Origin of the sequence: Paraburkholderia xenovorans LB400 (genome assembly GCF_000013645.1) — a bacterium.
GTDB classification, from domain to species: Bacteria; Pseudomonadota; Gammaproteobacteria; order Burkholderiales; family Burkholderiaceae; genus Paraburkholderia; species Paraburkholderia xenovorans.
In genome coordinates, this window is the sequence record NC_007951.1 from 922,139 (window position 1) to 1,380,185 (window position 458,047).

The 458,047-nt window shown below is 62.7% G+C and carries 401 protein-coding genes, 2 tRNA genes, 1 other RNA gene, 9 pseudogenes and 1 riboswitch (2 of these 414 cut by a window edge); of the genes and pseudogenes, 234 read left to right on the forward strand and 179 right to left on the reverse strand.

Features of this window, described 5'->3' with window-relative positions; all coding sequences use genetic code 11:
- A protein-coding gene (locus BXE_RS03970; protein ID WP_011487124.1) for a DUF2486 family protein crosses the window boundary here: on the forward strand, window positions 1-744 show its 3' portion. 45 nt of this gene lie to the left of the window's left edge; the window shows 744 of its 789 coding nt (coding positions 46-789); the start codon falls outside the window, past its left edge; it ends in the stop codon at window positions 742-744.
- 227 nt (window positions 745-971) lie between these two features.
- On the opposite strand, the gene BXE_RS03975 is transcribed toward BXE_RS03970, so the two are convergent.
- Complete coding sequence (locus BXE_RS03975; RefSeq protein WP_011487125.1) at window positions 972-1,310, reverse strand: c-type cytochrome; 339 nt, start codon at window positions 1,308-1,310, stop codon at window positions 972-974.
- A gap of 145 nt (window positions 1,311-1,455) precedes the next feature.
- The gene (gene ilvD, locus BXE_RS03980; protein WP_011487126.1) at window positions 1,456-3,129 is read right to left on the reverse strand and encodes a dihydroxy-acid dehydratase; all 1,674 of its coding nucleotides are present in this window, start codon (window positions 3,127-3,129) and stop codon (window positions 1,456-1,458) included.
- A 174-nt stretch (window positions 3,130-3,303) separates the two neighbouring features.
- On the opposite strand from ilvD, the gene BXE_RS03985 reads away from it, so the two are divergent.
- Both BXE_RS03985 and lgt read left to right on the forward strand, forming a co-directional pair.
- Window positions 3,304-4,290 (forward strand): LysR family transcriptional regulator, encoded by a 987-nt coding sequence (locus BXE_RS03985; RefSeq protein ID WP_007175945.1) that lies wholly within the window; start codon window positions 3,304-3,306, stop codon window positions 4,288-4,290.
- A gap of 128 nt (window positions 4,291-4,418) precedes the next feature.
- Entirely contained in the window at window positions 4,419-5,324 is a 906-nt protein-coding gene (gene lgt / locus BXE_RS03990) for a prolipoprotein diacylglyceryl transferase (protein ID WP_007175944.1), read from the forward strand.
- A 112-nt stretch (window positions 5,325-5,436) separates the two neighbouring features.
- Here lgt and BXE_RS03995 read toward each other — a convergent pair whose 3' ends face one another.
- The 5 genes and pseudogenes from BXE_RS03995 to BXE_RS46385 all read right to left on the reverse strand — a co-directional run bounded on the left by BXE_RS03995 (window position 5,437) and on the right by BXE_RS46385 (window position 8,999).
- Window positions 5,437-6,168, reverse strand: coding sequence for an SIMPL domain-containing protein (locus tag BXE_RS03995; protein ID WP_011487127.1), 732 nt, complete (start codon window positions 6,166-6,168; stop codon window positions 5,437-5,439).
- 203 nt (window positions 6,169-6,371) lie between these two features.
- Window positions 6,372-6,731 (reverse strand): annotated as a pseudogene (locus BXE_RS04000) (EVE domain-containing protein); the annotation flags it as partial.
- A gap of 462 nt (window positions 6,732-7,193) precedes the next feature.
- A complete protein-coding gene (locus tag BXE_RS04010) occupies window positions 7,194-8,189 on the reverse strand; it encodes a hypothetical protein (RefSeq protein ID WP_038456839.1) in 996 nt (331 codons plus the stop codon).
- 146 nt (window positions 8,190-8,335) lie between these two features.
- The gene (locus BXE_RS04015; protein ID WP_148311796.1) at window positions 8,336-8,695 is read right to left on the reverse strand and encodes a hypothetical protein; all 360 of its coding nucleotides are present in this window, start codon (window positions 8,693-8,695) and stop codon (window positions 8,336-8,338) included.
- A 133-nt stretch (window positions 8,696-8,828) separates the two neighbouring features.
- On the reverse strand, window positions 8,829-8,999 hold the full coding sequence (locus tag BXE_RS46385) for a hypothetical protein (RefSeq protein ID WP_158340919.1): 171 nt from the start codon (window positions 8,997-8,999) through the stop codon (window positions 8,829-8,831).
- A gap of 430 nt (window positions 9,000-9,429) precedes the next feature.
- Here BXE_RS46385 and BXE_RS04020 point away from each other — a divergent pair, with 430 nt between their 5' ends.
- Window positions 9,430-9,942, forward strand: coding sequence for a hypothetical protein (locus BXE_RS04020; RefSeq protein ID WP_038456833.1), 513 nt, complete (start codon window positions 9,430-9,432; stop codon window positions 9,940-9,942).
- A 250-nt stretch (window positions 9,943-10,192) separates the two neighbouring features.
- Here the strand turns inward: BXE_RS04020 and BXE_RS43840 are convergent, their stop codons facing one another.
- The gene (locus BXE_RS43840; protein ID WP_011487134.1) at window positions 10,193-10,489 is read right to left on the reverse strand and encodes a helix-turn-helix transcriptional regulator; all 297 of its coding nucleotides are present in this window, start codon (window positions 10,487-10,489) and stop codon (window positions 10,193-10,195) included.
- 91 nt (window positions 10,490-10,580) lie between these two features.
- On the opposite strand from BXE_RS43840, the gene BXE_RS04025 reads away from it, so the two are divergent.
- On the forward strand, window positions 10,581-11,096 hold the full coding sequence (locus BXE_RS04025; protein ID WP_011487135.1) for a hypothetical protein: 516 nt from the start codon (window positions 10,581-10,583) through the stop codon (window positions 11,094-11,096).
- A gap of 199 nt (window positions 11,097-11,295) precedes the next feature.
- Entirely contained in the window at window positions 11,296-11,958 is a 663-nt protein-coding gene (locus BXE_RS04030) for a type IV toxin-antitoxin system AbiEi family antitoxin domain-containing protein (protein ID WP_233518824.1), read from the forward strand.
- A 154-nt stretch (window positions 11,959-12,112) separates the two neighbouring features.
- Here BXE_RS04030 and BXE_RS04035 read toward each other — a convergent pair whose 3' ends face one another.
- Complete coding sequence (locus BXE_RS04035) at window positions 12,113-12,601, reverse strand: hypothetical protein (protein WP_011487137.1); 489 nt, start codon at window positions 12,599-12,601, stop codon at window positions 12,113-12,115.
- A 797-nt stretch (window positions 12,602-13,398) separates the two neighbouring features.
- Here BXE_RS04035 and BXE_RS04040 point away from each other — a divergent pair.
- The 7 genes from BXE_RS04040 to BXE_RS04070 all read left to right on the forward strand — a co-directional run bounded on the left by BXE_RS04040 (window position 13,399) and on the right by BXE_RS04070 (window position 19,615).
- Window positions 13,399-13,638, forward strand: a complete 240-nt coding sequence (locus tag BXE_RS04040; protein WP_233518845.1) for a type IV toxin-antitoxin system AbiEi family antitoxin domain-containing protein — start codon at window positions 13,399-13,401, stop codon at window positions 13,636-13,638.
- A gap of 500 nt (window positions 13,639-14,138) precedes the next feature.
- Complete coding sequence (locus BXE_RS43205) at window positions 14,139-14,702, forward strand: GntR family transcriptional regulator (protein WP_011487140.1); 564 nt, start codon at window positions 14,139-14,141, stop codon at window positions 14,700-14,702.
- Between the two features lie 86 nt (window positions 14,703-14,788).
- The gene (locus BXE_RS04050; RefSeq protein ID WP_233518823.1) at window positions 14,789-15,634 is read left to right on the forward strand and encodes a fumarylacetoacetate hydrolase family protein; all 846 of its coding nucleotides are present in this window, start codon (window positions 14,789-14,791) and stop codon (window positions 15,632-15,634) included.
- Between the two features lie 91 nt (window positions 15,635-15,725).
- Window positions 15,726-16,412 (forward strand): EthD family reductase, encoded by a 687-nt coding sequence (locus tag BXE_RS43210; protein ID WP_011487142.1) that lies wholly within the window; start codon window positions 15,726-15,728, stop codon window positions 16,410-16,412.
- A 2-nt stretch (window positions 16,413-16,414) separates the two neighbouring features.
- Window positions 16,415-17,488 (forward strand): SDR family oxidoreductase, encoded by a 1,074-nt coding sequence (locus tag BXE_RS04060; RefSeq protein ID WP_011487143.1) that lies wholly within the window; start codon window positions 16,415-16,417, stop codon window positions 17,486-17,488.
- A 53-nt stretch (window positions 17,489-17,541) separates the two neighbouring features.
- On the forward strand, window positions 17,542-18,417 hold the full coding sequence (locus BXE_RS04065) for an SDR family NAD(P)-dependent oxidoreductase (protein WP_011487144.1): 876 nt from the start codon (window positions 17,542-17,544) through the stop codon (window positions 18,415-18,417).
- The gene (locus BXE_RS04070; protein ID WP_011487145.1) at window positions 18,410-19,615 is read left to right on the forward strand and encodes an MFS transporter; all 1,206 of its coding nucleotides are present in this window, start codon (window positions 18,410-18,412) and stop codon (window positions 19,613-19,615) included. Before BXE_RS04065 ends, BXE_RS04070 begins: the two co-directional genes overlap by 8 nt.
- Before the next feature lie 5 nt (window positions 19,616-19,620).
- Here the strand turns inward: BXE_RS04070 and BXE_RS04075 are convergent, their stop codons facing one another.
- Window positions 19,621-20,529, reverse strand: a complete 909-nt coding sequence (locus tag BXE_RS04075; protein ID WP_049782077.1) for an IclR family transcriptional regulator — start codon at window positions 20,527-20,529, stop codon at window positions 19,621-19,623.
- Between the two features lie 274 nt (window positions 20,530-20,803).
- Here BXE_RS04075 and BXE_RS04080 point away from each other — a divergent pair, with 274 nt between their 5' ends.
- The 17 genes from BXE_RS04080 (at window position 20,804) to BXE_RS43215 (ending at window position 38,205) form a co-directional block, all read left to right on the forward strand.
- The gene (locus tag BXE_RS04080) at window positions 20,804-22,150 is read left to right on the forward strand and encodes an MFS transporter (protein WP_011487147.1); all 1,347 of its coding nucleotides are present in this window, start codon (window positions 20,804-20,806) and stop codon (window positions 22,148-22,150) included.
- Window positions 22,151-22,194: 44 nt separating this feature from the next.
- Window positions 22,195-22,524, forward strand: a complete 330-nt coding sequence (locus BXE_RS04085; RefSeq protein WP_011487148.1) for an NIPSNAP family protein — start codon at window positions 22,195-22,197, stop codon at window positions 22,522-22,524.
- A 29-nt stretch (window positions 22,525-22,553) separates the two neighbouring features.
- Window positions 22,554-23,363, forward strand: coding sequence for an SDR family NAD(P)-dependent oxidoreductase (locus tag BXE_RS04090; RefSeq protein ID WP_011487149.1), 810 nt, complete (start codon window positions 22,554-22,556; stop codon window positions 23,361-23,363).
- Window positions 23,364-23,373: 10 nt separating this feature from the next.
- Entirely contained in the window at window positions 23,374-24,216 is an 843-nt protein-coding gene (locus BXE_RS04095) for a hypothetical protein (RefSeq protein ID WP_011487150.1), read from the forward strand.
- 41 nt (window positions 24,217-24,257) lie between these two features.
- Window positions 24,258-24,656, forward strand: a complete 399-nt coding sequence (locus BXE_RS04100; RefSeq protein ID WP_011487151.1) for a cupin domain-containing protein — start codon at window positions 24,258-24,260, stop codon at window positions 24,654-24,656.
- An 18-nt stretch (window positions 24,657-24,674) separates the two neighbouring features.
- A complete protein-coding gene (locus tag BXE_RS04105; protein WP_011487152.1) occupies window positions 24,675-26,465 on the forward strand; it encodes an FAD-dependent oxidoreductase in 1,791 nt (596 codons plus the stop codon).
- A 41-nt stretch (window positions 26,466-26,506) separates the two neighbouring features.
- Complete coding sequence (locus BXE_RS04110) at window positions 26,507-27,460, forward strand: alpha/beta hydrolase (protein ID WP_011487153.1); 954 nt, start codon at window positions 26,507-26,509, stop codon at window positions 27,458-27,460.
- 476 nt (window positions 27,461-27,936) lie between these two features.
- Window positions 27,937-29,004, forward strand: coding sequence for a porin (locus BXE_RS04115; RefSeq protein WP_011487154.1), 1,068 nt, complete (start codon window positions 27,937-27,939; stop codon window positions 29,002-29,004).
- 52 nt (window positions 29,005-29,056) lie between these two features.
- Window positions 29,057-29,902, forward strand: coding sequence for an SDR family NAD(P)-dependent oxidoreductase (locus BXE_RS04120; protein ID WP_011487155.1), 846 nt, complete (start codon window positions 29,057-29,059; stop codon window positions 29,900-29,902).
- Between the two features lie 30 nt (window positions 29,903-29,932).
- Window positions 29,933-30,451 carry a flavin reductase family protein gene (locus BXE_RS04125; protein WP_011487156.1) on the forward strand — a complete coding sequence of 173 codons (519 nt, stop codon included), beginning with the start codon at window positions 29,933-29,935 and terminating at the stop codon, window positions 30,449-30,451.
- Between the two features lie 84 nt (window positions 30,452-30,535).
- Window positions 30,536-31,768: an amidohydrolase family protein gene (locus BXE_RS04130; protein WP_011487157.1), complete on the forward strand. Its 1,233-nt coding sequence runs from the start codon at window positions 30,536-30,538 to the stop codon at window positions 31,766-31,768.
- 46 nt (window positions 31,769-31,814) lie between these two features.
- Entirely contained in the window at window positions 31,815-33,008 is a 1,194-nt protein-coding gene (locus tag BXE_RS04135; protein ID WP_011487158.1) for a thiolase family protein, read from the forward strand.
- Window positions 33,005-33,427 carry a Zn-ribbon domain-containing OB-fold protein gene (locus tag BXE_RS04140; protein WP_011487159.1) on the forward strand — a complete coding sequence of 141 codons (423 nt, stop codon included), beginning with the start codon at window positions 33,005-33,007 and terminating at the stop codon, window positions 33,425-33,427. Before BXE_RS04135 ends, BXE_RS04140 begins: the two co-directional genes overlap by 4 nt.
- An 88-nt stretch (window positions 33,428-33,515) precedes the next feature.
- Entirely contained in the window at window positions 33,516-35,006 is a 1,491-nt protein-coding gene (locus BXE_RS04145; protein ID WP_011487160.1) for an aldehyde dehydrogenase family protein, read from the forward strand.
- Between the two features lie 135 nt (window positions 35,007-35,141).
- Entirely contained in the window at window positions 35,142-36,491 is a 1,350-nt protein-coding gene (locus tag BXE_RS04150; protein ID WP_011487161.1) for an MFS transporter, read from the forward strand.
- A gap of 278 nt (window positions 36,492-36,769) precedes the next feature.
- Window positions 36,770-37,609: a FadR/GntR family transcriptional regulator gene (locus tag BXE_RS04155; RefSeq protein WP_011487162.1), complete on the forward strand. Its 840-nt coding sequence runs from the start codon at window positions 36,770-36,772 to the stop codon at window positions 37,607-37,609.
- 221 nt (window positions 37,610-37,830) lie between these two features.
- Window positions 37,831-38,205 carry a hypothetical protein gene (locus tag BXE_RS43215; protein ID WP_148222902.1) on the forward strand — a complete coding sequence of 125 codons (375 nt, stop codon included), beginning with the start codon at window positions 37,831-37,833 and terminating at the stop codon, window positions 38,203-38,205.
- A 64-nt stretch (window positions 38,206-38,269) separates the two neighbouring features.
- On the opposite strand, the gene BXE_RS04165 is transcribed toward BXE_RS43215, so the two are convergent.
- The 6 genes and pseudogenes from BXE_RS04165 to BXE_RS04190 all read right to left on the reverse strand — a co-directional run bounded on the left by BXE_RS04165 (window position 38,270) and on the right by BXE_RS04190 (window position 46,075).
- On the reverse strand, window positions 38,270-39,919 hold the full coding sequence (locus tag BXE_RS04165; RefSeq protein ID WP_011487164.1) for a GMC family oxidoreductase: 1,650 nt from the start codon (window positions 39,917-39,919) through the stop codon (window positions 38,270-38,272).
- Window positions 39,920-39,985: 66 nt separating this feature from the next.
- Entirely contained in the window at window positions 39,986-41,305 is a 1,320-nt protein-coding gene (locus BXE_RS04170) for a CaiB/BaiF CoA transferase family protein (RefSeq protein ID WP_011487165.1), read from the reverse strand.
- Window positions 41,306-41,428: 123 nt separating this feature from the next.
- Window positions 41,429-42,604: pseudogene (locus tag BXE_RS04175) on the reverse strand (cytochrome P450); the annotation flags it as partial.
- An 86-nt stretch (window positions 42,605-42,690) separates the two neighbouring features.
- The gene (locus BXE_RS04180) at window positions 42,691-43,011 is read right to left on the reverse strand and encodes a 2Fe-2S iron-sulfur cluster-binding protein (protein WP_011487167.1); all 321 of its coding nucleotides are present in this window, start codon (window positions 43,009-43,011) and stop codon (window positions 42,691-42,693) included.
- Window positions 43,012-43,072: 61 nt separating this feature from the next.
- Window positions 43,073-44,329 carry an NAD(P)/FAD-dependent oxidoreductase gene (locus BXE_RS04185; protein ID WP_011487168.1) on the reverse strand — a complete coding sequence of 419 codons (1,257 nt, stop codon included), beginning with the start codon at window positions 44,327-44,329 and terminating at the stop codon, window positions 43,073-43,075.
- A 21-nt stretch (window positions 44,330-44,350) separates the two neighbouring features.
- A complete protein-coding gene (locus BXE_RS04190) occupies window positions 44,351-46,075 on the reverse strand; it encodes an N-acyl-D-amino-acid deacylase family protein (protein WP_011487169.1) in 1,725 nt (574 codons plus the stop codon).
- A gap of 141 nt (window positions 46,076-46,216) precedes the next feature.
- Here BXE_RS04190 and BXE_RS04195 point away from each other — a divergent pair, with 141 nt between their 5' ends.
- Together BXE_RS04195 and BXE_RS04200 are read left to right on the forward strand one after the other, a co-directional pair.
- The gene (locus tag BXE_RS04195) at window positions 46,217-46,957 is read left to right on the forward strand and encodes an SDR family NAD(P)-dependent oxidoreductase (RefSeq protein ID WP_011487170.1); all 741 of its coding nucleotides are present in this window, start codon (window positions 46,217-46,219) and stop codon (window positions 46,955-46,957) included.
- Window positions 46,958-47,034: 77 nt separating this feature from the next.
- Window positions 47,035-48,657, forward strand: coding sequence for a flavin-containing monooxygenase (locus BXE_RS04200; protein WP_011487171.1), 1,623 nt, complete (start codon window positions 47,035-47,037; stop codon window positions 48,655-48,657).
- A 948-nt stretch (window positions 48,658-49,605) separates the two neighbouring features.
- Here the strand turns inward: BXE_RS04200 and BXE_RS04205 are convergent.
- From BXE_RS04205 to BXE_RS04235, 7 genes are all read right to left on the reverse strand, one after another.
- On the reverse strand, window positions 49,606-50,544 hold the full coding sequence (locus BXE_RS04205) for a LysR family transcriptional regulator (RefSeq protein ID WP_011487174.1): 939 nt from the start codon (window positions 50,542-50,544) through the stop codon (window positions 49,606-49,608).
- A 208-nt stretch (window positions 50,545-50,752) separates the two neighbouring features.
- Entirely contained in the window at window positions 50,753-52,348 is a 1,596-nt protein-coding gene (locus tag BXE_RS04210; protein WP_011487175.1) for a DHA2 family efflux MFS transporter permease subunit, read from the reverse strand.
- Between the two features lie 31 nt (window positions 52,349-52,379).
- A complete protein-coding gene (locus BXE_RS04215) occupies window positions 52,380-53,642 on the reverse strand; it encodes an EmrA/EmrK family multidrug efflux transporter periplasmic adaptor subunit (RefSeq protein WP_011487176.1) in 1,263 nt (420 codons plus the stop codon).
- A gap of 76 nt (window positions 53,643-53,718) precedes the next feature.
- Window positions 53,719-55,227 (reverse strand): efflux transporter outer membrane subunit, encoded by a 1,509-nt coding sequence (locus BXE_RS04220; RefSeq protein ID WP_011487177.1) that lies wholly within the window; start codon window positions 55,225-55,227, stop codon window positions 53,719-53,721.
- 85 nt (window positions 55,228-55,312) lie between these two features.
- Window positions 55,313-55,786, reverse strand: coding sequence for a MarR family winged helix-turn-helix transcriptional regulator (locus tag BXE_RS04225; RefSeq protein WP_038458263.1), 474 nt, complete (start codon window positions 55,784-55,786; stop codon window positions 55,313-55,315).
- A 114-nt stretch (window positions 55,787-55,900) separates the two neighbouring features.
- Window positions 55,901-57,445, reverse strand: coding sequence for a DHA2 family efflux MFS transporter permease subunit (locus BXE_RS04230; RefSeq protein ID WP_011487179.1), 1,545 nt, complete (start codon window positions 57,443-57,445; stop codon window positions 55,901-55,903).
- 1,049 nt (window positions 57,446-58,494) lie between these two features.
- Window positions 58,495-59,448 (reverse strand): LysR family transcriptional regulator, encoded by a 954-nt coding sequence (locus BXE_RS04235; protein WP_011487180.1) that lies wholly within the window; start codon window positions 59,446-59,448, stop codon window positions 58,495-58,497.
- A gap of 192 nt (window positions 59,449-59,640) precedes the next feature.
- Here BXE_RS04235 and BXE_RS04240 point away from each other — a divergent pair, with 192 nt between their 5' ends.
- From BXE_RS04240 to BXE_RS04280, 9 genes are all read left to right on the forward strand, one after another.
- A complete protein-coding gene (locus tag BXE_RS04240; RefSeq protein WP_233518844.1) occupies window positions 59,641-60,903 on the forward strand; it encodes an MFS transporter in 1,263 nt (420 codons plus the stop codon).
- An 80-nt stretch (window positions 60,904-60,983) separates the two neighbouring features.
- Window positions 60,984-62,510, forward strand: coding sequence for a CoA-acylating methylmalonate-semialdehyde dehydrogenase (locus BXE_RS04245; RefSeq protein WP_038458261.1), 1,527 nt, complete (start codon window positions 60,984-60,986; stop codon window positions 62,508-62,510).
- Between the two features lie 36 nt (window positions 62,511-62,546).
- A complete protein-coding gene (mmsB, locus tag BXE_RS04250; protein WP_011487183.1) occupies window positions 62,547-63,440 on the forward strand; it encodes a 3-hydroxyisobutyrate dehydrogenase in 894 nt (297 codons plus the stop codon).
- Window positions 63,441-63,467: 27 nt separating this feature from the next.
- The gene (locus tag BXE_RS04255; RefSeq protein ID WP_011487184.1) at window positions 63,468-64,601 is read left to right on the forward strand and encodes an acyl-CoA dehydrogenase family protein; all 1,134 of its coding nucleotides are present in this window, start codon (window positions 63,468-63,470) and stop codon (window positions 64,599-64,601) included.
- A gap of 60 nt (window positions 64,602-64,661) precedes the next feature.
- Complete coding sequence (locus BXE_RS04260) at window positions 64,662-66,386, forward strand: AMP-binding protein (RefSeq protein ID WP_011487185.1); 1,725 nt, start codon at window positions 64,662-64,664, stop codon at window positions 66,384-66,386.
- A 77-nt stretch (window positions 66,387-66,463) separates the two neighbouring features.
- Window positions 66,464-67,243, forward strand: a complete 780-nt coding sequence (locus BXE_RS04265; protein WP_011487186.1) for an enoyl-CoA hydratase — start codon at window positions 66,464-66,466, stop codon at window positions 67,241-67,243.
- Window positions 67,240-68,529, forward strand: a complete 1,290-nt coding sequence (locus tag BXE_RS04270; RefSeq protein ID WP_011487187.1) for an enoyl-CoA hydratase/isomerase family protein — start codon at window positions 67,240-67,242, stop codon at window positions 68,527-68,529. Before BXE_RS04265 ends, BXE_RS04270 begins: the two co-directional genes overlap by 4 nt.
- Before the next feature lie 25 nt (window positions 68,530-68,554).
- Window positions 68,555-69,304 carry an electron transfer flavoprotein subunit beta/FixA family protein gene (locus tag BXE_RS04275; RefSeq protein ID WP_011487188.1) on the forward strand — a complete coding sequence of 250 codons (750 nt, stop codon included), beginning with the start codon at window positions 68,555-68,557 and terminating at the stop codon, window positions 69,302-69,304.
- 13 nt (window positions 69,305-69,317) lie between these two features.
- Window positions 69,318-70,253 carry an electron transfer flavoprotein subunit alpha/FixB family protein gene (locus BXE_RS04280; protein WP_011487189.1) on the forward strand — a complete coding sequence of 312 codons (936 nt, stop codon included), beginning with the start codon at window positions 69,318-69,320 and terminating at the stop codon, window positions 70,251-70,253.
- Window positions 70,254-70,450: 197 nt separating this feature from the next.
- Here the strand turns inward: BXE_RS04280 and BXE_RS47075 are convergent.
- From BXE_RS47075 to BXE_RS43855, 3 genes and pseudogenes are all read right to left on the reverse strand, one after another.
- Window positions 70,451-70,633 (reverse strand): annotated as a pseudogene (locus BXE_RS47075) (hypothetical protein); the annotation flags it as partial.
- 62 nt (window positions 70,634-70,695) lie between these two features.
- Complete coding sequence (locus BXE_RS04285) at window positions 70,696-71,370, reverse strand: dienelactone hydrolase family protein (protein ID WP_011487190.1); 675 nt, start codon at window positions 71,368-71,370, stop codon at window positions 70,696-70,698.
- Between the two features lie 185 nt (window positions 71,371-71,555).
- Window positions 71,556-72,251 (reverse strand): helix-turn-helix transcriptional regulator, encoded by a 696-nt coding sequence (locus BXE_RS43855; RefSeq protein WP_148222903.1) that lies wholly within the window; start codon window positions 72,249-72,251, stop codon window positions 71,556-71,558.
- Window positions 72,252-72,328: 77 nt separating this feature from the next.
- Between BXE_RS43855 and BXE_RS04300 the strand changes: the two genes are divergently transcribed.
- A protein-coding gene (locus BXE_RS04300; RefSeq protein ID WP_085953580.1) for an IS3-like element ISBxe1 family transposase occupies window positions 72,329-73,503 on the forward strand; the annotation gives its coding sequence in 2 pieces (ribosomal slippage) (window positions 72,329-72,584 and window positions 72,584-73,503; 1,176 coding nt in all).
- 6 nt (window positions 73,504-73,509) lie between these two features.
- Here the strand turns inward: BXE_RS04300 and BXE_RS04305 are convergent.
- Window positions 73,510-75,447 carry a hypothetical protein gene (locus BXE_RS04305; protein ID WP_041743839.1) on the reverse strand — a complete coding sequence of 646 codons (1,938 nt, stop codon included), beginning with the start codon at window positions 75,445-75,447 and terminating at the stop codon, window positions 73,510-73,512.
- A 709-nt stretch (window positions 75,448-76,156) separates the two neighbouring features.
- On the opposite strand from BXE_RS04305, the gene BXE_RS04310 reads away from it, so the two are divergent.
- From BXE_RS04310 to BXE_RS04400, 19 genes and pseudogenes are all read left to right on the forward strand, one after another.
- Window positions 76,157-76,915: an SDR family NAD(P)-dependent oxidoreductase gene (locus BXE_RS04310; protein WP_011487193.1), complete on the forward strand. Its 759-nt coding sequence runs from the start codon at window positions 76,157-76,159 to the stop codon at window positions 76,913-76,915.
- Window positions 76,916-76,963: 48 nt separating this feature from the next.
- Entirely contained in the window at window positions 76,964-78,448 is a 1,485-nt protein-coding gene (locus BXE_RS04315) for an aldehyde dehydrogenase family protein (RefSeq protein WP_011487194.1), read from the forward strand.
- 50 nt (window positions 78,449-78,498) lie between these two features.
- Window positions 78,499-79,626: an alkane 1-monooxygenase gene (locus tag BXE_RS04320; RefSeq protein WP_011487195.1), complete on the forward strand. Its 1,128-nt coding sequence runs from the start codon at window positions 78,499-78,501 to the stop codon at window positions 79,624-79,626.
- A gap of 56 nt (window positions 79,627-79,682) precedes the next feature.
- On the forward strand, window positions 79,683-80,186 hold the full coding sequence (gene styC, locus BXE_RS04325) for a styrene-oxide isomerase StyC (protein WP_011487196.1): 504 nt from the start codon (window positions 79,683-79,685) through the stop codon (window positions 80,184-80,186).
- On the forward strand, window positions 80,186-81,235 hold the full coding sequence (locus BXE_RS04330) for a 2Fe-2S iron-sulfur cluster-binding protein (RefSeq protein WP_011487197.1): 1,050 nt from the start codon (window positions 80,186-80,188) through the stop codon (window positions 81,233-81,235). The genes styC and BXE_RS04330 overlap by 1 nt, the downstream gene beginning before the upstream one ends.
- A gap of 46 nt (window positions 81,236-81,281) precedes the next feature.
- Window positions 81,282-82,664: an OmpP1/FadL family transporter gene (locus tag BXE_RS04335; RefSeq protein ID WP_011487198.1), complete on the forward strand. Its 1,383-nt coding sequence runs from the start codon at window positions 81,282-81,284 to the stop codon at window positions 82,662-82,664.
- A gap of 410 nt (window positions 82,665-83,074) precedes the next feature.
- On the forward strand, window positions 83,075-84,283 hold the full coding sequence (locus tag BXE_RS04340) for an NAD(P)/FAD-dependent oxidoreductase (RefSeq protein ID WP_011487199.1): 1,209 nt from the start codon (window positions 83,075-83,077) through the stop codon (window positions 84,281-84,283).
- Between the two features lie 32 nt (window positions 84,284-84,315).
- Entirely contained in the window at window positions 84,316-85,620 is a 1,305-nt protein-coding gene (locus tag BXE_RS04345) for an aromatic ring-hydroxylating oxygenase subunit alpha (RefSeq protein WP_011487200.1), read from the forward strand.
- 10 nt (window positions 85,621-85,630) lie between these two features.
- Window positions 85,631-86,173 (forward strand): aromatic-ring-hydroxylating dioxygenase subunit beta, encoded by a 543-nt coding sequence (locus tag BXE_RS04350; protein WP_011487201.1) that lies wholly within the window; start codon window positions 85,631-85,633, stop codon window positions 86,171-86,173.
- A gap of 10 nt (window positions 86,174-86,183) precedes the next feature.
- Window positions 86,184-87,128, forward strand: coding sequence for a VOC family protein (locus BXE_RS04355; RefSeq protein WP_011487202.1), 945 nt, complete (start codon window positions 86,184-86,186; stop codon window positions 87,126-87,128).
- Between the two features lie 5 nt (window positions 87,129-87,133).
- A complete protein-coding gene (locus BXE_RS04360) occupies window positions 87,134-87,904 on the forward strand; it encodes an SDR family oxidoreductase (RefSeq protein WP_011487203.1) in 771 nt (256 codons plus the stop codon).
- A gap of 8 nt (window positions 87,905-87,912) precedes the next feature.
- Window positions 87,913-88,251 (forward strand): non-heme iron oxygenase ferredoxin subunit, encoded by a 339-nt coding sequence (locus tag BXE_RS04365; protein ID WP_038456804.1) that lies wholly within the window; start codon window positions 87,913-87,915, stop codon window positions 88,249-88,251.
- Window positions 88,248-88,982, forward strand: coding sequence for a class II aldolase/adducin family protein (locus BXE_RS04370; RefSeq protein ID WP_011487205.1), 735 nt, complete (start codon window positions 88,248-88,250; stop codon window positions 88,980-88,982). Before BXE_RS04365 ends, BXE_RS04370 begins: the two co-directional genes overlap by 4 nt.
- Before the next feature lie 186 nt (window positions 88,983-89,168).
- A complete protein-coding gene (locus tag BXE_RS04375) occupies window positions 89,169-89,729 on the forward strand; it encodes a TetR/AcrR family transcriptional regulator (protein WP_193352961.1) in 561 nt (186 codons plus the stop codon).
- A 117-nt stretch (window positions 89,730-89,846) separates the two neighbouring features.
- Window positions 89,847-90,713, forward strand: coding sequence for an alpha/beta fold hydrolase (locus BXE_RS04380; RefSeq protein ID WP_038458245.1), 867 nt, complete (start codon window positions 89,847-89,849; stop codon window positions 90,711-90,713).
- A 10-nt stretch (window positions 90,714-90,723) separates the two neighbouring features.
- Window positions 90,724-91,512 (forward strand): 2-keto-4-pentenoate hydratase, encoded by a 789-nt coding sequence (locus tag BXE_RS04385; RefSeq protein ID WP_011487208.1) that lies wholly within the window; start codon window positions 90,724-90,726, stop codon window positions 91,510-91,512.
- A 13-nt stretch (window positions 91,513-91,525) separates the two neighbouring features.
- Window positions 91,526-92,470, forward strand: a complete 945-nt coding sequence (locus BXE_RS04390; RefSeq protein WP_011487209.1) for an acetaldehyde dehydrogenase (acetylating) — start codon at window positions 91,526-91,528, stop codon at window positions 92,468-92,470.
- Window positions 92,471-92,484: 14 nt separating this feature from the next.
- Window positions 92,485-93,507 carry a 4-hydroxy-2-oxovalerate aldolase gene (gene dmpG / locus BXE_RS04395; RefSeq protein WP_011487210.1) on the forward strand — a complete coding sequence of 341 codons (1,023 nt, stop codon included), beginning with the start codon at window positions 92,485-92,487 and terminating at the stop codon, window positions 93,505-93,507.
- A gap of 923 nt (window positions 93,508-94,430) precedes the next feature.
- A pseudogene (locus tag BXE_RS04400) lies at window positions 94,431-94,685 on the forward strand (CoA transferase); the annotation flags it as partial.
- A 269-nt stretch (window positions 94,686-94,954) separates the two neighbouring features.
- Here BXE_RS04400 and BXE_RS04405 read toward each other — a convergent pair.
- On the reverse strand, window positions 94,955-96,214 hold the full coding sequence (locus BXE_RS04405) for a LysR family transcriptional regulator (RefSeq protein WP_011487212.1): 1,260 nt from the start codon (window positions 96,212-96,214) through the stop codon (window positions 94,955-94,957).
- Window positions 96,215-96,410: 196 nt separating this feature from the next.
- On the opposite strand from BXE_RS04405, the gene BXE_RS04410 reads away from it, so the two are divergent.
- The gene (locus BXE_RS04410; RefSeq protein ID WP_011487213.1) at window positions 96,411-97,448 is read left to right on the forward strand and encodes an aromatic ring-hydroxylating dioxygenase subunit alpha; all 1,038 of its coding nucleotides are present in this window, start codon (window positions 96,411-96,413) and stop codon (window positions 97,446-97,448) included.
- 51 nt (window positions 97,449-97,499) lie between these two features.
- Here the strand turns inward: BXE_RS04410 and BXE_RS04415 are convergent, their stop codons facing one another.
- The 4 genes from BXE_RS04415 to BXE_RS04430 all read right to left on the reverse strand — a co-directional run bounded on the left by BXE_RS04415 (window position 97,500) and on the right by BXE_RS04430 (window position 101,725).
- Complete coding sequence (locus BXE_RS04415) at window positions 97,500-97,970, reverse strand: Zn-ribbon domain-containing OB-fold protein (RefSeq protein ID WP_011487214.1); 471 nt, start codon at window positions 97,968-97,970, stop codon at window positions 97,500-97,502.
- Window positions 97,967-99,145 (reverse strand): thiolase C-terminal domain-containing protein, encoded by a 1,179-nt coding sequence (locus BXE_RS04420; protein ID WP_011487215.1) that lies wholly within the window; start codon window positions 99,143-99,145, stop codon window positions 97,967-97,969. The genes BXE_RS04415 and BXE_RS04420 overlap by 4 nt, the downstream gene beginning before the upstream one ends.
- Before the next feature lie 130 nt (window positions 99,146-99,275).
- The gene (locus BXE_RS04425) at window positions 99,276-100,370 is read right to left on the reverse strand and encodes a CaiB/BaiF CoA transferase family protein (RefSeq protein WP_038458239.1); all 1,095 of its coding nucleotides are present in this window, start codon (window positions 100,368-100,370) and stop codon (window positions 99,276-99,278) included.
- A gap of 14 nt (window positions 100,371-100,384) precedes the next feature.
- Window positions 100,385-101,725: an MFS transporter gene (locus BXE_RS04430; protein ID WP_011487217.1), complete on the reverse strand. Its 1,341-nt coding sequence runs from the start codon at window positions 101,723-101,725 to the stop codon at window positions 100,385-100,387.
- Between the two features lie 318 nt (window positions 101,726-102,043).
- Between BXE_RS04430 and BXE_RS04435 the strand changes: the two genes are divergently transcribed.
- The 4 genes from BXE_RS04435 (at window position 102,044) to BXE_RS04450 (ending at window position 106,608) form a co-directional block, all read left to right on the forward strand.
- Window positions 102,044-103,366 carry a Rieske 2Fe-2S domain-containing protein gene (locus BXE_RS04435; RefSeq protein WP_011487218.1) on the forward strand — a complete coding sequence of 441 codons (1,323 nt, stop codon included), beginning with the start codon at window positions 102,044-102,046 and terminating at the stop codon, window positions 103,364-103,366.
- 29 nt (window positions 103,367-103,395) lie between these two features.
- Window positions 103,396-104,361 carry a PDR/VanB family oxidoreductase gene (locus BXE_RS04440; protein WP_011487219.1) on the forward strand — a complete coding sequence of 322 codons (966 nt, stop codon included), beginning with the start codon at window positions 103,396-103,398 and terminating at the stop codon, window positions 104,359-104,361.
- Window positions 104,362-104,436: 75 nt separating this feature from the next.
- The gene (locus BXE_RS04445) at window positions 104,437-105,720 is read left to right on the forward strand and encodes a CaiB/BaiF CoA transferase family protein (protein WP_011487220.1); all 1,284 of its coding nucleotides are present in this window, start codon (window positions 104,437-104,439) and stop codon (window positions 105,718-105,720) included.
- A gap of 141 nt (window positions 105,721-105,861) precedes the next feature.
- Window positions 105,862-106,608 (forward strand): FadR/GntR family transcriptional regulator, encoded by a 747-nt coding sequence (locus BXE_RS04450; protein ID WP_011487221.1) that lies wholly within the window; start codon window positions 105,862-105,864, stop codon window positions 106,606-106,608.
- A gap of 72 nt (window positions 106,609-106,680) precedes the next feature.
- On the opposite strand, the gene BXE_RS04455 is transcribed toward BXE_RS04450, so the two are convergent.
- Window positions 106,681-107,910, reverse strand: a complete 1,230-nt coding sequence (locus tag BXE_RS04455; protein WP_011487222.1) for a porin — start codon at window positions 107,908-107,910, stop codon at window positions 106,681-106,683.
- Between the two features lie 338 nt (window positions 107,911-108,248).
- Between BXE_RS04455 and BXE_RS04460 the strand changes: the two genes are divergently transcribed.
- The 8 genes from BXE_RS04460 (at window position 108,249) to BXE_RS04495 (ending at window position 119,059) form a co-directional block, all read left to right on the forward strand.
- Window positions 108,249-109,589, forward strand: a complete 1,341-nt coding sequence (locus BXE_RS04460) for a Rieske 2Fe-2S domain-containing protein (RefSeq protein ID WP_011487223.1) — start codon at window positions 108,249-108,251, stop codon at window positions 109,587-109,589.
- A gap of 67 nt (window positions 109,590-109,656) precedes the next feature.
- Window positions 109,657-110,427, forward strand: a complete 771-nt coding sequence (locus BXE_RS04465) for an SDR family NAD(P)-dependent oxidoreductase (protein ID WP_011487224.1) — start codon at window positions 109,657-109,659, stop codon at window positions 110,425-110,427.
- 49 nt (window positions 110,428-110,476) lie between these two features.
- Window positions 110,477-111,871, forward strand: coding sequence for an MFS transporter (locus BXE_RS04470; RefSeq protein WP_011487225.1), 1,395 nt, complete (start codon window positions 110,477-110,479; stop codon window positions 111,869-111,871).
- Between the two features lie 52 nt (window positions 111,872-111,923).
- The gene (locus BXE_RS04475; RefSeq protein WP_011487226.1) at window positions 111,924-113,225 is read left to right on the forward strand and encodes a Rieske 2Fe-2S domain-containing protein; all 1,302 of its coding nucleotides are present in this window, start codon (window positions 111,924-111,926) and stop codon (window positions 113,223-113,225) included.
- 186 nt (window positions 113,226-113,411) lie between these two features.
- Window positions 113,412-114,530, forward strand: coding sequence for a porin (locus BXE_RS04480; RefSeq protein ID WP_011487227.1), 1,119 nt, complete (start codon window positions 113,412-113,414; stop codon window positions 114,528-114,530).
- 28 nt (window positions 114,531-114,558) lie between these two features.
- A complete protein-coding gene (locus BXE_RS04485) occupies window positions 114,559-115,845 on the forward strand; it encodes an MFS transporter (RefSeq protein WP_011487228.1) in 1,287 nt (428 codons plus the stop codon).
- A 77-nt stretch (window positions 115,846-115,922) separates the two neighbouring features.
- Window positions 115,923-117,458 (forward strand): aldehyde dehydrogenase, encoded by a 1,536-nt coding sequence (locus BXE_RS04490; protein WP_011487229.1) that lies wholly within the window; start codon window positions 115,923-115,925, stop codon window positions 117,456-117,458.
- Entirely contained in the window at window positions 117,455-119,059 is a 1,605-nt protein-coding gene (locus BXE_RS04495; RefSeq protein ID WP_011487230.1) for a GMC family oxidoreductase, read from the forward strand. The genes BXE_RS04490 and BXE_RS04495 overlap by 4 nt, the downstream gene beginning before the upstream one ends.
- A 156-nt stretch (window positions 119,060-119,215) precedes the next feature.
- Here the strand turns inward: BXE_RS04495 and BXE_RS43860 are convergent, their stop codons facing one another.
- The 4 genes from BXE_RS43860 to BXE_RS48120 all read right to left on the reverse strand — a co-directional run bounded on the left by BXE_RS43860 (window position 119,216) and on the right by BXE_RS48120 (window position 120,797).
- Window positions 119,216-119,920, reverse strand: coding sequence for a TetR/AcrR family transcriptional regulator (locus tag BXE_RS43860; RefSeq protein ID WP_148222904.1), 705 nt, complete (start codon window positions 119,918-119,920; stop codon window positions 119,216-119,218).
- A gap of 135 nt (window positions 119,921-120,055) precedes the next feature.
- Window positions 120,056-120,232 carry a hypothetical protein gene (locus BXE_RS46390; RefSeq protein WP_158340917.1) on the reverse strand — a complete coding sequence of 59 codons (177 nt, stop codon included), beginning with the start codon at window positions 120,230-120,232 and terminating at the stop codon, window positions 120,056-120,058.
- The gene (locus BXE_RS48115; RefSeq protein ID WP_011487232.1) at window positions 120,153-120,500 is read right to left on the reverse strand and encodes a hypothetical protein; all 348 of its coding nucleotides are present in this window, start codon (window positions 120,498-120,500) and stop codon (window positions 120,153-120,155) included. The genes BXE_RS46390 and BXE_RS48115 overlap by 80 nt, the downstream gene beginning before the upstream one ends.
- A gap of 66 nt (window positions 120,501-120,566) precedes the next feature.
- Entirely contained in the window at window positions 120,567-120,797 is a 231-nt protein-coding gene (locus BXE_RS48120) for a helix-turn-helix domain-containing protein (RefSeq protein WP_081435485.1), read from the reverse strand.
- A 20-nt stretch (window positions 120,798-120,817) separates the two neighbouring features.
- Here BXE_RS48120 and BXE_RS48125 point away from each other — a divergent pair, with 20 nt between their 5' ends.
- The 3 genes from BXE_RS48125 (at window position 120,818) to BXE_RS04520 (ending at window position 123,265) form a co-directional block, all read left to right on the forward strand.
- Window positions 120,818-121,192: a hypothetical protein gene (locus BXE_RS48125; RefSeq protein ID WP_011487233.1), complete on the forward strand. Its 375-nt coding sequence runs from the start codon at window positions 120,818-120,820 to the stop codon at window positions 121,190-121,192.
- Window positions 121,193-121,335: 143 nt separating this feature from the next.
- Window positions 121,336-121,830, forward strand: a complete 495-nt coding sequence (locus BXE_RS04515; protein WP_038456793.1) for a bacteriohemerythrin — start codon at window positions 121,336-121,338, stop codon at window positions 121,828-121,830.
- Window positions 121,831-122,116: 286 nt separating this feature from the next.
- Window positions 122,117-123,265: an IS110 family transposase gene (locus BXE_RS04520; protein WP_011487235.1), complete on the forward strand. Its 1,149-nt coding sequence runs from the start codon at window positions 122,117-122,119 to the stop codon at window positions 123,263-123,265.
- Window positions 123,266-123,619: 354 nt separating this feature from the next.
- Here the strand turns inward: BXE_RS04520 and BXE_RS43875 are convergent, their stop codons facing one another.
- Window positions 123,620-124,375 (reverse strand): IS5 family transposase, encoded by a 756-nt coding sequence (locus tag BXE_RS43875; RefSeq protein ID WP_011487236.1) that lies wholly within the window; start codon window positions 124,373-124,375, stop codon window positions 123,620-123,622.
- Window positions 124,376-124,510: 135 nt separating this feature from the next.
- On the opposite strand from BXE_RS43875, the pseudogene BXE_RS04535 reads away from it, so the two are divergent.
- From BXE_RS04535 to BXE_RS04550, 4 genes and pseudogenes are all read left to right on the forward strand, one after another.
- Window positions 124,511-125,242, forward strand: a pseudogene (locus tag BXE_RS04535) (IS630 family transposase); the annotation flags it as partial.
- Window positions 125,243-125,443: 201 nt separating this feature from the next.
- Complete coding sequence (locus BXE_RS04540) at window positions 125,444-126,514, forward strand: IS630 family transposase (protein WP_011487237.1); 1,071 nt, start codon at window positions 125,444-125,446, stop codon at window positions 126,512-126,514.
- A 20-nt stretch (window positions 126,515-126,534) separates the two neighbouring features.
- Window positions 126,535-126,777, forward strand: a complete 243-nt coding sequence (locus tag BXE_RS04545) for a DUF6429 family protein (protein ID WP_011487238.1) — start codon at window positions 126,535-126,537, stop codon at window positions 126,775-126,777.
- Window positions 126,778-126,877: 100 nt separating this feature from the next.
- A complete protein-coding gene (locus BXE_RS04550) occupies window positions 126,878-127,339 on the forward strand; it encodes an EVE domain-containing protein (RefSeq protein WP_011487239.1) in 462 nt (153 codons plus the stop codon).
- A 40-nt stretch (window positions 127,340-127,379) separates the two neighbouring features.
- On the opposite strand, the gene BXE_RS43880 is transcribed toward BXE_RS04550, so the two are convergent.
- The 3 genes from BXE_RS43880 to BXE_RS45670 are packed head-to-tail and all read right to left on the reverse strand — an operon-like array spanning window position 127,380 to window position 131,566.
- Window positions 127,380-128,903 (reverse strand): tyrosine-type recombinase/integrase, encoded by a 1,524-nt coding sequence (locus BXE_RS43880; RefSeq protein ID WP_011487240.1) that lies wholly within the window; start codon window positions 128,901-128,903, stop codon window positions 127,380-127,382.
- Complete coding sequence (locus BXE_RS04560; protein WP_011487241.1) at window positions 128,896-129,399, reverse strand: hypothetical protein; 504 nt, start codon at window positions 129,397-129,399, stop codon at window positions 128,896-128,898. Before BXE_RS04560 ends, BXE_RS43880 begins: the two co-directional genes overlap by 8 nt.
- A complete protein-coding gene (locus tag BXE_RS45670; RefSeq protein WP_011487242.1) occupies window positions 129,377-131,566 on the reverse strand; it encodes a hypothetical protein in 2,190 nt (729 codons plus the stop codon). Before BXE_RS45670 ends, BXE_RS04560 begins: the two co-directional genes overlap by 23 nt.
- Window positions 131,567-131,704: 138 nt before the next feature.
- Between BXE_RS45670 and BXE_RS43885 the strand changes: the two genes are divergently transcribed.
- Window positions 131,705-132,516, forward strand: a protein-coding gene (locus BXE_RS43885; protein WP_407668610.1) for an IS5 family transposase whose coding sequence is annotated in 2 segments (ribosomal slippage) — window positions 131,705-132,041 and window positions 132,041-132,516 — 813 coding nt in all. Because the reading frame shifts where the segments join, the coding sequence is not laid out codon by codon here.
- Here the strand turns inward: BXE_RS43885 and BXE_RS04580 are convergent.
- The 6 genes and pseudogenes from BXE_RS04580 to BXE_RS04595 form a co-directional block, all read right to left on the reverse strand.
- Window positions 132,509-134,563 (reverse strand): hypothetical protein, encoded by a 2,055-nt coding sequence (locus BXE_RS04580; protein WP_038456778.1) that lies wholly within the window; start codon window positions 134,561-134,563, stop codon window positions 132,509-132,511. The two genes, BXE_RS43885 and BXE_RS04580, sit on opposite strands and share 8 nt — an antisense overlap.
- A 44-nt stretch (window positions 134,564-134,607) precedes the next feature.
- Complete coding sequence (locus BXE_RS45675) at window positions 134,608-134,943, reverse strand: hypothetical protein (RefSeq protein WP_148222906.1); 336 nt, start codon at window positions 134,941-134,943, stop codon at window positions 134,608-134,610.
- A 226-nt stretch (window positions 134,944-135,169) separates the two neighbouring features.
- Window positions 135,170-135,274 (reverse strand): annotated as a pseudogene (locus BXE_RS43890) (EVE domain-containing protein); the annotation flags it as partial.
- A gap of 132 nt (window positions 135,275-135,406) precedes the next feature.
- A non-coding RNA gene (ssrS, locus tag BXE_RS43650) (6S RNA) lies at window positions 135,407-135,588 on the reverse strand.
- Between the two features lie 137 nt (window positions 135,589-135,725).
- Complete coding sequence (locus tag BXE_RS04590) at window positions 135,726-136,040, reverse strand: cell division protein ZapA (RefSeq protein ID WP_007175941.1); 315 nt, start codon at window positions 136,038-136,040, stop codon at window positions 135,726-135,728.
- On the reverse strand, window positions 136,037-136,393 hold the full coding sequence (locus BXE_RS04595) for a hypothetical protein (protein ID WP_007175940.1): 357 nt from the start codon (window positions 136,391-136,393) through the stop codon (window positions 136,037-136,039). The genes BXE_RS04590 and BXE_RS04595 overlap by 4 nt, the downstream gene beginning before the upstream one ends.
- Before the next feature lie 208 nt (window positions 136,394-136,601).
- A riboswitch (cobalamin riboswitch) is annotated at window positions 136,602-136,858 on the forward strand.
- Between the two features lie 90 nt (window positions 136,859-136,948).
- On the opposite strand from BXE_RS04595, the gene BXE_RS04600 reads away from it, so the two are divergent.
- The 6 genes from BXE_RS04600 to cobC are packed head-to-tail and all read left to right on the forward strand — an operon-like array spanning window position 136,949 to window position 143,288.
- On the forward strand, window positions 136,949-138,820 hold the full coding sequence (locus tag BXE_RS04600; protein ID WP_011487248.1) for a TonB-dependent receptor domain-containing protein: 1,872 nt from the start codon (window positions 136,949-136,951) through the stop codon (window positions 138,818-138,820).
- Window positions 138,821-138,859: 39 nt separating this feature from the next.
- Window positions 138,860-139,960, forward strand: coding sequence for a FecCD family ABC transporter permease (locus tag BXE_RS04605; protein ID WP_081435486.1), 1,101 nt, complete (start codon window positions 138,860-138,862; stop codon window positions 139,958-139,960).
- Entirely contained in the window at window positions 139,957-140,796 is an 840-nt protein-coding gene (locus BXE_RS04610) for an ABC transporter ATP-binding protein (protein WP_011487250.1), read from the forward strand. The genes BXE_RS04605 and BXE_RS04610 overlap by 4 nt, the downstream gene beginning before the upstream one ends.
- Before the next feature lie 36 nt (window positions 140,797-140,832).
- Window positions 140,833-141,894: a nicotinate-nucleotide--dimethylbenzimidazole phosphoribosyltransferase gene (gene cobT / locus BXE_RS04615; protein WP_007175936.1), complete on the forward strand. Its 1,062-nt coding sequence runs from the start codon at window positions 140,833-140,835 to the stop codon at window positions 141,892-141,894.
- A gap of 42 nt (window positions 141,895-141,936) precedes the next feature.
- Complete coding sequence (locus BXE_RS04620; protein ID WP_007175935.1) at window positions 141,937-142,713, forward strand: adenosylcobinamide-GDP ribazoletransferase; 777 nt, start codon at window positions 141,937-141,939, stop codon at window positions 142,711-142,713.
- Window positions 142,698-143,288 (forward strand): alpha-ribazole phosphatase, encoded by a 591-nt coding sequence (gene cobC, locus BXE_RS04625; RefSeq protein ID WP_011487251.1) that lies wholly within the window; start codon window positions 142,698-142,700, stop codon window positions 143,286-143,288. The genes BXE_RS04620 and cobC overlap by 16 nt, the downstream gene beginning before the upstream one ends.
- Before the next feature lie 36 nt (window positions 143,289-143,324).
- Here the strand turns inward: cobC and BXE_RS04630 are convergent, their stop codons facing one another.
- Genes BXE_RS04630 through cobU form a run of 4 tightly spaced genes read right to left on the reverse strand, consistent with a single transcriptional unit; the run spans window position 143,325 to window position 146,859 of the window.
- Window positions 143,325-144,236 (reverse strand): cobalamin-binding protein, encoded by a 912-nt coding sequence (locus BXE_RS04630; protein ID WP_011487252.1) that lies wholly within the window; start codon window positions 144,234-144,236, stop codon window positions 143,325-143,327.
- 58 nt (window positions 144,237-144,294) lie between these two features.
- On the reverse strand, window positions 144,295-145,365 hold the full coding sequence (gene cobD, locus BXE_RS04635; RefSeq protein WP_011487253.1) for a threonine-phosphate decarboxylase CobD: 1,071 nt from the start codon (window positions 145,363-145,365) through the stop codon (window positions 144,295-144,297).
- Window positions 145,366-145,369: 4 nt separating this feature from the next.
- Window positions 145,370-146,305 carry an adenosylcobinamide-phosphate synthase CbiB gene (gene cbiB / locus BXE_RS04640; RefSeq protein WP_007175931.1) on the reverse strand — a complete coding sequence of 312 codons (936 nt, stop codon included), beginning with the start codon at window positions 146,303-146,305 and terminating at the stop codon, window positions 145,370-145,372.
- A complete protein-coding gene (cobU, locus tag BXE_RS04645) occupies window positions 146,305-146,859 on the reverse strand; it encodes a bifunctional adenosylcobinamide kinase/adenosylcobinamide-phosphate guanylyltransferase (protein ID WP_011487254.1) in 555 nt (184 codons plus the stop codon). Before cobU ends, cbiB begins: the two co-directional genes overlap by 1 nt.
- Window positions 146,860-146,904: 45 nt before the next feature.
- Here cobU and BXE_RS04650 point away from each other — a divergent pair, with 45 nt between their 5' ends.
- Complete coding sequence (locus tag BXE_RS04650; protein WP_081435487.1) at window positions 146,905-148,458, forward strand: cobyric acid synthase; 1,554 nt, start codon at window positions 146,905-146,907, stop codon at window positions 148,456-148,458.
- Between the two features lie 78 nt (window positions 148,459-148,536).
- Window positions 148,537-148,659: pseudogene (locus BXE_RS47090) on the forward strand (DoxX family protein); the annotation flags it as partial.
- 80 nt (window positions 148,660-148,739) lie between these two features.
- Here BXE_RS47090 and BXE_RS04655 read toward each other — a convergent pair.
- Complete coding sequence (locus BXE_RS04655) at window positions 148,740-149,159, reverse strand: PaaI family thioesterase (protein WP_007175928.1); 420 nt, start codon at window positions 149,157-149,159, stop codon at window positions 148,740-148,742.
- A gap of 211 nt (window positions 149,160-149,370) precedes the next feature.
- Here BXE_RS04655 and BXE_RS04660 point away from each other — a divergent pair, with 211 nt between their 5' ends.
- Entirely contained in the window at window positions 149,371-150,009 is a 639-nt protein-coding gene (locus tag BXE_RS04660; RefSeq protein WP_007175927.1) for a ParA family protein, read from the forward strand.
- 153 nt (window positions 150,010-150,162) lie between these two features.
- On the opposite strand, the gene panD is transcribed toward BXE_RS04660, so the two are convergent.
- The 4 genes from panD to BXE_RS04680 all read right to left on the reverse strand — a co-directional run bounded on the left by panD (window position 150,163) and on the right by BXE_RS04680 (window position 152,687).
- Window positions 150,163-150,549, reverse strand: coding sequence for an aspartate 1-decarboxylase (gene panD / locus BXE_RS04665; protein WP_007175926.1), 387 nt, complete (start codon window positions 150,547-150,549; stop codon window positions 150,163-150,165).
- A gap of 51 nt (window positions 150,550-150,600) precedes the next feature.
- A complete protein-coding gene (panC, locus tag BXE_RS04670; RefSeq protein WP_011487256.1) occupies window positions 150,601-151,434 on the reverse strand; it encodes a pantoate--beta-alanine ligase in 834 nt (277 codons plus the stop codon).
- A 187-nt stretch (window positions 151,435-151,621) separates the two neighbouring features.
- Window positions 151,622-152,497: a segregation and condensation protein A gene (locus tag BXE_RS04675; protein WP_007175924.1), complete on the reverse strand. Its 876-nt coding sequence runs from the start codon at window positions 152,495-152,497 to the stop codon at window positions 151,622-151,624.
- A gap of 4 nt (window positions 152,498-152,501) precedes the next feature.
- Window positions 152,502-152,687 (reverse strand): DUF3460 family protein, encoded by a 186-nt coding sequence (locus tag BXE_RS04680; RefSeq protein ID WP_007175923.1) that lies wholly within the window; start codon window positions 152,685-152,687, stop codon window positions 152,502-152,504.
- A 396-nt stretch (window positions 152,688-153,083) separates the two neighbouring features.
- On the opposite strand from BXE_RS04680, the gene BXE_RS04690 reads away from it, so the two are divergent.
- Together BXE_RS04690 and BXE_RS04695 are read left to right on the forward strand one after the other, a co-directional pair.
- Complete coding sequence (locus BXE_RS04690) at window positions 153,084-154,919, forward strand: autotransporter assembly complex protein TamA (RefSeq protein WP_011487257.1); 1,836 nt, start codon at window positions 153,084-153,086, stop codon at window positions 154,917-154,919.
- 28 nt (window positions 154,920-154,947) lie between these two features.
- Window positions 154,948-159,255 carry a translocation/assembly module TamB domain-containing protein gene (locus tag BXE_RS04695; protein WP_011487258.1) on the forward strand — a complete coding sequence of 1,436 codons (4,308 nt, stop codon included), beginning with the start codon at window positions 154,948-154,950 and terminating at the stop codon, window positions 159,253-159,255.
- 135 nt (window positions 159,256-159,390) lie between these two features.
- Here the strand turns inward: BXE_RS04695 and metG are convergent, their stop codons facing one another.
- Window positions 159,391-161,523 (reverse strand): methionine--tRNA ligase, encoded by a 2,133-nt coding sequence (gene metG / locus BXE_RS04700; protein ID WP_011487259.1) that lies wholly within the window; start codon window positions 161,521-161,523, stop codon window positions 159,391-159,393.
- Window positions 161,524-161,886: 363 nt separating this feature from the next.
- Entirely contained in the window at window positions 161,887-162,540 is a 654-nt protein-coding gene (locus tag BXE_RS04705; protein WP_007175919.1) for an OmpA family protein, read from the reverse strand.
- A gap of 348 nt (window positions 162,541-162,888) precedes the next feature.
- Here BXE_RS04705 and apbC point away from each other — a divergent pair, with 348 nt between their 5' ends.
- The gene (gene apbC / locus BXE_RS04710) at window positions 162,889-163,977 is read left to right on the forward strand and encodes an iron-sulfur cluster carrier protein ApbC (protein ID WP_011487260.1); all 1,089 of its coding nucleotides are present in this window, start codon (window positions 162,889-162,891) and stop codon (window positions 163,975-163,977) included.
- Between the two features lie 61 nt (window positions 163,978-164,038).
- Here the strand turns inward: apbC and BXE_RS04715 are convergent, their stop codons facing one another.
- Entirely contained in the window at window positions 164,039-165,244 is a 1,206-nt protein-coding gene (locus tag BXE_RS04715; RefSeq protein ID WP_038456767.1) for an IS110 family transposase, read from the reverse strand.
- Window positions 165,245-165,762: 518 nt separating this feature from the next.
- Between BXE_RS04715 and BXE_RS04720 the strand changes: the two genes are divergently transcribed.
- The 4 genes from BXE_RS04720 to BXE_RS04735 all read left to right on the forward strand — a co-directional run bounded on the left by BXE_RS04720 (window position 165,763) and on the right by BXE_RS04735 (window position 170,322).
- Window positions 165,763-166,296, forward strand: a complete 534-nt coding sequence (locus BXE_RS04720; RefSeq protein WP_007175917.1) for a superoxide dismutase family protein — start codon at window positions 165,763-165,765, stop codon at window positions 166,294-166,296.
- 349 nt (window positions 166,297-166,645) lie between these two features.
- Window positions 166,646-167,215, forward strand: a complete 570-nt coding sequence (gene dcd / locus BXE_RS04725) for a dCTP deaminase (protein ID WP_007175915.1) — start codon at window positions 166,646-166,648, stop codon at window positions 167,213-167,215.
- An 87-nt stretch (window positions 167,216-167,302) separates the two neighbouring features.
- Window positions 167,303-169,588 carry an arginine/lysine/ornithine decarboxylase gene (locus tag BXE_RS04730; RefSeq protein WP_011487262.1) on the forward strand — a complete coding sequence of 762 codons (2,286 nt, stop codon included), beginning with the start codon at window positions 167,303-167,305 and terminating at the stop codon, window positions 169,586-169,588.
- A 2-nt stretch (window positions 169,589-169,590) separates the two neighbouring features.
- Window positions 169,591-170,322 carry a lysozyme inhibitor LprI family protein gene (locus BXE_RS04735; RefSeq protein WP_011487263.1) on the forward strand — a complete coding sequence of 244 codons (732 nt, stop codon included), beginning with the start codon at window positions 169,591-169,593 and terminating at the stop codon, window positions 170,320-170,322.
- Window positions 170,323-170,358: 36 nt separating this feature from the next.
- Here the strand turns inward: BXE_RS04735 and BXE_RS04740 are convergent, their stop codons facing one another.
- Window positions 170,359-171,285 (reverse strand): bestrophin family protein, encoded by a 927-nt coding sequence (locus BXE_RS04740; RefSeq protein ID WP_011487264.1) that lies wholly within the window; start codon window positions 171,283-171,285, stop codon window positions 170,359-170,361.
- An 80-nt stretch (window positions 171,286-171,365) separates the two neighbouring features.
- Window positions 171,366-172,208 carry a DMT family transporter gene (locus BXE_RS04745; protein ID WP_011487265.1) on the reverse strand — a complete coding sequence of 281 codons (843 nt, stop codon included), beginning with the start codon at window positions 172,206-172,208 and terminating at the stop codon, window positions 171,366-171,368.
- 150 nt (window positions 172,209-172,358) lie between these two features.
- Here BXE_RS04745 and gcvA point away from each other — a divergent pair, with 150 nt between their 5' ends.
- A complete protein-coding gene (gene gcvA, locus BXE_RS04750; RefSeq protein ID WP_011487266.1) occupies window positions 172,359-173,267 on the forward strand; it encodes a transcriptional regulator GcvA in 909 nt (302 codons plus the stop codon).
- 69 nt (window positions 173,268-173,336) lie between these two features.
- Here the strand turns inward: gcvA and BXE_RS04755 are convergent, their stop codons facing one another.
- The 6 genes from BXE_RS04755 to BXE_RS04780 all read right to left on the reverse strand — a co-directional run bounded on the left by BXE_RS04755 (window position 173,337) and on the right by BXE_RS04780 (window position 180,024).
- Window positions 173,337-174,164 (reverse strand): ABC transporter permease, encoded by an 828-nt coding sequence (locus BXE_RS04755; protein WP_007175909.1) that lies wholly within the window; start codon window positions 174,162-174,164, stop codon window positions 173,337-173,339.
- 38 nt (window positions 174,165-174,202) lie between these two features.
- A complete protein-coding gene (locus BXE_RS04760) occupies window positions 174,203-175,456 on the reverse strand; it encodes an ABC transporter permease (RefSeq protein WP_011487267.1) in 1,254 nt (417 codons plus the stop codon).
- Between the two features lie 37 nt (window positions 175,457-175,493).
- The gene (locus BXE_RS04765) at window positions 175,494-176,540 is read right to left on the reverse strand and encodes an ABC transporter substrate-binding protein (RefSeq protein WP_007175907.1); all 1,047 of its coding nucleotides are present in this window, start codon (window positions 176,538-176,540) and stop codon (window positions 175,494-175,496) included.
- 1 nt (window position 176,541) lies between these two features.
- A complete protein-coding gene (locus tag BXE_RS04770) occupies window positions 176,542-177,723 on the reverse strand; it encodes an ABC transporter ATP-binding protein (RefSeq protein ID WP_007175906.1) in 1,182 nt (393 codons plus the stop codon).
- A gap of 29 nt (window positions 177,724-177,752) precedes the next feature.
- Window positions 177,753-178,916, reverse strand: coding sequence for an SRPBCC family protein (locus BXE_RS04775; RefSeq protein ID WP_011487268.1), 1,164 nt, complete (start codon window positions 178,914-178,916; stop codon window positions 177,753-177,755).
- 181 nt (window positions 178,917-179,097) lie between these two features.
- Window positions 179,098-180,024, reverse strand: coding sequence for a LysR family transcriptional regulator (locus BXE_RS04780; protein WP_011487269.1), 927 nt, complete (start codon window positions 180,022-180,024; stop codon window positions 179,098-179,100).
- A 263-nt stretch (window positions 180,025-180,287) separates the two neighbouring features.
- Between BXE_RS04780 and BXE_RS04785 the strand changes: the two genes are divergently transcribed.
- Genes BXE_RS04785 through argE form a run of 4 tightly spaced genes read left to right on the forward strand, consistent with a single transcriptional unit; the run spans window position 180,288 to window position 183,976 of the window.
- Window positions 180,288-181,637 carry a flavin-containing monooxygenase gene (locus BXE_RS04785; RefSeq protein ID WP_011487270.1) on the forward strand — a complete coding sequence of 450 codons (1,350 nt, stop codon included), beginning with the start codon at window positions 180,288-180,290 and terminating at the stop codon, window positions 181,635-181,637.
- 54 nt (window positions 181,638-181,691) lie between these two features.
- Entirely contained in the window at window positions 181,692-182,129 is a 438-nt protein-coding gene (locus tag BXE_RS04790; protein WP_007175901.1) for a RidA family protein, read from the forward strand.
- Window positions 182,130-182,139: 10 nt separating this feature from the next.
- Window positions 182,140-182,817: a DUF1028 domain-containing protein gene (locus BXE_RS04795; RefSeq protein ID WP_011487271.1), complete on the forward strand. Its 678-nt coding sequence runs from the start codon at window positions 182,140-182,142 to the stop codon at window positions 182,815-182,817.
- Window positions 182,810-183,976, forward strand: a complete 1,167-nt coding sequence (gene argE / locus BXE_RS04800) for an acetylornithine deacetylase (RefSeq protein WP_011487272.1) — start codon at window positions 182,810-182,812, stop codon at window positions 183,974-183,976. Before BXE_RS04795 ends, argE begins: the two co-directional genes overlap by 8 nt.
- A gap of 97 nt (window positions 183,977-184,073) precedes the next feature.
- Here the strand turns inward: argE and BXE_RS04805 are convergent, their stop codons facing one another.
- Window positions 184,074-184,505, reverse strand: a complete 432-nt coding sequence (locus tag BXE_RS04805; protein ID WP_233518820.1) for a hypothetical protein — start codon at window positions 184,503-184,505, stop codon at window positions 184,074-184,076.
- Window positions 184,506-184,777: 272 nt separating this feature from the next.
- Here BXE_RS04805 and BXE_RS04810 point away from each other — a divergent pair, with 272 nt between their 5' ends.
- Together BXE_RS04810 and BXE_RS04815 are read left to right on the forward strand one after the other, a co-directional pair.
- A complete protein-coding gene (locus tag BXE_RS04810) occupies window positions 184,778-185,107 on the forward strand; it encodes a hypothetical protein (protein ID WP_011487274.1) in 330 nt (109 codons plus the stop codon).
- 384 nt (window positions 185,108-185,491) lie between these two features.
- Entirely contained in the window at window positions 185,492-186,643 is a 1,152-nt protein-coding gene (locus BXE_RS04815; RefSeq protein WP_011487275.1) for a porin, read from the forward strand.
- 72 nt (window positions 186,644-186,715) lie between these two features.
- Here the strand turns inward: BXE_RS04815 and BXE_RS04820 are convergent, their stop codons facing one another.
- The 4 genes from BXE_RS04820 to BXE_RS04835 form a co-directional block, all read right to left on the reverse strand.
- Window positions 186,716-187,249: a cytochrome b gene (locus BXE_RS04820; RefSeq protein ID WP_011487276.1), complete on the reverse strand. Its 534-nt coding sequence runs from the start codon at window positions 187,247-187,249 to the stop codon at window positions 186,716-186,718.
- Window positions 187,246-188,307, reverse strand: coding sequence for a catalase family peroxidase (locus BXE_RS04825; RefSeq protein ID WP_011487277.1), 1,062 nt, complete (start codon window positions 188,305-188,307; stop codon window positions 187,246-187,248). Before BXE_RS04825 ends, BXE_RS04820 begins: the two co-directional genes overlap by 4 nt.
- Before the next feature lie 122 nt (window positions 188,308-188,429).
- A complete protein-coding gene (locus BXE_RS04830) occupies window positions 188,430-189,791 on the reverse strand; it encodes an ATP-binding protein (RefSeq protein WP_011487278.1) in 1,362 nt (453 codons plus the stop codon).
- Window positions 189,788-190,450, reverse strand: coding sequence for a response regulator (locus BXE_RS04835; RefSeq protein WP_007175891.1), 663 nt, complete (start codon window positions 190,448-190,450; stop codon window positions 189,788-189,790). Before BXE_RS04835 ends, BXE_RS04830 begins: the two co-directional genes overlap by 4 nt.
- Before the next feature lie 315 nt (window positions 190,451-190,765).
- Here BXE_RS04835 and BXE_RS04840 point away from each other — a divergent pair, with 315 nt between their 5' ends.
- Entirely contained in the window at window positions 190,766-191,554 is a 789-nt protein-coding gene (locus tag BXE_RS04840; RefSeq protein ID WP_011487279.1) for a COG4705 family protein, read from the forward strand.
- 157 nt (window positions 191,555-191,711) lie between these two features.
- Here the strand turns inward: BXE_RS04840 and BXE_RS04845 are convergent, their stop codons facing one another.
- From BXE_RS04845 to zwf, 3 genes are all read right to left on the reverse strand, one after another.
- On the reverse strand, window positions 191,712-193,628 hold the full coding sequence (locus tag BXE_RS04845; protein WP_007175889.1) for a bifunctional transcriptional regulator/glucokinase: 1,917 nt from the start codon (window positions 193,626-193,628) through the stop codon (window positions 191,712-191,714).
- Window positions 193,606-194,313 carry a 6-phosphogluconolactonase gene (gene pgl, locus BXE_RS04850; protein ID WP_011487280.1) on the reverse strand — a complete coding sequence of 236 codons (708 nt, stop codon included), beginning with the start codon at window positions 194,311-194,313 and terminating at the stop codon, window positions 193,606-193,608. The genes BXE_RS04845 and pgl overlap by 23 nt, the downstream gene beginning before the upstream one ends.
- Window positions 194,314-194,493: 180 nt before the next feature.
- Window positions 194,494-195,957 carry a glucose-6-phosphate dehydrogenase gene (gene zwf, locus BXE_RS04855; RefSeq protein WP_011487281.1) on the reverse strand — a complete coding sequence of 488 codons (1,464 nt, stop codon included), beginning with the start codon at window positions 195,955-195,957 and terminating at the stop codon, window positions 194,494-194,496.
- A 541-nt stretch (window positions 195,958-196,498) separates the two neighbouring features.
- On the opposite strand from zwf, the gene BXE_RS04860 reads away from it, so the two are divergent.
- The 4 genes from BXE_RS04860 to BXE_RS04875 all read left to right on the forward strand — a co-directional run bounded on the left by BXE_RS04860 (window position 196,499) and on the right by BXE_RS04875 (window position 200,974).
- Complete coding sequence (locus BXE_RS04860; protein WP_011487282.1) at window positions 196,499-197,746, forward strand: ABC transporter substrate-binding protein; 1,248 nt, start codon at window positions 196,499-196,501, stop codon at window positions 197,744-197,746.
- A 201-nt stretch (window positions 197,747-197,947) separates the two neighbouring features.
- Entirely contained in the window at window positions 197,948-198,886 is a 939-nt protein-coding gene (locus tag BXE_RS04865; protein WP_011487283.1) for a carbohydrate ABC transporter permease, read from the forward strand.
- Window positions 198,876-199,733 carry a carbohydrate ABC transporter permease gene (locus BXE_RS04870; RefSeq protein ID WP_011487284.1) on the forward strand — a complete coding sequence of 286 codons (858 nt, stop codon included), beginning with the start codon at window positions 198,876-198,878 and terminating at the stop codon, window positions 199,731-199,733. Before BXE_RS04865 ends, BXE_RS04870 begins: the two co-directional genes overlap by 11 nt.
- 125 nt (window positions 199,734-199,858) lie before the next feature.
- Window positions 199,859-200,974 (forward strand): ABC transporter ATP-binding protein, encoded by a 1,116-nt coding sequence (locus BXE_RS04875; protein WP_011487285.1) that lies wholly within the window; start codon window positions 199,859-199,861, stop codon window positions 200,972-200,974.
- 77 nt (window positions 200,975-201,051) lie between these two features.
- Here the strand turns inward: BXE_RS04875 and BXE_RS04880 are convergent, their stop codons facing one another.
- A complete protein-coding gene (locus BXE_RS04880; protein WP_011487286.1) occupies window positions 201,052-201,969 on the reverse strand; it encodes a LysR family transcriptional regulator in 918 nt (305 codons plus the stop codon).
- A gap of 171 nt (window positions 201,970-202,140) precedes the next feature.
- A complete protein-coding gene (locus BXE_RS04885) occupies window positions 202,141-202,800 on the reverse strand; it encodes a glutathione S-transferase family protein (protein WP_011487287.1) in 660 nt (219 codons plus the stop codon).
- A 102-nt stretch (window positions 202,801-202,902) separates the two neighbouring features.
- Here BXE_RS04885 and BXE_RS04890 point away from each other — a divergent pair.
- Window positions 202,903-203,088: pseudogene (locus BXE_RS04890) on the forward strand (flagellar hook protein FliD); the annotation flags it as partial.
- Between the two features lie 78 nt (window positions 203,089-203,166).
- Here the strand turns inward: BXE_RS04890 and BXE_RS04895 are convergent.
- The 3 genes from BXE_RS04895 to trxB form a co-directional block, all read right to left on the reverse strand.
- Window positions 203,167-203,787, reverse strand: coding sequence for a trimeric intracellular cation channel family protein (locus BXE_RS04895; RefSeq protein ID WP_035516978.1), 621 nt, complete (start codon window positions 203,785-203,787; stop codon window positions 203,167-203,169).
- A gap of 13 nt (window positions 203,788-203,800) precedes the next feature.
- Window positions 203,801-204,559 carry a Smr/MutS family protein gene (locus tag BXE_RS04900; RefSeq protein WP_011487288.1) on the reverse strand — a complete coding sequence of 253 codons (759 nt, stop codon included), beginning with the start codon at window positions 204,557-204,559 and terminating at the stop codon, window positions 203,801-203,803.
- A 178-nt stretch (window positions 204,560-204,737) separates the two neighbouring features.
- On the reverse strand, window positions 204,738-205,739 hold the full coding sequence (gene trxB / locus BXE_RS04905; RefSeq protein ID WP_011487289.1) for a thioredoxin-disulfide reductase: 1,002 nt from the start codon (window positions 205,737-205,739) through the stop codon (window positions 204,738-204,740).
- Window positions 205,740-206,085: 346 nt separating this feature from the next.
- Between trxB and BXE_RS04910 the strand changes: the two genes are divergently transcribed.
- The gene (locus BXE_RS04910) at window positions 206,086-208,401 is read left to right on the forward strand and encodes a DNA translocase FtsK (protein WP_011487290.1); all 2,316 of its coding nucleotides are present in this window, start codon (window positions 206,086-206,088) and stop codon (window positions 208,399-208,401) included.
- 230 nt (window positions 208,402-208,631) lie between these two features.
- The gene (gene lolA / locus BXE_RS04915) at window positions 208,632-209,366 is read left to right on the forward strand and encodes an outer membrane lipoprotein chaperone LolA (RefSeq protein WP_011487291.1); all 735 of its coding nucleotides are present in this window, start codon (window positions 208,632-208,634) and stop codon (window positions 209,364-209,366) included.
- A gap of 82 nt (window positions 209,367-209,448) precedes the next feature.
- Here the strand turns inward: lolA and BXE_RS04920 are convergent, their stop codons facing one another.
- Entirely contained in the window at window positions 209,449-210,369 is a 921-nt protein-coding gene (locus BXE_RS04920; protein ID WP_011487292.1) for a LysR family transcriptional regulator, read from the reverse strand.
- Between the two features lie 169 nt (window positions 210,370-210,538).
- Between BXE_RS04920 and speB the strand changes: the two genes are divergently transcribed.
- Window positions 210,539-211,528, forward strand: a complete 990-nt coding sequence (gene speB / locus BXE_RS04925) for an agmatinase (protein ID WP_038456728.1) — start codon at window positions 210,539-210,541, stop codon at window positions 211,526-211,528.
- Between the two features lie 66 nt (window positions 211,529-211,594).
- Here speB and cytX read toward each other — a convergent pair whose 3' ends face one another.
- Entirely contained in the window at window positions 211,595-212,911 is a 1,317-nt protein-coding gene (cytX, locus tag BXE_RS04930) for a putative hydroxymethylpyrimidine transporter CytX (RefSeq protein WP_011487294.1), read from the reverse strand.
- 281 nt (window positions 212,912-213,192) lie between these two features.
- Between cytX and BXE_RS04935 the strand changes: the two genes are divergently transcribed.
- The 8 genes from BXE_RS04935 (at window position 213,193) to BXE_RS04970 (ending at window position 221,662) form a co-directional block, all read left to right on the forward strand.
- Window positions 213,193-214,506 (forward strand): replication-associated recombination protein A, encoded by a 1,314-nt coding sequence (locus BXE_RS04935; protein WP_007175872.1) that lies wholly within the window; start codon window positions 213,193-213,195, stop codon window positions 214,504-214,506.
- A 305-nt stretch (window positions 214,507-214,811) separates the two neighbouring features.
- Entirely contained in the window at window positions 214,812-216,107 is a 1,296-nt protein-coding gene (gene serS / locus BXE_RS04940; RefSeq protein ID WP_011487296.1) for a serine--tRNA ligase, read from the forward strand.
- A 184-nt stretch (window positions 216,108-216,291) separates the two neighbouring features.
- Window positions 216,292-216,381 (forward strand) — tRNA-Ser (locus BXE_RS04945).
- A gap of 381 nt (window positions 216,382-216,762) precedes the next feature.
- Window positions 216,763-217,470, forward strand: a complete 708-nt coding sequence (locus BXE_RS04950) for a hypothetical protein (RefSeq protein ID WP_038456725.1) — start codon at window positions 216,763-216,765, stop codon at window positions 217,468-217,470.
- 277 nt (window positions 217,471-217,747) lie between these two features.
- Window positions 217,748-219,049, forward strand: coding sequence for an NAD(P)/FAD-dependent oxidoreductase (locus BXE_RS04955; protein WP_011487298.1), 1,302 nt, complete (start codon window positions 217,748-217,750; stop codon window positions 219,047-219,049).
- Between the two features lie 86 nt (window positions 219,050-219,135).
- Window positions 219,136-219,924, forward strand: a complete 789-nt coding sequence (locus BXE_RS04960; protein ID WP_049782221.1) for a DUF1365 domain-containing protein — start codon at window positions 219,136-219,138, stop codon at window positions 219,922-219,924.
- Between the two features lie 12 nt (window positions 219,925-219,936).
- Window positions 219,937-221,148, forward strand: a complete 1,212-nt coding sequence (locus tag BXE_RS04965) for an SAM-dependent methyltransferase (protein ID WP_011487300.1) — start codon at window positions 219,937-219,939, stop codon at window positions 221,146-221,148.
- 1 nt (window position 221,149) lies between these two features.
- Complete coding sequence (locus BXE_RS04970) at window positions 221,150-221,662, forward strand: chalcone isomerase family protein (protein ID WP_011487301.1); 513 nt, start codon at window positions 221,150-221,152, stop codon at window positions 221,660-221,662.
- 51 nt (window positions 221,663-221,713) lie between these two features.
- Here BXE_RS04970 and BXE_RS46875 read toward each other — a convergent pair whose 3' ends face one another.
- Both BXE_RS46875 and BXE_RS04980 read right to left on the reverse strand, forming a co-directional pair.
- Window positions 221,714-222,250 carry an alpha/beta hydrolase gene (locus tag BXE_RS46875; protein ID WP_011487302.1) on the reverse strand — a complete coding sequence of 179 codons (537 nt, stop codon included), beginning with the start codon at window positions 222,248-222,250 and terminating at the stop codon, window positions 221,714-221,716.
- A gap of 139 nt (window positions 222,251-222,389) precedes the next feature.
- Window positions 222,390-223,367, reverse strand: coding sequence for a ferritin-like domain-containing protein (locus BXE_RS04980; protein ID WP_011487303.1), 978 nt, complete (start codon window positions 223,365-223,367; stop codon window positions 222,390-222,392).
- A 401-nt stretch (window positions 223,368-223,768) separates the two neighbouring features.
- Between BXE_RS04980 and map the strand changes: the two genes are divergently transcribed.
- The 8 genes from map (at window position 223,769) to BXE_RS47825 (ending at window position 230,246) form a co-directional block, all read left to right on the forward strand.
- A complete protein-coding gene (map, locus tag BXE_RS04985; RefSeq protein ID WP_011487304.1) occupies window positions 223,769-224,554 on the forward strand; it encodes a type I methionyl aminopeptidase in 786 nt (261 codons plus the stop codon).
- A 173-nt stretch (window positions 224,555-224,727) separates the two neighbouring features.
- Window positions 224,728-225,261: a GNAT family N-acetyltransferase gene (locus BXE_RS04990; RefSeq protein ID WP_007175865.1), complete on the forward strand. Its 534-nt coding sequence runs from the start codon at window positions 224,728-224,730 to the stop codon at window positions 225,259-225,261.
- Between the two features lie 259 nt (window positions 225,262-225,520).
- Complete coding sequence (gene minC / locus BXE_RS04995) at window positions 225,521-226,369, forward strand: septum site-determining protein MinC (protein WP_011487305.1); 849 nt, start codon at window positions 225,521-225,523, stop codon at window positions 226,367-226,369.
- Window positions 226,370-226,470: 101 nt separating this feature from the next.
- Window positions 226,471-227,286: a septum site-determining protein MinD gene (gene minD, locus BXE_RS05000; protein WP_007175863.1), complete on the forward strand. Its 816-nt coding sequence runs from the start codon at window positions 226,471-226,473 to the stop codon at window positions 227,284-227,286.
- Window positions 227,287-227,300: 14 nt separating this feature from the next.
- The gene (minE, locus tag BXE_RS05005; RefSeq protein WP_007175862.1) at window positions 227,301-227,555 is read left to right on the forward strand and encodes a cell division topological specificity factor MinE; all 255 of its coding nucleotides are present in this window, start codon (window positions 227,301-227,303) and stop codon (window positions 227,553-227,555) included.
- A 322-nt stretch (window positions 227,556-227,877) separates the two neighbouring features.
- Complete coding sequence (locus BXE_RS05010; RefSeq protein WP_011487306.1) at window positions 227,878-228,189, forward strand: YXWGXW repeat-containing protein; 312 nt, start codon at window positions 227,878-227,880, stop codon at window positions 228,187-228,189.
- 282 nt (window positions 228,190-228,471) lie between these two features.
- The gene (waaC, locus tag BXE_RS05015) at window positions 228,472-229,476 is read left to right on the forward strand and encodes a lipopolysaccharide heptosyltransferase I (RefSeq protein ID WP_011487307.1); all 1,005 of its coding nucleotides are present in this window, start codon (window positions 228,472-228,474) and stop codon (window positions 229,474-229,476) included.
- A 635-nt stretch (window positions 229,477-230,111) separates the two neighbouring features.
- Complete coding sequence (locus BXE_RS47825) at window positions 230,112-230,246, forward strand: hypothetical protein (protein WP_267886364.1); 135 nt, start codon at window positions 230,112-230,114, stop codon at window positions 230,244-230,246.
- Between the two features lie 57 nt (window positions 230,247-230,303).
- Here BXE_RS47825 and BXE_RS05025 read toward each other — a convergent pair whose 3' ends face one another.
- Window positions 230,304-230,483, reverse strand: a complete 180-nt coding sequence (locus BXE_RS05025) for a hypothetical protein (protein ID WP_038456718.1) — start codon at window positions 230,481-230,483, stop codon at window positions 230,304-230,306.
- Between the two features lie 203 nt (window positions 230,484-230,686).
- Window positions 230,687-231,994, reverse strand: a complete 1,308-nt coding sequence (locus BXE_RS05030; RefSeq protein ID WP_011487309.1) for an MFS transporter — start codon at window positions 231,992-231,994, stop codon at window positions 230,687-230,689.
- Between the two features lie 219 nt (window positions 231,995-232,213).
- Between BXE_RS05030 and BXE_RS46400 the strand changes: the two genes are divergently transcribed.
- Window positions 232,214-232,366: a hypothetical protein gene (locus tag BXE_RS46400; RefSeq protein WP_158340915.1), complete on the forward strand. Its 153-nt coding sequence runs from the start codon at window positions 232,214-232,216 to the stop codon at window positions 232,364-232,366.
- A gap of 134 nt (window positions 232,367-232,500) precedes the next feature.
- On the opposite strand, the gene BXE_RS05035 is transcribed toward BXE_RS46400, so the two are convergent.
- The 3 genes from BXE_RS05035 to BXE_RS05045 form a co-directional block, all read right to left on the reverse strand.
- Entirely contained in the window at window positions 232,501-232,953 is a 453-nt protein-coding gene (locus tag BXE_RS05035) for an energy transducer TonB family protein (RefSeq protein WP_148222907.1), read from the reverse strand.
- A gap of 458 nt (window positions 232,954-233,411) precedes the next feature.
- Complete coding sequence (gene argH, locus BXE_RS05040) at window positions 233,412-234,818, reverse strand: argininosuccinate lyase (RefSeq protein WP_011487313.1); 1,407 nt, start codon at window positions 234,816-234,818, stop codon at window positions 233,412-233,414.
- Window positions 234,819-234,960: 142 nt separating this feature from the next.
- Window positions 234,961-235,773: a helix-turn-helix transcriptional regulator gene (locus BXE_RS05045; protein WP_011487314.1), complete on the reverse strand. Its 813-nt coding sequence runs from the start codon at window positions 235,771-235,773 to the stop codon at window positions 234,961-234,963.
- A 171-nt stretch (window positions 235,774-235,944) separates the two neighbouring features.
- On the opposite strand from BXE_RS05045, the gene BXE_RS05050 reads away from it, so the two are divergent.
- A complete protein-coding gene (locus tag BXE_RS05050) occupies window positions 235,945-236,697 on the forward strand; it encodes a class I SAM-dependent methyltransferase (RefSeq protein ID WP_011487315.1) in 753 nt (250 codons plus the stop codon).
- A 119-nt stretch (window positions 236,698-236,816) separates the two neighbouring features.
- On the opposite strand, the gene ppc is transcribed toward BXE_RS05050, so the two are convergent.
- Complete coding sequence (gene ppc / locus BXE_RS05055) at window positions 236,817-240,011, reverse strand: phosphoenolpyruvate carboxylase (protein WP_038456714.1); 3,195 nt, start codon at window positions 240,009-240,011, stop codon at window positions 236,817-236,819.
- 408 nt (window positions 240,012-240,419) lie between these two features.
- Here ppc and hemC point away from each other — a divergent pair, with 408 nt between their 5' ends.
- The 3 genes from hemC to BXE_RS05070 are packed head-to-tail and all read left to right on the forward strand — an operon-like array spanning window position 240,420 to window position 244,629.
- A complete protein-coding gene (hemC, locus tag BXE_RS05060; protein WP_038456711.1) occupies window positions 240,420-241,418 on the forward strand; it encodes a hydroxymethylbilane synthase in 999 nt (332 codons plus the stop codon).
- Window positions 241,418-243,436 (forward strand): fused uroporphyrinogen-III synthase HemD/membrane protein HemX, encoded by a 2,019-nt coding sequence (hemDX, locus tag BXE_RS05065; RefSeq protein WP_011487318.1) that lies wholly within the window; start codon window positions 241,418-241,420, stop codon window positions 243,434-243,436. The genes hemC and hemDX overlap by 1 nt, the downstream gene beginning before the upstream one ends.
- Before the next feature lie 2 nt (window positions 243,437-243,438).
- On the forward strand, window positions 243,439-244,629 hold the full coding sequence (locus BXE_RS05070; RefSeq protein ID WP_011487319.1) for a heme biosynthesis protein HemY: 1,191 nt from the start codon (window positions 243,439-243,441) through the stop codon (window positions 244,627-244,629).
- Between the two features lie 171 nt (window positions 244,630-244,800).
- Here BXE_RS05070 and BXE_RS05075 read toward each other — a convergent pair whose 3' ends face one another.
- Both BXE_RS05075 and BXE_RS05080 read right to left on the reverse strand, forming a co-directional pair.
- A complete protein-coding gene (locus tag BXE_RS05075) occupies window positions 244,801-245,265 on the reverse strand; it encodes a hypothetical protein (protein WP_038456708.1) in 465 nt (154 codons plus the stop codon).
- Window positions 245,266-245,795: 530 nt separating this feature from the next.
- Window positions 245,796-246,542, reverse strand: a complete 747-nt coding sequence (locus tag BXE_RS05080) for a hypothetical protein (RefSeq protein WP_011487321.1) — start codon at window positions 246,540-246,542, stop codon at window positions 245,796-245,798.
- A gap of 426 nt (window positions 246,543-246,968) precedes the next feature.
- Here BXE_RS05080 and kwaA point away from each other — a divergent pair, with 426 nt between their 5' ends.
- Both kwaA and kwaB read left to right on the forward strand, forming a co-directional pair.
- Entirely contained in the window at window positions 246,969-247,547 is a 579-nt protein-coding gene (gene kwaA, locus BXE_RS05085; RefSeq protein WP_148222909.1) for an anti-phage protein KwaA, read from the forward strand.
- A gap of 1 nt (window position 247,548) precedes the next feature.
- The gene (kwaB, locus tag BXE_RS05090; protein ID WP_011487323.1) at window positions 247,549-248,466 is read left to right on the forward strand and encodes an anti-phage protein KwaB; all 918 of its coding nucleotides are present in this window, start codon (window positions 247,549-247,551) and stop codon (window positions 248,464-248,466) included.
- Window positions 248,467-248,597: 131 nt separating this feature from the next.
- Here the strand turns inward: kwaB and BXE_RS05095 are convergent, their stop codons facing one another.
- From BXE_RS05095 to BXE_RS05110, 4 genes are all read right to left on the reverse strand, one after another.
- On the reverse strand, window positions 248,598-249,341 hold the full coding sequence (locus BXE_RS05095) for a DUF5677 domain-containing protein (protein WP_011487324.1): 744 nt from the start codon (window positions 249,339-249,341) through the stop codon (window positions 248,598-248,600).
- Window positions 249,342-249,651: 310 nt separating this feature from the next.
- Window positions 249,652-250,971, reverse strand: a complete 1,320-nt coding sequence (locus BXE_RS05100; protein WP_011487325.1) for an MFS transporter — start codon at window positions 250,969-250,971, stop codon at window positions 249,652-249,654.
- Window positions 250,972-251,126: 155 nt separating this feature from the next.
- Window positions 251,127-251,885, reverse strand: a complete 759-nt coding sequence (locus BXE_RS05105; protein WP_011487326.1) for an SDR family oxidoreductase — start codon at window positions 251,883-251,885, stop codon at window positions 251,127-251,129.
- A gap of 50 nt (window positions 251,886-251,935) precedes the next feature.
- The gene (locus tag BXE_RS05110; RefSeq protein WP_011487327.1) at window positions 251,936-253,375 is read right to left on the reverse strand and encodes an aldehyde dehydrogenase family protein; all 1,440 of its coding nucleotides are present in this window, start codon (window positions 253,373-253,375) and stop codon (window positions 251,936-251,938) included.
- Window positions 253,376-253,628: 253 nt separating this feature from the next.
- On the opposite strand from BXE_RS05110, the gene ppa reads away from it, so the two are divergent.
- Together ppa and BXE_RS05120 are read left to right on the forward strand one after the other, a co-directional pair.
- Window positions 253,629-254,156 carry an inorganic diphosphatase gene (ppa, locus tag BXE_RS05115; RefSeq protein WP_007175837.1) on the forward strand — a complete coding sequence of 176 codons (528 nt, stop codon included), beginning with the start codon at window positions 253,629-253,631 and terminating at the stop codon, window positions 254,154-254,156.
- 246 nt (window positions 254,157-254,402) lie between these two features.
- Entirely contained in the window at window positions 254,403-256,505 is a 2,103-nt protein-coding gene (locus tag BXE_RS05120; RefSeq protein ID WP_011487328.1) for an FUSC family protein, read from the forward strand.
- Window positions 256,506-256,547: 42 nt separating this feature from the next.
- Here the strand turns inward: BXE_RS05120 and BXE_RS05125 are convergent, their stop codons facing one another.
- Window positions 256,548-256,898: a GIY-YIG nuclease family protein gene (locus tag BXE_RS05125; protein ID WP_011487329.1), complete on the reverse strand. Its 351-nt coding sequence runs from the start codon at window positions 256,896-256,898 to the stop codon at window positions 256,548-256,550.
- 9 nt (window positions 256,899-256,907) lie between these two features.
- Entirely contained in the window at window positions 256,908-258,077 is a 1,170-nt protein-coding gene (locus BXE_RS05130) for a GNAT family N-acetyltransferase (protein WP_011487330.1), read from the reverse strand.
- A 133-nt stretch (window positions 258,078-258,210) separates the two neighbouring features.
- Between BXE_RS05130 and BXE_RS05135 the strand changes: the two genes are divergently transcribed.
- The gene (locus BXE_RS05135) at window positions 258,211-259,899 is read left to right on the forward strand and encodes an NAD+ synthase (RefSeq protein ID WP_011487331.1); all 1,689 of its coding nucleotides are present in this window, start codon (window positions 258,211-258,213) and stop codon (window positions 259,897-259,899) included.
- A 136-nt stretch (window positions 259,900-260,035) separates the two neighbouring features.
- Window positions 260,036-260,374: a P-II family nitrogen regulator gene (locus tag BXE_RS05140; RefSeq protein WP_007175822.1), complete on the forward strand. Its 339-nt coding sequence runs from the start codon at window positions 260,036-260,038 to the stop codon at window positions 260,372-260,374.
- A 259-nt stretch (window positions 260,375-260,633) separates the two neighbouring features.
- On the opposite strand, the gene BXE_RS05145 is transcribed toward BXE_RS05140, so the two are convergent.
- The 4 genes from BXE_RS05145 to BXE_RS05160 all read right to left on the reverse strand — a co-directional run bounded on the left by BXE_RS05145 (window position 260,634) and on the right by BXE_RS05160 (window position 264,601).
- Entirely contained in the window at window positions 260,634-261,785 is a 1,152-nt protein-coding gene (locus BXE_RS05145) for a porin (protein ID WP_011487332.1), read from the reverse strand.
- 590 nt (window positions 261,786-262,375) lie between these two features.
- Window positions 262,376-263,155, reverse strand: coding sequence for an ABC transporter ATP-binding protein (locus BXE_RS05150; protein WP_011487333.1), 780 nt, complete (start codon window positions 263,153-263,155; stop codon window positions 262,376-262,378).
- 46 nt (window positions 263,156-263,201) lie between these two features.
- Entirely contained in the window at window positions 263,202-263,915 is a 714-nt protein-coding gene (locus BXE_RS05155) for an ABC transporter permease (RefSeq protein ID WP_007175819.1), read from the reverse strand.
- On the reverse strand, window positions 263,912-264,601 hold the full coding sequence (locus BXE_RS05160; protein WP_011487334.1) for an ABC transporter permease: 690 nt from the start codon (window positions 264,599-264,601) through the stop codon (window positions 263,912-263,914). Before BXE_RS05160 ends, BXE_RS05155 begins: the two co-directional genes overlap by 4 nt.
- 698 nt (window positions 264,602-265,299) lie before the next feature.
- Here BXE_RS05160 and BXE_RS05165 point away from each other — a divergent pair.
- Window positions 265,300-266,010, forward strand: a complete 711-nt coding sequence (locus BXE_RS05165; RefSeq protein WP_011487336.1) for a pirin family protein — start codon at window positions 265,300-265,302, stop codon at window positions 266,008-266,010.
- A gap of 169 nt (window positions 266,011-266,179) precedes the next feature.
- Here BXE_RS05165 and BXE_RS05170 read toward each other — a convergent pair whose 3' ends face one another.
- On the reverse strand, window positions 266,180-266,707 hold the full coding sequence (locus BXE_RS05170) for a periplasmic heavy metal sensor (protein WP_011487337.1): 528 nt from the start codon (window positions 266,705-266,707) through the stop codon (window positions 266,180-266,182).
- Window positions 266,708-266,927: 220 nt separating this feature from the next.
- Here BXE_RS05170 and BXE_RS05175 point away from each other — a divergent pair, with 220 nt between their 5' ends.
- Entirely contained in the window at window positions 266,928-267,653 is a 726-nt protein-coding gene (locus BXE_RS05175) for a response regulator (RefSeq protein WP_007175815.1), read from the forward strand.
- Window positions 267,637-268,956: an ATP-binding protein gene (locus BXE_RS05180; RefSeq protein WP_011487338.1), complete on the forward strand. Its 1,320-nt coding sequence runs from the start codon at window positions 267,637-267,639 to the stop codon at window positions 268,954-268,956. The genes BXE_RS05175 and BXE_RS05180 overlap by 17 nt, the downstream gene beginning before the upstream one ends.
- A 92-nt stretch (window positions 268,957-269,048) precedes the next feature.
- Here BXE_RS05180 and BXE_RS05185 read toward each other — a convergent pair whose 3' ends face one another.
- Window positions 269,049-269,315: a double-stranded DNA-specific endonuclease gene (locus tag BXE_RS05185; protein WP_038458190.1), complete on the reverse strand. Its 267-nt coding sequence runs from the start codon at window positions 269,313-269,315 to the stop codon at window positions 269,049-269,051.
- A gap of 169 nt (window positions 269,316-269,484) precedes the next feature.
- The gene (locus tag BXE_RS05190; RefSeq protein ID WP_011487340.1) at window positions 269,485-271,176 is read right to left on the reverse strand and encodes a sensor domain-containing diguanylate cyclase; all 1,692 of its coding nucleotides are present in this window, start codon (window positions 271,174-271,176) and stop codon (window positions 269,485-269,487) included.
- Window positions 271,177-271,881: 705 nt separating this feature from the next.
- On the opposite strand from BXE_RS05190, the gene BXE_RS05195 reads away from it, so the two are divergent.
- The gene (locus BXE_RS05195) at window positions 271,882-273,633 is read left to right on the forward strand and encodes an ABC transporter permease (RefSeq protein ID WP_011487341.1); all 1,752 of its coding nucleotides are present in this window, start codon (window positions 271,882-271,884) and stop codon (window positions 273,631-273,633) included.
- Between the two features lie 19 nt (window positions 273,634-273,652).
- Window positions 273,653-274,999, forward strand: a complete 1,347-nt coding sequence (locus tag BXE_RS05200) for an ABC transporter ATP-binding protein (RefSeq protein WP_007175810.1) — start codon at window positions 273,653-273,655, stop codon at window positions 274,997-274,999.
- A 102-nt stretch (window positions 275,000-275,101) separates the two neighbouring features.
- On the opposite strand, the gene BXE_RS05205 is transcribed toward BXE_RS05200, so the two are convergent.
- The 3 genes from BXE_RS05205 to BXE_RS05215 all read right to left on the reverse strand — a co-directional run bounded on the left by BXE_RS05205 (window position 275,102) and on the right by BXE_RS05215 (window position 277,681).
- Window positions 275,102-275,713 carry a hypothetical protein gene (locus BXE_RS05205; protein WP_011487342.1) on the reverse strand — a complete coding sequence of 204 codons (612 nt, stop codon included), beginning with the start codon at window positions 275,711-275,713 and terminating at the stop codon, window positions 275,102-275,104.
- The gene (locus BXE_RS05210) at window positions 275,710-276,288 is read right to left on the reverse strand and encodes a hypothetical protein (protein WP_011487343.1); all 579 of its coding nucleotides are present in this window, start codon (window positions 276,286-276,288) and stop codon (window positions 275,710-275,712) included. Before BXE_RS05210 ends, BXE_RS05205 begins: the two co-directional genes overlap by 4 nt.
- Window positions 276,289-276,622: 334 nt before the next feature.
- Window positions 276,623-277,681 (reverse strand): sigma-54 interaction domain-containing protein, encoded by a 1,059-nt coding sequence (locus BXE_RS05215; protein WP_011487344.1) that lies wholly within the window; start codon window positions 277,679-277,681, stop codon window positions 276,623-276,625.
- A 389-nt stretch (window positions 277,682-278,070) separates the two neighbouring features.
- Between BXE_RS05215 and BXE_RS05220 the strand changes: the two genes are divergently transcribed.
- The 6 genes from BXE_RS05220 to otsA all read left to right on the forward strand — a co-directional run bounded on the left by BXE_RS05220 (window position 278,071) and on the right by otsA (window position 282,850).
- Window positions 278,071-278,388, forward strand: a complete 318-nt coding sequence (locus BXE_RS05220) for a DUF883 family protein (protein ID WP_011487345.1) — start codon at window positions 278,071-278,073, stop codon at window positions 278,386-278,388.
- A gap of 56 nt (window positions 278,389-278,444) precedes the next feature.
- Window positions 278,445-278,714, forward strand: coding sequence for a hypothetical protein (locus BXE_RS05225; RefSeq protein ID WP_011487346.1), 270 nt, complete (start codon window positions 278,445-278,447; stop codon window positions 278,712-278,714).
- Window positions 278,715-279,021: 307 nt separating this feature from the next.
- The gene (locus BXE_RS05230; protein WP_011487347.1) at window positions 279,022-280,422 is read left to right on the forward strand and encodes a sigma-54-dependent transcriptional regulator; all 1,401 of its coding nucleotides are present in this window, start codon (window positions 279,022-279,024) and stop codon (window positions 280,420-280,422) included.
- Window positions 280,423-280,565: 143 nt separating this feature from the next.
- Entirely contained in the window at window positions 280,566-280,835 is a 270-nt protein-coding gene (locus BXE_RS05235; protein WP_038456692.1) for a hypothetical protein, read from the forward strand.
- A 152-nt stretch (window positions 280,836-280,987) separates the two neighbouring features.
- Window positions 280,988-281,200 carry a hypothetical protein gene (locus BXE_RS05240; RefSeq protein WP_007175802.1) on the forward strand — a complete coding sequence of 71 codons (213 nt, stop codon included), beginning with the start codon at window positions 280,988-280,990 and terminating at the stop codon, window positions 281,198-281,200.
- A 222-nt stretch (window positions 281,201-281,422) separates the two neighbouring features.
- Window positions 281,423-282,850: an alpha,alpha-trehalose-phosphate synthase (UDP-forming) gene (gene otsA, locus BXE_RS05245; protein ID WP_011487349.1), complete on the forward strand. Its 1,428-nt coding sequence runs from the start codon at window positions 281,423-281,425 to the stop codon at window positions 282,848-282,850.
- A gap of 184 nt (window positions 282,851-283,034) precedes the next feature.
- Here otsA and BXE_RS05250 read toward each other — a convergent pair whose 3' ends face one another.
- The 4 genes from BXE_RS05250 to BXE_RS05265 all read right to left on the reverse strand — a co-directional run bounded on the left by BXE_RS05250 (window position 283,035) and on the right by BXE_RS05265 (window position 286,799).
- Window positions 283,035-284,459: an MFS transporter gene (locus tag BXE_RS05250; RefSeq protein ID WP_011487350.1), complete on the reverse strand. Its 1,425-nt coding sequence runs from the start codon at window positions 284,457-284,459 to the stop codon at window positions 283,035-283,037.
- A gap of 136 nt (window positions 284,460-284,595) precedes the next feature.
- Window positions 284,596-285,099 (reverse strand): YbhB/YbcL family Raf kinase inhibitor-like protein, encoded by a 504-nt coding sequence (locus BXE_RS05255; RefSeq protein ID WP_011487351.1) that lies wholly within the window; start codon window positions 285,097-285,099, stop codon window positions 284,596-284,598.
- Between the two features lie 194 nt (window positions 285,100-285,293).
- Window positions 285,294-285,740, reverse strand: coding sequence for a very short patch repair endonuclease (locus tag BXE_RS05260; protein WP_011487352.1), 447 nt, complete (start codon window positions 285,738-285,740; stop codon window positions 285,294-285,296).
- Between the two features lie 87 nt (window positions 285,741-285,827).
- Window positions 285,828-286,799 (reverse strand): GntR family transcriptional regulator, encoded by a 972-nt coding sequence (locus tag BXE_RS05265; RefSeq protein ID WP_011487353.1) that lies wholly within the window; start codon window positions 286,797-286,799, stop codon window positions 285,828-285,830.
- A 257-nt stretch (window positions 286,800-287,056) separates the two neighbouring features.
- Here BXE_RS05265 and BXE_RS05270 point away from each other — a divergent pair, with 257 nt between their 5' ends.
- The 7 genes from BXE_RS05270 (at window position 287,057) to BXE_RS05300 (ending at window position 294,485) form a co-directional block, all read left to right on the forward strand.
- Window positions 287,057-287,917: a fumarylacetoacetate hydrolase family protein gene (locus BXE_RS05270; protein ID WP_011487354.1), complete on the forward strand. Its 861-nt coding sequence runs from the start codon at window positions 287,057-287,059 to the stop codon at window positions 287,915-287,917.
- A 1-nt stretch (window position 287,918) separates the two neighbouring features.
- Window positions 287,919-289,139, forward strand: coding sequence for an alpha-hydroxy acid oxidase (locus tag BXE_RS05275; RefSeq protein WP_011487355.1), 1,221 nt, complete (start codon window positions 287,919-287,921; stop codon window positions 289,137-289,139).
- Window positions 289,140-289,170: 31 nt separating this feature from the next.
- Window positions 289,171-289,935, forward strand: coding sequence for an acetoacetate decarboxylase family protein (locus BXE_RS05280; protein ID WP_011487356.1), 765 nt, complete (start codon window positions 289,171-289,173; stop codon window positions 289,933-289,935).
- 16 nt (window positions 289,936-289,951) lie between these two features.
- Complete coding sequence (locus tag BXE_RS05285; protein WP_011487357.1) at window positions 289,952-290,701, forward strand: SDR family NAD(P)-dependent oxidoreductase; 750 nt, start codon at window positions 289,952-289,954, stop codon at window positions 290,699-290,701.
- A gap of 79 nt (window positions 290,702-290,780) precedes the next feature.
- Entirely contained in the window at window positions 290,781-292,082 is a 1,302-nt protein-coding gene (locus tag BXE_RS05290) for an MFS transporter (RefSeq protein ID WP_011487358.1), read from the forward strand.
- 78 nt (window positions 292,083-292,160) lie between these two features.
- Window positions 292,161-293,384 (forward strand): MFS transporter, encoded by a 1,224-nt coding sequence (locus BXE_RS05295; protein ID WP_011487359.1) that lies wholly within the window; start codon window positions 292,161-292,163, stop codon window positions 293,382-293,384.
- A gap of 237 nt (window positions 293,385-293,621) precedes the next feature.
- A complete protein-coding gene (locus BXE_RS05300; RefSeq protein WP_011487360.1) occupies window positions 293,622-294,485 on the forward strand; it encodes an NmrA family NAD(P)-binding protein in 864 nt (287 codons plus the stop codon).
- A 174-nt stretch (window positions 294,486-294,659) separates the two neighbouring features.
- Here the strand turns inward: BXE_RS05300 and BXE_RS05305 are convergent, their stop codons facing one another.
- The 4 genes from BXE_RS05305 to BXE_RS05320 form a co-directional block, all read right to left on the reverse strand.
- Window positions 294,660-296,129: an efflux transporter outer membrane subunit gene (locus BXE_RS05305; protein ID WP_011487361.1), complete on the reverse strand. Its 1,470-nt coding sequence runs from the start codon at window positions 296,127-296,129 to the stop codon at window positions 294,660-294,662.
- Window positions 296,122-297,309, reverse strand: a complete 1,188-nt coding sequence (locus BXE_RS05310) for an efflux RND transporter periplasmic adaptor subunit (protein ID WP_011487362.1) — start codon at window positions 297,307-297,309, stop codon at window positions 296,122-296,124. Before BXE_RS05310 ends, BXE_RS05305 begins: the two co-directional genes overlap by 8 nt.
- Window positions 297,299-300,484 carry an efflux RND transporter permease subunit gene (locus BXE_RS05315; protein WP_011487363.1) on the reverse strand — a complete coding sequence of 1,062 codons (3,186 nt, stop codon included), beginning with the start codon at window positions 300,482-300,484 and terminating at the stop codon, window positions 297,299-297,301. Before BXE_RS05315 ends, BXE_RS05310 begins: the two co-directional genes overlap by 11 nt.
- Window positions 300,485-301,069: 585 nt before the next feature.
- Window positions 301,070-302,014 carry a LysR substrate-binding domain-containing protein gene (locus BXE_RS05320; protein ID WP_011487365.1) on the reverse strand — a complete coding sequence of 315 codons (945 nt, stop codon included), beginning with the start codon at window positions 302,012-302,014 and terminating at the stop codon, window positions 301,070-301,072.
- A 117-nt stretch (window positions 302,015-302,131) separates the two neighbouring features.
- On the opposite strand from BXE_RS05320, the gene BXE_RS05325 reads away from it, so the two are divergent.
- From BXE_RS05325 to BXE_RS05335, 3 genes are all read left to right on the forward strand, one after another.
- Window positions 302,132-303,298, forward strand: a complete 1,167-nt coding sequence (locus BXE_RS05325; protein WP_011487366.1) for a mandelate racemase/muconate lactonizing enzyme family protein — start codon at window positions 302,132-302,134, stop codon at window positions 303,296-303,298.
- Between the two features lie 159 nt (window positions 303,299-303,457).
- Window positions 303,458-304,831 carry a C4-dicarboxylate transporter DctA gene (gene dctA / locus BXE_RS05330; RefSeq protein ID WP_011487367.1) on the forward strand — a complete coding sequence of 458 codons (1,374 nt, stop codon included), beginning with the start codon at window positions 303,458-303,460 and terminating at the stop codon, window positions 304,829-304,831.
- Window positions 304,832-304,866: 35 nt separating this feature from the next.
- Window positions 304,867-307,185, forward strand: a complete 2,319-nt coding sequence (locus BXE_RS05335) for an NADP-dependent malic enzyme (RefSeq protein ID WP_011487368.1) — start codon at window positions 304,867-304,869, stop codon at window positions 307,183-307,185.
- A gap of 38 nt (window positions 307,186-307,223) precedes the next feature.
- Here the strand turns inward: BXE_RS05335 and dcm are convergent, their stop codons facing one another.
- Window positions 307,224-308,480 carry a DNA (cytosine-5-)-methyltransferase gene (dcm, locus tag BXE_RS05340; RefSeq protein ID WP_011487369.1) on the reverse strand — a complete coding sequence of 419 codons (1,257 nt, stop codon included), beginning with the start codon at window positions 308,478-308,480 and terminating at the stop codon, window positions 307,224-307,226.
- Between the two features lie 298 nt (window positions 308,481-308,778).
- Window positions 308,779-309,105 carry a hypothetical protein gene (locus BXE_RS05345; RefSeq protein WP_011487370.1) on the reverse strand — a complete coding sequence of 109 codons (327 nt, stop codon included), beginning with the start codon at window positions 309,103-309,105 and terminating at the stop codon, window positions 308,779-308,781.
- 174 nt (window positions 309,106-309,279) lie between these two features.
- Here BXE_RS05345 and BXE_RS05350 point away from each other — a divergent pair, with 174 nt between their 5' ends.
- From BXE_RS05350 to BXE_RS05365, 4 genes are all read left to right on the forward strand, one after another.
- Window positions 309,280-309,471, forward strand: a complete 192-nt coding sequence (locus tag BXE_RS05350; RefSeq protein ID WP_007175795.1) for a CsbD family protein — start codon at window positions 309,280-309,282, stop codon at window positions 309,469-309,471.
- Window positions 309,472-309,677: 206 nt separating this feature from the next.
- Window positions 309,678-309,899: a hypothetical protein gene (locus BXE_RS05355; protein ID WP_011487371.1), complete on the forward strand. Its 222-nt coding sequence runs from the start codon at window positions 309,678-309,680 to the stop codon at window positions 309,897-309,899.
- Between the two features lie 141 nt (window positions 309,900-310,040).
- Entirely contained in the window at window positions 310,041-310,748 is a 708-nt protein-coding gene (locus BXE_RS05360) for a glutathione S-transferase N-terminal domain-containing protein (RefSeq protein WP_011487372.1), read from the forward strand.
- Window positions 310,749-310,985: 237 nt separating this feature from the next.
- Entirely contained in the window at window positions 310,986-311,996 is a 1,011-nt protein-coding gene (locus tag BXE_RS05365; protein ID WP_011487373.1) for a class I SAM-dependent methyltransferase, read from the forward strand.
- A gap of 99 nt (window positions 311,997-312,095) precedes the next feature.
- Here the strand turns inward: BXE_RS05365 and BXE_RS05370 are convergent, their stop codons facing one another.
- The 4 genes from BXE_RS05370 to BXE_RS05385 form a co-directional block, all read right to left on the reverse strand.
- Complete coding sequence (locus BXE_RS05370; RefSeq protein ID WP_011487374.1) at window positions 312,096-312,305, reverse strand: hypothetical protein; 210 nt, start codon at window positions 312,303-312,305, stop codon at window positions 312,096-312,098.
- Between the two features lie 101 nt (window positions 312,306-312,406).
- A complete protein-coding gene (locus tag BXE_RS05375; protein ID WP_049782090.1) occupies window positions 312,407-313,168 on the reverse strand; it encodes a porin in 762 nt (253 codons plus the stop codon).
- A complete protein-coding gene (locus BXE_RS43235) occupies window positions 313,165-313,518 on the reverse strand; it encodes a phytanoyl-CoA dioxygenase family protein (protein WP_049782093.1) in 354 nt (117 codons plus the stop codon). The genes BXE_RS05375 and BXE_RS43235 overlap by 4 nt, the downstream gene beginning before the upstream one ends.
- Before the next feature lie 86 nt (window positions 313,519-313,604).
- Window positions 313,605-313,889, reverse strand: a complete 285-nt coding sequence (locus BXE_RS05385; protein ID WP_038456680.1) for a hypothetical protein — start codon at window positions 313,887-313,889, stop codon at window positions 313,605-313,607.
- Between the two features lie 131 nt (window positions 313,890-314,020).
- Here BXE_RS05385 and BXE_RS05390 point away from each other — a divergent pair, with 131 nt between their 5' ends.
- Together BXE_RS05390 and BXE_RS05395 are read left to right on the forward strand one after the other, a co-directional pair.
- Window positions 314,021-315,112: an acyltransferase family protein gene (locus tag BXE_RS05390; RefSeq protein WP_011487375.1), complete on the forward strand. Its 1,092-nt coding sequence runs from the start codon at window positions 314,021-314,023 to the stop codon at window positions 315,110-315,112.
- Window positions 315,113-315,391: 279 nt separating this feature from the next.
- A complete protein-coding gene (locus tag BXE_RS05395) occupies window positions 315,392-316,105 on the forward strand; it encodes a hypothetical protein (protein ID WP_049782094.1) in 714 nt (237 codons plus the stop codon).
- A 497-nt stretch (window positions 316,106-316,602) separates the two neighbouring features.
- Here the strand turns inward: BXE_RS05395 and BXE_RS05400 are convergent.
- Window positions 316,603-316,677 (reverse strand) — tRNA-Arg (locus tag BXE_RS05400).
- A 255-nt stretch (window positions 316,678-316,932) separates the two neighbouring features.
- Window positions 316,933-317,124, reverse strand: a complete 192-nt coding sequence (locus tag BXE_RS05405; protein ID WP_007175738.1) for a rubredoxin — start codon at window positions 317,122-317,124, stop codon at window positions 316,933-316,935.
- Window positions 317,125-317,462: 338 nt separating this feature from the next.
- Here BXE_RS05405 and BXE_RS05410 point away from each other — a divergent pair, with 338 nt between their 5' ends.
- From BXE_RS05410 to BXE_RS05430, 5 genes are all read left to right on the forward strand, one after another.
- Complete coding sequence (locus BXE_RS05410) at window positions 317,463-317,864, forward strand: DUF4399 domain-containing protein (protein ID WP_011487378.1); 402 nt, start codon at window positions 317,463-317,465, stop codon at window positions 317,862-317,864.
- A 193-nt stretch (window positions 317,865-318,057) separates the two neighbouring features.
- Window positions 318,058-319,995, forward strand: a complete 1,938-nt coding sequence (locus BXE_RS05415; RefSeq protein ID WP_011487379.1) for an ATP-binding cassette domain-containing protein — start codon at window positions 318,058-318,060, stop codon at window positions 319,993-319,995.
- A 363-nt stretch (window positions 319,996-320,358) separates the two neighbouring features.
- Window positions 320,359-322,344, forward strand: a complete 1,986-nt coding sequence (locus BXE_RS05420) for a DNA topoisomerase IV subunit B (RefSeq protein ID WP_011487380.1) — start codon at window positions 320,359-320,361, stop codon at window positions 322,342-322,344.
- Between the two features lie 98 nt (window positions 322,345-322,442).
- A complete protein-coding gene (gene parC / locus BXE_RS05425) occupies window positions 322,443-324,767 on the forward strand; it encodes a DNA topoisomerase IV subunit A (RefSeq protein ID WP_011487381.1) in 2,325 nt (774 codons plus the stop codon).
- 282 nt (window positions 324,768-325,049) lie between these two features.
- Window positions 325,050-325,508, forward strand: coding sequence for a CopD family protein (locus BXE_RS05430; protein ID WP_007175733.1), 459 nt, complete (start codon window positions 325,050-325,052; stop codon window positions 325,506-325,508).
- A 95-nt stretch (window positions 325,509-325,603) separates the two neighbouring features.
- Here the strand turns inward: BXE_RS05430 and BXE_RS05435 are convergent, their stop codons facing one another.
- The 6 genes from BXE_RS05435 to BXE_RS05460 all read right to left on the reverse strand — a co-directional run bounded on the left by BXE_RS05435 (window position 325,604) and on the right by BXE_RS05460 (window position 333,425).
- Complete coding sequence (locus tag BXE_RS05435; RefSeq protein ID WP_011487382.1) at window positions 325,604-326,812, reverse strand: chromate transporter; 1,209 nt, start codon at window positions 326,810-326,812, stop codon at window positions 325,604-325,606.
- Between the two features lie 163 nt (window positions 326,813-326,975).
- Window positions 326,976-329,336: a bifunctional diguanylate cyclase/phosphodiesterase gene (locus BXE_RS05440; RefSeq protein WP_011487383.1), complete on the reverse strand. Its 2,361-nt coding sequence runs from the start codon at window positions 329,334-329,336 to the stop codon at window positions 326,976-326,978.
- A gap of 487 nt (window positions 329,337-329,823) precedes the next feature.
- Window positions 329,824-330,741 (reverse strand): PhzF family phenazine biosynthesis protein, encoded by a 918-nt coding sequence (locus BXE_RS05445; RefSeq protein ID WP_011487384.1) that lies wholly within the window; start codon window positions 330,739-330,741, stop codon window positions 329,824-329,826.
- 200 nt (window positions 330,742-330,941) lie between these two features.
- Window positions 330,942-331,406 carry a RidA family protein gene (locus BXE_RS05450; protein ID WP_011487385.1) on the reverse strand — a complete coding sequence of 155 codons (465 nt, stop codon included), beginning with the start codon at window positions 331,404-331,406 and terminating at the stop codon, window positions 330,942-330,944.
- Between the two features lie 66 nt (window positions 331,407-331,472).
- Window positions 331,473-332,669, reverse strand: coding sequence for a PLP-dependent aminotransferase family protein (locus BXE_RS05455; RefSeq protein ID WP_011487386.1), 1,197 nt, complete (start codon window positions 332,667-332,669; stop codon window positions 331,473-331,475).
- Window positions 332,670-332,741: 72 nt separating this feature from the next.
- Entirely contained in the window at window positions 332,742-333,425 is a 684-nt protein-coding gene (locus tag BXE_RS05460) for a VOC family protein (RefSeq protein WP_011487387.1), read from the reverse strand.
- Window positions 333,426-333,703: 278 nt separating this feature from the next.
- Here BXE_RS05460 and BXE_RS05465 point away from each other — a divergent pair, with 278 nt between their 5' ends.
- The 3 genes from BXE_RS05465 to htpG are packed head-to-tail and all read left to right on the forward strand — an operon-like array spanning window position 333,704 to window position 337,277.
- The gene (locus BXE_RS05465) at window positions 333,704-335,158 is read left to right on the forward strand and encodes a PLP-dependent aminotransferase family protein (RefSeq protein ID WP_011487388.1); all 1,455 of its coding nucleotides are present in this window, start codon (window positions 333,704-333,706) and stop codon (window positions 335,156-335,158) included.
- Between the two features lie 12 nt (window positions 335,159-335,170).
- Complete coding sequence (locus BXE_RS45685) at window positions 335,171-335,341, forward strand: hypothetical protein (protein ID WP_158340912.1); 171 nt, start codon at window positions 335,171-335,173, stop codon at window positions 335,339-335,341.
- 31 nt (window positions 335,342-335,372) lie between these two features.
- Window positions 335,373-337,277, forward strand: coding sequence for a molecular chaperone HtpG (gene htpG, locus BXE_RS05470; protein WP_011487389.1), 1,905 nt, complete (start codon window positions 335,373-335,375; stop codon window positions 337,275-337,277).
- A gap of 129 nt (window positions 337,278-337,406) precedes the next feature.
- Here htpG and BXE_RS05475 read toward each other — a convergent pair whose 3' ends face one another.
- Window positions 337,407-337,688, reverse strand: coding sequence for a hypothetical protein (locus BXE_RS05475; protein ID WP_011487390.1), 282 nt, complete (start codon window positions 337,686-337,688; stop codon window positions 337,407-337,409).
- A gap of 259 nt (window positions 337,689-337,947) precedes the next feature.
- Here BXE_RS05475 and BXE_RS05480 point away from each other — a divergent pair, with 259 nt between their 5' ends.
- The 8 genes from BXE_RS05480 (at window position 337,948) to BXE_RS05515 (ending at window position 347,373) form a co-directional block, all read left to right on the forward strand.
- The gene (locus BXE_RS05480) at window positions 337,948-339,756 is read left to right on the forward strand and encodes a hypothetical protein (protein WP_011487391.1); all 1,809 of its coding nucleotides are present in this window, start codon (window positions 337,948-337,950) and stop codon (window positions 339,754-339,756) included.
- A gap of 48 nt (window positions 339,757-339,804) precedes the next feature.
- Window positions 339,805-341,628: a tetratricopeptide repeat protein gene (locus BXE_RS05485; RefSeq protein WP_011487392.1), complete on the forward strand. Its 1,824-nt coding sequence runs from the start codon at window positions 339,805-339,807 to the stop codon at window positions 341,626-341,628.
- 183 nt (window positions 341,629-341,811) lie between these two features.
- The gene (locus BXE_RS05490) at window positions 341,812-342,495 is read left to right on the forward strand and encodes a chorismate--pyruvate lyase family protein (RefSeq protein ID WP_011487393.1); all 684 of its coding nucleotides are present in this window, start codon (window positions 341,812-341,814) and stop codon (window positions 342,493-342,495) included.
- Window positions 342,495-342,968, forward strand: a complete 474-nt coding sequence (locus BXE_RS05495) for a DNA-deoxyinosine glycosylase (RefSeq protein ID WP_011487394.1) — start codon at window positions 342,495-342,497, stop codon at window positions 342,966-342,968. Before BXE_RS05490 ends, BXE_RS05495 begins: the two co-directional genes overlap by 1 nt.
- Window positions 342,965-343,897, forward strand: a complete 933-nt coding sequence (locus BXE_RS05500) for a spermidine synthase (RefSeq protein ID WP_011487395.1) — start codon at window positions 342,965-342,967, stop codon at window positions 343,895-343,897. Before BXE_RS05495 ends, BXE_RS05500 begins: the two co-directional genes overlap by 4 nt.
- Before the next feature lie 412 nt (window positions 343,898-344,309).
- Window positions 344,310-344,549 (forward strand): DUF3311 domain-containing protein, encoded by a 240-nt coding sequence (locus BXE_RS05505; protein ID WP_007175718.1) that lies wholly within the window; start codon window positions 344,310-344,312, stop codon window positions 344,547-344,549.
- Complete coding sequence (mctP, locus tag BXE_RS05510; RefSeq protein ID WP_011487396.1) at window positions 344,549-346,099, forward strand: monocarboxylate uptake permease MctP; 1,551 nt, start codon at window positions 344,549-344,551, stop codon at window positions 346,097-346,099. Before BXE_RS05505 ends, mctP begins: the two co-directional genes overlap by 1 nt.
- Before the next feature lie 149 nt (window positions 346,100-346,248).
- Window positions 346,249-347,373 carry an FUSC family protein gene (locus tag BXE_RS05515; protein WP_011487397.1) on the forward strand — a complete coding sequence of 375 codons (1,125 nt, stop codon included), beginning with the start codon at window positions 346,249-346,251 and terminating at the stop codon, window positions 347,371-347,373.
- A 176-nt stretch (window positions 347,374-347,549) separates the two neighbouring features.
- On the opposite strand, the gene BXE_RS05520 is transcribed toward BXE_RS05515, so the two are convergent.
- From BXE_RS05520 to BXE_RS05540, 5 genes are all read right to left on the reverse strand, one after another.
- Window positions 347,550-347,966, reverse strand: a complete 417-nt coding sequence (locus BXE_RS05520; protein ID WP_011487398.1) for a VOC family protein — start codon at window positions 347,964-347,966, stop codon at window positions 347,550-347,552.
- Between the two features lie 262 nt (window positions 347,967-348,228).
- Window positions 348,229-349,182, reverse strand: coding sequence for a transaldolase (gene tal / locus BXE_RS05525; protein ID WP_011487399.1), 954 nt, complete (start codon window positions 349,180-349,182; stop codon window positions 348,229-348,231).
- A 294-nt stretch (window positions 349,183-349,476) separates the two neighbouring features.
- Window positions 349,477-350,697, reverse strand: coding sequence for a benzoate/H(+) symporter BenE family transporter (locus BXE_RS05530; RefSeq protein ID WP_011487400.1), 1,221 nt, complete (start codon window positions 350,695-350,697; stop codon window positions 349,477-349,479).
- A gap of 48 nt (window positions 350,698-350,745) precedes the next feature.
- Window positions 350,746-351,921 (reverse strand): vWA domain-containing protein, encoded by a 1,176-nt coding sequence (locus tag BXE_RS05535; RefSeq protein ID WP_011487401.1) that lies wholly within the window; start codon window positions 351,919-351,921, stop codon window positions 350,746-350,748.
- A gap of 120 nt (window positions 351,922-352,041) precedes the next feature.
- Complete coding sequence (locus tag BXE_RS05540; RefSeq protein ID WP_011487402.1) at window positions 352,042-352,884, reverse strand: AAA family ATPase; 843 nt, start codon at window positions 352,882-352,884, stop codon at window positions 352,042-352,044.
- 458 nt (window positions 352,885-353,342) lie between these two features.
- On the opposite strand from BXE_RS05540, the gene BXE_RS05545 reads away from it, so the two are divergent.
- Window positions 353,343-353,711: a c-type cytochrome gene (locus BXE_RS05545; protein WP_007175710.1), complete on the forward strand. Its 369-nt coding sequence runs from the start codon at window positions 353,343-353,345 to the stop codon at window positions 353,709-353,711.
- A gap of 59 nt (window positions 353,712-353,770) precedes the next feature.
- On the forward strand, window positions 353,771-354,154 hold the full coding sequence (locus BXE_RS05550; RefSeq protein WP_011487403.1) for a c-type cytochrome: 384 nt from the start codon (window positions 353,771-353,773) through the stop codon (window positions 354,152-354,154).
- A gap of 114 nt (window positions 354,155-354,268) precedes the next feature.
- Here the strand turns inward: BXE_RS05550 and BXE_RS05555 are convergent, their stop codons facing one another.
- From BXE_RS05555 to rsxB, 3 genes are all read right to left on the reverse strand, one after another.
- The gene (locus BXE_RS05555) at window positions 354,269-354,703 is read right to left on the reverse strand and encodes a DUF1841 family protein (protein ID WP_011487404.1); all 435 of its coding nucleotides are present in this window, start codon (window positions 354,701-354,703) and stop codon (window positions 354,269-354,271) included.
- Between the two features lie 142 nt (window positions 354,704-354,845).
- Entirely contained in the window at window positions 354,846-355,490 is a 645-nt protein-coding gene (gene nth, locus BXE_RS05560) for an endonuclease III (protein ID WP_011487405.1), read from the reverse strand.
- Window positions 355,491-355,509: 19 nt separating this feature from the next.
- Complete coding sequence (gene rsxB / locus BXE_RS05565; RefSeq protein WP_049782224.1) at window positions 355,510-356,343, reverse strand: electron transport complex subunit RsxB; 834 nt, start codon at window positions 356,341-356,343, stop codon at window positions 355,510-355,512.
- 230 nt (window positions 356,344-356,573) lie between these two features.
- Between rsxB and BXE_RS05570 the strand changes: the two genes are divergently transcribed.
- Window positions 356,574-357,206, forward strand: coding sequence for a TetR/AcrR family transcriptional regulator (locus BXE_RS05570; RefSeq protein WP_011487407.1), 633 nt, complete (start codon window positions 356,574-356,576; stop codon window positions 357,204-357,206).
- A 97-nt stretch (window positions 357,207-357,303) separates the two neighbouring features.
- On the opposite strand, the gene BXE_RS05575 is transcribed toward BXE_RS05570, so the two are convergent.
- Both BXE_RS05575 and BXE_RS05580 read right to left on the reverse strand, forming a co-directional pair.
- The gene (locus BXE_RS05575; RefSeq protein ID WP_011487408.1) at window positions 357,304-358,581 is read right to left on the reverse strand and encodes a polyhydroxyalkanoate depolymerase; all 1,278 of its coding nucleotides are present in this window, start codon (window positions 358,579-358,581) and stop codon (window positions 357,304-357,306) included.
- A 179-nt stretch (window positions 358,582-358,760) separates the two neighbouring features.
- The gene (locus BXE_RS05580; RefSeq protein ID WP_011487409.1) at window positions 358,761-360,641 is read right to left on the reverse strand and encodes a glycoside hydrolase family 15 protein; all 1,881 of its coding nucleotides are present in this window, start codon (window positions 360,639-360,641) and stop codon (window positions 358,761-358,763) included.
- 230 nt (window positions 360,642-360,871) lie between these two features.
- On the opposite strand from BXE_RS05580, the gene BXE_RS05585 reads away from it, so the two are divergent.
- The gene (locus BXE_RS05585; RefSeq protein ID WP_038456674.1) at window positions 360,872-361,117 is read left to right on the forward strand and encodes a hypothetical protein; all 246 of its coding nucleotides are present in this window, start codon (window positions 360,872-360,874) and stop codon (window positions 361,115-361,117) included.
- Window positions 361,118-361,417: 300 nt separating this feature from the next.
- On the opposite strand, the gene BXE_RS43905 is transcribed toward BXE_RS05585, so the two are convergent.
- A complete protein-coding gene (locus BXE_RS43905) occupies window positions 361,418-361,570 on the reverse strand; it encodes a DUF3096 domain-containing protein (RefSeq protein ID WP_011487411.1) in 153 nt (50 codons plus the stop codon).
- 232 nt (window positions 361,571-361,802) lie between these two features.
- Here BXE_RS43905 and BXE_RS05590 point away from each other — a divergent pair, with 232 nt between their 5' ends.
- Entirely contained in the window at window positions 361,803-363,095 is a 1,293-nt protein-coding gene (locus BXE_RS05590) for a lactonase family protein (RefSeq protein WP_081435491.1), read from the forward strand.
- Window positions 363,096-363,216: 121 nt separating this feature from the next.
- Here BXE_RS05590 and BXE_RS47095 read toward each other — a convergent pair whose 3' ends face one another.
- Complete coding sequence (locus BXE_RS47095; protein ID WP_038456670.1) at window positions 363,217-367,500, reverse strand: FtsK/SpoIIIE family DNA translocase; 4,284 nt, start codon at window positions 367,498-367,500, stop codon at window positions 363,217-363,219.
- Window positions 367,501-367,763: 263 nt separating this feature from the next.
- Complete coding sequence (locus BXE_RS05600; RefSeq protein ID WP_011487414.1) at window positions 367,764-368,303, reverse strand: META domain-containing protein; 540 nt, start codon at window positions 368,301-368,303, stop codon at window positions 367,764-367,766.
- Between the two features lie 257 nt (window positions 368,304-368,560).
- On the opposite strand from BXE_RS05600, the gene purT reads away from it, so the two are divergent.
- The 6 genes from purT to BXE_RS05630 all read left to right on the forward strand — a co-directional run bounded on the left by purT (window position 368,561) and on the right by BXE_RS05630 (window position 375,888).
- Complete coding sequence (gene purT / locus BXE_RS05605; protein ID WP_011487415.1) at window positions 368,561-369,775, forward strand: formate-dependent phosphoribosylglycinamide formyltransferase; 1,215 nt, start codon at window positions 368,561-368,563, stop codon at window positions 369,773-369,775.
- A 149-nt stretch (window positions 369,776-369,924) separates the two neighbouring features.
- Complete coding sequence (locus BXE_RS05610) at window positions 369,925-370,137, forward strand: DUF6726 family protein (protein ID WP_011487416.1); 213 nt, start codon at window positions 369,925-369,927, stop codon at window positions 370,135-370,137.
- A gap of 90 nt (window positions 370,138-370,227) precedes the next feature.
- Window positions 370,228-370,596, forward strand: coding sequence for an MliC family protein (locus tag BXE_RS05615; RefSeq protein ID WP_011487417.1), 369 nt, complete (start codon window positions 370,228-370,230; stop codon window positions 370,594-370,596).
- Between the two features lie 255 nt (window positions 370,597-370,851).
- Window positions 370,852-372,504: an acetolactate synthase large subunit gene (locus tag BXE_RS05620; RefSeq protein WP_011487418.1), complete on the forward strand. Its 1,653-nt coding sequence runs from the start codon at window positions 370,852-370,854 to the stop codon at window positions 372,502-372,504.
- 88 nt (window positions 372,505-372,592) lie between these two features.
- On the forward strand, window positions 372,593-374,029 hold the full coding sequence (locus BXE_RS05625) for an aldehyde dehydrogenase family protein (RefSeq protein WP_011487419.1): 1,437 nt from the start codon (window positions 372,593-372,595) through the stop codon (window positions 374,027-374,029).
- A 383-nt stretch (window positions 374,030-374,412) separates the two neighbouring features.
- Window positions 374,413-375,888, forward strand: coding sequence for a DEAD/DEAH box helicase (locus tag BXE_RS05630; RefSeq protein WP_011487421.1), 1,476 nt, complete (start codon window positions 374,413-374,415; stop codon window positions 375,886-375,888).
- Between the two features lie 76 nt (window positions 375,889-375,964).
- Here the strand turns inward: BXE_RS05630 and gluQRS are convergent, their stop codons facing one another.
- Window positions 375,965-376,855, reverse strand: coding sequence for a tRNA glutamyl-Q(34) synthetase GluQRS (gene gluQRS, locus BXE_RS05635; RefSeq protein ID WP_011487422.1), 891 nt, complete (start codon window positions 376,853-376,855; stop codon window positions 375,965-375,967).
- A gap of 50 nt (window positions 376,856-376,905) precedes the next feature.
- A complete protein-coding gene (locus tag BXE_RS05640) occupies window positions 376,906-377,769 on the reverse strand; it encodes a sulfurtransferase (protein ID WP_011487423.1) in 864 nt (287 codons plus the stop codon).
- 341 nt (window positions 377,770-378,110) lie between these two features.
- Between BXE_RS05640 and dnaE the strand changes: the two genes are divergently transcribed.
- Entirely contained in the window at window positions 378,111-381,692 is a 3,582-nt protein-coding gene (dnaE, locus tag BXE_RS05645; RefSeq protein WP_011487424.1) for a DNA polymerase III subunit alpha, read from the forward strand.
- A gap of 92 nt (window positions 381,693-381,784) precedes the next feature.
- On the opposite strand, the gene BXE_RS05650 is transcribed toward dnaE, so the two are convergent.
- Complete coding sequence (locus BXE_RS05650; RefSeq protein ID WP_011487425.1) at window positions 381,785-382,546, reverse strand: glycosyltransferase family 2 protein; 762 nt, start codon at window positions 382,544-382,546, stop codon at window positions 381,785-381,787.
- 254 nt (window positions 382,547-382,800) lie between these two features.
- On the opposite strand from BXE_RS05650, the gene msbA reads away from it, so the two are divergent.
- From msbA to BXE_RS05675, 5 genes are all read left to right on the forward strand, one after another.
- Window positions 382,801-384,594 (forward strand): lipid A export permease/ATP-binding protein MsbA, encoded by a 1,794-nt coding sequence (gene msbA, locus BXE_RS05655; protein WP_011487426.1) that lies wholly within the window; start codon window positions 382,801-382,803, stop codon window positions 384,592-384,594.
- A 112-nt stretch (window positions 384,595-384,706) separates the two neighbouring features.
- On the forward strand, window positions 384,707-385,783 hold the full coding sequence (locus BXE_RS05660) for a glycosyltransferase family 4 protein (RefSeq protein WP_011487427.1): 1,077 nt from the start codon (window positions 384,707-384,709) through the stop codon (window positions 385,781-385,783).
- A gap of 355 nt (window positions 385,784-386,138) precedes the next feature.
- The gene (locus BXE_RS05665) at window positions 386,139-387,266 is read left to right on the forward strand and encodes a glycosyltransferase family 9 protein (RefSeq protein WP_011487428.1); all 1,128 of its coding nucleotides are present in this window, start codon (window positions 386,139-386,141) and stop codon (window positions 387,264-387,266) included.
- Entirely contained in the window at window positions 387,266-388,612 is a 1,347-nt protein-coding gene (locus BXE_RS05670) for an O-antigen ligase family protein (protein ID WP_011487429.1), read from the forward strand. Before BXE_RS05665 ends, BXE_RS05670 begins: the two co-directional genes overlap by 1 nt.
- A complete protein-coding gene (locus BXE_RS05675; protein ID WP_011487430.1) occupies window positions 388,609-389,868 on the forward strand; it encodes a glycosyltransferase in 1,260 nt (419 codons plus the stop codon). The genes BXE_RS05670 and BXE_RS05675 overlap by 4 nt, the downstream gene beginning before the upstream one ends.
- A gap of 96 nt (window positions 389,869-389,964) precedes the next feature.
- Here the strand turns inward: BXE_RS05675 and BXE_RS05680 are convergent, their stop codons facing one another.
- A complete protein-coding gene (locus BXE_RS05680) occupies window positions 389,965-390,285 on the reverse strand; it encodes a hypothetical protein (protein ID WP_011487431.1) in 321 nt (106 codons plus the stop codon).
- An 85-nt stretch (window positions 390,286-390,370) separates the two neighbouring features.
- Window positions 390,371-390,721 (reverse strand): ester cyclase, encoded by a 351-nt coding sequence (locus tag BXE_RS05685; protein WP_267886363.1) that lies wholly within the window; start codon window positions 390,719-390,721, stop codon window positions 390,371-390,373.
- On the opposite strand from BXE_RS05685, the gene BXE_RS05690 reads away from it, so the two are divergent.
- The 4 genes from BXE_RS05690 (at window position 390,720) to BXE_RS05705 (ending at window position 395,437) form a co-directional block, all read left to right on the forward strand.
- Window positions 390,720-391,652 (forward strand): recombination-associated protein RdgC, encoded by a 933-nt coding sequence (locus BXE_RS05690; RefSeq protein ID WP_011487432.1) that lies wholly within the window; start codon window positions 390,720-390,722, stop codon window positions 391,650-391,652. The two genes, BXE_RS05685 and BXE_RS05690, sit on opposite strands and share 2 nt — an antisense overlap.
- A 150-nt stretch (window positions 391,653-391,802) precedes the next feature.
- On the forward strand, window positions 391,803-393,230 hold the full coding sequence (locus tag BXE_RS05695; protein ID WP_011487433.1) for an HdeD family acid-resistance protein: 1,428 nt from the start codon (window positions 391,803-391,805) through the stop codon (window positions 393,228-393,230).
- A 354-nt stretch (window positions 393,231-393,584) separates the two neighbouring features.
- Window positions 393,585-394,493 carry a transglutaminase family protein gene (locus tag BXE_RS05700; RefSeq protein WP_011487434.1) on the forward strand — a complete coding sequence of 303 codons (909 nt, stop codon included), beginning with the start codon at window positions 393,585-393,587 and terminating at the stop codon, window positions 394,491-394,493.
- Window positions 394,494-394,633: 140 nt separating this feature from the next.
- Entirely contained in the window at window positions 394,634-395,437 is an 804-nt protein-coding gene (locus BXE_RS05705; protein ID WP_038458179.1) for a transglutaminase-like domain-containing protein, read from the forward strand.
- Window positions 395,438-395,524: 87 nt separating this feature from the next.
- Here the strand turns inward: BXE_RS05705 and BXE_RS05710 are convergent, their stop codons facing one another.
- The 4 genes from BXE_RS05710 to BXE_RS05725 form a co-directional block, all read right to left on the reverse strand.
- Window positions 395,525-396,733, reverse strand: a complete 1,209-nt coding sequence (locus tag BXE_RS05710; protein WP_011487436.1) for an MFS transporter — start codon at window positions 396,731-396,733, stop codon at window positions 395,525-395,527.
- 101 nt (window positions 396,734-396,834) lie between these two features.
- The gene (locus tag BXE_RS05715) at window positions 396,835-397,305 is read right to left on the reverse strand and encodes a VOC family protein (protein ID WP_011487437.1); all 471 of its coding nucleotides are present in this window, start codon (window positions 397,303-397,305) and stop codon (window positions 396,835-396,837) included.
- A gap of 33 nt (window positions 397,306-397,338) precedes the next feature.
- Window positions 397,339-397,803 (reverse strand): VOC family protein, encoded by a 465-nt coding sequence (locus BXE_RS05720; protein ID WP_011487438.1) that lies wholly within the window; start codon window positions 397,801-397,803, stop codon window positions 397,339-397,341.
- A gap of 151 nt (window positions 397,804-397,954) precedes the next feature.
- Window positions 397,955-399,592 carry an SH3 domain-containing protein gene (locus BXE_RS05725; protein ID WP_038456665.1) on the reverse strand — a complete coding sequence of 546 codons (1,638 nt, stop codon included), beginning with the start codon at window positions 399,590-399,592 and terminating at the stop codon, window positions 397,955-397,957.
- A 287-nt stretch (window positions 399,593-399,879) separates the two neighbouring features.
- Between BXE_RS05725 and BXE_RS05730 the strand changes: the two genes are divergently transcribed.
- The 3 genes from BXE_RS05730 to BXE_RS05740 all read left to right on the forward strand — a co-directional run bounded on the left by BXE_RS05730 (window position 399,880) and on the right by BXE_RS05740 (window position 403,131).
- Window positions 399,880-400,302, forward strand: coding sequence for a TOBE domain-containing protein (locus BXE_RS05730; RefSeq protein ID WP_011487440.1), 423 nt, complete (start codon window positions 399,880-399,882; stop codon window positions 400,300-400,302).
- Between the two features lie 197 nt (window positions 400,303-400,499).
- On the forward strand, window positions 400,500-401,000 hold the full coding sequence (locus BXE_RS05735) for a GAF domain-containing protein (protein WP_011487441.1): 501 nt from the start codon (window positions 400,500-400,502) through the stop codon (window positions 400,998-401,000).
- 421 nt (window positions 401,001-401,421) lie between these two features.
- Entirely contained in the window at window positions 401,422-403,131 is a 1,710-nt protein-coding gene (locus tag BXE_RS05740) for a putative bifunctional diguanylate cyclase/phosphodiesterase (RefSeq protein WP_038456661.1), read from the forward strand.
- An 81-nt stretch (window positions 403,132-403,212) separates the two neighbouring features.
- On the opposite strand, the gene BXE_RS05745 is transcribed toward BXE_RS05740, so the two are convergent.
- Window positions 403,213-403,428, reverse strand: a complete 216-nt coding sequence (locus BXE_RS05745) for a DUF2945 domain-containing protein (protein ID WP_038456658.1) — start codon at window positions 403,426-403,428, stop codon at window positions 403,213-403,215.
- A 158-nt stretch (window positions 403,429-403,586) separates the two neighbouring features.
- Between BXE_RS05745 and BXE_RS05750 the strand changes: the two genes are divergently transcribed.
- The gene (locus tag BXE_RS05750; protein WP_038456655.1) at window positions 403,587-404,396 is read left to right on the forward strand and encodes a mechanosensitive ion channel family protein; all 810 of its coding nucleotides are present in this window, start codon (window positions 403,587-403,589) and stop codon (window positions 404,394-404,396) included.
- Window positions 404,397-404,422: 26 nt separating this feature from the next.
- Here the strand turns inward: BXE_RS05750 and BXE_RS05755 are convergent, their stop codons facing one another.
- From BXE_RS05755 to upp, 11 genes are all read right to left on the reverse strand, one after another.
- On the reverse strand, window positions 404,423-405,541 hold the full coding sequence (locus tag BXE_RS05755) for an extracellular catalytic domain type 1 short-chain-length polyhydroxyalkanoate depolymerase (protein WP_011487445.1): 1,119 nt from the start codon (window positions 405,539-405,541) through the stop codon (window positions 404,423-404,425).
- Between the two features lie 105 nt (window positions 405,542-405,646).
- Window positions 405,647-406,072: a CopG family transcriptional regulator gene (locus BXE_RS05760; protein ID WP_011487446.1), complete on the reverse strand. Its 426-nt coding sequence runs from the start codon at window positions 406,070-406,072 to the stop codon at window positions 405,647-405,649.
- Window positions 406,073-407,035: 963 nt separating this feature from the next.
- Window positions 407,036-408,505 carry a ribonuclease G gene (gene rng / locus BXE_RS05765; protein WP_011487448.1) on the reverse strand — a complete coding sequence of 490 codons (1,470 nt, stop codon included), beginning with the start codon at window positions 408,503-408,505 and terminating at the stop codon, window positions 407,036-407,038.
- Window positions 408,506-408,514: 9 nt separating this feature from the next.
- The gene (locus BXE_RS05770; protein ID WP_011487449.1) at window positions 408,515-409,144 is read right to left on the reverse strand and encodes a Maf family protein; all 630 of its coding nucleotides are present in this window, start codon (window positions 409,142-409,144) and stop codon (window positions 408,515-408,517) included.
- Window positions 409,145-409,430: 286 nt separating this feature from the next.
- Window positions 409,431-409,901 carry a 23S rRNA (pseudouridine(1915)-N(3))-methyltransferase RlmH gene (rlmH, locus tag BXE_RS05775; RefSeq protein ID WP_011487451.1) on the reverse strand — a complete coding sequence of 157 codons (471 nt, stop codon included), beginning with the start codon at window positions 409,899-409,901 and terminating at the stop codon, window positions 409,431-409,433.
- Between the two features lie 46 nt (window positions 409,902-409,947).
- The gene (gene rsfS / locus BXE_RS05780) at window positions 409,948-410,403 is read right to left on the reverse strand and encodes a ribosome silencing factor (RefSeq protein ID WP_011487452.1); all 456 of its coding nucleotides are present in this window, start codon (window positions 410,401-410,403) and stop codon (window positions 409,948-409,950) included.
- Window positions 410,404-410,407: 4 nt separating this feature from the next.
- Window positions 410,408-411,124: a nicotinate-nucleotide adenylyltransferase gene (locus BXE_RS05785; RefSeq protein WP_049782098.1), complete on the reverse strand. Its 717-nt coding sequence runs from the start codon at window positions 411,122-411,124 to the stop codon at window positions 410,408-410,410.
- A gap of 49 nt (window positions 411,125-411,173) precedes the next feature.
- Complete coding sequence (gene hemF / locus BXE_RS05790) at window positions 411,174-412,097, reverse strand: oxygen-dependent coproporphyrinogen oxidase (protein WP_011487454.1); 924 nt, start codon at window positions 412,095-412,097, stop codon at window positions 411,174-411,176.
- 242 nt (window positions 412,098-412,339) lie between these two features.
- Window positions 412,340-413,638 (reverse strand): phosphoribosylamine--glycine ligase, encoded by a 1,299-nt coding sequence (gene purD / locus BXE_RS05795; RefSeq protein ID WP_011487455.1) that lies wholly within the window; start codon window positions 413,636-413,638, stop codon window positions 412,340-412,342.
- Window positions 413,639-413,899: 261 nt separating this feature from the next.
- Window positions 413,900-414,628, reverse strand: a complete 729-nt coding sequence (locus tag BXE_RS05800) for a YebC/PmpR family DNA-binding transcriptional regulator (protein ID WP_011487456.1) — start codon at window positions 414,626-414,628, stop codon at window positions 413,900-413,902.
- 563 nt (window positions 414,629-415,191) lie between these two features.
- A complete protein-coding gene (gene upp / locus BXE_RS05805; RefSeq protein WP_011487457.1) occupies window positions 415,192-415,842 on the reverse strand; it encodes a uracil phosphoribosyltransferase in 651 nt (216 codons plus the stop codon).
- Window positions 415,843-416,128: 286 nt separating this feature from the next.
- Between upp and BXE_RS05810 the strand changes: the two genes are divergently transcribed.
- The 15 genes from BXE_RS05810 to BXE_RS05880 all read left to right on the forward strand — a co-directional run bounded on the left by BXE_RS05810 (window position 416,129) and on the right by BXE_RS05880 (window position 432,158).
- Window positions 416,129-416,908, forward strand: coding sequence for an SDR family oxidoreductase (locus tag BXE_RS05810; protein WP_011487458.1), 780 nt, complete (start codon window positions 416,129-416,131; stop codon window positions 416,906-416,908).
- 69 nt (window positions 416,909-416,977) lie between these two features.
- Window positions 416,978-417,367 (forward strand): methylglyoxal synthase, encoded by a 390-nt coding sequence (locus BXE_RS05815; RefSeq protein WP_011487459.1) that lies wholly within the window; start codon window positions 416,978-416,980, stop codon window positions 417,365-417,367.
- Between the two features lie 47 nt (window positions 417,368-417,414).
- A complete protein-coding gene (locus tag BXE_RS05820; protein WP_011487460.1) occupies window positions 417,415-418,389 on the forward strand; it encodes a quinone oxidoreductase family protein in 975 nt (324 codons plus the stop codon).
- A 292-nt stretch (window positions 418,390-418,681) separates the two neighbouring features.
- Complete coding sequence (locus tag BXE_RS05825; RefSeq protein ID WP_007175652.1) at window positions 418,682-418,795, forward strand: hypothetical protein; 114 nt, start codon at window positions 418,682-418,684, stop codon at window positions 418,793-418,795.
- Window positions 418,792-418,884: a K(+)-transporting ATPase subunit F gene (gene kdpF / locus BXE_RS05830; RefSeq protein WP_011487462.1), complete on the forward strand. Its 93-nt coding sequence runs from the start codon at window positions 418,792-418,794 to the stop codon at window positions 418,882-418,884. The genes BXE_RS05825 and kdpF overlap by 4 nt, the downstream gene beginning before the upstream one ends.
- Window positions 418,881-420,686, forward strand: coding sequence for a potassium-transporting ATPase subunit KdpA (gene kdpA, locus BXE_RS05835; RefSeq protein WP_011487463.1), 1,806 nt, complete (start codon window positions 418,881-418,883; stop codon window positions 420,684-420,686). Before kdpF ends, kdpA begins: the two co-directional genes overlap by 4 nt.
- Before the next feature lie 52 nt (window positions 420,687-420,738).
- Window positions 420,739-422,823, forward strand: coding sequence for a potassium-transporting ATPase subunit KdpB (kdpB, locus tag BXE_RS05840; protein ID WP_011487464.1), 2,085 nt, complete (start codon window positions 420,739-420,741; stop codon window positions 422,821-422,823).
- A gap of 27 nt (window positions 422,824-422,850) precedes the next feature.
- The gene (gene kdpC / locus BXE_RS05845; RefSeq protein ID WP_011487465.1) at window positions 422,851-423,429 is read left to right on the forward strand and encodes a potassium-transporting ATPase subunit KdpC; all 579 of its coding nucleotides are present in this window, start codon (window positions 422,851-422,853) and stop codon (window positions 423,427-423,429) included.
- A gap of 220 nt (window positions 423,430-423,649) precedes the next feature.
- The gene (locus BXE_RS05850; RefSeq protein WP_011487466.1) at window positions 423,650-426,484 is read left to right on the forward strand and encodes a DUF4118 domain-containing protein; all 2,835 of its coding nucleotides are present in this window, start codon (window positions 423,650-423,652) and stop codon (window positions 426,482-426,484) included.
- Window positions 426,477-427,175, forward strand: a complete 699-nt coding sequence (gene kdpE / locus BXE_RS05855; protein ID WP_011487467.1) for a two-component system response regulator KdpE — start codon at window positions 426,477-426,479, stop codon at window positions 427,173-427,175. Before BXE_RS05850 ends, kdpE begins: the two co-directional genes overlap by 8 nt.
- A gap of 155 nt (window positions 427,176-427,330) precedes the next feature.
- Entirely contained in the window at window positions 427,331-427,651 is a 321-nt protein-coding gene (sugE, locus tag BXE_RS05860) for a quaternary ammonium compound efflux SMR transporter SugE (RefSeq protein WP_007175645.1), read from the forward strand.
- 246 nt (window positions 427,652-427,897) lie between these two features.
- Window positions 427,898-428,509, forward strand: coding sequence for a DUF4126 domain-containing protein (locus tag BXE_RS05865; protein WP_007175644.1), 612 nt, complete (start codon window positions 427,898-427,900; stop codon window positions 428,507-428,509).
- Window positions 428,506-431,088, forward strand: coding sequence for an ABC transporter permease (locus BXE_RS05870; RefSeq protein ID WP_011487468.1), 2,583 nt, complete (start codon window positions 428,506-428,508; stop codon window positions 431,086-431,088). The genes BXE_RS05865 and BXE_RS05870 overlap by 4 nt, the downstream gene beginning before the upstream one ends.
- 28 nt (window positions 431,089-431,116) lie before the next feature.
- A complete protein-coding gene (locus BXE_RS05875; protein WP_011487469.1) occupies window positions 431,117-431,530 on the forward strand; it encodes a group II truncated hemoglobin in 414 nt (137 codons plus the stop codon).
- Window positions 431,523-432,158, forward strand: a complete 636-nt coding sequence (locus BXE_RS05880) for a DUF924 family protein (protein WP_011487470.1) — start codon at window positions 431,523-431,525, stop codon at window positions 432,156-432,158. The genes BXE_RS05875 and BXE_RS05880 overlap by 8 nt, the downstream gene beginning before the upstream one ends.
- A gap of 17 nt (window positions 432,159-432,175) precedes the next feature.
- Here BXE_RS05880 and BXE_RS05885 read toward each other — a convergent pair whose 3' ends face one another.
- From BXE_RS05885 to BXE_RS05935, 11 genes are all read right to left on the reverse strand, one after another.
- A complete protein-coding gene (locus BXE_RS05885; protein WP_011487471.1) occupies window positions 432,176-434,182 on the reverse strand; it encodes an ArnT family glycosyltransferase in 2,007 nt (668 codons plus the stop codon).
- A 317-nt stretch (window positions 434,183-434,499) separates the two neighbouring features.
- A complete protein-coding gene (locus BXE_RS05890; RefSeq protein WP_011487472.1) occupies window positions 434,500-435,246 on the reverse strand; it encodes an SDR family oxidoreductase in 747 nt (248 codons plus the stop codon).
- Window positions 435,247-435,270: 24 nt separating this feature from the next.
- Window positions 435,271-435,855 carry a TIGR00730 family Rossman fold protein gene (locus BXE_RS05895; protein ID WP_011487473.1) on the reverse strand — a complete coding sequence of 195 codons (585 nt, stop codon included), beginning with the start codon at window positions 435,853-435,855 and terminating at the stop codon, window positions 435,271-435,273.
- A 2-nt stretch (window positions 435,856-435,857) separates the two neighbouring features.
- Window positions 435,858-436,583: a TetR/AcrR family transcriptional regulator gene (locus tag BXE_RS05900; RefSeq protein WP_007175638.1), complete on the reverse strand. Its 726-nt coding sequence runs from the start codon at window positions 436,581-436,583 to the stop codon at window positions 435,858-435,860.
- Between the two features lie 206 nt (window positions 436,584-436,789).
- The gene (locus BXE_RS05905; RefSeq protein ID WP_081435552.1) at window positions 436,790-437,461 is read right to left on the reverse strand and encodes a diacylglycerol kinase; all 672 of its coding nucleotides are present in this window, start codon (window positions 437,459-437,461) and stop codon (window positions 436,790-436,792) included.
- Window positions 437,462-437,481: 20 nt separating this feature from the next.
- Window positions 437,482-438,513 (reverse strand): glycosyltransferase family 4 protein, encoded by a 1,032-nt coding sequence (locus BXE_RS05910; RefSeq protein WP_011487475.1) that lies wholly within the window; start codon window positions 438,511-438,513, stop codon window positions 437,482-437,484.
- Between the two features lie 30 nt (window positions 438,514-438,543).
- A complete protein-coding gene (locus BXE_RS05915; protein WP_011487476.1) occupies window positions 438,544-439,485 on the reverse strand; it encodes a UDP-2,3-diacylglucosamine diphosphatase in 942 nt (313 codons plus the stop codon).
- A 328-nt stretch (window positions 439,486-439,813) separates the two neighbouring features.
- Window positions 439,814-440,335 carry an RDD family protein gene (locus BXE_RS05920; protein ID WP_011487477.1) on the reverse strand — a complete coding sequence of 174 codons (522 nt, stop codon included), beginning with the start codon at window positions 440,333-440,335 and terminating at the stop codon, window positions 439,814-439,816.
- A gap of 12 nt (window positions 440,336-440,347) precedes the next feature.
- Complete coding sequence (locus tag BXE_RS05925; protein ID WP_011487478.1) at window positions 440,348-441,112, reverse strand: DUF3106 domain-containing protein; 765 nt, start codon at window positions 441,110-441,112, stop codon at window positions 440,348-440,350.
- A gap of 16 nt (window positions 441,113-441,128) precedes the next feature.
- Window positions 441,129-441,557, reverse strand: a complete 429-nt coding sequence (locus tag BXE_RS05930) for a DUF3619 family protein (protein ID WP_011487479.1) — start codon at window positions 441,555-441,557, stop codon at window positions 441,129-441,131.
- Complete coding sequence (locus BXE_RS05935; protein ID WP_011487480.1) at window positions 441,554-442,117, reverse strand: RNA polymerase sigma factor; 564 nt, start codon at window positions 442,115-442,117, stop codon at window positions 441,554-441,556. Before BXE_RS05935 ends, BXE_RS05930 begins: the two co-directional genes overlap by 4 nt.
- Before the next feature lie 352 nt (window positions 442,118-442,469).
- Here BXE_RS05935 and BXE_RS05940 point away from each other — a divergent pair, with 352 nt between their 5' ends.
- From BXE_RS05940 to BXE_RS05965, 6 genes are all read left to right on the forward strand, one after another.
- Entirely contained in the window at window positions 442,470-444,233 is a 1,764-nt protein-coding gene (locus BXE_RS05940; protein WP_011487481.1) for an acetolactate synthase 3 catalytic subunit, read from the forward strand.
- Window positions 444,234-444,366: 133 nt separating this feature from the next.
- On the forward strand, window positions 444,367-444,858 hold the full coding sequence (gene ilvN, locus BXE_RS05945; protein ID WP_011487482.1) for an acetolactate synthase small subunit: 492 nt from the start codon (window positions 444,367-444,369) through the stop codon (window positions 444,856-444,858).
- A 120-nt stretch (window positions 444,859-444,978) separates the two neighbouring features.
- Complete coding sequence (ilvC, locus tag BXE_RS05950; RefSeq protein WP_007175628.1) at window positions 444,979-445,995, forward strand: ketol-acid reductoisomerase; 1,017 nt, start codon at window positions 444,979-444,981, stop codon at window positions 445,993-445,995.
- A gap of 130 nt (window positions 445,996-446,125) precedes the next feature.
- Entirely contained in the window at window positions 446,126-446,764 is a 639-nt protein-coding gene (locus BXE_RS05955; RefSeq protein ID WP_011487483.1) for a phosphatidylserine decarboxylase, read from the forward strand.
- 24 nt (window positions 446,765-446,788) lie between these two features.
- Window positions 446,789-447,655 (forward strand): CDP-diacylglycerol--serine O-phosphatidyltransferase, encoded by an 867-nt coding sequence (gene pssA / locus BXE_RS05960; RefSeq protein WP_011487484.1) that lies wholly within the window; start codon window positions 446,789-446,791, stop codon window positions 447,653-447,655.
- Between the two features lie 391 nt (window positions 447,656-448,046).
- Complete coding sequence (locus BXE_RS05965; protein WP_011487486.1) at window positions 448,047-449,594, forward strand: 2-isopropylmalate synthase; 1,548 nt, start codon at window positions 448,047-448,049, stop codon at window positions 449,592-449,594.
- 100 nt (window positions 449,595-449,694) lie between these two features.
- On the opposite strand, the gene BXE_RS05970 is transcribed toward BXE_RS05965, so the two are convergent.
- The 3 genes from BXE_RS05970 to BXE_RS05980 form a co-directional block, all read right to left on the reverse strand.
- Window positions 449,695-451,275, reverse strand: coding sequence for a SulP family inorganic anion transporter (locus BXE_RS05970; RefSeq protein ID WP_011487487.1), 1,581 nt, complete (start codon window positions 451,273-451,275; stop codon window positions 449,695-449,697).
- A gap of 76 nt (window positions 451,276-451,351) precedes the next feature.
- Window positions 451,352-451,987, reverse strand: a complete 636-nt coding sequence (locus BXE_RS05975; protein ID WP_011487488.1) for a carbonic anhydrase — start codon at window positions 451,985-451,987, stop codon at window positions 451,352-451,354.
- Between the two features lie 222 nt (window positions 451,988-452,209).
- Window positions 452,210-452,761 carry a hypothetical protein gene (locus BXE_RS05980; protein WP_007175622.1) on the reverse strand — a complete coding sequence of 184 codons (552 nt, stop codon included), beginning with the start codon at window positions 452,759-452,761 and terminating at the stop codon, window positions 452,210-452,212.
- 184 nt (window positions 452,762-452,945) lie between these two features.
- On the opposite strand from BXE_RS05980, the pseudogene BXE_RS05985 reads away from it, so the two are divergent.
- The 4 genes and pseudogenes from BXE_RS05985 to BXE_RS06000 all read left to right on the forward strand — a co-directional run.
- Window positions 452,946-454,338: pseudogene (locus BXE_RS05985) on the forward strand (branched-chain amino acid ABC transporter substrate-binding protein).
- A gap of 176 nt (window positions 454,339-454,514) precedes the next feature.
- The gene (rpsO, locus tag BXE_RS05990; protein ID WP_011487489.1) at window positions 454,515-454,787 is read left to right on the forward strand and encodes a 30S ribosomal protein S15; all 273 of its coding nucleotides are present in this window, start codon (window positions 454,515-454,517) and stop codon (window positions 454,785-454,787) included.
- Window positions 454,788-455,131: 344 nt separating this feature from the next.
- Window positions 455,132-457,282 carry a polyribonucleotide nucleotidyltransferase gene (pnp, locus tag BXE_RS05995; RefSeq protein ID WP_011487490.1) on the forward strand — a complete coding sequence of 717 codons (2,151 nt, stop codon included), beginning with the start codon at window positions 455,132-455,134 and terminating at the stop codon, window positions 457,280-457,282.
- A gap of 176 nt (window positions 457,283-457,458) precedes the next feature.
- Window positions 457,459-458,047, forward strand: the 5' portion of a protein-coding gene (locus BXE_RS06000; RefSeq protein WP_011487491.1) for an NAD(P)H-quinone oxidoreductase. 428 nt of this gene lie beyond the right edge of the window; 589 of the gene's 1,017 nt are visible here — the first part of the coding sequence; it begins with the start codon at window positions 457,459-457,461; its stop codon lies beyond the right edge, outside the window.

Here is a 458,047-nt window from a genome sequence, read left to right on the forward strand (position 1 = left end):
CTCGTGCAGGGTCATCCTGTGCAGGCGCGGCAAGCGTCGCATGATGCGGCTGGCTTCGATGCCCCGCGTGAGCCCGGTTTCAAGGCGGAGCCGGTACTGGCGCCACAGCCGGTGCTGACGCCGGAGCAGGTCAGATCCGTCCAGCCGGTGCATGCGGCCGAGCCGGAGCATGCGCAGGCGCCTGGGTTCGCGGCTCAACCGGTGCATGCGCAGGAGCCCGCGTTCGCGGCGCAACCGGTGCATGCACAAGAACCCGCTGCGTTCGCGCCGCAACCGCATGCGCAGGAAGAGGCCGCACACACAGCGCAGCCGTCGCATCCGGCCGATCATCATCATCCGAAGAAGCGCGCGCGGGCGCACCACGCCGCCCAACCCCGGCACGCGCATGACGACGGGTACGTGCCGTCGGCGGGCGTGTTCGATCGGGCCGAGCCGGCCACGCCGCTGGAGGCGGGTTCGACGGTGCCGCCGGATATCGCCCGTGAAGGCGCCAGCGAGGCGCCGCTGGATCTGGACGCCGATGTCATTGCCGAACGTTTGCGCGGGCGGGTGGCGGAATTCCTCGCGAGCGACGGCCGGAGCATCATCGAAGATCGTTGCCGCGAGACCTTGCAGGCGCACACGGGCTGGCTGATCAATCAGATCACGCGCGAAGTGGCGCTGACGCTGGAAAAGGAAATGACCGGCTGGGTGCGTGAAGCGGTGCTGGAAGAGATCGCGCGGCGCGCTTCGGTCAAGGGCTGACGGTGTGGCGATGAACGAAGAGGCTGACGGTGTACGTGAAGCGCGAGCACGCCGGGCGACGGACTGACAATGTGGCGTGAAGCGCGAGCACGCTGAGCGAACGGTGACGGTGCCCGCAAAGCGCGGACATGCCGAGCGGCGCTTGCTGGTCACGTCTGCTCGCCGCGTTGGCATGTCACATCGTTCACAAGCCAGACGCCCGCACCTGATCAACGTAGCCGAAAAGCTTATTTGAGCGTCAACACCCAGCTAGCCAGCGCAGCCGCCTGATCAGGCGTGAGTTGAGTGTTCGCGGGCATCGGCACCACACCCCATACGCCCGTGCTGCCGTCCAGAATCTTGCGCTTCAGATAATTGGCGGCATCTTCACGGCCGGCATATTTCGCGGCGACATCGCGCAGCGCCGGGCCCATGAAGGAGCGCGTGACCGAGTGGCAACTCATGCAGTTCTGCTGCTGGGCCAGCGCGAGGCCCGCAGCCTCGGCGTGCGCGGCCGGACTGCCGGCACTCAACGCGGCACCGAGCACGACGGCGGCTGCAAGCGCTGTGTGCGACATTGATTTCATTCTGGTCTCCGTCGGTGCGGGTGCCCGACTCGTGGTGCCAGCATTATAAAAGGAAAGGGGCGCACGGTTTCCCGTCCGCCCCTTTCGCTTTTACGTAGCCAGGCGCGTACTCGCAGGGCCGCTGACGTATCCGCTGAACGCAGCTTTAGCCCGTCACGGCGCCCTTATTGGCCGGCAGAGCCAATGCGGAGTACTTCGCCAGCACGCCGCGTGTGTAGCGCGGCTTCGGCTGCTGCCATGCGGCACGGCGTCGCTCCAGTTCGGCGTCGTCGATATTCAGTTGCAGCAGCAGCTTGTGCGCGTCGATGGTGATCGAGTCGCCTTCCTGCACGAACGCGATCGTGCCGCCCACGAAGGCTTCCGGCGCGACGTGCCCGACCACCATGCCCCACGTGCCACCCGAGAAGCGCCCGTCGGTGATGAGCCCCACGCTCTCGCCGAGTCCCTTGCCGATGATCGCCGAGGTCGGCGCGAGCATCTCCGGCATGCCGGGGCCGCCCTTCGGGCCGAGATAGCGCAGCACCACCACGTCGCCCGCGACGATCCTGTCGGCCAGAATCGCTTCCAGCGCGCTTTGCTCGTCGTCGAACACGCGCGCCGGGCCGGTGATCACGGGATTCTTCAGGCCGGTGATCTTGGCGACCGCGCCGTCCACGGCCAGGTTGCCCTTGAGGATCGCGAGATGGCCTTCCTTGTACAGCGCCTGCTCGATCGGGAAAATCACCTGCTGATCGGCGCGCGGCCTGGCCGGCACGTCCTTCAACTCTTCCGCGAGGGTTCGGCCGGTGATCGTGATGCAATCGCCGTGCAACAGACCTGCGTCGAGCAGGATCTTCATGACTTGCGGAATGCCGCCGGCCTTGTGCAGATCGGTCGCCACGAACTGGCCCGACGGCTTCAGGTTGCAGATCACCGGCACCTTCTTGCGCATGCGCTCGAAGTCCTCGATGCTCCACTCCACTTCGGCCGCATGCGCGATGGCGAGAAAGTGCAGCACGGCATTGGTCGAGCCGCCGGTGGCCATGATCACGGCCACGGCGTTTTCGATCGACTTGCGGGTCACGATGTCGCGCGGCTTGAGATCCTGCTTGACCGCTTCGACCAGCACGCGTGCCGATTCGGCGGCCGAGTCGACTTTTTCCTGATCCGGATTGGCCATTGTGGACGAATACAGCAGCGACATGCCGAGCGCTTCGAACGACGAGCTCATGGTGTTGGCGGTGTACATGCCGCCGCACGACCCGGTGGATGGGCACGCGTTCTGTTCGACCCCTTCGAAATCTTCCTGCGACATCCGGCCGGCGGTGAATTCGCCCACGGCCTCGAACGACGACACGATGGTCAGGTCGGTGCCCTTCCAGTTGCCCGGACGAATCGTCCCGCCATACACGTAGATGCTCGGCACGTTGGTGCGCAGCATGCCGATCATGCCGCCCGGCATGTTCTTGTCGCAGCCGCCGATCACGACCACGCCGTCCATCCACTGGCCTTGCACGCAGGTCTCGATGCAGTCGGAAATCACTTCGCGCGACACCAGCGAGTACTTCATGCCCTCGGTGCCCATCGACATGCCGTCCGAGATCGTCGGCGTGCCGAAGATCTGTGGGTTCGCGTCGGCGCCTTTGATCGCGGCGACCGCGGCATCGGCGAGACGCTGCAGGCCCGCGTTGCACGGCGTGATGGTCGAGTGACCGTTGGCGATGCCGATCATCGGCTTGTCGAAGTCGGCTTTTTCGTAGCCGAGCGCGTAGTACATCGAGCGATTCGGCGAACGCGCTACACCTTGCGTGATGTTCTTCGAACGACGGTTGTATGGCATGGGAGCTCCAGTCTGTTCTGTTTTGGTCCGCGCTGCGGGTCCTGCCGTGCCGGCGTGGGTGGCCTGGCCGCATCCGTTCAGTGTAGTTCCGGCGCGCCGCGCAAGGATGCGGTTTTGCAATGAGCGTGTCCAGTATATTATTCGTGCTTCATTAGGTCGCAAAACGTATTACCCATGCTGCCAGCCATCCCTGACCTGCGCCAGTTGCGCTATTTCGTCACCGTCGCCGAAGAAAAGCACTTCGGCCGCGCCGCCGTGCGCCTTTCGATGACGCAGCCGCCGCTCTCGCAAGCCATTCGGGCGCTGGAGGAGACGCTCGGCGTCGCGCTGTTCGCGCGCACCAAGCGCTCGGTCGAGCTGACGCCGGTGGGCGCCGATCTGTTGCCGGAGGTGCAGCGTCTGCTGGCGAGCGCCGAAGGGCTGCGGCCGCTCGCGCAGAGCCTCGCGCGCGGCGAGGCGGGCGTGCTGTCGCTGGCTTTTGTTTCGACGGCGGACTATGGCCTGCTGCCGCTGTTGCTGCGCGATTTCGGCGTGCGCCATCCGCGCGTGCGGCTGGAGTTGACCGAAGCCACCAGCGACGTGCAGGTGGACGAACTGGTGGCCGGGCGCATCGACGCGGGCCTCGTGATCGCGCCGCTGCCGTCGCGCCATGCCGCGCAGTTGTCGTGGTTGCCCATCGCGCGCGAACCGCTGGTGATCGCCATGTCGACGGAGATGGCGGCGCGCGTGGCGAGCGCTAGCGGCAGCCGCGGCGACCCGGGCGCGGAATGGCTCGACACGCCGATCAGCCTGCGCGATGTCGCCGACGCACCGCTCGTGATCTTCCCAAGACGTCTGGCGCCAGGCTTTTATGACATCATTATGGATTGCTACGGCGTGGCGGGCCTCGCGCCGCGGATCGGCCAGGAAGCGATCCAGATGCAGACGATCGTGAGCCTCGTGTCGGCCGGCATGGGTGTCGCACTGGTGCCGCAATCGTTGCGTAATCTGCGCCGCACCGGCGTGGTGTACCGGCCGCTGTCCGAGTCGGTGCCCGCCATCGAGACGGGGCTGGTCTGGCGCACGGCGGAGGTGAGCCCGGTGCTGGCGGGCTTCATCGAGATCGTGCGCTCGCATGCCGCGACCGTCGAGGCGCCGCTATCCGCCGCGCCGCGCGTTTAGAAGCGTTCTCGCGAACGCATCGGCGCGAGGAGCGTCCAACGCATGCACCACAGGGTGCGGGCAGCGCCGCCCACTATTACAAAACCCGGAAAACCCGCTTCTGAACCTGAACTGCCCATAACAACACGATGCTCATTCACCCCAATTTCGACCCCGTTGCCATTCATCTGGGGCCGCTCGCCGTGCGCTGGTATGGACTGATGTACCTCGTCGCGTTTATCGCGGCGATTGTCGTCGGCCGGCTGCGGCTGCGTTTGCCGTATGTCGCCGCGCAAGGCTGGACCGCCAAAGATATCGACGACATGCTGTTTTACGGCGTGCTCGGCACGATCTTGGGCGGCCGGCTCGGCTACGTGCTGTTCTACAAGGCGAGCTTTTATTTCGCGCATCCGCTCGACATCTTCAAGGTGTGGGAAGGCGGCATGTCGTTTCACGGCGGCTTTCTCGGCGTGACGCTGGCGATGGTGCTGTTCGCGTATCAGCGCAAGCGCTCGTGGCTGCAGGTCACCGACTTCGTCGCGCCGATGGTGCCCACCGGCCTCGCGGCGGGGCGTCTGGGCAATTTCATCAACGGCGAGTTGTGGGGCCGCGTGACCGATCCGAGCGCGCCGTGGGCCATGCTGTTTCCGGGCGCCGCGCCCGACGACGCCGCGTGGCTCGCCGCGCATCCGCAACTGGCCGCGCAATGGCATCTGAACGAAGTGTTCGCGCAATATCACATGCTGCCGCGCCATCCGTCGGAGTTGTATGAGATCGCGCTGGAAGGCGTCGCGTTGTTTTTCGTGCTGTTCTTCTTCTCCCGCAAACCGAAGCCGATGGGCGCGATTTCCGCCGTGTTTCTGATCGGCTACGGCCTCGCGCGCTTCACGGTCGAATTCGCGCGCGAGCCGGACGACTTCCTCGGCCTGCTGGCGATGGGACTGTCTATGGGCCAATGGTTATCGCTGCCGATGATCCTCGTCGGTATCGGCCTGCTGGTGTGGTCTTATCGACGCGCGCGCCGCGAACCGGCGCAAGCGGTCAGCGCGAGCTAAGCGCATCTGCTACGGTTTATCGTAGCGAGCGGTTAAATGAAAAAAGCCACGGCGTGCCGTGGCTTTTTCTATGGCTGCGTCGAAGCAGCGCATCTAGCGTGAGCGAACGGCGTTACTTCATCTGCACCGAACCCGACACGTTCACGCTCACGGTCGACGTGCCGCCTTCGATCGGCACCGGCGCCGAAGCCTTCGCGTCGGCGCCCATAGCGCGCGCGCTCATCATCATCATGGGACGCGGCATCACGCCGTTGTGGCCGACATTGACCTCGCGAATCGAATAGCCGCTATAGCCAAAGGCCTGCGCGGACGAGGCGGCCTGCTCGCGGAACGACCTGATCGCTTCGCCGGTGAGCTTCTGCTCGGCAGCGCGTTGTGCCTCAGGCGAGAGCGAGAATTGCACGTTGCCGACCTGCATGATCGATGCCATTTGACCCGCGAGCTTCGACACCGCGGCGAAGTCGTGCGATTCGAGCACGATCTCCGTGCGGCCGCGCCATGCGGAGATGCGCCCGTCACGGTCCGTTGACGGATAGATCGAGAACGAGCCCGTGCGAGCCGTCACGCCGCTCACACCCTTGGCCTTTTGCAGCGCCGAATCGGCGCGCTGATTCAGTGTTGACGTGAGCGCCGACGGATCGCTCGCCTCCTGCTCGTAGAACAGCGTGATATCGACCACATCTTGCGGGACTTCCGCGCTAGCCTGCGCGTTCAGCGACAGCACGCCGGCGGGCTGGTATTGCGCGACGGCTTGCGCGCGGGCGACGGCCGGCGTCAGTGCAAGCGCGGCAGGCGCGGCGCATACGAGAGCGAAAGCGAGTGCACGTGCGGTGTTTTTCGTCATTGTTGGACTCCTTGCTTGAACAGGGTTTGTGCACGATTGAAGCAGGCGCCGTGCAATGGCACGGCGCTTGCGAGTCCGTTAGGCGGTTGTAACCTGAGCTTGGTTCCCCGGTTTGACGTTGCTTTGACGTTTGCGTCCGCGTGAATACGCGGCGCGCATCAACTATCACGCAACTCAACTATCACGCGAGTTATCACGCAATCTCAGGCGAGCCGTTTGGTGATGAAGCGCCATTCGGCCTCGGTCACCGGCGTGATCGACAGGCGATTACCTTTGGCGAGCACGCGCATGTCCTTGAGTTCGTCATGCTCGCGCAGCGCGGCGAGCGGAATGAGCGGGATCTTCTTCCTGAACACCACGTCGACGAGCACCCAGCGCGGCGATTCCTGCGACGACTTCGCGTCGTAGTACGGACTCTTCCTGTCGAACTGCGTGGGGTCCGGATACGCGGTGGACGATACTTCCGCAATGCCCGCAATACCGGGCTCGGGACAGCTCGAATGATAGAACAGCACGCCGTCGCCGACCTGCATCTGGTCACGCATGAAATTGCGCGCTTTTCCAGACAAGACGGGCATGTTGTCAAAAGTCTGGAAGCTCGCGACGGTTTGGTTTGGCTTTTTCGCATTATTCCATAATGCGAAATATCGGCGCGTCGTGTTACAATGGTTGCATTATGCCTTCATTGCCTGCTGGAATCAGTCCAATAGCCAAGTATTCGTGTTGAAACGCGTCGTGAGTCCGAATTACTTGCGTTGCTCGCCCATGGGTATGAACCAGAGCATAGTGCACTACTGGCACCAGTCTAACGAGAAGATGGTTTGATTGATTCTGCGCCAAAGATAGACACCGGAACGACTCCTTGACGCTTATATCGGTCATTGCTGTCGGAACCGGAACGCGCCGAAACTCCGCCGCTGCTGTGTGAGCGTCAGAGTCATGTAGCCAGCTTCATTGCCATTGGCCTAGCGGCTCCTTGAACTGCGACCAACGTATTCAAGGTTTTCCAACGCCGGTTAAGAGAACTACCCGATTGGTTGCCATTCCCCATTGAGAAACACTGCATAGGTCAGGCGGGCGTCAGGATGTTGACGGCCTTCCTTCGGTAGCTCCATCACGCCGCATTCAAAGCCGCCGAACGAGCAGTTGGCAGCACATGCGTTGCCGATCAGGGCCTCCAGCCGATCGATAAGTGTCGCGGTGCATTGCTTCATGAACGCGACGAGGTCTATCTCGCCTTGCGGATATTCGGCGCTGACTAGTTCGATTGTCGGTGAATAGACCTGGCCGTCGAGCTTCATCGCGAAGTCTTTCCAGACGACTTTCTGGCCGGTCTTCGGATGCTCCCAAGCGTTGCGTAGCTCTCGCATAAAGGCCATCGCCAGGGTAAGTTCGTCGAACAGCGCACAGAATCCGTGGTCATCACCGTGCTTTTGGTGAATGGCAGTTTTCAGATTCGCCAGCAGCCCCTTCCCTTCAGCCGGCTTATAAATCGCCACAAGGAAATCGATCAACACCTGCCGGAGGTTGTTGGTCAGCCTTATATAAGTGTCAATGCTCGTACGCAAATCGGGCGTGTGAGGCAGCATTTGCCCTTTGTTGCCGCGGGGGATTCCGGCGGCGGCAATGCCTGAAATCTGTTCGGAAACCTTGTCGGTCAGGTCCTGCATCTCACAGAGGATCCCTGTCCCTCTAAGGATGATTTCCATCGCCGTTTCTTGCGCAACGGCATCTGTCATGAACTCGACGTTAAACAGCTTTTTTCCGGAAACGAGTATTTTCCCGACGATCGGATTTTCAAAGCCGTAGGGAAGCGCCTTTTGATGAACATCGCGCACGTGGATGTTGGTTCGTTCAGGATCGATGCGATCGGCCAACTGCGTCAGGAAAATGCTATTGTCCTTCACAGCATAAAGGCCGTCCGGCGTCCCGAACATGAGCCGGATGGGCGTCTGGTCATCCGCATCTCCGACTTCGAAGACCTTCGCGCTGTCTCTGACCTGGTCAATTTTGCGTTTCAAGGTTCAACGCCTTATCACTGTTCCGGGAATAACAGTAATATAAATTTTCACGATCGTTCCGCCAAGCCCGGTAACTGATCGATGTTGTCGCGGCCTCGCCACGGCCAGCAGCATTGCGGCTTAACCGATCCACCATTCCCTCATTCTCACGCCCCATAACATCCTTTACGGGCGTAACCCACTGTATGAGGTAACCAGCAAGCAAGGCCTTGATATGACCATACCCCTTTGATAGCCTTGCCGAATTGCTCGAACTGCATATAGATTGGCCCGACGATGTTCGACTTACCGAACTCCCAAAGTCCGTCACAGCGGACATTGTGGTCGCACGTATAGGTCTCGAACAATCGCTCGAAATGCGACGTGAGGCAGTCGATCATGCGTTGCAGGCTGCGCAGCGACTTGTCCCCTTCGGCACTGTCTTCACGTAGGGGATCGCTCGCGCTGAATTCCAGTCTTGAACGGCCGTTTTCAAGAAGACTGAATGCCCCTTCAGGTTGTCTCATGCCCATCACAAACTTGCTTGGTGCCTGTGCGTATGCCGTGCGGTGGCAGCGTTATTGCGCTCTGCGAGAAGTGCAACATTCGAAAAAATTCATGCGCGACGTTTTAGCAAGCGTCCGTTTCGCTTTAAATAGTTCAAATTGCGGCCAGCTCCTGCAGGTCGAAACCACAAAAGTGCACCAGCACATCGACCGGTGACAGTTTCTGAACGCGATCCTCCACCTTCGAAATCGACCTCCCATCTATATCGGCGCTGCCGAGATTGGCATTGACGCGTTTCCACGTCGGCGCGAGATTCGTTGGCACCAGCGCCCGTGTTCGCAGGACATCTCGCCCTAGGTTTCCATTTGGCGCCTATCAGGTTGCAGACGCGGCATCCTGACCGCCGGACCGTTTTCGACAATAGAGAGCCACCGGATTCCCGGCATTGCTCAATTGGGACAGGTTATCAATGACCGCGTCTCCGAACGCTTTACTCAAGCCAACGGCGAATGAGCCAGATTCCTACGTTAGATGTGCAGCGAAGCTGTCCCAAGACCTGCCTACGCAACGGCGCCGCTTACCGCAAACGTATCGCCCGGCCGCGTAGACCTATAAAAAATCGCCTAAGAACACGCAAACATATAGCATTTGCGCCATTTTTTGGGTCGGTTCTACTTGCGATGAGTGGCGATTCTGTACTGGGTGCCACCGGAACGCAGCGCTCATAGCAATGAATTGGACAACGAGAGGGAAAATGAAAACGCTCAATCGAAGGGAGATTCTGGGCTGCAGCGCGGCGTTAGTGACGTCCGCGGTCTGCACGATGTCAGGAAGCGCTTTTGCACAGTCGGTCTCGACGCTTGATGTGATTCGCAAAGCGAAGGTGCTCAAGATTGGGGTAGTAGCCGATGGTGAGCCAAATTTCCACAAAGACCCCGGTACGGGGAAATGGAGCGGAATTTACATCGATTTCGCCAACAGTCTCGCGTCGTCGTTGAATGCGCAGTTTCAACTCTGCGAGACCACATGGGGCCATTTCCAGCGCCACTGTGCCCCCAAAGCACGGTTGCACGCTTTGAAGCGCATCATTACCTCCTCCGAGCTGCCGAATCTAACTTCTGCCTTGTTCGGTAAGCCTCACGGGCTTGAAGGCGCGGCTGACACCTTCTCGTTTTTCAACAGTGCTGGCGTGGCGCCAATGATCCGCTCGTGCAACCGACGTGGCAGCGTAGCCATCAAAACACTCAGTGGCTTCCGATGCCGCTGATTATTCGACACCCGAGTACATCATTGTTGATGAGTTTGAGTTCAGGCGATGTCCTTTTTTGCCGGACTGCCCGAGGCAAGGAGAGAAGCATATGTTTCATCCTCATAGGGCACACGCGGTCGACAGCGTGGACAAAACCAGCACGTCGAATTCGCTGCCAAAGTTGATGGCTCTTGGGAAAACCAACGGAACTCAAGCTGCAGGACTTGCGAGGAGCACGGGAATTGCCCGGCCACCTAGCAGGCGAACGTTAGTCGCTTCTGATGTCGTATTTCTTAATTCCGGCAATCTCTGAGCGAACAACGCGTCCCAACTCACGAACTTCTTGTGGCGTCAGGCCAACTGCGTACGCGTAGAAGAGAACACTGAGAGGATGAACGCCTATGGCTCGTGCAATTTCGTCGAGCTTGTCTAGCGTAGGTGTCTGCTTTCCAAGCTCGAGTGCACTTAGGTATGTCCTGCTAGAGACGCCAAGACCGTCTTGAGAGATGCCGCGCATTTTGCGAGCTGCCCTCAATCCGCGTGCCAGGCCAAGACGAAGCGACATCAGTCATATGGGGAAATTTGAAGATGTCACTGTCGTCGGATGCACACGATTGCGCTACAATTGATAATGTGCAAAATGTAACATACACTCCTTGTCGACCATCTGTTATCCCGAACGACAAGGCTGGATCTCGCAGGCCCTGCGCTTGAGTAGGGATGCCAATGACTTCTGTCCGTTGATTTTTCTCGAAAAGATGCTGTTTACAAAATCTCCATGGAAGACGCCGTATCGGATCAGACATGACCTGTTCAGCCGTTGGCGCCTCGCCGGCATCAATCACATAGCGACGACGTTTCTGGTGCGGGCTGCGGAAGTGCAACCCGATGATCCCGACGGCTATTCGTTTATCGTCGCGGATCCATCAATTCTTGTTTCGGTTCTCGAAGGATACGGAGCCGCGAAGCCTCGTTTGTTGGCGATCGATTGGGAAACGTTAGTTCCTGTATCGAGCGTGTGGACGTACACGTATGCTGAAGATGGCCGGAATTATCTTGCCTATGCGGATGCGCACGGCCGTCTTCACGCCTGCGAACCTCAGCAACCCGATCCTCTTGAGGCGCGTAACAAGGTCCTTGTTTGGGCACATGCGGGCTCGGACGCAGCGTGACTAGCTTAATTCAAAAACTTATGGATGAGCGCAGACGGCCAAACTTCCAGACATCTCCGCACGAATATCTGCCGCCTCTGGGACGTTGGGCAGCGGGGCGTTCCTTTGCTGGACTGTCCGCGTCGTCTCCATGCGCGAATCCGCGCAGCTCTACTTTTTGACACCGACTACGCGATTCGCTAGATCGGCTAACAAGGACATGTTGAATCCCACTGAAATCGTGCAGTTCCTGATGGACTTCGCGCCGCGATCGCAGCCGCTAAGTCTGTGCTACTTCGCGGCAATTGGAATTGAGGCGCGGCAGGTGAGTGAACTCGTGCAACAGGGATGGTTGCGACGGTTGTCCGAGGACGCTTATCTGCTTCGCGGCGACCAGCCAGGCGTCGATGGAACGATTGCCTATTTGCGAGCATTTATCCCGAATCTTCATGTGGGGGGACGAACGGCGCTAGAGTGGCATCGGATGGTGCATCATCTTCGTTTCCGAGACCGGATTGATTTGTGGGGGCGCGGCTATTGCAGCATTCCTTCATGGGCGGTGGAAAGGCTTGCATGTACCTACTATTCTCACTCCTTGTTCGACAAGCGGATGGACGAAGGCTACGGGTTGAAGTCGCTTGCGTGGCGCCATCCACATGTGCTGGTTTCGGTTCCGGAACGCGCAATTCTCGAATACGTGAGTGTCTCACTGGAGCCGGTCTTGATAGAAGGCGTAAGAGACTTCATCGGCAGCCTGAGGAACATTCGGCTGAACGTTCTGCAGGAGCTGGTCGATTGCTGTCTCCGCAGGGACGTAGCGTGGGGGCTGAAGTTTCTCGCGGAGGATGAGGGCGTGGATTGGGCACAGAAGCTGCTCGCCTGAAAAGATCTTGGTGTGACGGCTACCCTTACCGTGTCTTTGCGGCAAGCACTGACACCCCGTGGCGCGCTCGTATGATCGTTCGAGCGGCGAGTCGACAAGCCATCAGCGTTTTTGATCCACCGCAGACGGTGGCGGGATCGGTTCGATTCCCGTCTTACCAGTGAGCGTCGTGGTCTCCAGCAAACTCATCCCGAGCTGCATCAAGCACGCGCGCGGGATCGCTTCCAAAGACTTCCGCTGGTGACTGGCCGTCCAGATATGCATGTGGGGAATATAGCCAGAACGTGCGTCGCCAGCCTCCCCGATCGTCGTCGTTGGGCAGTATCGCCAACAATTCGGCGACGTCCGGACGGAGTTTGCCAACAGGATCGAACTGGAACTCGGGGTAGACAAACGCGCGTCGAGGCGCACACCACATGCCCAGTAATATCCCGGCCGCGCGTGCACGGGCGGCATAATCTCTGACATCCTCGCTGGCGGGGAGTGCGGCGAATTGGCCGATGCCAGTGTCGTCCGGCCAGTTCCTTCCGAACAGTTCGTCCCGGAAATCGATTGCGGCCCTCGCCGCGATTTTGGAGTCGCGCATTTCGGGTTTCCCTCGGTAGAGTTCTGTTTTGAGGCTCGCCCCATACAAACGCTTCATGCGGACAGCGTCCTTCGGGCTTGCGCCCCAGCTTCTGCACGGACGCGGGCTGGCGAAATATACATGTGCACCTGGCGCAGTGGCCTGAGCGCGTCGATAGTCGGCCCGTCCAACCGTTAATATGCGATCTCAATGGGCCGGCTATCGATGGCCTAACAGAAAGAGCCTTTGTTGTTTGGGCCTGTCCACAATATCAGTATCACTCATATATGTTAGCGCCGATGTGAAAATGACCCCCGCATGCAATGCGGCAAGCGTTTATTGGACATTGGACGGATCTGGTGATCAGATCGGGTATGCGCGTTTGCGACACCATTTACCCGGTCCGCAACAGCAAGGATTCGACGATGTATTGGTTATGCCTTATCGCACGGCATCCACTTGCGAACAAATTATGGCGTGAAGCGTGTCAGCTGGAAACGCGCAGCCTATTCTGACACGGGTCATGCGATGTAACGGATTAACTTCCTAGGAGACGCTTAAATAAGTTATCCTTACGATAACCCGGGAATTTGTGGAAAAGACGTATATCGTCTCTGCGCATCATTTTGCATTGTTGCCCTGATCAGAGATCCGCCGCACTGTTGAGTCTACTCCGACACCGATCACACTCGGCCACCATACGAATGCCGACACTCGCGTCACTGTCTCCCGATCGCGGAAATGGGCGGAGTACGTGCAGTTCCGCCGCCGTCGACTCCTCTATTCCTCCCGAGTAGACGGCATGACTGGCGCCCGATCAGTTGAAATGTCACACTACGCGAGTTCCGGTGCTCGATGGATTCAGCGACCTTATTGTGGCGCTGTCTCGGGAACTACAGGGTCAACTCCATTCGGTCCCGGAACGCGCAATTCTCGAATACGTCAGTGTCTTACTCGAGTTGGTCCTGATAGAAGACGTGAGAAACCTCATCGGCAGCCTGAGGAACGTTGTGCAGCAACTGGTCGATTGCTGTCCCCGCAGGGACGTAGCGCGGGGGCGGAAGTTTCTCGCGGAGGATGATGATGTGGATTGGGCTCAGCAACTGTGCGCCTGAAGAGACCCTAGTGTGGCTACCTCAGCCTTTGCACCAGTTGATGTTACTAGAAATCAATATATCTCACCACGTACGCGAAGCGACAACGTTTGCTTCCCGGGTTCCTGCTGGCAACCGTGGCACCTCCTCTACCTGCCGGAGGCGGCCGTTCCGCGATGTATCTGATCATTCCTTGTCGATTCCGTTCCCGATTTTCATCGATAGCCCATTGCGGCGTCTCGCTGCCCCAGCGAACCTGACCGCTCTATATCAAGTAGTGAGATCTGCAGGGATATTCGCGAATTCCGGCCAACCCTTGTCAACGTCGCGTGCCGTGTCAACGACGCTCCACATCACGATTTATAAGTATTATCACCTATAGAGACAAATCAAAAATCTTCTTGAACGAGAAACGCGGTATGTGTACAGTAGTTTCTTAAGCGATAGGACGGCTTGACGGCGGGCACCAGAGCGTCCGATGGTGAAGCTGATGAGAGAGAGGCCGAAAGGGGAACATACTCATGCACCGCAAACTGACCAGCGCCATGGAGCACGCGAAAGATTCGCGCCAGACGAACACGGTGCCACAAGATGGCGGGGCTTTGGACTCTCTTGGTCGATGGCGGGAGTGGGTCGTGCCGTCGCCTGACTCACAGGCGACGTATCTCGCGTGGCTGCAGATACGCGAGCAACTCGAGGCAATCGGCGCGCGAGAAGCAGCACAACATGTCACAGCGCGCGACATTGCACAATTGAGGGCACTGTTTCGTCCATACAGCCGCAAGGGCTTTATCGCCCAACACGAGCTTGCGGACTACGCCGAGATCGATCTCCGCTTTCACCAGCAGATTGTCCGTTTATCGGGCAATCGGGCGCTACAGCGGCTCTGGGCACTGTTTGGTCATGAGCAGATGCAGATGGTAAAGGCCAACACGATCGAATCTCTTGACCGTGCGCAGGTTTCGTTGCAAGACCATCTGGCCATCATTGACGCTCTGGAAAGCGCGGAGCCGGAGAGATGTGCATTGCTTTGCAAGCAGCATATCCGCGCGCTGTATGACCATATCTGCCACGAGCTCCAATAACAACAGCTTACTCTAAGATGAAGTTCACCACTTTCGCCTGCGATGGTCAACCGTGCCTCGGCGTGGCAACAGAAAACGATACTGTATTGAGTCTGACGCACACATGGGGTGCTGGCCCGCTAATAGACGGCGCTGCGCCGCGCGATATCGGTCAATTGATCGAGCTGGGTGACAATGCACTCAAGGTGGTGCGAACGATCATCGAGGATCAGGCGGGAAGTGAGGTGTATCGTCACGCTGCACACACTTTGCAGTTCCTGCCGCCGCTCGGCGTGCCTCGCAAGAATGTGTTTTGCGTCGGCCGCAATTATCGCGAGCACATTATCGAAGGCAATCTCGCGGCGGGGCGCGATCCGCACGATTTCCCCAAGGCGCTGGAACTTTTTACAAAGCCGCCAACCGCTATCGTCGGACATCGTGCGCCTGTGAAGTTGCACGCTCACGTCACGAAACTGCTCGACTATGAAATCGAGCTCGGTATCGTGATCGGCAAACGCGGAATCGACATTCCGCGCGAAGCCGCGCTCGATTACGTGTTCGGCTACACGATCGTCAACGACATCACGGCACGCGATCTGCAGAAGCGCCACGGGCAATGGTTCAAAGGCAAGGCGCTGGATACGTCCTGCCCGGTGGGGCCTTATGTGCTGCATGGCTCGGCGGTTCGCGATCCACAGGCGTTCGAACTCGACCTCGACGTGAACGGCGAACTGCGGCAACGCGCAAGCACGGCGTCGATGCTGTTTGGCGTAGCGGAGATCATCGAACAGCTGTCTGCCGGCCTGACACTGGAGCCGGGGGATCTGATCGCAACAGGCACGCCGAGCGGTGTCGGCTTCGCGATGCAGCCGCCGCGCGCGCTCGCAGCAGGCGATACGGTTCGCGCGAGGATCGGGGGAATCGGAGAGTTGAGCAACACGATCGTCGAATAACGGAACGCAGATTCGCGTGCCGAGGGATTTCGAGTCGCACACTAATCCTATGCCAGTCATTTAGTAGGACAAATCAGATACAGGAGCAAACGTGATCTATCGTTCAGGTGTCTTCAGCAGGAAAGAGGGGCTCGACGGCGAAACGTTCCGGCAGCATTGGACTCAGGTGCATGGCTCGCTCGCCTCCAGAATGCCGGGGCTGCATTCCTACTGGCAGAATCACATCATCGAGCGGCTTTACGAACGGGAGGGCAGAAGCCATCACGCAATCGATGGTATCTCGCAACTCGCGTTCGACGACGTGGCGGCGATGGAACGCGCAGAGATCTCGCCGGAATACGCTGCCTGCAAGCTCGACATCCCGAAGTTCCAGGGCGCGATCACGATTCTCGTGCTCGAGCGCGAGGAAATCGTCCCACCGCCTGCGCTTTCCACGCCGCAAAGAAAACACAAGCTCGTGTGGGTGTCCGAAGCTCGGGCTGACTTTCGCGGCGAGGCGCTGCGTGAGCGCTGGATGGCGAATGCCGCAACCTCGCTCGAAGCGGTGCCGTCGCCCACCGGCTTCGTGCAGAACTTCGTGACGGATCGCTCGCATCCGGTGCAGGCCGGCGTGCCGTCGGGCGACATTCCTGTAGAAGCGATTTCGGAACTGTGGTTGAGCGACGCGGCTGCGCTCAAGTCTTTCGCCGAGTCGGCTGCCGGTTGCATGTTCATTCATCGCGACCCGCTACTCAAGCCGATAGGGATTTATCTGGTCGAAGAGGTCAGCGTTCGCTAGCGATGTCGGACATTACACATACTGGCGAGCATCAGGCGTTGGTGGTCGGCGCGACGGGCATTATCGGTAGCGCGATCCTGCATCGCCTTGGCGCAGCGGAGGGCTGGACGGCAATCGGCCTGTCGCGCTCACGTCGGGTTGCCGAAGGCCGCGCGCGCATGCTGGAAGTCGATCTGCTCGATCCGCAAGACTGCGCGCGCAAGCTGGGTGCATTGAATCGCATCACGCATATCTTCTACGCCGCGTATCAGGCGCGGCCTTCGCGTGCCGAGGAGGTTGCCCCGAACGTGCAGATGCTGCGCAATGTGGTCGACGCAGTATCCGGGCGTGCCAGAGGTTTGAAGAAAATCGTACTGATCACCGGCGCCAAATTTTACGGCATTCAGTGGGGACGCGTGAAAACGCCGATGAAGGAAACCGACGCCCGTCAATTGCCGCCGAACTTCTACTACGACCAGGAAGACTTTTTGCGCGATGCACAGAGGCAGGCGGACTGGCACTGGTGCAATCTCATTCCACCATTCGTTTCGGGCTACTCGGTGGGCAACCCCATGAATCTCGTCATGGCAATTGGCGTGTTCGCCTCGCTTTCAAGAGAGCTGAATCTGCCGTTGCGCTTTCCCGGCTTGCCCGGCGCATGGAGCGCGTTGCAGCAGATCGCCGATGCCGAACAGATTGCCGCTGCCGCGCATTGGGCGGCAACGTCGCCCGCCGCCAACAACGAAGCATTCAATGTTACCAACGGAGATCCCATTCGCTGGGAGAACTTCTGGCCCGCCGTCGCCGGGCATTTCGGCATGCGTCTCGAAGCACCGAAGACGCTGCCGCTCGGGCGTCTGATGGCAGACAACGAAGCAGCATGGGCGCGCATGGTCGAACGCTATCGATTGCAGGCCGCATCGATAGCGAAACTCGTCGACTGGAACTGGGCGGACTATATGTTCCGGATGGAATACGACGTTCTGATGGAGACCGGCAAGATTCGCCGTGCAGGCTTTCAGGATTGCGTCGACACGACGGAGCGCTTCCTCGCGCGCTTCCGGCAATTGCAGCAACAACAGATCATTCCTCGTTGAAACCTTACCGGTGCGGCGAACGAAGTCGTCGCGGCTGAAGATCGGAATAATTCATGAACACGAGTAACGGCAATTCACGCGACACGCAAACTGATTCGCTGCAGGGTAAAGTCGTGGTGCTGACAGGCGCAGGCGGTGGCATAGCGTCGGCCATCGTCGATCGCTTCGCCCGATCGGGATCCCGCATTGTACTGCTCGAACTGCGTACGTCGTCGCTGGCGGACGCGGAGCAACGACTCGCTGCGGCGGGCATCGAATCGGTTTCGATTGAATGCGATGTGGCCGATGAGTCATCGGTGAAAAACGCAGCCGGGCGTACGGTCGAACATTTTGGCCGCTGCGACGTGCTCATCAATAATGCGGCAACGCTTGCACCGGCGACGTCGATCGAGAAGTTGCTGGTGGCCGACTGGGACCGTACGCTCGCTATCAATCTGCGCGGCGTATTCCTCACCACTAAATATTTGGGCGCTCTGATGTTGAATCAGGGTTCGGGCAGCATCGTGAATATCGCTTCGATCGCGGCCACCGCGCCCAACGCCTCGCCGCAATATGGTGCAAGCAAAGCGGCGGTTCTCGCTTTTACGCGGCACACTGCGGTGGAATGGGGGCCGCGAGGCATCCGCGCGAACGCGGTCAGTCCCGGGTTCATTCGAACGCCACTGTCGGAGAGCAACTACGCGGAGCCGGAAATGCTGGCGCGTCGCTCGAACATGGTGCCGTCCCGGCGGCTCGGTCTTCCCGGCGACATTGCAGAAGCAGTCGCGTTTCTTGCCGGCGACGGTGCGTCGTTCATCAACGGACAGGAACTCGCAGTCGATGGGGGCTTCATGCAAACGACGCTGATGCACGCACAACCCAAGGCAGAGCAATATGGAGGCTGGCAGCCGGCGCATATTGACTTCTCCGCCGCAGTCCCGCATGGGTAGCACGCCAATATCGACGGCCGAACACAGACTTAACGAACGGTTGCTCGCGGCCGCCGCATTTTTCAGCGGGGCGGCGCTACGTGTGTGCGATTCGATGCTGCCGCAGTTCGAGCAGCAGTTTCAACTGGATCTGAACGGTAGCGCGAGGGTGATCGTCGCGTTCTCGATTGCCTATAGCCTGACGCAACTCTTCTCGGGCCCACTAGGTGATCGCTTCGGTAAGCCGGCCATGGTGTTCGCCGCGTTGGCCGGTTCTGCACTGGCTGCGCTCGCGTCCGCCATGGCGCCGGCTTTTCTCGCGCTCGTCTGTGCGCGAGCGATGTGGGGCATTGCTGCAGCCGGCATCATTCCGCTTTCCATGGCATGGATTGGCGACTGCGTTCCGTACGACCGACGTCAGCGTGCGCTTGCGCGCCTGCTATTTGGAACGCTATCAGGCATGATGGCCGGTCAGTTGCTCGGCGGATGCATGATCGATACGCCGTTGAGTTGGCGAGGAGCTTTCGTCCTGCTCGCAGCGGGCTATTTGCTGCTTGCGCTGCAACTGCGCGCCGAACTTCGGCGCGATGCGGGCGTCGCGCTGCACCAGAGTGTGAGAGGCCGATCTGGCAGGTTCGCGAATCACGCCTGTGTCGTGCTATCGGCCCGTTGGGCGCGCGTCGTTCTTCTAACCACTGCATTCGAGGGTGTCTTTCTTCTCGGGCCACTCGCATTTATTCCTGCGTCATTGCACGCCCGCTTCGATATGTCTTCCGGCCTGGCCGCGGCCTATGCCGCGCTGTATGCGGGCGGAGGGCTCATCTATGCGCTCTGCGCGCGTTATCTGATCGACCGGCTCGGAGAGCGAGGTATCGTGCTGTGCGGAGGCTTGCTGATCGCCGCAGGTCTCGCGAGCGTCGGGCATTTGCCGTTGCCCGCGTTCGCCGGTTCAGCCACGTTGCTCGTGGGTTGCGGTTCGTATCTGTTGCACAACACGCTGCAAACGCATGCTACCCAGATGGCGCCGTCTGCACGCGGAACGGCGGTGTCGTTCTTCTCGTTCAGTCTGTTTTTGGGGCAAGCGCTCGGCGTCGCGATAGGCGGATACACCGTCGAACTCTTGGGCTATCCACGCTTCTTTGAGATCTGTTCGTTTGTGATGCTGGTGTGTGCTGTCGTCTTCGCGTTGCTGCTTGCAAGACGCGCGCGCAGGCGGTAGCGCGCTCAGCCGGCTACCGCGCGCTTGCGAACCGCTTTCTTAACCGGGCTCCGGTCCGTCTTCGCGACTGTTTTTGCCGGAGACTTTGCGGTTGACTTCGCCAGTGAATCGGCTTTCGACTTGACCGGATTCTGCGTGATGGGCGTGTCCACGCCCTGCAGCTTGCTCGACAGTTCCGCTGCAGTCTCGATGACGAGATCTGCCATAAGGCGCTCGTCCTCCGCAGATACTTCGGAGCCGAGTCTCACGAGACACAGACTCGCCGTCACGACGCCAGGCGCCGCGAAAATGGGTGCGGAAATGCCGACCAGCGCCTTGTCGATGTCGCTTGCCTTTGCGTATCCGGCTTTACGCACGTCGCGCATCCGGTCGCGAAAAGCCACCCATGAGTCACCGAGACCCGCCGCGGCTATTTCCTGAGCGTGATAGAGGTACAGGCGCTGCAGCTGATGCGAAGGAAGGTTCGCCAGAATGACCCGCGAGGGCGCGCCAAGAAAGAGCGGGAAAGGGCGCCCGCGTTCCATGCTCATGAGCTTTTCGAGGCGCTCGTCCGTCGACGCCTTGTAAATGGTCAACACACGCAGCCCGTAGTAGCGGCACAGCAGTTGGGCCCCCGCAACACGCTCCTCGATGCGCGTCATGATCGGCTGGCCGATCTGGAGCAGCGGGTCGGCGAGGCGTAATTGCCGGTCGATCTCGATGAACTTCGGACCCAGGGCATACGCGCCTTTGCCGATCGGCACGAGAAAGCCGCTATCCGTGAGCGAGCGCACGTACCGGTACATCGTCGCGCGTGCCAGTCCCGTCGTTTCGATCAGCGCATCGACCGTCCATGTGGGCGTTTCTATAGTGAACAAATCGAGTAATCCGAGGATGCGGTCCGTGGAGCTGTCGGAGCGATTGCGGTCGGTCATCGTTGGCGTTCGGGTCGTTATTGATACAAGGTCATTTTTAATCATTCTACAGATTTTTCATATTGCAAGACTGTTTCGCGATCTCGTCCAACGCGGACTGCCACGCGGATAGTACAAACCCCTAGATTGACAATAAAAATTGAAAGTCTCTAAATGTGAGATTACTATGTAGTCGACGCATGCAGGAATCGATAGGCTGCCTTGTGGGTGTCGAGATCGGCGGGCTCAGGGAGACAGAGCTCGTTAAGAAAATAATCTGTGAGGTACGACAATCATGAATGGGATCGACGGCGGGGCACCTGACCAGGTACTGGAACGCCGCATATTGCGAAAAGTCGGATGGCGTATCTTGCCGATTCTGCTGCTGGGGTTTTTAATCTCATTCATCGACCGGGCAAACGTCGGCGTGCTCTACGGACCGCTCACACATTCGCTCGGTCTGACCGCATCGAGCTTTGGTCTCGCCGCAGGACTTTTCTACATCGGTTATCTGGTCTTCGAGATTCCGTCGAACCTCGCGATGGCGAAATATGGTGCTCGCGTGTGGCTCGCGCGTATCCTAGTTACGTGGGGGTTCGTTACGGTCGCGCTTGCGGCCGCACAGGGCGTCACGTCGTTTTATATCCTTCGCATCCTGCTCGGCGTCGCCGAGGCGGGGTTCTATCCCGGCGCGCTGTTTTTCCTGACGCTCTGGTATCCGCCGCGCGCGCTCGGCCGTGCCTATTCTCTTTTCGAAATAAGTATCCCGGCATCGCTTGCGATCGGGTCACTGCTGACGTCGAGTTTGCTGCTGCTCGACGGCGTCTGGGGCATCGCAGGGTGGAAATGGGTGTTCATCCTCGAAGGGCTGCCGGCAATCGCGCTTGGTCTCTACATATTTTTCGTGCTGCCGGATAATCCCGACAAAGCAACATGGCTCACTGCAGAAGAAACGTGCTATCTGAATTCGCAGCTCCTAACGCGGCATGAAAGCGCGAAATCCGAGCTGGGCAAGGTCGCCGTCATTTTCCAGAGCGGGCTCGCGTGGATCTTTGCGGCGCTCTACTTCTCCTTCGTGATCGGATTCTGGGCCGTCACATATTTTCTGCCGAAGATCGTTCAGGAACGCTTTCACGTTGGTGTCGTGCAGGCCGGCGCCATCTCGGCGATTCCGTGGATCGTCGCAGTGCTCGCCATCATCGTCGTTTCGCGCACTTCTGCGAAAACGCGCGACCGTCGCTGGCACATGCTCGTTCTGCTCGGCCTGGCCGGTATCGGTCTGTTGATGAGCGCAGCGGTCGCTTCACCCATTCTCGCGCTGATCGGCATTGCGATGGGTGCCGCTGGCATGCAGGCCGCGACGCCGCTCTTCTGGACGATGCCTTCCACCGTGTTCCGCGGTGCGATGGCCGCCGTCGCACTCGCCATGGTCAATTCGCTCGGCAATCTGAGCGGCCTCGCGGGACCGTGGATTCTCGGTTTCTTTAGCGATGTGACGGGCAGTAGCCGCGTCGGTCTTTACATCATGTCGGGCTTTTTCTTCGTGTCTGCCATTCTCGCTTTCGCGGTTAGCACCGCGGTGACGAGGCGCCGCGACGTGATCGGATCGCCGTCGCTCGAACAACCTATCGGAAGTTACTGACATCCTGTGCCGCGCATGCGGCTCGCAATCATGGAGAACAACGCATGGCTATCGTCGAGGAGCGCTGTTACGTACTGCATTCGCAATTTGGACCGGCGGACTATTTTGCGATTTACGACCGCCTGGGGCGCAAGGTGCAAACGCAGACGCTGGGCGGTTTGATCGGCTACTTCGCGTCGGAAGTCGGCGAGTTGAACAGCATTCTGAGTTTGTGGCGTTACGACAGTTTCGAAGCGCGCCTGCAACGCCGCGCGCAGCTGGCCGCCGACCCTGCGTGGAAGGAATATCTGTCCCAGATTCGCCCCATGATCCGCACGATGAACAACCGCCTTCTGGTGCCGGTCGCGGCACCGGAAGAACGAACGACTGCCTGACTGGCACCTGCGCTCTCTTCACAAAGAACATGAAATTTCAGGATCGGATTTGTGTTGTGACAGGTGGTGCGTCCGGTATCGGCGCGGCGATCTGTCGCGCCTTCGACGCTCAGGGTGCAAAGCTCGCCGTGCTCGACGTGGACCGCGACTCTGGCGAAACCTTTGCACGGAGTCTGCGGGGCGCTGTCTTTATCGAATGCGACGTTGCGGATGCGGCTTCCGTAAAGCGTGCATTCGAGCGGATCGCCCAACGCTGGGATCGTACGGATGTTCTCGTCAATAACGCGGGCATTGTCGGGCGCGAAGAATATGGCCGCGTGCAGACCCGGCGAGTGCAACAGATCGAAGATGTCAGAAGCGGCCGCAAGCCGGGACCGCTTCGCGCAACCGTGAGCCTGACCGACGAGCAATGGCGCCGCATGATCGACATTCATCTGAACGGCACATTTTATTGCACGCGCGAGGCCTTGCTCCAGATGGAGCGGCTGGGGCAGGGCGCGATCGTGAATATGTCTTCGATCGCGGGTCTCGACGGCGGCTTTGGCAATCCTCATTACGCAGCCGCCAAGGCGGGAATTCTCGGATTCACCCGCGCGGTCGCAAAAGAGGCAATCCAGCAGGGCATTCGCGTTAACGCGGTGGCGCCGGGATTCGTCGATTCGCCACTGCGGCGAAGTCTGTCGGAAGCGTTGCAGCAACTTCAGATCGCCGCGACTCCGATGGGCCGCGCGGCCACCGGTGACGAGATTGCTTCGCTCGTGTTGTTTCTCGCGAGCGACGACGCGTCGTACCTGGTAGGCGAAACGATCAGTCCGAACGGTGGATACCTGACTATCTAGGAGATTTTGCATGAGCAATTCGACACCGCCAATCGTCGAGACATACGACGCGGGCCGCATTCTGGTATTCGATTCCGCAACCTACGTGGAAGACTATCTGCGCGACCACGAAGCGCAGGATGACGTTGTGGTGGCAGCGTCGTATGCGGGTGTCCTGTGCGCGAAGATGGTCATGAAAGCGAAGCCGCGCGGGGCGATTGGACTCGATTGTGCAATCGGCAAGGACGGCGCCGGCATCAGCGGCCTGTGGTTCTACGAAGCGCTCGGCGTGCCCGCTGCCGCGACCGACGTGATGACCGCCGAAATGGGCAATGGCTGCGACATGTACGACGAAGGCGTGATATCGAGGCTGAACGATTCGGCGCAGCGGCTCGGCCTGACGGTCGGCATGTCCGTTAAGGAGGCGGCGCAGGCGTTGTTGACGGGCGCGCACAAACCTTCCGCTTTCGATCCGGCCAGACGTCTCGTCATCGAAACCAATGCCGACGGGCGCAGCATCGTCTGTACGGACAGCATTGCATTCGCGCTGCCGGAAGATCGCGAACGCAATGTGTTGTGCACGGCGGGACACACGGGGCGCAGTGTCATCGAATATTTCCGCAGCTTCCGGCCGTGGGCATTCATCTGCTCGGATGGGGGCGTCGGCAAGAACGATTCGGGTATTTCGGCGCTGCAGGTGGTCGAGGCGGATGGCATTCCCGGCGCGTCGGTCGACGCGCGAACGGCCCGCATGGGGGACGGACAGAGTACGTACTTCGACGGTGTCATCAGCGCGGTGAACAGCCTCGCGGCGGCCAAGGGTGTTGCGGTGGGACAGAGCGCGCGCGAGGCCGCCCGCCATCTGCTGTCCTGAGCACACCGATTCGCGTAACGAACCAGAGAGAGAGGACAAACATGGCTACGACACCCAACATGCCCGAACACGACAAACTCGACACGTTGCAGTCGCGCTTTGTACAGGTTGACAAGCTCGCGTGGAAGCCGACGCCCACGCCGGGCATCGACATGAAGATTCTAATGGAAGAACCTGAGAGCGGACTGCTGACGGCGCTGTTCCGCTGGGAGCCGGGCACTGAACTGCCGCTGCATGAGCACGTCGAGGTCGAGCAGACCTATGTGCTGGAAGGCAGCATCGTCGACGACGAAGGCGAGGTGCTTGCGGGCGATTACGTATGGCGGCCCAAGGGAAATCGCCATATCGCACGCGCGCCGAGGGGCGCACTCGTGCTGTCGTTCTTTCTGAAGCCAAACAGGTTTCTGTCGGGCGAGCTGGCAGGACAGGAACTCAAGTAAAGCGGCACGCGGGTCGACATGGGGAAAGGTGCTCAGGTGGTCAACGAATTCGATGTGATCGTGGTGGGCGCGGGTGCCGGCGGTATGGCCGCGGCGGTCAGCGCGGCGAAGAACGGGGCGAGTGTGATTGTCATCGAAAAGGACAAGGTACTCGGCGGGACGACTGCGCGCTCGGGCGGCGTGCTGTGGATTCCGTGTCATCCGTTCTCGCAGCAGAGCCCTGCCGAAGATTCGATCGAGAACGCCACGACCTACCTTCGTCATGAGGCGGGGCGATACTTCAATGCGGAGAAGGTGCAGGCGTTTCTTCACAACGGGCCGCGCATGGTCGACTGGTTCCAGCGCGAAACCGACGTGAAGTTCGTCTCCGTGCCGGAGTTCTCGGACTACCATCCGGATGCGGCCGGCGGTCTGCCCGGCGGCCGTTCGATCCTTGCCGCGCCGTTCGACGGCAGGGAGTTAGGCAAAAAGATCGAATGGCTGCGCCCGCCGCTGCGCGAGATTACCTTCGTGGGCATGATGTTCAATGCAAGCAAGGAGATCAGCCAGTTCTTCAACGTGACACGTTCGCTGGCCTCCGCATGGTATGTGACGAAACGCCTTGTTACGCACGCGCGCGAAATGCTGACATACGGACGCGCCATGCGCCTGACCAACGGCAATGCACTCGCTGCGCGTCTCGCGAAAAGCGCCTTCGACTGCGACATTCCATTTCGCCTCGACACGCGTGTCGAACGTCTGCTGATGGAAGGCAGGCGCGTGGCAGGCGTCGCGGTAAATTCGGGCGGCGAAAGCATGAACCTGTACGCCCGTACGGGCGTCATCCTCGCTGGCGGCGGGTTTCCGCAGGACGTGGAGCGTCGCAAGGCGCTATTTCCGCACGCACCGAATGGAACCGAGCATCTGTCGCCCGCGCCGGCCAGCAACACGGGTGACGGACTTCGCCTCGCTGCGAATGCCGGCGCGGCGCTCGAACTCGACCTGCCTAATGCCGCCGCCTGGATACCCGTTTCGAAGGTGCCGTATCGCAACGGCGAGTCCGGTGTATTTCCTCATCTGATCGACCGGTACAAACCAGGCGTCATCATGGTGACGCGAAACGGACTTCGCTTTACTAACGAATCCAACTCGTATCACGACGTCGGCATGGCAATGCAGAAGGCGTGCCGGGATAGCGATGCGACAGAGGCTTTCCTGATCTGCGATCACCGAACCTTGCGACGCTACGGCCTGGGATTCGTCAAGCCGTTTCCCATTCCGTTTGGTCCGCATCTGCGCAGCGGCTACCTGAAGCGCGGACGCACACTAGCCGAACTGGCGGATGCGGCCGGCATCGATGCTGCGGCCTTCGAACGTACGGTCGCGACTTTCAACGAAGGAGCGGTGCATGGTGAAGACCATCAGTTCGGACGCGGCAATTCCGCGTACAACCGTTTTCTTGGCGATGCAGAACATCAGCCGAATCCTTGTGTCGCGCCGATCCAGGACGGGCCGTTCTACGCGATTCGAACAGTAATCGGCGATCTTGGCACCTTCGCCGGGATTCGCACGGATGGCTGTGCGCGGGCGCTCGATTCAAGCGGGCATGTGGTGCCCGGTTTGTACGCGGTGGGAAACGACGCCGCAAGCGTAATGGGTGGGAATTATCCGGGCGGCGGCATTACCCTGGGACCGGCGATGACCTTCGGTTTTCTCGCGGGCGAGCACGCTGCGAAAACCGCGCGCGGCGCGCGGGAAAACGCGCTAAGTCTGGATATGCCGGTAGCCGAGGTCAGCGTGCTGGCGCGCAGCAGCGAGCAGGCGCCCTGACACCGCAAAACGGAAACGGCGTCTCGCTGAAAAGGATGCGAATGGAACCCGAGCTGAAGGCGTTGATAGAACAACTAAGCCAGGCAGGGCGGCGGCCGTTCTGGCAGTGCACTGTCGACGACGCGCGCAATGCGCCGACACTGGTTAAGCGTCTCTTTCCCGATGCGCCGTCTGTCGAACGGACGCAGGACATCCGCATTTCTTCCACGCGCGGTCATGCATTTCCGGCACGGCTCTACGTGCCGCGTGACAGGCCATGCGGCCTGATTGTCTATCTGCATGGCGGCGGCTGGGTCGTCGGTTCTGTCGACGACTATCATCCGCTCACTGCCACGATCACGGCGAGGAGCGGATTTGCCGTGTTATCGGTGGACTATCGTCTTGCTCCGGAGCACGCGTTTCCCATTCCGCTGGAAGACGCGCGTGCCGCGTTGGAATGGGCGTCGTCAGGCTCCGCCGCGGTGGCAATTGGTGCGGACGTGAATTGTCTAATCGTGATGGGCGACAGCGCGGGAGCGAATCTGGCCACCGTCGCTGCGCGCCTGCATAACGAAAAAAATATTGATCGGCGCGTGGACGGGCAGGTGCTCGTGTATCCGGTTACAGGACATGATTTCAAAACCGCCAGCTACGACGAGTTCGCCGAAGGCAATCTGCTTACGCGAAACGACATGCAGTGGTTCTGGGATCACTACTGTCCCGAACGGGCGGCGCGCGCGAATCCTCTCGCTTCACCGCTCGAAGCGGAAGATCTGAGCATGTCGCCGCCCGCGCTCGTCATGACGGCCGGACGCGATCCGCTACGCGACGAAGGGGAAGCTTATGGCGCACGTCTTCGGAAGGCGGGTGTCGATGTTGCAGTCGTCCGATGTGACGGGCTTGTGCACGGCTTTCTCGCGATGATCCACCAGGTCCCCGGCGCCGCAAGGGCGTTCGACAGGATCGTCGATTACATCACCCGGTTAGGCGAAGCAGTACCAGAGGCTCGACGCTAGCGCACACCTCGCATCTGCGGCATCTCCGGCGCGCATAGTCGCGCCTTTCTCCGTTTTCCACTCCCAGAAAAGCGACCAGTGCGACCGGGCAAGACCAGCGTCCTCGACGCGGTCATCTGTCATTCGGATCTGGTCCACTGTATGCGCGTATTCACCTACATATAAATGTTTGACCATTCGACCAAACAAAGATGACACTATCGACACGATCACACAAGCATCGATAGACGGGTGACACAGGCAGGCAAAGTCGCTTAGCTCAGATGGCCGATGTAATGTTCGGTCGCACCGCGCACTGGGATTCAGGCGTGAGTGAAAGTGGGAAAGTAGAGACGAACGCCGACATCCGGTGCAGTCTGGTCGGGGCATATGACATTCACATAATAAGTTTCGCTAATCAACCTCTGCTGCCAGACAAGGGGAACTCAATTGTGTATGCAGAAGGACAGTCAAAAAAATATATTGGAGATTATGTAATGGAAAAAAGTATCGTACTGCCGGCCGTCATCTCGGCGTTACCCATCCTCGCATGGGCTCAGAGCTCGGTTACCCTGTATGGAACTGTGGATACATCCGTTGCCTACGTCAGAGCTGCAGGGCAGGGGTCCAAAACATCGCTCGAAGACAGCGGCGAAAACGCTTCCCGATTCGGATTAATTGGCAACGAAGATCTCGGCGGCGGTCTCTCTGCAGGCTTCACGCTCGAAAGCGATATCTTCCCCAGTAGCGGGTTAGGCGGAACCACCAACACGAACAATCAGAAAAGCGGCGTCGCGACTGCCATGTTCAATCGCAGATCGTTCATCAACCTCACATCGAAAACATACGGTGAACTGCGCTTGGGGCGCGACTACTCGCCGTCCTATTGGAACGTAGCAAAATACGACCCCTTTGTACACGAAGGAATCGGGAGCGCGGCGGTCAGGGATCTGACAGACACGGGCATTACGGGCGTGCGTACGTCGAACACGGCGTTCTATCTCACGCCAGATACGTTAGGCGGCTTTTTTGGCGAGGTCGCATACGGTCTGGGTAACAACCCGCAGAACTTACCCGATGGCACCGGCCATGACGGCAACTACGCAGGATTCCGGGTCGGCTATATCGGGCACGGAGCGAACGTGGCGATTGCGGGCGGCAAGACGACCTATCTGGCAGGCGACGTCCGGGTGCTCAACTTCGGTGGCACTTACAACTTCAATATTTTCACTGTCTACGGTTTTTACCAGCAGGCCGAAGTCGGCGGAACGGCTTCGCAGACGCAGTCGACCATTCTCCTTGGGGGAATGGTTCCGGTCGGCGTGAATGCGGTGCGCTTCTCGGCGATCGAACAACACATTCATGGCGATTCTTCGCTTGACTCTCAACAACTGGCGATAGGCTACGTCTACAACCTTTCCAAGCGCACCTCGCTATATGCGACCTACGCATTTCTCAACAACCATAAGAATGCCAAGGGCGGATTACAGGAAACGTCGATTCTGGCACCGCAGCCGGGTGGCAACGTCAACGGTGTGCAACTGGGTATCAGCACATTGTTCTGAGTCGGCGAGCCGGCCACGGGGTGCACGTTTCGCGCGTATCGGAGGAATATCGATGAATCAGGATTTTTTTCTGCAGAGCAAGGTTGCGGCCATTACCGGAGCGGCGGGCGGCCTCGGCACGGGTATCGCAAAGCGGCTTGCCGGACTGGGCGCGAGTGTTGCGTTGCTTGAGCCGGGAATCGAACGTCTCGTCTCGCTCGCGAGCGAACTGACAGATTCCGGAGCAACCGTGTTGAACGTTGCGTGTAATGTCACCGATGCCGCATCGACACGTTACGCTGCCGCACAGGTGTTGTCGAGCTTCGGGCGCATCGACGTGCTGGTCAATAACGCAGGTGTTCTGGCTCGTCCATCGGCGCTCGAAAGCATATCGCTCGAGGACTGGGATCGCAGCCTCGCGGTGAATCTGACAGGTGCATTGCTGTGCACGGCAAGCTTCGGTGCGGCAATGCTCGAAGCGGGGGCAGGCAGCATCGTTAATATTGCTTCGATCGCGGCGTACAGCCCAAACACGTCCGTTGCCTACAGCGTCAGCAAGGCGGGACTACTGGCACTGACGCGTCACACGGCAGTGGAGTGGGCGCCGCGAGGCATACGTGCAAACTCTGTGAGCCCGGGATTCATTCGCACGCCGCTTTCGGAAGTTCACTACGCCAATCCCGATCTGTTGCAACTTCGCACGCAAGCGACGCCCGTCAGACGTCTTGGCACCGTCGATGACGTCGCCGCAATCGTCGGCTTTCTGGCGAGTCCTGCAAGCGCCTTCATCAACGGAGAGGACATCGTCGCCGATGGCGGATTTCTGAATACCGCACTTATGCATGTGCACGATCCGGCACAACAGTACGGCGGCACGCATCAAGCCGATCTGAGTGCATTTGCGCGGCTTGGACGTTGAACGCGAGTTTTCCTTATCAATGGAGAGGTCATGAAAGACGAAGATAGAAAAACAGTGCGAGCGGTCCCGGACACGCGCAGTTTCCGGCGGGCGCTCGGCTGTTTTCCGACCGGCGTGACGATCGTGACTACCGCCGATTCATCGGGGATTCCGGCAGGCCTCACCTGCAATTCGTTCGGCTCCGTGTCGCTCGAGCCACCATTGATCACGTGGAGTCTGCGTGCGACAAGCCGCTCGGCAGCAGTGTTCCGCCGCGCACGCGCTTTCGCGGTCAACGTTCTGGCGGAAACGCAAAATCCTCTCGCGGTCCGTTTCGCCGACAGTTCGATTCCGGACAAATTCGCAACCGTGCCGACGCGTCCCGGTCTGCGCAACATTCCGCTGATCGAAGATTGCGTTGCCTACTTCGAATGCGTGACCTGTACTGAACTCGATGTCGGTGACCACGTGCTTTTCATCGGCAACGTCGAACGTTTCAGCTACAGGGGACAGGACTCGCCACTCGTTTTCTGCAAAGGCAATTACGCGGTGACCGCGGCGTGGCGCTGAGGTCGCCATAGCGCGAAACGAACGGTTGACAACAGGATGGCGATGTCTAGAATGGTTTTACCATTATATCAGTGGAGGCGAAAGATGGAGGCGATTGAAGTCAACAGTGCCAATGAATGGCGCACGATGACGCCTGGTGTCGAAGGATGGTCGCATACCGCGCGCCGCTCCGACCCGAACAAGTATTTCATGGTGTCGTGCGACGATCACGCGAACGAGCCACCTACGCTGTGGGTGGAGCGCATGGATGCGAAATATCGTGAGCGCCTGCCGCGGGTGTGGGTCGACGAGCATGGCGTGCAGTGGCGCCAGAGCGAAGGCCAGCAGAAGCCGGACCGTCTCGTTCTGGCCGCGCTCGAGGGTGAGGACGCCGCGCGCGCCAAAGCGGGCGCGAATGTCGAGCAGCGTCTGAAAGACCTCGATATGGACGGCATCGACGCAGAACTCGTTTTCCCGAACAAGGGGCTTGCGATGTGGTCGACCCCCGATCCCGTATTCGCGTCAGCCCAGTGCAAGGTCTACAACGACTGGGCGTGGGAAACGTATGGGTCGCACGTCGATCGTTGCTCGCCTGTGGCGACGATTTCGACCGGCGACCTGGAAGGTTCGATCGTGGAAGTTCAAAGGGCCGCTGCCATGGGGTTCCGGAGCGTGAATATTCCATGCAAACCCATTTACGGCCCGCACGACGTCAATCACGTGAATTACAACCTTCCTCATTTTGATCCGCTGTGGGCCGCGATCGAGGAAACGGGTATGCCCGTCACGATTCACATTTCGACGGGCAAGGACCCACGTACGTCACGCGGACCGGGTGGCGCGCTCGTCAATTATTTCGCGCACGCATTTTCGCCGGTGTTCGAGCCAATTGCGAACCTGTGCGCCTCCGGCGTGCTGGACCGGTTTCCCAGGCTGCATTTTTCGTTGATCGAAACCGGAGTGGGCTGGATTCCATGGATGCTCGACACGATGGACGAAGTCTACAAAAAGCATCATTTCTGGGTGAAGCCAAAGCTGAAGCATGGACTGCCGAGCGACTACTTCCGTCGGCATTTTTCAGCCACGTTCTCTGAAGATCCCTCGGGCGTGGCGCTTTGCGAGACGCTCGGCCTCGAAGGCAATTTCCTGTGGGCAAGCGACTATCCGCATCACGAGGGAACGTGGCCGCATTCGTCGGAAGCGATCGAGCGTCAGATGGGAACCCTGCGCGACGGCACGCGCGCACAGATTCTCGGCCTGAATGCGGCGCGGATTTTCCACTTTCCGGTTCCGCCGCGCTATCAGGCGACGCAGGCGCAAACCGGTCTCACGCAATGACGCCGGCGACAACGCCGAAATATTCATCCGGAACAGGAGTCGATTTGTGAACGGCAACGTGGCTGTCATGGGGGCGAGCGCGATCCCGATCGGGCGACACCAGTCGGATCCGAACGGGCCGTTACAGACGCTCGAACACGAGATCCTCGCGAAGCTGGTGGTTCAGGCTGCGCGCGATGCACACATCGAGAAGGATGACATCGGCGGTCTCGTGTTCACCTCGCCGAGGACCTACACGCGGCAAAAATATCTGCATACATTCATGGCCAATTACTTGCGGTTGCCGTGCGACGGCACCGTCATGGAAGTGATGGGGAACGGCATGACGGCCGCGCTCGCGTTCGACGAAGCGGCGAACCAGATCAGGCTCGGGCGGGCGAAAGTCGTGCTGGCGCTCGGGATCAACATGGAGTCGGCGATCTCGTCTACCGAGCATGCAATGAGCAGCATGCGTGCGACGGGCGACATCGATTTTCACGCCACCGCCGGATTCATTCCTATCTCCTGGTATGCGATGGATGCCACGCGGTACATGTATCAATACGGCGCGACGCGTGAGCAGATTGCGTCTGTGGCCGTCAAGAACCGGTATCACGCTTCGCTCAATCCGCTCGCGCAATACCGTAAGCCCATTTCTCTCGAAGACGTGCTCGCGCAGCGTCCGATCGTTGAGCCGCTCGGGCTCTACGAAGTTCCTCCACGGGGGGACGGCGCGGCCTGCATCGTACTAGCTTCGGAAGAGGTGGCGAGGAGCACGGGTCGGCCCTACGCGCTGCTGCGCGGCCGCGGCTTCCATCACGAGGGGGCGCATCAGATCAGCGAGGTGCCGAACGACATGATCGAGTTCAACGCGGCCGTGCGAGCCGGCGCTGCAGCCTATCGCGAGGCGGGCATCGAGGCGCGCGATATCGACATCGCCGAGGTCTACGCGCCGTGCACGATCGTCGAGGTGATCGTGAGCGAAGCGCTCGGTTTCTTCGCTCGCGGCGAAGGCGCGGCGGCCGCGGCGGCGAAAGAAACGACGCTTGGCGGTCGTATTCCGATTTCGACCTCGGGCGGTCTCACATCGCGCGGACATCCCGCTCTGGTGACCTCACTCTATAACGTTGTCGAACTGGTCGATCAGTTGCTGAACCGTGCAGGCGAACGGCAAGTCACAGACGCCCGCTGGGGACTGACAACTGGCGAACTCGGCAACTACAACGCGGCGCTCGTTCACGTGCTGGAGGCGATCCGATGAACCTCACTACCATTTTGATGCCGCGCGAGCGGGCATATCCGCCGCGTGTCTCGGCATTTACGGAGCCGTACTGGAAGGCTCTGTCGGACGGTCGTCTGATCACCACATTCTGCACGCGCTGCAGTAAGCCGACATTTGTGCCGAAACCGGTCTGCCCACATTGCTGGAGCGACGACATGCGTTGGGCGGATCTGTGCACGACCGGCACCCTGTACTCGTGGACGCGCGTGTATTCCGCGCCGAGCGCCTTCGTGGAGGAAGCGCCGTTCACGCTCGGAATCGTTGATCTGGATGTGGGGTTGCGACTGGCGTGCCGTCTGCACGGCGCGGAGCATCAGGACGTCGCGCCCGGCATGCCGGTCCGGATGGCGGCGTTGAGCTATCTCGACGGTCCCATGCTGGCCGCGGTGCCGAGGTGATGCGCGAGTCGCACGGCTGGCAACGGAAACGTCACACACCGGGCGAGAGCCGATTGCCTGCGAGATTCAATTCAAACTGGAGACTGTCATGGGACACATGAACGAAACGCCTGCCTTGCCGGCGTGGCTGGACGGATCGCCGAAGCTATTGCTGATCGACGGACAACCCACGCCCGCCCGTTCCGGCCGCACCTTCGAAACGATCAATCCGACTACCGGCAAAGCGCTCGCGCAAATCGCAGAAGCAGACGAGAAAGACATCGATCTGGCCGTCGCCGCCGCAAGGCGCGCACTGGATGGACCGTGGGGCAGATTCAAGCCGTTCGATCGTCAGGCCGTTCTGCTCAAACTCGCCGACCTCGTCGAAACGCATTTCGACGAGTTGGCGCTGCTGGATACGCTCGACATGGGTGGACCGATCCGCAGTACCGGTGCCAAGCGCACGCGTGCGATCGGATTGTTGCGCTTTTATGCTGGGCTCGCGACATCCATTCACGGAAGCACGATCGACAACTCGCAGGCAGGCGAGGTCATTTCGTACACCGTCAAGGAACCCGTCGGCGTGGTCGCGGCGATCAATCCGTGGAATGGTCCGCTCGGGCTCGCTATCTGGAAGATCGCGCCGGCTCTCGCAGCCGGCTGCACAGTCGTTCTTAAGCCCGCCGAGCAGGCGCCTCTGTCGCCGTTGCGTTTCGGCGAACTCTGCCTCGAAGCCGGCATTCCACAGGGCGTTGTGAATGTGGTGACCGGTTTCGCAGGGGCGGGCGCCGCGCTCGCCGCCCATCCTGGCGTCGACAAGGTGGCCTTCACCGGATCGACGGAAGTCGGGCAGCACATCATTCGCGCGTCGGCGGGCAACATCAAACGCGTTTCGCTCGAACTCGGCGGCAAGTCACCCAACATCGTTTTCGCGGACGCTAATCTCGACGCGGCCGTGCCCGGCGCGGCGATGGCCGTGTTTGCGAACTCCGGCCAGATTTGCAGCGCGGGCACGCGGCTATTCGTGCAGCGTTCGATTCATGAGGAATTCGTCGAGCGGCTATCGTCGTTCGCAAAGACGCTCAGGGTCGGCAATCCGCTTGATCCCGACACGCAACTGGGGCCGCTCGTCAGCGAAGCACAATTGAAACGGGTCACTTCGTATCTCGACAAGGGGCGCGAAGAGGGCGCGCGCGCAGTGGCGGGCGGCACGCGTCTGCAGAACGACGAACTGAAGAATGGCTATTTCGTTGAGCCGACCGTGTTCGACGGTGTGAAAGACGACATGGCGATCGCACGCGAAGAAATTTTCGGCCCGGTGATTTCTGTGTTGCCATTCGATACCGCCGAAGAAGCCGTACAGCGCGGTAACGACACGGAGTACGGCCTTGGCAGCGGCGTGTGGACGCGTGACATCGGCAACGCTCACAGAGTCGCGCGCGGACTGCGCGCGGGCTCCGTCTGGGTCAATTGCTATCAGGTAATGGACCCGGCGGTTCCGTTCGGCGGCTACAAGATGAGCGGCTATGGGCGGGAGTCGGGTGTCGAACACATGGAAGAGTTTCTGCAAACGAAGGCGATCTGGATCAAAACGGACTGACGGCGCGAGCTGACAAACGCTGGACGGGAAATCCGCATTGCAAACAGGCAGATCAACGACGATATTCAAAGAAAAACACTTGCCGGTGCCATGCGCCTTCGGGCGCCGAAGCGCTGGCTTCCAATGGAGACGAGTATGAAAGCCGATGAAGGCATGGTCGCCGAGATCGAACGGCGTATCGTTTCGAAGGTGAACTGGCGGGTGATGCTGATTTTCATGCTGGGGTACCTGATTTCCTTCGTGGACCGGGCAAATCTGGGAGTCCTCGCCGGTCCCATCTCCAAGGACCTGCATCTGTCTGCGGCAAGCTTTGGTCTTGCGGCTGGTGTCTTTTATATTGGCTATTTGCTGTTCGCCATTCCATCCAATATGGCGATCGTGCGTTTCGGCGGCCGCTTCTGGATGGGTTGCATCATGGCAGGTTGGGGGTTGGTATGTTTCGGGCTGGCAGCCGCACGAAGCGAAACTTGGCTTCTCGCGTGTCGCATTCTGCTGGGCGTGACCGAAGCGGGTTTCTATCCTGGTGCGATGTTTCTGATGACGTTGTGGTATCCGCCGCGCGCACTGGCTAAAGCCTACGCCACCTATACCGCATTCACGCCGCTCGCACTCGTATTCGGCGCGTTGGCAACCTCCGCGTTGCTTTCCCTTCACGGCTTCGGACCCATTGCCGATTGGCGTCTGGTCTTCGTACTCGAAGGCATTCCAGCGTTTCTGCTTGGCATCTATACGTGGCTCTCATTGCCGTCGCGTCCCAAGGATGCGAAATGGTTGAGCGCTGAGGAAAAGGCGTATCTCGCCTCGCAGATTCCGGAAGTCGCGCGAGGCCAACGGGGAGATGCGACGCGTGCCTTGGTCAAGACGTTGAAAGATCCCTTTTCGTGGCTTTTCGCGTTGCTCTATTTCCTGATGCTGCTTGGCTACTGGGGACTTATCTATTTCATGCCCCGTATTCTGCAGAGCCGGTTTCACACCGACCCGGTGCACGCGGGCTTCATTTCCACATTGCCGTGGCTCTTTGCCTGCGTGCTGATCTACGCGATGGGCAAGAGCTCGGCGATGACGGGCGAGCGTCGCTGGCACATGGCGATCGGTCTGATTCTTTCGGGCGCGGGCCTGTATCTGGCAGCGTCGACCGACTCCAGTGTGCTGACGCTTCTTGGCCTGTGTCTCGGCGCCGGCGGCGCCCCCGCTGCGGCTGCATTCTTCTGGACAATGCCTGCGACTGTGTTCGCCGGCGCCACCGTCGCGATCGCAATGGCAATGGTCAACTCGGTGGGCAATCTCAGCGGCTTCGCTGGGCCTTGGGTGATCGGAGTGTTGACGGATCTCTCCGGTGACAGCCGGCTTGCCCTGTACGTTCTGGCCTGCATGTGCATCCTGGCCGCAGCCCTTGCATTCACGATGGCGTCCATCGTGCAGCGGCGTGGCGCCTCATGGGGTGTGACTGCGGATAAATCGTTGTCTGGCGCGACAGGACATTGAGGCGCACATTGTTTAGCCGATGTTCGTCACATCGCGTTAATGATCGGGAGCCGGCTGGCCGGCCCCCGATTGCAGCCGCAGCGAGCGTCGAAAATGATCCGGTCTTTGGTACAATGGTATGAGCGTTTGCAACGTGTCCTGTTGCAGGTTTCCGAGGTGATGACGCGCGTGAAAAATCATGCAGATCTCTGTCGGAGGCAGGACGGTCCACTCCATCCGGACGTTACTGGTCTTGATTCTGACTCCCGTACCTATCCGATAACCGGTTACATTCAGCTATGGAAAACAACGACCAGCTGGAACTCCAGTCGATCAAGACCAAGCGGGTCTTCGAAGAAATCTGCCTGCAGATCCGCGGGCTGCTCGCGTCAGGCAATCTGAGCACGGGCGACAAACTGCCTCCGGAGCGCGATCTCGCCATCCGCTTCAATGTTAGCCGTCCCGCAGTTCGCGAAGCGCTGCGAAGCCTCGAGATTTCCGGAATCATTGAGTTAAAAACGGGAGCCAAAGGCGGTGCATTTATCCGCGATGGTAGCAGCGGTCTGCTGACCCGATCCATGCAGGATCTACTGCTGCTTGGCAGCCTCTCCAGCGACGGGCTTCTCGAAGCAAGGGAACTGATTCACGAGATCGTCGTGCGACTTGCCTGTGAACGCGGTGAAGAAGCGGACTGGCTTGCGATCGAAAAGAACATCCGCGAAATCGAAAAGCTGGGCTCGTCGAAAGAAGAACTACCCGCGCGCGTGAAAGCGGGATTTATGTTTTTTCGCCTGATCGCGCAAGCAACCCACAACGAAGTGCTGGTAATCCTGATCGAATCGTTGTCGGATATTGTGCGGGCGATGATCGATCAGACCGGCGCCGTGGCGCGACCCGAACTCGTCGCGGTCCGCTGGCGTTTGCTGAAGTACCTGCGCGCCCGCGATCCCAGGAAAGCCATGAAAGAGATGAGCGGTTTCCTCGGTGTCGTCCACAAGGGATTGAGCGTCGAGCCGGCGCCGCCGCGCGCGCGTGCGCGTGCCGCCGCCACATCCGCAAAAGCGCCTGCTGCACGGACTCCGCGCGCGAAAAGCGGTGCGCGCACGGGTGGGCTATTCGATGCTGAGTCGGACAAGTAAACATCGAGCAGGCCGCCAGTTAGTCTCACGGCTGCTGGCGGTATCAAGCACATATTGAATGCAGTGGGTTTCAGAAAGTCACGTTTAACGCACGTTTCCGACCAGGAGCCAACATGCCCCGCCTTCCGTTCGCAAGTCATACGGCCACTCCCCTGATCAACATTCTCTCTCACGCGCCCGAAGTCGCGAAACGCTGGCGTGAGACGAACGAGTTTCTGCGCATGGGCGGACAGATCGACCCTGATCTGAAAGAGGAAGTTCGACGTGCTGTTGCTCAGGAGGCGGGTTGCCGGTTCTGCGCAACAGTGAGCGGAGCGCCAAAAGGTCACTACGACGATGTTCGCGTGGCCGCCGCGGTTCGCTTCGCAACCGTAGTGGCAAGCCATCCCAAGGGAATAGCGGATAGTGATTTCGACGTGCTCAAGGAGCATTTCAGTTTGGCGGAAATCGTCGAATTGCTCGCGTGGATCTGCTACAACTACGGCGCCGAAATGCTGGGCGCGATGCTCGATCTCGACGATGCGTCAGAGGCCGAACAGAAGTTTTATGCATCGTATCTCGAACGGCTCAAGAAGAGGGCCAATATTGCGGCCTGATCTGTTCCCACATAGCGAGCGCTTGGCCGAAGCGCTCGCTATTCAAATCTTCCGGTCCGTGCCGTCAGGCGAGCTCTACCGCTTCCGGCCGGCTTACCTTCTCACCCAGAATGAACGATGCTGCACGCTCGCCAATCATCATGGCAGGTGCATTCGTGTTGCCGCCCACGATGTTCGGCATGATGGATGCATCCACCACGCGTAAACCTCGCACGCCTCGCACACGCAATTCGTTGTCGACTACCGCCATCAGATCCGATGCGGGGCCCATCTTGCACGTTCCCACCGGGTGATATGCGGTGCCGACCTGTGCGCGGATCGCCTTGATGAGATCCTCGTCGCTCATATATTGCGCGCCAGGCGTCACTTCTTCGCCGACATAGGGCGCAAACGCTTTCGTGCCGAGAATACGCCTCGCCTGATGCACGCCGCGCAAAAGCGTTTGCAAGTCTTCGGGATCGTCGAGAAAGCGAGGATGCAACTCGGGTTTGTCTTGGATGCTGGACGAGGTCAACCTGATGCGGCCGCGCGTACGCGGGCGCATCAGGTGCACCATCAACATCATGCCGTGCGTGCGCGGCATCTTGTACACCGACTTCTTGATCGTCGCGACGAAGGTGAGCTGGATGTCCGGCCTGTCGAGTTCGGGAAGCGTGCGCACGAAACCGCCGGCCTCCGCGCCGTGCGTGGCCAACATGCCTTTCTTTGCGAACAGATACGCGAATGGCGTGCCCAGCACGCGCGGCCACGCACGCAGCGTCAGCGCATAAGATTCGGCCGAGGGGTTGCTTCGTGACACCTGGACGGTCGGGTGATCCTGCAGATTCTCGCCCACGCCCGGCAAATCGACTCGCGTTTCGATGCCAAGGCGTGCCAGTTCGGCGTGCGGGCCGATTCCCGACAGCATCAGCAGTTGCGGTGAGTTGATTGCGCCGCCGCTCAGGATCACTTCACGGGTGGCATTAAGCGTCGTTGGGGCTGCACCCTGAAGGATAGAAATGCCTGTTGCCCGGTCGCCGGAAAAGAGAATTCGTTCGACGAGCGTATCTGTCAGCACGTGCAGGTTGCGCCGATGCAGGATTGGGTGCAGAAACGCACGCGAGCTGCTGTAACGCCTGCCATATTTGTGATTCACGTGATTGAAGCCGATGCCGTCCTGACTGGTGCCGTTAGCATCCGCGTTCATCGGCAGACCTACTTCACGCGCTGCTTCAATGAATGTGCGGGAAAGAATGTTTGGATTCTCCGGCACACTCACTTCCACTTCGCCGCCCACGCCATGAAACGGCGCTTCGCCCTGTGTGTTGTTTTCGTGCTTCTTGAAGAAGGGCAGCACTTCCTGATATGACCAGCCGTCGTTGCCGAGCGCTGCCCAGTCGTCGTAGTCGAGCCGGTGACCGCGAATGTAGACCATGCCGTTGACCGAACTGGTGCCGCCCATCAGTTTGCCTCTCGGACACAGCAGCGACCGCCCGTTGACACCGCTTCCGCCCGTGAACGTGTACTGCCAGTTGTATTTCGAATGTGGCAACAGGAACAGCATACCGGCAGGCATCGACGATTTGATGTTCGTCGGGAACCTGCGGTCCGACGGACCCGCCTCGATCAAGGCAACCTTGACAGACGGATCCGCCGAGAGCCGGTTAGCGAGCACACATCCTGCCGAGCCCGCGCCGACGATGATGTAATCAAATTCGGTCTCGATCTTTTCCACGATCGTGTCTCCTCGATACTGCAGTTGTTCTGGCGGCGCGATGTATCCCGCGCCGCTTCGCGCGGATTACAACGCCGCGTTCAGGAACGGACAGCGGGCTGCCGCCGCAGTGTCTTCCGGTGCGAGGCCCGATTCGCCGAAAGCGCCCGCGCGTTCCAGCATATCGATCTGACCTTCGTCGTAGCCGAGCGTGTGGCGCAGCACGTAGCGCGTATGCTGGCCGAGCGCGGGCGCAGCGACTGGCGCGGCGAGCGGGCTTCTGCTCAGCGTGATCGGCAGGCGGATGTTAGGAACCTTGCCGGCGGTCGGATGCGCAATCCAGCTGACGATGTTTAGCTCTTCCGCTTCGGGCGAGCGGATCGCTTCTGCGATTGTACGCACCGGCCCCGCAGGAATACGAGCTGCAAGCAGACGCGGCATCCAGTGCTCGACGGTGTTTGTCGCCAGCACCGCGTTGAGCGCGGTATTGAGCTGGTCGCGCGCCGCAAGCCGGTTTTTCTTGACGATCAGCGACGCATCGTTCGCGAGGTCTTCACGTCCTATCAGCGTGAAGAGTCGCTGGTAGATCGCCGTGCTCGTGCATGCAATGTAGATCGGGCCGTCCGATGCGTAGTACACGCCGGTTGGCGCCGTATCGGGGCTGGAGTTGCCGTGCCGTGTCGACACCCAGTCTGGATCCATGAGCGTCTGCGAGGGTGCGTAACCGATCATCGTCATGGCGGTCGCGTAAAGCGACGTTTCGACCCGCTGGCCTTTACCCGTGCGTTGGCGCTCGACCACGGCCGCTAGGATCGCGTTGGACGCCATCATTGCGGTGCTGATGTCGATGACGGACGCGCCCGCGCGCACGCCTTCGCGATCGGCGTAACCATTGAGCGACATGAAGCCGCTTTCCGCTTGCGCGATCGGATCGAAGCCGACACGTGTCGTACCCGTCCCGCCATCGCCGTATGCCGAGACGCTACAGAAAATAAGACCGGGGTTGTCGCTGCTGACGGTCTCGTAATCGAGACCGAAGCGCTCCATCACGCCGCGCGAGAAATTCTCGACGACGATATCCGCGCCGCGAATCAACTCCTTGACGATGCGTAGCCCATGTGTCGACTTCATGTTAACGGCCAGGCTCTTCTTGTTGCGATTCACCCAGAGAAACGGGCTGCCCTCACCGTTGAGCTTCTCGCTATAGGGCGGGTAGTGGCGGAACTCGTCGCCGCGCTCCGGATTTTCGATCTTGATTACTTCTGCGCCGAGATCGGCGAGCAGCATCGTCGCGTAAGGACCTGCGACGAAATGGGTGAAATCGATCACGCGCAATCCGAGCAACGGACCTTGGGGGCCAGCAGCTTCACCGTGCGCCTCGCCGCGTTGCCTGTTGATATCGTTCATCTGCAATGTCTCCTTTGCATGTTGAGAAACCGGCGCTTACGCCGCGATGCGTACAGGCAACGCCATCACACCAGTGATGTTGTTGGCGTATTTGCGCACCGGTTCGCCCATCATTTCGATCAGCATCTGGCGCTTCAGGATTTCCTCCCACAGCACCCGCAGTTGCAACTCGGCAAGCCGGTTTCCGAGGCACCGATGAATACCGAAACCAAACGAGAGATGCAGGCGCGGGTTAGCGCGATCGATAATGAACTGATACGGATCCTTGATCACATCGCTGTCGCGATTGCCGGAGGCATACCACACAACGACCTTGTCGCCCTGGCGGATCTGCTTGCCGCGGAATTCGATGTCGCGAGTGGCGGTGCGCCGCATATGCGTGACAGGCGTGACCCATCGCAGGATTTCGGGCACGAGTTTGGGAATCAGGCCGGGATCGTTGTGCAGTTTGGCGTACTGTTCGGGAAACTGGTTGAGCGCAACAAGGCCGCCGGAGATGGAATTTCGGGTGGTGTCGTTGCCGCCCACCATCAGCAGCACGATCATGCCGAGGAACTCCTGCTCCGGCATATTCTTCGTGTACTCGGAATGCGCGAGCATCGAGATGAGGTCATCCTTGGGCTCGCTGTTCATACGTTCCTTGAACAGCACGCCGAAGTAGGACGCGCATTCCTTCAGTTTGACGTAGCGCTTTTCCTCAGTATTGATCTCACCGCCCACTTCGAGATCGACGTTGACGATGTCGCTCCAGTAGGTCAGCAGACGGCGATCCGCACGCGGAAAATCCATGAGTTCGCAGAGCACGCGCCCGGTTAGCTCGATGCTGACGTTATCAACCCAGTCGAACGTTTCGCCGCGCGGCAGTCCGTCGAGAATGTCCGCTGCTTCGCGCCGGATCGTGTGCTCCAACCGGTTGAGATTGCCGGGTGCGACGATCGGACTGACAACTCGGCGCTGATGATCGTGGAGTGGTGGATCCGCATTGATGAAGCTCGTGCGGCGCATGTTTTCCGGCAAGTCCTTGATCAACATGCCGCCGTATTTGACATCCGAGGAAAACGTTGCGTGGTCGATTTCCACGTCGATGATGTCGTTGTAGCGATGCACGGACCAGAAGGGGCCGTACTCGCTATCTTTCACGTAGTGGACCGGCGACTCGCGGCGCAGTCGGTCGAACATCGCAAAATGGGTTTGCTGCTGGAAGCGGTACGGCAGGCTGGGGTCGATGTCCTCGACCGGTTGCGACAATGCATCCGGTGCAAGGCGTACATGGGAAGAGTCGACAACGAGGGTATTCATACAATTCACCTTGGCTGAATGGCAATTCCGCGTGAGCGGGGCGAGCGCCTTGTCTGGAACGGGATTTGAGTGTCGGGCAAGCGTGGTCAGTGCTGGCCTTCGGGAAGGTGCAGGACCAGTCCGTCGAGTTCCTCGCGCACCGCGATCTGGCAGGAGAGCCGCGAGTTGTCCCTGAGGATCGGTGAAAAGGTCAGCATGGAATCCTCCTGGTCGCCGCGCCCGCCCACGCGATCGCTCCAGTCTGGATCGACGTAAACATGACACGTGGCGCACGCACAGACGCCGCCGCAGTCGCCGTCGATGCCGGGAACGTTGTTCTGCTGTGCAACCGACATGACGGAAGCGCCTTCGGCTCCGACGACGCTGTGTGTTTCGCCGTTGTATGTGATGAAATGAATAGTTGGCATGGCTGTCTCCTTGTGAAATCGTGTAGTGTTCTCGGGCAATCCGATATTCGTGTGGATGAGATCAGGCGCGTGTGAGTGCGTCATCCATGAGGGCTTTCAGCGGCACAGCGGGGTCGCTCAGCCGGTTGCGCGGTAAAGGCACGCCGCTCGCTGCCACGCGGCGCGCGAACGCAAATTCGGTAGGTGCATTGATCGCCTCGACGGCCTGAAGTCGCGCTGCGGCATCCAGATGGAATATGGCGAAGGCGTCTTTCATCGGATCGCCGCGCACCACGGTGTCGGCCGCAGCCTTCGGAAAGCCGGCCAGTTGAAGGCGTAGATCGAACTGATCCGACCACGTCCACGGACACTCGACAACCGGTGCCGCGCGGCCGCAAAGATCGGACGCGGCCTGTCGCGCCTGCTCGGTTGCGTTGTGTACACTTTCGAGTCGCACCATCAGATCCGAACCGCCGAGCCTTAGCGGACGCCGGGTGCAATCGCCGATTGCATGAATACGCTCATCGCTGGTGCGCGCGTGTTCGTCGACCAGGACGCCGTCGTTGCACGCGAGGCCCGCAGCCACCGCGAGCGATTGCTCTGCGAGCACGCCGATGCCGACCAGCGCGACATCGCACAGCAACGTCCGGTCATCGGCGAGCCGCACCTCGGTGACGCGACCGCCGTTGCCTTCGAAGCCCGCGACCGAAGCGCTCAACTCGATTGCTACATCTCGTGCGCGGTAGTAATCGTGTACATACTGTGCGAGAAACGGCGACGCCACCCGTGCAAGCAGACGCGCTTCGCGCTCGATCACCGTAACGTTTGCACCGAGTTTCGACGCCGACGCGGCCGCTTCGAGACCGATATAACCGCCGCCGACGATGACCACGTGTTTGCGGGGACGAATGGCGTCGCGAAAGGCGAGCGAATCGGCGCGTCCCCGTAATGACATGACGCCTTCTAATTCTTTGCCGGGGACATCGAGCGCGCGCACCCTGGCTCCGGTCGCAAGAATCAGGTGGTCATAGGCAAGCGGCTCACCGTTGCGGACCTTGACGCGGCGCTGGGCGCGCTCGATCTGGATTGCGTGTATGTCGGTGAGCAACCGGATGTTCTGTTTGTCGTAGAACGACGCGGGACGCAGGGACAGATCGTCGTCAGGAATCTGACCGAGCAGCAGCGCCTTGGACAGGGGCGGGCGATGATAGGGCGCGGTGCCTTCATTGCCAGCGAGCGTAATCGAGCCCTGCCAGCCGTATTGCCGTAAAAAGGCGGCTACCGAGTCGCCGGCGTGGCCAGCACCTAGCACGAGGATGTGTGAAGACAGATCGGACATAAGTGAAGTCGTCCCGGTGGTTTACTGGCATTGCGGCGCGGGTTGCTGGCCGCGCACGAGTTTTCCGGGCAGCGCGCCGGTCGCTTTTCCGTGCCGGTACACGGGCACGCCCGAAACGATGGTCGCGACGTAGCCGTTCGCGTTTTGCAGCAGCCGTCCGCCGCCTGCAGGCAGGTCGTGGAACATATGCGGCGGCTGGATCTCGAGCGCGTTCATATCGATGACATTGAGATCGGCTTTCATGCCAGGCGCGAGATGCCCGCGATCGAGCAGGCCGATCATGCGCGCGGTGTCGCTCGTCTGACGCTTGACGAGATGGGGCAAATCGAACAGGCCACCACGGCCGTAATGGGTCAACACGAATGTCTGGAAGCTCGAATCCGAGATCATCGCGACGTGTGCGCCGCCGTCGCCGAGCCCTAGTACCGTGTACGGACTTTCCATCATTTCGGCGCATGCATCGAGATTGCGGAACGCGTAGTTGGCAAACGGCGAATACAGAATGCCGCGGCCTTCGTTTGCGATCGTCAGGTCGTAGGCAACCTGTTCCGGTGACCGATTCTGCTGCCGCGAAATGGCCGTGATCGAGGCGTCCTCGCCCGGATCGTAGTCAGCCAGATCGCCGAAAGCGAAGATGTTGTCGAACTCCGATAGCCGCTTGCCGAGGCCGGTTTCCGTCGCCACGAGTTCGGCAATCAGTGCCTCGCGTATTTCCGGTTTGCGCATCTGCGCGATGCGGCTTGCAAGCGGCTCGTTCGCAAACTTCCGGTAGGTCGGACACTCGGAAAAAATGTTCCGGCTCGTCTGCAGCCCAAGCAGTACACCTATGCCACGCGGAGCCACCTGCGCGCGCATTTGCAGGCCGTCGCGATTGGCCTCTTCGGTTAACGCGAGCAGTTTGCGCCAGCCATCTGTATTGCCGTGCTTCTGCATCAGCGAGAACGACAGTGGCCGACCGGACTGCTCGACGAGCCTGCGCATCATGGCGAAGTCCGAGTGGATTTCTGTCGGATCGTCGAAGTCCATGATCATCTGCAGCACACCGCGTCCCGCATCCTTGACGCCGAGCGCGAGACCGAGCAGTTCATTTTCGGCCGCCCGCAGCGAAGGCGTTGGATCGCCTTTGACGGACTTATGATTGATCGAGCGGGACGTACTCACGCCAATCGCGCCTGCGCGCACCGCTTCAGCAGTAAGCCGTCGCATTTCGGCGACATCTTCGGGTGTCGCCATTTCGAGTCGCGCCGCGCGCGCGCCCATGACATAGACGCGCAGCGCGGCGTGAGGCACGTGTGCGCAGAAATCGATGTCATGCGGTCGGCGCTCGAGAGCCGCCATGAACGAAGCAAAGCCCTCCCACTGCCAGTCCAGTCCTTCGTGCAGTGCAATCCCCGGAATATCTTCCACGCCTTCCATCAGTTCGATCAGCCGGTCGCGGTCCTGCACACGCACCGGCGCAAAGCCGACGCCGCAATTGCCCATCACGACGGTCGTTACGCCGTGCCAACTGGAAGGCAGGAATCTCGATTCCCACATCGCCTGGCCATCGTAATGGGTATGAATATCGACGAAACCCGGTGTGACGATCTGGCCGCGTGCGTCGATTTCCTCGCGACCCTCCGTGCTGATCGAGCCAATCTCTGCGATCCGGCCGCCTATGATGCCAATGTCAGTTTCGATAGCGGGTCCTCCCAAACCATCGATGACACTGCCGCCGCGAATCACGAGGTCATACGTCGCACTCATACCTGTCTCCATTGATGGATCTGAACGACCACCGGATCAATAAAAACCCTTATGGTCAATTGGTCTTACCGTAACGATAATCGTACTTGGAATTTGCATCGTGTCAACCAAGGATTTCACCGAAATGCTGAGGAGAGGCAAATGATCGTGACGGAAGAAAAGGGCGCGTTGCCGCCGGACTTATCGCGCGCCAGAACGGTAATCGTCACGGGAGCGGCTGGTACGCTGGGCCGGGCCGTTGCCAAAGCATTCGGCGGTGTGGGCGCGAATCTGGTGCTGATCGATCGCGAGGAAAGCGCGTTGCGCAGCGCGTTCGATAACGCAGGCGAGAACATGCTGTTATGCGCAGCGCGGCTGGATGAGCCCGCTGCGGCGATACCTGTCGTTGAGCAGGCGGTCGAACGATTCGGCGCGATAGACGTGCTATGCAACGTCGCAGGCGGATTTTACGCAGGCGATTGCGTGCACGAAATGCGCGATGAAACCTGGGATCTATTGACGAATACGAATGCTCGCACCGTATTGCATATGGCACAGGCTGTCATTCCAAAGATGATCGCCGCCCGGTACGGCAAAGTCATAAACGTTGCTGCTATGGCCGCGCAGGCCGGAATGGCGCATATGGGCGCCTATTGCGCATCGAAAAGCGCCGTGCTTCGGCTGACTGAGGCTATGTCGGCAGAGCTTCGCGGTCATGGCATCAACGTGAACTCGGTCATGCCGAGCATCATCGACACTGCGCAGAATCGCAAAGACATGCCGGACGCCGATTTCGCAACCTGGGTCAGGCCGGTGGATCTCGCCTGCATCATTCTGTTTCTTGCATCCGATGACGCACGCGCAATTCACGGCGCAGGAATTCCTGTCCGCGGAGCCAGTTAGGAACAGATCAAACGGGTAGAACGACACGATCGGGCAACTGCTCAATCCATCGAACTCATCGTCAACGGAAACCTGTCATGAATAACGTTTCGCAATCGCACTTCGATGCAGTGATCATTGGCGCCGGATTCGGCGGAATGTATGCGATTTTCAAGCTTCGCGCAACAGGCATGTCCGTTCGCGCGTTCGAAGCGGGAACCGACGTAGGCGGCACCTGGTACTGGAATCGCTATCCTGGCGCGCGTTGCGACGTGGAGAGCATCGAGTATTCGTATTCATTTTCCGAGGAGCTGCAACAGGAATGGTCTTGGAGCGAGCGCTATGCATCACAGCCGGAAATTCTTCGCTACGCTGGGCATGTTGCAGACCGCTTCGGCCTGCGCGAGGACATCCGTTTCAACCAGCGCGTTCTCACTGCGGAATTCGATCCCGCGGTAAATCTCTGGACAGTGAGAACGGACAAAGGAGAGGTGGCGACCGCCCAGTTCCTAATTACCGCTGCGGGTTGTCTTTCGGTTCCACGCATGCCGGACATTCCGGGACGCGACGACTTCGGGGGCAATCTTTATCACACGGGCGCATGGCCACATGAAGGTGTCGACTTTACGGGGCGTCGCGTTGGCGTGATTGGCACGGGCTCGTCGGGCATCCAGGTGATTCCGCAGATTGCCAAAGCAGCCGCGCATTGCACAGTTTTCCAGCGCACTCCGAACTTCAGCCTCGCTGCTTATAACAAGCCCATGGATCCGGACCTAGCGCGCGAATACAAACAGAACTACGCGACGCATCGTGCGAAAGCGCGTCACGCAGCCGCCGGCATTGCGAGCCATCCGACGCCGGAAAAGGGCGCATTCGACGATTCACCGTCAGAGCGGGAAAAGCTCTATGAAATCGGGTGGAACTGGGGCAACACGGGCTTCACTCGCATTTACAAGGATATTCTTTCGAACCTTGAAGCGAATGACACTATGGCGGACTTCGTGCGGAGAAAGATCCGCGACATGGTGAAGAATCCCGATGTCGCAGCAATGCTGACGCCGAATGACCATCCAATCGGAACCAAGCGAATCTGTCTTGATACCGACTACTTCGAAACATACAACCGTGACAACGTTTCTCTCGTCGACGTCCGCAAGCATCCAATCACGAGCATTTCGCGTGAAGGTATTCATACCGACAATGAAGCGTATCCACTCGATGCCATCGTGTTCGCGACCGGCTACGACGCGGTAACGGGCGCTATTCTCGGCATCGATATTCGCGTGAAGGGGCGGCAGGAATCACTGGCGGAAAAGTGGAGCGCGGGACCGCGAACGTATCTGGGTCTGATGACAGCGGGATTCCCCAATCTGTTTTTCATCACCGGGCCGGGCAGTCCGTCGGTGTTGACCAACATGATTTCGTCGATCGAGCAACACGTCGAATGGATCGCGGAATGTTTGCAGTACCTTCGTTCCAGCAGTGTGCATCGCATGGAGGCCCAACTGAACTCTGAGGATGCATGGGTCACCCACGTCAATGAAGTCGCGGATACGACGTTGTTCCCGCGCGCTGCTTCGTGGTATATAGGGGCGAACATTCCGGGCAAGCCGAGGGTGTTTCTCCCGTATGTGGGCGGGCTGGGCCGATACCGTGCTAGGTGTGACGAGGTGGCGCGCCGCGGTTACGAAGGTTTCTCGCTGGATGAAACGGCTGCATAACGCACAAACAGATAACCGACAGAAGGATAGCGATGCAAAAACGTCTGCTTGTTACAATTGGATTGGTTCTCGTCACACCCGCGCTTTGCGTCTTCAGTCCCGCGATAGCGCAGACGAGGAACGGAGATAGCGAAGCAACCACGTCTGCGAGCACTCCTGGATCTTTACGGCAACAGGAGCGCGCAGCGCGCAAACAGGCGCGCAGGGAGGCGCGCGCCAGTCAGAAAGCGCAGATCAGTGCGGCCAAGGCGCAAGGGCAACCCGTCGGCCCCGTAGGCGACGACTATCCGAAGGCAAACTCAGTAGGCGCTGACGGTACGAAGAGAAAGTAATCTTCGGTATTTGTACTTTTCGCCGCAGTAGTGCCCCCACGATCGGTAAAATTCCCCCATGTATGGTCACTTCAAAATCCCCCAGATAACGACCGCCGGCTGAGCGGTCCTTAGCGGTGCTGCAGAACATTCATTGCCGTCTCCTCCAGTGACGAAGGAGATCGAGGAGTGAATATCTTGAAGCAGCATCTGCGAAGCGCGATATTCACGCTGTTTGAGCGCGACGTGAGCTAGCACAGGATTCACGAACTCACGGATATCGATCGCAGGACGATTCGCCGGCGCATGAGGCGCGGCGGCCGGGTGGTGCAAAATCCTCCATCCCTGCGACCGCCGGCTCTAGGTGGAGTGCCGGTCAGTTCCTTCAACTTCGCCCGTTCGGCCAGTGAGCCCCATCGGGAACCTGTGCAGATGGCATGGACGTCTCCCCCGCACGTGGGCCTACTCTTGGAGAAAGTTAGGCGCGCGGCTGGGATATCGTCGTGTCAGAGTAGAGATGTCACACCGACTGCGTCGGAGGCATCAAATGAATTCCACTGCGCAGGAGCGAATCATCGGCATGGATATCGGGTCTACTTGCAACCGCGAATAAGGTAGAAATCTGGAGCGGAGACTTTCAATTGACCAATCGATGGAAAAGCTCGCGTTCCTGTTCGGCAAGTTGGATCGGTACGTTTTCCCGAAGGAATTCGACGAAGGTCCTGATTTTCGCATCGAGATATTGTCTGGACGCGTAAAGGGCGTAGATGTTGTTGGATTGCAGTCGGTGTCCATCCAGCACGCGCACGAGGCTTCCGTCGCGAAAACCCTGCAATGCCAATGATAATGGCAGCGGGCCGATGCCCATGCCTTCGCGAATCGCTTCGGCCAGCGCTTCGGCGACGTTGACTGTAAGCGGTGTCGATCGTGTATGACGGAACACCTGCGCGTCCGGACCATCAAAAATCCATTGTCCCGAGGGTACATCCGGGAGAACGAGTTGCAGGCACGTATGCGTGTTCAGATCTTCTAGTGAGACAGGCATACCTCGCTTCGACAGGTACTGGGGCGAAGCACAGAGAACAGTGCACGTGGTACCGATGCGTTGTGAGACGAGTGCCGAATCGGCCAATTCTCTAGCCACGACCACCGATACATCAAACCCTTCCTCGATCATGTCCGGCACTCGTTGTGCGAGTACAAGATCAATGAGGACGTCCGGGAATCGCTGGTTATAGCGCGCGATGAGTGGCGCCAGATAATGTTGCCCGAAACTGGTGGTGCCGTGAATCCGCAGCTTTCCGGACGGCTGCGCCGCCGCTCCTGCGGCTTCCGCTTCGGCCAGACCGACGTATTCAAGAATCTGTTCGCAACGTTGCAGGTAACGTTCGCCCGCTTCGGTTAGTGACATGTGTCGCGTCGTCCGGTTAAGCAGACGGGTACGCAATCGCGACTCCAGTTCTGTTATGGCACGCGATACCTGAGGTGTCGCCACCGACAAAAGAGATGCGGCCTTCGTGAAGCTGCCTGCTTCCACGACTCGAACGAACATCCGCATGTTCTCCAATGTGTCCATCAATGCTCCGTGGTAAAGGAAGTGTCAAAGAGCGAGTTTTTCTGTTTCTGGCGAGTAGTTTGATTGGCGCCCTGATTTGTAGCTGTTTCTCGCGCTGTGTCGAAAGCGCCCTGGGAGGGGGATACGGACAGCGGCAAGAACGCTGCTGACGCGGTACCCGCAGCCTGAATCTGGAAGATTGCGCATGGGGAATGTTTCCGGAGCGAGTTCAGTGCGCGCCAGCGGCCGCATCAGCGCCGCCACCGCCCTTTACCGGCCGCGTGATCCAGATCAGCGGAATAATGAGGATGAAGATGAAGACCGAAATGTGGAAGAAGTCGTTCAGTCCCATGATCGCCGCCTGACTGTTCACCGAGGCATCGAAAAGCGCCTGCGCTGATTGCGTGTCAAGATGCAGTAGCGATTGGGACGAGGCGATCTGCTGGTTGAACAGCGGATTGTTGATACTGGCTTGTTCAGTCAGGCGCTCGTGATGCAGGATGGTCCGATTGTTCCAGACGGTGCCTGCGATGGAGGTCCCCGCCGCGCCGCAGAATATCCGGACGAAATTGGACAGGCCGGCTGCCGCCGGAATGCGCTCCGGCGGCAATCCCGACAGGATGATGGCCGTCAGGGGCACGAACCACAGGACGGTCGGAATACCCTGGAGCAACGTGGGTAGCACGAGATGCCAGGTGTCGATATCTGTGACGTAGTTCGTGCGCATGTAAAACACACCCGCGAACCCGATGAACGCACAGGTCGCTATCTTCCGTGCGTCCGTATAGGGCAGCATGCGCCCGACGATCGGCGAGAGAATGACCGCAAAGACACCGACTGGTGCGGTCACGAGTCCGGCATCGAATGCGCGGTAGCCGAGATATTCCTGCATCCACTGCGGCAGTAGCACGAGATTGCCGAAGTAGAGCGCGTAGGAGACGGAGACAGCAATGGTGCCCCCAAGGAAGTTGCGCTGCCCAAACAGCCGCAGGTCGACAATGGGGTGCTCCTCGGTCAGCTCCCACACGAGAAAGAAAGCGAAACTGATCAGTGCTGCAATGCCAAGGCCGACGATGAGCGGTGATGAAAACCAGTCGAGATCCTTGCCCTTGTCGAGCATGATCTGCAGCGAAGCGACCCATGCGATCAGCAGGCCGAGTCCGACGACGTCAATCGGCAGTTTCCTTGTTTGCGTTTCGCGGTCACGGTAGATCATCCAGATGACACTGGCCGCGACGAGGCCGACGGGAATGTTGACGTAAAAGATCCACGACCAGCTGTAGTTGTCGGTAATCCAGCCGCCGAGAATCGGGCCCGCGATCGGGCCGACGGTGGCAGTCGTCGCCCACAGGGCCAGCGCCGTGCCGGATTTTTCTTTCGGGTAGGAGCCGAGCAGGACAGCCTGCGACAGCGGGATAAGCGGGCCGGCTACCACGCCTTGCAGGATCCGTGCGGCAAGCAGGAACGGCAGCGTGGGTGCGATACCGCACAGCCATGACGCCAGAACGAACATCAGGATCGCGCCGACGAACAGTTTGATCTGGCCGATGCGTTGCGTGAGCCATCCGGTCAGGGGAATGGATACCGCATTGGCGGCGGCGAACATCGTGATCACCCAGGTGCCTTCGTCGACGGAGACGCCCAGGTTACCCGAGAGGTTCGGAATGGCGACGTTGGCAATCGACGTGTCGAGCACCGTCATGAACGTGGCAAGCGCGACGACAATGGTGGCGACAACGAGCTGCCCACCTTTGAGCGGCGGGTGATGGATCGGCGCTTCGGGGGCGGGTGCCGGTGGCGGTGGCGGGGGCGCTGATTGAGCCATGGAGAAGCCTCTTTAGCAGTCTTGGTACGGGTTACAGTGGCTTCTGGCCGGGATTTTTTTGGTGTTCGACTCTCTGTGTTGTGGTCTCGAGCCCGGCGTTTTCCGCGATGATGCGAGCGATTTCCGCGTCGGCTTCGTCGCCGTATTTATCGAAGACGTTGGTCTGGTAGGCCGTGTTCGGCGCCTGGCCGAGCTGGCCGCCGGTGTCGTCCTTGATGTTCACGTCGGCTTGCATCGACAGGCCGATGCGCAGCGGGTGTTTGTCGAGTTCCTGCGGATCGAGCGCGATACGCACCGGCAGACGCTGCACCACCTTGATCCAGTTGCCGGTGGCGTTTTGCGCGGGCAGCAGCGAGAACGCCGAACCCGTGCCCGCCGAGAAGCCGACCACCTTGCCGTGATACGGCACCGACGAGCCGTACACGTCGGCTGTCAGTTCCACCGGCTGACCGATGCGCATGTGCTTGAGCTGCACTTCCTTGAAATTCGCGTCGACCCACGCGTCGTGAAGCGGCACGATGGCCATCAACGGGGTGCCGGGCGAGACGCGCTGGCCGACCTGCACCGAGCGTTTTGCGACGTAGCCGGTCACCGGCGCAGGCAGAACGTTGCGCGCGTGGTTCAGGTACGCGTCGCGGACCTTCGCGGCGGCGGCCTGCACGTTCGGATGGTTCGCGATCGTGGTGTTGGCGGTCAGCGCGCGGTTCGACTCCAGTTGCTGCTGGGCGGCGTCGACGGCGGCTTGCGCGCTCTTCACCGCGTCGCGGGCGTGCGAGATTTCTTCCTGCGATACCGCGCCGGTTTGCGCGACCGTCAGACGGCGCTTCAGGTCGTCCTGGGCGCGCGACAGATCGGACTGACGCAGTGCGACTTGCGCCTGGTACTGGTTGTCGTCGGCGAACAGGCCGCGCACCTGGCGTACCGTTTGCGCGAGATTCGCCTCGGCCTGCTCGAGCGCCACGCGTGCGTCGGCCGGATCGAGTACGATGAGCGGATCGCCCGCCTTGACCACTTGCGTGTCGTCCGCGTTCACGGCGACCACGGTGCCCGTGACTTGCGGCGTGATCTGCACGACGTTGCCGCTCACGTACGCGTCGTCGGTGTCTTCGTGGAAGCGCGCGACGAGGAAGTAGTACAGGCCGTAGGCGAGCGCGGCGATCAGGATCACGATGACGAGCAGCGTCATCGTGCGCTTGCGTTTGCCGTTGTTCGCCGGCGGTTGGGCCGGTTGCCTCGGCTGCGGGGCCGGCTGAGTCGGCTGTGTAGCAGCCGCGGGCTTTTGGGTGGTGCTCATTGATGTGCTCCGGGTTCTCTCAAGCGTCGTCGTTTATTCGGATGTTCGTGCGAATGTGGTTTGCGGCGGCGTGGCTTCAGTTCGCCGTGGCGGTCGCGGCGGTGGCCGAGGCCGGGGCATCGGCCGGCACCACGAGGCCGGTCTGCGTCGCGTCAAAACCGCCGCCAAGCGCCTTGATGAGTCCGATCTGCATATCGCGGCGGCGCATCTTCAGGCTCGTCACCGTCTGTTCGGCGGCAAGCAGGTTCTGGTCGGCGGTCAGCACCTGCAGCTGCGGCGACAGGCCAGCCTTGTAGCGGACCACGGCGAGCTGATACGCCTTGCTCGTTGCGTCGAGCGCGCGTTGTGCATCGCCTGATTGCTGGTCGATCGAACGGATCGACGACACTTGTGTCGCGACGTCCTGCAGCGCGTTGATCAGCGTCTGGTTGTAGTTCGCCACGTCCAGGTCGAAGTCGGCATAGCGGCCCTTCAATTGCGAGCGCAGCGCGCCGGCGTCGAAGATCGGCAGGTGAATGGCCGGGCCGAGCTGGACCTGACGGCTTGCGGAGGTGAGAAAGCGCCCCCAGCCGAACGCGTCGAAACCGAAGCCGGCCGCGAGATTGACGTCCGGGAAGAACTCGGCTTTCGCTTCCTTCACGTCGTGCATCGCGGCTTCGACCTGCCAGCGCGCGGCGACGATATCCGCGCGGCGCGCTACCAGATCGGCCGGAATATTGTTCGGCAGCGCGACCGTGTCGCCGGTGGTCAGCACCGGCATGGCGATCTGCAGGCCACGATCCGGACCCTTGCCGAGCAGCGCACCCAACTGGTAGCGCACGACGGTGATCTGGCCGTCGAGGTCGGTCAGGTTCGACTGGCTGGTCGCGATGTTGCCGGCCGCAGTTTGCCGCTCGACGTTGGTGTCGAGGCCGGCGGTCACGCGGCCGTCGGTGATGCGGCCGATGTCCTGGCGGTTGGCGATTTCGCGCCTGGCGATTTCACGGAACGCGTACAACTGCGCGAGCTGGTTGTAGGTGCTGGCCACGGACGCGGCAAGCGTCACGCGCGCCTGCTGCATGTCGGCCTGAGCGGCCCTTTCCTGCGATACGGCCTGGCCGAGGCGCTGGCGGTTCTTGCCCCACAGGTCGAGATCCCACGACGCGCTTGCGAGCACGTTGTTCTCGCTAAACCAGGTGCCCCCAAACGGAGGCGGATAGATCGCATTGGCGGAGTACAGTTCGCGAGTCCACGAATAGCTGCCGTTGACCTTCGGGAACAGCGCCGCGCGCGAGGTCTCGATATACGAGGACGCCTTCGCGAGCCGCGCCTGCGCCTGCGCAATCGACGGGCTGCCGTCAAGCGCTTCGGCGATCAGCCTGGGCAGTTGCTGGTCGCCGAACTGGTTGGCCCAGTCGAGCGACGGCCATTGGCCGTCTTCGCCGGGCAAACTCTGCGAGGACTCATACTGCATCGGCGACGAGATCTGCTTGTCGCTCTTCATGCCGAAGTAGTTCGCGCACCCCGTGAGGGTGAGCGCCGTCATCGCGGCGGCGACGGCGGCCCGGCTCGAGAGCGCGAACGCGGACAGGGATTGAGAGTTCATTGCAGGTTTCTTGACGGAAAGGTGAATACGGTGACCCTGAAAAGGGAAAAGCGATTCTTGACTCAACAGACGCGGAAGCCGGTGCCTACGGCGCTTGATGGTTTTGACTTTCGGTCGATTCCGGCAAGAGCTCCGCGCTCTGGAATATCTTCAATACGCGTAGCGTGGTTTCAAGTTCGGTCCGGGTTACCCCTTTCAGAACCCGTGCTCGCAGGTTCACCAGTTCCTCCTCCATCTGGGCAGTAATGGCTCGCCCCTCATCAGTCAGCGTGACGGTTTTGGCGCGGCGATCGTCCGGATCTTCGTGGCGCTGCATCAGCCCTGCCTCGCACAGCTGATCGAGCAAACGCACAAGCGATGGCCCTTCGATACCGACGTGTTCAGCCAGCACTCCCTGGCGAATGTCTTTGCCAAGTCGTCCGGCTATCAGCAGCGGAGTAGCGCATGCCTCGGAGACGTTGAATGCGGCCAGTACCTCATGGCTGGTGCGGCGCCATCTTCGTGACGCTCCGACGAGCGTGCTACTGACCGAGAGGCGCAACATGTCGAGCTTTGACATGTGCTGCATGGTTTTTCCTTTAAACATTCGTTAGCCAACTATCAATATAAAGTGCAAACTGCCAGTACCGATGTAGTTCATGCGGTGCTGTCTCAGCCGCCGCCCACGCGGAGGTCAATGTTCTGGCACGGCGGGGATTTGACGCCGTGCTCGAGGCGTCTCTAACAGCAACAGGAATGGCATAACGGCAAGCGCCAGCAGGAACAGGAGTCTGAAGTCATCCACATATGCAATCATCGATGCCTGCCGGGTGACTTCGACATTCAGTGAGGCCAGTCCAGCGGACGAATGGATGTCCCACGTGGATGGCAAGGTATCTGGCTGCGCGAGCGGGTTATAGACGTTGATGTGTTCGACCAGCGATGAATGCGCTACCTGCGTGTTACGCGTGAGTTCAGTCTGTACAAAGGAAATACCGATACTGCTGCCAATATTGCGGCTCAGACTATAGATGGATGTGCCGTCGCCGCGCAGTTGAGCGGCAAGAGTGGAGAAGGTCGCGGTTGTGAGCGGAACCGAAATGAAGCCGAGCCCAAGGCCCTGGAGGAAACCCGACCAGATAATCGTGGTCTCCGCCATGTACAGGTTGTAGTGCGACATCTGCCACAGCGAGAAGGCGGCGATCGAAAAGCCGATGGCGATCAGGTTACGTGGCTTGAGCGGACCGACAAGCCGGCCAGCCATCATCATGGCGATCATTGTGCCGGCGCCACTGGGCGCGGTAGCAAGTCCCGTTTGGACCACGGAGTACCGCATGAGATTTTGCAGAAGCGGCGGCAGCAAGGCGCGCGTCGCGTATAGCACCGCGCCCATCACAAAATAGAATCCGCAACCGATCACAAAGTTGCGATTGCGCGCCAGTTCGCGATTGAAGAACGACGTGGTTTCAACCGTTAACGTATGCACAAGAAAGAAGGCGAACGCGATCAGTGCAGTTAGCAACTCGATCCAGATTTCGATCGAATCGAACCAGTCCTGTACTTCACCGCGGTCCAGGAAAAGTTGCAGGGCACCGATGGCAATGCTCAAGGTAGCAAATCCGAACAGGTCGAGTTTGCGTGAGTTTACTTTCGTCTCCATCATGAAAAGCAGGATGCCGAGAAGAGCAACGATACCGACCGGCACGTTCACATAGAACACCCACCGCCAGTTGTAGTTATCCGTCAACCAGCCGCCGAGCGTGGGGCCGAGGATCGGTCCAACGGTGACGCCAGCGCCCCAGAGGGCCATCGCCGGTCCATGCTTTTCAGGCGGATTGATGTCCAGCATGACTGCCTGCGAGAGCGGTACCAGCGATGCGCCGAACATGCCCTGAAGCAGTCGCGCTGCGACCATTTCCGCCAGTGACGTCGACATTCCGCAAGCGACGGATGCAAGGGTGAAGCCGACGACCGACCACAGAAAAAGACGCTTGCGTCCAAAGCGCGCTGCCAGCCAGCCGGTGAGTGGTGTGCCGATTGCTGCAGCCACGATATACGACGTCAGGACCCAGGTGATCTGATCCTGGGTGGCCGACAGACTGCCTTCCATATGGGGAAGCGCCACGTTGGCAATCGTGCTGTCCAGCACCTGCATGATGGTGGCGAGCATGACCGAGATGGTGATCAATGCACGCGTTCGGGCAGGGATGACTGTGTAAGAGGCGTTCGAAACAGGCATGAGTGGCGGCACGTATTCTGTGCAGGTATTGGCACACTGTCAGCGCGCTGCCCGTCGCCGCTGCTAATTCATACGCGTACGACCGATTTGCACACTTTTCCGCAAGACCCATGCAAGCTGAGCCGGGGGCTCGCGTAGCAGGATTGCGAAGAAGCTCACTGAGCTCAAGGTGAGCCGGGAACGACGAGTCATTGTAGGATTGAATACATTTGTTAGCAAGCTATTTAATAGCGGAGAATCGATTTAGAATGTCTCGGTCATTGTCTGCGACAGGTCGCACACCGGTTCCTTTTGGCGTATCTGTATTCGCTACAAAAGCAGCGTTTAGTGGCTTCTGCGAAAGTCTCTGGCAGACGGACTGCTAGCTACCAGTCGATAATGGGCGGCGCTGACTATCTGTTGTCCAGGAGAACAGACCTTTACCTTGCCGCAATGTGGCAGTGGATGCGCGGCGAAGACTCCACTGGTGGCGCCGTCGCTCAGGCATCGTTGTTCGCACCGTTCTCGGATAGCAGGGAGGTAGTTCTCCGCGCGGGAATGCTTCACCGGTTCTGACAGGGCGGCCAAGGGGAGTTGCACCTGCGTGCCGGGATGGCCCGGTTCAGTTATTTTATAAAGGATAGCTAATTGATTGGATGAATTGCCCGTTGCCGTCCCGATAGTCGAGCCGCTTTTTCGGAATTACCCTGGGAGGGTTTTCGGTGATCCGATTCGATCGGGATTTGCTCTGCGCGCGAATGGCGATGCGCTCATCGAGGTTCGTCCGTAGCTCAGATGTGTGACCCAGGGCGACCATCTATAACCGGCAGCGAAGATCCTTAGAGCGCGCAGGCGTCGTTGCTTTTCGAACCTCAATCGTGGGTGTCACTTAGCCGGATTTTAGCGAATGGGCGTTGGTGAGTACGAGGTGCGAAATTCGTCTTGCATGCGGGAGAATCCCGACCAGACCAGCGCAGAGAACGGAAATCCGGCGTCGCAAAGAGGTGCGATACGGCAGTCCCTACAGTCTTTGCCCGCCGCTGGACCAAGAATCAGGAAAGGAGATGGCCTCAGGGCTGGACGTACTTCAATTCGGCTGAATCACCGAGGAGCAGCGGACGGTTCGCATCCGTTGCCGCGCGCAGATAATCCCACAGTACAGTGATTCTTCGCAGTTTGCGAAGGTCCTCCCGACTGCTGAGCCAGAATTGCCGGGTGACCACCACTTCGTCGGGCAAGATCGACACGAGCATTGGATTGGGAGCAGCCATGAAGCACGGCAGAATTGCCAGCGCGTTGCCCTGCAAAGCGGCGAAATATTGGGCGATCACGCTTGTGCTACACAGGCTGGACGAGACGTCTGGTATCGTCCGGTTCAGATACAGCAGTTCGTGGCTGAAGGCAAGATCCGCGACGTAATCGATGAATGCATGGTGGCGTAGATCGGCGATGCAACGCACGGGTTCGTGGCGCAGGAAATAATCGCGTGTGCCGTATAGCCTGAGCCGGTAATCACAAAGTCGCGTAAAAACATATTTGCCCCGCTCGGGACGTTCGAGCGTGATGGCCATATCGGCTTCACGCTTGGAGAGGCTGACGAAGTGTGGCACCGGGAGAATGTCGATGGAGACGTCGCGATGCGCCGCAGTAAAGCGGGCAATCTGCGGAGACAGGAAAAAGCATCCGAATCCTTCAGTTGAACCAATTCTCACATGCCCTGACAGCCCCTGCGTCGCGCCGCGGAACTGCTCGCTGGCCGACTGAACCGCCGTTTCCACCGCGTCGGCATGCCGCAGCAACCGGTGTCCGTCGGAGGTGAGCGTGAAACCGTCAGCCCGTGATTTATCGAACAGGATCACGCCGAGCGCGGCCTCAAGTTCTCTCACGCGCCTCGCTACTGTAGTGTGATCAACGCCAAGCCGTTTTCCGGCCGCACTCGCGCGCTGGGTTCTCGCCACCTCCAGAAAATAACGCAGGTCATCCCAGTTCAATCTGTCTAGTTTTTGACTTGTGTATTTTTGCATCTTGGATGGGTTTTTTCGTCTATTGGCTGTGGAAATTCAAATAACTATACTCGGCTGCAGGCCGCTGGACCAGAACGCGGTGTGAGGTGCTACGGGTGTTGGACTTCGGTCGCGCCAACAAAAATGAAATGGAGACACAGTATGGATGTCCGGTCTACGACCAGCGGCGTATCGGGTGCATCTGCGTCCAGGATGCGAACCCGCGACTATATTCTGGCGGGCTGGGCCAGTATGGCCGGCACGACGGTCGAGTGGTACGACTTCTTTCTGTACGGCACAGCTGCCGCGCTCATCTTCAACAAGGTTTTCTTTCCCACGCTCGATCCGATTCTCGGCACGCTCGCGGCCTTCGCGACCTATGGAGTGGGCTTCATCGGCCGGCCAATGGGAGGGATGGTGTTCGGCCACTTCGGCGACCGGATCGGGCGCAAGTCGATGTTGCTCGCCACATTGCTGCTGATGGGCATTCCGAGCATGGTGATCGGTCTGATTCCCTCGTATCAGAGCATCGGCTACTGGGCAGCGGTGTTGCTCGTGGCGATGCGTTTCCTGCAGGGTGTGGCCGTGGGCGGCGAATGGGGTGGGGCGGTCCTGATGGCCGTTGAGCATGCGCCACCGGGCCGCAAGGGATTTTTCGGATCGCTGCCTCAAACGGGCGTGGGCTTCGGGCTTATTCTTTCGTCGATCGCGATGGCTACTGTCACCGCGTTGCCCGAATCGGATTTGCTGTCGTGGGGCTGGCGTGTGCCGTTTCTCGCGAGCATCCTGCTCGTATTGGTTGGGTGGGTGATCCGTGTGCGTGTGCCGGAGTCACCTGACTTCGAGCGGGTGAAGAGTCAGGGCCAGCCTGTGAAGGCACCCGTGCTCGAAGTATTGCGCCGTCAGCCGCGCGAACTGCTAATCATCATCGGCGCGCGTACCGCTGAAAATACCTGGTTTTACCTGGTAGTGGCATTCGCATTGGCCTATGCCGCGAACCAGCTCAAGATTCCCAAGACGCAGATCCTGCACGCGATTACGGCGGGGGCGGTGCTCTCGCTCGCGACGATGCCGTTCTCGGGCTGGCTGAGCGACCGTATCGGCCAGAAAGGCCTGTTCCTCGCAGGCCTCGTGATTATGGGCCTGTTTGCCGCACCGTTCTTCTCGATGCTGGAAACGCTGCATCCAGGGATGGTCTGGTGGGCGATGGTGCTCGGCGTGGGTGTTGTCTTCCCGATTCTCTATGCACCCGAGTCGCAGCTGTTTGCCGCGCAATTCCCCGCTGAAATCCGTTATTCGGGCATCTCGGTGTCCGTGCAGGTGGCCGGCGTGCTGGGCGGCGGCGTCGCGCCGATGATCGCGACCGCACTGCTCGCATATGGCGGCGGCAGACCGCGTTACGTGGTGATCTATATGGTCGTGCTGGCCGTAATTGCTTTCCTGTGCACGCTCATGATGCGTTCGCGGCACGATTGAAAATTAAACCTGTAATCCTGTCTGAATGAGCGATGTGCGGCGAGGTCCGGATCGCTCGAACCTTTGAGAGAGAATTCATGATGAACGCAGTCACCCAGGCATCGAATGCCCACGTCTCAACCGTCAAGCTGCTGATCGACGGCGAGTTTGTCGACTCGGCGACGACCGAATGGCGCGATGTCGTCAATCCGGCCACGCAGGAGGTGCTTGCGCGTGTGCCGTTCACGACGGTCGCCGAGGTCGATGCGGCTGTCAGGAGCGCGCACGCCGCGTTCGCGACATGGAAGAACACGGCGATCGGCGCCCGCCTGCGGATCATGCTCAAGTTCCAGGCGCTGATCCGCGAGCACATGCCACGCATTGCGAAGACCCTTACGGCTGAGCAGGGCAAGACGCTTCCCGATGCCGAGGGCGACATTTTCCGCGGGCTGGAAGTGGTCGAGCACGCGTGCTCGATCGGTACGTTGCAGCAAGGCGGATTTGCGGAAAACGTTGCGGGCGGCGTCGACACGTACACCCTGCAGCAGCCGATCGGTGTGTGCGCGGGCATCACGCCATTCAACTTCCCCGCGATGATTCCGCTGTGGATGTTTCCGATGGCAATCGTATGCGGGAATACCTTCGTGCTCAAGCCTTCGGAGCAGGATCCGCTTTCGACGATGCAACTCGTCGAGCTCGCACTCGAAGCGGGCATTCCGAAGGGCGTGCTCAACGTCGTGCACGGCGGCAAGGAAGTGGTCGACGCCATCTGCTCGCATCCGCTCGTGAGGGCCATTTCGTTTGTTGGTTCGACGACCGTTGGCACGCACGTCTATCGCCTCGGCAGCGAACATGGTAAGCGCGTGCAGTCGATGATGGGTGCAAAGAACCATGCGGTCGTCCTGCCCGATGCTAACCGTGAGCAGACGATCAATGCCCTTGTCGGTGCCGGCTTCGGCGCCGCGGGCCAGCGCTGCATGGCGACGTCCGTCGTCGTGCTGGTGGGCGCGTCGAAAGACTGGGTGCCTGAACTGGTCGAGAAGGCAAAGACGCTTAAGGTCAATGCCGGCCATGAGCCCAGGACCGATGTGGGGCCGGTCGTTTCGCGTGCGGCGAAGACACGTGTTCTTGGGCTCATCGAATCCGGGGTGAAGCAGGGTGCGACACTGGCGCTCGATGGCCGCGACGTGAAAGTGCCTGGTTACGAGGACGGCAATTTTGTTGGCCCGACGATCTTCACTGACGTCACGACCGATATGGATATCTATACGCAGGAAATCTTTGGCCCGGTCCTCGTGGTGTTGGCCGCAGCCACGCTCGACGAAGCGATCGCGATTGTCAATGCGAACCCGTTCGGTAACGGCGTGGGTCTCTTCACGCAAAGTGGCGCGGCCGCGCGCAAGTTCCAGAGCGAGATCGATATCGGTCAGGTCGGTATCAACATTCCGATCCCGGTGCCGGTGCCGTATTTCAGCTTCACGGGTTCGCGTGGTTCGAAGCTCGGCGATCTGGGGCCATACGGCAAGCAGGTCGTGCAGTTCTACACGCAGACCAAGACGGTGACCGCGCGCTGGTTCGACGATGCGACCGTCAACGATGGTGTGAACACGACGATCAGCCTGCGCTGACCCGCCAGCCAGGTAATGCGCAGGTGAGGAGAGGATATGAAAATCGGATTTATCGGCCTGGGCAACATGGGTGCTCCCATGGCGCTCAATCTGCTGAAGGCTGGACATGAGCTCAAGGTCTTTGACCTGAATGGCCGGGCGGTACAACTGCTTGTCGACGCGGGTGCAAAAGGGGCAGCTTCCCCCAGAGCGTTGGCGAGCGACGTGGAGCTCGTGATCACCATGCTGCCAGCAGCGGCGCATGTACGGGGCGTGCTGACCGGAAGCGAAGGCGTATTCTCGGGCATCGGTGATGGAGTCACGATCGTGGACTCCAGCACGATTGATCCCGCCAGTGTCAGGGAATTTGCAGCGCTGGCAACGGAGCACAAATGTGTGCTCGTGGATGCGCCAGTGTCGGGTGGTACCGGTGGCGCGTCGGCGGGAACGCTGACCTTCATGGTCGGAGGTAGCGAGGAGGCATACGCGCGGGTGAAACCGGTGCTTTCCACCATGGGCAGGAACATTGTCCACTGCGGCGATACCGGAACGGGACAGGTCGCCAAGATCTGCAATAACCTGGTGCTCGGTATCACGATGGCGGGGGTCGCAGAAGCGATGGCACTGGGCGACGCCCTCGGTATCGATGCGAAGGTGCTGGGGGGAATCATGAATACGTCGACCGGGCGCTCGTGGAGTTCGGACACGTATAACCCGTTTCCCGGTGTGATCGACACAGCGCCATCGTCGCGTGGCTATACAGGGGGGTTCGGTACCGATCTGATGCTGAAGGATCTTGGTCTGGCGACCGAGGCAGCAAAAAGTGCGAAGCAGCCGGTGTTCATGGGAGCACTCGCGCAGCAGCTCTATCAGGCAATGAGTAGCCGCGGGGACGGCAAACTGGACTTCTCCGCGGTAATCCGGCTGTACCAGCAGGGTGAGATCGCGTAAAGCGCGTACAGAATCAGGGATCTAAAGATGGATGAGTTCTATACCGACGACCAGCGGATGATCCGCGATGCGGCGCGTGACCTCTCGACAGGACGTCTGGCGCCTTATGCGGCTGACTGGGACCGTGAAGGCAGTCTGCCAGACGAGGTCGTTTCGCAACTTGGCGAACTTGGTTTTCTGGGCATGATCGTCCCACCCGAGCTCGGCGGATCCTATACGGATTACGTTGCATACGCCCTGGCGATAGAGGAAATTGCTGCGGGTTGCGCGTCTTGCGCAACGCTTGTGAGCGTGCACAACTCAGTTGGTTGCGGACCTGTTCTGCAATATGGAAGTGAAGCGCAAAAGGATAGATGGCTCGGCAAGCTCGCCAGTGGCGAGGCGATCGGTGCGTTTTGCCTTACCGAACCGCAGGCTGGCTCCGAGGCCAATAATCTTCGTACGCGCGCGGAGCTGCACAACGGACGGTGGGTGCTGAATGGCAGCAAACAGTTCGTGACCAACGCCGCACGTGCCGGTGTGGCAATCGTGTTCGCCGTTACCGACCCGACTGCGGGCAAGCGTGGTTTGTCTGCTTTTATTGTCCCGACCGACACGCCGGGTTTTAACGTCGGCCCACCGGAAAAAAAGCTCGGTATTCGCGCGTCTGATACCTGCCCCGTTGCGCTCGAGAACTGCGCGATTCCTGAGGCGAATCTGCTCGGCTCACGCGGCGAGGGTTTAAAGATCGCATTGTCGAATCTTGAGGGCGGACGTATTGGCATCGCCGCGCAGGCGCTTGGTATTGCGCGCGCCGCGTTCGAGGTGGCACGCTCCTATGCGCACGAGCGGGTGCAGTTCGGTGAACCTCTCGTACGGCATCAGAGCGTGGCCAATCTGCTCGCCGATATGGCGACACGCCTGAACGCCGCCCGCTTTCTCGTCCATCACGCAGCCCGGCTGCGAACGCTTGGCAAGCCGTGCCTGTCCGAGGCATCGCAGGCGAAGCTGTATGCGTCCGAGATGGCGGAGGAAGTTTGCTCGCACGCAATCCAGATCCACGGTGGCTATGGTTACCTGAACGACTATCCGGTCGAGCGTCACTATCGGGACGCGCGAATCACACAGATCTACGAGGGCACGAGCGAGGTACAGCGCATGGTGATCGCGCGCCAGCTGTAGCTCGCCGCTCCGCGCCCACCGTTCAGGCAACGTAAGTAATAAAAGGGCGCTTGTGCGCCGATGGAGACAAAATTGACAGGGTTTACGCATTCTGCACAGGCTTTCCTCGACGCGCGTGATCTGCTGGTGCGTCACCGCACCGACTATGAGCGCGCATATCAGGAATTTGCATGGCCGAAGCTCGACACCTTCAACTGGGCGCTCGACTATTTCGACGAAATGGCGCGTGGCAACGACAGCCCGGCGCTGTGGATCGTCGATGATCCTGCCAGTGCCGGAACACGGCTCACCTTCGCGCAAATGGCTGAGCGGTCCTCGCGCGTGGCAAATTTCCTCCGGGAGCAGGGCGTTGCTCGAGGCGACCGACTGCTGCTGATGCTGCCCAATCGCGTTGAGTTATGGGAGGTGATGCTCGCAGCGATGAAGCTTGGCGCGGTTGTGCTGCCTGCGACAACGCAGCTGTCATCCGATGACGTTTGTGAGCGGGTCGAGGTCGGGGCCGTGCGATTCGTCATCGTCGACGGGAGCGAGGTAGGGAAATTTGATGGGATCGAAGCCACTGTAAAGCGCATTGTGGTCGGCACACGAGCGGCGGTGACTCAAGGCTGGATCGATTTTGCCTTGGCCTATGAAGCGAGCCCGGCCTTCAAACCGGACGGCCCGACGAACGCCTCCGATCCGCTACTGCTGTACTTCACATCGGGCACGACGTCCAGACCGAAACTTGTCGAGCATACCCATCAGAGCTATCCGGTCGGTCATCTTTCGACGATGTACTGGATCGGGTTGCGGCCCGGCGACGTGCACTGGAACATCAGTTCCCCCGGCTGGGCGAAGCATGCGTGGAGCTGTTTTTTTGCGCCGTGGAATGCGGGCGCATGCGTGTTCGTCTATGACTACACGCGCTTCGTACCGAAAGATACGCTGAATGTGCTGGTGCAATGTGGCGTCACGACACTCTGCGCGCCGCCCACAGTCTGGCGGATGCTGGTGCAGGAACCCCTCGCTTCGTATCCGGTGAAGTTGCGGGAGATTGTCGGAGCGGGCGAACCGCTCAATCCGGAAATCATCGAGCGCGTGCGCCACGCCTGGGGTACCACGATTCGCGATGGTTTTGGTCAAACCGAAACCACCTGCCAGATCGGCAACTCTCCGGGCCAGCCGGTCGTCGCGGGATCGATGGGGCGCCCGCTGCCCGGCTACCGTATCGAGCTCGTCGACGCGGACGACCACGCCGCAAGCGAGGGAGAAATTGCCCTGTCGCTCGCGCATCGTCCGACCGGTCTGATGACTGGCTATGCCAATAACCCGCAGGCAACGGAATACGCCATGCGCAACGGCCTTTACCATACATCCGACGTCGCGTTGCGGCGTGAGGACGGCTACTTCGTCTACGTCGGACGAGCGGACGACGTATTCAAGTCCTCCGACTACCGCCTGAGCCCTTTCGAACTGGAGAGCGTGCTCATCGAGCACGAGGCGATTGCCGAGGCGGCCGTCGTGCCGAGTGCGGATGCGGTTCGTCTGTCGGTGCCGAAAGCATTCGTCATCGTGCGCCATGGCTACCAGATAGGACCGGAACTTGCACGCGAGGTTTTTCGCTTCTCACGCGAGAAACTCGCGCCTTATAAACGGATCCGGCGATTGCAGTTCAGCGATTTGCCCAAGACCATCTCGGGCAAGATTCGCCGCGTTGAACTGCGGCGTCGCGAAATGGAACGCGACATGGGAGCAGGGCGCTTCCCCGACGAATACTGGGAAGAGGACTTTCCTGAACTGCGCTGAACATGTATCCGCATGTGGTAGTGCTGCGTGCGGTATCTCAGCATTGGCGACCGTTCCCTGGTCTACGGAGAAGCTGAATGATCGAGTTTGAACTTAGCCATAACGGTGCGGTGGCTGTTGTTACGCTGACGCGTCCCCCGGCAAACGCGTTTACGCCCGATGGCCTGCGGCAGTTGCAGCAAGTCATCCGAACCTGTGACGAACAACTCCATGTGCGCGCGGTGGTCATCACCGGTAGCGGCCCGAAATTCTTCAGCGCGGGGGCGGATCTGAATACCTTCGCCTCGGGAGATCGCGACCTTGCGCGCGAGGCAGCGTCTGCCTTCGAAGCCGTGCAGAATGCCCGCCCTGTCGTGATTGCTGCGATCAACGGCTATGCAATGGGCGGTGGACTGGAATGCGCGCTCGCTTGTGATATCCGCATTGCGGAGGAGCACGCAGTGCTGGCGCTGCCCGAGACGGCTGTGGGTCTGTTGCCATGTGGTTGTGGTACGCAAACGCTCCCATGGCTCGTCGGCGAAGGCTGGGCGAAGCGGATCATCCTGACCGGCGAGCGCGTCAATGCGGCTACTGCGCTGCGCATCGGACTGGTGGAGGACGTGGTTGCAAGAGGCGGCGCGCGCGAGGCCGCGCTCGCGATGGCCGCGCGTGTCGCGTCTCTTAGTCCGCAGGCGGTGTCGTTCAGCAAGGAACTGATCCATCAGGGGCGCAACGGCGTGCCGCGGGAGGCGGCACTTGCCGTTGAGCGTGAGCGTTTCGTCGATCTGTCCGGTTCGCCCGACCAGCTCGAAGGCGTGAACGCCTTCCTCGAAAAGCGCGCACCGCGATGGAGCACGACAGCGGAGAGTGGCGCATGAACGCGACGCCTGATTTCCAGTCTTCCTCGAAGCCCATTTCGCCGGAGACAGGCAGCACCGGAAGCGAAGTGCTGTTTCAGGTGGTGAACCGCGTCGCTGTCATCACCTTGAATCGACCCGCCGCGCTCAATGCACTGTCGCACTTGATGGTGCGTGATCTCGCGAATCTGCTCGAACGAGTGCGCAACGACGACCGGATCGTTGCACTCGTGCTGCGCGGTGGAGATCCGAAGGGTTTTTGCGCAGGCGGTGATGTGCGGGCGTTGTACCAGCTCGCGCGTCGTGGAGAGCGCGACGGCGAGAATGGCTGGCTGCAGTTTTTCGTTGATGAATATCAGCTTGATCATGCATTGCACAGATTCCCGAAGCCGGTTGTCGCGCTGCTGGATGGGGTCACGATGGGCGGGGGGATGGGGCTCGGCCAGGCAGCGCAGATCCGGGTCGTGACGACCCGCACGAAAATCGCGATGCCGGAGACCCGCATCGGGATGGTGCCGGATGTTGGCGCGACCCGTTTTCTTGCGGCGATGCCGCTGGAAACCGAACTGTACGTTGGGCTGACGGGTGTCACGTTGTCGGGTGCTGATGCGGTGGCGTGCGGCCTGGCAGACCTCTGCGTACCGGGCGAATGGTTCGACGATTTCGAGGGCCGGCTGGAGCGGATGAGAATTGAGGGAAATGTGCTGGAGGCGCTGAGAGCGGTTTTTGCTCCGGTGGGTGTCGAGGGAATACCGAAGGCCACATTGCCCGAGTACACGCCGCTGATCTCGCGGCATTTCGACCGGCGCGCGGGAATTGAGCAGATCGTGAGCACACTCTCTGCCGGGCTTGCCCGGCACCCTCCACAACCTGAAGCAGACTGGTTGCTCGCGACGCTCGACGCACTGACGCAGTACTCGCCAACGATGTTGATGGTAACGCGTGAGGCGCTACTGCGGGGGCGCCAGATGACACTCGCAGAATGTTTCCGGATGGAACTCGGCATTGTCTCGCGTGCGATCGGGGAGGGAGAGTTCTGTGAAGGCGTGCGTGCGCATCTCGTTGACAAGGACCGCAAGCCCCGGTGGGCTCCGGCGAAGCTCGCCGAGGTTCGTGCTGAGCGCGTACAGCATTTTCTGTCTTCGCCGTGGCGCAACAACACGCATCCGCTTGCCGGTCTGCGCGATTGCGATTGGCCGGCGCGCGAGACCGCTAAACCAGGGCGCGGGCAATGCGCTGGAGCTAATGGCGAGGACAGCCTGTGCCTATCCCACTCCGGAGAGATGGGGCGGGTAAGAGGAATGTGATCAAAGAGAATGGAGCGACGATGCAATGAAGATTCTGGTGGCGGTCAAGCGGGTTGTGGATGCCAATGTAAAAGTACAGTCCAGGTCGGACGGGACGGGAGTGGACACGGTGAATCTCAAGATGTCAATGAATCCTTTCGACGAAATTGCGGTGGAAGAAGCAGTACGCCTGAAGGAATCGGGCATCGCGACGGAAGTCGTTGCCGTGTCGGCGGGGGTAGTGCAGGCGCAGGAAACGTTGCGCACCGCGCTTGCAATCGGCGCGGATCGCGCCATCCTGATCGAATCAAACGAGGTACTCGAGCCGCTGGCCGTCGCGAAGCTGCTCAAGGCGCTTGTGGAGAAGGAGCAGCCTCATCTGGTGATCCTTGGTAAGCAGGCAATCGACGACGATTCTAACCAGACAGGGCAGATGCTGGCGGCGCTGGCAAACCTGCCTCAGGCCACGTTCGCGTCGAAGCTTGTGATTGCGGGTGGCAAGGCAACTGTGGCTCGCGAGGTTGATGGTGGCGCGGAAACGCTGTCATTGATGCTGCCGGCCGTGGTGACGACGGACCTGCGCCTGAACGAACCGCGCTACGTGACGTTGCCCAGCATCATGAAGGCGAAGAAGAAGCAACTCGACACTATGAAGCCGGCAGACCTGGGAGTGGACGTGAGCCCACGTCTCAAGACACTGAAGGTGGTGCCGCCGGTGCGGCGCGCGCAAGGCATGAAGGTGCCGGATGTGAAGACGCTGGTGGAAAAGCTGACCATCGAAGCGAAGGTGCTGTAAGAAAGGAATACAAATGACGATACTGGTAATTGCTGAACACGACAACACTGTCGTGAAGGTTGCGACGCTGAACACGGTGGCGGCGGCGCTGAAGCTCGGCGGGGACGTCCACGTCCTGGTGGCCGGGCACAATGCGCAGGACGCGGCAGACGCGGCCGCCAGGATCGCGGGTGTGACGAAGGTTCTCCTCGCCGACGCCCCCCAGCTGGCGGCCGGGTTGGCGGAGAACGTCGAGGCAACAGTATTACAGGTAGCGAAGGACTACATCCACATCCTGGCGCCGGCAACGGCGGCGGGCAAAAACCTCGCGCCGCGCATTGCGGCGAAACTGGATGTTGCGCAGGTGAGCGATATCACGGCAGTGGTGAGCCCGGACACGTTTGAGCGGCCGATCTATGCCGGTAACGCAATTGCCACCGTTCGATCGGCCGATCCGGTGAAAGTGCTCACAGTGCGCACGACCGCTTTCGATGCGGTGGCAGCGGAAGGGGGAGCCGCAACGATCGAGAAGATCGGGGCGCCGGCCGATCGGGGGTTATCGCAGTTCGTGAGCCGCGAGGTGACGAAGCTGGACCGCCCTGAGCTGACGGGCGCTCCAGTCATCGTCTCGGGTGGGCGTGGACTCGGCAGCGCAGAGAACTACGCGAGGGTGCTTGAGCCGCTGGCGGACAGACTGGGCGCAGCCCTCGGCGCATCACGCGCGGCGGTGGACGCGGGATACGTGCCGAACGATTACCAGGTAGGACAGACAGGCAAGATCGTCGCGCCGCAGCTTTACGTCGCTGTCGGAATTTCAGGCGCGATCCAGCATCTGGCAGGGATGAAGGACTCTAAAGTCATCGTGGCAATCAACAAGGACGAGGAAGCGCCAATCTTCAGTGTGGCCGATTACGGGCTGGTTGCCGACCTGTTTAACGCGGTGCCGGATCTTGTGAATGCGCTGGGCTGAATCGGTGTCGGTTTGACCGGGCAAGCGCATCTGCGATCTAAAAGCCATGGTTGACGGATGCGCCGCTTCGCCTGTCCAAAGCCGAAAATGGCGCTCCGTGATCGGTACACTCAGCCCAAATGCGAAGAACGGCCGGCAACGAACTGGACGGGTGCGAGTAGTTTCAATACGGTATCGGGCCGGAAGCATATGGCACATCAGCCAATGGACAGCCCGCGCTGTCGCCCAATCTCCCACGACACTCCACTGCCACACCGTCGCGGCGAGTTGCTGCCCCAGCCGCAGTTCAACCACTGGCTTCCACGGTAGAGGCAGAATCCTATGCCGTCGTCCCAAACCGCGTAGCGACCACGGGCGAGCATGACGCTGCGGCTGCAGGCGCCGGCCGCAGCGTCATGCCGTCACGTCGATCGCGGCGGTGTGTATGACGAGCCAGTAATCGTCAGTAGCCTGACACGCCCAGGTGCTGTTCGAGGAAGTGCAGTGTTTTCTGAAAGGCCCGAGCTGCGCTTTCGGCGTGGTAATGCAGTGGGTCACCTTCCCGGTCGAACCCGTGCCCTGTGGGGTAAGAGAGAAACTGTACAGACTCAACTCCGTTTCCGGTGGCTAGCACATCAGATTCATATAGCGGGTCGAGGATGCCATAGTGGGCCAACGCCGGCGGACTCATTGCGCTATGAGGCTGGCCCGGCGGTTGTGTGCTGTAGTACACAACACAGGGTAAGGACAGATTTCGGGCAACGAGGCACGCAACCGGACCTCCCCAGCCGTATCCGATGATTGCCATATTGCCCGCATGACCAATCGCGTCAACCGCTGTTGCGACGAGTTCCGCCGCGTTGTTGACCCCGAGCTGCGACGAGAGCTCGTTCCCACGCCGGTAGTCGTCGGTGGCATAGTCGTCGAGCTCCACTTCACGCTGGACCTTGTCGAAGAGGGCAGGCACAACCGTGAGATATCCTCTTCCGGCATATCGGTCGGCGATTTTGCGCATGTCGGCGTTAACGCCGAATATTTCGTGGACCAGCACGATCCCGCCTGCTGGTTTGTCGTCTGGTTCGGCCACCCACCCATTCATCGGACCGTGTGCGGTCACCAGGGTGATCCAATGACTCATCTGTCGATACCTCGTGAAAAGCCAGGAGAATTGGCCTGGCTTGAGCTGAACAACGCCGGGTTTTTCGCCACGCCTAGCGATGACGCATACAAAATGCAGAACATATTAGAATGTCGCGGCCTGCCAGGCAATATACAGACAGACTATTTTGTCTGTTTGTATATTGAGACAGGCCAGAGCCGGATTCAGGTCAATAATCCATACGCGCGTGCCTTGGCAAGAGCAGCGGAGCGGTTACGAACGCCGAGCTTGTCGTAGAGGTTTCTGAGATGCCATTTAACGGTAGGGAGGCTAAGCGAAAGCTGGTCCGCCACAGTCTGGTTGCTAAGACCTTCGTTCACCAGGCGCAGAAGTTGTGTTTCTCGCGCCGTGAGCGGTTGTACCTCGTCTACGGGTCCGGCTGTCAGTTCAGCGGGATGAGCGGTTTGGGAGAGGGCATCCCCATCCGATTGACTGCAAATTTCGTGGAGCCTGTCGAGAAAGCTGATTTCGGCTTGCCGGATCAACCCGAAATCACGAGCGCGAGTGTTGGCAATTACCTTGCAGACCGCCCGTTGGTACAAAATGAATGGATAGACGAGTGAGCCTGGGTGGGCGAGACTGATTGCACGTGAAAAAGCACGGGCGGCTTCGCGTCCTCTTCCCGCACGACTGTATGCGTCCATCGACGCAAGCAGGAGAGATACGAGGTCACCTGTGCGGCCTTGGGTGGTCGCCCGTCGCATCTCGGCATCGATTGTTTCATGGGCCTGTTTGAGGAAGCCCCCAGCAATCGTCAACTCGATACCAGCAAGCAGCCAGTCACCGCGCGTGCGCATTCCCGTGGCAGAAGTATGGGGCGTGGATTGAAGGACGAGGGCTGCGAGTTCAATCGGGGCCACGTCGGGGCCGCTGAGCTTGCCCGCAAAAAATGGATCCCTTGCTGAGTGTGTAAAACTCACGCAAGGAGGAAGGAAAGATGGGTAATCCGAGAGCCCGATATACGCGGGAATTCATGCTGGAAGCCGTGCGCATGGTCCGCGGCGGCCAGAGCATGGCGGCGGTGGCGAAGATACTGGGTATCAGCCCGAAGACGCTGCACAACTGGGTTAAGGCCGATGCCGCTGGGAAGCTGAACGGCGCAGGCAAACAGGTTTCTCCTGAACAGATGGAGATTGCCCGGCTGCGCGCGGAGTTGGCACGCGTGAAAATGGAGCGCGACATATTGGAAAAAGCCACGGCGTACTTTGCAAAGGTGTCGGCATGAAGTACGCCTGGATCGAGCTTCACAGCCGACAATGGCCGGTGTCCCTGACCTGCCAGGTGCTGGGTGTCAGCCCCAGCGGTTACCACGCGCGCAAGGCGCGGGATGTCGATACTGACCGAGCGCGCCGACGCATCAGCAACGACGCTCTGCTGGTGCACATCAAGGCCGTGCACGCTGAATCCAAAGGCGAGTACGGCTGGCCGCGCGTGTGGAAGAAGTTGCTGGCCCAGGGCATTCGCGTCAGCAAGGATCGTGTCCAACAGCTCATGAAGCTGCACGGCATCAGGGCGAAGACCAAACGCCGGTTCAAGGTCACGACCGACAGCAACCACAGCCTGCCGGTCGCGCCGGACCTGCTGCAACGAGACTTCTCTCCCGCGCGTCCAGATCAGGTCTGGACTACGGACATCACGTACATCTGGACGGACGAGGGTTGGCTGTTTCTGACCGTCATCCTCGACCTGTTCAGCCGTCAGGTGGTGGGCTGGTCGATGCAGCCGCACATGCGCACGGAGCTGGTGTCTGACGCGCTGCGTATGGCGTGGTTTCGCCGCCGGCCGGAAGCGGGCCTGATCGTCCATAGCGACCGCGGTAGCCAGTATTGCAGTCGTGACTTCCAGGACCTGCTTAAGGGCTACGGCATGCGCAGCTCGATGAGCCGTCGAGGAAATTGTTGGGACAACGCGCCGACCGAGAGCTTGTGGGGATCGCTCAAGCGAGCACGCATCCTTGGCCAGCGCTTTGCAACGCGTCGGGAAGCGATGGACGAGGTAATCGACTGGTTGAGCTTCTACAATCATTCGCGCTTGCACTCGACGTTGGGCTACGTCAGTCCGATGCAGTTCGAGCGGGACTGGTACGCTGCCCAGAACCAACGGGTGGCATAATCTCACTCAGCTAAGGGATCCGAAATTCGCGGGCAACGTCACGCAATGTAAGCGACGTCGGATGCGCTGCGCAGACAATATGGTCATGATACGCGGCGCATATCGCCGCGCGATCTCGTCAAGAGATGTATTTGACGCATCGTCGAGATCCTGCCCCGACCTCATTGCGACGCAGGCGCCGAGCCCGAGCTCGGCGGTAACGGGCACTCCGTGATGATTGACGGTCTGCATGCTGCGCATCATCGGGACATACGCCGCGGAGAACAGGCCGAGGTCGGTCAGCACGCGCGCGTGCACGCTGTCGATGATGGTGATCACGGAGGAGTTTTCGCCCAACTCAGCCGCGACGCGCACTCGCACGTTGCTCAGGATCCGGTCGGCAACATCCGGGCGCGCACGGGATAATTCGAGGATCGCGCGCAAGATGCCAATCCAGGCGCGAACGAACATGCTGTGAGATCTCTCGATTGCACCCTCCGCAAAGTCCAGGTGCCGTTCACCTTCCGATAGATCCCCGCGGTCCAGGGCCGCCATGGCGGCAACTGCGGCAATGGTGCCGACGTGAAGTGGGTCGTAGTGTTCGGCGTTATCCAGCCAGATTAGTGCCTGAGCGTGAGCGACGTCTAGTGCATCGGTCGATACCGCAAGTACGATTCTCAGGAAGGAAAGATCGGCAACCTCGCCTGCGGCAGCAGGAAAAGGAGGGCTCCCGGAAATGCGCCGGTCCAGTATATCGAGAGCCCATTTGGCCTTTTCGTACTGCATCAGGTGACACAATGCCCAGACGTACCAGCCCTGGGCCTGGACGGGCAGATGTCCCCCAAGATCCACCAGGGTCTCAGACCACTCTACGAGGATCGACATCTGCCCGCAATCCGCGGCGACATGCCGTGCGATTCGCCCGATCAGGTTTTCTGCCTGCTGGACGTCGGGAGCCTCAAGTGCGCTTCCCAGGGCCGAGACATAGTCCTTGCGATCCGTATACCATCGGGCCGCCCGCTTCAACACTTCTGTGCGTCGTACGGGGAGGATGCGCTCTCTGGATTCCTGCAGCAGGTGCTCGCGAAGAAGTGTGTGCAAACGAAACCATCGGCGTCCTCCACCGACCGCGAAGATCAACAGATTGCGTTGCAGGAGGTCGTCTAACCACTCGCGTGCACTCGGGTTACCAGTTATGAACTCTGCGAGGTCCGCGCTGAATTCACGTACAAGGGCAATCTCCATCAGGAAACGTACGTGTGCGGGATCGATAATGGCCAGAACCCGCTCAGTCAGCACCCGGGAGATATCCTTCTGATCACCATTGAAATCCCGTAATGGCGTTGAGGTGAAGCTCCCTGATGATGTGGACTGCGCGAATTGCCTCTGTTCCGAGAAAAGAACCTGCGCCAGCCGCACCGCTGCGGGCCATCCTTCAGTATGCGCATGGATATCGAGAATGATCCCGTCGTCGAGCCTGGCGAGTCCCGACATTGCGAACAGTTGCCTGGTCTCGTTCCGGTCAAAGCTGAGTTGCTCTGTGCCCAGCATCAAGCCATCTACCTCAAGCTTCATCCGCACGAAATCAATCGGAAGGTTTCTCACGCTGGAGACGACCAGGTGCACATTGGGCGCCCGATGAAATGTCAACCGTTCGACAAACACCGCAATCATCGGGTCTACGCACACGTCCAGATTGTCGATGAACACCACTGTCCGCCCGGGCAGTCGGCGCAGGTCACTCACGACCACCTCCATGGCATGGCCGGGATCGATCATATCCACAGGGTCGGCGATGGCACTGGCCAACTGGATATCGGCCTCATCCCCCATTTGCCCAGATCCGGCCATAGCCTGCCGAAGCAGTGCAAATACGGAGCGGACGTCCCGCTCGCGTTCGTCCAGAGTGAGCCAAAGACAGCGCTCGCCAGTTGAGCAGAGCCAGCGGTAGATCGTGCTCAGCAAAACCGTTTTCCCATAACCCGGAGGGGCCGTCACGACTGTGAGCCTGGGAAGGGACCGGGAGCGTAGCGATGCGAGTGCGCGGGTCGGTACGTATTCGAAGGCGAAATCGGGCGGGGAAAGCCGTCCGTGCGACCAATTGTTCCAATTCATTGGATGGGGTACTTCCTGACCTGCGACGTTTAACCCGGCTGCCGTGGTTGAGGCAGTCCCGCCCGTTTTCTCTGACCAGCCAGTCCGGGCTCAAGTGAGCCGCGAGCGGATGTGCAGGGGCGCGACATTCAACTATCGGCAGGTCTCCTTTATTTTCTTTGCGGCGCACAAAAGCCATCAGTCACGTGCTTCATACGCACCTTGTCCTGCAGATTCTGAACGCATGACACGACTTCGTGGCTTCGGGTTTGTCCCAGGCGTCAACCTATCCTTTGGGATGGGGATATTGATCACGAACAAGGTTTTAATTCGTTTGTAACGGAGACAGAGCTGATAGCAGAAAGGCAGTCGTCATTTTGCGGTGCAGCATTCGTCACGTGTCTTGATGTGAAGAGCCTGAAGTCCGATTGCGCGTGCAACAGTGTGCGGCGCGACGGATGGGCGAGCAAATGCTGTTGACGTATCACATATCCTTGGTTCAGCATTTCGCAATGCACAAACAGACCGTACAGTCTGTTTGTTTAAAAGAATTCCAACTGATCTTAACTGGAGCGAGACGATGAGACTTGAAGGCAAGGTGGCGATCATCACCGGTGCGGCAACCGGTATCGGCAACGCGATCGCGCGGGCGTATGTGGCCGAAGGTGCGAAGGTCGTGATTGCAGACCTGAAGGGGGCGGAGGCAGCGGCATCTGAACTTGGCGCGGGTATTGCGCTAGGTATTTACGCCAACGTCGCCGATCCGGACAGCACCAGGCAGATGGCTGCTGCTGCTGTCGAGCGGTTTGGCAAGATCGACGTGCTGGTCAACAATGCCGGCATTTTCACGGGCCTCAGCGGTGTTCCGATGGAAGGCATCACGGTCGAGGACTGGGACAAACTCTACGCTGTCAATGTCAAGGGTCCGTGGCTTTGCACGAGCGCAGTCTCGGCGGCGATGCGTGAGGGCGGTGGCGGCAAGATCATCAACATCGCCTCGGTCATCGCGCACGTCGGCGTGCCCTTCATGCTGCACTACGTCTCGAGCAAGGGTGCCGTGGCAGCCATGACCCGCGCAATGGCGCGGGAGTTTGCTGCCACCAAGGCGGGAATTACGGTCAACGCGATCTCTCCCGGCTATACCCATTCTGCAAACGCAGTGGCCAATACCCAGCAGCACGAGCAGTTCGAAGGCGTCGCCGCACAGATGCGCACGATCGGGCGGCCGCAGGTGCCCGAGGACATTGCCGGCGCAGCACTCTGGCTCGCGAGCGACGAAGCGTCCTACGTCAACGGGCAGAACATCATTGTGGACGGTGGCATTTTCATGAGCCTCTGAAAGCCTGCCGGACGTTTCGCCAGTGAGAACCATTGCGGAGTCAAACCCATGAATGCAAATCCGAAACACGTCGCGGATCCGACCAGGCTTCGTAATCAGAATCTGATTGGCGGCCAGTGGAAAGCTGCGCTTTCTGGCCAGTCGATCGCCGTCGAGAATCCCGCGAATGAAGAGATCATCGCGCAAGTCCCGAGAGGACAGCAGGAGGATATCGACGAGGCAGTGAAAGTTGCGCGGGCGACGTTCGAGTCGGCTGCGTGGCGCAAGATTCGTCCCATCGACCGCGGTCGCATCCTGGAGAACATCGCGCGCAAGGTCGAAGAGCACGCCGAGGAACTGTCCTGGCTGGAGTCTCTGGACACTGGCAAGGCGATCTCGTTCGCCAGGGTCATCGATCTTCCCTCGACCGTTGACGTGTTCCGTTACATGGGCGGCTGGTGCTCCAAGCTGGGCGGTACGACTCCGCCTATCTCTTTCGATGGAAAGGAATACCACGCTTACACGCGTCGCGAGCCGGTGGGCGTGGTCGGTGCGATCACGCCATGGAACTACCCGCTCGCACTGGGCTCCTGGAAGATCGCATCAGCGCTCGCCGCGGGGTGCACGATGGTGCTGAAGCCCACCGAGCTCACGCCGCTCAGCACGCTTCGGCTGGCCGAATTGTGTCTTGAGGCGGGGTTGCCGGAAGGGGCACTGAACGTCGTCAACGGCTACGGCCATGAGGCCGGTGAGGCGCTGGCGCGTCACCCCGACATCGACAAGATCACCTTCACGGGATCGACGGTGGTGGGCAAGAAGATTGTCGAGTACGCGCTTGGCAACATGAAGCGCGTGACGCTCGAACTGGGCGGCAAGTCTCCAAGCATCGTGTTCGACGACGCTGATCTTGATCAGGTCGGCCTCGGTGCAGCACTTGCTGTCTTCTTCAACTCCGGGCAGATCTGTTTTGCTGCCAGCCGCCTGTTCGTCCAGGCCAGCGTCTACGATCGCGTCGTCGAAGCTGTTGCCGCCGTGGCGTCGCAGTTCAAGGTGGGCAACGGGCAGGACACCGACACCATGCTCGGGCCGCTTGTGTCCCGTAAGCAGCAGGAGCGGGTCCTCGGCTACGTCCAATCTGGCATCGAGCAGGGCGCAAGCCTCATCTACGGCGGCCAGAAAATCGGCGACAAGGGCTACTTCCTGCAGCCCACGGTGTTTGCGGATGCGGATCAGTCGATGAAGATCGCGCAGGAGGAGATTTTTGGGCCCGTGGTGAGCATCATCCGCTTCAAGGACGAGGTGGAGGCCATTCGTCTTGCAAACGACACAACGTATGGACTGGCCGCCAACATCTGGACGCGCGATATCAAGAAAGCGCATCGGGTCGCCCACCGGTTGCAGGCCGGATCGGTGTGGATCAACTGCCACGGCGTCATCGACCCGGCGGCGCCATTTGGCGGGTTCAAACAGTCGGGCTGGGGACGTGAGGTGTCAGAAGAGGGGCTTGCCGCATACACCGAAATCAAGACGGTCTGTGCGTTGCTGGATGACTGACGGCATGTGAGCCAGAAGCACCCGTATTCAGAAGGATGAGGAGACTGATCATGTGGGACTACATCAAATACTATTTTGCGCCCCTCGTACAGGCACTGGCGATCTGGGGGTTTTATAAGGGTGGCGATTTCACGTGGATTGCGATCGGTGCGTTTCCGGCGATCGCAGTTTTCGACGCGTTGCTGCCATTCGATCTTTCCAAACGCAGGATGAAGAGTCACTTCTGGGCCTATTTACCCGTCTGGATTTCGGCACTTCTGTTGCCGGTCATGTATTTCGTTTTTGCGTGGTCAGTCGGTCATCATCTGAGCGCCTGGCAGCTGGCCGGTGGTGTCGCGGGGCTCGCGTGGCTGTCGGTGGTGCCGGGTGTTCCGGCGACCCACGAACTGTATCACTCGCGTGGGCGCCTGGCGCGATTTGCCGGACGCTACGGGCAGATTGCATTTCTCGACACCATGCGAATGGAAGTCCATGTGGTGGGTCACCACCGGGATGTCGGCACTGCCGAGGATTGTGACACCGCGCGCCGCGGTACAAACCTGTACAGCTTCGTCGCGCGGTCCATGCTCGAGTCGACGAGGCTCGAATTGAAGCTGGATTCCGATACGTTGCAAAAGCGGGGGTACTCGCGCTGGTCGATCCGGCATTCGCTCTGGCGAGCTATTCTGGCCGTCGTCGTGTTCCTTGGAATCATCTACGCAATCGGTGGCATCAAGGCAGCGGGATTGTGCCTGATCGCGATGGTGATCGCGCGGTTCTGGGTTGAGGCATTCAACTATTACCAGCACTTTGGACAGGTTCGGGTAGTCGGCACACCCATCGAGAAGCGGCATGTCTGGAATCACTACGGCACGCTCTCCCGCCTCTATGCGTTCGAAATTACCAATCACGCTGACCATCATCTCAATTCCTATATTCCGTACTACAAGCTGGTACCGGACAGGCAGGCGATCATCATGCCCAGCATCATCGTCTGCTTCCTTTCGGGCTTCGTTCCCTCGCTGTGGTACGGCCGGATCATCAAACCCGCCTTGCGCCGTTGGGATAACGAATATGCCTCGCAAGCGGAGCGACGTCTGGCCATGGAGCAAAACCGGAGTGCGGGTTGGGATGACTGGTTCGAAGAGCCGCCGAGCAAACCCGGCAAGCCGAGCACGACAGCCTGGGCCGGAAGCTGACCGCGTACTGAAGGGAGACCTCTGTGACTACAAACGCAAGCGTCATGCGGAGCGAGATGCGCGAGATCCAGCGTCACATGATCGGGCACGGCATGCTGATTCTTCTGGTCGGGATGCTGGCCGGGATCGGCTTGCTGATCAGCCTGATCGGCGGGCTGGAGATCTGGCCCGGCAATATCCTGGCGGTGCACCTGCCTGGCAACGGCGGTGGCTGGGTCCGCTTTCATATCGGACAATTTCTTAACGCTTTCCTAGTCGTGCTGGTCGCGCTGGTATTCCCCGTGCTTGGCATCGAGCCCAGGCTCGCCCGACGTCTCGGATTGCTGATCGTCGGGACGGGCTGGGCGAATACGCTCTTTTATGCGGCGGCCCTGTTTGCACCAAACCGCGCGCTCACCTTCGGGAGCAACCGCCTGGGGGATGCGAACCTCGCTTCCCTCATTGGACTTGTCCCTGGTCTGGTATTCGCCGTCATTTCCATCGTCGTGGTTGTCGTATTAGCTGGACAGTCATTTCGACGTCTGGCATGGCCAGCGACACAGAATATTAGTGGTGTTTGATGCGAGACTTCCTGAAATCCGCTTTTGGCAGATCGAAGCCAAAGCAGCTCCGAATCCTGCCCCAGGACGTGACGATCGAGATCGGGCAAGGGCAGACGCTGCTTGAAGCTGCGCTTGCCAACGGTATTGCCTATCCGCACGATTGCACCGTTGGCACCTGTGCGTCCTGCAAGACCCGTCTGAAGCAGGGGCGGGTACGCGAAGCAACTCCTTTTGGCTACACGCTCTCAAAGGACGAACTCGACGCAGGATACATCCTTGCCTGCCAGGCGTTTCCAAAGGACGAACTGACGGTTGTCGAGATTGATTCCTCGGCCGGGGATCTGATGCCTGCCGAGAAATACACCGCCAATATCATCGCGACTGAGCCCCTCACGCACGACATCCTGAGAGTGACAGTGCAGACGGATCGGGCAGTCAGCTATGCCGCCGGGCAGTACGCAAATTTACGCAAGGCTGGCGGCGGTCGTGCGCGGTCGTATTCCTTCGCGAATGCACCTCAGCGCAAGGGCAGGACACTCCTCGAGTTCTATATTCGCAAGGTGCCGGGTGGCGAATTCACCGAATCGCTCTTTGGAGGGGAACTCAAGGGGGTGTCGCTCGAGATGGAAGCACCGCTGGGCACTTTTCATCTGCGTGCCGGCGATTCCCACATGGTATGCATCGCTGGCGGCAGTGGTCTCGCGCCGCTGGTCAGCATACTCGAGCATGCGCGAGGCAATCGTATCAAACGCGATTGCACGCTCCTGTTTGGCGCGAGGACCCAGGCTGATCTCTACCAGCTTGATGCAATCGGGAGCATCGCCAGCAACTGGCAAGGGGACTTCCGTTTTATTCCGGTCCTCTCAGACGAGCCGCTGGACAGTGACTGGAAGGGGGCAAGAGGGCTGGTCACCGATCATATCGCGCCCGGATTCTGCGAGGGGGGCGAGGGGTACCTGTGTGGTCCGCCTCTCATGATCGACGCCGCCATCGCAAGCCTCGCGAAGCACGGCATCCCTCTCGAGAAGGTGTTTTACGACAAGTTCACCGATAGCCGTGACCGCTAACTAACCGATCTCGACAACAAGAGCGAAGATCCGGAGGAGACAAGAGATGAAGACGAAATATGTTGCTGTGGCGACAGGGTGCCTCGTTGTTATGCTCTGGGGCGAAAAGGTGTGGGCAACCGATGCATTCAATCTGATTGGCCACGGTCCGGTGTCGATCGGCATGGGCGGAACCGCTGCGGCTTACGATATCGGTCCGGCGGGCATGATGTCCAACCCGGCCACGTTGACGTTCATGCCGGACGGAACCTACTTCCTTATTGGCGCTGATATGGTCTCGGCTGACCTCAAAGTAACCAGCACGGCGACTGGCGAGACGGCAAACTCGTACAGTCGCGGGAGAAACAACGGTCCGTATTTCGGGCCGGAGTTCGCCTTTGTCTGGCGAAAGGATCGCATTGCGCTGGGCGTCGGGGCCTATGCAACCGACGGTGTCGGCACGCAGTATGGCACGGACAGTTTCCTGTCTCGCACGGCTACCAACAACGTCGACACTGGGCTGGATGTATTCTCCAGACTGCTTGTCATGGACATTCCGTTCTCGGTCGCCTACAAGGTCACTGACAAGCTCACCATCGGCGGATCGATCGATGCGGTATGGACTTCGGTGAACCTAGGCTTGCTGCTCGATACCACGCAGATCGGTGCGCTCGCTGCGCAAGGCCGTCTTTCCGGTGGACTTGTGCCGGCACTGCTTGGAATACCCCAGCTCTCGGGGGGCTACCTCAATTTCAATAACGGGAAGATTGCGGGTGGGGCGGCCTCGGCCTGGGGCGTAGGAGGAAGGCTTGGTCTGACCTACGCAGTCAATCCGACGACAAGGGTGGGTCTTGCTTACCAGTTCAAGACATCGGTGGGCGACCTCTCCGGGCGCTCCACGCTGACTGCGGTGAGTGCAGTGGCCGGCAATATCCCGTTAAGCGGTACAGTCAGGCTGCATGATTTCCAGATGCCGGCCACGTTCACGGCCGGTATCAGTCACGACTTTACAGACCGGTTCACGGTTGCAGTCGACTATCAGCGTGTCTTCTGGTCCGGTGCAATGAAAGACATTCAGGTCGGATTCACGCAGGACGGAACCGGGCAGACGCTGAAGCTCGCGCTGCCGTTCAACTACCGGGACATCAACGTCTTTTCGATCGGCGGTCAATACCGGTACAACGAAAGCTGGACGTTTCGCGCGGGCTTCCACTATGCGCAGGAAGCAACGCCAGATGCAGGGTTGATGGCGATCCTGCCTGCGACGCCGACGACCAATGTGACCGCAGGCACTTCATATTCGTTTAACCAGAATATGAAGGTGGACATTGCCCTGGCATACGCTTTTCCCAAGACCCTTACCAACGGCAGTCTTCCGGATACCAGTGTGCCGATCAAAGTCAGGCACTCGCAGATTGCGGCGTCGCTCGCATTTACAAAGCGGTTCTAGGGCTCGTGTCCAGAGTTTCCCGGGGCCGGGGACGTCGATGGGCAGTACTGCTGTGAGCAGAAGTGAAGTTGGCGTCTGGGACGCGATGAGATCTGATGTTATGCCCTGAGGGATGGCGCATCAGTGGCGCATCGGTGGCGCTGGATTCCCGACACTTTCCGATGCGCTGTACAGGCGGGATGGCGTGCACATGCTGCAGGGTGCCAGCCGTCGCTGTGAGGTCAGGGAAATCACGGCATGTGCCTGCAGAACAGGCTTTGAGTAGTGCGCATAGTGCTGCGGCGCAGAAGTGAAAAAAGCTCATGTGGGTTGACATGAGTAAGGAGCAGCATAAAAATAAATAAACAGACGGGCTAGTCGGTTTGTATTTTTGATGACCGGGACGGGCAATTTAATCAACTGGAACGAGAATGGACGAAGGGATCAAAAGGATTGTGATCGCAGGCGCTGGCCAGGCCGGTGCCACAGTTGCGTTTGGCCTGCGACGCGGCGGATTCGGTGGCGAGATCGCGCTGGTAGGCGATGAAGTGCATCTGCCCTATGAGCGACCCCAGTTGTCGAAGGAGATGCTTCGGCCCGAGTCGGCTGGACACCGTTCGATCAGGACACGGGCGGAGTTCAATGAGCAACGCATCGAGCTCGTCCTCGGGCGCAGGGTGGTCGCAGTCGATGTTGAACGCCATCAGATCCAGCTGGATGACGGGCGTGGGCTTGCTTTTGACCGGCTGGTACTTGCCGGCGGCGTGAGCCCCCGGCAGTTGCCCGGCGGACCTCATGATGCCGCCGCGGTCCGGTATCTGCGCACCGTCGAAGACGCCAGCGGTCTGTGTGCCGACCTGGAGACCGGGGGGCACGTCGCCATTGTGGGCGGAGGCGTGATTGGGCTGGAAGTCGCAGCGGCTGCACGTGCCAGGGGCTGCGAGGTCACCGTGATAGAGGCTGCAGATCGTCTGATGTCGCGTAGTGTCGATGACACGGTGTCCCGCTTCCTCGACCGGGCACATCGAGGCAAGGGTGTGGATATTCGCTACAGGGTGCTTGTCACCGAACTGCGCGACGGCAGATATCTTGAATTGTCCGATGGCAGTACGGTCGCGGCGGACACCGTCCTGGTGGGGATCGGCGTGACGCCGAACATAGCGGGCTTCGACGCGCTGGGGATTACCGATGCCGCCGGAGTGCGTGTGGATGCATATGGCCAGACAGCGCTACAGGGCATCTTCGCTACAGGCGATATTGCCTCGCAGAAAAACGAAAACGGATTCGGGCGGATCGAGACCTGGGCGAATGCTCAGGACCACGCCCTGAATGTTGCGAGGAACCTGCTGGGCGAGAGGGTTGCGTACGAGTCGCCGGTGTGGTTCTGGTCCGATCAGGGGACGACCAATCTCCAGGTGGTGGGCAACGCGACACGGGGAAGAAGGATTGTCCGGGGCGATGAGCGCGGAGAAGCCTTCAGTGTTTTCTGGCTGGGCGAAGGCGATCGAGTCACCGGATGCGCGTCGGTCAATATGCCAAAGGACATGGCGCTCGCACGCCGCTGGGTAAAGCAGGGAAATCGGGTGGATCCGCATCAGCTCGCCGAGCCGGGCACGCCATTACGCAATTGTGCGCTTTGAAGGCACAGGTTCAGAACCACGAGGATAAGACCATGGAGAATGAGTCGAAGTTGGTGGAGGTAGACGAAAAGCACCTCCAGTTCCGGGTGGCCCGGGAAGCATTCGTCAGTGAGCAGATCCTGTCCGGTGAGTACGAAAAGATCTTCGACCGGTGCTGGCTGTACGTCGGGCACGTGTCCGAGTTCAGCAAGCCCGGTGATTTCGTCACACGTACCATTGCGCGACGCAACCTGCTCGTAACGATGGGAACGGACAACAGGATCAATGCGTTCTTTAACACCTGCCCCCACCGCGGGGCGACGGTTTGTCGGGATCGGGCCGGCAATTCGAAGAACTTCCAGTGCTTCTATCACGGCTGGGTATTCGGCTGCGACGGCAACCTCAAGAGCCAGCCGGGCAAGGACCGGTATTGCGCCGACTTCATCGCGAGCGGAGCGGGCAATCTCGTATCCGTACCGCGATTCGACATCTATGCGGGTTTCTGCTTCGTCAGCTTCAACGCAGAGGTCGAGCCGTTACCCGACTATCTGGCGGGCGCGAAGGAATACCTCGACCTGGTGTCGAGGTATTCCGAGAGTGGCATGGCGATTTCCAGTGGCACGCAGGAGTACGCGATCCGTGCGAACTGGAAACTGCTGGTGGAAAACAGCGTCGATGGCTACCACGCGGTGAGCACGCATGCTACCTACCTCGATTATCTGAAGAACACCAATGGCAGCCTGTCCAGTACGAAACTCGAGGGGACGAGCTACGATCTGGGCAATGGTCACGCGGTGCTCGAATACACAGCCCCCTGGGGGCGCCCGATTGCTTCGTGGGTACCGCTCTGGGGTGAGCAGGGGAAGAAGGAAATCGACCAGATATATGCCCGCCTTGTCGAGCTTCATGGCGAGGACATGGCTGATCGTATGGCGCACAAGAACCGGAACCTGCTGATTTTTCCGAACCTTGTCGTCAACGACATCATGGCCATCACGGTCCGGACGTTCTACCCACAGGCACCGAACTACATGCTGGTCAATGGCTGGTCGCTCGCACCCAGAGAGGAGTCTGAGTGGGCGAAGAAGTTCCGGCTCAGCAACTTTCTCGAGTTCCTCGGGCCGGGCGGATTCGCCACGCCCGATGACGTCGAGGCGCTGGAGTCCTGCCAGAACGGTTTCAGCAACTATCGGCTGGTGCCGTGGAGCGACATCTCCAAGGGCATGGGCAAGGCGTCGCCCAACTACGACGACGAACTACAGATGCGCGCGTTCTGGACACGCTGGAATCAGTACATCAGCGGCTCGCCGTCTCCGCAGGCGACCATCCGCCGGCTCCCGTCAGCAACCGCAGCCTGAGGATACGCATATGAGCGCCGTTACCATCGGGAAGGACCCCGTTCGAATCCCGTCTTCCAGCGACTTCGCGGAATACGTGACGAGAACGGACGTAGAAGATCTGCTGTACCACGAGGCAGAACTCCTCGACACCTGGCAGCTGCACGACTGGCTGTCGCTGTTCACCGCGGATGGCACCTACTACGTGCCGTCGGCCGACCTGCCGCGTGACGCCAGCGCGGATGAGAGCCTCTTCTACATTGCGGACGATCCGGTCCGATTGCGGGAGCGGGTGATCCGGTTGATGAAGAAGACCGCTCACTCGGAATATCCGCGATCACGTACCCGGCACCTGGTGAGCAATATCCGCATTCTGGGTGCGGGTGCGGACGAGATCAAGGTTGCCGCAGCATTTGTGACCTACCGGATGAAATTTGGCAGCAATGATGCATACATAGGCAGTACACATTATCGCCTGCGCCGCGTGGATGGCCAGCTGCGTATTGTCGAAAAACGCTGCTTTCTGGATCTCGAAGCGCTTCGCCCGCACGGACGGGTGAGCATCATTCTCTGAGGGGCTGACCATGGATATTACGCTTCCCTTCCGCTACAGGAAGCTCGGCTATGCCGCGATCAATGTGACTGACCTGGACCGGTCAGTCGCCTTCTACAGGGACATTGTCGGCCTTGAGCTCATGCAGACCGAGGACGATGTCGCTTATCTGCGATGCAGTCGGGACCATCACAGCATCCTGCTCTGTCAGGCAGAAGAGCACGGACTCAAGCGTGTTGGTTTCGAACTGGAGCAGGAAAGCGACGTGCGCGCTGCCTTCGACCATTTCGAGCGGCTCGACATGGCGCCGGTGTGGGTGTCGAAAGAGGAGGCCCGCCAGATGAAACAGGGTCTGGGCTTGCGTGTGCGGGAACGGCACAGCGGCCTGCTGTTCGAGCTGTTCGCGGGCAATATGCATGTGGCCCGGCCGTTCGTGCAGACGGTCGCGAAGATCGCACGTATCGGCCATGTGGTGATTGGCGCAGAAAACTTCGAGGCGAGCCGGGATTCGCTGGTGCGTGATTTCGGCTTCAGGATTTCGGATCTGATCGAAGATCGCATTGTGTTCATGCGGTGCCATCCGAATCCGTTTCACCATACGTTCGCGGTCGGGCCGGCGAGCAGCAGTCACTTCCATCACGTGAACTTCATGGTGACGGACATCGACGACATCGGCAAGGCGCTCTACCGGATCAGGAAACACGATGTGAAGGTGGTGTTTGGCCCGGGCAGGCATCCGCCTTCGGACAGCATTTTCTTCTATTTCCTCGATCCGGACGGGATCACCGTGGAGTACAGCTTCGGCATGGAGGAATTTGCGGAGCACGGTGCGCGGCCGCCACGCTCCATGGAGCCCGTGCCGGAGTCGCTCGATGTCTGGGGCGCGGTGCCGGACGGACAGTTCGGCCGCAGTGGTCCGATTGAACGGGAAGCGGTCGAAGTTTCCACTCAAAAAATCCAGAAGGTGGTTGGTTAAGCGAAATGAAGAAAAAACAGACCAGTCTGGAAGGGCAGGTTGCGGTGGTCAGTGGTGGCGCTCATGGCATCGGACTGGGCATTGTCGAGCGGCTGCTGCAACTTGGCGCGAAGGTCGTGGCATCGGACATCGACAGGGACGGTCTTGCGGTGTCTCGCGAGCGTCTCGCGAAGTCGTTCGGCACTTCGATCGCAGTGCAGGCAGCTGACCTGTCGAAGGAGCGCGGTGCACAGGCCCTGCATCGTGCGGTGGCCAAACGGTTTGGGCCGGCGCAGATCCTCGTGAACTGCGCAGGTGGTGGTGTGATCCGTCCTTTTCTCGAGCACACGCCCGAGACGCTCAAGGCGACGATAGACAGGAATCTGTGGACGGTGATCTGGTGCAGCCGCGTATTTCTGCCTGACATGATCGGCGCGAAGTACGGCCGGATCGTGAACATTGGTGCCGATTCGGTCCGCAACGGCTTGCCCGCACATGCGGGGTACAACGCGGCCAAAGGCGGGATGCATGGGCTCACGACAGGCCTTGCGCGCGAGTTTGCGCTGAATGGCATTACGGTCAACACCGTGGCGCCATGCGCGGTGAACACCGAAGTCTGGGCGAAGGTGAAGAAGTCGAATCCCAGGCTCGCCCAGGCGTTCGTGGACGTTATTCCGATGGGGCGCGTGGGTGAAATAGAGGAGGTCGCTTCAATGGTGGGTTACCTGGCATTGCCGGAGGCGGCCTTTGTCACCGGCCAGGTGATCAGCGTCAATGGTGGCAGTGCGATGTTGTGAGGATGAGGATGAGTACAACCACTGAAATGGTCGATCTGTGTGCAACCGGCGAGGTTGGTGACGGCGATATCCGCCGTGGTGCGCTGCCGTCGGGGCACGCTGTGGCGATCTACTGCGTCAACGGCGAGTTCTATGTCACGGACGATATCTGCTCGCATGGAGACGCTTCGTTGTCTGAAGACGGATCGCTGGACGGCTATGAAGTCGAATGCAGCTGGCACTTCGGACGTTTCGACGTCCGTGACGGACAGCCTTGTGCAATGCCATGTGAGCACGCAATCCGAAGCTGGCCGGTCAAGATTGAAAACGGCCGCGTATTCGTCGACGCTGGAGCGCACGCACTATGAGCAACATTGATCGGCTCACCCTCGAGCGTCGCGTGCGCGTGGCAGCCCGGGCGCTAGCGCGCCATGGACTGGTGCAGGCCTGGGGGCATTGCAGCGCGCGGATCGACGGGGAATCGTTCCTGGTCTGCGCATCGAAGCCCATGGGAACGATTGGCCGCGACGAACCTGGAACCGTTGTTCGAGTGAACGCGCCCCTTCCCCAAGGGGTTCTGGGGGAGGTACGCATCCATCAGCAGATCTACCGGTTGCGCCCGGACGTCGGCGGCGTATGTCGCATCATGCCTCCCCATCTGGTGGCATTGTCCACGCTTCGTGTCGTGCCGAAGCCGCGACATGGCGTGGGCGCGTTCAATGCCAACTGCAGGTTCTGGGACGATCCACGGCTGTTGCGCGATGATGCGCTGGCTGCGCAGCTGGCCGACCGACTGGGGGATGCGCCATCCCTGGTCATGCGTGCGAACGGAGCCGTGACCGTGGGACCCAGCATCGAATTGGCGGCCGGCTTCGCGTGGTGTCTGGAGGACGCAGCACGCATCGAGACGCTCGTGCGGTCCGTGGCCAGTGACGCGAGTGTCGAAGCGGCGTGCCTGACAGGGGGTGAGATCGCATCGCGTCAGGTCAGTTCGGGGGCGGTCTTTGAACGGCTCTGGGAATACCTGACTGCAGGCGACACCGAGGCAAAGGCGAATGAGGGCGGCTTTCCTGATCCCGTCTGGGGGACTGCGTCGTGAAAGCCGGAAAAGACCGCGTAACGGAATCGGCGGCATTGCTGCCGGGTGTTGCCGCTTGCTGCCAGGATACTGGATGGGGTAGTGTAATGCCGGTTTCAGCAGACTCAACACGTTACGATGATAAAAAAAGTGCCAGAACGACGTCGCACCCAGGCGGAAAGACGCGAGGAAACGCGTTCGCGGATATTGGACGCAGCCGTCAGCGAGTTGATGAACAAGGGCTACGCCGGGTTCCGGGTCGACCAGGTTGCAGCCACTGCCAGGGTATCGCGCGGCGCCCAGACCCATCATTTCCCGACCAAGGAATCGCTCGTTCTGGCGGCGCTTCAGCGGCTTTACCAGGCGTCGACCGAGGCCAGCATGACGCTCATCGAGGGCCTGGAGTCGGGCGACGATGTGCTGGATGCGCTGATGCGGGACTCGGCCAGTTTCTACCTGGGACCGAATTTCATCATTGCGGTGTCGATGCTCAATCTTGGCGATCACGAACCCGGGCTGAGGCAGAAGGTTCGGGCGATCTCGCGCAAGCACCGGTTGCCGGTCGAGAAGGCCTGGCTGCAGGCGCTGTTGGACTCTGGCCTGGCCGAAGAGCCGGCAAAAACGGTGCTGAACATCACCCAGAGCATCTACCGCGGGATGGTGATGCGCAAGTTCTTGCGCAACGATCCCGAGTACACACGCTTTACCACGGAGCAGTGGTCGAAGATTGCCCGTGCATACATGAACCTGAACGCTCCGTCACGGTAGCCAGTGGGCGCATCAGCGCGCGCCCTGCTTCAGGCTACGCTCCTCTCATTCGACGCCACCCCTGCGGAGTCCGCCGGGGTGGCGTTGTCGTATCTGCATCTTTTCAAGGACAAATCCATGAGTCTCTGGCTTGATCTGCTCGGCGCAGAAATCCGTTATGTCGACACCAAGAACTTTGGCACGATCCGCATTGCCGAGGCCGGGAAAGGCAATCCCGAAACGCTCATCCTCCAGCATGGCATCAACGGTCATCTGGAAGCTTACGCGAAGAACATCGTGCCACTGTCGAAGGATTTTCATGTCATCGCCTTCGACTACGTGGGTCAGGGTCTGTCCAGCAAGCCGGTGCGGGAATACAACCCGATCATGCTGGCTGAACAGCTTGGCGAACTGATGGACGCGCTTGGCATCGAAAAGGCGCATCTCTCGGGGGAGTCGCTTGGTGGCTGGGTTTCCGGACACTTTGCGGCCACGAACCCCCACCGTGTCCTGCGCCTCATGCTGAACACGGCCGGCGGCATCCCCATTGTGACGGAGAAGGGCAAGCAGGACCTGGAGACATTTATCGGACTGAACAGGCGCAACATCGACAACACGCCGACCTACGAGTCGGTGCAGGCGCGCATGCACTGGCTGATGCATCCCAGCAATCGCCACCTTGTGGACGGCGAGCTGGTCGATCTGCGCCTGCGCATCTATCTGCGCCCGGAAAGCCGTGCGGTTCTGCCGAAGCTCAACGAAATTCTCGCGCACCACGACGAGTACCTGATTCCGCTGGAGAAACTGCCGGAAGGGACGCTTTTTCTGTGGACGCACGACAACCCGATTCACGATACCGAATCGGTGAAAGCGGCACAGGCAAAAGTTCCGGGCAGCATCCTGTACTTCATGAAGGGCAACGCAGCCCACTGGCCCCAGTATGAAGCGATCGATGAGTTCAATGACGTTGCATTGAAATTCTTCAGGACCGGTACGGTCGGGTAAGGAGCCGGACATGAGCGTAGAGAACGAAATCGCCGAGCTGCTGTGGGACGCCCAGCAGCGCAAGGAGCCCTGTGATCCTGTACGGGGGCGCTTTGAGAACAGGAGCGAGCAGGAGCAGGTGGCACTTGCCTATTCGGTTCAGCAGATCAACATCCAGCGCCAGGTGCAGGGTGGCAGGCGGATCGTTGGCCGGAAGATCGGCCTGACGTCTCCTGCTGTCCAGAAGCAGCTTGGGGTCGACCGTCCGGATTTCGGCACGCTGCTGGACGACATGGCGGTCGTTGACGGCGAACCGATTGACACGTCCCGGCTGCTGCAGCCGAAGGTTGAAGCCGAGATCGCGCTCGTACTTGATAAGGACCTCACGTATGAGCGGCACACCGTGGCCGATCTGATCGGCGCCACCGCCTATGCGCTGGCCGCCATCGAGGTGGTCGGCAGCCGCATTGCAGGGTGGAATATCCGTTTCGTGGATACCGTTGCCGACAACGCGTCATCGGGACTGTTCGTTCTTGGCGCACAGCCGGTTGCGCTGTCGAAGCTCGACCTGGCCGGCGTATCGATGCGGATGACGCGCGGCGAGGAGACCGTCTCGCAAGGTGCAGGCGCGGCGTGTCTGGGCAATCCGCTGAACGCGGCGCGCTGGCTTGCCGACACGCTCGTCCAGGTTGGGACGCCAATGCGCGCTGGCGACGTGATTCTGACTGGTGCCCTCGGCCCGATGGTTGCCGTGCAGGCCAGCCAGACCTACGTCGCTCACATTGACGGGTTTGCCCCTGTACGGGCGATTTTCTCCTGATGAGGTAATGCACATGAGTTCCAATGACGAAAAGCACGCGGTTGCCATCATCGGCTCGGGAAACATCGGCACCGACCTGATGGTGAAGATCCTGCGGCACGGAAAACACCTGAAGATGGGCGCATTCGTCGGCATCGATCCTGAATCGGACGGCCTGAAGCGGGCCGAACGCATGGGCGTGCCGACCGTGACAACCGGAATCGATGGCCTGCTGGCTCATCCGGATTTCGGATCCATCCGCTATGTATTCGATGCAACGAGCGCGGGCGCCCATGCCCGGCATGAGCAGTTGCTGCGCCCGCACGGGGTGCGGGTGATTGACCTCACGCCGGCGGCGATCGGTCCTTTTGTCGTTCCGGCAGTCAACATCGACCAGCATCTCGATTCGCCGAACGTCAACATGGTGACCTGCGGCGGACAGGCGACGATTCCGATGGTTGCAGCTGTTTCACGCGTCGTGCCGGTCGAGTATGCCGAGATTGTTGCGTCGATCTCGAGCCGTTCCGCTGGGCCGGGCACGCGTGCAAACATCGACGAGTTCACGGAAACAACATCGAACGCGATCGTACAGGTCGGTGGCGCGAAAGCAGGCAAGGCGATCATCGTTCTCAATCCGGCAGAGCCACCGCTGATCATGCGCGACACGGTCTACTGCTTGGTTCCCGGAGATGCGAGCCAGTCTGCAATCGTCGAGTCGGTCGAGCAGATGGTCGACTCCGTTCGCACCTACGTACCGGGATATCGCCTCAAGCAGGCTGTGCAGTTCGACGAGTTCAAGGGACGCATGCCCCAGGAGCTGGCCACGGTAAGGGCGCCTCGCCTGAAAGTGTCGGTATTCCTCGAGGTTGAGGGCGCGGGGCATTACCTGCCGAGCTATGCGGGGAACCTGGACATCATGACCAGCGCCGCGCTGGCTACGGCCGAGCGCATCGCGGCACGTCAGCCGGTGACGGCTTAAGGAGGGAGTGGACCATGAATGAGAAGAGCAGGAAAATTTATGTCTCGGACGTGACCCTGCGTGATGGCATGCACGCCATCCGGCATCAGTACAGTCTGGCCGATGTCGGGCGTATCGCCCGGGCGCTGGACCAGGCCGGGGTCGACAGTATCGAGGTTGCACACGGCGACGGTCTGCGAGGCTCATCGTTCAACTACGGCTTTGGTGCCCATACGGATCTCGAGTGGATCGCTGCTGTTGCCGAAGTCGTGGAGCAGGCGAAGATCGCGACGCTGCTTTTGCCTGGCATCGGCACGATCCATGACCTCAAGGCTGCCTATGACGCTGGCGCGCGTGTCGTGCGCGTCGCAACGCACTGCACGGAGGCGGATATCTCCAGGCAGCACATCGAATATGCACGCTCTCTCGGGATGGATACCGTTGGCTTCCTGATGATGAGCCACATGACGACACCGGAGAACCTGGCTGTCGAGGCACGGAAGATGGAAAGCTATGGCGCGACCTGCATCTACGTGGTTGACTCGGGCGGAGCGATGAACATGAACGATATCCGGGACCGCTTTCGCGCGTTGAAGGAGGCGCTCGATCCGGCGACGCAGACAGGTATCCACGCACATCACAATCTGAGTCTTGGCGTCGCGAATTCCATCGTCGCTGTGGAAGAAGGCTGCGACCGGGTGGATGCGAGCCTCGCCGGTATGGGCGCGGGAGCGGGCAATGCACCACTGGAAGTGTTCATCGCAGCAGCGGAACGGCTTGGCTGGAATCACGGGACCGACCTTTACGCCTTGATGGATGCCGCAGACGACATCGTGCGACCGCTGCAGGACCGACCGGTGCGGGTCGATCGCGAGACGCTAGCGCTTGGCTATGCCGGCGTGTATTCCAGCTTCCTTCGGCACTCGGAGGTCGCAGCCGACAGGTACGGCCTGAAGGCGGTGGATATTCTCGTCGAGCTGGGTCGCCGCAAGATGGTGGGCGGGCAGGAGGACATGATCGTCGACGTGGCGCTTGACCTGCTGCGCAACCCTGCCTGACATGGTGGTCTGCGGGGCATCGCGATGCGCCGGCCTGGTGATGCGGCAGCCAGGAGGCTATGTTGTGTGTGTATAACAGGGAGGGGCGTGGCGGCTTCAGGACTGAGGTGACGCCTGCCCCTGTCTGGAGCGGTCCATATGGCTCCAGCGTGCCGGGAGGTATTGCGTGTCACCTCGCAGATGTCAGACCGGGGCGCCATACAGGACTCGGCCGCGTCTGGTTGCCGGACTGGTTTTTCACGAAAAGGCGTTCCTTGACGGGGTGAATCCGGCGGATAGGTTAACTGTGAACGCAATTTCAATTTTCGTACAACGAAAGAAAATGAAACTGCAATGCGTCGAGTAAATACCTGTACTCGAGACACTCCGGACAGGGTTTCCGGCGACCCGAGGACGGTGCGAATCTGAGAGGCTGGAAGAAAAACAGATGGCTAAGGAGACAAATGAGGTATCAACGAACAGTTTGTCTCTTTGTGGCCGCGAATGCATACGTGAAGCCGTACGCGCAATCGATGACTAATGGGGCGGAAAGTATCCAAAGAGCAGATCGCGATTTCTGACTATCCTGGTTGTGCGGGTAGTACCGGAATGAAGTGATACCGTCAAATCAATAAAAACAGACACGGCTGTTTTCGTGTAAAGGCCGGATTGCGGTCATGTGGGTGTTTCACCGTCTGGACTGCGGCATCAGGATCTGATTGTCAGCGGATGGCAGGGGCGGGCAGGAGACAACTGGAGGCAACAATGAACGAAATGGCGAAGACGGATGGACCCTGCTCGGGACTCCGTGTGCTGGAACTCGGTTCGATGGTATCGGCACCATTGGCGGGGCATATTCTGGCAGATATGGGGGCGTAGGTTATCAAGATCTAACCTCCTGAAGGCGACCCCATGCGCAAGGTTGGGCCGCTTCACAAGGGAATGGGGCGCTCTTCATGACAGTGAACCGGAACAAGAAGAGCGTCGTACTGGACCTGAAGGCAAACCGTGATCTGGAAGTCGCACAGGAGCTGGCGTTTTTATCGGATGTCCTGATTCACAACATGCGTCCTGGTGTAATGGACCGGCTTGGCCTTGGATACGAGACCCTTCAAATCACCAATCCGAAGTTGATCTATACGTCGATTTCTGGTTTTGGGGAATCGGGATCCTACCCGGTTACTCAAGCAAGGAGTTGAACTGACCACCACGTATACCGGGCTGATATTGCAACCACGTCGGTGTGCCGAAGATCTGGGTCTCTTCTCGCCGGATGGTTAAGGGAGACCCGAAGCGCCGCTGGACGACATGCCTCAGAAAAATCGGAAATCGGCTTGCGGTGTAGATCGGCGGGTTCGGACACAGCGGCATCGTCGATGGCCGGCTTCGTCCGCGGGAACATATTCAGACGAGCAGAATTGGATTGTCGAACCCGCACTCTTGCAGTGCAACTTCCGAGTGGGTGGACTCACACCCAGGGAGCTTCAATCATCGGTTTGCGGCTCGCGGTCTCGCCGAGACTTGTTGAGGCGATGTGCAAAAGGTTGAGAAAACGTCGCTGTGCGCTGGTAGGACGCCAGCTATGGCGCATGGTGGCTCCAATCGTGATGCTGCTTGCCAAGGGCTTTCCGATTTGGGCGAGTAAGCCGCTTCGAATCTGGAGCGCCACCTGGTCAGGCATCGCAAGCGTTAGCATGTCACTGCAGGTGAGTAGCCGGCCGATGATCATAATCGAGCCGCATTCAACAGGCTTTTGTGCTCGTTTTCCAGGAAGCAGACGATCCCATTCTGCGCGCAGTGGCGACGCCTCCGGGGCAATGATCCAAGGATATGAAGCAAGCGTTTGATTGGTCGGATTTCCCTTGGCGACAAGATCATGCTGATGCCCAGCCACGATGACTGGTGCCTCGGTATAAAGTCGTGTGCACTTAAGGTCCGAAACACTTGTCTCGGGCAGTTCGCCAACGATGAGATCGATTTCGCCATCACGTAAAGACTCGACCAAATCCCCCCAACTCCCTTCAACCACGCGAAAGCTGGCGGGAAACTTCTCCGTTACCATCAAAGACATGGCCTCTGGCACGAGGAACGCCCGCGCAAGCGGCGTGGCTCCAACCGAAATCATCGGGTTCAGCGGATCCAGACCGAGTTCAGATAGTGCCGCTTGCAGTTCCTTGATCGCAAGCCAGCAGCAACGCGCAAAACGATGTCCCCAAAAGTTTATGTGTACACCTCGGCCTCGGCGTTCTACGAGCCTGCGACCCAGCGCGTCTTCGAGTTCACGCACGGCACGATGCACCGCAGTCTGCGACAAACCCAGTTCAATCGCAGATGCCGCAAAGCTGCCTGCCTTCGACAACGCGAGGAACGCGCGCAATTGCGTCATCGTCAGGCGTCGCTCCGGCGAAAAATCCGCGCCCGCGATGAGGCGGCAGCCGGCAGTCAAATGGCCGATGCTCGCAGCGGCACGCTCGAGCACGAGCGTGCCCGCCAGCGTAGGAACGATGCCGTCCGGTCGGCGCTCGAACAGCACTTCTCCGAGCTGGCTTTCCAGTTTCAGGATTCCCTGCGTCAGTGCAGGCTGGCTCAGGCTGACCGCCGTCGCAGCGGCGCTGATGCTGCCGTGTTTATGGACCTCTATCAGCCCGTGAATATGTCGCAAATTCAGATGAAAGACGCTCGTCATTTCATCTAGCGCCTGAGCGGCTTTTCTAGGTAGCTGGTCCATGTTTCGATGGCTGCCTGTGGCTGTGAATGTCTATATATACCAGTTGTTGCGGCAAGACTTTCGGCAATTGAATAACTGAAGGATTCTTTGAATCCCGCTCGTTTCCTCCTGAACCTAAGATTGCTTAAAGTGGCGCCGTCGCCCCACAACGAACGGGCGTCAGGAATTGATCAGTAGTTAAAAGACGGAGACAACAATGTTCTTGCGCAACATGTGGTACGTGGCCGCTTTTTCGGCCGACGTGAAGCCAGGCAAGTGCCTCGCGCGGACCTTCCTCAACGAACCGGTCGTGCTGTTTCGCACCGCGTCCGGTAGCCTTGGCGCGTTGATTGATCGTTGCAGTCATCGGGCGATGCCGCTCAGCGAAGGGCACGTGGACGGCGATATCATTCGTTGCCCTTATCACGGTCTGGAATTCAACGCTGCGGGCGTCTGTGCTCATATCCCGGGGCAGGAACGCATTCCCGCGGCAGCCAATGTGCGCTCGTATCCGGTCAGCGAGCGCGACGGACTCATCTGGATCTGGATGGGCGAGCCGGAGAAGGCAGACCTCCGGTCGATCATGAGCAACCCGGAACACCGGGACCCAGGCTGGAGTTGGCGGCCGTACTACATGCACGTCAATTCCAATTGGCAGCTTCTCGTCGACAACATCCTCGACCTGACCCACGTTGCCTATATCCACGCCAATACCATCGGCGGCAATCCCCAGACGCACTTCAACGCCGATATGTCCGTGCAGTTCGACGGCGAGAAAGTGACCCTGCTGCGCAAGATGCCCAACTCGGTGCCGCCGAAGACGTACGTTGCAGCGGGCGGCTTCAAGGGCAATGTCGACCGCTGGCAGATGGTCGAATATCGCCCTTGCGGCGGCAACGTGCTGCGGGTGAATGCCGGCGCCTGCGAGGTCGGCACGGGCGCGTACGAAGGACGCCGGGACAATGGCTTCACTCTGCTGAACGTTCATGGCGTGACCCCTGAAACGGAGACGACGACTCACTACATCTGGACGATCTGCACAGACGCTCCGCGCGAATCGGGTGTGCCCGACATGTTGTTCGATCAGTTCTACGAGACGATCTGCGAGGACGAACGGGCTCTCGAAGCACAGCAGCGTCGGATCAACGACATGCCGGACATGCGCTTCGTCGGGATTGCGAGCGATGGCGCAGTGAGCCGGGCGCGCTTGCTGCTCGAACGCCTGCACGAAAACGAAACCGCCGTGACGTCCTGAACGGTCGTCATGCGTCCGCCTCGTGGCTTCGGAGCGTGCGATGATGAACACTCACGGCAACCCGGAGCCGCACAGGCGCCATTGCATCAGCGTATACGGCGGATCGGCATCGGCATGATGTTCGAACACGCCTTCCACTTCCGAGCCGATCGTCACCGTCTGCAGCGGGTCACCGAGCAGGTTGCCGACCATCCGGACGTGGCCCGCATCCGGCAGTTCGACCAGCACCGCCAGGTACGGGCCATAGCCGGTCAGTACATCGTGTGACGGATGCCAGATGCGCTCCCAGCTATAGATGCGGCCGCGCGAAGCGACTTCGGTCCATGCGGGATTGAATGCATGGCAGCCGTGGCAGATCCATTCGGGGCCGAACTGCCAGGTGCCGCAACGCGCGCATCGTTGCACGAACAGGCGGTTTTCGCGCAACGCCTGCCAGTAGGGGGCAGAGAGTCCGTCCGGTTCGGCGACCGGAACCGGCAGTCCGGCAGGAAGGTAATACGGCGACGTGCTTGCTTCTTTCATCGTGTTGCCTCCGATCCGAGTAGCAGGCTGCTCACCGGCGAGACCATCGGGCCGCCGATCACGAGCGCAACGTCGTTCCGGCGCGCCTGGTTGCACGAGGTGCCGCGCACTTGCCGCACCGCTTCCAGCACCAGCTCGAAACCATGCATGTAGCACTCGGCGAGATTGCCGCCGCTGGTGTTGAGCGGCAGGCGGCCGTCCGGCGCGATCAGGTTGTCGAGCGTGAGGAAGTCGTTCGCGTTTTCGGGCGCGAAGAAGCCGTGCTCGGCCAGCGCCATCACGACGCCCCCCGTGAAATTTTCGTAGCTCTGCACGACGCCGATATCGCCCGGGTCGATGTCGGCCATCCGGAACAGGTCGGGGGCGACCGTACCGAAGTTGGCGCTGGCGTACGCGGGACCGTTGTGCGGAGCTGCCGCGAAGCGATGATCCGAGCCCGCGGCGGCCCCGAGGACGAACGCCGCGTTGTCGCCGAATTCCCGGGCCCGTTCGGCGGGCACCAGAATCAGCGCGGCCGCGCCGTCGTTTTCCATGCAGCAGTCGAACAGATGAAAGGGTTCCGCGATCCAGCGCGACGACTCGTACTTTTCGACATCGAGCGGTTTGCCGTACATCACCGCGCGTGGATTCGACTGCGCGTGATGGTACGACGCCATCGCCACGGCACGCAGCGCTTCCTGGCGAACGCCGTGCTCGTGCATGAAGCGCCGCACGCGCATCGCGAAGCGTTGTGGCGGCGCGAGCACGCCGTACGGCATCAGCCACGCCTTTTCGCCCGAAATCGTATTGATGCCGGTGGTTCGTCCGAAACGGCCGTGCTCGCCCTGGGCGAGCGAGCGGAACACGACCACGCAGTCGGCGAGCCCCGCGACGATCGCCGCCGAGCCGTTGGCGACGGCGGCGCAACAGCCACCGCCACCGCCGCCCCATTGCATCGTGCTCGAACGCAGACGCCGCGTGCCGAGCGCAGCGGCGAGACGCGATGCTTCGCTGCGGTCGTCGCCGTATGAAGCGAAGCCGTCGATGTCGCGCGGATCGATGCCTGCGTCGGCGCAGGCGGCGAGTATGGCTTTCAACGCGAGCTTGAACTCGCTGTCCGGCGACTTGCCGTGACGGTAATACGGCGTTTCACCGATGCCGACGATCGCCACCTGACCTTTGAGCGAACGTGTCATGCGTAGATGTCTCCCATGCAGACGTATGGGCCCCATTCCGCACTGGAAATGGCGGTCCCGGATTCATCGCCCAAGCCTGTAAACATGATGCCTGGTCCCGGCGATAGGTAAGGAGTGTTGGCGACGACATTCATCGCTGCGCGGCGCTCGCACGCCACGCTTCGAGCACCGCGTGTGCCGTGTCGGGAGCTGGTGGAGCGGCTTCGCCGGCGGGTGTGCGGCTCAGGCGCGGCGCAGCGGCGGGGCGCACGAAACCGCGATCGGCGACGTAGGTTTGCCGCGCATTGATGTGCTCGTTTTCGACGGTTTCCTGCAGGCTGAGCACCGGACTCACGCACGCGTCGGAATGACGGAAGTGCCCGGTCCACGCGTCGCGGGTCCGCGTTGCGAAAGAGGCGGCGAGCGCTGCCCGTATCGCGGGCCACGCGGCTCTGTCGCTGCGCGGCGGCAGGCTTTCGGCGGGAATTTCCAGTCCCGCGAGGAGCGCCTGCCAGAACGGTTCTTCCAGTGCGCCGACTGCAACGTAGCGGTCGTCGGCGGTCCGATAGGTGGCATACCACGGCGCGCCACCGTCGAGCATGTGCGTGCCGCGCGGGCCGTTCCATTCGCCTTGCGCGAGCAGTCGGCAGAACAGCGACATCAGCATCGCGCTGCCGTCCACCATCGCCGCGTCGATCACCTGTCCGTGGCCGCTGGTGCGCGCTTCCCACAACGCACACAGCGTACCGAACGCGAGAAACATCGCGCCGCCGCCGTAATCGCCGACGAGATTCAGCGGCGGCACTGGCGCGCCGTCGGCAGTACCGATTGCGTCGAGCACGCCGGTCAGCGCGATGTAGTTGATGTCGTGGCCCGCGGTTGGTGCGAGTGGACCAGTTTGGCCCCAACCCGTCATGCGGCCGTACACGAGGCGCGGATTGCGCGCGGCGCACACGTTCGGTCCGAGCCCGAGGTTTTCCATCACGCCGGGGCGGCTACCTTCAAGCAGCACGTCCGCGTGCGCGATCAGATCGAGCGCAGCGTCGCGATCGTGCGGCTGTTTCAGGTCGAGCGGAACGAGCCGTCGGCCGCGCTGCATGAAATTGCCGGTATCGATCGCAGCACGCGGCCGCGTGATCTGTACTACGTCCGCGCCCATGTCGGCGAGCAGCATTGCGCAGAACGGTACCGGGCCGAGCGCGCCGAATTCGATCACGCGCACGCCGGACAACGGGCCTGGTTGCATGTCTGCGCCCATCGTTACACGCGGCCGGCCATGCGGCGACCGGCAAAGAACACGCAGACAGACGACAGCACGAAGAACACAGCGACGACGATCATGCCGGCGGCGAGGTTGTGCGTCTGCTGCTGCAGGCGACCGACCATAATCGGTACGATCCAGCCGCCGAAGATGGCGCCGAACGAGCTGATGATTGCGATCACGGCGGGCTTCGCGTTCGCCGGAAGATAGGTTTGCGGGATCGACCAGAACACCGCCAGCGACGCATAAACACCGATGTTGGCAAGCATGAAGCCGACCAACGCGACGGCCAGCGTGGTGGAGAGCGCGACGGTCGTATAGCCGGCCGCGGCGATCAGCATGCAGGCGACCGTATGGAGCACGCGTTCCTTGCGGCGATCGGAGCGTCGCGACAGCAGCGTCATGCCGACGATGCCTGCGAGCGGTGGTACCATCGACACAAAGCCGATGGTACGCAGCGGCACGCCGGCGTGATGCAGGATCTGCGGCAACCATGCGCCGACTGTCGCATTGCCGGAAAAGATGCCAACATAGCCGAGCGTGAGCACCCACATTTCCGGCCGGCGCATCAGCGCCATCACACCCGTCGGTACGCCGTGCGCGGGCGCTACGTTGTCCTTCTCCAACTGCTTTTCGAGCCAGAGCTTCTCGCCAGACGAGAGCCAGCCGGCCTGATGCGGACGGTCGGTCAGATAGAACGCGCCGAAAACGCCCAGGGTGACCGCAGGCAGCCCTTCGAGCACGAACAGCCATTTCCATCCCGGCACGCCCCACGTGCCGTCCAGTTGCATGATTGCGCCGGATACGAGCGACGCGAGGACATAGGCGGCCGGAATCGAGTACGAAAACATCGCGTTATAGCGCGCCCGGTACTGCTGCGGAATCCAGTAGCTGAGGAACAGGAAGACGCCCGGCGTGAGCCCCGCTTCGGCGATCCCGAGCAGCGCTCGCATCGTGAAGAAGCTATAGGGGCCTCTGACGAACGCCATCGACATCGTAACGATGCCGAACATGATCGCGATCCGCGTGAGCGTGACGCGAGCGCCGTATTTGGCCAGTATCAGATTGCTGGGCACCTCGAACAGCGCGTAGCCGAGAAACAGAATGCCGACGCCGATGCCGTACATCTGTGGCGTTAGGCCCAGTTCCTTGTTCATCGAAAACGACGCGAAGCTCAGATTGCCGCGGTCCAGCACCGACACCACGTAGAGCGCGATCAGATACCACATCAAACGCCGCCCGATCCGCGATACGACCCGCACGCCGTCGACGTGGGTCTCTCCCGATATGACGGGCGGCGACCCGGAAGTGACGGCTGGGGATGGGGGCGACGCGCTCATGCTGATCTCCTTTTTTGTGTGTCCACATTGGATGGACCAATTTGGTGGGTCAATATATTGGAAATGGACAGATTGTTACAGTCCGGGAAACCCCTGGTTTCGCCGGTTTCACGACGGTACACATATGGGATTCCACGAAATATGGCAAAAAATGCGAAGAAAATGGGGAATTTTGGCGATATATTTGTTGCTAAGTCGAGAAGAAAGAGATCTTCATTCATGCAGGGAACATCCTTCCGAGACTGAAGACCCGGTTGACGGTCCTGTCGATGGCTCTATAATTGGCCCTACCAATTTCAACGAGATACTGGACCCGACATGCTTTCCCATCAAGACAACGAAATCCTTGTACGCGTTGGCCCCGGCACGCCGACCGGGCAGTTCATGCGCCTTTTCTGGTTGCCGTTCCTGCCGTCGTCGGATCTCTCGGTCGACGGGCAGCCGCAACGCGTGCGTCTGCTCGGCGAAGACCTGCTCGCGTTTCGCGACTCGGAAGGCCGCGTCGGTCTGGTCGACCATGCGTGCCCGCATCGAGGTGCGCCGCTTGTATTCGGTCGCAATGAAAATAGCGGCTTGCGCTGCGTCTATCACGGCTGGCAGTTCGGCGTGGACGGCCGCGTGATCGAAACGCCGGCCGAGCCGATCGAGAGCCGGCTGAAAGAGAAAGTGCGCATCAAGAGCTATCCGTGCCGCGAGCGCAACGGGATCGTGTGGACCTACATGGGCGATGCGTCCGCGGACGGACTGCCGCCGCTGCCGAATCTCGAATGGAACATGGTGCCGGTGGAAAACGTGCACTTCAGCTTCCGCGTGCAGGAGTGCAACTGGCTGCAGGCTGTGGAAGGCGAGATCGATTCGGCGCACGCACCGATCCTGCATGGACGCATCGATTCGCAGGGGGCGATCAACGAATGGACCGCGAAGCGCGACCTGCGGCCCGTGTTCGAATGTCAGCGGCAGGATTTCGGCATCAGCATCGCTTCGCGGCGCGTGCTTGATGAAGAGCATCACTACTGGCGCGTCAACCAGTTCCTGTTCCCGTTCTACACACTGGTGCCGCCGCAGTCGAAGTATCCGGAGCTGAGCGGTCACGCATGGGTGCCGATCGACGACGAGAACACGTTGTGCTTGATGTTCTCTTATACGCCGGCTACCCCGCTGTACGAGAAGACGAGACAACTGTTCGAACAGGGGCATCAGGGCCGCGAGACGGGCCACGCGAGCGTGAACGCGTACGAGCCGCGCCCGGTGACGAATCCGTACGCGAAGTACTGGACCCGATACAACCTCGAATCGGCGTTCCAGTTCGATTACGACGCGCAAACGAAGACGTGGTTCTCCGGACTGCCGGGGCTGTGGGTGCAGGATGCCGCCTGCCAGTCGGGCGTCGCGCCGATCTACGACCGCAGCAAGGAGAACCTCGGCATCAGCGACACGGGCGTCGCGATGACGCGCCGCCTGCTACTCGAAAACGTGCGCAAACTCGCGGCCGAGCGCGTGTCGACGGTGCAGGTCGACGAGCCGGATCTGTGGATGGTCCGCGCGGTGTCGCTAACGCTGCAGGCCGGCGCGTCGTGGCAGAACGACGGCGCTGTCCACATGCGTGCGCGCCTCGGCGCGGACTTCGGCTACAAGCCCTGACCCTCCTTCGCCTGCTAATTCGAGTCAACATGTCCCAGCATTCCCCTGAACGCATCGACGTCCACCTCACGCAAATCCGCCTTGAAGCGGACGACGTGGCTTCCTACGAGTTCCGGCCGGTGGCCGGCGGCCCGGCGTTGCCTGTCTTTGAGGCTGGCGCGCACATCGACCTTTACCTGCCGGAAAACCGCGTGCGCAGCTATTCGCTCGTCAACGATCCGCAGGAACGGCACCGCTACGTGGTCGCCGTGCAGCGCGAGGCCGCCGGCCGCGGCGGCTCCGCGTGGATGCATCGCGTGCCGCGGGTCGGCGAGCGCTTCACGATCAGCGCACCGAAGAACGATTTTCCGTTGTGCGAGAGCGCACGCGAATCCCTATTCATCTGCGGCGGGATCGGCATAACGCCGGTCGTCGCGATGATCCGGCGGCTAGAGCGCATCGGCGCGTCGTGGCGTTTGCATTACGCAGTGCGGGAGTGTTCCCGTGCAGCCTATGCGGATGATCTCGCGCAGCTCGACAACGCGGATTCGCGAGTCGAAATGTACTTCCAGAACGAAGACCGACGGCCGGACGTGCGCGGCATCGTCGATAGGGCGCCCGCCGGCACGCATCTGTATTGCTGCGGTCCGCGCGGCATGGTGGACGATTTCATCGCCGCGTGCGCGGGACGTCCGCAGGACGAAGTGCATTTCGAGCGTTTCGCCGCCGCGAACGACGCGGCGAGCGAAGGTGGCTTCGAAGTCGTATTGCACCGCGATGGCCGGCGTATTGCCGTTGCGCCCGGAAAGACCATTCTGGACACTTTGCTCGATCACGGTGTCGACGTGCAGTACGCGTGTTCGTCGGGCGTGTGCGGAACCTGCCGCGTCGGCGTGATCGACGGCGTGCCCGATCATCGCGACGACTTCCTGAGCGCCGACGAGAAGGCCGGCAACGGCGCGATCATGGTGTGCTGCTCGGGCTCGCTTTCGCCGACGCTGGTGCTCGATCTCTGAGCACGCGCCGCGCACGCAAACGAATACGAACTCACCGGCAGGCGCCGCCGCGCGCCGCCTCGACAAGGAGACAAGATGCTGTCGAATCTGGTCAGTGAATTTCCGCAACACGAGCCGCGCCCGGCGAATGCGCCGAGGGCGCTCGAAGGTATCCGCGTGGTGGACTTCACGCATTTCATCGCCGGCCCGTTTGCGACGATGATGCTGGCCGACATGGGGGCCGAGGTCATCAAGATCGAAGCGCCCGGCCGCGGCGACGAGTTCCGCTACTATCCTCCCGCGCATCCGCAGGATGAGAGCATCGGCGCGCCGTACCTCTGGGCGAATCGCAACAAGCGCAGCATTGCGCTCGATCTGAAGCACGAAGACGGTCGCCGCATCGCGCGCGAACTGATCGCGACCGCAGACGTCGTCGCCGAGAATTTCTCGACCGGCGTGATGGAACGTCTCGGCCTCGGCTACGAAGCATGCCGCGAGTCGAACCCGGAGCTGATCTATTGTTCGGTGTCTGCGTATGGCCGCGAAGGCGCGTTTGCCGATCGGCTTGGTTTTGATCCGGTCGCGCAGGCGGAAAGCGGCTTCGTGTCGATGAACGGTTACCCGGACCGTCTCGGCGTGCGGGCGCTGTCGCCGGTCATGGATATCAGCACCGCGATGATGGCCTCGAACGCGATCCTCGGCGCACTGGTCGCGCGCGAGCGCAGCGGCAAGGGGCAGGCCGTCGAGGTGTCGCTGTTCGACAATGCCGTGCTGATGACTGGCTATGCGACCGTCCAGCATCTGTTCACCGGTGACGAGCCGCAGCGCCACGGCAATACGAGTCCCGACACGTGCCCTTCCGGCGTGTTCAAGGCGTCGGACGGCGCGTTCTACATCAATTGCGGCAACAACAAGATCTTCCATCGTCTCGCGAGTCAGGTGCTGGAAATGCCGGAACTGGCAGCCGACCCGGTGCTGGCGGACCGCAATGGCCGGATCGCGCGGCGCGACGAACTGTTCCGGATTCTGGACGAGGCGTTCATCCGCCATCCGTGGGCCTACTGGCAGCAGCGGATGCGGGCGGCGTCGATTCCGTGCGGCGAAGTGCGCTCGGTCGGCGAAGCTCTGCGTTCGGCCGAAGCGCGCGAGCGAAAGCTCGTAAGCCGGCTCGAACATCCCGATCTGGGCTGGTTGCCAAACATCAGCCTGCCGTTCCGCTTCAGCGAGACGCCGATGGAAGATCCGTCGCCGGCGCCGCGCATCGGCGAGCATAGCCGCGACATTCTCACCCACGTACTCGGCTACGAGGACGACAGCGCGAGCGCGTTGCTCGACAGCGGCGTGGTTTACAGCAGCGTCGAAAAGGCGCGCGCGGGATGACGGCGGCCTCGGCGGGCGGGGAGGCGGCGCGGGCTCGCAACGAGGCCGGCCGCCGCGTCGCTGGACGGCCAGAGCGGTGGGGGCAATCTGTATAATCTGTGGATCCCGTTTTTATGATTTTTCTTCAGTGATATGGAACTGATGTCCCCCGTTGTCCGCGAATCGACTTCACGCTCTGAACTCGTCGGGAAGATGCTGGCGTTTTTCAAGGAACGTGGCTACGAAAGCGGCGAGCGTTTGCCGTCCGAGCGCGCGCTCGCCGAGCGTTTCGGCGTGGGGCGCAACGCACTGCGGGAAGCGCTCTCTACGCTCAGCGCCCTTCGCGTGATCGAATCGCGGCCGAATTCGGGCATCTATCTTCGCCGCATGTCGACAGACAGCAGCTTCGAGACGATCGTGCTGCTGACCGAGATGGGCTCCGAGCCGTCGATGAAGGAGGTGAAGGAGACCCTCGAAGTGCGCTGGGCACTCGAAATCCGTGGCGTGCAACTGGCATGCGAGCGCCGCACGGAAGCGGATCTCGACAGTCTCGCATCGGTGATCGACGCGACTCGGGCAGTCCTGTCGAACAAGGGCAACATTGCGGCTCAAGACACAGCGTTCCACATGGCGCTTGCACGTTGCGCGCATAACGAGATGCTCGTGCGGCTACTCAACTCGTTCTACCGCATTTCCGAAAGCCGGCGTTTTGCGCTGTTCGCCGATTCCGGTCGTGGCACGATTTCGGCCGCTCAGCACGAGAGCCTTTACGAAGCAGTGAAGAAGCGCGACGTGAAGAAGGCGACTGCGTTGATGGAGACGCACTTCGCCAGTGCGGTCGAATCGTGGAGCGAGATCCTCGGCGAGGAAGCGCCCGTGGAAACCAAACCGGCGCGCAAGAAGAAATAGCGCGACGGCGCCAATGTGAAAGGGTGGATTCCCTGAAACGAGAATCCACCCCTTTGTTTTTGCGTGCGCGGATCAGAAGGTGTGCAGGATGCCGAGGCGCACGAGTGCCTGATGGTCGGTGGCCGACGGCGTGAGTTGCGTGATCGACGCGACGGCCGATTGGCCAAGTGAATCGGTCCCACTGGCTTTCTGGTAGATTGCAAGCGCGTACAACTGGGTGCGCTTCGAAAGGTAGTACGCCGCCGAGAGCGTGCCTTGATGATAGTTCGCGCTGCCGAACTCGCCGACGCTTCCCTTGTGCGTGTAGCTATACGCTGCGTTGACGTTGAAGGCAGGCGTGAACGTGTAGCTCACATTGAGCGCACCATTGTTGAGCGCGGCAGTGCCGGCGTAGTGTAGCGGGTTGGGGCCCGCGCTGGTATTACCAAGGCCGCCGAAGCCGGCGTGCGACCATGTCGCGCCTACGCTCACTGGGCCGAAGTGGTATTTCATGCCTGCAACTATCAACTGGAGCGTCGTGGCCGATGCAAATCCCGCGTAGACGGGGTTGGACTGCGCGGTAGTATCAGATCCGAACGAGCCAAGATTGTTCGTACTGCTATTGCCGGAGTTGCCGTTCGTGCCGAAGTACGACAGGTTCGGATCCCGTGCATTTAGATAACCCGCTCCGGCGGCGAATGGACCGTTCGCGTAGGTAGCGGCGAGCGCCCACACCTGGTTGCGACCCGTCGCGCCAGGCACTCCACCCAGCGAGTATAGGGCGCCCAACGTCACGCCCGAGAACGACGTGCTCTTGAACTTGATGGTGTTGTTCAGGCGTATCGAGTGGCCCAGGTCGTCGAAATCGTCAGGATTTGCGCCCATGTGGCCGGGAATCTCGCCGGCTTCTGACAGCGGGGCCAGCATGTCGCTAACGATGCTGTACTGACGGCCCAGCGTGACCTGCCCGGCCTGGTTCGCCAGGCCGACGAAAGCCTGGCGGCCGAACAGCAGCCCACCTTGCGCCAACCCGCCCGTATTGATGTTGAAGCCGTTTTCCAGCGTGAAGATCGCGCGAAGGCCGCTACCCAGATCTTCGTTGCCCTTCAGCCCCCATCGGCTCCCGCCGATGCCGGTCGCCCCGTCGGACATCGCGATCTGCCGCTTGCCGACGAGAGCTCCGTCGACGCGGCCCGTCTGCACGTTGCTCACATAGTTGAGGCCCTGGTCGATCAGGCCGTACAGCGTGACCGAACTCTGTGCATGTACGGCCGAAGCGGCCGTGCTGGCAACGGCGATAGCCAGCAGGGTGGGTTTCTTCATTGGGGTCTCCGAATTTCCGAATCGATTTCTTCTGCGCGTTGTAGACGCATGATGGAAGGACCAAACTGGTCAGTCAAAGTGGACCACAATAAGTGGTGGGGCCAATCGTAATGACAGGGGACCGACGGTGTCATCCTGGGATAACTCCCTAAGCGCGCAGAACGCGGGTCGTGCCGCATGGTTTCGGCGCTCCGTTTCGTTTCGTTTCGCGAATACCCACGCTGCTTTTTCAATAGCTGAAGCGAAAAAGCTGCTCGTAGAATGGCCGCATTCACAAGGGGCAGCGAGAACGGTGCGCTGTTCTCGTGGCATAACGACAGACAACGGAATATCGATCCATGAGCAAAAACGACCTGGCGGATCTGCTGCGTGTAGGCCCGGAAACCACGATGGGTAAATTCATGCGGCAGTACTGGCTTCCCGCAGTGCTGTCGCATGAGGTGAAAGCGGACGGCGATCCCGTTCGGCTGATGTTGCTGGGCGAGAAACTCATCGCTTTTCGCGACAGCTCCGGGCGCGTGGGCGTGCTCGACCATCGCTGTCCGCATCGCTGCGCATCGCTGTTCGTCGGGCGCAACGAAGAAAACGGAATCCGATGCGTGTATCACGGTTGGAAATTCGACGTCGATGGCAATTGCGTAGACATGCCAAGCGTTCCGGCTCGCCTCGACTTCAAGGAGAAGGTTCATGCGCGCGCCTATAAGGCCGTCGAGCGCAACGGGCTGATCTGGGTCTACATGGGCGAGAACCAGAACAATCCGCCGCCGCTTCCGGCGATCGAGGCGAACATGATTCCGGGCAGCAAGATTTGGTGCCTGCAGCGGCAGTGCAACTGGCTGCAGGCGCTCGAAGGCGACATCGATACGAGCCACGTCGGCTTCCTGCATGTCGGCGCGCTGCAACCGGAGGATCTGCCGGAGGGATCGCCGCTGCGCCCGACGGTTTTGAACCGCGCGCCGGAATATCGCGTGCAGAACGCGGAATGGGGTGCGACGTACGGCGCTTATCGTCTGGCCGAAGACGGCCGCATGTCGTGGCGCGCGGCGCAGTTCATGTTCCCGTTCTGGACCATGACACCCAACATCCTGTTCTCGACGCGCGCGATCGCGCGCGCGTGGGTGCCGATGGACGATACGCACGTGATGCTGTTCGACATCACCGGCGGCGTCGACGAGGGTAATCCGTTCTTCACGACGAAACTGAAGAACGGCGAGCCGATGTACGAAAAGATCCGGCGCAAGCCGAACGGTACCGGATGGTACGACCGTTGGCTGCCCGTCGACGGGCTGCAAAACGACTGGGGAATCGATCGGGAAGCGCAGCGCAACATGATCCACTACACGGGTATCGACAATCCGTCGATGCAGGACCAGGCGATCACCGAGAGCATGGGTCCGATTACCGATCACAGCTTCGAGCATCTCGCGCCGACCGACCAGATGATCGCTTTTGTCCGCAGACGGCTCACGCAGGCGCTGCGTAATTTCCGCGACGATTCCGCTCCCGCGCCGTGCGCTTTTTCTCCGGAGACCTATTTCGGCGCGCGCTCGGGCGCGTTCTGGGCGGACCCGGTGGTCGAGTTTTCGACCGCCTATCGGGTGGAACTCGAAAAGGCGCAGCGCTGGCCTGCGAACCCGGACGGTAGCGCCGTCGAACGGGAACCCGAGGTCGCGAGATAAGGCACGCAAGCCCGCGCCGCCGCCGCGCGGTGCTGCCAATCGAAAGTATTCCTGACTGAGAGGCAACATGACTGAAGCTGAACAATATACGGGCAAGCCGGCCTTCGAAGGGCGGGTCGCATTGGTGACCGGAGCGGGCCGCGGCATTGGCGCCGCCATCGCGCGCGAACTGCATGTGGGTGGGGCGCGGGTGGCCGTCACGGATCTGGATGTCGCGAGCGCCGAAGCGGTAGCCAAAGCACTCGATACGCACGGCGAGACGGCTTTTGCATTCGCCCTCGACGTGCGTGAAAAGCGCGATTTCGGTCATGCGCTGGACGCCGTGCTGGGGCGATGGGGCAAGCTGGATATCGTCGTGAACAACGCGGGTTACGCGAAACGGACCCCGCTCGACGAGATCACGCCGGAGGAATTCGACGAAATCGTGAACATTAATATGCGTAGCGTTTTCCTGAGCTGCCAGACGTTTTCGAAGCACATGAAGTCGGCAGGCTATGGGCGGATCGTGAACGTGACGTCGCTCGCTTCGCATAACGGCGGCACGGTCGCGTCTGCGCACTATTCCGCAGCAAAAGGCGGTGCGATGACGCTGACGCGTTACTTCGCGCGGCAACTGGCGGGCACGGGCGTCACAGTTAACGCGGTTTCTCCAGGGCCGGTGTCGAGCGCGAAGGAACGTCTTGCGCATCTGCGCGACGAGATCAGCAAGCAGGTTCCGGTTGGGCGATTCGCGGAGCCGGAAGAGATCGCGGCGGCCGTTGCGCTTCTCGCTTCGGAGCGGGCCGGTTTCATGGTGGGCGCGACGATCGATGTGAACGGCGGCCTGTATATGCGGTAGGCGGCATAGCGGTGCAGGCGGCGAACAGATACAACAACGAGGAGACGCCATGACGGAGACGACATCAGTTGCCAACGTAATCGACGCACGACCCATAGGGTGGCTGCAGCTCGTGATTGCGGCGGTCGGCGCGCTCGCGCTGCTTTGCGAGGGTTTCGATCTGCAGATCATTTCCTATGTGATGCCGCGGATCGTTCAGGAATGGGGCATAGAGCGGGCAAGGCAGGGCACGATCCTGTCGGCGGGTTACGGCGGCATGTTGATCGGCTTCCTCGCGCTCGCGCCGCTTGCTTCGAGGATCGGCGCGAAGCGGCTTGCGGTTTACTGCCTGCTGGCGATGGGTGTGCTTAACCTCGGGACGTTGTTCGCCACCGGCGGGTGGATGCTCATCGCCTTTCGAGTCGCCGTCGGACTGACGCTCGGTGGAGTCGTTCCCCCGACGCTAGCGCTCGTCGCCGAATTCTTTCCCACGCGTCATCGTTCGGCGCTCATCGCGATGCTGTATCTGGGGACGACGAGCGGCATCATGATCGCTGGCGTCGTCGCATGGTTGACGTTGGCGCGCTACGGCTGGCGCGGCGCAATGGTGGTCGGCGGCGTGATGCCGATCGTTGCGGCGATCGCGGTCCGGCTGGTCTGGTTCGAATCGCCGGTCTGGCTGCTCTCCCGCGGCGCAGCGGGAGCAGCGCGCGTGAGCGTGATGCTGGAACGGCTGTATCCGCGCATGCCGTCGAGCAACCCGGTCGCGGCGGCCGAAGCTTCGACGCCGGATGCGGGCAGCGTCGTGCATCTCTTCACTGAACGGCGCCTTGTGGGCACGCTGATGCTGTGGCTGGGATTGAGCTGCAACGCGGTCGTCTATTTCTTCGCGCTTAGCTGGATACCGCTGATTCTCGTCGGGATCGGCGCGACCCAGCAGAACGCGATTCTTGCGTCCACGCTGGCCAACCTCGGCGGTATTGCCGCAATCGTGACCGGTTTTCTGATGGACCGGTACGGCAGGTCGCGCGTCGTCATCGGCTATTTCTTTGCAGGCGCTGCGTTCGTTCTGCTCGTGGGCGCGATGCTGTCTCCGACCGTGATGGTGATCGCGCCGACGGCGTTCTGCCTCGGGTATTGCGTCAGCGGTTTGCAGAAGGGCGTGTCGGCGTTGGCGATCGAATTCTATCCGTCCGCGCTGCGATCGGCTGGCGTCGGTTGGGTGCTCGGCGTCGGCCGCAGCGGCGCGATTCTCGGGCCGATGGTGCCCGGGCTGCTGATGCAGGCCGGCTGGCCGCCGGCGCATGTTTTTTATCTGATGTCAGTACCGCTGGTGCTCGGAGGCGCAGGCATTGCGCTGATGCAGGCATGGTACCGGCCGCGTACGTCGCGGGACCACGCGCTGCTGCATGCGGTTGCGCCGGTACACGACGATTACCCGGGGACGAAAGTGCGGACGCGCTAGCGTCGGGCGCTTTCGCCACTCGCTTTTTTTGAAGCTACGAAAAGGAAGAGGAATGACGGATCTTGCAGACCTGACTTGCGTTGGCCCCGGTACGCCGATGGGCACGTTGATGCGGCAATACTGGGTGCCGGCTGCGAAATCGAGCGAACTGAAGCGGGACGGCGATCCGATGCGGCTGATGTTGCTGGGCGAAAAACTGATCGCTTTCCGGGACAGCGAAGGTCGCGTCGGAGTGCTGGACCATCGTTGTCCGCACCGCTGCGCGTCGCTGTTTCTGGGGCGAAACGAGGAAAGCGGCATCCGCTGCGTGTATCACGGCTGGAAATTCGATGTTGCCGGGCGCTGTGTCGACATGCCGAGCGTACCCCCGCATCAGGACTTCAAGGACAAGGTGCATGCGAAGGCTTTCCGTACCGCCGAGAGGAACGGGCTCGTCTGGGTCTACATGGGCGATGCGGCCGAGCCGCCGCCATTGCCGGCGATCGAAGCCAATCTCGTCGCCGACTGCGAAATCTGGTGCCTGCAGCGCGACTGCAACTGGCTGCAGGCGCTCGAAGGCGACATCGATACGTCGCATGTGGGCTTTCTTCACGTCGGCTCTCTGAAACCCGACGACCTGGCCGACGATCATCCGATGCGGCCGACCGTGCTCGATCGCGCGCCCGAATATGCAGTCACAAACACGGCGTGGGGAACCATGTACGGCGGTTATCGTCCGAACGACGACGGGCAGCGCTCGTGGCGCGTCGCGCATTTCATGTTTCCGTTCTGGACGCAGACGCCGAACAACCGCTTTTCGAGCCGCGCAATCGCGCGCGCGTGGGTGCCGATGGACGACGAACATTCGATGTTGTTCGATATCACCTGCGGAGTAGACGAGGGCAATCCTGCTTACTCGTCGACCAGAAAGACCGGCGAGCCGCTGTTTGCGCCATTCGAGTACGCGCCCGCTACGACAGACTGGTTCGGCCGCTGGCGCTGCGTTGACGACCGCCGCAACGACTGGGGTATCGATCGGGAGCTTCAGCGCAATGGCAGCCAGTACACTGGCATTCCGAACATCACGATGCAGGATCAGGCGGTGACGGAGAGCATGGGGCCGATCATCGATCACAGCTACGAACATCTCGCGCCGACCGACCAGATGATCGCACGAACCCGGCGGCGCCTGCTGCTGGCGACGCAGGCGCTGAGCGAGCAGGGCACGTTGCCGCCCGGTGCACAGGACTCCGATGTGTTTTTCGGCGCGCGTGCCGGATCGTTTCTGTGCGATCCCGGCCTGCCGTTCGAAACGGCGTACGCGACGCAACTGGAGACGGCAACCCGCTGGGCAGGAGACAAAGTCGTGTCGTGACGCGCCGGGCGCGGCACGTGCGCCGGCTCCGGGCAGCGCACGTGCGGATGGCATAATCCCCAATGTCCGGAGCGTGAGATTCAACGCATACTACATAACAAACAAATATGTATGTTTGTAACGTGAAGGCCAGCCGATACCGGGGTTCGGAGTTTTATCTAAAAAAGAAGCGAATAAAGGAGACAAATGCGATATCGGCATGCGGTAACGGCGGCACTCGTGATGAGTGCAACAGGGACGGCTTTCGCTCAATCGAGCGTGACCCTCTACGGGGTGCTCGACACTGGCGTCGAGTTCTTCACACACGCGAGCCCGACTGGCGGAACCATGGCCAGATTCCCGACCATCAGCGGAGGGGATCTGCCTTCGCGTTGGGGATTGCGCGGCGAAGAGGATCTTGGCGGCGGCCTGAAAAGCGTATTCGTGCTGGAGTCCGGTTTCGCGCCGGCATCGGGGACCTCGTTGCAGAATGGGCGCCTGTTCGGACGCCAGGCGTATGTCGGTTTGAGCGGCCAGTGGGGGCAGTTGAGCGTCGGCCGCCAGATAAACATGACGATCTGGGGAATGGCCAATGCCGACGTGATCGGGCCGGCGGCTTTCAGCATCGGGTCGTTCGACGGATATCTGTCCGCTGCGCGCGCGGATAACAGTATCGAATACCGCGGTACCTTTTCGAACTTTACGGTAGGGGCGAGTTATTCGTTAGGCCGCGACGTGATGCCGGCAGGAAACTGCGCGGGACAGGTTCCCGGTGACCTGATGTCCTGCCGGGCGATCACCGCCATGCTGAAATACGACACCGCGCGCTGGGGCGTCGGGTTGATTTACGACGAGCAGCGCGGAGGCGCCGGCGCAACGGACATCAACGTGGTGCCCGGCGTGACCGGCATTGCGTTCAAGACGTCCAGCGCGACCGATCGCCGATATCAGGCGAACGGCTATTTCATGGTCGGTGCGGTGAAGATCGCCGGAGGGTGGATTCATCGCGTGATCGCGGGCGACGTACACAAGCTGCACACCGATCTGGCCTTTCTCGGCGCCTCCGTTCCGTATGGCGTATGGACTTTCGATGCGCAGATCTCGCACATCCGGAACCACGACTATGACGCGAACGGAACGCTCGGCGTGGCGCGGGCGAACTACAACCTGTCGAAAACGACCGCGCTTTACGGCCTCGTTGCGTACCTGAAGAACAGCGGCAACGGCGCTGTGTATTCCGTCTCGTCGACGAGCCTCGTGCCCGCGATGCCGGCGCCGGGAGTGGATCAGGCCGGCGTTATGGTCGGTATCCGTCACACCTTCTGAAAACGTGTGTTCCTTGAGGGAGCAGGGCATGTTGCATCGAAAAATCAGCCGCTGGTGGACGGCCGTCGCGGGGGCGCTCGGGGCGGCCACCGGCGGCGGGGTGATCGCGGTCTACGTGTTTGGCGTGTTTGCCAAACCGATCAGTGCGGAATTCGGCTGGTCGAGAGCGACGGTTTCGCTGGGGCTCACCGTGTTTTCCATCGCCAACGGACTCGGCACGGTATTTCTCGGTGTCGCGATGGACCGCTGGGGCGTCAAGCGCACGACGATGGCGATGATCCTGCTGTTCGGGGTGTCGCTCGCGTCGGTCTCTCTGCTGTCGCCCAATTTACCGGCTTATCTCGGCGTCTTTGCGGTAGTCGGATTCGCAGCCGCAGCGGCGACCATCATGCCTTATGCGTTGGTCGTGTCGGTATGGTTCGACCGCACGCGCGGCTGGGTTCTGGGACTCATCAATGCCGGCACGGGTCTGGGCGGCGCTATCATGCCGTTCTACGCGAATTATCTGCTGGCCCATTTCGGCTGGCGTGGCGGCTATCTGGGCGTCGGTATCGCGGTAGCGGTCGTCCCACTGCTGGCGATGGCTTTTCTGGTCAGGCTGCCCGAGGGCTTTGAGGAGAACCGGCTGCGCGATCGTCTCGCTGCCGCGAAAACGGCCGTTCCGCTACATACGATCGTGCGCACCAGCCGGCATTTCTGGCTGCTTGCGCTCGCGATTTTCGGCATCTCGTTTGCGACGTACGGCATGCTTTCGCAACTCACGCCGATGATGCTCGACCGCGGTGTGACGCCGATCGTCGCAGCAGGCGTGATGTCTGCCGCCAGCATCAGCTCAATCTGCTCGCGACTCGGCGCCGGCGCTTTCCTGGATCGGTTCTTCGCGCCGTACGTTACCGCGGTGATCTTCATCCTCGCGGCGATCGGCATGTTGCTGGTGTCGGGCAGTCATTCGGTGCTGCTGCTGACTTGCGGCGCAGTGCTTCTCGGTCTCGGCCTCGGCGCGGAAGGCGACCTGCTGACCTACCTAGTGAGCCGCTATTTCTCGATCTACTCGTTCGGCTCGGTCACCGGTGCGATCTGGCTGACGTTTGCATGGGGTGGCGCGTCGGGCATTTATCTTCTCAATCGATCGTTCGACGTGACCCATTCGTACAAGCCGGCGGCATACAGTTTCGTCGCAATCGTCGTGCTTGCCGCGATCGCGGTTTCCCGCCTCGGCCCATATCGTTTTCCGCCTGCGCATAAGGGTTCGCATGCAAGTTCCAGCGATAGCGAGCTAGGCGACGAGACGGCCGGCGCAGTATCCAGGCTTTAGCACCGCAGCGATGGTCGTCGGACGTATTCCGAAGGCCATCGCACCGATTCAACCTCAAGACATCAAAGGAGTATTTCATGCTTGCTGAACAGCCGGGAAATCCGTCGACAGCGCCGGCTCCGCTGAAGCATCCCGACAAACTGTATATCGACGGGCAGTGGGTCGCAGCCTCCACCGGAAAGGAGTTTTCGGTCATCTCGCCGGATACGGAAAGCGTCTATGTCCGGGTCGGCGAGGCAAGCGAGGCCGATATTGAAAAGGCAGTTTCGGCTGCCCGCAAAGCGTTCGATCACGGGCCGTGGCCTCGGCTGAGCCATGCGGAGCGAGGCGCTTATCTTCGCGCGATGGCGGAAAAACTGCGGGCGCGCTCGCACGACATGGCCGCGATCTGGCCGCACGAGATGGGCGTCACTTACGCGTTCGCGCAGTCGTTCATGCCGCGCATCGCGGGCATCTACGACTTCTACGCCAATCTCGGCGACACGTTCGCTTTCGAAGAACGGCACGCCACCAGCTCGGGAATCGGCAACGGGCTGCTCGTTCGCGAGCCCGTAGGCGTGGTCGGCGCGATCATTCCATGGAATGCGCCCGCGATGATCATCGCGTACAAGCTGGCGCCCGCGTTGATCGCCGGTTGTACCGTGATCCTCAAGTCTTCGCCGGAAGCGCCGGGCATGGCGCTGATAATCGCAGAGGTCGCGGAGGAAGTCGGTCTGCCGCCCGGAGTCGTCAACGTGGTCACTGCCGATCGGCAAGCGTCGGACGCGCTGGTGCGAAACGCTGCGGTCGACAAAATAAGCTTTACCGGTTCGAGCGCGGTCGGCAAGCATATCGGCAGCGTGCTTGCGCAGCGGGTGGGGCGATATACCCTCGAACTGGGCGGCAAGTCGGCCGCTATCGTACTCGACGACTACGACCTGGAGACGGCGGCAAAAGCGCTTGCGACGGCAGCAAGCCAGATGACCTGCCAGGTTTGTGCGAGCCTGACCCGCATCATCGTCACCAAAAACCGCCACGACCGCCTGCTCGAAGCGCTCGCCTCTGCGTATTCCTCGGTGAAGGTTGGCAGTCCGTTCGATCCCGCCACGCAAATGGGACCTGTGGCCACGCTCAGGCAGAGAGAGCGTGTCGAGACCTATATCGCGAAAGGCATGCAGGCCGGTTTCACGTTAGCCGCCGGCGGCAAGCGTCCGGTTCACCTGCCGCGTGGGTTCTATCTGGAGCCGACGGTGTTCGGCAACGTCAGTAACCGTTCCGAACTCGCTCAGGAGGAGATATTCGGTCCGGTGCTCGCCGTGATTCCCGCCGACAGCGAAGAGCAGGCAGTCGAGATCGCGAACGATTCCATCTATGGGTTGAGCGGCGCGGTGTTCACCAACGACGTTGATCGAGCCTATTCGGTCGCCCGCAGGGTCCGCACCGGCAGCGTGGCCCATAACGGGTTCCGCAACGACTTCGGCATCGCTTTCGGCGGCTTCAAACAGTCCGGCATCGGTCGTGAGGGCGGTGTCGAAGGCTTGATGCCCTATCTCGAGACCAAGACCGTGCTGCTGGAAAAACTGCCGTCGCATCATCAAACAACGCAACCTAGAATAGTGGATTCGCCAGCATGACAAAAACGTACGACTATATCGTTGTCGGGGGTGGCTCGTCCGGTTGCGTGGTAGCCACCCGGCTGGTTGAAGCCGGCTTCGAGGTATTGCTGCTGGAAGCCGGGCCCGTCGACAAGGATATCTACATCCATATGCCCGCCGGCATGAGAAACGCCCAGAAGTATTCATGGAATTACATGAGCGAAGCGAACCCCGGCTCGGGCGTGCCTCCGATCCACATTCACCAGGGTCGTGTGCTAGGCGGCGGGAGTTCGGTCAACGGCATGGTGTACGTCCGCGGTTCGGCTCACGACTACGACGACTGGGACAGGATCTACGGCTGTACCGGCTGGAGTCACAACGACGTGCTGCCTTACTTTATCCGCTCAGAAGGCAACGAAGTCGTGAGCGGGCCGAAGCACGGTACGGACGGGAATCTGTGGGTCAGCGAGCACCGCTACCGGCATCCGCTGACGATGGCGTATCTGAGGGCAGCGCAGGAACTCGGCTATCCGTACATCACCGATATGAGCGGCGCGACCGAGCAGGAGGGCGTGGGCTTCTGGCAGTGCACGATCCACGAAGGCAAACGCGGTAGTACGGCCCGGGCCTACCTGCAGCGGGTCATCAAAAGCGATCTGCTGACGGTCGTGACCGGAGCGACCGCCAGGAAGGTGCAGATAGAAAACGGTCGGGCCTGCGGGGTGCGCTACGCTCGCAACGGCAATTCCGTTACCGATGCGGTTGCGACGAGGGAAGTGATTCTCACGGCCGGTGCATTCGAGACGCCTAAGCTCCTGATGCTCTCCGGTATCGGTCCGGCGCAGCATCTGAACGAGTTCGGCATCGGGACCATTGCCGACAGTCCGCAGGTCGGTAAGAACTTCCAGGATCACCTGATGGTCTCCATCACGGCCGAAACGCCGGGCATTCCTAGCTTCCTGCGCGAAGGAGAGGGCCTGCGCAAGATCGCGAATGGGCTGGAATGGCTGACCTTCAACCACGACGGCGTGGTCTCTTCGAACGTGCTGGAGGGCGGAGGCTATTTCGACATAAACGACGATGGACGAATCGATACGCAGTTGTTCGTTTTTCCTTTCTATGAAGGCAAGCGCGACGGAAACTGGACGAAAGCCGATCAGATTCCGGACGGCATGGCGCTCAAGGTCGGCCACGTCTATCCCGAGTCGCGCGGAGAGGTGCTGCTTGGCGGACCCCGGCCCGACGACAAGATCCGTCTGAAAGGCAATTACCTGTCGGCCGACGGCGACCTGGACTTGCAGGTGAAGGCGTTCAAGCTGGGGCTGAAATTTTTCGATGCTCCGTCGTTGAAGAAAATTACCCGGAACGTGGCGCCGAAGTTCTCGGACGACCACGAAATAGCCGATTACGTACGAAAGAACTGTACGACGATATTTCATCCCACTTCGACTTGCCGTATGGGAAATTCCCCGCAGAGTTCGGTGGTCGATCTTACGCTGCGCGTGTGGGGAATTGCCAATCTCCGCATCGCTGATGCCTCCGTTATGCCACACATAGTCAGTGGCAATACAAACGCACCGACGATCATGATCGCGGAGCGAGCGGCAGAAATGATTATTCATGCGTCGTCCCATTCTTGAAATCGTGCAGCAGGGAGCGAACGAACCGACTCGCGATCTGAATCGCTGACACGGTTATTGACACATTGTGATTTCGGTTTCGATGTCCGGGAAAGGGCACTGAACCACGCCCGTGGTCCAGTGCCCTGCAAAGTTCGGCCTTGATCCGACAAGAAATTACTTCCGGTTTGCAGAAGTGGCGTTGTATTGCTCGATGTAAGACTTGATGATCGACTGCCACGCACGAAGCGTACGATTGAATCGTGCACGATCGTGCTGCCAGAGACGGCGCACTGCTAGGCCGCGAATGATACTGTTCGTCAGCCACAACACGTCTTCCGCAATCGCCTTGGGTATGCCCGAGTCTATCAGCGCCTCCACCCAAACGGATTCGACCGGCAAGCGGCTGCTGCGTGAAATCGAGTGAATTTGAATCGGACCATCCGGCTCCCGCAGGTTCAGCGCGGCAAATTCCAGCCCGATGAGGAACAGATCGCTGAAGAAGAAATCCTGGCTGTCCTTGATGAGCGCGGCGATCGTTTCATCCACGGAGCGCGGGCGATGTGCACGGATGGCACCTCGTTCCGCTGTTCCGCTAAACGCGTACTCGAGAGTCGCAATGATCAGTTTATCCTTTGAAGGAAAGTGATGTGTTAGCGCTCCACGCGAGACTTGGGCCAACTCTGCGACATCTGCAGTGCGAAAACCCACGTACCCCTTTTTGGCGAGCACCTGCACCGAGGCGTCGAGTAATCGGCCTCGCGTCTCCTCTGTTCGCTCTGCCTGAGTACGCCGCCCACCGCCGGTAGTGCCAGGCCCTTTGACGCGTGAAACTGCCATCAGGAACATGTCATGAAAGTTTTGGAGGAAGTAGGTTAGCACAGGCCCCAACTGTACTGACCGTTAGATCCGGCGCACGAATCTCCGTGAAGCGCCTAGATCCAGTCTCTAACGAGTCTCTTGCATTGTGAATGGGTCTCCGTGCCGAGAGACCTCCCGCAACACATCCACTTGATGTCATTGCGTCACGGTGGATCGCCAGCTACGGCGCACGGTGAGGCCGATCACCGATGTCGCGTGAGCATGCGGTGTGCCGATCTGCGCGGGCAGGCTGTTACGGATATGCAACGCAGCCTGATCCGGGTCCAGGAGCGCGAGGAAATCGCTGTTCGTGGGGAACCTGCCGATAATCATGACCGAGGCGCATTCGATCGGCGGGGGCGGCAGCGCACGGCTGCGGAACAGTTCTTCTCATTCGCTGCGCAACGCCGAATTCGGCGGCCCTACGGTCCCCCTGATAGGCCTTAAGCGCATCGAGGCGGACGGATTCCTGCGCGGTGGGCGGATGCCGGCTGCCGCCGTCGACAATCAAGCGATCTTCGAAAAGCGGCTTCTGTGCGAGATCTGAGATCTCGTAGTCGCGCACTTCGCCGACGATCAAATCAATGATGCCATCGCGCAACGGCTCGACGAGGTCGGCCCAACTGCCTTCATGTACCCGGAAATGCCGCCCAGTCAGTTTCGGCGTTCATGCACGCCATGGCCTTCGACCATCTCGCCGACAGGCAAAATGAGCATGCTGTCGGCACGCCGTTCGCAGAGAGCGTGGGGGGCGCCGTTGCTCAAATTTTAGAATAGCGTGTGTCAGCATCGGCTGGGACAAGCCAATGTGCCGGGCCGCCGCGCTCACGCTACCGTGTTCGTAAATCGCCAGCATTGCCTGCAAGCGCCGGTTGAGTTGAATGAGATCGTGAAGCATTGCCCATTATCAGGACAGCGATGCGTGGTGGCGTCGCCCGCACGCATCTGTTTGATCAGCTTCTGCAGCAAATTGAACAACTGCAGGTCGGCCAGCACGACGAAGTGCACCGGTTGCGTTGGAGGCCTTCTAGGAGCGCCGATGATTTCAATACGCGCGCAATCGGCCAAGACCTTGTTGGACTTCATCGCCGTCATGGTGCGATCGACAAGCTTCCGTCGATTAGCGCGACGATTTTTTTAGAATTCGCTCACATCGCACGGAAACCGATCGCCATGGCGCGCTCGTATGCGAGCCACACGATGTCTATCGCCATGAGTACGTTTTCGCCAACCCGGCAAGTGGCGGCGCCCAATTCGACTATGCTGAGCCTCGCACTGTGCGGTCCTGCCTGATATGCTTACTGGGTTACGCTGTTTGGAAACGAGCTGCGGGTTGGAGGCGAGCTAAGTTATAAGACGCAGACTCGGCATCATACGGGGGCTTTCGCCGTTACACCAAACGGGGCGCCACATCGATACCACAGGACTGATTGAACATGACCGACCAAACTTCTACGCGGTTTCCTCCGACGAGGGACGCCCATGCCCCGGTACCATCCGGCGACAATAGTTTCGCATGGTCTGATGCGCGCCTGTTGGGCTTCGCATTGATGGACGAGGTGCACAAAGAATTCTATGCGGTTGCGCTGAATCTGGTGACCTGCACCGACGCGACGGCTGCCACCGCGATAGACCGGTTCGAAAGACATGCGGTTAGCCATTTCGAGCAGGAGGACCAGTGGATGCGCTCGACGAACTTTCCCCCACGTGACTGCCATATTGACGAACATGCCGCCGTCTTGAAGTCGGTCAGTGAAGTCAAGGAGGCGGTCGAACAGGGGCGGGCCGGCGCCGAAATGGTTCGAGATCTTGGCATGCACCTCTTCGAGTGGTTTCCTGGACACGCGGACTATCTCGACTCTGCGCTGGCGGCATGGATGATGAAGCGGACGATGGGTGGAAAGCCTGTTGTGCTAAGACGGAAAATTTGACTGCGCGTTGGTGCCCGGAGGAGCCGAGCAATGTTCGATTGAGCCCCCGAAATCTAATGTAGCGAGTTACTTTGAAGCTGAAAAGGAACGGCGCCGACGTTCGGGCAAGTCAATCATTCTGCCGGCTTATGGCAGAAGCGCGTTTTGCAAGAGCTCCATTAACCGCGTACCGCTCGCCGGTTATTGCAACGTAAATCAGTGGGGTTGACTAGATCCTATGGAGCAGGAAAGCCGGCTCACTGACGCCTAAAATCAGCGTGTCGAGGTTTGCTCAAGGGAGAGCATGATGCGTACAGACCAGACAGATATGACGAACGCCGGCGAGGTGGTGCTTGCCGTATCACTCGAACTGGCGAGATCGAAGCGGAAGGTTGCGCTGCACGACGGCCGGCGCGACAGCCCAGCCATTCACACGGTCGCGCAACTCCAGTCGGCTGCCCGGCTGCAAGCCGTAGTAAGCCTGATTGAACAGCATCGACAGAAGTGGGCACTGCCGGCCAGTACACGGGTCGTGGTGAGCTATGAGGCGGGCCAAGACGCGTTCTGGATCTGCCGCGCACTACAGGCTCGCGGGATCGAATGTTATGTCGTCGAGCCCGCGAGCATTCCCGTCGAGCGCCATAAACGGCGCGCGAAGACGGACCGGCTCGATGTCATCAAACTGGTCATCAACCTGCGTGCATGGCTGCGCGGCGAACGTGACCGTATGCACGTGGTTCACGTACCGTCACCGCAGGACGAAGCGTCACGCCATCTGATGCGCGATCGCGAACAACTGCAGAAAGAAGTGCTCCAGCATCGCGACCGCATGCGCAAGCTACTGGCCACGAACGGCTGCCAGGATGAGGTCGACAGCCGGAAGTTCGCCGGGCGGCTCGCCCGCAGCGAAGTGCGGTGTCACGATGGCGTGCCACTGCCCACCGAGCTCCGCGAACGGCTACTGCGCGAGTGTGAACGGCTGGCGCTGGCTGAAGCGCAACTGGCCGCACTGGAGAAGGCGCGTCCGGCGAGTCTGCCCGCGCGCGAGCGCATCAATCACCTCACGCGTCTGAGCGGCATCGGCCTAGTTGGCGGTTCGAGGCTGGCGCTGGAGTTGTTCTGGCGACAGTTCAGCAACCGCCGGCAGGTCGGCGCGTGCGTAGGCCTCGTACCGCAGCCTTACGACAGCGGCGAGAGCCAGGTCGACCAGGGCATCAGCGAACAGGGCAACCGGCCTGTCCGGGCACTGCCGATCGAGATGGCGTGGTCATGGATCCGCTACCGGCCCAGTAGCACGCTAACGAAGTGGTTCAAAGAGCGTACCCAGGGCACGGGTCCGAACCGCCGGGCGCGACGCATTGCAATCGTCGCGGTGGCACGACGTCTCGTGATTGCGCTATGGCGTTATCTGAAGGATGGCGTGATCCCCGAAGGGGCGACGCTGAAACCGGCTTAAGCCATTGAGGTCTGGCAGGAAGATACCGTTCAATAGGATACGCAATGCACATGGCCGGAAGTGAACATGCCCGTAACAGAGCCGGGTTGCTCCACGCAACCGATTCTCTAGATGGAGCATGTTTCCGATGATTGATTGCGGCGTAACGCGCATGCAGGATGAGGCGTGACTTCACGCCAGCGGATAGAAGGTGGTGAGACGTCAACTCTCACGAGCGCAAGAGCCGGCTTCAGACCATCGTGGATTGCAGCAACCGCAACCGCCCGTTCTCCACGGCGGAGAGGATTCGCATATTGATCAATTATCGAAATTTTCCAGACCACTTGACAAAGGACTGCTCATAGAAGGCTCTATTCACATTTTCACGAATGGCCCAAACGCACAGGCAAGGTAGGCGAACACCAGGTAGCTGTCCGCGACCTTGCCGTAACGAGTGGTGACTCGACGAAAGTGCTTGATGCGGTTAAAGAAGCGTTCGATCACATTGCGCGTGCGGTAGAGCATCCGACTGTAGCGTCGTGTCGACTTGCGGTTCGAGCGCGGCGGAATGACAACTTTGGCACCGGTGGAGCGAACCGCCTGCACAAAGGCACGGGAGTCGTACCCCTTGTCGGCAATGACTGCCTTGGCGCGCAAACGCTTGACAAGCTCCTTCGCACACGAGATGTCATGAACCTGTCCTTCAGTCACGATCAGTCGCAACGGTCTGCCTGCTGCTCCGCGGCCAGATGCAGCTTGGTACTCAGGCCGCCCCGCGAACGCCCAAGCGCCTGCGGGCCGCTTTTTTGATGCGCTGGCCGAATGCGGGTGTGCTCGCACGATGGTCGAGTCGATCAGTATGTGTTCGACCTCCGTCTCTCCAGCCATCGCAAGCGCGATGCGCTGCCAGACACCTCTGCGTCGCCATCGCGCGAAGCGCATGTACACGGTGTGCCAGCGACCGAATTCCGCTGGAAGGTCGCGCCACGGACTGCCGGTATGACCAATCCACAATACCGCTTCGAGGAACCAGCGGTTGTCCGTAGCCGTTCGACCTCGATCGCCTTCCTTGCCCGGCAGGATCGCTTCGACTCTCTTCCATACGTCGTCGCTCGGCAGTGTTCGAATCATCCTGTCTCGCGTACGCAAAAGACAGGATTAAACACATTTCGGCAAATGTAAACAGCCCCCAGTGTTCCGTCCCAGAAATAACTTTACATTGAATTGTGCTGTTCTATGATCAGGTCATGTTGAGTGGAGACGATCATGGGGGGCAAGGGAATCGAGGTTGTCATGTCTGAAGTGGAGCGGGAGCAACTGCTGTCAATGAGCCGTTCGCGTTCGCTGCCTCATTCGCTGGTGCGCCGGGCAAAGATCGTCCTGATGGCAGCAGACGGCCATACGAATCACGAAATCGCGACGCAATGTGAAGTCACATCCCCTGCGATCACGCATTGGAAAAGGCGCTTTGTCGCGCAGGGGCTTGCCGGTCTGCATGACGAAGCGCGCCCGGGGCGACCGCGCGCGCATGACGATGAAACGGTAGCCGAATTGCTGGCGAAGGTGCTGCATGAGAAGCCGGATGGGGCAACGCACTGGAGCGTGCGTTCTGCCGCTGCGCAAACGGGTATTTCGAAGAGTTCGGTGGCGCGGTATCTGTCGCTGTTCGGCGTGCAGCCTCATCGATCGAAGAGTTTCAAGCTGTCTACTGATCCATACTTCGTCGAGAAGGTACGCGATATTGTTGGGCTGTATCTGAGCCCACCGACCAATGCGCTGGTGCTGTGCGTTGACGAGAAGAGCTAGTGCCAGGCACTCGAACGGACGCAGCCGGTGCTGCCGATGGGTCTGGGCTACCTTGAGGGAGTGACGCACGACTATATTCGGCACGGCACGACAACCTTGTTTGCTGCGCTCAATGCTGCGACGGGCGAGGTCATCACGCAATGCAGGTCGCGTCACCGGCATCAGGAGTTTCTGGCCTTTCCGAAACACGTTTATCTCGACAGCCTGGGGCCTTCAATCGGCCGCCTGCCAAGCGGCTAAGGAGGGAACACGTTAGGGTCGGGACCATTCGTGGTTGGCTTGCACGGCAATGCGAATTCTCTCAATGACCACTAGTATTGTGAGTTAGAAATTCATTGAATAAATTGTCGCCTATAGTAGTGTTTGGTGAAGCACGAACACGACGAGGCGGCGATGCGCGGGCGACCGAAGGCAGAACTTGTGTTGAGTGAACCGGAGCACGATCAACTCACGTCCCTGACGATGCGTCGCAAGACGGCTCAGGCGTTGGCACTGCGAGCGCGGATCGTGCTGGCCTGTGCCGGGGGCATCGACAACAAGACGGTCGCGGCGAAACTTCGCGTTACTGAGCAAACTGTCTCGAAGTGGCGTGCGCGCTACGTGACGCGCCGGCTCGATGGTCTGCTCGACGCACCGCGTCCGGGTGCACCCAGATCGATCGAGGACGCGCACGTTGATGCCGTGATCGCGAAGACACTGGAGTCCCTACCTGCGGGAGCAACGCACTGGAGTACGCGCGCGATGGCTCGGGAGACGAGTCTTTCGCAGACTGCGGTGGCGCGAATCTGGCGAGCTTTCGGCCTGCAGCCGCATCGGCAGGAAACCTTCAAACTTTCGAGCGATCCGCTGTTCGTCGACAAGGTTCGCGACATCGTCGGCCTGTACCTCGATCCGCCACTCAAGGCGATGGTGCTGTGTGTTGACGAGAAGAGCCAGATCCAGGCCCTCGATCGTACGCAGCCCATATTGCCGTTGGCGCCTGGCATTCCCGAGCGCCGTACTCACGACTATATGCGCCACGGCACCACCACCTTGTTTGCTGCGTTGGACATCGCCACTGGCGAAGTCATTGGTGAATTGCACCGTCGCCATCGCAGCAGTGAATTCCTGCAGTTCCTGCGCACGATCGAGGCCTGCGTGCCCGCCGATCTGGAAGTTCATCTGGTGATGGATAACTACGGCACGCATAAGACGCCTTCTATCAAAAACTGGTTCGCTCGACACCCACGGTTCCATGTTCACTTCACCCCAACGTCGGCATCGTGGCTCAATCAGGTGGAACGCTGGTTTGCTACGCTTACCGAAAAATACATCCGGCGTGGCACGCATCGATCGACGCGGCAGCTTGAAGAAGCGATCCGGCATTACCTCGACGTCAATAACGCGAATCCCCGACCGTTCGTCTGGAGCAAGTCAGCCGATGAAATTCTCGCGAGCCTCGAACGGTTTTGCGCACGGGTATAAACAGCATCGGGATAAACGCCATGAACATCAATACAGTTGCCATTGACGACGCCGTTCTCGCACTCCTGCAATTGACCTTGCATGACCACAACCGCGCCTGGAAAGGTTGCGATTGGGATTCACTCAATCGTCTTTATCAGCGAGGCCTCATCGGCGACCCCGTCAACAAAACGAAATCCGTAATACTCACCGACGACGGTTTGCGCGAATCCGAACGTCTCTTCAAGCTGCTCTTCAGCAGTGCTGGCAGCGAAATCGATTAATGAAGTGAATTTCTAACTCGCGACACTAGAATGTCATCCTGACAGCGGCGATTTCGTCCCCGCTCTCGTCCTGCATCCGCTATTTCAACGAGGTCTTACGTTGCGACACTGGCTCCTAAAATCGGAACCGTCTGAATTCGGCATCGATGATTTGGCCCAATCATCGAAACAAACCGCTCCTTGGACCGGTATCAGGAATTACCAAGCGCGGAATTTCTTGCGGGATGAATCTTCGGTTGGCGATCTGGCGTTCTTCTACCACTCTAGTTGTCCGCAGCCTGGCATCGCTGGGCTCATGCTAATTGCATCCAAAGCCTACGCAGATCCCACGCAATTCGACCAGAGCAGCCCGTATTTTGATCTCAAATCGACAGACGAAAAACCACGGTGGACGGCGGTCGACGTGAAGCTGGTCAAGAAAACTCGTCTCCTTGGGCTTGACGAGATGCGTCGGGTTGACGAATTGAGCGGCATGCGTTTGCTTGCACGCGGAAACAGATTGTCGGTGATGCCAGTCTCAGTGACTGAGTTTGACGCTATTTGCAAAATCCTCGGTATCTAGACTTGTTCCGATCTCAAGCTTTACGCTGTCTCGCAAGAAGCTACGCTAGTGCCCCAGTCGCACATGCCGATCGGTCCTGTGCCAACGCCTCCAACGTGACGCTGCGGATATGGCAAAGTTCATCAACGACCCGCATCCGGATATCAAGCCTGGAAAGATCCACGCCTGATTGGATGGTTGCGAGCAGGCCGCTGACGCGATTGAGGCCGCTTTCCACCGCAGAGGCCAGTACCCGCGCAGGCTCCACGTAGTCGAATATGCCCATTTCCTCCCACGCGAGATCTATATAATCTAGAAGGCTTTGTTCATCGCCGTGACCGGTGAAAACAGCGACGCGTTTCAAGATAGTCCGATAGTCTGAGTCGGTAATGAACCGTCTTCCGTTCTTAAGCGGGTTTGCGCTCATGAACTCCATGAGGTGCAGCTTCACCATGTTCGTGATGAAACGATGACGGAACATCGACATGCAGGCGCGCTCATCTTGCAACCCGGCTGCTTGTACAATTCTGGGGAATTCTTTCTCCAAGGTCGATTCCGTGAGCGGTTTGCCTTCAACTGTCAAAAACATACAATCGCCAGTGTCGACCCGGCGGCCTTTTTTCTCTAGCATCTCGATGAGAGGAGCTCGATATTTGTATATAAAGACCTCAATCCGCATGGCGACGGCACGGTCGATCGGTACGATTCGCTCGGGGTCGATAGACTTACGACGCTTCAACGTGCACATAAGTAATTTCGCTTTCTTCAGGGCAGCGCGATTCTTCTCCACGGAGACTCGGGCCAGTTCACCGGGGCGCGCGCCAGTCGCCTCGAGCAGCGCAAGGAGAGCCTCTCTGCGTTTCCGTAGGTATTCGGTTACGATCATTTCTTCGGTGTGCAGTTTGTCGCTGAGACGTAGCCCTTGTTTTGCGAGTGTCCTAGATGCCATCTTGTTAACCGCTTCCCATAGTCGAAGCTTCAATTCTCGTGCAATAGGTCCCCGCGCGTCTTCGTGAGTGACTGGCTCGGGGCTATATCTATACTCTAGAGACATGACAACCTTGCCATGTCGACCGATACTCTTTTTAAGCTTCAACAGTATGCGTGGATTGACGTCGGAGGTCCCGACAATTGGCTTCTCACAACATAATTGCACTTGCAGCCATTGAAAAAATGATACCCACGTCGCGACGATTCGACGTGTCGTGTTATCGTCACGTCGGTGCTCAGCCGGATTGCGAGAACTGCGTTCACGCTGAAGCCAAGAAATTGCGGTTTTCATGCGTAAATCGTCGAAGTCCCACAAATTCACCTTTGAGTTAAAGGCGAAGCGCAAGAGCAGTGAAAGTTGAGCTGCGAACACTTTTAAAGAGCCGCCATCAAGTCGACGACTTGTACATTCGGGCCAACGTTCTAATAGATACATCTCGGCCAGGCAGCACGGGCGGCCGTCTGGCCAGCATATCGCCATTGCGGCTGGCATCGTTGTGAGGCATGTCAGATATTCTCCGGTCGAGCTGTTCTGCTCAATCGGCTCCGGGAACGAGAAATCTCTGACCAAACGGAATAGCTGATTGCTAGTCATTCTGTTTCTCCGGAGTGACTATAGTTAGGGCGAGGTTTTTTCCCCAAACGCTTTGATGCCTGAAGATCGCTTCTCGCCCTTGTGGGTCATTTGCAACGAGGTTACGAGTAAGGCGCAGCAACTCTGTGTACGCCATGGAAATGCGCAACCGCGTGCGGTCAGCCTCGAGCAGTTGCTTGCGCACTTCTTCGAGTTCCTTTTGTTTCTCTGCCGCTCTTGCGGCATTAGTCCGTGGTGGCTTCGATATTGAGTCGACGGCCTCGCGCAGGGAGTTGAGTTTGGCCCATCCACCGTCCTCGATAAAGCGATCAGCGGCCTTCTTCATGCTGTTCAAAGATGTCGCGGCAATATTTTCCGAGGGTATCGCTAGTTGAGCCAGAGCATGCTGGCTGGTGCAAGACTTGATGATGCGTGGATCTGCCTTCGACGGGTTCGAGAGGCATGTCGTTAGCACTTTACGCTTCCCTAGTACGCTAGATTTGATTCGCTCGCGCATCGTCTATCTCCTCGTTTATTCGGAAGCAAATGTGAGTTTCGGAGATCGAATTCGCGACTTTCACGCTATACGGTTCGATCTCGTAAGTGCCTCGTGAGAATGCGATCTCCAGCCAGTCGCTTAATTCGGTGTCTGATAAAATGCTGATTGATGTGACTTTAAAATGTTGGCAGACGGCACGCTCGAGTTCTCGCACGTTCTCGGCCTCCGCTACATCACCGCTCATATATGCCCTAAGCTGTTCGGTAGCGTATTGAGCTTCGACTGCCGGAAGCTCCATTCCCGGAAAGTTCGCTTCGATATACGCGTAGACATCTCTCGAATCCGAGTGGCCCGCGACCCACCGGGCGGCTTCAAGGCTCGCATATCGGTAGCACCAAAAGAAAGTTAGAAGAAAGCACTTCCTCGATTCGTGGGTCCGGATGTACCAACGCCGGCCGTACTCGTCACAGTCAAGATTGATCCAATCGCAAAATCGATCAAGATACGAGTTGATCCGCGCGACGGACAACGGCCCAGCTTGAAGGGAATCGCTTACATCGCGATCGGGCACAAAGTACAGTGAGTTCTTTGTCGTCGCCTCAAGGGATCCCGTCATTTGCCGTAGGCCTTGGCCGAGCAAATCGATGGTCTGGAGTGCCTCTCCCACGATATATGGAATCGGTAGTTCGTCTACGCTGCGTTGACCACCATACGTTCTTTTAGCGATCGTCTGCCTTAGCCAGTACCCGTCGCGTTTCGCGTGTCTGACGCAATCACGGTTTAAATCCCTGACCTCGCAGTTCCTGACGGGCTTAAGGATTGATAAGAGCAGGATTGAAGCACCAATGAAGACCGATAGAGCGTCGTTGAGGCTGGGGTTTGCGCGGAATTCCAGGAACTCGCTTGCGCTATTTCCAGTCATCGTTTTCGTCATCCATCCGTCGATATTCAAATCTCGAAGCGATTCCGGCTGTTCAAGGTTTTTAACGAAATCTTCTCGTTTTTGAACATAATTGATATTTTTATACGAGACACCAAAAAGACCGGCTGCTTTCAGGGACTTGCATGCATACAGATAGAAATCGACGAGATCTCTTCCATAAAGACTGATCCATTTCAGAGCTTCATTTGTGTAGCGTAGAGCGACTTTTATCGGCATCCATGGCGTATGCTCGTTAATCTTTTGGTTTCGATCCAGAATAGCAGTTACTTGGCTAACGTGAATGTCGGTGGTGTCTGGAATGAATTCTTTCAAATGTATTCTCGTCCGAAAAAGCGCGCTAAGCATCGCAGGGTACGCACCCGAAGAATGAGGCCTGAGAGCGCGCTGGGCGTCTTTGACGAGCGGCACGCGATGGGACGGATATTCTCGACGCTTTTCTCGTCCTATCATCAGGGGGCCATCGAGGGTAGGTTCAAAGAGTCTCAGGAGTGCGGAAAATCGTGCGTGAGATTTGATCGTCTGGAGTTCGAAATTAAGATTCTCTGCTATCTTTGATCTATCAATGAACCGCGCGTTATCCTTGGAAGTCTTATGGTAGTAATCGTTATCGCTCAGCCACTTTGAAATTTCTGTGCGGTCCGTTTCTTCTATGGAAAATGGGTTGATTCGGATTGTATCGGGAAGTGTTTTATTTAACGCATTCCTGAACCAAGCCTCCAGCATTGTCCATGGGTATCCGAGTACCCATGGAACACCGCCCTCAAGAAATCTCCGAGAAAATTGCTTTAGACCAATGTTGTCTAATCGGTTGAATGTCTGATGCGCAGGATCGTATATTTTTTCGTTCAAGTACATCCACCGAATCAGTACTGACAGGCTGTATAACTGCGAAAGCAATCCTTGAGTATTGTTGACATGAGGCGCAGGCGGAAGACGCCATAAGAATCCAACTTTTTGGGCCGCTTCTCGCATCAAAATGTTAGACGGACACGCGAGCGAGGTGCCGTTTGGGAGCCGGTAGTCCCAGTGAAAATGACGAACTTCGTGCCACTGGCCATCAACGAAGTGACTCATGCTACTGCCGATAGTCCAATCAAGGCTATGTATATCTGATAGCAGCCAGCTCGCTTTCCAGTTTGACGAGTACGACAGCGTCTCTTCTTTTAGCGAATCCAATAAACGTGTGGCGATCTGCTTTTCGTCTTTTGAATAGGCACCAGGGAACGTCTGCTGTTCTAGCACTTGACGTTCTCCTTAGAAAACATGATGTCGCTCCACTTAACCTTGCCCTTAAGACGCTGTTGCGAAATTAAGTTTTGGGTCTGTTAACTTTTCCGGCTTGGTGTTAACTTTCTGTCTTGTTTTGCCTGACAGGAAGCGATGCCTAAAGAACTGATAGACGACGAATTGTGGTTACTCATCGAACCACTGCTGCCTGCGCGAGCACCACGCAATCGCCAGTTTGCGGGCCGCAAACCGAAACCCGACCGAGCGGTGCTGACCGGCATCGTGTTTGTGCTGCGCTCAGGCATTGCGTGGAACCTTCTGCCGCAAGAAATGGGATGTGGTTCAGGCACAGCTTGCTGGCGACGGCTCGTCGCGTGGCAAAAGGCAGGTGTCTGGCAACACATTCACGAAGCGTTGCTCGCCGAACTGCGTCGCCGTGGCGAAATCGATTTCTCGCGTGCGCTCGTCGACAGCTCATCGATTCGCGCCGTGCTGGCGGGAAAAAAACCGGCCCGAATCCCACGGACCGGCGCAAGCTCGGCAGCAAACACCACCTCATCGTCGACGCGCAAGGCATCCCGCTCGCGGTCATCCTGAGCGCGGCGAACCGGCACGACATTACCCAGCTTGATGCGCTGGTCGATGCCATTCCGCGCATCCGGGGCAAGCGGGGTCGTCCCTTGCACAAGCCGCGAATCGTTCAGGGCGACCGGGGCTACAGTTCCGAACCCCATCGGCAACGCTTGCGTGAGCGAGGCATCACGCCACTACTCGCAAAAGTCGGCGCGCCGCATGGCAGTGGGCTCGGCAAAACACGTTGGCCAGTCGAGCGTTCGATTGCGTGGCTTCACTCGTTTCGACGGCTCAAGATTCGTTACGAACGCTATGCGCATGTTCACGAAGCATTCCTGTCTTTGGCTTGCGCCTTAATTTGCTGGACGCGCCTAAAGCCTCTGTTTAACTAATTTCGCAACAGCTTCTAAGTCGTTCTACGAGAGCTGTAGCCTCTTCGTGCGCAGTTCGGCGAGCAGGGTCGTTGTCATCCGGCAGCATGTGACGAAGCAGGAGGGCAAGATCAATGAACTGGCGTGGAGTGGTTTTTGTGATCGAGTCACACCGGTCAAGGATCTTGCCTTTTGCAGAAATATCCATCGATGCTTCGAGGTAGAGATAAAGCGCGGCAAGTGAATTTTTTGAAATTGAGACGGACAGCCATGCAGAAGTTGGGTCGTCTGCATTCAAACCGGCGTGTTGTGGTCCGAAACGCGAATGTAACTCTGCGGCTAGCGGCGAGCTAAATTTGTCGTGCACGCTAAGCATATCGTGTATGAATGCGTGGAGCTCCTCAAGACTTGAAAAGTCGACAACGTCTAAAAGCCAATCTTCGTTTGCTGCTGCCACGATGATCCAAAGATTCTGAAATCGGCGGATCAATCGGGTATTCCATGCCTTGAGCAGGGCCGGCGGAAGGTAGTGATCAATACACGTTCGTGATTCGTTACCGAGCTTGCGCGACATACTTCGGATGCTGCCAGTCCGAAACCACTCCAGTACACCTTCGGTAGTCCTTATTTTTTTAATTGTAATGGATCCGCGTTCGAGGCCAGCGAAAGCTAACGATGGGAACAGGTCGCCGAACCACGGTCTAGTGCTACTGCCGGAAATGAAACTCACCATGTTCCGGTGGTCCGGATGGATGTATCCGTTGCCTGATTCAGCGCACGGGACGAACAGCAGATTTGCAATCGGAGACCCCGATGTGCGCAAAGACTCCCGTAAGTCCGGCGAGCAACGACTCGAAAATTCGACAATTTCTAGGCTTAGTTCGCTCAATAACGCCGTTTTCTGAGCCTTAGCGCGGTGTTTTGTAACCGTAAGTGTGGGCCCTCCGTCTCCAAACTCTATGCGGCGGTGCCCTTTCTTATCGATCAAGCGTGCACCTGTGATGGCTTCTGGTGTCATATTAGGGTGCTCCATTGCCAATAGAGCAGACATCACACCGATGTCACGCGTCGTTACTCGCCCTAGCATCCACCGTAACCGCATGCGTGAAAAGTGGAATTTGCGGTCTGTCTCGAAGTCCATGGGAAACGGCAAATCAAGCTGAGGGGGCGTCGGCAGGTCTAGCGGAATCTGCGAAGGTATGCTTTTGTCTGCCCGGGCTTGCTCGTCTGTCGGCAGTCCGCCGTACCTACGAGTGATCACCAATAGATATTCAGCGAGCCCCTTCTCAGAATTGAAGTTGCAAAATGCTGACGAATTCCGGTCGTACCAAGACATTCCGTCGCACGCGTCGAGGTGTGCACGTAGCCTGGCAGCGACATCTTCTTCGTCGAGGCTTGCTAACGCCGCTTGCCCATACTCGAAGTGTGCTTTCAGGGTCCGCCAGTAGGACACGAGTGCATCCTTCAATGCAGACCGCCTAGCGGTTAGTTCTTCTCGGATGTCGTCAAGATATTGTGCGTCAGTTCGAGACAACGAAATTGCACAGAGGAGTTTTCCCGAGCAGACGTTAGCTTCGTCGGCTTTTGTGCTGCCGAGGACAGCGGCATCGAGATGGACATTGGAAGCTATGTTGTAGCCTCGTGTGGTCTCCGGCAGCGCCACTCCTGCCGGAATAATGTCTTCGTCCTGAAAATGCCTGAAGAAGGTGTTCATAACGGGTAACAGAATCGTGGCCCGCGTTTCGAGGGACGCCTTGGACTGTTTGTTGAGGATCACGGTTTCGTGCACATCGCACACTAGTTCTTGCCATTCGGCTTCGTCGGTTGGCAAATCTTTTATTTTCAATCGCTCCAACGCTCGTCCGAGCTCAACGGCCGAGCGCAGGTAATTTACTGCGCTTCGGGCGCTCAGCCGCTCGATATAGCGACAGATTGAGTTGAGTAAGACGTCGTGACCGCTCTCGAGCGAACAGAACGAAGACAGGTCGACGGTGATGAGTTTGCCGTTCCTGTCAGCATGGCGGGCAAGGATCTTACCGTTCCCATAGACGAGTGCTATTCCGTCCATTCCAAACCTCACGCCGAGCCTCAAGCTGTGCGCTAGAGGCGGTGTTATAACGTCGCAACGTTGCTGGCAGCGCGACGACCCTGCGGGAACGGTGCCTTCATCCTGCAAATGCCCGAAGGAAGAGTTTTTAGCCGGCAAATTCCAGCCCGCGTTTCCGAAGATGTTTTGGACTGTTCGTTGAGGATCACGTCTTCGTGCGCAGGGCGCACCAGTTCCTGCGGTTCGGCTTCACCTGCTGGCAAATTTTTTATTTGCAATCGCTCAAACGCTCTACTGAGCTCAGCGACCAAGGATAGGTACTCGACAACGCGTGGCGCGCTCAGTTGCTCAATAAAGCGACGGATCGAGTCAAGTAAGGCATCACGACCAGTCTTGAGCACGCAGAACTGCGACAGGTCAGCGGTGACGAGCTTGCGGTTCCTGTCAGAATGGCGGGCAGGCAGCCTACTGCCGTGAGGAACGAGTAGTATGCGGCCCGTTCCCAGCCCCATGTCAAATCAGGTTGTCAAGAATTCGGCTTATTCTTAAACCTATGTCATTGAATATAGGCCATTATTTTCAGCTGTCAACCTTTTTGACAAGGCGCGACTGTCTGGAAAAACCGCCCTGATAGTTGCGCACGCCGGTCCACGGCAACGTGCGATGCGGAGCGTTGGCGAGATGGTCGATGCTTGCTTCGTCCGGTTCGGACTTCATTAGCCAGTAGCGCATGAATCGAATTGAACGTGGTTGAACGTTAAGGGTTTGAAGATGCAGAAGAAATCGGCGTGCAGGAAACAGCGCTCAAAAAACCGGCACCCAAAGAAAAACGGCACCGAACCGAAGTCCGATGCCGTTCTAAATAAGGTCCCCGCCTTAGCCGCTAGGCCGGCATCCTGAACCGGGGGTTCAGAATTGGTCGCAGTTAGCAACACTTCGGGTACATCAGACAGAGTGACGCGCACACCCGTGCTACAAATTTCCGCAACCGTGCACATGGCATTGGTTCAAGGAATATATGACCTTGGCGAACCAGGCAGGGAAGCTAAACCGATGAAGCTAAATCACGAAAAACTACCGATTGAATTCAGAACGTTTGCAGAATCCTGGACGCCTTGTTCTCACGCACTCCGTTTGAATTCGCCGCCGATCTCAGCACCGGCCGCACGATAACAAACGTTACTTACTGCATGCTGTACTGCTGAATCACAGTGCCCAGTTGTTCGTTCATTTGATGCATTGTACGCCGGATTTCCTCAGCGGGAAATGCTTCTCCGTGTCTCACGCTCGATTGCAGCTTAAGCAGTTCCGATGCCAGCGACAGCGCGGCCATGACAGCAATGCGATCCGTGCCGCGCACGTTGCTGTTGTTGCGGATCTTCGACATTTCGGCGTCGACGCGTGCAACCGCTTCAAGCAGCGCGCCTTCCGTTTCCGGCGAGCAGGCAAGGCGATAGGGCACGCCGAGAATCGATACTTCGATCTGCTTGGTGGTCATGCATTTTCTCCGTGGCGGGTCACGTCGCTCTCCGCTTCGACTTCGTGCTGTGCGGGTTCGAGCAGATCGAGCTGGCTGTCGGGCTCGCTGTTCGCGCGGGCACGCGGCAGTTTTTCGAGGATCGCATTCAGGCGCACCTGGGCGTCGTCGATCTTCGCCGACAGCGCGTCGCGTTCCGCCTGCAGCGCATTGCGTTCCTCGCGCAGCATTGCAAGTTCCGTGCGCGTGGCTTCGACCTCGGCGCGCGATTGGGCAAGCTGCTCTTCGAGCGCGAGCCGCGCTTCATTGTGGCGTTGGCTGATCGCGATCAGCTTGCCGATATTCTGTGAAAGTGTTTCGAGTTCGGTGAGCATCTGCTGCGTCCTCTAAAGACATCGCATTTTAGCGCGGAATGTCGCAGGTTCCGACAATTGTCTCGTTTCGAGACGTAACAACATCGCTTTGTGCAGGCTTTTATCGACCCTATGATGAAAAAGTACTCGTGCGTCGGACAAATACCTGCACTTAACAGAACAGTTAGCCTGCGGCCCCGCGCATTCTTGACGGACCCCGAGGCCGCTCCTACACTGGCCGCACTCTGGTGCCCGCGTGCGCTTTTCAACGGCGCGCGCAGTTAAACGGGAAGCAGGGGGCGCGGTTCGCCAGAACGCGCCAACCTGCGCTGCCCCCGCAACGGTAAGCGACCGCATTCGTCTGCAAGTCGATCCTGACCGCGTGTTGAAAGTTCAACTCGCGAGTGTGCCACTGCGCGTCACGCGTGGGAAGGCGGGATCGAGAGGTCGCCAGCCCGGATACCGGCCAGAGGGAGAGGCACGTCACGCGCAAAAATGTTAAATACGCGGCTGCCTCGTTACGCATCGGCCTGCGGGGAAGCGGGCCGCGCACGCTTTCCACAGGACTTTCACCCCATGCTGTCCCCCATCGCCCGTGCGGCGCTGCTTGCCTTCGCGGGCCTGCCGATCGTCGCGCACGCGCAAGCGGCAAATTCATCGTCTGCGTCGGCTGTGGAGGCGTCGCCCGCTGTGTTGTCGCCGATCGTGGTGACCGCTGAGCGCGGACCGCAGGCACTCGCCGATGCGATCCCGCAGACCGCGCTGTTCGACCAGCAGGATCTCGCCGACACCACCGCGACCGATTTGCCCGGCCTTCTGCAACTCGCGCCAGGCGCGCAAATCTCGCGTACAGGTGGCCCCGGTTCGACTACGAGCCTCTTCCTGCGCGGCGCGTCGTCGACGCAATCGCTGCTGCTGATCGACGGCGTGCGCGTCGATTCGGTGAGCCTGGGTTCGGCGCAACTCGCGCAGATTCCGCTCGACCAGGTCGATCACGTCGAGGTGGTGAACGGCAACGTGTCGGCGTTGTACGGCTCCGGTGCGATCGGCGGCGTGGTGCAGGTGTTCACGAAACAGGGCGGCGACCATCCGCCGCGTTTCAACTTTTCGCTGGGCTACGGCAGCTATCACACGCAAACGCAGCAGGCGGGCGTGAACGGCGCCCTGGATAAAGACGGCAAGACGACCTTCAGCATTTCGCTCGCGCGGTCGAAAGACGACGGCTTTTCGTCGCTCAATCCGAATGAGGCGCCCGGCGCCAATCCGAATGCGAACGGCTACCTGAACGAGAGCATCTCGGCATCGCTGCGCCACAAGTTCAACGATCAATGGGATGCCGGCGCGAGCTACTTCCAGTCGAACGGCAACAACAGCTACGACAACGCGTACGGCGTGCCGACCGATCTGAACAACCTGTATAGCAAAGTGCGCCAGGTCTCGGTGTTCGCGAACGGCAAGCTGACCGACTGGTGGACGACGCACTTCATCGTCTCCGAAGGCGACGACCGCAGCGTGTCGAAGACCAACGGCGTCTATAACGGCCGCTTCGATACCGACAATCGCCAGTACACCTGGCAGAACGATTTCGCGCTCGCCGCGCAGCAGAAGTTGCAGGTCGGCTACGAACATCTCGATCAGAGCCTCGACTCGGATACGTTCGCCGCGCCCGACCGGCATGTGGATTCGGGCTTTGTCGGCTATACGGGGCGCTTTGGGCGCAACCAGATTCAGGCCAACGTGCGGCGCGACCAGTATTCCGATTTCGGCGGAGCGAACAGTTACTATCTCGGCTATGGCTTCGACATCACCGGCCATTGGAAGGTGAGCGCAAGCTACTCGGATTCGTTTCGCGCGCCGAGCTTCGACGATCTGTACTATCCGCTCAGCGGCAATCCGTCGATCCAGCCGGAGCGCAGCCATTCGATCGAAGCTGCGCTGCAGTACGCGTCGAATGCGCTCGGCGTGATGCGTCTCACCGCATTCCAGACGCGCTATTCGAATCTGATTAACTACGAGCAGGTGACGCCCGGCATCTATCTGGCCGAGAATGTCGGCCATGCGAAGGTGCAGGGACTCGAAGGATCGTGGAGCGGTCATGTCGGCAAGACGGACGTGCGCGCTTCGCTGACGCTGCAGAACCCCGTCGACCTCGACAACGACGTGGACCTCGTACGGCGCGCGCGGCGCTTCGGCTCGCTGACGGTGAATCGCAGCATCGCCGGCTGGCGCGTCGGCGGCGAGTGGATCGTGAGCGGCCCGCGCGACGACAGCAGCGGCAAGCTGGGCGGCTACGGCGTGGTGAATCTGTCGGCGCGCTACAACATCACGAAAGCATGGTACGTGGCCGCGCAAATCCAGAATCTGTTGAACAAGGACTATGAAACGGCCTACTCGTATAACTCGCCGCGGCGCGGTGCGTATCTCACGGTTGGTTGGCAACAGCAGTGATGGACACGCGTTGTTGAGCTCGCGCGGATGAGCCGACTTATGAGCCAACCCGCGAGCCAACCCACGAGCCCACAAGCGAGCCCACAAGCGACCCGCCACCCCGGCCCGATACCCGCGACGCTGCGCGTGATGAGCGCGAAGCGCGCGGCCGCGATCTGGCTCGCGCTCGCTGTCATCGCGCTGGCCGTGCTGATGGCGTCGCTCGCGCTGGGCAGCGTATCGCTCGCGCCGCTGCGCGTGCTGGCGGCGCTGGTGCCAGCGCATGGGCCGTCTGCCGGCTCCTCTGATCTGACTGCCGAGATCGTGCGCACGCTGCGTTTGCCGCGCGCGGTGGCCGGCTTTGCGTGCGGCGCGTTGCTCGCATTGGCGGGCGCGCTGCTGCAGGTGCTGTTGCGCAATCCGCTCGCCGAACCCTACGTGCTGGGTGTGTCGGGCGGCGCGGCCAGCTTCGCGCTCGTCGCGATGATCGCCGGCTGCGCCTGGTGGATGGTCGACGCGAGCGCCTTCGCCGGCGCCTTCGCGTCGATCCTGCTGGTGCTCGGCCTCGCGCGCCGCGAGTTGTGGCGCGGCGAGCCGCAGGACACGTCGCCACGTCTGCTGCTGACGGGCGCGGTGATCGCCGCGGGCTGGGGCGCGCTCATCACCTTGCTGCTCAACCTCGCGCCGGACAACCGTCTGCGCGGCATGCTGTTCTGGCTGACCGGCGACCTCAACGGCGGCGCGATGCCGTGGACGGCGCTCGCCGCGCTGGTCGTCGCGCTGGCGGCGATCGTGCCGGCCGCGCCGCGTCTGAACGTGCTGCTGCGTGGCGACGCCGCCGCGCAGGCGTTGGGCGTGGCGGTGATGCCGTTGCGCTTGCGCGTGTATCTGGTGGCTTCGCTGGCGGCGGCCGCGGCGGTGACGACGGCGGGCACCATCGGCTTTGTCGGGCTGGTCGTGCCGCATATGCTGCGGCTCGCGTTCGGCAACGATCAGCGCATGCTGCTGCCGGCCGCCGCGCTCGGCGGCGGCGTCGCCGTGATGGGCGCGGACCTGATCGCGCGCACCGTGATCGCGCCGGCGCAGTTGCCGGTCGGCGTGATCACGTCGATCATCGGCGTGCCGGTGTTTCTGTGGATGCTCTTGCGCAGACGCCGATGATGCCGAGCTTCGAACCTTCCCGGGCTGTCCTCAGCGCGCAACGTCTGACTTTGCGTGCCGGCGCGCGCACCTTGCTCGATGCATTCACGCATACGTTCTACGCAGGCGAGATCTGGTGCGTGGCCGGCCCGAACGGCGCGGGCAAGACCACCTTGCTCTCCACGCTGGCGGGTCTGTTGCAACCGTCGGCGGGCCATGTCGAACTCGACGGCGTGCGCGTGGCCGACTGGCCGCCGCTCGCGCTCGCGCAGCGCCGCGCGTTGATGCCGCAAAGCGCGCCGGACGCATTCAGCGCGAGCGTGTTCGATATCGTGATGCTGAACCGCTTTCCGCATCTCGGCGGCTGGGGCTGGGAGCGTGAGGCCGATCGCGAGGCGGCGCATGCGGCCCTGGACCAGCTGGGCCTCGCCGCATTTGCCGCGCGCGATGTGCTGTCGCTCTCCGGCGGCGAGCGTCAGCGCGTGGCGCTCGCGGCGGCGCTATGCCAGGACGCGCCGTTGCTGCTGCTCGACGAACCGTTGTCGCATCTCGATCTGCATCATCAGATCGACTGTCTCGAAGCGCTCGCCGCGTGGACGCGCGAGCCTCGGCGTACCGTGATGTTTTCGTGCCACGACCTGAACCTCGCGCGCCGCTTTGCGACGCATGCGCTGCTGCTCGACGGCGCGGGCGGCGCCTACGCCGGACCCGTCCACGACGTGCTGACGCCCACGCTCGCCAGCCGGGCTTTTGGCTACCCTTTGATCCTGATTCGCGACGGCGAACACGAGGCACTGATTCCCGCGCCGCGTACGCGTCACGAATCTGCTGCCGGTCATGACACGCCGGCAGGCTGATCGTTTCATCTCAACACTCTCTTTGCAGACACCTTTATGACTTCATCGCCACGCTTGCCCGGACTGCCCGAAGTCGAACCGCTCGATCAAACGCTGCGTGATGACTTGCAGCACATCATCGATACCAAGACCAAGCCGCCCGGCAGTCTGGGCCGGCTCGAAACGCTCGCGCGCCAGATGGGCCTGATTCAGCGCACCACGCATCCCACCGTGACACGTCCGGCGATGATCGTGTTCGCCGGCGACCACGGTGTGGCCAACGAGGGCGTGAGCCCTTATCCGCAAGCCGTGACCGCGCAAATGGTCGCCAACTTTCTCGCGGGCGGCGCGGCGATCAATGCGTTGAGCCGCGTGTCGGGACTCGAGCTCGAAGTGGTCAATGCGGGCATCGCGACGCCGCTGCCGTCGACGGAAGGGCTCGTCGACATTCCGGTCGCGGCCGGCACGCGCAACTTCGCGCATGAACCGGCCATGAGCCGCGACCAGGCGCTCGCCGCGATGCTGGCGGGCGCGGCACGCGTGCGGCATCACGCGGCGCTCGGCACCAACGTGATCGGCTTCGGCGAGATGGGCATTGCGAATACCTCGGCGGCGGCGTGTCTGATGAGCCGCTTGTGCGGCGTGCCGATCGACGAATGCGTCGGCCGCGGCACGGGTCTGGATAACGCGGGGCTCGCGAAGAAGCGCAACGTGCTGGCGTCGGCGCTCGCGCGTCACCCCATTTCCGCTGATCCGCTCGATGTGCTCGCCACCTTTGGCGGCTTCGAGATCGCGATGATGGCGGGCGCCTATCTCGCGGCGGCCGAGGCACGCATGACGATTCTGGTCGATGGCTTCATCGCGAGCTCGGCCTTGCTGGTCGCCGATGCGTTCGCGCCGAGCGTGCGCGAATACTGCGTGTTCGCGCACGCGTCGAACGAAGCGGGGCATCGCCGCATGCTCGATCACTTCGGCGCGCTGCCGTTGCTCTCGCTCGATATGCGGCTCGGCGAAGGCACCGGCGCGGCGCTCGCGGTGCCGCTGCTGCGCGCGGCAACAGCGTTCATCAACGAGATGGCGAGCTTCGAATCGGCCGGCGTCGCGAATCGCGATGCGTGATCCGCTGGATCCTTCAGACCGACCCGCACGCCGGGCACGCTCATGAACCCGCTCACGGAACTGCGCTATTTCTTCACGGCGCTCGGCTATTTCACGCGCGTGCCCGTGCCACGCTGGGTCGGTTATGAACCGCATTATCTGAATGCGGCGGCGCGTTATTTTCCGCTCGTGGGCGTATTGATCGGCGCATTGAGCGCGCTGGTCTATCTCGCCGCGCTGCACGTCTTTCCGGCGGGCGTGGCGGTGCTGCTCTCGATGGCCGCGTCGCTGCTCGTGACCGGCGCGTTCCACGAAGACGGTCTGGCGGATTGCGTCGATGCGTTCGGTGGCGCCTATACGCGCGAAGACGTATTGCGAATCATGCATGACTCGCGCATCGGTGCGTTCGGCGCCATCGCGCTGGTGATGGCCCTTGCATTGAAATGGCAAGCGCTCGCCGCCATGCCGCCGCTGCGCGCCGCAAGTCTGATGATTGCCGCGCATGCGGCGAGCCGAACGTGCGCGATCAGCTATCTGGCCACGCTCGACTACGTGCGCGCCGAAGGCAAGGCCAAACCGGTGGCGCAGCGCCTGAGCGGCGGCGCATTCATCTGCGCCGCGATATGCGGTTTGCCGTGGCTGTTCTGGCCGGACTGGTTCCATGCGCCTGACTGGCGCTTCGCGGGCTCGGCGCTTGCGGGTCTAGTCGTACTTCGCGTGGCAATGGGCCGTTATTTCGTCAGACGCATCGGCGGTTATACCGGCGACTGCCTCGGTTTCGCGCAGCAGATTTTTGAATTGAGCATTTATCTGGTGGGGCTGATATGGATATCGTCCTGATTCGTCATCCCGCGGTCGCGCTCGATGCGGGCGTGTGTTACGGCCATAGCGACGTGGCGCTCGCTGACAATGCCGAGGTGTCGTCGGCGGCGCTGGGCCTGAAGCTCGCGACTTTGCAGGTGCCCGCGCCGCGCGTCATCATGTCGAGTCCGCTGAAGCGCTGCTCGGCGCTCGCGGCGGAGATGGCGAACGACTTCGGCTGTGTGATCAGCCACGACGATCGTCTGATGGAAATGAACTTCGGCGATTGGGAAGCGCAACGCTGGGACGCCATCGATCGCGAATTGCTCGACGACTGGGCGGCCAACTTCGAACATGCGCGTGCGCACGGCGGCGAGAGCGTGGCGCAGTTCGTCGCGCGGGTGAGGGCGTGGCTCGACGCTTTTGCGCTCACGCGTGAGTTGTCGCCCGCGTATGTGGTCACGCATGCGGGCGTGATGCGGGCCATCGCGTCGATCGTGCTGGACGTGCCGCTGGAACGCTGTCTGCGCTGGTCGCTCGATATGAGCGGCATCGTCTGGTTGCGCAGAAACGATGAAACGCAGTACTGGTCGCTGGTGCGCTGGAATGCGTGAAGCGTGCAGGGCGCTGATCGCCCTTGCGTCATTGCATCATTGCGTGGCCGACTTTCTGCGTGAGCGCGCGAGGTCGAGGTCTTCGCACATTTGCTTCGCGCCTTGCGCGATGCGCGGCGCCGGCCGGTTGATCAGGTCGCCGTCGATCGCAAACAGGTTGTTATTGGCAACGGCGGTCAGGCTCGGCCACGCACGCCATGCGCCGAGTTGCGGCAAGGTGGTGTCCGGTTTGGTCGCGCCCGGCGCCGCCGTGACGATCGCCTCGGGATTCGCCGCGAGCACTGCCTCGGTCGAGACGGTGGGCACCAGCGGTTCGAGTTGGGCGAACACGTTGCGGCCGCCGCACAGCGCGATCACGTCGCTCACCATATGCTCGCCGTTGAGCGTCATCAACGGTTGATCCCACACCTGATAGAACACGCTGACGGGCGCCCGGCTCGCATAGCGGCTGCGCAGCGCCGCGATGTCCCGGCGATAGGCGGCCGCGGCCGCATCCGCGACCGGCGACGTGCCGAGCAACTGGCCGAGCTTCGTCAGCGACACGGCCACGTCGTCCAGACGATGCGGCTCGCTGAAGAAGAGCGGAATATGCATCTCGCGCAGGCGCTCGATCTGACGCTGCGCATTGCCGTGCCGCCACACCACGATCAGATCGGGCTTGAGCGCGACGATGCGCTCCAGGTCGAGCGCCTTGTTATCGCCGACGCGTGGCAGCTGTTTCGCTTCGGGCGGATAGTCGCTGTACGACACGGCGCCGATCACCCTGGCGCCGCCGCCCGCTGCATACAGCAATTCGGTGACGTGCGGCGCGAGGCTGATCACGCGTTGCGCGGGAGCGGGCAGCGTGACGGTGGCGCCGGTGTCGTCCGTGACGGAGACGGCGGCGTGCGAGTGCAGCGAACCGATGAGGAGCGCGGCGGCGAGGGCGAAGCGGGCGAGTCGGATCATTGGCGCAGAGGCGGCGGACGTGGCGTGAGCGTGGCAATAACGCGAGTTCTTTGCTGCATCAACCCGCTCGCATGGAGTCGATCTCTCGAACGGCCTCGTGCAAGCGCTCGCTGAAGCGTGTCCATTCGGCCTCGTTCGCGGGCAAGCCGAATCTGACGCTTGCCGACGGCGTGAACAGACGTGTCCATACGCCGCGCCGCGCTAAAGCTTCATGCAAAGCGGCGGCGCGGGCGTCGCAAGTCCACGCGAAGAGCGGTGTGCTGCGCATGTCGAAACGTTGCGCCTGCAACAACTCGACCAGCCGCGCGCTGTCGGCTTCGAGGCGCGAGCGCATCTGCCGTTGCCAGTCCACATCGGCGAATGCGGCTTTGACAGCGTGACGTGCCGGCCCGCTGACGGTCCACGCGCCGAGCGTGTGGCGCAAACGTTCGAGCAGCGCAGGCGCGCCGAGCACGAAGCCCGCGCGCACGCCGGCGAGGCCGAAGAACTTTCCCGGCGAGCGCAGTACGAGCAAGCCTTCGCGATGGGTGTTCGCCGCGAGCGAGGCCGAGGGCATCGTATCGGCGAAGGCTTCATCGACCAGTAGCGTGCCGCCGCGCGCGCTCAACTGCGCATGCCAGTGCAACAGCTTCGCGGTGCTCAGATGCTCGGCGGTCGGATTGTTCGGATTCACGACGACTGCATGGGTGAGCGTGTCGGGCAGCGTGTCGCGCGAGATATCGAGCAGGGTCGCTTCATGGCCGTTGCGTTCGAACGCGGGCGCGTATTCGCCGTACGTGAGCGGCGCAATGCCGACCCGTGCGCGCGGCAGCAATGCGGGCAGCGCGCGAATCGCCGCCTGGCTGCCTGCGACCGGCAGCACGTGCGCGGCGTCGGGCGCGCCGTAGTAGCGCGCGGCGCAGGCGGCGAAATCGTCGCCATCGTCGGGCAGGCGGCGCCAGAGTTCCGCTGGAACCGGTGGGACCGGATAGCCGTGCGGATTGATGCCCGTCGACAGATCGAGCCAGTCCGCGTAGGGAATGCCGTAGCGTCGGGCCGCTTCGTGCAGATTGCCGCCGTGGGCGACGGCACGCACGGCGCCGCCGGGTTCGTTTTTCACCTGGTTCGCTTCGCTCACGCGGCCTTTCATCCCGTCACACATGAAACGGCACGCTCAGCAGCGCCAGCACGATCAGCACGGCGAGCCACAGAACGACCGTGCGCTCGACCAGCAACAACGCGGCGTTCACGTCGCCGGCCTTGGCCTCGCGTCCGAAGCCGAGCATCGGGCGATGTTCGAGCGCGCCGTGATAAACCGCCGGGCCGCCGATCAGCACGTTCAGACTGCCTGCGCCGGCTGCCATCACCGGTCCGGCGTTCGGGCTGTCCCAGCGCGGCGCCTGTTCGCGCCAGCAGCGCCACGCGGTGCGCGTGTCGCCGAGGAGTGCGTAACTGGCGGCGGTCAGACGGGCGGGAATCCAGTTCAGCACGTCGTCGATACGCGCGGCGGCCCAGCCGTAGCGCAGATAGCGCGGCGTGCGATAACCCCACATTGCATCGAGCGTATTGGCGAGACGAAACCCGAGCGCACCCGGACCGCCCGCGATGGCGAACCAGAACAGCGCGCCGAAGATCGCGTCGTTGCCGTTTTCGAGCGCGGATTCGACGGCGGCGCGCGACAGCGCAGCTTCGTCCGCGTTCGCGGTTTCGCGCGAGACGATCCGCGCGGTCAGCAGGCGCGCTTGCGGAAGATCGCGCCGCGCCAGTGCCTGCGCGATCGGCGCAATGTGATCGTGCAGACTGCGCGCGCCGAGCGCGAACCACAGCAACGCGACATGCAGCGCGCAGGCCGCGAAAAACGGCAGCACGGCAACCAGACACCACGCGATCAGCACAGGCGGCAGCACGGCCAGCGACCACGCGAGCAGCCCTTTGAGCCGCAAGCGGCGACCGGTGTTGTAGCGCGTTTCGAGACGCGTCGCCCATTTGCCGAACCCGACCAGCGGATGAGCGAGACTCGGCTCGCCGAACCAACGGTCGACGACGACGCCCGCGGTGGCCAGCGTCACGAGTAGCGGGAGCGACAGCATCACGCGCGGCTCGCGGTTTTCAGCGCGAGCGGCAGGCCGGCGACCATCATCGTGGCTTGGGTGCTGAGCGCGGCGATGCGCTGGTTGAGCCGCCCGAGTTCGTCGACGTAAAGACGCGTGGCCGCGCCGAGCGGCACCACACCCAGACCGATCTCGTTGCTGACCACGATCAGCTTGCCTTTGGCGTTGACGAGCGCCGTTTCGAGCGCGGCGACCTGCGCGTGATAGCGGTCGATCGGCAGGGCGTCGCCTTCGGGCGGACAGAGCAGGCCGGCGAGCCACAGCGTGAGGCAATCGATCAGGATGCAGTGGCCGGGCGCGTCGCTTTGCGTGACCGCGCCGGCGAGATCGCCGCCTGCTTCGACCAGTTGCCAATGCGCCGGACGCCGCTCGCGATGATGGGCGATGCGCGCGCTGAATTCGGCGTCGTCCGCGACGCGCGCGGTGGCGATGTAGGTGACGGGCAGGGCGCTGCCGGTGGCGAGCCGTTCGGCGTGCACGCTCTTGCCCGAACGGGCGCCGCCTAGAACGAAGGTGAGGTCGCGGGGAGTCATCGCGTGATTGTACCGGCGTGCAGTGCGGGCCGGCGCGATGGGATAATGCGGCGCTTGTCCGTTCACCGCCAGGCCCAGGATTCCGTGACCACCACTTCGACCTCGCATGACGCCGTACCCGTGCCGCGCGGCACGCTGATGATCCAGGGCACCACCTCCGACGCGGGCAAGAGTACGCTGGTCGCCGGCTTGTGCCGGCTCGCGCGCCGCGCCGGCGTGCGGGTCGCGCCGTTCAAGCCGCAGAACATGGCGCTCAACAGCGCGGTGACCGTGGACGGCGGCGAGATCGGCCGCGCGCAGGCTTTGCAGGCGGTGGCCGCGGGCATTGCCGCGCACACCGATCTGAACCCCGTGCTGCTCAAGCCGACCAGCGACCGCGGCGCGCAGGTGATCATCCACGGCAAGGCGCGCATGAATCTCGACGCGCGTGCGTACCACGACTACAAGCCCGTCGCCCTCGAAGCCGTGCTGCAATCGTATGCGCGTCTGCAAGCGGCGTACGACACGATTTTCGTCGAAGGCGCGGGCAGCCCCGCCGAAATCAATCTGCGCGACCGCGATATCGCCAACATGGGTTTTGCTGAGGCCGTGGATTGCCCGGTCGTGCTGGTGGCCGACATCGACCGCGGTGGCGTGTTCGCGCATCTCACGGGCACGCTCGCGTGCCTGTCGCCGAGCGAGCAGGCGCGGGTGCGCGGTTTCATCATCAACCGCTTTCGCGGCGACCTCAGTTTGCTGCAGCCCGGTTTGGACTGGCTCGAAGCGAAAACCGGCAAGCCGGTGCTCGGCGTCGTTCCCTATCTGCACGGCCTGACGCTCGACGCCGAAGACATGCTGCCGCCCGAATTGCGCGCGGCGCACAGCGGCGGGGCGGCGCGCATGCTGCGGGTGGTCGTGCCGGTGCTGCCGCACATCAGCAATCACACGGACTTCGACGCGTTGCGCGCGCATCCGCAGGTGGATTTCCACTACGTGCGCAGCGGCACACCGCCGCCGCCGGCCGATCTGATCATTCTGCCGGGCTCGAAGAACGTGCCCGGCGACCTGGCGTTTTTGCGCGCACAGGGCTGGGATGCGGTGCTGCAAAAGCATTTGCGCTATGGCGGCCGGGTGATCGGCATTTGCGGCGGCATGCAGATGCTTGGGCGCGAAGTGGCCGATCCGCATGGCGTGGAGGGCGCGCCGGGTGCGTCCGCGGGACTCGGCTGGCTCGATTACTCGACGGTGCTCACGCGCGACAAGACGCTGAAGAACGTGACCGGCCACCTCGCGTTGCCCGGTGCGCCGGAAGTGGCCGGCTACGAGATCCATATGGGCGAGACGCGCGGGCCGGCGTTGGACACGCCCGCGCTGCAATTGGGCGACGCACAAGATGCCCGCCCCGACGGCGCGATTTCCGCCGATGGCCAGATTCTCGCCACCTACGTGCACGGCCTGTTCGACACGCCGGCCGCCTGTGCGGCGTTGCTGGCGTGGGCGGGCCTGAGCGATGCAGAGGCAATCGACTACCCGGCGTTGCGCGAGGCGTCGCTGGAACGCCTTGCGGACACGCTCGCCGAGCACCTCGATCTGGCGAAACTCTTTGCTGCGATTGGTTGATTGGGTTCCACGGGGAGGATCAGATCCAATCTTGTCGGCAAATAATCAAAGCCTGGAAGATGGTTTTTCGCTTCGCACAACGGCTGGGATTTCGCGTCGCCGAACGGCGGCTGGGAATATCCGGCGTTCTGGGCCGTGACACCGGTGGTGCAGGCGCTGCCGCTCGGTGGGGTGAAGGCGCCGCGGGCGGTGGCCGCCTGAGCGGTTAGGCGGAGGGTTGAAAAAGCACGCGCCGCAGGGCTGCGTGCCTTTTTTCATGGCGTGGTTCTACCATCGCCCAATCAATACAACACGATCTGCGTACACCGGAACAGCGCCATCGTCTTGCCCTTCGGATCCGTGACCGTGGCGTCCCAAACCTGCGTGCTGCGCCCCAGATGCACGCTCTTTGCGACCGCGCGGATCGTCCCTTCCGTCGCCGTGCCGAGAAAATTGCTTTTCACTTCGATCGTCGTGAAATTGCGCGCCGTCTCCGGCAGATGCGCGAGGCAGGCGTAGCCGCAGGCGGTGTCGGCGAGACCGATCACGGTGGCGGCATGCAAAAAGCCGTTCGGCGCAAGCAGTTCCGTGCGCACGGTCAATTCCGCGGTCAGCGCGCCTTCTTCCAGCGACACGACATGCACGCCCAGCAGGCCCGGCAGCGAGCCTTTCTGGCGTTCGTGAAGGTGTTCGACGGTGTATTCCGGGCGCAGTTTGCTCATGAGATTCGGGTCCTGGTTGGAAAAATCGGCGGTGCACGGCGGCTAATTAGCCGTTTGGGGGCTTCGGCCAACGTGCATTTGTCGATATTATCAACGGCTGGACCGGCAGGTGGGCCTGAAAACCAGTCCGGATCCGGGCACACTTGCGCATGTCAGACCAGATACGCGGCAAACCGGCTGGCGGCATCCAGCCTTCTTTCCGGGAGAATTCATGACGGTGATCGTAGTGGCGAATCCGAAGGGCGGCGTGGGCAAAAGCACGCTGTCCACCAATCTGGCCGGCTATTTCGCGGCGGCCGGCGAATGGGTCGCGCTGGCGGACCTGGACAAACAGCAGTCCGCGCACGCGTGGCTGTCGCTGCGGCCCGACACGCTGCCGGCCATCGAAACCTGGGAAGTCAATCTGGACGCGCCGGTCAAACCGCCCAAAGGACTGGAGCATGCTGTCATCGACACACCGGCCGGGCTGCACGGCAATCGCCTGAATATCGCGCTGGATCTGGCCGACAAGGTGATCGTGCCGCTCCAGCCGTCCATGTTCGATATTCTCGCCACCCAGGAATTCCTCGAACGGCTGGCCAAGGAGAAAGCGGTCAGGAAAGGCGCCATTGAAATCGGCGTGGTCGGCATGCGCGTGGATGCGCGCACGCGCTCGGCGGAGCAACTGCATCGCTTTGTCGAGGGGCTGAAACTGCCGGTGCTGGGCTTTTTGCGCGATACGCAGAATTACGTGCAACTGGCGGCCCACGGGCTGACGTTGTGGGACGTGGCGAAAAGCCGTGTGGAGAAGGATCTGGAGCAGTGGCAGCCGATCGTCGAATGGACTAGCGGGGCCGGCAGGAAGGGTTGAGGCGGCAGGGCGGGCGGCTGTGTGCCCCCCGCGCTGTGCCACCCGCTACGTCGAGCTGCCGCGCGGTGAATTCCCCGGTGACTTCCTGGGGGCGCGCGCGGCGGATATGGGGTGAACTGCTAGCGAACCTGCCGGCAAACCAGGGCAGCGCGTTCAGGTCCAGTTCTGCGTCGGCACGTGATCGCGGCTGCCCTTGATCCTGTTGTTGTCGTCCACGAACACGAGGTCCGGCTTCCAGCCGGCCTTCAGCTCCGCTTCGTCCACCACCGCGAACGCCGCGATAATCACCAGGTCGCCCAGCTGCGCGCGCCGCGCCGCCGATCCGTTCAGCGAGATCATGCCGCTGCCGCGTTCACCCTTGATCGCGTAGGTCGAGAAACGCTCGCCGTTGTTGATGTTCCAGATGTCGATCCGCTCGTTTTCGACGATGTTCGCCGCTTCCAGCAAATCTTCGTCGATCGCGCACGAACCTTCGTAGTGCAGTTCGCAGTGCGTGACCGCGACGCGGTGGATCTTCGACTTCAGCATGTTGCGTTGCATGACCAATCCTGTGTGATTTCTAATGCGTGTCGACGCCCGTGCAAGACGGTTTCAGATTTCGAGGTTGTCGATCAGACGGGTGGCGCCGAGCCTGGCGGCGGCCAGCACCACCAGTTCCGCATTCGCGTCTTCCGGACCCGGCGGCAGCAGATTCGAGCGCTTGCGCACGGCGATATAGTCGGGTTGCCAGCCGCGCGCGGCGAGAGCCGCCATTGCCGCCCGCTCGATTTTTGCGAAGTCGCGTTCGCCGCCAAGCACCGCTTCGCGCACCTGATTCAGTTCGGCGGCCAGCCTCGGCGCCTCGGCGCGCTCGGCGGCCTGCAGATAGCGATTGCGCGAGCTGAGCGCGAGGCCGTCGGCATCGCGCACGGTTTCGGCGGCGATGATGTCGGTGGGCAGCGCGAACTGGTTGCACATGCGGCGCACGATCATCAACTGCTGGTAGTCCTTCTTGCCGAACACGGCGACGCGCGGCTGCACGCACGACATCAGCTTCATCACCACCGTGCACACGCCCTGGAAGAAGCCCGGCCGGAATTCGCCTTCGAGGATATCGCCCAGATCGTGCGGCGGATGCACGCGGTACTCCTGCGGCTCCGGATAGAGGTCCTTTTCCGTCGGCGCGAACAGTACGTAGACGTTTTCCTTCTGCAGCTTCTCGATGTCCGCTTCCATCGTGCGCGGGTATTTGTCGAAGTCCTCGTTCGGACCGAACTGCAGCCGGTTGACGAAGATGCTGGCCACCACCGGGTCGCCGTGCTGGCGCGCGAGGCGCATCAGCGACAGATGACCCTCGTGCAGATTGCCCATAGTCGGCACAAACGCGGTGCGATTCTGGCCGCGCAACTGGTCGCGCAATTCATGGATCGAGCTGATGACTTTCATGATCGGACAGGGATTTCCTCGCGCGGCGCGAGACTGGGTGGACGCAAAACCCTAAGGAATCGCGCGGGCCGCCGCCTCACTGGTAATGACAGGTTCGGAGCGCGGGATTGTAGTGGATTTGGACGGCTGCGGCACCAAAAAGAGGCTTCTTCTCCCGCCGGGCGGAACCGGGCCTCGTTTGAGGGCCTCAGGCCGGCAGATAGGCGAGGCGCACATAGATCGGCGCGAACGGTTCCGCCTGGGTGATTTCAACGAGCGATTCGCGGCACAGTTCGAGCACGGCGATGAAATTCACCACGACCACCGGCACGCCTTTGCTCGTGTCGAACAGGTCGGAGAACTCGATGAAGCGCGCGTTCTGCAACTGCCGCAGGATCGAGCTCATATGCTCGCGCACCGAAAGCTCTTCGCGCGAAATCCGGTGGTGCTGGACCAGCTTGGCGCGCTTGATCACGTCGGCCCAAGCGGCGCGCAGGTCTTCGCTGTTCACGTCGGGAAAACGCGGCGTGATGCTTTGCTCGATGTAGACCTCGGCGCGCAGGAAGTCGCGCCCGAGTTGCGGCAACTGGTCGATGCGCTGCGCGGCGAGCTTCATCTGCTCGTATTCGAGCAGGCGCCGCACCAGTTCCGCGCGCGGATCTTCGGCTTCGTCGCCACTGTCCGCCTTCTTGACCGGCAGCAGCATGCGCGATTTGATTTCGATCAGCATCGCGGCCATCAGCAGATACTCGGACGCGAGTTCGAGATTGGTCTGGCGCAACTGGTCGACGTAGCCGAGGTACTGCACCGTGACGTCCGCCATCGGAATGTCGAGCACGTTGAAGTTCTGCTTGCGGATCAGGTACAGCAGCAGATCCAGCGGCCCTTCGAACGTTTCGAGAAACACCTCCAGCGCGTCCGGCGGAATGTACAGATCCGTTGGCAGCTTGAAGAGCGGCTCGCCGTACAGGCGTGCGAAAGCAATGCCGTCGACGGTGTCGGGTGTCGAATCGGTGGCGGGCGCGGCCAGCGCGGCGTCGGCGGGGGCCGGCGGAGCGCCGTGTGCCTCGTCGGCGTGACTCACGCGCTTAGAAGTTTTGATAGTACGAGTAAGGCGTCTGTTCTACGCGCGAGGCTTTCTGCTCGGCGCGTTCTTCGAGATCGATCGGCTGTTTGTCCCACAGCAGCGCGCGGCCGCGGCGTTGTTCGGCTTCCAGATTGGGCTTCTGCTGTTTGAGCTGGTTCAGGAACTGGGTGATGTCCGATTGATACATGGCTCGACGTCCGTGGTATGGGAATTGGCGGGTCCTGGCGGCGATTCGCCGGGCACCACTGCTATTCCAGAATTTTACCGCATGCGCGGCGCGCGGGCGAAAAACGGCGGCAGCGCCGGGCGGCCGGCGCTCGAAAATACGTGGAACCCGCGCGGCGCGGTGTGCGTCAAAGGCGGGCGCGTCGCCTGGGGGGCGGCGTCGCTGGATGCGGCGCGGGCGTCGAGGTCTTCGCCGGCGTGCCGCGCCGCGCGCGAATCCGGCGGCGAGGCCCGCCGCACGCGGCGCCCCCATTTTTAGAGATCTCGCGGCATCATGCCGATGTGGTCAAATAGCGAGCTTCGGCCGCCGCGGCGCGCCTGAGCGACAGAATTCATCAACCACGGCCGGAGGTCCTGTTTGGCGGGGTGTGCGATCGACAAGCCGCGGCTGCGGCGCGGCAAGGCCGGTTTCGGGCGTGGGCCTGTCGCGCCCATGCGGCACTGGCTGCGCGCGTGGCTGGCATTCGGCCTCGTCATGCTGACGCTGGCGGCCGGCAACGCTCACGCCGCGAAAGCGGCAGCCAGCTACAAGGTCGATATCGAAGCCACGCCGCGCTCGCTGCGCAAGCTGCTCGAAGCGCATCTGGATATCGCGCGTTTCGCCAAACGTCCGGACATCAGCGACGACCAGTTCGAGTTTCTGATCACCGCCACGCCTCAGCAGGTGCGCGATCTGGCTTCCACGCAGGGCTATTTCACGCCGGTCGTGCGCACCGACGTGCGCACCATCGACGATACGAAGCGCGTCACCGTGAGCGTCGATTCCGGTCCGCAAACGGTGATCTCGTCGATTTCGCTGTCGTTTCGCGGGCCGGTGCTGACCGAAGACCCGGCGCAGGAGAACGCCGCGCGCTTCGCGTTTTCGCTGCACGAAGGCGATCCGTTTTCGCAAGGCGGGTGGGACGACGCGAAGAACGCGTCGCTCAAGGCCTTGCAGGCGCGCCGCTATCTGGGCGCGAAGATTTACCACTCCGAGGCGCGCGTCGATCCGCGCACGCACGAAGCGAAACTGTCGGTCACCTACGAAAGCGGGCCAACCTTCACGATGGGCAAGCTCGACGTATCGGGCACGCTGCGCTACCCGGAACGGATCGTCGAGAACGTGAACCCGATTTCGGCGGGCGATATCTACGACGTGCAGCGCGTCGCCGAATTGCAGCGGCAGCTGCAAAACACGCCGTACTACGCGAGCGTCGCGATCGACGTGGATAGCGACCCCGCCAAACCGGTCGAGACGCCGATGCACGTGAAGGTGTCGGAATATCCGTACAACAGCATTCGCGGCGGCGTGGGTTATTCCACGGACAACGGTCCGCTGGTCCAGGGCGCCTATTCGTATCTCGATACATTCGGCAAAGCCTGGCCGTTCACTGTCGAGGGCCGCGTCGACCAGATCCAGCAATACGGGCAAATCGAGCTCTCGATGCCGCCGGGGCGGCGCGCGTGGACCAACAGCATGCTGGCCTCCTACACCACGACCGACGTTTCCGACACGCGCATCTACAGTATTCGCGGCGGCGTGCAGCGGGCCCGGACCTCGCAGTTCATCGACTACAACTACGCGCTCCTGTTCTATCAGGACCGGCTCGACCAGAACGCGGCCGCGCCGACCACGAGCCGCGCGCTGGTGCCGTCCTGGTCATGGACCCGGCGCAACACCGACGACCCGCTGTTCCCGCGCACGGGCAACCTGATTCACGTCGAGGCGGGCTTCGCGGTCAAAGGGGTGCTCACCGACCAGACCTTCATTCGCGGCTACGCGCGCGGCCAGCAGTACCTGCCGATCGGCAAGGAAGACCTCGTGCTGATTCGCGCCGAACTGGGCGGTGTGTTCACGAGCGGCCCGTCGAGCGGCATTCCGGCCTCGCTGCTGTTTCGCGCGGGCGGGTCGAATTCGGTGCGCGGCTATGGCTATCAGAGCATCGGTAACAACGTCGACGGCTCGGTGCTGCCCACCAAGTACCTCGTCACGGCGTCGGCCGAGTACCAGCACTGGTTCAACCACGACTGGGGCGCTGCTGCGTTCTTCGATGTCGGCACCGCCACCGATACGTGGGGCGAAAAAGTCTTTTATCCGGGCGTCGGCGTCGGGGCGCGCTGGCGCAGCCCGGTCGGCCCGGTCAATGTCGACGTCGCCTACGGGATCCGCAACCGCAGCGTGCGGCCGTATCTGACGCTCGGCATCGCCTTCTGATGGAAACCTGCTTCTACATGATCCACGCATGACCACGGACGTTTCCGCCCAACCTCCCGCACAGCCGCCCGGCGCTCATCCGCCGGGGCAGCAGCCGCCACCCGAAGGGCCTCCGCCCAGGCGTCGGCTCGGCCGGTTGCTGCTGAAAACGCTCGCGTGGACGGTGGCCGTGGTCGTGTTGTTGCTCGCGTTGGCGGCAGGCTTGCTGTATGGCGCGCTGACCACGGAGCGCGGCACCGCCTACGCGTGGCAGGCGGCGGTGAAGCTGCTGGGCGGCAAGCTGAGCGGCACGCTTGAAAGCGGCGCGCTCGCCAACGGCCTGCAATTGCGGCAGGTGCGCTGGCGCAGCCTCGACGGTAGCGGCACCGATATTCAGATCGACCGCGTGGCGGGCCGCTGGGCGCTCGCGCGCCAACCGTGGCGCTTCACGGTCGACTATCTGCATGTCGGCACAGTGGATGCGCGCATCGGCGCTTCGTCGTCGGGCAGCGGGCCGATGAAGCTGCCGCAAGATCTGCGCTTGCCCATCCAGCTCGACATTCGCGACGTTCAGGTCGACAAACTGTTGCTGCACCAGGGCGCGTCGACGACCGAATTCTCGCGCTTCGTTTTTCATGGACGCAGCGACGGGCGGCATCACGAGGCCGCCATCGAGCGGCTCGACACGCCGTTCGGCGCGGTGACGGCGGCCGCCAGGCTCGACGGCGTGCGGCCGTTTCCGCTGAGCGGGGACATCGGCTATTCGGGCAAGGTCAACAACGAGGCGGTGCAGGTGGGTGGGCATCTGAGCGGCTCGCTGGAGAATCTGATCGCCGAGCTCGATGCGAGCGGCATGAAGCTCGCGGGCCACGCCAGGGTCGAGGCCGAGCCGTTCGGCGACGTGCCTCTGCGGCGCGCCACGCTGACTTTCGATCACATCAACCCGCAGGCATTTTCGCCGGGCGCGCCGCAGGCCGATCTCGCCGTGCGGGCGGAGTTGCAGCCGGTCGGGCAAGGTGTGGCGGGTGCGGACGCGGCGGGAGCGAGCGCCGCGGATACGGCCAGCGCAGCACAGCATGCCATTGCCGCAAGCGGCGGACACAGCGCTCAGCCCCACGCGTCAGGCAAAAGCACTGCCGGTTTTGCGGTCGCCGGCCACGTTTCGATCGTCAACGCCAGGCCCGGCGCGATCGACCAGAACCTGCTGCCGCTGATCGATGCCAAAGCCGACGTGCGGCTCGACGCCGAAACGCAGCGCATCTCGAACCTGAACGTGCGCCTCGTGAAGAGCGCCACGCTCACCGGCGGCGGCGCGCTGAGCGGCAAGCATGGGCAGTTCGATCTGCAGGTCGCCGGGCTCGATCTGAATGCGCTGCAGGCAACGGTGCGGCCCACGCAGCTTTCCGGTCCCATCGGTGTTCGTCTGAACGACGACGTGCAGAGCGTCACGCTCGACCTCGTCGACCCGAAAGCGGCGCTGCGCGCCCAGGGCAAGATTACCTTCGACCCCGCGCGGATGAGTTTCAACGACGTGCGCATCACGTCGGGCAAAGGCCGCATCGATCTGTCCGGCGCACTCAAGCACGACGCGAACTCCACCTACAACCTGAAAGCGCAACTGACCGATTTCGATCCGTTGACGCTCGCTTCGCAGATGCCGTCGCGCACGCCGGTAGCCGGCCCGGCACCGGCGGCGAGCACGGCGAGAAAGAGCGGAACGGCACAGGCCGCGGCGCAAGCCGGCAGTACCGCCGGCGCAAAGAGCGCGGCGCCCGCCGACAAAGCCGCCGCCGCCGTGAAAAACACCGCGAAGGCAGCGGTCAGAGCCGAAGTGGTCCAGCGCAAAACGCCGGCGCCGAAGCGCGGCGCGCCGCCCGCCCGCAAGATCGAGGCGCGCGTGAACGGCACGCTCACCGCGGCCGGCATGCTCGGCCCGGTTTTCACGACCAGGGCCGACTTCAAACTCGGTCCGAGCGTGTACGACGGCCTGCCGCTGACCGGTAGCGGCACGGTCCAACTGGCGGGCTCGCGAATCCTGCCGAGCCGTGCGAACCTCTCGGTGGCGGGCAATCAGGTGGATCTGCAAGGCAGCTTCGGCGCGCGCGGCGACCGGCTGAAGTTTCGCGTCGACGCGCCGGAACTGGAACGCCTCGGCTTCGGTCTGGCGGGACTCGTCGCTGCCGACGGCGATATCACCGGCTCGTTCGCGCATCCGAATGTGGTGCTGAACTACAAGGCGGACAGCGTGGTGTTCAGCAGCAACCGCATCGGCCATGCGGAAGGCCACGCGGAACTGCGCGACGGCGCGAACGGCGCGCTCGTCTTCACCACCGACGCACGCAATGTCAGCACGGGCGGCGTCGATCTGAGCACGCTCACGGCGCGGTTGTCCGGCACGCGCGCCAATCACACGCTGGAGGCGGCGGCCACCGGCAAGCTGCAGGACCGTCCGCTCGATCTCACGCTCGCCGCCAACGGCAAGCTGACCGAAGCGCGCGAAGGCACGCGCTGGGACGGCACGGTCACGCGCTTGCAGAATCGCGGCACGCCGTCGTTCAATCTGGAGTCGCCGCTCGCCGTCAGCGCCGGGCCGCAGCGCCTGACGCTCGGCGCGACGAAGCTCACGCTCGAAGGCGCGGTGCTGAGCCTGAAAACGTTCGCCTTCGACCACGGCAAGATTCAGTCGGCGGGCAGCCTGACTGACATTTCGGCCGTGCGTCTTCAGGATCTGCGGCGCCAGATCACCGGCGAGCCGCCGATCGTCAAAACCGACCTGGTGTTCGACGGCGACTGGGACTTCACGCTCGGCAGCACGGCGAGCGGCCACATCCAGCTGAAGCGCCGTAGCGGCGACGTCACGGTCGAGATCGGCCGGGGCCTCGCTTCCCTGGGCATTTCGGATATCACGGCGCGCGCCGAGTTCAGCGGCGGCAACCGCCTCAACGCCACGGTGCACGCGCAGGCAAGCCGTATCGGCGTGATCGACGCCGACGCGCACACCACGCTGGTCATGCGCGACGGCTTCCTGACCGTGAGCGAAGAGGGCGCGCTCACCGGCAATGTGAACGCCAATGTGCCGTCGCTGAAAACGACCGGCGGCCTGTTCGGTCCGAGCTATCTGCTCGACGGCCACCTCGCGCTCAAGCTCGCGCTCGGCGGCACCGTCGCCAAACCGAATCTGACCGGCTCGCTGCTCGGCGACGGAATTTCCGCGACGATGGTCGACCAGGGCGTGCAATTGAAGGACGGCGTGGTGCGCATCGCGCTCTCGCAGAATCTGGTGGACTTCCAGCAGGTCGAATTCCACGGCGCGAGCGGCACGCTGCGCGCCACCGGGCGCGTGCGTCTGGACGGCGCGCAGCCGGACCTGACCGCGAGCATCGTCGCGGACAAGCTCGAATTGTTCGCGGCGCCGGATCGCAATCTGTCGCTGTCGGGCAGCGCGACCGTGGCGAACGGCGGGACGCTGGGCGGCATGGAGATCAACGGTAAATTCGTGGTCGATCACGCGTTGTTCGACATGCCGGAGCAGTCCGCGCCGAAGCTCGGCGACGACGTGGTGGTGGTGCGCCCCGACGGTTCGGTGGCGGGCGAGCGGCCGCGGCCCGTGGCGGGCACCAACCGGCCGATCGGCCCGTTCGCGCCGCGCGCCAATATCGACATCAACCTGGGCAACAGCTTCCGCTTCCGCGGGCAGGGCGCCGACCTGGGACTGAGCGGCACGATCACCGCCATGAGCGCGCCGAATCTGCCGCTGCGCGCAGTGGGGAACGTGCTTGTCACGCCGGGTTCGACCTATACCGCGTTCGGCCGCAAGCTCAATATCGAGAACGGCTTCTTCACGTTCAACGGTCCGGTGGCCAATCCCGGCATCAACATCCTGGCCATGCGCCGCAACCAGCAGGTCGAGGCGGGCGTGCAGGTCACGGGCACGGTTCAATTCCCGACCGCGAAGCTGGTGTCCGAACCGAACGTGCCGGATAACGAAAAGCTCTCGTGGCTGCTGTTCGGTCATGGCACGGATCAGGGCAACAACCTCGGTCAGCAGAGCACCATGACGACGGCGCTCGCGTTGCTCGGCAGCGCGAGCGGCAAGCGGATCGCGCAGACTTTCGGGCTCGACGAGTTTTCGATCGGACGAAGCGAAGTCGGGCTGACCGATCCGCAGGTGGTGATGGTGTCGAAGGCGATCAACGAGTGGCTCGTGATCGGCTACGAACAGGGGCTGCAGTCGGCGAGCAATGCGATCAAGGCGACAGTCAACCTGACGCGGTACTGGTCGGTTGCGGCTTATGGCGGCACGTTCGACGGCCTCGATCTGCTGTACACGCGGCGCTTCGACCGGATCCGCTGGTGATGTGCGCGATGCGGGCTTGAATCTGCGCGGCCGGGCAAAAAAAGCGCGGCAGAAAACGGCACAGCAAAAAAAACGGCACGACTTTTAAGAGCGTGCCGTTTTTATTCGCGCCTGCAGCGCAAGCCGCCGCGCGCTTTACTTCACGCGCATGCCCGGCTTCGCGCCGCTGTCCGGTTCGAGCACGTAAAGGCCCGGTTCGGCTTTCTCGTCGGTGGCGGAGGCGGCCAGCACCATGCCTTCGGACAGGCCGAACTTCATCTTGCGCGGCGCGAGGTTGGCGACCATGACCGTCAGCTTGCCGACCAGCTGCTCCGGCTGATACGCCGACTTGATACCGGAAAACACGTTGCGGGTTTTCTCTTCGCCGACGTCGAGCGTGAGTTGCAGCAGCTTGTCCGAACCTTCCACCGCCTTGCAGTCGACGATCTTCGCAATGCGCAAATCGATCTTCGCGAAGTCGTCGATCGAGATGATGCCGGGTGTTTCGTCCTTGCCGGCGGCGGCTTTCGCTGCCTTCGACTTGCCCTTGGCGTCGGCCGGCGCGGCTGCTTCCGGCGTGGCTTGCAGCGAGTCGCGATTGGCGGCGAGCAGCGCTTCGATCTGTTTCGGATCGACGCGTGTCATCAGATGCTTGTACGCGTTGATTGGCCGGGTGGAACTGAGCGGCACGTTGGCGTCCGCCCACACCAGCGGTTGGATGGCGAGGAAGCCTTCGACCGCTTCGGCGAGCTTCGGCAGCACTGGCTTCAGCGCCAGCGACAGCAGGCGGAACGCCTCGATGCTCACGCTGCACGTTTCATGCAGCGCGACGCCGTTCGCCGGGTCTTTGGCCTGATCCCACGGCTTGGCGGTGTCGACGTATGCGTTCACCGCGTCGGCCAGTTCCATGGTCTGGCGCAGCGCGCGGTTGTACTCGCGGGCTTCGTAGTTCGCGGCGATTTGCGGCACGGCGGCGCGCAGCGAGGCGAGCAGCGGATGCTGCATCGCGCTGTCCTGCACGCGGCCGTCGAAGCGCTTGATCAGGAAGCCGGCCGCGCGGCTCGCGATGTTCACGTATTTGCCGACCAGATCGCTATTGACGCGCGCCTGGAAGTCGTCGAGGTTCAGGTCGAGGTCTTCCATCGTGCTGTTCAGCTTGGCCGCGAAGTAATAGCGCAGCCATTCCGGATTCAGGCCCGTCTCGATCACGCTCTGCGCGGTGATGAAGGTGCCGCGCGACTTCGACATCTTCGCGCCGTCCACGGTCAGGAAACCGTGCGCGAACACGTTGGTCGGCGTGCGGTGGCCCGAAAACTCGAGCATGGCCGGCCAGAACAGCGTGTGGAAATACAGAATGTCCTTGCCGATGAAGTGATACTGCTCGGCCTTCGAACCCTTGCGAACCCACGCGTCGAAATCGAGGCCGCGTTTTTCGGCGAGGTTCTTGAAGCTCGCGTAGTAGCCGACCGGCGCGTCCAGCCACACATAGAAATACTTGCCCGGCGCGCCCGGAATTTCGAAACCGAAATACGGCGCGTCGCGCGAGATGTCCCAGTCGGCGAGCTTGGCTTCGCCGGCGTCGCCGAGCCATTCGCGCATCTTGTTGGTGGCTTCGGGCTGCGCCAGACCGCCCACCCATGCGCGCAGGAAATTTTCGCAACGCGGATCGGAGAGACGGAAGAAATAGTGTGTCGAGGTCTTGCGAACCGGCGTGGCGCCCGAGACGACCGAGTACGGATTGATCAGCTCGGTGGGCAGATACGTTGAACCGCACACTTCGCAGCTGTCGCCGTACTGGTCTTTCGCGCCGCATTTCGGACATTCGCCCTTGATGAAGCGATCCGGCAGGAACATTTCCTTGACTGGGTCATACGCCTGTTCGATGTCGCGCGCGTCGATCAGGCCTGCTTCCTTTAGCGCCAGATAGACGTTTTCGCTGAGAACGCGGTTCTCTTCGGAGTCGGTCGAATAGTAATTGTCGAACGAAATCCCGAAGCTGTCGAAGTCGCGCTTGTGTTCCTGCCAGACGCGGTCGATCAGCTGCTTCGGCGTGAGACCTTCTTTCTCCGCGCGCAGCATGACGGGCGTGCCGTGCGTGTCGTCGGCGCCCACGTAGTAGACCTCGTGTCCGTGCATTCGCAACGTCCGGACCCAGATGTCCGTCTGGATATATTCGACCAGATGGCCAATATGGATTTGCCCGTTCGCATAGGGAAGGGCCGACGTGACGAGAATCTGGCGACGGCCTGACGGCGCGCCTGCGGAGAGGTCGGTTGCGGGTGCTGACATAAGGATGGTGGGAGCCTGCGGTGGGACGAAACGTTGATTCTAGCAGGGCAGGCGCCCGGCGCGGGGCGGGCCGCGTGGGGCGCGGCGCGAGTCGTTGCGGGCCGGACGGTGCGTAAACCGGGCGCCCAAAAAAAACCGGGGTTATTAACCCCGGAGCAACAACGACAAGAGGAGAATGGTGACGCGGCGGCTTCGCCAGCCACGTACCGTAAAGACAGACAGCGGATTTTCCACAGAGTTCGAAATTTTTTTCGTTCCCGTGCGAGATTCCAGTTCTCCGCCTTTCACGGTTTTCTGGAGCGTCACGGTCGCCGGCGATGCAGCCCCGGCGACCGGCTTTCCCAATCTCCCCAGGTTCTGTCTTTATTGCGTGGCGTGCTGAGCCGTGGCGCGCAGATAGATTTCTACGCGACGGTTCGCGGCGCGGCCGGCTTCGGTATTGTTGTCGGCGATCGGCTGGGTTTGGCCCATGCCTTGTGCCGACAGACGCTGCGGCGCGACGCCGCGCTGGCCCAGGTAGCCGGTCACGCTTTCCGCACGGTTGACCGACAGCGTCTGGTTGTACGCCGGCTGGCCCGTGCTGTCCGTGTGGCCGACCACTTGAGCGATCAGCTCCGGATTCTGCTGCATGGTCTGCGCCAGCTGGTCCAGCACTGGCGCGAACGACGGCTTGACCGCGTAGCTGTTGGTGTCGAACGTGACCGAGCTCGGAATGTTCAGCTTGAGCGAGCCGTCCGGCTGTTCGGTGATCTGCGTGCCGGTGCCCTTGGTGGCGCCCGACAGCTTGTTGTGAATGGCCTGCCAGTTATAGCCGGTGATGCCGCCCACCGCCGCGCCGACGCCCGCGCCGATCGCCGCGCCCTTGCCGCCGCCGAAGATGGCGCCCAGCGCCGCGCCGGTGCCGGCACCGACGCCCGTGCCTACGGCCGTGTTGGTGCCCTGTTGGGTGGCGCAACCTGCCAGCAGCGAACCGGCAACGGCAAAGACGGCCAGGCGAGTCATGATTTTTGCATTCATTTTTGAGTCCTCTTGAGTGAAGCTAGTCAGGCAGATAAGGCGGCGACAAGCGACAAATCTATACGGTGAACATGACGGCAGTAAAGCCGCCGGCTCGATAATACGAGAAGTCCTACGCCTTATTCAGCCTCGGTCCGACAGTGAAGAAGGGTCTTCCGGCAGGGCGTGGCGCCAACCACTACAATAATGGCTAAGCACGCAGCGATGCGGCCCCATTGCGTTCCGCCTGCCCGAAGGGTGCCCGGCACGCCGGGTTTTCGCAATGCTGTCTAACAATTTCTTTCAAATTCCGGCGCGTGGCGGAGACTTCGATTCCACCGCGCCGCGAGTGTTCCCCACGGAGTGTCAATGAGTATCGATCGGGCTTTGGTCGACGCTGCCCTCGCAGCCGTCGCTGACCCCAACACCGGCCTACCGTACGCGGCGGCCAAAAATATCAAGAACGTCGCGGTGCAGGATGACACGGTCAGCGTCGAGGTGGTACTCGGCTATCCGGCCATGCGCCAATTCGACGCGATCCGCGCGCAATTTTCAGACGCGCTGCGCGCCGTGCCCGGCGTGGCCGACGCGCGTGTCCAGGTATCGCAGCAGATCGCGGCGCATACCGTGCAGCGCGGCGTGAAACTGTTGCCGAACGTCAAGAATATCGTCGCGGTGGCGTCGGGCAAGGGCGGCGTCGGCAAGAGCACGACGGCCGTGAACCTCGCGCTGGCGCTGGCGAGCGAAGGCGCCTCCGTCGGCATTCTCGACGCCGACATCTACGGTCCGTCGCTGCCGATGATGCTGGGTATCGTCGGCCGCCCCGAGTCGCCGGACGAGAAGTCGATGAATCCGATGACCGGTCACGGCCTGCAGGCCAACTCGATCGGCTTCCTGATCGAGCAGGACAACCCGATGGTGTGGCGCGGCCCAATGGCCACTTCCGCGCTGGAACAGCTGCTGCGGCAGACCAACTGGCACGATCTCGACTATCTGATCGTCGACATGCCGCCGGGCACTGGCGACATTCAGTTGACCCTGTCGCAACGCGTGCCGGTCACGGGCGCCGTGATCGTCACGACGCCGCAGGACATCGCGCTGCTCGACGCGAAGAAGGGCCTCAAGATGTTCGAAAAGGTCGGCATTCCGATTCTCGGCATTGTCGAGAACATGGGCACGCATATCTGCTCGAACTGCGGCCATGAAGAGCATATCTTCGGCGCCGGCGGCGGCGAGCGCATGGGCAAGGAATACGGCGTCGACGTGCTCGGCAGCCTGCCGCTCGACATCGCGATCCGCGAGCAGGCCGACTCGGGCAAGCCGACCGTGGTGGCGGACCCGGAGGGGCGCATCGCCGAGATTTACCGGTCGATCGCGCGCAAGGTGGCGATCCATATCGCCGAGCGGGCCCGCGACATGACGTCGAAGTTTCCGAACATCGTCGTGCAGAACACCTGAGAAAACGCCGGGCCGCCCCAAGTTTTCTCGCCCCCCTCGGGGGGTGCCCCTATGTGGTTCGTCAAGCGTTAGGGGCGGATTTCGGTTGATAGAAGGCGCCGTCGCGGAGCATCGCGAACAGCACGTCGCAGCGTCGTCTGGCAAGAGCAATGAGCGCCTGATTGTGGCGCTTGCCCTGCTGGACCTTGCGAGCGTAGTAGTCCCTTGAGACCGGGTCCCGCAACGCGGCAAAGGCAGAGAGGAAGAGCGCTCTCTTGAGCACCTTGTTGCCCCGCCTGGATGGATGTTCGCCCCGGATGGACGAACCCGAGCGTCGTGTGACCGGGGCGAGGCCGGCATAGGCGGCAAGATGGGCGGCTGAAGCAAAGGCTTTGTGAGCGACTTCAGTGAGGAGTCTGGCGGCGGTCCTGACGCCGACTCCCGGCATGCTGGTCAGGACCGGCCAAAGAGGGTGTGCGTGCACTAGGCGTTCAACTTCGCTGGCAACCTCGTCGCGTTGTTTGCGCAAAGACGCGAGTTGTTGGGCCAGACGCGGCATGACGATGGTTGCTGCCTGCGTACCGGGTACGATCACAGCCTGTTCGCTGAGCGCCTGAACGATTTCGGTAGCAAGGCTTTTGCCCATGCGAGGTGCAAGTTTGGTGAGGCGGTTGGCGAGTGTTTTCTCGCTGGTCGCGGCAAGCTCGGCGGGCGACGGGTACCGCTCAAGCAGATCGAGCACGGCCGGGTGGTCGAGGCGCGGCCCCAGAACCCGTTCCAGCGCGGGATGAATCTGGGTAAGCAGGCCGCGAATGCGGTTGCTGGTCTGCGTGATCTGTGCGGCGAGATCGTCGTCGAAGCCGCACAGCATGGTGAGTTCGGCGAGTGGTTCGTCAGCCAGTCGAAGTGACCGCAGCGTATGCGGCATTGAGCGAGCGGCTTCAGCAATGATGGCGGCATCGCGGGCATCGGTCTTGGCTTCACCAGCGTGCAGGTCAGCGATGCGGCGCATAGCCAGACCCGGTAGATATGCGACCAGAACACCTTCATCACGGGCGACTGCCACGGGCAACGCGCCGATGGTGGCGGGCTGATCGACGACGAACAGGAGTTGGCCGTGCGTCTTGAGTTCGGTGATGAGGGCGCGCAGCTTGGCCTCATCGTTGGGCAGCGCCTTGTTGTAAAGGCGCTTTCCGGTCCGATCGAGGGCGACGGCGTGATGATGGCCTTTGCCGACATCGACGCCGACGAATACATCGACAGAGCTATGTTGTTGGTTTTCTTGCATCGAAGGCTTTGCAGGTTGAACGGTTTGGCCTGCAACATCGGTGGCAAGTCTCGGCATCCACGTTACGGACGGCCTCAAGATATCCTGGCCGAGCCCCTATTAGCGATCACCAGCCACCCACCAGGCCCGGTGACAACACCCCCCGGATCATGACTGCGACTGGGGGCGGGAATCATGCCGGGCCTGGCTGGCCAAATCCTCCATTATCGAGGAGTGAAGATAGTAACGGGGCTGGCGCGTAGCGACAGATTGGGGGGCGCTTCTGGAACGCCGGGCCGCCCCAAGTTTTCTCGCCCCCCTCGGGGGGGGCTGGCGCGTAGCGACAGATGGGGGGCGCTTCTGGAACGCCGGGCCGCCCTCGCGGGCCGGCGCGCGGCGACAGGTCGGGACCGCTCCCGATAGCCGTTCGGACAAGGGGTCAACGCGTCTTTTTGCGCCTGGTCTCGCGGTATCATGTCGACTTCACAAGTTCGGCTCGGCGGCCGCAGGGGCGGCCACCAGGCCGGCAAGAGGATCGCATGGGAAAACGAATCGACGGGCAGGCGGTGCATGCGTTCATCGTCCTGGCTGCCACCAGTGTGCTGTTATGCGGCTGTAGCGCGTTCCTGAGACCACAGGAAAAACGCGCCGACGCTCAGTTGCTGCCCACCGTGGGCAATCAGGCGCGCGGCCTCGTCACGTTCATCGAGCGCTCGGACGGCGTGCAGGTCACCTACAATCTTGCGGGCATGCCGCCCAATAGCGACCACGCGCTGCAAGTGCACGAGCGCGGCGACTGCAACGCCGCCGACGGCTCCAGCGCCGGCCAGGTGTTCTCGCCGGCCGCCGAGCGCCTGAAAACCGGCGCGCGGGTCGAAGGCGATCTCGGCAACATTCACGCGGACGCGAACGGCGTGGCCACGGGCTTCATCGTCGCGCCGGACGTTTCCCTCGACGGCATCCGCTCGGTATTGCAGCGCGCGGTGCTGCTGCATCACGACGCGACCGATCCATACGCCTATCCGCAGCATGGCGCGGGCCCCGCGCTCGCATGCGGATTGATCCGCCAATGAGCGGCGCGCGCACCGCGTGTTCGTGGGCGCAGCAGCTCGCCGGCATTCGGCCAGGCGGCGTTCAGCAAGAGGCGGGTCACAAGACCGTTCTCAACCCTACCTGCGGCAGCATGCTCACGATCGCGTAAAATGAGCGCCTTTCGTTCGGCTGCCCCTTCAGAGCGACCGGTCCGCCTTGCAGGCGGGACACTGCTCAGTCAAAGGGGCATAGGGCGCCCGAACGGCGCGCCGCCTGTCCCGCACCCCGAAGTCAGCGCAACGCAGGCGCGCAGTTAGCCAAGAGTGGCCCGGCACTTGCCGGGTTGTTATCCGTCACACCCCTGTCATTCACGTCGAGCAGCGTTCACCTATGACTATCAAATCCGACAAGTGGATCCGGCGTATGGCCGAGTCGCACAAGATGATCGAGCCGTTCGCGCCCGATCAGGTTCGCGTCTCGGAAGACGGCCGGAAGATTGTCAGCTACGGCACGTCGAGCTATGGCTACGACATCCGCTGCGCCGACGAATTCAAGATCTTCACGAACATCAACTCGACCATCGTCGACCCGAAGAACTTCGACGAGAAATCGTTCGTCGACTTCAAGGGCGACGTCTGCATCATCCCGCCAAATTCGTTCGCGCTCGCGCGCACGGTCGAGTATTTCCGCATTCCGCGCAGCGTCCTGACCGTGTGTCTGGGCAAGTCCACGTATGCGCGTTGCGGGATCATTGTCAACGTGACGCCGTTCGAACCGGAATGGGAAGGGCACGTCACGCTCGAATTCTCGAATACGACACCTTTGCCTGCGAAAATTTACGCGAACGAAGGCGTCGCCCAGGTGCTGTTTTTCGAAAGCGACGAGATTTGTGAAACGTCGTACGCGGATCGCGGCGGCAAATATCAAGGCCAGCACGGCGTCACGTTGCCGAGAACGTGACGGCCGCAGCGTACTGAACCACCAGGCATACCGGGTGACCGCTGCAATTGACAGAATGCAGCGGTCGTTCTTTTTGGAGAATCGCCCATGAAGTTTCGTTTTCCCGTCGTCATCATCGACGAAGATTTCCGCTCCGAGAACATCTCGGGTTCCGGCATCCGGGCTCTGGCCGAAGCCATCGAGAAAGAAGGCGCGGAAGTGCTCGGGTTGACGAGCTACGGCGATCTGACTTCGTTCGCGCAGCAGTCGAGCCGCGCCTCGTGCTTCATCCTTTCGATCGACGATGACGAGCTGCTGCCGTACGTCGATAACGTGGTGGTGGAAGGCGAGACGCCGGAACTGGCCGCCGCGATCGTCGCGCTGCGCGCGTTCGTGACCGAAGTGCGCCGCCGCAACGCCGACATTCCGATCTTCCTGTACGGCGAAACGCGCACCTCGCGCCACCTGCCGAACGACATCCTGCGCGAACTGCACGGCTTCATCCACATGTTCGAGGACACGCCGGAGTTCGTCGCGCGCCATATCATCCGCGAGACCAAGGTGTATCTGGATTCGCTCGCACCGCCGTTCTTCAAGGAACTGGTGCAGTACGCGGAAGAAGGCTCGTACTCGTGGCACTGTCCGGGCCACTCGGGCGGCGTCGCGTTCCTGAAGAGCCCGCTCGGCCAGATGTTCCACCAGTTCTTCGGCGAGAACATGCTGCGCGCGGACGTGTGCAATGCCGTCGACGAACTTGGCCAGTTGCTGGACCACACGGGCCCTGTCGCGGCTTCCGAACGCAATGCGGCGCGCATCTTCAGCGCGGACCACGTGTTCTTCGTGACCAACGGCACGTCCACGTCGAACAAGATCGTCTGGCACGGCACGGTAGCGCCGGGCGACATCGTGCTGGTGGACCGCAACTGCCACAAGTCGATCCTGCACGCGATCACCATGACCGGCGCGATTCCGGTGTTCCTCACGCCGACGCGCAACAACTTCGGCATCATCGGGCCGATTCCGCGCAGCGAGTTCGAGCCGGAAAACATCAAGAAGAAGATCCTCGCGAACCCGTTCGCGCGCGAAGCGCTCGCTAAGAATCCGGACCTCAAGCCGCGCATCCTGACCATCACGCAAAGCACGTACGACGGCGTAATCTACAACGTCGAGATGATCAAGGAAATGCTCGGCGACTGGCTCGACACGCTGCACTTCGACGAAGCCTGGCTGCCGCACGCTGAATTCCACGAGTTCTATCAGGACATGCACGCAATCGGCGCGGGCCGTCCGCGTATTGGTGCGATGGTGTTCGCCACGCACTCCACGCACAAGCTGCTGGCCGGCATTTCGCAGGCTTCGCAGATCGTCGTGCAGGATTCGAAGAACAGCCGCTTCGACAAGCATCGTTTCAATGAAGCGTATCTGATGCACACGTCGACCAGCCCGCAGTACGCGATCATCGCCTCGTGCGACGTGGCCGCGGCCATGATGGAAGCGCCGGGCGGCACCGCGCTCGTCGAAGAGTCGATCGCGGAGGCGTTGGACTTCCGCCGCGCAATGAGCAAGGTCGACGCCGAATACGGCGACGACTGGTTCTTCAAGGTGTGGGGCCCAGACCAGTTCGCCGAAGAAGGCATCGGCTCGCGCGAAGACTGGATGCTGCGTCCGAACGATCCGTGGCACGGTTTCGGACCGCTCGCCGACGGCTTCAACATGCTCGACCCGATCAAGGCGACCATCGTTACGCCGGGTCTGGATATGGACGGCGGCTTCGGCGAGTCGGGCATTCCGGCCGCGATCGTCACGAAGTATCTGGCCGAGCACGGCATCATCGTCGAGAAGACCGGGCTGTATTCGTTCTTCATCATGTTCACGATCGGCATCACCAAGGGCCGCTGGAATTCGATGGTCACCGAACTGCAGCAGTTCAAGGACGACTACGACAACAACCAGCCGCTGTGGCGCGTGCTGCCCGAGTTCGTCTCGCATCATCCCATGTACGAACGTGTGGGTTTGCGCGATCTGTGCGAGCAGATTCACAGCGTCTACCGCGCGAACGACATTGCGCGCCTGACGACCGAGATGTACCTGTCGAGCATGGAACCGGCCATGAAGCCGTCCGATGCGTTCGCCAAGCTCGCGCACCGCGAGATCGACCGCGTGCCTATCGACGAACTGGAAGGCCGCGTCACGTCGATCCTGCTGACGCCGTATCCGCCGGGCATTCCGCTGCTGATCCCGGGCGAGCGCTTCAACAGGACCATCGTCAACTATCTGCGTTTCGCGCGCGAGTTCAACGAGCGCTTCCCGGGTTTCCACACGGACATCCACGGGCTGGTCGGCGAAACGATCAACGGACGCATCGAATACTTCGTCGATTGCGTTCGCGCCTGACCATGCGGCGAGCGAAGTCCCCGCTGTGGGCCAGCGGCCCGCAGCGCGCGTTCTGCGTGCTGGCGCTGGCTGCGGCGGTGGTGTTCGGCGCGGCGTCGTTGCCGGCGCATGCCGAAGTCGCCGCCGCCGATCCGATCGATGCGTCCATGCGCGCTTGCCTCGCGCGCAGCGACATGTCGTCGACAGCGGGGCAGGTGCAGTGCATGGACAACGCGCGGATCGGCTGGAGAACTGCGCTGGACAACGCGTGGCAGCAGCTTCAGCAGAAGGTGCCGCCCGCGCGGCGCAAGCAGTGGGAAAAGAGCCAGGCGAGCTGGCAGGCGTCGCGCGATGCCGAGAAGCCGCTGCTCGCTGCCGTGTTCGCCACTACGCGCGGTTCCATGTACGTGCTCGCCGAAGCCGACATGCAGTTGCAGCCGGTGCGCGACCGGGCGCTCGCGCTGCGCAGCGCGGTCGCGAAGGCGAGCGCCGGCGGCGATCCACCGCGCCGGGTGCGTGCCTGCAGCGCGGACGCGCAGTGCGAACACGCCATGTTCGATCTGAACCGCTATTACCACCGCTTGCAGTCGAAGATGCCGGTACGCACGCGTGCGACGCTGACGCGCGCGCAGAAAGCGTGGACCGCATATCTGAACGCCACGACGCCGGTTGTCGACGAGCGCGGCCGCATCGATATCATCGGTGCGCGGGTGGCGACGCTCAAGCGTTTGTCGGAAACCGTCGGCAATAGCTGAGCGTGCCGTGAGCGGCGTGCTTCGGGCGAAGCACGCTCAATTGAGTATGTAGCCTTCCGCTTCCGGGCTCGGCAGCGGCAGAGCCGGTTCGCCGAGCAGGTCGCGCATGGCGTCCTCGATCACCACCGACATCATGTGAAGCGCGAGGTCGTTGTCGTCGGTGCCGAAAGGCTCTTCGATCTGCGACGCGATGGCTTCGTGCGCCATGAACGTGTACGCCACGAACACCGCGAAAACGGGCGTAAAGATGCCGATGCTGTCCACCAGTCCGAACGGCAACGACGCGCAGAAGAAGTACACCGTGCGGTGAATCATCACCGAATATGCGAACGGCAGCGGCGTAGAAGCAATGCGCTCGCAGCCGCCGATCACATCCGAAATACCATTCAGATTCCGGTCGAAGGCGATGACCGCCATCGGATCGATCTCGCCTGCCCGGGCGTGGCGTTGCACCCATTCGCCGAGATAGAGCATCAAGGCGGCCGGCTTGTACCGCGACGCCATGACGCGCTCGAAGAGGGCTTGCGGTAGCCGTGCGGCGAGGTCTTCGCGCGGATCGCTCCTGCGAAGCTGATGACGCAGCGCGTGAGGAAGGGCGCCGAGCACCGTGAAAAACTCCTTGACGTCTTCTTCCGGCAACGGCCGGACCGGCAACGTGAGCACCTGGCGAGTGAGCGAGCGCGACTCGTTGAGCAACTGGCCCCAGAGCTTGCGGGCTTCCCACCAGCGGTCGTAACTGGCGTTGTTCCTGAAGCCGAGAAACACCGCGAGCGCAATGCCTATCAGGGAGAAGGGCGCGGTGGTGTTGAGATTCAGCGAGATCGGCAGAAGGTGGTCGTGGGCCGCTACGGCCACGATCGAAATGCAGAAGATCAGGAAGAGCCGCGGCAGCAATTGCGGAAGGACTGAGCCTCGCCAGGCGAGCAGCATGCGGAACCAATGGAGATGCGGGCGGATGATCATCGGGGGTGGTTTTCTTGCCTGAAGCAGCGGGGGTTCTATTATCGCTTTTTTGTGTTTTCGGTCCCGCCGCTCAGATTCGCTCAAACTCCCAGACAAACCGCCCCGGCCGCAACGATCACGCATGCGAGCCAGCGCTTCGCGCTCACCGCTTCCCGCAGAAACACCCGCCCGATCAGCACCGCGAACACCACGCTGGTCTCGCGCAACGCCGATACCGCGCCCATCGCGCCCGACTGCATCGCCCAGATCACGATGCCGTACGCCGCGATCGACACGAGACCGCCGGCGAGCGATGAGCCCACTGCCATTGGCGCGGCCCGTACCGGTCTCCACAGCGCCGCGAGTCCGCGCTTCGCGACGAACAGCAACGGCATCAGCCAGTAGAACAGGAACATCCACGCGGTGTAGGTGAGCGACCGGCCTTCGGATACGCGTACGCCGATGCCGTCGATCACGGTGTAGAGCGCGATCGTCGCACCGGTCGTCAGCGCGGCCAGCGCACCCGCGCGCGATACGCGCCCGCCCTGCAGCGCGATCGCGATGATGCCGCCCGATATCATCGCGACGCCGAGCGCGTGCAGGGGGCCGATCGCCTCGTGCGCGAAAAGCGCGGCGCCGAGCGTGACGAGCAGCGGCGACGAGCCGCGCGCGATGGGATACGCCTGCGCCAGATCGCTGCGCCGGTATGCCCGCACGAGAGTCATGTTGTAGACGATATGCAGGAGCCCCGAGACGACGATATACGGCCACGCCGCGCCGGCCGGCCACGGCGTGAAGAGGACCACGAAGCTGGAGACCGTTGCGATGGCGATGCTCATCCACGTCATGGACAGGAAACGGTCGCGGTTGCCGTGAAGCATCGCGTTCCAGCTGGCGTGGAGCAGGGCGGCAAGCAGAACGAGACCGCCGGTATAGCTGAGCATGGGCCTCCGGGCCGGGAAGGGTGAAGAGGTGCGGGAGGCGACACCCCGCGCGTGCGGTGTCGGCTATCAGCACTACAAGCAGGATATCTATCTTGTCGCCCGCCAACAAACGAGTTAAATTGGGTCTTCGCGTTAGATAAACTCTTGTGAATGAAACGGGTATTGCCTCCGCTCAACGCATTGCGAGCCTTCGAGGCCGCAGGCCGGCTCGGCAGCTTCAAGGAAGCGGCGGCCGAATTGCACGTGACTCATGGAGCGGTGAGTCAGCAGGTGCGGCTGCTCGAGGAATGGCTGGGCGCACCGCTATTCGAGCGGCACAACCGGCGCGTGGTGCTCACCGCGGCGGCGAAGGCCTATCTGGGAGAAATCGGCCCACTGTTCGAGCAGTTGTCGCAGGCAACCGCGAGATATGGTTTTCCGGAGACGGTCTCCCGCACACTTTCTGTGAATGCGCCGGCTACCTTCACATTGCGCTGGCTGGTGCCGAGACTGGCGAAGTTCCGCGCCGGGCACCCGGACGTGGACGTGAAGGTGGAGACGTCGAACGAGTCGGCGGAGAGCCTGAAAGATGTCTACGACATCGTTATCCGGGGTGGTCCCGACACGTTCTACGGCTACTCGATGCGGCCTTTCCTGTCCGAGGAACGGCTGCCGGTCTGTAGTCCGGCGCTGTTGCAGCGACAGCCGCTTCGCACACCCGACGATCTGCGCCAGCATACGTTGCTGCACACGTCGAGCCTTCCGCGGCTGTGGCCCGACTGGCTGGCGAGCGCGAAGATTCCCGCACTCAGGCCGGCCGCCGCTCTGACCTTCGATCATTTCTATCTGACGTTGCAAGCCGCCATCGACGGGATAGGCATTGCGATGGGACCGACCGCGCTGGTTTCCGACGATCTCGCGGCCGGCCGGCTCGTCGCGCCGTTCGCCGGCCCTCGTCTGCCGTCGCGGAGCTATTGCACGTATGTTCCGGATGGAAAGTCCGCGGATGACCTGGTCGCGCTGTTCCGCGCATGGCTCGAACGCGAAGGGATGCGCTTACCGGCGGAGACCAACCCCTGACCGGAAACGCAGCCCCGCGTCGCGATACCCGGATTGCCGGAGCGGCCGGGCAGCGCGTGGCCCCGAGCGTCAGGTAAGCGCGCTGCTGGCCGCGGCCGCGCGGCCGCGCAGCCAGTTGATGCTCGCGAAGAGCAGCACCGCGAATACGATCAGCATGGTCGCCACGGCGAGAATCGATGGGTCGATCGAATCGCGAATGCCGCTCCACATCTGCCGCGGCACGGTGGTTTGATCCGGGCCGCCAATGAACAGAATGACGATCACTTCATCGAACGAAGTCGCGAAAGCGAAGACGCTGCCGGTGGCGACGGCGGGCATGATGAGCGGCAGCGTAACGCGCCGGAACGTGACCCAGGGCGCTGCGCCCAGACCGGATGCGGCGCGCAGCAGACTTTGATCGAACGAAAGCAGCGACGCCGTCACGGTGATCACCACGAACGGCGTGCCGAGCGCCGCGTGCGCGAGCACCACGCCGGGATACGAGTTCACGAGGCCGAGCGGCGCGAAGATCAGATAGAAGCCCGCGGCAACGACCACGATCGGCACGATCATCGGCGAAATGATGATCGGCATGATCAGCGAGCGCAGCGGAAACTGCGCGCGCGACAGGCCCAGCGCGGCGAGCGTGCCCAGACACGTGGCGATCAGTGTGGACGCCGCGCCGATGCCGATGCTGTTCAGAAGCGACCGTTGCCAGTCCGCGCTCGTCAGCGCCTGCTCATACCAGCGAAACGAAAAGCCCTGCATCGGGTACGAGAAATACGAGCCCGAATTGAACGAGAGCGGGATGATGGCGAGAATCGGCGCAATCAGAAAGAAGAGCACGACCGCTGTATGCAGTCGCACCCAGCGCGTGGCGATGCGTTCCGTCAGCACCTTGTTGCGTTGTTCTTGCATGTCGTTCCTTCGTCGTGTGCGCGTGTTTCGACCGGGGCTCAACCGAAGCGCAAGCGGTCGATACCGACAATGCGGTTGAACAGGAAATAGAAGATCGCCGTGAAGATCACGAGATAGGCCGAGAGGGCGCCGGCGAGCCCCCAGTTGAGTTGCGTATTGGTCTGGATCGCGATGAGCTGGCTGATCATCTCGTCGCCAGCGCCGCCGAGCAGCGCAGGCGTGATGTAGTAGCCGAGCGCGAGCACGAACACGAGGAAGCAGCCTGCGCCCACGCCGGGCAGCGTCTGCGGAATGTAGACGCGCACGAACGCGGTGAACGGATGCGCGCCGAGCGATTGCGCGGCCCGCACGTAGACGGGCGATACCCCTTTCATCACCGAATAGATGGCGAGAATCATGTACGGCAGGAGCACGTGCGTCATGCCGATCAGCACACCCGTGCGGTTGAAGATGAGCGGCAGCGGATGCGTGGCGAGCCCGAGACCCGTCAGCAGACTGTTGATGACACCGCCCGGTTGCAGCAGAACGTACCATGCGGTCGTGCGCACGAGCAGCGAGGTCCAGAACGGCACGATCACGAACAGCATCAGGCGGTTGCTGCTTTTCGCGGGCAGGTTCGCGAGCAGCCATGCAACCGGATAGCCGAGCACGAGGCACAGCAGCGTGACCGTGGCGCTGATCGAGATCGTGCGCGCAAAGGCCTGCCGATAGATCGACGCGTTGTCCGGCACGAACGCGACCGAGCCTTGCGGCGTGACTTGCGCATCGACGGCGGCGAGCAGATAGTCCGGCGTCGGCGACGCGGCGGCGCGCTTCAGCAGGCGCCAGATTTCCGGCGAATTCCAGCGTTCGTCGAGTTCGATGAGCGCCGGTTTCCACGCGGGCGGCGCATCGGCGGGAAGTTGGCGCGCGGTGCGCATCAACAGGCTGCGGAATTCGGCCTGATCGAAGTTCAGCCGCCGCGCGACGGTGCCGAGCTGACCGCTCTGCTGCGCCTCGCGGAGCCCCGCGGCGAGCAGCGCGAACATGTGCTCGTCCGGCACGCCGCGGCCGTCCCACGCGTCGAGCGCGCGCGTGAGCGCCGGCATGCCGTTGGACATCTCGTGGTTCTGCACGCTGCGCGCGAGCAGCAGCGCGATCGGCGCGATGAACGTCGAAACGAGGAACACGATGAGCGGCAGCGCGAGCAACAGCGCCCGCACGGATGCGCGGCGGCGCGCCTTCTGAAATGACGCGCCGCCGTCGGCTCTCGTCGGAGAGCCCACGGCTGTGGCGCGGGCCGGAGCGGGCATGCTGGTAGTCACGTTGGGCTCTCGTCGGACGATGGGGTTACTGCGTCAGCCACACCTGGAAGCGCTTGTTGATCTGGTCCGCGTTGTCGGCCCAGAAGGTTGCGTTGATCTGCAATGCGCGCTTGAAGTTCTGCGGTGACGTCGGCAGATCGGCGAGGCGCTGCTTGTCGATGAGCGCGATCGCGTCCTTGCGCGGCGGCGCATAGGCGATGTATTTCGTCAGGTCCGCATACGCCTTCGGCTGCGAAGCCGAGACGATGAACTTCGCGGCCGCGTCGGCATGCTTCGCGCCGGTCGGCACGCCCCACCAGTCGAAGTCGTAGACCTGCGCGTCCCAGACGGCCTTGAACGGCTTGTTGTCTTTCTTCGCGGCGTCGTCGATGCGGCCGTTGTAGGCCTGCGTCATCACCACCGCGCCGTCCGCGAGCAACTGCGGCGCCTGCGCGCCCGACTCCCACCACACAATGCTCTTCTTGATCGTATCGAGTTTCCTGAACGCGCGATCCACGCCGGCGGGCGTGCCGAGCACTTTGTAGACATCCTTGGGATCGACGCCGTCGGCGATCAGCGCCCATTCCATCGAGACCTTCGGCGACTTGCGCAGGCCGCGCTTGCCAGGGAATTTCTGCAGGTCGAAGAAGTCGTTGACGGTGGTCGGCGCGGTCTTGAGCTTGCTTGCATCGTAGGCGTAGACCGTGGACCAGACCATGCTCGCGACCGCGCAATCGCTGATCGAGCCGGGGATGAAGTCGCTCGTCTTGCCGAGCGACTTCTTGTCGAACTTCTGCAGGAGGCCTTCGTCGCAGGCGGTGATCGCGTCGTTCGTTTCGAGGTCGATCAGGTCCCACGTGGTGTTCTTCGCCTGCTCCATCGCGGAGAGCTTGGCGAGACCGCCGTCATACGATTCGGTCGAGAAGCCGATGCCGGTGGCCTGCGTGAACGGCTCGAAATAGGCCTTCTTCGCGGCCGCTTCATACGCGCCGCCGAAGGTCACGACGGAAAGCGTCTCCGCTGCCTGGGTGGCCGCGGCGGTGAACGCGAGCACGGCGAGTGCGGCGCATTGTGCTTTGAGGTTGTTGCGCATATCAGTTGGCTCCTGCGGCTGCTGTAGTGATGATGGAAGGTGAAGGCGGTGTGGATACCTGGAGCGCGGGCGCGCTGCGTGGCGCGCTGGCCGCGAGAATCTTGCAGTCGTCGTGGCGCCATGCGATTTCGATCTCGCTGCCGGGCGAGGGCAGCGCGTGGCGCTGCGTGTTGGGCACTTTCACGACGATGGAATCGCGCGAGCCGAGCTTCAGATGCACGCGATGATGGTCGCCGCAATACACCAGTTCCTCGACGCGCGCGCGCACCACGTTGCTGTGCTCATCGACCTGGATGCCTTCCGCGCTCGGGATATGCGCGCGTTCGGGGCGCAGCGCGAGCATCGCTTCGTCGCCGGCGCGCAGGCCGGGTTCGCAACGGCCGCGAATCACGCTGCCGTCCGAGATCGTGAGCGTCGCCCAGTCGTCGCGCACATTGACGACGCGCCCGATCAACCCGTTGTTCTCGCCGACGAAATTAGCAACGAAAGCGTTCTGCGCATTCTCATAGAGTTCGCTCGGCGTGGCGGCCTGCTGGATACGGCCATCCGAGAACACGGCCACGCGATCGGACATGGTCAGCGCTTCGGCCTGATCGTGCGTCACGTAGACGATCGTGAGCGACAGTTCGCGATGCAGGCGCATGATTTCGTATTGCATGGTTTCGCGCAGGCGCTTGTCGAGCGCGCCGAGCGGTTCGTCCATCAGCACCACGCTCGGTTCGAACACGAGTGCGCGGGCGAGCGCCACGCGCTGCTGCTGTCCGCCCGAGAGTTGCACGGGCCGCCGGTTCGCCAGATGCGGCAACTCGATCATTTCAAGTGCGCGTTTCACGCGCGTCTTCTGCTCGGCGCGGCTCACGTGCCGCACGGAAAGCGGAAATGCGACGTTCTCCGCAATCGTCAGATGCGGAAAGAGCGCGTAGTTCTGAAACACCATGCCGATGTCGCGTTGATGCGGCGGCTTGTCGTCGAGCCGGTGGCCGTCGAGCCGGATCTCGCCGTGCGTGGGCGATTCGAACCCCGCGAGCATCATGAGCGTCGTCGTCTTGCCCGAGCCGGACGGACCGAGCAGCGACAGGAATTCTCCCTTGCGCACGTCGAGGTTCAAATCGTCGACGACATATTGCGTGCCGTCATACGTTTTGCTCACGCCCGAGAACGAAATGAAGGAAGGGTTTGACATCGTAATTGCGTCCTGTCGATGAAGCGGGTTCAATGCGTGCCGAGCTGGGTCGCGGCGATTTTGCTCACAAGGTAGCGCGCGAAGTCGTAGTTCGGGCGTTCGAGATGGCTCAGGTGGCCGGGCCGCGCGAGCGGCGCGTGCACGCCGCGAAAGACTGCTTCCACGCCGCGTTTGTCTTCCGCGTTAACTTCGTCGAGCAGCTTCTTTAGCGTCGTCATGTGCGCGTTGGCTTCGGGATCCGCGATGAACTCCGGCGCAAGGCCGCCGCCGAAGCGGATATGCACGCGTCCCACACCTTGAGGCTGCAGCACGAGATACCAGAAGTAACCCGGCGTGAGCGTGACGAGATGCGTCGGATAGATTGCAAGCAGTGCCGTAGTTTTGCGCCAGTGCCCCGTGAGACGCGTGTTATCCGGATGCGCATTGCCGATCGGCAAGCTCGCTTCCTTCGTGATCCAGTGATAGTTGAAGGCGGGATAGCCCGGCGGGCATTCCATTTCCTCGAGCCGCGAATGCGGTCCTACCGTCGCGCGATGCAGCATCGGCAGGTGATAGCTCTCCATGAAGTTTTCCGCGAGGATCTTCCAGTTCGTGTCCCACACGTGCTCTTCATGGAAGGTTTCAATGTAGTCCGACATACCGTATGCGCCGACCAGTTCGCTCAATCTGGCGAGTTGCAGATGAACGGGCGGCGCGGTTTCGTCGAGAGTCACGTAGAGCCAGCCTTGCCATTCTTCGCAGCGTACGGCGGGCAGCTTGTAGGCCTCCTTGCAGAAGCCTTCCTGCCGATCCATCAGCGGCGCGCCTTGCAGCGCACCGTCCAGCGAATAGTTCCATGCGTGATAGGGGCACACGACGCGACGCACATTGCCGCGCCCTTCGAGCAGTACCGACATGCGATGCAGGCACACATTCGACATTGCCTTGAGCTGCATCTGTTCGTCGCGCAAGATGACGATGGGTTGTGTGCCTATACGCGTCGTCAGGTAATCGCCGGGTACTTTGAGCGCACTGGCGCGGCCGACGCATTGCCATTCGCGCTCGAAGATAGCGCGCTCTTCCAGTGTGAGAAATTCGGGCGACGTATAGACACCGGGCGGCATTGCATGCGCGTCGCTGAAGGGCCGCTCGCAACCCGTTTGCAACTCGTCGACAAGCGCTTGCACTGCAATCGTCCTTGCCGGGTTGGTCATGGCGTCCTCCTATTTATCACGGTAAGAGCGCGCCAGCACTAGGTTTGGTGGTGCAGCGCTCAACATGGACACCAATCTATCAAGCCAAATTGCAAGCCAAAATATTGTTTTCAGATACAAAGCAAAGTTTTTACCTATGCAGCGTGCGCCGGGCTGAAAGCGGGCGAACATGCTTTGCCCATCAATCGTCGAGGTGCAGTCGGCGAATATAGGTCTCGCAGAACGACGCGAAACGATGCACCACCTGGCGCGGTTTCATCGTGCGCGATTGTGCGATGCCGAGCATCGTCGCGTTGACGTTGTCTTTGAAGCGTTTAATGACGAACTCTTCGCCATCCACGGTGCGATTCGATTTGAGCGGGAAGTTGAGCAGGCTATAGCCGAGACCGTTGGCCACCATGCCGCGCACAACTTCTGGCTGCGACGAACGGAACGCCGGCACGGGGCGGTTGCCCACCGCATCGAAGAGCGCGGCGAAATACTCGCGGCTGTGCGGCAGGTCGAGCATCACGTACGGCTCGGGCAGAAGGTCTGCGAGCGATACCTTGCGGGCGCGCGCGAGGCGGTGCGTTCTCGGCAGGATCGCGTAGGGCGGCAGCGAAAGCAGTGGCGTGAAGGCGATATCCTCGGTCAAATCGAGGCTGTAGGTGAGGGCGATGTCGAGCGAGCCGTCGTGCAGGCCGCGCAACAGCCCATCCTGGTGCGCCTCCACGGTACGGAACGAGATGCCCGCGTGTTCGGCCGTGAAGCGGCTGATGAGCCTCGGCATGAGCGGCGGCGCGAGCGAGACGAGGCAGCCGAGCGCGATGGCGCCCGTCATGCCGCCGTCCATTTCCTTGGCGGCCATCTGTAGTTCTTCCGCGATCTTCAGCAGATTGCGCGCTTGCCCGAGCAGATCGCGCCCCGCTTGCGTGAGCGAGAGGCCGCTCGCGTGATGCCGTATGAAGAGTTGCACGCCGAACGACACTTCCAAGTCCGCAAGCGCCGTCGAGATCGACGGCTGCGAGATGTGCAGACGCTTCGCGGCGGCCGTGAAAGACAGCGCTTCCGCAGTGATCACGAAGTAACGCAACTGGCGCAGCGAGTAGCGCAGGGGGTGACTCTCCATCGACTTATGCTCCCTGTTCGAGGCCTTCAATGGATGGGATTGTGGGGCGGTCAAAAAGGCATGCATAGGAAAATCCGATGCTATGCATTTTTTAAATATATTTTTCAGATTCCGGACGGGCGCGTAGATTTTCACGAGCACGAACGGCCCAAGGCGGCATGCGCCACCGGAAAACACGACTGGGTCCGCCACGGTTGCGAGCGTTCGAAGGCCGCGAAGCCGCAACCGGATCGAAACATTCCGTCTTTCAGAAGGACACAGCCATGACAGTGGAAACAACGTCAATCGATACGCTGGTGGTCGGCGCCGGCCAGGCCGGCGTCGCCATGAGCGAACACCTGAGCAGGCTCGGCGTGCCGCACCTCGTCCTCGAGCGCGCCCGTATCGCCGAGCGCTGGCGCACGGGGCGTTGGGATTCGCTGGTTGCCAACGGCCCCGCATGGCACGACCGTTTCCCCAATCTCGAGTTTGCCGATGTCGACCCGGACGCTTTCGCGCCGAAAGAGCAGGTCGCGGATTACTTCGTCGCTTATGCGAAGAAGTTCGATGCGCCGATCCGCACCGGCGTGGAAGTGAAGAACGTCGTGCGCAATGCGGGGCGGCAGGGCTTCACGATCGAAACGTCGGAAGGCACGATCGAGGCCAGGCGCGTGGTGGTTGCAACCGGACCTTTCCAGCGCCCGGTCATTCCGCCGATCGCGCCGCAAGATTCGAGTCTCACGCAGATTCATTCCGCCGACTATCGCAATCCGGGGCAATTGCCCGAAGGAGGCGTGCTGGTGGTGGGCGGCGGATCGTCGGGCGTGCAGATCGCGGACGAGTTGCAACGTGCGGGCAGGCGCGTCTATCTGTCGGTCGGCGCGCATGACCGTCCGCCGCGCGCCTATCGCGGCCGCGACTTCTGCTGGTGGCTGGGCGTGCTCGGCGAATGGGACGCGGAGGTCATGAAACCCGGCAGGGAACACGTCACGATTGCGGTGAGCGGCGCGCGTGGCGGCCATACGGTGGACTTCCGGCGTCTCGCGAATCAGGGCATCACGCTGGTCGGATTGACGAAATCGTTCGACAACGGCGTGGCGACTTTCGAAACGGATCTCGCGGAGAACATCGCGCGCGGCGACGAGAACTATCTGTCGCTGCTGGATGCGGCCGACGCCTATGCCGCCCGCAACGGCCTCGATCTTCCGGAGGAACCCGAAGCCCGCGTCATTCCCGCGGATCCGGAATGCGTGACCCATCCGTTGCACGATCTCGATCTGGCGAAAGCCGGCGTGACGTCGATTGTCTGGGCGACTGGCTATGCACTCGATTTCAGCTGGCTGAACGTCGACGCTTTCGATGAAAAGGGTAAGCCGAAACATCAACGCGGCGTGGCGAAGGAGCCGGGCATCTATTTTCTCGGTTTGCCCTGGCTGTCGCGTCGCGGTTCCGCTTTTATCTGGGGCGTGTGGCACGACGCGAAGCACATTGCCGATCACATCGTCACGCAGCGCAAATATCTCGCCTATTACGACGACTCGCAACGCCATGCACAGGGCGGCAGCGAGCAAAGCACCGGCAACACGTCCGCCGATTCACGCGTTCACAAAGTCAGCGAGTTGGGCGTGAATTGATGTGTATGCTTCTTTAAACCGCGATCCGTTTCTCCCCAGCATTGAGGTGCATTGATGAGCCAACCCACGCACACCCGTATCCGCATGTTCAACACGAAGGATACGTATCCGAACCAGACACTCGACAACGATCTTTGCCAGGCCGTGCGCGCCGGCAATACCGTTTATGTGCGCGGCCAGGTGGGCACGGATTTCGAAGGCCGGCTGGTCGGCCTCGGCGATCCGCGCGCCCAGGCCGAGCAGGCGATGAAGAACGTCAAACAGTTGCTCGCGGAAGCGGGCAGCGATCTGTCGCACGTCGTCAAGACAACCACGTTCCTGACCGACATCCGCTACCGCGAGCCGGTCTATCAGGAAGTCGGCAAGTGGTTGAAGGGCGTGTTTCCGATTTCCACCGGCCTCGTAGTGGTCGCGCTCGGCCAGCCGCAGTGGCTGATTGAGATCGATGTCGTCGCCGTCATTCCGGATGGATGGACGCCGCCGACAGCCTAAGGAGCGGGACATGACATTCTCTATCGTCGGACGTTGTCCTGAATCCGGGCAGCTTGGAATCGCTATCAGTTCGTCCAGCATCGCGGTGGGCGCCCGGTGCCCTTGGGTTCGCGCAGGCGTGGGCGCGGTGGCGACGCAGAACGTCACGCTGCCGGCGCTCGGCCCGCAGATTCTCGATCTTCTGGAGAACGGATCATCCGAACCGGCCGCCGCGCTGGAGCACGCGCTTGGCGCGAACGAATGGAGCGAGTACCGGCAGGTGACGGTAATCGATAGCCAGGGCCGTACCGCGTTCTTCAGCGGCAAGGAAGCGTTGGGCACGTATCACGCCGTGGCCGGCAAGCAATGTGTGGCCGCGGGCAACATGCTCGCCGGCGTCGAAGTGATCGAGGCGATGGTTCCGGCGTTCGAGCAGGCAACGGGCACGCTCGCCGATCGTCTGTTAGCGGCCATGCATGCCGCAATGGCGGCCGGCGGCGAAGCAGGGCCCGTGCATTCGGCGGCGCTCAGTATTGTCGGCGAACCGAGTTGGCCGATCGTCGATTTGCGGGTCGATTGGGCGGATGAGGATCCCCTCGGCCAGCTCGACCGTCTATGGCACGCATATCGGCCGCAGATGCAGGATTACGTGACCCGGGCGCTGAATCCGACTGCCGCGCCCAGCTACGGAGTGCCAGGCGATGAGTGACCGATCCAGCCAGGCGCTGCTGGAACAACTGATCGGCTTCGCCACGGTCAGCCGCGAGTCCAATCTGGACATGATCGGATTCATTCGGGATTACCTCGGGGAACTCGGAGTCGGGAGCGAGCTGTTCTACAACGCCGGGCGTACCAAGGCGAATCTGTTCGCGACCATCGGTCCGCGTGAGCGCGGCGGTATCGTGCTGTCCGGTCACACCGACGTGGTGCCGGTCGACGGCCAGGCGTGGACCGTCGACGCCTTCCGCCTTACCGAACGCGACGGGCGGCTCTATGGCCGCGGCACGGCCGACATGAAGGGCTTCATCGCTTCGGTGCTGGCGGCAGTGCCTGTGTTTCTTGAGCGCGAACTGAAGCTGCCGGTCCATCTCGCCTTTTCGTACGACGAGGAAGTGGGATGCCTCGGCGTGCGGCCCATGCTGGCGGAACTGGAGCGGCGCCCGCATAAGCCGGCTCTGTGCCTGATCGGCGAGCCGACCGAACTCAAGCCGGTGCTGGGTCACAAGGGCAAGCTGGCGATGCGTTGTCACGTGAAAGGTGCGGCTTGCCATTCGGCTTACGCGCCGTACGGCGTCAATGCCATTCAATACGCGGCGCGAATGATCGGCCATCTGGAAGAGATTGGCGAGCAACTGGCGCGGCCCGAGCATCACGACGAGCGATTCGATCCGCCGTTCTCCACCGTGCAGACGGGTGTGATCAAAGGCGGCCACGCGCTCAACATCGTGCCCGCCGAATGTGAATTCGACTTCGAAGTGCGGGCGCTGCCCGGCTTTGACGCCCACCAGGTAGCCGACGAGTTGCAGACCTACGCCGAAGCCGAATTGCTGCCGAAGATGCGCGCCGTGAAGTCCGACACCGACATCCGTTTTCAGTCGCTCTCCGCCTACCCGGGATTGGCTACTTCGCCCGATAGCGAAGCGGCGCGTCTCGTGGCGCTGCTCAGCGGTTCCACCGAGTTCGGCACGGTTGCGTTCGGCACCGAGGGCGGCCTCTTCGATCAGGCTGGCATTCCCACGGTGGTTTGCGGACCGGGCAGCATGGACCAGGGGCATAAGCCGGACGAGTTCGTCAGCGTCGAGCAATTGCGCCAGTGCGATGCGATGCTGATTCGTCTGGCGGACCATCTGTCGGCCAATCTCGCCTGAGGTTCCGCGCGGGACGGGCGGGACATCTGAACCGAAAGATGCGTTACGACGCTGCCTGCCCGCGGAGCATGGACGCTCCCGGCGCACAGAGGTCCGATCATTTCTTTGCCGACCGTTGCTGCGACTTCTTGCTAGTGCTCGTATCGTCCGTCTCGCGCAGCGCCGCGTTGGCCGTGACCAGTAATGCTGCGTCGTGGTTGCGCAGCGCTTCGTCCACTGCGTCGAATGCCTTCTTTAGCTCCTTCTGCCCAGGCTTCGTCGCATTGCTGCCTTGCTGCGAAATGGCATCGGCTTCCTTTTTCATTCGCCGTACGAGTTTCGCGGCAAACCGGCTGTCCAGCGACCTGTTCTCGACGAACGCCTTGATCTGTGCCGTCAACGCTACCAGCGCCTGTTCAGTTGTTTCATTCGAGTCGCCGGCATCGTCGGAAAACGATTTCTTGCTCATCAAAACTCTCCAGATTGTGTTTGCTCCCGACGGGCAGGGCAAAGCGAATGCGTAAATTAGCGAACTGGAATGGGCCGGCATGCGAGCCGCCGCTTGTGCGAAGACATGGAGTACAGGGGCGAATGGGGCGTGTGATTACTGAGGAGCCTTCCCGGCGCGTTTTCACTTATATCAGAACTGCGAGCGCACGGGTGCACAGTTCGTCTTCCAGTCTATAGGTAGTCTGCTACGTCGCAATAGAGGGCGTGGTAAAAATGTCGAATGGCTGGCTGTCACAATTTTGAAAAATATTCGCCTGTGCGATTATGGATCGACCAGCTTTTGCTCTGAAGATCATGATCCACGGGGGCTTCATGAGTAGCCATGTGCTCATTTGGGCAGCGGTGCCGCACAACAGCGACGGCGTCGTCTTCCAGGTTCGTATTACCCACGGACTTCAACGTTTCTACGTGTCGCGCCGCGTGCTCGAAGACGTGTTCGACCTGGAGTCGCGGGCTTCGGATGCGAGACAACTCGAACTCTTCTACACGTTTCTGGACCGTATCCTGGTTCCAGCCGGCAGGAAACGCCTGATTGCCAGCTCGGGCACGGTTGCGCTTCAGGTAACGGACTTCATGCCACGGGACAAAAAGGAAAGTGGGTCGGGTGGGTCGTCCATTAACCTTCCATTGGCTGTTCATTAGCTGTCCCGGATGACCGCCGGTATGGCGAATCCGTGCTGCAATCTGGAAAGGTCTGTTACACGGTGCAGATGAATCGCCGCCAGCGGGTTCGCGCAAAAGCTGGTGTAAGCGCTCTCTGCCCACGCTCGGCAGTAGCGTGCGACGCGCTGGACGCTCAAGCGCAAAGCGCCGTCCCGAAAGGGTTTTCGCGTTAACGTCCCGGTCTGGATAAATGTTCAGTACACCATTCTATCCAGCCAGGCCGACTCTCCCATTCATTCGCCGATAACACAATCGGCGATTTCTATATAACAAGAGATCATTTCCGCTACAACGGACAGACTTCTAGCATCGACTCCCGCTAATGGCATATCCCGCAATATCACCATCTTTCCGGAGTCAACCTTGACCAAGAAGCTTGTCCTGGGCGCTACTGTCGCCGCGAGCCTGATCGCTCCACTCGCGCATGCCCAGAATTCAGTCACACTCTACGGCCTGATTGACGCCGGACTCATGTACACGAATAACGTCAGGAAAGGGTCTTCCCAAGGCGCTCTCATTCAGGCGACGAGCGGCAACATCAACGGAAGCCAGTTCGGCCTGCGCGGTAACGAGGATCTCGGCGGCGGACTCCATGCGGTCTTCGTGCTGGAGAACGGGTTCAACCTCCAGAACGGCAAGCTTGGGCAGAACAACCGCCTGTTCGGCCGCCAGGCCTACGTTGGTATCGACAGTACTCAGTACGGGACGCTGACGCTTGGCCGCCAGTACGACTCGGGTGTCGACTTCGTCGCGCCGCTATCCGAGGTGGCTTCGTCGTTCGGCAAGACGGGCTTCTCGCACCCATTCGACAACGATAATCTGGACTACTCCGTCCGCATCAACAACGCTGTCAAGTTCAACAGCCACAGCATTGCAGGTTTGAAGTTCGGAGGACTTTACGCGTTCTCCAACAGCACGGACTTCAGCTCGAATCGCGTATACAGCGTTGGGGCAAGTTACGGGCAGGGGCCGCTAAACCTCGCGGCCAGCTACCTGCAGATCAATGGATCGAACAGCGCGAATACCTCTGGTGCAATCGACACGGCCGAATCGACAGCAAACGGCACGGCCGGATTCCAGCTCGGCGCGGACGTGCAACGCGTGGCCGCCGCCGGCGTGAACTACGCGTTTGGCCCCGCTGTGCTCGGCTTTGTGTATTCGCATAGCCAGTATCAAGGTACGAAGTCATTTGGATCGGCCGGCGGCACGGTGCGCTTCGACAACTTTGAAGTGAACGGCCGTTATGCACTGACGCCGGCCCTGAAGGCCGGTGTCGCTTACGTCTACACGGACGGCCACGTGAGTCGCACGACGACCTACGGCACGGACCCCAAGTGGAACCAGGTCAATGCGCAACTGATCTATTCGCTCTCGAAGCGGACCGATGTCTACGCCGAAGGCATGTATCAGCACGTGAGCGGCAAGCAGTACGTTGCGTTTGTGAACACCTCGGGCGGCGCGTCGTCGAGCGCGAACCAGGTGGTCGGAACCGTCGGCTTGCGAACCCGGTTTTAAAGTGCAAGGCGGCGCGGTCGAGAGTCGTTCGTCGTGCGAGTCTTTCAATGACGCGCAGGGTCGCTGCGTCTCTCACCGCCAGGGCGCCATTGCCTGGAACACACCGTCACGCCTGACCAGCGCGTGCAACAGCGCCGCTGCCAGGTGAAGCACGATCAGCGCAAAGAAGCACAGCGCGAGCACCCGGTGCGCGTTCCATAGCAGCGTGTGCAGCCCGTTGCTATGCGGCAGGATGGATGGCAGGTGCATCCCGAACACCACGACGGGATAGTCCGCGGCGGACAGCATGCCCCATCCGATCAGCGGAAGCCCGATCATCAGCAGATAGAACGCGAGATGCGACAGGTGGGCGGCGAGTTTCATCGGTTCCGGCATCGACGCCGGCAGCGGTGGCGCGCCGCGCGTCAACCGGACCACGAGGCGGATCAGCGCCAGCACGAGAATCACGATACCCAGCGGCTTGTGGATCGACACCAGCGAAAGATAGTCCGGGCGAATGGTGGACACCATGCCGACACCGATGAACAGCATTGCCAGAATGCAGATCGCCATGAGCCAGTGAAGGGCGCGCTGCAGCGGTGTGAAGCGATCGTGGCTCGGGGTCATGGCGTGGCTCCTCCCGCCGGATGGCGCGGATAGTCCTTATCCTCGGCGGTGCGCCGATTGAACGACACGGAATAGGCGGCTGAGCGCGCAGCGGGAAACGGGTCGTCCGAAACATGCATGCCTGGCGGCAGCACGGTGGGATCGAAGTTGAGATCGCGACACGGCCCGTCAGCCTCGGGTTCGATCGCGTTGACCACCAGCGTCCCCGCCTCGACTTTGCGCCGATCCTCCGGCCAGGCTTTGCTGGGGTCGGCGGTCGGGTCGCCGGGATTGGCGACGGTGACGACCAGAGTCCATCGTTGCGGTCCGCTTTGTACCCGCTGCGTGATATCCGCGGCGAGGAAGTCGGCGGCACGTGCCTTCAACTGGTCGACGGGTACGGCCTCGGGCTGCGCGGCCGGCACGAAGGACCAGCGCACGGCCTGATCCTCTCCCGCGGCGTTGGTGAAGATGAAGCTGTTGAGGCTGTTGTACCGTTCCTGCGCGTAAGAGCCCGTCCACGGCGCGCTGCCGGCCCACGCGACAAAAGCGCCGAACTCCGGGTGCGCGGCGGCGAAGTTCTTCATGGCGTCCGGGTCGCTTTTGTTGGCCGACGCCTCGAGCAAAGCGTAGAAGGCCTGCGGCGTGGCGACCGGGAAGACGGGCGCATCGATCATTGCCGAGCGCCATTCGCTTCTGTCCGGCGCGACGATGCGCAGACTCAGGCCGCGTACGCGAACCGTGGCATCGGGCGCCTTGGGGTCGGCCGTAGCGAGGTTGAAACGCCCCGTGACCGGATACGAGCCGGGCGCTAACATCGGCGCCCTGGAGAGGGCCGCAGCCGCGCCATTCGATTCGAAGCTGCCGGTAAAGCAGATGCCCTTGGCGTGATTGCGCCGGAAGCCGAGCGCCGCGCCGCCCGGCGGCGCCAGGCCGTTGACGATCTTTGCCGGCGTGAGCCGCCCTGGCGAGAGCCAGCCGCCCGTATAGGCGAAGGCCGCGACCAGCGCAACCACGATGACTGCAATCAGAACCAGCGAACGGACTGCGGACGTACTGGATGTCGGTCTGTCGGCCATCGATCTCTCCCGATCAATGATTCGGCTGAATGGAAATCTAGCAGGGTGGCGACAATAGTGCCATTGATCCGTGGAGCTTGCTCGGCTGCCGCCAGGCTTTCTGCGGCCGCGCCGGGCGCCACTTATGCGTTGGTCGCGGATTCCCGCTCGCCTGCGCTGGCGAATCCGCTCACGGACACCGTCAGGCCGGCTCCATCGCCGTTATTCGCCAATGAAAGCGTGAGCTGCTGTCGCTGCGCAATACGGGCGGCAATGGCGAGCCCGAGTCCGCTGCCCGTGCCCCTCGTGTGCTCACCGCGGTGGAAGCGGTCGAGTACGCGCTCCATGTCTTTTTCGGGAATGCCGGGGCCGTTGTCCACCACGGCGAAAGCCATGCGGCCTGCAATGAGCGTCAGCACGACGTCGACCTTGCCGCCTTGCGGCGTGTAACGGATCGCATTGTCGATCAGATTATTCAGCAGCACGCTCACCCCATGTGGATCGGCCAGCACGTTGCAGGGGTCCTTTTGCGTTACCGGATACCGGAACTCCAGGCCCAGATCGATTTGCCGATCTTCCGCGAGCAGCGAGAAATCGCTGACCGCCTGCTCGCCGATTCTCCGCAGACTGACCGATGTGCTTTCGCTTGCAGGCAGAGCGTCCTCGCGCGCGAGGGTCAGTAGTTGCTGCACGAGCCGGATGATACGGTTGAGCCGCGTGTCGATCCGCCCGATCGTGTGGCCATCGTCCTTCAGGGTGCCGTTCTTCGACGCGGCCTGCAACTGCAGTTTCAGCGCGGCAAGCGGCGAGCGAAGCTCGTGGGCGGCATCGGCGATGAACGTGCGCTGCGCCTGCGAGGCCACGTTCAGACGCTGCAGCAGGTCGTTCAGAGCGCTGACGAGCGGACGGATTTCGACAGGCACGCTACCGCCGAAGCGCAATGGTTCCAGCGAATCGAGCGAACGCGTGGCGAGCAGACGGGATAGTCCGCCAATCGGTGCAAGACCTCTCGCGACGACCAGCAGCACCAGCACGATGGTCACGGGCATCAGCACGCCTAGCGGCCACAGGGTGTGGAGCGCGAGGTGCAGCGCCAGCGCTTCCCGCACGGAGACCGGTTGCGCCACCTGGACGAAGCGATCGGGCTGTTGCAACCCGAAGACGCGCCAATGACCCTCGCCCCGCTCGATGGTGCGGATTCCCTGCGGCAGGCGAGCGAGCACCGGCGAGCGCCGTGAGTGATAGACGAGCGCGCCTTCCTTGTCCCATATCTCGATCAGAATCCGGTCGTCCGAAATGCCTTCGAACTCGGCGCCCTGTTGTTCGACGGTCTCCGCCGTTTCGAGATTCGACGGTAACGACAACGCGACGGTGCGCAGTTCATAGTCGAATAGCTCGTTTGCTTCTTCGCGAGCCGTATGAAAGATCGCGAATGCGGCAATACCGGCGGCGGCCGCGAGGCCGCAGATGAGCCAGCCGAGCAGCCAGCTGCGGATCGACCTCATTCACGCCTCTTCAGACGATAGCCGACGCCGCGCACCGTTACGATCTGTTCCGCGCCGATCTTGCGCCGCAGACTGTGCACGTGCACTTCGATTGTGTTGCTGCCCACTTCTTCGCCCCATCCGTACAGCTTGTCCTCGAGTTCGCTTCTGGTGAATACGCGTGCAGGCTCTTCGATCAGCGCCTGCAGCAATGCGAACTCCCGTGGTACGAGAGCCATCGGTATGCCGTTTTTTCTCACTTCATGGGCGGCGGGGTCGAGCGTCAGCTCGCCATGTGCATAGATGGGCTGTTTCTGGCCGGTTCGCCGCCGCAACAAGGCGCGCGCTCTCGCTGCCAGTTCATCGAGATCGAAGGGCTTGATCAGGTAGTCGTCGGCGCCCGCGTCGAGACCGCGAATGCGGTCGTTCACCGAATCGCGTGCCGTCAGAATGATGACGGGGGCCAGGCCGCCCTGTTTGCGGTAGCTATCGAGCAGATCGATGCCGTCTTTCCTGGGCAGGCCGAGGTCCAGCAGGACAAGGTCATACACGCCATTGCCGAGCGACAACTCGGCTGCCCGGCCGTCCTGAGCCCAGTCGATCGCATATCCTTCGCGCCCCATCGATTCGAGCACCGTCTCCGCGATCATTTCGTCGTCTTCCACCAGAAGCAGACGCATCGAGCCTCCTGCGTTATCACCAGGCGCCATTGTCGCGCATCTGTAATTAACGTTTCCTTAAGCGATTGTTAAGCGTTCGGTCAATATCATCCGGTCCTGGGTAAACAGGCGTGCCGTACCGGGTACGGGCCGGTGGCGACGGCAAGGATAGTGATGGAGCGCAGGCCTTTCACGATGCGTTTTTCTTCGGAGTCTGAATTGATATTCCGGATTTTCCCACTGGACGTGCTGCACGCAGACCTGGACCGCTACGCCACGATTTCGGGACGTGCATGCACACGCTCGACCAAACCTCGATGAAAACAGGAGTGTGATATGAAAGGAAGCACTGCGAGCTTTGCCGGACAGGCTGTCAGCAAGGTTCCCGAAGTAACGATCGGATTCTGGGTGATCAAGGTGGCCGCGACCACGCTGGGTGAAACCGGCGGCGACTGGGTATCCATGTCGCTGAACCTCGGCTACCTGGTCGGCTCGGCGATCTTCCTCGTGCTGTTCGTTGGCCTGGTTTCTGCGCAGGTGACGGCACGGGATTTCCATCGCTTCCTGTACTGGGCGACGATCGTCGCCACGACCACGCTGGGCACGACAATGGCGGACTTTGCCGACAGATCGCTGGGCGTCGGCTATCCCGGCGGCACCGCCATTGTCGTTGCCTTGTTGATCGGCAGTCTCGCCGTATGGTATCGATCGGAGGGGACGGTCTCGGTCGAGAGCATCGTCACAGCCAGAGCCGAATGGTTTTACTGGATCACGATCCTGTTCTCGCAGACGCTCGGCACGGCGCTCGGGGACTGGGTGGCGGGTGATGACCGTGGCGGTCTCGGGATTGGATACGAATATGGCGCGATGCTCTTTGGCGCCGGCCTGGCAGTGGTAGCCGCTCTCTATTTCTGGACGCGCGTGTCGCGCACCGCGCTTTTCTGGGCGGCGTTCATTCTGACGCGGCCACTCGGCGCGACCTTGGGGGACTTCCTCGACAAGCCGTTGGCGCAGGGCGGACTTCACGTCAGCCGTTTGTATGCGTCCGGTATCCTGCTTGCCTTTATCGTGGCGTGTATCGTGCTGATTCCGCAGCGGTCTGCGAGGAGGGAAACCGCTGCGTGATACGGGCGCCGGAAGATTGCGGAGACGGCCGACTCCGCGTCAATACACATGCATAAGCGTAGCCCGCACGGGGCAACACGCTTGAGCCGCCGTAACGTCAAGGAAAGGCCGGCACCGCAGGCAAACCACCACGCCGCACGGCGCGGGCCGTTCAACATCAATCCCGCGCCGAAGAAGCCGCGCCGTGGCTCAGCCAATCCAGCACGGCAGTCGCATCATCGTCGGCGCCCTGGCGCGCCTTGGCGACCGTCTCCGCCACATCGGCGCTCGGCACCGCTCGGCGGATCGCTACCCCGACAGCAAGAATATCGATCATCACGAGATGCAGAATCCGCGAAATCATCGACAACTGCGACTCGCGAATTTCAATGTGATCGGTTTCGAGCGCAACCGTGGCCCGCTTGGCCAAAGGCGTATTGCTCGACGTGATCGCGATCACCTTGGCGCCGGCCTGCATCGCCACATCCAGCACGCGCAGCAGTTCGGGCGCGCGCCCCGACTTGGACACCGCCACGATCACATCGCCCTTGCCGAGCAAGGCCGCCGACGCCGCCTGCATGTACAGGTCGCCATACGCAATCGTCGGAATGCCGAAGCGGAAGAACTTGTAGTGCGCGTCCTGCGCGACGATGTTCGAATTGCCGAGGCCATAGAACTCGATGCGCCGCGCGCCATTCAGCAGATCAATGGCCCGCTCGACATGCTCGAAGTTCAGATGCTCGCGCAACTGCAGGATCGCGGACACGGTGTTGTCCAGCACCTTCGCGCCGAAGTCCGTGGCCGTGTCGCCCAGATGCACCTGGCTGTGGCTCACGGGAATCGTGCCGGTCAAGCCCGTTGCCAGCTTCAGCTTGAAATCGGACAGGCCCTGGCAGCCGAGCGAACGGCAGAAGCGGATCACGGTAGGCTGACTCACGTCGGCCTTGCGCGCGATATCGACGATCGGATCGTTGATGATCGAACGCGGATGGTTCAGCGCGAGATCGGCCACGCGGCGCTCGGCCGGCGTCAACGCATCGCGCATCTGGCGAATCCGCTCGAACACTGCCGATGAACTGCCGCCCGCGCGGTTCGACAACTGTTCGGCGAGAATTGCCGAGACGCCGAGGAACGCGGGATATTCGGCGGTAATCACATATGTCGGCACATTCTGCAGGTAGGCCTCGAAGCGGCCCTTGGCTTCGAAGCGCTTGCGAAACGACGAGCGCGCGAAGAGCTCACCGAGCCGCGGCACCACGCCGCCGCCGATATAGATGCCGCCCAGCGCGCCGAGCGTCACCGCGATATTGCCGGCGAAGGTGCCGAGAATGCCGCAGAACACGTCGACGGATTCGGCCGCGAGCGGCTCGCCTTCCATTGCGCGCTTGACGATCTCGATCGTGTCGACGTTGGCCGCCACGCGCTTCTTGTCGCGGCCCGCGAGCGCACGGTAGATCACTTCGATGCCGGGACCCGCGGCCACGCGTTCGAACGACACGTGCGACCACTTCTTGCGCGCGTATTGCAGCACGATGTCTTCGCGTTCGTCGGCCGGCGCGAAGGTGGCGTGGCCGCCTTCGCTGCCGAGCGCGATCCAGCGGTCGTCGGCGGGAATCAGGCCGGATACGCCCATGCCGGTGCCCGGCCCGAGCAGGCCGATCACGCTGTTCGGCCGGCGCGTGCCGCCGCCCACCTGCACGCGCTGCGCGTCGGTGAGGCCGGGCAGCGCCATAGCCAGCGCGGTGAAGTCGTTCACCACCAGCAGCGTGTCGAAGCCGAGCGCGCGGCGCGTGGCTTCGATCGAAAAGCTCCAGTCGTGATTCGTCATGCTCACCTGATCGCCGTCGACCGGGTTCGCAATCGCAATCGCCGCGTGATTCACGCGGCCGATTTTAGTGTCCTTCAGATACCTCTTGATGACTTCGGCAACACCCGGATAGTCCGCGCACGGGTAGACCTTCACCGAACCGATTTCGCCCGGACTCGTCTCCAGCGCGAAGCGCGCGTTGGTGCCGCCGATATCGGCCAGCAGCCTGGGTCCATCGGCGTGCTGGCCCGCGCCCGGAGCAGCCTTAGTTTGCACACCAGTAGACATCGAGTCTCACTCCCTTGTCGTTTGCCAACTGTGAGATGGCATTTTTTTGTAGCGAAGCGGACGCGGCATTCAGCACGTCCATCTTGCGCGGTCCCGCAATCAGCAAAAACAGGTGCTTCACATCCTTCAACGCGGATAGCGACCAGCTCACGCGCGCATGCGGCGCGCTGCCGGGATGCACGGCAACGAAGCGCTCGGTGGTGGTGATCGCATGGTCCCATTCGGGCGAGTCGGCAAAGATCGACGCGGTGTGGCCGTCTTCGCCCATGCCGAGAATCGCGACGTCGGGCACGCTGCTGAAACGCGCGTCGGCGTTCAGCGCGGCGACATGCGCGTCGAGATCCTGCGTGGTGTCCACGAGCGGCCAGAACGCGGTGTCTTTCGCGGCGTTCTGCAACAGCGTGGCGTGCACCAGCTGCGAATTGCTCGCGCTGTCCGTTTCGGGCACCCAGCGGTCGTCGACCAGCGTCACGGCGATCCGTGGCCAGTCGAAGGACTGCGTGGACAAGGTCTGCAGGAACGGCCGTGGACTGCTGCCGCCGGACACTGCAAGCATTGCCTGGCGCGCGCCGGTGGCGGCACCGGCGGCCTGTGCGGCGAGCGACGCATGTAGCGCGTCGCCAACCGCTTTCGCCAACGCGTCAGACTGGGCGCGTTGATCGTCGAAAGCGTGAAGCTCGATCACTTCTCCTCCGTGCTGCTTTCTTGTTGGATCTGCGGAATGTGCCGTACTGCTCTCACGCGATGCCTGCAAGGTGGATGACTTGCAGGCGCCCTCGTGATACCGGCGCCATTCCGTTCAGTTCGTCGGTGGGTCTTACAGGCGCCACGCCGTGTTCCGCGGAATACGACGTGGCGCCGCGATTCAATTCTCTTCTTCGAGCCAGCAGGTGCCGTGCTGCGCCAGCATCGCACTCGATGCGGCCGGTCCCCATGTGCCCGAAGCATACGGCTTGGGCGGCTTGTTCGACGCCTTCCATTCGTTCAGGATCGGTTCGACCCAGCGCCATGCGGCTTCCTGCTCGTCGCGCCGCACGAACAGCGCGAGGCGGCCGTTGATCACGTCGAGCAGCAGACGCTGATACGCTTCCATTTGCCCTTCGCGGAAGAACTGGTCGAACGCGAGGTCGAGGTGGACGCTGGCGAGATTCATGCCTTCGCCGGGCTGCTTCGCGAGACAGTAGAGGCGAATGGTCTCGTTCGGCTGCAGGCGGATCACCAGGCGATTCGCGCCGGCGCGCAGCGCGGAGGCGCCCAGCGCCGAATGCGGCACGGCGCGAAAGTTCACCACGATCTCGGCGACGCGATCGGCCAGCCGCTTGCCGGTGCGCAGGAAAAACGGCACGCCGGCCCAGCGCCAGTTTTCGATCTCGACCTTCAGCGCGACGAAAGTCTCGGTCGTGCTGTCTGGCCTGACGCCAGGCTCCGTTGCATACGCCGGCACGGAAGTGCCGCGAATCACTCCCGAATGATACTGGCCGCGCACGGCCACCTTGCCGATATCGCGCGAATCGACAGGCTTGAGCGCACGCAGCACGCGCAGCTTTTCGTCACGCACCGAATCCGAATCCATGGAATGCGGCGGCTCCATCGCGACGATGGAAAGCAACTGCAGCAAATGGTTCTGCACCATGTCGCGCAGCGCGCCGGTATTGTCGTAGAAGTCGCCGCGCGCTTCCACGCCGAGTTCTTCGGCGATCGTGATCTGAATGCTTTCGACCCACTCGCGGCGCCACAGCGGCTCGAACAGCGCATTGCCGAAGCGCAGCGCCAGCAGGTTCTGCACCGGTTCTTTGCCGAGGTAGTGGTCGATGCGGTAGATCTGCTCTTCGGCGAAGATTTCGCCGACCGCATCATTAATTGCGTTGGACGACTTGAGGTCGTAGCCGAGCGGCTTTTCCAGCACGATGCGGGCGTTCGCATTCAATCCCACCGAGGCGAGCGCGTGGCAGATCGGCACGAACAGCGACGGGCCGGTGGCCAGATAGAACACGCGGATGCCGGGCAGGTCCTGAATGGCGTCGCGCAGAAGGGCGAAGTCGTCCGGGTTGCCGAGGTCGATCTTCACGAACTCGATGCGCTTCAGAAAGCTCGCCCATGCCGCTTCGTCCACACCGTTCTTCGACACATGCGGTTTGACGTGCTCGTTCACCCGCTGCAAATACTCGCTGCGATCCGCCGCGTGCCGGGCCACCGCGACGATCTTGCCGCTGTCGGCCAGCATGCCGCCTGCGCGATGTGCTTCAAACAGTGCCGGCAGGATCTTGCGCATCGACAGATCGCCGGTGCCGCCGAAGAGAACGAAGGTGAAGCTTGAATCGGTTTGCATGAGTCTCCGTCGATTGTCCTGGGGCCGCGGAAAGTGAGGGGCAGCGCGACCGTAGTCCGATAAAATTTTTTTTGACACTGAATTGTAGTTTAACTACAATCCAAATCAAGAGGTAGCGCTAATTCGATGAAAAAAGCGTGCGCTGTGAGTCTGGAGGCGCGTTTTCCCGAATCGGCAGGCGTCCCCTGCATGTTAACGGACATTGCGTGCCGGCACTTGCCAGCATGCCCGGTGGACCTTGCGGAAAGCCGGGCGGTTGAGCGGCCGGCAGGGTCTGCCCCAGGTTGACGTGCAAGGCACCTCGAGTCTGCCGCGCGCGACGCGGGCAGGCAAAAATCAAAAGAGGAGACAGTCAGTTGCATCCCGAACCACTCATCTCTTGAGCTTCCAGCGGCCGGACATCGGTCCGCCGGCACATGCCTCGCGCATGCGCCCGACCGTGCTCGATCGCCCAGTGTTTTGCCTGTTTGAACCAACCACAGCACCCTGGCGACATCAGGGGCCATTTGTTTTTTGTTCAGGTGTCTGGAGGAGATAAGCAATGAAATTTCGCGCGATCATGGGCGCTTTGTGCGCCGCAGGTCTGATGTGTGGCGTCTCGGCGGTGCAGGCTGCCGAGTCGATCGAAGTGTTGCACTGGTGGACCTCGGGCGGCGAATCGAAAGCCGTCGGCGTCCTCAAGGACGACATGACGAAGCAGGGTTACACGTGGAAGGACTTCGCGGTTGCGGGTGGCGCCGGCGCGGCTGCCATGACGGCACTCAAGACGCAGGTGATCTCGGGCAACGCGCCGAGCGCCGCGCAGATCAAGGGTCCGCTGATCCAGGACTGGGCGCAGCAAGGCGTGCTCGTGCCGATCGACTCCGTTGCTGGCGACTGGAAGAAGAACCTGCCGCCGGAAATCGACAAGATCATCCGTGCGGACGGTCACTACGTCGCCGCACCGTTCTCGGTGCACCGCGTGAACTGGCTGTACATCAACAAGGCGGCGCTGGACAAGGCGGGCGGCAAGGCGCCGACCACGTGGCCTGAATTCTTCGCGGTGGCCGACAAGATGAAGGCCGCGGGCATCCAGCCGATCGCGATGGGCGGCCAGCCGTGGCAGGACCTGACGCTGTGGGAAGACGTCGTGCTGTCGCAAGGCGCGGACTTCTACAAGAAGGCGCTGGTGGACCTCGACGAAAAGACGCTGACCTCGGACAAGATGGTCGGCGTGTTCGACACGGTCCGCAAGATTCAGGGTTACTTCGACGCGGGCCGCACGGGCCGCGACTGGAACCTGGCAACGGCAATGGTCATCAATGGCAAGGCCGGCATGCAGTTCATGGGCGACTGGGCGAAGGGCGAATTCGCCAACGCCGGCAAGAAGTCGGGCTCGGACTACATCTGTGCCGCGGTGCCGGGCACGGAGAAGTCGTACACGTTCAACGTCGACTCGTTCGTGTTCTTCCAGCAGAAGGGTGCGAAGGCGGCCACGCCGGGTCAGCTCGCGCTGGCCAGGACCATCATGTCGCCTGACTTCCAGGAACAGTTCAGCCTGAACAAGGGTTCCATCCCGGTTCGTCTGGGCGTGTCGATGGCCAAGTTCGACGACTGCGCGAAGAAGTCGTACGCGGATGAACAGGTGGCGATCAAGTCGGGCGGCTACGTGCCTTCGCTGGCACACGGCATGGCGCAACCGGATGCAGCAGCCGGCGCGATCTCCGACGTGGTCACGAAGTTCATGAACTCGCAGCAGGATTCGAAGAGCGCGGTTGCCGCGCTCGCGAAGGCAGCGAAGACCAAATAAGTCGCGTCAAGCGAAGCGGCGCGCCCGGCGGTTCAGCAACGGGCGCCGGGTGCGCCCTTCGTGTCGCCGGTTGCCGGGGTTGTCTTCCTTGCGTCGGCAGGCGGCTTCACCTGGTTTCATAGAGTCACACCTATGCCGTTGCGACCTCGCGTTTTTTCAGCGTGAAGGTCCCGGCGGTACAGTTTCAGCAGGAGTCGAGTAGTGACTGCTTCTATCAGCGGAAACGGGAAAACGGCCACCGCCGCCCGCCGCGCGTCGCCCCTGGCGGCCCTTGCCGATCGCTGGATTCCGAAGCTGGTGCTCGCACCCAGCGTCGTGATCAGCCTGATCTTCGTGTATGGCTTCATCGCAATCACCGGCTATCTGTCGCTGTCCAATTCGCGACTGATGCCTCGTTATGAATTTGTCGGTCTCGATCGTTATCGCGAACTGTTCGATAACGACGTGTTCTGGACGTCGGCTGCGAACCTCGGCTGGTTCGGCATCCCGTTCATTGGTATCTGTATCGGTCTCGGTCTCTTTCTCGCGATCCTGCTCGATCAGCAGATCCGCAACGAAGGCGCGCTGCGCGCCGTGTTCCTCTACCCGATGGCGCTCTCGTTCATCGTGACGGGTACGGCGTGGCAATGGATCATGACGCCGAGCATCGGCCTCGAGAAGGTGTTCCACGACTGGGGCTGGACGAGTTTTTCGTTCAGCTGGCTGGGCGACCCGGACAAGGCGATTTTCTGCGTCGTGATCGCGGCCGTGTGGCAATCCACCGGCTTCGTGATGGCGCTGTTTCTCGCGGGCCTGCGCGGCGTGGACGGGGAAATCTTCAAGGCCGCGCAGATGGACGGCGCGGGCTTGCCCACCATCTACCGCAAGATCGTGATTCCGAGCATGCGCCCGGTGTTCTTCTCGGTGCTGCTGATTCTCTGCCACATCACGATCAAGACCTTCGACCTGGTGGTCGCGTTGACCGCGGGCGGTCCGGGCACGTCGTCGTCGCTGCCGGCTATTTTCATGTACACGTTTTCGTTCAATCGCGGGCAGCTGGGCGTCGGCGCGGCATCGTCGATGATGATGCTCGCCACCGTCGTAGCCGTGCTCGTGCCGCTGATGTATCTGGAATCGAGGAGCACCCGCAATGCAGCCTAAGATGACGATCAGCCGTGCCGTCATTTATGCGGCCCTGTTCCTGTTCGCCCTGTATTTCCTGTTTCCGCTGTACGTGATGCTGTCCACGTCGTTCAAGGACATCGACCAGCTGCGCACCGGCAACCTGCTCACGCCGCCCACGCACTGGACCGTGGATCCGTGGATCAAGGCATGGAGCGGCGCCTGTACGGGCGTGCGTTGCGACGGCATGCAGCCGTTCTTCATGAACTCGGTGCGGATGGTGATTCCCGCCGTGCTGATCTCGTCGATCATCGGCGCGTTCAACGGTTATGTGCTCACGCACTGGCGTTTCCGTGGCGCCGATCCGATCTTCACGATGATCCTGGTGGGCTGCTTCATTCCGTTCCAGGCGATCCTGCTGCCGATGGCGCGTTTCGAAGGCTTTCTCGGCCTGTCGAACACCACGACCGGCCTGGTAGTGGTGCACGTGGTCTACGGTATCGCCTTCACCACGATGTTCTTCCGCAACTTCTACGTGAGCATTCCGGCTGAACTCGTGAAGGCGGCGCGTATCGACGGTGCGGGGTTTTTCACGATCTTCACGAAGATTCTGCTGCCGGTTTCGTTGCCGATTTTCATGGTGTGCCTGATCTGGCAATTCACGCAGATCTGGAATGACTTCCTGTTCGGTATCGTGTTCTCCGGTGTCGATTCGATGCCGATCACGGTGGCGCTGAACAACCTCGTGAATACCTCGACCGGCGTGAAGGAATACAACGTGGACATGGCCGGCGCGATCATCGCCGCATTGCCCACGCTGCTGGTCTACATCATCGCCGGACGCTATTTCGTGCGCGGCCTGACGGCAGGCGCGGTGAAGGGCTGAACGCCGGGCTGAGTCCAGGCTAACACCAGGTTAAACCATCCGGGCGCGGCGGCTTCTGTTCGATTCGAAGCCGTCGTCACCCGACAAAGTTTTCAAGCAGTACCAGAGACAAGAGGATTCACAGCATGGCAAGCCTTTCCATCCGTGACGTGTACAAGACTTACCCGAACGGGGTGCCGGTTCTGAAGGGTGTCAACATCGACATCGAAGACGGCCAGTTCCTGATTCTCGTCGGCGGTTCGGGCTGCGGGAAGTCGACGCTGCTCAACATGATTGCCGGCCTCGAAACCGTGACCAAGGGCGAGATCCAGATCGACGGCAAGACGGTGAACAACCTGTCGCCGAAAGATCGCGATATCGCGATGGTGTTCCAGTCGTACGCGCTGTATCCGTCCATGACGGTGCGCGAGAACATCTCGTTCGGCCTGAACATCCGCAAGGTGCCGAAGCAGGAGCAGGCGCAGATCGTCGAGCGCGTGTCGAACACGCTGCAGATCACGCACCTGCTGGATCGCAAGCCGGGCCAACTGTCCGGCGGCCAGCGTCAGCGCGTGGCAATGGGCCGTGCGTTGGCGCGCGATCCGGTCATGTTCCTGTTCGACGAACCGCTGTCGAACCTCGACGCGAAGCTGCGTATCGAGATGCGTTCGGAAATCAAGCTGCTGCATCAACGCCTCGGCACGACGATCGTCTACGTGACGCACGATCAGATCGAAGCCATGACGCTCGGCGACCGCATCGCGGTGATGAAAGACGGCATCGTGCAGCAGTTCGGCGCGCCGCAGGACATCTACGACTCGCCGTCGAACCTGTTCGTGGCGGGCTTTATCGGCGCGCCGCCGATGAACTTCATCCAGGGCAAGCTGGTCGACCAGGGCGCGGGCGTGGCGCTCGAACTCGATACGGGTGTCGCGCGCACGGCGCTGAACCTGCCGTTCGACTCCGCGAAGGTGAAGTCGCACGTGGGCCGTGACGTGATTCTCGGCCTGCGTCCGGAACGCATCACCGACGCGCGCGGCGCGCATGGCGACAACGCGAAGCTGCAACCGATCGAAGTGAAGGTCGACGTGATCGAGCCGACCGGCCCGGACACGCTGGTGTTCGCGCAGATCAACGGCAAGCGCATCGTGAGCCGCGTGCACCCGGCTTCGAATCCGCAGCCGCTGACGAACACGACGCTGCTGTTCGATACCTCGAAGGCGGTGCTGTTCGATCCGACCAACGAAGAGCGGATCGCCTGATCGCAACGTTCGGATTGTGTTCAAAAAGCCCCATGCATTGCAAAATGCATGGGGCTTTTGCCTGGTGCGGCGTCGCCTCACTGCTCCGCAATATGCAGATCCGGATTGTTGCGCGCCAGCTCGGTCACCCATTCGATGAACGCGCGCAGCCGCGAACTCAGATTGCGGCGATGCGCGTAGAGCACCGATAGCGGCGTGCCGGGGCTCGTGTAGGTGGTGAGGATTTCCTTCAGCGCGCCCTGGTTGATCAGGTCGGAGACCATGAAGCGCGACGGCTGGATGATGCCGTGACCGAGCACGGCCGCGCCGATGTACACGGAGCCGTCGTTTACCGCCAGCACGCTTTTCAGCGTGACCTTGGCGAGTTCGCCGTCCACTTCGTATTCGAATGGAAACGTTCTGCCCGTGCGCGCGGACACGTAATTGACCGCGCGATGTTCGCTCAACGCTTCGAGCGTGGTCGGCTCGCCGTATTTCTCCAGATACGCCGGCGACGCGCATGTGACGATGCGCGCCTGACCGATCCGCCGCGCCACGAGACTCGACTCTTCCGGCGTGCCCATGCGGATCACGCAATCCACGCCGTCCTGAATCAGGTCGATGTTGCGATCGGCGAGGCCGAGCCGCACGTCGATCTCGGGGTATTGCCGGTAGAAGTCGTCGAGCGCGGGCAGCAGCAGCGCGCGGGCCAGCGTGCCGGACGTATCCACGCGGATCGTGCCGGCCGGATTTTCGCGCTTGTTCGACAGCGACGACTCGGCCTCGGCGACTTCGGCGAGGATGCGCACGCAGCGCTCGTAGAACAGCGCGCCGTCTTCGGTGACGCTGACCTGGCGCGTCGAACGGTTCAGCAGACGCACGCCGACGTGTTCCTCCAGCGCCTGGATGGTGCGGCTGACTTTGGCGCGCGGCAGGTCGAGCGACTCGGATACTTTGGTGAAGCTGTTCGCCTCGACCACACGCGTAAATATCTCCATCGCTTCGAAACGGTCCATGTTTTGCCTTGTGGGTGATTGGCGGAAGTGGGTGTCGAAGTGAAGTGTATAGGTTGGAAAAATTGTTGTCCCAAAGGGTAAGAATGGGCGGCTTGCCAGCGCTCGTGTTGCGGTTTGCCCGTGGCCGCCGCAGCAGCCGCCGCGGTCCCAGCCGCGGCCGTGCGGCTGCGCTCAATCCCGGTCCGGCGCGCCGAGCGGGAAAAACGCGCGATAGGGGCGCGCTTCGTCCACCGCGCGTGCGAACGACGGCCGCGCCAACAGCCGCTTGCGGTAAGCCAGCACATGCGGAAAGGCCGCGCCGATGGCGTGCGTCCAGTCGGCATAGAAAAGGAACGGCGCGGCGCCGCAGTCGGCGAGGCTGAAGGTGTCGCCGGCGGCCCATTCGCGTTCTGCCATCACCTTGTCCAGCCAGCCATACGCGGTGTCGAGCATGGCGCGCGCGTCGGCTACGGCGTGCGGGTCCCGTTGCGGCTCGGGGCGCATGCTGTCGTAGACGATCTTTTGCTGCGGAGTCGAGATGTAGTTGTCGAAGAAGCGGTCCATGCCGCGCACTTCGAGCGCGGCGCGGGCGTCGGCCGGCAGCAGCGGTACCGGCCCGGGGTGATAGAGGCCCAGATATTCGATGATGATGCTCGACTCCAACACGGTCCGGCCGCTGTCCACCAGCAGCGGAAACCGCTTGATCGGCCAGAGCGCGGCGAATTCGGCCATGACTTGCGGGTCGTCGTGCGCCAGCAGGCGTAGCTCGAATGGTGTGCCGTTCTCGTAGAGCGCGGTCAGGACCTTCTGGCAGTAAGAGGAGAACGGATGGGCATAGAGCGTCAGGGGCATCGTGGTCACCTTGGTCGATTGTGGCGGTTGGGTGCGCGACGGCGGCGCGGGGCCGTCAACCTCACGACGAATGGCGGCGGCGCGAATCGACACAGCGACGACGATCGGAAGAGTGTCACCGCGCAGCAGAGCAAGCTGAGCGACGACGCCACGCAATTGACGAAGCAGTATCAGAGCCAGTTCACCGCGCTGAACACGCTGATGGCGACCATGAACAACAACTCGGCGTACCTGACGGCGCTGTTCGGCGGCTCGAAGAGCGCGGGCGCGCTGGCGACCAACAAGTAAGTTTGAAATACGGCGTAGTGTCCGTTCGCGGGCAATGCGCCGTACAGTGAGGCGAGCCGTGCCGCTCGTCACCGCCCGTTAGTGCGGCAACCTGACATCGAACCGGAACGTCACCAGCCTTGCCAGCAGGATAAAGGCGGTGGCGATCAGCACGCTATAGACCGTGTCGAAGTCGAAGTAATCCAGCAGCACATACAGCCAGCAACCGACGAAAGCGCAGGTCGCATAAGGCCGCGAGTCGCGCAGAATCAGCGGCACTTCGTTACATAGCACGTCACGGATCACGCCGCCGAAAACTCCCGTCAGCACGCCCATCATCACCGAGGTGAACCACGGCATTTGCGCGTCGTGCGCGATCGACGTGCCGGCGATGCTGAAAAGCCCAAGGCCAATCGCATCCGCCACCAGCAAAACCCGTTCGGAAAGCAGGCGCGAGGTCATTTTCAGCAGCGTCGGCGCGAACAGCGACATCACGAAGATCGCGATCAGATAATCCTGATGCTCGACCCAATAAAAAGGCCGACGCTCCAGCAGCACGTCGCGCAACGTGCCGCCGCCGAAGGCCGTGGCGATCGCCACGAGAAACGTGCCGACCGCGTCGAGCCGGCGGCTTCTGGCCTCGATGAAACCGGAAATGGCGTACGCGAAAATCGCCAGCGCTTCCATGATGGTCAGCGCGAGCGTCAGCCTCGGATGGATCACCGCGGCTCCGTCAGGATCTGGCGTGCGCCGGCACGGCGCCAGGCTGCAGCAGAACCACCACCGCGCCGGCGCCGCCGTCATGCGGTCGAGCCTGGCAGAACGCAATGACCTCGGACTTCTGCACGAGCCACGCGCGCACCTTGCCTTTCAGCACCGGCTCCTTGCCGATCGATCCGAGACCCTTGCCGTGAATCACGCGCAAACACCGCAAGCCGCGTTTCACCGACTCGCGGATGAACTCCGCCAGCGCCTCGCGCGCTTCCTCGCGGCGCATGCCGTGCAAGTCGATCTGCGCCTGCACGATCCAGTCGCCGCGCCGCAGTTTGCGCACGACTTCCTGACTCACGCCGGGGCGGCAGTAGGACAGCGTCTCGTCGGTTTCGAGCAGGACTTCGGGATCGAACTCGTCCGAGATCGCTTCGTGCAGCACGGCTTCTTCATCGAGCCGGGTTTGCACCGGCAACGGCGGCGGGGGATTGCGCGGCAGCGTGGCGCGCGGCGGTACGGCTAGCGGCGCGACCGGGCCGATCTCGCGGCGAAACAGATCGGCGTCCGCCGAGGCTTCGCGCTGCGCGGCCGCAGCGGCGGCCCGTTCGCGCTCGCGCCGTTGCGCGTCGACTTTTAGCGCGTCGCGCAACGCACCGAGGCCCGCGAGACCGGCCGCCGGTTCGAGCTTCGGTTTGACGGCGGGTGCAGCCGGTTCGGGCGCGGGCCGCGCGACGGCTCGCGCGCGCTTCGGTTCGCTCGGATGGGGCTGATTCTTCGGCATATCGGCAATACACGCAGAAAAGGAGTTCGGTCGCGCGGCGTTTGTTTGCGACCGGAAAGCAAAAAGGCCGCCGGCTGTTCAGCCGCGGCCTTGTTCGAGCAGGCGGCCGGGCCATGCCCAGCCGCCATTTTACCGTTGCGCTAATCTTCCCGGCCGGTTCGCGGACCGGCGCGGCCGATCAACGCCCGGCTTCCTGGCTCATGGCGTGTTCGCCGGCCATCTCGTCGATGGTTTCCAGATAGCGCTGCGCGTCGAGCGCGGCCATACAGCCCGTGCCCGCGCTGGTGATTGCCTGGCGGTACACGTGGTCCTGCACGTCGCCTGCGGCGAATACGCCCGGCACGCTGGTGGCGGTTGCAAAGCCGTTCAGGCCGCCCTTGGTGATGATGTAGCCGTTCTTCATCTCCAGCTGGCCCGCGAAAATGTCCGTGTTCGGCTTGTGGCCGATCGCGACGAACAGGCCCTGCAGCGCGAGGTCCGTGGTTTCGCCGGTCTGCGTGTGCTTGATGCGCAGGCCGGTCACGCCGGACTGGTCGCCGGTCACTTCGTCGAGCGTGTGGTTCCACTTGATCTCGACAATGCCTTCTTTCTCTTTGGCCAGCAGACGGTCGATCAGGATCGGCTCGGCGCGGAACTTGTCGCGGCGATGGATCACGGTCACCTTCTTCGCGATCCCGGCCAGATAGAGGGCTTCCTCGACCGCAGTATTGCCGCCGCCGATCACGGCCACATGTTGCTGCTTGTAGAAGAAACCGTCGCAGGTGGCGCAAGCCGACACGCCCTTGCCCATGAACGCTTCTTCCGACGGCAGGCCGAGGTATTGCGCCGATGCGCCGGTCGCGATGATCAGCGAGTCGCAGGTGTATTCGCCCGAGTCGCCGATCAGGCGGATCGGCTTCTCGTCCAGCTTTGCCGTGTGAATGTGGTCGAAAATGATTTCGGTGTTGAAGCGCTCGGCGTGCTCCAGAAAGCGCGCCATCAGTTCCGGGCCTTGCACGCCGTTGGCGTCGGCAGGCCAGTTTTCGACGTCGGTCGTGGTCATGAGCTGGCCGCCCTGGGCGAGGCCCGTGACGAGCACCGGCGCGAGGTTTGCGCGCGCCGCGTAGACCGCTGCCGTGTAGCCGGCGGGACCGGAACCGAGAATCAGAACCTTGGCGTGTTTCGTGGAAGTTGCGGGCATGATCGAATCCTTTTACGGCGCCCGGCTCGCCCATGCGAGGCCGCGCGACTTGAGCTGGAACTATAGTTGGGTATCAGTGCGGCATTATAAAGGGCGGGGCGCCGGCCTGCTCCATGAAGCTTTCCGATCGCGCCGATAGCGTCGGCGGCGCGCCCCGCAACGCCTTTCTGTGGCCAAACGGCCAAGTTACCGTCATTTACAGCCTCACGCGGGACACTGCGTTTACAATAGGCCGGATCGAAGTTCCCGGAAGCCGGGATCGGGCCTGAAGCCCCGCTGGGTGAGGCTCGGCCACGGCCCAGGCGACAATCCAGGCCGGGAATCGGGCACACACGCAACAGGATCAATGGCAAAAGCTCCCTATTCCGCGAGCGCGCAGGCATTGCCGCACCGCATGTCGCGCCTCTTCACCGAAATCCGCTGGATCCTGCAGGTGGCGCTCGGCGTATTCCTGCTCATGGCGCTCGTCAGCTACAGCAGGCGCGATCCGAGCTGGACCCACGCCGCGCAGGTCGACCATATCGCCAACTGGGCGGGCCGCGTCGGCGCGTGGACGTCCGACATCCTGCTGCTGCTGTTCGGCCTGTCCGCCTACTGGTGGATCGTGCTGCTCGGCCGTCATATCTCCGCGAACTACAGGCGCATCACCCGTCAAGAGGAATTGCCGGAAGACGCACCGCGCGACGTGAGCTGGCTGGCCGATGCGTTCGCCTTCATGCTAGTGCTGCTGGCGTGCGACGGCATCGAGGCCCTGCGCATGTGGTCGCTGAAAGTACAGTTGCCGCGCGCGCCGGGCGGCGTGATCGGCGAGGCGGTCGCGCGCGGCGTGTCGCATGCGTTGGGGTTCACGGGCGGCACATTGGCGCTGCTGATCGTGCTCGGCATCGGCCTGTCGCTGTATTTCCGCTTTTCGTGGCTGTCGGTGTCGGAGAAGGTTGGCGAATCCATTATTTCCGCCGTGACCTTCGCGAAGCTGCGCCGCGAGGCCGGCCGCGACCGCAAGCTCGGCGAAGCGGCCGCCGTGAAGCGCGAAGGCAAGGTCGAGAAGGGCCGCGTGCGGATCGAGGAGCACGAGCCGGTCATGATCGTGCCGCCGGTCATCACGCCGGCCAAGTCCGAACGCGTCGAGAAGGAACGCCAGGTGCCGCTCTTCACGGACCTGCCGGGCGACTCCACCTTGCCGCCCATTTCGCTGCTCGATGCCGCGCCCGTCGCGCAGGAAACCATCTCCGCGGATACTTTGGAATTCACCTCGCGCCTGATCGAGAAAAAGCTCAAGGACTTCGGTGTCGATGTGAGCGTGGTCGCGGCGTATCCCGGCCCGGTGGTCACGCGCTATGAAATCGAGCCGGCCACGGGTGTGAAGGGCAGCCAGATCGTCGGTCTCGCCAAAGACCTCGCGCGGTCGCTCTCGCTCGTGTCGATCCGTGTGGTCGAAACGATTCCGGGCAAGAATTTCATGGCGCTGGAGTTGCCGAACCAGCGCCGTCAGACCGTGAGCCTCTCCGAGATTCTCGGCTCGGCCGTGTATGCGGACGCTGCGTCGCCGCTGACAATGGGTTTGGGTAAAGACATCGGCGGCAAACCGGTGTGCGCCGACCTCGCGAAGATGCCGCACTTGCTGGTGGCGGGTACGACCGGTTCGGGCAAGTCGGTGGGCATCAACGCGATGATCCTGTCGCTGCTCTACAAGGCGAGCGCCGATCAGGTCCGCATGATCCTGATCGATCCGAAGATGCTGGAAATGAGCGTGTACGAAGGCATTCCGCATCTGCTGTGTCCAGTGGTGACGGACATGCGCCAGGCCGGCCACGCGCTGAACTGGGCGGTGGCGGAAATGGAGCGCCGCTACAAGCTGATGAGCAAGCTCGGCGTGCGTAACCTCGCCGGCTACAACAACAAGATCGACGAAGCCGCCAAGCGCGAAGAAAAGCTGCCGAATCCGTTCAGCCTCAGGCCGGACGATCCGGAGCCGCTCACGCGCCTGCCGAACATCGTGGTGGTGATCGACGAACTGGCCGACCTGATGATGGTGGTCGGCAAGAAGGTCGAAGAACTGATCGCGCGGATCGCGCAGAAGGCGCGCGCGGCCGGCATCCATCTGATTCTGGCAACGCAGCGTCCGTCGGTGGACGTGATTACCGGCCTCATCAAGGCCAACGTGCCGACGCGAATGGCGTTCCAGGTGTCCTCGAAGATCGACTCGCGCACGATTCTCGACCAGCAGGGCGCGGAATCGCTGCTCGGCATGGGCGACATGCTGTATCTGCCACCGGGTAGCGGTTTGCCGGTGCGCGTGCACGGCGCGTTCGTGTCGGACGAGGAAGTGCATCGCGTGGTCGACAAGCTCAAGGAACAGGGCGAGCCGAACTACATCGAAGGCATTCTCGAAGGCGGCGTGACGGGCGAGGGCGACGAAGGCTCGGCAGGCGCGGGGGGAACCGGATCGGGCGACGGCGAGTCGGACCCGTTATACGACCAGGCGGTCGACGTGGTGCTGAAGAACCGCCGCGCGTCAATCTCGCTGGTGCAGCGGCATTTGCGCATCGGCTATAACCGCGCGGCGCGCCTGCTCGAGCAGATGGAGAACTCGGGCGTGGTGTCGGCCATGTCGTCGAACGGCAATCGCGAGATTCTGGCGCCGGCGCGGGAAGCGGAGTGAGCCGACGGCTCGTTCGGCGAGCCATGCTTTGCGGCGTCAAAGCGCCGGCCGCTATCCTAAGGCTGGTTTAAGGCCGGTTGGCTAAGCTCCCCAGACACGCTTGAGCGCGGCGGATGGGACGCAGGCTCGCTGGTTCGCCGCAGCCCCTCGCCAATGGGCACCAGGCATCGCCCAATGCGCAAGCAGGCGGTCACGACCGCTCAACGAATTCAATCAAGGGAGAAAACTACATGCAGCTATTCGCGCAGCAGCACGCTCGGGAGAATGCTCAATCCGGCCGTTTCGGTCAGCTCGCGCGGACCCTCGTGCGTAGCGTGGGCAGTGTGGCGATCGGCGCGTCGGTGCTGTTCGCATCGCAGGCGTTCGCGAGCGGCACCGAGCAACTGAAGGCGTTCGTCGCGCAGGTGCATTCGGCGCGCGGCACCTTCGTGCAGCAGGAAGTGCGGGCGCCGAGCAAGGCACAGGGCGCAAGCGGTACCTTGTCCACCACGGGCGCCGGCAAGACCGGCACGTCGAGCGGCACCTTCACGTTCGCGCGTCCCGGCAAGTTCATCTGGCAATACGAGAAGCCCTATGCCCAACTGCTGCAGGCAGACGGCGACAAGCTCTTCGTGTACGACAAGGATCTGAATCAGGTGACGGTGCGCAGCCTCGGCGGCGCGCTCGGCGCGAGCCCGGCGGCGATCCTGTTCGGCAGCAACGATCTCGACAAGAATTTCACGCTGCGCGACGCCGGCGTGAAGGCCGGCATCGACTGGCTCGAACTGACGCCGAAGGCGAAAGACACGCAGTTCCAGCGCGTGGGCATCGGCTTCAAGGATGGCAATCTGGAAGCGATGGAATTGCACGACGTGTTCGGCAACGTCACGCTGCTGACCTTCTCGAACATTCAGAAGAACCCGCCGCTGCCGGCCGACGCGTTCAAGTTCACGGTGCCGAAGGGCGCGGACGTGATCAACGGCTAAGCCGCCTGCGGGCGACAGGTGATGGGCAGAAAGCCGCGCTTCGTGCGCGGCTTTTTTCATCGCAGGCCGCTGGGCCTGGCCGCTACTCATCCATCTGCAAAACCTGCACCGGATGCGCGGCCTTCATATCGTCGATAAACGCTTCGACGATATCCGTACGATGCTGCCGCGCCCGCGTGACCATATGAAACGCGACGCGGTAGCGCATCTGCGCCGGATTCAGCGCGACGAGCAGTCCCTGCTTGACGAACGGCGCCGCGAAATGGCCCGGCAAGTAGCCGAGATGATGTCCGGAGAGCACCAGCATCGCGACCGCTTCCATGTTGTCCGCGACGGCGGTGACATTTTGCGGCCTGGTCGAACTCCCGGCTTCGGGCAGCGGATAACTGCGCCACGCCCATTCATGCTGCGCGGCTTCGGCGGCCGTCACCTCGCCGCCTTGCGCGAACAGCGGATGGCCTTTCGCGCAATAAGCGAACTGGTCTTCCGCGAACATCTCGGTGTATTCGAGCGACGGCACGCGGTGCCAGAAATAGCCGATGCCGATCTGAATCCGCCCATTGAGCAGCAGTTCTTCCAGCTCGCCGGGAGAGCGCACCAGAACCGAAAACCGCACCGACTGATCGCGTGCCCGGAACCGGCCGATCGCGTCGCTGATACGCGCGCTCGCCGACACCGGCGTGTGGCCGATCATGCCGATATCGAGCGTGCCGACCAGCTTGCGGCCCACGTTGCGCGCCTGCATGCCGAAGGTGTCGACGGCCGACAGCAGCGCGCGGGCGGCGTCGATGAACTGTTCGCCGCGCGCGGTCAGACTGAAGCCGCCGCGGCCACGCTCGCACAGCCGGTAGCCGAGCCGCGTTTCCAGCGTGGCGAGTTGCGTGCTAATGGTGGACTGGCCGACGTTGAGGGTCGCCTGGGCTGGCGAGACGCCGCCCGCGTCGACAATGGCGAGAAACACGCGGATCAGCCGCAGGTCGAGATCGGTGAGTTGGGAGAACATGGGTCAGGATACATCGCCGGGAATCAATGTGAAGTTTGTGCCGTAGGTATTTTAAGTTCTGGGAAACTGCTCAAGAATCGAGATTCGCCCGGCAAGGTGCGGTTCAGACGCTTCTCCTCGGCCGGTCTGCATGATTTTCCGTGCTGCCTTTTTTCATTGCCGAGACACGATGAATACCTCTTCCTTCATTCACCCTGACGCTGGCGAACGGCCGCAGCCGCTGTCCGGCAACGCCATGCCCCGCTGCGGCGGCATCGCAACGATGATGCGGCTGCCGAACGTCGGCTCCGCCGAAGGGTTCGACGCCTGCTTCGTCGGTGTGCCGTTCGATCTCGGCACTTCGAACCGCACGGGCGCGCGCTTCGGGCCGCGCCAGATCCGCAGCGAGTCCGTGCTGCTGCGTCCGTACAACATGGCGACGCGCGCGGCACCGTTCGATTCGCTGCGCGTGGCCGATCTCGGCGACGTCGCGATCAACCCGTACAACCTGCACGATTCGATCGCGCGCATCGAAACCGCGTACGACGAAATTCTCCAGCACGATTGCAAGCCGATCACGCTGGGCGGCGATCACACCATCGCGCTGCCGATCCTGCGCGCGATGCATCGCAAGCACGGCAAGGTCGGCCTGATTCACGTGGACGCGCACGCCGACGTCAACGACACGATGATGGGCGAGAAGATCGCGCACGGCACGCCGTTCCGCCGCGCGGTGGAGGAGGGTTTGCTCGATTGCGGGCGCGTCGTGCAGATCGGTTTGCGCGGCACGGGTTACGCGGCGGAGGACTTCGACTGGTGCCGCGATCAGGGTTTCGAAGTCGTGCAGGCCGAGGCCTGCTGGAACCAGTCGCTCGCGCCGCTGATGGCGCGTGTGCGCGAGCGCATGGGCGACGGCCCCGTGTACATCACGTTCGACATCGACGGGATCGATCCGGCTTTTGCGCCGGGAACGGGCACCCCGGAAATCGCGGGTTTGACGGTGCCGCAGGCGCTGGAAATCATTCGCGGCTCGCGTGGGCTGAATATCGTCGGCTGCGATCTGGTCGAAGTCGCGCCACCATACGATCCGTTCGGCACGACCGCGCTGCTCGGCGCGAATCTCGCGTTCGAATTGCTGTGTGTGTTGCCGGGCGTCGAGTATCGGGCGTCCACCCGCTGAAGTGACCGCGCAAACGGAAAGGCCTGCAATTGCAGGCCTTTCCGTTTAACCGTGGAGTTAGTTCAATCAGGCATACGCCGTCTTGCGTGCCGACACGAACGCCAGATAGCACACCGCGCCGATCACCAGCGCGGGCAGCGTCGCGCCGAGATTCGGCAGCCATTGATTGATCGCCTGATAGGCGACGATGCCGATGGCCCACGCGAGAAACGCGCTCAGATGCCAGCCGCCCGAGAAGCCGTAACGGCCGCGTACGTCGGCGAGAACCGCGGCTTCGATACGGCGCTTGCGCACGATGAAGTGATCCACCAGCACCACGCCGAACAGCGGCGCGAACACCGAGCCGATCAGCAGCAGGAAGTTCTGATACTTCGCCATCGGCACGAGCAGCGCGATCAGCGTGCACAGCGCGCCGAATGCCGCCGACAGGATGGGCACGCTGCCGCGCGTCCAGAACGTGCCCGTCGATACCGCGGCGGAGTGAATGTCGGCGAACGCGTTGTCGACTTCGTCGATCAGGATCAGCAGCAGGGCGAGACCGCCGCCGGCTTGCGCCAGCGCGCTCGTCAGCAGCGCGTCGCCGCCGCCTGCCGCGAGGCCGTAGACCGCGCCGAGCGCGTAAAACCAGATGTTGGCGATGCCGTAGCCGAGCAGCGTGCCGCGGAACGTCTCACCGGCACGCCGGCCGAAGCGGGTGTAATCGGCGATCAGCGGCAGCCACGACAGCGGCATGGCGACCACCAGATCGATGGCGCCGCCGAACGACATCTCGCCCGTGCCCGGACGCTGCATCAGCGCAGCGAGATCGTGTTTTGCGAGCAGGTTCCATGTCAGCCACGCCGCGCCCGCGAGCAACAGCCAGATGCCCCACGTGCGCAGAAAGCGCCGCACGAACGAGAGCGGCCCGCTGATCGCCAGCAGCGTCGCGAGCAGGCCGAAGATCACCGTCCAGATGAGCGGCATGGAGAGGCCGAAGGCCTGTTTGGCGAGGGCGTCGGCGGAATCGCGCATCACGATTACCTCGAACGAGCCCCAGCCGACCAGTTGCACCGCGTTCAGCACGGCGGGCACCGATGCGCCGCGCACGCCGAGCGTCGGCCGCAACGACGACATCGCCGCAAGCCCCGTATCCGTGCCGATCACGCCCGCGAGAGCGAGCAGCACCACGCCGATCACGCTGCCGATAACGATGGCCAGCAACGCATGCGGCAGCGACAGTCCCGGCACCAGCAGCGCACCCGCCTGCGCGACCAGCAGGCCGATGCCGAGCGAGAACCAGAGCGCGAACGCGTCGCCGGTGCGGAACGCGCGTCGCGCGTCGGGCACCGGCGTGAGCGGTGCGTAAGTGGAACCGGCGTCGCCGGCGAGTGGATCTTGTGCCATCTGGTCTTGTCCCTGTTGGTGTTGCCTGCGATGTTGCATCTGCTGTCATGTCCGCGGCTGGGGCTTCGATTACGTGCCCCGTTGCGTCGTACTTTGCCGGATTTTTGCACGGGTCGCGCCGCCCGACTCGTCCCGGCGCAGTGCGCCGCCTTCGTCCGGGCGCCGTCACTGTCATAATGCAGGACGTTGCCCGCACTTTTGCGTGCTGGCGTGGCTCACCGGCAGTACGCCGCCTTCACACGGACCGCGTCCGGAAAAGCCGAGATTATCCCCAAAACGTCATGTTTGAAGAAACCCGTGCCAATGTTCCGCTCGCCGAACGCCTGCGGCCCCGCAATATCGACGAAGTGATCGGCCAGAAGCATCTGCTTGGCCCGAACAAGCCGTTGCGGGTCGCGTTCGAATCCGGCGAAGCCCATTCGATGATCCTCTGGGGCCCGCCCGGTGTCGGTAAAACCACGCTCGCCAGGCTCATGGCCGATGCGTTTCACGCCGAATTCATCGCACTGTCCGCGGTGCTCTCGGGCGTGAAGGATATCCGCGAGGCCGTCGAGACCGCGCAGATTCATCGCGCGAACGGGCATCAGACGCTCGTGTTCGTCGACGAAGTGCATCGTTTCAACAAGAGCCAGCAAGACGCGTTCTTGCCGCACGTGGAGTCGGGGCTGTTCGTGTTCGTCGGCGCGACGACCGAGAATCCGTCGTTCGAAGTGAATAGCGCATTGCTCTCGCGTGCCGCCGTCTACGTGCTGAAAAGCCTGACCGACGAAGAGCAGCGCGAGCTGCTCGAGCGCGCGCAAAAGGAACTCGGCGGCCTCACGTTCACCGACGAAGCGCGTGACGCGCTGATCGGTTCCGCCGACGGCGACGGCCGCAAGCTGCTGAACAACCTGGAAATCGTCGCGCGGGCGGCGTCACAGCAAAAGACCACCGAGATCGACGGCGCCTTACTCGGCAGCGCGCTCGCCGAAAACCTGCGGCGCTTCGACAAAGGCGGCGACGCATTCTACGACCAGATCAGCGCGCTGCATAAATCGGTGCGCGGCAGCAGCCCGGACGGCGCGCTGTACTGGTTCTGCCGCATGCTCGACGGCGGCGCGGACCCGCGCTATCTGGCGCGCCGCATCGTGCGCATGGCGTGGGAAGATATCGGCCTCGCCGATCCGCGCGCCGCGCGCATCGCGCTCGACGCCGCCGAAACGTACGAGCGCCTCGGCACGCCTGAGGGCGAACTGGCGCTCGCGCAGGCCATCATCTATCTGGCGGTCGCGCCGAAGTCCAATGCCGGGTACAACGCGTATAACGAGGCGCGCCGCTTCGTCAGCAAAGACCAGTCGCGCGGCGTGCCGGTGCATCTGCGCAACGCGCCCACCAGGCTGATGAAGGAGCTCGGCTACGGTCACGAATACCGCTACGCGCACGACGAACCCGACGCGTACGCGGCCGGCGAGACCTATCTGCCCGAGAACATGCGCGATCCGCATTGGTACGAACCGACGCCGCGTGGCCTGGAGGGGAAGATCGGCGACAAGATGGCGCGTCTGGCCGAACTGGACGCGCAGTGGCGCAGCGAAAACAAGCCGAAGAAGGGGTGAGCCGGTCCGGTGCGTTGCCGGGGGTCTTTTTTTCGTCGTTCGGTTTGTGGCGCGTTGCGCGGCTCGTTTTGCGCCTTGTTTTTTTGCCCTGTTTCTCGCCTGGTTTCGCGGCCCGGTCTTTACCTCATCGTGCAGTCTGTTTGCGCTTCGCAATGCGCCTCATTGAGCGCGTCGGTTCGCACCTTGTCTCGCGCAGCGGCGCCCGCCCGGTCGGCTTTGCGCACACGCTGACCATCTAACGCACCGGCCGCCCGCGCCGGTGCGCTAAAATCCCATCTTCATACAACGAACATCCGCCCCATTCCATGCTCGACATTCAGTTGCTGCGCAAAGACCTCGACGGCGTCGCCAAACGCCTCGCCGACCGCGGCTATACCCTCGACGTGGCGGCCTTCACCGCGCTCGAAGCGGAACGCCGCGATACCCAGACCCGTACCGAAGAGATGCAGGCGCGCCGCAACAGTCTGTCGAAACAGATCGGCGCGCTGAAAGGCAAGGGCGAGGACACCTCGGCGGTGATGGCTGAAGTGAGTGGTATCGGCGACGAGATGAAGGCGTCGGCGGCCAGGCTCGACGAGATCCAGAAGCGTTTGTCGGACCTGCTGCTCGGCGTGCCGAACCTGCCGCACGAAAGCGTGCCGTTGGGCAAGGACGAAACCGAAAACGTGGAAGTGCGCCGCTGGGGCACGCCGCGCCAGTTCGAATTCGAGGTGAAGGATCATGTGGATGTCGGCGCGCCGCTCGGGCTCGACTTCGAGACCGGCGCGAAGCTCTCGGGCGCGCGCTTCACCATGCTGCGCGGCCAGATTGCGCGGTTGCATCGCGCGCTGGCGCAGTTCATGATCGACACGCACACGCAGCACCACGGCTATACGGAGATCTACACGCCGTACATCGTGAATCCGGAGATTCTGTACGGCACCGGCCAACTGCCGAAGTTCGCCGACGATATGTTCCGCGTCGAGAAGGGCGGTGACGAAAATACGGTCACGCAATATCTGATTTCCACGTCGGAAATTTCACTGACGAACACGGTGCGCGACAGCATTCTCGAAGCGGACGCGCTGCCGATCAAGCTGACCGCGCATTCGCCGTGCTTTCGCTCGGAAGCGGGCTCGTATGGCCGCGACACGCGTGGCCTCATCCGGCAGCATCAGTTCGACAAGGTCGAGATGGTGCAGATCGTCGCGCCGGAGACTTCGTACGACGCGCTGGAACAGATGGTCGGCCACGCGGAGACGATTCTGCAGAAGCTGGAACTGCCGTACCGCGTGATTACGCTGTGCACGGGCGACATGGGCTTTTCCGCAGCCAAGACGTACGACCTGGAAGTGTGGGTGCCGGCGCAGAATACGTATCGCGAAATTTCGAGCTGTTCGAATACCGAGTCGTTCCAGGCTCGCCGCATGCAGGCGCGTTATCGCAATGCGCAGGGCAAGCCGGAGCTGGTGCATACGCTGAATGGGTCGGGTCTGGCCGTCGGTCGCACGCTCGTGGCGGTACTGGAAAATTTCCAGAACGCCGATGGTTCGGTCACTGTGCCGGTGGCGTTGCGTCCGTACCTTGGCGGTTTGGAACGGCTGGAATTACCGGCTGCCTGATTTGAGCACGGCGGGTTGCCGTGAACGGTTGCCAGGTGGTCGCCGAGCCTCTTTGAAAAATTTTTGACGAGGGGCTTGGAAATCGAATTCAGCTGTTCTATAATCTTTCTCTCCCAAGCAACGACCCGCTTGGATCTGACCTGGTAGCGGCCCTGCAGTACGGTTGTTGCGAGTTGGAAGACACGGAAAGGTGGCAGAGTGGTCGAATGCGCTGGACTCGAAATCCAGTGTACCTTTAGGGGTACCGTGAGTTCGAATCTCACCCTTTCCGCCAAATTTAGAAAGCCCCGCAGAATGAAAATTCTGCGGGGCTTTTGCTTTCCGACTCACCAGCCGACTCTCAAACAGACGGCAGCGCTATCAAAAATGCGGACAGGCTCGCGCACAATGGCTGTCGGGCGCGGCGGACAACCCCGCACGTTTCCTTAGTTAGCGTAGCCACGCATTTCCCTCAGCCCTTTCGTTAGCCTGGTCACCGCTTCATCTCCCGCAGCCGGTCAGAGGTGCGCCTCATCACGTCGAGACGCAATGCGTATGCACTACCCATTGCCCACTGCAACATTCGAATATGCCCCTGGTTCATCCAGCAAACAGGGCTTCCCGAATTCAAAGCCTCGGACTCCCAACTTCCTTTCCACTGCAACGAGGATCCTCCGTGACCAACGTGAATATTCCGCCGCCGACCGTAACCTACGACCAGACCGGACATCGCAACGACTTCATACCGCAGTCGCCTTCGCCCGTTCCTCCGGGCCGGTACCTGCACTTCGACGACCAAGGGAACTTGCGGAGCATGGAAAACTTTGACGGCAACGGCAGACACTCGCGGGAGACCATCGGGCGGGACGGGAGTCGATACTTCGTGACCGATACCGAACTCGGCACGGAGTTCGAACTGTTCGGCCCCAGCGACCCGGTGACGGGAAAGCGATCGCACGACGGCTTTTCGATCGACAGACCTGACCCGCAAAGATCCGCCGTCCCTCCGCCGAATCCGCAAGCCGGGTCGCCCACCACCTTCACTTACTACGAAAATGGAAAGATGAAGGACATCTTCGTGCCTCAACCGCCTCCGTCCGTTCCCCCGGGCAAGTACGTGCAATTCGACGATCGGGACGACCTCGCGGGCATCGATATATTCGACGGCAACGGCACACACGTGTTTCAGGAAAGCTTCGCGCCGGACGGGAGCACCTACGCCGCGATCACCGACGACAAGGGCACGTGGTTCCATCTGTCCTGGCCCAACGTCGATCCGGGTTCGCCGGACGCAAAAGGGATCGACGTGGACCTCAATTCTGGCCGCGGCACCCTGGATTTCACGCTGCCCCGACCCGGCACAAACGCAAGCAGCAAGACTTGAACCGAAGTGCCCGCCAGGTGAATACGGCGGACAGCGGCGGTGCGGTCAAGCGGCGCCGCCCAACTGTCCGCATCCACATGCTGGGTGATGAGGACTGCCGCGAAATGGCATCACCTGCCTTCGCACCATCAGGCCGCCGGGACCTGTCGCATCAAATGGCTCGATCCACTCCTTTGCATCCAATTCACTCCCGGCTGCGTAAATCCCCTCAAGGACGCGCAACCCTCGCCGCACAGCCCACTAACCGACCGCGCGCCGCCGATCAGGAGACGCGCCCATGCCCCATTCCGCACCGACCCCACCACTGCCGCGCGGCTCGCGGGTCGCGGTCATCGGTGCCGGTATCTCGGGCTTGGCCAGCGCCTATCTGCTCGCGCGCAACCATCGCGTCACGCTGTTCGAATCGGCCGGCTATCTGGGCGGCCACACCAACACCGTGGACGTCACGCTCGACGGCCATCGCCATCCCGTCGACACCGGCTTCCTGGTGTTCAACGACCGCACCTACCCGAACCTGATCGCGCTGTTCGCCGAACTGGGCGTCCGGTCGCATCCGAGCGACATGACCTTCTCGGTTTCGCTCGACGCGGGCCGCCTCGAATGGGCCGGCACCAGCCTGAACACGGTGTTCGCGCAGCGTCGAAATCTGTTTTCGCCGACCTTCATCGGCATGTTGCGCGACATCGTGCGCTTTAACGGCAGCGCGCAACGCAACCTCGAACTGGCGATTCAAACGCGCGCGTCGATGGGCGAGTTGCTGACCGAGAGCGGTTACGGCGGCGCGTTCCAGCGGCAATATTTGCTGCCGATGGCCGCCGCGATCTGGTCGAGCGCCACCGCGGACATCCTCGCGTTCCCGGCCACGACGTTCCTGCGCTTCTGTCTGAACCACGCGTTGCTGCAGGTGAACCACCGGCCGCAGTGGAGGACAGTGGCAGGCGGCGGCCGGGAATACGTGAGGCAGATAGCCGGCACGCTCGACGATGTCCGCATCGGCACGGCGGTCCGTGGCGTGCGGCGCGGCGCCGACGGCGTCGACGTGTACACCGACGGCGGCACCGAGCGCTTCGATGCGCTGGTGCTCGCCACGCACGCGCCGACCACGCTGCGCCTGCTGGAAGACGTCGATCAGGACGAGCGCGGTGTACTCGCCGCCGTGCGCTATCAACCGAACGTCGCGGTGCTGCATACGGATGTCAATCTGCTGCCGCGGCGGCAGCGCGTGTGGTCGGCGTGGAATTACCTGGGCAGCCGCGGTGTGGACGGCACGCATCCGGTGTGCGTCAGCTATCTGGTCAATCAGTTGCAGCCGCTGCCGTTCAGCACGCCGCTCGTCGTCACGCTCAACCCGGTGGCCCAGCCGGCGCCGGGCACCGAATTGCGCCGCTTCGTCTACGACCATCCGCTGTTCGATCTGGCCGCTATCGATGCGCAGCACCGTCTGCCTTCGCTGCAAGGCAAGCGCCGCACGTGGTTCGCGGGCGCGTGGACGGGCTACGGTTTCCACGAGGACGGACTGAAGTCGGCGTTGCGCGTGGCCGCGGATTTCGGCGCCTTGCCGGCATGGGCGACGCCATGAAGCCGCCGGGCAGGAACAGCGACACCACTAAGCGTGGCGACAGCGCCGCCCCCGCTCCGGCCGCCTGGCTTCTGACCGGCAAGGTGATGCACGAGCGTCTGCGGCCGAAGCATCATCGCTTCACCTACCCGGTGTTTTACGTGCGCTGCGACCTGGACCGGCTGAGCTCGCTCGATAGCGGCTGGTTCGGCATCGACCGATGGCGGCCGCTCAGTCTGCATCAGCGCGACCACGGTCCGCGCGATGGCAGCGACCTCGCCACCTGGATGCGCGCGCAACTATCGCAAGCCGGCATCGAGGAAGCGAACGGCCGGATCTGGTTGCAAGCTTTCCCGCGCGTATTCGGCTACGCGTTCAATCCGGTCAGCTTCTGGTTCTGTCACGATCGCGACGGCCGGTTGCGTGCGCTGCTGGCCGAAGTGCGCAATACCTTCGGCGAACGCCACGGCTATCTGCTGAGCGCGGACGGCAACGCACCGATCACGGCGGAAACACGGCTCATGTGCCGGAAAGTGCTGCACGTGTCGCCGTTTTGTCGTGTGGAGGGCGGCTATACCTTCCGCATCAAGGAATCGCCCAACAGCGCGTCGGTTTCGATCGACTATCACGACGCGGACGGCCTGCTGCTGCGCACCGCACTAGGCGGCCGCCTGACGCCGCTGACCCGCGCGACCGCGCTCGCCGCGCTGCTGCGCCAGCCGCTGCTGACGGTCGGCGTCGTGGCGAGAATTCACTGGCAGGCCTTGCGGCTTGCTCTCAGGAACGCGCCGTTCTACGGGAAGAATCCCGCGCCGGGCCGCAGCGCCGACGCGTCCACCGACCACGCCGCAGGCGGCCAACCCACCGCCGCTGCGCGCTCCGTTTCGCCCGATTGAGGAGATTCCGTCATGGCGCTTTCCAGAACCCTGAGCGGGCACCAGACGGCCCCCGCGTCAGGCCGACTGTTTCTCTCCCTGCTCGAGCGGATCCAGGTGGGGCATCTGATCCTGATCACACCGGACGGCCAACAGCGCGTATTCGGCGATCCGCACGCAGCGCCCGGCGCGCGCCTGGAAATGCGCGACTGGCGCGCGTGCGGCGCGATTCTGCGCAAAGGCGATATCGGTTTCGCCGACGCATGGCGTGCGTTCTGGGTCGATACGCCCGACCTGGCCGCGCTGCTGCGTGTCGCGATCCGCAACGAGCGCGCTTTGCAGCGCACGGTGTATGGCGGCTGGCTCGCGCAACTCTGGTACGGGCTGCGCCACAGGCTGAGGCCGAACACGCGCTCGGGCAGCCGGCGCAATATTCACGCGCACTACGACATCGGCAACGCGTTTTACGCGCAGTGGCTCGACCCGAGCTTCACCTATTCGAGCGCGGTGTTCGGCGGCAAGTTGCGCCAATCGCTCGAAGACGCGCAGCATGCGAAATATCAACGGATCATTGATACGCTCGGGTTGCGCGAAGGCATGCGCATTCTGGAAATCGGCTGCGGGTGGGGCGGTTTTGCGATGCACGCGGCACGCCAGGGCATTCACGTGCACGGCGTGACGATCTCGCCGGCGCAACTCGATTTCGGCCGGCAGCGCGTGCGCGAAGCGGGCCTGAGCGAGCGCGTGCAACTCGAACTGCGCGACTACCGCAGCCTGACCGGTCAGTACGACGGCATCGTATCGATCGAGATGTTCGAGGCGGTCGGCGAAAAGTTCTGGCCGACGTATTTCCGCATTCTGCGCGAACGTTTGCGGCCGGGCGCTCGCGCGCTGGTGCAAACCATCATGATCGACGACTCGCACTTTGCCGCGTATCGCGCGACGAGCGATTTCATTCGCGAGTTCATCTTCCCGGGCGGCATGTTGCCGAGTCCGCAGCGCTTCGCTCAGGCGGCGCGGCGTGGCGGGCTGGCCGCTTGCACGTCGCTCGCATTCGGCCGGGACTACGCGGAAACCTTGCGACGCTGGCGCGGCGCCTTCGAAGCGCAACTCGACGCGATCCGCACGCAAGGCTTCGACGAGATTTTTGTGCGCACGTGGCGGCTGTATCTGGCGTATTGCGAAGCTGGCTTCGACGAAGGGCGCACGGACGTGATGCAGTTCGTCCTCTCGCAGGCGGACTGACGTGCGCGCGTTCGCGGCACTCGTGTTCGCGTTGTGGGCGAGCGCGGCGTGCGCCGGCTGGCGTGGCGACGTGCAGGCGGCGAAACTCGTCGGCGAAGGGGATTTCAGCGTGCTCGGCTTCACGCTGTATCGCGCGCAAATGTGGAGCGAGCGCGTGCCGGTCGATTACGACGAGCGCTTCGCGCTGCATATCGTCTACGCGCACGGTGTCAAACGCGAGCGCCTCGCGGACACCGGCATCGGCGAGATCAGGCGCCTGGCGGCCGCGCCGATTCCGGCGGATACGCTGGCGCGCTGGCGTGCGAACATGATGCAGGCGTTCGTGGACGTCGGTCCCGGCGACCAGTTGAGCGCGGTCTATCTGCCGGACAAGGGCGTGCGTTTTTATGCAGGCGAGCGTATGACCGGCGAAGTCGACGATCTGGCATTCGCGCGGGCCTTCTTCGGCATCTGGCTCGATCCGTCGACGAGGGCGCCTGTCTTGCGCAGGCAATTGCTCGGCGCGGGGCAGTAGGTCGCGGCGGCGTCGAGGGCTGCATTGCCGTGAGGTGCGGTGCAGCCGCGCTTAGTCGTTGTGGCCGGGGTTGCTTTGGCTCGGGCAAGCGGCATTGGCATTGGCATTGGCATTGGCGTTGGCGTTGGCGTCGGCATCGCCGCCGGCAGCGCGCGCCGACGCCTGGCCGTCGCACGGCGCGGTCGCAGCCTTCGTGCGTTGCCGGCGCATCTGATAAACGTTGCTCTGCGCGCCGGAAGAGGCCGGCAACGGTCGCGCGCCAACGGCATCGTCACGCGCCCGCGGCGTTTCCTGGCTCATCTGTGCGTGAATAAACGCACTCGTATCGTCGAGTACCGGCGCGAAGCCGCGCAGGGGTCCGGCAATCGCGCCCACCAGCAGCGCATGCCCGACTCCCGGATAGTGCTTCACTTCGACATCCGTGTCCCCCGAGGCTCGCAGTTTCGCCGCGAGCCGGTCGGTGTTGCCCGGATCGACGGTCGTATCGCGCTGGCCGGCCGCGAGGAAGATCGGCGGCTCGTCGCCTTCTACGAAGTTGATCGGTTGACTCGCGGCGCGCAAGGCGCCCTGGCTCATCGCTTCGTTCATGGCGGCTCCTGTACGTGCTCAAGTGGTCAGGCGGTTGGGCGTTCAAGACATTACCTGCACGACGCCGGCCGACGGGTTGAGCGCGATGGGCGTCGCGGCGGCCCGTGGCCGGTACAACCGACACAACGGAAAACGCGACTCAGGCGCTCATGTTCAGCGAACCGTTCACGCCATTCGGGAAAAAGCCGCCTTTGGTCGCCGCCGAACTCGTCAGATAGACGATGTTGAGGACGTTGCTGTAGCTGCGGCTGAATGCAAGTCCATTGCTGTCGAGCGGCACGATGTTGGACGTGCCGGCGCTCGCGCCGGTGATGCCCTGATCGTCGTGGCCGTTGTGATCGAGGCTGTTGCGTGCGGCTGAAATCGCGTTGGCGGCCGTGACGAGCCCCGTCATGTCGATACCTTTCGAGTACAGCACCGTGCGGACCAGACCGGCGTGATAGGCCTCGGCGGCGAGAATGCCGGCCGCCGCTTCGAGGAACGTCTTGTTGGTGATGAGCGGCGAGGCGCCTTTATAGGCAGTCACACCGACGTCCTCGAAGATGTACGCGCCGAGCAGGAAGTTGTTGTCGTTCGCGTACGGATTGAACGGCGTGCCCGCGGGCACGAGGCCCGCCGCGCGCGCCGCGTTCGAGAACGCGCCGTTCGGATCGGTGCCGCCGATGTCGATCGCCGGCATGGCAACCGCGGCCGAACCCAACGCGCTGCGCAGAAAGGTGACGTGCTCGCGCTCGTCGTTGGCGATCTCGTTAGCGTACGCCTTGACCACCGGATCCTGGAAGGGCACTTGCTGCCCGGGAATCACCGCGCCCATCGTGCCGACGCCGGCGGTCATGCTCGCGGCAAGCCCGGCACCGGTCGTAGCGTACGTATAGAACTGCGATTCGAGGTACTCCAGGTTGAGTGCGAAGTTCAGGATCTCCGCGTCGGTCGGCGCGCTCTGGGCCGATGCGAGCGAGCCCGAACCACCGCCGCACGCGCTGATCAGCGTGCCGCCGACGAGTCCGAGACTCAACCCTCCCGCGTTGCGAAAGAACTGTCTGCGTTGCAGGCGGCGCGTGGCACGCCGGTCAAATATTTCAATAAGGGATGCTGATTTATTGCTGGACTCCGACATGGCGATGCTCCTCAATTGGTTCGCTGCCGATGCCGCGGACTCGCGGCGCATACGCGCGCGCATCTGCTGCTCTCACACTGCCAGGACGCAAGATCGCGGACGTAAAGAGGCCCCCGTTCTTCTGGGAAGAACTCATGATCAAGGGAGAAGAGCGAGTCCTCATTCGCCTTTACGGGGCGAATACCCTGCCAGATGCAGACCCCGCAAAAGATTTCTGTTTGCGTGTGCAGCACGAAGTGCATTGCTGCGGGGAGTCGGTCGAGCATGCCGCTCGACGCCGCCGCGCACCGCTCCATTCGGCAAGAATGGCGCGGTTTGCGCAAGCCTCGCGGCGATCCTCTGTACAATTGGCCGATCGATTGAACATCGACTTTCCTATTCGACCCACATCGACCGAATTCATGGCCATTACCTACAAGACTCCCGACGACATCGCCAGGCTGCGCATTTCGGGCCGCCTCGCGGCCGACGTGCTGGCGATGATCGGCGAGCACATCAAGGCCGGTGTCTCCACTGAAGAGCTGGACGCACTGTGCAACGACTACATCGTCAATACGCAAAAGTCGATTCCGGCAAATGTCGGCTATCTGGGATTTCCGAAGACTATCTGCACGTCGGTCAACTCGGTGGTGTGCCACGGCATCCCCAATCGCGGCGAAGTCCTGAAAGACGGCGACATCATCAATATCGACGTGGCGATCATCAAGGACGGCTACTTCGGCGACACGAGCCGCATGTATTGCGTCGGCCAGCCGAGTACGGTGGCGCGCCAGCTGATCGACACGACCTATGAAGCGATGCTCGCCGGCATCCGCGAAGTGAAGCCAGGCGCAACGCTCGGCGACGTGGGCCATGCGATCCAGAAGATCGCGCAGCGCGACGGCTTCTCGATCGTGCGCGACTATTGCGGGCACGGTATCGGCAAGGTCTACCACGAAGAGCCGCAGGTGCTGCATTACGGCCAGCCGGGGCAGGGCGTGCGCCTGAAGCCGGGCATGGTCTTCACGATCGAGCCGATGATCAACGCCGGCCGCGCCGGCACCACGGTGCTGCGCGACGGCTGGACCGTGGTCACCAAAGACCGCTCGCTGTCGGCGCAATGGGAACACATGGTCGCCGTCACCGACGAGGGCTATGAGCTGCTGACGCCGTGGCCGGACGGCACCGGCCGCTACGAAGCGCCTTGAGCGTGCAAAGGGCGCGCTGCCCGCGGCTGCATCTGCCGCCCGGCGGGCGCGCGAAATGCTGCTGAGTCTGCGTGCGCTCCGTGCGTGGTTCCACAATCCGGTAAAGAATGATTTGACTCTCGCGCCGGTTCGGTTAAAGCTACGCCTTAGGGTTTCAAGGGGTTTTCGTCTGCATGAGTCCGTCATTGACCGTTCGCCGTATCGCCGCTGATCAGGGCGCCGTTTTCCGCGAACTCCGTACTGCGTCGCTGCGGGAGGCACCCTATGCCTTCGGCGCCACGCTTGAGGACGCGTTGTCGGCCGACGCCGCCAGTTTCGACGCCACCGCCGCGGATCATGCGGTTTCCTTCACTGTTACCACCTTCATTCTCTATACCGAGGGTCATCCGGCAGGGCTGATCGAAGCGCATTTCGACGACACCGCCGCGCGCCGCGCATTCGTTTGCGAGCTATGGGTGGCGCCGGCCGTGCGGCATCTGCGGGGTGGCGAGCTGCTGGTCGATTCGGCCGCCGCATGGCTCGCGAATGAAGGCGCCACGGAAGTCTATGCGTGGGTCGCCGACGCCAACCGCAACGCCATGCGCTTCTACGAGGCGCTCGGCTTCGGTCCGACCGGCGAACACCGGCGCGTCGCGCGTGCACCGGACCAGGCGGAAAGTCTGCTGGTGCGTCACGTGCCGACCACTTCGCAGGTGTTTCAGCAGTGATCTCGCGAGCGGCGCGACAGCCTGCCGCTCGATTCCCATTCGTGTCTTCTGCCAGCGTGCGTCGCCGGGTCATCGGCGTGAAGCGCGGTTTGAGTGGCCCGCTTGTCGGCCATGTCATCGGCAGCCGCAGGGTCGTTGCGAATCCACCGGGTGGGCCGCGCATGGCCGCGCCGTTATCGAGGCGGCCCGCTCTCCCGGCAAAAAAGCTCGCCGCGCGCGGCGACGCCTGTAAAATACGCAAAATTTTTTGCAGAACGCTATGTCGCCCAAGAAATCGCCCTTTTTCGAACTTCGCAGCGGCTCTGTCGACACGCTCCTGTTCGTGGTCAAGACAACCGACCTCGAGGCCATGCGTGCCGAACTGACCCGGCGCTTCGAGGCGACCCCCGAGTTTTTCGCTAACGACGTCGTCGCGATCGACGTGCGGCGCCTCGCCGGGAACGAACGCGTGGCGCTCGCCGACATCGCGCAACTGCTCGATAGCGTGCGCATGCGGCCGGTCGGCGTGGTCGCCGATGCGCAGCAGGCGTGGGCGGCGGAATCCGCGCTGCCGCTGCTCGAAGCGCGCGACCGCCGCGGCGCGGCAGCCAGATCCGCCGACGAAGAAAGCGCTAATGCCGCTGCTGCGGCGCCGGCTGCGACCGCCGCGACGGCCACGCCGCCGGCCGATCTGTTCGAGTCCGTGGCCGGTACGCCGGAAAGCGGCACGCCGGCCACGGCCGCCGCTGTCGAGCCGGCTCCTGCCGCGGAGCCGGTGCGTCTTGCCACCTCGTCGCAAACTATGGTGGTCGACAAGCCGCTGCGCTCCGGTCAGCGCATTTACGCCAAGGGCGACCTGGTCGTGCTCGGTCTCGTGAGCTACGGCGCGGAAGTGATCGCGGAAGGCAACATCCATATTTACGCGCCGCTGCGTGGCCGGGCGCTGGCCGGCGTGCAGGGCAATCACGACGCGCGCATTTTCTGCACGTGTCTCGAGCCGGAACTCATCTCGATCGCGGGCATCTATCGAACGACCGAGAACCCGCTGCCGGCCGACGTGCTCGGCAAGCCGGTGCAGATCTGGCTCGAAGAAGAAAAGTTGATGATCGAACCATTGCGGCTCACCTGAGCGACGTGAAGCGCGCCGCCTCGATCAATCCGGGGCACGCGGCGTTTCGGGCAAACAGGCCGCACATAATTGATGAATCTGACGAACACAAGGTAAGGGTAATGGCAAAAATCATTGTGGTGACTTCGGGCAAGGGTGGCGTGGGCAAGACGACCACGAGCGCGAGTTTTGCATCAGCCCTCGCTCTGCGTGGCAGCAAAACCGCCGTGATCGACTTCGACGTCGGCCTGCGTAACCTCGACCTCATCATGGGTTGTGAGCGCCGCGTGGTGTACGACCTGATCAATGTGATCCAGGGTGAAGCGAATCTGAACCAGGCGCTCATCAAGGACAAGAAGTGCGAGAACCTGTTCATCCTCCCGGCCTCGCAAACGCGTGACAAGGACGCCCTGACAATGGAAGGCGTCGAGAAGGTCATCAACGACCTGATCGCGATGGATTTCGAGTACATCGTCTGCGATTCGCCGGCCGGTATCGAATCGGGCGCGCTGCTCGCCATGCATTTCGCCGACGAAGCGCTGATCGTGACGAATCCGGAAGTCTCATCGGTGCGCGACTCGGACCGTATTCTCGGCATTCTGTCGTCGAAGACCAAGCGCGCGATCGAAGGCAAGGAGCCGATCAAGGAACACCTTCTGATCACCCGCTACAACCCCAAGCGCGTCAGCGAAGGCGAAATGCTGTCGCTCACCGACATCCAGGAAATTCTGCGCATCGACCTGATCGGCGTGATTCCGGAATCGGAAGCGGTGCTGCACGCATCGAACCAGGGCTTGCCGGCGGTGCATCTGGACGGCACCGATGTGGCCGAAGCCTATAAAGACGTCGTGTCGCGTTTCCTCGGCGAGCAGAAGTCGCTTCGCTTTACCGACTACCAGAAGCCCGGGCTGCTGCAGCGCCTCTTCGGCACCAAGTAAGGGGAGCGCACGTAATGTCGATTCTTTCGTTTTTGCTGGGCGAGAAGAAGAAGTCCGCGTCGGTAGCGAAGGAACGCCTGCAGTTGATCATCGCGCATGAGCGCGCCGGCGGCCATGCGCCTGCCGATTACCTGCCTGCGTTGCAACGCGAACTGGTGGCCGTGATCTCGAAGTACGTGAAGATTTCCCATGAGGATATTCGCGTGAGCCTCGAACGCCAGGACGATCTCGAAGTGCTCGAGGTCAAGATCGAAATACCGCAGGCCTGATTGCCGGGTCTGTTCCGTTTCGCGGCCGGTTTCCTGCGACGTGCCGCGTGCTTCGCTGCGTTGTGTCGCAATGACGTGACGTGACGGGGCGAAGTGCGTGAGCGCGCCGGGTCGCGCCGCGCTGTCGTTCCTCCTTGCCCTGTCTTCTGCCTCGGCGCCCGTTCGTGCGCGCGTGCACAGGCTTTTCGCGCGCGTTCGCTGCGCATCGAAATAATCCGTTGCACTTCGGCGTGTGGCGTTACACGCGCACGGTCAGCCGTCGCGTCCCCTCGCGCATTAAACGGGTAACGCCGCCTTCGGTGTTCACCTACAGAGGGAAAACATGAACAAGACCTTTCGTTTGATGCTCGCCAACACCGTATTGATCGCCGCTGGCGCAGCCGCCGTGGCGTCGGCTTCGGCCGCAGAAGTCGTCGTGATCGCGCCTTCCGCGCCGCCGCCCGTGCGCTACGAAGCGGTGCCCGCGCCGCGCGTCGGCTACGTGTGGGATCGCGGTCACTGGCGCTGGGATCATGGCCGCTATGTGTGGATAGGCGGCCACTGGCAGGCTGAGCGCGTCGGCTATCACTGGGTGCCGGGCCACTGGGTCGCGCACGGCCCGCACTATCGCTGGGTTGAAGGCCACTGGGCGTAAGTGGCGCCGGAGGCTCGCGCTTCGGCAGCTTGAGGCACGGCGCGGTAACTGCCGCGCCGTGCCGCCCATTCCATTTCGGCGACACAGGTGCGGCCCATGCGCTCGGCGCGGCGGCCGCGAGCCGGTATGAAAGTATTTTGAAATGGTGTAAAAGTGCGGCATGCGGGGCGTGCGGTGTAACCCGCCGTATTAATGCCCGAAGTGCACGCTGCGCGGTTCGGCAGAGGCCATTGCATTCGTCGGCTAAAATGTTCGGATGTTCGAACAACTCACAGGTCCTCAATGAAGCGAGTCCTTATCGTCAAGGTCACTTCACTCGGCGATATCGTGCAGGCTCTGCCGGTCGTCGCCGATATCAAACGCGCGTTTCCCGGCGTTCAGGTGGATTGGGCCGCTGACGAAGCATTCGCCGAAGTGGTGCAATGGAGCGAGAACGTGGACCGCGTGCTGTGCGCGCCGCTGCGCCGCTTCAAGAAAGCGCGCCGCTGGGCCGATTTCAAATCGATCTGGGCGTCGATCGCCGAACTGCGCGCCTACCGCTACGATTTCATCATCGATATTCAGGGGGTGTACAAGAGCGCGATCATCGCGTTTCTGGCACGCTCGTCGCGGCGCATCGGCTATCAGGCTCCGGATCTCGGCGAGCGCGGCGCCGCATTCGCTTACACCGGGCGGTTCGGCCGGCGTCCGCAGTGCAATGCATGGCACGGCATGCGGATCAACGTAGGCGAGGCGCTCGGCTACCAGATAGAAGGTCCGGCCGTGTTCCAGCTGCGGCTGCCGGAGACCACCGGGCTGCCGTTCGTTGCGAATGGCGCACCGGTCGCGGCGTTTTTTCACGCCACCTCGAAAGACGACAAGAAGTGGCCGTTGACTCATTGGGTGGCGGTCGGTCGCGAGTTGACGCAGCGCGGTTTTCAGCTGGTGCTGCCGTGGGGCTCGGAAGGCGAGCGGATCGAAGCGGAGCAGATCGCGGCACAACTGCCGGGCGCGACCGTGCTGCCGAAAATGAGCGTGACCGAAATCGCGCAGATGATCGACGCGTGCGCCCTCGTGATCGGCACGGACACCGGCTTCGTCCATCTCGCGCACGCGCTGCAAAAGCGCGTGGTGATGATTTTCGTGGCGACGCCGCCGTCGCATTACGGCATCGAATCGCCGTTCCGCTCCATCTCGATCGGTGACGGCGAGTCAGTGCCGTCCGTCAGCGCCGCGCTCGAGGCGATCGACTACGTTCATACCGAGCCGCATGCGGTGGCCGTGCAACACGGCGCGGCCACGGCCTGAGCGACGCGGCTCTCGCCGTCTTTCTTGCGCAATGCGCAATCGTTTGCCCGAAAAGAAAAGAGGCGTGACGTGCAGGCCGCCCGATCAAACGGGCGCTGCCTCGTAACGCCTCCGAAAAACGCCCGCGTCGGGGAACAGCGGGCGGAGAGGAACCGTGGATTCGTTTGTACTTCACATGCAGCGCATCGAGCGCGAGTGACTGCACGTTCACGTGCATTGCTTCGGCCTCCCCGCTGCTGCTGTTGCAACCGGCGCCGCGCATTACACGCCTGTTAAATCTGTCGCTTTTCGTTGAGTGCCTAATTGGCTTACTCGCGCATTTTTCGCGCGGAGCAGAAGCAGCAGTGCCGCGTGTCTGATCGCATGCGCGCTCGCCGGCATTTTCATTGGCGCCGCGTATGCGCCGCCAGCAAGGCACGCGCCGGACCGGCATGTTCAGCCAAGTATAGGTGGTGTTTTCCTCTGACGTGAATTCGTCGCGATCGCGCTTCGGATGCGGCCTGTTGCGCGCCTCGATCATGTAACACCGCCGTGATCTTCCCTTACAAATGGCAACGCTCGCGCGAGGCGCCGTCGTGTTCAATCGAGTCATTCGGGGTTTCGGCTCGAATGACTCTGACTCGATGGAGAACAATATGAAACGTTTAATCTTGAGCCTGATCGCAGGCACGCTGCTCGCAACGGCACTCAGTGGCTGCATCGTCGCACCGGCACCGGGCTATTACGGCGGCGGTGGCTACTATCACCACGGCGGCTATTACTACCGGTAACTACGCGGGCTAAGTGCCGCGGCGCGGCAGGCGCGAGCGGCGGCATCTAACTGCACCTCAGGCCAGCAGCATTTCGAACGCGACGACGGCGGCAATGGCCGCCGCATTCGCCGCCAACGCTTCCACGACAATGCCTTTCCATGTCGCCGGCCGAAAGCGTAATGCAAGCAGCAGCGAACACAGCAGCGCCAGCGCAATGATCATGACGATATCCGCATTGTGAAGATGAACGTTCATGTGTGCCTCCCTGCTCGCCATAGGGTTATTGGAGTCGAGTATAGGCATGTCAAAAAGACGCGCAAGGCAGGGGATTTACTCAGGAATGCGCGGCCAGGCGGCGGGTGTAAAGCGGAGAGGGGACGGTGCCGCCGCGGCGCGAGAATCGCACGCTGCGGCGGCACTGGGAGAGTGGGGGCGCTAATCCAATGTGGCGTCTCGCATTACATCAGCCGCGTGTCGCGAGTCTCGCGCATGCACAGCACGCCGACCATGCTGACGGCCGCGGCAATCGACACATAGGCGCCGACCCACGGCAACCCGCCGCGCGCGACCAGCATCTGGGCAATATACGGCGCCACCGATGCGCCGAGAATTCCGCCGAGGTTATACGCGACACCCGCGCCGGTATAGCGCACGTTGGTCGGGAACAGCTCGGGCAGCAGCGCGCCCATCGGCGCGAAGGTCACGCCCATCAGGAACAGCTCGATGACGAGGAACAGCAGCACCAGCGGCGTCTGTCCGCTGCCGAGTAGCGGCGCCATCGTAAAGCCTGACAGGATCGCCGCGATGATGCCGACGATCAGCACCGGCTTGCGCCCATAGCGGTCAGCGGCCCAGGCCGACAGCGGCGTGGCGAGCGCCATGAACACCACGGCAATGCACAGCAGACCGAGGAACGTGGGCCGCGGAATATGCAGCACGGACACGCCGTACGACAGCGAAAACGTGGTGGCGTTGTAGAACAGCGTGTAGCAGACCACCATCGCGAGCGCACCGAGCAGAGTGGGCAGCCAGTGTTGCGACAGCAGCGTGGCGATCGGTACCTTGACGCGTTCCTTGCGGTCGATCGCCGCCTGGAACGCGGGCGTCTCGGCGATTTTCAGGCGCACGTACAAGCCGAGCGCGACCAGCACGGCGCTCACGAGGAACGGCACGCGCCAGCCCCAGCTGCGGAATTGTTCGTCGCTCAGGGACAGCGCCAGCGCGAAGAACAGGCCGTTGGAAGCCAGAAAGCCGATCGAGGGCCCGAGTTGCGGGAACATGCCGAACCAGCCGCGTTTGCCGGCCGGCGCATTCTCGGTGGCGAGCAGTGCCGCGCCGCCCCATTCGCCGCCGAGGCCGATGCCCTGGCCGAAACGCAGGATGCACAACAGGATCGGCGCCAGGCTGCCGATCGAATCGTAGCCCGGCACGAAGCCGATCAGCGTGGTGGACAGGCCCATCACCAGCAGCGATGCGACCAGCGTCGACTTACGGCCGATCCGGTCGCCGAAGTGGCCGAACAGGAACGAGCCGATCGGCCGTGCGACGAAGGCGATGCCGAACGTGACGAAGGCCGACAAGGCCTGCGCCGTCGCCGAGCCGTGCGGGAAAAACACCGGTCCGATGACGAGCGCCGCGGCGGTCGCATAGACGTAGAAATCGTAGAACTCGATCGCGGTGCCGATAAAGCTCGCGAAGATGATCCGCGAACTCTTGTTCTGCCCGGCCGCATTGGGCTGGGCCGCGGAAATCGGCGAAGTGGACATGCAGGGTCTCCAAATGTCGTGATGCCGCGAGGCGGCCGGTTCGTGAGCCGGCTGTGCGCGTGCGGGCGGCATCCTTGTTTAAGTTTCGTGTGCCTTGCTCGCTTCGCGGCCTGTGGGCGGCCACGCGCGGCGCGGGCGACGAAGCAACAGCTTACAACGGCAGCCGGCGAAGTTCGCCCGCGAAAGCGGCCATACCAGGGCAATAACCAGGCGGGTTGCGTGACGCGTGCGACCAACGACGCAAGGCGGCGAATGACGCGCGAGGCGCTGAACGCGAGCGATCAGGGCAAGCGCGCATCGTGCATCAAGCAGGCGGCGCTCGCGGATGGCGCAGCGCCGCTGCAATCGGGCTCTTGCCGCGCCGGCGGGTGAGCGGGCGGCGTGAGCCATGCCGGAAGGCTCCGGCGCAGGGAATCGGAAAATTATAGCGAGCGCGGCGGCGCCGCAGCAAGGCGGCTGCGGTTGTGCCGCCTGCGTTGCGCGAGTTCAGGCGAGTTCAGGCGCGTTCAGTCGATGGTTTGCGCTTGCGGCGAGGCGAGCTCGCGGAGCTGGAATTTGCCGTCGTCGTTGAAGAGCCAGTCTTCGAAGAGCTCCAACTGGCCACGGCCGTTCAGCAATCTGCCGGGCGGTTGCGGCAGCGGCGCGGCGCGCCGCAAGGTGGCGAGCGCCGTGCTTTCGGCTTCGTCGTCGCCATTGGTGCGATACACCGACGATTCCACCACGCGCCCGTTACGATCCACCGTGAACGACACCACGACCAGCGAACGCAGCATGGCCTGCGGCGTGCCGCGCAACACATAAGACGGATTGCGTTCGATGATGCGTCGCGCCACCGCATCGCGATACTGATCGAGCGTCGCGCTGTTGAGGGCGGCTGCGGGCGTCGAGACGACCGGACGAGGCGGCGGCGTGATCGTGCAGCCGGCTATGACCACGCCCAGCGCCGCGGCGAGCAGCATGCCGCGTACGTGAGCAGGCCATACGCCGACGTGGGAAACACGGCGTCCGGGCAGGCGGCGAAGGTGACGTGTGCGGGTGAGCATCGACTGGGAAGCACGCGACAGGGTCTAACTCGATCGTAGTCGAAAGCTGCCAGGAAGCAATTGGCATTCGCCCGCGGTTTGCGGCCTGGTTCCTGTAATAGGCTGAAATATGGCCGGATTGGTGTGCGGCCAAAACACGCCTACACTTTGGTGGCCTTTTTCGAGAGGCATCGGTGGAAGTCTTTCATTTTGCCCGCTTCGTGCGGGCTTTTTCTTGTGTGCGGCGTGCTCCATCCGAACTGGCGCGGCGCAAAAACAAAAGGCGAACCCAATAACGAGTTCGCCTTTCTGTTTGCAAGGCTGCCAAACCTCGAACACCAAGCAAGTCTGGCGCAAGCGATGAGTTTGTAATCTCACCTCATCGCACGCCGCCTTTACTTCAACGCTTCGCGCGCCGCCTTCACCGCTGCGAGCACCTGCTCCGGCGCCGTGCCGCCCGGATGATTGCGGCTCGCCACCGACCCTTCCAGCGTCAGATACGAAAACACGTCCTCGCCAATCAGATGCGCGACGTTCGACAGTTCCTTGCGCATTTCTTCGAGCGTCAGATCCGCCAGATCGCAGCCGCGATCCGCGCATACGCGCACGGCGAGCGCCACTGCTTCGTGCGCGTCGCGGAACGGCAGGCCGCGCTTGACGAGGTAGTCGGCCAGATCCGTTGCCGTCGAGAAGCCTTGCAACGCAGCGTCGCGCATGGCTTGCGGCTTCACCGAAATACCGGCGACCATTTCAGCGAAGATGCGCAGCGTATCCGCGACCGTATCGACAGTATCGAACAGCGGTTCCTTGTCTTCCTGATTGTCTTTGTTGTACGCGAGCGGCTGGCCTTTCATCAGCGTGAGCAGCGCGATCAGATGGCCGTTCACGCGGCCGGTCTTGCCGCGCGCGAGTTCGGGCACGTCCGGGTTCTTCTTCTGCGGCATGATCGACGAACCGGTGCAGAAGCGGTCGGCCAGATCGATGAAGCCGACGCGCGGGCTCATCCACAGCACCAGTTCTTCGGAGAAGCGCGAGATGTGCGTCATGACGAGTGCCGACGCCGCCGTGAATTCGATCGCGAAGTCGCGGTCGGACACCGCGTCCAGCGAGTTCGCGCAGATGCCGTCGAAGCCCAGCGTCTTCGCCACTGCGTAGCGGTCGATCGGATAGCTGGTGCCGGCGAGCGCGGCCGCGCCGAGCGGCAGGCGGTTCACGCGCTTGCGGCAATCGATCATGCGCTCGGCGTCGCGCGAAAACATCTCGACGTAAGCGAGCAGGTGATGGCCGAACGTGACCGGCTGCGCCACCTGCAAGTGCGTGAAGCCCGGCATGATAGTCGCGGCGTTCTTCTCCGCCATGTCGAGCAGGGCCGTGCGCAGTTCCGTGAGCAGGCCGCCGATGCGGTCGATCTCGCCGCGCAGCCACAGGCGAATGTCTGTTGCGACCTGGTCGTTGCGCGAGCGGCCGGTGTGCAGGCGCTTGCCGGCGTCGCCGATCAGCGCGGTCAGGCGCGCTTCGATATTCAGGTGGACGTCTTCCAGATCGAGTTGCCACTCGAATTCGCCGCGCTCGATTTCACCCTTGATCTGCGCCATGCCGCGTTGGATCGCGGTGAGGTCGTCGGCGGCGATGATCTTCTGCGCGGCCAGCATGGAGGCGTGCGCGAGCGACCCTTCGATATCGACGAGCGCCAATCGCTTGTCGAAGAAAACCGACGACGTGTAGCGTTTGACGAGCTCCGACATCGGCTCCGAGAAGCGAGCCGACCAGGCTTCGCCTTTTTTGTGCAGTTGGGACGTCATGGTGTTGGGCAGTTAAGCGGCAGTTGAGCGAGCGGTAAGGAGGCTGACGACGCGAATGCACCCGCCGTGCAAAAGCAGCCGCCGAAGCGAAGAAAGACTGGGATTTTAACACTGGCGGGGAGGCTGAAAGCCAGTTCCTCGCCTACTCACGTACCAGCACCACCAGTTTCAAATCCTCGCGATGCGCCGGCTTGAACGTGATCTGGTCGTACACGACGCGGCCGTCGCGCGGGTGATTGAACTCGCGCCGTCCACCTTCGCGGCCGCCCACGTCCTGCGACGCCCAGAAGCGCGCGAACGCGTCGCTCGCGGCCGTCAGCGAGTCGATCAGCGCGCGCGTGGGCGCGTCGTTCAGATGGCGGATCGAGTCGGCGCGGAATTCGGCGGCAAGCCGCCGCGCGCGCGTTTCCCAATCGACGATCAGCTCGCGCGCGGCCGGTTCGGTGAACGTGTAGCGCAGCAGATTGCGGTCGCGCGCGCCGTCCAGCCAGCCGACGAACAGATCGGCGGCGCGCGCGTTCCACGCGAGCGCATTCCACTGGCGGTCGAGCACGTAGGCCGGCGCGTTCACGAGCTGGACGGTTTCCAGCAGGGTGGCGGGCGCGTCGGCGGCGGCCGGATCGGGCTCCGCCGGGTCGCGCTGGGCGGCCAGTTCGAACAGATAGGCCCGCTCCGCGCGCGACAATTGCAGCGCGACCGCGATGCGCGCGAGCGCCTCGGCGGAAGCGGAAACCGGGCGCCCCTGTTCGATCCACGTGTACCAGGTCGGGCTCACGCCGCACAGTTGCGCGACTTCCTCGCGCCGCAATCCGGGCGTGCGGCGGCGCGGACCGGGCGGCAGGCCGACCGCTTGCGGCGAAAGCCGTTCGCGGTGAGCGCGGATGAAGTCGCCGAGCGCGTGGGCCGGGGTGGCGTCGAGTGGCGGCGGGTGGTCGGCGGAAGACGGCGTGGTCATTCTGAGCGGGCGATGGGTGATGGGTCGACGAAGCGCAAGGAGGTAATAGCGATACCAGAATAATCGCTTAACTTGTACTGGTACCCGGCGGGCTCTATTGTAGCGGCTCGTAGCGATTGAAAGGGCACGACGCCTGCCAGCGCTACCCGACACACCTAACCGGAGCCCACCATGAAGCATCACGATCAGGTCGCCGACGCCTTCGGCTCGACCGCCGCCGCCTATCTGACGAGTCCGACGCATGCTACCGGCGCCGATCTGCGGACGCTGGCCGAAGCGATCGCGGCGACGCCGGATGCAACGGTGCTCGACATGGGCTGCGGCGCGGGCCACGCGAGTTTCGCGGTGGCACCGCACGCGAAAGCCGTGGTCGCGTACGACATCGCGCCGCAAATGCTCGCGACCGTGGAAGGCGCAGCGAAGGAGCGCGGCCTCGCCAACATCCGCACGCAACAGGGCGCGGCCGAGGTGCTGCCGTTCGCCGACCATTCGTTCGATTGGGTCATCAGCCGGATGAGCGCGCATCACTGGCACGACGTGCCGCTCGCGCTTGCCGAAGTGCGGCGCGTGCTGAAGCCGGGCGGCAAGGTGCTGTTCATCGATATCGCCGGCAGCGATCATCCACTGCTCGACACGCATATCCAGGCGATCGAGTTGTTGCGCGATGCCTCGCACATCCGCGATTACCGCGCCGACGAGTGGATCGCGTTGTTCGCCGCAGCCGGGTTCGGGGCAACGATTCGCGAACGCTGGCGCATCGATATCGAGTTCAGCTCGTGGGTGGCGCGCATGCGCACGCCGGAGCCACGCGTGGTGGCGATTCGCTCGATGTGGGCGTCCGCGCCGGATGAAGTCCGTCAATATTTCGACGTGCAGGAAGACGGCTCGTTCAAGCTCGACGCGTTGATGATCGAGGCACAATGAAAAAAGCCGGGCGCGACGTTCTTCGTCGCGCCCGGCTTCTGCCGTTAGCCGAATGCGGCAGTCAACCAGGCGCGCCCCAACGTGTGCGCTCAGTTGCCTGCCATAAACGGCCTGCGTGCTTAGCCCGTATTGCGCAAGCCGGCCGCAATCCCGTTGATGCTCAAATGAATCCCGCGCCGCACGCGCGCATTGGTGTCGCCCGCGCGGTGACGCTTGAGCAACTCCACCTGCAAGTGATTCAACGGATCGAGATACGGAAAGCGATTCTTGATCGAACGCGCGAGCAGCGGATTCTCCGCCAGCCGCTCGCTCTTGCCCGTGATCTCCGACAACACCTTCGACGTACGCTCCCATTCCGCGACGATTCGCTCGAACACGTGCTTGCGCAGCTTCTTGTCCGACACGAGCGCGGCGTAGCGCGAGGCGACGGCGAGGTCGGTCTTGGCCAGCACCATGTCCATGTTCGACAGCAGGTTCGCGAAGAACGGCCACGTCTTGTGCATTTTCTTCAGCAGCGCGAGACGGCGGGTGCGTTCGGCGTCGCTCGGCGCGCTGTCCAGATGCGCGGCGACCGCGCTGCCGAAACCGTACCAGCCGGTCAGCAGCAAACGGCATTGGCCCCACGAGAAACCCCACGGAATCGCGCGCAGATCTTCGATCTTGCGTTGCTTCGGATCCTGCAGTTTGCGCGAAGCCGGACGGCTGCCGATGTTCAATTCGGCGATCTCCGAGATCGGCGTCGACTCGAAGAAATACTCCTTGAAGCCGGGCGTTTCGTAGACCAGCGCGCGATAAGACGCCATTGCCGCGTCGGACAACTGCTGCATCGTTTCTTCGAACGCGGGCAGTTGCGCCGGCGCGATGCCGTGCGGCAGCAACGACGCTTCGAGCGTTGCGGCGACCACCGTTTCCAGATTGCGCCGGCCGATTTCCGGATTGCCGAACTTGCTCGCAATCACTTCGCCTTGCTCAGTCAAGCGGATCTGGCCGTCCACGGTGCCCGGCGGCTGCGACAGAATCGCCTGATAGGTCGGACCGCCGCCACGGCCCACGGTGCCTCCGCGTCCATGAAACAGACGCAGCGTCACGCCGCGTTCGTTGAACAGCGACACCAGCGCGAGTTCGGCGCGGTACAACTCCCAGTTCGACGTGAGGAAGCCGCCGTCCTTGTTGCTGTCCGAATAGCCGAGCATGACTTCCTGCTCGTTGCCTTGATGTTCGATCAGCGCATCGACGCCCGGCAGTGCGATCAGATCGCGCATGATATGCGGCGCGTTGCGCAAGTCGGGAATCGTCTCGAACAGCGGAATCACCATCAGACCCGCTTGAGCCGGATCGTTCGCATTGCCGAGGCAACCGCGCAGCAGGCCGGTTTCCTTTTGCAGCAACATCACTTCGACCAGATCGCTGACGGTCTCCGTGTGCGAAATGATGTAGTTGCGCACCGCGCGCGCGCCGAACTTTTCGCGCGTGACGCGCGCTTCTTCGAGCACGCCGAGCTCGCTCTTCACGAGGTCCGAATACTCCGCGAACGGCAGACGCAACGGACGCGGCTGCGCCAGTTCCGAGAGCAGCACGTTGAGCTTGTCCGCTTCGGGGAGCTCCGCATAGTTTTCTTCGACGCCTGCGCGCCTGAGCAGTTCGGTGATCACCGCCTCGTGAACGTCCGAGCTCTGGCGCAAGTCGATGCTCGCCAGATGGAAGCCGAACACTTCAGCGGCCCGCGCGAGCGGCGACAGACGCGGTGCGGCGAGCGGCGCGCCGTGATGCTCGGCGAGCGAATCGATCAGCACGTGCAGGTCGCGCACGAATTCGGCGGAGTCCGCGTACGGCTTGGCGCGCACCGGCGCCGCGCCGCGGCCCGCGCTGCGCACCGGCACGCTGCCTTCGCCGAGGCGCACGCGCGCGCTTGCCGCGAGCCGCGTGTACATGCCGATCAACGCGCGGCGATACGGCTCGTCCGTGCGATGCGGCGACTGGTCGGGCGAAACGGCTGCGAGTTCCTTCAACGCGTCGCTGGCGCCGGCCAGCAGGTTCGACACCGACAGCTCGGCGCCCAGCTTGTGCACCTGCTCCATGTAATGCTCGAAGATCACCGCGGCCTGGCGGGTGATCGCGTTTTCGAGCGTTTCGGCCGTGACGTTCGGATTGCCGTCGCGGTCGCCGCCGATCCAGCTGCCCATCTGGAAGAACGGCGGCAGGCGCGCTTCGAGGCCGTGCTCGGCGAGCGCTTCTTCGATATCGGCGTAGAGCGCCGGGATTTCTTCGAGGAAGGTGGCGCGGTAGTACGACAGCGCGTTTTCGATTTCGTCGGCCACGGAGAGGCGCGAATCGCGCAGCATGCGCGTTTGCCACAGCGACGTGACGCGGGCGCGCAGCATCGCTTCGTTGTGCGCGCGTTCGCGGTCGGTCAACTGCTGGTCGCGTTCCGCGAGCAGCCGGGCGACGTCGTGCTGCGCGTCGAGAATGCTCTTGCGCTGCACTTCGGTCGGGTGCGCGGTGAGCACCGGCACGATCAGCGCGTTGTTGAAGAACTCTTGCAGGACCGGCGTGGCGGCTGCGCCGGCTTCGACGAGGCGTTCGAGCGAGTGGGCAATCGTGCCCGGCTGCGAGGTCGAGCCGGCCAGTTCGTGAATCCTGTGACGGCGATTGCGGTGGCGGTCTTCCGCAATGTTCGCGAGATGCGAAAAATAGCTGAAGGCGCGCACCACGCTGACCGTCTGTTCCGGGCTCAGCGAGCGCAGCTTCTTGTCGAGCGTCTGCGCGGCGGCGCTGTCGTCTTCGCGGCGAAAGCGCACGGCCGTCTGGCGGATCGTTTCGACCACGTCGAACACCGCGTCGCCTTCCTGCTCGCGCAGCACGTCGCCGAGCAGGCGTCCCAGATAACGGATGTCCTGGAACAGCGGATGGTCCTTGTCCTCGCGCGTGCGGCCATTGGCTTTCGGCGCGGGCGCTTGCGCCGACGCGGGCTGCCGCGCGGACGCGTTCGCCGCCTGCGGTGCGGCGGTAACGATCTTGATCTTCGAGGAGCCGGCCTTGGCCGGTTTTTGCGCCTGGGCCGTGGTTGCGGCTTGCGTCGTCTTATCCGATCTGACTGCCTTCACAGCCTTGTCCGTCTTGACGGGCGTGGAGGTTTTGGCGGCCTTGCCGGCTTTGGCGGCGTGCGCGGCCTGAGCGGATTTGCCGGCGCGTTTGGCCGATGTCGGCTCAGCAGCGGCCGTGGCGGAGGCGGCGGGCTTGGCGGCTTCAGCCGCTTGAGCGTTGGGCGATGCAGTGTTGCGGCGGGCAGGGCGCGCCGGTCCGGAAGACGTCACGATGGGTTTCCTCAGGGAAGCCAGGGTCTGTTGAGTGATGAACAGCTACTGCGGAACTGCACTATGAACTGCAACGTGAACAGCAAGGGAACTGCGCGAAACGGTATGCGCCGATGGCGATACGCCTGAGAGTGACTGCGCGCCTGAACGGTGCCATGCCTTTGCACGACAACGACACTCACGTGAGGCACCTGCGGCGCATTGCACCGCATTGCATCATCCCGCATGCCGCAGCCCGGTGCGCGAACGACCGTGCGTGGACAGGCAGGGATGGGGCCGGCGCGCGCCGCGCGAAGCCCGTCTCCTCCATCGATACCGCTTCAGCACGGCGCCCCGCCGCGTCTTGAGACGCTAGGGCGCGTGCTAACATTGATTGTTATTACATCCCGTCATTCGATCAGCAAGCTAATGAACACCGAGACGTTTTCCACGCCACCCCACACGCTTGTGATTGCGTCGCGAGAGAGCCGCCTGGCCATGTGGCAAGCGGAGCATGTGCGATGTGCGCTGCACAAATTATATCCATCTTGTGACGTAAAAATCCTCGGAATGACAACACGTGGCGATCAAATTCTCGATCGCACTTTGTCGAAGGTTGGCGGCAAGGGCCTCTTCGTCAAGGAACTGGAAGCCGCGCTTGCCGACGGCCGCGCCGATCTCGCCGTGCATTCGCTCAAAGACGTGCCGATGGCATTGCCCGAAGGCTTTGCGCTATCCACCATCATGGAACGCGAAGATCCGCGCGACGCACTGGTTTCCAATACGTACGACTCGCTTGCCGCGTTGCCGGAAGGCGCCGTGGTCGGCACCTCCAGCCTGCGCCGCGAGGCGATGCTGCGCATGCGCTATCCGCATCTCGAAGTGCGGCCTTTGCGCGGCAATCTGGACACGCGCCTCGCCAAACTCGATCGCGGCGATTACGCGGCGATCATTCTGGCGGCGGCCGGGCTGAAGCGCCTGGGTCTCGGCGAGCGTATCCGCGCGTTGCTCGATCCCGAAGACAGCTTGCCCGCAGCGGGGCAAGGCGCGCTCGGCATCGAGATTCGCGCCGACCGCGCGGAACTCGCGGCATGGCTCGCGCCGCTGCATCACGAACACACGGCCGCAGCCGTCGAAGCGGAGCGCATGGTCTCGCGCGCGCTCGGCGGCAGTTGCGAAGTGCCGCTCGCCGCCTATGCCACATGGCATGACGGCGCGCTGCATCTGCGCGGCATCGTGGCGACGCCGGACGGCCAGCGCGTGCTGAGCGCGCAGGCGTCGGCGCCGGCAACCAGCGTCGAGCAGGCTATCGCGCTCGGCCAGGAAGTCGCGGGCGCGCTCGAGCAGCAAGGCGCGATGGAGATCGTTCGCGCACTCGGCGCCGCCAACGGCGCGGCTGCGGCGGACAGCGCGGTGACCGGCGAGTGATGGCGGCCGATATCCCCGGCAACGCATCTCCATCCGTCGACAAGGCGGCGTTCACGGTCGTGATTACGCGACCGGCCGGTCAGTCAAACGAACTGATCGCACGGCTCGCCGCCGCAGGCATCGCCACGCTCGACTTTCCGCTGATCGACGTCGCGCCCGTCACGGACGAGGCTCCATTGCGCGCGGCGTTGAGTTCGCTCGAACGCTATGCGCTCGTCGTGTTCGTGTCGCCGAATGCCGTCGATTACGCCTTCGCCCGCAGCGATACGATCTGGCCGCATGCGCTGCCGATCGGCGTGGTCGGTCCGGGCAGCGTGCAGGCGCTGGCGCGTCACGGCGTGACCTCGCCGGCATACAACGTGATCAGCCCGCCGTCCGGCACCGACGAAGAAACCGCGCGCTTCGATTCCGAAGGCCTCTTCGCGGCGATCGACACGGCGCTCGGCGCGACGAACCTGGAAGGCAAACGCGTGCTGATCGTGCGCGGCGACGGTGGGCGCGAGTGGCTGGCCGAGCGTCTGCGCGAAGCCGGCGCCGAAGTCGAGACCGTCGCGGCGTACCGGCGCCTCGTGCCGGAACCGTCGATAGGCGGCTGGGCGCGTGTGCACGAATTGCTCGCGGGCGCGCCGCACGCGTGGCTGCTCACCAGTTCCGAAGGCGTGCGCAATCTGCACGAACTGGCGCAAGACCACCTCACCGCCGACGAAATCTCTCAACTCAAACGCGCCGCGCTCGTCACGCCGCATCCCCGGATCGCGCAGACCGCGCGGGCATTGGGTTTTGATAGCATTACGGTGTCCGGCGCGGGCGACGAGCGCATTGTCCGCACCCTGCTTGCCGCCGTCCCGACCGTAGTTCAACCGGTACCGTCCAACCCGGCTCATTCACCGGCTAAATCACGCATGACTGAAACGAACGCATCCACGAACGCTTCACCCCAGCCTGCCGCGACCACTGCGTTGCCGCCGAATCCACCCTTCACGCCCTACGAAGCGCAAAAGCGCCATAGCGCGAGCGGACCGCTGCTGTGGTTTGTCGTCGTGATCATTGCTTGTGCTGCGGGCGTGGGCGGCTATGCGCTCAATCGCAAGGTGGAGCGCACCGAGCAGCAACTGGTGCAGCGCCAGCAGGCCAACGACACGCAGACCAACGAGCTGCGCATCAAGACGGAGCAGGCGCTCGCCACCGTGCATCAGTCGGACTCGCAGGTCGCGCAACTCGAAGGCAAGCTCGCCGATGCGCAAACCGCGCAGCAGGCGTTACAACAGCAATACGCGGATCTCGCGCGCAATCGCGACGACTGGACGCTCGCCGAAGTCGGCCAGATGCTCTCCGCCGCCAGCCAGCAGTTGCAGCTCACCGGCAACACGCAGCTCGCGCTGTTCGCGCTGCAAAGCGCCGACACGCGCCTCGCCGCGTCGGACAGCCCGCAGGCGATCGCCGTGCGCAAGGCCATCGCGCAGGACATCGACAAATTGAAGGCCGCGCCTTCCACCGACCTCACGGGCATGGCCATCAAGCTCGACAACGCGATCGACCAGGTGGACAGCCTGCCGCTCTCGGGCGAAGCCCCGATCGCCCATGCCACGCCGCACGCCGCGACGTGGGCCGATACGGCCAAGGTGGCCGCGGCCACCGGCGAGCCGCGCTGGAAGGTGTGGTGGCGCGAGGTGAGCACCGGCATCGGCCAGCAGTTGACTAGCCTCGTGCAGGTGCGCCGTATCGACAACGCCGACGCGATGCTGGTCACGCCCGATCAGGGCTACTTCGTGCGCGAGAATCTGAAGCTGCGTTTGCTGTCCGCGCGCCTCGCCTTGCTTTCGCGCAACGAGACCACGCTGAAGTCCGACCTGCTCGCGGCGCAGAATGCGCTCACGCGCTACTTCGACAACTCGTCGAAGAAAACGCAGACCGTGAGCGATCTCGTCAAGCAGGTGCAGGCGGGCTCGGCCGCGGTTGAGCTGCCGAATCTGAACACGAGCCTGCAGGCCGTCAATCAATACCGGAGCCGGGGTTAATCATGGCGATCCGGGGACTTCTATGGCTTGCGTTGCTGTTCGTCATCGCGGTGGTGCTGGCGGTGGTGGGACGCTTCGACATGGGCCAGGTGCTGCTGATCTATCCGCCGTACCGCGTGGACATGTCATTGAATCTGTTCGTGGTCGGGCTGGTGGTGCTGTTCATTCTGCTGTACGCGCTGCTGCGCATCTTCCGCAATATCTGGCGCATGCCGCAGCGCGTAGCCGCGTATCGCGCGCGTTCGCGTGTCGCGAAGGCGCATGCCGCGCTGCGTGACGCGATCGGCAATCTGTACGCGGGGCGTTTTTCGCGCGCTGAAAAAGCCGCCAAAGACGCACTCGCGAACGGCGACAACAAGGGCGCGGCCGGTTTGATCGCCGCCACCGCCGCGCACCGCATGCATGAATATGCGCGACGCGACGAATGGCTCGCGCAGATCAAGGAAGCCGACTGGCAGGACGCCCGCCTGATGGCCACCGCCGACATGCGTGCCGACGGCCGCGACGCGGACGGCGCGCTGGCCGCGCTGACCGAAATGCAGTCGCAAGGCGCGCGGCGGATTCACGCGCAGCAGATCACGTTGCGCGCGCAACAGCAGTTGAAGAACTGGGGCGAGGTGCTCAAGCTCGTCAAGACGCTGGAAAAACGCGAAGCGATTCATCCGGCCGTGGCGGTGCGCTTGCGTCAGATCGCGGCGGAAAACCTGTTGCGTGACCGGCGCCACAATGCCGACGCGCTGCTGGAGTTGTGGAATTCGCTGTCGGCCACCGAACGCCATTCGCCGCGTCTCGCGGATCTCGCCGCCGAGTTGCTGGTGGCGCTGAACCGTCCGCAGGAAGCGCGCAAGATCGTCGAGGAAGCGCTGGCGCAAAACTGGGACGCGCGTTTGCTGCGCCGCTATCCGGATACGGCGGGCGGCGACGCGTTGCCGCTGATTCAGAAGGCCGAAGCGTGGCAGAAGGATCGTCCGGAAGATGCGGACCTGATGTTCGCGCTGGGCCGCTTGTGCCTGCATCAGCAACTGTGGGGCAAGGCGCAATCGTTCCTCGAACGCGCGCTGAAACTCGCGGACAACGAGACGCTGAAGATTCGCTCGCATCGCGCGTTGGCGCGTTTGCATGAACAGCTCGGCGATACGGAGAAGGCGAGCCAGCATTATCGCGAGAGTGCGTTGGCGATGAATATTGTTTGAGGGTTTTTGGGGCGGCGTGTTTGTTCTTGGTGCGCTGCTTTGAGAGATTGAGGCGGCTGGGTTTAGTTCATGAGTTGATGTGTTGATGGCCGCAGCGGTTGCTGCGGCCATTTGTTTTTGTGCTGGCGGTTGCCTGTTATGCGAGGCTCGATTTGATCGCTTGGTGCGGTCTTAGTGCGGCGCGGTGGACGGCGGTTGCACGGTAGCGGACGGCGATTCGATCGTGCTTTGCGTGGATGGCTTTTTGCGGGGCGACGCTTTTGTTGCTTCGATCGACGCCTCTGCTCGCTGCGACGCTTTAGTCAGCAAGTTCGTCGCATGCTGCGCCGTGAGGCGGCTGCGCGCGACGCCCTTCGCGTCGAGTGCAATCACCTGGAACAACTCGCGGTCGTATTCGAGATCCTGCTGATACTGCTCGGCCGTGTCCACCAGCAATTCGAGCAGCGTCTGACGACGCTTTCTTTCGTCGTGGGTAATCGCAGGATTTCTAACTATCGATGACGCCAGTGTGATCAACGTGTCCAGTTGACCCAGCTGCCGGTCGCATAAATCGAACGCGGAAAGGGCAAGCTTTTCGTACTGGAGTGCGTCGACGGGCGGACGTGACGCCGGTTGAGTTTTGACGGGCCTGGTCATGGTGCGATCTCCTTGTTGGTGGGTTGGATCGCCCGGACACGCTTCTTTGGAGGGAGGGGTGAGCGGGCACGAAGTAGGGTTAGCAGACCGGCGTTGAAACCAAAACCGGCGAGCCTTGCGGCTCCCCCACCAAGGCCCGCCCATAGAAAATAAGCGTGCAGAGGTAGACGCACGACCTGCCTGAGCAGGTGTGCGGGTTTCAACGTTTAGGCTGCTAAACCTAGTCGATGGGTATTTCCCACCGACTTGGTAATTATAAGGGAGTGGGGCTGTCTCGGATTTAGTCTTGGAAGCTAAATGGGGAGGTGGATGAAGGGACAAGGGCGGGTAGGGCGCTAGGGTCGACGGTCAATGCTTCACCTATAACCGTTGAATTTCGAGGTGGTTGTAGGCCCTTGTGACTTGGCGCGCCGCCGCCCGATGGCGGCCTCGAGAGTGCCCGTGATTGAAAAATTCGGAAGACCGGAGTCGACCATTTGCCGTCGGTCTATCCCATGCAGTTTTGGTGGTAGGTATCTAGTGCAGAACGGTCACGCCGCGCCGCTATCGGGGGACATCGGTTCTGCGTCCGCCCATATTTCCTCGTAGGCGTCCACTTTCATGTTGGCGCTGTGGTCTGTCCGAATGATTTCTCCCGGAGACCGCGCAGCGAAGTCTTTAAGCGATTGAGTAAGCGTCCATGCTTCAGCCTTGTCAATTAGCAGCACACGGTCGTGCAAACTGCGCTTTGGCGCCCAGCGCAATTCCAGCGGTCGAGTGTCGAATTGCTTCAACCAGTTCCTGGCAGCAGGTTCAACTGCAGCGTTCTGCGGAATCTTTGTTGTCAAAAGGCGAATTCCAATCCTTTCGGGGATCGTTGTGCCGAACTCGGTGAGCACCGTTTCGTTCATATACGGGTCGACAATAAGAATGTCGAATTTCGCGCGTTTCAACACCTTTGTAATTGCGGCGAAGGCGTCGAAGCCGCTGTCGACGGGAATGAATGCACCGGCGACGGCAGGTGGCGCAGCCAGTTCGGTCAGCGCCAAAGCCCTGAAAAGAAGCCCTCTAATCTCTCTTGCAGCCCACGGCGCCTCGCCAGTATGTATTCTCTTTAACTCCATCTGCAGAGCCATTAGAAGCGATAGATCGCCCGTTGCTTTTACGTAGGCCTCCGCCTTGCCGAGCCATTCAAGGACATGCATCTCCCCGCCCTTCTCATAGACACCAAGGTCTGGCGGAGTCGCCTCAATCAGACGGCCTATCAATGTATACAGCGTTTGTGGATCTAACTTCATGAGGCAGGGGAAGCGTAAAGGACGAACGAATGTAGCATGAGCCTGCAGTGAACGCTGAGCGGTTGGGATGAATTGAAACCGTTGTCGACTACTGTTGCGGCGTTTAGCCGTCGCTCCCAAGCTAATCTGAGTGTTTCATAATAGCCCGGCAGCGACCCAATGCGATACGCTTTTGCGATCGACATCACGACAGGCTTCGGTCGGCAGCACGCGAACCATTTCGATCCTCTAACCTATTGTGACCGAACGACGAATTCTGATGTGCCGCCGCCCTTGGAATCACAACATTAGGCGCGGGTTCGGCCTCCACAGTAGTTCGCTAGGTGCCCACCGTTTGTTGTGTTAAATTCCTGTCGATAATATTTCGCCCAAAGCTGGACTTAGGCGCGGGGCATCGGGGTCTATGTGAATGTCGCATCCATCCGTATGAGCCGACTCGTAAAGGTCGGTATGTACCTCCTATCGCTCTGGTTGCTCTTCGTGCTTGTAATCGTCAATAAGGCGGTTATCGATGTCAACATCTGTCTTGGTTGTTCGCTTCTGCCTTGGTCAGAGTTATCAAAAATCGTAAAAGAAAACCTTCTGCCTTTAGTGTGCGTTGCAATGCTTGCAGCGTCAGCTGTTTTTTATATGGTCTTTGTTAGGATAATCTCCGGTGCAAAAGACGGCCCGATCAAAGTCGAAGAATTGGAAGACAAGAACGCGGAGCACCTCGTCTTTCTGGCAACCTACATCATCCCGTTGGTGGGATTCAGTTTGGATAGCCCGAGACAAATGATAAATCTTGGAATTACATTGCTTTTGCTTGGTGCAATCTATATAAAAACTGATCTTTTTTACGCTAATCCAACACTGTCGCTATTGGGTTTTAAAATTTTCAATATAAGGTCTCAAGGTAGCGCTGCGATTTTGATTTCTAAAGAGGAATTAGAGGCGGGCGATTCCGTTAATGTAGTTCGGCTTGACAAAAAGATTTTTTTTGCGCGAAAGGCGACGCGAGTCTGACATGAAGACCAAACAAGAACTAACCGACACATTAAATGCCATTTTCGCTGATGGCGTCAATATGAAGCTCTACTTTGGCTTAGGGGCAGGCGCTGCGAGAAGCTACAAACTTGCGGACTTTGACGATGGCGCCACGCAGAGAGTGTTGACGAACTATGTCGCAGGAGTTCGCGAATTTTTCGAGCGTGACGAACTTCAGACCGTGCCATTATCTCAGCTGGACCAGCGAAGCGATGCGTTGGTGATGTACGACCTACAGGAGCAGCCCGTCGAATTCGCGCAGCTCGAAGCTTTGCAGAATGGGCCTGAGCCGGATTTCTTCTCATTCGACGAAAATAGTGTAAGCGAAATTCGAACAATCGCGATAAAAATAGCCTCCGTTCAAAGATCGGTGGTCTTTTTTAAGACCTTCTATCCGGTGTCCCTTGTCAAGCGTGACCAAATACTGCTTTATAAGTTAGAAAATCGATTCACCATTTTTGATGGCGACATCGTCAAAGTTACTCCCGGATTCGATTTATTGCTAGTCGACGGAGAGTTTTACATAAACGATTTTCGTAAATTTGAAAAAGCATTCTCATTTACAGAAATCGCCGAACGAGCAATGTTGGCCGTCGTCCAGTCGATTTTGGAAATGGGAATCGTCAACGATGTGAAAGGATATCTCGCCGCGTGCGCCGCACCGAAGCGCGACATCCTTCGTGCAGGACAAAGCGATGTCCTTCGGTTACAAGCCGCCACTATCGTGGCGTTTGCCACACAGAAGGGCGATAAGATTGGGCTTAAGATAGTTGACGGGCAATTTCACCTATCTTCGCGCGATAGCGTGAAGAAACTGTATAAATTGCTAAACGACGACTACCTGACCTCGGGACTTACCGCTTTTGAGTATGAGACGCTTGCCAAGAACAAGATGTAATAGCTACTGGCTCATCTTTTTGGTCGCGTTTGCATCCTACGGCGCGGTGCCATACAGGGAGATCCAAAGGCTGGCGGCGGTCAGTGACGTAAAGCGATCAAGCCGAAACTCTGATAATCCGCCAAGGTCCGCTACCCGAGACCCATTGCTTCAAAGTGCGGGACATGAATCTCGTTTATGAGATTAGCAACAGCATCCCCCGGGACGTCTGTAAAGGAAGGCAGTAGTTCGACGGATGCCGTCAACACCCGGAGTCCAATGCTATTTACCATGGCGATGACTTCGGGGTTGGCGGGGCGCAGATAAGCAAAGGTCGGTTCTTCGCCTATGTGCCGCGCCGTCAAGGCAGTAATATTCGAATGCACGAACGCGCAAAGGATTCCATACGAAACGTAGAGATCATTTACGTCCGAAAGCTCGAACTTTTGCTCTCGCGTCTGCCTCTTGTAGCCCTTCACCTTCAACGCTTCACGAGTTTCCGCTGCTTCAGCCAGCATTGACTTGACGGACGCGACCATTGCTTCGGCGTCCTCCGCCTCGCCCAACGATTCCAAATATCGTTCAAACATCGCGGCATCTGCCTTGGCATTGTCGAATGCCATTTGATCGGCGTAAGTCGCGTCCTTCGAAAGGAGGATCATGTCGGCCAAGCCTTCGAGCATCGACCGAACGGGACCAGCCGCATGCGTTCCAGCCCCGCCGTCCAGCAGGAGCAACATTGCGCGAAATTGCTCGGCTGTTGTGAGCAGCAATGTGGCAGAGACCCGAGCCGCAGCAGACTCATTCACCTTCATGTTGCGGAAAAATGCCTCAAGGCCGTTGATGGCATGCTCCGAGACTGCCCTTAAGACTCGAGCCTTCTCCTCTCTGTCCATATTGATCCCCTTCGCCATTGAGGCAAGCAAGCAATGTCAAAGCACTGCTATCGTTCAAACATTTCGGTGATTCCGCTGCCGCAGTCGCGTCACCTCTGCATTCGCTCCCTTCTCGTACGTCTCAGAACAAATTATCAACGATTCAAATGTTAGGGTCGAATGGCCGCACCTGGCCGACTACCGCCTCACGTCCTTGGCAGCGGTCGGCCAATATTTGTCGAAACCGCCGTATTCGGCGGTGAATTGGTCGCTCCTTCACACGAGCGCAAAGCCTCAGCAGTAGATCACTGTCAAGGCCCGCGCCTCCCCCTCACTTATTAACCATCTTCGCCGGCACACTAATCGCCAGCAAACCACCAAGCACCATAAACGCCGCCAGCATATACATTCCGGAATCATTCGCGGCCGTCGCCTGTTTGAGCCACCCCACCGCATACGGGCTCAAAAACCCCGCCAGATTCCCAATCGAATTAATCATCGCGATGCCAGCAGCCGCGCCCGTCCCAGCCAAAATCGCCGTAGGCAAACTCCAAAACAACGGCAGGGTAGTGAGAATCCCCATCGTCGCAAGCGTAAGCGAAGCCATCGCCAACACAGTGTTATGCGTCCACACGACAGAAAGCACCAACCCAATCGCCCCCGCAAACGCCGGCAGCGCAATATGCCACCGCCGCTCCCGCTTCCTATCCGCACTACGTGACACAAACACCATCGCCACCACAGCCCCCGCGAACGGAATCGCCGACAGCAACCCGATCATGAAAGCATCCGTCACCCCAGTCGCCTTAATAATCGTCGGCAACCAGAAGCTCACCCCATACAACCCCATCACAAACGAGAAGTACGTCAGACTGAGCATCAACACCCGCCCACTCGTGAGCACCTCGCGAATCGGCATGTCATGCTTACTCGCTTCCTCCGCAGACACATGCCGCTCGAGCAACTGCTGCTCTTCCTTGGTTAGCCACTTCGCCTTCGAGATCCGATCGTCCAGCATGACGAACACCATGATCCCGACGATCACCGAAGGAATCCCTTCGAGCAGAAACAGCCACTGCCACCCATGCCAGCCGTTGGCGCCGTTAAACGTCTTCAGGATATAACCCGACACCGGCCCGCCGATCACACCCGACAACGCAATCGCCGTCATGAACCACGTCGTCATGCGCCCACGCCGATGCGCCGGATACCAGTACGTCAGATAAAGAATGATCCCAGGAAAGAACCCCGCCTCAGCCAGACCAAGCAAAAACCGCATCACATAAAACATCGTCGGCGTAGTCACGAACATGGTCAGCATGGAGATCACGCCCCACGACACCATGATCCGCGCAATCCACACCCGTGCGCCGACCTTATGCAAAATCACATTGCTCGGAATTTCAAAGATGAAATACCCGACAAAGAAAATCCCCGCGCCGAATCCGTACACCGCGTCGCTCAGCCCAAGATCGCTGGTCATTTGCAGCTTGGCGAACCCAACATTGACGCGATCCAGATACGCGACCACGTAACAGAGCATCAGCAGCGGCGCGAGGCGCCAGGTGACCTTTCGGTAGGTGGCCTCTTCGAAAGTGGAAGGCGGCGCACCCGCGCCGGGATGGTGGAGCGGATTTGCGGGACTAGCCATGGTGTCTCCTCTTTTCTTGTGGAAATGAAGTACCGCCGTCAACCGATTCTATCCGCGCTCAGTGGTTTGCACGACGAATCGATACCGGGGGAAAACACTGACTGCGGCGAGGGCGGCGCAGCGGCCCGCCCTCGCTTGAATGGCCCGGCGCGGCGCTACACGCAGCGCCCGCCGTCCACTTCGAGACACACGCCGGTGATGAATTCCGCCTCGTCCGAGGCCAGATAAAGCGCGGCGTTGGCAATATCCTGCGGCGTGGAGAAACGCCCGAGCGGAATGCCGGCGAGAAAGCGTTGGCGATTTTCCGGCGTATCTTCCACGCCCATGAATTCGGACAGCAGCGCCGTCTCGCCGATCACCGGATTCACGCAGTTCACCCGAATCCGGTCCGGACCCAGCTCGACCGCCAGCGACTTGCTCGCGATAATCACCGCGCCTTTGCTGCCGTTGTACCAGACGAGCCCGGGGCGCGGTCGCACACCCGCCGTGGACGCAATATTGATGAAGCAGCCGCCGCCTTGCTCGCGGAAATACGGCACGAATTCCTGCACGCTCCAGTAGATGCTTTTCACATTCACCGCGTAGACGCGGTCGAATTCGGCTTCCGTGACTTCCATCACTGGCTTGTTGCGGTGCGTGGTGCCGGCGTTGTTGACGACGATCTGCACGCTGCCGAAGTCTTCGAGCGCGGCCTCGCGCAGCTTTTGCCAGTCCTCGCGCTGGGCGACGTTGCCCGTCACCGCGATCGCCTTGCCGCCGGCCAGCGCGATTTCGCTTGCCACGCGTTCGGCGGCCGGGCCGTTCAGATCGTTGACCACCACGTTCGCGCCTTCGCGCGCGTAGGTTTTGGCAATGCCTTCACCGAAACCCGAGCCGCCACCCGTGACGATGGCTGTTTTTCCTGTCAACCGCATAGTGTCTCCGTTGTTTGTTGTGAATGGTGATGCAAGTGCGTGACTCGCGACTAACCGTGCCGGATCGCAATGGTTTTCAGCACGGTAAAGCCATACAGCGCTTCGAATCCCTTTTCCCGCCCGTGGCCCGAATGCTTGACGCCGCCGAACGGCAGTTCGACGCCGCCGCCCGCGCCATAGTTGTTGATGAACACCTGGCCGGAGCGCAGGCGGCGCGCAAGCCGCATCTGCCGCGCGCCGTCGCGCGTCCAGATACCGGCGACCAGACCAAATGGCGTGCCGTTGGCGAGCGCAAGCGCTTCGTCCTCGCCGCTGAAGGACATGGCGGCGAGCACGGGGCCGAATACTTCGTCGCGCGCGAGGCGGTGGCTGGCGGGCACGTCGCGCAACAGCGTGGGCGCCTGATAGAAGCCGCTTTCCGGCGCCTCGGGAATCACCTCGCCATGCGCTGCCATAGGAATGCCGTCGTGCTGCGCGTCGGAGAGGAAATCCCACACGCGCCGCTGCTGTTTCGCGCTGATCAGCGGTCCGCAGTCCAGATCGGCATGCGAAGGGCCGACCCGCAACGCATGAAACGCGCCGCTCAGCCGGTCGAGCAAGGGTTCGTAAATGGACCGGTCGATCAGCACGCGGCTGCCCGCCGAGCAGGTTTGCCCCGCGTTCTGCACGATCGCCGACACCAGCACGGGCAGCGCCGCGTCGAGATCCGCGTCGGCGAACACGATTTGCGGCGACTTGCCGCCGAGTTCGAGCGTGACCGGCACGTGATTCTCGGCGGCCATCTGCGTGACGAGCTTGCCGGTTTCCGGCGACCCGGTAAACGATATGTGATCGATGCCCGGATGACGCGCGAGCGCCGCGCCCGCTTCATGACCATAGCCGGTCACGATATTCAATGCGCCGGCAGGCAAACCCGCCTCGGCAGCCAGTTCGGCGACGCGCAGCACGGAGAGGCACGCATCTTCGGCCGGTTTGACGACGCAGGCATTGCCGGCGGCGAGCGCCGCGCCCACGCTGCGCCCGAAAATCTGCATGGGGTAATTCCACGGCACGATATGGCCGGTCACGCCGTGCGGATCGCGGATCGTCAGCACGGTGTAGCCGGTCTGGTACGGCAGCGTTTCGCCGTGCAGCTTGTCCGCCGCGCCGGCGTAGAACTCGAAGTAACGGGCGAGGGCGGCCGAATCGGCGCGCGCCTGCTTGAGCGGCTTGCCGGTGTCGCGGGCTTCGAGCAGCGCCAGTTCTTCCTGGCGCGCGGCAACCAGCATGGACAGCCGGTACAGCACGCGGCCGCGTTCGGCTGCGCTGGCCTCGCCCCACGCGCCTTCGAAAGCGCGGCGCGCGGCGTGCACGGCGGCGTCGATATCCGCCGCGGTGCCGCGTGCCAGTTGGGTGAAGGGTTGGCCGTCCGAGGGATCGAGCACGGCGATCGTCTCGCCGCCTGATGCGGCGGACCATTCTCCGCCGATGAAGTGTCGGGCTTCTTCCATGCATGCTCCTTGAGGTGTCACGAGAGCCGCGCTGCGGTTACGTGGTGTTCACAAACGAGAGGCACAATCGAGAGAGACGCCAGACGATTATCGCCCCGATCCAACCCAGGGTGCCAATGGCCGATTGGCTATAATGGCGAATTAAGTACTTCCGGCCGCAGCGCCGCCGCTCGTGGCGATTTCACGATGCATGCCATTCGAGCGAGCGTGCCGCACGCCGTGTTCCGAATTCCATCCTCACCAGAGAGCGCTCATGAGCTTCAATCACGTCCCTGCAGGCAAAGACCTTCCGCAAGATTTCAACGTCATCATCGAAATCCCGGCGCAAAGCGATCCGGTGAAGTACGAAGCCGATAAGGAAACGGGCCTGCTGCACGTCGACCGTTTCATCAGCACGGGCATGCGCTATCCGGCGAATTACGGCTACATTCCGCAAACGCTGTCGGGCGACGGCGACCCGGTGGACGTGCTGGTCATCACGCCGTTCCCGCTGCTGGCCGGTTCGGTGGTTCGCGCCCGCGCGCTCGGCATGCTGCAAATGACCGACGAATCCGGCGTGGACGCGAAGCTGGTCGCGGTCCCGCACGACAAGGTCTGCCCGATGACCGCCGACCTGAAGTCGATCGACGACGTCCCGGCTTACCTGAAAGATCAGATCAAGCACTTCTTCGAGCAATACAAGGCGCTCGAAAAGGGCAAGTGGGTGAAGGTCGACGGCTGGGCGGGCATTGAAGCCGCGCACAAGGAAATCACGGACGGCGCGGCGAACTACAAGAAGTAAGCTGCGTCACGCTTGGTGAATAGAAAAAACCGCGCGAGCCCGCAAAGGCCGCGCGGTTTTTTTATGGCGAGTCGAAGTCGCGAATCCGCACATATAGACACAGTGCATCGAGAGGATGAAGCGAAGCCATTTTTATATCTAAGTGTAAACCCTTATGATTGACCGCCTGCCGCGCCTGCCTGCGGTAAGGCTATTTCAACGCGCTGACGTAGCGCCAATCCGCGTTCCAGGGAGCACACCGTCCGGATGCTGAATCGCAAGTCCAACCCGTCGTCGTCTTCTTCGCAGCGCTGGTCGAACTGGCTGTATGCAGTCGCCAATGCGATTTACCGCAAACGGCCGGTATGGATGGTGTCGTTTTCGGCGAGCGAGGCCAGTCTGTCGGAAGGTTTGCGGGCGGCCTGCGCATCCACGGCCATGCTTGCGCTCGGCAATGTGCTGCACGAACCGACCTTCGCGTGGGCGGCGATCGGCGCCTTCTGGACCTGTCTCGCCGACGCCGCCGGTTCCAACCGCGCCCGCTTCGCGTCGATGATGGGCTTCGCCGTGCTGTCCACGCTATGCGGCGGCTTGACGGCTTTCGCCTCCGCAGCCGGGACCGTGTTCGCCGCGCTTGCGTTGCTGGTCTTCACGAGTCTCGGCGCGTTCGGCCGGATCTGGGGCGCCGCCACTGCACAGGTGACGATTCTCGTCGCCACCGCGTGCGTCGTGATGGTCGACCGGCCAATGCACGACGTTCGGCAAGGCATGGCGTTTCTCGGCGTCTACCTGATCGGCTGCCTGTTTGCCGTGGCGCTGAGTCTGACGGTCTGGCGCATTCACCCGTTCAGTACGAGCCGCTCGACACTGCGCGCCGTGTACCTGCGTCTGGCCGATATCGCGTTGGACAGCGCCCGGCTGCTGGAGCGGCGCGCGGCCCGCGGCGAGTGGGCCACGCACGCCGCGAAGTTTCGCGCCGATGCCCGCGCTGCGCTCGAACGCTCGCGCAAAGTGCTGGCGCGGGTGCCCGCATCGAGAACGGGCGGCCGTGAAACCTACGACACGCTGCTCGGCTTGCTGACCGACAGCGAAGCATTGTTCGCGTATCTGATCGCCGTCTCCGGCGCATGCGAACGAGCCCCGGACGACGCATGGCGCGCGAAACGCGCAGTCCGGTTGCTGACGGCCACGGGCGACGTGCTGCGCGGCATCGGCGCGGCAGTCAATGACGGACAGTGGGCGCGTCTTACCGATTTGCAATTGCGCTTGCGGCGTTTTGCCAGGCGGCTCGAAACCGCGTTGATGGAACCCGTGAAGCTGAAGTCCGATTTCGAACTGGTCGACTTCACGCCGGTGTATGCGGAGGCGGAAAGCTGGCGTGCTAGCGCGACGCGGCTTTTCACGCGCATCTGGGCCACGCTCAAGGCCAACCTGTCGGCCGACTCGGTCGGCTTGCGGCATGCGGCCCGCGTCGGCGTGACGACCACGGCGGGCTTTCTCGTGATTCGCGCGCTCGGGCTGCCGTTCGGCTACTGGGCCACGATGGCGACGCTGCTGATCTTGCAACCGTCGATTGCCGCTACGTGGCCGCGCAGTATCGAACGGGCCGCGGGCAGCATTGTCGGCGGCGTGCTGGCGGCGGCTATCGGCTACGCGATCCATTCGCCGCTCGGCATTTCCCTCGCGGTGTTTCCGCTGGTGATGGCGACAATGGCGCTGCGTCCGGTCAGCTACAGCCTGTTCGTGCTGTTCCTCACGCCGACCTTCGTGCTGGTCGCCGACTTCGCGACGCCGGGCGCCAGCGAATTCGCCTATGCGATCACGCGGCTCGGCAACAATGTGCTCGGCTGCGTATTGGCGCTGCTGGCCACGTTCTATCTGTGGCCGACGCGCGAAAAGATCGACTACCGCGCGTATCTGGGCGAGGCGGTGCGCGCCAATCTCGCGTATTTGAGAGCCGCGCTGGAGTCGCCCCGTCGCAGCGAGAAGGAGATGGAACGCTTGCGCCGGGCCGCCGGTTTGGGCAGCAATAACGCAGAGGAAGCCATCGGCCGGATGCGCCTCGAAAAACTAGAGGACTCGATGGTCGATACCGTGACGCTGACAGTGCTGAGCGTATTGCGCAGAATGGCCGGCACTGCGACGCAACTGCGGCTGAGCACGAACCGGCGCGATATGCACGATGAACTCGGCGCGTGGATCGCGACCGTGAGCGCGGATATCGACGCCGCGTTGAATCGGACCTTGCGGCCGGTTCGTCACGCGCTGCCCGCGCGCGACGGGCTGACTTCGCTGGAGGCGGATGCGGTGGGCGAGCTTGCGCTGATGCATCGGCTGCTCAATGAGCGGATGCGCGAGGCGAGGGGGTAGCGAGGCGGCGCGAAGAAGCGGGACGATGAAGCTGAGGCTGTTTCAGGTCGCGCGGGTGGCTTCTTGAGTCTGCCCGGCTTCGATCGCTTCGGGCTGAGGCTGAGGTTCCGGCTGCGGCTCCGGCTCCGGCATGACCGACTCCAGCGTGCGAAAGCCCGCCGCCAGCGCCCGCTTCTCGGACGCTGACAGCCGCTTGACCCAATACTCCGCGCGCGACGCGCTCGACCGATCCGCCAGTTCGAACGACGCCAGCACCTGCACCGGCTTGCGCGAACGCGTATAACGCGCGCCCTCGCCACTCACGTGTTTGTCGAAGCGCGCCTGCACGTCGACGGCAATGCCCGTATAGACGCTGCCGTCCGAGCATTCGAGCAGATAGAGAAACCACGCCATCGGTGCGCTTCAGCCTTTAAACGGATTGTGTTCGCGCAGTTCATCCACATACGCGTGGATGCTGTTCTTTTCGTTGTCGAGAAAATGGCCGACTGCGTCCGCGAAAGCAGGATGCGCGAGCCAGTGCGCCGAGCGCGTCACCGTGGGCAGGAAGCCGCGCGCCATCTTGTGTTCGCCCTGGGCGCCGCCTTCGAACGCGCCGAGCTTTTCTTCGATGCAGAATTCGAGCGGCTGGTAGTACGCGGTTTCGAAGTGCAGGCACGGCACGTGTTCGAGCGCGCCCCAATAGCGGCCGTATAGCGTGCCGCCGGTTTTAGCGTCGCGCTGATACACCACGAGCGAGCTGGCGATCGGCTTGCCTTCGTATTCGGCGATCACGAGCAACAGATTTTCCGGCATCGACTCGCCGATCATGCGGAAGAAATCGAGGTTCAGATACGGACTCGAAAAGTGCTCGCGGTAAGTTTGCCGATAACACTTGCTGAAGAAACGCCAGTCCGCGTCCTGAATGTCTTCGCCGCGAATCCGGCGCATGGTCACGCCGGCTTCATGCACTTTGCGCCGCTCGGCGCGAATGTTCTTGCGCTTCTTCTGTTCGAGCGTGGAGAGGAAATCGTCGAAGTCGCGATAGCCGTCGTTGAGCCAATGGAACTGCACGCCTTCGCGTTGCATCATGCCCATTTCGGTGAGCGCGTTCGCTTCCGTTTCGGTGGGAAACAGCACATGCAGCGACGACACGTCGGCCTGCTCGGCGAACGCCATCAGCGTGGCCGCCAGATGCCTGAGCGCATGCGTATCCGCCGACAACAACCGGTTGCCTTGCACTGGCGTGAACGGCACCGCGCACAGCAGCTTCGGGTAATACGGCAAACCGTTGCGCTTGTAGGCGTCGGCCCAGGCCCAGTCGAACACGTACTCGCCGTACGAGTGTCCCTTCAGATACACCGGCGCGGCGGCCACGAGTTTGTCCGTGCGCGGGTCCGTCAGCGTGACGAATTGCGGCGCCCAGCCGGTATCGGCGACCGCGCAACGGGTCGCATGCAGGGCGCTCAGGAACTCGTGCCGCAGAAACGGCGTGGGTTGCGGCTGCTGCGCGAGAAGGGCATTCCATTCAGCGGCGTCCACCTCGGAGGGCGACGCCAGAATGCCCGTGCGATAATCAAAGCGTTCCTGGTTCAATCTGTGTGACTGTTCCCAATGAGCGGCGCAGCGCGTTGAGCGCTATGCCGATCGTTTATCCGATTTGTCCATTCCGTCGAGCTAACCAGCCGCGGTACTCGCAAGCCACGTCGGCTTGCCTGTCGATCCTGCCATGAAGACCCGAATCGCTCTTGCCCAAATCAATGTCACCGTCGGCGACTTCGCCGGCAACGTCGCCAAGATTGTCGCCGCCGCGCGCGCCGCGCACAACGATGGTGCGAAGCTGCTGATCGCGCCTGAACTCGCGCTCTCCGGCTATCCGCCTGAAGATCTGCTGCTGCGTCCCGCGTTCTATGCCGCGAGCGCTGCGGCGCTGGCCGACCTCGCTTTGCAACTGAAACCGTTCGCCGGGCTGCATGTGATCGTCGGCCATCCTTTCCGTGATGCGGCGCACGGTCATGGTAATGCAAACGCGCCGATCGAGCGCGGCGTGCCGCCGGTCGATACGTTCAATGCGGCTTCGCTGATCGTGGATGGTGAAGTGCGCGGCACGTATCGCAAGCAGGATCTGCCCAACACCGAGGTGTTCGACGAGAAGCGCTACTTCGCGGCCGACCCGCAGCCGTTCGTGTTCGAGCTCGACGGCGTGAAGTACGGCGTGGTGATCTGCGAGGACGCATGGCATGCGTCGGCGGCGCAAATGGCGAAGGCAGCGGGCGCGCAAGTCGTGCTGATTCCGAACGGCTCGCCGTATCACCTGAACAAGGAAGCGGTGCGCTTCGACATTCTGCGCGCGCGGATTCGCGAGACCGGCCTGCCGATGGTCTACGTGAACATGGTCGGCGCGCAGGACGAACTCGTGTTCGACGGCGGCTCGTTCGTGCTCGACGCAGAGGGCGAACTGGTCGCCAAGATGGCGCAGTTCGAAGAGGCGACCGCGATCGTCGAATTCGAAAACGGCAAGCCGCTGCACACTGCGATCGCGCCGGATCTCTCGATCGAGGCTCAGGTTTATGCGGCGCTCGTCATGGGCGTGCGCGACTACATCAACAAGAACGGTTTCCCCGGCGCGCTGATCGGCCTCTCGGGCGGCGTGGATTCGGCGCTGGTGCTGGCCGTCGCGTGCGACGCGCTCGGCGCTGACCGCGTGCGCGCGGTGATGATGCCGTCGCGCTACACCGCGGACATTTCCACCACCGACGCCGCCGAGATGGCGCGCCGCGTCGGCGTGCGCTACGACGAAATCGCGATCGCGCCGATGTTCGACGCGTTCCGCAGCTCGCTCGCGCAGGAATTCGCCGGCCGTGCCGAAGACGCCACCGAAGAAAACATTCAGGCGCGCATTCGCGGCACCTTGCTGATGGCGCTCTCGAACAAGTTCGGCTCGATCGTGTTGACCACCGGCAACAAGAGCGAAATGGCCGTGGGCTACTGCACGTTGTACGGCGACATGGCCGGCGGCTTCGCGGTCATCAAGGACATTGCGAAGACGCTGGTCTACCGGCTGTGCCATTACCGCAACCAGGCGACGACCTTCGGCAAGCAGGACGTCATTCCCGAACGGATCCTGACGCGCGCGCCGTCGGCGGAACTGCGCGAGAACCAGACCGATCAGGACAGCTTGCCGCCGTACGAAGTGCTCGACGCGATCATGCGCATGTACATGGAAGAGGACCGCTCGCTCGCCGAAATCATCGCGGCGGGCTACGCGGTCGAAGACGTCAAACGCGTCACGCGCCTCATCAAGATCAACGAGTACAAACGGCGTCAGGCGCCGATCGGCATTCGCGTCACGCATCGCGCATTCGGGCGCGACTGGCGTTATCCGATCACGTCGCGCTACACCGAACCGGTGGAGTGAACCGCGGCGCATCCGCAGCGAATCGCTGCGGACTCAACTGAACCACGCGCCGGATTGCCGCAACGCATCCGGCGCGGCGTAGAATAAAAATCATCCATTTCCCTTTCACTCTTCCAGACACGAGACGAGGTCCGCCATGAAGCGCATCACCGCAGTCATCAAACCGTTCAAACTCGACGAAGTGCGCGAGGCGCTCGCTGAAGTCGGCCTCACCGGGTTGACCGTCACCGAGGTCAAGGGCTTCGGCCGGCAGAAGGGGCATACCGAGCTCTATCGTGGTGCAGAGTACGTGGTCGACTTTCTGCCGAAAGTGAAGATCGAAGTGGTGGTGGCGGATATCCAGTGCGACCAGGTGATCGACGCGATCATCGGCGCGGCCCGCACGGGCAAGATCGGCGACGGCAAGATTTTCGTCGCGGACGTGGAGCGCGTGATTCGCATTCGCACCGGCGAAGAAAACGAAGCAGCGGTCTGAACTACCTGGCTTCGTCGTTCTGAAGTGGGGGCGCGGGCCGCAATTTACCGACTGCAACTCAGCTGCACAAGGCGGTCCGTCAATGCACCGCCGCGGTGCGCCCGGGCAGTGGCAAAACCGCGCGCTCAAATAAAAAACGGTGCGATACCCTTTCGGACATCGCACCGATACGCGCCTCTCGCAGCAGCGTGAAAAAGATTCTCTTTGAAGAACTTGTGACTACGCCCCGAAGGAACTCCCCCTCGGGGCCACCGTTCGATTAGAACGAGTGTTGAATACCTGCGTACACGCCAGTCTGGCTATGACCCGGCAGCGGGTTGTCCGTGCTGGTCGCCGTACCTGCGTTGTTCGCGTTCAGGCCGTAGTTAGCCGTCTTGCTGTTTTGCGTCGTCGCGACCTGGATGTCCAGCAGCGTGCGCTTGGACAGGTTGTACGAACCGCCGACCGTGTAGATCGTCGCGTTGCCCGCGCCATTGTTGCCGTTCACGTGGTAGACCGCTGCGATCAGCGCTGCAGCCGGCGTTGCTTGCCACGTCACACCGCCCCATTCGTGATCGAGCGTGGTCGGCTGGCCCGGCAGAACGCCCGTTGCACCTGCCGAACGGATAGCCTGGTAAGCACCCTGAATCTTGAACTGGCCGAGGAACACGTTCACGAAAGCCGAGTATTCACGCGATGCCGCGAATACGCCGCTGCCGATGTTGCCCGCATTGACGACGCTTGCGTTCGGGCCGTACAGGGTACCGTTCGTCGGATTGCGGATTTCGTCATACATGCCGCGAATCTGGAACAGCGAGTTCGTGTAGGTGATCTGCGCGCCGGCTTCACGACCTTGCGGGGTGGTGCCGTTACCGTTCCAGCTCGTTGCATTCGACAGCGCGTATTGGCCGTAGAAGTCAAAGCCTGCGATCTTCGGCGACTGGTACGCGAAGTTGTTGCTCGATTGCGGCCAGTTGCGGCCACGCACCAGCGATGCCGACGACCAGTTGGATTGACCGAACGGGTCGAAGTCCCAATCGCCGTTCGAGATGAACAGCATGCGGCCCATCGTGAACGTACCGTACTGGTCGTTCGAGAGGCCGACAGTTGCCCAACGATTGAAGAGACCGCCGCCGCCAGGGCCTGCACCCGTCATGGTGTTGAAGGAGCCTTCCAACTGGAACAGGACCTTGTTGCCGCCACCGATGTCCTCAACGCCCTTCAAGCCCCACAGGCTGGTACCCCAGTCGCCGCTTTCCGCGCGCCAGCGGTTCGTGCTGCCAGTTGCCTGACCATTCGCACCCACGCCTTGCGGGACGCCCGTCATGTATTCGATACCGGCGTCAAGGCGGCCGTACAGCGTCACGCTGCTTTGGGCGTGCGCAACAACACCGGCTGTCATCAGCGCAGCGGCGAGCAAAGCTTTCTTCATCTTCTCCTCCATACCCTGTCAAAAAGTGAAACCCAGTACTGCGAATGGTGCTCGGCCGCAAGCTGCGCCGAACAGAAATCGGTACCAGGGAGATTAGCGGGTGGATTGGGTCTCCTGCCGTGACGTGTAGCCTTGAGGCTATCTGGTCGCCATGCCGATCCCTCGCCGACCGGTTCTCCTCTGTGCTTTGAAGTGAAACTACTTTTAATCAACTTTGTTTTGCTACTTTGGTTACTAATTTATCAAAAATACCCTTCAGTGGGAGAAGAAATTAGTACCTGCCTCGTTTGATGTCTCCAAATTGCAATAAGAATGTGCGCGACCGCCCGCCGCAACATCGTAAAAAAACGTGCAAACCCTTACGCGACAAGGGAATCACGGTTCGGCGGAAGCAACGTTAAGGATTGCCACTATTGACGCTTAAGATGCGGCAGAGTAGGGCGGAAAGGCGGGGCCTGGAGGCGGCAGGGGCACGGATTTCGCGCCCAAAATCGGCGGAATGTGCAGTTGACCGAAACAAAAAAGGCGCTCGTAAGCGCCTTGTAATACTGCTTCGACTACAGCCCAAATAGCGGGTTGTCAGCGGCTCTCTATTTGAGGCTGCCGGAGAGGAATTGCTTGAGCCGTTCGCTCTTCGTGTTCCTGAATACTTCGTCGGGATGGCCTTCTTCTTCCACCCGGCCTTGATGCAGAAACATCACGTGGTTCGACACGTTGCGCGAGAATGCCATTTCATGCGTGACGACTATCATCGTGCGGCCTTCTTCGGCGAGCTTCTGCATGACCTTCAGCACTTCGCCGACCAGTTCCGGGTCGAGCGCGGAAGTCGGCTCGTCGAACAGCATCACGTCCGGGTTCATGGCCAGCGCGCGGGCAATCGCCACGCGCTGCTGCTGGCCGCCCGACAGATGCGACGGATACTGCTTTTCGAGGCGCGGCGCGAGCCCGACCTTTTCCAGATATTCACGCGCGCGCTCTTCGGCTTCCTTGCGCTTCAGACCCAGCACGTTGACGGGCGCCTCGATGATGTTCTCGAGCACGTTCATATGCGCCCACAGGTTGAAGTGCTGAAACACCATCGAAAGCCGGGTGCGCACGCGCTGCAACTGCTTCGGGTCGGACACGCGCAGCGCGCCGTTCTTGCCGATCTGCGTGCGCACTTCTTCACCGTCGACGAAGATGCGCCCGGAGTTCGGCTGTTCGAGAAAGTTGATGCAGCGAAGCATCGTGCTCTTGCCCGAACCGGACGAGCCGATCACGCTGATCACGTCTCCGGCGTTGGCTTTGAGCGACACGCCTTTGAGAACTTCGTTGTCGCCGTACTGTTTGTGAAGCTCGTCGACAAAGAGCTTCTGCTTCTTGGTGTTCATCAGGATCCTTGGGCGTGCTTACTTGCTGAGGGCGCGGTGCCCCGGGTTACTTGCCTTGCGGCCGCAGGTAAGCGAGCCAGCGGCGCTCGGCGCAGCGGAACAGCCATACGAGCGCGAAAGAGATGCACAGATAGAGCACGGCAGCGATGCCGAATGCATTGAACGACTGATACGTCGCGGAGTTCACGTCGCGCGCGATCTTGAGGATGTCCGGCACGGTCGCGGTAAACGCGACGGTAGTGGCGTGCAGCATCAGGATCACTTCATTGCTGTAGTAGGGCAATGCGCGGCGCAATGCCGACGGCAGAATCACGCGCCGGTACAGCGTGAACGACGACATGCCATAAGCGCGCGCCGCTTCGATTTCGCCATACGGCGTGGCTCTGATCGCGCCGGCGAAAATCTCGGTGGTGTACGCGCAGGTGTTCAGCGTGAAGGCGAGCAGCGTGCAATGCATGCCGTCGCGGAAGAACGCGTTGGTGAGTTCGTGATTGCGAATGATCTCGAGGCTGTACAAGCCGGTGTAGCAGAGCAGCAACTGCACATACAGCGGCGTGCCGCGGAAGATGTACGTATACAGCCACACCAGACCGGCAAGCCACTTCTTCTTCGACACGCGCGCTACCGCGAGCGGAATCGACAGGCAGAAGCCGAGCCCGATCGACACCACCAGCAGCCACAGCGTGATCGCGAGTCCGGTGAAGCGGTAGCCGTCGGTATAAAGATAATTGCGCCAGTATTCCTGAATGATCTCGATCATAGATCCGCCTTTCGCACGCCGGTCGAGTAACGCCTGTCGAGGTACATCAGCACGAAGTTGGACACTGTGGTGATGACGAGATAGATCGCCCCTGCGAACAGGGTGAAGAAGAAGAACCGCAGCGTGCCCTTGCCCGCGTCCTGCGAGGCCTTGACGACGTCCGCGAGGCCGATGATCGACACCAGCGCCGTGGCCTTGACCATCACCTGCCAGTTATTGCCGATGCCGGGCAGCGCGAAGCGCATCATCTGCGGGAACATCACGCGCGAGAACACCTGCCAGCCGGTCATGCCGTATGCCGCGCCGGCTTCGAGCTGGCCGCGCGGCACGGCGAGAAACGCGCCGCGGAAGGTCTCGGTGAAGTACGCGCCGTAAATGAAGCCGAGCACCGCGACGCCGGCCACGAACGGATCGATGTCGATCTGGTCCCAGCCGAGCAGATCGGTCAGGTTGTTCAGCCAGATCTGGATGCTATAGAACAGCAGCAGCATCAGCACCAGATCGGGCACGCCGCGCACGAGCGTGGTGTAGACGGTGCCTACGCCGTTCGAGATACGGTTTTTCGACAGTTTCGCCGCCGCGCCGAGCAGGCCCAGCACGAAAGCGAACGCCAGCGACAACACCGCCAGTTTGACGGTTTGCCAGGTGCCGTTGAGAAGCAGCGGGCCGTAGCCTTGAAGGAACATAGGGGGTCCTTGACGATGTGTTTGCGACACACCGCGAAAGACGCGGCCAACTCTGCGCCGCGTTTGCCGCGAGCTTGTGGCTCGCCGTGATCTGCGGCGCACAGCGCACCGCTGTGCAAATCATGACTGCATGGCCGTTGCCGGTCCTGCAGCGCGCTTTTCGACTCTTGTCGTGAAACTGCTTGTGAATCTACTGCCGACTGTATTACGAAGCCCCGCGAAAGCCCATGCGGGCGAGCCCCCGGTTGGGCGGGCCGCGCCCGGTAGCCGGCCGTCGCTATTCTAGGCGGTCAAAATTGTCACGCCGCTGGGGGTTTCCGCTTCGGTGCAAGGCGCTCCGTTCGATGCATCGGCACAGCCTGGCGCCTTGCTGAAATGCGCCGCTATTGCGTCGCGCCCCGCCGTGGCGAGGCTGCCGGTGCGCCTTGGGCGCTCAGGCAATCTCGAAAAGGGCGGTATTTTACCCGAACGCGGACGAGGCGCCAGTCCGGCGGGATTCCAGCGGCAAACTGCCGTGCGAAGACGTTGTGCAGGCGCGACGCGGCTGCGTTCCGGCCGGCGCATAAGCGGGCTTGTGCAGTGATTGCGGCGATTGCGGTGATTGATGAAACGATCCGGTGCGCCTGTGCCGATTGTCTTGCGCAACCCGTGCCCATACATTGCCTGCATCGCTATTTATTCCCCGGAGTCCCACCATCATGTTCGAGATTCGCCGCTCGCACGAACGCGGCCACGCCAACCACGGCTGGCTCGACTCGTATCACAGCTTTTCGTTTGCCGACTATCGCGATCCCCAGCACGTTCATTTCGGTCCGCTGCGGGTCATCAACGAAGACCGGATCGCCGGCGGCCAGGGTTTCGGCACACATGGCCATCGCGATATGGAAATCGTCACGTATGTGCTCGAAGGCGCGCTGGCTCACCGTGACAGCATGGGCAACGGCTCGACCATCCGTCCCGGCGACGTGCAGCGCATGAGCGCCGGCACGGGCGTGCAGCACAGCGAGTTCAACGCATCGCAGGATGAACCCGTGCATCTGCTGCAGATCTGGGTGATTCCGCAACGCGCGGGCGACCAGCCGGGCTATGAGGAAAAACGCTTCGACGCCGTCGACAAGCGCGGCCGCCTGCGCGTGGTCGCTTCGCCCGATGGCCGCGAGGGCTCGGTGACGATCCATGCGGATGCGTCGATTTACGCGGCGCTGATCGACGGCGCGGAAACGGCCACGTTCGCGCTGCCCAAAGGACGGCTCGCCTATGTGCACATAGCGCGCGGCGCGGTGACGGTAAACGGCGAGGCGCTCCAGGCGGGCGACGCCGCGAGGCTCAGCGACACGGATACGGTGACGCTGGAGAAGGGTGAGAACGCTGAAGTGCTGCTGTTCGATCTGGGTCAACTCAACGGCTAGGCCGGAATTCGCCGGCGACGTGCTTCGTTGTTCCAGAAGGAAAGGTTGAACGCGCAACGAGCACGCCGCGTAACAAAAAAAACGCCACGGAAGGAAACCTCCGTGGCGTTTTTGCATCCGCCGACAAAGCAGGTGGCCGCGCAAGCCGCCTGCTGCCTGTCCGCGCCGCTTACTGATTGGCAGCCGGCGCCGACGCCGCGCCCTTGCGATGCTCCCAGCGCTCACGCATCTTCTCGTGGCGCGACTCCATCTTCGCAAAGCGCTGCTTGAGCGCCGTGCTGACGGTGGTCTTCTGCTGGTCGTTCAGGCCGTTGTAGAACTTGAGCCAGGCGTCCGAGGTTTGCTGACGCAGTTGCGCGTCTTTCTGCTCGACCTGCTGGTGTGCGGCGGCCATTGCGTTCAGATCCAGGATCGGCTGTTGCTGCGCGGCCTTGAACTGGTTCTTGATCTGCTCATGGTTGGCGCGCATGGCCTCATGGTTCTGCTTCATGGTATCCAGCGCGGCTTGCCACTGCTTTTCCTGATCCGCGTTCAGCTTCAGCTGATCGTGCAGTTGCGTCAGCTGCTTCATGAACTGGCCGTGCCAGCCGCCGGGGCCGCCGTGCCCGGCGGGTTGTGCGGCATAGGCAGCGCCCGCGCCGATGGCGAGAGCAGTGGCGGCAACGGCGAGAACGCGCGACATCTTTTTGGTGGACATGTGAGACTCCCTGTAATGGAATAGCCGACGATGCAACCGGTTAAAGTGGACGGCCTGCACTCGGTAAGACACAGCGTAGAGAACTGCGCACTTCGCTGTGTTACGTGGCAGGATGCGGCTGTTACGGCGGATTACGCACAGCTTTCACCGTAACACCCGGTAACCCTTGGGGCCGGTTTGAAATCCAAAACCCTTCCTGCTGCGCGTTAAACTTCATCTCATGGCTACTCAAATACTTGTTGTCGACGACGACGTCGAATTGCGCGACCTGCTGCGCGACTATCTGGCCCGCCAGGGGATCGAGGTTTCGGTGCTGCACGACGCGGGCTCGCTCGAACGGCGGCTCGAACGCGAGCGCCCGGATCTGATCGTGCTCGACCTGATGATGCCCGGCGTCGACGGGCTCACGGCGCTGCGCAAGCTGCGCGCGTCGGGCGACGACATCCCCGTGATCATGCTCACGGCGCGTGCGGACGACGTCGACCGCATTGTCGGATTGGAGCTAGGCGCGGACGACTACCTCGGCAAGCCGTTCAATCCGCGCGAGTTGCTGGCGCGCGTGCAGGCCGTGCTGCGCCGCCGCCGCACGCTGCCGTCCGCGGCAGCGCCGGAGCAGCGCGAGCCGTTCAATTTCGGCCGCTTCACGCTGGACTTCCAGTCGCGCACGCTGCATCTGGAAGACAAGCCGCTCACGTTGTCGGGCAGCGAATTCGCATTGCTGAAGATTTTCGTCAATCACCCCATGCGCACACTCACGCGCGAGCGCCTGCTCGAACTGCTGCACGGTCCGGAATACGACGGCACCGACCGCGGCATCGACGTACAGGTCTGGCGTCTGCGCCGCATTCTCGAAACCGACCCGTCCACGCCGCGCTTCATTCAAACCGTGCGCGGCCGCGGCTACGTGTTCGTGCCAGACGGCGAACAGCATGCGTCGGCCCATTGATTCGCTGTTCGGGCGGCTGGCGCTGCTAGTCGTCGCGGTATTGCTGCTGTCGCATTTCGCGTGGTACGCGCTCATGCGCCTCGAGCGCAGTCAACTGCAAACGCGCTACGCGGTCGAAGAAGCCACCTTCCTCGTCGACGCGGTGCGTCAGCACGTCGCGCGGACGCCGGATCAGCCGTTGCCGTCACGCGTGAAGCTGGTCGATCCGGCGAGCCCGGAAGTGCCGCCGGAAACAGCGGACATGCCGCCGCCAATGGAGCGTTTCGTCGAAGACGTGCGCGACCGCATGCCGTCCGGCACGCAGGTGCGCGTCGGCCTGCCCGGCCGTCCGCCCACGCTGTGGGTGCGCGCCACGTCGGATCGAAGCTGGATCGTCGTGCCGGTGCAGCCGTTGCGCACGCCGCGCTCGCTCGACCGCACGGTGTTGTGGCTCGCCATCATTTTCTCGTTTGCGGTCATGGCGGCGCTCTTTGCCGCGTGGGCGCTCCAGCAGCCGTTGCGCTCGCTCGCCCAGGCGGTGGCGCGCTTCGGGCGCGGCCTGCCGGTGCCGCCGGTGCCTGAGCGCGGCCCGCGCGAGTTGCGTCAATTGACACACGGGTTCAACCAGATGGTCCAGGAAGTGGCGCGCACGGAGAACGACCGCGCCGTGATGCTGGCGGGTGTCGCGCACGATCTGAAAACGCCGCTCGCGCGTTTGAGGCTGCGCGCCGAGATGATGGAAGAAGTGAAGATGCGCGACGGCGTGGTGCGCGACGTCGACTCCATGACGCATATCGTCGACCAGTTCCTGGTGTTCGCCCACGACGGCGCCGATCGCAGCGAAGCGGTCGAAGTGGATGCGCAGTGCGAGCGGGTGGTGCGCAGTTATCGCGCGGTGGCTTCCGGCACGCCGACCGTGCAGACCGAACTCAACGCGGGGCCGGCGTTCCTGTTGCCGGCCGCCACGCTCGACCGGATTCTGTCGAACCTGCTCGACAATGCGCACGCGTACGGCGCGCCGCCCATCGTCGTCGCCACGGCGCGTACTCCGCAAGGCTTCACCTTGTCGGTGAGCGACAGCGGCGGCGGCATCGCGGCGCAGGATCTGATCAACGCCAGCCGGCCGTTCGTGCGGCTCGATCCGGCGCGCGGCGGCAATGGCCATAGCGGCCTCGGGCTCGCCATTGTCGAGCGGCTGGTGCGGCGTGCGGGTGGGGAGTGGGAGATCGGCAACCACGGCGGGCGTGGCTTGCGCGTCTTGATGAGCTTTCCGTTCGACGTGTTGCCGCGGGTCGCGGCCACTTCGGAGAACGCCTGGTCATGATGGGGGGCGCGGCGCCGGCTCCTGTAGCCTGCACCGCGCGCCGAGATCCGGATGCAAGGTCCAGCGGCGCGGTGTGGCCAGGGGGCGGCGCGCTAGTCTGAAAACAGCGTATTCAGCGCATTCGCCGCGTCGCTATCCACGGTATTCCACGTCACCGTTTCGGCTTCGAAAATGTAATGCGTGGTGTATTTGCCGAGACGCGCCAGGATCTCTTCCTGAATCAGCTCTGGCGCCACCTCCAGTTTCAGATACCACGCGGTGGACGACAGGCGCGTCTGGAACGCGCCGTATTCAGCCAGCAGATGGTCGAACGCGTCAGCATCCTGATCGCGACAGACGATGACCAGATTTCCCTTCATGCGAATCTCCGTAATAGCGGTAGCGGCAACCTTGATATCAGGGTCGATCATACCTGCTTCGTTACGGGATGCCCGAGGGCGTGTCTTGCGCTGCGTCAGCGTGCGTGCCGATGCGGCGTGCGCGGCGGCATGCTCAGCTTGCGCGCGTATCGGGACACGGGTGGGAGCGTTACCAGACGTTGGCCACGGTGCGGGCGGGCGGCGCGGTGTCGTCGGGCGGCAGGGCTTCGGTGCGGTCGCGGCCGCCCGATTTCGCCGCGTAAAGCGCGGTGTCGGCGCGGCTCATGATCCGTTCGGGCAGGTCGTCGGCGGAGAGTTCGGTAATGCCGATGCTCACGCTTAAGCCCACGGAAGCGGGCAGCTTCGGCGAAGGCATCGCTTTCAGACGCAGCCGCAGGCGCTCGACGACTTCGCGGCCGCCGGCCAGGTCCGTGGCCGGCAGCAGCAGCCCGAATTCTTCGCCGCCGAGCCGGCCGATCGCATCGGCGCCGCGCAACTCGGCGCGGCAGGTGTCGACGAAATGTTCGAGCGCGCGGTCGCCGGCAGCGTGGCCGAAGCGGTCGTTGATCTGCTTGAAGTGGTCGAGGTCGGCGATCGCCATGCACAACGGTTCGTTGCCCAGATGCGCGCGCTCGATCTCACGGCGCAGCAGGTCGAGGAAGTAGCGCCGCGACAGCGCACCGGTCAGCGCGTCGTGACGGGCCTCCGCGGACAGCAGCGTGTTGGCCGATTGCAGTTGCTCGGCCAGATCGCGGGTAGCGCGATGGTGACGCCGCTCGCGCACATACGAGACGGTGATCACCCACGCCAGCGCGACCGTGCCGGCCAGCGTCAGGAACACCAGCAGATGATCGCGCTTGTGATTGCGCAGCAGTTCCGGCCAGGCGGCGAGCGGATCGATCAGGTGCGCCGACAGCCCCGAGTTCAGGCCGCCGCGCGCCTGATAGAGCGACGGCACGGGGCGCTCGGACACGCCGAACAGTTGTCCGGCCACGGCGGTCGGCACCCACGGCGCCTGCTCGCGTACTTGCGAATCGACGCTGATCTGGATGTCGGGAAACGTATCGCGCTGATAGATGAGCTTGCGCTCGGCGGGGGACATCTGCATGGCGCGTGAGTTCGGCAGCGCACGGCCTTCGAGCGTGCTGTTGTGCGCCATGATGATGACGCCGTTCTCGTCGGTGACGAAGGTGCCGGCATGCGCGACCCAGTGGCGCAGCCGCGCGATCCCGACCTTGGCGACGACCACGCCGACCAGCAGACCCTCCGAATATGCCGGCGCGGCGATGAAGATGCCCGGCTCGCCGCTCGTGCGGCCCACGCCATAGGCTTCGGAGAACGCGCCGAGCAGCGCGTTGGTCAGATAGCCGCGCACGCGCATGTCGGTGCCGACGAAAGAACGCTCGGCCGCGAGCGGATTGTTCGCGGCGTTGCTCGAGGCGACGCAGATGCCGTTCGCATTGACGAGCCAGATCTGGTCGAGCCCGGAGAAACCTTGCGCGTCGTGCAGGAAGTTGCTCACGGCGGTCATCTTCGCGTCTTTCAGTAACGCGGCACGCAAGGCGGGTTCCGTCGCCTCGCTGTTCACGGCATAATTCTGAGATTGCACCAGGGCACGCTGGACCACGTCCATTTCGGCCATGGTCGCGGGGATGGCGCGAGACATTGCGAGGTCGCTGGCGATCACCTCCGCCATGTTGTCGACGATCGACGTGGACATTTGCCGCTGCGCACGCAGGGCCGCGTCCAGCTCTTGCTGTACCATCCGGTCCGCAACCATGCCGGCCACGAACCAGCAAACCAGTACGATCAGCAAGAAGCTGACCGGCCCGGTTGCCTGGCGCAAGGTTGTCCTGTTCATCGACTCTGTGATCCGTCTGGCTGTGACATGCAACTAGCTCATTCGTGGCAGCGCGCCGGCGCTGGTTCGCCCCTGCGCAAGCGCCCGGCAATACGCCGCCGCTGTGGCCCGGGATAAATCGACGGCAGGCGCCGTCTCCTGATTTTAACCGTCATGGGGCCTGACGCCATCGTTATTGCGGGAATGCGAAGCCCGCGTATTGCGCCCATCAGGTTCTTAACGGCGGACCGGTCGGTTTCTTGATGGCTGTACGGGTTTTCCGGGTTGCCCCGGCGTGATTCCGGGTCGCGGCCGCGCTCGCCGAAGCCGTGGTCCGCACGCGACGATGAATGGCCAGCCGCGCGAAGGCTACGCACGGCCGCAACGGCGTGAGCCGGGCGTTCCCCGTTATTTGCCGCTATTTGCCGCGAAAGGTTGTGCCTGAAACATAGGATGGTGTAGTGTCGTGCCGTCCAAAACAAGGAAAGCCCGCCAGCCCTACGGGCGGCGCCTGCGGCGACAGGAGTCCGGCTTGAAGGTTGTGGTCCTGGGCGGCCTCGCCCGCGGTCCCATCCTTCACCGGTCCACGTGTCTCCAACGCTAACGATTTACCGCGCCCACGCGTTTTGCCATGCCTGATTTCCGCTTTCCGGACCGATCTTCAGACCGCCGCGCCGCAGCCGCGGCCTCCTTTTCGAACAGCTGGCTCGACGGGGAGGGCATCTGATGGATTTCAGCTTCAACCTCAAGCGCACCGCCAATGCGTCGGCATGGCGGGTGTTGCCCAACCGCTGGGACTTCGTCGCCTTTCCGCTGATCATCTGCCTGATCGCGATGGCGGCGATCGGCTTTCACGAGACCTTGGCGCCCATGTCGACGCTCAAGACTCAAGCCATCTCCCTCGATCCGGCGAATCTGCCCGAGTACGCCATGCGCACCACGCTGCGCATGCTGGCGGCGATGGTCGCCTCGCTGGTCTTCACGCTGGCGTACGGCACGCTGGCGGCCAAGAGCCGCCGCGCCGGCCTCGTGCTGGTGCCGATTCTGGACATCCTGCAGTCGGTGCCGGTGCTCGGCTACATTTCGTTTACGGTCACGTTCTTCCTCGCGCTGTTTCCCGGCCGCGTGCTCGGCGCCGAACTGGCGGCGATCTTCGCGATCTTCACGAGCCAGGCGTGGAACATGACGTTCAGCTTCTACCAGTCGCTGCGCACGGTGCCGCGCGATCTGGACGAAGTCTCGCGCGGCTTTCATCTGACTTCGTGGCAGCGCTTCTGGAAACTGGAAGTCCCGTTCTCGATGCCGGGCCTCATCTGGAACATGATGATGTCGATGTCGGGCGGCTGGTTCTTCGTGGTGGCGTCCGAAGCGATCACGGTCGGCAACCGGACGATCATCCTGCCTGGGATCGGCGCATATCTGGCGCAGGCGATCTCGGACAAGAACCTGCACGCGATCGGCTGGGTGATTCTCGCCATGACGATCGTGATTCTCGCGTACGACCAGTTGCTGTTCCGCCCGCTCGTGGCGTGGGCCGACAAATTCCGCATGGAAAACACCAGTTCGGGCGACGCGCCGGAATCGTGGCTGCTCGATCTGATTCGCCGCACGCGCCTGATCCATCGGCTGCTGGTGCCGCTCGGCTGGATGTTCGCCAAGGCCGCGCGCGTGCCGCTGCGGCTGCCGGCCTTCCAGGGTCCGCGCTTCCAGATCCCGCAGATGCAGAAGAGTTCGCGCGTCGGCGATATCGTGTGGGCCGCGCTGGTGCTGGTCACGACCGTCTACGTGGTGTACCGCGTCTTCATGTACGTGCGCACCGGCGTCTCGCTGGACGAAGTCTGGCACGTGTTCGTGCTCGGGCTCATCACGCTGCTGCGGGTGGTGGTGCTGATCGCGCTGGCCTCAGTGGTGTGGGTGCCGGTTGGGGTGCTGATCGGCTTGCGCCCGGCGCTCGCCGAGAAGATCCAGCCGCTCGCGCAGTTTCTCGCCGCGTTCCCGGCCAATCTGCTGTTCCCGGTGTTCGTGATCGCGATCGTGCGTTTCCATCTGAACCCGGACATCTGGCTGTCGCCGCTGATCGTGCTCGGCACTCAGTGGTATATCCTGTTCAACGTGATTGCCGGCGCGACGTCGTATCCGAACGACTATCGCGAGGCGGCCAAGAACTTCCATATCCGCGGCTGGCAATGGTGGCGTCAGGCGATCCTGCCGGGCATTTTCCCGTATTACGTCACGGGCGCGATCACCGCGTCGGGCGGCGCGTGGAATGCGAGCATCGTCGCCGAATTCGTGCAGTGGGGCGACACCAAAGTGGCCGCGCATGGGTTGGGCGCTTACATTGCCCAGTCCACCGCGGCGGGCGATTATCCGAAGATCATTGTGGGCATCGCCGTGATGTCCCTGTTCGTGACCCTGTTCAACCGTCTGCTGTGGCGTCCGATGTACGCCTACGCCGAAGCCAAGCTCCGGCTCGATTGAGTAATAAAGGCAAAACGCGATGCAAAATCCTAAAGCTGCTATGACCGCCGCGCCGATCCAGACGCCGCCGAAGCCGCCGCGCCTCGGCGAAGAGATCCTGCGCGTCAAGGACGTGTGCCGCGGTTTCAACAAGTCGCAGGGCGAACTGCTCGTTCTCGACGACGCGAACCTGTCGCTGCGCGAAGGCGAGATTGTCGGGCTGCTGGGCCGTTCGGGCTCGGGCAAGTCCACGCTGCTGCGTATCATTGCCGGTCTGATCGAGCCGACCGACGGCGAAGTCACGTATATGGGCAAGCCGCTCGACGGCCCCGCCAAGGGCGTCGCGATGGTATTCCAGACCTTCGCGCTGTTCCCGTGGCTGACCGTGCTGCAGAACGTGGAAGCGGGCCTCGAAGCGCAGGGCGTCGGCGCCAGCGAGCGGCGCACGCGCGCGCTCGCCGCGATTGACCTGATCGGTCTGGACGGTTTCGAGAACGCCTATCCGCGCGAACTGTCGGGCGGCATGCGCCAGCGCGTGGGCTTTGCGCGCGCGCTGGTGGTCGACCCCACGCTGCTGCTGATGGACGAGCCGTTCTCCGCGCTCGACGTGCTGACCGCCGAAACGCTGCGTACCGACCTGCTCGATCTGTGGACGCAAGGCCGCATGCCGATCAAGGCGGTGCTAATCGTCACGCACAACATCGAGGAAGCGGTGTTCATGTGCGACCGGATTCTGGTGCTGTCGTCGAATCCGGGGCGCGTGATCGCCGAGATCAAGGTGCCGTTCAAGCATCCGCGCAATCGCCTGGATCCGGCGTTCCGCCGGCTGGTGGACGAGATCTACGCGAAGATGACCGCGCGCCAGACCGACGAAAAGACCAAGAAGGGGCTCGAGCTGCACAGCTGGCTGCCGCATGTGTCGACCAACCTGATGGCCGGTCTGATCGAGACGCTGGCGGCGGCGCCGTACCACGGCCGCGCCGACATGCCGGAAATCGCCCGTTCGCTGCATCTGGAGGTGGACGATCTGTTCCCGGTGGCTGAAGTGCTGCAGCATCTCGGTTTCGCCGACGTGCGCGAAGGCGATATTTTCCTGACGCCGCCGGCACGCGTGTTTGCCGAGTTCGGCACGCAGGAACGCAAGATGATGTTCGCCGAGCATCTGCTGCGGCACGTGCCGCTCGCCGCGCGAATCAAGAAGGTGCTCAACGAGCGGCCGGGGCATCGCGCGCCGCGCGTGCGCTTCGAGCAGGAACTGGAGGATTTTCTGTCCGACAGCGCTGCCGAAGAGACGCTCGACGCGGTCATCAACTGGGGCCGTTATGGCGAGATCTTCTCGTACAACGACCAGACCGAAATCTTCAGTCTGGAAGACGTGGAGTCTTGAGCGCGCTTGCGTAGCCAGCCTGAGTAACCATCGAGGCGCTCGGCGCTGAAGCGAAGCAAAAAACGGCAAGGGAGACCCTGCCGTTTTTTCATTGCCGCGCGCTTATTGCAGATTGCCCCAGCGTGCAACGGCCGGTTCCGCGGACGCCCACTTCCAGCCCTTGTCCTGCTGGCACGCGCTCGCCGTGTACCAGTCCTCATGCGCGTTCGGGCCGTCGCCGTCCTGCACCGAGAACACGAACTCCTTGCAGAGCGCGAGCGCCGAACCGAACGCGCGCGTCACGCGCACCTGGCCGTGACCGTTTTCGATCGGCAGCGTGTGCTTGACCGCCCACGGCCGGGTTTCGCCGACCGGCATGGCGCCCGCCAACGCGGCGATCATGTTCTGCTGATCGGTGTGCATGGTGCGCATATAGTGGCCGACGGCTTCGTCTGTCGCGGCCTGCACGGCAATGCCGACACCGATGCCGATGGCCGGATTGGACGTCACCAGACCGGACGCGACACCAGCCGCCGCGCCGCTCGCCGCGCCGACCGACGAGCAGCCGCTCGTCAGGATGCTCGCGCCGACGCACAGCGCCCCGGCCAGCACGAGCCGCAGACGCAGTCGCTTGCCGGACCACACAGCGGACCAGGCAGCGGACCGAGCAGCGGACCGAGCAGCGAGGCGAGGGCGGCGCGCCGTGAGGTCGGCCGTAGGTGAGCGCGCCGTCATTGCAACGCGCCCCAACGTTCGGTGGCCGGTTCGGCCGATGCCCATTTCCAGTTGTCGCCGTCACGGCAGATCGACGCGACGTAAAACGCGCTGCTGGCCGGCACGTTCTTGGTGGCCGTCTGATCGACGGAGAAGACGATTTCCTTGCAGTCGAGCGCGCCCGCGCTGATCGTGCGGCTGACGGTGACGCGGCCATGTTCGTCGTCTTCGATCGGCACCGAGTGGGTCACGCTCCACGGCGCAACGGCGCCTACGTCCAGCGGTCCGGCAATCTTCGCGATGCCGTCCTGCGTATTCTTGTGGACCACGCGCTCCGAGTACTGCACGCCGGCACGCGCGGCGGCCACCGCGCCGAGACCGATGCCGGTGGCGACCGCTGCGTTGCTCGTGACCTTCGCCGCGAGCGCGGCGCCCGCGATACCGGCCCCGGCCGTGGCGCCTTCCGAATAGAGCGAGCTACAGCCGCTCAACGCCGACGAGATGGCCACGACGAGAGCAACGAGCGCCGTTGCATGGGCATGTCCACGCGCGGCGGTTCGTTTGGTCCATTCGGCCCACACCATACTTTTTTGCATTTCCCTGTCTCTGCTCCTGCAAGTGCCTTTCGTTCGCGCTCGAGAGCCACTGTATGAACGAGTGACACGCGTTCCCCACCCAGCAATACGTGTGCCGCATTTTGCAGCATGCTATTTGTAATTGGCAGAGGGAAAATGCAAGCAATTGCAAAAGATGGTGCGAGACAAATCGGTTTCTGGTGGGCGCTCGCCGATTTTGATTGGTGGTGCGAAGGGATTTGAGGCGAGGTCCGGAGCGCGTAGCGCGGGTCTTTTGCAACCGGCGGCCGGTACATGACTCAGGCGCTCGCGTGACGCTCACGCAATTGCGCCACGTGAGCGCCACGTCATGAACTCATTGCTCGGCTTCTTCTTCCGCGCTTTCGTCGCCGTATGCGCTCAGGCGGTTGTACAGCGTCTTGAGACTCACGCCGAGGGCTTTGGCCGCACGCCGTTTGTCGCCGCCACAATATTTGAGCGTGCCGAGAATGATCTGTTTTTGCGCATCGGCGAGCGGCGTGCCGATCCATACGCTCATCGCATCGCCCTGCGTCATGGGCTTTTTCACGCGCGACGCAAGATGCGGATGCGGCAGCTCCACCGTCTTCTCCGCGAGAATGAACGCGCGATACACCGCGTTCTTCAACTCGCGCACGTTGCCCGGCCACGACCAGGTGCGCAGCGTTTCGATCGATCTTTTGCTGAAGCTTTTGCTCGTGCCTTCCTGCTGATTGAGCAACGCGAGGAAATGCTGCGCGAGCAGTTCGCGATCATTCTCGCGCTCGCGCAGCGGCGGCGCGCGCAGCGGGAAAACCGCGAGCCGGTACATGAGGTCTTCACGCAAACCGTTTTCCTTGACCGCCACCGCCGGGTCGCGATTGGTCGCGGCGATCACGCGCACGTTGCCGCTGATCAGGTCGGTGCCGCCTACCCGGTAGAACGTGCCGGTTTCGAGCGCGCGCAGAAGTTTGACCTGACGCACCGGCGCCATTTCGGTGATTTCGTCGAGGAACAGCGTGCCGCCGTTCGCGTGTTCGAAGTAGCCGATGCGGCCCTGGACCGCGCCCGTGAAACTGCCTTTCTCGTGGCCGAACAGTTCGGCTTCGATGAGTTCGTCGGGAATCGCGCCGCAGTTCACGGCGACGAACGGTGCGTCCCGGCGGCTGCTTTTATCGTGAATCGTGCGGGCGATCAGCTCCTTGCCCGTGCCGGATTCGCCGATGATCAGCGCGGTCGCGTCGGTGCTGGCGACGCGTTCGATCTGCTCGTACAGATCGAGCATCACCGGCGACGAGCCGTACAGCAGACCGTACGATTTCAGTCCCGCGATGCCGTCCGCGACGCGCTGCTTCGCCAGTGCCGAAGCATGGCCGCCGGTGGAGACGGTGGGCGAGTCCAGGTCGATTGACGCCATAAACGGGGGTCCTGTGCAAATGAGTTCGTTGTTGCGGCGCGCAGGCCTGGGAACGAGATAAACCAGTCAAGCCGCTATCTCTCAAAGATTGATTTAACCACTTGGACACCGTTTTCGGCAAACGATGTCAGCGTTGTCGGGATACATTCCTATGCGGTCGGTCGAAAGTGCCTGGCGTCGCGGTCGTTCTTCATTCAGAGGGCGAAGTTACCGGGCACGGCGTTTGCGACTCCGATCCGACACGCGTTTGCTTTTCCGCGCGATTCACTTCTTGCTTCGCGATGGCGGCAACCACGCTCGCCGATTCGCATCGATTCGTATCGATTCGCAGAATGCGCAGATTCGCCGGAAAACACACGCGAACGCCGAACTCAGACCAGGAGTGAATGATGACTGACACCACGCAACAGCTCGCACTCGGCGGCCAGAAGATTGTCGAAGACCTGCGGGTGCTGCTGAAGGACTCGGAAGAAATGCTGCGGCTTGCCGCCAACGTGCCGGGCGAGGGCGTCGGCGCGCTGCGCGACAAGCTGGGTACGCATGTCGAAACCCTGCAGTCGGCGCTTGGCGACGCGCAGCAGAATGCGCAGCGGCGTTACCGCACAGCCGCGGTCAATACGGAGCGCTATGTGCGGCACAATCCGTGGCGCTCGGTCGCCATCGCGGCGGGCGTCGGCTTCGTGCTCGGCATGCTGACCGCGCGCTGATGCGCGCTCATGCGCGTTCCGCGATCAATCCGCTTCATGAAGACAAGGAGTTCACGATGGCACGACCCAAGATCGGCATTTTCGGCGCGCTGATGGCGCTCGGCGGCTTTCTGGCCATCCGTTACGTGCAGCGCAGCCGCGCCGCTCAAGTTCCCGCGGCGCGAGAATTGAGCCGTTGGGAAAACGAGGGCGGCACGGTGGCGACCCCGTCCACACCGGCGGCGAGTGCCGCGCCGGCAGCGGAAGTAAGCCCGGGCACCCCCGGCGCCAACGGCTCCGCCTATCCGAACGGCAATGGCGGTGCATGGCCGTTTCCGCGCAGTTGAGCGGTTTGCCGGACGGCGTTATTAGCGCGCGGCTCTAACGGGCGGCGCGCGATGCACATTACAGATTTGTACCAATAAAGCCGTATAATAGGCAATTAGACAACAATGACGGTTTTCGCCGCGGGTTTCGGCCCTGTATTGTTGCAAAATTGGATCAAGTTGCCGGCAGGTGTGTTGACTTGAGGTTGGCGGGTGCTCGCATTGGAGTGCCCGGTAACGCGGGCGAAACGCCGAGCCGCCGGCGCGCTCTTCAGCATGCGCCATAGCATGTTTTCCCATACCCACGCTTGCAGGCTTTCGAGACGCGATGCCACATGTACTGATTGTCGATGACGATGCCGGTACCCGCGAGGCGCTTTCCGCCATCATCGGGGAAGACGGTCTGACCACCGCCACCGCGGGCGATTTGCGCGAAGCGCGCATTCAACTGGTCCGGCAGATGCCGGACGTCGTCTTTACGGACCTGAAGCTGCCGGATGGCAGCGGGGTCGATCTGTTCGAAGATCTGGATCCGCGCTCCGGCGTGGAAGTGATCGTGATTACCGGCCACGCCACGGTCGAGTCGGCGGTCAACGCGCTGAAAATGGGCGCCACCGACTATCTGGTCAAGCCGATCAACATGCAGCGCGTGAAGGCGATTCTGTCGCGCCTGCCGCGCGCCGGCGACCTGAAAGCGGAAATCGGCACGCTGCGCGGCGAGTTGCGCCGCATGGGCCGCTTCGGTCTGATGCTCGGCAATTCGCCGGCCATGCAGGAGGTCTACGACCAGATTGGCCGGGTCGCGCCAACGGCGGCCTCGGTCATGCTGGTGGGCGAATCGGGCACCGGCAAGGAAGTCGCCGCGCAGACGCTGCACCAGTTGAGCTTGCGTCGCAAGCATGCGTTTCTCGCGGTGAACTGCGGCGCGATCTCGCCGAATCTGATCGAATCGGAAATGTTCGGCCACGAGCGCGGCTCGTTCACCGGCGCGGACCGTCAGCATAAGGGCTATTTCGAGCGCGCGAACGGCGGCACGCTGTTCCTCGACGAAATCACCGAGATGCCGATCGAGTTGCAGGTCAAGCTGCTGCGTGTGCTCGAAACCGGCATGTTCATGCGGGTCGGCACGACCAAAGAGATCGAAACGGACGTGCGCCTGATTGCGGCCACCAACCGCGATCCCGAGCAGGCCGTGCTGGAAGGCAAGCTGCGGCTGGACCTGTACCATCGGTTGAACGTGTTTCCGATCAGCCTGCCGCCGTTGCGTGATCGAGGCAAAGACGTGGAACTGCTGGCCCAGGCTTTCCTCGACGAACTCAACGAACGCCACAGCACCAGAAAGCATTTCCCGCCGGCCGTGAAGGACATGCTGATGTCGTATCCGTGGCCGGGCAATGTGCGCGAGCTGAAGAATTACGTGCAACGCGCACACATCATGTCGGGCTCGGATTCGGACAGCACGGCGACCGTGCCGCTGCAGATCACGCTGTCCAAGCCCGCGGCCGGTACGGCGATCACGATTCCGTTCGGCACTTCGCTTGCCGAAGCGGACCGTCAGCTGATTCTGGCCACGCTCGAGCAGTGCGGCGGCGTGAAGACGCGGGCCGCCGAGATTCTCGGCATCAGCCTCAAGACGCTGTATAACCGCCTCGTCGAGTACGGCAACGACGCACGGGAAGACGGCGACGCCGCCGATGAATCGCGCGCGCTCGGCGGCGCGGACGCCTGACGGCGCAACTCGTCGGTCGTGCGCCGGCGCCGCGCCATGCGGTGCCGCTTGACGCGTTGCTAGCGCCACGCCCCCGCCGGGAGCGGCACTATAACGGCACAGGCCTTGCTGCGATCCAATGGAACGCAAACGAGGATACCAACATGCCGCAATACGCTGCCGCTCCCGAGCTTCCGTTGCCGAAGCACGCTCATCGTCCCGAGCCGATCGAACCGCCGTCCGCGCCTCCGGTCGCGCCGCCGAGCCCCGGCGAACCCGACACGATTCCTGTTCCGAGTCCCGATCCGGGGCCGCAACCGATCGAACCCATCGAGCCGGTCGCGCCGCCGATCGGCGATCCGCCGCCGCAGCCCACGCAAACGCCACAAGCCAGTCAGCGTCGGCCGTTACAGTCGCTACGCATGCAACTCTGACGCGTTCGGTGCGTTACACCACAGTCCGGCGTAGAGAATTTATGTACTTGTTACAAAGCTGGCGCATCTTTTACCGGCAATTTACCTTGGTGACCCCTAGACTGTATTGATGCCGCAAACGTGGCGGCGGGCTTCCCCTGGAGGCGTGGATCATGAGACATCCAGCATTGCGACGTTCAGCGCGCCATTCGAAGCGCGATTCCCGACCGGGCGGCAGCAAAGACGGCCCGCCGGCGTCGCCCGATCCGGCAGGGCAGAACCGCGTCGCACCCGATGCGCCGCCGGACGGCGAGCACAACCAGGGTGGGGTGCGCCCGGAAGGGCTCGAATACCAGCGCGACCTGGGCTCGGAACAGGACGCGTAAAGCCGATGAGGGCCGATGGCGGCCGGTAAGCAGGCCTTCCGGTTTCGTCAGATAAAACAGAAAAAATTTCTTCGTGGCAGAGCGGTGCCGCGCGCTTCTGCTCGCCGGTCACATTTGCACACATTTTTATTTCCAATATCTTAAAAAACGGCACGCGACTTGCATGCACCTTTTTGGCACATATCCGTATGCAACGAAACAACTGAACTAGGTGGAGCACCAATGAGCAGACTGATCGTGGTATCGAATCGTGTCGCGCCGACTCAGGAAGGCCGTCCCGCAGCGGGCGGACTGGCGATCGGCGTGCTGGACGCGCTGAAGGAAACCGGCGGAGTCTGGTTCGGCTGGAGCGGCGAGACGGTGAGCGAGCCGAGCGCTCCGGTGATCGAGAAACAGGGCAACGTGACGTACGCGACGGTGGGTCTCACCAAGCGCGATTACGACCAGTACTACCGCGGTTTTTCCAACGCGACGCTGTGGCCGACGTTCCATTACCGCAACGACCTCTCGCGCTACGACCGTCAGGAATACGCGGGCTATCAGCGCGTGAACGCGACGCTCGCCAAGCAGCTCAAGGAGCTGCTGAAACCCGACGACATCATCTGGGTTCACGACTATCACCTGCTGCCGTTCGCGCGCTGCCTGCGCGAGCTGGGCGTGAAGAATCCCATCGGCTTCTTCCTGCATATTCCGTTTCCGGTGCCGGAGGTGCTGCGCACCATTCCGCCGCACGAAGAACTGGTCAAGGCCATGTGCAGCTACGACGTGATCGGCTTCCAGACCGATGCGGATCGCCAGTCGTTCGTCGACTTCATCGAGCGTGGCCAGCACGGCACATCGAGCGAGGACGGCATGGTGCACGCGTACAACCGCTTCCTGAAAGTGGGCGCGTATCCGATCGGAATCTATCCGGACGCGATTGCCAAGGCCGCCGAGCAGTTCACCGACCGCAAGCCGGTGCGCAGCCTGCGCGACGGTATGCGCGGGCGCAAGCTGATCATGAGCGTGGATCGTCTCGACTATTCGAAGGGGCTGGTGGAGCGCTTTCAGGCGTTCGAGCGACTGTTGCTGAACGCACCCGGTTGGCACGGACGCGTATCGCTGGTGCAGATCGCGCCGCCGACGCGTGCGGACGTGCAGACATATCAGCGGATTCGGCAGACGCTGGAGGGCGAAGCGGGCCGCATCAACGGCCGGTTCGCGCAGCTCGACTGGACGCCGATCCAGTACCTGAACCGCAAATACGAGCGCAATCTGCTGATGGCGCTATTCCGTCAATCGCAGGTCGGTTATGTGACGCCGCTGCGCGACGGTATGAATCTGGTCGCGAAGGAGTATGTCGCCTCGCAGGATCCGGCCGATCCGGGCGTGCTGGTGCTGTCGCAATTCGCCGGCGCCGCCGAGCAGTTGCCGGGCGCGCTGGTCGTCAATCCGTTTGATCTGTCGCAGATGGCCGAAGCGCTTGAACGCGCTCTGTCCATGCCGCTCGCCGAGCGTCAGGCGCGGCATGCCGACATGATGGCGCCGATGCGAGAGAACAATCTGTCGGTGTGGCGCGATACGTTCCTTGCCGATCTGCGCAATGTCGCCACGGCCTCTTCGGTGACGGCCAAAGCGGTAAAGCTCGCTGACGTGACCGCATCGTCGTAGGCGGATCAACGGCCGCGCGGCTTGCACGAGTGCACGCCGCGTGTGCTGGTCACGTCATCGGGTAACAGCACAGATGGGCGAAAGACCGCAAGGGCGCGAATCGCATGATGCGGGACGCGCCCTTGTTGCATTGGCGCGTCCGGCAACGCGGATCGGGCGCTCAGGCCGCCTGCGCGTGGCCGCGCTACATGACGCGCAGCGTGCTGATGACCGCGGCGACGGCTGAAAAGCACGCGGCCACGTAGAGCACGATGGTCGGCCCGTGTAGCGGCGCAATGCCGAAGATCAGCGCGACCAGCGCCGCGCCGAGCGTCTGACCGGTCAGGCGCGCGGTGCCGAGCATGCCGCTCGCGCCGCCGCTGCGCTCGCGCGGCGCCGCGGACAGTATGGTGCGATTGTTGGGCGACTGGAAGATGCCGAAGCCCGCGCCGCACAAAGCCATGCGCCACGTGATCTGCATGACGTCCGGATGCGGGCCGAGCGTGGCGAGCAGAATCAGCCCGGCCGTCATGGCGGCGAGTCCGATGCCGCCCAGCCATCCCGAGGACACCTTGTCCGACAGCAGGCCCGCAATCGGCGCCGCGACGATGATCACTGCCGGCCACGGCGTCATGAGCAGGCCGGTATCCACTTGCGAGAATCCCAAGGTCTCCTGCAGCAGAAAGGGCAACGACACGAAGGCGAGCATCTGCGCGCAGAACGAACAGATGGAGGTGCCGATCGAAAGCGCGAACACGGGAATCCTGAGCAGATCGACCGGCAGCAGGGGTGCGGGCTGCGTCAACTGACGCCGCACGAAGAAATAGCCGATCACCACCGCGGCGATCACCTCGATCGCGACGTAGCCGAAGCGTTCGCCGTGGCCGAGTCCGTCGACGGCAAAAATCAGCAGGCCGAACACGAACGCGTTCATCACGGCGCTCAGGTAGTCGTATGGCGATTCGTGGCCGCGGTTCATCGGCAGCGCCTTGAAACCGCCGACGATGGCCGCGATGCCGATCGGCACGTTGATCGCGAACAGCCACGGCCACGAGGCGATGGCGAGCACGCCGGAAGCGACGGTCGGCCCGACCGCCGACGACACCGCGACCACCATCGCGTTGATCGCGACGCCGCGCCCGAGTTGCGTGCGCGGATAGATCATGCGCACCAGCGCCGTGTTCACGCTCATGATGCCCGCGGCGCCGAAGCCCTGAATCACGCGAGCGAGGGCGAGCGTCGACAGCGAAGTCGATAGCGCGCAACCCAGCGAAGCCAGCGTGAACAGGATCAGCCCGCCCAGATAGATGCGCCGGTAGCCGATGCGGTCGCCGAGCGAGGCGAGCGGCAGCAGCGAGATGGTGATCGCAAGCTGATAGGCGTTGACGACCCAGATCGAACCGGCCGCGCTGGCGCGCAGGTTACGCGCGATAGTCGGCAGCGCCACGTTGGCGATCGCGCTGTCGAGCACCGCGAGCGTGAGGGCGAGCGCAATGACCAGCATCGCCCAGTAGCGGTGCGGAACCGGCAGGCCCTGTTCGGTGTTGTCCGGAGTCGACGTGTCGGGGGCGAGTGTGTCGGCCGCTTCGTCGGGTACTGCGCCGTCCTTGCGCGATGGTTGTGCGTGCATCGATTGTTGGAGTTGTAGTGGTTGGCTCACGGGTCACGCGCCAGGTCGCGTGCGCTGCCCGTCGTCGTCGGGCGAGCCGGCGGCCGCAGCATTGATACCGGCGCCGCCTGCGCGCGCCGGCATCGCGTCTCGCGTGTTATTTGAGTTCGTAGAGGCCGGTGTGAGTGGTCGAGTCGAGTTCGTTCAGATGCGTCATGAAACGTGCCACCGCGTTGGTGGTATCCGCATTGATCGGCAGATGCGGCACGCGCAGCGCATGCAGACGGAAGATGTAGCGGTGCGCCTTATCGCCGCGCGGCGGCGCGGCGCCGCCGAAGCCGACCGTGCCGTAGTCGTTGCGCAACTGCAGCGCGCCGTGCGGCAGCAGCGAACCGTCCGGCTTGCCGGCGTTGCGCGGCAGCGAGCGGATGTCGGCCGGAATGTTCACCACGACCCAGTGCCAGAAGCCGCTGCCGGTGGGCGCGTCGGGATCGTGAACGGTGAGCGCGAAGCTTTGCGTGTCGGGCGGCGGCGCTTCCCACTTCAACGCGGGCGAGATGTTTTCGCCGTCCACGCCGAAGGCCTTGTCATGATATTCGTGGGCTTTCGGCATGAAGCCGTTGGTGGGAAATTCGTCGGACCAGAGACGGAATTCTGCCATGATGTGCCTCCCTTCTTGAGTGGTTCTGGGATGGTCGGGGCGGGCGGTCGTGCGCTTGTGTTGCAGCGCGGCGCGCCGCGCGGAAATGCCCCGAGTTAGCCAATCGAGTGTATCACCAGCAGGCTTCGGACCGCTTCCTGGCCGCTTCCTGGCCGCTTCTTCCCGCCGGCACCGCAAAGGGCTACAGGCGGCTTTCAGCCGCGCTCCTCGAAGCTCGGCGCGTCGCTGTTCAGCCACTCGACGAGCCGGTCCAGGACACCCTCGATATCGCGATTGGCGCCACGCAAAGCGCATTCCCACACCACGGCGACGCGCCAGCCGCTCGCGAGCAGCGCCGCGCGCACCTTCTCGTCGTTGCTGCGATTGCGGCCGATCTTGTCGCGCCAGAACTCCGGCCGCGTTTGCGGCCATTTGAAAAGACGGCAGTCGTGGCCATGCCAGAAACAGCCATGCACCAGCACGACAGCGCGGTAGCGCGGCAAGACGATGTCGGGGCGTCCCGGCAGATCGCGCGCATCCAGCCGAAAGCGGAAGCCCTGCCGATGCAGCAGGCTGCGGATCAGGATCTCTGGCTTGGTATTGCGGCCGCGTATGCCGGACATCATCCGGCTGCGCGTTGCGCTATCGACGATATCGACCATCTTCAATGCCTGTCAGATTCGCCGACGCACCGCGCCGCCCGGTTGCCGGCATCGGCAAGCGTACGCAAACGGACCCACGCGAGAAGTTCATAACCGTGTCAGGTAAGGCGGCAGTTCTTCGAGCGTTGCATTGGCCGCGCCTTCGAACCGCTGCAGCCAGCGGGCGTCCGCCTGCTTCAGATGGGCGTGCAGCGCGGCAGCGGCTTTCGCGGGCTTTTTCGCGAGCAGGAGGTCGTAGATGGTCCGGTGCTCGTTCAGCGCATCTTCGATCGATGTGAGCGGAATGCGCAGCACCGGATCGAACAGATAGCGCGTCGGCACGAACAGCATCCGCGTGCGCGCAAGCGCCTGCAGAATCTCGCCGTTCGGGCAGTGCGACAGCAAGCGGATATGCAGGTCGTGTTCCACCACGTCGGTATCGAAGCCTTCGCGCGGGAAGCCATCCAGCGCATCGACCACCGTCTCGCGCAACTGTTCGAGGTAGTCCGAACTCACGTGAGACGCCGCCTGCTGCAAGGCCTCCGGCTCCAGCAGCCAGCGCAACTCATAGAGATGATGCGTCTTGTCCGGCGTGATGCGGGTCGCGATCCAGCGGCCCATCGCGTCTTTCGCGACGAGCCCGACACTGTGCATGCGCGCGAGCACATCACGTGCGACCGTGCGGCTCACGCCGAAGTGCTCGGCAAGCCGTTCCTCGACGATCCGCACCGACACGAACATCACACGCGCGCATAGCTCGCGCTCCAGTTCGACGTAGATGCGCTCCCACTGCTGCACGGCGGCGATCTTCACTTCGTCGAGCACCGCGCGCTCGCGCGCGACACCGGGCTTCATCTTGCCGGCCACCTCGTAGCCGCGCCCGCTGGCTTCGTTGACGAGCCGCTCGTTGCACAGCGCCTGCAACGCATAACGCGCCGGCGAGCGGCTGATTCCGAAAGCTTTCGCGACCTGCGCTTCCAACAGCTTCTGACCGGGTGCAAGCCGGCCATCCGCGATCATCGTTTTGAGCAGTGCGTACGCGCGCTCCTGAACGGAATGCTTTTCAATGGTTTCTGACATGGTCTGAATAGGCGACGGCGCCGCGTGTCGGCGGACGCCACGGTTCCTGCAAACGCTCTGAATTTGCCACTCGTAATCGCGACCGGGCGGAGGTTGCGAAATGGTAGCCGATTTGTTCGCGATTCCGCGCGCGTTCCTGCCGCCCACGTCAACCCGGTCGCGAAAACTTCTCTTGACACTGCGTTGTCCGGTCGATTATCTTAAAAACGTACATTGCACACCAAGTACGTTATAGACAGAAAGAGACAGGAATCGAGATGAAACTGGTACGGTGGGGACAGCCCGGCGCGGAGAAGCCGGGCATGCTGGATAACGAAGGGCGGGTGCGCAGTCTGGTCGGCGTGATCGACGACTGGCACGGTGCGGCGCTCGCGGACGGCGCGCTCGCGCGCGTCGCGGCGCTCGATCCGCAAACACTGCCGGCGGTCGCGCCGGGCGAACGGCTCGGCCCGTGCGTCGGCGCGGTCGGCAAGTTCGTATGCGTCGGCCTGAACTACACGGACCATGCCGCCGAAGCGGGCATGGCGCTGCCGAAGGAGCCGATCCTGTTCCTCAAGGCGACGAGCGCGATCAACGGCCCGGCCGATCCGATCCGCATGCCGCGCGACGCGGTGAAGGTGGATTGGGAAGTGGAGTTGGGCATCGTGATCGGCAAGACCGCCAGCTACGTGACGAGAGACGACGCGCTGGCGCACGTCGCGGGCTACTGCGTGGTCAACGACGTCTCCGAGCGCGCGTTCCAGCTGGAGCGCGGCGGCCAGTGGGACAAGGGCAAGGCGGCGGACACGTTCGGCCCGCTCGGCCCCTGGCTCGTCACCGCGGACGAGGTGCCGGACCCGCAGGCGCTGCCGCTCTGGCTCGACGTGGACGGCGTGCGCCGCCAGGCCGGCAACACACGCGACATGATCTTCGGCGTCGCGGAACTGGTGTCGTACATCAGCGGCTTCATGAGCCTGCAACCGGGCGACGTGATCGCAACGGGCACGCCGGCCGGCGTCGGCATGGGCTTCAAGCCGCCGGTCTACCTGCAGGCCGGCCAGACCGTGCGTGCCGGGATCGCGGGCCTTGGCGAGCAGTCGTCGCCGGTGGTCGCGTTCCACGCGACAGCGCAGGCCTGACATGGCCGATACGATTACCTGTGTCGACGATCTGCAGCGGCTCGCGCGCCGGCGCGTGCCGAAGATTTTCTACGACTACGTGGACAGCGGCTCGTGGACCGAGTCCACCTATCGGGCGAACGAAACGGACCTCGGCAGCCTGAGGTTCCGCCAGCGCGTGGGCTGCAACGTCGAGGCGATCCGCACCGCGTCGACGCTGCTCGGCCACGCGTGCAGCCTGCCGCTCGCGCTTGCGCCGACCGGCCTCGCAGGCATGGTGCACGCGGACGGCGAGATCCTCGCCGCGCGGGCGGCCGCAAGGTTCGGCGTACCGTTCACGCTGTCCACGGTCAGCATCTGCTCGATCGAGGACGTGGCCGAGCAGGTCGCGCAGCCGTTCTGGTTCCAGCTGTACATGATGAAGGACCGCGATTTCATCGTCCGGCTGATCGAGCGCGCGCGCGACGCGGGCTGCTCCGCGCTCGTGCTGACGCTCGATCTGCCGATCCAGGGGCAGCGCCACAAGGACGTGCGCAACGGCCTGTCGGTGCCGCCGAAACTGAACGTGCGAAATCTGTCCACCATGCTGTCGCGGCCCGCATGGTGCGCGCGCATGCTGGGCACGCGGCGGCGCACGTTCGGCAATATCGTCGGGCATGCGAAGGGCGTATCGGACACGTTCGCGTTCGCGGAATGGGTGAGCCGGCAGTTCGACCGCAGCGTGACGTGGGACGACGTCCGCTGGATCAAGCGCCATTGGGGCGGCCGGCTGATCGTGAAGGGCATTCTCGACGCCGACGACGCGCGCCTCGCGGTCGCGGCCGGCGCCGATGCGATCGTCGTGTCGAACCACGGCGGCCGGCAACTGGACGGCGCGCCCTCGTCGATCAGCGCGTTGCCGGCGATCGCCGCGGCGGTCGGCAGGCAGACCGAAGTACTGATGGACGGCGGCATCCGCAGCGGCCAGGACGTGCTGCGCGCACTCGCATGGGGCGCGCACGGCGTGATGATCGGCCGTGCGTTTCTATACGGCCTCGGCGCGCTCGGTGAGGCGGGCGTCACGCGCACGCTCGAACTCATCCAGAAGGAACTCGAATCGACGATGGCGCTGTGCGGCATCACCGACGTCGCCGACGTCGGCCGCGACGCGATCGTCTCGCCGGCGCACGGCGCCGCGCCCGCGTGGCCCGAACCGGTCGGCCGGCGCGTTGGTGAAAGCAATCTTCCGGTGCTTGCTTCGTGAGCACCCCTTCATTTTTTCAAGGAGACATTTGATGTTCGGTAACTACAAGATGCACGAAGGCAGCGGTGTGAACCCGCCTTACTCGCCCGCTTATCCCGTCGAGTGGGAGTGCCCGTTGCGCACGCTCGAAGTCGTCACGCGCGTCGATCAGGCCAAGGTGCGCGAGCTTCTGAAGGACACGCCGTTCGAACTGGTGAACGACCGCGTGGCATTCCGCTTCATGCTGTCGCCGGGCCACACCCTCGCGGTGCATGCGGGCCAGATGTTCGATCTGATGGTGACCGTGCCGGTGCGTTACGAGGACCTCTTCACGCAGACGCACATCTTCATGTATTGCAGCGACCCGATGGGCATTGCCGCGGGCCGCGAACTGTTCGGCTACACGAAGAAGGACACGGACTACGCGTTCGATGAAACGGCGGACGGCAAGATAAGCGGCTGGGTGCGCCGCCGCAAGGTGCCGCTCGCGGATTTCAGCTTCACGCCCGATCCGGATGCGCCGCTCGTGCTGCTGACCGACGAGGCCGAGCAGCCCGCTGGCGAGATTCATGTGCGACGTCTACCCGATCCGTCGAAGCTCGGCATCGCGTATGCGGATGTCGTCTATCGCCGCACGCCGTTGCGCTACACCGAGCCGGTGCGCGGCCGCATCGACTGGAAGCTGCATCACAGCGCGTTCGATCCGATCGCGGACCTCGAGCCCGAAGTGCTGAGCGCGCACTTCATGACGTCGGACGTGTACGGCGGCGGCTTCGAAGTCGAGGATCGCCGGCTGCTGAAGCGCCTTTATCCCTGAACGGAGCGACGGGAACATGAGCACGGCCGACAGGAAAGTGGCGATCGTAACCGGCGCGGGCGGCGGCATTGGCGCGGCGGTATGTGCGCGGCTCGCGGCCGGCGGCTGGGCGGTCGTGCTCGCGGACCGCAGCGCCGGCACGACCGCCGAAGCCGAGGCGCGCTGCCGCGCGCTCGATGCGCCGGCGGACACGTTCGCGGGCGACGTGACGGATGCGGACTACGTGCGTGAGCTGGTCGCGTTCGCGCTGCGCCGTCATGGGCGGCTCGACGCCTTCGTCGGCAACGCCGGGATCGCCGGGCAGGTCAAGCCGCTCGCAGACTATCCGGACGACGCGTTCGATCTCGTGATGAACGTGAACGTGCGCGGCATGTTCCTGTGCCTGAAGCATGGGATTCCGGCGTTGCGCGAGCGCGGCGGCAGCTTCGTCGCGACCGCGTCGACCTCGGCGATTCGCGGTCGCGCGAACCTGTCCGCGTATGTCGCGAGCAAGCACGCGGTGCTCGGACTCGTGCGCAGCGCGGCGCTCGAATGCATGGGCAGCGGTGTGCGCGTGAACGCGGTACTGCCCGGTCCGATCCAGACGCCGATGATCGACGCGATCAACGACATGGCCGCGCAGCACGGCGGCGTCGCACGCGCCGCTCACGCGGCTTACGGTCGCCCGGAAGACGTCGCGAACACGGTCGCGTTCCTGCTGTCGCCTGACGCGTCGCATATGAACGGCGCCGCGCTCGTGGTCGACGCGGGCAGCACCGTGGCGTGAACCTGAGCTGGCCTCGCCGTCAGAACAGGACGCCGGCCCACCCGACAACCGATAACAAACAAATATGGAGACTTGCGTGATGGAATCGATCGCTCTCGCTGTGAACGAAACGCAGCGTGTCGCGCAGCACAAGAAGGCGCTCGTTGCCGCTTGTGTCGGCAACTTTATCGAGTACTACGACTTCGTGATCTACGGCTATTTTGCGTCCGTGATCGCGCGTCTGTTCTTTCCGGCCGACAACGAGGCCGCGAGCCTGCTGCTCACGTTCGCGGTGTTCGCCATCAGCTATGCGTCGCGACCGCTCGGCGGGCTGATCTTCGGGCACCTCGGCGATCGCTACGGCCGCAAGACGCCGCTCGCCGTCGCGGTGATGCTGATCGCGTGCTCGACCACGGTGATCGGCCTGTTGCCCACCTATAGCGCGATCGGGATCGCGTCGCCGATCATTCTCACCGCCGCGCGGCTGGTGCAGGGCATTTCTGTCGGCGGCGAGTATGGCGGCGCGACTTCGTTCATCGCCGAATATGCGCCGCCCGGCCGGCGCGGGTTCTATACCGGCTGGCAGACCTTCACGATCGGCCTCGCGTTGCTGGTGGGCGGCGCGGTGGCGTCGATCATCACCGGAGCGCTGTCGGCCGAAGACCTGCGCGCCTGGGGCTGGCGTCTGCCGTTTTTCGCGGGACTGCCGCTCGGTTTCGTCGGGCTCTATCTGCGGCTGAAGCTGGAGGAAACGCCGCACTTCTCGTCGGTGCAACAGACTGCCGAGATCGAGCGCACGCCGCTCGTGACCGGATTGCGCAGAGAGTGGAAGGCGATTCTGATCGGAATGGGGCTCATCGCCGCGCCCTCGGCGTGCATCTACATCTACTACATCTATTCGCCGACGTATCTGTCCGTGGTGCTCGGTTTCAAGCTCGCGGACGCGCAGCGCGCCAACCTGTATAGCCTGATCTTCTATTGCGCGCTACTGCCGGTCTTCGCGCACCTGAGCGACGTTGTGGGCCGTCGTCCGTTGATGCTCGTGAGTTCGCTCGCCATCATGCTCGTCACGTACCCGGCGTTTCATCTGCTCGATCCGCATGACTTCGGCAAGACGGTTGCGGCGCTATGCCTGATGAGCCTCGCGTTCGCGCCGCATTCGGCCACGGCGCTATGCGCGATGGCCGAGATCATGCCGACCAGACTGCGCTACACCGGGCTGTCGGTGAGCCTGAACATTCCGGTCACGCTGCTCGGCGGCACGGCGCCGTTCATTGCGACGTATCTCGTGTCGCGTACCGGCGATCTGTATTCGCCGGCGTGGTTCGTGATCGGCGCAGGCCTGTGCACGTTGGTGGCCGCGTATGCGTATAAGGAGACGCTGCATAGTGGATTGCGGTGAAGCGCCGGCGGCTTCAGCAGAGCTGTGAGAAATTGCCCATAATTGCGCGCAGTCTTCGAGCAACCGTTGGGACGTTTGATGAAAACAGCTTCTGTGGCACCGCACTCGCCGATCGCATTTCTCGCTGTAGCGCTGGCGTTCGCCATCAACATGACGGGCACGACACTGCCGACGGCAATCTATCGGTACTACCAACTGCAATTCGGCTTTACACCGACCGTGATTACGGTGATCTACGCCTCCTACGCAATCGGGGTGTTGAGTGCATTGCTGCTGATCGGCAACTGGTCCGATCAGCTTGGCCGCCGCCGCATGCTGCTCGCCGGGCTGTGTGCGTCTGCGGCGTCGGCGCTGACCTTCCTGCTGAGCGACGGATTGGCGCTGTTGATCGTGGGCCGTCTGCTGTCGGGCGTATCGGCCGGCATATTCACGGGCACCGCGACTGTCGCCGTGATCGAACTCGCGCCGCCCGAATGGCGCAGCAAGGCCATGCTCGCGGCCACTTCCTCCAATATGCTGGGCTTGGGCTGCGGTCCATTGTTAAGCGGCTTTCTCGTCGAACGCTTTCCCTGGCCGATGCAGTTGCCCTATGCGGTGCATCTGGCGCTGGTCGGTATTGCCGTGCTTGCCGTGGCCGGTGTGCCGGAGACCGCCGCGGTCCCGGCGCGCGTCAAGCTCGGCATCCAGAAAATCTCGCTTCCCGCCGAGGTGCGGCGCGCCTTCATTCCCGCGGCGCTGGCGGGGTTCGCGGGTTTCGTCGTGGTCGGGTTCTTCGCGGCCGTCGCGCCTCAATTGATCCGGGTGGTACTCGGGTTTCACAGCGGTATCGTGACCGGCTCGATCGTGTTCCTGCTGTTCGCATGCTCGGCGCTCGGGCAGATCGTCCAGACGCTCATGGCCGCCCGCTGGCGGCAACCGGCGGGCTGCATCGGGCTCATCGTGGGACTGGTATGTGTCGGCCTGTGCGTGCCCGAACGCTCGCTCGGCGCGCTTTTAATCGGTACTGCGCTGGCAGGCGTCGGGCAGGGCATCAGCTTTCGCGCCGGGTTGGGCGAGATCGCCGCCGCGGCGCCCATGCATCGGCGCGCGGAAGTGACGTCCAGCTTTTTTGTCGTGCTCTATGTGGCGATCTCGCTGCCTGTGATTGGCCTCGGCATCGCCGTGCAGCACGCGGACATTCAGCGCGCGACGCTGCTCTTCGTCGGTCTGACGATTGTTCTCGTGCTTGTCGCGTTGCTCCTGCTTCTGCTGATGCGCGGGCAAACGAACCGGGGGCGCAACGCCGAAGCGACCGGCAGGTGAACACGAGAGGTCTCGCCGCGCGGTCACACTCGCGGTAGCCAGAATCGGGGCCTCGGAGCTGTGAACCCGCACGCAGAAGCGATCGCATTGGTTCTATGGGAGGCCGACTCGTCGGCGGCCGTGGGCTGTGATGCTTAGTTGGCATATATGAAATGACATTCATGCTATTTGTGCAGAGCGACCGAGCCTTCACAATTCTCCTCGAGCGGTTCATGCCGCGTTCAACTGGAGAGCGAAATGTTTGCAATTACCGGTATCACAGGTCAGGTCGGCGGTGTGGTTGCCCGTGCGCTGTTGGCGGCGGGCAAGGACGTGCGCGCCGTGGTTCGCAGCGCCGCAAAGGGGGCTCAGTGGAAGGAGCAGGGTTGTGAAATCGCTGTCGCGGAGATGTCCGACACGCAGGCGCTGAGCGGCGCGTTTTCCGGCGTCGACGGTGTGTTCATTCTCCTGCCGCCGAACTTCGATCCGTCGCCGGACTTCGCAGAATCGCGCCACCTGGTCGGCACGCTGCGCGACGCATTGAAACAGGCGAACCCGCCGAAAGTGGTATGCCTCTCGACGATCGGCGCTCAGGCTGCCCAGCCGAACCTGTTGCAGCAGCTGGGATACATGGAGCAGCAACTGGGTTCGCTGCCGATGCCGATTGCCTTCCTGCGCGCAGGCTGGTTCATCGAAAACGCGGCGTGGGACGTGGAGCCCGCGCGCACGGCGGGCGTCATCCCCAGCTTCCTGCAACCGCTCGATAAACCGGTTCCGATGGTGGCAACCGCCGATGTCGGCCGGGTCGCGGCCAGCATGTTGCAGCAGGCGTGGACCGGCAAACGGATCGTCGAACTGGAAGGCCCGCGGCGCATCACCCCAAACGATCTGGCGAATACGTTCGCGCGTCTGCTCGGCAAGGACGTACGCATGGAGACGGTGCCGCGTGATACGTGGGAAGCGCTCTTCAAGTCGCAGGGCATGAAAAATCCTGTTCCGCGCATGCAGATGCTGGACGGCTTCAACGAGGGCTGGATCGAGTTCGAGACGCCGGACCAGACGATAAAGGGCAACGTGACGCTGGAAACGGTGTTGCAGTCGCTCATTGAACGGGTTGGCTGAGCACGTCTGGCCAGGCCGGCCAGGGTGACAGGACGGTAATCCGGACGACGGGATCCGGTAACGGCGTGCGCGCTACGATCGGTCGCTCATCTCTACGACGCGCGGGGCATCGCCCGCAGCGATACGAGACGCTTGCGCATGGCACGAAGTAGGAGTGTGGCGCGGCGCAAGGCGCTAGTTGGCGGCATGCTGCGTCGAACTCGCGACGAGTGCCGGCGTGGCAGCCACCCTCGCCAGTTCATCGCTCGACCATCCGCCGCCGAGCGCATGCAGCAACTGCACGTTCGCGCTGAGCTGGCGGGTCTGGATGTCGAGCAGGCTGCGCTGCGCGTCGAGCTGAACGGTTTGCGCCTGCACGACATCGAGGTAACCCACGGTGCCCTGGCGGTATTGACGGAGTGCCAGATCCACCGAGTACTGCGCGGCGCTCGCGGCGTCGCGTTGTTCTCCGAGTGCAGTGCCGAGGTAGGACAGCAAGGCCAGATTGTCTTCGACCTGCTGGAAAGCGGACAGCACCACGCCACGGTAACGTTCTCCGGCTTCCTCGGTGGCCGCTTTGGCGGCGTCGAGTTGAGCGCGGCGGTAGCCTCCGTCGAACACGTATTGCACGAGTTGCGGACCGATGGCCCAGAACAGGTTGGGTGCGCTCACGAGCCCGGCATACGCCGCGCTTTGCACGCCGCCTTGCAGGCTCAACGTGATGTCCGGGAAGTAGGCCGCCCGCGCCACGCCGATCTTCGCGTTGGCCTCCGCGACGCGCCGCTCCGCTGCGGCGACGTCGGGCCGGCGCTGCAGCAGTGTGGAAGGCAGGCCGGTCGGAATGGCCAGCAACGCAATCGCGGTGGTCTGCTGCGGCAGGCTGAATTCGGACGCGGAGGCGCCGACCAGTACGGCGATCGCATGTTCAATGAGCGCGCGTTGCGCCAGGTTCTGCGACAACTGCGACTTCGCCGACGACAACTGGGTCTGCGCGCGCGAGACGTCGAGGCCCGACACGATCCCGCCGTTGTGCAGGGTCTGCGTGAGTTGCAGCGCCTTCGCGTAGGCCGCCACTGTCTCGTTCAACAGATCGGTTTGCTGATCGAGGCCTCGCAAGCGGATATAACTGTCCGCCAGGGTGACTTGCAGGCTCAATTGCACGGAAGCCAGATCGGCCTTGGTCGCCTGCGCTTCATCCTTGCCCGCAACAACGGAGTCGCGCACGCGGCCCCACAGATCGAGGTCGTAATTGACCTCGCCGCCGAGCGTGACGGAGTTGTAGTCGTTGGGGCCTCCCGCGCGCAGCGGGCGATTGTCGGACTGGCGGTCGCGCTGCGGCACGGCGCTGGCGCTGATGGACGGGTACAGACCCGACTCGACCTGCGCCACGAACGCCTGCGCTTGCGCATAGTGCGCGTAAGCGGCGCGCAGATCGGTGTTGTTTGCCAGCAGGCTGGTTTCGAGTGTGTCGAGCTGGGCGTCGCCATACATTTTCCACCAGCCGTTGCGGTCTATCCGGTCCGCGGGCTGCGCGGCGGTCCACGGTCCAACGGTCTTGTATTGCGCGGCGACGGGTGTGGGCGGAACCTGGTATTGCGGGGCGAGCGAGCACGCTGACAATGCCATCACGCTCGCGAGCAGCGCTGGAAGTCGAACCTTAGCCATGAGCGGGCGCCTTCCTGTCCGTGGCGGCCGCGGTCTGCACGCTGTCGCCGTCGGCGAGTCCGTCGGGCGGCGTGTCGATCACGCGGTCGGTGGCGGCCAGTCCTGAAGAGATTTCCACGGAGTCGCCCAGATCACGGCTGATCTTCACCGTCTTGAACAGCACATGACCGTTGGCGGCCAGGGTGGCGACCACGGTTCCCCGGCTGTCGAACACGAGCGCGCTCGCCGGCACGCGTACGGCATGCGCGGCCGCGGGCAGCGTGAATTTCAGGCTCGCGAAACCGCCCGGCAGCAGCTTGCCATTGGAATTGTCGACCAGCAGTTGAACCAGCGTCGTACCCGAGCTCGAATTGACGGAGTCCGCCGCGGCCACGACGCGCGCGGTGAACTGCTGGTCGGGATATTCGGGCACCGTCAGGGTGGCGGTCGTGCCGTCGTGGATCGCGGGTGCGTAGTTTTGCGGCACCTGTACATAGGCACGCAACTGGTCGACCTTGGACACCGCGAACAGCTCCTGACCGGCGCCGCCGGTTCCTGCGCTCACCAACGCGCCGACGTCCGTATCGCGAGCCGTCACCACGCCGTCGAACGGCGCGACGATCCGAGCGAACGCCTTGGTCGCAACGAGACGATCGACGTTGGCCTTGGCGGCGGCGGCGATGGCCTCCTTCGCGGTGTAGTCGGCCGTGCGTTGGTCGACATCCTGCTGCGCGACGGAATCCGTGCCACGTAGCGCTTCCCAGCGTTTCGCCGTGGTGCCCGCCACCACGGCGTTGGCCTGCGCGCTTTGCAGATCGGCGCGCGCCTGCAGCAACTGCTGGTCGAGTTCGGGCGTTTCGATCTCGGCGAGCACCTGGCCCGCTTTGACCGGCGCGCCGATGTCGACGCTCCATGATTTCAGATAGCCGCTGACCTGCGCGAAAATCGGCGCCCGCGTGAATGCTTCAAGGCGGCCAGGCAGTTGCAGCGACGGGCCGTCGGCATCGCGCACGGGCTGAATCACGGTGACCGTGGGTACGGCCTGCGCATCGGTCCAACTCTTCAGCTTGCGGGCGTCTTCCGCTCGCAGCGTGACGCCGGCAATGACAACGCCGAGGACGACCAGCAGGCCAACAATGCCCGCGACGACAAGCGTGCGGCGCGACGGCGGGTGACTGGGCAACGTGGAATCAGACGACATGAGCAGGACCTCCCGAAACGGACGCCGGGGTAGCCGCGCGCCCGGGGCGCGCGTGGACGATACAGAAGATGACGGGGACGAGAAACAGCGAAGCCGTGGTGGCGAACAGCAGGCCGCCGATCACGGCGCGGCCGAGCGGCGCGTTCTGCTCGCCGCCTTCGCCGAGGGCCAGTGCCATCGGCGCCATACCGATGATCATCGACAACGCGGTCATCAGCACCGGGCGAAAACGCGTGAAGCCCGCTTCGAGCGCGGCCTTGAACGGGTCGCCATGCACGGCGAGACGTTCGCGGCAAAAGCTGACCACGAGAATCGAGTTGGCCGTCGCCACGCCCATGCACATGATCGCCCCTGTCAGCGCGGGGACCGAGAGCGTCGTATGGGTCGCGAACAGCATCCACACGATGCCCGCCAGCGCGGCCGGCAAGGCGGTCACGATCACGAACGGGTCGGCCCACGACTGGAAGTTGACGACGATCAGCAGATAGATCAGCACGACCGCGCCGAGCAGACCGAACAGCATGCCCGTAAAGGCGCTGTTCATGGTCTGCACCTGGCCGAGCAGCGCGACCGTCGAGCCCTTGGGCAACGTGCCGGCGTTTTCGTGCACGATGCGCTGGATATCGGCGGAGACGGCGCCCAGGTCGCGGTCCTGAGTGGTCGCGAAGATCTCGACCATCGGCTGGATGTTGTACTGGCTGACCACCTCGTTGCTGCTGGTGCGCTCGACCGTTGCGAGGCCGCCGAGGATCTGCGCGGCGCCGCCGGTGCTGGCGGTGATCGGCAGGTTCTGCAGCGCGGAGAGCGAATCGAGGCTGTATTGCGGCGTTTGCATGACGATCGGATACGACACGCCGTTTGCGTTGTTCAACCAGAAGGTCGGCGCCACCTGGCTCGAACCCGCGAGGTTCACCACCATGCTGTTGGTTACGTCGCGCTCGGTGATGCCGAGCAATTGCGCGCGGGTGCGGTCCACGTCCACATTGAAGGTCGGATTGGCGTGAGACTGCGCGATCCGCGCATCGACCACGCCCGGCACGTCCCGAACCTGGCGCAGCAGCCGGTCCGCATAGGCGTAGTTGGCATCCAGATTGTTGCCGCGGATCTGCAGATCGATCGGCGCGGGTGAGCCGAAGTTCAGGATCTGGCTGATGATGTCGGCCGGCGGGAACGAGAACGTGACGCCCGGAAATTCGCGCGGCAAGCGCTCGCGCATGAGGCGGATATATTCATCGGTGGGGCGGTGGCCTTCGTTCAGCGCGATCTGGATGTCGCCGTCCTGCGAGCCGACCGTGCCGGTGTTGTTGTACGCGGTGTTGATGCCGCTGACAGGCAGGCCCATGTTGTCGACCACGGTGCCCAGATCAGCCGGCGGAATGATCCGCCGAATCGCGTCCTCGACGTTCGCAAAGATCTGCGCGGTTTTTTCGACGCGAACGCCGACGGGCGCACGCACGTGAAGCAGGATCTGGCCGGCATCCACCGTGGGGAAGAAGTTGCGGCCGAGAAACGGCACGAGCGCGAACGAGAGGAGCACGAAGCAGAGAAAGCCGGCAACGAACCGGCGCCGGTGCGTCAGCGCGAGTTCCAGCAAGCCGTGATAGCGGGTGCGTATCTTTTCGAAGCGTGCTTCGAAGCCGCGCTGAAAACGTCCGAGCGGACCCGGGCGGTTCTCTTCATGCTCGCCGTGCGCATGCGGCTTCAACAGATACTTGGCCATTGTCGGCACGAGCGTTCGCGACAGAAAGAACGACGAGATCATCGCGAAGATGACGGCCTCGGCCATCGGCACGAACAGGAACCGCGCGACGCCTTGCAGGAAGAACATCGGCACGAACACGATGCAGATGCACAGCAGCGAGACGAACGCCGGCGTGACGATCTGCGCGGCGCCGTCGAGAATCGCCGTCTCGACTTCCTTGCCATGCTCGAGGTGCCAGTTGATGTTCTCGATCGTCACCGTTGCGTCGTCCACCAGAATCCCCACCGCCAGCGCGAGTCCGCCGAGCGTCATGATGTTCAGCGTCTCGCCGAGCGCCGACAGTGTCGCGATGGAGCCGAGAATGGCAAGCGGGATCGAGGTGGCGATGATGAGGGTCGAGCGCCAGCTGCCGAGGAACAGCAGGATCATCAGGCTCGTGAGCACGGCCGCGATCACCCCTTCGCGCGCCACGCCGGTGATGGCCGCCCGCACGAACAGCGACTGGTCGCCGATCGGATCGATCTGCAGCGCGTCGGGCCATGACGCCTTGCCGGCGGCGATCTGTTGTTTGACGCCGGAGATGATGCCGAGCGTGGACACGGAGCCGTTCTTGAGCACGGACATCAGCACCGAACGGTGACCGTCCACGTGAACGATATTGGTCTGCGGCGGGCTGCCGTCGCGCACGTTGGCAATGTCGCGAATGTAGACGGTCGTGCCGTTGACTGCCTTGACCGGCAGATCGCCCAGAGCCTTGATCTGCGACGGCGCATTGTTCAGTTGCAGCGTGTACTCGTAGTCTCCGATCTTTTCGGTGCCGACCGGCGTGATCAGGTTCTGGCCGGCGAGCGCGTTGGCCACGTCCTGCGCAGACAGCCCGCGCGCCTGCAACGCGACAGGGTCGACGTCGATCTGCACCTGACGCGTTTTGCCGCCGAACGGGTAGGGAATCGATGCGCCCGCAACCGTTGTGAGAACCGGCCGCACCGCGTTCAGACCAAGGTCGCCGAGACGCTGCTCGGAGAGTCCTTTACCCGACAACGCCAGCTGGATGATCGGCACGGTCGACGCGTTGTAGTTCAGGATCAGCGGCGGCGTCGTGCCGGGCGGCAACTGCCGCAACTGCGTCTGCGCGACCGAGGTCACCTGCGCATTGGCCGTGCTGATATTCACGCCCGGCTGGAAGAAGATCTTGATGATCCCGAAGCCCGCTACCGATTCCGCCTCGGTATGCTCGACGTCGTTCACGGTAGTCGTCAACGTGCGTTCGAATGGCGAGGTGATCCGGCCCACCATCTGGTCCGGCGGCAACCCCGTGTACTGCCACACCACGCTGATCACCGGAATCCGGATGTCGGGAAAGATGTCGGTTGGCGTCTTCATCGCGGACAACGGTCCTATGATGAGGATGAAGATCGCCAGCACGACAAAAGTATAAGGTCGCCTAAGGGCAATACGGACTAGGCCGAGCATGGCAATTCCGGGACTGGGTGAAAAGTGACTGCGGCGGTGAGGACGTCAGCGCGGCCTACGGCGACTGCGGGCCGCGCGTTCGTGCGCGATAGGCACGCAAAGCGCAACCGGGGTAGCGGGCAATGAAAGCGTGGCGGGATGCCGGCCAGGGTTTCGAATCATCTGCATTCTTGATAAACACAACACGGCTTGATAACGATCGACATAAGCTTGCGCGAATCTTTCAACTGGCTCGCACCTGGCGAAGAAAGACGCTCGCAACAACGAAATAGGCCTTGGAAATACGTGCGAATGTGCCGCAACAAGTCCAAGCGCGAATGTACACAAAGGTAGAAATTGCTGCAGAACGTCAAAAGACGTTTTTTGGTTGCCGCATGCGGGTAGCAGCAACATTTGCCGGCGAGAAAAAGCGAGAGAAAACGCAGCGGTGACGCGCGTGACGCCGATGTAGAGGATTCCTATCCCGTGTGTTTTATGAGGCCGCTTTGCAGAAGCGGCGTTTTGCACAAAACAGTCGTGCGCAAAACAGATAGAGTGAAAAGCCGACGTGACGGGAAGTTTGAAAACCTCGCCCGCTTTTACCGCTCAGGCCGGAAGTTGAATGCCGGCTGAAAGCGGACCATAAGACTCATGCGGCGGGCTTTTGAAGCGCTCCACCAGAAAGTCTATGAATGCTCTTGCGCGTGCAGACTGATTGCGCTTATTCGGATAATAGACAAAAAGATCCGCTGACGGCTGAACGAACTCCGGAAGAACGATCCGCAGTCTTCCACTTTCCAGATACCTGGCGAGATCCCATTCCGAGCGCAGCAATATGCCGTGACCGTCGAGTGCCCAGCTCAACACGATATCTCCATCGTTGCTCGACAGCATGCCGTGCACCTTGACGGTTTCGCTGTGATTGCCGTGCGCGAGACGCCAGATTCCATGAGCGTCGTCGTTCTGACGGTGGACGATGCAGTGGTGACCTGCAAGATCGGCGAGACTGGTGGGTGTGCCATGCCGCTCCAGATATCGCGGCGATGCGCACAGAAACCGCCGGTTCGACATGACGCACCGCGCGTTGAGCCGCTTGTCCGGCAGCGATCCGAAACGGATTGCCAGATCTACACCGCTTTCCACCAGATCGATCGGCCGGTCCGTCACGTCGAGTTGCACTTCGACATGAGGATAGCGTTCCGCAAACTGCGACACGAGCGGTGCGATCGTGGTGCGTCCGAACCCCAGCGTTGCGTTGACTCGCAGCAGGCCCCTCGGCGCGGATCGGCTGGACGAAACCGCCTCTTCCATCTCCTGGATCTCAGCCAGAATGCGTGTTGCGTGGTGAAGGTAAGTCTCGCCTTCCGGCGTAAGGCTGATGCTGCGCGTCGTCCGGTTCGCCAGTCTCACGCCGAGCCGCGCCTCCAGTTGCGCGAGCCGCTTGGTCGCCGCCGGCGGCGTCAGATCGAGCGCACGCGCTGCCGCCGCGAGGTTGCCGTGGCGTGCGAGCAGAACAAAAAATTCGAGCTGCGAGGTAATGTCAGTCTTCACTGAAAGTTAATAAAGAAGTGACCGTGAGTGAATCATAGCGCTACTTTTCGCGACTAACCTAGCGACTCCCACAGCCCGTTGCATTGGCAACGTGCGATGCCCCATCAGGAGACATCCATGAGAATCGTTGAAATCCGCGAAAAGACCATTCCGATCAGCTCACCCATCCGCAATGCCTATATCGACTTCAGCAAGATGACGCTGAGTCTCGTGGCCGTGGTGACTGACGTGATCCGTGACGGCAAACCGGTGGTCGGATACGGCTTCAACTCCAACGGTCGCTACGGGCAAGGCACGCTGATGCGCGAACGTTTCATTCCGCGCATTCTCGAAGCGGACCCGGCCAGTCTCGTCAACGACGCCGGCGACAACCTCGATCCGCACAAGATCTGGGCGACGATGTTCAGCAACGAGAAACCCGGCGGCCACGGCGAGCGCTCGGTTGCCATCGGGACGATCGACATGGCCGTGTGGGACGCCGTGGCGAAGATCGAAGGCCTGCCGCTGTTCCAGTTGCTGGCCGACCGTTATGGCAACGGCCAGCCTGATCGCAAGATCTTCGTCTACGCCGCGGGCGGTTACTACTATCCGGGCCAGGACCACGGCAAGCTCAAGGACGAGATGCGCAGCTATATCGACCGGGGCTACACCGTCGTGAAGAAGAAGATCGGCGGTGCGTCGCTGGATGAAGATCTGCGTCGCATCGATTCGATCCTGAGCGTGCTGGGCGACGGCCAGAAGCTGGCGGTCGACGCCAACGGCAGATTCGATCTCGACACCGCCATTCAATACGCGAAGGCGCTGTCGCAATACGACCTGTTCTGGTACGAGGAACCGGGCGATCCGCTCGACTTCGAATTGCAAGCGACACTTCGCAACTATTACGACAAGCCGATGGCAACCGGCGAAGATCTGTTCTCGATGCAGGACGCGCGCAACCTGATTCGCTACGGCGGCATGCGCCCCGACCGCGACTGGCTGCAGTTCGACTGCGCGTTGAGCTACGGACTGGTCGAATACCTGCGCACGCTGGAGATGCTGCATCAGCACGGCTGGTCGCCGAGCCGCTGCATTCCGCACGGCGGGCATCAGATGTCGTTGAACATTGCGGCTGGCCTCGGGCTCGGCGGCAACGAATCCTATCCGGACCTGTTCCAGCCTTTTGGCGGCTTCCCGGATGGCGTGAAGGTCGAAAACGGACATATCACCATGCCCGATCTGCCCGGCATCGGCTTTGAAGGAAAGGCCGATCTGTTTGCCGAGATGCAGCGGTTGTCCGCATGAGCCGTTCGCCGGCAACTGCGCCGACCGGAAGTGTCGGCGCGGCATTGACAGAATAAGAAGAGGAATGCCGGCGGATTCGATTCGGGCTCACGGTAGCGGCATATGCCGCTACCGTGCTTGCGCCGATTCTACTAAAAATGCCACGCATAGGAGACAGTCATGCGGGTTTCGAAGATCGGGAAATCTCTTTCCCATCTCTATGTACAGGTGTTGATCGGCATTGTCGCCGGCGTGCTCGTCGGACACTTCTATCCTGACACAGGTTCACAGTTAAAGCCGCTCGGAGACCTGTTCATCAAGCTGATCCGGATGCTGCTCGCGCCGATCATTTTCGCGTCGGTCGTCGTTGGTATTGCCCGCATGAACGACCTTCACGAGGCGGGCCGGGTGGGCGTGAAAGCGGTGCTGTATTTCGAAGTCGCCTCGACGATTGCGCTCGCGGTGGGCCTCGTGATCGTGAACGTGATCAGGCCGGGCAGCGGTATGAACATCGACCCCGCGAAAATCGACAGTTCGGCCATAGCCACTTATACCCATGCGGCGCAACAGCACGGCATGCTCGATTTCTTCATGAGCATCGTTCCGAATAGCGTTGTCGGCGCATTCGCCAATGGCGACATTCTGCCCATCATCTTCTTTTCGGTCCTGTTCGCAATCTCGCTCGCGAGGCTGGGCCCCCGTGCCGCGCCGTTCGTCGACATGCTCGACATGTTCCTTCAGGGCATGTTCGGCGTGGTCAGGATCGTGATGTACGTGGCCCCTATCGGTGCTTTTGGCGGCATGGCATTCACGATCGCGAGATATGGAATCGGCACGCTTGCCTCGTTCGGCCAATTGATGCTGTGTCTTTATCTGACCTCAGTTTTCTTCGTGGTGGTGGTGCTCGGTCTCGTCATGCGCATGTGCGGACTGTCGCTATGGAAGTTTCTCCGGTATATCAGGGATGAGATCTTCATTACGCTCGGCACGGCTTCGACCGAAGCGGTCCTTCCGCAGATGCTCATCAAAATGGAGAAGCTGGGATGTTCACGGCCCGTGGTCGGCATGGTGTTGCCTACGGGCTACACGTTCAATGCGGATGGGACGGCGATCTATCTGACAATGGCCGCCCTGTTCATTGCGCAAGCAATGAATATCCATCTGACGATCTGGGACCAGTTGCTGTTGCTCGGTGTAATGCTGTTGACATCCAAGGGTTCGGCGGGTGTGGCCGGAGCCGGATTCGTGGCGCTGGCCGCCACGCTCGCCACCATGCACAAAGTACCCGTGTCCGGGCTGGTGCTGTTGCTGGGCGTCGATCGATTCCTCAACGAGGCGCGTGCCGTCACGAACCTGATTGGCAACGGTGTGGCGACCATTGTCGTGGCGCGATGGGAAGGCGCGCTCGATATGAACCAGGCCCGATCGATGCTGAACGGCAATGCCGATACGGGCATTGATGCGCCGGAGTCCATGAGCCAGGAGCCGACCGTTGGAACGGCTCCGGCGAAAGAGACCGTTATTCGACCGAACACGCAACCCAACACGCACTGACCCCTTGGGTCATTTCTATTCCAGACATCGCCACCATGACAAAGCAATCTGGCACGACGAGTTTTCGCGAAGCCGCCCTCGATTACCACGAGTTCCCCACCCCCGGGAAGATCGCGATCGCCCCGACCAAGCAGATGATCAACCAGCGCGATCTGGCGCTGGCGTACTCGCCGGGCGTGGCGTTCGCGTGCGAGGAAATCGTCGGGAACCCGCTGAACGCCGCGCGTTTCACCGCGCGCAGCAACCTGGTCGGCGTGGTCACCAACGGCACCGCGGTGCTGGGTCTGGGCAACATCGGGCCGCTCGCCTCGAAGCCGGTCATGGAAGGCAAGGCCGTGCTGTTCAAGAAGTTCGCCGGCATCGACGTGTTCGATATCGAGCTGAACGAGTCCGACCCGCACAAGCTGGTCGACGTGATCGCGGCGCTGGAGCCGACCTTCGGCGGCATCAATCTCGAAGACATCAAGGCACCGGACTGTTTCATCGTCGAGCGCGAATGCCGCAAGCGCATGAAGATTCCGGTCTTCCACGACGACCAGCACGGCACCGCGATCGTCGTCGCGGCGGCCATCACCAATGGTCTGAAGGTGGTCGGCAAGGACATCAGGGAGGTCAAGCTGGTGTCCTCCGGCGCGGGCGCGGCGGCGCTGGCGTGTCTGGACCTGCTGGTCGACATCGGCCTGCCGCTGGAGAACATCACCGTCACCGATCTGGCCGGCGTGGTCTACAAGGGCCGCGTCGAACTGATGGACCCGGACAAGGAGCGCTTCGCGCGTGAAACCGACGCCCGCACGCTTGCCGAAGCGATCGGCGGCGCGGACGTTTTTCTCGGCCTCTCCGCCGGCGGCGTGCTCAAGCAGGACATGGTCAAACAGATGGCGGACAAGCCGCTGATTCTGGCGCTGGCCAACCCGACGCCGGAAATCCTGCCGGAACTGGCGCTCGAAGTGCGCCCGGATGCGGTGCTGTGCACGGGCCGCACCGATTACCCGAACCAGGTGAACAACGTGCTGGTGTTCCCGTTCCTGTTCCGCGGCGCGCTGGACGCGGGCGCGACCACGGTGACGCGGGAAATGGAAATCGCGGCGGTCAATGCGATCGCCGAACTGGCGCGCCAGGAGCAGAGCGATATCGTCGCGACGGCGTACGGCATCCAGGATCTCTCGTTCGGCCCGGAGTATCTGATTCCGAAGCCGTTCGATCCGCGCCTGATCGTCAAGGTCGCGCCGGCGGTGGCGCAGGCCGCGATGGATTCGGGCGTCGCCGAGCGGCCGATCGAGGACATGGACGCGTACGAACAGCATCTGCAGCAGTTCGTGTATCACAGCGGCACGACCATGAAGCCGATTTTCCAGCTGGCGCGCAGCGTCGAGCCGGAGAAGAAGCGCATCGTGTTCGCGGAAGGCGAGGAAGAGCGCGTGCTGCGCGCAATGCAGATCATCGTCGACGAGAAGCTGGCCAAACCGATCCTGATCGGCCGCCCGGCGGTGATCGAGCAGCGCATTGCGCGCTACGGTCTGCGGCTGGTCGCGGGGCAGGACTACACGGTGGTGAACACCGACCACGACGAGCGTTACCGCGACTTCTGGCAGGAGTATCACCGGATGATGTCGCGCAAGGGCATCAGCGCGCAGATGGCGAAGCTCGAAATGCGCCGCCGCACCACGCTGATCGGCGCGATGCTGGTGGAAAAGGGCGAGGCGGACGGCATGATCTGCGGCACGGTGTCGACCACGCACCGGCATCTGCACTTCATCGATCAGGTGATCGGCAGGAAGGCGGGCGCGAAGGTGTACGCGGCGATGAACGCGCTGGTGTTGCCGAACCGCCAGATCTTCCTGGTGGACACGCACGTGAACGTGGATCCGACGCCGGAGCAACTGGCGGAAATCACGATCATGGCGGCCGAAGAAGTGCGCCGTTTCGGGATCGAGCCGAAGGTGGCGCTGCTGTCGCATTCGAACTTCGGCACGAGCAACGCGCCGACCGCGCAGAAGATGCGCGACACGCTGGCGATTTTGCGCGAGCGCGCGCCGGATCTGCAGGTGGACGGCGAAATGCACGGCGACATCGCACTCGACGCGAACCTGCGCCGCGAAGTGATGCCCGACTCGACGCTCGAAGGCGATGCGAACCTGCTGGTGCTGCCGAACATCGACGCGGCGAACATCTCGTACAACCTGCTGAAGACCGCCGCGGGCAACAACATCGCGATCGGTCCGATACTGCTGGGCGCGGCCAGGCCGGTGCACGTGCTGACGGCTTCGGCGACGGTGCGCCGGATCGTCAATATGACGGCGTTGCTGGTGGCGGATGTGATCGCGTTCCCGAAGCAGGCGAAGCCGGGAACATAGAATCGCGCTATCCGGGCGGGCCTGCTACACGGCCCGCATCAACTGGTTGCGCCGGCAACTTTTTGCGCCAGCAGTCCCTTCACGTGCGGAATCATGATTCGTGCGACTTCCTGCATGACCGGAACCACCACGCTATTGCCGAACTGGCGATAGGCTTGCGTGTCGCTCACCGGAATCACGAAGTCGTCAGGAAAACCCATTAGCCGGGCGCACTCGCGCGGCGTCAAACGGCGCGGACGCTTGCCTTTGCCTTGCGAGCATAAGATCTCCGAGCCGTCCTTGAAATATCGGGCCGACAGCGTGCGCGTCACGCTGTCGGGCGTGACCAGCCCGAACCCGAAACCGTTGCCCGCCGCCCGATGCTTGGCCGCGTAAGCTTGAAGATAGGCCCACAGGTTCGCAGTGAGCGTGTACCTGGGTTGCACCTCGCGAGACGCGTGATCGAAGAAACGGTCGCCGTCATGCGCCAGCACCGGTTCGCTGCCGTCGGTCTTGTGCAGAATCGAAGCAAGGCGTGGTCCTTCGGCCGGCACGTTCAGGTCGTCGAACGTAAATTCGGTCTCCTCGCGAAAACCGACGATCACGATGCGTTCCCGATGTTGCGGCGTGAAGTATTGACCGTCGATAACCTTGTAATGGACGTCGTATTTGAGTTCATCACGCAGCACGTCGATGATGGTCTGGAAGGTTTTGCCTTTATCGTGCGACAGCAGATTCTTGACGTTCTCCAGCAGGAAGGCAGCCGGGCGCTTCGCCGCGATGATGCGTGCAACGTCGTAAAAGAGCGTGCCTTGTGTCGTGCATTCGAAGCCGTGCGGACGGCCGAGCGAATTTTTCTTGCTCACGCCCGCGATGCTGAAGGGCTGACACGGAAACCCGGCAAGCAGCACGTCGTGTGATGGCACGGAAGCGACGTCGAACGAAACGATGTCACCCACGAACTGATGGGCGTCGTCGCAATCACGGTAATTTTCCTGATAGGTCTTCTTCGAGAAGTCGTTCCATTCGCTCGTGAAGACACACCGTCCGCCGTGCGCTTCGAATCCGCGGCGAATACCGCCGATTCCGGCAAAGAGGTCGACGAGGCGAAATTCGGGTGCCCGCTCGACCGGCGCCTTGCGAGTCCTGATATCGAGCATTTCCCGCAGCGTGGCTTCCGCGATCACGGGGCAATTTCCACTGGCTTCCCAGCGACGGATAGTTCTGACGTTTCTTCCACAGTGGGCGGCGATCTCTCCTTGACTATAGAACTGCAAGGTCTGCTTGAGCAGTCCGTGCGGAGCGGCCGTTTTCATGTTGTTCTTTCTCGCTGGGTATTTTGGCGGACATTTTGGCCGGTCGCTTTCCTTGTGTCCAGGTTTTATTCGGCTGCGGGCCGAAAATTTCCAGCGTTGGGAATGGTCGAACTGGGCAAGCCGCGCGGCGGCTAAATGCGGCTGTCACAATTGCACGTGTACGCTTATGGCGTGACGCGAATTCCCCGCGTTGCGACGTGTTGAGGCCGCGGCGTAGTCCGCGGCCTTTTTTTACTCGTGGGCAAAGAGCAGGCGGCCGGCCTGGAAGGGCCGCAGGCGCAGGCTCGCGCTATTCGTTTCAGGCGGTTTGGTGGGTGCCGGCCGGATAGGGCGGCGGGAACAACGCGGCGGAGGCTGGGGCCAGCGCGTCCCAAGCCAGTTGAGGCTGGGCCTGGAACTGGTCGAGCTGGAGCAGAAGGCTGTCGACCGAGCACAGTTGCGCGTGGGACAGGTTGCCGCCGTCGAGCAACTGGTACAGACGCTTGCGCCAGTAGGCGGCCGGCAGGATCGGGCCGCCCAGATCGCCGTGTAAAGACGGCCGCATCACACGCGCAATATGCGCGATGTCCCCATCGATCAATGCAGCCTGGGATGACCCCGAAAGCGTAGCGAGTGGACGGTCCATGACTCCTCCTTCGCGGCTTTACGGCAGGTCGCGGCGAAACTTTAGGACTTTTTTAAATTTTTTTCGGGGTGCCGCCGGCGGAAAAACGGGCGGCGCGCGGCATCGGGCACACCCGTTGCTGAGTGTGGATACTGGCGTAATGTCGCGCCGGCATTCCAAATAGTGGAGCCGAACATGAACAAGGACCAGGTGAAGGGTGTGACCGAGCAAGTCAAGGGCAAGGTCAATGAAGCGGTCGGCAAGGTCACGGACAACCCGGGTAAGGAGTTGAAGGGCGACCTGCAACAAGGCGCGGGCAAGGTGCAAAAGGCCTATGGCGACGCTAAGGAAGACGCCAAGGACAATGCCAAGCGCAACGCGCCGTAATCCGGGCTGCGACGCAGATTGACGGGAAAGGCGCTGCGGCGCCTTTCCCCCGTTTTAACGTCGCTTTTTGCCGTTGAACGTTGAACAGCAGATTTTCCGGTGGATGGCGGTTTTCGCCTGGGAGTAACCCGGGGTCGGCGTGCAGGGCATTCCGCACGCGGTGCGGCGCCTTTAGACTTGGCGCATCCAACGCGGAGACGGCGCCCATGACACCCGAAAAAATTCTTTCGATGTTCGAACGGCAATACCTCGAAGGCAAAACGCCCATCGAACTGGAGCAGACCTGCGCGAGCTTCGCGAGTTGGCTGGCGGCCGCCTGGGAGTTGCTCGACGGCGAGCAGAAGACGCTGCTCCTGACGGTCGGCGCGTCTTTGTGGCGCGAAGGCTATAACCTGCGCGCCGGCGCGGCGACGAAGGATTTGTGGTGAGCTACGGCTAGCGGGCGGTTCGTTTATATTTGGTGGTCCCGTGCCGGTATCGCTGTTGCAGCCGCTGCGGCCACCCAGTTGATCACCGATGCTGATTTCCATTTTCAAGCCGCAACATTCGCACAAGGGTTACACCGTCACATGACTGATCTATCCGCTTTTCCGATCACGAAGAAATGGCCTGCCCGGCATCCGGACCGGCTTCAGCTGTACTCGCTGCCCACGCCCAATGGCGTGAAGGTGTCGATCATGCTCGAAGAGACGGGTTTGCCGTACGAGCCGCATCTCGTGCGTTTCGATACGAATGATCAGATGACGCCGGAGTTTCTGTCGCTCAATCCGAACAACAAGATTCCGGCGATCATCGATCCGGATGGCCCGGATGGCAAACCGCTGCCGCTATTCGAATCCGGCGCGATCCTGATCTATCTCGCCGACAAAAGCGGCCGGTTCATTCCGCAGGATGCCGCCGGCCGCTACGAAGCGATCCAGTGGGTGATGTTCCAGATGGGCGGTATTGGGCCGATGTTCGGCCAGCTGGGTTTCTTTCACAAGTTTGCCGGTAAGGAATACGAGGACAAGCGTCCGCGCGACCGTTATATCGCCGAATCGAAAAGACTGCTTGGCGTGCTGGATCGCCAACTCGAAGGGCGCGACTGGATTCTGGGCGATACGTACTCGATTGCCGATATCGCCACCTTCCCTTGGGTGCGCAATCTGATCGGCTTTTATGAGGCGGGCGATCTCGTCGGCATTCAGGATTTCCCGAATGTCACGCGTGTGCTGGCGGCGTTTGTCGCGCGCCCTGCCGTGGCGAGGGGGCTGGAGATTCCGAAGCGTCCGTCGTAATGGCTTCGCGCGGCCGGGCGGGAAATTGGTCCCGGCCGTGCCGCGACAATTTAAAAATCCGCCGGTTTGGCATTTGATGCGGCGGCAGTCGCACATGCCTCGTGAGGCCGTTAATCCGGGAATTACCGTGGGGACGTCTTATTCGTTATACCAATAGTCATTGATTGTTTTTTGTTCGCCACCCATGCGAGGCATGGTAAGTTGCGCCATTGGCAGCCCTTTGCCGAGAGGTAGTTCATGAATCTGGTTACGACGCTTCGCCGCGGGCATCTTCTGAAGCACAACGATCTCTCGGGCGTCGGTCTGGAAATCGGACCGTATGACCAGCCGACCGTCTTCAAGTCGGAAGCCGACGTGCGGTATCTGGACTGGAAAGATAAAGCGCAACTGGTTCAGGAGTGCACGCACCCGGATATGGTGATCGACATACCCGAAATCGATTATGTGGTTCATTCGAATCGGTACGGTGACTATATCAGCGATAAGTTCGACTACATTATCGCGAATCATGTGATGGAACATGCGCCGAACATGATTCAATGGCTGTCCGATCTGTGCGACATGCTGCAGCCCGGCGGAATCCTCTTTCTTGCGCTGCCGGACAAGAAGTTCAGTTTCGACAAATATCGGCAGGATACGGCGCTGAGCCATTTCGTGGCCGAGTATCTGGCCGGCGTGGAAGAAATTCCACGCGAACATCAAATCGAATGCGAGATCTATTACGACGAAGCATTCGTCAACCGGCCCATGCAGGTGTCGGACAAACTGGACATGAACCGCATCAGGGAGAAGCTGAAGGCGCCTCCGCATGTCGGTATTCACAGCCATGTTTTCGAAAGCGGCACGATCGTGTCCAAGGTCTTGAAACCTATCCTCATGATGGGTTTCATGGAATTCAATCTTGCCGACTTCGTGCCCGCGCGCGGAGAGACCGGCGGTGAGATGATCATTGTCCTTCGCAAAGAACCTCCGCGCGTGGAACTCACGACCGAAGAGTTTTACACCGCGCCAATGGACACGACGAATATGTCGAACACAGTCGATGCAGCGGGGCGGCTTGCCGAGGCCGAGAAAGCTCTTGCGGAATTGCGAGCGAGACTTGCTGTGATGCAGGAGGAGATCGCATCGAGGACTTCGACGATCAGGGCACTCGAGTCGTCGACCTCATGGCGACTCACGGCACCGCTGCGCGCGGCGGTGACAAAGCTCCGGGCGCTTGGGGCGGGTGGGCGAAACATTTCGTATTGAAGGTGACGGCCCGGGTCGAAGCTGCTGCCCGACCCTTGGCATCAGACTTCGGAACAGGGTGGCGCTGATTCGGCTTGCGGCATTCGCACAGCCGGATTGTCAATGCAGGTCCCCGGGGTTGCCGCCCATCGCGCGATAAAGATCGCGAACGAATTCCTCGCTGACGACGTCCCACTCCGGCGAGGCATAGAGAACGTCTTCGGGGTTCTTCTTGCCTTGTGCACGGCGCAAGGTGCGTACGGTCATTTCGAGGGCCATCGCCTCTTCATAGAGAGGGTGGCCGGGGCGGAGGCGGTCGTCGTTGTCCATGCCTGATTTTCGGCAGCCGCCGAACAAACTTTAGATGCCGCCTTGCAACTGCGCCTTCGCAGGCTGCGTCAAGCGTGTCGGGTTCGGGCTGCCCCGGTTTCTCAGAAGGAAGTTCGAATGCCGACGCGTGCCACGGTTTGATTCTGCGAAGACGATTCAGCAAGGTTGCCGACGTCGCCGAAAACGTCCTGCCCGGACGCTTTGTCGTAAACCGTCTGGGCGTATAGATCAGTCCGTTTCGAGAGCCGGTAATCTGCCATCAGACCGAATTCATTGCGGTGCGGATTGTTATGCCCCGTCGACCAGGCGATCGATTCTTTCGTATACGTGTACATCGCGCCGACATACCACGCTGCACTGATGTCGAATTTGGCGTTGACTTCGAAGTTGTCGAATCTCAACGTGCTGACGGGAACGGTTGGCCGATCGACGAGATCCGTATGCGTATAAACGACGCCAAGCGTCGCAGCGCCGATTGCATAGTTCGCCCCTGCGCCGGCGACTCGCTGCCGGACCGAAAGGTACGGCGATCCCGAGACGGCGCCGGTGGTGTTGGCGCTCGCATTGTCGATGTTCATGAACGCAGCGGCAACGGATAGTGGTCCGTTCTGATACTTCTTGCCGATGCTCCATGCGCGATTGTCCGCAAACGCGCCCGCCTGGCTGCTGAGGCCGTACAGGCCGCCGGTCTGGAATCCCGCGTAGCTGGCGCTCGTGTACTTCACCGAGTTGTCCACGCGGAACGTCTCGTTGATGTTGTCGTTGTGGAACGTGTGTGCGAAGAGCGTGCCGCCCCAACTGCCGGTTGCCGTCAACGGCGCGACATAATCCGCGACTGAATCGTATTGTCGACCGAGGGTCAATGTGCCCTTGTTTCGTAAGCCCGCTCTTTTAACTGCGCGTCCATGTACGGATGCCACGCGCCCATCTCCTCAGGTACCGAGTGATAGGTTCCATTGCTGAATTTCCACTGTGGGATCAGTTGGCTGCCCGGGTAGTATTCGAGCGGGCCGGCGTCTTCATGCACGTCTTCCAGCGCGACCCAAGACGCGAGTAAATGGCCGTGCGTCTGGGGCGTCATATAGATCGCATCGACATGGGGCGGCTGGGCGCTTCCTTTTTCGAAATACAGGCTGTTGCAAAGCGCTATTGGCGCGCCCATGCAATCGGAAAGGATTTTCGCGAGATCGGTGTCGATCGCGATATCCCGCACGAAGCGGCCTCGAAGATTTGTGACTCCGCCAGGCCGATATTGCCGACGACGTTGCTACGCTACGACGAATGCAGGCTACGGCGCGTTTAGCGGCCGTGCCCTCCGCCTCCGCCGCCGTGTCCACCTCCATGCCCGCCGCCGCGGCCGCCTTCCCAGCGTCCGCGCCCGTGATCCCATCCTCCGTGGTGGTAGTCGCCGTGATGGTAACCGCCGCCACCGCCGGCCCAGACATTGATGGTGCCGTAGCCGTACGCCGGGCCATAGTCAGGCCCGTAGGCGTATCCGGGATCCGCGTAGCCGTAGCCGGCGGGATATGCGACGCAACCGGATAAAACGGCCGCCAAACCAATGGCTGAAATGAGCTTGAGCATGGTGTACCCCCTTAAAAGATCAGAGTGGGGGCGTGCGCCTAAGTTCGAGGGCAATTGTGTCTGCGAATTACCGCCTGTGAGGGCGCAGGCACGGACACTGCTGATATGTCGAAATTTCTCGGGACATTACAGTGCCGGCTCAAAAAATCGACTCGCTTACGTCGTTGCGGTTTTTTGCTGCGGGCATGGTGGTTGTTTTCCACACCCGCCGCGAATTCGGCTATTTCGGGCTCGCTGAACACCTGGCGCTCACGCAAGCCGTGTCCCTCTTCTTCGTTCTGTCTGGCTATATCCTCGCTCACACCCACAGAACGATCACCTCAAGATCGGATCTTTACGTCTTTTACATCAAGCGGTTGGCCAGGATTTGGCCCCTTCACCTCGTTGGCGCTGCTGCGGCAGCGTGGCTGATCCATTATGAAGGCGGGTCGGTTGGCAGCACTGCGGCAATCCTTAACGTGCTGCTGCTGCATGCGTGGTCACCCGATATCGACACGTACTTCTCCTTGAATGGAGTCTCATGGAGCTTGTCCGATGAGGCCTTTTTCTATGTGGTTTTCCCATTGCTGATCTGGCGGGTGAATGCCACCTGGGTGGTCAAGCTCGCGGCAACGATACTCGTCACGGCTGCAATGCTGGTCATCTTCGAGAACATGGGCCGGCCCCTTATGCTGTGGTCCGCGTACATTTCGCCGATAACCAGGCTGAGCGAATTCATGATGGGCATCGCTGCCTATCAACTACGGGCAACACTTCGGAATGCCATTGAAGGTGGCTGGCGCGCGAGCGCGTTCGAGAGCGGCGCTGTGCTGATTGTCGTGTCGGCGATCTGGGCAACCGATCTCCGGGTTGTCTCGGATCTACCCTTTCATCTGAGCAAGCCCGTTGCAATCTGGCTTTCCAATTGTGGCGTGGGTGTTCTGTTTGCTTTGCTGATAGCGGTGTTCGCGCTGGAAGACGGCGGCCTGTCCCGCCTTCTTCGAGCTCGGCCTTTCATTTATCTTGGCGAGATCAGCTTTGCTTTGTACGTGGTGCATCAACTCGTCTTGCGGTTTGCCGAGGATCACGGGTATATGGCGCGAAGCTATCCGGTTGCGGTCAAGGCTGTCTTGTACTGGTTGGCGGCTATCGCGGTTGCGGCGGCGGTTCATCATCTGATAGAGATTCCCGTGCAGAGACTGATCTTGTCGCGGCTCGCGGTCCGGCGTGGTGTGGTGGTGTAGGGGGTTGGTGTCTGATTGTTGTCAGCGAGACGGTAGGGTGGCTCGCGGCTTTGCCTTGCGGGCTTGAAACGCCGTTAGCAGAGCAGTTCGGCGAGGGTTTCGTCGTGGAAGACTACTTGACGGCGGCATCGTCTGTCTGCGGATATACGCGAGTGTCAGTTCCGCCTTATGGAGGGCTATCCCCGCACACCATCCTGCCAGGGAAATCCCTTGTGGGACAGTCCTGGTTTTGAGATAGGGCCGATTGTAGGATCGGCTCTTTCCTTCCGGGGTGATCGCATGGATGCAAAACGGGAAGCCTCCTTTTTCGAGCGTTTGATCGAACCCATGCTCGATCAGCTTCGGAGAATCGCTAGTACCACGAGAAAAGAATATACGGTCGACGATCTCAAGGTTGACGCTTTTATTGCTGCCAATGACTATCAGCAGGAACTCGGTGTCGAACTTGAACCTGAGGACGAAAAACTGCAAGAGGCCGTTCTGAAAAAGCTTTGGAAGGCTTTTGGAAAATTCGCAAACAGGACCCTGCGAACAGCGTTTCGGCTGGATCAGGAATCGGTTGACGATAACGGTGAGCGACAGGCCAATTCAGTCGTTGCCGGTTTGGCTGCGCCGGATACTTACGAACCCGAAGTTGTGCTTGAGCGCGCGCAAGAACATGCCGCGAACATCCGGCTGCTTAATGAACGGTTCTGCGAGTCTATAGCGTATTTACATATCCTGGATCACTTTGACGGTGATAAACCAATCATCGCGCGGTACCTTGCTATCCATGCAAAAACCTTGGATGCGCGGCTGTTACGAGCGGAGATATTTGCGGAATTTCAACCTTCGATGTTCGACGGAATCGAAGCCGTGCCAGCAGGATTTCTGCCACCGCCCGGTGCGCGCAGACGTGGTCGCATGCAGCATCGGTTTGGGCGGTTATTTGTTTTGATGCGCCCCTGGCAGGCGCATCTGTTCTCGCGTGTGGGATCAATTTTGCTGCGTTAGCTTGTGGTCCGCCGGCGATCACCTTTCGATGATTGGCTCAAGTTCCCATTGATCGCCGAAGCGATGGATGATCTTGGCTTCATATTCTTTCGTGTCCGAAGGCTCGGCCATTTTCAGCACGCGACCTTTGTGCGTCAGCGCTCATGTTCCGATATGACTTTAAGAACTGAAAAGGGTTTTTTCTTTGGGCTGGCGGAATGTCCGGGACGGCTTTGGTCAGAATACTTTTGGGCGCGGGCAGCGTGATGAAATCGAACGCCGATAGACGGGAGCGTGATCCCGAGAATCAGTTTGCTGCGAGACAAATCGAGTTTTGAGCGGCAAGGCGGGCTTGGCGTGCGGCGGCTAAGGGACACTTCCGGCGATATCCCCACCGATACCCCCAACGAATCTGGCTTGTATTGGGCAACCTTGGGCAAGAATGGCAGCAAAAAGCCCCGCAGTACAAGGCTTACGGGGCTTTTCTGGGCATAGTTGGGAGCTACTGGGAAGCTATCTGGTCCCCCTGACAGGAATCGAACCTGTATCTAGCGCTTAGGAGGCACTTGTTCTATCCATTGAACTACAGGGAGAGGACCAAACCACAATAATCGCCGCAATCCCGCTCCCGGACAAGCTCCGCGAGGATCAGGCGGCGTCCGGATTCACCGGCGAGCGCAGAGTATATCAAACACGCCCGACCGCGAGGAGGGCTGCATCCGGCCGGCATGCGCCACCCGAATCCCACAAACCAAACGGCCCAGCAAGCATATAGCCTGCTGGGCCGCACGAACCGCCGGCTTGCGCAAACAATCAGCGCCGCGCTCCGGCAACCCGATCAATCCGCTTCAGAACTCCACCACCGCGAACTCGGCCTTGCCCACGTCGCAAAGCGGGCAGCGCCAGTCTTCGGGAATCGCGGCGAAGCGCGTGCCCGGCGCGATGCCTTCTTCGGGCAGGCCTTCTTCCTCGTTGTAGATCCAGCCGCAAATCAGGCAGACCCAGCTCTTATATTCAGTCACTTCGATTACTTCGCTCACGACGCACTCTTTTCCAGTTCAATGCAATGATCCGCCCAGTCTGCCCCTTTTTTGGGCACGGCGGCGATCCGCAATATTACCGGAATTTGTCAATCCGGCAGAAAACTACCCGCGCGGCAGCGCCGCAAACCGCCCGGCACGTCCGGCGGTAAACTCTGAATCCACCGGACGAACCGCGTCACACACTGCGTGTATGCTCTGATCCGCTGCTGATCTATTGGACCGGCGCGCCGGGGCGCCCCGCATGAATTGCGACGATCGGACTCAGATCACTGAGCGCGCCGTCGTCGCCGGCATGACTCGCGCATGACTCTCGTTTCCCAACAAGGAGAAAAACGATGTTCAGAAACACATGGTTGGCCGGTACGGTACTGGCCGGATTGCTCGCCGTATCCGGCGTGGCGCAGGCCGCAAGCGTGTCGTTCGTCCAGCCGGCGGACGGCGCGACCGTCAGCAATCCGGTCCACGTGGTGTTCGGCGTCGACGGCTTGAAGATCGCGCCGGCCGGCACGATGACGGAAGGCACGGGCCACCATCATCTACTGGTGGACGGCAAGCCGGTGCCCAAGGGCGAGGTGATCCCCGCGAACGACAAGTCGCTGCATTTCGGCAAGGGCCAGACCGAAACCGATCTGACGCTGCCGCCGGGCGACCACACGCTGACGCTGCAATTCGGCGACGGCGCGCATCGTTCGTACGGTCCGGACCTGAGCAAGACCATCACGGTGCACGTGAAGTAATCCGCCACGCGAGACGGCCGGGCGCGCGCCAAGGCGCTCCGGCCGTGCCAGCAGGCTTCCGCGCTATCCGCGCCGGGTTTATTCGTGTCCGGCAAGCCGGCCATTCGGCCTATCTCTTCCGGCAGACAGGCAGCCGCCCCTGCGCCCGGTACAATGGGCAGTTCCGACTCATCGCTGTCTTCTCCAATTCTCCATGTCGCTTTACACCATTACCGGAGCCCAACTGGCCTTCGGTCACGTCGCGTTGCTCGATCACGCGGATTTCTCTCTCGAAGCGGGCGAGCGCGTCGGGCTGATCGGCCGCAACGGCGCGGGCAAGTCGTCGCTGCTGAAGATCGTCGCCGATCTGACCAGGCCTGACGACGGCCTCGTCACGCGCCAGCAGAACCTGACCACGGTTTACGTGCCGCAGGAGCCGGAGTTCGATACGGACGACACGGTGTTCGACGCGGTCGCCGCCGGCCTCACGCACGCCCGCGCGCTGCTGGACGAATACGACGCGGTCGCCAACCAGCTCGCCGACGAGCCGGAAGGCGCGGAGCACGACGCGCTGATGTCGCGCATGAACACGCTGCAGTCGTCGCTGGACGCCGTGGACGCCTGGAACTGGAGCACCCGCGTGTCGACCACGCTGCAGCAGATCGGCCTGAACGGCGAGGCGCGGGTGGGTTCGCTGTCGGGCGGCATGCAAAAGCGCGTCGCGCTGGCGCGCGCGCTGGTCGTGCAGCCGGACGTGCTGCTGCTCGACGAGCCGACCAACCACCTCGACTTCGAAGGCATCCGCTGGCTCGAAGATCTGCTGGTCTCGCTGCGCGCGGGCCTGCTTTTCATTACCCACGACCGGGCGTTTCTCGATCGCGTCGCCACGCGCATCGTCGAACTGGATCGCGGGCGCCTGCTGTCGTATCCGGGCAATTTCTCGGCTTACCAGACGCGCAAGGCGCAGCAGCTCGAAGTCGAGCAGGTGGAGGCGGCCAAGTTCGACAAACTGCTCGCGCAGGAAGAAGTGTGGATTCGCAAGGGCGTCGAGGCGCGTCGCACGCGCAGCGTCGGCCGGATCGCGCGGCTCGTGGAAATGCGCAACCAGCGCGCGGAACGCCGCAACGTGCAGGGCAACGTCAAGCTCGACGTCGGCCAGGGCGAGAAGTCGGGCAAGATCGTCGCCGAGTTGACCGACGTGACCAAACGCTACGGTTCGCGCACGGTGGTCGACAACTTCACGGCCACGGTCATGCGCGGCGACAAGATCGGCTTTGTCGGCCCGAACGGCGCGGGCAAAACCACGCTGCTCAAGCTGATCCTCGGCGAACTGGCGCCGGATGAAGGCACGGTGCGCATCGGCACGAATCTGCAGGTCGCGTATTTCGACCAGATGCGCGCGCAGCTCGATCTGGAAAAGAGCCTCGCCGACACCATCAGCCCGGGCAGCGAGTGGGTCGAAGTGAACGGCCAGAAGAAGCACGTCATGAGCTACCTCGGCGACTTCCTGTTCGCGCCGGAACGCGCGCGTTCGCCGGTCAAGTCGCTGTCGGGCGGCGAGCGTAACCGTCTGCTGCTCGCGCGCCTGTTCGCACGCCCGGCCAACGTGCTGGTGCTGGACGAGCCGACCAACGACCTCGATATTCCCACGCTCGAACTGCTCGAAGAACTGCTTACGGAATACGACGGCACGGTGCTGCTGGTCAGCCACGATCGCGCGTTCCTGGACAACGTCGCGACCTCGGTGATCGCGTCGGAAGGGGGCGGCAAGTGGCGCGAGTACGTCGGCGGCTTTACCGATTGGCAGATCCAGCGCGACCGCTCGCAGCAGATGGCGCTGGACGCGCAGAAAGAAGCCGGCAAGGACGCGGGCAAAGACGCGGCGCCGGGCAAAGACGGTTCCGCGGGCCGCAATACGCAACGCGCCGCGAAGCTGTCGTTCAAGGAGCAGCGCGAACTTGAGGCGCTGCCGGGGAAGATCGCCGCGCTCGAAGCGGAGCAGAAAACGATCGGCGCGCAACTCGAAGACGGCTCCGTGTTCGCCAAAGATGCGCAGGAAGGTACGCGCCTGACCGAACGCTACGCCGCGATCGACGAGGAACTGCTGGTCGCGCTCGAGCGCTGGGACGAGCTGGAAAATCGCCGCAAGTGAGGCGCCGGCGCGGCGCGGGATTAAACGGCGGCGCCGCCGCGCCTTGTCCGGATGGCCAATCCCGCGTGTCGTGAATTGCCGCGCGGATCGAAATCAGTAAAATACCCCGCGAACAGGCTTCCCCGGCGTTCGCACCGGCGTCGACGTTGCCCGCCCTGGCTTCATGCAGTTCACGCAGGGCCGGCTTCGGGCCGCCGTCGAGCGCGCCACCGGGAAGCCATGCGACAAACAGCTTGCCCGCACCACGGGCACCCCACCTAACTTCATTGTTTCGTTTCGCTTTTTTTGAAAACTCAACGCATTGTCCACGGACCTGTCCACAGGAGCTGTGGACAACGATGAACCGACGCACCCGAGTCAACCATGTCTACGAAAAAGCCAAACGCCGCGTATAGCGAAGCGTCGATCAAGGTGTTGAAGGGTCTGGAGCCGGTCAAGCAACGGCCCGGCATGTACACCCGCACCGAGAATCCGCTGCACATCATCCAGGAAGTCATCGACAACGCGTCGGACGAGGCCCTCGGCGGCCACGGCCGGCAAATCACGGTCACGCTGCACGTCGACCATTCGGTCTCGGTGGAAGACGACGGCCGCGGCATTCCGTTCGGCCTGCATCCGGAAGAAGGCGTGCCGGTCGTCGAAATCGTTTTCACGCGCCTGCACGCGGGCGGCAAGTTCGATAAAGCCGCCGGCGGCGCGTACACGTTCTCGGGCGGCCTGCACGGCGTGGGCGTGTCGGTCACCAACGCGCTGTCCACGCGCCTCGACGTCACCGTGTGGCGTGAAGGCAAGGTTGCCGAGCTGAGTTTCGCCAATGGCGACGTCGCCAGGGAACTCGAAGTGCGCCCTGCCACGAAAGGCGACAAGAAGTCCGGCACGCGCGTCACCGCGTGGGCCAATCCGAAATACTTCGATTCGCCGAACCTGCCGCTCGGCGAATTGCAGCGTCTGCTGCGCTCGAAAGCGGTGCTGCTGCCGGGCGTGGAAGTCACGCTGATCAACGAGAAAACCGGCGAACAGCAAAGCTGGAAATACGAAGACGGCTTGCGCGGCTATCTGCTAGAAGGCATGAACGGCAGCGATCTGCTGATTCCGCTGTTCGAGGGCGAGCGTTATGTCGAGAACTCGCGCGCGAGCGAAGAGACCTTCGCGGAAGGCGAGGGCGCGTCGTGGGTCGTCGCGTGGAGCGAAGAAGGCACGCTCATGCGCGAGTCGTACGTGAACCTGATTCCGACGCCCGCGGGCGGCACGCACGAATCCGGTTTGCGCGACGGTCTCTATCAGGCGGTGAAGAGCTTCGTCGAGTTGCACAACCTGCAGCCGAAGGGCGTCAAGCTGCTCGCCGAAGACGTGTTCGCGCGCGTGTCGTTCGTGCTGTCGGCGAAGGTGCTCGATCCGCAATTCCAAGGGCAGATCAAGGAGCGACTGAATAGCCGCGACGCGGTCAAGCTGGTGTCGTCGTTCGCGCGGCCGGCGCTGGAGCTGTGGCTGAATCAGCACGTCGAGCACGGCAAGAAGCTCGCGGACCTCGTCATCAAGCAGGCGCAGGCGCGCACGCGTGCCGGGCAGAAAGTCGAGAAGCGCAAGAGCTCGGGCGTGGCGGTGTTGCCGGGCAAGCTGACCGATTGCGAATCGACGGAAATCGGCCGCAACGAACTGTTCCTCGTGGAAGGCGATTCGGCGGGCGGCTCCGCGAAGATGGGCCGCGACAAGGAATATCAGGCCATCCTGCCGCTGCGCGGCAAGGTGCTGAACACGTGGGAAACTGAGCGTGACCGGCTGTTCGCCAACAACGAAGTGCACGACATTTCGGTGGCGATCGGCGTCGATCCGCATAGCCCGGACGACAAGGTCGATCTGTCCAATCTCCGCTACGGCAAGATCTGCATTCTGTCGGATGCGGACGTCGACGGTTCGCATATTCAGGTGCTGCTGCTCACGCTGTTCTTCAAGCATTTCCCGCAGCTGATCGAACGTGGCCACGTGTGTGTGGCGCGTCCGCCGCTGTTCCGGGTCGACGCGCCCGCGCGCGGCAAGAAGCCGGCGCAGAAGCTCTATGCGCTCGACGAAGGCGAGCTCGAAGCGATTCTCGACAAGCTGCGCAAGGACGGCGTGCGCGACACGCAGTGGTCGATCAGCCGCTTCAAGGGCCTCGGCGAAATGAGCGCGGAGCAGTTGTGGGACACCACGATGAATCCCGACACGCGGCGGCTGACTCCCGTGGCGCTCGGCGAGCTCGACTACGACGCCACGGTCGCGCGCATGACGATGCTGATGGGCAAGGGCGAAGCGGCATCGCGGCGCAGCTGGCTGGAAGAAAAGGGCAACGAAGTAGAAGCGGATATCTGAGCGCGCTCATAGCGCTCATGGCGCTCATGACAAATAGCGCGCGCATCGGTATCGAAAACGCACGGCAACTTCACGCCAAACACGGATACGGAATCTAGATGGACGACGATAACACTCTCGACCTTTTCACCGAGCCGCCGCCTCCGGAAGGCGACTTTCTCACGCTCGGCAATTATGCGGAGCGCGCGTACCTCGACTATGCGGTGAGCGTGGTCAAGGGTCGCGCGCTGCCGGATGTGTGCGACGGCCAGAAGCCGGTGCAGCGCCGCATCCTGTTCGCGATGAACGACATGGGTCTCTCCGACAACGCGAAGCCGGTCAAATCGGCGCGCGTGGTCGGTGACGTGCTCGGTAAGTATCACCCGCACGGCGACCAGTCCGCGTATGACGCGCTGGTGCGGCTCGCGCAAGACTTTTCGATGCGCTATCCGCTGATCGACGGGCAGGGCAATTTCGGTTCGCGCGACGGCGACGGCGCAGCGGCCATGCGGTACACGGAAGCGCGCCTCACGCCGATCGCGAAACTGCTGCTCGATGAAATCAACCAGGGCACGGTCGATTTCATGAAGAACTACGACGGCGAGTTCGACGAGCCGAGGCTGCTGCCCGCCCGCTTGCCGTTCGTGCTGCTGAACGGCGCGTCCGGCATTGCGGTGGGTCTGGCCACGGAAATTCCGTCGCACAATCTGCGCGAAGTCGCGGCGGCCGCGGTTGCGATGATCCGCAATCCGAAGCTCCAGCACGCCGAATTGATGCAGTACATTCCCGGCCCGGACTTTCCGGGCGGCGGCCAGATCATTTCGAGCGAAGCGGAAATCTCCGCCGCCTACGAATCCGGCCGCGGCAGCCTGAAAGTGCGCGCGCGCTGGAAGATCGAAGAACTCGCGCGCGGCCAGTGGCAACTGGTCATCACCGAACTGCCGCCGAGCACGGCCGCGCAAAAGGTGCTGGAGGAAATCGAAGAGCAGACCAATCCGAAGATCAAGCTCGGCAAGAAAACGCTCACGCCCGAACAGTTGCAGACCAAGCAGACCATGCTGGCGCTGCTCGACGCGGTGCGCGACGAGTCCGGCAAGGACGCGCCGGTGCGCCTCGTGTTCGAGCCGAAGTCGAGCCGTATCGATCAGACCGATTTCGTCAACACGCTGCTCGCGCATACGAGCCTCGAATCGAACGCGTCGCTGAATCTGGTCATGGTGGGCGGCGACGGCCGGCCGCGTCAGAAGGGCTTGAGCGAAATCCTGCACGAGTGGATCGCGTTCCGCTTCGCCACGGTCACGCGTCGCACGCGGCATCGTTTGAGCAAGGTCGACGACCGGATTCATATCCTCGAAGGCCGGATGATCGTCTTTTTGAATATCGACGAAGTCATCCGCATCATTCGCGAATCGGACGAACCGAAGGTCGCGTTGATGGCCGCGTTCGGCTTGTCCGACCGTCAGGCCGAAGACATTCTTGAAATCCGGCTGCGCCAGCTGGCGCGGCTCGAGAAGATCAAGATCGAGAAGGAACTGGCCGAACTCAAAGACGAGAAGGCCAGGCTGGAAGAACTGCTCGGCAGCGAGTCGGCCATGAAGCGGCTGCTCATCAAGGAAATAGAAGGCGACGCCAAGCAGTATGGCGACGAGCGCCGCACGCTCATCCAGCAGGAAAAGCGCGCGACGTTCGAAGCGCGCGTGGTCGACGAACCGGTCACGGTCGTGGTGTCGCAGAAGGGTTGGGTGCGCGCGCTGAAGGGCCACGGGCTCGACGCGGCGGGCTTCACGTTCAAGGCCGGCGACGGGCTCTACGCGGCGTTCCAGTGCCGCACGCCGGACACGCTGGTCGCGTGGGGCAGCAATGGCCGTGTCTATTCGGTGGCGGTCGCCATGCTGCCGGGCGGCCGCGGCGACGGTGTACCGGTCACGTCGCTGATCGAGCTGGAGTCGGGCAGCCATCTGATGCATTACTACGCGGCGTCCGCGGATCAGGCGTTGCTGCTCGCTTCGAGCAACGGCTTTGGCTTCATTGCCAGGGTCGGCGATATGGTGAGCCGTGTGAAGGCCGGCAAGTCGTTCATGACGATCGACGCCGGCGCTCAACCGCTCGCGCCGATGCCGATGCTGCCGGATGCGACGCACATTGCGTGTCTCTCCTCGAACGGGCGTCTGCTGGTGTTCGGCCTCGACGAGATGAAGACGCTTTCGGGCGGCGGCCGCGGCGTCACGCTAATGGCGCTCGACGAGAAGGAAACGCTGGTGCAGGCGCTCTCGATCAACAACGCGGGTGTGGTGTTGATCGGCACGCGCCGCGGCGGCCGTGTGGACGAGGAAAAGGTGAGCGGCGCGGCGCTTGCGCCGCATATCGGCAAGCGGGCGCGCAAGGGGCGTGCGCCTGAGAGCAAGATGAAGCTCGAAAGCATGCGTCCGGTGCTGGCCGTTTAACAAAGATTGACGTGGGAACACGGCAAGCGTCTGCTAGCATGCGGGACGCTTGCCGTGCGCAGTACGGGGAGCCGCGTCGCCACGCCATTACGGCGGAGGTGCTGCGATAACAATGACAACGACGTGAGAGCCACGAGTGCAATGGAACTGCCTGCGGACCACGCGGTCGAACGTGCGCTCAGGAAAGCGCCGGGCCGCCAGGTTTTGCGGCATTCCATTCAATAGCCGCTGCCAGTATCACTCGTCATAAGCGGTGTGGCGTCGTCGGGAGAGGAAAACAACATGAACAAGGCTATCGAACTCGCGCTCTTTCTGCATCTGCTCGCGGTTGCGGTGTGGGTAGGCGGAATGGTGTTCGCCCATTTCTGTCTGCGTCCGGCAATTGCCGATCTATCGCCTCAATTACGCCTGCCGCTGTGGGAATCGGTGTTCAGCCGCTTCTTCAATTGGGTCGCCGCCGCCGTGCTGGTGATCCTTCTCACCGGCGGATTCCTGCTGATGCAATTCGGCGGCGGCCACGCCACCTGGCCGCTGCATGCAATGGCGGGCCTCGGCATTGTGATGATGCTGATCTTCGGGCACATCCGTTTTGCCGTGTTTCCGCGCATCCGTCGCGCGGTGCAGGCGCAAAAATGGCCAGATGGCGCGCGCGCCGTCGGCACGATCCGTCGTCTGGTGCTGATCAATATCGTGCTTGGCGTGGTGACGATCGGCGTTGCGGTGCTGTCGCGCGGCTTCTGAGGCCGCTGCGTCGTTTCAAGTCCGCCAGCCGCGTGGCGATACCGCCGCGCGGTATCCCATCGAGCGTCGTCGTTATCGCGCGGTATCGCCGCCGTCTAGATCATTGCGCCGTACGCGAGCCACAGCCCGCACACCACCGCCACCGTTCCGTACACCACGTACACCGGCACCTTCAGCCTGGCGAAGCACATGGCGGAGAATAGCGCGGTCATCAGATAGACCGGCCTGAACGGCACATGCGCGGCAATCCGAAACACGGCCACCGCGAGAAACGCGGTCGTGACGGCGCGCAGGATCCGCATGCCATGCTCGAATCGCGGATTGGCCTTCAACTGATGCAGATGCCGTTGCGCGAGCACGACGAGGCAGCCCGACGGCACGAATAGCGCGAGCGTGGCAATCAGCGCGCCCGCCCAGCCATCCACCAGATAGCCGAAGAACGGCACCACGTTCAACAGCGGACCGGGCGACAACGGCGACAGCGAAAACGCCAGAGTGAAGTCGTTATCCGAGACACCGATCGCCGGCGTGACGAATAGCGTCTTGAGCACCGGCAACGCCGAGAAGCCGCCGCCGAACAACGTCATGCCGGCTCCGGCAAGCCGTGGCCACAACAGCGCCAGGTCGTAGCGATGCGGCAGCGGCAACGCGAACAACACCAGCAATGCGCACAAGGCGCTCAGCATCTGCCAGTCGCCGCGCGCGAACGACACGACAACGGGCGTGTTGCGCACCGGGCTCACCAGCCAGCCTGTGCCGAAGGCCGCCGCGAGCATGACGACATAAGCGGCCGGACTGTGCGCATAAAAAAGCGCGACGCAACCGAGCACCGTCGCAATCCATTCGAGCTTGCCGCGCACCAGCGCGCGCGTCTGTTTGTACCAGGTGATGGCGATCAGCGTGGCCAGCACCACGCTGAAGTGATTGAGCAAAGTTTGCGAAGCGGCGGCGCGCACGAGCGGCGTGCGGTAGAAGATCGCGAACAGCGTCATCAGCATGAAAAAGGGCAGCACGCTCGCAATGCCCGCGATCCAGGCGCCGGCGCGGCCGCGCAACGCATGCCCGAGTTGCACGGCGACGTTGCAGCCCACCGGGCCGGGCACCATCCACGCCAGCGCGATCAGATCGGAGAAGGCGACGCGCGAGAGACGGCCTTTGCGTTCGACATAATGGTTTTCAAGCTGCGCCATGAGAGCGAGTCCGCCCCATGACAACGCCGACAGGCCGAACACGACCCGGAACAACGTCCATAGCGGTTCCCGTTCCCCTCGTCCGGCAACATCCTGGCTCGTGATCGTCTGCATGATGGCGTCGCGAGCGCCCGGCAGGCGGGCACTGTCCTTTGGGATCATCCTTGTGATTCGACGCGGCCGGCAAACGGCATCGCGCTTGTGACCAGTACAGCGAGAATGTAGCCGGTTTGCGGCGCCGCGGGTAGTTCGCGACGACCCGCCACGGTCGCCGCGTTCAGGTGTTGGTGCTGGACACGCTGGTGGTGTTGTCCGCATCGTGCGCGGCGCGTCGGCCCGGGCCCGCCATGCCGCAGACGCCGAAGCGTTCCAGCAGCGCGGGAATCGCGTCCACCGGCACCGGCCGCGAGAACAGGAAGCCTTGCGCCTCGATATGGCCGAGCGCGGCAAGCCAGGCGATCTGCTCTTCGGTCTCGGTGCCTTCGACCACCACCGTGAGCCCGAGCGAACGCGCGAGGTTGACGATCGCGGTGACCATCACGCAGACGCTGCGGTCGCCCGGAATTGCCTGGATGAACGAACGGTCCACTTTCAGCGTGTCCACCGAGAAACGGTTCAGGTAGGACAGCGACGAATAACCGGTGCCGAAATCGTCGAGCGCGATGCGCACGCCGAGGCGCTTCAACGCGAAGATTTTCTCCGAGACGAGTTCGGGATATTCCATCATCGCCGTTTCAGTGATTTCCAGTTCGAGGCGGCGTGCGGAAATGCCGCTTTCCTCGATGGCGTGCGAGATGGTTTCGTACAGATCGCCGCGCCAGAACTGCACCGCCGAGATATTCACCGCGAGCGACAGCGTGTCGTAGCCCTGTTGCTGCCACAGCGCGAGTTGACGGCACGCGGTCTCGATCACGAAGTCGCCGATCGGCACGATCAGGCCGGTCGATTCGGCCACCGGAATGAATTCGTTCGCCGGAATCAGACCGTGCTGCGGATGGTTCCAGCGCACCAGCGCCTCGAAACCGGTGATGCAGCGGCGTGTCAGATCGATCTTCGGTTGATAGGCTAGGAACAGTTGCCCTTCGGCGAGCGCCACGCGCAATTGCTGTTCCCACTTCATCAAATGATCGGCGCGATGCGACAACTGCGGTGAATAGAACTGGTAGCAGTTCTTGCCCGCGTCTTTCGCGCTGTACATGGCGAGGTCGGCTTTTTTCAGCAGGTCGATCTCGCTTTCGTTGGCGACCGAGTAAAGCGCAATGCCGATGCTCGCATGCAGCACGAACGAACTGCCACGTACTTCGAACGGCTTGGCGAATGCTTCGGCCGCGGCTTCGGCCAGCGTGACGGCGCGCTTCTCGACGTCCTCGCCCTTGATCACGACCACGAACTCGTCGCCGCCGATGCGGCTCAACGCGCCGCCGTCGCCGACCGCGATGGCGAGCCGCGAGGCCGTCATTTGCAGCACGATGTCGCCGGCATTGTGGCCGAGCGTGTCGTTGACGGTCTTGAAGTTGTCGAGGTCGATGAAGAGGATCGCGAGGCGGCCGAGGTTGGCCGGTTGCGCGACGTCGTGCCGAAGGCTTTGCAGCGTGGCATAGCGATTGCGCAGGCCGGTGAGCAGATCGTATTCGACCAGATGGGTCATTTCGCGCTCGCGGCCGAGCAGCTTGCCGATGAGACCAGTGGCCACCGCGAAGAAGCTCAGCATGGCGAGCGAGATGAAACCCGCCATCAGCAGATAGACGTTGCGCGTGTGGTTGTAGTCGGCGAATTCTTCCGCTTGCGACAGACCCACCAGCACGCCGAGCGGATAGCCGTCGATATGCCGGTACGACACGATGCGCGTGACGTTGTCGATCGAATCGACATAGGTGCCCGAGACGTGCTCCGAGGTCGGATACGAGCCGCTCGCCGAGAATGCGCCGCTCGCGGTGTCGGCGGTGCCGGTGCGGCGCGCCAGCACGGCGCCGCTGTCCGAGATCACCGCGATCACGCCTTCACGGCCGATCGCCGCGTTGTTGTAGAAGTCGGAGGTGAAATAGCTGGGGTCTTCGGAAACCACCACCACGCCCGCGAACGAGCCGTCCGGATGATTCAGGCGCCGCGTCATCTGCAAGGTCCAGTGGCCGGACACGCGGCCGAGCACAGGCTTGCTGATATACAACTGGTCGTCGTTCTCGTGTTCGTGAACCTTGAAGTGTTCACGATCGGACAGGTCGATGTGGCGGGGATTGAGTTCGGCCGTGTTGGCGATCAGCGTGCCGTGTTCGTCGATCAGCGACACCTGCACCAGCGTCTCGCTTTGCACGACGCCTTTTTCCACCGTGCTCGCGAGATCGAAATGATTCGGCGTCTTCTCGAACTCGAATTTGACGAAGCGGGTGATCTGGTCGACCTGGTGAATCGCCTTGACCGTGTGCTGCTCCAGCGCCGCGGAAAGAATTGCGGCAGAGGCCATTGCCTCACGATACGTGGCTTCTTTCTCGACCGAGAGACGCGCGAAGATCACCGTCCAAAGCAGGATCAGGACCAGAACGCCGAGCGCGGGAATAGCGAGAAACGCGCGACGGCGCGACACCGCGGGATCGCGGTGAGGTTTGGCTTCGCGCTGGTCTGAGAAGCGGGACTGGCTCATCGGGCGGCCCGTGCCCGGGTGCCGGCCGGTAACAGGCGCGCGAGAATTGACTGCGCTGATTTCATGGGTGGCTGCATGGTGACCAAGGTGCCGGAACTGCTGCGCAGAAGAAGGGAGCGTGGCGCCGTGCCTGACCATCCGCAGGTCATCGGGTACGATTCGATATTACTGAATGCCACTGGATTAAGGAAGGGTCCGGGCATCGGGTATACGCGGGCGCGACAAGCTGTCCCGTACGGCGGGTCTGGCAGCCGGCGTGGCCGGCCTTCAGGGTGTTGCCTCGCGGTCGTATTCGGGCATTTCATCGGCAAGCGGCGCTCCGGCGTGCTGGCATTCAGGTGTGCCAGGCCTTTCCCAATGCGCCGCGCATTGAATGAAGCAAGCGATGCGGCGTTTTGTGGTCGAGCGTGGCGAGGCGGGGTGAACCCTGTTCTGCCTGCGGTGGCGGCCCTCGGCTCATGTCCGAGCGGGGCCGGGCGCGCGCCGGTCAGGGCAGGCGGAACGTGCCGTCGACGATCGTCACCGACGGACCGCCAATCCACGTCTTGCCGCGTGCCCGAAGCGGATCTCCTTCGGGGCGTGCCTCGTCGTAGTGCACGCGAACCTGGCCGGCACGGCCGAGCGCGGTGCCTTGACGCACGGAATAGCGTGCGCCGGGGCGCAACTGCTGCGCGCTCAGCAGGCCCGCGAGCGCCGCATTGGCGCTGCCGGTCACCGGATCTTCACCAACGCCGAAGCGGCCTCCGGCCATCAGGCAACGCACCTCGAAAGTGGCCGGGCCATTCGCATCGTGCGGGCCATAGACGGCAAGCCCGTGGGTATTCACCGAATGCACGATGTCGGCCAGAGCGGCGGCATCGGGTTCGAGCGCGAGGCACGCGCGTGCCGAATCGACGCGCACCACGAGCCACGGCGCACCATTGTCGACCGCGCAGGGCGTCGCGCTGAAATCGATCGCGTCGCTACGCAAAGCCGTAGAGAGTGCCGCGTAGCGATCCTCGGCAAGCGGCGTGACGCGCGCGGGCGGCGCGGCGAAAGCCCACGCGCCGTCTGCTTCAGGCAGCGCCTCGAGTTCGACGAGCCCCACGCCGCACTGCTGCACGAGCTTGCCGGCCTGCTTCGGCCGATAGCCGCTTTCGAGCAGCGCATGCGCGGTGCCGAGCGTTGGATGACCGGCGAACGGCAATTCGCCACGCGTGGTGAAGATGCGCACGCGGTAGTCAGCGGCGGGATCGCCGGGCTTCAACAGGAAGGTGGTTTCCGACAGATTGGTCCAGTGGGCGATGGTCTGCATCTGTTCGGTATCGAGTGCATCGGCATCGAACACCACGGCAAGCGGATTGCCTTTGAACGGCACCGACGTGAATACGTCGATCTGTTTGAAACGGACAGTGTGGGCGGGCATGGGGCGCGGTCCAGCGAATCAAACGGATGAATGGTGTTGGCGGATTCTATCCGTTGACGGCGGAACGGGCTACCTCGCCACAAATGCAAAACGCGCCGCGGGTGGTTGACACCTCGCGACGCGTTCTGACCGCACCACGCCTGACTAACCGGCAGCCGTTGCAGGCTACCCCGGTGATACGGCGTGCAGACTTCGGTACGTTAACCGACTTCGGCGATCAGCTCGATCTCGACGCACGCGCCGAGCGGAATCTGCGCGACGCCGAATGCCGAGCGCGCATGCTTACCGCGTTCACCGAACACATCGGCAATCAATTCCGATGCGCCGTTGGTGACCAGATGCTGCTCGGTGAATTCGAGCGTCGAGTTGACGAGACTCATGAGCTTGACGATGCGCGTGACGCGGTTCAGGTCGCCCACATGCGCATGCAGCGTGGCGAGCAGGTCGATGGCGATGGAGCGCGCGGCGGCTTTGCCTTCCTCGGTGGTAAGGGTGGCGCCGAGCTTGCCGGCCCACACTTTGCCGTCTTTCTTCGCGATGTGTCCGGACAGGTACACCGTGTTGCCGCTTTGCGCGCTCATCACATAAGCGGCTGCCGGCGCGCCTGCGGCCGGCAATTCGATGCCCAGTTCCTTGAGCTTGTCGTACACGTTCGATTGAGCCATGTTGTGTCCTTGGTCAGTAGTGGAGTTCGGTAGACGCGAGGCAGGCGAAGACCAGGCAGAAAACGCTCAGATCTTCGCGCGGATCAGCGCGGCGAGACGCGACACGCCTTCGTCGATCCTGGCCGGCGGCACCGTGACGAACGACAGGCGCAGCGTATTGTGTTGCGCTTCGTTCGCGAAGAAGGGGCCGCCCGGCACGAACGCGACGTTCTGCGCGACCGCTTCTTCGAGCAGTTTCATGCTGTCGATCTGCGCGGGCAGATTCACCCACACGAACATGCCGCCTTCCGGACGGTTCCAGCTTACGCCTTCCGGCATGTAGCGTTCGAGCGAGGCGAGCATCGCCGCGCACTGGTTGCGATACAGCTCGCGAATGGTCGGCACGTGTGTGTCGAGAAAGCCGTCCTTGATCACTTCGTACACGATGCGCTGGGTGAAGCTCGGCGTGTGCAGATCGGTGGCCTGCTTGGCCTGCACGAGTTTGAAGATCAGCTCTTCGGGGGCGATGATGTAGCCGACCCGCAGGCCCGGCGCCAGCACCTTCGAGAACGAACCGAGATGGACGATATGGTCCGGCGCCATCGAGAGCATGGTGGGCAGCGGTTCGCCCGCGTAGTCGAGCGCGCCGTACGGATCGTCTTCGATCACCGGGAACGGCGCGGTTTTCGCGAACTGGGCAAGCGCGCGGCGGCGTTCGATGGGCAGGCGGCGGCCGGTCGGATTCTGGAAATTGGGCTGTGCGTACAGCAGGCGCGCGCCGGCCGTCAGCTCGGGCGTGAGGGCTTCGGGAATGAGGCCGTGTTCGTCGGTCGGCACTTGCACGTAGCGCGGCTCGTACATCGAAAACGATTGCAGCGCGCCGAGGTAGGTCGGCGTTTCGACCAGCACCGGGCTGTCCGGACACACCAGCACTTTGCCGAGGAGGTCGAGCGCCTGTTGCGAGCCGGTGGTGATCAGCACCTGGCTCGCGCGAATCTGCGCGCCGTTGACCGAATAGCGCTTCGCGATCCATTCCCGCAGCGGCGCAAAGCCTTCCGTCGCGCTGTATTGCAGGGCGGCGGCCGGTTCGTCGCGCAGAATGCGGTCGGCCGCCGCGCGCATGCGTTCGGCCGGGAAGGTGGCCGGCGAGGGCAGGCCGCCCGCGAACGAAATGACTTCGGGCCGCTCCGTGACCTTCAGAATCTCGCGGATCGCCGAGCTCGTGAGCTTGCGTGCGCGTTCGGACAATTGCCACATGGGGGCTTTCAAGTCGCTTTGGTCCATGGTCTCCTCTGCTGGTACTGGAACCGGTCAAAACTTCAATTATCGCGCGAGTCGGCGACCCGCGCGCGCTGCTTATTTAAGGGTCCGTAGACCGTCGGGTGTTTCAAACTCGGCGACGAGGGCCGGCGCGCCGTCCGTGGGCTGCAATTCGATCAGATGCGCAGCGCCCAGCCAGTGCAGTTGCTCCGCCAACGTCTCCGCTTGCGGATGCGCGCCCTTCAGGGCCTTCAGCGAAATGCCCGTTTCCGGCAATACCGCCGACGGATGCCGCACCGTGTCCCACTGGATCAGCGAGGGCAGCACACCGTCGCCGCTGCCTTGCCAGGCGGGGAACGCGCCATCGTCGGGCACGGTCAGGCCCCACGTGAAATCGCCGCGCGTCATTGGAATCACCGGCGGAATGCGCTGCGGATACTGCGCCTGCCACGTGGGGAGGTGTTTCGGCCGCTCGACGCGCGCAACCCAGTGCGACAGATACGGGCCGTTTTCGAGCCGCGCTTGCGTGGCCGGGTCGTCGAGCGCGAACAGGCGGGCGCGCGGCGCATTGTCCGGCGACGCCGCCAGCGGATCGACCGCGATCACTTCCAGATACACGCCGCCCCACAGGTTCAGAAGGCGGTTGTGCGTGCGCATCAGCGGATGCGCGCCGCCGCCGGCCGGCGCGACGCCAAGCGTATCGGCGACGTACTGCGTGCCCTCGTCGAGGGTGCGGGCGGAAATCACGAGGTGATCGAGGCGAAGCGGATGAGCAGTCATGACGGATCGGGAAAACGGTTTTCTGCGGTAAACCGGTACGTGCCGGGTGTGGCGGCAACGTTGCCGGGGCCGTAAGCATAACCGTTTGCCGGATCGGCGGGCCATGCGGATGGCGTTTCGGCAGGGTTTTGCCGGATGACGCGAAAGTATCGGCATAGCTGTCGGAAGACCTGCCGCACTGCGTCCCATCCTTTGCTTATCTCAAATGTAGCGGCGCCGACCTGCACAGTAACGATACAATCGGTTCGATACTATTCGGTACAGTTGGAGCCCCTGTCATGTCCGTCCCGCTTGCCCAGATTCCCGCCCCGCACGACACGGCGTCGCTGACGCTGGTGGAGCAGCTCGTCCAGTGGGCGCGCCGCCGTATCGAGGAACGCGTGTTCCGCCCCGGCATGCGCATGCCGTCGATCCGCAAGCTCGCGCTCGACAAGGGCGTATCGCGCTTCACGGTGGTCGAGGCGTACGAACGGCTGGTGGCGCAGGGTTTTCTGGAGTCGCGGCGCGGCTCCGGGTTCTACGTGCGCGAGCGGCTCGCCGCCGCGGCCTCCGCCGAGATTCATCCGCTCACCGAGGCGGCGCCGGCGCCCGCCACTATCGACGTGGTCTGGCTGCTGCGCAACATGCTGCACACCGGCGCGCGTCCGGAGCGCAGTCCCGGCCTCGGTTATCTGCCGGCGCGCTGGCTCGACGGCGACCTGATCACCAACGCGCTGCGCACTCTCGGCCGGCAAAGCGGCGCGCAGATGCTCGGCATCGGCACGCCGCAGGGCTTCCTGCCGCTGCGCCAGCAGTTGCAGACGCGGCTCGAGGAACTGGAGATCGGTGCTTCGCCGGATCAGATCGTGATGGTGTCCGGCATTACGCAGGCGATCGACCTGATTTCGCGCATCTACGTGAAACCGGGCGATGCGGTGATTGTCGGCGATCCGGCGTGGTTTCAGATGTTCGGGCGCTTCGCCTCGCAGGGCGCGCGGCTGGTGGGCATGCCGTACACGCCGGACGGCCCGGATCTCGACGCGCTCGAATCGCTCGTGCAGACCTGGCGGCCGAAAATGCTGGTGATCAACTCGGTGCTGCAAAACCCCACCGGCACGTCGCTCACGGCGGCCCAGGCGTTCCGCATTCTGCGTCTGGCCGAAGCGTACGATTTCATCGTCGTCGAGGACGATATTTACGGCGATCTGTGCCCGCCGAGCTATCCGGGCACGCGGCTCGCGAGCCTCGACCAGTTGAAGCGCGTGATCTACCTGGGCAGTTTTTCGAAGACGCTCGCGCCGAATCTGCGGGTCGGTTTCATTGCCTGCGCGCCTGACGTGGCGACGGCGGTCAGCGACCAGAAGATGCTGGTCGGCATGACGAGCCCGGAGTTGAACGAGCGCGTGCTGTACAAGATCCTGACCGAGGGGCATTATCGGCGGCACGTCGAACGGCTGCGCGTGCGGCTCGACGGCGTGCGCGAAAAATCCGTGCGGATGCTGGAGAAGACCGGCCTGAAGCTGTTCCTGACGCCAATGGCCGGCATGTTCCTGTGGGCCGACACCGGTGTCGACGCCGACGCGCTGGCGGCCGCCGGTCATGAAGCCGGCTTTCTGCTCACGCCCGGCAGCCTGTTTTCGCCGCAGCAGTCGCCGACCACATGGATGCGCTTCAATATCGCCAACTGCGGTGATCCTGAGCTGGCAACGTTTCTGTGCCGTTATCTCGACGGCGTGGCGCGGCGCGCCTCTTGAAACCGCGCCGGCTTGCCCCCAATTAGGCGGACGATCCGGCGGCTCGGCCACGGCCACGGCTACGGCTACGGCTACGGCTACGGCTACGGCTACGGCTACGGCGGGCGGCGGGCCGCCCGCCGCCGGCTGCCAGGCGACACGCCGGCGGTCAGCCCGCAACGATCGGCGCCGCGCCTGACTTGAACCCCATTCGCAACAGAGAGGAAGTCCGACCATGGCACAAGAAACCATGAGCTTTCAGGCAGAAGTGAAACAGCTTCTGCACCTGATGATCCATTCGCTGTACAGCAACAAGGAGATTTTCCTGCGCGAGCTGATTTCGAACGCGTCCGACGCGGCCGACAAGCTGCGCTTCGAAGCGATCGAAAACAGCGCGTTGTACGAGAACGATCCGAACCTGCGGATTCGCGTGTCGTACGACAAGGACGCGCGCACCATCACGATCGACGACAACGGCATCGGCATGAGCCGCGACGAAGCGATCGCCAACCTCGGCACGATCGCGCGCTCGGGCACCAAGGAATTCTTCGGCAAGCTCTCCGGCGACCAGCAGAAAGACGCGGCGCTGATCGGCCAGTTCGGTGTGGGCTTCTATTCGGGCTTTATCGTCGCGGACAGGATCACCGTGGAAACCCGCCGCGCCGGTTTGCCGGCTTCGGAAGGCGTGCGCTGGGAAAGCGCGGGCGAGGGCGATTTCGCGGTCGAGCAGATCGAGCGCGCCGCGCGCGGCACGACCATCACGCTGCATCTGCGTGCGGATGAAGACGAACTGCTGTCGTCGCATCGTCTGAAATCGATCATTCAGAAGTACTCCGACCACGTCGCGCTGCCGATCCTGATGAAGAAGGAAGAGTGGGACGCGGAAAAGAGCGCGATGGTCACGAAAGACGAAGACGAGACCGTCAACCAGGCCAGCGCGTTGTGGACGCGTTCGAAGAGCGACATCACCGACGAGCAGTACAAGCAGTTCTATCAGCACCTCTCGCACGATCATCAGGACCCGCTCACGTGGACGCATAACCGTGTCGAAGGCCGCAGCGAGTACACGCAACTGCTGTACGTGCCGACCCACGCGCCGTTCGACATGTTCAACCGCGATCATCGCGGCGGCCTGAAGCTGTACGTGAAGCGTGTGTTCATCATGGACGACGCCGAGCAACTGCTGCCCGCGTATCTGCGTTTCGTGAAGGGCGTGGTCGATTCGGCGGATCTGCCGCTGAACGTGTCGCGCGAAATTCTCCAGGAAAGCCGCGACGTGAAGGCGATCCGCGAAGGCGTGACCAAGCGCGTGCTGTCCATGCTCGAAGATCTGGCCAATTCGGATAACGAGGCGGACAAGGAAAAGTACGCCGGTTTCTGGAAGGAATTCGGCCAGGTGCTGAAAGAAGGCATTGGCGAAGACTTCGCCAATCGCGAGCGGATCGCCAAACTCCTGCGCTTTGCGTCGACGCATACGGACACGCCTGAGCAGACCGTGTCGCTCGCCGACTACGTCGCGCGCATGAAGCCCGAGCAGACCAAGATCTACTACGTCACCGCCGACACCTGGCAGGCCGCGACCCACAGCCCGCACCTCGAAGTGTTCCGCAAGAAGGGCGTGGAAGTGCTGTTGCTGACCGACCGCGTGGATGAATGGATCCTGTCGTTCCTGACCGAGTTCGAAGGCAAGCCGCTGCAAAGCGTGGCACGCGGCGATCTCGATCTGGGCGCGCTGAACGACGAAGAAAAAGAGGCGCAGGAAAAGGTTAGCGAAGAGTTCAAACCGCTCGTCGAGAAGATGAAGGAAGCGCTGAAGGACAAGGCCAAGGACGTGCGCCTCACGTTCCGCCTGACCGATTCGCCGTCCTGTCTCGTTGCCGACGACGGCGAAATGAGCGGCTATCTGCAACGCATGCTGAAGGCCGCGGGCCAGCAGGCGCCTTCGTTCCATCCGATTCTCGAGGTGAATCCGGAGCACGCGCTGGTGAAGGGCCTGCATGCGGACAGCGCGAACTTCGACGACTGGTGCCATTTGCTGTTCGACCAGGCTTTGCTCGCCGAAGGTGGCGCGCTGGAAGATCCGGCGAGCTTCGTGAAGCGCACCAATGCGCTGCTGCTGGCGCGCGCGAACGAGGCGTGAATCGCACCTGATTTCGCTGCGCCGCGTTGACGCTGCTGATTGAGAAATGCGCTGCTTCGGCAGCGCATTTTTTTGTACGGCGCGGCGAAGCCGACGCCGAGGCTGCCTGGTTGGTCTCAGGCGGAGCGCTCAACGCGCGGGCGCCGATCCCTCCACATGACGCACTTGCGAAAGCACGCAACCGGCCAGTTCCTTTGCCTCGTGACACGAGACATGATCGGCCAGCACTTTAGCCGCGAGACTGCCGATCGCCTTGCTGGTCTGTTTGGACGTGTGATGCTGCGCCAGTGCCGATCCCGCCAGTTCCTTCTCCATCTGCGCGATACCCGCGCGCCGCAACACGACAGCGGCCAGATGAGCGATGCGGTCGGACGTTTCCTTCAATTTTTCGGTATTCAAACGTTGCTCCATAGGGTGACGGGTTGATCTGGTCGGCCGGCAGGGTCATGCCCTTCGTCGACTGAAATTCATTATGGTTAACTAACTAAATAGAATCAACGCCATTAAATTGAGATTGGTTTGTGAGATGCAAATGCGCGGCTTCGTCTTATGATCGCGCGTTTTTTGTTCGGAGGCTTGAGGGATTGTTTGCATTCTTTAAGCACCATAAGCACAGGATCTTATTTTTACGATTACGCGTTCGCGCGTGACCACCACGCTCCCGATTCCAATGTCCGATTCCGCTCTCGCCATTCCTCCTGATTCCGTTCATCTCCTGTGGTCGATCCTGCGCGAGCAGGGTTTCGACGCCGCCGCGCACCGCGCGGTCGAGCTTGCCGAGGCAGGTGTGACGCCGCAGTTGCACGCCGACCTGTGCGCGAGCGCCGGGCGTTTCGAGGAGGCCTATCACAGCGCGTCGCAGGCGCACGCTTGCGCGAACGGAGCGCGTCATGCGCGGGTGGCGCTCTTCGCCGACGCGCTCGGACACGCCGATGCCGCGCAGCGCAACAGCGAACTGGCGGTGGCCGTCCAGCCGCCGGAGTCGACGATCGGCTGGGTGATCTGGCTGATCGACGGCTGCGGTGCGCAGTCGGCCGCCGCACATATGCTGCGCGCCTATGAGCGCCTGGCGCCGTGGGACGCGCGCGCGCCGTGGTGTTTGTCGATCGCCTTGGCGGCGCTCACCGGAATGGACGCGCGAGCCGAGCGTCGCGCGGCACTGCTGCGGGCGTATGCGCTCGACGCCGCGATCGACCCGGCTTTGCCGCTGCAACTCGCATTGGCGTTCCGCGAGATTCGCGACTGGCCGACGGTGGAGCGCATCTGCCGCGAGAGCCTTGCCCGCAATCCCGCCGACGCGGAAATGGCGTGGCAGCTCAGTCACGCGCAATGGCAATGCGGCGACGCGGCTGCGGCGGAAGCCACCATGCGCGCCGTGGATGCCGCCGCGCCCGGCAATGCCGACGTGCTGGCGGCCATCGGCATGTATCTCGGCGAGCAGTCGCGCTATGAGGACAGCGAAACGGCGCTGGCGGCAGCGCTCGCGATCGATCCGTCAGGCATACAGGCCGCGGTCGATCTCGCCGACCTCGGACTCAGGCGCGGCGACTGGTCGAGCGCATGGCCGCGTTTCGAGGCGCGTCTTGCGCGCGAAGACCGCGAGCAGAACAACGTCGTCAGCCTGATGACACGCTTGTGCCCGCGCTGGCATGGCGAAGCGCTCGGCGGCAGGACGCTGGTGGTGCACAGCGAGCAGGGCAGCGGCGACGACATCCAGATGGTCCGCTTCGTTCCGCAACTGGCTGCGCGCGTGCGCGACGAGGGCGGCCGCCTGGTGCTCGCGGTGCGTCGCGCGTTGCAACCGCTGTTTGCGCGGTTCTACGCGGATTGCGTGTCGATCGAAGATGGCCCGCTCGGCTCGCCCGACTACGGCTTGCCGATCATGAGCCTGCCGCTCGTGCTGGGCCTTCAGCCGGAGCAGGTTCGCGGCACGCCGTACCTGCGGGCCGATGCGACGAAGGCGGCGGCGTGGCGCGAACGGGTCGACGCAGGCGCGCCCGCGGCGAAGTGGCAAATCGGCCTCGTGTGGTCGGGCAGCCCGACGCACCGGCGCGACGCCAAACGCTCGATACCGCTCGCCGCACTGGCGCCGCTGCTGACGCTGCCGGACGCCGTATTCCATCCGCTCACGCCCGGCCGCCACGCCGACGTGACGGCGCTCGCCGCGCAGGGTTATCGCGTGTGCGATCTGAGCGGCGGCTACGAACACGGTTTCGACGACGTGGCGGCCCATCTCGCCGCACTGGACGCGCTGGTGACGATCGACAGCGCGCCGTTGCATCTCGGTGGCGCGCTGGGGCATCGCGTGCTGGCGATGCTCGACCACGTTTCGCACTGGTCCTGGGGCACCGGAGAGACGCAGCCCTGGTATGACTCCGTCGACCTGTTCCGGCAGCCGCAGCCCGCGCAGTGGGCGCCGGTCGTCGAGCGGGTGGCCGAGCGTCTCACGGCGCTGCTGGCGTCGGCCCGTACCGCCTGAGCGGCACGGGCCATTGCAGATCGAGCAACCCACGCAACTGATTGATTGATGTTGATGCACGAAACAGATTCACCACTATGCGCCTCGTTGTCCAACGACGTCGCCACGATCACCGCGCACGCCGACGCCTGCTTCGCAGCAGGACACCATCATGAAGCGATTGCCGCTTACGGGCGAGTCCTCGCGGAACAACCGCACAACGTACACGCGCTCCACCGTCTCGGCCTCGCGTCATTTCGCGTCGATCGGCCCGAACGGTCGCGCGAGTATCTGGACCGGGCCCTGAACATTGCGCCGGGGCGCGCGGATATCTGGGAGCATCGCGGCCTGATTGCCGCGCTGGGCGGCGAGTTGATCGCGGCCGAAGCGTTCTACCATCGCGCCATGAGCCTGGGTGGCGGCACCGCGAGCCTGCATCGCAATCTGGGCGACTGTCTGAAGCTGTCGACGCGCCTCGCCGAGGCATGCGGGCACTACCTCGAAGCGCTCGAACGCGAGCCGGCGTTGCATCATGCCGTGCGCGCGCTTGCGCGAATCAGTACGGAGCTCGATCGCCGCGAGGACGCAGCGGACTACTGGCTACGCGCGTGGGCGCTCGACTCGACGCATCTGCCGGACGCGCTCGAACTGATCGTGGCGCTGTCCGCGGCGCAGCGCGATGCGCAGCTCGACGACCTGCTCGCCGCGCTGCGCAGCCGTTTCGCCGCGGACGCGTTCGCGCTGCAACAGGTGGCTTATGCGCTGAACGGCGTGGAGCGTTTCAGGGACGCAGTGAGTGTTGCCGTCGAAGGCCTCGGCGTCGATCCGCACAACGGCTGGCTGCATCACAACGCGTCGTTTGCGTTCAACATGCTGGGCGAGTTCAGCGCCATGCATGCCCATGCCGTCGAAGCCGCGCGGCTGATGCCCGATCATCCGCTGATGCAATTCAATCTGGCGGCCGCACAACTGCGCGCGGGCGATTTCCGAAACGGCTGGAGACAATACCGGTGGCATGACGCGCTGCCGGAAAATCGCGATCTGGCTTGCCCCGCTTATCCGGAGTGGCGGGGGGAGCCGGTGGCGGGGCGCCGCTTTCTGCTCGTCGGCGAACAGGGGCTTGGCGATCAGTTGCAGTTCCTCGGCATGGCCGACTGGCTGCATCGGCATGGCGCGCGGGTCGACGTCTGGGTCGAGGTTCCACTCGGCGACGTGGCGCATCTCGCGGCCGGTGTGCATGCCGCGTGGACCACCGAGCCGCCCGGCCCATACGACTACTGGTGCCGGATGCTCAGAATGCCCGAGCCCATGAAGCTGGATCTGCCGATGTTGCCGCTCGCCACGTCTTATCTGCGCGCGGCGCCGGCCCAGGTGCAGCGCTGGCGCAGCCGCCTCGACGCAATCGGCCCGCTGGCGGCGCGCGGTCCGTTCAGAAAACGAGTCGGCATTGTCTGGGCCGGCAATCCGGCGTACGGGCTCGATCGCTACCGGTCTATTCCGTTGCCGCAATGGCTGCCGGTTCTGGAGCAGACCGGCGTGAGATGGTTTTCGCTGCAAAAGGGCGAAGCGCAGAACGAGGCGGTGGCGTGGCGCGCGGATATCGGCCTGCACGGGCTCGGGCCGGAGATCGGCACGTTCGCCGATACGCTGGCGATCGTGCAGTCGCTCGATCTGGTCATTACGGTGGATACCGCGGTTGCCCATCTGGCCGGCGCGTGCGGCACGCCGGTCTGGGTGCTGGTGCCCACGTTTACCGACTGGCGCTGGATGACGGAGCGTGACGACAGTCCGTGGTATCCGTCGGCGCGTCTGTTCAGGCAGCGCGAACTGGGGCGGTGGGATGCGGTGCTCGAAGAGGTCGCACACGCGTTGCGCGAGTTTGTTGCCGGCTGAGAACGAGGCGCGCTCGGGCGCGAGTTGAGCGGCGCAGAAGCGGAACCAACCGGGAGCGGCAATCCAGTCGAGTTGCGTCGCGCCCCGCGGCGTGGTGGACGGATTCTGTGCACGAATTCCGCCGAAGCAGAGCGCGTGCGTGGTGCGAATGGTCCGACGCCCGCGCCGTTATAATCCGACACCATGTCTATCCGTTTCGTTGCCGCCGACGCCCACTGGCGCGTCGCGCCCTTGCCCGGCCTGAGCGCCGCGCAGAAAGACTGGCTGACCCGTGGTGGTTCACTGACCGCGCATCTGCGCGCGCTCGGCGCGGTCGCGGTTCGCGTGACGCGCGAAGGCGTCGCGCTGCCGTGGCCCGACGAGCATGCCGCGCTCGGCCTCGCGCCGCGTGCGCCGGTCTGGGTGCGCGAAGTCGTCCTCGCGGTCGAAGGCGTGCCGTTCGTCGCGGCGCATAGCGTCGCGCCGCTCGCCGCGAGTGCCGGCGTGTGGCAGGCCATGCGGCGCTTGCGCACGCGGCCGCTGGCTGAACTGCTGTATAGCGACAGCAGCGTGGCGCGTTCGTCGCTGGTGAGCCGCAGGCTGACCGCTCGGCATCCGCTCTATCGCCTCGCGGCGTGCGCGATCGAGAGCCTGCCGCCGCATGCGCTGGTCGCGCGCCGCTCGGTGTTCGAGCGCCACGGCGCGCCCTTGATGGTGACCGAATGCATGTTGCCGGCGCTATGGGCGCATCTGGCCACGGTGTCCGGGGCTGGCGGATCAGGCGACTGGTCCGCGCATCCGCGCGTGCGCGAACACGGCCGTCCGCTCGAACACACCGCCTCGCGCGCGCATCCCGCCACGCGTGCGTCCGACGAGCAGCGCCGCTGATGCTGCGCGGCTTTCCTCCCGTCGTCGCGGCGGATACGCATACGCTGATTCTCGGCAGCTTTCCCGGCGAGGCGTCGCTGGCCGCGACGCAGTATTACGCGCATCCGCGCAACCAGTTCTGGCGGCTACTCGGCACCGTGCTCGACGAACCGCTCGCCGACCTCGGCTACGAAGAGCGTCTGCGGCGCGTGCTGGCGCACGGCATCGGCGTGTGGGACGTGCTCGCCGCCTGCACGCGCGAAGGCAGTCTCGATGCGGCGATCCGCAATGCCAGCCCCAACGATTTCGCTTCATTGCGCGAGCATGCGCCGAAGCTCGCGAAAGTCTGCTTCAACGGCAAGACGGCGGGCCGCTTCGCGCCGGTGATCGGCGCAGCGGGCTACGTCACCCTGGTATTGCCTTCGTCGAGTCCGGCGAATGCTATGCTCTCCTTCGACCAAAAATTGCGTCTCTGGCGCGACATCCTTACATGACGAAATTGATCAGGCGCGCTTCGGCTGAAGCGCGTGCCTTCCGCAACCGTGACGCTGACGCCGCCGGCGGAAAACAGAAAACGCAGAAAGAGCACCACGCCATGCGCAACAGGAAGCGCGCTTCGCTCGACGACGATCTGCGCGACGCGCCGCAAATCGAAGCGCCGCGCAAGCCCCGTTTCGCACCGGTGACGTTCTCGGAAGAGGGCGGCGTGCGCTTTCTGCATTTCGGCACGGAGTGGGTGCAAGGCGCGATGCGTCTGCGCAAGCCGGATCACATCGAACTCGAATACGCGCAGCAGATGATGGCCTGGCTGCTGTTCATCGAAACGCCGAAGCGCATCGTCCAGCTCGGTCTGGGCGCCGCGGTGCTGACCAGGTTCGCGTACCGCTTCCTGAAGCGCGCGAAGGTCGAGGCGGTGGAAGTGAACCCGGCGGTCGTGGTGGCCGCGCGCACGATGTTCGAACTGCCGCAAGACGACGCGCGCCTGACCGTGCACGAAGCCGATGCATGGGACTTCGTCAACGACCGCGCCAATCACGGCACGATCGGCGCGCTGCAGATCGACGTCTATGACGCGACCGCGCGTGGCCCGGTGCTCGACAGCGTGGGCTTCTATCGCGCGGTGCGCGCGTGCCTGACCGACGCGGGCGTGGTGACGGTGAACCTGTTCGGCGATCATCCGAGCTTCGTGCGCAACATGAAGCGCCTGAATGAAGCCTTCGACGGCCGCGTGGTCGCGCTGCCGGAAGTGCACGACGGCAACCGCATCGCGATCGCGTTTTCGGGGCCGCCGCTGAACGTGCCGTTCACGGCGCTGCAAGCGCGCGCGAAGCTGATCGAAACCGAACTCGGTCTGCCCGCGCGCAAGTGGATCAAGGGATTGCAGGAATCGACCGGACAGACCGGCGCCTCGTTCTCGATCTGACTCCGGCGCCGGAAGTGGTTGGGCTCGCGTACGCCGGGTCGGCCCAAGGCAGCGCAGAGGCTCGATAGCCCGGCCTCGGCGCCCCCCGCCGTTGCGCCCACGCGACGCCTGCCCGCAACGCTATCCATCGCGCATTGAACAGCCGGTCCGCGTCCATGCGACGCGGGCCGGCCTGTCAGACCCAGGCCGCGCGGCCTCTCACGCGTTCCGCCTCGTTGCGTCGAACACGCGTGCCCCGACACCATCGGGCCGACCCCGAAAGCACGCTCGTGCTCGGGTCCTCCCTGCTTGACCGCGCGTTCGCGGCTCCTATACTCTTTCGAAGCTTTCGGGGCGCCCGTGGCCATCCGCTGTGGGTCCACCACCCGTCAAACACGGGCCAACATTTCAATAATAGGGAAGAGGAGACGTCATGGCTCACGACGCCGACGCGAACAAGGCCAGCAAGCACTGGCTCTGGTTGCTGCTGTTGCCCTGGATCGCGATGATCTGGGTGCCGTCATATAACAAGGTCGAACCGGTGCTGTTCGACTTTCCGTTCTTCTACTGGTATCAGCTCCTGTGGGTGCTGATCAGCGCGGTCATCACGGCGCTCGTGTACTTCAAGACCAAGACGCGCTCCAATGGCCGTCCGCAAGGGGGCGCACGATAATGAACGCCACAGCAACCTTCGTCTTCGTTCTGTTTTTCGTCGGCGTCACGATTCTCGGCTTTATCGCGGCCCACTGGCGGCGCGGCGATCTCGCGCATCTGGAAGAGTGGGGCCTCGGTGGCCGGCGCTTCGGCACCATCGTCACCTGGTTCCTGCTGGGCGGCGACCTGTACACCGCGTACACCTTCATTGCCGTGCCGGCGCTGGTATTCGGTGCGGGCGCAACCGGTTTCTTCGCGCTGCCGTACACCATCCTGATCTATCCGTTTGCGTTCGTCGTGTTCCCGAAACTGTGGAGCATCGCCAAACGTCAGGGCTACGTGACATCGGCGGACTTCGTGTCGGCGCGCTATGGCAGCCGTATGCTCGCTCTGGCGATCGCCGTGACCGGCATCGTCGCGACCATGCCGTATATCGCGCTGCAACTGGTCGGGATCGAAGTGGTGATCGGCGCGCTCGGTTTCGACACCAAGGGCTTTGTCGGCGATCTGCCGCTGATCATCGCATTCGCGATCCTCGCGGCGTACACGTACACCTCGGGTCTGCGCGCGCCGGCCATGATCGCGGTGGTCAAGGACATCCTCATCTACATCACGATTTTCGCCGCGATCATTGTGATTCCGCCGCAACTGGGCGGCTTCGGCCACATCTTCAGCGTGGTGCCGCCGGCCAAGCTGCTGCTGAAGGCGCCGGACGTGTCGAGCCTGAACGGCTACAGCGCGTACGCGACACTCGCGGTGGGCTCGGCGCTCGCACTGTTCCTGTATCCGCACTCGATCACGGCGGTGCTGTCGTCGAAGTCGGGCAACACCATTCGCCGCAACATGGCGATGCTGCCGGCTTACTCGCTGGTGCTCGGCCTGCTCGCGCTGCTCGGCTTCATGGCTTTGGCCTCGGGCGTGAAGGACATGCCGGAGTTCGCGCCGTACTTCAAGGCGTTCGGCCCGAACTTCGCGGTGCCGGCGCTGTTCCTGCATTACTTCCCGTCGTGGTTCGTCGGCGTGGCGTTCGCGGCGATCGGCATTGGCGCGCTGGTGCCGGCGGCGATCATGTCGATCGCGGCCGCGAACCTGTACACGCGCAACATCCACAAGGAGTTCGTCAACCGCAACATGACGCACGAGCAGGAGACCAATGTCGCGAAGCTGGTCTCGCTGATCGTCAAGGTCGGCGCGGTGGCGTTCATTCTCGGCCTGCCGCTTACGTACGCGATCCAGTTGCAGCTGCTCGGCGGTATCTGGATCATCCAGACGCTGCCGGCCATCGTGCTGGGTTTGTACACGCGCGTGCTCGACTATCGCGGCCTGCTGGCCGGCTGGGCGGTCGGCATCGCAACCGGCACGTGGATGGCGATTTCGCTGAAGCTGGCCGGCTCGATCTTCACGATCCATCTGTTCGGCATGGCGATTCCGGGTTATGCGGCGGTATGGTCGCTGATCGTGAATCTGGTGGTGGCGGTGGTGGTGAGCCTGCTGGTGCGCGCGGCCGGCATGCAGCGCGCGGAAGACCGCACCCGCCCGGAAGACTATCTGGACGTGGTGGAAGGCTAGACACACCCGCCTTGCCTCGTCCCGCCTCAACGGGTTCGAGAGCCTGAAAACCGCAGCGCCCGCAGACGAAAGTTTGCGGGCGTTTGTCTTGATAGCGCACTCCAGGGCAGGATAGCGGAACCGTCCTTTACAGCGTCGAGCGCGCCCTTATGGCTTCTGCCGATTCCCACACGTTGATTCCACGCCGTTCGGCGCTCAGCCGGATGGTTCGCGCGATCACTTCGCCTTACTACCGCTATCGCCACGCCAAGGTGCTGCACAGTCTGCGCGTCGGGCTGGCCATGCTGGTTTCGATTCTGGCGACCACCGGTATCGATATTCCGCACGGCATCTGGTCGTCGGTCACTTTGCTGGTGGTGATCGGCGGCTTGCAGCATCACGGCAACATCCGCAAGAAGGCGGCCGAACGGGCGGCGGGCACGCTGCTTGGGGCATCGATCGGGCTTGCGCTGATCCTCCTGCAAAACCTGACCGGCTCGCTGCCGCTCACCTATGTGCTGATGTCGATCGTCGCGGCCATCTGCGCGTGGTTTGCAATCGGCTCGTCGGGTTATATCGGGCTGTTGACGGCCATCACCATGTGTATCGTCGCGGGCCACGGCGACAACCTGATCGATGTCGGCCTGTGGCGCACGCTGAACGTGCTGATCGGCATTGTGATCGCGTTGGCGTTTTCGTTCGCGCTGCCGTTGCATGCCACCTATTCGTGGCGCTATGGCATCGCGGCCAATCTGCGCGAATGCGCGCGCATCTACACACGCCTGCTGGAAGGCGAGACGATCAGCGAGGAAGAGCAGGTCAAGCGCTTTCTTGCCATCAACAAGCGGCTCGTGCAATTGCGTTCGTTGATGCCTTCGGTGGCGAAGGAAATCGATGTGCCGCAGGCGAAGCTCGAAGAGATTCAGCGGCTGCACCGTTCGGTGCTCAGTTCGCTGGAGTTGCTGGCCACCGGTCCGCTGATGCACGCCGACGCGGCGGCGCGCGCCGCGTATGCCGGGCAATGCGGCGCGGAGGTGAGCACCGTGCGTGCGATTCTGCTGGCGATGGCGCGCGCCCTGCGTTTTGGCCGGGCGACGCACTTCAGCATTCCGGCCGCGTCGCCGCTCGCGCAGAGACACGCCGACGCGGCGCTCAAGCTGCCGGCTGAATTTCAGGGGCCGTATTGGCTCGGGCAGCGGCTCGCCGAACAGGTTGACCGGTTGCGCGAGCTGTTGCTGGAGACCGAGCCGAACTGGAACATCGAACGGCATTCGCGGGTTTTGGCGAAGGTTTAGGCTGACCGGCGCTGGCGAGGTGGCTGGACCAGGCGCGATAGTGGGAGCCGGACCGGGCGCGATTGGCCAACTTCGCCCAGACCGCACCGATTGCGATGAACTGCACCAGTCGCACCAACTGATCAACCACGACAAGCCTCGGCCCTCGCGGCGCGAGAGCTCCCGCCGCCGCGCGCTCAACCTTCCGGCAGCGTCACCATCCACATGAGGCCGAAGCGGTCCACCACCATGCCGAAGCCCTTGCTCCAGAAGGTCGGTTGAAACGGCATCATCACCTGGCCGCCGTCGGCGAGGGCATTGAAGTACTTTTCGGCGGAGGCCGTGTCGTCGGCTGTCAGCGACAGGCTGAAACCGCTCATCGGGCCGACGGCGGGATCGCAATGGCCGTCGGAGGCCATCCAGCCGGTCGAGCCCATCTGCACGCTGGCGTGCATGATCTTTTCTTCGAGGCCGGGGCGCGGCTGGTTCTGCGGATCGGGCGGCGCCTCCTTGTAGCGCATCTTGAACGTGACCTGGGCGCCGAGCTTCGCGCAGTAGTAATCGAGCGCTTCTTCGCAACGCCCGTTGAAAAATACGTAAGGTTGGACCTGCATGATCGTCTCCCGGAATAAAGGTCAGCGGCGCCGGTATCTCCCGGAAAGGCTGGCGGGAGAGCGCTCGTGCGAACGATTGTAGGCGCCTGTCGGGAGGCAATTGTGACTATGTGTCATGGAGGCGGCCGGCGGTTCTCGCCACCAGCCGCGGCGCTCCACACCCTCCGGAACACCACGCGTAAACGGCGCGCGGCCCTGAACCGCGAGATCCAGGGCCGCGAGTTTCGAGCGCGGGCGTTGAGCGCCGCGCCGCGAGGAGGGCTTAGCGCAGCGCGTCGATCAGCTTTTCCAGCTTGATTGCGTCGGCGGCGAAGGCGCGGATACCTTCGGCGAGTTTTTCGGTGGCCATCGCTTCGTCGTTGACGAGGAAACGGAACGACGACTCGTCGACCGGCACACGTTCGATGTCCGATTCTTTGGCGATATCCGGCGACAGCTTGCGCTCCACCTTCTCGGTGCTCTCATGCAGCTTTTGCAGCAGATCCGGGCTGATGGTCAGCAGATCGCAGCCGGCCAGTTCCAGAATCTGGCCCGGCGTGCGGAAGCTCGCGCCCATCACCTCGGTCTTGTAGCCGAACTTCTTGTAGTACGCGTAGATGCGGCGCACGGATTTGACGCCCGGATCGTTGGCGCCGCCGTCTTTCGCTTCGTCCCACGCGCTGCCGGCGTTCTTTTTGTACCAGTCGTAAATCCGGCCGACGAACGGCGAGATCAACTGCGCACCCGCTTCGGCGCAGGCGGCGGCCTGGGCGAGCGAGAACAGCAGCGTCATGTTGCAGTGAATGCCTTCCTTTTGCAGCACTTCCGCCGCGCGAATGCCTTCCCACGTGGAAGCGAGTTTGATTAGCACGCGCTCCCGGCCGATGCCGTGCTCTTTGTACAGCGCGATCAGTTCGCGGCCCTTGGCGATCGAGCCTTCCGTGTCGAACGACAGGCGCGCATCGACTTCGGTCGAGACACGGCCCGGAATGATCTTGAGAATTTCGGTGCCGAATGCGATCAGCAACTGGTCGATGATCGCGCCGACCGGTTTCGACGCGTGCGCCTTGACGGTCTTTTCCAGCAACGGCTTGTAGTCGTCTTTCTGCACCGCTTTCAGGATCAGCGACGGATTGGTGGTGGCGTCTTGCGGCTTGTACTGGGCCAGTTGCTGGAAGTCGCCGGTATCGGCCACGACAGTGGTGTATTGCTTGAGTTGATCGAGTGCGGTTGTCATGTTCGGGCCTTCAGGGCGCGCGTGCGCCGTGGTTCGGGAGAAATGAGATTGCCGCCGGCCTGCAGGACAAACCAGGCCCGGCGGCCGCGGGTCACGCTGCAGCACTGCCCGGCATGTTGCCGGGAAACGCTGCCGGATGCTTCTATTCTATGGCGATCGCCTGATGCAGTGTTGACACTTGCCTATGGCGATCCGTTCGCACGGATTTCGAACGGCAATTTTTCCGCCGACGATATGCGGGCATCGGCAGACATTGCCGGACCTTGCAGCGCCACAGCGCAGCGCCGCAGTCCGTCAGGCGCGCCGCGCGGTCAGGACCAGTTGCGTCAGCACGCCCGCCACCAGTCCCCAGAATGCCGAGCCGATGGACAGCAGCGTCAGCCCCGAAGCGGTCACCATGAACGTGACCAGCGCCGCCTCGCGCTGTTTCACGTCCTGCATGGCGTTGGTGAGCCCGCCCATGATCGAGCCGAACAGCGCCAGCGCCGCGACGGACACCACCAGCGCCTTGGGCAAGGCCGCGAACAGCGCGGCGATGGTCGCACCGAAAATGCCGGCGATCAGATAGAAGATGCCGCACCAGACCGCGGCGGTGTAACGCTTGTCGCGGTTTTCGTGCGCTTCGGGGCCGGTGCAGATCGCTGCGGTGATTGCCGCAAGATTGATGCCGTGCGAGCCGAACGGCGCGAGCAGCAGCGAAGCGATGCCGGTGGTCGAGATCAGCGGCGCGGACGGCGTGGTGTAGCCGTCCGCGCGCAGCACGGCCATACCCGGCACGTTCTGCGACGCCATTGCGACGACAAAGAGCGGAATCCCGATGCTGACGCTGGCCGCCACCGAAAACGCCGGCATCGTGAATACCGGATGCGCCAGCGCGACGTGAAAGTGGCTGAAGTCGAGCAGCCCGAGCGCGCCGGCGGCGGCCGTGCCGACGATCAGCGTCGTCACGATCGCGTAGCGCGGCGCGAGCCGTTTGACGATCAGATAGGTGAAGAACATGGTCAGCACGAGCGCGGTCTGGAACTGCGCGGCGCGGAAAATCTCGATGCCGATCTCGAACAGGATGCCCGCCAGCAAGGCCGAGGCGATGCCGGCCGGAATCCTCCGCATCAGCGCGTCGAACCAGCCGGTCAGGCCGACCACGGTGAGCAGCAACGCGCAGACGATAAACGCGCCGATCGCCACCGCATACGGCACCTGCGGCAGCGAGGCCACCAGCAGCGCCGCGCCGGGCGTCGACCATGCGATCACGATCGGCGCGCGATACCGCAGCGAGAGGCCGATCGTGCACACGGCCATGCCGATCGAGAGCGCCCAGATCCACGACGAAATCTGCGCATCGGTCAGATGCGCGGCCTGGCCGGCCTGGAACATCAGCACGAGCGAACTCGTGTAGCCGGTCATCATCGCGACGAAACCGGCGACGACGGCGGACAGCGAAGTGTCGGCGAAGGGATTCAGGCGTCCGGGCGGCGTTGCGGCAGGGGACAATTCGGGCGATGACGACGGACTCATGCAGAAGCTTTCTTATGGTTGAAGGTAAAGCGTGAAAACGTGACGGGACTATTTGCTCAGCGTGCGCATGGCAGTTTCGAGGCCGGCGAGCGTGAGCGGATACATGCGGTGACCGAGCACTTCGCGGATCGCGCTGACCGACTGCCGGTACGCCCACAAGCCTTCCGGCTCGGGATTGAGCCACGCGTGATGCGGGAAATGATCGGCGAGGCGGCGCAGCCAGACCGCGCCGGCCTCGGCGTTGTTGTACTCCACCGAACCGCCCGGCTGCAACACCTCATACGGGCTCATGGTCGCGTCGCCGACGAAGATCAGCTTGTAGTCGGGCGTGAACTTGTGCAGCACGTCCCACGTCGGCATGCGCTCGGCGTGACGGCGACGGTTGTTCTTCCACAGGAAGTCGTACACGCAGTTGTGGAAGTAGTAGAACTCGAGATGCTTGAACTCGGCTTTCGCGGCGGAGAACAGTTCTTCGGTGCGCTTGATGTGGTCGTCCATCGAGCCGCCCACGTCGAGCAGCATCAGCACCTTCACCTTGTTGTGGCGCTCGGGCACCATCTTCAGGTCGAGCCAGCCTGCATTCGCGGCGGTGCTGCGGATGGTGTCGGGCAGATCGAGCTCTTCGGCGGCGCCTTCGCGGGCGAAGCGGCGCAAGCGGCGCAACGCGACCTTGATGTTGCGCGTGCCGATTTCCACCTGGTCGTCGTAATCGCGATAGGCGCGGGCTTCCCAGACCTTCACCGCCGTGCGGTTGCCGCCCGCGTCGCCGCCGATGCGCACACCTTCCGGGTTATAGCCGCCGTTGCCGAACGGCGACGTGCCGCCCGTGCCGATCCACTTGTTGCCGCCTTCGTGGCGCTCTTTCTGTTCGTCGAACAGTTCCTTCAGGCGCTCCATGAGCTTGTCGAGGCCGCCCATTGCTTCGATCTGCGCTTTTTCTTCCGGCGAGAGATCGCGTTGCAGCTTCTTCTTCAGCCAGTCGAGCGGGACGTCGAAAGCGAGCTCCGAGGCTTGCGCGACGCCGTTGAAATACGCGCCGAACGCCTGGTCGAACTTGTCGAAATATTGCTCGTCCTTGACCAGCGTCATGCGCGCGAGATAGTAAAACTCGTCGAGCGACGGCGCGATCACGTTGGCTTTGAGCGCCTCGAGCAGCGTCAGGTATTCCTTCACCGACACCGGCAGCTTGGCGGCGCGCAGCGAGTAGAAGAAGTCGATCAGCATGCTGGGTCCTGTGCGGCGGCGGGTGGTCGGTGTGGCGCGCTGTTCAGCGGCGGCCTCGCGGCGGCGACCCGGCGCTCAATCAATGATCGATCGACGCACTGCCGACCGATCAACCATCAATCAACGGTTATTGCGGTTCATGAAGATCAGCCGCTCGAACAGGCTCACGTCCTGCTCGTTCTTCAGCAGCGCGCCGTGCAGCGGCGGAATGATCTGCTTCTGGTCGGACGAGCGCAGCGCTTCGGGCGGAATGTCTTCGGCGAGCAGCAGCTTGAGCCAGTCGAGCAGTTCGGAGGTGGACGGCTTCTTCTTCAATCCGGCGACGTTGCGCAGATCGAAAAAGCTCTGCATGGCCGCCGCGAGCAGTTCCTTCCTGATGCCGGGATAGTGCACCTCGACGATCTGCTGCATGGTGACCGGGTCGGGGAACTTGATGTAGTGGAAGAAGCAGCGGCGCAGGAACGCGTCGGGCAGTTCCTTCTCGTTGTTCGACGTGATGATCACGAGCGGGCGCTGTTTCGCGCGGATCAGCTCGTGCGTCTCGTACACGTAGAACTCCATGCGGTCGAGTTCGCGCAGCAGGTCGTTCGGGAATTCGATATCGGCCTTGTCGATCTCGTCGATCAGCAGCACGGTTTGCTCCTCCGACTCGAACGACTGCCACAGCACGCCCTTGACGATGTAGTTGCGGATGTCCTTGACGCGTTCGTCGCCGAGCTGCGAATCGCGCAGGCGCGAGACCGCGTCGTATTCGTACAGGCCCTGCTGCGCCTTGGTGGTGGACTTGATGTGCCACTGCAGGAGCGGCATGCCGAGCGCGGCGGCGACCTCTTCGGCGAGCATGGTTTTGCCCGTGCCGGGTTCGCCCTTGATCAGCAACGGGCGCTTGAGCGTCATCGCGGCGTTGACCGCGAGCTTGAGGTCGTCGGTGGCGACGTACTGCGATGAGCCTTCGAAACGCATGGCGAGATGCTCTTTTTCGGGGAAAAAGCCCAGTATAAGTCAGAAGACCTGTTGGCCTGAAACCGGCTCGCGTAAGGTGTCACCCGCGCCGTTGCAGGGCGCGGCGGGTGCGTACGCGGCGCTGGCGGATGGTCCGGATGCTCGCCGGCGGACCCGGTGGGCGGGCACGCCGGGAGATCAGGCTGCCGCAGCGTCGAATGCGGCGTCGAACCGCTGCTCCGGACCGGCATGCGATGCAGCCGCCCCGCCTTGCGGGGGACGCGCGGCGGAGCAAAACGGCGCTAGACGTGGTTTTGCGACGGCCGGATGGGCCGCCGGCCCCGCGCGGTGGACGTTTGGCGCGGCGTCGCGGTACAATTAGCCCGATTTTTTTGGCCTGCGTGGCTACCCTATAAGAATAACGGCGCGGGCCGTTGCCTTTTTGGTCGCCCGTTTCCCCTCAAGCCAGGTTACATGCTATGAATAAATTCGTTGGCAAACACGTCGTGATCGCAGCGCTGTCGGTGCTCGCGGGCTATGCGGCCAGTGCGCAGGCAGCGGATGTCGTCGGCAACGCTAAGGCGGGCCAGGGCAAGGTCGCGATGTGTATCGGCTGCCACGGCATTCCTGAATACCGCACGGCTTACCCTGAGGTCTACCGCGTGCCGATGCTCGGCGGCCAGAACCAGGCGTACCTCGAAAACGCCCTGCACGGCTACAAGAAGGGCGACCGCCATTTCGAAACGATGCGCGCCATCACCGCGTCGCTGTCGGATCAGGATATCGCCGACATCGCCGCCTACTACGCCGCACAAAATTCCTCTTCGAAAAGCAATCCCGACAAGTGATCGGCTGCGGTCATCCATCCAGTCACCCGGCTAATAAAATTCGCGGGATAGGAGAATTCATGAATAAGCCCCAACAGGCACTCCACACGGTGTTCAAGGCTGCATGCGCGTCGGCGGCAATGATCGGTCTGGTTGCAGCGAACCTCGCGCACGCCGCAGACGCGGGCAACGGCAAGGTGCTGGCGGACAGCCACAACTGCGCGGCTTGCCACGGCGTGAACCTGAACAAGCCGGTGAGCCCGGAATATCCGAAGCTTGCCGGTCAGCATTCCGATTATGTCTACTGGTCGTTGCGTCAATACCAGATGGGCAACGGCAACCCGCACTTCGGTCGCAACAACGCGATCATGCAGGCGCAGGTGCAAAGCCTGTCGCAAAGCGACATGAAAGACATTGCCGCTTATGTCGAATCGCTGAACGGCGATCTGGTGCAGAAGAAGTAAGCGAGCCGCGCGGTCTGCGCGCTGCTTCCGGATTGAACGACACCCCGCTTCGGCGGGGTGTCGTGCTTTTGGGGCGGTGCTTTTGCGATGTGATTCGCCGGTTCGGTGCCGGTTTCAGTCGCGTGTGGCGCGCCGCTCGATGCGTTGCAGATACGCGTCCGTGTCCGGCGGCGTGCCGGTGCGCTGCGCTTCCCAGATGGTTTCGCCGAGGCAATCCATGATGGCGTGCTGCGCCTCGTGAGTCGAGCCGAGGCGTGCGGCGAGCCGTTCATGTGCGGCGCGAATGCCGGGCGGCTGGTCGATCGACAACTGTTCGGTAATGGCCAGATGCATGGACAGATGCAGGAACGGGTTGGTCTGGCCGCGTTCGGGCGAGTAGTCCTGCGCCTGGGCTGCTTCGCCATCGGTCAGGTCGGCGTGGTATTCGGGATGCTCGACGATCCAGTCGGCGGCGATGGCCTCCAGCGGCGTGAGAATTTCGCCTTGACGCTGCTTGCGCCAGGTGTCGGTGAAGAAGAGACGGACTTCGTCGCGGCTGGGATTGAACATCGTGGGACCGGTGCGTTGAGTGGGGCGTAAGCCTGTAAAGCGTCAGCCTGTGATGCGGGCGAGGCAGGCCGCCATTTTACGCCGGGGCGGCGTGGGCTGCTGGCGCGCGCGGCCGCGACGCTGAATGACGCGGCCGCGCGGCTTACAGATCCGGTGCCGGCGTTTTCGGCCGGAACTCGCACAGCGGCTCGATCACGCAATGCCAGCATTCGGGCCGGCGCGCCTTGCACACGTAACGGCCGTGCAGGATCAGCCAGTGGTGCGCATCCTGCTTGAACTCGGCGGGGGTGAACTTCTCCAGCGCCGCTTCGACCGCGCGAACGTCTTTGCCGGGCGCGAGACCGGTTCGATTCGCAACCCGAAAGATGTGCGTGTCGACCGCGATGGTCGGATGACCGAATGCCGTATTCAAAATCACATTGGCCGTTTTGCGGCCGACGCCCGGCAGGCTTTCGAGCGCTTCGCGATCCTCGGGCACTTCGCCGCCGTACTGGTCGAGCAGAATGCGGCAGGTCGCGATGACGTTCTTCGCCTTGGTGCGATAAAGGCCAATGGTCTTGATGTAGCCGGCCACGCCTTCTTCGCCGAGATCGAAAACCTGCTGCGGTGTATTCGCAACCGGGAACATCTTGCGCATGGCTTTGTTGACCGACACGTCGGTGGCCTGCGCCGATAGCAGCACGGCGATCAGCAGTTCGAACGGAGTGGTGTACTCCAGCTCGGTGGTCGGATGCGGATTGAGACTCCTGAGCGTCTCGTAGATGGCGCGGCGTTTATTCGCGTTCATGCTCGGCGTGAAGGTGCGGTTAGCGCTTGTCGGACGGCGTGCCGGTGTCGTCCGCGGCAAGTCCGAGACGGCGGCGGCGTGCTTCGGCGGCGTCGATCTGGGCTTGTACGTCGGCGCTCACATGCTCGGTGTTCAGCGGGGCCTGGCCTTTGGCGGCCAGTTCTTCTTTCTTCTTGCGGGCGCGTTCGAGCGCGGCCTGGATGATCGCGCGTTTCTTAGCTTCGGCGTCCTCCACGGCGGGTGCGGCCGATGGCGCCGCGGCGCCGGCCTGCGCTGTACCGGTAACCTGGGCAGCGGGACTGCTGCCTGCGCGCCGCGCCGCGGCACGTGCCTCGGCCGCCTCGCGTTCGCGCGCGAGACGTGCTTCGCGCCGGTCATGGCGTTCGCGCGCGGCGTCGGCCTGCGCCTGGCTCCACGCGGCCCAGCCGGTCGCCTGGCCGGTGACGGGCGGCAACGCAATACAGTCGACCGGGCAGGGCGGCACGCACAGGTCGCAGCCGGTGCAGAGTTCTGCGATGACCGTATGCATCTGTTTCGGTGCGCCAACTATTGCATCGACCGGACAGGCTTGCATGCACAACGTGCAGCCGATGCAAACCTGTTCGTCGATAACCGCCAACGGACGCGGCCGTTCGACGCCGTTGGCGGAATTGAGCGGAATCACCGGCTTGCCGAGCAGGGCGGCGAGCCGGGCGATGCCTTCGGCGCCGCCCGGCGGGCATTGATTGTAGTTGGCCGCGCCGCTTGCAACGGCTTCGGCATAGGGGCGGCATGCGGGGTAACCGCACTTGGTGCATTGCGTCTGGGGGAGCAGATCTTCGACGCGGTCTGCGAGTGTTTTGGTATCTGTCACGGTCACGACGTGGGGCTTTGGCTTGCGGCCGCACAGCTTGAACTAAATAGCACATTATCGCCGATTTCCCCAATTGCCATCCGCAATCCATGTGCCATAATCGAAGCGCTTTTTCGAAAGACCGCAGAAGGGTATTCCCCAAACCAGCCCGTTCAGTGCTGTCGGTGCAAGGCCCGAGGAGAGGCCGACGGTACGATCCGGATAACGCGGCTCACGAAGACGATGCCACCATGAATCAGCCGAAAATCAAAAGAGATCCTGAAGGCACCCGGCGCCGCATTCTGCTTGCGGCGGCCGAAGAGTTTGCAAATGGTGGGCTATTCGGCGCGCGCGTCGATCAGATCGCCCGCCGCGCGGAAACGAATGAGCGCATGCTGTACTACTACTTCGGTAGCAAGGAGCAGCTTTTTACCGCCGTACTCGAGCACGCGTTCAGCGCGCTCAATGAAGCGGAGCGCACGCTCGAACTCAATGGCATTGCCCCGGTCGAGGCGATTACCCGTCTCGCGCATTTTGTTTGGGATTACTATCGCGATCATCCAGAGTTACTGCGTCTCATCAACAATGAGAATCTGCATGAAGCACGCTATATGCAGAAATCCACGCGCATTCGCGAAATGATCTCGCCGATCGTCGCCACGCTCGGCGGCATTCTTGAGCGAGGTCAACGCGCGGGGCTATTTCGCACCAACGTCGATCCGCTGCGTTTCTATGTCACGCTGTCCGGCATGGGCTACTACATCGTGTCGAACCGCTTCACGCTCGAAGCCACACTCGGCCGCGATTTCAGCAGCGCGAGCGAGCGCGGCGAAGTGGTTCAGATGAACACCGAGTTGCTGCTCGCGTACCTGCTGCGGAAATAGGTTGCATCGCCCGTTGCACGTCGAGGCTTCGGGATCCTCATAAACGACAACGGCCTCCGAAGAGGCCGTTGTTGTCGACTTGCTGCGCGCGCGGCGCTCAGGCTTCGACTTTTTCCTTCGCAACCTTCGGCGCCTTGTTGTGCTCGAGAATGAAGTCGCGCAGTTGCGGATAGATGATGGTGCGCCAGCGGCGTCCCGAGAAAATGCCGTAGTGCCCGCACTTTTCCGCCGTGAAGTGACGCTTGTCTTTTTCCGGAATGCCCGTGCACAGTTCGTGCGCGGCATAGGTCTGGCCGTCGCCGGAGATATCGTCCAGCTCGCCTTCGATCGTGAAGAGCGCGGTCTTCGTGATGTCCTGCGGTTTTACCCGTTCGCCGGCGACCTCCCACGTGCCGTCGGCCAGGCGGAATTCCTGGAACACGACGCGGATCGTGTCGAGATAGTAGTCCGCGTCCATGTCGAGCACTGCGTTGTATTCGTCGTAGAAGCGGCGGTGCGCTTCCGCGTCGTCTTCGTCGCCGCGCAGCAGGCTCTGATAGAAATCCCAGTGTGACGCCGCGTGACGTTCCGGATTCATGGCCACAAAACCGGTGTGCTGCAGAAAGCCCGGGTAAACCTTGCGGCCTACACCCGGATAGTTCGGCGGCACCGTGAAGATCACGTTGTTCTCGAACCACTCGTACGAATGCTGCGTGGCGAGCGAGTTGACGGAGGTCGGGCTCTTGCGCGCGTCGATCGGGCCGCCCATCATCGTCATGGTGCGCGGCGTGTCCTCGCCGCGGCTCGCCAGCAGCGAAATGGCGGCGAGCACGGGCACGGTGGGCTGACACACCGAGATCACGTGCAGATTCTTCGCGCCGATGTGGCGGATGAATTCCTGAATGTAGGCGACGTAGTCGTCCAGATGAAACTCGCCGGCTTCGAGCGGCACCATGCGTGCGTCGATCCAGTCGGTCAGGTAGACCTTGTGGTCTTGCAGCAACGTGCGCACGGTGTCGCGCAGCAGTGTGGCGTGGTGCCCGGACAACGGCGCGCACACCAGCACGACCGGCTCGTCTTTCAATTGGATAACAGCGTCGCTGTCGTCGGCGAAACGCTTGAAGCGCATCAGGCGGCAAAACGGCTTCTCGATGATCGTCTGTTCGATGATCGGGATGTTGTGCCCGTCTTTGACAATCTGATGAAGATTGAACTCAGGCTTTTCGTAATCTTTACCCAGCCGGTAGAGCAGTTCGTAACCGGCTGAAAGGCGCGTGGCGCCGGGCACATAGGCCAGCGGGCTAGCGGGATTCGCGAAAGATTTGGAGGCGGCCTGGGCCCAGGCGGTGAGGGGGCTCAACATAGCCCGCTGGAATTCGTGCAGTTGGTAGAGCATAGGTGCTCCGTTTAAGCGGTTCGCATAGGGCTTCGCAAACACGCGCATGGCGTTGCGGCAGGCCAAATTGGTTGTGGGCACATTGTTTTTCGGCCGACAGTCTGATCGATCATATCGAAGTAAGCGTACTTGTGCAATGCAGCAATTTGCGCGCGGCTCGCGCGCAAACTGTCATTAAATCATGCTACTGGCGATGTTGCCGCGCCGCTATCCGGGGTTGCCGCAGCATCAAGTTCGGTGGGTCCGGCGCCGTTATGGGGCGGTTGCCCGGTCGCCTGCGCCATCGCCTGTTCGTGTTTCATCAGGTTCAGGCCGGTATGCACGAGCGCCACGTGCGAAAACGCCTGCGGGAAATTGCCGACCAGCCGCCTCGCACCCGGATCGTACTCTTCCGCGAGCAAACCGACGTCGTTGCACAGCGCGAGGAGCCGTTCGTACATCGCGATTGCTTCGTCGAGGCGGCCTTGCAACGCCAGGTTGTCCACCATCCAGAACGAGCACGCGAGAAACGTGCCTTCCCCAGGCGGCAGGCCGTCGTCGTATTCGGTGGTGCGATAGCGCATCACGAATCCGTCGCTCATCAGGTCCCTCTCGATCGCCGCTACCGTGCCTTTCACGCGCGGGTCGCGCGGCGGCAGAAACCCCACCAGCGGCATCAACAGCACGCTCGCATCGAGCTGGTCGGTGCCGTAGCACTGCGAGAACGCGTTGAGCTCGGGATTCCACGCTTTTTCGCAGACTTCCGCGTGGATTTGCGCGCGGGTGGTGCGCCATTCGTCGAGCGGGCCGTCGAGCTTGAACATTTCCGCCGATCTGATCGCGCGGTCGTAGGCGACCCACGCCATCACCTTCGAGAAGGTGAAGTGCTGGCGGCCGCCGCGTGTTTCCCAGATGCCTTCGTCGGGCTCCCGCCAGATCGTGTCGAGATGGGCGAGGAGCGCGCATTGCACGTTCCACGCGGTGTCGTCCGCCTGCAGGCCGCCGACCCGCGCGAGATGCAGCGCATTCATCACTTCGCCGTAGACGTCGAGCTGGCGCTGGCCGACCGCGTTATTGCCGACGCGCACCGGTTTCGCGTCCTGATACCCCGGCAGCCAGTCGAGCTCGAACTCGGGCAAACGCCGCTCGCCCGCTATGCCGTACATGATCTGCAACTGATCGGGCGCGCCGGCCGTCACGCGGCCGAGCCACGAGCGCCATGCGCGTGCTTCGTCGAAGTAGCCGCCGCGCATCATCGCGAGCAGCGTGATCGTGGCGTCGCGCAGCCAGCAGTAGCGGTAATCCCAGTTGCGGGTGCCGCCGAGCTGCTCCGGCAGCGAGGTCGTGGGCGCGGCGACGATGCCGCCGGTCGGCTCGTAGGCAAGTGCCTTGAGCGTGATCAGCGAACGGCGGATCGGCTCGGCCCAGCGTCCTTCCACCGTGCCGCGCGCCGACCACTCGAGCCAGTAGTTTTCCGTGCGCGCCAGCGACGTATGCGGGTCGCGCGCCGGCGGAATACGCAGATGCGAGGGCGAATAGGCCAGCGAAAACGGTACGCGCTCGCCTTCGCTAACGGTGAATTCAGCGACCGTCTTCATGTCCTCGCCACGCAACTGGACCGGCGTGCGCAATACGGCGGTGTCCGGTCCGACGATCGCCTTGATGCCGCTATCGTGCTTGAGGCGGTCAACCCAGGGAATCGAGAAGCCGTAATCGAAGCGCAGCACCAGTTCCATCTTCATGCGCACCGTGCCGCGTTTGCCGACCACCACCCGCACCAGTTCCGACCAGCCGTTGCCCGGCGGCATGAAATCGATCAGCGTGACGGCGCCCTCGGGCGTTTCGAAATGGGTTTCGAGGATCAGCGTTTCGCCCCGGTAGTTGCGGGTGACGGTTGGCGGCGTGTCCGAGACGGGCGAGATCAGCCAGCGGCCGTTGTCGGGCGTGCCGAGCAGGGCGGCGAAGCAGGCGCCGGAGTCGAAGCGCGGCCAGCAGAGCCAGTCGATGGAACCTTCGCGGGAGATGAGCGCGGCCGTGTGGCCGTCGCCGACGAGCGCATAGTCTTCGATGAGTGCGGGCATGGGGAGTGAGTCAGAGTGACGCACGGCGAGGTCCGCCGCACGTGGTGTCGTTGTTACTACCGGACTCGCGCAATGCGCTTTGGTTCACCGCACAATGCCGCGAAACGCGAGTTGGTAATCTGTCAAATCGCTGCCTACAATCAGATTTCAAGCCGACGCCCGGAGCTTTCCGGATGATGGACCGGCCCCGCCCGTGGCGTACAGAGACGCCGTTTCCGAGGACCAAAGCTATGCTGAACCCGTCGAAATCCGATTGCATCACGATTCTCTCGGCCGCCAGCGAACTTGCCGACGATTCGATGTTGCCGCTCGATCACGGCCGCCTGGGCCTGAGCCGCAACGGCATGCTGGCTGCTGCCGCCTTTCTGGTCGAACGGGCCTGCTTCCGGCGTTATCAGGAAGGCGACGGCAATTATGCCGTGGGCGGCTTGTCGTTGCAGGGGCGTCTGCGGCTCGACCAGCTTTCGAACGGCTGACCGTCGGCGCTGTGCGCTCGCAGCGTGGTTGTCAAATGGTTGCCCGATGATTGCCGCATTTCACTGACCGCCAGCCAGGCTCCGGCTTGCGGCGAGGGTACACCGCTTTTCTACACCGCTTCTCTACACCGTCTCGCCGCGCCGCCACGTTTTATCGCTTGCCTCGACTTTCACGGCCACCGGCGCGCGTGACGCTTCGTCACGCCTCACGCGCCGTTGTGGTTCGGGACCAGGCCGGAGCCGGGCCGATCACGCGCCCGTCCGTGTGCCTGATGCTGCATGAACCGGGTGCCACGGCCCTCAGAAGTGCGACGACCCCACGCCGAAGATCCCAATGATGCCGATGATGATCAGATAGAGCGCGACGATGTAGTTCAACAGGCGCGGCATGATGAGAATCAGAATACCGGCGATCAACGAAACCAGCGGGCCCAGACTGAGTGTGACGTTCATGAATACTCCGTAGAGTGAGAGGCGATTGAAAAAATGCCCTGTCAGGCGGGACGATTGCTACCGCATGCGGCAAGTGCCTGCTCGCCGGATACCGGCAGACGGGATTCGCTGCATGATCCGACACAACGCTTTTATACTTCTTTCGATAACAACAACGCTCGACCGTTTGCGCGGCAGACCAGCCACACCCTTATAACCGGTTTCACCAGATAACGAATGAGGAGGAGGTCAAATGCTTCGTCGTCACCGGGCCGCGATGCGTGCCGTCGCAAGTTCTCACCTGCTTTCTGCTGATTGCACTTCAATGCGCGCGGGGCAGGCCGCTCCATTGCGCTCCGCCCGCTCGATAATAAAAGGTTTCGTGCTCATGGTCTCGATTGTTGCTTCGCATGCGTTTGCGCAAGATTCCGGCCCGGTCCCCGCCGACGGCGTCTATGACATGCTGGTCGGCACCTATACCGGCGGCAGGAGCGAAGGCTTGTACGTCTATCGCTTCGACACGAAGACGGGCGAAGCGACGCGCGTATCGGTCGCGCAGACGGTCAACCCGTCGTATCTGGTGGTGAGCCGCGACCGCCGCTTCGTCTACGCGGTCAACGAATTGCCCGGCGACAACGGCCCGGCCACGCAGCGCGGCGGCATCAGCGCCTTCCGTTTCGACGCCGCGAGCGGGCAACTGACGTTCCTCAACCAGGTGTCGTCGGAAGGCAATGATCCCTGTTATCTGAGCCTGTCGCCGGACGGCAGATATCTGCTGAGCGCGAACTACTCGGTGGCCGCCGACCCGGGCGGCAGCTTCGCGGTGTTCCCATTGCAGGCTGACGGCCAGGTCGGTGCGTCGGTGCTCACGGTGCATCACGAGGGCGGTGGTCCGGTGAAGGGCCGGCAGGACAATTCGCATGTTCACTCCACCGTGTTCTCGCCGGACGGCCACTATCTGTTCGCGCAGGATCTCGGCGCGGACAAGCTGTACTCGTACCGCTACACGCCCGACGGCCGCCGCGGCCTGTTCGGCCCGACCGACTGGCGCTACACCCAGGAGAAAGCCGGCACGGGTCCGCGCCATCTGGTGTTCGGCGCGGACGGCAAGCACGCGTATCTGACGAGCGAACTGGCCGGTACCGTCAGCACGTTCGATTACAACGACGGCAAGCTCACGCAGGTGCAAACGCTTGCGCTGACCGAACCCGGCTTCAAGGGCGCGGTGGGCGGCTCGGCGATCCACCTGTCGCCGGATGGGCGCTTCCTGTACGCCTCCAATCGCGGCGACGCGAACGACATCGTGATCTTTTCGGTCGACCCTGCCAACGGGCATCTCAAGAAGATCGGGCATCAATCGAGCCTCGGCAAATCACCGCGCGAATTCGCGATCGACCCGACCGGCAACTGGCTGATCGTCGGCAACCAGAACAGCGATTCCGTGTATGTGTTCCGGCGCGACCCGCAGAGCGGTCTGCTCGAAGCGAATCCGAAGCGGATCGAGATTGGCTCGCCGGTGGATTTCAAGCTGGTCTCGCCGTCGTAAGCGACGACGAAGCGCGCGATGTGACTGCGCGCGCGGGATGAAAAAAAATGGGCCGCTCGTTGTTTCAAGCGGCCCATTTTTCTGCGCTGGTTTTACGCGGGCGATGGCCCCCGATAGCCGCTTATTCCGCCGGCCCGGGCGCCAGCACTTCGCGGCTGCCGTTGATGCCCATCGCGGATACGAGACCCGCGGTTTCCATCTGCTCGACAAGGCGCGCCGCGCGGTTATAGCCGATGCGCAATTGCCGCTGCACCGACGAGATCGACGCGCGCCGCGTGCGCACCACGAAGGCGACGGCTTCGTCGTAGAGCGGATCGGCTTCCGCGTCCGGCGCTTCGCCGAACAGGTCCTGTGCCGCGCCGCCGTCGGTGGCCGGGCCGTCGAGAATACCTTCCTCGTACTGCGGCTCGCCGAACTGCTTCAGATACTCGACGATCCGATGCACTTCTTCATCGGCGACGAACGCGCCGTGCACCCGTTGCGGATAACCCGTGCCGGGCGGCAAGAACAGCATGTCGCCCTGGCCGAGCAGCGACTCGGCGCCCATCTGATCGAGAATCGTGCGCGAGTCGATCTTCGACGACACCTGGAACGCCACGCGCGTTGGAATGTTCGCCTTGATGAGGCCGGTGATCACGTCCACCGAAGGACGCTGCGTCGCCAGAATCAGGTGGATGCCGGCGGCGCGCGCCTTTTGCGCAAGCCGCGCGATCAGCTCTTCGATCTTCTTGCCGGCCACCATCATCAGGTCGGCCAGTTCGTCGATCACCACCACGATCAGCGGCAGCGGCGCGAGCGGTTCGGGCGCTTCAGGCGTCAGCGAGAACGGATTGCCGAGCTTCTTGCCCTTGGCTTCGGTGTCGCGGATCTTCTGGTTGAAGCCGGCCAGGTTGCGCACGCCGACCGCCGACATCAGGCGGTAGCGTTTTTCCATTTCGCCGACACACCAGTTGAGCGCGTTGGCGGCCAGCTTCATGTCGGTGACGACCGGCGCGAGCAGATGCGGAATGCCTTCGTAGACCGAGAGCTCCAGCATCTTCGGATCGATCATGATGAGGCGCACTTCTTCGGGCGTCGCCTTGTAGAGCAGCGAGCAGATCATCGCGTTGATCGCCACCGACTTGCCCGAACCGGTCGTGCCGGCGACCAGCATGTGCGGCGCCTTGGCCAGATCGGCGACCACCGGGTGGCCGGTGATGTCCTTGCCCATAGCGAGCGTCAGTTGCGAATGCGAATTCTGGTAGACGCTCGCTTCGAGAATTTCGGATAGACGGATCGTCTGACGCCTGGCGTTCGGCAATTCGAGGCCCATGCAGGTCTTGCCGGGAATCGTCTCGACCACGCGGATGGACGTCAGGCCGAGGCCGCGCGACAGGTCCTTCATCAGACCGACGATCTGGCTGCCGCGCACGCCGAGCGCCGGCTCGACTTCGAAGCGCGTGATGACCGGGCCGGCCGACGCGCCGACGACCGTGACCGGCACCTTGAATTCCTGCAGACGCTGTTCGATCAGCAGGCCGGTTTCGATCAGCTTTTCTTCGGAGACCGGTTCGACGTCGATGTCCGCGGGCGCGAGCAGATCGAGCGTGGGCAGTTCGACCATCGACGCCGCGGGCGCGCGGAACTCGAAGCCGTTGGCGGGGTTGTGGCCGCGCAGCGGTGGGCGTTGGACGGTGGGTTCGGTGGGCTCTGTGGCCGTAGCCGTAGGGCTGTCCGGTGCGGCTAGGGGTGTGGCGGCGAGCGGGACCGCGGCGAGCGGTGCCGATGCTGCCGGCGAGATCGCGACTTCGTTGAGCCGGTCTTCTGCGGTGACCGGTTCGTCGGCAACGACATCGGATGCGACGGGCGCGGCGTGAACCGCAAAGCCCGGAAAGCGAACCACGTTCGATGCGTGCGATGCGATGTCGGGCGATGCGGCGGTGGTTGTGTTTGCCGCGGGTGTAGTGGTTGACGAGTCGCTTGCGTGCGGCGCGATGCCTGGCGGCGGCACCGCGGTCACTGCGGTCGTTGTGTTTGCAGTGCGCGCGCCGGTTAGCGAGCCCGATGCTTCGGGTGCGTCCGACAGGGCAGGGGAGTACTCCACCGTTTCCGTTTCGATTGGCGCTGCGGATTCGGCAGTGTGCGCGATACCCGGCGACAGCGTGACGTCATGCGTGTGGACAACTTCACTCGACGCCGCGACGCTGCCGACAGCCGGCCCGCTCAACGACGAAGCCGCATGTTGCGACAAGGTGGCATCGAGCTCGGCTTCCCAAGGCACGAGTGTTTTATCGATCACGACTTCCGCGATCGGCGCAGGCGCAGTGGCTTGCGACTCGATAACCGGTGCGGTTTCTTCCATCTGTTCGGCGATCGCAGACGCAGCCGGTGCCTCGGCAATCTTCGGCGCGATCACTTCTCGAGGATCCGCTGGCTGGCTGAGCGTCGGCGCGACTTCGACGCCCGGGTTCACGTGGCCGTCGGCGCGAGGTGTCGACTGTGCGGAATCGTCTTCGAACGGCGATGCATCCGGGTCTGCTTCGCTTGCTTGCAACTGTGCCGCGAAGATCTGGAACGGGGTAGGCGTAGCGACCGGTGGCACATACTGCGATGCAGGTGCAGGTGCAGGTGCAGGTGCAGGTGCAGGTGCAGGTGCAGGTGCAGGTGCAGGTGCAGGTGCAGGTGCAGGTGCAAGCGTGGGCTCCGCTACCGGTGCCGCCGTCAACGGCGGCCGAATGACCGGCGGCTCGATCGGCCATTGCACGACGGGCTCGTGGCAGGCTTCCAGCGGTACATCCAACGCGGCTTCCATTCGCGGCGAATCGACCGCCGTCTTTACCGGACTCCCGGCCGACCCACTTTCGACAACTTCCAGCGAAGACACCGGCACATCCAGTGTCAAAGGCGTTTCAACCGCGTCCGTTCCCGGCACATCCACACTCGATTGCGGTCCCTCGAACGACGGCACGTCGTCCGGCACACTCGCGACCTTCGCGGTCTCCGCGCCGCTGCTGCGCGCGAGGCTGACCCCGGCAAGGTCGGTCCAGCGGGCGGCGTTTTCCGCGATGCTGCGCAGCGTCTCCTGCACACTGGCGGGTGGCGCGACTTTCTGTGTCGTGGGCATCGGCCGCGTGAAGCTGGGCGGCTGACGTGTTGCTGGCGTACGCGTGACGTCGCTTGAATGCGAGGCCGGCGAGAAAGCTTGCAGAGGCGCCGCCGTGCGATTGACGGAAGACACCGGAGCGGTCGTGCCTTTGGCAGTCGTCGACGGACGACCCTCGCCGGATGTGTTCCCCGTGTCGCCCGTAGCCGAGTGCGAGGCCGCGCCCGGCACGGCGCGCGCGGTTGCCGTGGTGCGGGTGGCCGCCGCATGGCCTGCATGAGCTGCTTGCGCTGTCCTGGCCGCCGTAGCCGCTCCCGCAGCAGCTGCGGCGTTCGCAGTACCCGTCGCTCCCACAGCACCCGCAGCACCCGCAGCACCCGCAGCAGCGAAGCCCGCCCCCGCCGCCAAGCCCGCACCGCCGCCCGACGATCCCACCGGCCGCTGCTCGCCTGCCGAGCGACGTCCAACCTGCAATGCGGCGTCGCGAGCCGCGGCCCCGGATACACCCGATCCCGCCATCGACCCCGCTACCGGCGCTGCCGCGTGCGGCCCGGCGCCGCGCAGCCAACCAGCCGGCGCGACCGGCTCGGCCGGCATCCACGCAGCTTTGTCCGCGTTAAGTGGTTGCGTTTGCATCGGCACATGCCGTGGCGGTGTCGTCGCGGCGCCTGTGCGCAGCACCGGCTCGGCCTGCGCCGCCTGGCTGCGCGGCGCTGCCGCCCCGGTGCGCCAGCTCGCGCCTGCACCGCGCGCCGCCGCATCCTTGCCTGCGGCTGCCGCCGCAGCGCCCGCCGCCGCGTCGCGTCCGCGTGCCGGAGGCCGCCAGACCGTAGGACGCGCATAACGTCCGTTGGTTTTGGGCGCCATCGTATTGGTGGCCGGCGAAACGTGCGACGGCAAACCATCATCGGCGCTGCGATGACGGCGCGCTTCCTCGTCGCGTTTGGCAAGGCCGCGCGACAGGCCGAGGCCGAAGGCGCCGTCGGCCCATGCAGCAAAATCGCGCCAGCGGAAATCGAGCAGCCAGGGCAGGCTGACGAGCAGCAGCGCGAGCGCCGCCAGCGGCGTGCCGATATGCCCGAGCAGGCGGCCGGAGCCCGCGGCGAGCACATGGCCGAAGCCATTCACGCCGGCCACATCGATCAGCGACGCCTCGAGCATGCAGCTCGCCACCAGCACGCAGACGAAGCCGAGCCACAGCCGGATCGTGCCGGGCCCGCGCAGACCCGCGCCGCCCGGCAGCGCCGACTTCACGAGACGCCACAAAAGAGGAATGAACCAGACGGCCGACCCGCCGAACCAGCCGAAAACTACCGTGTGCATACTAGACATCAACGAATGACGGACGCGCGCAAACGCAATCCGTCGAGTTTAAACCGGCGAAGCCCGATGCTTCGAAGGCAGACGCAAGTATGCTTGCGTCCAGTTGGAAAGCAGACCGGCGCGCGGCCCGCCGTCGGTGAAATACAACGGCGGTCGGGACCGCCTTCACCTGTCATGCGGACCGTCCCGAGCGCGGCGCGCAGGTTCGCCCATCAGCGCGCCTTGCCGCGAGGCGGGCGATCCGCGTGCTGCTCATTTCGTCCTCATCTGGTGCTGCGGTCGAAGGTCAGCGTGTCGCCGTTGTCGAGCACCAGTTGCATCTGCTGCGGCGCGCGCATTTGCACGCCGGTGCGGTCGATGTGCGTGAGCGCGTTGAGATACGCGCCTTCGATCTGCCCGCCCGGCGTCATGCACGCCATGCGCGTGCCGCCCAGCGTGCCGAAGCTCAGCTTGCCGTCTTTCAGCGCGTACGAGCCCATGTAGCGGTTGCAGCCGGAAAAGCCGCTGGCGTGCCGTTGACCGGTCGAGGTGGAAAGCGTGAGCGTGATCGGCGCGCCCTGGTCGGCGGACGGAACCGCGCGTGCGGTGCCGTCGGCCTGTTTCCACGCGCTCAGCACCCAGCTGGTGTCGTCGAGCAGCTGGGTGGCGGCGGGATTGAATGGATCGGGCGCGACGGCTTCCGAGTCGGGGTGTTTCGGGATCGCGCAGGCGCTCAACAGCGCGGCGACGCTCAACGCGGCGAAGGCGGTGCGCAGATACGGGGTGAAGCGCGCAACACGTCGCGCGGAGGAGCTTTGGAGCATGGCGTCGTTCCTCTTCAAACTGGCGAAGGCGTAAGGGTAACGCACTAAGCTCGCCGCACGCGAGAGCATTGGCGTGCCACGCGCTTATTCAGGGCCGCGGTGCGTTGTGCGCCGAGGTTGTGGGCAATCGTGCGCCGCCGCCGCCCTTGCAAGCGCGGATCGGGATGCGCCCGCGAGCAAGGTGCGGCGAGGGGTCCGCATGTTAACATCGTGTTCTACCCAATCCCACCCTCATCCGACTTTTATCTGGAGACCCCATGCAGATCGGCCAACGGATCGGCACGCCCCTTTCTGAATCCGCCACGCGTGTCATGCTGCTCGGCGCCGGCGAGCTCGGCAAGGAAGTGATCATCGCGCTGCAGCGGCTGGGCGTCGAAGTGATCGCCGTCGACCGTTACCCGAATGCGCCTGGCCACCAGGTGGCGCACCGCGCGCACGTGATCGACATGACCGATCGCGCCGCGCTGCGCGCGCTGGTGGAACAGGAGCGGCCGCATCTGATCGTCCCCGAGATCGAGGCGATCGCGACGGACGAACTCGCCGCCATCGAAAGCGCCGGTCTCGCCGAAGTGATCCCGACCGCGCGCGCCACGCAGCTCACCATGAACCGCGAAGGCATCCGCCGTCTCGCCGCTGAGGAACTCGGCCTGCCGACCTCGCCGTACGCGTTCGCCGATTCGCTCGACGAACTGCGCGCGGGCATCGCCAAAGTCGGCTATCCGTGCGTGGTGAAGCCGGTCATGTCGTCATCGGGCAAGGGCCAGTCGGTGCTGCGCGGCGACGCCGACGTCGAACCCGCATGGCAATACGCGATGGCCGGCGGCCGCGTGAATCACGGCCGTGTGATCGTCGAAGGCTTCATCGACTTCGAATACGAAATCACGCAATTGACTGTGCGCGCGATCAACCCCGCGAGCGGCGAGGTCAGCACGTATTTCTGCGACCCGATCGGCCACGTGCAGGTGGCGGGCGACTACGTGGAATCGTGGCAGCCACAGCCCATGAGCCCGCTCGCGCTCGAACGTTCGCGTGAAGTGGCGCACAAGGTGACGGCCGCGCTCGGCGGGCGCGGCCTGTTCGGCGTGGAACTTTTCGTGCGCGGCGATGACGTATGGTTTTCGGAAGTGAGTCCGCGTCCGCACGACACTGGTCTTGTCACGCTGTGCTCGCAACGCTTTTCGGAATTCGAACTGCACGCGCGCGCGATCCTCGGTTTGCCGGTGGATACGTCGCTGCGGGCGCCGGGTGCGTCGGCGGTGATTTATGGCGGGCTCGACGAGGCCGGCATTGCGTTCGAAGGCGTGGCCGCGGCGTTGGCGGTGCCGAACGCGGACCTGCGCCTGTTCGGCAAGCCGGAGAGCTTCGTCAAGCGCCGCATGGGCGTGGCGCTCGCCACCGGCGAGACCACCGACGAAGCCCGCTCGCGCGCGAAGCAGGCTGCGGCGGCGGTGCGGCCGGTGTCGGCGAAATAAGTTGGCGAAATGAGCCGGCGAGATGCACGGGAAGCGCCGTGACGAACGGCCACGCGTTGCCTGTCCCGCGCGCCCGGCATAATCGCCGCGCGCAATCCGGCTGATCGAGCTCGTCGGGCTCATTGAAGCTCATTGAAGTAGAGGTACGTATGGCGCTGGAAATCCGCAACGACATGTGGCGCGGTTTGGCCCGCCGTCTCGGCGCACTCGGCGTGCTGTTCGCGCTGTGTGCCGGGTTGACGGGATGCGGCCTCGCGGCCGCGCCGTGCCGGGTCGCTTCGGCCGGTTTGAAAATCGTGCCGCTGGTCGGGCACGTGGCCGCCGCGCCGACCGATGCATGCGCCGACGTGATCGATCCATGATCGATCCGTCGTCCGTCCCGGGCCGCGGCCCGAGGCGCGACATGCCGCGCGCCGTCCGTGTTTGACTGGTAGCAACGATCGAGGCATCTCATGAAGAAATGGCGGGTTGCGGTAATCACGGCGGCAGGTTTCGCGGCGCTATACGGCAGTGCGTGCGCCGCGCCGTTGCAGTTCTCGGAGATTCAGGCCAAAAACCGTCAGACGCACAAATACACCTGTGCAACCGGCAAGATCCTGCAGGTCACTTACTGGAACACGGCGAACGGCCAGAGCTTCGCGCTCGTGCCGGTGAAGGGCAAGCAGATGCTGTTCGTCAACACCCTGTCGGCTTCCGGCGCGAAATATCAGGCCGGCAGCTACACCTGGTGGACCAAGGGGCCGCGCGCCGACCTGTACGACGCAATGGACGGCGAAAACGCACCGCCCATGCTGTCGGACTGCGTGACCATCAATCGCTGAGCGCGATGCGGCGGCTCTTCCCATCTGTGCCGCCGCCCGTGCCATCACACTTCTGCCGCGCGGCACCGGCCGCCCGCGCACATCATTTCCGTTCGAGTAGTAAGCTGTCGCGCATGGCATTCGCCGCGCGCTCGCGTGATGCCATGCAGCCATGCCGGGCGGCGTCCGCGTGGCTGTCGTCGTCTTCGATCGTCCGTTTCCGGACCCCGGCGCCGGGGTTGCGGCCCGCGTCCGTATCATCAAGCGAGACCCTCAATGAAAGCATCGGACCTGTTCGTCAAATCGCTGGAAGCCGAAGGTGTCGAGTATGTGTTCGGCATTCCCGGTGAAGAAAACCTAGATCTGCTCGAATCGCTGCGCCGCTCGAAAATCCGTCTGATCCTCACGCGCCACGAACAGGCGGCCGGTTTCATGGCCGCCACGTACGGGCGTCTTACCGGCCGCATCGGCGTATGTCTGGCCACGCTCGGCCCGGGCGCGACCAACCTCGTGACCGCCGCGGCGTACGCGCAACTGGGCGGCATGCCGATGCTGATGGTCACCGGGCAAAAGCCGATCAAGTCGAGCAAGCAAGGGCATTTCCAGATCGTCGACGTGGTGCGCATGATGGAGCCGCTCACCAAATACACGCGGCAGATCGTGTCGGTCGCCAATATTCCTGCGGCGGTGCGCGAGGCGGCCCGGCAGGCGGAAGAAGAACGGCCCGGCGCCACGCACCTCGAATTGCCTGAAGACGTGGCGCACGAAGAGGGCGATGGCAAGCCGATTCCGAAGAGCTACAGCCGCCGCCCCGTCGCCGAGGAAAAAGCCGTGGCGCGCGCGGTCGAGGCGATCACCGGCGCGAAGCATCCGTTACTGATGATCGGCGCGGGCGGCAATCGCAAGACCACCACGAAGATGCTGCGCGAGTTCGTCGACCAGATCGGCATTCCGTTTTTCACCACGCAGATGGGCAAAGGCGTGATCGACGAATCGCATCCCATGTGGCTGGGCAATGCGACGCTGTCCGACGGCGACTTCGTGCACCGCGCGATCGACCACGCGGACTGCATCATCAATGTCGGTCACGACGTGATCGAGAAGCCGCCGTTTTTCATGCGCAGCGGCGACGCGGGCGAGAAGACGGTGATTCACGTCAACTTCCTCGGCGCGGAAGTCGATACGGTCTACTTCCCGCAGATCGAAGTGGTGGGCGATATCGCCAACGCCGTGTGGCAGCTCAAGGAAAGTCTCAAGCAGCGGCAGGAGCATTGGGACTTCACGCGCTTCAAGGAAATCAAGGAGCACTTCGAGGCGCATCTGGTCAAAGGCCAGCACGACGACCGCTTTCCCATGTACCCGGTGCGGATCGTCAACGACGTGTACGAGACCACGCCGGTGGACGGTATCGTGTGTCTGGACAACGGCATGTACAAGATCTGGTTCGCCCGCTACTACCGCGCGCACGAACCGAATTCGCTGCTGCTCGACAACGCGTTGGCGTCGATGGGCGCGGGTCTGCCGTCCGCGATCGCCACCAAGATCGTGCACCCGGACCGCAAGGTCATGGCCGTATGCGGCGACGGCGGTTTCATGATGAATTCGCAGGAACTCGAAACGGCGGTGCGGCTGAGGCTGGATCTGGTGATCCTGATTTTGCGCGACGACGCGTTCGGCATGATCCGCTGGAAGCAGGAAAACATGAATTTCCCCGACTACGGCATGACGCTCAGCAATCCGGATTTCGTCGCTTACGCGCAGAGCTACGGGGCGAAAGGTCACCGTATCGAAACGGCGGCGGAGTTCGCGCCGTTGCTGCGTGAATGTTTCGCGACGCCCGGCGTGCATGTGATCGACCTGCCAATCGACTATTCGGACAACGAACGCGTGCTGAATCGCGAGATCAAGCGGCTTTCGGCGCAATTGTGAACGGCAGATGTGTGGCAATGAACGGCCGCGGGGCATGGCCCCGGCTGGCAGTCCTGCTTCGGCAGGCATCGGATCAAGGAGACGTGTCATGTTGCAAAAGACTTACCCGTACTACCTCGCCAACGTTGCGGTGGCCGCCAACACCGATCTCGAAGTCACCGATAAATTCAGCGGCGAGGTCGCCACGCGTGTCGCGATGGCCGACGCCGCCGCGATCGATCAGGCGATCGGCCATGCCGTCGACGCCATGCCGGCCTTGCGCGCTTTCCCGCCGTTCAAGCGCCAGGCGGTGCTCGAACATTGCGTGAAGCGCTTTCGCGAACGCTACGACGAACTGGCGCTCGCGCTGTGCATTGAAGCCGGCAAGCCGATCAACGACTCGAAAGGCGAGGTCACGCGGCTGATCGATACGTTCAAGGTGGCAGCGGAGGAAGCGGTGCGCATCGACGGGGAGATCGTCAATCTGGAGATTTCGCCGCGCGCCAAGGGCTATCACGGCTACGTGAAGCGGGTGCCGATCGGCCCGTGTTCGTTTATTTCGCCGTTCAATTTTCCGCTGAACCTGACTGCGCACAAGGTCGCGCCGGCCATCGCGGCCGGCGTGCCGTTCGTGTTGAAGCCGGCGAGCCGCACGCCGGTCGGCGCGCTCATCATGGGCGAGATTCTCGCGGAAACCGACCTGCCGAAGGGCGCATTCTCGATTCTGCCCGCCCATCGCGACGGCGCCGATCTGTTCACCACCGACGAGCGCTTCAAATTGCTGTCCTTCACCGGCTCGCCCGCGGTGGGCTGGGAACTGAAGAAGAAGGCAGGCAAGAAAAAGGTGATTCTGGAATTGGGCGGCAACGCGGCGGCGATCGTCGACGGCGATCAGGGCGAGAAGCTCGACTATGTGGTTGACCGGCTCGCGTTCGGCGCGTTCTACCAGTCGGGACAGAGCTGCATCGGCGTGCAGCGGATTCTGGTGCACGCCAAGGTCTATGATGCGTTGCGCGAGAAGCTGATCGCCAGAACGAAGTCGCTGGTGATGGGCGATCCGAAAGACGAAAAGACCTTTGTCGGGCCGATGATCTCGGAATCGGAGTCCAGACGCCTTGCCGGCTGGATGGAAAGCGCGGTGCAGGCGGGCGCGAAAATCGTCGCGGGCGGCAAGGTGGAGGGCGCGATGTTCGAGGCCACGCTGCTCGAAGGCGTGCAGCGCGACACGGATCTATACCGCAAGGAAGCCTTCGGGCCGGTGGCGATTCTGGAGCGTTTCGACGATTTCGGCGCTGCGCTTGCGACCGTCAACGACAGCGACTTCGGCCTGCAAGCGGGCGTGTTCACGGATTCGCTCGCGCATGCGCATCGCGCGTGGGACGAGCTCGAAGTGGGCGGCGTGGTGATCAACGACGTGCCGTCGTTCCGGGTCGACAACATGCCGTATGGCGGCGTGAAGGATTCCGGGCTGGGGCGTGAAGGCGTTCGCTACGCGATCGAAGACATGACCGAGATGCGCCTGATGGTGATGCGTGAGACGTGGTGAAAGCCGCGGGCAGGCACCGTGTTGTCACGCCACTGTCGTGTCCGCGAACTACGCTGCGAGCGAAGCGCGCCAATGCCCGCGGGTGCTTTGCGGCGGCTCGCCGGCCGGTGCCGGCCGGTGCCGGGAGTGCCGGCGCCCGGCTTTCGCCGGCGTAAGCAGAAAGCCGGCACGAGCGCCATGAGTGTTTTTGCTGAAGTGCTACAATACCGGCCTTTCCGGCGGGTGTTTCCGCCGGCCGGAGCCGGCCGCATTTTTTCCCGCAATACTCGCAATACTAACGGGTCCCGTGCGGAACGCCGTGGCTCCGCCTTCATCACAATGCCCTCTGCGGTTCCGACCGCTGCCGCGCGCACGCGCCAAGCGCATTTTTAGCGAAAGCCACCATGTCCGACACACCCGTCACGCCCAGCACTTCGACTTTTGATCAATTCGGCCTCGCGCCCGACATCCTGAAAGCCGTCAAAGAGTCGGGCTACACCATCCCCACGCCGATCCAGGAGCAGGCGATTCCCGTCGTGCTGGCCGGCCGTGACATGATGGGCGCCGCGCAAACCGGCACCGGCAAGACCGCGAGCTTCTCGCTGCCGATCATCCAGCGCCTGCTGCCGCAGGCGAGCACGAGCGCTTCGCCCGCCCGCCATCCGGTGCGCGCGCTGATCCTCACGCCGACCCGCGAGTTGGCCGACCAGGTCGCCGCGAACGTGCAGGCCTATGCGAAGCACACGGCGCTGCGCAGCGCCGTGGTGTTCGGCGGGGTGGATATGAATCCGCAATCCGAGCAACTGCGCCGCGGCGTCGAGATTCTGATCGCCACGCCGGGCCGCCTGCTCGATCATGTGCAGCAGAAAACCGCCAACCTGGGCCAGGTGCAGATTCTCGTGCTCGACGAAGCCGACCGCATGCTCGACATGGGTTTCCTGCCGGATCTGCAGCGCATTCTGAACCTGCTGCCGAAAGAACGTCAGACGCTGCTGTTTTCGGCCACCTTCTCGGGCGAAATCAAGAAGCTCGCCGCCACCTATCTGCGCGACCCGCAGACTATCGAAGTCGCGCGCAGCAATTCGACTGCGACCAACGTGAGGCAGATCGTCTATGAAGTCGCCGAGGGCGACAAGACCGGCGCGGTCGTGCAACTGATTCGCGAGCGCGGCCTCAAGCAGGTTATCGTGTTCTGCAACAGCAAGATCGGCGCGAGCCGTCTCTCGCGCAGCCTGGAGCGCGACGGCGTGATCGCGACCGCGATTCACGGCGACCGCTCGCAGAATGAACGGATGCAGGCGCTCGACGCGTTCAAGCGCGGCGAGATCGAAGCGCTGGTGGCAACAGATGTCGCCGCGCGCGGCCTGGATATCGCCGAACTGCCGGCGGTGATCAACTTCGATCTGCCCTTCAACGCGGAAGACTACGTGCATCGGATCGGCCGTACCGGCCGCGCGGGCGCCTCGGGCGACGCGTTGTCGCTGTGCAGCCCGAACGAGCGCAAGCAGCTTGCCGATATCGAAAAGCTGATCAAGCGCCCGCTGGAGGTGCAGCGCCTGACGGTGGAAGCGCCGGTGCGGCATCACCATGAAGAGCGCGCGCCGCGGCGCGAGCGTAGCAGCGAGGGGCGCGAAGATCGGGGCGGCCGCCGCCGCTCGGGCGCTTCGTCGTCGGGTTCGTTCGACCGGCCGCATCATCATCGCGCGCAGCCTGTGGATGATTTCTTCCTGAAGCCTTATGAGCCGTCGCCTGCTTCGGTGCGCAAGGTCGAGGAGGCCGACGCGGCTTCGGCCGCGCCGCAGAAGCCGGCTTCCAAGCAGCCGTTGGCAGCGCTGTTGGGCGGGTTCGGCATGCCGAGAAAGTCGCCTTCGTCTTCCTGATGGGGGTGTGTCGGCGCAGCCAGTCTGCGCGACGCACGCCGCGCACGGCGAGATCGCTTTCAGACGCGAATCGCGTTTAATCCGCTGCTAATCCCATTCGTTTTGCCCATGCCACCGTGGCGGCAGCATAAAAGCCGGCGAGCGTCGTATGGGCCGCGGCGCTCTGCAAGTCGAGCCCGAGATGCCGTGCCGCCGCGCTAAGCGCCTCTAGCGGCTTATCCTTGTCCAGCGCCGTGGCGCCATTCTGCTTGCTGAGTTTTTCGCCGTGGTCGTTCGTGACCACGGGCACATGCAGATACTCGGGCGTCGGCACGCCCAGGCAGCGCTGCAGATAGATCTGCCGTGCCGTCGAATCCATCAGATCCGCGCCGCGCACGATGTGCGTGATGCCCGCGTCCGCGTCGTCGACGACCACCGCCAGTTGATACGCCCACTGGTCGTCCGCGCGCTTCAGCACGAAATCGCCGACTTCCGTTGCCAGGTTTTGCGTCTGCCTGCCTTGCCAGCGGTCCTCGAACGTGATGATCGCGGCGTCGCCATCGGGCACGCGCAGGCGCCATGCGCGTGCCGGCTTGCCGTGCAGGCCGGCGCGGCAGGTGCCGGGATAGGCGAGGGTGGTGTTGCGCGCATGCGCATGCAGCAGCGAGTCGGCAATCTCCTTGCGCGTGCAGCCGCATGGATAGATCAGGCCGGCGGCCTTCAATTGCTCCAGCGCCTGCTCGTAACGCGCGAGGCGCGTGCTTTGCCAGACAGGCGGTTCATCCGCGCGCATGCCGAAGCGTTCGAGGGTGGCGAGAATGTCTTCGGCGGCGCCCGGCACTGTACGCGGGCGGTCGATGTCCTCGATGCGAACGAGCCATGCGCCCCGATGCGCACGCGCGTCCAGCCAGCTTGCGAGCGCGCTGACCAGCGAGCCGAAATGCAGCGGACCGGTGGGTGATGGCGCGAAGCGTCCGCGGTAGGTCATGGTGGCCTCTGCCGGCAAGCCGCGTTCCGATTGCGCTCGCTGCGCCGCCATCACGCGGCGCGCGCCGCCTTGCTGTCCGGGTGACACTCCGGACACGTCTTGCCCGCCACGTACAGCGGCGATTGTTGCGCTTCCGGCGTGACCACGGCCCGGCAGCCGAAGCATTGCGTGGTCTTGCTAGGCTCCAGTTGCGGATTGAGCGCGGTGCGGTAGTCGAACACGAAGCAGTCGCCGTGATAATGCGCGCCGCCCACTTCCTCGAAATACTTCAGAATGCCGCCCTCGAGCTGGTACACGTTTTCGATGCCGACGTCCTTCATGTGGATCGCGGCCTTCTCGCAGCGAATGCCGCCCGTGCAGAACGACACGATCGTCTTGCCTTCCAGATCGGCGCGATTCTGCTCGATCACCTCGGGGAATTCGCTGAATTTGGTAATGCGGTAGTCGAGCGCATTGTCGAACGTGCCGACGTCGACTTCGAACGCATTGCGCGTGTCGAGCATCACCACGGGGCGGCCTTCGTCGTCGTGACCGCGGTCCAGCCAGCTTTTCAGCGTGGGCGCGTCGACGAACGGCGCGCGGCCGAGTTCCGGCCGGATGGCCGGCTTTTTCATCGTGATGATTTCGCGCTTGAGCTTGACCAGCATGCGGGTGAACGGCTGCTTGTCCGACAGGCTTTCCTTGAACTGCAGATCGGCGAACTTGCCCTCGAACAGTGCGTCGTGACGGATGTAGTGGATGAACGCGTCGGTGTTCTCGCGCGTGCCGGCGACGAACAGGTTGATGCCTTCCGGCGCGAGCAGAACGGTGCCCTTCAGGCCCAGCGCATTGCAGCGTTCCGTGACGAACGGGCGCCATGCGGCGGTGTCTTCGATAGTTGCAAATTGATACGAAGAGAGGTTGACGATACTCATAAGTGTCCAGCGGTAAGAGGTGGCCGGCGGGTGGCCGGCGTTGCGGAAAACGGGGCGCATCGGGCTCCCGCCTTCAGCCGCCATGCGGCGCGGCCACGTCGAATAGGGCGAAACCCGTATTATCCCTCAACCCGGCGCTTTCCCCGACCTGGCCGAATGGCCAGCGGGTTGCGGTAGCGCAAATCGTCGGCGAACTTGCCGCCTATCCGCGCCGTCCGAACCGCCGTCCGTATGGTCCGCCGCCCGGGAAGCGCCGGTGCGCGCGGCTCGCGCGGCGGTGTCCTAAGCCGGTCGGCCAACGCGCGGTTCTGGCCTGAAATCTCCGGAAGGGTGGAGTTACAATGTCGCCCATGTCAGATCCTCGCTTCGTTCATCTTCGCGTTCACTCCGAATTCTCGATTGCCGATGGCATCGTGCGTCTTGACGACGTCGTCAAGGCCGCTGCCAAAGACGGCCAGGGCGCGCTCGCCCTCACCGATCTCGGCAACGCCTTCGGCCTCGTCCGTTTCTACAAGGAAGCTCGCGGCAAAGGGGTCAAGCCCATTGCCGGCTGCGACGTCTGGATCACCAATCCGGACGACCGCGAAAAGCCCTCCCGTTTGCTGCTGCTCGTCAAAGACCGGCGCGGCTACCTGAATCTGTGCGAACTGCTCAGCAAGGCGTCGCTCACGAATCAGTATCGCGGCCGCGCGGAAATCGAGGCCGGCTGGCTCGAATCCGGTCTGGGCGAAGGGCTGCTTGCATTGTCCGGCGCGCAGCAGGGCGATATTGGCCTCGCGCTCGCGGCGGGTAACGAAGAAGCGGCAAAACGCAATGCACTGCATTGGGCGAAGGTGTTTCCGGGCGGTTTTTATATCGAGGTGCAACGCTGCGGGCAGCCGGGCGGCGAGCACTACGTGCAGCAGGCGGTCGCGCTTGCGGCGTCGCTGAAATTGCCGGTGGTTGCCACGCATCCCATGCAGTTCATGACGCCGGACGACTTCACCGCGCACGAAGCGCGCGTGTGTATTTCCGAAGGCGACATTCTGGCCAATCCGCGCCGCTCGAAGCGCTTTACGCCCGAGCAGTACTTCCGCACGCAGGAAGAAATGGCCGCGCTGTTCGCGGACATTCCGTCGGCGCTCACGAACTCGGTGGAAATCGCCAAGCGCTGCAACCTTACGTTGGAACTCGGCAAGCCCAAGCTGCCGCTCTTCCCAACGCCCGACGGCATGTCGCTCGACGACTACCTCGTGCATCTGTCGAAAGAGGGTCTGGAAAAGCGCCTCGAGCAGTTGTATCCGGACGAGGCCGAGCGTGCCGCACAGCGCGCGACGTATTACGAACGCCTCGAATTCGAGTGCGGCACGATCATCAAGATGGGCTTTCCCGGCTACTTCCTGATCGTGGCGGACTTCATCAACTGGGCGAAGAACAACGGCGTGCCGGTCGGTCCGGGCCGCGGCTCGGGCGCGGGTTCACTGGTCGCGTACGCGCTCGGCGTGACCGACCTCGATCCGCTGCGCTACAACCTGCTGTTCGAACGTTTCCTGAATCCGGAGCGGGTGTCCATGCCCGACTTCGACATCGACTTCTGCCAGCACGGCCGTGATCGCGTGATCCAGTACGTGAAGGAAAAGTACGGTGCGGACGCCGTGTCGCAGATCGCCACGTTCGGCACGATGGCGGCGAAGGCGGCGGTGCGCGACATCGGCCGGGTGCTCGATCTCGGCTACATGTTCACGGACGGCATCGCCAAGCTGATTCCGTTCAAGCCGGGCAAGCACGTCACGATCGCAGACGCGATGAAGGAAGAGCCGCTCCTGCAGGAGCGTTTCGACAACGAAGACGAAGTGCATCAGCTGCTCGAACTCGCGCAGCGCGTGGAAGGGCTGACGCGGAACGTCGGCATGCACGCGGGCGGTGTGCTGATCGCACCCGGCAAGCTGACCGATTTCTGCCCGCTGTACACGCAGGGCGACGAAAGCGGCGTCGTGAGCCAGTACGACAAGGACGACGTCGAAGCCGTCGGCCTCGTGAAGTTCGACTTTTTGGGTCTCACCACGCTGACGATTCTCGACTGGGCCGAGCGCTATATCCGGCGCCTCGATCCGTCGAAACAGGACTGGTCGCTCGCGCAGGTGCCGCTGGACGACCCGGCGTCGTTCTCGATCCTGAAGAAAGCGAATACGGTCGCCGTGTTCCAGCTGGAAAGCCGCGGCATGCAGGGCATGCTGAAAGACGCGCAGCCTGACCGCTTCGAGGACATCATCGCGCTGGTCGCGTTGTACCGTCCGGGCCCAATGGACCTGATCCCGAGCTTCTGCGCGCGTAAGCACGGCCGCGAAGTGGTCGAGTATCCGGATCCGCGCGTCGAACCTGTTCTGAAAGAGACCTACGGCATCATGGTCTACCAGGAACAGGTGATGCAGATGGCGCAGATCATCGGCGGCTATTCGCTCGGCGGCGCCGACTTGCTGCGCCGCGCGATGGGTAAGAAGAAGGCCGAGGAAATGGCCCAGCATCGCGAGCTGTTCCGCCAGGGCGCCGCGAAAAACGGGCTGACCGGCGAGAAGGCCGACGAAATCTTCGACTTGATGGAGAAGTTCGCGGGCTACGGCTTCAACAAGTCGCACGCGGCCGCGTATGCGCTGCTCGCGTACTACACCGCATGGCTGAAGGCGCACCATCCCGCGGAATTCATGGCGGCGAATATGTCGCTCGCTATGGACGACACGGACAAGGTCAAGATCCTGTTCGAAGACTGCCTCGTGAACAAGATGGCGGTGCTGCCGCCGGACGTCAATCTGTCCGCGTACCGCTTCGAGCCGGTGGCCGAGCCTGACGGCAAGCGTTCGCGAACGATCCGTTACGGCCTCGGTGCAATCAAGGGCAGCGGCCAGAACGCGATCGAAGAAATCCTGCGCGCGCGCGAGGAAGGCCCGTTCATCGACATCTTCGATTTCTGCAACCGGGTCGACCGCCGCATCGTCAATCGCCGTACGGTCGAAGCCTTGATCCGCGCCGGCGCTTTCGACAGCTTGCATGCGAATCGCGCGCAACTGATCGCTTCGGTCTCGCTCGCAATGGAAGCCGCCGAGCAGGCGAGCGCCAACGCGCTGCAAGCGGGCCTGTTCGACATGGGCGACGCGCCGTCGCAAGGTCACGAACTGGTCGATGAGCCGGAGTGGCCGGAAAAGAAAAAGCTGCAGGAAGAGAAGGCCGCACTCGGCTTCTACCTGTCGGGCCATCTGTTCGACGCCTATAAGGACGAAGTGCGCCGCTTCGTGCGCCAGAAGATCGGCGAGCTGAAGGAAGGGCGCGACAAGCTGGTCGCAGGCGTGATCGCCTCGCTGCGCACGCAGATGACCCAGCGCGGCAAGATGCTGATCGCGCTGCTCGACGACGGCACCGGCCAGTGCGAAGTCACGGTTTTCAACGAGACGTTCGAAGCGCACAAGCAACTGTTCAAGGAAGACGAACTGCTGGTCGTGCAAGGTCAGGCGCGTAACGACGCGTTCACGGGCGGCATCCGTTTCACGGTCGACACGGTCATGGATCTCGGCCGCGCGCGCTGCCGTTATGCGGAGGCCGTGAAGGTGCAGATGAACGGCAATGCGGACGCGCTGGCCTTGCGTCGTGTGCTCGAAGCGCATAGCGCGGGCAAGGACGAACCGCAGGCGGCAGCGGCGCCGGCGGCTTCATCGCGTGGCGGAAACGGCGGGGGCAACGGTGGTGGCCGTAACGGAGGCGGCTATGGCGGCGGTGGCCAGCGTCAGACGGTGCAGATCCCGAACGGGCTTGCCGTGCAGGTGGTTTATCGTAGCCAGAATGCCGAAGGTGAAATGCGTCTGGGCGACGCATGGCGCGTGAAGCCGACCGACGAACTACTCGCGGCGCTGCGCGGCGAGTTTGCCGGAAGCTCGATCGAGATCGTTTATTGACGTTGCGGGTTTGTCCGCGCCGTTGGCGCGGACAAACCCGAGCCGACAACCTGCCTGTCATTCAGGCATTAGGCATCCACGCATTCAGGCATTCAGCGCCGCGCCTTCTCTCCCAGGCGCGCCAGCTTCAAAAACCGGTAATACACCGTCTCCGCATTGAACACCGCGATCATGAAACCGGCGCGGCCGTCCAGAAAACCACGCCGCAGCACATAAGTCCGCACGAACGCCCACGCGCCGCGTCCGAGCGCCTTGCCGAAGCTGCCTCGCTGACCCGCCGCGTGACGTTGCTGGGCGCCCGCTGTCGAATAGGCGTCGAGCTTGCGCAACACGCCTTCGAAGTCCTCGTACGAGTAGTGCATCAGCTTGCCGGCGAGGCGTTGCGCCGGCGTGTCGAACACCAGCCGTTCGTGAACCAGGTCGTCGGAGAAACGCGCGGCGCCGCGTTTGAAGAGGCGTGGAATCCAGTCCGGATACCAGCCGCTGTGATGGATCCAGTGCCCGCAAAAGCTCGACAACCGATCCACCGCATAAACTTCGGCGGCGGGGGCGGCCAGCGCGGCGCGGATCGCAGACGCGAGTTCCGGCGAGACGATTTCGTCGGCGTCGAGCGAAAGAATCCAGTTGGTGCCGAGCGCGTCCACCGCGCGATTCTTTTGCGGGCCGAAGCCCGGCCAGTCGGTCTGTTCGATTACGCGCGCGCCGTGCGAGCGGGCAATGTCCGCGGTGCCGTCGGTGCTGCCGCCGTCGATTACCACGATCTGATCGGCGAAGGCCACGGCTTGCAGGCATTCAGCCAGCCGCGCCGCCGCGTTTTTAGTGATGATGGCGACGCCGAGGGTGGTTTCTTGCATACCTGAATAGCGTGGAGGGCAAAATGACGGAATGCTTCGCGCCAGCGGCCGGCGCCGGGCGCATTGCAGACGCGCGATGGCGCAAGCGAATCCGCACAAACGAATCTGCACAAGCGAGTTGCACAAGTATACACAGCCGATCCCCAACCGCCGACGCCCATCCCCAACCGTTTACAATGGCTCTTTTTTGATATTCCGCACGGCATGCATTCCGTCCGCCGCGCGGTTGCCGCCCCGCATTCTCAGAGGATTCCTTGAGCGCGAAGCCAACGTTAAGCAAACCCATCGGTTCAGGTGAGGCGTCGTCGCCCGCCGTCGTCTTTCGACGTTTGTGGCCGTACATCAAGCCGCTGATCTGGGTCCTGATTGGCGCGATCGTCGCAATGGCCGTCAGCGCCGCGACCGACGCCGCGATCCCCGCGCTGCTCAAGCCTTTGCTGGACAAGGGTTTCGGCGCGCATGCCAACGACAGGGCCAAGTGGTTCGTGCCGGCCGCGGTGATTGGCCTCGCATTGATTCGCAGCCTGTCGCAATACGCGTCCGGGTATCTGCTTGCCTACGTGACGAACAAGATCCTGCTCGACCTGCGCCTGAAGATGTTCGACCGCATGATTCACACGAGCGTCGCGTTCTTCCAGCGCGAAACCGCGAGTACGGTGATCAACGCGATCGTGTTCGAGGTGAACCAGATTCTCAACGTGCTGCTGAGCGTGCTGGTCACGCTGGTGCGCGATTCGCTGACCGTGGTTTTCCTGCTCGGCTATCTGTTCTATCTGAACTGGCGTTTGACGCTGATCGTCGCGGTGCTGCTGCCGGCGATCGGCTGGCTGGTCGGCAAGATCAACCGCCGGCTGCGCCGCCTGAACCGCGAGCATCAACTGCTGACCAATGAGCTGTCGTACATCGTCGAAGAGTCGGTGGGCGGCTACAAGGTCGTCAAGGTCCACAACGGCGAACAGTACGAGATGGACCGCTTCGAGTCGATGAGCAAGCGTCTGCGCGGCTATGCCATGCGCATGACGGTGTCCGGTGGTCTCGCGCAGCCGTTGACGCAGTTCCTCGCGTCGATCGCGCTCGCGGTGGTGATCACGATCGCGGTGGTGCAGTCGTCGTCGGATCAGACCACGGTGGGTGGGTTCGTCGCGTTCGTCACGTCGATGCTGCTCATCATCTCGCCGCTCAAGCACCTGATGGACGTGAACCAGCCGCTGCAGCGCGGCATGACGGCGTGCGAAATGATCTTCGGCCTGATCGACGAACCGTCCGAGCCGGAAGGCGGCGGCAAACCGCTCGAACGCGCGCACGGCGCGGTGGAATTCCGCGACGTCTCGTTCGTGTATAGCGGCAACGCCACGCACAACCGCCACACGCTCGACCAGATCTCGTTCAGGGTGGCGCCGGGCGAAATGATCGCGCTCGCGGGCCCGTCGGGTAGCGGCAAGACCACGCTGGTGAATCTGCTGCCGCGCTTTTTCGATCCGACCGGCGGCCAGATTCTGGTCGACGGCGTGGCGATCCCCGAATACGATCTGCACGCGCTGCGCAGCCAGATCGCGATGGTGAGCCAGGACGTGGTGCTGTTCAACGACACGGTCGCCAATAACGTCGCGTACGGGCAGACCGCCGACGCCGGCAAGGTCAAGGCGGCCCTGCGCGCGGCCAACCTGTGGGACACCGTCGAGGCCATGCCGAAGGGCATCGAGACGCTGGTCGGCGACAACGGCATGATGCTCTCGGGCGGCCAGCGGCAGCGTCTCGCGATCGCGCGCGCGATCTACAAGGACGCGCCGATCCTGATCCTCGACGAAGCGACGTCGGCGCTGGACTCGGAATCCGAACGCCACGTGCAGGCCGCGCTGGAAACGCTGATGAAGGGCCGCACGACCCTGGTCATCGCGCACCGGCTGTCGACCATCGAGCGCGCCGACCGGATACTGGTGATGGAAGCGGGGCGGATCGTCGAGAGCGGCAGTCATCGCGAACTGCTGGCGCAAGACGGGCTGTACGCGCATCTGCACCGCATCCAGTTCCAGCAGAGCGCGGCGTAACGCGCACGACACGACACCACACGTCAATCGGTCCATTCACGCGGTCCGCCAACCCGGACCGCGCACGACTCATCCCTTAACATTTGACGAGGCGCTGGCGCGCGCTGTCTGAATGAAGAAACTTGGACTCTCCAGCAACGCCCTGCAACACAGCGGCGGTCTCGAGCGCTACGCAATGGACCTGGTGCGCGGCCTCGCGGCGCGCGGCGTCGAGCCGGCTTTCTTTGCGCGCCGTTTCGATGCGTCGCTGCCCGAATACGGGATGGTCGAGCCGCATCGCATCAACGTCGCGTTTCTGCCGGGCAAGCTGCGCGACCGCTGGTTTTCATGGCGGCTGCGCGCGGCACGGCGCGCGGCGCATGTCGATGTGCTGATCGGCTGCAACCGCGTCGACTCATCGGATGTGGCGATTTGCGGCGGCACGCATCTCGGCTTCCTGCGGGCGACGGGGCGCGCGCAGAAGCGTGCGGACCGCTGGCAGATTGCGCTGGAGCGCCGCCAGTACGAGCGCTCGAAAATCGTGGTCGCGCACTCGCAGTTGATGCATGACGAACTGCGCGAACTGTACGGTGTGGACGACGCGAAGATCCGCGTGCTGTATCCGCCCGTGGACGGCACGCGTTTCGCGCCGACGGATGCCGCGACGCGCGCCGCCTTGCGCCACAAGTACGGTTTCGCCGCTGACGAGATCGTCCTGCTGTTTCCGTCGAGCAGCCATGAACGCAAGGGTTTGCCGCTCATCGAAGCCGCGCTGCGCGACACGGCGCTGCCCGTGGTCGTGGCGGTGGCCGGCCGCCCGCCCGCGCGCACGTCCGCGCGGCTGCGCTATATCGGCTATGTGAAAGAGCTCGCGGAGTGCTACCAGGCCGCCGACTTCACGATTCTCGCGTCGACGTATGAGCCGTTCGGGCTGGTCGGCATCGAATCGGTGATGTGCGGCACGCCGGTCATTTTCCCGTCGACCATTGGCTGCTGCGATGCGATCGCCCCGCATGCGAAATTCGTTTTCGCGCCGGACGACGCAGCCGGTCTGCATGCCGCCGTCGAGCGGGCGGCGCGGGAGCACAGCGCCGGCACGCGTCGCACGCCGGCCGAACTGGCGCGCGACGCGGTGCTTTACGACCCCGGCGTGGCCGCGCACGTGGACGCGCTGCTGAGGCTGGCCGGCGACCTCGACAGCGCCCGTTAGGGACTCGCCGCACCCTTGCTGCAGAAGGGGCGAGCGGGTTTCCTGGCGCGGTTTGCGCGTCGTTCCGTGGCAGGGCCACATGTTATAATTTTGAGTTATCAGCGCTCGAACTCGCGAACCCGATTCGAGCCGAACACCCACTTATTTCATCGAGCTTTCCATGCCGGCCTGGACAGGCGGCGGGCCACAGGCGTCGCATCCCGAGTCGCGCCAGTCCGTCGTGACGGGGCTGTAGCGGCTGCACTGGAGGCCTTCGGGAAGAATACCGCTGGAGATTGTGCATGGCGAACGCGACCTCGCGCCGGGTAACGGCGTACAGCAAGATCGCGGCGGGGACAAACGCGCCGATGAGCCCATGAGTCGGCTTGCCGGGCGTCTTCGTATTTTTGCGCGGGCCATTCCGCGACTGCTGATCAAGCCATTGCGCCGCGAGCCGCGGCACCCGCGCCGTATCCTGATTGCGCACCACCTGTTGCTTGGCGACACGCTGCTGCTCACGCCGCTGCTCGCCAAGCTGCGCGCACAATATCCGCAAGCTCAGATCGTTCTCGCCTGTCCGAAGGCGATTGTGCCGCTGTATGCCGGCCGGCCTTTCGGTGTCGCGGCGTTGCCGTTCGATCCGCGTGATCCGCAGTCGGTGCGGGACGTTCTGCTTTCCGGACCTTACGACCTCGGCATGGTGCTCGGCGACAATCGTCACAGCTGGCTCGCGCTGGGCGCGGGCTGCCGCTGGATCGTCGGACACGCGGGCGACGAGCCGGCCTGGAAGAACTGGCCGCTCAACCGGAGCGTGCCGTATCCCGCTGCGCCGGCGGCCTGGGCCGACCTCGCCGCGGAACTGATCGAGGGACCGCCGCCGCGTGCTTACCGGCCTGCCGATTGGTCCGCGCCGCAGCATGCGGCTTTGCCCGAGGCATCGCAGCTCGCGAAACCTTATGTGGTGCTTCATCCGGGCGCGAGCACGCGTGTCAAGCGCTGGCCCAACGCGCGCTGGCGCGAACTCGCGCAACGCGTGGAAGCGCTCGGCTATCTGCCGGTCTGGACTGGCGGTCCGGGTGAAGCCGAACTGATTCGCGAGATCGACCCTGACCTTCGTCATCCGAACCTGGCGGCGCGGCTCGGCCTCGGCGAGCTGTGGCATCTGTTTGCCGGCGCGCAAGCCGTGGTTTGTCCCGATACCGGCGTCGCGCATCTGGGGCGTCTGATCGGGGTGCCCACCGTCGTGCTGTTCGGCCCCGGCAATGCCTCGATCCACGGGGCGGGGCGCTACTGGCGCGAGGTGCCGTTCGTGCCCATTACGATCGCGGAGATGCCGTGCCGCGATCAGCCGTTTATTTTCCGCCGCAAGGTAGCATGGGTGCGGCGCTGTGATCGCAACGAGACGACCTGCGTCGCATGGCGCGGCGACCATGCCGACTGCATGGGCCGGCTGTCCGTGGAGTCGGTGTACAACGCATTGCAAAATGTTCTGGTGAAAGTGTAATGACTCACACGGCTGCGCGAGTGGAGCGCGTGTTATGGGTTGCGTGTCCCGTCATTCTGTTCGTGGTGATGTTCGGCCACATGACGGCGCTCGTCTTCAATGCGCTGGCCCTGATGGCGCTCGGCGTGGCGGCGGCCGCCTGTTCGGCCGCTCGGCCATCGCTATGGCGCTGGCCGCTGGTGCTGCCCATCGCGGGCTGGGCCGGCTGGAGCCTCGCCTCGGTCGCGTGGTCCATGTATCCGATGGTCAGTCTGCACGCATGGTGCGACGAGGTGCTTTATCCGCTGGTGTCGTTCTGGGGCTTCTGGCTGTTCGGTACCCAGCTGCGGCGGCCGGCGCCCGTCGTGCTCGTCAACTGGTTCGCCTGCCTCGCGCTCGCCGCGATCAGCGCGCTTTATTGGGGGCATCTGCAACCGCCCACCGCCAATACCTTTCCGTTGCATTTCTATAACCGCGTCGGTCACACCAGCACGCTTGCCGTGTTTGCCATGCCGCTCTTCGCGGGCTTCATGCTGCGGCCGCGTTGGCGCGTGATCGGCGCAAGCGGCATCGCGCTGTGCCTGTTCATCGGACTGGCCACGCTCAACCGGTTTTTCTGGCCGGCGGCCGCCGTCACGCTTCTGATCGCACTGTTCCCGCTCTACCGGCGGCGCCTGTTGCTGGCGATGCTGGTCGTTGCCGTGATCGGCGCGGCCGGCGTCGGCACGCTCGAGTTCAGCTCCCGTTTGCGCACGGCCGGCACCGTGCCCGCCGCCACGCAGCCGCGCGACCTCGCCATCGACGGTCATCAGGTCTACGTGCCGGGCTCGCTGTCCGCAATCGGCGACACGGTATCGGCCGACACGCGTCCGAAGCTGTGGGCGTTCTATGTCGGCGAAGCCGAACGCCACAAGTGGGTCGGGGTGGGCTTCGGCAAGCCGTTGCCGGGTATCGTCTATCGCGGCGAAATGCCGGCCAGTTTGCTGGCCGTCGAGCCGCAAGCGCTGACGCACGCGCATAACCTGTTCATCAACACGTGGCTGCAGACGGGCTTCATCGGCGTCGTGCTGCAGACTGTACTCCTGCTGTGCCTCGCGGGGCGTTTCTGGCGGCTGCGGCGGGTCGACCCCTGGCTGTGCGCGGCGGGCGTGGCGCTGGTGGCGGGCATGATCGCGAAAAATACGACCGACGATTTCATGTGGCAAACCACCATGCTCGCGTTCTGGGCTTTTGCGGGCCTGTTGCTGGGCTGCGCAGAGCAGGCCGGTGCAGCAGGCGAGGCGCCGCTCGCGGCGGTGCGAAGCAGAACCACGGTATTGCGCAGCGAACAGCGCCGTGAAGCGCCGACCACACAGTTGGGCGAATGAGCACGGTGACGAACGCAACCCCGCCCCCTCCTCGAGCCGCCCGCGCTCCGCTGCGTATCCTGTTTCATATCAACGATTTCGGCAAAGGCGGCACCGAGACCGCGCTTCTGGCATGGCTGAAAACGCTCGACCGGCGGTGCTTTGCGCCGAGCCTGTCAGTGGCGTATCCGACCGACGACCTGACGTTCTGGCGCGCGCAGTCGATTCCCGACGACGTGCCCGTCCATGTGCTTGCCGCGTCGAAATGGATGTATGCGCTTCATCAGGCGGCGCGCCGGCGCAAACTGGGCACGGGCGCGAAGTTATGGCACAAGCTGCTGACCTATGGCGCGATCAGGCCGCTCGCGGCGCTGCGTTTGCGGCGTCTCGCGAAGCAGCACGATCTGATCTGCGACTTCGATTTTTCGCTGCGTCATGTGGCGGGAAGCGGCAATGTGCCCTGGTTCGGCGTGAGCCATTTCAGCCTCGCAGCACGGCTCGGCGGCAAGAGCGAGCGCTACGTCGCCCGGCGGGTCAGGCACTATTCGCGTTACTCGGCGATCGCCGTGCTGACCCCGGCCATGCTGCGCGAAGCGCAGGCGCTCTTTTCGGCAGGCGGTCCGGATATTGTCGAGTTGCCGAATGTGATCGACGTCGATGCGCTGCGGCGTGCGGCGCGCGCGCCGATCGAACGTCCGGCGGAGTCGTTTATCGTTTCGGTGGCGCGTCTGGACGAAGGTCAGAAGGACCACAAGACGCTGCTGCGAGCCTACGCGCAGGTACGCGAGCGCGGCCGCTGCAAGGCGGCGCTCGTCCTGATCGGCGAGGGGCGGGACCGGCGCGAGCTCGAACAGCTCGCCGACGAACTCGGAATCGGCGCAGCGGTGCATTTTCTGGGCTTCTGCGCAAATCCATCACCCTATATCCGGCAGGCGGAACTGCTGGTGTTGAGCAGCCGCTACGAGGGTTTCGGCATGGTGCTCGGCGAGGCGATGGCGCTCGGCACGCCGGTATTGTCGGCGGATTGTCCGACGGGCCCACGGGATCTGCTGGAGGACGGCAAGGCCGGCCTGCTGGTGCCGGTCGGCGACGTGGACGCGATGGCGCGGGCCATCGAACGGCTGCTGACGGACACGGAGCTGCGCCGCAGTCTCGTGCAGGCGGCGCTGCAAAAGATCGAAACGTTCACGCCCGCCAGAGCCAATCAGCGCATGCTGGAACTGGCGGCGAACATTTCGGCGAAGCACGGCTTGCCCGCCGCGCAGATGCCGCGCTGAACCGCGAACCGGGCCGCCCGCACACATTGCGTTGCGCATTTCGACCAAAGACGACGCGCCGGGCGCGCAAACCTCAAGCTGAATCGCGAACCGGATTCACACGCCGCCGGTCACCAGCGGCAGCACCGTCAGATCCGGATGCGTGCCGTCCACAATGCTGCGTCCCACATGCACACCTTCGTACAGCGCTTCGTCCTTGCCGGCGAAGCTCTCTTCGCCGTCGGCATGAAACGGCACCGCGTGACCGGGAATGGTCGGATCCGCACCGGGATGGCAAACGTAGCCGACATACGTATAGCGGTTATCCGCTGCGGCCGGCGTGTGCCCTTCGCTGGGCGGGTTTTTCGGACGAGGTGCGACGTGAATCTCGAAACCCTCGTACTCGACCATTTGCCAGTGTGCGGTTTCATCGGTCATGGCCGCCTCCGTCCAGGTTGCGCGCTTGTCAATGAGTCTAGGTGATTTCAGGTCCGAACGCGCTCAAAACGGCTACGGCAAACCACTACGGTTTGCTGGGGCCGAGTTGCCTGAGCAGCGTGAGATTGTCTTCGAGGTGCCAGTTTTCGACGATCCGGCCGTCCTTCACGCGATACAGGTCGAAGGCCTGGAAATCGACTGGCTGGCCATTGCCTTTGAGATTCTGGAACTGCCCTGTGAAGTGCCCGTAGAAATGCAGGTGAACCGAGGCGCGGTCGCCGGCCACCACGAGGTCGTCGATTTCCGCGTGCAGATTTTGAAAATGATGCGGGCTACGCGACCATTCGGCGTGAAAGCGGGGAGTCGGCCGCGCGGGTCGCCTGGCGTCGATCGTCAGATAGAATGGTGCGCTTTGCCCGTACACGACTCTGCCCATGTGGTTCAAAAACCTTCAGCTTCACCGTCTTCCCGCTCCGTGGTCCGTCACACCCGAACAGATGCAGAAGTGGCTCGCGCCGCATGCGTTCGCGCCCGGCAACAGCGTCGAGATGCAAAGCCACGGCTGGGCATCGCCGCGCGAGAACGATTCCGGCGACTCGCTGGTGTACTCGCTCAATGGCCAGATGTTGCTGGTGTTTCGCGCCGAAAAGAAACTGCTGCCCGCTTCGGTCGTCACGCAGGTGACCAGGGCGCGCGCGCTCGAACTCGAGGAACAGCAAGGCTTCAAACCCGGCCGCAAACAGATGCGCGAACTCAAGGAGCAGGTGACCGACGAACTGCTGCCGCGCGCCTTCAGCATTCGCCGCGACACACGCGTGTGGATCGATTGCAGGAATGGCTGGCTCGTGATCGACGCGGCCTCGCAAGCGGTTGCCGATGAAGTGCGCGGCCTGCTGGTGAAGTCGATCGATCAATTGCCGCTCGGCACGGTGCGCGTCACGCACTCGCCGGTCGCGGCCATGACCGGATGGCTGCTCGCAGGGGAGGGTCCCGCGGGCTTCACGCTCGATCAGGACACCGAGTTGCGTTCGCCCGCGGAAGGCAACGCGACCGTGCGCTACGTGGGACATACGCTGGACGCCGAAGATATGCGCCGTCATATCGAAGCCGGCAAGCAATGCATGCGGCTCGCAATGACATGGAACGATCGCGTGTCGTTCGTGCTGACGCCGTCGCTCACGATCAAGCGCATTACGCCGCTCGACGTGCTGAAGGAAGCGAGCGATCCCACCGCGCAGAACGACGACGAACGTTTCGACTCCGACGTCACGCTGATGACCGCCGAACTCGACCGTATGCTGTGCGATCTGCTCGACGCGCTGGGCGGCGAGCAGGGCGAAGCGATTGCGCAAGCCGCGGCGGCGTAAGACGCCTCGATTCGTGGCAGGCCGGCGCGTCCGCACAGGGCGCGCCGCATGCGCATGGACGGCGCCGTCGTGCCGAAGCGTTGCGCGCCCCAACCATGAACGTGTATAAGATGGCGATCGGCAGGGCGCGTCAATCACGGAGGGCTTGCAATGGTTCGTCTGGTCATGATTCTGCTCGGAGTCGATTACCTGCGCACGCGCTGGCGATCGTTGCGGCTCGTCGGCTGCATCAGTCTGCTGCTCGGCGTGGTCGTGTTTATCGATGCGCTCGATAGCGCGCTCTACTTTCCGATTACCCCGTTCGCATTGCTCCTGTTGCTGGAAGGCCTCGCCACGCTGGCCGTCGCATGGACCGGCATGGGCGGGCAACGTACGCTGCGCTACGTAAAAGGCATTGCGTTCTCCACCGCGGCGGCGCTGATTCTCGTCGGCCATGAGCACGGCAATTTCATTCTGTCGATGATCTTCGGCACGCTCTTTCTCGCCGATGGGCTGTTGCAGATCGTCTCCGCCAAAGTGGTCCGCTATCGCACATGGCGGCTCGCGATGATCGGCGGCGGTGTCGAAATCGCGCTGGCGATTTTTTTCTATCAGCCCTATCCGACGCACTACGTCGGCACGGTGCCGTACTGTCTCGGACTCGGTCTGATCTTCGGCGGCTGGAACATGTTCTTGCTGAGCACGCGGGTGCGGCGGCTCGACTCGAATCCCGCGGTCGCCGCGAACCCCGGGCTCGATGCAAACGACGCCGTAGCGGATGCCGGCATCGCCGCCGCGAGCGAACTGGCTGCGAGTCGTGTGATCGCGCACGAATGGGATGGGCCGCCGGCCGCCGATGAAGCTGCCTTGACCGTGCACGTGTGGACGCCCGTCGGCTCGGCGAAAAGCGAGGCGCGGCGGCAGCCGATCGTCGATCGTTATATCGCGGCGGTGGATCGCAATGGCGTGATATCGACCGGACATGCCGCGCTCGAATCGCCCGAGGGTATTTACATCAGCCTGTATCCGGGTGTCGAGATCGACCGTTCGCCCGACGACTTCGCACGGCTTCTGCGCGCCACGCGCGAGAACGACGTGCCGGGCCTGTTCCAGCCCGACTACGCGACCGAGTCGAAAGCGTGGTGTCCTTCCACGGTGCAGGTGCGAATCCGCAATTACGATCCGGTCCGGCTGCGGCGCTTCTGGGACACGTATCGGCAGGACACGACGTACAACCTCACGCATCGCAACTGTTCGAGCAGTGTCTCGCGTGCATTGGAAGCCGCTATCGAAGGGGCATCGGCGCGTGTGTGGGGTGGCCTCGGCGGATGGCGGCCGTTTCTGCGCGTGATCTCCACACCCGAACTGTGGGTCGCCGCGCAAGTGCGCAAGCGAGCCGCAACGATGGCATGGACGCCCGGCCTCACACTCGACTATGCGCGCGCCCTCAGCATGCTGGCCGACCCGCGGCCTTCGGGCTGGGTCAAGATGGCGCGCCTCGCGGTGCAGAGAATGGTTCGCTCGCGCCAGCAATGGCGCGAAGAGGCGCGCCACGCGCACGTCGCCGAAGACACGGCGCGCGACCCGGTGCGCGAATGAGGCGTGCTCGCGGCGAGCGCTGCACAAGTTCGACGTCGCGGTAAAAATGGCAATTGCGTCAATGGCTTGCAGTTTTTGCCGGATAGTTATGCACAGATTTGAGCACAGATTCTGTTGATAACTCCGCGCACGCAACGCAGCACCCAAATGAGTGTTTTCAACCAATATGGCGGGTGTATGCTGACCCCGTCGGTCAACTTGCGTTGAGACCACTCGACCACACCGGAACCCCGGCCGTGGCTCATTGAAGATCAAAACCGCGCGGCGCGCTCTTCGCCTGCTGCGGCTGTGGCTTTTTTACAAGCGTGAACGCGATGGACAGGACGAACCCAGCGGTATTCATCGGGTGGTCAGATGAATGAGCCGCAGCGATTCACGGTGCGCCATGTCAGTGTCTACCGTTACTCGGAACCCGTGCGTTTCGGCGAGCATCGCATGATGTTTCGTCCGCGCGCCAGCCATGATTTGCGCCTCGTTACCAACCATTTGGTGATCACGCCTACGCCGTCGCGGCTTCATTGGCTGCACGACGTATTCGACAACTCGGTGGCGGTCGCGAGTTTCGCGGACAAGGCGAGCGAACTGCGCTTTGACAGCGAAGTGACGCTCGAACACTTCGAAGCGCCAATGCCCGATTACGCACTCGAACCGTACGCGGTGAACTGGCCGTTCGCATACACCAACGAGGAAGCGTCCGATCTCGTGAACGCGCGCAGCCGCCCGTATCCGGACAGCGACGTGGACGAGTGGGCGCGCCGTTTCGTGCCGACGGCCGGCGGCGCCGCAAGGAGCGGCAAGCGCGGCGCTGGCGCCGCCGGCGGCACGATGGCGCTGTTGCGCGCCATGACGCTCGAAATCAAGAGCACGTTTTTCTATGTGCGCCGCACGGAAAAAGGCGTGAACCGTCCCGGCGAAACCTTGCGCAGCCGCAGCGGCAGCTGCCGCGATTTCGCCGTGCTGATGATGGACGCGGTGCGCTCGCTCGGTCTTGCGGCACGCTTCGTGAGCGGCTATCTGTTCGTGCCCGAGCACGACGCGGCGCAAGGCGGCGGCGCGACGCACGCATGGCTGCAGATCTATTTGCCGGGCGCGGGCTGGGTGGATTTCGATCCGACCAACAGTATCGTCGGCAACCGCCATCTGATTCGCGTGGCGGTGGCGTGGAACGCCTACCAGGCGCTGCCGTTGTGGGGCACGTGGCATGGCGCGCCGCATTCGTTCCGCGGTTTGCAGGTGGATGTGAGCGTGACTGAAGGCGAATGAGCGCGAGTAAGTACGAGTAAGTGCGAACGGGGGCGCAGCGCCGGATAAGCGGCGCACCGACAGGGCGCCGAATGTCCCGGATCGGCGAATCGAACGTGTTCGCACGTCAACTGAATGTTTCAACTGAAAAGGGCGCTGCGATGAAATTGCGCGTTGGCTACGAGCTGGTCTATGAGTGTGTGCAACCGACGCCGATGCTGCTGATGTTGAACACCCACTATTCGCACGCGAAAGAGGTGCTGAATCCCGATTTGCTGGTGGTCGATCCGCAGGTGCCGATCCGTCAGTATCGCGACTCGTTCGGCAATCTGTGCAGCCGCATCGTGGCGCCGCCGGGAAAAGTTTCCTTTTCGACGAGCGCGGTGCTGGAAGTGTCCTCCGAGCCGGAGACGCGGCCGCCATACACGGAACAGCATCCGGTGGAAATGCTGCCTGACGATACGCTGGTGTTTCTGCTGGGCAGCCGCTATTGCGAAACCGATCTGCTGTCCGACTTCGCATGGCAGACCTTCGGCACATTGCCGCTCGGGCGCGGCCGCGTGGATGCGATCTGCAACTACGTGCACAACCATATCGTGTTCGGCTACGACTTTGCGCGCCCGACCAAGACCGCGTGGCAGGCCTGGCAGGAGCGCAAAGGCGTGTGCCGGGACTTCGCGCATCTGGCCGTGGCGCTATGCCGGGCCATGAATATCCCCGCGCGTTATTGCACCGGCTATATCAGCGACGTCGGCCTGCCGCCGCCCTATGCGCAGATGGATTTCGCCGCATGGTTCGAGGCGTATATCGGCGGATGCTGGCAGACCTTCGACCCGCGCAACAACGCGCCGCGCACGGGGCGGGTGCTGATGGCGCGCGGGCGCGACGCGGCGGACGTGGCGATCAGCAATGCCTTCGGGCCCACGCAACTATTGAAGTTCGACGTGGTGTGCGAGCCGGTGTAGGTGCGTGGCCGTGAAATACGCCACGGCGATCCGGCGTGGCGTGGCGTGGCGTGGAGGCGAGGACGCGCACGCGAGTCATCGCGTGCGTTATTCCCACAGCGCCAACGCGCGCTTGCGTCGCGCCAGCGCCGCGCCGATCGTGATGACCGCGCCGATGCCGCCCATCGTCAGCGACAGGATCACGATGAGCGGACCGGTTTGCGTGCGCGTCGAGAACACGCTGACCAGCAGCCCGGCGAGCGGTTGCGTCAGGTTGTTCAGCAGGATCACCACGCCGGTGGTCTTGCCGTAATCCTGCGGCGGAATGAGCTGTTGCCGCGCGCTGCGGATATACACGTTGAACATCTTGTCGAAGCCGACGATCAGCAGGAAGCCGAGCGCATAACCCCACGGCGCCGCGCTGGCGCCGGCGATCACGCCGCCCGCGCAGATCGAAACGAAGGCGACGGAGCCCAGGGTGCGGGCGGTCCATGCGGCTCGTGCGATCGTCAGCAGAATCAGCACCGTGGCCACGGCGCCGGCCGTTTGCAGCGCGGCATAGTAGTGGTTCGATTGCGCATGAAAGCCCGTCACCATCGCGGCGGATGTGGCGAGCGTCACGCCGATCACCAGATTTTCCGCGGCGGCGAGCAGCACGACCTTCTTCAGGCCGGGCAGCATCAGCACATGACGCAGCGCGATGCGTACGGGCAGCGTCCAGTGGCCGGCAGCCGCGGGCGGCGGATCGGCGGTGCGAAAACCGCTCGTGCGTTGCCAGAGCAGCAGCGCGCCGTCGGCGCACAGAAACAGCACACCAGTCGCGCTCACGACCCATTCCCAACGCCATAGGCCGAGCAGCAGCGCGGCCAGCATCGGACCGAGCACGAAACCCAGTTGATCCGCCAACTGCGACCAGGCGAGCACACGCTGAAACTGCTGCGTGCTGAAGATCTGAGGCAGCATGACTTCACGCGCGACGAAGCCCTGGCTCGTCAACACGCCGCATACGGCCGAGAGCGCGATCAGCCAGCCGATGCCGCCGGATAGCCCATAAGCGGCGACGCCGCCGAAACACGCCAGCGCGCGCACGGCCTGACTCACGCGCATCAGTCTGAGCGGCGAGACGCGGTCGCACAACGCGCCGAAGAAAGGAAACACGAGATAACGGGGCAGCGTTTCGATAAAGAACGCGAGCCCCGACCACGAGACCTGATGCGTGGTCTGGAATACGACGAGCGGTACGAGAAACAGCAGGACCTGATCGGCGAGACGCGCGACGAACAGCGAGCAGAAGAAAGCCTGATGGTTGACGCGCACCGTTCATGTCCCGCCGTTCAGAGGTCGAGCCCGATCCTATCAAAGATGGCGGTCTCGCGCCGCCCGGCCACCCGGCGCGAGCGCATCCTGTCGCGACGCCGCTAGCCGCGATAAGCCGCTTCGAGCTGCGCGATATCCAGCTTGACCATTTTCATCATGGCCGCCATCACACGGCTCGCTTTGGCGGCGTCCGGGTCGCGCAGCATTTCGCCGAGCACGTCCGGCACGATCTGCCACGAGACGCCGAACCGGTCCTGCAGCCAGCCGCATTGCCACGGCGTACCGCCTTCGGTGAGTTGCGCCCAGTAGCGGTCGATCTCCGCCTGCGAGCCGCAGTGCACGAACAGTGAAATCGCCGGCGTGAAAGTGAACTGCGGGCCGCCGTTCAGCGCCATGAACTCCTGGCCCTCGATCTCGAACGTGACGGCCAGCACGTCGCCTTTCGGTCCGGGTCCGGCGTCCGTGTAATGCATCGTCGTGGCGATGCGGGAATCGGAAAACACGGATGTATAGAAGCGGGTCGCTTCTTCCGCCTTGCCGTCGAACCACAGGCACGGTGCAATCTTTTGCATGACGCTTCTCCTTCTCGCCGGACGGGCCGTGCGTTACTTCATGGCGGCCATTGCCTGCTGGATTTCTTCCGCGCTCAGGTCGCGCTTGTGTGTGGCCAACGACCAGCTGTGGCCGAACGGGTCTTTCAACTGGCCGTAACGGTCGCCCCAGAACATGTCGGTGACGGGCATCACGACGGTCGCGCCGGCGTCGACGGCCTGCCTGAAGCTGGCGTCGACATCTTCCACATAGTGATGAATCGTGACCGGCGTGCCTTTCAGCGAATTCGGGCCGAATGCCTGGTGCTCGGGCCATTCGTCGGTCAGCATCAGCATGGAGTCGCCGATCTTCAGGCTGGCGTGCATGATCTTGCCGCCCGGGCCGGGCAGGCGCACCTGTTCGACGGCGTTGAAAGCCTTGGCGTAGAACGCGATGGCGTCCGCGGCGTTGGCGCAGATCAGATAGGGCGTGAGCGAGTGCATCCCGTCGGGGATCGGTTTGACGGCGTTGCTGGACATGACGGCGACTCCTTGAAGTAACAGGTTCGTGTTGAAAGACCGACTGTACGAGCCAGGTCTCCAACGTTACGACGAGTACGTGACCGTTGAATCGACACTCCGGAAAAAATATTTTCGCGCCGGGCGTGCGGCGAGTGCCCGGGCGCGGGTTTTAACCGGCGGGATTGTCCTCGTCCGGCGGCGCGGCGGACGGCGCCGGGACGCCGCCCTGCGGCGCGCCGAGGATGCTGATCTGGAACGTCGGCGTGGCGGCGAGCGATTGCAGCGTGGCGTCTTCGGGAATGTGTTCGAACAGCGGCAAGATCACCGAGCCGCCGATCACCGCGCGCCGGCTATTGTCGGCGGGCCGCAAGCCCCATACGTCCTGATAGACGACCGGCACCGCGCTGCCGTTGCGGGTGGTATTGCCGATATACAGCATCACATGGCCGCCGATGTAGATCAGCGTGCGCAGCGGCTCGCCGTGCCGCGCCAGATAGTCGAGCCGCTGCGCGGGCGTGGACGACGACAGGTCGATCATCCGCCCGGCGCTCATCTGCGTGGACGAATGGCGCGGCAGCCACACGCCGAACGCCGCGAAGATGCTTTGCAGTTCCGACGAGCAATCGTTGTACAGGCCGCTATTGCCCCAGCCGTAGGGCCGCCCGACCAATGCTTTCATCAGCATGGCCAGATGGCGCGGCGTGGCGGTGAGCGGCGTCGGTGCGATTTGCGCGTCGCTCAGCGCGGCGGTGCGGATCAGTGCTTCGCCGTCCGCGTTGCGGGCCGGCACCAGTACCTGGCGCGCAACGGGGGTGTCGGTCGTGCCGGCCGTGCTAGTTGTCTGGCTCGCGTTGCCCGGATCGCTTGCGACGGGTTTTACCGGCGCCGGGCGTGCCGCATCGGCCGGGACGAGCGGCAGCAGCGTGCCGGCCGGCGCGGCGAAGCGGAACACGCCGCGGCTGTCGCGCACCGGCGCCGACGCGACGATCACCGCGCCGAGCGATTTGCCTGCCGCGGCGCGCCATGTGTCGACAAAGCGGTCGTCGGTCATGCCGACGCCGTCGCTGCGCACCCAGCCCTGCACATCGGGCGTCTGTACATAGAACCATGCGCCGTCGACGCTGGTTCCAAGCACATACAGCGGCGTTCCCGGCCGCACGGCCGAAATCTGCAGATTGTCGAACGGATAGCCTTCGCCGGCCAGCCGGTGGTCGTAGAACGACGGGTCGGTGGTCGGCAGTTCGCGCACCATCAGGTTGCCGGTGGCGATCGCGCGACGCTCGGGCCGATAGACGGGCGTCTGCGTGAACTGCCCGACGTTCATGTTTTGCGCGATCGCGTCGATCCACGCCTTGTCGTGCGGGCGGAAGTTTTCGCCATAGCCGATGCCCGCGCCGCTTCTGCCGGTGTTGTCGAACCTGTCGATACGCCGCTGCTGCAATGCTGCAATATCCGCGCCTTGCTGGCGATAGACGCGCATCGTCACAAAGCCGGCGTTCCACGGCGATGGCGCGCTGGTGCCGGTGCCGAAGTAGCGCGCGTAGAGGGCTCTGAAATGCGCCTGCTGATCCGCTGCGCTCAGGAACGGCTGGTCGTAGCCGGGGCTGTCCGGTTCGAGCCAGTGATCGACGTCCTGGTCGTAGCCGGCGATCGGGAACAGCGTGACGGTGTCGGCCGGCGCGTGGGCGTCGTGCGTCGGCGGCGGATTGCTGCAGGCGGTGAGCGCCACGAGCGCGGCGCACAGCGCGGCGGCGCGGCGAGCGTTCGGCCACGCGGCGGCGAAGCGGGATAGAACGGCAACGGGCATGAGTTTCCGCGAAGAAGGTCCAGAGCACGATAATACGGTGTCGGCGCATTGTGCCGCATGTCTTGTGGGCGCTTCATCGTGCACGCCCGCCATGTGCGGACCCATCGTGTACGCCCATACATGGCACTTATGTGGTTTCATTGGGATTCGCGCCGTCGATGGCGGCGGTGCGATACCTTGCTTCACACGCAGGCCGCCGCAACCGGCGAGCGTTCCATCACACTCGCTGCCCATCCGAACGCATCGCCTCGAAACGCTCGCGCGAGGCGGCAAAACAGGAGCACAACATGCAAACCAGTGCACGCAATCAATTCGCCGGTGAAGTGACCGAACTCAAACATGGCGCGGTGAACGACGAAGTCACGCTGCGCACGCAGAACGGTCTGGAGATCGTCTCGATCATCACGCACGGCAGCGCGACTTCGCTCGGTCTCGCGGTGGGCAAGAAAGCATTCGCGCTGGTCAAGGCGTCTTCTGTGATCCTGATGGTCGATGTGACGAAGAACCAGGTGTCGGCGCGCAATTGCATCACCGGTACGGTGTCGGCGGTCACGAAGGGCGCGGTGAATTCGGAGGTGTCGATCAGCGCCGGCGGCGCGCAGATCGAGGCGATCATCACCAACGAGAGCGTCGATCGCCTCGGTCTCGCGAACGGCAAAGCGGCGACGGCGATTTTCAAGGCATCGAGCGTGATCATCGGCGTGGAGTGACGCGCGATCGTCAACTGATTCATCCCCGTCGGCTTCAGCCTAACGATAGCCGGCGGGGCTTGATGGAATCGCAAGGAAAGAGGCTATGTGCATGGCGCGGCGCTCCGCTTCGCTTCGCGCTCCGTGAAGGAAACGGTAGCTTGCTTTAAACTGCTCGGTCCACTGTTCCTCTTTCCGCTTTCATCACGGACGCCGTCATGTTCGAAGTCTCCACCGCCTCGCATCTGCCCAAAGCCGCGCACTACGAAGAACTGGTCGCCCAGGCGCGCTCGCTGTTAGCCGGCGAAACCGACTGGATCGCGAACGCCGCGAATTTTTCCGCATTCGTGTTTCACTCCCTCAGTGATCTGAACTGGGCGGGATTCTATTTCCACGACGGTCAGGAACTGGTCGTCGGACCGTTCCAGGGCAAGCCCGCGTGCGTGCGCATCGCGCTGGGCAAGGGCGTATGCGGCACGGCGGCGCAAACCCGGCAGACCCAGGTCGTGCGTGACGTGCATGAATTTCCCGGGCATATTGCCTGCGATTCGGCCTCGCAATCGGAAATCGTCGTGCCGCTGGTCGCGCCGGACGGCACGCTGATCGGCGTGTGGGATGTCGATAGCCCGGTGGTCGCACGCTTCGACGAAGAAGACGCGAAGGGCATGGAAGCGCTGTGTGCGGTGTTCATCCAGGCCGCGTTGCCGCGCGCCGCGTAGGCTTCCCGGGATTTGCGCAGCAGCGGTGCGGAGGGCTCTTTTGCTTTTCCGCAGAGTCTCCGCCGCTGCCAGCAGCCGATGACGTTCGCCGCCGACGTCACCCCGGCAAACACATCAGCATGACGCCGCTCGGCGAACCGCTTGCGGTGTTCTGCTCGAACCGCTCGACTGGCGACTGCACCTGATCGATTGAATCGCCACCTTTGCCGCAAAGCGTCGGGGATTACACCAAGGGAAACGATTGGCGTGAAGAACGCAGGCTCTGCGAGGTCGGCGGGTGCGCGAAAGCCGTTATCATACGCACGGCTGCCCAAAACATTGGACTGGAGTTGCGCCGCTTTACTCGGGACTTTACTGTTTGCGCGCGTCAAAAACACGTTCGATCGCTTCGACTACTCACGAATATCAAAAGGCTGGCGCGATGCAAGACCACCTCTACGCCGCAGCGCGTCCGCGCGACGCCGCGCTAGCGTCGGCGCCTTGCGGCATGTTCATCTGCCGCGCGGATGGCACGTTCGATTCCGTCAACGCCGCTTTCGAAAAGCTGACTGGATTTGCGGCAGAGGAACTGATCGGGCGGCGCACTTTCGAATCTTTGCTCGATCCGGCCGAATTAGCGAGGCGCCGCGCCGAGCTTCCGCAGCTTGAAATGGTGACTTCGCGCTACGAAAGCGAATGGAGTTTCCTCAGGCGCAATGGCACGCCGATTCGCGTGGTGCTGGCGTTGGCGCCGCTTGTCGCGGGGCCGGCGCATGCGGGCGGTGCAGGCGCCGGACCGGCGTGTTATGTGGGCATGGCATTCGACATGACACGTTACGCGCAGTCGGAAGCGCGTCTCTGGTATGTCGCGCATCACGACGGCGTGACCCGTCTGCCGAATCAAACGCTTTTTACTGAACGGCTGGAGTTGACGATCGCGCGTTGCCAGCGCAACGGCAGCGGTTTTACCGTGCTGATCGCCGAACTCGATCACTTGCGCAAACTGCGCGACGCGCTCGGTTTGCACGCCGCCGAGCTCGTGCTGCAGATCGTCGGTGAACGCTTGCGCGGCCTCTTTCCAAACGACGGCACGATCGCCTCGATCGGCGGGACGCAGTTCGCGCTGCTGGTCAACGAAACCGGCGCAGCCGCCGATGCCTTCGCGGCCGAAGCGCTGGCCCGCATCGCCGAAGCCATCGACTACGCCGGCACCGCGTTGAACATTACCGCGAGCATCGGCATCGTCGCTTATCCGGCCGATGGTGGCGATGCGCCTACGCTGATGCGTCGCGCGGGCGTGGCGTTGTCGGCGGCATCGGCCGTGACGGGCAATGCGGTGCGGCGCTTTTCCGCCGCGCTGGAAGGTCAGGCCGCGCGCCGCTTCGAGCTGGAGACCATGCTGCGTGAAGCGATCGAGCGTCAGCAACTGCATCTCGTGTATCAACCGCAGGTGACGCTCTCCACTGGCCGTATCGCGCAAGTCGAAACGCTGCTGCGCTGGAACCATCCGCAGCGCGGGCTGATCAGCCCGGTCGAATTCGTGCCGGTCGCGGAGGAGGCGGGTCTGATCGAGCAGATCGGCGAGTGGGTGATCCGGACCGCGTGCCGCGACGCCGGCAAATTGCTGCGACTGACCGGCACGTTGCCGCGCTTCGCGGTGAATGTATCGCCGCAGCAGTTCCAGCGGCAAAACCTGTTCGAGACGATTCGCGAAGCACTCGATGAGGCCGCGCTCGACCCTTCCTACCTCGAAGTGGAAATCACCGAAGGAGTGCTGCTCGGCGACACCGAGCAAGCTTTGCAAACGCTCTTTGCGTTGCGCGAACTGGGCGTGGAAGTCGCGGTGGACGATTTCGGCACCGGCTATTCGAGCCTCGCGTATCTGACGCGTTTCCCGCTGAATCGCCTGAAAATCGACCGCTCGTTCGTGATGCGCATGAGCACGGATTCGCAGTGTGAGGCGCTGGTCGGCGCCATCATCGCGATGGCGCATGCGCTCAAATCGCGCGTAACGGCCGAAGGCGTCGAAACGGCGGAGCAGGCCGCGCAACTCGAAGCGCTCGGCTGTGACGAAGCGCAAGGCTTCTGGTTCTCGCGTCCGATTACGGTTGGCGCGCTGCGGAATTTGTTGAGGCCGTTGGGCACACCCTAAGGCGCGGATTTGCCGGCAGCCCGATGACGCGCCGGCATGCAGTATTGCCACCATGCCGGCAGCTATGCTTAGCCATCCATATCAATTCTTGATCCGGTGCAGCGCTTCGCCGCGATGAATAGCATGCTTGCCGCTCTTCTCGCTTTGCACTTCGTAATGCGGGCCGGATGGGGACGCATCCACGGTTCTACCCTCAACGGTCGTATGGGCGGAGATGACGCGCACTACCTTGCCCTGCGTGACGCCTTGCGGCGTGTTCCAGCCAACGCGATCTCCGGGCTTCAGAAGTTGGGACATAGGGTACTCGCTCCTATACACGATTCAGGGCCACCGCTCCCGCGAACATGCTTCAGCAAGCAGTGTGCCTCGCTACGTGGGCGCGTAAAGGGCAGGAAAGGGCAGGAACGCATCCTGCTTCGCTGCATCACGACACCGCAACGGAACGAAGACTCAAGATGAACGATCTCCTCGCCCGACTCTTTCACTTCCAGCCGTCGCTGCTCGTCACGTTGACGCACGACGCCCTTCATATCGTGCTGGCCGTGCTGATCCTCGTGGTCGGCTGGTGGCTGTCGAATCGCGTCGGCACGATGTTCGCCCGAACGCTCGCGCGCACGCATGCGGACCCGACGCTCGCGCCGATGCTGGCGGCCATGAGCACGTGGGCCGTGCGCGTGCTGGTTGTCATCGCGGCGCTAGGCGAAGTCGGCATCGCGACCGCGAGCGTGCTGGCGGTGCTCGGTGCGGCCGGTCTGGCGATTGGACTCGCGTTGCAAGGCACGCTGCAGAACATCGCGGCCGGCATGATGCTGCTGATGCTGCGGCCGTTTCGCGTCGGCGACGTGATCGAAGGCAGCGGCGCGGCGGCGGGTATCGTGCGCGAAGTGGGGCTCTTCACCACGCGCATCGAGCGCGGCGACGGCAACGCGGTATTCGTGCCTAACAGCCAGATCTGGAGCAATCCGGTGATCAACTACAGCAGCGGCGGCACGCAGCGTATCGAGGTCGAAGTGGGCCTCGCGCAGCGCAAGGATGTCGACGCGGCGATCGGCGAATTGAAAAAGCTCGTCGCCGACGAACCGCGCGTGCTGAGCGGAGCCACGCTCGCACCGATCGTCACGGTGGCGGACTATCCGGACGATGGCGGCGCGACGCTGCGCATCGCGGCGTGGGTGCGCACGCCGGACGCGTCGCTTGCGAGCGGCGACTTGCACGAGCACGCACAGGCCGCGCTCGAACAGGCCGGTTGTCCGGTCGCGGCCTAGCGCCTCGCTCGCCGCGCATTGCCCGCTCAACGCGCTTGCGGATGGGCGAGGAAGAACCTCACCATTTCCGCGGCCGCATCGGGTCCGGACGGGTCCGTGTACGAACCTTGCCGGCTGCCGCCCGACCAGGCGTGACCCGCGCCGTGAATCGACCAGTACTCCGCTTCCACGCCGTTCGCCGCGACGTGCCGTTGCTGCGTATGGGTACGCGTATGGGCACGCCGGCCGCTTGCAGCGCCGGATTGCGCGCTGACCGTGGTCGTGCCCGCGTCGAAGGACGCGACGATCCCGGCTGCGTTCGACGGATGGACCGTCGTATCCGCATCGCCATGAAACACGATAAGCGGACGTTGCGGCACGGCGCGCGCGCGACGATGTTGCGCGTTGCCGCCCCTCATCGCGCCGAGCGCCGAGGGCAGATCTTTCGCACAGCCGTAGGCGAGGCCCGAATGCACGCCCGCCGCCGCGTAGAGATCGGGCGAAGTCTTCAGCATGATGTCCGCCATCGCGCCGCCCGCCGACAGCCCCGCCACATACACGCGCGCCGGATCCACGCGATAGCGTCCCATCACTTCCCGCGTGATGCCGGCGATCAACGACGGCTCGCCCTGGTCGCGCAACTGATCGCCGGGCTTGAACCAGTTCCAGCATTTCGAAGGATTGGCCGCCTGCGTCTGATTCGGATACACGACGATGAAGCCGTGACGCTCGGCCATTTCGTTCATGCGCGTGCCGGCGGCGAAGTCGTCGGCGTTCTGGGTGCAGCCGTGCAGCATCACGATCAGCGGCGATGGTTCGCCCGTGTAAGCGGCCGGCACGTAGAGCTTGTACTGACGCTGTCCGGCTGCGTTGCTGAACGTGTGTGTGCTGAAGGTGCCCGGCGTGTCGGCGTCGAGGGGCGGGGCGTCGAAGGTCGGCGCGGCCGGCGCGGGGTGCACCTGCTTTTGCGCCTGTGACCAGGCTTGCGCCCATTCGCCGGCGTTGGACGGCGTGAGCGGCGCCGCCGTGCGGCTCATGTGCGCCTCGCTCGCGCTGCCGCCCGAGAGTGCGCGCTGAACCGCCGCGGTGGCTTCCTGCGGGCCCTTCGTCTGTAATAGCTCGAAGGCGTCTTTCATTGATTTCAGAAAATCTTCGTTCATCTTCATGATGGTTGCGTTGTCCTGCGTGACCTGTTTGAGGCGCGAGCAAGCGGGGCGACTGACGAGTCACCGCGTTCGCTCACGGAGTGAGTCCGCTGTCCGGCGCTGCGTCTAGCTGATGCGGCCCGCCAGCGCTGCCTTGACCGCGGGCGAGGCGTGAAAGGCGCCGAGCACCACCACCGATGCAATCGTGGCCGCCGCGAGTTCGGGCGACACATCGGCTGCGATGCTGGCGAGGCCGAGCACATGAATGTCGAGTTGCTCGTGTGCGGCTTGAGCCGCTTCGAGATCCTGCCGGGAGAAGTGCTGCAGACCGAGCACCAGCGCGCGCCGCGTCACCGTTTCCGTAACGACCTGCGCATGCACGGCGAGCTGGTTGCGGATCGCCGTGCGGATCAGGTCGGTGCGGTTCGAGTAAAAGCCTTCTTCGACCAGCAGATCGATCTGGCCGAGGTCGATCGGACCCAGGTTGATGGTGATTTTTTCGGTCTCGCCGCCTTTGGGGCGGGAGGTGTCGATGAGGCTGAGTTTAGGCATTTGCACTCCGGGAGGCATCTTGAAGCCATCCAATTAACATCCAGTGGGATGGTTATACGCCTGCGGGGTGGGTGCGGTCAATGGGGAAATTGGGGGTTCGGTTGGAGGGGCGAGTGTCGAGGGATCGGGCGTCTGGCAGAGCCGGTTTGGCTAACGGCCGGCTGTATAGCTTGCCGATCCCGTATCCGAGCCACGTGAGCCCAAGCCCCGCCTGCTCTTGCACGGCACCGCGAGCCTTTTGCACAAGGTCGGCGAGCGAGCGATCTGCTGCGGCAAGATCCACGTCGTGGCAGATCAAATACTGCGGAATAGATCCGGCCTGATTGCAATCGAAACGGGTCTGTTGCAATGGCCCGTCGCCGCTCTGGGGCCGCGGAGGTGGTGCCGCGATGTTTGATGCAGGAATCGCAACTGCCGCGGGAACTTGCATAGGAGCCGGCGCTGGTTGGGCGGCAGTCGTCTCGACAGGGACGGTGTGCCCGTAAGCATGAGTTGACCCGATACTGCATCGGCGAGCATCCCTCCCACAAGAGAGTCCGGCGTCACGCGCAACGTTTCCGTTCTGATCACCGTATCGCCGGAAACCGTTTCAGACTTTGCAAATTCGCACGGGGCCTGGCAGCTTACGCGGCTGACTACGCTTGTGTCGTTGGCGTCTTGCCCCAGGATAAGAATCACATTAGTGAATTTGCGCATAGGACAAGCGCCAATTCGCGCTCAGGGAGACTCGCATTCGCAAAGTATGGCAACTGCGCCGGCGTGCCGAACGGCTGCGCCCCTGGAAAATGACGGAGCGCTGAATCAGCGGTACGAGTTGGCGATGTTCAAGAGTGTGTCGGCTGGCTGAGATCCGCTGTGAAGGCGCCTTGATAAAGGCGCGTTCACAGTACTCTTTCGCAATGGGTAACTACGAGTTCTCTGAGGCGGGAGAGATACTTGAAAAGCTTGATCAGAAATAAGGCTCTACATCAAAACAATATCGTACTGCTCCTGACTTAAATTCGACTCCACCTGCAACGACACCGGCTTGCCAATAAAATCGATCAGCATTGCCAGATGCTGCGACTCTTCTTCAAGAAACAGATCGATCACCTGCTGCGACGCCACCACGCGAAACTCGCGCGGATTGAACTGCCGCGACTCGCGCAGAATCTCGCGCAGCACGTCGTAACACACCGTACGCGGCGTCTTGACCTGCCCCTTGCCCTGGCAAACCGGGCAAGGCTCGCACAGCACATGCGCAAGTGATTCACGCGTGCGCTTGCGCGTCATTTCGACCAGGCCAAGCTGCGAAAAACCATTCACGGTCACGCGCGTGCGATCGCGCGAGAGTGCTTTCTTCAATTCGCCCAGCACCTGATCGCGATGCTCGACGTTTTCCATATCGATGAAGTCGATAATGATCACGCCGCCCAGATTGCGCAGACGCAATTGCCGTGCAATGGTGTGCGCGGCTTCGAGGTTGGTCTTGAAGATCGTATCGTCGAAGTTGCGCGCGCCGACGTAACCGCCAGTGTTCACGTCGATGGTCGTCATCGCTTCGGTCTGGTCGATCACGAGATAGCCGCCCGACTTCAGATCCACCCGGCGCGACAACGCGCGCTGGATTTCCGCCTCGATGTTGTACAGATCGAAGAGCGGCCGCTCGCCGGTGTAGTGGTGCAGCTTCGACGAGACCGCCGGCGTGAACTCGGCCGCGAAATCGGCCAGCATCTGATACGTCTCGCGAGAATCGACCTGAATGCGCGACGTCTCGTCGTTGACGAAATCGCGCAGCACGCGTTGCGCGAGATTCAGGTCCTGATACAGCAGGCTCGTGGGCGGCATGCGCTGGCCTTGCGACAGAATCGTGGCCCACGTCTTGCGCAGATACGCGACGTCGCCGGCCAGCTCTTCGCTGGTTGCGTCTTCGGCGATGGTGCGCACGATGTAGCCGCCTTTCTCGTCGGCGGGCAGCACGGCGGTCAGGCGCGCTCGCACGGCCTCGCGCTCGGCTTCGCTCTCGATCTTCTGCGAGATGCCGATATGCGGCTCCTGCGGCAGATACACGAGGGTGCGCCCGGCAATGCTCACTTGCGTGGACAGCCGCGCGCCCTTGGTGCCGATCGGATCCTTCACGACCTGCACCATCAGCGTCTGGCCCTCGAAGACGATTTTCTCGATCGGCTGATGCGGCGCCTGATGCTGCGGTTCGCCGGCAATGCGCGGATGCCAGATGTCGGCGACATGAAGGAACGCCGCGCGTTCGAGACCGATGTCGATGAAGGCGGATTGCATGCCCGGCAGCACGCGTACCACCTTGCCGAGATAGACGTTGCCGACGCGTCCGCGCGACAGCGTTCGTTCGACGTGAAGTTCCTGGACGGCGCCTTGCTGGACCAGCGCGACGCGCGTTTCCTGCGGCGTGACATTGATCAGGATTTCTTCATTCATGGTGTTATTTTAGAAGTCGATGCGCGCTGCACGCAGGAGGGCAGCGGATTCAAAAAGCGGCAAACCCATGATACCTGAATAGGACCCGTCGATATGCCCGATAAACTCCGCAGCGCGCCCCTGCACACCGTATGCACCCGCCTTGCCGAGCGGCTCGCCGCTCGCCACGTAGCGGCGGATCGCTTCTGCGTGCAGTGCAGCAAAACGCACCTTCGACACGGATAGCGCGGCGGGCAGCAACGTACCCTCGGCGTCGACCACGGCCACGGCCGTCAGCACTTCGTGATCGCGGCCGGCGAGGCGCGTGAGCATCGCGAAGGCGTCGTCGGCATCGACGGGTTTGCCGAGAATCGCGTCGTCGATCGTGACGGTTGTGTCCGCAACCAGAATCGGCCGCGCGGCATGACCGCCCGCCACGAGGCGCGCACGGGCGGCATGCGCCTTGGCGACGCATACCCGCTGCACGTAGGCGTGCGCGCGCTCGCCGGGCAACTCGGCTTCGAGCGCTTCGGCGTCTTCATCGGGGCGCGGCAGCAGCAATTCGAAACGCACGCCGAGCTGTTGCAGCAGTTCCTGACGGCGTGGACTCTGCGAAGCGAGGTAGACGAACGGATGCAGCGATGCGGCGGACGTGGACATGAACAGGTCTCGATCAGGCGGATTGTAGGGGTGTGAACGGGCGTGACGGGTGTGAGGGGCGTGACGTTGGAGCGTCGATCAGTGCGTTGGGTAAGCTTTCGATGCGAGCAGGACAACGCGTGCCGCGCGCGTGCCATTGTGCACGCCAACATGCACATGGCGCTGCGCCAGAAAACGCGACCTGGAAAGCACGACAACAAAGGTGTGGTTACGGAGCGCGACTATCAGGCGCAACCCGCAATCCGCACCCCGCAACCCAGCGTGGTCGACGCGCCGCCTCGTTCGCTCACACGCGATGATAGGGGTGATTTTGCGTGATGGTCCACGCGCGGTAAAGCTGTTCGGCGAGCAGCACGCGGACCATCGCATGCGGCAAAGTGAGGCTCGATACCCGCAGCAACATATCGGCGCGCGCTTTCAGATCGGGGTCGAGCCCGTCGGCACCGCCGATCAGAAACGCCACGTCGCGGCCGTCCTGCTGCCAGCTGGGCAGGGCGCCGGCAAGCTGCATGGTGGTCCAGTCCTTGCCGCGTTCGTCGAGCGCGACAATGCGCGCGTTCTTCGGCAACGCGGCTTCGATCCTGATACGCTCGGCGGCCATCACGCTTTCGGCCGGCCGTCCCGACGAGCGCTGCTCGGGTTTGATTTCGCGCAGCTCGATGCGCAGCTCGGGCGGCATGCGCTTCGCGTATTCGTCGAAGCCGGTGGCGATCCAGTCCGGCATCTTGTGGCCGACGGCGAGGATATGCAGTTTCATTGCGGAAGAAATCGCAAACTATGACGGTAAGCCGGCCAAAGCCCGCTCACTTGCGGCGGGCGGGCGCCTTGCGCGCAGGCTTCTTCACGGCCGGCGCGGCTTCGTCTTCCTCGTCTTCATCGGGCTCGCTCGAACGCGCTCCGCCGAACGGATCCGGCGTGGACAGCTTGATGCGCACCGGCTTGTCGCCCCAGATTTCTTCGAGGTTGTAGTACTGGCGCAGGGCCGGCTGCAGAATGTGCACGATCGCGTCGCCGCAATCCACCAGCACCCATTCGCCGATGTCCTCGCCTTCGGTGCTGATGATGTCGCCGCCGTTTTCCTTCACGCTCTCGCGCACGCTCGAAGCGAGCGCCTTGGTTTGCCGGTTCGAGGTGCCGCTCGCGACGATCACGCGATCGAACAGCGCGGTCAGGTGGCTGGTGTTGAACACCTTGATGTCTTGCGCTTTGACGTCTTCGAGAGCGTCGACGATCACGCGTTGCAGTTTGCGAATATCCATGAGGTTACCGGTGGTACAGATGATGTTGAAGAATATAGTCCCACACCGCAGTGGGGACATGGCTCGCCGCCTGGTCCTGCTGTTCGCCGCCCGCGAGGGCGAGCCGCCGGTTCACCTGCTCGCGCAGATGCGCGCGAATGTCGGTGGCCGAAACGTTGAACGCAAGCGTCGTATCGATCAGCAAGTGGCCGCAGGGCGTGGCTTGCAGAACGTCGGCGCGGGCACGGCGCGCGTCGATTTCCTGAGCGACCGCCGGCGGAATCGACGTGAGGTCGAAACCGGGCCGGGTGGCCGCGCAGATATGGGCAAACTCGAACAGGCGCCGCCAGTCGCGCCAGCTGTCGAGGTGTACCAGTTGATCCGCGCCGATCAGGAGCGCAATGGATGCGTCCTCACCTTCGCGTTCACGCCAGCGTTGCAGCGTGTCGATCGTGTAAGTCGGGCCTTCGTGCTCGATTTCATCAGTCGCGACACGCACGGTCGTGCCCGGCAGCACCAGTTCGCTCGCGGCCGCACGCGTCATGGCGAGGCGGTGCACGGCCGGCGACACGTCCGATTTCTGCCAGGGCTGGCCGGCCGGCAACAGCACGAGCTCGGTCAGTTGCAGCACGTGCGCGAAACGCCGCGCGAGCGCGAGGTGGCCGTCGTGGATCGGATCGAAGGTGCCGCCGAGCAGTCCGATCCGGCGAGGCAGGGCAACAGGATGAGCGTTCGGCTTCAGGTGAAGATCCTTTGTCGTGACGACGCGAGCGAGGTGCGGGCGCGGCCCGTCACACCCACTCGCGCGGCACGAGAAAATCGCTATAAAGACGCGCTTCCGGCGTGCCCGGTTCGGGCTGCCAGTTGTAGCGCCAGTTCACCACAGGCGGCATGGACATCAGGATCGACTCGGTGCGTCCGCCGCTTTGCAGCCCAAACAGTGTGCCACGGTCGAAGACCAGATTGAACTCGACGTAGCGCCCGCGCCGGTAGGCCTGGAAATCGCGCTCGGCCTGACCGTACGGAATGTTGCGGCGCTTTTCGATGATCGGCAGGTACGCCTTGAGGAACGCGTCGCCCACGCTCCTGAGCATCGCGAACGATTGATCGAAGCCCGGCGCCGAGAAATCGTCGAAGAAAATTCCGCCAATGCCGCGCGGTTCGTTGCGGTGCCTGAGGAAAAAATACTCGTCGCACCAGCGCTTGAAACTCGGGTACAGGTCCGCGCCATAAGGCTGCAGCGCGTCGCGGCAGGTGCGATGAAAATGCTGCGCGTCTTCCTCGTAACCGTAGAACGGCGTCAGATCCATGCCGCCGCCGAACCAGAACACCGGCTCTTCGCCGGCCTTGGTCGCGATCAGCAGACGCACGTTCATATGCACGGTCGGGCAATGCGGATTGTGCGGGTGCAGCACGAGCGACACGCCCATTGCTTCGAAACCGCGGCCGGCCAGTTGCGGACGCGCCGCGCTCGCCGAGGCCGGCAACGCGTCGCCCGCGACGTCCGAGAAGCCGATGCCGGCGCGCTCGAAGAAGTTGCCGCCTTCGAGAATCCGCGTGTAGCCGCCGCCGCGCAGCTTTTCGCCGGGCGCGCGCTGCCAGGCGTCGGTCGCGAACGGTGTGCCGTCGAATGCGCCGAGCGTGTCCGCGATCTGCGTTTGCAGGCCTTGCAGCCAGCTGCGCACGGCTTGTGCGTCGTAGCTCGAATCGGTCATGAATGCAGATGCTGAGGGCGGCACGCTCGGCGTGCCGCGGGTTCTTCGTGAAGGGCGATGGCCGGGCCCGCGCCAGGGTGAAACCTGCGCAGGCACGACCTTACGGTTTGACGCGCCGGGCGAGATGCTCCCGGCTCCGCTTAGCCCACATGAACCCACATGGTGCGGTGGACGCCGGTATCGCCGCGAAAACCCGCAGTGTAGCGCCGTTGGCGCCGCACGCGGGCGAGTGGGGTGATGGCCTAGTGCTTGCCTTCGGTCCTGGCGTCGTGCTTGCGGTTCAACGCACGGTAGCCGATGTCGCGCCGATACTGCATGCCGTCGAACGAGATCTGGTTGATCGTTTCGTACGCGACCGACTGCGCGCTGCGCACCGAATCCGCCAGGCCGACCACGCACAGCACGCGGCCGCCCGAGGTGGTCAGCTTGCCGTCCGTCAGCGTGGTGCCGGCGTGGAACGTGACCGAATCCGCGGTTTCAGCCGGAATGTCGCTGATGCGGTCGCCGTTGCGCGGCGTGTCCGGATAGTTGTAGGCGGCGAGCACCACGCCGAGCGCGGTGCGGCGGTCCCATTCCAGTTCGACCGTATCCAGCGTACCGGCAATCGCCTGCTCGACCACCTTCGAATAGTCGCCCTTCAGACGCGCCATGATCGGCTGCGTTTCGGGGTCGCCCATGCGGCAGTTGAATTCGAGCGTTTTCGGGTTGCCTTGCGCGTCGATCATCAGGCCGGCGTACAGGAAGCCGGTATAGCGGATGCCTTCCTTCTCCATGCCACGCACCGTCGGCAGGATGATTTCGCGCATCACGCGGGCGTGCAGTTGCGGCGTGACGATCGGCGCGGGCGAGTAGGCGCCCATGCCGCCGGTGTTCGGGCCCTGGTCGCCGTCGAGCAGACGCTTGTGGTCCTGGCTGGAGGCGAGCGGCAGTACATGCTTGCCGTCCACCATCACGATGAAGCTCGCTTCCTCACCGGCGAGGAATTCCTCGATCACGACACGCGCGCCGGCGTCGCCGAGCTTGTTGTCCGACAGCATCATGTCGACCGCGGCGTGTGCTTCTTCCAGCGTTTGCGCGACCACCACGCCCTTGCCGGCGGCGAGGCCGTCGGCCTTGATGACGATCGGCGCGCCCCTGGCGTCGAGATACGCATGCGCGGCGGCGACCTCGGCGAAGGTTTCGTATTCGGCGGTCGGGATCGCGTGGCGTTTCATGAACGCCTTGGCGAAGTCTTTCGAGCTTTCGAGCTGGGCGGCTTCTTTGGTCGGCCCGAAAATCTTCAGACCGCGCGAGCGGAACAGGTTGACGATGCCGGCCGCCAGCGGCGCTTCCGGCCCGACCAGCGTGAAGGCGATCTGCTCCTGTTCGACGAAATCGGCGAGTGCGGCCGGATCCGTGATGCCGATGTTGCGCAGACGCTCGTCCTGGGCGGTGCCGCCGTTGCCAGGAGCCACGTAGACGAGCTGGACCCGCGGCGATTGCGCGAGCTTCCATGCGAGCGCATGTTCGCGACCGCCGGAACCGACGACGAGTAACTTCATGTGAATCCCCGAGACTTAAAAACCATAAACGGCTGACGCAGCACGCTCAGCCGTGGAATGACAACAAGGTTTGCAGCGAGCCCGCAGCAGCCGTTGGCGGCGCGCTGGGCACGGTGCGAACGCGGGTGGAAGCGCGCTGCGTGATCGCACGCGAGCCGCACCCAGGCGACACTCACACACTATCCGCGGCGACGCGAGGGCCGGCCGGCGGCGTGGCGCGGTTCGACAGGAACCACTGCACCGCGCGCCGCCGGGGCGCGCTCATTCTTCGGCGATCGCGGCGTTTGTATAGACTTCCTGCACGTCGTCCAGATTCTCCAGCGCGTCGAGCAGCTTCTGCATTTTCACCGCGTCTTCGCCGGTGAACTCGACTTCCGTTTGAGGTTTCATCGTCACCTCGGCGAGTTCGGCCTTGAAGCCCGCGGCTTCCAGCGCCGATTTCACCTTCGGGAAGTCGTTCGGCGGGCACAGCACCTCGATACTGCCGTCGTCATTCGTGACGACGTCTTCGGCGCCGGCTTCGAGCGCGGCTTCCATCAGCTTGTCTTCAGGCGTGCCGGGCGCGAACAGGAACTGGCCGACGTGATCGAACATGAACGACACCGAGCCGTCCGTGCCCATGTTGCCGCCGTTCTTCGAGAACGCGTGACGCACTTCGGCCACCGTACGCGTGCGGTTGTCGGTCATGGTGTCCACGATCACCGCCGCGCCGCCGATGCCGTAGCCTTCATAGCGGATTTCTTCGTAGCTTGCGCCGTCCACGCCGCCCACGCCACGCTGGATCGCGCGGTTGACGTTGTCTTTGGGCATGTTGGCGTCGTACGCCTTTTCGACGGCGAGCCGCAGACGCGGGTTCGAGTCGATGTCGCCGCCGCCCATGCGCGCCGCGACCTGAATTTCCTTGATGAGCCGCGTCCAGACCTTGCCGCGCTTGGCGTCGGCCGCTGCTTTCTTATGCTTGATGTTGGCCCATTTGCTATGACCCGCCATACCTTTCTCCATCGCGCACGCCAGCGGGGCGCACGCATTGTGCAATTGTCGTTGCGTTTCCTGGGCGCTTCCCGGCGCTTGCGCGGGTTGCCGCCTGTCTACGCGTGTTGGCGCGTGCTTGTGCCTGCTTGCCGCGTGTTTGCTGCGCGTCTGGCACGCGTTTGCCACGCACCTGCCGCGTATTTCCCTGTCACCCGCCTCGATGCCGAACCGCCCGGTGCTTGACTGTGCAGGCCACCGTTCGTGGCTAACCTGACCACACGTGGCTACCGTCTCGAGCCTGGTCACGCCCGGCCGGACCCGGCTAGCGGGACCGCAGTTCGGCAGCGCGGTTGGGGCGGGCGGTGCGGCGAGGCTCCGCGCGACAAACGCCGCGCCGGCCTGTCAGCCTCGCGAAAGGCGCGGTGCGCCAGGCGGTGGTACAGGTTGAGCCGCTCTTTGAGCGGATTCGAATTTTATCACGCCGCAAGCGGGCGGCAGAGGGCGAGATAGCCGCAAACGATGCGAAAAGCGCGTGACGGAGGCGCTGCAGAGGCCTCCGTCACGCGCTTTTCAGGCCGCTTTCAGTTTTTCGTGCCGAACAGGCGGTCGCCGGCGTCGCCGAGACCGGGGACGATGTACGCATGCTCGTTCAGATGCGAATCGAGCGAGGCGACATACAGCTTGACGTCCGGATGCGCGTCCTGGAACACCTGCACGCCTTCGGGCGCGGCGACCAGCGCGAGGAACAGGATGTTCTCGCCCGCCACGTTGCGGCGCTTGAGCACGTCCACGGCGTGCACGGCGGAGTAGCCGGTCGCGACCATCGGATCGCACAGAATGAACACGCGATCTTCGAGGTCCGGCAGGCGCACCAGATATTCGACCGGGCGATGGTCCTCCGCGCGATACACGCCGATGTGGCCGACCCGCGCCGAGGGCACCAGTTCCAGCAGCCCGTCCGACATGCCGATGCCGGCCCGCAGCACCGGCACGATCGCCAGCTTCTTGCCGGCGATCACCGGCGCGTCGATCTCGACGAGCGGCGTGGTCAGGCGGCGCGTGGTCATGGGCAGATTGCGGGTGATTTCGTAGCCCATCAGCAGCGTGATTTCACGCAGCAGTTCGCGGAACGTGCGCGTCGAGGTATCCCGGTCGCGCATGTGCGACAGCTTGTGCTGGATCAGCGGGTGATCGAGGATGAAGAGATTGGGGAAACGGCTGTCCTGAGTCATGGCGGGGGCGCAAGCGGCGGCTAGAGGGATCGGTTCGGCGCGCCGCGCCGCCGCAAAACGGCTGGCTGGCGGACGCGCCACGGCGCAAGTTTACCGAAAGAGTGCGCTCCGAAGATACCGGAGATTGCGGCGGCCCGGCACAGTCCGGCACCGATTCTTCTAGAATCGGGGAAACTTCGCCACGAGCGCGCCGGACCTGCCGCTTCGCGCGATCTCCCGAAGGAACCGCCAACCCGGCACGGCCCGGCGCTTTCTCACGACACACAACTTCACGAGGACACCACAGATGGACATGGGAATCGCAGGACGCACCGCGCTGGTCTGCGCGGCCAGCAAGGGACTGGGGCGCGGCTGTGCGGAAGCGCTCGCCGCCGAAGGCGTCGACCTGACGATCGTCGCGCGCACCGCCGAGACGCTTGAAGCGACCGCCGCGGAGATCCGCAAGCAAAGCGGCGTGGAAGTGAAAACGGTGGCATGCGACATCACCACGCCCGAAGGCCGCGCCGCGGCGCTCGCGGCCTGTCCGCAGCCGGACATTCTGGTCAACAACGCGGGCGGCCCGCCGCCGGGCGACTTCCGCAACTTCACGCACGAAGACTGGATCCGCGCGCTGGAAAGCAACATGCTCACGCCGATCGAGCTGATTCGCGCGACCATCGACTCGATGAGCGCACGCGGCTATGGGCGTATCGTCAACATCACGAGTTCGGCGGTGAAGGCGCCCATCGACGTGCTCGGTTTGTCGAACGGCGCGCGTTCGGGGCTGACCGGCTTCGTCGCGGGCCTCGCGCGCAAGGTTGCGCCCACCGGCGTGACCATCAACAACCTGCTGCCGGGAATTTTCGACACCGATCGCATTGCGGTGACCTTCGCGGCGCAGGCCAGGTCGCAGAACATTTCGGTCGACCAGGCGCGCCAGCAGCGCATGAAAACGATTCCCGCCGGCCGCTTCGGCAACCGTGACGAATTCGGCCGCGCCTGTGCGTTCCTGTGCAGCGTGCATGCCGGCTACATTACCGGACAGAACTGGCTGATCGACGGCGGCGCCTATCCGGGTACGTTCTGAGCGGCACGAACCGCGGTTTCATCATCACGACAACAACGACAATCACAACGGTTTCAGGAGTCTTGCGTCATGACCACCCGTATCGCGCTGATCGCGCACGATCATAAAAAGGATGACATCGTCAAACTGGCCGGCGAATACGTCGACACGCTCAGGCGTTGCGACATCGTGGCAACCGGCACGACCGGCGGGCGCATTGCCGACGCGCACGGCCTCGCGGTCGAGCGGATGTTGTCCGGCCCGCATGGCGGCGACCTGCAGATCGGCGCGCAGCTCGCGGAAGGGCGGGTGGACATGGTGATCTTCCTGCGCGACCCGATGACGCCGCAGCCGCACGAACCGGACATCAACGCCCTCGTGCGCGCGTGCGACGTGCACAACATTCCGTGCGCCACCAACATTTCGACAGCGCGAATGGTGCTCGACTCGCTGACCTTGCGCCTCACGCAGCAGGTCTGAGATCGCCCTCGCGCCACCACCCCACCACACGCAACCAAGGAGACATGATGGTCAAAGCAATCCGATTCGATAAAACCGGCGGCCCGGAGGTCATGAAGTGGGTCGACGTCGAAGTCGGCGAGCCGGGCGCGGGCGAGATCCGCGTCAGGCAGACGGCGGTCGGGCTGAACTATATCGACGTGTACTTCCGCACGGGTCTTTATCCGTTGCCGTTGCCAGGCGGTCTGGGCATGGAGGCGGCCGGCGAAGTGACGGCGCTCGGCTCGGGCGTGAGCGGTCTGAAGGTGGGCGATCGCATCGCCTACGTGGCGCGCCCGCCCGGCGCGTATGCGCAGGAGCGCGTGCTGCAGGCCGCGCAGGTGGTGAAGGTGCCCGACGCCCTCACCGATGAGCAGGCCGCCTCGGTGATGCTGCAAGGCCTGACCGCGCAATATCTTCTGCGCCGCACGTATCCCGTGAAAGCCGGCGACACGATCCTGATCCAGGCCGCGGCGGGCGGCGTCGGCCTGCTGGTGTGCCAGTGGGCGAAGGCGCTCGGTGCGACGGTGATCGGCACGGTCGGCTCCGATGAAAAAGCGGAGATTGCCACCGCGCACGGCTGCGACCACGCGATCGTCTACACACGCGAGAACTTCACGAGGCGGGTGCGCGAGATCACCAATGGCGCGGGCGTGCCGGTGGTGTACGACTCGATCGGTAAAGACACGTTTACGGGCTCGCTCGATTGCCTCGCGCCCCTTGGCATGTTCGTGAGTTTCGGCAATGCGTCGGGTCCGTTGCCGCCGATCGATTCGTCGGAATTCGCTGGACGCGGTTCACTGTTCTTCACGCGCCCGACGCTCTTCACGTATATCGCCAAACGCAGCGACTACGAGGCGATGTCCACGGAACTGTTCGACGTGCTGGTGTCGGGCAAGGTCAAGACGAGCATCAATCAGCGTTACGCACTGGCGGACGTGGGCCGCGCGCACGCGGACCTCGAAGGACGGCGCACCACGGGGTCGACGGTTCTGTTGCCGTGAACCCGCGAACCCGCGAACACTTGAAGCCAGCCGGGATGCCCGCACCGTGGCATGAACATTCTATGAGGCCTATAAAAACACGCGTTTCCTGAAATCGCGCTCGACGCAGTAGCAGAACCGGCGCGGCATGCCGCGAACCCATGCCCGGCAGGCGCAAGGCCGTTCCATCGCAGGATGGAACGGCCTTGTTCGTTTACGCGATTTTTATATTCGCCATCCCATCTTTGACCCGCCCTTTACGCGGTTCGGCATAACGTTGCACCTATCCAAAGTCCGTGAATGGAGAACAAAAATGGATGTGCTGTATGTCGGGGGGCTGGTGCTGTTCGCCGCACTGACCTTTGCATTGATTGCCGGCTGCGAGAAGTTGATGCAGTTCCGCCGTGGTCAGGGAGCTCGCTCATGAACTGGATTCTGTGGTTGTCCGGCGCGGCGACCGCGCTGCTGTTCGTGTATCTGGTCTATGCGCTGCTGCGCGCGGAGGACATTGAATGAACTCGAACAATGTCCTGCAGGCGGGCCTTTTCATCGTCGTGCTGCTGGCAGCCGCGGTGCCGATGTCCCGCTATCTGGGCGCCGTGATGGACGGCAGTTCGCGCGTGGTCCGCTTCGGCGGTCCTGTCGAACGTTTGCTGTATCGCATCGCGGGCGTCGATCCTGCCACGGAAATGAGCTGGAAGCACTACGCGATCGCCACGATCGCGTTCAACACGCTCGGCGTGGCGTTTCTCTACGTGCTGCTGCGCGTGCAAGGCTGGCTGCCGGGCAACCCGCAGCAGTTCGGCCCAATGACCGTGGATGGCGCGTTCAACACGGCGGTCAGTTTCGTGACCAACACGAACTGGCAGGATTACACGCCTGAACAAACCGTCGGCTATCTGACGCAGATGCTCGGCTTCACCGTGCAGAACTTCTTTTCGGCCGCGACCGGCATCGTGGTGGTGATCGCGTTGATTCGCGGCTTTGCGCGCCACACCGCGCAAACCATCGGCAATTTCTGGGTCGACCTGACGCGTGTGACGCTGTACGTGTTGCTGCCCATGTCGGCGATCCTCGCGGCGCTGTTGATGAGCCAGGGCGTGATCCAGAACTTCAAGGCGTACGAAGACGTGCCGACCTTGCAGACCACCACTTATGCCGCGCCGAAGCTCGACGCGCAAGGCAATCCGGTGAAGGACGCGAAGGGCAATGCGGTGACGGTCGATACGCCGGTAAAAACGCAGACGCTCGCAATGGGTCCGGTTGCATCGCAGGAAGCGATCAAGATGCTCGGCACCAACGGCGGCGGCTTCTTTAACGGCAATTCGGCCCATCCGTATGAAAACCCCACGCCGTTCTCGAACTTCCTGCAGATCTTCTCGATCCTGATCATCCCTGCGGGGCTGGCACTGGTGTTCGGCCGCATGATCGCGGACCGCAAGCAGGGCGTGGCCGTGCTCGCCACCATGACGATTGCGTTTGCCGTCTGCGTATTCGGCGAAATCAGCGCGGAGCAGACCGGCAATCCGGCCATCACCGCCTTGCATGTCGATCAGTCGGCCAATGCGTTGCAGTCGGGCGGCAATGCGGAAGGCAAGGAAACGCGCTTCGGCATCGCGCAGTCGGGCATCTTCACGGTCGCGACCACCGCGGCTTCGTGCGGCGCGGTCGCCAACACGCACGACTCGCTCACGCCGATCGGCGGCCTCTATCCGATGCTGCTGATGCAACTGGGCGAAGTGATCTTCGGCGGCGTGGGTTCCGGCATGTACGGGATGCTCGTGTTCGCACTGCTGGCGGTGTTCGTGGCGGGCCTGATGATCGGCCGCACGCCGGAATACGTCGGCAAGAAGATCGAAGCGTACGAGATGAAGATGGTGTCGATCGTCGTGCTGCTTACGCCGCTGCTGGTGCTGGTGGGCACCTCGATCGCGGTATTGAGCGACGCGGGCAAGGCCGGCATTCTCAACCCCGGCGCGCACGGTTTCTCCGAAATCCTCTACGCGTTCAGCTCGGCCGCCAACAACAACGGTAGCGCGTTCGCCGGTCTCACCGTGGGCACGCCGTTCTACAACTGGCTCACGGCGATTGCGATGTGGTTCGGCCGCTTCGGCACGATCGTGCCGGTGCTCGCGATTGCCGGCTCGCTCGCCGCGAAGAAGCGCATCGGCGTGACCGGCGGCACGCTGCCCACGCATGGACCGCTGTTCGTCGTGCTGCTGCTCGGCACGGTGCTGCTGGTCGGCGCGCTGACTTATGTGCCTGCGCTCGCGCTGGGTCCTGGTGTCGAGCATCTGATGATGATGGGCGCCCATTGAGACCCGCGATGAAAACGGGTGAGCACGCGCAAACGGGAAATTCGAGGATTCAATGACTGAACATAATGCAACCAGGTCCATGTTCGACCCGGCGCTGGTGCGCCCGGCGATCGTGGACTCCTTCAAGAAGCTCACGCCGCGCACGCAGTTCCGCAATCCGGTGATGTTCTGCGTGTACGTGGGCAGCATTCTCACCACCATTCTCTGGATCGCCGCGCTCGGCGGCCAGGCCGAGGCGCCCGCGGGCTTCATTCTCGCGGTCACCTTGTGGCTGTGGTTCACGGTGCTGTTCGCCAACTTCGCGGAGGCGCTCGCCGAAGGCCGGTCGAAGGCCCAGGCCGCGTCGCTGCGCAGCGCGAAGAAAGACGTGATGGCCAAGAAGTTGAACGAGCCGCATCCGAAGTCGCCGATCCGCATTCTGACGGCTTCCGACCTGCGCAAGGGCGATGTCGTGCTGGTCGAAACCGGTGACGTGATTCCGGCCGACGGCGAAGTGGTCGAAGGTGTCGCGTCGGTCGACGAGTCGGCGATCACGGGCGAATCCGCGCCGGTGATCCGCGAGTCGGGCGGCGACTTTTCGTCGGTGACGGGCGGCACGCGCGTGCTGTCGGACTGGATCGTGGTGCGCGTCACGGCGAATCCGGGCGAGGCGTTCCTCGATCGCATGATCGCGATGGTGGAAGGCGCGAAGCGTCAGAAGACGCCGAACGAAATCGCGCTGACCATTTTGCTGGTCGCGTTGACGATCGTGATGCTGCTGGCCACCGCCACGCTGCTGCCGTTCTCCATGTTCTCTGTCGAAGCCGCGAAAGCGGGCCACGTGGTGACGATTACCGCGCTGGTCGCGCTGCTGGTGTGTCTGATTCCGACCACGATCGGCGGCTTGCTGTCCGCGATCGGCGTGGCGGGCATGAGCCGGATGATGCAGGCGAACGTGATCGCCACCTCGGGCCGCGCGGTGGAAGCCGCCGGCGACGTCGACGTGCTGTTGCTCGACAAGACCGGCACCATCACGCTCGGCAATCGCCAGGCTTCGCAGTTCGTGCCGGCGCCGGGCTTGACGGAAGAAGCGCTCGCGGATGCCGCGCAACTGTCGTCGCTTGCCGACGAAACGCCGGAAGGCCGCAGCATCGTCGTGCTGGCGAAGCAGCGCTTCAATATCCGTCAACGCGATATGGCTTCGCTGCATGCCGTGTTTCTCGCGTTCACCGCGCAAACGCGCATGAGCGGCGTCGATCTGCCTGGCCGGGAAATCCGCAAGGGCGCGGCCGACGCAGTGAAGAACTATGTCGAAGCGAATGGCGGCCGGTTCCCGAACGAAGTCAGCAACGCCGTGGCCGAAGTCGCCCGCCGTGGCAGCACGCCGCTCGTGGTCGCCGAGAAGGGCGAGCAGGGCGCGCGCGTGCTCGGCGTGATCGAGCTGAAGGACGTGGTGAAGGGCGGCATCAAGGAGCGTTTCGCCGAACTGCGCAAGATGGGTATCAAGACCATCATGGTGACGGGCGACAACCGGCTGACCGCGGCGGCGATTGCCGCTGAAGCCGGCGTCGACGATTTCCTCGCCGAAGCCACGCCGGAAGCGAAGCTCTCCACGATTCGCGCGCACCAGGCCGAAGGCCGCCTCGTGGCAATGACGGGCGACGGCACCAACGACGCCCCGGCGCTCGCGCAGGCCGACGTCGCGGTGGCGATGAACACCGGCACGCAGGCCGCGAAGGAAGCGGGCAACATGGTCGACCTCGATTCGAATCCGACCAAGCTGATCGAGATCGTCGAGATCGGCAAGCAGATGCTGATGACGCGCGGCTCGCTCACCACGTTCTCGATTGCCAACGACGTCGCCAAATACTTCGCGATCATTCCTGCCGCGTTCGCCACGACCTATCCGGCGCTGAACGCGCTGAACGTGATGCATCTGGCCACGCCGGCCTCGGCGATCATGTCGGCGGTGATTTTCAACGCGCTGATCATCGTGCTGCTGATTCCGCTGGCGCTCAAGGGCGTGCGTTATCGCGCGCTGGGCGCGGCGATCCTGCTGCGCCGCAATCTGCTGATTTACGGTTTGGGCGGGATCATCGTGCCGTTCATCGGCATCAAGCTGATCGATATGGTGCTGGCCGCATTCGGTTGGGTCTAAGCGCTTGTTCAAGAGGAATCATTCATCATGAAAAATCTGTTCCGTCCGTTGATCGTGCTGTTCGTGGTGCTCGCCGCGCTCACGGGGCTCGCCTATCCCGCGGTGATGACCGCTTTCGGTCAGGCGGTCTTCCACGATCAGGCCAACGGCAGCATGCTCGAACAGGACGGCAAGGTGGTCGGCTCGAAGCTGATCGGCCAGCAGTTCGATGCGCCGCAATACTTCTGGGGCCGCCTGTCGGCTACCAGCCCGATGCCGTACAACGCGCAGGGGTCGAGCGGGTCGAACCTCGGCCCGACCAACCCGGCGTTGCTCGACGAAATCAAAGGCCGTATCGACGCGCTGAAGGCGGCCGGCACGGATATGTCGAAGCCGGTGCCGGTCGATCTGGTGACGTCGTCGGGCAGCGGTCTCGATCCTGAGATCAGCCCGGCCGCCGCGGCTTATCAGATCGAGCGCGTGGCCAGGGCTCGCAAGCTCGCGCCGAACGACGTGCAGGCCCTGGTGGACCGCTATACGAGCGGCCGTCAGTTCGGCATTCTGGGCGAGGCGCGCGTGAACGTGCTGCAATTGAACCTGGCGCTGGATGAGATGAAGCGCGGTTGATCGACAAGGCGTAGTGCTTCGCTTCACAAAGGCGGCGTCCGCGCGACCCCGCCTTTGCCTTTTGACGGCGCGGTGCTACGGTGCCGTTCGCGGTGGCCGCCATTTGCGGTGGCCGCCATTTGCGGTGTCCACCACAAGCGGTGTCCACCATTTGCGGCCGCGCCGCCGCCGTGCCACCATGCAGAGACTGACGCTCGCCCAACGATGAAAACCACTGAGCATGAACCGCCCCGATCCCGATGAGTTGCTCGACAAGCTGCAACGCGACGAAGAAAAACGTCAGCGAGGCAGGCTGAAGATTTTTTTCGGCGCGTCGGCGGGCGTCGGCAAAACCTATGCAATGCTGCAGGCCGCGCGCCGCCGTCACGACGAAGGCGCGGACGTGGTGGTCGGCATTGCCGAAACGCATGGCCGCAGTGAAACCGCGGCGCTGCTCGAAGGCCTCGACGTGCTGCCGCTCGCGCAGATCGAGTATCGCGGCCGCAAGCTCGGCGAGTTCGATCTCGACGCCGCGCTCGCCCGCAAGCCGCAACTGATCCTCGTCGACGAACTCGCGCATTCGAACGTGCAGGGCGCGCGCCATCTGAAGCGCTGGCAGGACGTCTACGAACTGCTCGACGCGGGCATCGACGTCTATACGACGGTCAACGTCCAGCACCTCGAAAGCCTGAACGACGTGGTTGGCCAGATCACCGGCATTCGCGTCTGGGAGACGGTGCCGGACCGCGTATTCGATAGCGCCGACGAAGTCACGCTGGTCGACCTGCCCGCCGAGGAACTGCTCGACCGCATGCGCGACGGCAAGGTGTATTTGCCGCAGCAGGCCGAGCGCGCGGTGCGCAACTTTTTTCGCAAAGGCAATCTGATCGCGCTGCGCGAATTGGCGCTGCGCCGCACCGCGGACCGTGTCGACGCGCAAATGCGCGAGTATCGCGCCGACCGCTCGATCCGGCGCATCTGGCAGGCGCGCGAGCGCTTGCTGGTGTGTGTCGGCCCCGGTCCGGAAGCGCCGATGCTGGTGCGCGCGGCGGCACGCCTTGCCGCCAGCCTGAAGGCCGACTGGATCGCGGTTTATGTCGAGACGCCCGCGTTGCAGCGCTTGCCGGATGCGCGTCGCGAACGCACGCTGAACGCGCTGAAACTCGCCGCCGAACTCGGCGCCGAAACCGCGACACTGGCGGGCGCCGACGCGGCCACCGCGTTGATCGGCTATGCGCAGGCGCGCAACGTATCGAAACTGGTGGCCGGCGCGTCGGCGCGCACGGGTGCGGAGCGCTGGCTGCGCCGGCCGCTCAGTGAACGGATCGCCGAAAAGGCGGGCGATCTCGATCTCACGCTGATTCGCGCTTCGTCCGGGCGCGACGGCGGCGAGCATCGGCATCTGCTGAACACCACCGCGAATGCGTGGCGCGAGGCGCTGAGCGCGGCGCGCGAACGCCGCTCGCCGCCGCGCGCCTATGCTTTCGCGCTGGCGATCTGCGCGGCCATCACGCTGCTCGCGAGCCAGCTGAGCGACCATATCGATCTGACCAACCTCGTCATGCTGTATCTGCTCGGCGTGATCTTCGCCGCGGTGAAGCTCGGGCGCGGGCCGGGTGTGGTGCTGTCGTTCATGAGCGTGGCCGCGTTCGATTTCTTTTTCGTGCCGCCGCGCATGTCGCTGTCGGTCTCCGATACGCAGTACCTGTTGACCTTCTTCGGCATGCTGCTGACTTCGCTGGTGATCAGCCATCTCACGTCGAGCTTGCGCCGCGAGGCGAGCGTGGCGCGGCGCCGCGAGCAGCGCACCGGCGCGATGTACGCGATGGCGCGCGAACTGGCCGCGGCGTTGACCACGGAGCAGATCGTCGGCATTGGCAGCCGTCATGTGAGCGAGGTGTTCGGCGCGCGCGTTGCGATTCTGTTGCCGGACAGCGTCGATCAGGTGAAGCAGAAGATCGAGGATCCCGACGCGGCGGTCACGCTCGAAGGCGAGATGCTCGATAGCGATGTCGGCCAGTGGGTCTACGATCAGCAGAAGCCGGCCGGCCACGGCACCGACACGCTGCCGGCCGCCGCCGCGCTATACCTGCCGCTCAAGGCGCCGATGCGCACGCGCGGCGTGCTGGCGGTCGTGACGCGCAACGAGGGTGAACTCGACGTGCCCGAGCAGCAGCGTATGCTCGACGCGTTCGCCGCGCAGATCGCGCTCGCGCTGGAACGGGTGCACTACGTGGATATCGCGCGCGATGCGCTCGTCAACATGGAGTCGGAGCGTTTGCGCAACTCGTTGCTGTCGGCGATCTCGCACGATCTGCGCACGCCGTTGACGACCATCGTCGGCTTCTCGTCGATGCTCGCGCAATCGCCCGACGCGCAGCCCAACGCCGAACTGGTCGAAGCGATTCACGAGGAAGCGCTGCGCATGACCGGCATCGTCACGAATCTGCTCGACATGGCGCGTCTGCAGGCGGGCAGTCTGCAACTGAATCAGCAATGGACGCTGCTCGAAGAAACCGTGGGCGCCGCGCTGCGTGCGTGCAAACGCGTGCTGGCGAATCATCCGGTGCAGGTGAAGCTGCCCGCCGATCTGCCGCTCCTGCATCTGGACGCTGTGCTGATGGAGCGGCTTTTCTCCAACCTGTTCGAAAACGCCGCCAAATACACTGCGCCGGCCACGCCTTTGACGATCGGCGCGCAGCGTCTCGACACGGACGGCAAATCGTTCGTGCGCGTGACCGTCGACGATAACGGCCCCGGCCTGCCCGCCGGCATGGAAGCGCGCGTGTTCGAGAAATTCACGCGCGGCGAGAAGGAATCGGCAAAGCCGGGCATCGGTCTCGGACTTGCGATCTGCCGCGCGATCGTGGAAGCGCACGGCGGTACAATCGGCGCGCTCAATCGCGTGTCGGCGAACGGCCATGTGGAAGGCGCGCGCTTCTGGTTCACGCTGCCGGTGGAAACCCCGCCCGAGGCACCGGATGCACTGGAAGACGAAGGCGCCGATGCCTTGACGCATGTCGATACCGACAGCGAATCAACTCCTAACCCGTTTGCCAAGCCCAGCCATGACTGACCCCAGCATCACCGTCGTCCTGATCGAGGACGAAAAGCAGATTCGCCGCTTTGTGCGAACGGCGCTGGAAGGCGAGGGCATCGTCGTGCACGACGCCGAAACCGGCAAGCAGGGTCTCGTCGAAGCCGCGACGCGCAAGCCCGATCTGGTGATCGTCGATCTCGGCCTGCCCGACACGGACGGTCTGGACGTCATCCGCGAACTGCGCGGCTGGAGCGAGCTGCCGGTAATCGTGCTGTCGGCGCGCACCCAGGAAACCGAAAAAGTCGCGGCGCTCGATGCCGGCGCGGACGACTACCTCACCAAGCCGTTCGGCGTGTCCGAACTGCTGGCGCGAATCCGCGCGCATATGCGGCGGCGCAATCAGGGCGGCGCGAACGAATCGCCGCAGGTGCGCTTCGGCACGGTGACCGTCGATCTGGCGTTGCGCCAGGTGAGCCGCGACGGCGCGGCCGTCCATCTGACGCCGATCGAATACCGGCTGCTCGCCACGCTGGTGCGCCATGCAGGCCGCGTGCTGACACACCGCCAGTTGCTGCGCGAGGTGTGGGGGCCGTCGCATGTCGAGAGCCATCACTATCTGCGCATCTATATGGCGCATCTACGCGGCAAGCTGGAGCGCGACCCGGCGCAGCCGGAACATATCATCACGGAAACCGGGGTCGGCTACCGGCTGGTCGGCGCGGTCTGACGCTGGGTGGGGAATTTGCCACGGCCGGCGTGCTCCTGTTGCAGCGAGCCGTCGGCCGCGGCTCTACGGCGATGTGGGTATAATTTACGGTTCGTAAGGACGACCTTGCGTTTTCACGAACGGGGACGGCCCCATCTGATCATGGAGCTTGTCTCATGTCCTGGATTCTTCTGTTGATTGCCGGTTTGCTCGAGGTTGCATGGGCCGCCGGTCTCAAAACCTCCGAAGGTTTCACCCGTCTCTGGCCTTCCGTGTTCACGGTCGTGACCGCGCTCGGCAGTTTCGCGCTGCTCGCCATTGCCATGCGCCAGTTGCCGCTCGGCACGGCCTACGCGGTGTGGACGGGCATCGGCGCAGTCGGCGCGTTCATCTTCGGGATCGTGATGATGGGCGAGGCGTTGAGTGTTGCGCGGGTCGCCAGCGCGGCGCTGATCGTGATCGGATTAATCGGACTGAAGCTGTCTTCCGGCCATTGAGCGCGGCATTTCAACCTGCTGCCGGGCGTATTCAGCGGGTCCGCCGGCGCCCGCTTCGAGCTCGCCATTTATTCGCCGCTCTGCGTTCTGCGAATTAACGTGGCTATAATGAGACTGAATCCAACCTGAAATTGCCCGCGGCCCATTTGGCGCGGCGGCTTGGCGCGGGTCTGACGATTTCGGCGCGGCTCCTCCACTATTGGCCCGTCGAAGCGCCCGGCACGCACAGCGCGCCCGGAGGCGGCCATGCTTGAATCACTTTCGCTCGCTGCGGGCCTCTCATGGGGCAGCGGTCTGCGCCTCTATCTGACGGTCCTGCTGGCCGGCGTATTCGCCCGTCTCGGCCTCGTCCATCTTCCCGATACGCTGTCCGCGCTGTCTTCGCCGTGGGTGATCGGCGTGGCGGGCGTGCTGACCGTCACCGAATTCCTCGCCGACAAGATCCCCGCGTTCGATTCGCTGTGGGACGCGGTCCATACCTTCATCCGCATTCCGGCGGGCGCCGTGCTGGCAGCCGGCGCGCTCGGCCATGCCGATCCGGCGCTGCTGACCGTCGCCGCGCTCGCGGGCGGCACGCTGGCGGGCACGGCGCATCTCGCCAAGGCCGGCACGCGCGCACTGATCAACCTTTCGCCGGAACCGGTGTCGAATGTCGTGACCTCGACCGCTGAAGACGGGCTCGTGTTCGGCGGCATGCTGCTCGCGCTGTTCGTGCCGCTCGTCTTTCTGGTGTTGATGGTGGGCTTCCTGATGCTGGCCGGCTGGGCATTGCCGCGGCTCTGGCGCGGGGTGCAGGGCGGTTTTCGCGGCATGGCGACGCACATGGTGTCGCGCTTTGCCAGGAGCAGGCACGATTGAGCGATACGGTACGGGGTTCCACGGCGCGCACGGCTTCACCTTCGGCACGCCGGTTCGGCGGTATGGATCTGTTGCGCCAGTCCGTGCGCATGACGTCGCGCGACTGGCGCGCGGGCGAATTGACGATGCTGCTGCTGGCGCTGGTGCTGGCCGTGGCGGCTTTGTCGAGTGTCGGCTTTCTGGCTGACCGTCTGCACCAGGGGCTCGAGCGCGACGCGCGGCGCATGATCGCCGCCGACTTCATCGTGCGGGCCGATCATCCGGTCGATCCGCAATTCGCCGCGCAAGCCAGAGCGCTCGGTCTGGACACCGCCAGCACGGCGATCTTTCCCAGCATGATCAATTCGACCGGCGCGCAGCCGGTCTCGCGGCTCGCCGCCATCAAGGCGGTGTCGCCGGGTTATCCGTTGCGCGGCGCGTTGCGCATCGCCCCGGCGCCGGGTGCGGCGGACTATCCGGCGCGATCGATTCCGCCGCCGGGCGTCGTGTGGGTCGATCAGGCGCTGCTCGACGCGTTGAAGCTGCATGTCGGCGATACGGTGAAAGTCGGCAACCGCAACTTCACGATCGGCGCGGTGATCACGCGCGAGCTCGACCGCGGCTTCTCGTTCGTCAATTTCTCGCCGCGCCTGATGCTGCGCGTCGACGACGTGCTGTCCACCGGCCTCATCACCTACGGCAGCCGCGTGACCTATCGCCTGCTGGTCGCGGGGGCGGACGAATCGGTGGCGCGTTTCGCGCAGTTCGCGCACGAGCGGGTGGACGGCGGCAAGATGCGCGGCGTCGCGCTCGAATCGTTGCAGGACGGCCAGCCGCAAGTGCGCCAGACGCTCGACCGCGCGAGTCACTTCCTCACGCTCGTCTCGCTGCTCACCGCGTTGCTGGCGGCCGTGGCGATTGCGATGGCCGCGCATCGGTACATGCGCCGGCATCTGGACGGCTGTGCGGTGATGCGCTGCCTCGGCGTCAGTCAGACGACACTGCGCGCGCTCTTCACGCTCGAATTCGTGGGGTTGGGTTTGATCGGCGGCGCGCTTGGCGTGGCGCTCGGTTATCTGGGGCATCTCGCGCTGCTCACGTGGCTCGGCAGTCTGATCGATGTCGCGCTGCCGTATCCGACCGCATGGCCGGCGCTCGAAGGCATCGCAGCCGGTCTCGTGCTGTTGCTGGGCTTCGCGCTGCCGCCGCTGTTGCCGCTTACGCGCGTGCCGCCGGTGCGCGTGCTGCGCCGCGAATGGGGCGAAGCGGGGCGCACGGCGTGGGCGGCCTATGCGCTCGGCATCGTGCTGTTCGCCGCGCTGCTGATCGTCGCGGCGGGCGAACTGAAGCTCGGCGGGATCGTGGCGGGCGGCTTCGCGGGCGGGCTGCTGGTGTTCGCGTGCATCGCGCGGCTGGCGTTGTGGGGCGCGGCGCGGCTCGTGCGCAGCGAGCGCGTGAATGCGGGGATCGGCTGGCGTTATGCACTGGCCTCGCTCGAACGGCGCAGCAGCGCGAGCGCATTGCAGATCACCGCGCTCGGCATCGGCCTGATGTGCCTGTTGCTGATCGCCATGACGCGCAATGACCTCGTGGCCGGCTGGCGCAAGTCGACGCCGCCCGACGCGCCGAACGAATTCATCATCGACATCCAGCCCGATCAGCGTGACGCCGTGACGCAGTATCTGGGCGCGCACGGCTTACCCGGCACGGTGCTTTCGCCGATGGTGCGCGGCCGGCTGACGGCGATCAATGGCAAGCCGGTCAATCCGGATTCGTTCAAGGGCGACGACGCCAAACGTCTCGTGGACCGCGAATTCAATCTGTCGTACACCACCGAGCTGCCCGACGACAATCGCCTCGCCGCCGGCACGTGGTACGGCGACACGAAAACGCCGCAGATTTCGATCGAGCAGGGACTGGCCAAACTGATCAACGTGAAGCCCGGCGACGTGCTGCGTTTCGACGTGACCGGCTTGCAGATCGACGCGCCGGTTACGAGTGTGCGCAAGCTCGACTGGGGTTCGTTCAAGGTCAACTTCTTCGTGCTGATGCCGCTCGCCGCGCTGCAGGATTTCCCGGCGACGTTCATTACCAGCTTCCATCTGCCGCAGGAAAAGCAGTCGATCATCGACGGCCTGATCGCCGCCTATCCGAACCTCACGGCGATCGATACCGGGCCGATTCTCGCGCAGGTGCAGCGCGTGCTGCAGCAGGTGATCGGCGCGGTGCAGTTCCTGTTCGCATTCACGCTCGCAGCGGGCGTGCTCGTGCTGTACGCGGCGCTCGCCGGCACGCGCGATGAGCGCATGCGAGAATCCGCGCTGCTGCGCGCGCTGGGGGCGTCGCATCGTCAGGTGCGCTCGGTGCAGATCGCCGAGTTTGTCGCGGTAGGCGCGCTGGCGGGGCTGATGGCGGCGGCAGGCGCGCAGGCGATCGGCTACGTACTGGCAACGCGCGTGTTCGAGTTCTATCTGAGCTTCGATCCGTGGCTGCTGCCGGCGGGTATCGCCGCCGGCATAGCGTGCGCCGGCGTGGGCGGCTGGCTGAGCTTGCGGCATGTGCTGGCGCGGCCCGCGTTGCAATCGCTGCGGGACGCGTGAATTCTTATTTTCTGGTTGACGAGTGGGTATGAGCGACTTGAACGACGAAGTGTCCGCGGCGCAGCCGACGGCCTTCGAACTGGTGGGCGGTGAAGCGCGCGTGCGCGAACTGGTCGACCGCTTTTACGACCTGATGGATCTCGAAGCGGATTTCGCCGGAATCCGGGCTTTGCATCCGCCATCGCTCGACGGTTCGCGCGACAAGTTCTTCTGGTTTTTATGCGGATGGCTGGGCGGCCCGGATCATTACATCAGCCGCTTCGGGCATCCGCGTTTGCGCGCGCGGCATCTGCCGTTCGCAATCGCCTCCAGCGAGCGCGATCAGTGGCTCAGATGCATGGCGTGGGCGATGGAAGATGTGGGTCTCGCCGAGCCGCTGAGGGAACGCCTGCTCGGCTCGTTTTTCGAAACGGCCGACTGGATGCGCAACCGCAATGGTTGAGAAGGCCGGCCATGCCGGTCGCACGGCTTCACCGGACTATGCGGCCCTGCCTCAGGACGCACGCGAGGTTCTCGACTGCTGGTTCGGCGCGCCGGGTACGCCGGAGTTCGGCAACGCTCGCAAATGCTGGTTTTCACGCGACCCGGCTTTCGACACGATGCTGCGGCAACGCTTCGGTGCCCTGATCGATGCGGCAAGCGCGTCCTTGCTCGACCACTGGACGGCAACGCCGCCCGGCGCGTTGGCGCTCGTCATCGTGCTGGACCAGTTTTCCCGCAATTGTCATCGCGGCACATCGCGCGCGTTCGCTGCCGATCAGAAAGCATTACGAACCGCGCAGCAGATGATCGCAAGCGGCGCCGACCGGCTGTTGCCTGGCGTGCATCATCGCGCGTTCGCCTATCTGCCTTTCGAGCATGACGAAACGAGCGCCAGTCAGCGCGAGTCGCTGCGTCTGTTCGAGCAGCTGGCAGCGGAGCCGGGCGGCGCGTCGTATTACCGGTCCGCCGTGCGGCACGCGCAAGTCATCGAGCGATTCGGGCGCTTTCCGCATCGCAATGCGCTGCTTGGGCGTTCCTCGACGGCCGAAGAAACCGCGTTCCTGCGCGAGCCCGGTTCGTCGTTCTAGACGCACTGCGCCGGTTTCTAGTTGCCGACCACCGCTCTGGCGGCAGCCGGCGTGCGCACGAACACGCGCAACAATTCGTCTGTATCGCCCGGACGCGCGCCGGACCAGAACAGGCGCCACTCGCCCGCCGGCTGACGTGCAGTGTCGCGGCGGCTCTGCTGGATCAGCCACGTGCATGCAGTCGCGGCGGTGTCCGCTGCCGGCTGATGCTCGATGCCGGTGTAGTAGTAGAGCATCGGCGCTTCCGATTCGCCGAGCCCCGTGCTCGCCATGCAATCGCCGTCGTTCCATTCGATATTCATTCTCGCGCGAAGGCTTTCGAATACCGAGCGGTAACTCTTCGCATAGTCGAGCCAAGGCAGCAGCAAGGTGCTCACCAGTCCCCACGCGAGTATCGCGCCCGCGCACCAGCTCAACACGCCGCGCCATTTGCCGGCGTATTTGAAAACCGGCAGCAGCCATAGCCAGCCGAACGTGATCACCAGGGCGGCCACGATCAGCCCGGGTTTGACCGGCAGCACCCAATCGAGCGGCAACCAGCGTCCGAGCCGGCGCAACGACGCATGCGTGCTCGCCGGGTTGCTCATGATCGCCCAGACGATCCATGCGAGCGCGGCCGCGCTGCCGAACAGCACGCGGCTCGCCATGTCCCAGCTTGCGTGCAGACGGCGCGGCAGCCTCTCGACGCCTTGCATCGCCAGCACGGCGAGCGGGGCGATAAACGGCAGGATGTACAGCTCGCGAACCGTCGCCGAACTTTGCAGCACGACGAAGCCGGTGCCCGCGAAGATCGCCGGCAATGCCACGCGCGGATCGCGCCAGCGCCGCCAGGCGCCGCCGGCGAGTGCGGCCAGCGCAAGCGGCACGACCGGAAAGCCGACGCTCAGCACGGTGCGCAGCACGAACAGCCGGCTCTCGTTTCCGGAGCCGAGTTCGGCGACGGAAAAGCCGAAAAAACGGCCCACGTTGTTATCCCACAGCCAGACCTTGAAGAGCGCTTCGGAGCGCAGATAGAAGCAGATCGGCCAGATCAGCGCAAAGGGCGCGCAGACGAGCGCGGCGACACCGAGTGCGCCGGCAAAGCCGCGGGTGCGGCAAGCGGGATACAGCACCAGGACCGCGAACGTGGTCGCGCCGAATACGAGCGGCACGAACAGGCCCTTGGCCAGCAGGGACACGCCGACGCCCGCGCCGAACATCGCTGCGCCGCTGAGCACGGCATGACGGCGGCGGGCATCGACCGGTAGCGCACCGGCTTCGCGGCGCACCTGCGCGAGCACCAGTTCGAACAGTCCGCAGAAGCCTAGCGCGGCGCCGGCCATCAGCGCGACGTCGGTCATCATGTCGTGCACGTGTTTGACGACCACGAGCGTGCCGGCGAACAGCGCGAGTGTGCCGATTACACGGATGTCCAGCCAGCTCGATGCAGCCGCGGCGCGGCGAGCGACGCGTGCCGTGTAGTAGACGGTCAGCCCGGCAAACAGCGCGCTCGCCAGACGCGCCGCGTCGTGCAAGGGCAGGTAGCGGCCGAACATCCAGGCGAGGCCCGCGGCGACCCAATCGTAGATCGGCGGTTTTTCGACGAAGGGTTGGCCGGCGTTGGTCGGCACGACCAGGTCGCCGGTGTCGAGCATGTGCTGGATGATGCCGAACGTGTAGGTCTCGTCCTGTTTCCACGGTTCGTGGCCCAAGGTGCCGGGCAGCAGCCAGGCGCACAGCACGGCCACTACGACGAGCCACCGCAATGGACGCACGGCGATGAGCGCCCGCCAGCGCTCACCGGCGCCACGGGATGTGTGATTCGCGGCGGTGTCCGTGGCGTCGGTGGGTTTTGCAGGCGCGGCGGCCTGGGTTGCGTATCCGCTGAACGGACTGCCGTTTGTGGCGCCGCACGCGGCGCTTTCAGCGCTTTCGGCAACGCGTTCCCGGCCGGAATGCGTGTGAGGCGGCGTGCTGTCGGCGCGGCCGGCCGGCGCGAGCCCGCCGTTCCCCGGGCGCGGGAGCGCGAATGACTTTTCTTGCATGAGAATCTCTGGTCGCCATACGCGGCGGCGTGGGCCGCGTACCGATGTTCTGTCGATGCGTCGCACGCGGCTGCATGCGAGTCGGTAGCGATTGTAGTCCGCGTTTATTACGGCGGATTACGGAAAAGGCTGGAGTGTGTGCGCCAATTGGAGTCGATCGGAGCCGATCTGACTTACGGCGCGAATTGCTCGTGGAGATAGACCCGAATTCGCAGTTGGAGACGAGGAAGGCAGGTCGCGCGCCAATCCGCGCAGCGCATTGCCATCACGATCACGATCGAGATCGCGACACAAAAGGTTGCTGCGGAAAGCAACCCTCAGCGGCCACCCGACACGTCGAGCAAAGCGCCCGTCACATACGAGGCGGCGTCGCTCAGCAACCAGACGATGGTTTCGGCCACTTCGCCGGCCGTGCCGGGACGGCCGAGCGGTGTGGTCCCGCCGAGTTGCGCGGCGCGCTCGGGCTTGCCGCCGCTTGCGTGGATTTCGGTGTCGATGAGACCAGGGCGCACCGCGTTCACGCGCACGCCGCGCGGACCGAGCTCTCTGGCGAGGCCGAGCGTCATTGTATCGACGGCGCCTTTCGAGCCGGCATAGTCGACATATTCGTTCGGCGAACCGAGACGTGACGCCGCCGACGAAACGTTGACGATCACACCGCCCGCGCCGCCGCGATCGGTCGACATGCGCCGCGCGGCTTCGCGCGCGCAGAGATACGCGCCCAGCACGTTGACGTCGAACATGCGCTTCAGGCGCGCGAGGTCCATGTCCGCAAGCTGGCTGGACGGCGCAACGATGCCGGCGTTGTTGACGAGCGCATCGAGCCGCCCGAACTTCTGCTGGAGCGCGTCGAACATGGCGAGCACGTCGGCTTCGCTGGCGACGTCGCCGGCGATCGTCAGCGCGCGGCCGCCGGCGCGTTCCACTTCGGCGGCGGTGTCCTGTGCCGCGGCGAGATTGCGCGCGTAATTCACGCCGACGGACCAGCCGCGCGCGCCCAGCAAACGCGCGGTTGCGCGGCCAATGCCGCGGCTGCCGCCGGTGATCAGAACGGCTTTCGTCATCGCAACCTCATGGTTCGGGCAGAGTCAGACCGCGTTGCGGCTGATTGCCCACTTGTCGCTGGCGGGCGGCTGATAGCGTTGCAGCTTGCCGATCAGCGCGGCGGGATCGGCCTCGATCTGCAGGATGTCGAAATAGGTCTGGCGCATGAAACCTTCTTCGACGGTGTGCTGCAACAGCTTGATCAGCGGATCGTAGAAGCCGTCGATATTCAGCAGTGCCACCGCTTTCTGGTGGTAGCCGAGTTGCGCCCATGTGTAGACTTCGAACAGTTCTTCGAGCGTGCCCGCGCCGCCCGGCATCGCGACGAACGCGTCGGACAGGTCGGCCATCATCTTCTTGCGATGATGCATGTCGGGCACCACGTGCAGTTCGGTCAGGCCGTCGTGGCCGACTTCCTTGTTGACCAGCAACTCGGGAATCACACCGATCGCACGGCCGCCTTCGGCCATCACCGTATCGGCGATCACACCCATCAGGCCGACCTTGCCGCCGCCGTAGACCAGCGCGAGACCGGCTTGCACCAGCGCGCGGCCAAAAGCGCGCGCGGCTTCCGCGTACAACGGTTTGGCCCCGTTGGAGGAGCCGCAATACACACACACCGACTTCATGCTCAGGCGTCCTTTGGTTCGTTGCGGGGCGCGGCGCCTTCCTTGGGCGGCAGGTAGTCGTAAAACTCGCGCTTGGGCAGCTTGCCCGACACGAGGTCGTCGAAAATCTGCCGCGAGCGGCCGCGCAGATAAGGCGCCATTAGCGACACGATCTGCACGCTCACCTGGTGCAGTTCCGCGCGAATCGCTTCCTGCTCGTTGTATTTGCGCGGGTTCATCACGAACTGGTACGACAGCCAGTACGTGCCGATCACGCCGACGTTGGTGGCGATCACTTGCAGCTCTTCCGGCGTGGCGACCATTTCGCCGTCGGCCACGAGCTGTTCGCAGAACTGGCTCGCAAAACGCACCTTGTGGCTGATGATCTGCTTGAAGTGTGTTTCGAGTGTGCGGTTGCGCGCCAGCAGATCGTTCAGGTCACGATACAGGAAACGATAGCGCCACGTGAAATCGACCATGTACTGCAGGTACGACCACATTTCGTCGATGGTCGCGCGGTGGTCGTCGGGAAAACGCAGACGCTTTTCGATCTCCTGCTCGAACTGGCTGAAGATGCTGTTGATGATGTCGTCTTTGTTGCGGAAGTGGTAGTACAGGTTGCCTGGACTGATTTCCATTTCCTCGGCGATCGTCGTCGTCGTGACGTTCGGCTCGCCGATTTCGTTGAACAGCTTCAACGACAGTTCGAGAATCCGTTCGCGCGTGCGGCGGGGAGGTTTGGCTTCCATGTCGTCCGGCCCTGGTTACGCCGGGCTGGGACACACGGCGGCGTGCCGCTCTTCGCGTGATCCGCCCGGACGCGGTTGGTGTATCGAACGATTATAAACCGAGCGTTCTTATACCAAGGGCATACTCAGGGTTTTCATTCATCGAGGCGATGTCGCGTGAGGTTCGACGGCTGCGCTGCCGCACGAAAGCGGCTCGCGGCACGGCTTCACAGCCATGCCTTGAGCCATTGCACGACGAGCGGCCCGACGATCAGCAACCACGTCATCAGGCACATGCCGAGCGCGACCATCACGGCCGCGCTGCCGAGATCCTTCGCGCGTCGCGAGAGTTCGTGGCGTTCGAGCGAAATCCGGTCGATGGCCGCTTCCACGCTCGAATTGAGCAGCTCGACGATCAGCACCAGCAGCACGGAGCCGAGCAGCAAGACGCGCGACACCGGATCGACCGGCACCAGCACGCCGCATGGAATCAGGATCGCGGCGAGCGTGAGTTCCTGGCGAAATGCGCTCTCCTCGCGAATCGCGACGCGAAAGCCGGCAAGCGAATTTTTCATCGCGTGCCAGGCGCGCGTGACGCCGCGATTGCCCTTGTACGGATTGAAGGGCAGTGGCGCGAGCGGATCGTCGGGACTGAGCGGTTCATGCGGCGCGTCGTGTTGCCCGTCGTGCTGCGTGACGCGTTCCGTGCCGGGCTGCGTCGCGCGTGCCGTGCCATCGGCAACGCTTGCGCCGTTCATGCCGTTCAAACCATGCGCGCGATCTGCATGATTCGGCGCGCCCGGTTCGCTCACGTCGTCGAACGGTTCGATGCTGTCGGTATCGACGGCACGCAGCGCGCCGTTCGGCGCGCGTGCCGCGCTGGAGGGTCTGGTTCGCATGGACAGCTCCGCGCGCCGCGTCATGCGGCGGCGCTTTCCTCGCGGTACGCTGCGCGCGGCAGCGGCTTCAGATGCGCGGCGAACTGCTCGGAGGCCGCCGCCCACGAGAAGCGTTCGGCCCACGCGCGCGCATGATTGCGATCGATCTTCAGGGCTTCCAGGCACGCTTCACGCAGGTCTTCGTGCATCGCACCCGCGCCGCCTTCGCCGAGCACGTCGATCGGACCGGTGACCGGATAGGCCGCGACCGGCGTGCCGCAGGCGAGCGCTTCGAGCAGCACGAGCCCAAACGTGTCGGTCCGGCTCGGGAACACGAAGACGTCCGCCGCCGCATAGACTTTCGCCAGTTCGGCCTGGGTAAGCACGCCCAGGTAATTCGCCTGCGGATAGCGCGACTTCAGTTCGGCGAGTGCCGGGCCTTCACCGGCAACCCACTTCGAGCCGGGCAGATCGAGCTTCAGAAATGCCTCGACGTTTTTCTCGACCGCCACGCGTCCCACGTACAGAAAGATCGGCCGGGCGGTGTTGAGCACCTTCGAGTCCATCTGGTGAAAGATGTCCAGGTCGACGCCGCGCGTCCACAGCACGACGTTGGTGAAGCCGAACTTTTCGAGGTCGGTCTTGACGACCGGCGTGGGCGCCATCACCGCCAGCGACGGCTTGTGAAACCAGTGCAGGAACTTGTAGGTCGCGGCGAGCGGCATGCCGAAACGCGCCTGCACGTACTCCGGAAAACGCGTGTGATAAGCGGTCGTGAACGGCAGCTTGTGCTGGATCGCATAGGCGCGCGCGGCCATGCCGAGCGGACCTTCGGTGGCGATGTGCAAGGCGTCGGGCGCGAAGGCGTCGATACGCTGGCGCAGCTTGCGGCGCGGCAGCAGCGACAGACGGATCTCGGGATACGTCGGGCAAGGGATCGTCCTGAATTCGAGCGGTGTCAGCAGATCGACGCGGTGGCCGAGCGCGCTCAATTCGCGCGTGGTGTTTTTCAGCGTGCGTACGACGCCGTTGACCTGTGGCTCCCATGCATCGGTGACGATCATGATCTTCATCGGTTTTGGCCCAATAGAAGTTAAGAGGGACTACGCGGTCGCCCGGGCCTTTTGCACGCCCACTTCCGGAGAGCGCATCACGGTCCAGTAGATCACCTTCAGTTCGCCTTCATACGTCTCGACGAGTGCCGACAGGCTTTCGACCCAATCGCCGTCGTTGCAGTACAGCACGCCGTCGATATCGCGTATCTCGGCTTTGTGGATGTGCCCGCAGACCACGCCGTCGCAGCCGCGGCGGCGCGCTTCGTCGGTCATGACGCGTTCGAACGACGAGATGAAATTCACCGCGTTCTTCACCTGATGCTTCAGGTATTGCGACAGCGACCAGTACGGGAAGCCGAGCCGGCTGCGGATCCGGTTGAACCAGCGGTTCAGGATCAGGATCATCGTGTAGAGCGTGTCGCCGAGGTAGGCGAGCCACTTGGCGTGCTGGATCACGCCGTCGAACAGATCGCCGTGCACGATCCACAGGCGCTTGCCGGCGAGCGTGGTGTGAAACGCCTCGCCGCGCACGTGGATGTCGCCGAACGCGAGGTCGCAGAACTGGCGCGCGGCTTCGTCGTGATTGCCGGGCACGTAGATCACCTGGGTGCCTTTGCGCGCCTTGCGCAGCACCTTCTGCACGACGTCGTTGTGCGCCTGCGGCCAGTACCAGCCTTTCTTCAACTGCCAGCCGTCGATGATGTCGCCGACCAGGTACAGATACTCCGACTCGTTGTGGCGCAGGAAGTCGAGCAGATACGGCGCCTGGCAGCCGCTCGAGCCGAGATGGATGTCGGAGAGCCAGATGGTGCGGTAGCGGTGCGGTGCGGCGTGGTCGTCGTCGGGCTGGCCGGCGTGGGCGTCGAACGGCAGTGGCGCCACGGGCAACGGCAAGCCGTGACTGTGATTGGGTTCCGGATGGAACGCGACGGAGTCGACGCTCGGGCCGGTCTGGCGGAACAGGGAAGTCGCGGACGTTTTGGGGTCCATGGCTCACGCGTCGAGTTGCGGTGTGCGTATTGGGCCGGGTGCGCGTGACTGTGCCGTGACAGTCACGAGAACTTCTTATTACTGCACGGCGGGGAAGACGAGGCGGTGGGGTGGTAGAGACGAGGCGGCGAAGTGAAGCGGCGGTGAAGCGGCAGTGAAGCGGCGGTGAAGCGGCAGTGAAGCGGCGGTGAAGCGGCAGTGAAGCGCGGGACACGCGGCGAACTGCGGGCGCGGATCAGCGCATGACAGGAGAGGGCCGATGCGGCCCGCACCATGTGGCGCCGATCCAACAGGACAGCGAAAGAACTCGCCGAAGACCTTTGGCGGCTCAGCGCGAGACGCTGACGACCCGTGTGCCGGCGAGGCGATCGTGCAGGAACTGGCGCTGCGAATCGAAGCGGCCGGTGGCGGCCCACAGCACGAACCAGATGCCGGCGATCAGCAAGGTTTGCGGCAGCTTGAGTCCAAGCAGCGGATGCAGCGCGAGCGGCGGCAGAAACCACAGCCACGCGAACACGTAGCGGGCGATTGCACGGCCGGTGGAGAGCGGCGCGCCGTTTGCGGCGACGACGCGCAGGCGCCAGGTTTTCATCGGCAAGGTCTGGCCGCTATGGGTCCAGAACCAGACGAAATAGACGCCGACCACGAGGCCGATCCATGCCGCGAGCAGGTTGTGATGGGTTAGCCCATTGCGTTGCTGCGTCAGCGTGCTGAACAGATAGCCGGCGACGAATACCACGCCGAACAGGATCAACGCTTCGTAGAGCAGCGCCGCGAGACGCCGCCGCACGGTGGGCACGTTGCCGGTCGGATCAGCGGATATTGCCGGAGTCGTGAGCGGCTGGGACACAGTCGGCTCCGCTCAGGAGCCGTTGAAGATCGACGGCGCTTCGGCCGGCGAAACGGGCAGCGGCGTAGCGGGTACGAAGCTGCCGGTGGCGGGCACGGGCGGCGCGGCGGCCGGGCTCGGCAACGACGCCGCAGCGGCTGCCGCGGCGCTCGCCGCCGCTGCGCCGCTTGCGCCATGCTCACGCGCATTGACGAGGCGGTCCAGCCCCTTGATCTCGCTGCGGCCCGAGGGCGGCGCGCTGACCACGCTGGGCCGCCGCTTGCGCTCGCTGGCGGCGAGCCGCTCCTTCTGCTCTTCGGGCAACTGCTGATAGGCCTTCCACGCGTTCTGGCGGGTTTCGCGCGGCAATTCTTTCGACACCTGGTAGTTTTCGCGCGCGACGCGCCGCTGATCGGGCGTCATGCGGGTCCATTCGGTCATGCGCTCGTGCAGGCGTTTTTGCGCATCGGGCGACATCTTCGGGTAACGCGACGCGATCTTGATCCATTTGCGCTTGCGTTCGTCGCTAAACGAATCCCACTGGGCTTCGAACGGGGCGAGCGCGATGTGCTCGGCCGAACTCAGGTGCGACCACGCCATCGGGCTATTGCTGCCAGGCAGGCTGGGCAATTCGACGGCGAGTGTGGGCGCGGGCGCCTTGGCGATGGCGTTGCCGCCCGCGACGGGCGCGCTAACGGTCGACGGGCCCGGATAGAAGCGCGGATAGGTCGCGGCGAACGACACCAGGGCCGCGATCGTGCATCCGAAAACAACGGCCAGGCCGCGCTTGTAACTCACCCGAGAAATCTCCCGCTCAGTGGGCGCGTGAAAGGTACGCGTTGAAACCGTGGTCGAGATAGGCATTGAGCGGCAGGTCGTCGCTTAGCATGGCGGCATCGATATCGGCGAGCTCGGCAGTGCGTTGCTGGTCTTCCCAGTAGGCAATGCCCACGAGGCTGACGACCAGTGCGACGAGCGGCCACGCAAGGGCAAAGCGGCGCAGCGGCGAACGGCGGCGCTGCGGCAGTTCGACCTGCGGCATGCCGGCGGGCACGCCCGCGCCGGCGAAGGCCGGCACGAACACGGGCGCGCTCACCGTTTCGGGCTTCTTGCGGGCGAGTGCGGCACGGCGCGCCGCGGCGAGTCGATCGACGGTGGCGGACGGAATGCTGGCGGCGTTTTCGTCGAGCGCGCGGCGCACCTGGCGGGCGAACTCGAGTTCTTTGGTTTCGAGGGAGCTCATAGCGTGATTCCTTTGGCCTTGAGCGCTTGCGCCAGCGTGTGGGTGGCCCGCGAGCAGTGCGTCTTCACACTGCCTTCGGAGCAGCCCATTGCGGCGGCAGTCTCGGCGACATCCATATCTTCCCAATAACGCATGAGAAACGCCTCCCGTTGACGTGCCGGTAATTTTTGGATCTCGTCGTCGATTAACTGCAGAACCTGTTCGCGTTCGAGTTTCTGTTCGTTGCTCTCGGCGCCCGCCGAGCCTTGCTGTGCCTCGAAGGTTTCGAGGGGGTCGAATTCGTCGTCGTCGGCGTTGCCGAGCGAGGAAAACAGACTAACCCAGGTATTGCGCACTTTGGCACGACGGAAATAGTCGTGCATCGCATTCTGGAGAATACGCTGAAACAGCAGCGGAAGTTCGGCGGCCGGACGATCGCCATATTTTTCGGCGAGCTTGATCATCGCGTCCTGCACGATGTCGAGCGAGGCGTCGTCGTCCCGCACGGCGTAGACCGTCTGCTTGAATGCGCGCCTTTCGACGCCCGCCAGAAAATCGGCGAGTTCCTTGTCTGATGCCATCCGTTTGGGGGTCGGCGCAGCGAGCGTGCGCGTAATCGGTCGAAAAATGTCGTAAAACTCGCGGATGCTAACAAACTTTTGCGCCGCGCGGGCGAAACGTGATTCACCTTGCATCTCGATAACAGCCTTCCGGTCAATATCGCGAGGCTGGTACAGCGCGTCCAGGCAATATTTGCTTGACCGCGCGGGCGTCTGCAGATATCGTCGCTGGTTCGCAACATAAGTGACCTGTCTCATTGAGGTGTGGCCCAAGAAGCTCACCTGTCAACTGGACGCGCCGCTTGAACCCGAGCCACAAGCCCGGCAGAGAGCACCCGATCAATTTTTTGCCGAAAATTCGAAAGGTGAATAAATGAATATGCCCAGCGCGGAATTCTCCACGTCGGATACGACCCCTCATCCCGAAGCTGACTCTATCGGCGCCACCGTGCTCATGAAGGCACTGGCCGACGAAGACGTCGAGTTTGTCTGGGGCTATCCCGGCGGCTCGGTACTCTACATTTACGACGAGCTGTACAAGCAGGACAAATTCCAGCACATCCTCGTGCGCCACGAGCAGGCCGCAGTCCACGCCGCCGACGCCTACGCGCGTTCCACCGGCAAGGTCGGTGTGTGCCTCGTGACCTCCGGCCCCGGCGTCACCAATGCGGTGACCGGCATCGCCACTGCCTACATGGATTCGATTCCGATGGTGGTGATCAGCGGCCAGGTGCCGACTGCCGCGATCGGCCAGGATGCGTTCCAGGAGTGCGACACGGTCGGTATCACGCGTCCTTGCGTGAAGCACAACTTCCTCGTGAAGGACGTGCGCGACCTCGCCGCCACCGTCAAGAAAGCCTTTTACATTGCCCGTACCGGCCGTCCCGGCCCCGTGCTGATCGACATTCCGAAAGACGTGTCGAAGGCGCCTTGCCAGTACGAGCCGCTCAAAAGCGTGTCGCTGCGCTCGTACAACCCGGTCACGAAGGGCCACTCCGGCCAGATCCGCAAAGCGGTCGCGCTGCTGTTGTCGGCGAAGCGTCCTTATATCTATACCGGCGGCGGCATCATTCTCGCGGACGCATCGCGTGAACTGAACCAGTTCGCCGATCTGCTTGGTTATCCCGTCACCAACACGTTGATGGGTCTGGGCGGCTACCGCGCGAGTGACAAAAAATTCCTCGGCATGCTCGGCATGCACGGCACGTACGAAGCCAATATGGCGATGCAGCACTGCGACGTGCTGATCGCGATCGGCGCGCGTTTCGACGACCGTGTGATCGGCGACCCGGCGCACTTCGCGTCGCGTCCGCGCAAGATCATCCATATCGACATCGACCCGTCCTCCATCTCCAAGCGCGTCAAGGTCGACATTCCGATCGTCGGCGACGTGAAGGAAGTGCTGAAGGAGCTGATCGAGCAGCTGCAAACGGCCGAGCACGGCCCGGACACCGCGGCGCTCGCCGACTGGTGGAAGGACATCGAGGCGTGGCGCGCGAAAGACTGCCTCAAGTTCGACCGCAAGAGCGACATCATCAAGCCGCAGTACGTGGTGGAAAAGGCGTGGGAACTGACCGACGGCAATGCCTTCGTGTGTTCCGACGTCGGCCAGCATCAGATGTGGGCGGCGCAGTTCTATCGCTTCAACAAGCCGCGCCGCTGGATCAACTCTGGTGGTCTCGGCACGATGGGCTTCGGCCTGCCGGCGGCGATGGGCGTGAAGATGGCGCACCCGGACGACGACGTGCTCTGTATCACGGGCGAAGGCTCGATCCAGATGTGCATCCAGGAGCTCTCCACCTGCAAGCAGTACGAGACTCCGGTGAAGATCATTTCGCTGAACAACCGCTATCTGGGCATGGTGCGCCAGTGGCAGCAGATCGAATACAGCAAGCGCTATTCGCATTCGTACATGGATGCGCTGCCGGATTTCGTGAAGCTCGCCGAAGCGTACGGCCACGTGGGCATGCGTATCGAACGCACGGCGGATGTGGAGCCGGCGTTGAAGGAAGCGCTGCGCCTGAAAGATCGCACGGTGTTTCTCGATTTCCAGACCGATCCGACCGAAAACGTCTGGCCGATGGTTCAGGCCGGCAAGGGCATCACCGAGATGCTCATGGGTTCGGAAGATCTATAACGACGGCGCGCTTGGGTTCGTTCACCTGAGCGCAGCGTTGGCTTCGTCATGCGCGCCTTCATGAAAGGCGGGAGCGGACGAGGCGGCGCGAACCGTTCGCAGACATCGACAAAACATCTGGAAGAAGCGAATCATGAGACACATCATTTCCGTCCTGCTGGAAAACGAACCGGGCGCGTTATCACGCGTGGTTGGTCTCTTCTCGGCACGCGGCTACAACATTGAAACCTTGACGGTGGCTCCGACCGAAGACCGTTCGCTGTCGCGCATGACCATCGTCTCCATTGGCTCGGACGACGTGATCGAACAGATCACGAAGCATCTGAACCGCCTGATCGAGGTGGTGAAAGTGGTCGACCTTACCGAGGGCGCCCACATCGAGCGCGAGCTGATGTTGATCAAGGTGAGGGCGGTCGGCAAGGAACGTGAGGAGATGAAGCGGATGTCGGATATTTTCCGCGGCCGCATCATCGACGTCACCGAAAAGACCTACACGATCGAACTGACGGGCGCGAGCGACAAGCTCGATGCCTTCATCGAAGGGATCGACGCTACGGCGATTCTCGAAACGGTCCGCACGGGCAGTTCGGGCATTGGTCGCGGCGAGCGCATTCTGAAGGTGTGACGCGCGAGCGTTCAGCTCGTCTCGATCCAGGCCGGGCAGTGGCTGCACGAACCCGGCCAGCAACAACTATAGGCAGTATCTGAATCTCACTGAATCATCGAATTTAGCCAAGGAACCGACATGAAAGTTTTCTACGACAAGGACGCCGACCTCTCCCTCATCAAGGGCAAGCAAGTCACCATCATCGGCTATGGCTCGCAAGGCCATGCGCACGCGCTGAACCTGAAGGAAAGCGGCGTGAACATCACCGTCGGTCTGCGCAAGGGCGGCGCATCGTGGAGCAAGGCCGAGAACGCCGGCCTGCAGGTCAAGGAAGTGGCAGAAGCCGTCAAGGGCGCAGACGTGGTCATGATGCTGCTGCCGGACGAGCAGATCGCCGAAGTCTATGCGAAAGAAGTGCACGCCAACATCAAGCAAGGCGCGGCGCTCGCGTTCGCGCACGGCTTCAACGTGCATTACGGCCAGGTGATTCCGCGTGCCGACCTCGACGTGATCATGATCGCGCCGAAGGCACCGGGCCACACGGTTCGCGGCACCTACTCGCAAGGCGGCGGCGTGCCCCACCTGATCGCTGTCGCGCAGGACAAGTCGGGCGCGGCGCGTGACATCGCGCTGTCGTACGCTGCGGCGAACGGCGGCGGCCGTGCCGGCATCATCGAAACCAACTTCCGCGAAGAAACGGAAACCGACCTGTTCGGCGAACAGGCCGTGTTGTGCGGCGGTACGGTCGACCTGATCAAGGCCGGCTTCGAAACGCTGGTGGAAGCGGGCTACGCGCCGGAAATGGCGTACTTCGAATGCCTGCACGAACTGAAGCTGATCGTCGACCTGATCTACGAAGGCGGCATCGCGAACATGAACTACTCGATCTCGAACAACGCCGAATACGGCGAGTACGTGACGGGTCCGCGTATCGTGACGGCTGAAACGAAGAAGGCGATGAAGGCCGTGCTGACCGACATTCAAACGGGCGAGTACGCGAAGAGCTTCATCCTCGAAAACAAGGCCGGCGCGCCCACGCTGCAATCGCGCCGCCGTCTGACGGCCGAACACCAGATCGAACAGGTCGGTTCGAAGCTGCGCGCCATGATGCCGTGGATCGCGAAAAACAAGCTGGTCGATCAGTCGAAGAACTAAGCCAGTCTTGGGTTAGGTCCGGCGCGGCGCTGTGCCGCAACTGCCGGACAGATCAAAAAGCCGTCCAAGGGTGCTGAACCCTGGGCGGCTTTTGCTATCCTACGGTTTTACAAAAACACAGAAGCCATTCATGAATTACCCTCATCCGATCATCGCGCGAGAAGGCTGGCCGTTCATCGCCATCGCGGCCGTCGTTGCATTGCTGATTCACTTCTTCGCGGGGTTCGGCGTTTCATGGCTGTTCTGGCTGCTGCTGATTTTCGTCGTGCAGTTCTTCCGTGACCCCGCACGCCCGATTCCCACTCAGGCGAATGCCGTGCTGTGCCCGGCCGACGGCCGTATCGTCGCAGTCGAAACCGCGCACGATCCGTACGCCAATCGTGAAGCGCTGAAGATCAGCGTGTTCATGAACGTCTTCAACGTCCACTCGCAACGCTCGCCGGTGGATGGCGCGATCTCCAAGGTCGAATATTTCCCGGGCGCGTATCTGAATGCCGCGGTGGACAAGGCTTCCACCGAAAACGAACGCAATGCGATCGTGATCGAAACGGCCGGCGGCCAGACCGTGACGTCGGTGCAGATCGCCGGTTTGATCGCGCGGCGCATTCTTTGCTACGTACGGGCAGGTGAGCCGCTCACCCGTGGCCAACGTTACGGATTTATCCGCTTCGGCTCGCGCGTCGACGTGTATCTGCCGGTGGGCAGCCGTCCGCGTGTGTCGATTGGCGAGAAGGTTTCCGCGTCGTCCACGATCCTCGCTGAACTATAAAGCGGCACCAAGGAGGTTTTCCGAATGGCCGCATTCAAACCGCGTCGACCCCGTAACAGCGGACCGCTGCCGCGTCCGTTCCGCCGTAACAAGCCGATGGTGACGGAGGCAGCGGTCGACAGCCGGCGCGCGCAGCGTCAGCAGTTCCTGAGAAAGCGCGGCATCTATCTGCTGCCGAATGCCTTCACCACAGCGGCCTTGTTCTGCGGCTTCTTTGCCGTGGTGCAGGCCATGAATGTGCGCTTCGAGGTCGCGGCCATCGCGATCTTCGTGGCGATGGTGCTCGACGGCATGGACGGCCGTGTCGCCCGCATGACGCACACGCAAAGCGCGTTCGGCGAGCAGTTCGACAGCCTGTCGGACATGGTGTCGTTCGGCGTGGCGCCGGCGCTCGTGATGTACGAGTGGATTCTCAAGGACCTCGGCCGCTGGGGCTGGCTCGCAGCGTTCGTCTACTGTTCGGGTGCGGCATTGCGTCTCGCGCGTTTCAACACGAACATCGGCGTGGTCGACAAGCGTTTCTTCCAGGGCATGCCGAGCCCGGCCGCGGCGGCGCTGATCGCCGGTTTCGTATGGCTCGCCACGGACAACCGCGTACCGCTCAAGCTCGTCTGGCTGCCCTGGGTTGCCTTCGTGCTGACCATCTACGCCGGCGTGACGATGGTGTCGAACGCGCCGTTCTATAGCGGCAAGGCGCTCGACGTGCGGCATCGCGTGCCATTCGGCGTGATCCTGCTGGTGGTGGTCGCGTTCGTGCTGGTGTCCTCCGATCCGCCGCTGATGCTGTTCGGCCTGTTCGTGCTTTACGGCTTGTCCGGCTACGTGTTCTGGGGCTATCAGGCGTTGCGGGGCAGGGCCAATCCGGCTCGTTCGGTGGTGCGCGACAGGTAATCGTTCGTTTGCGCGAGCTGTTGAACCCCATGAGAAAACGGCGGCTTCTGGCTGCCGTTTTTTCGTTTGGCGTGCCCGCCTGGCGGCGCTGGCGGGCAGGTCCGGCGCCAATTGCGTGGCGGCGGGAATGCCGCTATAGTCGTTGGATGAATGCGTTCACGTTCCTTGTCGAGCCGCGCCGTGAGCCTCCACAGGCCAGTGCGCCGGTGAGCATGCCAATGCTGGAGCGTCGGCCGCGCTGATCGTCGCGCTTTCGTTACGCTTTTCGTCACGCTGATCGTTTTTGCCCTCCGTCTGCCTCGTCTGTGATCGATTATTGCCAGCGGTAGCGCAGACAGCCGAATTCCAATATCCCATCCCCACCATTGAACGACTCCGCAGGAGACTCGACATGTCCGACAAACTGATCATATTCGACACCACGTTGCGAGACGGCGAACAATCGCCTGGCGCATCGATGACGAAAGAAGAAAAAATCCGTATCGCGAAGCAACTCGAACGGATGAAGGTGGACGTGATCGAAGCAGGCTTCGCGGCAAGCTCGAACGGCGACTTCGATTCGATCCATACCATCGCGGGCCTGATCAAGGACAGCACGATCTGCTCGCTGGCCCGCGCGAACGACAAGGACATTCAGCGCGCGGCCGACGCGCTCAAACCGGCCGACCGCTTCCGCATTCACACGTTTATCGCAACTTCGCCGCTGCACATGGAAAAGAAGCTGCGCATGACGCCGGACCAGGTGTTCGAGCAGGCGAAGCTGGCAGTGCGTTTCGCCCGCAAATTCACCGACGACGTCGAGTTTTCGCCGGAAGACGGCAGCCGCTCGGACATGGACTTTCTGTGCCGCGTGCTGGAAGCCGTGATTGCCGAAGGCGCGACTACCATCAATATCGCGGATACGGTCGGCTACGGCGTGCCGGAGCTGTACGGCCAGCTCGTGAAAACGCTGCGCGAGCGCATTCCGAACTCGCATAAAGCCGTGTTCTCGGTGCATTGCCACAATGACCTCGGCATGGCGGTGGCGAATTCGCTGGCCGGCGTGCAGATCGGCGGCGCGCGCCAGGTCGAGTGCACGATCAATGGCCTTGGCGAGCGCGCGGGCAACACGTCGCTCGAAGAAATCGTCATGGCCGTGAAGACCCGCAGGGATTACTTCGGGCTCGATGTCGGTCTCGATACCACGCAGATCGTGCCGGCTTCGAAACTGGTGTCGCAGATCACCGGTTTCGTCGTGCAGCCGAACAAGGCGGTGGTCGGCGCGAACGCGTTCGCCCATGCTTCGGGCATCCACCAGGACGGCGTGCTGAAGGCGCGCGACACCTACGAAATCATGCGCGCCGAGGACGTGGGCTGGAGCGCGAACAAGATCGTGCTCGGCAAGCTGTCGGGCCGTAACGCGTTCAAGCAGCGTTTGCAGGAACTGGGCATTGCGCTGGATAGCGAAGGCGAGTTGAACACGGCGTTCGCGCGCTTCAAGGAACTGGCCGACCGCAAGTCGGAAATCTTCGACGAAGACATCATCGCGATCGTCACGGAAGAATCCGCCGAGGCGCAGGAGAAAGAGCACTACAAGTTCCTGTCGCTGTCGCAACATTCGGAAACCGGCGAGCAGCCGCACGCGAAGATCGTGTTCTCCGTCGAAGGCAAGGAAGTGACCGGTGAGGCGCGCGGCAACGGCCCGGTCGACGCCACGCTGAACGCGATCGAAACGGAAGTGGGGAGCGGTTCGGAACTGCTGCTGTACTCGGTGAACGCGATCACCACCGGCACGCAGGCACAAGGCGAAGTGACCGTGCGTTTGTCGAAGAGCGGGCGCATCGTCAACGGCGTGGGCACGGATCCGGATATCGTCGCGGCTTCCGCGAAAGCGTATATCTCCGCGCTCAACAAGCTGTATTCGAACGTGGACAAGTTGAATCCGCAACGTTCGGAGTGAGCGAGGCAAAGGCAGCGCGCTGACGGCGCGACTGCCTGTCCGTCACAGGAGTCGCAAAAGCCCCGCGCCTTGAGTGGCGTGGGGCTTTTGCATTGTGGGGTCACTCTGTTGCCGTGCGCCGCATCGACCAGCCTCGCGCGGCGCGCGCCTGGGCCCGAACCTGATGCCGCACTTCGACGGCAATGCCGCGGTTCGGCGCGTCGGCCACGAATGTGTCGAGCAGTTCGCGCACGTCGTGGTCGACAAAGTCAGCGCGCGTCGCATCGACAATCACGGTGGCGCCGTCGGGAATCTGCTGCAGATAGTGCTTGAGCGGCACTTTGCCGAGAAACGACACGTCCTTGCGAAACGACAGCAGATAGTGATCGCCGTGTTGCGCGAGCACGATCGGGCTGCGCAGATTCGCATACAGCGCGAGCAGCACGCTGCACAGAATGCCGAGCACGATGCCGATCAGCAGATCGGTTGCGAGCACACCGACGAGAGTCACGATAAACGGTGCGAACGGCGCAAAGCCCTGCTTCGCCACGGCGGCGAACAGCGACGGCTTGGCGAGCTTCAGCCCCGTGAAGATCAGGATCGCCGCGAGGCAGGCAAGCGGAATCAGGTTGATGACGCTGGTGAGCGCGAACACGCTGACGAGCAGCAGCACGCCGTGAATGATCGCCGAGAGCCGGCTTTGTGCGCCGGCATGCACGTTGGCCGAACTGCGCACGATCACCGACGTGATCGGCAGTCCGCCGATCGCACCGGCAATCAGATTGCCCACGCCTTGCGCCTTCAGTTCGCGATCCGGCGGCGCGGGGCGTCGTTCGGGATCGATCTGCTCGACCGCTTCCAGGCTCAGCAGCGTTTCGAGGCTGGCGACGATCGCCAGCGTGATGGCCACGCGCCAGACATCGGGATTGACGAGTTGTGCGAAGTGCGGCCCGAAATCGGCCCACTCGAGCGCGAGTTGCAACGCGGCGAACGATTCGAGCGGAGGCAGGGCAACCCGATGTTCGGCGGGCGGCGCAAGCGACGGCGCCAGCACGCTGAGCAGCAACGTCGCGCCGATCCCGAGCAGGACCACCGCAAGCGGTGCCGGCACGCGACGCACCAGCGCGAAGCGGCGCAGCGCGCGCGTTTCCCAGCCGACCAGAATCGCCAGCGACAGCAACGTGATCACGCAGGCCGCCAGCGAAACCGAACCGAACGGCGTGCCAATCGAGCCGGCGGCCTGCGCAACCGGTTGCGCGGCGGACGCTGCGTCCGCGCCGGACAGCCCGAGCGCCAGCGGGAACTGCTTGACGATCAGCAGCACGCCGATCGCCGCGAGCATGCCCTTGATCACCGGCGAGGGCACGTAGGCGGCGAAGCGGCCGGCTTTGAGCATGCCGAAACCGAACTGGATCGCGCCGGACAGCAGCACCGCCAGCAGGAAGGCGGAGAAGCTGCCGAGTTGCGCGATCCCGTCGATCACGATCACGACGAGGCCCGCAGCCGGACCGCTCACGCTCAGGCGCGAGCCGCTCAGCACGGCCACCACCAGCCCGCCGACAATGCCCGAGACGAGCCCGGCAAAAGGTTCGACGCCCGATGCATTGGCGATGCCCAGACAAAGCGGCAGCGCCACCAGAAAAACGACCGTGCCCGCAAGCAGGTCGCGCTGAAACGTGGAGAAAAAAGCTCGAAGGTTCATGGTGTCGGTGCAGTAAGGAGTGAGGCCTGGTACGCGGCGAAAGCCGAACCGGTCCGGAGTCGCACGAGGTGCCGCGTCAAGCCGCGCTGTGGGCGGCGGTCGTGCAGGTCATCGCGTCGTCGGCTTCGTAGCCGGAGGAGAGGACTTTGATGCGGCCGTCTTCGAGCGCGAAGATCCAGCCGTGCACGAGCGGCGCCGGATCGGCGTCCCGCACGACAGGGTGCGCGCGTAGCCCGCGTACCTGCTCGAGCACGTTCAGCTCGGCGAGGCGGTCGATACGTTGGCGCTCGTTCGCGTGGCCATCCAGTTCCTCGTGGTGCGCCCTGGCGAGCGCGCAAAGCGGCGCGATCCGCCGATTCACGTGCGGCAGGCCAGGTTCGGGCGGCAGCAGCGCGGCGCGTACGCCGCCGCATCCATAATGGCCGCAGACGATCACATGGCCGACCTTCAGCACCTTCACCGCATATTCGAGGACGCTCGCCGAGTTGTCGTCGCCGGCCTGAAAGAGATTGGCGATGTTGCGGTGGACGAACAGGTCGCCCGGCTCGCAATGCGTGATGGTTTCGGCGGGCACGCGGCTGTCCGAGCAGCCGATCCACAGCACGTGAGGATTCTGCCCGCGCACCAGATCGCGGAAAAATGCGGGGTTGCGCACGGCGGTTTCGTGCGCCCATGCGACATTGGCGACGAGGAGACGTTTGGGACGGTTCATCGAGAGGGCTCCGTAAGCAAGGCGCATTGATTCGGCGCCGAATTCACGGCTACGCTCGCGCGGCCTCACGAGAGGCCGGCACCGAATCAATGCTTACTAAAGCCTTTCTATCAAAAAATAAATCTGCTGTGGGAGAAATAAAATTCGCTGTAATGCGTAATAAATAAAAAAAAGCCGCCCGGAAAGGCGGCTTCGTGGATGCGGGCTCGCGGCCTGCGTCGCTCAGAACAGGCTGCGGCGATCCGGATCATGCAACGGATCGGGCGTTTTCTGCGTGAGCCGCACAATGCCCTGGTCGTCGAAATAAAAGCTGTACATCATGTACCAGACGTTGTCTTCCAGATAGCGATAGGTCCAGACTTCACGCTTCATCAACGGAAAATATGCGGTTTCGACCGGGCGGCCGAAGTTCACCAGCACGTCGCTCTTGGTCCACTTGCCGATTTCCGCGCGGTAGAACTCGTTGGGTTGCAGCACCTGGCGCACGTTGACGATCTTGCCGGATGCGTCGATGTCGGCCGCGGTGGTGGTTTCGCCCATCGGCTGGGTCGGCCACATCAGCCGCTTGCCGCCGTTCGGCAGGTCGTAGCTTTCGCGCGGCGGGCCGAGGCGCGCAACGATGGTCGATTCGTCCGCGCCTTGCTGGTATTGCTGCCAGGGCTGCGCGCAGCCGGCGAGCGCGAGGGCGCTCAGGCAAACGAGCGCCGCGCGGCGCAGGCGCCTTGCGGCCGGCGCTCCGATCGAGGCCGCCGTGACGTGGTGGCGGTTGAACATGTATTCCTCCGATGGCGTGTGAGTAGCGGTTTTTATCATCGAGACGCATTATTTTGACACGCGCTGCGGCAAAAGATTTGCGCTTCGTGAAGAGCCGGTCAGGAATGACAGTAACGGTTGCGCCGGCTTGCTTATTCCGTCGTGAACGACCTATGATCCGCGCTTTCACCAATCAGGCGGGGCGATGACGATGGCGAAGTGGCAACGGACGGCGGCGGCGCTGGCAGCGCTTTTGATGACGGCGGCAGCGCACGCGGCGGGCGAGCCGGCGACCAAGCCCGTGGCCGGCGCCGCAGCTAGCCCCGCAGTTGGTCCGGCAGCGAAGCTGGCGGCTGACGCTGGAGCAATACCACCAGCTGACGCCGCAGCGAAGCCCGCGAGCAAACCCACCGGCGCGCCCATCCAGCTGGCGTTGATCGAAGGCATGTCCGGCCCGTTCGCCAACGCGGGCGCGGCGGTGGAGCGCAATCTGCGCTTCGGCGTCGAGCAGGTGAACGCGCATGGCGGCGTCAAGCTTGCCGACGGTGCGCATCCGTTCGAACTGGTCGTGCTGGACAGCAAGGGCGGCACCGAAGAGGCGCTCACGCAACTGCGTGCGGCCGCCGACCGCCATATCGGCTACATCATGCAAGGCAACAGTTCGGCGGTCGCCGCCGCGCTGATCGGCGCGATCGACAAGCAGAACAGCCGCGAACCGGGCAACCGCGAACTGTTTCTCAACTATTCCGCCGACGACCCTGCCCTCACCAACGCCAACTGCAGCTTCTGGCATTTCCGCTTCGACGCCCACGCGGGCATGCGCATGGACGCGCTGGCCGACGTGATCCAGCGCGACAAGGCGGTGGAAGGTCTATCTGCTGAACCAGGACTACAGTTTCGGCCACGATGTGAGCAGCCTCGCACGTTCCGCGCTGGCGGCGAAGCGACCGGACATCGCGGTGGTCGGCGACGAATTTCATCCGATCGGCCGGGTGAAGGACTTCGCGCCGTACGTCGCGAAGATCCGCGCGAGCGGGGCGGACGCCGTGATCACGGGCAACTGGGGCAACGACCTGACGCTGCTCGTGAAGGCCGCGCGCGAGCAGGGGCTGGACACGAAGTTCTACACGTTCTACGGCAACAGCCTGGGCGCGCCCGCCGCTCTCGGCGACGCCGGCGTGGGCCGCGTGGTCGCGGTAGCCGACTGGCATCCGAACGCCGGCGGAGTGGCTTCCGACGCGTGGTACGCCGCCTTCCGGGCCCGCTTCCCGGCCGCGCAGGACGATTACCCGGTGCTGCGCATGCCGCTGATGATCGAAACCCTGGCCGCGGCGATGTCGCGCGCCGGCAGTGCCGACCCGACTGCGGTGGCGCGAGCCCTCGAAGGGATCAAATTCGACAACGGCTTTCACGCCTCGTGGATGCGCGCCGACGACCATCAACTTATCCAGCCCCTTTACGTGATGGAAATGGACAAGGCCGGCACGCCGGGCGTGCATTTCGATAACGAAGGCTCCGGCTACGGTTTTCGCACGGTGTTGGCGTTGCCGCCCGAGCGCACGGTCCTGCCGACCGTCTGCCGGATGAAGCGGCCATGATGCAGGCGAGGTGCGCGCCATCGCCCGGCGCAGCAGGGTTCGCGGCCGGAATGGGCTGTGCTACAATACGCGTCCCGTTGCGAGGCAGGCCTTTATCCAAGGCATGTGAGCGCACGGGTAACCCACGGCACGGCCTTTCTTCCGTGACCGCCTGTCCAGTTCTTAAGGAAATCGACATGTCCGCAGTTGAAACAAGCAAGAAGTCCGAAGTCGTTGCGCAATTCGCACGCGCAGCTAACGACACCGGCTCCCCCGAAGTTCAGGTCGCGCTGCTCACGACCCGCATCAACGAACTGACCGTTCACTTCAAGGCACACACGAAAGATCACCACAGCCGCCGCGGTCTGCTGCGCATGGTGAGCCGTCGTCGTAAGCTGCTCGACTACCTGAAGGGTAAGGACGCGGATCGTTACCGCGCACTGATCGAGAAGCTGGGTCTGCGTAAGTAATCGGCCAGTCGTTCAGCAAGATGCCTGTGTCAGTTCCACTGATACAGGCATTTTGTTTTTGCGCGGTGCGCTTCATGTGATGCGCGCCGGCTGTTCTCCGCAGTGGCGTGCCGGTTCATGCGGCGGGAGCAGGAAGCAGTAATCAGGCAGTAGAGCAAGCAGTAAAGAAGAGAATCATGGCCGGGCTTCAGGGCGGAGCTTTGTGTCATTCCAGCGGTTCGCGCGCGTACTCAACGTAAAGCGTGGTTCTCTGGAATGGCATAACACTACTCTTCCCATGCGGCGCCGGTCCTGGCGTTGCCGCGCCGCTTCTGGTTCGCGCGGCATTACGAAGAGGAAAAGCAATGACTATGTTCAATAAGATCGTCAAAGAATTTCAGTGGGGACAACATAAGGTTCGCCTCGAAACCGGCGAAATCGCTCGTCAGGCAAGCGGCGCCGTGATCGTCGACGTCGAAGATACCGTGGTGCTGGCCACCGTGGTCGGCGCCAGGACGGCCAAGCCGGGTCAGGACTTTTTCCCGCTGACCGTCGACTACCTCGAAAAGACTTACGCAGCCGGCAAGATTCCGGGTGGCTTCTTCCGCCGCGAAGGCCGTCCGTCGGAAGGCGAAACGCTGATCTCGCGCCTGATCGACCGTCCGCTGCGTCCGCTGTTCCCGGAAGGCTTCTACAACGAAGTCCAGGTCGTGATCCACGTCCTTTCGCTGAACCCCGAAATCCCCGCTGACATTCCCGCGCTGATCGGCGCGTCGGCGGCGCTCGCCGTGTCCGGTCTGCCGTTCAACGGCCCGGTCGGCGCAGCACGCGTGGCCTACATCAACAACGAATACGTGTTGAACCCGACGCGTCCGCAAATGAAGGAATCGGCGCTCGACCTGATCGTGGCCGGTACGGAACGCGCGGTGCTGATGGTGGAATCGGAAGCGCAGCAACTGAGCGAAGAAGTGATGCTCGGCGGCGTGGTGTTCGGTCACGAACAGATGCAGATCGCGATCGACGCGATCCACGATCTGGTCCGCGAAGGCGGCAAGCCGGAATGGGATTGGCAGCCGGCGGCGAAGAACGAGCCGTTGATCGCCCGCGTAACGGAACTGGCGCAAGCCGATCTGCTCGCCGCTTATCAATTGCGCGACAAGCAGGCTCGTTCGGCCAAGCTGAAGGAAATCTACGCAGCCACGTCGGCAAAGCTGGAAGAAGACGCGGCAGCAGGCGGCACGGTAGCGGCCGACAAGGCAACTGTCGGCAACGTGCTGTTCGACATCGAAGCGAAGATCGTCCGTACGCAGATCCTGAACGGCGAACCGCGTATCGACGGGCGCGACACGCGTACCGTGCGCCCGATCGAAATCCGTACCGGCGTGCTGCCGCGTACGCACGGTTCGGCACTCTTCACGCGCGGCGAAACGCAGGCGCTGGTGGTGGCCACGCTGGGCACGAAGGGCGACGAGCAGAACATCGACGCGCTCGAAGGCGAATACCGCGAACGCTTCATGCTCCACTACAACATGCCGCCGTTCGCGACCGGCGAAACGGGCCGCGTCGGTTCGCCGAAGCGCCGTGAAATCGGTCACGGCCGTCTGGCCAAGCGCGCGCTGGCCGCGTGCCTGCCGAGCGCGGACGAGTTCGGCTACTCGATCCGCGTCGTGTCGGAAATCACGGAATCGAACGGTTCCTCGTCGATGGCTTCGGTGTGCGGCGGCTGCCTCGCGCTGATGGACGCCGGCGTGCCGATGAAGGCGCACGTCGCCGGCATCGCAATGGGCCTGATCCTGGAAGGCAACAAGTTTGCCGTGCTGACCGACATCCTCGGCGACGAAGATCACCTCGGCGACATGGACTTCAAGGTGGCGGGCACCGAGCAAGGCGTGACCGCGCTGCAAATGGACATCAAGATCCAGGGCATCACCAGGGAAATCATGCAGGTCGCCCTCGCGCAAGCCAAGGAAGGCCGTTTGCACATCCTCGGCAAGATGACCTCGGCTGTCTCGGGCGCGAACACGGTGCTGTCGGACTACGCACCGCGCATGATCACCATCAAGATCAATCCGGAAAAAATCCGCGACGTGATCGGCAAGGGTGGTTCGGTGATCCGCGCGCTGACCGAAGAAACCGGCACGACGATCGATATTTCGGACGACGGCGTCGTCACCATCGCCAGCACGAGCAGTGAAGGCATGGCGGAAGCGAAGAAGCGTATCGAGAACATCACGCTGGAAGTCGAAGTGGGTCAGGTGTACGAAGGCACCGTGCTCAAGCTGCTCGATTTCGGCGCGATCGTGAACATCCTGCCGGGCAAGGACGGTCTGCTGCACATTTCCGAAATCGCCAACGAGCGTATCAAGGACATCAACGACTATCTGAAAGATGGCCAGCAGGTGAAGGTCAAGGTCATCCAGACGGACGAAAAGGGCCGCGTGCGTTTGTCGGCCAAGGCGTTGCTGAACGACGCCGCGAACGGCGCGCCGCAAGGCGAGCCGACGCCGCAGCAGTAATGCGGTAGCGGACAACGGCCGGCAGCGTGAATGCGCGCCGGCCGTTTTTCATGAAGGGTTCAGGTGAATTGCGCTGCACGCGGGCGCCCCGGAGGAAATCCCGTCGGGGCACACAAACGGGTACTCTGTTTGTTCATGCCGGCATGCAACGCAATCCAATCTTGGAGTTGACGCAGATGAAAGCGATCGAAATCACCGAATTCGGTGCACCGGAAGTCCTGAAGCTGGCCGAGCGGCCCACGCCGCAACCGGCGGCGGGCGAGGTGCTGATCAAGGTGGCCGCATCCGGCATCAACCGTCCGGACGTGTTCCAGCGCAAAGGCGGCTATGCGCCGCCGCCGGGCGCGTCGGATCTGCCGGGGCTGGAAGTGGCGGGAGAAATTGTCGGCGGTACGATCGACGAAAAGAACAACCCGTTTGGCCTGAAGGTCGGCGATCGCGTATGCGCGTTGCTCGCCGGCGGCGGCTATGCGGAATACGCGGTCGCGCCGCTGCTGCAGTGCCTGCCGGTGCCGGCAGGCCTGTCGGACGTCGAAGCGGCTTCGCTGCCGGAAACGTTCTTCACGGTGTGGAGCAATGTGTTCGACCGTGCACAACTGGGCAAGGGCGAAGGCGCGCCTAACGAAACGCTGCTGGTGCAGGGCGGTTCGAGCGGCATCGGCGTGACGGCGATCCAGATTGCGCATGCACTCGGTTTTCGCGTGTTCGCGACCGCCGGGTCGGACGAGAAATGCCGTGCGTGTGAGGCGTTGGGCGCCGAGCGGG

What these genes read in the sequence shown, in the direction of transcription:
- BXE_RS04015 (WP_148311796.1), bottom strand. Translation starts at nt 8,695, where the DNA reads ATGAGACAACCTGAAGGGGCATTCAGTCTTCTTGAAAACGGCCGTTCA.
- BXE_RS05535 (WP_011487401.1), bottom strand. Translation starts at nt 351,921, where the DNA reads ATGCTGATCGACTTCTTCTACTCGCTGCGCGCCGCCAAGCTGCCGGTG.
- BXE_RS05930 (WP_011487479.1), bottom strand. Translation starts at nt 441,557, where the DNA reads ATGAGCTCCCTCGAAACCAAAGAACTCGAGTTCGCCCGCCAGGTGCGC.
- BXE_RS04830 (WP_011487278.1), bottom strand. Translation starts at nt 189,791, where the DNA reads ATGAGGTCGATCCGCAGCTGGCTGCTCGGCTGGCTCATCTGCGGCCTC.
- BXE_RS04765 (WP_007175907.1), bottom strand. Translation starts at nt 176,540, where the DNA reads ATGCGCAACAACCTCAAAGCACAATGCGCCGCACTCGCCGTGCTCGCG.
- BXE_RS04760 (WP_011487267.1), bottom strand. Translation starts at nt 175,456, where the DNA reads ATGCCCGCTCCGGCCCGCGCCACAGCCGTGGGCTCTCCGACGAGAGCC.
- BXE_RS05965 (WP_011487486.1), top strand. Translation starts at nt 448,047, where the DNA reads ATGTCCGACAAACTGATCATATTCGACACCACGTTGCGAGACGGCGAA.
- BXE_RS05475 (WP_011487390.1), bottom strand. Translation starts at nt 337,688, where the DNA reads ATGGAGCAACGTTTGAATACCGAAAAATTGAAGGAAACGTCCGACCGC.
- dnaE (WP_011487424.1), top strand. Translation starts at nt 378,111, where the DNA reads ATGTCGCCCATGTCAGATCCTCGCTTCGTTCATCTTCGCGTTCACTCC.
- BXE_RS05095 (WP_011487324.1), bottom strand. Translation starts at nt 249,341, where the DNA reads ATGGACAGAGAGGAGAAGGCTCGAGTCTTAAGGGCAGTCTCGGAGCAT.
- BXE_RS43880 (WP_011487240.1), bottom strand. Translation starts at nt 128,903, where the DNA reads ATGACTAGCAATCAGCTATTCCGTTTGGTCAGAGATTTCTCGTTCCCG.
- BXE_RS43205 (WP_011487140.1), top strand. Translation starts at nt 14,139, where the DNA reads ATGCACCGCAAACTGACCAGCGCCATGGAGCACGCGAAAGATTCGCGC.
- rng (WP_011487448.1), bottom strand. Translation starts at nt 408,505, where the DNA reads ATGAATGAAGAAATCCTGATCAATGTCACGCCGCAGGAAACGCGCGTC.
- BXE_RS04190 (WP_011487169.1), bottom strand. Translation starts at nt 46,075, where the DNA reads ATGAGTGCGACGTATGACCTCGTGATTCGCGGCGGCAGTGTCATCGAT.
- BXE_RS05520 (WP_011487398.1), bottom strand. Translation starts at nt 347,966, where the DNA reads ATGCAGGTCCAACCTTACGTATTTTTCAACGGGCGTTGCGAAGAAGCG.
- BXE_RS04360 (WP_011487203.1), top strand. Translation starts at nt 87,134, where the DNA reads ATGAAGAAAAAACAGACCAGTCTGGAAGGGCAGGTTGCGGTGGTCAGT.
- BXE_RS04440 (WP_011487219.1), top strand. Translation starts at nt 103,396, where the DNA reads ATGTCCCAGCATTCCCCTGAACGCATCGACGTCCACCTCACGCAAATC.
- BXE_RS04520 (WP_011487235.1), top strand. Translation starts at nt 122,117, where the DNA reads ATGCGTACAGACCAGACAGATATGACGAACGCCGGCGAGGTGGTGCTT.
- BXE_RS04455 (WP_011487222.1), bottom strand. Translation starts at nt 107,910, where the DNA reads ATGAAGAAACCCACCCTGCTGGCTATCGCCGTTGCCAGCACGGCCGCT.
- dmpG (WP_011487210.1), top strand. Translation starts at nt 92,485, where the DNA reads ATGAATGAGAAGAGCAGGAAAATTTATGTCTCGGACGTGACCCTGCGT.
- BXE_RS05680 (WP_011487431.1), bottom strand. Translation starts at nt 390,285, where the DNA reads ATGACCGATGAAACCGCACACTGGCAAATGGTCGAGTACGAGGGTTTC.
- kwaB (WP_011487323.1), top strand. Translation starts at nt 247,549, where the DNA reads ATGAAGACCAAACAAGAACTAACCGACACATTAAATGCCATTTTCGCT.
- lgt (WP_007175944.1), top strand. Translation starts at nt 4,419, where the DNA reads ATGCTCATTCACCCCAATTTCGACCCCGTTGCCATTCATCTGGGGCCG.
- BXE_RS05940 (WP_011487481.1), top strand. Translation starts at nt 442,470, where the DNA reads ATGAATATGCCCAGCGCGGAATTCTCCACGTCGGATACGACCCCTCAT.
- mctP (WP_011487396.1), top strand. Translation starts at nt 344,549, where the DNA reads ATGAACGCCACAGCAACCTTCGTCTTCGTTCTGTTTTTCGTCGGCGTC.
- BXE_RS48120 (WP_081435485.1), bottom strand. Translation starts at nt 120,797, where the DNA reads ATGCTTCACGATCTCATTCAACTCAACCGGCGCTTGCAGGCAATGCTG.
- hemC (WP_038456711.1), top strand. Translation starts at nt 240,420, where the DNA reads ATGAACACCGAGACGTTTTCCACGCCACCCCACACGCTTGTGATTGCG.
- cobT (WP_007175936.1), top strand. Translation starts at nt 140,833, where the DNA reads ATGACTTCATCGCCACGCTTGCCCGGACTGCCCGAAGTCGAACCGCTC.
- panD (WP_007175926.1), bottom strand. Translation starts at nt 150,549, where the DNA reads ATGCAACGCAACATGCTGAAGTCGAAGATCCACCGCGTCGCGGTCACG.
- BXE_RS05910 (WP_011487475.1), bottom strand. Translation starts at nt 438,513, where the DNA reads ATGAAGATCATGATCGTCACCGATGCATGGGAGCCACAGGTCAACGGC.
- BXE_RS05485 (WP_011487392.1), top strand. Translation starts at nt 339,805, where the DNA reads ATGTTGATGCACGAAACAGATTCACCACTATGCGCCTCGTTGTCCAAC.
- BXE_RS04955 (WP_011487298.1), top strand. Translation starts at nt 217,748, where the DNA reads ATGCCCCATTCCGCACCGACCCCACCACTGCCGCGCGGCTCGCGGGTC.
- argH (WP_011487313.1), bottom strand. Translation starts at nt 234,818, where the DNA reads ATGACGTCCCAACTGCACAAAAAAGGCGAAGCCTGGTCGGCTCGCTTC.
- BXE_RS04320 (WP_011487195.1), top strand. Translation starts at nt 78,499, where the DNA reads ATGTGGGACTACATCAAATACTATTTTGCGCCCCTCGTACAGGCACTG.
- BXE_RS04980 (WP_011487303.1), bottom strand. Translation starts at nt 223,367, where the DNA reads ATGTCGGAGTCCAGCAATAAATCAGCATCCCTTATTGAAATATTTGAC.
- BXE_RS05700 (WP_011487434.1), top strand. Translation starts at nt 393,585, where the DNA reads ATGAATGAGCCGCAGCGATTCACGGTGCGCCATGTCAGTGTCTACCGT.
- BXE_RS03975 (WP_011487125.1), bottom strand. Translation starts at nt 1,310, where the DNA reads ATGAAATCAATGTCGCACACAGCGCTTGCAGCCGCCGTCGTGCTCGGT.
- BXE_RS05105 (WP_011487326.1), bottom strand. Translation starts at nt 251,885, where the DNA reads ATGCGGTTGACAGGAAAAACAGCCATCGTCACGGGTGGCGGCTCGGGT.
- BXE_RS04820 (WP_011487276.1), bottom strand. Translation starts at nt 187,249, where the DNA reads ATGACCCCGAGCCACGATCGCTTCACACCGCTGCAGCGCGCCCTTCAC.
- BXE_RS05955 (WP_011487483.1), top strand. Translation starts at nt 446,126, where the DNA reads ATGAATTACCCTCATCCGATCATCGCGCGAGAAGGCTGGCCGTTCATC.
- BXE_RS04495 (WP_011487230.1), top strand. Translation starts at nt 117,455, where the DNA reads ATGACAAAAACGTACGACTATATCGTTGTCGGGGGTGGCTCGTCCGGT.
- BXE_RS05335 (WP_011487368.1), top strand. Translation starts at nt 304,867, where the DNA reads ATGACAAAGCAATCTGGCACGACGAGTTTTCGCGAAGCCGCCCTCGAT.
- BXE_RS05310 (WP_011487362.1), bottom strand. Translation starts at nt 297,309, where the DNA reads ATGTCGTCTGATTCCACGTTGCCCAGTCACCCGCCGTCGCGCCGCACG.
- BXE_RS04560 (WP_011487241.1), bottom strand. Translation starts at nt 129,399, where the DNA reads ATGCGCGAGCGAATCAAATCTAGCGTACTAGGGAAGCGTAAAGTGCTA.
- BXE_RS04730 (WP_011487262.1), top strand. Translation starts at nt 167,303, where the DNA reads ATGAAGTTTCGTTTTCCCGTCGTCATCATCGACGAAGATTTCCGCTCC.
- BXE_RS05030 (WP_011487309.1), bottom strand. Translation starts at nt 231,994, where the DNA reads ATGTCCACTTCGCCGATTTCCGCGGCCCAGCCCAATGCGGCCGGGCAG.
- BXE_RS04720 (WP_007175917.1), top strand. Translation starts at nt 165,763, where the DNA reads ATGGGAAAACGAATCGACGGGCAGGCGGTGCATGCGTTCATCGTCCTG.
- BXE_RS04835 (WP_007175891.1), bottom strand. Translation starts at nt 190,450, where the DNA reads ATGCGTCTGCTTCTGGTGGAAGACGACGAAATGATCGCGGAGACGGTG.
- kwaA (WP_148222909.1), top strand. Translation starts at nt 246,969, where the DNA reads ATGAGCCGACTCGTAAAGGTCGGTATGTACCTCCTATCGCTCTGGTTG.
- BXE_RS05890 (WP_011487472.1), bottom strand. Translation starts at nt 435,246, where the DNA reads ATGACGAAAGCCGTTCTGATCACCGGCGGCAGCCGCGGCATTGGCCGC.
- dctA (WP_011487367.1), top strand. Translation starts at nt 303,458, where the DNA reads ATGCGGGTTTCGAAGATCGGGAAATCTCTTTCCCATCTCTATGTACAG.
- BXE_RS04910 (WP_011487290.1), top strand. Translation starts at nt 206,086, where the DNA reads ATGGCAAAAGCTCCCTATTCCGCGAGCGCGCAGGCATTGCCGCACCGC.
- minC (WP_011487305.1), top strand. Translation starts at nt 225,521, where the DNA reads ATGTCGCCCAAGAAATCGCCCTTTTTCGAACTTCGCAGCGGCTCTGTC.
- kdpE (WP_011487467.1), top strand. Translation starts at nt 426,477, where the DNA reads ATGACTGACCCCAGCATCACCGTCGTCCTGATCGAGGACGAAAAGCAG.
- BXE_RS04125 (WP_011487156.1), top strand. Translation starts at nt 29,933, where the DNA reads ATGAAAGACGAAGATAGAAAAACAGTGCGAGCGGTCCCGGACACGCGC.
- BXE_RS05255 (WP_011487351.1), bottom strand. Translation starts at nt 285,099, where the DNA reads ATGGCAGAATTCCGTCTCTGGTCCGACGAATTTCCCACCAACGGCTTC.
- BXE_RS04875 (WP_011487285.1), top strand. Translation starts at nt 199,859, where the DNA reads ATGGCAAGCCTTTCCATCCGTGACGTGTACAAGACTTACCCGAACGGG.
- BXE_RS04145 (WP_011487160.1), top strand. Translation starts at nt 33,516, where the DNA reads ATGGGACACATGAACGAAACGCCTGCCTTGCCGGCGTGGCTGGACGGA.
- rsfS (WP_011487452.1), bottom strand. Translation starts at nt 410,403, where the DNA reads ATGGATATTCGCAAACTGCAACGCGTGATCGTCGACGCTCTCGAAGAC.
- BXE_RS04490 (WP_011487229.1), top strand. Translation starts at nt 115,923, where the DNA reads ATGCTTGCTGAACAGCCGGGAAATCCGTCGACAGCGCCGGCTCCGCTG.
- BXE_RS05575 (WP_011487408.1), bottom strand. Translation starts at nt 358,581, where the DNA reads ATGCTCTACCAACTGCACGAATTCCAGCGGGCTATGTTGAGCCCCCTC.
- BXE_RS05460 (WP_011487387.1), bottom strand. Translation starts at nt 333,425, where the DNA reads ATGACTGCTCATCCGCTTCGCCTCGATCACCTCGTGATTTCCGCCCGC.
- BXE_RS05705 (WP_038458179.1), top strand. Translation starts at nt 394,634, where the DNA reads ATGAAATTGCGCGTTGGCTACGAGCTGGTCTATGAGTGTGTGCAACCG.
- BXE_RS04315 (WP_011487194.1), top strand. Translation starts at nt 76,964, where the DNA reads ATGAATGCAAATCCGAAACACGTCGCGGATCCGACCAGGCTTCGTAAT.
- zwf (WP_011487281.1), bottom strand. Translation starts at nt 195,957, where the DNA reads ATGCAAACCGATTCAAGCTTCACCTTCGTTCTCTTCGGCGGCACCGGC.
- BXE_RS05800 (WP_011487456.1), bottom strand. Translation starts at nt 414,628, where the DNA reads ATGGCGGGTCATAGCAAATGGGCCAACATCAAGCATAAGAAAGCAGCG.
- BXE_RS05125 (WP_011487329.1), bottom strand. Translation starts at nt 256,898, where the DNA reads ATGGCGTGGTTTCTCTATCTGCTCGAATGCTCGGACGGCAGCGTCTAT.
- BXE_RS04070 (WP_011487145.1), top strand. Translation starts at nt 18,410, where the DNA reads ATGGGTAGCACGCCAATATCGACGGCCGAACACAGACTTAACGAACGG.
- minD (WP_007175863.1), top strand. Translation starts at nt 226,471, where the DNA reads ATGGCAAAAATCATTGTGGTGACTTCGGGCAAGGGTGGCGTGGGCAAG.
- otsA (WP_011487349.1), top strand. Translation starts at nt 281,423, where the DNA reads ATGAGCAGACTGATCGTGGTATCGAATCGTGTCGCGCCGACTCAGGAA.
- map (WP_011487304.1), top strand. Translation starts at nt 223,769, where the DNA reads ATGGCCATTACCTACAAGACTCCCGACGACATCGCCAGGCTGCGCATT.
- BXE_RS05465 (WP_011487388.1), top strand. Translation starts at nt 333,704, where the DNA reads ATGTCCGTCCCGCTTGCCCAGATTCCCGCCCCGCACGACACGGCGTCG.
- nth (WP_011487405.1), bottom strand. Translation starts at nt 355,490, where the DNA reads ATGAACGCGAATAAACGCCGCGCCATCTACGAGACGCTCAGGAGTCTC.
- BXE_RS05820 (WP_011487460.1), top strand. Translation starts at nt 417,415, where the DNA reads ATGGTCAAAGCAATCCGATTCGATAAAACCGGCGGCCCGGAGGTCATG.
- BXE_RS04255 (WP_011487184.1), top strand. Translation starts at nt 63,468, where the DNA reads ATGGATGAGTTCTATACCGACGACCAGCGGATGATCCGCGATGCGGCG.
- BXE_RS05515 (WP_011487397.1), top strand. Translation starts at nt 346,249, where the DNA reads ATGGCTTCTGCCGATTCCCACACGTTGATTCCACGCCGTTCGGCGCTC.
- BXE_RS04150 (WP_011487161.1), top strand. Translation starts at nt 35,142, where the DNA reads ATGAAAGCCGATGAAGGCATGGTCGCCGAGATCGAACGGCGTATCGTT.
- BXE_RS05120 (WP_011487328.1), top strand. Translation starts at nt 254,403, where the DNA reads ATGCTGAATCGCAAGTCCAACCCGTCGTCGTCTTCTTCGCAGCGCTGG.
- BXE_RS04275 (WP_011487188.1), top strand. Translation starts at nt 68,555, where the DNA reads ATGAAGATTCTGGTGGCGGTCAAGCGGGTTGTGGATGCCAATGTAAAA.
- BXE_RS04155 (WP_011487162.1), top strand. Translation starts at nt 36,770, where the DNA reads ATGGAAAACAACGACCAGCTGGAACTCCAGTCGATCAAGACCAAGCGG.
- ilvD (WP_011487126.1), bottom strand. Translation starts at nt 3,129, where the DNA reads ATGCCATACAACCGTCGTTCGAAGAACATCACGCAAGGTGTAGCGCGT.
- trxB (WP_011487289.1), bottom strand. Translation starts at nt 205,739, where the DNA reads ATGCCCGCAACTTCCACGAAACACGCCAAGGTTCTGATTCTCGGTTCC.
- BXE_RS05665 (WP_011487428.1), top strand. Translation starts at nt 386,139, where the DNA reads ATGAGTCGGCTTGCCGGGCGTCTTCGTATTTTTGCGCGGGCCATTCCG.
- BXE_RS05760 (WP_011487446.1), bottom strand. Translation starts at nt 406,072, where the DNA reads ATGCCTAAACTCAGCCTCATCGACACCTCCCGCCCCAAAGGCGGCGAG.
- BXE_RS05430 (WP_007175733.1), top strand. Translation starts at nt 325,050, where the DNA reads ATGAACAAGGCTATCGAACTCGCGCTCTTTCTGCATCTGCTCGCGGTT.
- BXE_RS05285 (WP_011487357.1), top strand. Translation starts at nt 289,952, where the DNA reads ATGAGCACGGCCGACAGGAAAGTGGCGATCGTAACCGGCGCGGGCGGC.
- cobU (WP_011487254.1), bottom strand. Translation starts at nt 146,859, where the DNA reads ATGACTCCCCGCGACCTCACCTTCGTTCTAGGCGGCGCCCGTTCGGGC.
- BXE_RS05045 (WP_011487314.1), bottom strand. Translation starts at nt 235,773, where the DNA reads ATGACCACGCCGTCTTCCGCCGACCACCCGCCGCCACTCGACGCCACC.
- BXE_RS05580 (WP_011487409.1), bottom strand. Translation starts at nt 360,641, where the DNA reads ATGCCCGCACTCATCGAAGACTATGCGCTCGTCGGCGACGGCCACACG.
- BXE_RS05935 (WP_011487480.1), bottom strand. Translation starts at nt 442,117, where the DNA reads ATGGCATCAGACAAGGAACTCGCCGATTTTCTGGCGGGCGTCGAAAGG.
- BXE_RS05500 (WP_011487395.1), top strand. Translation starts at nt 342,965, where the DNA reads ATGACGAAATTGATCAGGCGCGCTTCGGCTGAAGCGCGTGCCTTCCGC.
- BXE_RS05690 (WP_011487432.1), top strand. Translation starts at nt 390,720, where the DNA reads ATGTGGTTCAAAAACCTTCAGCTTCACCGTCTTCCCGCTCCGTGGTCC.
- BXE_RS47825 (WP_267886364.1), top strand. Translation starts at nt 230,112, where the DNA reads ATGAAACGTTTAATCTTGAGCCTGATCGCAGGCACGCTGCTCGCAACG.
- BXE_RS05450 (WP_011487385.1), bottom strand. Translation starts at nt 331,406, where the DNA reads ATGGCTCAATCGAACGTGTACGACAAGCTCAAGGAACTGGGCATCGAA.
- BXE_RS04170 (WP_011487165.1), bottom strand. Translation starts at nt 41,305, where the DNA reads ATGAACGATATCAACAGGCAACGCGGCGAGGCGCACGGTGAAGCTGCT.
- BXE_RS05610 (WP_011487416.1), top strand. Translation starts at nt 369,925, where the DNA reads ATGGCGCTGGAAATCCGCAACGACATGTGGCGCGGTTTGGCCCGCCGT.
- BXE_RS04370 (WP_011487205.1), top strand. Translation starts at nt 88,248, where the DNA reads ATGAGCAACATTGATCGGCTCACCCTCGAGCGTCGCGTGCGCGTGGCA.
- BXE_RS04785 (WP_011487270.1), top strand. Translation starts at nt 180,288, where the DNA reads ATGACAGTGGAAACAACGTCAATCGATACGCTGGTGGTCGGCGCCGGC.
- BXE_RS05455 (WP_011487386.1), bottom strand. Translation starts at nt 332,669, where the DNA reads ATGGACCAAAGCGACTTGAAAGCCCCCATGTGGCAATTGTCCGAACGC.
- BXE_RS48125 (WP_011487233.1), top strand. Translation starts at nt 120,818, where the DNA reads ATGCGTGGTGGCGTCGCCCGCACGCATCTGTTTGATCAGCTTCTGCAG.
- BXE_RS05240 (WP_007175802.1), top strand. Translation starts at nt 280,988, where the DNA reads ATGAGACATCCAGCATTGCGACGTTCAGCGCGCCATTCGAAGCGCGAT.
- BXE_RS04655 (WP_007175928.1), bottom strand. Translation starts at nt 149,159, where the DNA reads ATGAGCAAACTGCGCCCGGAATACACCGTCGAACACCTTCACGAACGC.
- BXE_RS04705 (WP_007175919.1), bottom strand. Translation starts at nt 162,540, where the DNA reads ATGAATGCAAAAATCATGACTCGCCTGGCCGTCTTTGCCGTTGCCGGT.
- BXE_RS04280 (WP_011487189.1), top strand. Translation starts at nt 69,318, where the DNA reads ATGACGATACTGGTAATTGCTGAACACGACAACACTGTCGTGAAGGTT.
- BXE_RS04130 (WP_011487157.1), top strand. Translation starts at nt 30,536, where the DNA reads ATGGAGGCGATTGAAGTCAACAGTGCCAATGAATGGCGCACGATGACG.
- BXE_RS05325 (WP_011487366.1), top strand. Translation starts at nt 302,132, where the DNA reads ATGAGAATCGTTGAAATCCGCGAAAAGACCATTCCGATCAGCTCACCC.
- BXE_RS04365 (WP_038456804.1), top strand. Translation starts at nt 87,913, where the DNA reads ATGAGTACAACCACTGAAATGGTCGATCTGTGTGCAACCGGCGAGGTT.
- BXE_RS04075 (WP_049782077.1), bottom strand. Translation starts at nt 20,529, where the DNA reads ATGACCGACCGCAATCGCTCCGACAGCTCCACGGACCGCATCCTCGGA.
- speB (WP_038456728.1), top strand. Translation starts at nt 210,539, where the DNA reads ATGAATACCTCTTCCTTCATTCACCCTGACGCTGGCGAACGGCCGCAG.
- BXE_RS05585 (WP_038456674.1), top strand. Translation starts at nt 360,872, where the DNA reads ATGCTGAACCCGTCGAAATCCGATTGCATCACGATTCTCTCGGCCGCC.
- BXE_RS04230 (WP_011487179.1), bottom strand. Translation starts at nt 57,445, where the DNA reads ATGCCTGTTTCGAACGCCTCTTACACAGTCATCCCTGCCCGAACGCGT.
- BXE_RS05975 (WP_011487488.1), bottom strand. Translation starts at nt 451,987, where the DNA reads ATGAACCGTCCCAAACGTCTCCTCGTCGCCAATGTCGCATGGGCGCAC.
- BXE_RS05315 (WP_011487363.1), bottom strand. Translation starts at nt 300,484, where the DNA reads ATGCTCGGCCTAGTCCGTATTGCCCTTAGGCGACCTTATACTTTTGTC.
- BXE_RS05025 (WP_038456718.1), bottom strand. Translation starts at nt 230,483, where the DNA reads ATGAACGTTCATCTTCACAATGCGGATATCGTCATGATCATTGCGCTG.
- BXE_RS05740 (WP_038456661.1), top strand. Translation starts at nt 401,422, where the DNA reads ATGCAAGACCACCTCTACGCCGCAGCGCGTCCGCGCGACGCCGCGCTA.
- BXE_RS05720 (WP_011487438.1), bottom strand. Translation starts at nt 397,803, where the DNA reads ATGTCCAGCAACGCCGTCAAACCGATCCCCGACGGGATGCACTCGCTC.
- BXE_RS04770 (WP_007175906.1), bottom strand. Translation starts at nt 177,723, where the DNA reads ATGTCAAACCCTTCCTTCATTTCGTTCTCGGGCGTGAGCAAAACGTAT.
- gluQRS (WP_011487422.1), bottom strand. Translation starts at nt 376,855, where the DNA reads ATGACCTACCGCGGACGCTTCGCGCCATCACCCACCGGTCCGCTGCAT.
- BXE_RS04465 (WP_011487224.1), top strand. Translation starts at nt 109,657, where the DNA reads ATGACTGAAGCTGAACAATATACGGGCAAGCCGGCCTTCGAAGGGCGG.
- BXE_RS05875 (WP_011487469.1), top strand. Translation starts at nt 431,117, where the DNA reads ATGAGCGACTTGAACGACGAAGTGTCCGCGGCGCAGCCGACGGCCTTC.
- BXE_RS04480 (WP_011487227.1), top strand. Translation starts at nt 113,412, where the DNA reads ATGCGATATCGGCATGCGGTAACGGCGGCACTCGTGATGAGTGCAACA.
- BXE_RS04745 (WP_011487265.1), bottom strand. Translation starts at nt 172,208, where the DNA reads ATGCTCAGCTATACCGGCGGTCTCGTTCTGCTTGCCGCCCTGCTCCAC.
- BXE_RS43905 (WP_011487411.1), bottom strand. Translation starts at nt 361,570, where the DNA reads ATGAACGTCACACTCAGTCTGGGCCCGCTGGTTTCGTTGATCGCCGGT.
- BXE_RS05880 (WP_011487470.1), top strand. Translation starts at nt 431,523, where the DNA reads ATGGTTGAGAAGGCCGGCCATGCCGGTCGCACGGCTTCACCGGACTAT.
- BXE_RS05505 (WP_007175718.1), top strand. Translation starts at nt 344,310, where the DNA reads ATGGCTCACGACGCCGACGCGAACAAGGCCAGCAAGCACTGGCTCTGG.
- BXE_RS05225 (WP_011487346.1), top strand. Translation starts at nt 278,445, where the DNA reads ATGGCACGACCCAAGATCGGCATTTTCGGCGCGCTGATGGCGCTCGGC.
- purT (WP_011487415.1), top strand. Translation starts at nt 368,561, where the DNA reads ATGCAGATCGGCCAACGGATCGGCACGCCCCTTTCTGAATCCGCCACG.
- styC (WP_011487196.1), top strand. Translation starts at nt 79,683, where the DNA reads ATGCGCGAGATCCAGCGTCACATGATCGGGCACGGCATGCTGATTCTT.
- BXE_RS04740 (WP_011487264.1), bottom strand. Translation starts at nt 171,285, where the DNA reads ATGATCATCCGCCCGCATCTCCATTGGTTCCGCATGCTGCTCGCCTGG.
- BXE_RS05615 (WP_011487417.1), top strand. Translation starts at nt 370,228, where the DNA reads ATGAAGAAATGGCGGGTTGCGGTAATCACGGCGGCAGGTTTCGCGGCG.
- BXE_RS04330 (WP_011487197.1), top strand. Translation starts at nt 80,186, where the DNA reads ATGCGAGACTTCCTGAAATCCGCTTTTGGCAGATCGAAGCCAAAGCAG.
- BXE_RS05620 (WP_011487418.1), top strand. Translation starts at nt 370,852, where the DNA reads ATGAAAGCATCGGACCTGTTCGTCAAATCGCTGGAAGCCGAAGGTGTC.
- BXE_RS05410 (WP_011487378.1), top strand. Translation starts at nt 317,463, where the DNA reads ATGTTCAGAAACACATGGTTGGCCGGTACGGTACTGGCCGGATTGCTC.
- BXE_RS05905 (WP_081435552.1), bottom strand. Translation starts at nt 437,461, where the DNA reads ATGCGAACCAGACCCTCCAGCGCGGCACGCGCGCCGAACGGCGCGCTG.
- BXE_RS04695 (WP_011487258.1), top strand. Translation starts at nt 154,948, where the DNA reads ATGACCACGGACGTTTCCGCCCAACCTCCCGCACAGCCGCCCGGCGCT.
- BXE_RS05715 (WP_011487437.1), bottom strand. Translation starts at nt 397,305, where the DNA reads ATGCAAAAGATTGCACCGTGCCTGTGGTTCGACGGCAAGGCGGAAGAA.
- upp (WP_011487457.1), bottom strand. Translation starts at nt 415,842, where the DNA reads ATGACTCAGGACAGCCGTTTCCCCAATCTCTTCATCCTCGATCACCCG.
- BXE_RS04215 (WP_011487176.1), bottom strand. Translation starts at nt 53,642, where the DNA reads ATGAGCACCACCCAAAAGCCCGCGGCTGCTACACAGCCGACTCAGCCG.
- BXE_RS04355 (WP_011487202.1), top strand. Translation starts at nt 86,184, where the DNA reads ATGGATATTACGCTTCCCTTCCGCTACAGGAAGCTCGGCTATGCCGCG.
- BXE_RS05385 (WP_038456680.1), bottom strand. Translation starts at nt 313,889, where the DNA reads ATGCTCAAGCTCATTTCAGCCATTGGTTTGGCGGCCGTTTTATCCGGT.
- BXE_RS05415 (WP_011487379.1), top strand. Translation starts at nt 318,058, where the DNA reads ATGTCGCTTTACACCATTACCGGAGCCCAACTGGCCTTCGGTCACGTC.
- BXE_RS05980 (WP_007175622.1), bottom strand. Translation starts at nt 452,761, where the DNA reads ATGTTCAACCGCCACCACGTCACGGCGGCCTCGATCGGAGCGCCGGCC.
- BXE_RS05100 (WP_011487325.1), bottom strand. Translation starts at nt 250,971, where the DNA reads ATGGCTAGTCCCGCAAATCCGCTCCACCATCCCGGCGCGGGTGCGCCG.
- BXE_RS04100 (WP_011487151.1), top strand. Translation starts at nt 24,258, where the DNA reads ATGGCTACGACACCCAACATGCCCGAACACGACAAACTCGACACGTTG.
- waaC (WP_011487307.1), top strand. Translation starts at nt 228,472, where the DNA reads ATGAAGCGAGTCCTTATCGTCAAGGTCACTTCACTCGGCGATATCGTG.
- BXE_RS05200 (WP_007175810.1), top strand. Translation starts at nt 273,653, where the DNA reads ATGCAAAATCCTAAAGCTGCTATGACCGCCGCGCCGATCCAGACGCCG.
- BXE_RS05625 (WP_011487419.1), top strand. Translation starts at nt 372,593, where the DNA reads ATGTTGCAAAAGACTTACCCGTACTACCTCGCCAACGTTGCGGTGGCC.
- rlmH (WP_011487451.1), bottom strand. Translation starts at nt 409,901, where the DNA reads ATGAAACTGCATATCCTCGCCGTCGGCCACAAGATGCCGGACTGGATC.
- kdpF (WP_011487462.1), top strand. Translation starts at nt 418,792, where the DNA reads ATGAACTGGATTCTGTGGTTGTCCGGCGCGGCGACCGCGCTGCTGTTC.
- BXE_RS05370 (WP_011487374.1), bottom strand. Translation starts at nt 312,305, where the DNA reads ATGGACAACGACGACCGCCTCCGCCCCGGCCACCCTCTCTATGAAGAG.
- BXE_RS05555 (WP_011487404.1), bottom strand. Translation starts at nt 354,703, where the DNA reads ATGTTCAATCCCAGCCGCGACGAAGTCCGTCTCTTCTTCACCGACACC.
- BXE_RS04660 (WP_007175927.1), top strand. Translation starts at nt 149,371, where the DNA reads ATGACGGTGATCGTAGTGGCGAATCCGAAGGGCGGCGTGGGCAAAAGC.
- BXE_RS05895 (WP_011487473.1), bottom strand. Translation starts at nt 435,855, where the DNA reads ATGAAGTCGGTGTGTGTGTATTGCGGCTCCTCCAACGGGGCCAAACCG.
- BXE_RS05970 (WP_011487487.1), bottom strand. Translation starts at nt 451,275, where the DNA reads ATGAACCTTCGAGCTTTTTTCTCCACGTTTCAGCGCGACCTGCTTGCG.
- BXE_RS04335 (WP_011487198.1), top strand. Translation starts at nt 81,282, where the DNA reads ATGAAGACGAAATATGTTGCTGTGGCGACAGGGTGCCTCGTTGTTATG.
- BXE_RS46875 (WP_011487302.1), bottom strand. Translation starts at nt 222,250, where the DNA reads ATGAACGAAGCGATGAGCCAGGGCGCCTTGCGCGCCGCGAGTCAACCG.
- BXE_RS05265 (WP_011487353.1), bottom strand. Translation starts at nt 286,799, where the DNA reads ATGTCAGAAACCATTGAAAAGCATTCCGTTCAGGAGCGCGCGTACGCA.
- BXE_RS05345 (WP_011487370.1), bottom strand. Translation starts at nt 309,105, where the DNA reads ATGGACCGTCCACTCGCTACGCTTTCGGGGTCATCCCAGGCTGCATTG.
- minE (WP_007175862.1), top strand. Translation starts at nt 227,301, where the DNA reads ATGTCGATTCTTTCGTTTTTGCTGGGCGAGAAGAAGAAGTCCGCGTCG.
- kdpA (WP_011487463.1), top strand. Translation starts at nt 418,881, where the DNA reads ATGAACTCGAACAATGTCCTGCAGGCGGGCCTTTTCATCGTCGTGCTG.
- pnp (WP_011487490.1), top strand. Translation starts at nt 455,132, where the DNA reads ATGACTATGTTCAATAAGATCGTCAAAGAATTTCAGTGGGGACAACAT.
- BXE_RS04205 (WP_011487174.1), bottom strand. Translation starts at nt 50,544, where the DNA reads ATGGACACATTGGAGAACATGCGGATGTTCGTTCGAGTCGTGGAAGCA.
- BXE_RS04775 (WP_011487268.1), bottom strand. Translation starts at nt 178,916, where the DNA reads ATGACCAACCCGGCAAGGACGATTGCAGTGCAAGCGCTTGTCGACGAG.
- ppa (WP_007175837.1), top strand. Translation starts at nt 253,629, where the DNA reads ATGAGCTTCAATCACGTCCCTGCAGGCAAAGACCTTCCGCAAGATTTC.
- metG (WP_011487259.1), bottom strand. Translation starts at nt 161,523, where the DNA reads ATGTCAGCACCCGCAACCGACCTCTCCGCAGGCGCGCCGTCAGGCCGT.
- BXE_RS05170 (WP_011487337.1), bottom strand. Translation starts at nt 266,707, where the DNA reads ATGTCCACCAAAAAGATGTCGCGCGTTCTCGCCGTTGCCGCCACTGCT.
- BXE_RS05730 (WP_011487440.1), top strand. Translation starts at nt 399,880, where the DNA reads ATGCAAACCAGTGCACGCAATCAATTCGCCGGTGAAGTGACCGAACTC.
- BXE_RS04755 (WP_007175909.1), bottom strand. Translation starts at nt 174,164, where the DNA reads ATGCAAGAACAACGCAACAAGGTGCTGACGGAACGCATCGCCACGCGC.
- cbiB (WP_007175931.1), bottom strand. Translation starts at nt 146,305, where the DNA reads ATGCTGTCGCTCCCGCTACTCGTGACGCTGGCCACCGCGGGCGTCGTC.
- BXE_RS04420 (WP_011487215.1), bottom strand. Translation starts at nt 99,145, where the DNA reads ATGACACGTTCGCTCAAAGGTCAGGTGGCGATCGTCGGCATCGGTGAA.
- BXE_RS04515 (WP_038456793.1), top strand. Translation starts at nt 121,336, where the DNA reads ATGACCGACCAAACTTCTACGCGGTTTCCTCCGACGAGGGACGCCCAT.
- BXE_RS05135 (WP_011487331.1), top strand. Translation starts at nt 258,211, where the DNA reads ATGAAGACCCGAATCGCTCTTGCCCAAATCAATGTCACCGTCGGCGAC.
- BXE_RS04610 (WP_011487250.1), top strand. Translation starts at nt 139,957, where the DNA reads ATGATGCCGAGCTTCGAACCTTCCCGGGCTGTCCTCAGCGCGCAACGT.
- BXE_RS05355 (WP_011487371.1), top strand. Translation starts at nt 309,678, where the DNA reads ATGACACCCGAAAAAATTCTTTCGATGTTCGAACGGCAATACCTCGAA.
- BXE_RS05885 (WP_011487471.1), bottom strand. Translation starts at nt 434,182, where the DNA reads ATGCAAGAAAAGTCATTCGCGCTCCCGCGCCCGGGGAACGGCGGGCTC.
- BXE_RS04870 (WP_011487284.1), top strand. Translation starts at nt 198,876, where the DNA reads ATGCAGCCTAAGATGACGATCAGCCGTGCCGTCATTTATGCGGCCCTG.
- BXE_RS04605 (WP_081435486.1), top strand. Translation starts at nt 138,860, where the DNA reads ATGAGCCAACCCGCGAGCCAACCCACGAGCCCACAAGCGAGCCCACAA.
- BXE_RS04345 (WP_011487200.1), top strand. Translation starts at nt 84,316, where the DNA reads ATGGAGAATGAGTCGAAGTTGGTGGAGGTAGACGAAAAGCACCTCCAG.
- BXE_RS05075 (WP_038456708.1), bottom strand. Translation starts at nt 245,265, where the DNA reads ATGACCAGGCCCGTCAAAACTCAACCGGCGTCACGTCCGCCCGTCGAC.
- BXE_RS05545 (WP_007175710.1), top strand. Translation starts at nt 353,343, where the DNA reads ATGAATAAATTCGTTGGCAAACACGTCGTGATCGCAGCGCTGTCGGTG.
- cobC (WP_011487251.1), top strand. Translation starts at nt 142,698, where the DNA reads ATGGATATCGTCCTGATTCGTCATCCCGCGGTCGCGCTCGATGCGGGC.
- BXE_RS04425 (WP_038458239.1), bottom strand. Translation starts at nt 100,370, where the DNA reads ATGCAACCAGGCCCGTTGTCCGGCGTGCGCGTGATCGAATTCGGCGCG.
- BXE_RS04885 (WP_011487287.1), bottom strand. Translation starts at nt 202,800, where the DNA reads ATGCCCCTGACGCTCTATGCCCATCCGTTCTCCTCTTACTGCCAGAAG.
- BXE_RS05205 (WP_011487342.1), bottom strand. Translation starts at nt 275,713, where the DNA reads ATGACGGCGCGCTCACCTACGGCCGACCTCACGGCGCGCCGCCCTCGC.
- BXE_RS05160 (WP_011487334.1), bottom strand. Translation starts at nt 264,601, where the DNA reads ATGTTCCTTCAAGGCTACGGCCCGCTGCTTCTCAACGGCACCTGGCAA.
- BXE_RS05350 (WP_007175795.1), top strand. Translation starts at nt 309,280, where the DNA reads ATGAACAAGGACCAGGTGAAGGGTGTGACCGAGCAAGTCAAGGGCAAG.
- BXE_RS04965 (WP_011487300.1), top strand. Translation starts at nt 219,937, where the DNA reads ATGGCGCTTTCCAGAACCCTGAGCGGGCACCAGACGGCCCCCGCGTCA.
- BXE_RS04385 (WP_011487208.1), top strand. Translation starts at nt 90,724, where the DNA reads ATGAGCGTAGAGAACGAAATCGCCGAGCTGCTGTGGGACGCCCAGCAG.
- BXE_RS04410 (WP_011487213.1), top strand. Translation starts at nt 96,411, where the DNA reads ATGTTCTTGCGCAACATGTGGTACGTGGCCGCTTTTTCGGCCGACGTG.
- BXE_RS05745 (WP_038456658.1), bottom strand. Translation starts at nt 403,428, where the DNA reads ATGTCCCAACTTCTGAAGCCCGGAGATCGCGTTGGCTGGAACACGCCG.
- BXE_RS04245 (WP_038458261.1), top strand. Translation starts at nt 60,984, where the DNA reads ATGAACGCAGTCACCCAGGCATCGAATGCCCACGTCTCAACCGTCAAG.
- BXE_RS05190 (WP_011487340.1), bottom strand. Translation starts at nt 271,176, where the DNA reads ATGAACAGGACAACCTTGCGCCAGGCAACCGGGCCGGTCAGCTTCTTG.
- tal (WP_011487399.1), bottom strand. Translation starts at nt 349,182, where the DNA reads ATGACAACCGCACTCGATCAACTCAAGCAATACACCACTGTCGTGGCC.
- BXE_RS04115 (WP_011487154.1), top strand. Translation starts at nt 27,937, where the DNA reads ATGGAAAAAAGTATCGTACTGCCGGCCGTCATCTCGGCGTTACCCATC.
- BXE_RS05145 (WP_011487332.1), bottom strand. Translation starts at nt 261,785, where the DNA reads ATGAAGAAAGCTTTGCTCGCCGCTGCGCTGATGACAGCCGGTGTTGTT.
- BXE_RS05900 (WP_007175638.1), bottom strand. Translation starts at nt 436,583, where the DNA reads ATGGAAGCCAAACCTCCCCGCCGCACGCGCGAACGGATTCTCGAACTG.
- BXE_RS05150 (WP_011487333.1), bottom strand. Translation starts at nt 263,155, where the DNA reads ATGAACACCAAGAAGCAGAAGCTCTTTGTCGACGAGCTTCACAAACAG.
- BXE_RS04445 (WP_011487220.1), top strand. Translation starts at nt 104,437, where the DNA reads ATGCTGTCGAATCTGGTCAGTGAATTTCCGCAACACGAGCCGCGCCCG.
- sugE (WP_007175645.1), top strand. Translation starts at nt 427,331, where the DNA reads ATGTCCTGGATTCTTCTGTTGATTGCCGGTTTGCTCGAGGTTGCATGG.
- BXE_RS04035 (WP_011487137.1), bottom strand. Translation starts at nt 12,601, where the DNA reads ATGAAGCGTTTGTATGGGGCGAGCCTCAAAACAGAACTCTACCGAGGG.
- BXE_RS05395 (WP_049782094.1), top strand. Translation starts at nt 315,392, where the DNA reads ATGGATGCAAAACGGGAAGCCTCCTTTTTCGAGCGTTTGATCGAACCC.
- BXE_RS05770 (WP_011487449.1), bottom strand. Translation starts at nt 409,144, where the DNA reads ATGTCCACGTCCGCCGCATCGCTGCATCCGTTCGTCTACCTCGCTTCG.
- BXE_RS04900 (WP_011487288.1), bottom strand. Translation starts at nt 204,559, where the DNA reads ATGCCGAAGAATCAGCCCCATCCGAGCGAACCGAAGCGCGCGCGAGCC.
- BXE_RS04340 (WP_011487199.1), top strand. Translation starts at nt 83,075, where the DNA reads ATGGACGAAGGGATCAAAAGGATTGTGATCGCAGGCGCTGGCCAGGCC.
- BXE_RS05210 (WP_011487343.1), bottom strand. Translation starts at nt 276,288, where the DNA reads ATGCAAAAAAGTATGGTGTGGGCCGAATGGACCAAACGAACCGCCGCG.
- BXE_RS05650 (WP_011487425.1), bottom strand. Translation starts at nt 382,546, where the DNA reads ATGCAAGAAACCACCCTCGGCGTCGCCATCATCACTAAAAACGCGGCG.
- BXE_RS05220 (WP_011487345.1), top strand. Translation starts at nt 278,071, where the DNA reads ATGACTGACACCACGCAACAGCTCGCACTCGGCGGCCAGAAGATTGTC.
- BXE_RS04225 (WP_038458263.1), bottom strand. Translation starts at nt 55,786, where the DNA reads ATGTCAAAGCTCGACATGTTGCGCCTCTCGGTCAGTAGCACGCTCGTC.
- argE (WP_011487272.1), top strand. Translation starts at nt 182,810, where the DNA reads ATGAGTGACCGATCCAGCCAGGCGCTGCTGGAACAACTGATCGGCTTC.
- BXE_RS04240 (WP_233518844.1), top strand. Translation starts at nt 59,641, where the DNA reads ATGCGAACCCGCGACTATATTCTGGCGGGCTGGGCCAGTATGGCCGGC.
- BXE_RS05915 (WP_011487476.1), bottom strand. Translation starts at nt 439,485, where the DNA reads ATGGACCCCAAAACGTCCGCGACTTCCCTGTTCCGCCAGACCGGCCCG.
- htpG (WP_011487389.1), top strand. Translation starts at nt 335,373, where the DNA reads ATGGCACAAGAAACCATGAGCTTTCAGGCAGAAGTGAAACAGCTTCTG.
- BXE_RS05750 (WP_038456655.1), top strand. Translation starts at nt 403,587, where the DNA reads ATGAACGATCTCCTCGCCCGACTCTTTCACTTCCAGCCGTCGCTGCTC.
- BXE_RS04650 (WP_081435487.1), top strand. Translation starts at nt 146,905, where the DNA reads ATGCGGCGCTTGTCCGTTCACCGCCAGGCCCAGGATTCCGTGACCACC.
- BXE_RS05865 (WP_007175644.1), top strand. Translation starts at nt 427,898, where the DNA reads ATGCTTGAATCACTTTCGCTCGCTGCGGGCCTCTCATGGGGCAGCGGT.
- BXE_RS04020 (WP_038456833.1), top strand. Translation starts at nt 9,430, where the DNA reads ATGAAAACGCTCAATCGAAGGGAGATTCTGGGCTGCAGCGCGGCGTTA.
- BXE_RS04310 (WP_011487193.1), top strand. Translation starts at nt 76,157, where the DNA reads ATGAGACTTGAAGGCAAGGTGGCGATCATCACCGGTGCGGCAACCGGT.
- BXE_RS04140 (WP_011487159.1), top strand. Translation starts at nt 33,005, where the DNA reads ATGAACCTCACTACCATTTTGATGCCGCGCGAGCGGGCATATCCGCCG.
- BXE_RS04180 (WP_011487167.1), bottom strand. Translation starts at nt 43,011, where the DNA reads ATGCCAACTATTCATTTCATCACATACAACGGCGAAACACACAGCGTC.
- BXE_RS05755 (WP_011487445.1), bottom strand. Translation starts at nt 405,541, where the DNA reads ATGAAGATGAACGAAGATTTTCTGAAATCAATGAAAGACGCCTTCGAG.
- mmsB (WP_011487183.1), top strand. Translation starts at nt 62,547, where the DNA reads ATGAAAATCGGATTTATCGGCCTGGGCAACATGGGTGCTCCCATGGCG.
- BXE_RS05495 (WP_011487394.1), top strand. Translation starts at nt 342,495, where the DNA reads ATGCTGCGCGGCTTTCCTCCCGTCGTCGCGGCGGATACGCATACGCTG.
- BXE_RS05080 (WP_011487321.1), bottom strand. Translation starts at nt 246,542, where the DNA reads ATGAAGTTAGATCCACAAACGCTGTATACATTGATAGGCCGTCTGATT.
- BXE_RS05540 (WP_011487402.1), bottom strand. Translation starts at nt 352,884, where the DNA reads ATGCGTTTCGAAGGCTCATCGCAGTACGTCGCCACCGACGACCTCAAG.
- BXE_RS04090 (WP_011487149.1), top strand. Translation starts at nt 22,554, where the DNA reads ATGAAATTTCAGGATCGGATTTGTGTTGTGACAGGTGGTGCGTCCGGT.
- BXE_RS04470 (WP_011487225.1), top strand. Translation starts at nt 110,477, where the DNA reads ATGACGGAGACGACATCAGTTGCCAACGTAATCGACGCACGACCCATA.
- BXE_RS04405 (WP_011487212.1), bottom strand. Translation starts at nt 96,214, where the DNA reads ATGGACCAGCTACCTAGAAAAGCCGCTCAGGCGCTAGATGAAATGACG.
- BXE_RS04095 (WP_011487150.1), top strand. Translation starts at nt 23,374, where the DNA reads ATGAGCAATTCGACACCGCCAATCGTCGAGACATACGACGCGGGCCGC.
- BXE_RS05360 (WP_011487372.1), top strand. Translation starts at nt 310,041, where the DNA reads ATGACTGATCTATCCGCTTTTCCGATCACGAAGAAATGGCCTGCCCGG.
- BXE_RS04590 (WP_007175941.1), bottom strand. Translation starts at nt 136,040, where the DNA reads ATGACCACCAAGCAGATCGAAGTATCGATTCTCGGCGTGCCCTATCGC.
- BXE_RS47095 (WP_038456670.1), bottom strand. Translation starts at nt 367,500, where the DNA reads ATGCACACGGTAGTTTTCGGCTGGTTCGGCGGGTCGGCCGTCTGGTTC.
- BXE_RS05695 (WP_011487433.1), top strand. Translation starts at nt 391,803, where the DNA reads ATGGTTCGTCTGGTCATGATTCTGCTCGGAGTCGATTACCTGCGCACG.
- BXE_RS05590 (WP_081435491.1), top strand. Translation starts at nt 361,803, where the DNA reads ATGCTTCGTCGTCACCGGGCCGCGATGCGTGCCGTCGCAAGTTCTCAC.
- BXE_RS04195 (WP_011487170.1), top strand. Translation starts at nt 46,217, where the DNA reads ATGATCGTGACGGAAGAAAAGGGCGCGTTGCCGCCGGACTTATCGCGC.
- BXE_RS04880 (WP_011487286.1), bottom strand. Translation starts at nt 201,969, where the DNA reads ATGGACCGTTTCGAAGCGATGGAGATATTTACGCGTGTGGTCGAGGCG.
- BXE_RS05810 (WP_011487458.1), top strand. Translation starts at nt 416,129, where the DNA reads ATGGACATGGGAATCGCAGGACGCACCGCGCTGGTCTGCGCGGCCAGC.
- BXE_RS05815 (WP_011487459.1), top strand. Translation starts at nt 416,978, where the DNA reads ATGACCACCCGTATCGCGCTGATCGCGCACGATCATAAAAAGGATGAC.
- BXE_RS04110 (WP_011487153.1), top strand. Translation starts at nt 26,507, where the DNA reads ATGGAACCCGAGCTGAAGGCGTTGATAGAACAACTAAGCCAGGCAGGG.
- BXE_RS04450 (WP_011487221.1), top strand. Translation starts at nt 105,862, where the DNA reads ATGTCCCCCGTTGTCCGCGAATCGACTTCACGCTCTGAACTCGTCGGG.
- BXE_RS05195 (WP_011487341.1), top strand. Translation starts at nt 271,882, where the DNA reads ATGGATTTCAGCTTCAACCTCAAGCGCACCGCCAATGCGTCGGCATGG.
- BXE_RS05035 (WP_148222907.1), bottom strand. Translation starts at nt 232,953, where the DNA reads ATGCTGCTCGCCGCGGCGCTGGGCGTGGTCATAGCCGGCTGCACGATC.
- BXE_RS05175 (WP_007175815.1), top strand. Translation starts at nt 266,928, where the DNA reads ATGGCTACTCAAATACTTGTTGTCGACGACGACGTCGAATTGCGCGAC.
- ilvN (WP_011487482.1), top strand. Translation starts at nt 444,367, where the DNA reads ATGAGACACATCATTTCCGTCCTGCTGGAAAACGAACCGGGCGCGTTA.
- BXE_RS04580 (WP_038456778.1), bottom strand. Translation starts at nt 134,563, where the DNA reads ATGGACGGAATAGCACTCGTCTATGGGAACGGTAAGATCCTTGCCCGC.
- BXE_RS05010 (WP_011487306.1), top strand. Translation starts at nt 227,878, where the DNA reads ATGAACAAGACCTTTCGTTTGATGCTCGCCAACACCGTATTGATCGCC.
- BXE_RS04805 (WP_233518820.1), bottom strand. Translation starts at nt 184,505, where the DNA reads ATGCCGGCCCATTCCAGTTCGCTAATTTACGCATTCGCTTTGCCCTGC.
- BXE_RS05600 (WP_011487414.1), bottom strand. Translation starts at nt 368,303, where the DNA reads ATGCTCCAAAGCTCCTCCGCGCGACGTGTTGCGCGCTTCACCCCGTAT.
- gcvA (WP_011487266.1), top strand. Translation starts at nt 172,359, where the DNA reads ATGAAACGGGTATTGCCTCCGCTCAACGCATTGCGAGCCTTCGAGGCC.
- BXE_RS04935 (WP_007175872.1), top strand. Translation starts at nt 213,193, where the DNA reads ATGTTTGAAGAAACCCGTGCCAATGTTCCGCTCGCCGAACGCCTGCGG.
- BXE_RS04430 (WP_011487217.1), bottom strand. Translation starts at nt 101,725, where the DNA reads ATGAGCGCGTCGCCCCCATCCCCAGCCGTCACTTCCGGGTCGCCGCCC.
- BXE_RS05295 (WP_011487359.1), top strand. Translation starts at nt 292,161, where the DNA reads ATGAAAACAGCTTCTGTGGCACCGCACTCGCCGATCGCATTTCTCGCT.
- BXE_RS04220 (WP_011487177.1), bottom strand. Translation starts at nt 55,227, where the DNA reads ATGAACTCTCAATCCCTGTCCGCGTTCGCGCTCTCGAGCCGGGCCGCC.
- pssA (WP_011487484.1), top strand. Translation starts at nt 446,789, where the DNA reads ATGGCCGCATTCAAACCGCGTCGACCCCGTAACAGCGGACCGCTGCCG.
- BXE_RS04630 (WP_011487252.1), bottom strand. Translation starts at nt 144,236, where the DNA reads ATGATCCGACTCGCCCGCTTCGCCCTCGCCGCCGCGCTCCTCATCGGT.
- BXE_RS43840 (WP_011487134.1), bottom strand. Translation starts at nt 10,489, where the DNA reads ATGTCGCTTCGTCTTGGCCTGGCACGCGGATTGAGGGCAGCTCGCAAA.
- BXE_RS04825 (WP_011487277.1), bottom strand. Translation starts at nt 188,307, where the DNA reads ATGGCCGACAGACCGACATCCAGTACGTCCGCAGTCCGTTCGCTGGTT.
- BXE_RS04185 (WP_011487168.1), bottom strand. Translation starts at nt 44,329, where the DNA reads ATGTCCGATCTGTCTTCACACATCCTCGTGCTAGGTGCTGGCCACGCC.
- BXE_RS05235 (WP_038456692.1), top strand. Translation starts at nt 280,566, where the DNA reads ATGCCGCAATACGCTGCCGCTCCCGAGCTTCCGTTGCCGAAGCACGCT.
- BXE_RS05850 (WP_011487466.1), top strand. Translation starts at nt 423,650, where the DNA reads ATGAACCGCCCCGATCCCGATGAGTTGCTCGACAAGCTGCAACGCGAC.
- dcm (WP_011487369.1), bottom strand. Translation starts at nt 308,480, where the DNA reads ATGAAAACGGCCGCTCCGCACGGACTGCTCAAGCAGACCTTGCAGTTC.
- BXE_RS05260 (WP_011487352.1), bottom strand. Translation starts at nt 285,740, where the DNA reads ATGGTCGATATCGTCGATAGCGCAACGCGCAGCCGGATGATGTCCGGC.
- BXE_RS04960 (WP_049782221.1), top strand. Translation starts at nt 219,136, where the DNA reads ATGCACGAGCGTCTGCGGCCGAAGCATCATCGCTTCACCTACCCGGTG.
- BXE_RS04715 (WP_038456767.1), bottom strand. Translation starts at nt 165,244, where the DNA reads ATGCAAGAAAACCAACAACATAGCTCTGTCGATGTATTCGTCGGCGTC.
- BXE_RS04415 (WP_011487214.1), bottom strand. Translation starts at nt 97,970, where the DNA reads ATGAAAGAAGCAAGCACGTCGCCGTATTACCTTCCTGCCGGACTGCCG.
- BXE_RS04120 (WP_011487155.1), top strand. Translation starts at nt 29,057, where the DNA reads ATGAATCAGGATTTTTTTCTGCAGAGCAAGGTTGCGGCCATTACCGGA.
- BXE_RS04735 (WP_011487263.1), top strand. Translation starts at nt 169,591, where the DNA reads ATGCGGCGAGCGAAGTCCCCGCTGTGGGCCAGCGGCCCGCAGCGCGCG.
- BXE_RS04620 (WP_007175935.1), top strand. Translation starts at nt 141,937, where the DNA reads ATGAACCCGCTCACGGAACTGCGCTATTTCTTCACGGCGCTCGGCTAT.
- BXE_RS04920 (WP_011487292.1), bottom strand. Translation starts at nt 210,369, where the DNA reads ATGTTCTCCCAACTCACCGATCTCGACCTGCGGCTGATCCGCGTGTTT.
- BXE_RS05530 (WP_011487400.1), bottom strand. Translation starts at nt 350,697, where the DNA reads ATGAGTCCGTCGTCATCGCCCGAATTGTCCCCTGCCGCAACGCCGCCC.
- BXE_RS05280 (WP_011487356.1), top strand. Translation starts at nt 289,171, where the DNA reads ATGTTCGGTAACTACAAGATGCACGAAGGCAGCGGTGTGAACCCGCCT.
- BXE_RS05550 (WP_011487403.1), top strand. Translation starts at nt 353,771, where the DNA reads ATGAATAAGCCCCAACAGGCACTCCACACGGTGTTCAAGGCTGCATGC.
- BXE_RS04680 (WP_007175923.1), bottom strand. Translation starts at nt 152,687, where the DNA reads ATGTATCAATCGGACATCACCCAGTTCCTGAACCAGCTCAAACAGCAG.
- cytX (WP_011487294.1), bottom strand. Translation starts at nt 212,911, where the DNA reads ATGGCACAAGATCCACTCGCCGGCGACGCCGGTTCCACTTACGCACCG.
- BXE_RS05290 (WP_011487358.1), top strand. Translation starts at nt 290,781, where the DNA reads ATGGAATCGATCGCTCTCGCTGTGAACGAAACGCAGCGTGTCGCGCAG.
- BXE_RS04475 (WP_011487226.1), top strand. Translation starts at nt 111,924, where the DNA reads ATGACGGATCTTGCAGACCTGACTTGCGTTGGCCCCGGTACGCCGATG.
- BXE_RS04595 (WP_007175940.1), bottom strand. Translation starts at nt 136,393, where the DNA reads ATGCTCACCGAACTCGAAACACTTTCACAGAATATCGGCAAGCTGATC.
- BXE_RS05180 (WP_011487338.1), top strand. Translation starts at nt 267,637, where the DNA reads ATGCGTCGGCCCATTGATTCGCTGTTCGGGCGGCTGGCGCTGCTAGTC.
- BXE_RS05570 (WP_011487407.1), top strand. Translation starts at nt 356,574, where the DNA reads ATGAATCAGCCGAAAATCAAAAGAGATCCTGAAGGCACCCGGCGCCGC.
- BXE_RS04790 (WP_007175901.1), top strand. Translation starts at nt 181,692, where the DNA reads ATGAGCCAACCCACGCACACCCGTATCCGCATGTTCAACACGAAGGAT.
- BXE_RS04235 (WP_011487180.1), bottom strand. Translation starts at nt 59,448, where the DNA reads ATGCAAAAATACACAAGTCAAAAACTAGACAGATTGAACTGGGATGAC.
- panC (WP_011487256.1), bottom strand. Translation starts at nt 151,434, where the DNA reads ATGAAAGTCATCAGCTCGATCCATGAATTGCGCGACCAGTTGCGCGGC.
- BXE_RS04285 (WP_011487190.1), bottom strand. Translation starts at nt 71,370, where the DNA reads ATGAGTCATTGGATCACCCTGGTGACCGCACACGGTCCGATGAATGGG.
- BXE_RS05735 (WP_011487441.1), top strand. Translation starts at nt 400,500, where the DNA reads ATGTTCGAAGTCTCCACCGCCTCGCATCTGCCCAAAGCCGCGCACTAC.
- BXE_RS04990 (WP_007175865.1), top strand. Translation starts at nt 224,728, where the DNA reads ATGAGTCCGTCATTGACCGTTCGCCGTATCGCCGCTGATCAGGGCGCC.
- BXE_RS04840 (WP_011487279.1), top strand. Translation starts at nt 190,766, where the DNA reads ATGAAAGGAAGCACTGCGAGCTTTGCCGGACAGGCTGTCAGCAAGGTT.
- BXE_RS05110 (WP_011487327.1), bottom strand. Translation starts at nt 253,375, where the DNA reads ATGGAAGAAGCCCGACACTTCATCGGCGGAGAATGGTCCGCCGCATCA.
- BXE_RS05445 (WP_011487384.1), bottom strand. Translation starts at nt 330,741, where the DNA reads ATGCCCGCCCACACTGTCCGTTTCAAACAGATCGACGTATTCACGTCG.
- BXE_RS05825 (WP_007175652.1), top strand. Translation starts at nt 418,682, where the DNA reads ATGGATGTGCTGTATGTCGGGGGGCTGGTGCTGTTCGCCGCACTGACC.
- BXE_RS05640 (WP_011487423.1), bottom strand. Translation starts at nt 377,769, where the DNA reads ATGAGTATCGTCAACCTCTCTTCGTATCAATTTGCAACTATCGAAGAC.
- BXE_RS03985 (WP_007175945.1), top strand. Translation starts at nt 3,304, where the DNA reads ATGCTGCCAGCCATCCCTGACCTGCGCCAGTTGCGCTATTTCGTCACC.
- hemDX (WP_011487318.1), top strand. Translation starts at nt 241,418, where the DNA reads ATGGCGGCCGATATCCCCGGCAACGCATCTCCATCCGTCGACAAGGCG.
- BXE_RS04540 (WP_011487237.1), top strand. Translation starts at nt 125,444, where the DNA reads ATGCGCGGGCGACCGAAGGCAGAACTTGTGTTGAGTGAACCGGAGCAC.
- BXE_RS46390 (WP_158340917.1), bottom strand. Translation starts at nt 120,232, where the DNA reads ATGATTATCGGCAGGTTCCCCACGAACAGCGATTTCCTCGCGCTCCTG.
- dcd (WP_007175915.1), top strand. Translation starts at nt 166,646, where the DNA reads ATGACTATCAAATCCGACAAGTGGATCCGGCGTATGGCCGAGTCGCAC.
- lolA (WP_011487291.1), top strand. Translation starts at nt 208,632, where the DNA reads ATGCAGCTATTCGCGCAGCAGCACGCTCGGGAGAATGCTCAATCCGGC.
- BXE_RS05670 (WP_011487429.1), top strand. Translation starts at nt 387,266, where the DNA reads ATGACTCACACGGCTGCGCGAGTGGAGCGCGTGTTATGGGTTGCGTGT.
- BXE_RS05230 (WP_011487347.1), top strand. Translation starts at nt 279,022, where the DNA reads ATGCCACATGTACTGATTGTCGATGACGATGCCGGTACCCGCGAGGCG.
- BXE_RS04085 (WP_011487148.1), top strand. Translation starts at nt 22,195, where the DNA reads ATGGCTATCGTCGAGGAGCGCTGTTACGTACTGCATTCGCAATTTGGA.
- BXE_RS05435 (WP_011487382.1), bottom strand. Translation starts at nt 326,812, where the DNA reads ATGCAGACGATCACGAGCCAGGATGTTGCCGGACGAGGGGAACGGGAA.
- BXE_RS05165 (WP_011487336.1), top strand. Translation starts at nt 265,300, where the DNA reads ATGTTCGAGATTCGCCGCTCGCACGAACGCGGCCACGCCAACCACGGC.
- serS (WP_011487296.1), top strand. Translation starts at nt 214,812, where the DNA reads ATGCTCGACATTCAGTTGCTGCGCAAAGACCTCGACGGCGTCGCCAAA.
- BXE_RS05660 (WP_011487427.1), top strand. Translation starts at nt 384,707, where the DNA reads ATGAAGAAACTTGGACTCTCCAGCAACGCCCTGCAACACAGCGGCGGT.
- BXE_RS05275 (WP_011487355.1), top strand. Translation starts at nt 287,919, where the DNA reads ATGGCCGATACGATTACCTGTGTCGACGATCTGCAGCGGCTCGCGCGC.
- BXE_RS05440 (WP_011487383.1), bottom strand. Translation starts at nt 329,336, where the DNA reads ATGAGCCAGTCCCGCTTCTCAGACCAGCGCGAAGCCAAACCTCACCGC.
- kdpB (WP_011487464.1), top strand. Translation starts at nt 420,739, where the DNA reads ATGACTGAACATAATGCAACCAGGTCCATGTTCGACCCGGCGCTGGTG.
- BXE_RS04200 (WP_011487171.1), top strand. Translation starts at nt 47,035, where the DNA reads ATGAATAACGTTTCGCAATCGCACTTCGATGCAGTGATCATTGGCGCC.
- BXE_RS04390 (WP_011487209.1), top strand. Translation starts at nt 91,526, where the DNA reads ATGAGTTCCAATGACGAAAAGCACGCGGTTGCCATCATCGGCTCGGGA.
- BXE_RS04780 (WP_011487269.1), bottom strand. Translation starts at nt 180,024, where the DNA reads ATGGAGAGTCACCCCCTGCGCTACTCGCTGCGCCAGTTGCGTTACTTC.
- kdpC (WP_011487465.1), top strand. Translation starts at nt 422,851, where the DNA reads ATGAAAAATCTGTTCCGTCCGTTGATCGTGCTGTTCGTGGTGCTCGCC.
- BXE_RS43215 (WP_148222902.1), top strand. Translation starts at nt 37,831, where the DNA reads ATGGGCGGACAGATCGACCCTGATCTGAAAGAGGAAGTTCGACGTGCT.
- BXE_RS03995 (WP_011487127.1), bottom strand. Translation starts at nt 6,168, where the DNA reads ATGACGAAAAACACCGCACGTGCACTCGCTTTCGCTCTCGTATGCGCC.
- BXE_RS05270 (WP_011487354.1), top strand. Translation starts at nt 287,057, where the DNA reads ATGAAACTGGTACGGTGGGGACAGCCCGGCGCGGAGAAGCCGGGCATG.
- apbC (WP_011487260.1), top strand. Translation starts at nt 162,889, where the DNA reads ATGAGTATCGATCGGGCTTTGGTCGACGCTGCCCTCGCAGCCGTCGCT.
- hemF (WP_011487454.1), bottom strand. Translation starts at nt 412,097, where the DNA reads ATGACCGATTCGAGCTACGACGCACAAGCCGTGCGCAGCTGGCTGCAA.
- BXE_RS04210 (WP_011487175.1), bottom strand. Translation starts at nt 52,348, where the DNA reads ATGGCTCAATCAGCGCCCCCGCCACCGCCACCGGCACCCGCCCCCGAA.
- BXE_RS04845 (WP_007175889.1), bottom strand. Translation starts at nt 193,628, where the DNA reads ATGTCTACTGGTGTGCAAACTAAGGCTGCTCCGGGCGCGGGCCAGCAC.
- BXE_RS05365 (WP_011487373.1), top strand. Translation starts at nt 310,986, where the DNA reads ATGAATCTGGTTACGACGCTTCGCCGCGGGCATCTTCTGAAGCACAAC.
- BXE_RS04270 (WP_011487187.1), top strand. Translation starts at nt 67,240, where the DNA reads ATGAACGCGACGCCTGATTTCCAGTCTTCCTCGAAGCCCATTTCGCCG.
- BXE_RS43875 (WP_011487236.1), bottom strand. Translation starts at nt 124,375, where the DNA reads ATGATTCGAACACTGCCGAGCGACGACGTATGGAAGAGAGTCGAAGCG.
- BXE_RS04485 (WP_011487228.1), top strand. Translation starts at nt 114,559, where the DNA reads ATGTTGCATCGAAAAATCAGCCGCTGGTGGACGGCCGTCGCGGGGGCG.
- BXE_RS04600 (WP_011487248.1), top strand. Translation starts at nt 136,949, where the DNA reads ATGCTGTCCCCCATCGCCCGTGCGGCGCTGCTTGCCTTCGCGGGCCTG.
- rpsO (WP_011487489.1), top strand. Translation starts at nt 454,515, where the DNA reads ATGTCCGCAGTTGAAACAAGCAAGAAGTCCGAAGTCGTTGCGCAATTC.
- BXE_RS05215 (WP_011487344.1), bottom strand. Translation starts at nt 277,681, where the DNA reads ATGGCGTCAATCGACCTGGACTCGCCCACCGTCTCCACCGGCGGCCAT.
- BXE_RS05490 (WP_011487393.1), top strand. Translation starts at nt 341,812, where the DNA reads ATGTCTATCCGTTTCGTTGCCGCCGACGCCCACTGGCGCGTCGCGCCC.
- purD (WP_011487455.1), bottom strand. Translation starts at nt 413,638, where the DNA reads ATGAAGTTACTCGTCGTCGGTTCCGGCGGTCGCGAACATGCGCTCGCA.
- BXE_RS05685 (WP_267886363.1), bottom strand. Translation starts at nt 390,721, where the DNA reads ATGGGCAGAGTCGTGTACGGGCAAAGCGCACCATTCTATCTGACGATC.
- BXE_RS04260 (WP_011487185.1), top strand. Translation starts at nt 64,662, where the DNA reads ATGGAGACAAAATTGACAGGGTTTACGCATTCTGCACAGGCTTTCCTC.
- BXE_RS04435 (WP_011487218.1), top strand. Translation starts at nt 102,044, where the DNA reads ATGCTTTCCCATCAAGACAACGAAATCCTTGTACGCGTTGGCCCCGGC.
- BXE_RS05185 (WP_038458190.1), bottom strand. Translation starts at nt 269,315, where the DNA reads ATGAAGGGAAATCTGGTCATCGTCTGTCGCGATCAGGATGCTGACGCG.
- BXE_RS05675 (WP_011487430.1), top strand. Translation starts at nt 388,609, where the DNA reads ATGAGCACGGTGACGAACGCAACCCCGCCCCCTCCTCGAGCCGCCCGC.
- cobD (WP_011487253.1), bottom strand. Translation starts at nt 145,365, where the DNA reads ATGAAAGGCCGCGTGAGCGAAGCGAACCAGGTGAAAAACGAACCCGGC.
- parC (WP_011487381.1), top strand. Translation starts at nt 322,443, where the DNA reads ATGGACGACGATAACACTCTCGACCTTTTCACCGAGCCGCCGCCTCCG.
- BXE_RS05250 (WP_011487350.1), bottom strand. Translation starts at nt 284,459, where the DNA reads ATGCACGCACAACCATCGCGCAAGGACGGCGCAGTACCCGACGAAGCG.
- BXE_RS04810 (WP_011487274.1), top strand. Translation starts at nt 184,778, where the DNA reads ATGAGTAGCCATGTGCTCATTTGGGCAGCGGTGCCGCACAACAGCGAC.
- BXE_RS04460 (WP_011487223.1), top strand. Translation starts at nt 108,249, where the DNA reads ATGAGCAAAAACGACCTGGCGGATCTGCTGCGTGTAGGCCCGGAAACC.
- BXE_RS04105 (WP_011487152.1), top strand. Translation starts at nt 24,675, where the DNA reads ATGGGGAAAGGTGCTCAGGTGGTCAACGAATTCGATGTGATCGTGGTG.
- BXE_RS05480 (WP_011487391.1), top strand. Translation starts at nt 337,948, where the DNA reads ATGTCCGATTCCGCTCTCGCCATTCCTCCTGATTCCGTTCATCTCCTG.
- BXE_RS04030 (WP_233518824.1), top strand. Translation starts at nt 11,296, where the DNA reads ATGTTGAATCCCACTGAAATCGTGCAGTTCCTGATGGACTTCGCGCCG.
- BXE_RS04350 (WP_011487201.1), top strand. Translation starts at nt 85,631, where the DNA reads ATGAGCGCCGTTACCATCGGGAAGGACCCCGTTCGAATCCCGTCTTCC.
- BXE_RS04065 (WP_011487144.1), top strand. Translation starts at nt 17,542, where the DNA reads ATGAACACGAGTAACGGCAATTCACGCGACACGCAAACTGATTCGCTG.
- BXE_RS04860 (WP_011487282.1), top strand. Translation starts at nt 196,499, where the DNA reads ATGAAATTTCGCGCGATCATGGGCGCTTTGTGCGCCGCAGGTCTGATG.
- BXE_RS05140 (WP_007175822.1), top strand. Translation starts at nt 260,036, where the DNA reads ATGAAGCGCATCACCGCAGTCATCAAACCGTTCAAACTCGACGAAGTG.
- BXE_RS04060 (WP_011487143.1), top strand. Translation starts at nt 16,415, where the DNA reads ATGTCGGACATTACACATACTGGCGAGCATCAGGCGTTGGTGGTCGGC.
- BXE_RS05050 (WP_011487315.1), top strand. Translation starts at nt 235,945, where the DNA reads ATGAAGCATCACGATCAGGTCGCCGACGCCTTCGGCTCGACCGCCGCC.
- BXE_RS04380 (WP_038458245.1), top strand. Translation starts at nt 89,847, where the DNA reads ATGAGTCTCTGGCTTGATCTGCTCGGCGCAGAAATCCGTTATGTCGAC.
- BXE_RS04795 (WP_011487271.1), top strand. Translation starts at nt 182,140, where the DNA reads ATGACATTCTCTATCGTCGGACGTTGTCCTGAATCCGGGCAGCTTGGA.
- BXE_RS05155 (WP_007175819.1), bottom strand. Translation starts at nt 263,915, where the DNA reads ATGATCGAGATCATTCAGGAATACTGGCGCAATTATCTTTATACCGAC.
- BXE_RS05725 (WP_038456665.1), bottom strand. Translation starts at nt 399,592, where the DNA reads ATGCCCGTTGCCGTTCTATCCCGCTTCGCCGCCGCGTGGCCGAACGCT.
- BXE_RS05420 (WP_011487380.1), top strand. Translation starts at nt 320,359, where the DNA reads ATGTCTACGAAAAAGCCAAACGCCGCGTATAGCGAAGCGTCGATCAAG.
- BXE_RS05630 (WP_011487421.1), top strand. Translation starts at nt 374,413, where the DNA reads ATGTCCGACACACCCGTCACGCCCAGCACTTCGACTTTTGATCAATTC.
- BXE_RS04080 (WP_011487147.1), top strand. Translation starts at nt 20,804, where the DNA reads ATGAATGGGATCGACGGCGGGGCACCTGACCAGGTACTGGAACGCCGC.
- BXE_RS05300 (WP_011487360.1), top strand. Translation starts at nt 293,622, where the DNA reads ATGTTTGCAATTACCGGTATCACAGGTCAGGTCGGCGGTGTGGTTGCC.
- BXE_RS04545 (WP_011487238.1), top strand. Translation starts at nt 126,535, where the DNA reads ATGAACATCAATACAGTTGCCATTGACGACGCCGTTCTCGCACTCCTG.
- BXE_RS05070 (WP_011487319.1), top strand. Translation starts at nt 243,439, where the DNA reads ATGGCGATCCGGGGACTTCTATGGCTTGCGTTGCTGTTCGTCATCGCG.
- BXE_RS04265 (WP_011487186.1), top strand. Translation starts at nt 66,464, where the DNA reads ATGATCGAGTTTGAACTTAGCCATAACGGTGCGGTGGCTGTTGTTACG.
- ilvC (WP_007175628.1), top strand. Translation starts at nt 444,979, where the DNA reads ATGAAAGTTTTCTACGACAAGGACGCCGACCTCTCCCTCATCAAGGGC.
- BXE_RS05305 (WP_011487361.1), bottom strand. Translation starts at nt 296,129, where the DNA reads ATGGCTAAGGTTCGACTTCCAGCGCTGCTCGCGAGCGTGATGGCATTG.